This window comes from Flavipsychrobacter stenotrophus (assembly GCF_002954265.1).
GTDB lineage: Bacteria > Bacteroidota > Bacteroidia > Chitinophagales > Chitinophagaceae > Flavipsychrobacter > Flavipsychrobacter stenotrophus.
This window is the reverse complement of sequence record NZ_PPSL01000003.1, coordinates 519045-980417: the sequence shown is the minus strand read 5'-3', so window position 1 is coordinate 980417 and position 461373 is coordinate 519045. Positions and strand designations below refer to the sequence as shown.

General features: G+C 43.7%; 390 protein-coding genes, 1 tRNA gene and 1 pseudogene (2 of these 392 running past the window's edge). 197 read left to right on the top strand and 195 right to left on the bottom strand.

The annotated features are described in order from the left end of the window. Window positions 1–1011, bottom strand: the 5' portion of a protein-coding gene (locus CJD36_RS14130; RefSeq protein WP_105039829.1) for a sensor histidine kinase. It extends 411 nt beyond the left edge of the window; 1011 of the gene's 1422 nt are visible here — the first part of the coding sequence; its start codon is at window positions 1009–1011; its stop codon lies beyond the left edge, outside the window. Between the two features lie 199 nt (window positions 1012–1210). Here CJD36_RS14130 and CJD36_RS14125 point away from each other — a divergent pair, with 199 nt between their 5' ends. Continuing rightward, window positions 1211–1969, top strand: coding sequence for a glycosyltransferase family 2 protein (locus CJD36_RS14125; protein WP_105039828.1), 759 nt, complete (start codon window positions 1211–1213; stop codon window positions 1967–1969). Window positions 1970–2277: 308 nt separating this feature from the next. On the opposite strand, the gene rplL is transcribed toward CJD36_RS14125, so the two are convergent. The 6 genes from rplL to CJD36_RS14095 all read right to left on the bottom strand — a co-directional run bounded on the left by rplL (window position 2278) and on the right by CJD36_RS14095 (window position 5387). Then, entirely contained in the window at window positions 2278–2652 is a 375-nt protein-coding gene (rplL, locus tag CJD36_RS14120) for a 50S ribosomal protein L7/L12 (protein ID WP_105039827.1), read from the bottom strand. Window positions 2653–2857: 205 nt separating this feature from the next. After that, the gene (rplJ, locus tag CJD36_RS14115; protein WP_105039826.1) at window positions 2858–3397 is read right to left on the bottom strand and encodes a 50S ribosomal protein L10; all 540 of its coding nucleotides are present in this window, start codon (window positions 3395–3397) and stop codon (window positions 2858–2860) included. 135 nt (window positions 3398–3532) lie between these two features. Continuing rightward, complete coding sequence (rplA, locus tag CJD36_RS14110) at window positions 3533–4222, bottom strand: 50S ribosomal protein L1 (RefSeq protein WP_105039825.1); 690 nt, start codon at window positions 4220–4222, stop codon at window positions 3533–3535. A 28-nt stretch (window positions 4223–4250) separates the two neighbouring features. Then, the gene (rplK, locus tag CJD36_RS14105) at window positions 4251–4691 is read right to left on the bottom strand and encodes a 50S ribosomal protein L11 (protein WP_105039824.1); all 441 of its coding nucleotides are present in this window, start codon (window positions 4689–4691) and stop codon (window positions 4251–4253) included. 164 nt (window positions 4692–4855) lie between these two features. Further along, complete coding sequence (locus CJD36_RS14100; protein WP_105039823.1) at window positions 4856–5152, bottom strand: type II toxin-antitoxin system RelE/ParE family toxin; 297 nt, start codon at window positions 5150–5152, stop codon at window positions 4856–4858. After that, the gene (locus CJD36_RS14095) at window positions 5142–5387 is read right to left on the bottom strand and encodes a hypothetical protein (RefSeq protein WP_105039822.1); all 246 of its coding nucleotides are present in this window, start codon (window positions 5385–5387) and stop codon (window positions 5142–5144) included. Before CJD36_RS14095 ends, CJD36_RS14100 begins: the two co-directional genes overlap by 11 nt. Window positions 5388–5542: 155 nt before the next feature. Here CJD36_RS14095 and CJD36_RS14090 point away from each other — a divergent pair, with 155 nt between their 5' ends. From CJD36_RS14090 to CJD36_RS14080, 3 genes are read left to right on the top strand one after another with little or no spacing between them, the layout of a single operon-like run. Next, a complete protein-coding gene (locus CJD36_RS14090; protein WP_105039821.1) occupies window positions 5543–6133 on the top strand; it encodes an SPOR domain-containing protein in 591 nt (196 codons plus the stop codon). 6 nt (window positions 6134–6139) lie between these two features. Beyond that, window positions 6140–7318 (top strand): M20 metallopeptidase family protein, encoded by a 1179-nt coding sequence (locus CJD36_RS14085; RefSeq protein WP_105039820.1) that lies wholly within the window; start codon window positions 6140–6142, stop codon window positions 7316–7318. A 12-nt stretch (window positions 7319–7330) separates the two neighbouring features. Then, the gene (locus CJD36_RS14080; RefSeq protein ID WP_133162651.1) at window positions 7331–7822 is read left to right on the top strand and encodes a hypothetical protein; all 492 of its coding nucleotides are present in this window, start codon (window positions 7331–7333) and stop codon (window positions 7820–7822) included. A 663-nt stretch (window positions 7823–8485) separates the two neighbouring features. Here the strand turns inward: CJD36_RS14080 and CJD36_RS14075 are convergent. From CJD36_RS14075 to CJD36_RS14060, 3 genes are all read right to left on the bottom strand, one after another. Beyond that, a complete protein-coding gene (locus tag CJD36_RS14075) occupies window positions 8486–9286 on the bottom strand; it encodes a hypothetical protein (RefSeq protein ID WP_105039818.1) in 801 nt (266 codons plus the stop codon). Between the two features lie 868 nt (window positions 9287–10154). Beyond that, on the bottom strand, window positions 10155–10934 hold the full coding sequence (locus CJD36_RS14065) for an inositol monophosphatase family protein (RefSeq protein ID WP_240609348.1): 780 nt from the start codon (window positions 10932–10934) through the stop codon (window positions 10155–10157). Window positions 10935–10937: 3 nt separating this feature from the next. Then, the gene (locus tag CJD36_RS14060; RefSeq protein ID WP_105039816.1) at window positions 10938–12386 is read right to left on the bottom strand and encodes a TolC family protein; all 1449 of its coding nucleotides are present in this window, start codon (window positions 12384–12386) and stop codon (window positions 10938–10940) included. A 128-nt stretch (window positions 12387–12514) separates the two neighbouring features. Between CJD36_RS14060 and CJD36_RS14055 the strand changes: the two genes are divergently transcribed. Next, window positions 12515–13261 carry a PPK2 family polyphosphate kinase gene (locus CJD36_RS14055; protein ID WP_105039815.1) on the top strand — a complete coding sequence of 249 codons (747 nt, stop codon included), beginning with the start codon at window positions 12515–12517 and terminating at the stop codon, window positions 13259–13261. 42 nt (window positions 13262–13303) lie between these two features. Beyond that, a complete protein-coding gene (locus CJD36_RS14050) occupies window positions 13304–13948 on the top strand; it encodes a hypothetical protein (RefSeq protein WP_105039814.1) in 645 nt (214 codons plus the stop codon). A gap of 324 nt (window positions 13949–14272) precedes the next feature. Here CJD36_RS14050 and CJD36_RS14045 read toward each other — a convergent pair whose 3' ends face one another. From CJD36_RS14045 to CJD36_RS14035, 3 genes are all read right to left on the bottom strand, one after another. Beyond that, a complete protein-coding gene (locus tag CJD36_RS14045) occupies window positions 14273–15532 on the bottom strand; it encodes an NRAMP family divalent metal transporter (RefSeq protein ID WP_105039813.1) in 1260 nt (419 codons plus the stop codon). 97 nt (window positions 15533–15629) lie between these two features. Beyond that, window positions 15630–17885: a DUF4838 domain-containing protein gene (locus CJD36_RS14040; protein WP_105039812.1), complete on the bottom strand. Its 2256-nt coding sequence runs from the start codon at window positions 17883–17885 to the stop codon at window positions 15630–15632. A 10-nt stretch (window positions 17886–17895) separates the two neighbouring features. Continuing rightward, a complete protein-coding gene (locus CJD36_RS14035) occupies window positions 17896–20844 on the bottom strand; it encodes a tetratricopeptide repeat protein (RefSeq protein ID WP_161499318.1) in 2949 nt (982 codons plus the stop codon). A 506-nt stretch (window positions 20845–21350) separates the two neighbouring features. Here CJD36_RS14035 and CJD36_RS14030 point away from each other — a divergent pair. After that, the gene (locus CJD36_RS14030; RefSeq protein WP_105039810.1) at window positions 21351–21785 is read left to right on the top strand and encodes a hypothetical protein; all 435 of its coding nucleotides are present in this window, start codon (window positions 21351–21353) and stop codon (window positions 21783–21785) included. A gap of 155 nt (window positions 21786–21940) precedes the next feature. Here the strand turns inward: CJD36_RS14030 and CJD36_RS14025 are convergent, their stop codons facing one another. From CJD36_RS14025 to CJD36_RS14005, 5 genes are all read right to left on the bottom strand, one after another. Then, a complete protein-coding gene (locus CJD36_RS14025; RefSeq protein WP_105039809.1) occupies window positions 21941–23479 on the bottom strand; it encodes a glycosyltransferase family 2 protein in 1539 nt (512 codons plus the stop codon). 148 nt (window positions 23480–23627) lie between these two features. Continuing rightward, complete coding sequence (locus CJD36_RS14020) at window positions 23628–24776, bottom strand: HEAT repeat domain-containing protein (protein ID WP_105039808.1); 1149 nt, start codon at window positions 24774–24776, stop codon at window positions 23628–23630. Beyond that, window positions 24769–25443, bottom strand: a complete 675-nt coding sequence (locus tag CJD36_RS14015) for a response regulator transcription factor (RefSeq protein WP_105039807.1) — start codon at window positions 25441–25443, stop codon at window positions 24769–24771. The genes CJD36_RS14020 and CJD36_RS14015 overlap by 8 nt, the downstream gene beginning before the upstream one ends. A 9-nt stretch (window positions 25444–25452) precedes the next feature. After that, window positions 25453–25854: a response regulator transcription factor gene (locus CJD36_RS14010; protein ID WP_161499317.1), complete on the bottom strand. Its 402-nt coding sequence runs from the start codon at window positions 25852–25854 to the stop codon at window positions 25453–25455. A gap of 243 nt (window positions 25855–26097) precedes the next feature. Continuing rightward, window positions 26098–28125 (bottom strand): tetratricopeptide repeat-containing sensor histidine kinase, encoded by a 2028-nt coding sequence (locus tag CJD36_RS14005; protein ID WP_105039805.1) that lies wholly within the window; start codon window positions 28123–28125, stop codon window positions 26098–26100. 307 nt (window positions 28126–28432) lie between these two features. Here CJD36_RS14005 and CJD36_RS14000 point away from each other — a divergent pair, with 307 nt between their 5' ends. Beyond that, the gene (locus CJD36_RS14000; protein ID WP_105039804.1) at window positions 28433–31774 is read left to right on the top strand and encodes a PKD domain-containing protein; all 3342 of its coding nucleotides are present in this window, start codon (window positions 28433–28435) and stop codon (window positions 31772–31774) included. Window positions 31775–31926: 152 nt separating this feature from the next. Here CJD36_RS14000 and uvrB read toward each other — a convergent pair whose 3' ends face one another. The 8 genes from uvrB to CJD36_RS23015 all read right to left on the bottom strand — a co-directional run bounded on the left by uvrB (window position 31927) and on the right by CJD36_RS23015 (window position 41156). Then, window positions 31927–33957 carry an excinuclease ABC subunit UvrB gene (uvrB, locus tag CJD36_RS13995; protein WP_105039803.1) on the bottom strand — a complete coding sequence of 677 codons (2031 nt, stop codon included), beginning with the start codon at window positions 33955–33957 and terminating at the stop codon, window positions 31927–31929. A 117-nt stretch (window positions 33958–34074) separates the two neighbouring features. Beyond that, the gene (locus CJD36_RS13990; RefSeq protein ID WP_105039802.1) at window positions 34075–34383 is read right to left on the bottom strand and encodes an FtsB family cell division protein; all 309 of its coding nucleotides are present in this window, start codon (window positions 34381–34383) and stop codon (window positions 34075–34077) included. A gap of 123 nt (window positions 34384–34506) precedes the next feature. Further along, entirely contained in the window at window positions 34507–36726 is a 2220-nt protein-coding gene (locus CJD36_RS13985; protein ID WP_105039801.1) for an Ig-like domain-containing protein, read from the bottom strand. A 451-nt stretch (window positions 36727–37177) separates the two neighbouring features. After that, the gene (gene eno / locus CJD36_RS13980; RefSeq protein WP_105039800.1) at window positions 37178–38467 is read right to left on the bottom strand and encodes a phosphopyruvate hydratase; all 1290 of its coding nucleotides are present in this window, start codon (window positions 38465–38467) and stop codon (window positions 37178–37180) included. A gap of 157 nt (window positions 38468–38624) precedes the next feature. Next, window positions 38625–39113: a hypothetical protein gene (locus CJD36_RS13975; RefSeq protein WP_105039799.1), complete on the bottom strand. Its 489-nt coding sequence runs from the start codon at window positions 39111–39113 to the stop codon at window positions 38625–38627. A gap of 86 nt (window positions 39114–39199) precedes the next feature. Beyond that, window positions 39200–39691: a hypothetical protein gene (locus CJD36_RS13970; protein WP_133162650.1), complete on the bottom strand. Its 492-nt coding sequence runs from the start codon at window positions 39689–39691 to the stop codon at window positions 39200–39202. Between the two features lie 80 nt (window positions 39692–39771). Beyond that, window positions 39772–40392 carry a CHAP domain-containing protein gene (locus tag CJD36_RS13965; protein ID WP_205685607.1) on the bottom strand — a complete coding sequence of 207 codons (621 nt, stop codon included), beginning with the start codon at window positions 40390–40392 and terminating at the stop codon, window positions 39772–39774. 545 nt (window positions 40393–40937) lie between these two features. Next, on the bottom strand, window positions 40938–41156 hold the full coding sequence (locus CJD36_RS23015) for a hypothetical protein (RefSeq protein WP_133162649.1): 219 nt from the start codon (window positions 41154–41156) through the stop codon (window positions 40938–40940). A 2-nt stretch (window positions 41157–41158) separates the two neighbouring features. Between CJD36_RS23015 and CJD36_RS23840 the strand changes: the two genes are divergently transcribed. The 5 genes from CJD36_RS23840 to CJD36_RS13945 all read left to right on the top strand — a co-directional run bounded on the left by CJD36_RS23840 (window position 41159) and on the right by CJD36_RS13945 (window position 45538). Next, window positions 41159–41281, top strand: coding sequence for a hypothetical protein (locus CJD36_RS23840; RefSeq protein WP_262497511.1), 123 nt, complete (start codon window positions 41159–41161; stop codon window positions 41279–41281). 55 nt (window positions 41282–41336) lie between these two features. Beyond that, complete coding sequence (locus tag CJD36_RS13960; protein WP_105039797.1) at window positions 41337–41873, top strand: hypothetical protein; 537 nt, start codon at window positions 41337–41339, stop codon at window positions 41871–41873. Between the two features lie 90 nt (window positions 41874–41963). Then, window positions 41964–43097 (top strand): acyloxyacyl hydrolase, encoded by a 1134-nt coding sequence (locus CJD36_RS13955; RefSeq protein WP_105039796.1) that lies wholly within the window; start codon window positions 41964–41966, stop codon window positions 43095–43097. A 63-nt stretch (window positions 43098–43160) separates the two neighbouring features. Further along, on the top strand, window positions 43161–43808 hold the full coding sequence (locus tag CJD36_RS13950; RefSeq protein ID WP_105039795.1) for an O-methyltransferase: 648 nt from the start codon (window positions 43161–43163) through the stop codon (window positions 43806–43808). Window positions 43809–43813: 5 nt separating this feature from the next. Beyond that, a complete protein-coding gene (locus CJD36_RS13945) occupies window positions 43814–45538 on the top strand; it encodes a glycosyltransferase family 39 protein (RefSeq protein ID WP_105039794.1) in 1725 nt (574 codons plus the stop codon). Between the two features lie 13 nt (window positions 45539–45551). On the opposite strand, the gene CJD36_RS13940 is transcribed toward CJD36_RS13945, so the two are convergent. Both CJD36_RS13940 and CJD36_RS13935 read right to left on the bottom strand, forming a co-directional pair. Next, on the bottom strand, window positions 45552–46187 hold the full coding sequence (locus CJD36_RS13940) for a DUF4241 domain-containing protein (RefSeq protein ID WP_105039793.1): 636 nt from the start codon (window positions 46185–46187) through the stop codon (window positions 45552–45554). Window positions 46188–46220: 33 nt separating this feature from the next. Next, window positions 46221–46988 carry an outer membrane beta-barrel protein gene (locus CJD36_RS13935; RefSeq protein ID WP_105039792.1) on the bottom strand — a complete coding sequence of 256 codons (768 nt, stop codon included), beginning with the start codon at window positions 46986–46988 and terminating at the stop codon, window positions 46221–46223. Window positions 46989–47181: 193 nt separating this feature from the next. Between CJD36_RS13935 and CJD36_RS13930 the strand changes: the two genes are divergently transcribed. The 4 genes from CJD36_RS13930 to CJD36_RS13915 all read left to right on the top strand — a co-directional run bounded on the left by CJD36_RS13930 (window position 47182) and on the right by CJD36_RS13915 (window position 49087). Continuing rightward, on the top strand, window positions 47182–47625 hold the full coding sequence (locus CJD36_RS13930; protein WP_262497510.1) for a nucleoside deaminase: 444 nt from the start codon (window positions 47182–47184) through the stop codon (window positions 47623–47625). A gap of 100 nt (window positions 47626–47725) precedes the next feature. After that, window positions 47726–48151 (top strand): hypothetical protein, encoded by a 426-nt coding sequence (locus CJD36_RS13925; RefSeq protein WP_105039790.1) that lies wholly within the window; start codon window positions 47726–47728, stop codon window positions 48149–48151. A gap of 120 nt (window positions 48152–48271) precedes the next feature. Then, window positions 48272–48550 (top strand): hypothetical protein, encoded by a 279-nt coding sequence (locus tag CJD36_RS13920; protein ID WP_105039789.1) that lies wholly within the window; start codon window positions 48272–48274, stop codon window positions 48548–48550. Between the two features lie 132 nt (window positions 48551–48682). Continuing rightward, window positions 48683–49087, top strand: coding sequence for a Rieske (2Fe-2S) protein (locus CJD36_RS13915; RefSeq protein WP_161499316.1), 405 nt, complete (start codon window positions 48683–48685; stop codon window positions 49085–49087). Window positions 49088–49172: 85 nt separating this feature from the next. Here the strand turns inward: CJD36_RS13915 and CJD36_RS13910 are convergent, their stop codons facing one another. Further along, entirely contained in the window at window positions 49173–50927 is a 1755-nt protein-coding gene (locus CJD36_RS13910; protein ID WP_105039787.1) for a DEAD/DEAH box helicase, read from the bottom strand. A gap of 222 nt (window positions 50928–51149) precedes the next feature. On the opposite strand from CJD36_RS13910, the gene CJD36_RS13905 reads away from it, so the two are divergent. The 11 genes from CJD36_RS13905 to CJD36_RS13855 all read left to right on the top strand — a co-directional run bounded on the left by CJD36_RS13905 (window position 51150) and on the right by CJD36_RS13855 (window position 60716). After that, on the top strand, window positions 51150–51782 hold the full coding sequence (locus tag CJD36_RS13905) for a hypothetical protein (RefSeq protein WP_105039786.1): 633 nt from the start codon (window positions 51150–51152) through the stop codon (window positions 51780–51782). A gap of 91 nt (window positions 51783–51873) precedes the next feature. Continuing rightward, entirely contained in the window at window positions 51874–52467 is a 594-nt protein-coding gene (locus tag CJD36_RS13900) for a DUF5683 domain-containing protein (RefSeq protein ID WP_105039785.1), read from the top strand. Window positions 52468–52668: 201 nt separating this feature from the next. Then, window positions 52669–52992: a helix-turn-helix domain-containing protein gene (locus CJD36_RS13895; protein ID WP_105039784.1), complete on the top strand. Its 324-nt coding sequence runs from the start codon at window positions 52669–52671 to the stop codon at window positions 52990–52992. Window positions 52993–53315: 323 nt separating this feature from the next. Further along, window positions 53316–54167, top strand: coding sequence for a peptide chain release factor N(5)-glutamine methyltransferase (gene prmC, locus CJD36_RS13890; protein ID WP_105039783.1), 852 nt, complete (start codon window positions 53316–53318; stop codon window positions 54165–54167). A gap of 18 nt (window positions 54168–54185) precedes the next feature. Next, entirely contained in the window at window positions 54186–55523 is a 1338-nt protein-coding gene (locus CJD36_RS13885) for an ArnT family glycosyltransferase (RefSeq protein WP_133162648.1), read from the top strand. Beyond that, window positions 55524–57092, top strand: coding sequence for a hypothetical protein (locus CJD36_RS13880; protein WP_105039781.1), 1569 nt, complete (start codon window positions 55524–55526; stop codon window positions 57090–57092). Window positions 57093–57175: 83 nt separating this feature from the next. Further along, window positions 57176–57661, top strand: coding sequence for a hypothetical protein (locus CJD36_RS13875; RefSeq protein WP_105039780.1), 486 nt, complete (start codon window positions 57176–57178; stop codon window positions 57659–57661). Between the two features lie 23 nt (window positions 57662–57684). Then, window positions 57685–57939, top strand: coding sequence for a hypothetical protein (locus tag CJD36_RS13870; protein WP_105039779.1), 255 nt, complete (start codon window positions 57685–57687; stop codon window positions 57937–57939). Then, the gene (locus CJD36_RS13865; RefSeq protein WP_105039778.1) at window positions 57936–58247 is read left to right on the top strand and encodes a type II toxin-antitoxin system RelE/ParE family toxin; all 312 of its coding nucleotides are present in this window, start codon (window positions 57936–57938) and stop codon (window positions 58245–58247) included. Before CJD36_RS13870 ends, CJD36_RS13865 begins: the two co-directional genes overlap by 4 nt. A 115-nt stretch (window positions 58248–58362) precedes the next feature. Next, on the top strand, window positions 58363–59421 hold the full coding sequence (locus CJD36_RS13860; protein ID WP_105039777.1) for a class I fructose-bisphosphate aldolase: 1059 nt from the start codon (window positions 58363–58365) through the stop codon (window positions 59419–59421). 104 nt (window positions 59422–59525) lie between these two features. Next, window positions 59526–60716: a pyridoxal phosphate-dependent aminotransferase gene (locus CJD36_RS13855; RefSeq protein ID WP_105039776.1), complete on the top strand. Its 1191-nt coding sequence runs from the start codon at window positions 59526–59528 to the stop codon at window positions 60714–60716. A gap of 66 nt (window positions 60717–60782) precedes the next feature. Here CJD36_RS13855 and CJD36_RS13850 read toward each other — a convergent pair whose 3' ends face one another. Beyond that, window positions 60783–61523: a LytR/AlgR family response regulator transcription factor gene (locus CJD36_RS13850; protein ID WP_105039775.1), complete on the bottom strand. Its 741-nt coding sequence runs from the start codon at window positions 61521–61523 to the stop codon at window positions 60783–60785. A 9-nt stretch (window positions 61524–61532) separates the two neighbouring features. Continuing rightward, window positions 61533–64484 (bottom strand): sensor histidine kinase, encoded by a 2952-nt coding sequence (locus CJD36_RS13845; protein ID WP_105039774.1) that lies wholly within the window; start codon window positions 64482–64484, stop codon window positions 61533–61535. Window positions 64485–64950: 466 nt separating this feature from the next. Here CJD36_RS13845 and CJD36_RS13840 point away from each other — a divergent pair, with 466 nt between their 5' ends. Beyond that, a complete protein-coding gene (locus CJD36_RS13840; protein WP_161499315.1) occupies window positions 64951–66813 on the top strand; it encodes a T9SS type A sorting domain-containing protein in 1863 nt (620 codons plus the stop codon). A gap of 89 nt (window positions 66814–66902) precedes the next feature. On the opposite strand, the gene CJD36_RS13835 is transcribed toward CJD36_RS13840, so the two are convergent. Both CJD36_RS13835 and CJD36_RS13830 read right to left on the bottom strand, forming a co-directional pair. Continuing rightward, a complete protein-coding gene (locus CJD36_RS13835) occupies window positions 66903–67412 on the bottom strand; it encodes a hypothetical protein (RefSeq protein ID WP_105039772.1) in 510 nt (169 codons plus the stop codon). 10 nt (window positions 67413–67422) lie between these two features. Next, window positions 67423–68391 carry a GlxA family transcriptional regulator gene (locus CJD36_RS13830; protein WP_105039771.1) on the bottom strand — a complete coding sequence of 323 codons (969 nt, stop codon included), beginning with the start codon at window positions 68389–68391 and terminating at the stop codon, window positions 67423–67425. A gap of 109 nt (window positions 68392–68500) precedes the next feature. Between CJD36_RS13830 and CJD36_RS13825 the strand changes: the two genes are divergently transcribed. From CJD36_RS13825 to CJD36_RS13790, 8 genes are all read left to right on the top strand, one after another. After that, window positions 68501–68917 carry a VOC family protein gene (locus CJD36_RS13825; RefSeq protein WP_105039770.1) on the top strand — a complete coding sequence of 139 codons (417 nt, stop codon included), beginning with the start codon at window positions 68501–68503 and terminating at the stop codon, window positions 68915–68917. A gap of 45 nt (window positions 68918–68962) precedes the next feature. Continuing rightward, the gene (locus tag CJD36_RS13820; RefSeq protein WP_205685606.1) at window positions 68963–69331 is read left to right on the top strand and encodes a DoxX family protein; all 369 of its coding nucleotides are present in this window, start codon (window positions 68963–68965) and stop codon (window positions 69329–69331) included. A gap of 22 nt (window positions 69332–69353) precedes the next feature. After that, window positions 69354–69818, top strand: coding sequence for a YdeI/OmpD-associated family protein (locus CJD36_RS13815; protein ID WP_105039768.1), 465 nt, complete (start codon window positions 69354–69356; stop codon window positions 69816–69818). An 82-nt stretch (window positions 69819–69900) separates the two neighbouring features. After that, a complete protein-coding gene (locus CJD36_RS13810; protein WP_105039767.1) occupies window positions 69901–71004 on the top strand; it encodes a hypothetical protein in 1104 nt (367 codons plus the stop codon). Window positions 71005–71187: 183 nt separating this feature from the next. Beyond that, on the top strand, window positions 71188–71934 hold the full coding sequence (locus tag CJD36_RS13805) for a glycosyltransferase (RefSeq protein ID WP_105039766.1): 747 nt from the start codon (window positions 71188–71190) through the stop codon (window positions 71932–71934). 23 nt (window positions 71935–71957) lie between these two features. Continuing rightward, window positions 71958–73412, top strand: coding sequence for a glycosyltransferase family protein (locus tag CJD36_RS13800; RefSeq protein ID WP_105039765.1), 1455 nt, complete (start codon window positions 71958–71960; stop codon window positions 73410–73412). A gap of 10 nt (window positions 73413–73422) precedes the next feature. Beyond that, window positions 73423–74529 (top strand): non-hydrolyzing UDP-N-acetylglucosamine 2-epimerase, encoded by a 1107-nt coding sequence (gene wecB / locus CJD36_RS13795; RefSeq protein ID WP_105039764.1) that lies wholly within the window; start codon window positions 73423–73425, stop codon window positions 74527–74529. Between the two features lie 150 nt (window positions 74530–74679). Beyond that, window positions 74680–75834 carry a hypothetical protein gene (locus CJD36_RS13790; RefSeq protein ID WP_105039763.1) on the top strand — a complete coding sequence of 385 codons (1155 nt, stop codon included), beginning with the start codon at window positions 74680–74682 and terminating at the stop codon, window positions 75832–75834. A 106-nt stretch (window positions 75835–75940) separates the two neighbouring features. Here CJD36_RS13790 and fbp read toward each other — a convergent pair whose 3' ends face one another. Next, entirely contained in the window at window positions 75941–76963 is a 1023-nt protein-coding gene (fbp, locus tag CJD36_RS13785; RefSeq protein ID WP_105039762.1) for a class 1 fructose-bisphosphatase, read from the bottom strand. A 153-nt stretch (window positions 76964–77116) separates the two neighbouring features. Here fbp and CJD36_RS13780 point away from each other — a divergent pair, with 153 nt between their 5' ends. Further along, window positions 77117–77845 carry a hypothetical protein gene (locus CJD36_RS13780; RefSeq protein WP_105039761.1) on the top strand — a complete coding sequence of 243 codons (729 nt, stop codon included), beginning with the start codon at window positions 77117–77119 and terminating at the stop codon, window positions 77843–77845. Window positions 77846–77920: 75 nt separating this feature from the next. Here the strand turns inward: CJD36_RS13780 and CJD36_RS13775 are convergent, their stop codons facing one another. After that, complete coding sequence (locus CJD36_RS13775; protein WP_105039760.1) at window positions 77921–79423, bottom strand: NAD(P)H-hydrate dehydratase; 1503 nt, start codon at window positions 79421–79423, stop codon at window positions 77921–77923. Window positions 79424–79594: 171 nt separating this feature from the next. On the opposite strand from CJD36_RS13775, the gene CJD36_RS13770 reads away from it, so the two are divergent. From CJD36_RS13770 to CJD36_RS13740, 7 genes are all read left to right on the top strand, one after another. Continuing rightward, complete coding sequence (locus CJD36_RS13770; protein ID WP_133162646.1) at window positions 79595–80194, top strand: hypothetical protein; 600 nt, start codon at window positions 79595–79597, stop codon at window positions 80192–80194. Between the two features lie 114 nt (window positions 80195–80308). Next, complete coding sequence (gene thrS, locus CJD36_RS13765) at window positions 80309–82273, top strand: threonine--tRNA ligase (protein WP_105039758.1); 1965 nt, start codon at window positions 80309–80311, stop codon at window positions 82271–82273. A gap of 217 nt (window positions 82274–82490) precedes the next feature. Beyond that, on the top strand, window positions 82491–83054 hold the full coding sequence (gene infC / locus CJD36_RS13760) for a translation initiation factor IF-3 (RefSeq protein ID WP_105039757.1): 564 nt from the start codon (window positions 82491–82493) through the stop codon (window positions 83052–83054). 370 nt (window positions 83055–83424) lie between these two features. After that, complete coding sequence (locus CJD36_RS13755) at window positions 83425–84504, top strand: hypothetical protein (RefSeq protein ID WP_105039756.1); 1080 nt, start codon at window positions 83425–83427, stop codon at window positions 84502–84504. 52 nt (window positions 84505–84556) lie between these two features. Next, window positions 84557–85513 carry a CPBP family intramembrane glutamic endopeptidase gene (locus CJD36_RS13750; protein WP_105039755.1) on the top strand — a complete coding sequence of 319 codons (957 nt, stop codon included), beginning with the start codon at window positions 84557–84559 and terminating at the stop codon, window positions 85511–85513. Between the two features lie 49 nt (window positions 85514–85562). Then, window positions 85563–86423: a phosphatidate cytidylyltransferase gene (locus CJD36_RS13745; protein ID WP_105039754.1), complete on the top strand. Its 861-nt coding sequence runs from the start codon at window positions 85563–85565 to the stop codon at window positions 86421–86423. Window positions 86424–86763: 340 nt separating this feature from the next. Beyond that, window positions 86764–87633: a hypothetical protein gene (locus tag CJD36_RS13740; protein WP_133162645.1), complete on the top strand. Its 870-nt coding sequence runs from the start codon at window positions 86764–86766 to the stop codon at window positions 87631–87633. A gap of 8 nt (window positions 87634–87641) precedes the next feature. Here the strand turns inward: CJD36_RS13740 and CJD36_RS13735 are convergent, their stop codons facing one another. The 4 genes from CJD36_RS13735 to mltG form a co-directional block, all read right to left on the bottom strand. Further along, window positions 87642–88262, bottom strand: a complete 621-nt coding sequence (locus CJD36_RS13735) for a class I SAM-dependent methyltransferase (RefSeq protein ID WP_133162644.1) — start codon at window positions 88260–88262, stop codon at window positions 87642–87644. A gap of 67 nt (window positions 88263–88329) precedes the next feature. Further along, a complete protein-coding gene (locus CJD36_RS13730) occupies window positions 88330–89496 on the bottom strand; it encodes a proline dehydrogenase family protein (RefSeq protein ID WP_105039751.1) in 1167 nt (388 codons plus the stop codon). Between the two features lie 88 nt (window positions 89497–89584). Then, window positions 89585–90055, bottom strand: coding sequence for a GNAT family N-acetyltransferase (locus tag CJD36_RS13725; protein ID WP_105039750.1), 471 nt, complete (start codon window positions 90053–90055; stop codon window positions 89585–89587). 74 nt (window positions 90056–90129) lie between these two features. Further along, window positions 90130–91155: an endolytic transglycosylase MltG gene (mltG, locus tag CJD36_RS13720; protein WP_105039749.1), complete on the bottom strand. Its 1026-nt coding sequence runs from the start codon at window positions 91153–91155 to the stop codon at window positions 90130–90132. A 178-nt stretch (window positions 91156–91333) separates the two neighbouring features. On the opposite strand from mltG, the gene nadD reads away from it, so the two are divergent. From nadD to CJD36_RS13700, 4 genes are all read left to right on the top strand, one after another. Then, window positions 91334–91906, top strand: coding sequence for a nicotinate (nicotinamide) nucleotide adenylyltransferase (gene nadD / locus CJD36_RS13715; RefSeq protein ID WP_105039748.1), 573 nt, complete (start codon window positions 91334–91336; stop codon window positions 91904–91906). Window positions 91907–91985: 79 nt separating this feature from the next. Then, complete coding sequence (locus CJD36_RS13710) at window positions 91986–92180, top strand: YtxH domain-containing protein (protein ID WP_105039747.1); 195 nt, start codon at window positions 91986–91988, stop codon at window positions 92178–92180. 18 nt (window positions 92181–92198) lie between these two features. Then, window positions 92199–92570: a hypothetical protein gene (locus tag CJD36_RS13705; protein WP_105039746.1), complete on the top strand. Its 372-nt coding sequence runs from the start codon at window positions 92199–92201 to the stop codon at window positions 92568–92570. Window positions 92571–92572: 2 nt separating this feature from the next. Beyond that, on the top strand, window positions 92573–93037 hold the full coding sequence (locus tag CJD36_RS13700) for a hypothetical protein (RefSeq protein ID WP_105039745.1): 465 nt from the start codon (window positions 92573–92575) through the stop codon (window positions 93035–93037). Between the two features lie 10 nt (window positions 93038–93047). On the opposite strand, the gene murI is transcribed toward CJD36_RS13700, so the two are convergent. Further along, window positions 93048–93875, bottom strand: a complete 828-nt coding sequence (gene murI, locus CJD36_RS13695) for a glutamate racemase (RefSeq protein ID WP_105039744.1) — start codon at window positions 93873–93875, stop codon at window positions 93048–93050. A 174-nt stretch (window positions 93876–94049) separates the two neighbouring features. Here murI and porZ point away from each other — a divergent pair, with 174 nt between their 5' ends. From porZ to CJD36_RS13680, 3 genes are all read left to right on the top strand, one after another. Next, window positions 94050–96338: a type IX secretion system anionic LPS delivery protein PorZ gene (porZ, locus tag CJD36_RS13690; RefSeq protein WP_105039743.1), complete on the top strand. Its 2289-nt coding sequence runs from the start codon at window positions 94050–94052 to the stop codon at window positions 96336–96338. Between the two features lie 129 nt (window positions 96339–96467). Then, a complete protein-coding gene (gene recO / locus CJD36_RS13685) occupies window positions 96468–97199 on the top strand; it encodes a DNA repair protein RecO (RefSeq protein ID WP_161499314.1) in 732 nt (243 codons plus the stop codon). 101 nt (window positions 97200–97300) lie between these two features. Continuing rightward, entirely contained in the window at window positions 97301–100123 is a 2823-nt protein-coding gene (locus tag CJD36_RS13680; protein ID WP_105039741.1) for a M16 family metallopeptidase, read from the top strand. 301 nt (window positions 100124–100424) lie between these two features. Here the strand turns inward: CJD36_RS13680 and CJD36_RS13675 are convergent, their stop codons facing one another. Then, entirely contained in the window at window positions 100425–101117 is a 693-nt protein-coding gene (locus CJD36_RS13675; protein WP_105039740.1) for a phosphatase PAP2 family protein, read from the bottom strand. A gap of 39 nt (window positions 101118–101156) precedes the next feature. Further along, the gene (gene metH / locus CJD36_RS13670; RefSeq protein WP_105039739.1) at window positions 101157–103871 is read right to left on the bottom strand and encodes a methionine synthase; all 2715 of its coding nucleotides are present in this window, start codon (window positions 103869–103871) and stop codon (window positions 101157–101159) included. Window positions 103872–104146: 275 nt separating this feature from the next. Between metH and CJD36_RS13665 the strand changes: the two genes are divergently transcribed. Further along, window positions 104147–105211 carry a T9SS type A sorting domain-containing protein gene (locus CJD36_RS13665; RefSeq protein WP_105039738.1) on the top strand — a complete coding sequence of 355 codons (1065 nt, stop codon included), beginning with the start codon at window positions 104147–104149 and terminating at the stop codon, window positions 105209–105211. Window positions 105212–105469: 258 nt separating this feature from the next. On the opposite strand, the gene CJD36_RS13660 is transcribed toward CJD36_RS13665, so the two are convergent. The 3 genes from CJD36_RS13660 to CJD36_RS13650 all read right to left on the bottom strand — a co-directional run bounded on the left by CJD36_RS13660 (window position 105470) and on the right by CJD36_RS13650 (window position 110062). After that, a complete protein-coding gene (locus CJD36_RS13660) occupies window positions 105470–107317 on the bottom strand; it encodes an amidophosphoribosyltransferase (protein WP_105039737.1) in 1848 nt (615 codons plus the stop codon). Between the two features lie 1180 nt (window positions 107318–108497). Then, window positions 108498–109238 (bottom strand): MlaE family ABC transporter permease, encoded by a 741-nt coding sequence (locus tag CJD36_RS13655; protein WP_105039736.1) that lies wholly within the window; start codon window positions 109236–109238, stop codon window positions 108498–108500. Between the two features lie 437 nt (window positions 109239–109675). Beyond that, window positions 109676–110062: a hypothetical protein gene (locus CJD36_RS13650; protein WP_133162643.1), complete on the bottom strand. Its 387-nt coding sequence runs from the start codon at window positions 110060–110062 to the stop codon at window positions 109676–109678. A gap of 348 nt (window positions 110063–110410) precedes the next feature. On the opposite strand from CJD36_RS13650, the gene CJD36_RS13645 reads away from it, so the two are divergent. From CJD36_RS13645 to tnpA, 7 genes are all read left to right on the top strand, one after another. Next, window positions 110411–112519 (top strand): bi-domain-containing oxidoreductase, encoded by a 2109-nt coding sequence (locus CJD36_RS13645; protein WP_105039734.1) that lies wholly within the window; start codon window positions 110411–110413, stop codon window positions 112517–112519. Window positions 112520–112674: 155 nt separating this feature from the next. Continuing rightward, window positions 112675–113775 (top strand): non-hydrolyzing UDP-N-acetylglucosamine 2-epimerase, encoded by a 1101-nt coding sequence (gene wecB, locus CJD36_RS13640; protein ID WP_105039733.1) that lies wholly within the window; start codon window positions 112675–112677, stop codon window positions 113773–113775. 2 nt (window positions 113776–113777) lie between these two features. Continuing rightward, a complete protein-coding gene (locus CJD36_RS13635) occupies window positions 113778–116399 on the top strand; it encodes a PAS domain-containing sensor histidine kinase (protein WP_105039732.1) in 2622 nt (873 codons plus the stop codon). A gap of 5 nt (window positions 116400–116404) precedes the next feature. Then, window positions 116405–118291 carry an alginate lyase family protein gene (locus tag CJD36_RS13630; RefSeq protein WP_105039731.1) on the top strand — a complete coding sequence of 629 codons (1887 nt, stop codon included), beginning with the start codon at window positions 116405–116407 and terminating at the stop codon, window positions 118289–118291. 82 nt (window positions 118292–118373) lie between these two features. After that, complete coding sequence (locus tag CJD36_RS13625; protein ID WP_105039730.1) at window positions 118374–119615, top strand: glycosyltransferase family 4 protein; 1242 nt, start codon at window positions 118374–118376, stop codon at window positions 119613–119615. A gap of 1 nt (window position 119616) precedes the next feature. Continuing rightward, window positions 119617–120255: a sugar transferase gene (locus CJD36_RS13620; RefSeq protein WP_105039729.1), complete on the top strand. Its 639-nt coding sequence runs from the start codon at window positions 119617–119619 to the stop codon at window positions 120253–120255. A gap of 108 nt (window positions 120256–120363) precedes the next feature. Beyond that, window positions 120364–120816 (top strand): IS200/IS605 family transposase, encoded by a 453-nt coding sequence (tnpA, locus tag CJD36_RS13615; protein ID WP_105039913.1) that lies wholly within the window; start codon window positions 120364–120366, stop codon window positions 120814–120816. A gap of 213 nt (window positions 120817–121029) precedes the next feature. Here tnpA and recQ read toward each other — a convergent pair whose 3' ends face one another. The 3 genes from recQ to CJD36_RS13600 all read right to left on the bottom strand — a co-directional run bounded on the left by recQ (window position 121030) and on the right by CJD36_RS13600 (window position 124576). After that, window positions 121030–123201, bottom strand: coding sequence for a DNA helicase RecQ (recQ, locus tag CJD36_RS13610; RefSeq protein WP_105039728.1), 2172 nt, complete (start codon window positions 123199–123201; stop codon window positions 121030–121032). 280 nt (window positions 123202–123481) lie between these two features. After that, window positions 123482–123940 carry a PaaI family thioesterase gene (locus CJD36_RS13605; protein ID WP_105039727.1) on the bottom strand — a complete coding sequence of 153 codons (459 nt, stop codon included), beginning with the start codon at window positions 123938–123940 and terminating at the stop codon, window positions 123482–123484. A 264-nt stretch (window positions 123941–124204) separates the two neighbouring features. Further along, window positions 124205–124576: a hypothetical protein gene (locus CJD36_RS13600; RefSeq protein WP_105039726.1), complete on the bottom strand. Its 372-nt coding sequence runs from the start codon at window positions 124574–124576 to the stop codon at window positions 124205–124207. 158 nt (window positions 124577–124734) lie between these two features. Between CJD36_RS13600 and CJD36_RS23260 the strand changes: the two genes are divergently transcribed. Beyond that, entirely contained in the window at window positions 124735–124881 is a 147-nt protein-coding gene (locus CJD36_RS23260; RefSeq protein ID WP_161499313.1) for a hypothetical protein, read from the top strand. 153 nt (window positions 124882–125034) lie between these two features. Here CJD36_RS23260 and CJD36_RS13590 read toward each other — a convergent pair whose 3' ends face one another. Beyond that, window positions 125035–126939 carry a T9SS-dependent choice-of-anchor J family protein gene (locus CJD36_RS13590; protein ID WP_105039724.1) on the bottom strand — a complete coding sequence of 635 codons (1905 nt, stop codon included), beginning with the start codon at window positions 126937–126939 and terminating at the stop codon, window positions 125035–125037. 374 nt (window positions 126940–127313) lie between these two features. Here CJD36_RS13590 and CJD36_RS13585 point away from each other — a divergent pair, with 374 nt between their 5' ends. The 5 genes from CJD36_RS13585 to CJD36_RS13565 all read left to right on the top strand — a co-directional run bounded on the left by CJD36_RS13585 (window position 127314) and on the right by CJD36_RS13565 (window position 140567). Further along, complete coding sequence (locus tag CJD36_RS13585; RefSeq protein WP_105039723.1) at window positions 127314–129557, top strand: Tex family protein; 2244 nt, start codon at window positions 127314–127316, stop codon at window positions 129555–129557. 196 nt (window positions 129558–129753) lie between these two features. Continuing rightward, window positions 129754–130245 carry a YkgJ family cysteine cluster protein gene (locus tag CJD36_RS13580; protein WP_105039722.1) on the top strand — a complete coding sequence of 164 codons (492 nt, stop codon included), beginning with the start codon at window positions 129754–129756 and terminating at the stop codon, window positions 130243–130245. 191 nt (window positions 130246–130436) lie between these two features. Further along, complete coding sequence (gene ruvA, locus CJD36_RS13575; RefSeq protein WP_105039721.1) at window positions 130437–131015, top strand: Holliday junction branch migration protein RuvA; 579 nt, start codon at window positions 130437–130439, stop codon at window positions 131013–131015. 17 nt (window positions 131016–131032) lie between these two features. Then, window positions 131033–138958: a T9SS outer membrane translocon Sov/SprA gene (sov, locus tag CJD36_RS13570; RefSeq protein WP_105039720.1), complete on the top strand. Its 7926-nt coding sequence runs from the start codon at window positions 131033–131035 to the stop codon at window positions 138956–138958. 7 nt (window positions 138959–138965) lie between these two features. Further along, on the top strand, window positions 138966–140567 hold the full coding sequence (locus CJD36_RS13565) for a hypothetical protein (RefSeq protein ID WP_105039719.1): 1602 nt from the start codon (window positions 138966–138968) through the stop codon (window positions 140565–140567). Between the two features lie 6 nt (window positions 140568–140573). On the opposite strand, the gene CJD36_RS13560 is transcribed toward CJD36_RS13565, so the two are convergent. Beyond that, on the bottom strand, window positions 140574–141146 hold the full coding sequence (locus tag CJD36_RS13560; protein ID WP_105039718.1) for a DUF4294 domain-containing protein: 573 nt from the start codon (window positions 141144–141146) through the stop codon (window positions 140574–140576). Window positions 141147–141579: 433 nt separating this feature from the next. Here CJD36_RS13560 and CJD36_RS13555 point away from each other — a divergent pair, with 433 nt between their 5' ends. Then, window positions 141580–142995 carry a CCA tRNA nucleotidyltransferase gene (locus CJD36_RS13555; protein WP_105039717.1) on the top strand — a complete coding sequence of 472 codons (1416 nt, stop codon included), beginning with the start codon at window positions 141580–141582 and terminating at the stop codon, window positions 142993–142995. 2 nt (window positions 142996–142997) lie between these two features. Further along, a complete protein-coding gene (locus CJD36_RS13550) occupies window positions 142998–144170 on the top strand; it encodes an aspartate aminotransferase family protein (RefSeq protein ID WP_105039716.1) in 1173 nt (390 codons plus the stop codon). A gap of 7 nt (window positions 144171–144177) precedes the next feature. On the opposite strand, the gene CJD36_RS13545 is transcribed toward CJD36_RS13550, so the two are convergent. From CJD36_RS13545 to CJD36_RS13535, 3 genes are all read right to left on the bottom strand, one after another. Then, window positions 144178–145386: an NHL domain-containing protein gene (locus CJD36_RS13545; protein WP_105039715.1), complete on the bottom strand. Its 1209-nt coding sequence runs from the start codon at window positions 145384–145386 to the stop codon at window positions 144178–144180. Window positions 145387–145574: 188 nt separating this feature from the next. Beyond that, entirely contained in the window at window positions 145575–146429 is an 855-nt protein-coding gene (locus CJD36_RS13540; protein ID WP_133162642.1) for a hypothetical protein, read from the bottom strand. A 130-nt stretch (window positions 146430–146559) separates the two neighbouring features. Then, window positions 146560–146808, bottom strand: coding sequence for a FeoA family protein (locus tag CJD36_RS13535; RefSeq protein WP_105039713.1), 249 nt, complete (start codon window positions 146806–146808; stop codon window positions 146560–146562). A gap of 133 nt (window positions 146809–146941) precedes the next feature. On the opposite strand from CJD36_RS13535, the gene ribD reads away from it, so the two are divergent. From ribD to queG, 4 genes are all read left to right on the top strand, one after another. Then, on the top strand, window positions 146942–148015 hold the full coding sequence (gene ribD, locus CJD36_RS13530) for a bifunctional diaminohydroxyphosphoribosylaminopyrimidine deaminase/5-amino-6-(5-phosphoribosylamino)uracil reductase RibD (RefSeq protein WP_161499312.1): 1074 nt from the start codon (window positions 146942–146944) through the stop codon (window positions 148013–148015). 82 nt (window positions 148016–148097) lie between these two features. Further along, window positions 148098–148970: a DMT family transporter gene (locus CJD36_RS13525; RefSeq protein WP_105039711.1), complete on the top strand. Its 873-nt coding sequence runs from the start codon at window positions 148098–148100 to the stop codon at window positions 148968–148970. Next, on the top strand, window positions 148967–149572 hold the full coding sequence (locus CJD36_RS13520) for an IMPACT family protein (protein WP_105039710.1): 606 nt from the start codon (window positions 148967–148969) through the stop codon (window positions 149570–149572). Before CJD36_RS13525 ends, CJD36_RS13520 begins: the two co-directional genes overlap by 4 nt. Before the next feature lie 16 nt (window positions 149573–149588). Further along, a complete protein-coding gene (gene queG, locus CJD36_RS13515) occupies window positions 149589–150518 on the top strand; it encodes a tRNA epoxyqueuosine(34) reductase QueG (protein ID WP_105039709.1) in 930 nt (309 codons plus the stop codon). Between the two features lie 96 nt (window positions 150519–150614). Here queG and CJD36_RS13510 read toward each other — a convergent pair whose 3' ends face one another. From CJD36_RS13510 to CJD36_RS13495, 4 genes are all read right to left on the bottom strand, one after another. Then, entirely contained in the window at window positions 150615–151301 is a 687-nt protein-coding gene (locus tag CJD36_RS13510; protein ID WP_105039708.1) for a protein-L-isoaspartate(D-aspartate) O-methyltransferase, read from the bottom strand. A 138-nt stretch (window positions 151302–151439) separates the two neighbouring features. After that, on the bottom strand, window positions 151440–152138 hold the full coding sequence (locus tag CJD36_RS13505) for a YjjG family noncanonical pyrimidine nucleotidase (protein ID WP_105039707.1): 699 nt from the start codon (window positions 152136–152138) through the stop codon (window positions 151440–151442). Window positions 152139–152270: 132 nt separating this feature from the next. After that, window positions 152271–152597 (bottom strand): DNA-directed RNA polymerase subunit omega, encoded by a 327-nt coding sequence (locus CJD36_RS13500; RefSeq protein WP_105039706.1) that lies wholly within the window; start codon window positions 152595–152597, stop codon window positions 152271–152273. Beyond that, entirely contained in the window at window positions 152584–153399 is an 816-nt protein-coding gene (locus tag CJD36_RS13495) for an outer membrane protein assembly factor BamD (protein WP_105039705.1), read from the bottom strand. The genes CJD36_RS13500 and CJD36_RS13495 overlap by 14 nt, the downstream gene beginning before the upstream one ends. Before the next feature lie 289 nt (window positions 153400–153688). On the opposite strand from CJD36_RS13495, the gene mraZ reads away from it, so the two are divergent. The 14 genes from mraZ (at window position 153689) to recN (ending at window position 172103) form a co-directional block, all read left to right on the top strand. Continuing rightward, window positions 153689–154165 (top strand): division/cell wall cluster transcriptional repressor MraZ, encoded by a 477-nt coding sequence (mraZ, locus tag CJD36_RS13490; protein WP_105039704.1) that lies wholly within the window; start codon window positions 153689–153691, stop codon window positions 154163–154165. After that, complete coding sequence (gene rsmH, locus CJD36_RS13485) at window positions 154158–155051, top strand: 16S rRNA (cytosine(1402)-N(4))-methyltransferase RsmH (RefSeq protein ID WP_105039703.1); 894 nt, start codon at window positions 154158–154160, stop codon at window positions 155049–155051. The genes mraZ and rsmH overlap by 8 nt, the downstream gene beginning before the upstream one ends. Beyond that, complete coding sequence (locus tag CJD36_RS13480) at window positions 155048–155404, top strand: FtsL-like putative cell division protein (protein WP_105039702.1); 357 nt, start codon at window positions 155048–155050, stop codon at window positions 155402–155404. Before rsmH ends, CJD36_RS13480 begins: the two co-directional genes overlap by 4 nt. A 39-nt stretch (window positions 155405–155443) precedes the next feature. Continuing rightward, window positions 155444–157540: a penicillin-binding protein gene (locus tag CJD36_RS13475; RefSeq protein WP_105039701.1), complete on the top strand. Its 2097-nt coding sequence runs from the start codon at window positions 155444–155446 to the stop codon at window positions 157538–157540. Continuing rightward, a complete protein-coding gene (locus CJD36_RS13470; protein ID WP_105039700.1) occupies window positions 157540–159006 on the top strand; it encodes a UDP-N-acetylmuramoyl-L-alanyl-D-glutamate--2,6-diaminopimelate ligase in 1467 nt (488 codons plus the stop codon). Before CJD36_RS13475 ends, CJD36_RS13470 begins: the two co-directional genes overlap by 1 nt. A gap of 9 nt (window positions 159007–159015) precedes the next feature. Continuing rightward, window positions 159016–160290 (top strand): phospho-N-acetylmuramoyl-pentapeptide-transferase, encoded by a 1275-nt coding sequence (gene mraY, locus CJD36_RS13465; RefSeq protein ID WP_105039699.1) that lies wholly within the window; start codon window positions 159016–159018, stop codon window positions 160288–160290. A gap of 2 nt (window positions 160291–160292) precedes the next feature. Further along, entirely contained in the window at window positions 160293–161648 is a 1356-nt protein-coding gene (gene murD, locus CJD36_RS13460) for a UDP-N-acetylmuramoyl-L-alanine--D-glutamate ligase (RefSeq protein ID WP_105039698.1), read from the top strand. A gap of 18 nt (window positions 161649–161666) precedes the next feature. Further along, complete coding sequence (locus tag CJD36_RS13455; protein ID WP_105039697.1) at window positions 161667–162995, top strand: FtsW/RodA/SpoVE family cell cycle protein; 1329 nt, start codon at window positions 161667–161669, stop codon at window positions 162993–162995. Window positions 162996–163005: 10 nt separating this feature from the next. Continuing rightward, a complete protein-coding gene (gene murG, locus CJD36_RS13450) occupies window positions 163006–164094 on the top strand; it encodes an undecaprenyldiphospho-muramoylpentapeptide beta-N-acetylglucosaminyltransferase (protein WP_394337889.1) in 1089 nt (362 codons plus the stop codon). A 1-nt stretch (window position 164095) separates the two neighbouring features. Continuing rightward, a complete protein-coding gene (gene murC, locus CJD36_RS13445; RefSeq protein ID WP_105039695.1) occupies window positions 164096–165454 on the top strand; it encodes a UDP-N-acetylmuramate--L-alanine ligase in 1359 nt (452 codons plus the stop codon). Beyond that, a complete protein-coding gene (locus CJD36_RS22915) occupies window positions 165455–166828 on the top strand; it encodes a cell division protein FtsQ/DivIB (protein ID WP_117601799.1) in 1374 nt (457 codons plus the stop codon). A gap of 24 nt (window positions 166829–166852) precedes the next feature. Continuing rightward, window positions 166853–168286 (top strand): cell division protein FtsA, encoded by a 1434-nt coding sequence (ftsA, locus tag CJD36_RS13435; protein WP_105039694.1) that lies wholly within the window; start codon window positions 166853–166855, stop codon window positions 168284–168286. Between the two features lie 87 nt (window positions 168287–168373). Beyond that, entirely contained in the window at window positions 168374–169990 is a 1617-nt protein-coding gene (gene ftsZ, locus CJD36_RS13430; RefSeq protein ID WP_105039693.1) for a cell division protein FtsZ, read from the top strand. A gap of 454 nt (window positions 169991–170444) precedes the next feature. Next, window positions 170445–172103 (top strand): DNA repair protein RecN, encoded by a 1659-nt coding sequence (gene recN, locus CJD36_RS13425; protein WP_105039692.1) that lies wholly within the window; start codon window positions 170445–170447, stop codon window positions 172101–172103. A 194-nt stretch (window positions 172104–172297) separates the two neighbouring features. On the opposite strand, the gene CJD36_RS13420 is transcribed toward recN, so the two are convergent. The 5 genes from CJD36_RS13420 to CJD36_RS13400 all read right to left on the bottom strand — a co-directional run bounded on the left by CJD36_RS13420 (window position 172298) and on the right by CJD36_RS13400 (window position 182373). Beyond that, the gene (locus CJD36_RS13420) at window positions 172298–173089 is read right to left on the bottom strand and encodes a DUF2490 domain-containing protein (RefSeq protein ID WP_161499310.1); all 792 of its coding nucleotides are present in this window, start codon (window positions 173087–173089) and stop codon (window positions 172298–172300) included. A gap of 88 nt (window positions 173090–173177) precedes the next feature. Continuing rightward, on the bottom strand, window positions 173178–176708 hold the full coding sequence (smc, locus tag CJD36_RS13415) for a chromosome segregation protein SMC (protein ID WP_105039690.1): 3531 nt from the start codon (window positions 176706–176708) through the stop codon (window positions 173178–173180). A 1963-nt stretch (window positions 176709–178671) separates the two neighbouring features. Continuing rightward, window positions 178672–181290, bottom strand: a complete 2619-nt coding sequence (locus tag CJD36_RS13410) for a T9SS type A sorting domain-containing protein (RefSeq protein ID WP_105039689.1) — start codon at window positions 181288–181290, stop codon at window positions 178672–178674. A gap of 24 nt (window positions 181291–181314) precedes the next feature. Next, window positions 181315–181815, bottom strand: a complete 501-nt coding sequence (locus CJD36_RS13405) for a hypothetical protein (RefSeq protein WP_105039688.1) — start codon at window positions 181813–181815, stop codon at window positions 181315–181317. Between the two features lie 75 nt (window positions 181816–181890). Then, complete coding sequence (locus CJD36_RS13400; RefSeq protein ID WP_105039687.1) at window positions 181891–182373, bottom strand: TlpA disulfide reductase family protein; 483 nt, start codon at window positions 182371–182373, stop codon at window positions 181891–181893. Window positions 182374–182510: 137 nt separating this feature from the next. Between CJD36_RS13400 and CJD36_RS13395 the strand changes: the two genes are divergently transcribed. The 14 genes from CJD36_RS13395 (at window position 182511) to CJD36_RS13330 (ending at window position 198727) form a co-directional block, all read left to right on the top strand. Beyond that, window positions 182511–184652 carry an FUSC family protein gene (locus tag CJD36_RS13395; protein WP_133162641.1) on the top strand — a complete coding sequence of 714 codons (2142 nt, stop codon included), beginning with the start codon at window positions 182511–182513 and terminating at the stop codon, window positions 184650–184652. A 96-nt stretch (window positions 184653–184748) separates the two neighbouring features. Continuing rightward, window positions 184749–185339, top strand: coding sequence for an acyl carrier protein phosphodiesterase (locus CJD36_RS13390; RefSeq protein WP_105039685.1), 591 nt, complete (start codon window positions 184749–184751; stop codon window positions 185337–185339). 114 nt (window positions 185340–185453) lie between these two features. Continuing rightward, window positions 185454–186680 carry a serine hydrolase domain-containing protein gene (locus CJD36_RS13385; protein ID WP_161499309.1) on the top strand — a complete coding sequence of 409 codons (1227 nt, stop codon included), beginning with the start codon at window positions 185454–185456 and terminating at the stop codon, window positions 186678–186680. A 518-nt stretch (window positions 186681–187198) separates the two neighbouring features. Continuing rightward, the gene (locus CJD36_RS13380; protein ID WP_105039683.1) at window positions 187199–187510 is read left to right on the top strand and encodes a hypothetical protein; all 312 of its coding nucleotides are present in this window, start codon (window positions 187199–187201) and stop codon (window positions 187508–187510) included. Between the two features lie 195 nt (window positions 187511–187705). Beyond that, a complete protein-coding gene (locus tag CJD36_RS13375; RefSeq protein WP_205685605.1) occupies window positions 187706–189394 on the top strand; it encodes a SulP family inorganic anion transporter in 1689 nt (562 codons plus the stop codon). Window positions 189395–189443: 49 nt separating this feature from the next. Then, window positions 189444–190115 carry a carbonic anhydrase family protein gene (locus CJD36_RS13370; protein WP_105039682.1) on the top strand — a complete coding sequence of 224 codons (672 nt, stop codon included), beginning with the start codon at window positions 189444–189446 and terminating at the stop codon, window positions 190113–190115. A gap of 380 nt (window positions 190116–190495) precedes the next feature. Continuing rightward, a complete protein-coding gene (locus CJD36_RS13365) occupies window positions 190496–191863 on the top strand; it encodes a pyridoxal-phosphate dependent enzyme (protein ID WP_105039681.1) in 1368 nt (455 codons plus the stop codon). Between the two features lie 140 nt (window positions 191864–192003). Beyond that, the gene (locus CJD36_RS13360; protein ID WP_105039680.1) at window positions 192004–192363 is read left to right on the top strand and encodes a hypothetical protein; all 360 of its coding nucleotides are present in this window, start codon (window positions 192004–192006) and stop codon (window positions 192361–192363) included. Then, window positions 192363–193142, top strand: coding sequence for a helical backbone metal receptor (locus CJD36_RS13355; RefSeq protein ID WP_105039679.1), 780 nt, complete (start codon window positions 192363–192365; stop codon window positions 193140–193142). Before CJD36_RS13360 ends, CJD36_RS13355 begins: the two co-directional genes overlap by 1 nt. Before the next feature lie 88 nt (window positions 193143–193230). Next, window positions 193231–195012: a signal peptide peptidase SppA gene (gene sppA, locus CJD36_RS13350; RefSeq protein ID WP_105039678.1), complete on the top strand. Its 1782-nt coding sequence runs from the start codon at window positions 193231–193233 to the stop codon at window positions 195010–195012. 175 nt (window positions 195013–195187) lie between these two features. Then, entirely contained in the window at window positions 195188–195745 is a 558-nt protein-coding gene (locus tag CJD36_RS13345; protein WP_105039677.1) for a fasciclin domain-containing protein, read from the top strand. Window positions 195746–195822: 77 nt separating this feature from the next. Continuing rightward, window positions 195823–197247 (top strand): L-serine ammonia-lyase, encoded by a 1425-nt coding sequence (locus CJD36_RS13340; protein WP_105039676.1) that lies wholly within the window; start codon window positions 195823–195825, stop codon window positions 197245–197247. A gap of 69 nt (window positions 197248–197316) precedes the next feature. After that, window positions 197317–197742 (top strand): NUDIX domain-containing protein, encoded by a 426-nt coding sequence (locus tag CJD36_RS13335; protein ID WP_105039675.1) that lies wholly within the window; start codon window positions 197317–197319, stop codon window positions 197740–197742. A gap of 61 nt (window positions 197743–197803) precedes the next feature. Then, window positions 197804–198727, top strand: a complete 924-nt coding sequence (locus tag CJD36_RS13330; RefSeq protein WP_105039674.1) for an AlbA family DNA-binding domain-containing protein — start codon at window positions 197804–197806, stop codon at window positions 198725–198727. A 187-nt stretch (window positions 198728–198914) separates the two neighbouring features. Here CJD36_RS13330 and CJD36_RS13325 read toward each other — a convergent pair whose 3' ends face one another. Continuing rightward, window positions 198915–201146, bottom strand: a complete 2232-nt coding sequence (locus CJD36_RS13325) for a T9SS type A sorting domain-containing protein (RefSeq protein WP_105039673.1) — start codon at window positions 201144–201146, stop codon at window positions 198915–198917. Between the two features lie 313 nt (window positions 201147–201459). After that, window positions 201460–202260, bottom strand: coding sequence for a C40 family peptidase (locus CJD36_RS13320; protein WP_161499308.1), 801 nt, complete (start codon window positions 202258–202260; stop codon window positions 201460–201462). A 338-nt stretch (window positions 202261–202598) separates the two neighbouring features. On the opposite strand from CJD36_RS13320, the gene rny reads away from it, so the two are divergent. Next, on the top strand, window positions 202599–204185 hold the full coding sequence (gene rny / locus CJD36_RS13315; RefSeq protein ID WP_240609347.1) for a ribonuclease Y: 1587 nt from the start codon (window positions 202599–202601) through the stop codon (window positions 204183–204185). An 86-nt stretch (window positions 204186–204271) separates the two neighbouring features. Here rny and CJD36_RS13310 read toward each other — a convergent pair whose 3' ends face one another. The 10 genes from CJD36_RS13310 to CJD36_RS13265 form a co-directional block, all read right to left on the bottom strand. Further along, window positions 204272–204784 carry a hypothetical protein gene (locus CJD36_RS13310; protein WP_133162640.1) on the bottom strand — a complete coding sequence of 171 codons (513 nt, stop codon included), beginning with the start codon at window positions 204782–204784 and terminating at the stop codon, window positions 204272–204274. Between the two features lie 145 nt (window positions 204785–204929). Then, window positions 204930–206747 carry a cytochrome c oxidase subunit I gene (locus CJD36_RS13305; protein WP_105039669.1) on the bottom strand — a complete coding sequence of 606 codons (1818 nt, stop codon included), beginning with the start codon at window positions 206745–206747 and terminating at the stop codon, window positions 204930–204932. A 51-nt stretch (window positions 206748–206798) separates the two neighbouring features. After that, window positions 206799–207848, bottom strand: a complete 1050-nt coding sequence (locus CJD36_RS13300; protein WP_105039668.1) for a cytochrome c oxidase subunit II — start codon at window positions 207846–207848, stop codon at window positions 206799–206801. A 57-nt stretch (window positions 207849–207905) separates the two neighbouring features. Next, the gene (locus CJD36_RS13295; RefSeq protein ID WP_105039667.1) at window positions 207906–209120 is read right to left on the bottom strand and encodes a quinol:cytochrome C oxidoreductase; all 1215 of its coding nucleotides are present in this window, start codon (window positions 209118–209120) and stop codon (window positions 207906–207908) included. Window positions 209121–209157: 37 nt separating this feature from the next. Further along, entirely contained in the window at window positions 209158–209838 is a 681-nt protein-coding gene (locus CJD36_RS13290; protein ID WP_105039666.1) for a c-type cytochrome, read from the bottom strand. A gap of 63 nt (window positions 209839–209901) precedes the next feature. Beyond that, window positions 209902–210480: a DUF3341 domain-containing protein gene (locus tag CJD36_RS13285; protein WP_105039665.1), complete on the bottom strand. Its 579-nt coding sequence runs from the start codon at window positions 210478–210480 to the stop codon at window positions 209902–209904. Between the two features lie 62 nt (window positions 210481–210542). Beyond that, window positions 210543–212006, bottom strand: coding sequence for an NrfD/PsrC family molybdoenzyme membrane anchor subunit (nrfD, locus tag CJD36_RS13280; RefSeq protein WP_105039664.1), 1464 nt, complete (start codon window positions 212004–212006; stop codon window positions 210543–210545). Window positions 212007–212119: 113 nt separating this feature from the next. Further along, entirely contained in the window at window positions 212120–215311 is a 3192-nt protein-coding gene (locus CJD36_RS13275) for a TAT-variant-translocated molybdopterin oxidoreductase (protein ID WP_105039663.1), read from the bottom strand. 103 nt (window positions 215312–215414) lie between these two features. Beyond that, a complete protein-coding gene (locus tag CJD36_RS13270) occupies window positions 215415–216695 on the bottom strand; it encodes a c-type cytochrome (RefSeq protein WP_240609346.1) in 1281 nt (426 codons plus the stop codon). Between the two features lie 359 nt (window positions 216696–217054). Then, window positions 217055–218338 (bottom strand): sensor histidine kinase, encoded by a 1284-nt coding sequence (locus CJD36_RS13265; protein ID WP_161499307.1) that lies wholly within the window; start codon window positions 218336–218338, stop codon window positions 217055–217057. Window positions 218339–218468: 130 nt separating this feature from the next. On the opposite strand from CJD36_RS13265, the gene CJD36_RS13260 reads away from it, so the two are divergent. Next, on the top strand, window positions 218469–220214 hold the full coding sequence (locus CJD36_RS13260) for a M14 family metallopeptidase (RefSeq protein ID WP_105039660.1): 1746 nt from the start codon (window positions 218469–218471) through the stop codon (window positions 220212–220214). Window positions 220215–220371: 157 nt separating this feature from the next. Here CJD36_RS13260 and CJD36_RS13255 read toward each other — a convergent pair whose 3' ends face one another. Next, window positions 220372–220758 (bottom strand): SET domain-containing protein, encoded by a 387-nt coding sequence (locus CJD36_RS13255; protein ID WP_105039659.1) that lies wholly within the window; start codon window positions 220756–220758, stop codon window positions 220372–220374. 88 nt (window positions 220759–220846) lie between these two features. Here CJD36_RS13255 and CJD36_RS13250 point away from each other — a divergent pair, with 88 nt between their 5' ends. After that, window positions 220847–221704 (top strand): hypothetical protein, encoded by an 858-nt coding sequence (locus tag CJD36_RS13250; RefSeq protein WP_105039658.1) that lies wholly within the window; start codon window positions 220847–220849, stop codon window positions 221702–221704. A 390-nt stretch (window positions 221705–222094) separates the two neighbouring features. On the opposite strand, the gene CJD36_RS13245 is transcribed toward CJD36_RS13250, so the two are convergent. From CJD36_RS13245 to CJD36_RS13235, 3 genes are all read right to left on the bottom strand, one after another. Continuing rightward, window positions 222095–223273: an acetyl-CoA C-acyltransferase gene (locus tag CJD36_RS13245; protein ID WP_105039657.1), complete on the bottom strand. Its 1179-nt coding sequence runs from the start codon at window positions 223271–223273 to the stop codon at window positions 222095–222097. Window positions 223274–223340: 67 nt separating this feature from the next. Next, complete coding sequence (locus CJD36_RS13240; RefSeq protein WP_105039656.1) at window positions 223341–224900, bottom strand: P-loop NTPase fold protein; 1560 nt, start codon at window positions 224898–224900, stop codon at window positions 223341–223343. A 204-nt stretch (window positions 224901–225104) separates the two neighbouring features. Next, complete coding sequence (locus tag CJD36_RS13235) at window positions 225105–225764, bottom strand: SH3 domain-containing protein (protein WP_105039655.1); 660 nt, start codon at window positions 225762–225764, stop codon at window positions 225105–225107. Window positions 225765–225878: 114 nt separating this feature from the next. Between CJD36_RS13235 and CJD36_RS13230 the strand changes: the two genes are divergently transcribed. The 7 genes from CJD36_RS13230 to CJD36_RS13200 all read left to right on the top strand — a co-directional run bounded on the left by CJD36_RS13230 (window position 225879) and on the right by CJD36_RS13200 (window position 237760). Next, window positions 225879–226328, top strand: coding sequence for a hypothetical protein (locus CJD36_RS13230; protein WP_105039654.1), 450 nt, complete (start codon window positions 225879–225881; stop codon window positions 226326–226328). A 15-nt stretch (window positions 226329–226343) separates the two neighbouring features. Further along, window positions 226344–226835, top strand: a complete 492-nt coding sequence (locus CJD36_RS13225) for a hypothetical protein (protein ID WP_105039653.1) — start codon at window positions 226344–226346, stop codon at window positions 226833–226835. A gap of 1156 nt (window positions 226836–227991) precedes the next feature. Beyond that, on the top strand, window positions 227992–228432 hold the full coding sequence (locus tag CJD36_RS13220) for a hypothetical protein (RefSeq protein WP_105039652.1): 441 nt from the start codon (window positions 227992–227994) through the stop codon (window positions 228430–228432). 302 nt (window positions 228433–228734) lie between these two features. Next, window positions 228735–231782: an Ig-like domain-containing protein gene (locus tag CJD36_RS13215; protein ID WP_105039651.1), complete on the top strand. Its 3048-nt coding sequence runs from the start codon at window positions 228735–228737 to the stop codon at window positions 231780–231782. A 220-nt stretch (window positions 231783–232002) separates the two neighbouring features. Next, complete coding sequence (locus tag CJD36_RS13210; RefSeq protein ID WP_105039650.1) at window positions 232003–234645, top strand: T9SS type A sorting domain-containing protein; 2643 nt, start codon at window positions 232003–232005, stop codon at window positions 234643–234645. A gap of 168 nt (window positions 234646–234813) precedes the next feature. After that, a complete protein-coding gene (gene purL / locus CJD36_RS13205; RefSeq protein WP_105039649.1) occupies window positions 234814–237015 on the top strand; it encodes a phosphoribosylformylglycinamidine synthase subunit PurL in 2202 nt (733 codons plus the stop codon). Between the two features lie 181 nt (window positions 237016–237196). Beyond that, window positions 237197–237760, top strand: coding sequence for an anthranilate synthase component II (locus CJD36_RS13200; RefSeq protein WP_105039648.1), 564 nt, complete (start codon window positions 237197–237199; stop codon window positions 237758–237760). Here CJD36_RS13200 and CJD36_RS13195 read toward each other — a convergent pair. The 4 genes from CJD36_RS13195 to CJD36_RS13180 all read right to left on the bottom strand — a co-directional run bounded on the left by CJD36_RS13195 (window position 237757) and on the right by CJD36_RS13180 (window position 240411). Beyond that, window positions 237757–238380 carry a GyrI-like domain-containing protein gene (locus CJD36_RS13195; RefSeq protein WP_105039911.1) on the bottom strand — a complete coding sequence of 208 codons (624 nt, stop codon included), beginning with the start codon at window positions 238378–238380 and terminating at the stop codon, window positions 237757–237759. The genes CJD36_RS13200 and CJD36_RS13195 overlap by 4 nt on opposite strands. A 65-nt stretch (window positions 238381–238445) precedes the next feature. Beyond that, window positions 238446–238943 (bottom strand): DinB family protein, encoded by a 498-nt coding sequence (locus CJD36_RS13190; protein ID WP_105039647.1) that lies wholly within the window; start codon window positions 238941–238943, stop codon window positions 238446–238448. A gap of 119 nt (window positions 238944–239062) precedes the next feature. Beyond that, window positions 239063–239752 carry a helix-turn-helix transcriptional regulator gene (locus tag CJD36_RS13185; protein ID WP_105039646.1) on the bottom strand — a complete coding sequence of 230 codons (690 nt, stop codon included), beginning with the start codon at window positions 239750–239752 and terminating at the stop codon, window positions 239063–239065. A 20-nt stretch (window positions 239753–239772) separates the two neighbouring features. After that, window positions 239773–240411, bottom strand: coding sequence for an MgtC/SapB family protein (locus CJD36_RS13180; protein WP_105039645.1), 639 nt, complete (start codon window positions 240409–240411; stop codon window positions 239773–239775). 155 nt (window positions 240412–240566) lie between these two features. Between CJD36_RS13180 and CJD36_RS13175 the strand changes: the two genes are divergently transcribed. Beyond that, window positions 240567–241160, top strand: coding sequence for a hypothetical protein (locus tag CJD36_RS13175; RefSeq protein ID WP_105039644.1), 594 nt, complete (start codon window positions 240567–240569; stop codon window positions 241158–241160). Between the two features lie 3 nt (window positions 241161–241163). Here CJD36_RS13175 and CJD36_RS13170 read toward each other — a convergent pair whose 3' ends face one another. Together CJD36_RS13170 and CJD36_RS13165 are read right to left on the bottom strand one after the other, a co-directional pair. Further along, window positions 241164–242768 carry an ATP-dependent DNA ligase gene (locus CJD36_RS13170; protein ID WP_105039643.1) on the bottom strand — a complete coding sequence of 535 codons (1605 nt, stop codon included), beginning with the start codon at window positions 242766–242768 and terminating at the stop codon, window positions 241164–241166. Next, window positions 242755–243792: a ligase-associated DNA damage response exonuclease gene (locus tag CJD36_RS13165; RefSeq protein WP_105039642.1), complete on the bottom strand. Its 1038-nt coding sequence runs from the start codon at window positions 243790–243792 to the stop codon at window positions 242755–242757. The genes CJD36_RS13170 and CJD36_RS13165 overlap by 14 nt, the downstream gene beginning before the upstream one ends. Before the next feature lie 99 nt (window positions 243793–243891). On the opposite strand from CJD36_RS13165, the pseudogene CJD36_RS13160 reads away from it, so the two are divergent. Beyond that, window positions 243892–244325: pseudogene (locus tag CJD36_RS13160) on the top strand (SRPBCC family protein). A gap of 65 nt (window positions 244326–244390) precedes the next feature. Here the strand turns inward: CJD36_RS13160 and CJD36_RS13150 are convergent. From CJD36_RS13150 to CJD36_RS13140, 3 genes are all read right to left on the bottom strand, one after another. After that, a complete protein-coding gene (locus tag CJD36_RS13150) occupies window positions 244391–245911 on the bottom strand; it encodes a hypothetical protein (protein ID WP_105039639.1) in 1521 nt (506 codons plus the stop codon). Between the two features lie 127 nt (window positions 245912–246038). Beyond that, window positions 246039–247856, bottom strand: a complete 1818-nt coding sequence (locus tag CJD36_RS13145) for a BamA/TamA family outer membrane protein (protein WP_105039638.1) — start codon at window positions 247854–247856, stop codon at window positions 246039–246041. Between the two features lie 244 nt (window positions 247857–248100). Then, window positions 248101–248595, bottom strand: a complete 495-nt coding sequence (locus CJD36_RS13140; protein ID WP_133162639.1) for a hypothetical protein — start codon at window positions 248593–248595, stop codon at window positions 248101–248103. Window positions 248596–248744: 149 nt separating this feature from the next. On the opposite strand from CJD36_RS13140, the gene CJD36_RS13135 reads away from it, so the two are divergent. Further along, complete coding sequence (locus CJD36_RS13135; protein WP_105039636.1) at window positions 248745–249539, top strand: TIGR00266 family protein; 795 nt, start codon at window positions 248745–248747, stop codon at window positions 249537–249539. A gap of 140 nt (window positions 249540–249679) precedes the next feature. Here CJD36_RS13135 and CJD36_RS13130 read toward each other — a convergent pair whose 3' ends face one another. Next, the gene (locus tag CJD36_RS13130) at window positions 249680–251011 is read right to left on the bottom strand and encodes an ArnT family glycosyltransferase (protein WP_394337888.1); all 1332 of its coding nucleotides are present in this window, start codon (window positions 251009–251011) and stop codon (window positions 249680–249682) included. Between CJD36_RS13130 and CJD36_RS23980 the strand changes: the two genes are divergently transcribed. Then, a complete protein-coding gene (locus CJD36_RS23980) occupies window positions 250931–251290 on the top strand; it encodes a hypothetical protein (RefSeq protein ID WP_394337887.1) in 360 nt (119 codons plus the stop codon). The genes CJD36_RS13130 and CJD36_RS23980 overlap by 81 nt on opposite strands. On the opposite strand, the gene paaD is transcribed toward CJD36_RS23980, so the two are convergent. The 8 genes from paaD to secA all read right to left on the bottom strand — a co-directional run bounded on the left by paaD (window position 251239) and on the right by secA (window position 260523). Next, window positions 251239–251727 (bottom strand): 1,2-phenylacetyl-CoA epoxidase subunit PaaD, encoded by a 489-nt coding sequence (gene paaD, locus CJD36_RS13125; protein WP_105039634.1) that lies wholly within the window; start codon window positions 251725–251727, stop codon window positions 251239–251241. The two genes, CJD36_RS23980 and paaD, sit on opposite strands and share 52 nt — an antisense overlap. After that, entirely contained in the window at window positions 251720–254056 is a 2337-nt protein-coding gene (locus CJD36_RS13120) for a hypothetical protein (protein WP_105039633.1), read from the bottom strand. Before CJD36_RS13120 ends, paaD begins: the two co-directional genes overlap by 8 nt. After that, window positions 254049–254759, bottom strand: coding sequence for a glycosyltransferase (locus CJD36_RS13115; RefSeq protein ID WP_105039632.1), 711 nt, complete (start codon window positions 254757–254759; stop codon window positions 254049–254051). Before CJD36_RS13115 ends, CJD36_RS13120 begins: the two co-directional genes overlap by 8 nt. Window positions 254760–254919: 160 nt before the next feature. Beyond that, on the bottom strand, window positions 254920–255735 hold the full coding sequence (gene paaC, locus CJD36_RS13110; RefSeq protein ID WP_105039631.1) for a 1,2-phenylacetyl-CoA epoxidase subunit PaaC: 816 nt from the start codon (window positions 255733–255735) through the stop codon (window positions 254920–254922). A gap of 154 nt (window positions 255736–255889) precedes the next feature. After that, window positions 255890–256414: a hypothetical protein gene (locus CJD36_RS13105; protein ID WP_105039630.1), complete on the bottom strand. Its 525-nt coding sequence runs from the start codon at window positions 256412–256414 to the stop codon at window positions 255890–255892. Window positions 256415–256522: 108 nt separating this feature from the next. After that, entirely contained in the window at window positions 256523–256864 is a 342-nt protein-coding gene (locus CJD36_RS13100) for a DUF5615 family PIN-like protein (protein ID WP_105039629.1), read from the bottom strand. A 10-nt stretch (window positions 256865–256874) separates the two neighbouring features. Beyond that, a complete protein-coding gene (locus CJD36_RS13095) occupies window positions 256875–257105 on the bottom strand; it encodes a DUF433 domain-containing protein (protein WP_105039628.1) in 231 nt (76 codons plus the stop codon). A gap of 106 nt (window positions 257106–257211) precedes the next feature. Further along, complete coding sequence (gene secA, locus CJD36_RS13090) at window positions 257212–260523, bottom strand: preprotein translocase subunit SecA (protein WP_105039627.1); 3312 nt, start codon at window positions 260521–260523, stop codon at window positions 257212–257214. Between the two features lie 276 nt (window positions 260524–260799). On the opposite strand from secA, the gene CJD36_RS13085 reads away from it, so the two are divergent. The 5 genes from CJD36_RS13085 (at window position 260800) to CJD36_RS13065 (ending at window position 265998) form a co-directional block, all read left to right on the top strand. Next, the gene (locus CJD36_RS13085; protein WP_133162638.1) at window positions 260800–261336 is read left to right on the top strand and encodes a hypothetical protein; all 537 of its coding nucleotides are present in this window, start codon (window positions 260800–260802) and stop codon (window positions 261334–261336) included. A gap of 579 nt (window positions 261337–261915) precedes the next feature. Beyond that, a complete protein-coding gene (locus tag CJD36_RS13080) occupies window positions 261916–263895 on the top strand; it encodes an alpha-ketoacid dehydrogenase subunit alpha/beta (RefSeq protein WP_105039625.1) in 1980 nt (659 codons plus the stop codon). A gap of 293 nt (window positions 263896–264188) precedes the next feature. Continuing rightward, window positions 264189–264647, top strand: a complete 459-nt coding sequence (locus tag CJD36_RS13075) for a hypothetical protein (RefSeq protein WP_105039624.1) — start codon at window positions 264189–264191, stop codon at window positions 264645–264647. A gap of 174 nt (window positions 264648–264821) precedes the next feature. Beyond that, on the top strand, window positions 264822–265301 hold the full coding sequence (locus CJD36_RS13070) for a hypothetical protein (protein ID WP_105039623.1): 480 nt from the start codon (window positions 264822–264824) through the stop codon (window positions 265299–265301). A 226-nt stretch (window positions 265302–265527) separates the two neighbouring features. Beyond that, entirely contained in the window at window positions 265528–265998 is a 471-nt protein-coding gene (locus CJD36_RS13065; RefSeq protein ID WP_105039622.1) for an SRPBCC family protein, read from the top strand. A gap of 727 nt (window positions 265999–266725) precedes the next feature. Here the strand turns inward: CJD36_RS13065 and CJD36_RS13060 are convergent. Both CJD36_RS13060 and CJD36_RS13055 read right to left on the bottom strand, forming a co-directional pair. After that, window positions 266726–267655 carry a YihY/virulence factor BrkB family protein gene (locus tag CJD36_RS13060; RefSeq protein WP_105039621.1) on the bottom strand — a complete coding sequence of 310 codons (930 nt, stop codon included), beginning with the start codon at window positions 267653–267655 and terminating at the stop codon, window positions 266726–266728. Window positions 267656–267854: 199 nt separating this feature from the next. Continuing rightward, window positions 267855–268379 (bottom strand): YkgJ family cysteine cluster protein, encoded by a 525-nt coding sequence (locus CJD36_RS13055; RefSeq protein WP_145959415.1) that lies wholly within the window; start codon window positions 268377–268379, stop codon window positions 267855–267857. Window positions 268380–268916: 537 nt separating this feature from the next. On the opposite strand from CJD36_RS13055, the gene CJD36_RS13050 reads away from it, so the two are divergent. The 3 genes from CJD36_RS13050 to galE all read left to right on the top strand — a co-directional run bounded on the left by CJD36_RS13050 (window position 268917) and on the right by galE (window position 273264). Further along, entirely contained in the window at window positions 268917–270416 is a 1500-nt protein-coding gene (locus tag CJD36_RS13050; RefSeq protein ID WP_105039619.1) for a glycoside hydrolase family 10 protein, read from the top strand. A 467-nt stretch (window positions 270417–270883) separates the two neighbouring features. Next, window positions 270884–272005 carry a cyclic dehypoxanthinyl futalosine synthase gene (gene mqnC / locus CJD36_RS13045; protein WP_105039618.1) on the top strand — a complete coding sequence of 374 codons (1122 nt, stop codon included), beginning with the start codon at window positions 270884–270886 and terminating at the stop codon, window positions 272003–272005. 218 nt (window positions 272006–272223) lie between these two features. Continuing rightward, window positions 272224–273264 (top strand): UDP-glucose 4-epimerase GalE, encoded by a 1041-nt coding sequence (gene galE / locus CJD36_RS13040; protein ID WP_105039617.1) that lies wholly within the window; start codon window positions 272224–272226, stop codon window positions 273262–273264. 107 nt (window positions 273265–273371) lie between these two features. On the opposite strand, the gene paaE is transcribed toward galE, so the two are convergent. Next, window positions 273372–274460, bottom strand: a complete 1089-nt coding sequence (paaE, locus tag CJD36_RS13035) for a 1,2-phenylacetyl-CoA epoxidase subunit PaaE (protein ID WP_105039616.1) — start codon at window positions 274458–274460, stop codon at window positions 273372–273374. A 228-nt stretch (window positions 274461–274688) separates the two neighbouring features. Continuing rightward, complete coding sequence (locus CJD36_RS13030) at window positions 274689–275396, bottom strand: hypothetical protein (RefSeq protein WP_105039615.1); 708 nt, start codon at window positions 275394–275396, stop codon at window positions 274689–274691. A 292-nt stretch (window positions 275397–275688) separates the two neighbouring features. Between CJD36_RS13030 and CJD36_RS13025 the strand changes: the two genes are divergently transcribed. From CJD36_RS13025 to CJD36_RS23975, 5 genes are all read left to right on the top strand, one after another. Continuing rightward, window positions 275689–276234, top strand: a complete 546-nt coding sequence (locus CJD36_RS13025) for a peroxiredoxin (RefSeq protein ID WP_105039910.1) — start codon at window positions 275689–275691, stop codon at window positions 276232–276234. 214 nt (window positions 276235–276448) lie between these two features. Continuing rightward, window positions 276449–277039 (top strand): carboxymuconolactone decarboxylase family protein, encoded by a 591-nt coding sequence (locus tag CJD36_RS13020; protein ID WP_105039614.1) that lies wholly within the window; start codon window positions 276449–276451, stop codon window positions 277037–277039. A gap of 366 nt (window positions 277040–277405) precedes the next feature. Beyond that, a complete protein-coding gene (locus CJD36_RS13015) occupies window positions 277406–278809 on the top strand; it encodes a toxin-antitoxin system YwqK family antitoxin (RefSeq protein WP_105039613.1) in 1404 nt (467 codons plus the stop codon). Window positions 278810–278851: 42 nt separating this feature from the next. Continuing rightward, entirely contained in the window at window positions 278852–279412 is a 561-nt protein-coding gene (locus tag CJD36_RS13010) for a hypothetical protein (protein WP_105039612.1), read from the top strand. A gap of 28 nt (window positions 279413–279440) precedes the next feature. Next, the gene (locus tag CJD36_RS23975; protein WP_105039611.1) at window positions 279441–279692 is read left to right on the top strand and encodes a CPCC family cysteine-rich protein; all 252 of its coding nucleotides are present in this window, start codon (window positions 279441–279443) and stop codon (window positions 279690–279692) included. Between the two features lie 71 nt (window positions 279693–279763). Here the strand turns inward: CJD36_RS23975 and CJD36_RS13000 are convergent, their stop codons facing one another. From CJD36_RS13000 to CJD36_RS12955, 10 genes are all read right to left on the bottom strand, one after another. Next, complete coding sequence (locus tag CJD36_RS13000; RefSeq protein WP_133162637.1) at window positions 279764–280477, bottom strand: hypothetical protein; 714 nt, start codon at window positions 280475–280477, stop codon at window positions 279764–279766. Window positions 280478–280568: 91 nt separating this feature from the next. Beyond that, window positions 280569–282050: a RapZ C-terminal domain-containing protein gene (locus CJD36_RS12995; RefSeq protein WP_105039609.1), complete on the bottom strand. Its 1482-nt coding sequence runs from the start codon at window positions 282048–282050 to the stop codon at window positions 280569–280571. Continuing rightward, window positions 282047–282547 carry a SixA phosphatase family protein gene (locus tag CJD36_RS12990; RefSeq protein WP_105039608.1) on the bottom strand — a complete coding sequence of 167 codons (501 nt, stop codon included), beginning with the start codon at window positions 282545–282547 and terminating at the stop codon, window positions 282047–282049. Before CJD36_RS12990 ends, CJD36_RS12995 begins: the two co-directional genes overlap by 4 nt. Before the next feature lies 1 nt (window position 282548). Further along, window positions 282549–283307, bottom strand: coding sequence for a UDP-2,3-diacylglucosamine diphosphatase (locus tag CJD36_RS12985; protein ID WP_105039607.1), 759 nt, complete (start codon window positions 283305–283307; stop codon window positions 282549–282551). Between the two features lie 125 nt (window positions 283308–283432). Continuing rightward, window positions 283433–284155: a hypothetical protein gene (locus tag CJD36_RS12980; RefSeq protein ID WP_105039606.1), complete on the bottom strand. Its 723-nt coding sequence runs from the start codon at window positions 284153–284155 to the stop codon at window positions 283433–283435. A 73-nt stretch (window positions 284156–284228) separates the two neighbouring features. After that, window positions 284229–284882 carry a hypothetical protein gene (locus CJD36_RS12975; protein WP_105039605.1) on the bottom strand — a complete coding sequence of 218 codons (654 nt, stop codon included), beginning with the start codon at window positions 284880–284882 and terminating at the stop codon, window positions 284229–284231. Window positions 284883–285060: 178 nt separating this feature from the next. Then, complete coding sequence (locus CJD36_RS12970) at window positions 285061–285750, bottom strand: hypothetical protein (RefSeq protein WP_105039604.1); 690 nt, start codon at window positions 285748–285750, stop codon at window positions 285061–285063. Then, on the bottom strand, window positions 285747–286919 hold the full coding sequence (locus tag CJD36_RS12965; protein WP_105039603.1) for a 3-hydroxyacyl-CoA dehydrogenase NAD-binding domain-containing protein: 1173 nt from the start codon (window positions 286917–286919) through the stop codon (window positions 285747–285749). Before CJD36_RS12965 ends, CJD36_RS12970 begins: the two co-directional genes overlap by 4 nt. A 41-nt stretch (window positions 286920–286960) precedes the next feature. Then, a complete protein-coding gene (locus CJD36_RS12960; protein WP_105039602.1) occupies window positions 286961–287317 on the bottom strand; it encodes a helix-turn-helix domain-containing protein in 357 nt (118 codons plus the stop codon). Between the two features lie 28 nt (window positions 287318–287345). After that, window positions 287346–288353: a fumarylacetoacetate hydrolase family protein gene (locus tag CJD36_RS12955; protein WP_105039601.1), complete on the bottom strand. Its 1008-nt coding sequence runs from the start codon at window positions 288351–288353 to the stop codon at window positions 287346–287348. A gap of 97 nt (window positions 288354–288450) precedes the next feature. Between CJD36_RS12955 and CJD36_RS12950 the strand changes: the two genes are divergently transcribed. Next, window positions 288451–288768 carry a hypothetical protein gene (locus CJD36_RS12950; RefSeq protein WP_105039600.1) on the top strand — a complete coding sequence of 106 codons (318 nt, stop codon included), beginning with the start codon at window positions 288451–288453 and terminating at the stop codon, window positions 288766–288768. Between the two features lie 123 nt (window positions 288769–288891). Here the strand turns inward: CJD36_RS12950 and CJD36_RS12945 are convergent, their stop codons facing one another. The 3 genes from CJD36_RS12945 to CJD36_RS12935 all read right to left on the bottom strand — a co-directional run bounded on the left by CJD36_RS12945 (window position 288892) and on the right by CJD36_RS12935 (window position 291279). Beyond that, window positions 288892–289599 (bottom strand): response regulator transcription factor, encoded by a 708-nt coding sequence (locus CJD36_RS12945; RefSeq protein WP_105039599.1) that lies wholly within the window; start codon window positions 289597–289599, stop codon window positions 288892–288894. A 120-nt stretch (window positions 289600–289719) separates the two neighbouring features. Continuing rightward, the gene (locus tag CJD36_RS12940) at window positions 289720–290274 is read right to left on the bottom strand and encodes a GNAT family N-acetyltransferase (RefSeq protein WP_105039598.1); all 555 of its coding nucleotides are present in this window, start codon (window positions 290272–290274) and stop codon (window positions 289720–289722) included. A 57-nt stretch (window positions 290275–290331) separates the two neighbouring features. Continuing rightward, window positions 290332–291279 (bottom strand): UDP-3-O-(3-hydroxymyristoyl)glucosamine N-acyltransferase, encoded by a 948-nt coding sequence (locus CJD36_RS12935; RefSeq protein WP_105039597.1) that lies wholly within the window; start codon window positions 291277–291279, stop codon window positions 290332–290334. A 99-nt stretch (window positions 291280–291378) separates the two neighbouring features. Between CJD36_RS12935 and CJD36_RS12930 the strand changes: the two genes are divergently transcribed. Continuing rightward, the gene (locus tag CJD36_RS12930; protein WP_133162636.1) at window positions 291379–292191 is read left to right on the top strand and encodes an aminotransferase class IV; all 813 of its coding nucleotides are present in this window, start codon (window positions 291379–291381) and stop codon (window positions 292189–292191) included. Between the two features lie 22 nt (window positions 292192–292213). Continuing rightward, complete coding sequence (locus CJD36_RS12925; protein ID WP_161499305.1) at window positions 292214–292921, top strand: porin family protein; 708 nt, start codon at window positions 292214–292216, stop codon at window positions 292919–292921. On the opposite strand, the gene CJD36_RS12920 is transcribed toward CJD36_RS12925, so the two are convergent. The 7 genes from CJD36_RS12920 to CJD36_RS12890 all read right to left on the bottom strand — a co-directional run bounded on the left by CJD36_RS12920 (window position 292918) and on the right by CJD36_RS12890 (window position 300739). Next, complete coding sequence (locus CJD36_RS12920) at window positions 292918–293175, bottom strand: SRPBCC domain-containing protein (protein ID WP_205685604.1); 258 nt, start codon at window positions 293173–293175, stop codon at window positions 292918–292920. The two genes, CJD36_RS12925 and CJD36_RS12920, sit on opposite strands and share 4 nt — an antisense overlap. Before the next feature lie 24 nt (window positions 293176–293199). Beyond that, window positions 293200–293397, bottom strand: coding sequence for an SRPBCC family protein (locus CJD36_RS12915; RefSeq protein ID WP_105039593.1), 198 nt, complete (start codon window positions 293395–293397; stop codon window positions 293200–293202). 89 nt (window positions 293398–293486) lie between these two features. Further along, window positions 293487–294074, bottom strand: coding sequence for a Crp/Fnr family transcriptional regulator (locus CJD36_RS12910; RefSeq protein WP_105039592.1), 588 nt, complete (start codon window positions 294072–294074; stop codon window positions 293487–293489). Window positions 294075–294178: 104 nt separating this feature from the next. Further along, window positions 294179–297604: an efflux RND transporter permease subunit gene (locus tag CJD36_RS12905; protein ID WP_105039591.1), complete on the bottom strand. Its 3426-nt coding sequence runs from the start codon at window positions 297602–297604 to the stop codon at window positions 294179–294181. A 44-nt stretch (window positions 297605–297648) separates the two neighbouring features. After that, window positions 297649–298734, bottom strand: coding sequence for an efflux RND transporter periplasmic adaptor subunit (locus tag CJD36_RS12900; protein WP_105039590.1), 1086 nt, complete (start codon window positions 298732–298734; stop codon window positions 297649–297651). Between the two features lie 35 nt (window positions 298735–298769). Next, the gene (locus tag CJD36_RS12895) at window positions 298770–300116 is read right to left on the bottom strand and encodes a TolC family protein (RefSeq protein WP_105039589.1); all 1347 of its coding nucleotides are present in this window, start codon (window positions 300114–300116) and stop codon (window positions 298770–298772) included. After that, a complete protein-coding gene (locus CJD36_RS12890) occupies window positions 300113–300739 on the bottom strand; it encodes a TetR/AcrR family transcriptional regulator (RefSeq protein ID WP_105039588.1) in 627 nt (208 codons plus the stop codon). Before CJD36_RS12890 ends, CJD36_RS12895 begins: the two co-directional genes overlap by 4 nt. 149 nt (window positions 300740–300888) lie before the next feature. On the opposite strand from CJD36_RS12890, the gene CJD36_RS12885 reads away from it, so the two are divergent. After that, window positions 300889–301749, top strand: a complete 861-nt coding sequence (locus CJD36_RS12885; RefSeq protein ID WP_105039587.1) for a hypothetical protein — start codon at window positions 300889–300891, stop codon at window positions 301747–301749. Between the two features lie 298 nt (window positions 301750–302047). On the opposite strand, the gene fumC is transcribed toward CJD36_RS12885, so the two are convergent. Then, window positions 302048–303448 carry a class II fumarate hydratase gene (gene fumC / locus CJD36_RS12880; RefSeq protein WP_105039586.1) on the bottom strand — a complete coding sequence of 467 codons (1401 nt, stop codon included), beginning with the start codon at window positions 303446–303448 and terminating at the stop codon, window positions 302048–302050. 301 nt (window positions 303449–303749) lie between these two features. Further along, on the bottom strand, window positions 303750–306881 hold the full coding sequence (locus CJD36_RS12875) for a gliding motility-associated C-terminal domain-containing protein (RefSeq protein ID WP_105039585.1): 3132 nt from the start codon (window positions 306879–306881) through the stop codon (window positions 303750–303752). Between the two features lie 439 nt (window positions 306882–307320). Here CJD36_RS12875 and CJD36_RS12870 point away from each other — a divergent pair, with 439 nt between their 5' ends. From CJD36_RS12870 to CJD36_RS12860, 3 genes are all read left to right on the top strand, one after another. Then, window positions 307321–310392, top strand: a complete 3072-nt coding sequence (locus CJD36_RS12870) for a DUF7619 domain-containing protein (RefSeq protein ID WP_161499304.1) — start codon at window positions 307321–307323, stop codon at window positions 310390–310392. A 280-nt stretch (window positions 310393–310672) separates the two neighbouring features. Continuing rightward, a complete protein-coding gene (gene kdsA, locus CJD36_RS12865; RefSeq protein WP_105039583.1) occupies window positions 310673–311500 on the top strand; it encodes a 3-deoxy-8-phosphooctulonate synthase in 828 nt (275 codons plus the stop codon). A 256-nt stretch (window positions 311501–311756) separates the two neighbouring features. Continuing rightward, a complete protein-coding gene (locus tag CJD36_RS12860; protein WP_105039582.1) occupies window positions 311757–313916 on the top strand; it encodes a S9 family peptidase in 2160 nt (719 codons plus the stop codon). Window positions 313917–314348: 432 nt separating this feature from the next. Here the strand turns inward: CJD36_RS12860 and CJD36_RS12855 are convergent, their stop codons facing one another. Continuing rightward, on the bottom strand, window positions 314349–314732 hold the full coding sequence (locus CJD36_RS12855) for a hypothetical protein (RefSeq protein WP_105039581.1): 384 nt from the start codon (window positions 314730–314732) through the stop codon (window positions 314349–314351). Window positions 314733–314829: 97 nt separating this feature from the next. After that, window positions 314830–315558, bottom strand: a complete 729-nt coding sequence (gene dapB / locus CJD36_RS12850) for a 4-hydroxy-tetrahydrodipicolinate reductase (RefSeq protein WP_105039580.1) — start codon at window positions 315556–315558, stop codon at window positions 314830–314832. A gap of 354 nt (window positions 315559–315912) precedes the next feature. Between dapB and CJD36_RS12845 the strand changes: the two genes are divergently transcribed. Both CJD36_RS12845 and CJD36_RS23010 read left to right on the top strand, forming a co-directional pair. Then, complete coding sequence (locus CJD36_RS12845; protein WP_105039579.1) at window positions 315913–316431, top strand: T9SS type A sorting domain-containing protein; 519 nt, start codon at window positions 315913–315915, stop codon at window positions 316429–316431. A gap of 191 nt (window positions 316432–316622) precedes the next feature. Beyond that, on the top strand, window positions 316623–319127 hold the full coding sequence (locus tag CJD36_RS23010) for a beta strand repeat-containing protein (RefSeq protein ID WP_105039578.1): 2505 nt from the start codon (window positions 316623–316625) through the stop codon (window positions 319125–319127). An 858-nt stretch (window positions 319128–319985) separates the two neighbouring features. Here the strand turns inward: CJD36_RS23010 and CJD36_RS12835 are convergent. From CJD36_RS12835 to rpsF, 4 genes are all read right to left on the bottom strand, one after another. Continuing rightward, window positions 319986–321161: a glycosyltransferase family 87 protein gene (locus CJD36_RS12835; protein WP_133162635.1), complete on the bottom strand. Its 1176-nt coding sequence runs from the start codon at window positions 321159–321161 to the stop codon at window positions 319986–319988. Window positions 321162–321605: 444 nt separating this feature from the next. Further along, window positions 321606–322052 carry a 50S ribosomal protein L9 gene (gene rplI / locus CJD36_RS12830; protein ID WP_105039576.1) on the bottom strand — a complete coding sequence of 149 codons (447 nt, stop codon included), beginning with the start codon at window positions 322050–322052 and terminating at the stop codon, window positions 321606–321608. Window positions 322053–322058: 6 nt separating this feature from the next. Beyond that, on the bottom strand, window positions 322059–322325 hold the full coding sequence (gene rpsR, locus CJD36_RS12825) for a 30S ribosomal protein S18 (protein ID WP_105039575.1): 267 nt from the start codon (window positions 322323–322325) through the stop codon (window positions 322059–322061). 13 nt (window positions 322326–322338) lie between these two features. Then, window positions 322339–322704, bottom strand: coding sequence for a 30S ribosomal protein S6 (gene rpsF / locus CJD36_RS12820; RefSeq protein ID WP_105039574.1), 366 nt, complete (start codon window positions 322702–322704; stop codon window positions 322339–322341). Window positions 322705–323005: 301 nt separating this feature from the next. On the opposite strand from rpsF, the gene CJD36_RS12815 reads away from it, so the two are divergent. After that, window positions 323006–323188: a hypothetical protein gene (locus CJD36_RS12815; RefSeq protein ID WP_105039573.1), complete on the top strand. Its 183-nt coding sequence runs from the start codon at window positions 323006–323008 to the stop codon at window positions 323186–323188. A gap of 143 nt (window positions 323189–323331) precedes the next feature. Here CJD36_RS12815 and paaB read toward each other — a convergent pair whose 3' ends face one another. From paaB to CJD36_RS12750, 13 genes are all read right to left on the bottom strand, one after another. After that, window positions 323332–323619 (bottom strand): 1,2-phenylacetyl-CoA epoxidase subunit PaaB, encoded by a 288-nt coding sequence (gene paaB / locus CJD36_RS12810; protein ID WP_105039572.1) that lies wholly within the window; start codon window positions 323617–323619, stop codon window positions 323332–323334. Window positions 323620–323734: 115 nt separating this feature from the next. Beyond that, a complete protein-coding gene (gene paaA / locus CJD36_RS12805; RefSeq protein WP_105039571.1) occupies window positions 323735–324694 on the bottom strand; it encodes a 1,2-phenylacetyl-CoA epoxidase subunit PaaA in 960 nt (319 codons plus the stop codon). 104 nt (window positions 324695–324798) lie between these two features. After that, complete coding sequence (locus CJD36_RS12800) at window positions 324799–325389, bottom strand: Uma2 family endonuclease (protein ID WP_105039570.1); 591 nt, start codon at window positions 325387–325389, stop codon at window positions 324799–324801. Window positions 325390–325481: 92 nt separating this feature from the next. Beyond that, a complete protein-coding gene (gene kbl, locus CJD36_RS12795) occupies window positions 325482–326672 on the bottom strand; it encodes a glycine C-acetyltransferase (protein ID WP_105039569.1) in 1191 nt (396 codons plus the stop codon). A gap of 68 nt (window positions 326673–326740) precedes the next feature. Then, window positions 326741–328795, bottom strand: a complete 2055-nt coding sequence (locus CJD36_RS12790) for a tetratricopeptide repeat protein (RefSeq protein WP_105039568.1) — start codon at window positions 328793–328795, stop codon at window positions 326741–326743. Window positions 328796–329075: 280 nt separating this feature from the next. Next, window positions 329076–329807: a 2-phosphosulfolactate phosphatase gene (locus CJD36_RS12785; protein ID WP_105039567.1), complete on the bottom strand. Its 732-nt coding sequence runs from the start codon at window positions 329805–329807 to the stop codon at window positions 329076–329078. 75 nt (window positions 329808–329882) lie between these two features. Next, complete coding sequence (gene porN, locus CJD36_RS12780; RefSeq protein WP_105039566.1) at window positions 329883–330809, bottom strand: type IX secretion system ring subunit PorN/GldN; 927 nt, start codon at window positions 330807–330809, stop codon at window positions 329883–329885. 25 nt (window positions 330810–330834) lie between these two features. Beyond that, window positions 330835–332412, bottom strand: coding sequence for a type IX secretion system motor protein PorM/GldM (gene porM, locus CJD36_RS12775; protein ID WP_105039565.1), 1578 nt, complete (start codon window positions 332410–332412; stop codon window positions 330835–330837). Between the two features lie 56 nt (window positions 332413–332468). Then, entirely contained in the window at window positions 332469–333302 is an 834-nt protein-coding gene (gene porL / locus CJD36_RS12770; protein WP_105039564.1) for a type IX secretion system motor protein PorL/GldL, read from the bottom strand. 65 nt (window positions 333303–333367) lie between these two features. Further along, the gene (gene porK, locus CJD36_RS12765; RefSeq protein WP_105039563.1) at window positions 333368–334648 is read right to left on the bottom strand and encodes a T9SS ring complex lipoprotein PorK/GldK; all 1281 of its coding nucleotides are present in this window, start codon (window positions 334646–334648) and stop codon (window positions 333368–333370) included. Window positions 334649–334813: 165 nt separating this feature from the next. Further along, window positions 334814–336835, bottom strand: coding sequence for a thioredoxin domain-containing protein (locus CJD36_RS12760; protein ID WP_105039562.1), 2022 nt, complete (start codon window positions 336833–336835; stop codon window positions 334814–334816). 224 nt (window positions 336836–337059) lie between these two features. Continuing rightward, the gene (locus CJD36_RS12755; protein ID WP_105039561.1) at window positions 337060–337857 is read right to left on the bottom strand and encodes a uroporphyrinogen-III synthase; all 798 of its coding nucleotides are present in this window, start codon (window positions 337855–337857) and stop codon (window positions 337060–337062) included. 43 nt (window positions 337858–337900) lie between these two features. Next, entirely contained in the window at window positions 337901–338782 is an 882-nt protein-coding gene (locus CJD36_RS12750; RefSeq protein ID WP_105039560.1) for a DUF4271 domain-containing protein, read from the bottom strand. Window positions 338783–338959: 177 nt separating this feature from the next. On the opposite strand from CJD36_RS12750, the gene hemW reads away from it, so the two are divergent. Both hemW and priA read left to right on the top strand, forming a co-directional pair. Further along, window positions 338960–340135, top strand: coding sequence for a radical SAM family heme chaperone HemW (hemW, locus tag CJD36_RS12745; RefSeq protein ID WP_105039559.1), 1176 nt, complete (start codon window positions 338960–338962; stop codon window positions 340133–340135). A 154-nt stretch (window positions 340136–340289) separates the two neighbouring features. After that, window positions 340290–342731 (top strand): replication restart helicase PriA, encoded by a 2442-nt coding sequence (gene priA / locus CJD36_RS12740; protein WP_105039558.1) that lies wholly within the window; start codon window positions 340290–340292, stop codon window positions 342729–342731. Between the two features lie 46 nt (window positions 342732–342777). Here priA and CJD36_RS12735 read toward each other — a convergent pair whose 3' ends face one another. Beyond that, a complete protein-coding gene (locus CJD36_RS12735; RefSeq protein WP_133162634.1) occupies window positions 342778–343206 on the bottom strand; it encodes a hypothetical protein in 429 nt (142 codons plus the stop codon). 149 nt (window positions 343207–343355) lie between these two features. Between CJD36_RS12735 and CJD36_RS12730 the strand changes: the two genes are divergently transcribed. Beyond that, on the top strand, window positions 343356–344711 hold the full coding sequence (locus tag CJD36_RS12730; RefSeq protein WP_161499303.1) for an NHL domain-containing protein: 1356 nt from the start codon (window positions 343356–343358) through the stop codon (window positions 344709–344711). Between the two features lie 56 nt (window positions 344712–344767). Next, window positions 344768–345298 carry a hypothetical protein gene (locus CJD36_RS12725; protein WP_105039555.1) on the top strand — a complete coding sequence of 177 codons (531 nt, stop codon included), beginning with the start codon at window positions 344768–344770 and terminating at the stop codon, window positions 345296–345298. 86 nt (window positions 345299–345384) lie between these two features. Here the strand turns inward: CJD36_RS12725 and CJD36_RS12720 are convergent, their stop codons facing one another. Together CJD36_RS12720 and CJD36_RS12715 are read right to left on the bottom strand one after the other, a co-directional pair. After that, on the bottom strand, window positions 345385–346548 hold the full coding sequence (locus tag CJD36_RS12720; protein WP_105039554.1) for a sigma-54-dependent transcriptional regulator: 1164 nt from the start codon (window positions 346546–346548) through the stop codon (window positions 345385–345387). Window positions 346549–346702: 154 nt separating this feature from the next. After that, window positions 346703–348025, bottom strand: a complete 1323-nt coding sequence (locus CJD36_RS12715; RefSeq protein WP_105039553.1) for an NAD(P)/FAD-dependent oxidoreductase — start codon at window positions 348023–348025, stop codon at window positions 346703–346705. 111 nt (window positions 348026–348136) lie between these two features. Between CJD36_RS12715 and CJD36_RS12710 the strand changes: the two genes are divergently transcribed. The 3 genes from CJD36_RS12710 to CJD36_RS12700 all read left to right on the top strand — a co-directional run bounded on the left by CJD36_RS12710 (window position 348137) and on the right by CJD36_RS12700 (window position 351731). Continuing rightward, entirely contained in the window at window positions 348137–348895 is a 759-nt protein-coding gene (locus tag CJD36_RS12710; protein WP_161499302.1) for a ComF family protein, read from the top strand. Between the two features lie 217 nt (window positions 348896–349112). After that, window positions 349113–350342, top strand: coding sequence for an OmpP1/FadL family transporter (locus tag CJD36_RS12705; protein ID WP_105039551.1), 1230 nt, complete (start codon window positions 349113–349115; stop codon window positions 350340–350342). A 12-nt stretch (window positions 350343–350354) separates the two neighbouring features. Next, window positions 350355–351731 (top strand): SGNH/GDSL hydrolase family protein, encoded by a 1377-nt coding sequence (locus CJD36_RS12700; protein ID WP_105039550.1) that lies wholly within the window; start codon window positions 350355–350357, stop codon window positions 351729–351731. Window positions 351732–352010: 279 nt separating this feature from the next. Here CJD36_RS12700 and CJD36_RS12695 read toward each other — a convergent pair whose 3' ends face one another. From CJD36_RS12695 to CJD36_RS12680, 4 genes are all read right to left on the bottom strand, one after another. Next, complete coding sequence (locus CJD36_RS12695; protein ID WP_161499301.1) at window positions 352011–352718, bottom strand: carboxypeptidase-like regulatory domain-containing protein; 708 nt, start codon at window positions 352716–352718, stop codon at window positions 352011–352013. Between the two features lie 98 nt (window positions 352719–352816). Next, on the bottom strand, window positions 352817–354019 hold the full coding sequence (locus CJD36_RS12690; protein ID WP_105039548.1) for an MFS transporter: 1203 nt from the start codon (window positions 354017–354019) through the stop codon (window positions 352817–352819). Between the two features lie 63 nt (window positions 354020–354082). After that, the gene (locus CJD36_RS12685; protein ID WP_105039547.1) at window positions 354083–354667 is read right to left on the bottom strand and encodes a hypothetical protein; all 585 of its coding nucleotides are present in this window, start codon (window positions 354665–354667) and stop codon (window positions 354083–354085) included. A 131-nt stretch (window positions 354668–354798) separates the two neighbouring features. Beyond that, window positions 354799–355653 carry a DUF695 domain-containing protein gene (locus CJD36_RS12680; protein WP_105039546.1) on the bottom strand — a complete coding sequence of 285 codons (855 nt, stop codon included), beginning with the start codon at window positions 355651–355653 and terminating at the stop codon, window positions 354799–354801. A 144-nt stretch (window positions 355654–355797) separates the two neighbouring features. Here CJD36_RS12680 and CJD36_RS12675 point away from each other — a divergent pair, with 144 nt between their 5' ends. From CJD36_RS12675 to prfH, 3 genes are all read left to right on the top strand, one after another. After that, window positions 355798–356442: a DUF4142 domain-containing protein gene (locus CJD36_RS12675; RefSeq protein ID WP_105039545.1), complete on the top strand. Its 645-nt coding sequence runs from the start codon at window positions 355798–355800 to the stop codon at window positions 356440–356442. A gap of 482 nt (window positions 356443–356924) precedes the next feature. Beyond that, window positions 356925–358325 carry an RtcB family protein gene (locus tag CJD36_RS12670; RefSeq protein ID WP_105039544.1) on the top strand — a complete coding sequence of 467 codons (1401 nt, stop codon included), beginning with the start codon at window positions 356925–356927 and terminating at the stop codon, window positions 358323–358325. 12 nt (window positions 358326–358337) lie between these two features. After that, window positions 358338–358952, top strand: a complete 615-nt coding sequence (gene prfH, locus CJD36_RS12665) for a peptide chain release factor H (RefSeq protein ID WP_105039543.1) — start codon at window positions 358338–358340, stop codon at window positions 358950–358952. Window positions 358953–359143: 191 nt separating this feature from the next. Here the strand turns inward: prfH and CJD36_RS12660 are convergent, their stop codons facing one another. From CJD36_RS12660 to CJD36_RS12640, 5 genes are all read right to left on the bottom strand, one after another. Continuing rightward, entirely contained in the window at window positions 359144–359662 is a 519-nt protein-coding gene (locus CJD36_RS12660) for an OmpA family protein (protein ID WP_161499300.1), read from the bottom strand. Between the two features lie 10 nt (window positions 359663–359672). Further along, a complete protein-coding gene (locus tag CJD36_RS12655) occupies window positions 359673–360944 on the bottom strand; it encodes an RNA polymerase sigma factor (RefSeq protein ID WP_205685603.1) in 1272 nt (423 codons plus the stop codon). Between the two features lie 45 nt (window positions 360945–360989). Continuing rightward, a complete protein-coding gene (locus CJD36_RS12650) occupies window positions 360990–361343 on the bottom strand; it encodes a YciI family protein (protein ID WP_105039540.1) in 354 nt (117 codons plus the stop codon). A gap of 107 nt (window positions 361344–361450) precedes the next feature. Next, complete coding sequence (locus tag CJD36_RS12645) at window positions 361451–361756, bottom strand: hypothetical protein (RefSeq protein WP_133162633.1); 306 nt, start codon at window positions 361754–361756, stop codon at window positions 361451–361453. 168 nt (window positions 361757–361924) lie between these two features. Then, the gene (locus CJD36_RS12640) at window positions 361925–362323 is read right to left on the bottom strand and encodes an SRPBCC family protein (protein ID WP_105039538.1); all 399 of its coding nucleotides are present in this window, start codon (window positions 362321–362323) and stop codon (window positions 361925–361927) included. A gap of 197 nt (window positions 362324–362520) precedes the next feature. Between CJD36_RS12640 and CJD36_RS12635 the strand changes: the two genes are divergently transcribed. Beyond that, complete coding sequence (locus CJD36_RS12635; protein ID WP_105039537.1) at window positions 362521–363096, top strand: hypothetical protein; 576 nt, start codon at window positions 362521–362523, stop codon at window positions 363094–363096. Between the two features lie 24 nt (window positions 363097–363120). Here the strand turns inward: CJD36_RS12635 and CJD36_RS12630 are convergent, their stop codons facing one another. Further along, the gene (locus CJD36_RS12630) at window positions 363121–364848 is read right to left on the bottom strand and encodes a hypothetical protein (protein ID WP_105039536.1); all 1728 of its coding nucleotides are present in this window, start codon (window positions 364846–364848) and stop codon (window positions 363121–363123) included. A gap of 132 nt (window positions 364849–364980) precedes the next feature. Between CJD36_RS12630 and CJD36_RS12625 the strand changes: the two genes are divergently transcribed. Both CJD36_RS12625 and CJD36_RS12620 read left to right on the top strand, forming a co-directional pair. After that, window positions 364981–365754 (top strand): fatty acid desaturase, encoded by a 774-nt coding sequence (locus CJD36_RS12625; protein ID WP_105039535.1) that lies wholly within the window; start codon window positions 364981–364983, stop codon window positions 365752–365754. An 11-nt stretch (window positions 365755–365765) separates the two neighbouring features. Continuing rightward, window positions 365766–366284 (top strand): hypothetical protein, encoded by a 519-nt coding sequence (locus CJD36_RS12620; RefSeq protein WP_133162632.1) that lies wholly within the window; start codon window positions 365766–365768, stop codon window positions 366282–366284. A 21-nt stretch (window positions 366285–366305) separates the two neighbouring features. On the opposite strand, the gene CJD36_RS12615 is transcribed toward CJD36_RS12620, so the two are convergent. Continuing rightward, window positions 366306–367361, bottom strand: a complete 1056-nt coding sequence (locus CJD36_RS12615; RefSeq protein ID WP_105039533.1) for a YCF48-related protein — start codon at window positions 367359–367361, stop codon at window positions 366306–366308. A 104-nt stretch (window positions 367362–367465) separates the two neighbouring features. Between CJD36_RS12615 and CJD36_RS12610 the strand changes: the two genes are divergently transcribed. Together CJD36_RS12610 and bla are read left to right on the top strand one after the other, a co-directional pair. Continuing rightward, window positions 367466–368773 (top strand): T9SS type A sorting domain-containing protein, encoded by a 1308-nt coding sequence (locus CJD36_RS12610; protein WP_105039532.1) that lies wholly within the window; start codon window positions 367466–367468, stop codon window positions 368771–368773. A gap of 47 nt (window positions 368774–368820) precedes the next feature. Continuing rightward, complete coding sequence (gene bla / locus CJD36_RS12605) at window positions 368821–369681, top strand: subclass B3 metallo-beta-lactamase (protein WP_105039531.1); 861 nt, start codon at window positions 368821–368823, stop codon at window positions 369679–369681. 16 nt (window positions 369682–369697) lie between these two features. Here the strand turns inward: bla and CJD36_RS12600 are convergent, their stop codons facing one another. The 10 genes from CJD36_RS12600 to CJD36_RS12555 form a co-directional block, all read right to left on the bottom strand. Beyond that, window positions 369698–370795 (bottom strand): ligand-binding sensor domain-containing protein, encoded by a 1098-nt coding sequence (locus tag CJD36_RS12600; protein ID WP_161499299.1) that lies wholly within the window; start codon window positions 370793–370795, stop codon window positions 369698–369700. A gap of 148 nt (window positions 370796–370943) precedes the next feature. After that, entirely contained in the window at window positions 370944–371420 is a 477-nt protein-coding gene (locus CJD36_RS12595) for a hypothetical protein (RefSeq protein WP_105039529.1), read from the bottom strand. Window positions 371421–371611: 191 nt separating this feature from the next. After that, window positions 371612–373096 (bottom strand): M56 family metallopeptidase, encoded by a 1485-nt coding sequence (locus tag CJD36_RS12590; RefSeq protein WP_161499298.1) that lies wholly within the window; start codon window positions 373094–373096, stop codon window positions 371612–371614. Between the two features lie 184 nt (window positions 373097–373280). Next, window positions 373281–373658, bottom strand: a complete 378-nt coding sequence (locus tag CJD36_RS12585) for a BlaI/MecI/CopY family transcriptional regulator (protein WP_105039527.1) — start codon at window positions 373656–373658, stop codon at window positions 373281–373283. Between the two features lie 156 nt (window positions 373659–373814). Further along, on the bottom strand, window positions 373815–374345 hold the full coding sequence (locus tag CJD36_RS12580) for a hypothetical protein (RefSeq protein ID WP_105039526.1): 531 nt from the start codon (window positions 374343–374345) through the stop codon (window positions 373815–373817). Window positions 374346–374424: 79 nt separating this feature from the next. Beyond that, complete coding sequence (locus CJD36_RS12575) at window positions 374425–375039, bottom strand: class I SAM-dependent methyltransferase (protein WP_105039525.1); 615 nt, start codon at window positions 375037–375039, stop codon at window positions 374425–374427. 186 nt (window positions 375040–375225) lie between these two features. Then, window positions 375226–375801: a hypothetical protein gene (locus tag CJD36_RS12570; protein ID WP_133162631.1), complete on the bottom strand. Its 576-nt coding sequence runs from the start codon at window positions 375799–375801 to the stop codon at window positions 375226–375228. A 139-nt stretch (window positions 375802–375940) separates the two neighbouring features. After that, the gene (gene lepB, locus CJD36_RS12565) at window positions 375941–377125 is read right to left on the bottom strand and encodes a signal peptidase I (protein ID WP_105039523.1); all 1185 of its coding nucleotides are present in this window, start codon (window positions 377123–377125) and stop codon (window positions 375941–375943) included. Between the two features lie 294 nt (window positions 377126–377419). Further along, the gene (locus tag CJD36_RS12560; protein WP_105039522.1) at window positions 377420–377896 is read right to left on the bottom strand and encodes a peptidylprolyl isomerase; all 477 of its coding nucleotides are present in this window, start codon (window positions 377894–377896) and stop codon (window positions 377420–377422) included. Window positions 377897–377964: 68 nt separating this feature from the next. After that, window positions 377965–378315: a four helix bundle protein gene (locus CJD36_RS12555; protein WP_105039521.1), complete on the bottom strand. Its 351-nt coding sequence runs from the start codon at window positions 378313–378315 to the stop codon at window positions 377965–377967. 330 nt (window positions 378316–378645) lie between these two features. Here CJD36_RS12555 and CJD36_RS12550 point away from each other — a divergent pair, with 330 nt between their 5' ends. From CJD36_RS12550 to CJD36_RS12530, 6 genes are all read left to right on the top strand, one after another. Further along, entirely contained in the window at window positions 378646–379689 is a 1044-nt protein-coding gene (locus CJD36_RS12550) for a site-specific integrase (protein WP_105039520.1), read from the top strand. A 236-nt stretch (window positions 379690–379925) separates the two neighbouring features. After that, entirely contained in the window at window positions 379926–380210 is a 285-nt protein-coding gene (locus CJD36_RS12545) for an excisionase family DNA-binding protein (RefSeq protein ID WP_105039519.1), read from the top strand. Further along, window positions 380207–381790, top strand: a complete 1584-nt coding sequence (locus CJD36_RS12540) for a DUF3987 domain-containing protein (RefSeq protein ID WP_105039518.1) — start codon at window positions 380207–380209, stop codon at window positions 381788–381790. Before CJD36_RS12545 ends, CJD36_RS12540 begins: the two co-directional genes overlap by 4 nt. Window positions 381791–382459: 669 nt before the next feature. Then, on the top strand, window positions 382460–382765 hold the full coding sequence (locus CJD36_RS12535) for a hypothetical protein (protein ID WP_105039517.1): 306 nt from the start codon (window positions 382460–382462) through the stop codon (window positions 382763–382765). Between the two features lie 30 nt (window positions 382766–382795). Further along, window positions 382796–383035, top strand: a complete 240-nt coding sequence (locus CJD36_RS23005; protein WP_133162630.1) for a hypothetical protein — start codon at window positions 382796–382798, stop codon at window positions 383033–383035. Window positions 383036–383043: 8 nt separating this feature from the next. Beyond that, window positions 383044–383523 carry a hypothetical protein gene (locus tag CJD36_RS12530; protein WP_105039516.1) on the top strand — a complete coding sequence of 160 codons (480 nt, stop codon included), beginning with the start codon at window positions 383044–383046 and terminating at the stop codon, window positions 383521–383523. A 3-nt stretch (window positions 383524–383526) separates the two neighbouring features. Here CJD36_RS12530 and CJD36_RS12525 read toward each other — a convergent pair whose 3' ends face one another. The 5 genes from CJD36_RS12525 to CJD36_RS12505 form a co-directional block, all read right to left on the bottom strand. Next, window positions 383527–383721 carry a hypothetical protein gene (locus CJD36_RS12525; RefSeq protein ID WP_105039515.1) on the bottom strand — a complete coding sequence of 65 codons (195 nt, stop codon included), beginning with the start codon at window positions 383719–383721 and terminating at the stop codon, window positions 383527–383529. 32 nt (window positions 383722–383753) lie between these two features. Beyond that, window positions 383754–385208, bottom strand: a complete 1455-nt coding sequence (locus CJD36_RS12520; RefSeq protein WP_105039514.1) for a DEAD/DEAH box helicase — start codon at window positions 385206–385208, stop codon at window positions 383754–383756. A 65-nt stretch (window positions 385209–385273) separates the two neighbouring features. Next, entirely contained in the window at window positions 385274–385687 is a 414-nt protein-coding gene (locus CJD36_RS12515; RefSeq protein ID WP_133162629.1) for a hypothetical protein, read from the bottom strand. Beyond that, window positions 385678–388203, bottom strand: a complete 2526-nt coding sequence (locus CJD36_RS12510) for a hypothetical protein (RefSeq protein ID WP_105039512.1) — start codon at window positions 388201–388203, stop codon at window positions 385678–385680. The genes CJD36_RS12515 and CJD36_RS12510 overlap by 10 nt, the downstream gene beginning before the upstream one ends. A gap of 74 nt (window positions 388204–388277) precedes the next feature. Continuing rightward, entirely contained in the window at window positions 388278–388538 is a 261-nt protein-coding gene (locus CJD36_RS12505) for a helix-turn-helix domain-containing protein (protein WP_105039511.1), read from the bottom strand. A gap of 90 nt (window positions 388539–388628) precedes the next feature. Between CJD36_RS12505 and CJD36_RS12500 the strand changes: the two genes are divergently transcribed. Genes CJD36_RS12500 through CJD36_RS12485 form a run of 4 tightly spaced genes read left to right on the top strand, consistent with a single transcriptional unit; the run spans window position 388629 to window position 390527 of the window. Beyond that, on the top strand, window positions 388629–388856 hold the full coding sequence (locus tag CJD36_RS12500) for a hypothetical protein (protein ID WP_105039510.1): 228 nt from the start codon (window positions 388629–388631) through the stop codon (window positions 388854–388856). After that, window positions 388843–389568 (top strand): hypothetical protein, encoded by a 726-nt coding sequence (locus CJD36_RS12495; protein WP_133162628.1) that lies wholly within the window; start codon window positions 388843–388845, stop codon window positions 389566–389568. Before CJD36_RS12500 ends, CJD36_RS12495 begins: the two co-directional genes overlap by 14 nt. 43 nt (window positions 389569–389611) lie before the next feature. After that, window positions 389612–390064, top strand: coding sequence for a hypothetical protein (locus CJD36_RS12490; RefSeq protein ID WP_105039508.1), 453 nt, complete (start codon window positions 389612–389614; stop codon window positions 390062–390064). Beyond that, window positions 390042–390527 (top strand): hypothetical protein, encoded by a 486-nt coding sequence (locus CJD36_RS12485; RefSeq protein ID WP_105039507.1) that lies wholly within the window; start codon window positions 390042–390044, stop codon window positions 390525–390527. The genes CJD36_RS12490 and CJD36_RS12485 overlap by 23 nt, the downstream gene beginning before the upstream one ends. Window positions 390528–390991: 464 nt before the next feature. On the opposite strand, the gene CJD36_RS12480 is transcribed toward CJD36_RS12485, so the two are convergent. Further along, a tRNA-Leu gene (locus CJD36_RS12480) sits at window positions 390992–391075 on the bottom strand. Window positions 391076–391247: 172 nt separating this feature from the next. Here CJD36_RS12480 and CJD36_RS12475 point away from each other — a divergent pair. The 5 genes from CJD36_RS12475 to CJD36_RS12455 are packed head-to-tail and all read left to right on the top strand — an operon-like array spanning window position 391248 to window position 395838. Beyond that, window positions 391248–391790: an RNA polymerase sigma factor gene (locus CJD36_RS12475; RefSeq protein WP_105039506.1), complete on the top strand. Its 543-nt coding sequence runs from the start codon at window positions 391248–391250 to the stop codon at window positions 391788–391790. After that, complete coding sequence (locus tag CJD36_RS12470; protein WP_105039505.1) at window positions 391780–392547, top strand: hypothetical protein; 768 nt, start codon at window positions 391780–391782, stop codon at window positions 392545–392547. The genes CJD36_RS12475 and CJD36_RS12470 overlap by 11 nt, the downstream gene beginning before the upstream one ends. Window positions 392548–392557: 10 nt before the next feature. After that, window positions 392558–393334, top strand: coding sequence for a hypothetical protein (locus CJD36_RS12465; protein ID WP_105039504.1), 777 nt, complete (start codon window positions 392558–392560; stop codon window positions 393332–393334). Window positions 393335–393337: 3 nt separating this feature from the next. Beyond that, complete coding sequence (locus tag CJD36_RS12460; RefSeq protein WP_105039503.1) at window positions 393338–394573, top strand: hypothetical protein; 1236 nt, start codon at window positions 393338–393340, stop codon at window positions 394571–394573. Window positions 394574–394599: 26 nt separating this feature from the next. Then, window positions 394600–395838, top strand: coding sequence for a hypothetical protein (locus CJD36_RS12455; RefSeq protein ID WP_133162627.1), 1239 nt, complete (start codon window positions 394600–394602; stop codon window positions 395836–395838). A gap of 489 nt (window positions 395839–396327) precedes the next feature. Here the strand turns inward: CJD36_RS12455 and infB are convergent, their stop codons facing one another. From infB to CJD36_RS12435, 3 genes are all read right to left on the bottom strand, one after another. Further along, on the bottom strand, window positions 396328–399603 hold the full coding sequence (gene infB / locus CJD36_RS12445; RefSeq protein ID WP_105039909.1) for a translation initiation factor IF-2: 3276 nt from the start codon (window positions 399601–399603) through the stop codon (window positions 396328–396330). 242 nt (window positions 399604–399845) lie between these two features. Continuing rightward, entirely contained in the window at window positions 399846–401093 is a 1248-nt protein-coding gene (nusA, locus tag CJD36_RS12440; RefSeq protein ID WP_105039500.1) for a transcription termination factor NusA, read from the bottom strand. A 46-nt stretch (window positions 401094–401139) separates the two neighbouring features. Next, a complete protein-coding gene (locus tag CJD36_RS12435) occupies window positions 401140–401595 on the bottom strand; it encodes a ribosome maturation factor RimP (protein WP_105039499.1) in 456 nt (151 codons plus the stop codon). 847 nt (window positions 401596–402442) lie between these two features. Between CJD36_RS12435 and CJD36_RS12425 the strand changes: the two genes are divergently transcribed. Next, window positions 402443–403405 (top strand): T9SS type B sorting domain-containing protein, encoded by a 963-nt coding sequence (locus tag CJD36_RS12425; protein WP_105039497.1) that lies wholly within the window; start codon window positions 402443–402445, stop codon window positions 403403–403405. Between the two features lie 112 nt (window positions 403406–403517). Here CJD36_RS12425 and CJD36_RS12420 read toward each other — a convergent pair whose 3' ends face one another. Both CJD36_RS12420 and CJD36_RS12415 read right to left on the bottom strand, forming a co-directional pair. Next, window positions 403518–404705, bottom strand: a complete 1188-nt coding sequence (locus CJD36_RS12420; RefSeq protein WP_105039496.1) for a sensor histidine kinase — start codon at window positions 404703–404705, stop codon at window positions 403518–403520. Beyond that, window positions 404705–407035 carry a PAS domain S-box protein gene (locus tag CJD36_RS12415; protein ID WP_105039495.1) on the bottom strand — a complete coding sequence of 777 codons (2331 nt, stop codon included), beginning with the start codon at window positions 407033–407035 and terminating at the stop codon, window positions 404705–404707. Before CJD36_RS12415 ends, CJD36_RS12420 begins: the two co-directional genes overlap by 1 nt. Before the next feature lie 284 nt (window positions 407036–407319). On the opposite strand from CJD36_RS12415, the gene CJD36_RS12410 reads away from it, so the two are divergent. The 5 genes from CJD36_RS12410 to CJD36_RS12390 all read left to right on the top strand — a co-directional run bounded on the left by CJD36_RS12410 (window position 407320) and on the right by CJD36_RS12390 (window position 412908). Next, on the top strand, window positions 407320–408060 hold the full coding sequence (locus CJD36_RS12410) for a YoaK family protein (RefSeq protein ID WP_105039494.1): 741 nt from the start codon (window positions 407320–407322) through the stop codon (window positions 408058–408060). 172 nt (window positions 408061–408232) lie between these two features. Then, entirely contained in the window at window positions 408233–409933 is a 1701-nt protein-coding gene (locus tag CJD36_RS12405) for a tetratricopeptide repeat-containing sensor histidine kinase (protein ID WP_161499297.1), read from the top strand. A gap of 7 nt (window positions 409934–409940) precedes the next feature. Further along, a complete protein-coding gene (locus tag CJD36_RS12400; RefSeq protein ID WP_105039492.1) occupies window positions 409941–410585 on the top strand; it encodes a response regulator transcription factor in 645 nt (214 codons plus the stop codon). Window positions 410586–410875: 290 nt separating this feature from the next. Continuing rightward, the gene (locus CJD36_RS12395) at window positions 410876–411889 is read left to right on the top strand and encodes a hypothetical protein (RefSeq protein WP_133162625.1); all 1014 of its coding nucleotides are present in this window, start codon (window positions 410876–410878) and stop codon (window positions 411887–411889) included. Window positions 411890–411912: 23 nt separating this feature from the next. Continuing rightward, a complete protein-coding gene (locus tag CJD36_RS12390) occupies window positions 411913–412908 on the top strand; it encodes a hypothetical protein (RefSeq protein WP_105039490.1) in 996 nt (331 codons plus the stop codon). Window positions 412909–412991: 83 nt separating this feature from the next. On the opposite strand, the gene CJD36_RS12385 is transcribed toward CJD36_RS12390, so the two are convergent. Then, window positions 412992–413420: a c-type cytochrome gene (locus CJD36_RS12385; RefSeq protein ID WP_105039489.1), complete on the bottom strand. Its 429-nt coding sequence runs from the start codon at window positions 413418–413420 to the stop codon at window positions 412992–412994. 141 nt (window positions 413421–413561) lie between these two features. Here CJD36_RS12385 and CJD36_RS12380 point away from each other — a divergent pair, with 141 nt between their 5' ends. Continuing rightward, window positions 413562–414743 (top strand): molybdopterin-dependent oxidoreductase, encoded by a 1182-nt coding sequence (locus CJD36_RS12380; protein ID WP_133162624.1) that lies wholly within the window; start codon window positions 413562–413564, stop codon window positions 414741–414743. An 8-nt stretch (window positions 414744–414751) separates the two neighbouring features. Next, a complete protein-coding gene (locus tag CJD36_RS12375) occupies window positions 414752–415141 on the top strand; it encodes a hypothetical protein (protein WP_105039487.1) in 390 nt (129 codons plus the stop codon). A gap of 7 nt (window positions 415142–415148) precedes the next feature. Here the strand turns inward: CJD36_RS12375 and CJD36_RS12370 are convergent, their stop codons facing one another. Beyond that, window positions 415149–415679, bottom strand: coding sequence for a GNAT family N-acetyltransferase (locus tag CJD36_RS12370; RefSeq protein WP_105039486.1), 531 nt, complete (start codon window positions 415677–415679; stop codon window positions 415149–415151). 173 nt (window positions 415680–415852) lie between these two features. On the opposite strand from CJD36_RS12370, the gene CJD36_RS12365 reads away from it, so the two are divergent. From CJD36_RS12365 to CJD36_RS12275, 19 genes are all read left to right on the top strand, one after another. Beyond that, a complete protein-coding gene (locus CJD36_RS12365) occupies window positions 415853–416893 on the top strand; it encodes a rhomboid family intramembrane serine protease (RefSeq protein ID WP_105039485.1) in 1041 nt (346 codons plus the stop codon). 180 nt (window positions 416894–417073) lie between these two features. Continuing rightward, window positions 417074–417412 (top strand): hypothetical protein, encoded by a 339-nt coding sequence (locus tag CJD36_RS12360; RefSeq protein WP_105039484.1) that lies wholly within the window; start codon window positions 417074–417076, stop codon window positions 417410–417412. 2 nt (window positions 417413–417414) lie between these two features. Then, window positions 417415–418116 (top strand): T9SS type A sorting domain-containing protein, encoded by a 702-nt coding sequence (locus tag CJD36_RS12355; protein ID WP_105039483.1) that lies wholly within the window; start codon window positions 417415–417417, stop codon window positions 418114–418116. 399 nt (window positions 418117–418515) lie between these two features. Then, window positions 418516–420771 (top strand): PAS domain-containing protein, encoded by a 2256-nt coding sequence (locus CJD36_RS12350; RefSeq protein WP_105039482.1) that lies wholly within the window; start codon window positions 418516–418518, stop codon window positions 420769–420771. Between the two features lie 568 nt (window positions 420772–421339). Beyond that, the gene (locus CJD36_RS12345; protein WP_105039481.1) at window positions 421340–422251 is read left to right on the top strand and encodes a glycosyltransferase family A protein; all 912 of its coding nucleotides are present in this window, start codon (window positions 421340–421342) and stop codon (window positions 422249–422251) included. A gap of 26 nt (window positions 422252–422277) precedes the next feature. Beyond that, window positions 422278–423096 carry a glycosyltransferase family 2 protein gene (locus CJD36_RS12340; protein WP_105039480.1) on the top strand — a complete coding sequence of 273 codons (819 nt, stop codon included), beginning with the start codon at window positions 422278–422280 and terminating at the stop codon, window positions 423094–423096. 8 nt (window positions 423097–423104) lie between these two features. Beyond that, on the top strand, window positions 423105–423893 hold the full coding sequence (locus tag CJD36_RS12335; RefSeq protein WP_105039479.1) for an ABC transporter permease: 789 nt from the start codon (window positions 423105–423107) through the stop codon (window positions 423891–423893). Then, window positions 423877–425115, top strand: a complete 1239-nt coding sequence (locus CJD36_RS12330; protein ID WP_240609344.1) for an ABC transporter ATP-binding protein — start codon at window positions 423877–423879, stop codon at window positions 425113–425115. Before CJD36_RS12335 ends, CJD36_RS12330 begins: the two co-directional genes overlap by 17 nt. Before the next feature lie 21 nt (window positions 425116–425136). Further along, on the top strand, window positions 425137–425967 hold the full coding sequence (locus tag CJD36_RS12325) for a TylF/MycF/NovP-related O-methyltransferase (RefSeq protein WP_105039477.1): 831 nt from the start codon (window positions 425137–425139) through the stop codon (window positions 425965–425967). A 2-nt stretch (window positions 425968–425969) separates the two neighbouring features. Then, complete coding sequence (locus CJD36_RS12320) at window positions 425970–427166, top strand: acyltransferase family protein (RefSeq protein WP_105039476.1); 1197 nt, start codon at window positions 425970–425972, stop codon at window positions 427164–427166. Further along, window positions 427163–428032: a class I SAM-dependent methyltransferase gene (locus CJD36_RS12315; protein WP_105039475.1), complete on the top strand. Its 870-nt coding sequence runs from the start codon at window positions 427163–427165 to the stop codon at window positions 428030–428032. Before CJD36_RS12320 ends, CJD36_RS12315 begins: the two co-directional genes overlap by 4 nt. Next, window positions 428025–428882 carry a glycosyltransferase family 2 protein gene (locus CJD36_RS12310; RefSeq protein ID WP_105039474.1) on the top strand — a complete coding sequence of 286 codons (858 nt, stop codon included), beginning with the start codon at window positions 428025–428027 and terminating at the stop codon, window positions 428880–428882. Before CJD36_RS12315 ends, CJD36_RS12310 begins: the two co-directional genes overlap by 8 nt. Window positions 428883–428988: 106 nt before the next feature. Further along, window positions 428989–429510, top strand: a complete 522-nt coding sequence (locus CJD36_RS12305) for a YfiR family protein (RefSeq protein ID WP_161499296.1) — start codon at window positions 428989–428991, stop codon at window positions 429508–429510. 3 nt (window positions 429511–429513) lie between these two features. Further along, window positions 429514–431598 (top strand): TonB-dependent receptor plug domain-containing protein, encoded by a 2085-nt coding sequence (locus CJD36_RS12300; RefSeq protein ID WP_105039472.1) that lies wholly within the window; start codon window positions 429514–429516, stop codon window positions 431596–431598. Beyond that, complete coding sequence (locus tag CJD36_RS12295; protein ID WP_105039471.1) at window positions 431595–433610, top strand: sensor histidine kinase; 2016 nt, start codon at window positions 431595–431597, stop codon at window positions 433608–433610. Before CJD36_RS12300 ends, CJD36_RS12295 begins: the two co-directional genes overlap by 4 nt. After that, window positions 433611–433997: a response regulator gene (locus CJD36_RS12290; protein WP_105039470.1), complete on the top strand. Its 387-nt coding sequence runs from the start codon at window positions 433611–433613 to the stop codon at window positions 433995–433997. It begins immediately after the preceding gene. Between the two features lie 116 nt (window positions 433998–434113). Continuing rightward, entirely contained in the window at window positions 434114–439444 is a 5331-nt protein-coding gene (locus tag CJD36_RS12285) for an ice-binding family protein (protein WP_105039469.1), read from the top strand. Window positions 439445–439527: 83 nt separating this feature from the next. Continuing rightward, window positions 439528–441345 carry an OmpA family protein gene (locus CJD36_RS12280; protein WP_105039468.1) on the top strand — a complete coding sequence of 606 codons (1818 nt, stop codon included), beginning with the start codon at window positions 439528–439530 and terminating at the stop codon, window positions 441343–441345. Window positions 441346–441637: 292 nt separating this feature from the next. Beyond that, the gene (locus CJD36_RS12275; RefSeq protein WP_161499295.1) at window positions 441638–442147 is read left to right on the top strand and encodes a C40 family peptidase; all 510 of its coding nucleotides are present in this window, start codon (window positions 441638–441640) and stop codon (window positions 442145–442147) included. A 251-nt stretch (window positions 442148–442398) separates the two neighbouring features. Here CJD36_RS12275 and CJD36_RS12270 read toward each other — a convergent pair whose 3' ends face one another. After that, on the bottom strand, window positions 442399–443007 hold the full coding sequence (locus tag CJD36_RS12270) for a hypothetical protein (protein WP_105039466.1): 609 nt from the start codon (window positions 443005–443007) through the stop codon (window positions 442399–442401). 266 nt (window positions 443008–443273) lie between these two features. Between CJD36_RS12270 and CJD36_RS12265 the strand changes: the two genes are divergently transcribed. After that, window positions 443274–443465: a cold-shock protein gene (locus tag CJD36_RS12265; RefSeq protein ID WP_105039465.1), complete on the top strand. Its 192-nt coding sequence runs from the start codon at window positions 443274–443276 to the stop codon at window positions 443463–443465. A gap of 798 nt (window positions 443466–444263) precedes the next feature. Here the strand turns inward: CJD36_RS12265 and CJD36_RS12260 are convergent. From CJD36_RS12260 to CJD36_RS12200, 13 genes are all read right to left on the bottom strand, one after another. Next, window positions 444264–445331: a fatty acid desaturase family protein gene (locus tag CJD36_RS12260; RefSeq protein WP_105039464.1), complete on the bottom strand. Its 1068-nt coding sequence runs from the start codon at window positions 445329–445331 to the stop codon at window positions 444264–444266. Between the two features lie 464 nt (window positions 445332–445795). Then, the gene (locus CJD36_RS12255) at window positions 445796–446371 is read right to left on the bottom strand and encodes a PAS domain S-box protein (RefSeq protein ID WP_105039463.1); all 576 of its coding nucleotides are present in this window, start codon (window positions 446369–446371) and stop codon (window positions 445796–445798) included. A 16-nt stretch (window positions 446372–446387) separates the two neighbouring features. Beyond that, window positions 446388–446675: a response regulator gene (locus tag CJD36_RS12250; RefSeq protein WP_105039462.1), complete on the bottom strand. Its 288-nt coding sequence runs from the start codon at window positions 446673–446675 to the stop codon at window positions 446388–446390. Continuing rightward, window positions 446672–447100 carry a response regulator gene (locus tag CJD36_RS12245; RefSeq protein WP_105039461.1) on the bottom strand — a complete coding sequence of 143 codons (429 nt, stop codon included), beginning with the start codon at window positions 447098–447100 and terminating at the stop codon, window positions 446672–446674. Before CJD36_RS12245 ends, CJD36_RS12250 begins: the two co-directional genes overlap by 4 nt. A 4-nt stretch (window positions 447101–447104) precedes the next feature. Beyond that, window positions 447105–448913: a PAS domain S-box protein gene (locus CJD36_RS12240; RefSeq protein ID WP_105039460.1), complete on the bottom strand. Its 1809-nt coding sequence runs from the start codon at window positions 448911–448913 to the stop codon at window positions 447105–447107. Between the two features lie 250 nt (window positions 448914–449163). Beyond that, the gene (locus CJD36_RS12235; protein WP_133162623.1) at window positions 449164–449466 is read right to left on the bottom strand and encodes a hypothetical protein; all 303 of its coding nucleotides are present in this window, start codon (window positions 449464–449466) and stop codon (window positions 449164–449166) included. An 86-nt stretch (window positions 449467–449552) separates the two neighbouring features. Further along, window positions 449553–449978 carry a response regulator gene (locus CJD36_RS12230; protein WP_105039458.1) on the bottom strand — a complete coding sequence of 142 codons (426 nt, stop codon included), beginning with the start codon at window positions 449976–449978 and terminating at the stop codon, window positions 449553–449555. Window positions 449979–450042: 64 nt separating this feature from the next. Beyond that, on the bottom strand, window positions 450043–451578 hold the full coding sequence (locus tag CJD36_RS12225; protein WP_205685602.1) for a sensor histidine kinase: 1536 nt from the start codon (window positions 451576–451578) through the stop codon (window positions 450043–450045). A gap of 62 nt (window positions 451579–451640) precedes the next feature. Next, window positions 451641–452099: a response regulator gene (locus CJD36_RS12220; RefSeq protein ID WP_105039457.1), complete on the bottom strand. Its 459-nt coding sequence runs from the start codon at window positions 452097–452099 to the stop codon at window positions 451641–451643. Window positions 452100–452446: 347 nt separating this feature from the next. Next, window positions 452447–453499, bottom strand: coding sequence for a hypothetical protein (locus CJD36_RS12215; RefSeq protein ID WP_105039456.1), 1053 nt, complete (start codon window positions 453497–453499; stop codon window positions 452447–452449). Between the two features lie 12 nt (window positions 453500–453511). Then, entirely contained in the window at window positions 453512–454060 is a 549-nt protein-coding gene (locus tag CJD36_RS12210; RefSeq protein WP_105039455.1) for a hypothetical protein, read from the bottom strand. After that, a complete protein-coding gene (locus CJD36_RS12205) occupies window positions 454057–454605 on the bottom strand; it encodes an RNA polymerase sigma factor (protein ID WP_240609343.1) in 549 nt (182 codons plus the stop codon). Before CJD36_RS12205 ends, CJD36_RS12210 begins: the two co-directional genes overlap by 4 nt. 100 nt (window positions 454606–454705) lie before the next feature. Further along, window positions 454706–455854, bottom strand: coding sequence for a ligand-binding sensor domain-containing protein (locus CJD36_RS12200; RefSeq protein ID WP_161499294.1), 1149 nt, complete (start codon window positions 455852–455854; stop codon window positions 454706–454708). Window positions 455855–456119: 265 nt separating this feature from the next. Here CJD36_RS12200 and CJD36_RS12195 point away from each other — a divergent pair, with 265 nt between their 5' ends. Continuing rightward, on the top strand, window positions 456120–456623 hold the full coding sequence (locus CJD36_RS12195; protein ID WP_105039453.1) for a hypothetical protein: 504 nt from the start codon (window positions 456120–456122) through the stop codon (window positions 456621–456623). A gap of 89 nt (window positions 456624–456712) precedes the next feature. Continuing rightward, window positions 456713–458659 (top strand): transglutaminase domain-containing protein, encoded by a 1947-nt coding sequence (locus tag CJD36_RS12190; RefSeq protein ID WP_105039452.1) that lies wholly within the window; start codon window positions 456713–456715, stop codon window positions 458657–458659. Window positions 458660–458703: 44 nt separating this feature from the next. Here CJD36_RS12190 and CJD36_RS12185 read toward each other — a convergent pair whose 3' ends face one another. The 3 genes from CJD36_RS12185 to CJD36_RS12175 form a co-directional block, all read right to left on the bottom strand. Further along, window positions 458704–458949, bottom strand: a complete 246-nt coding sequence (locus tag CJD36_RS12185; protein ID WP_105039451.1) for a hypothetical protein — start codon at window positions 458947–458949, stop codon at window positions 458704–458706. 143 nt (window positions 458950–459092) lie between these two features. Next, window positions 459093–460655, bottom strand: coding sequence for an NHL domain-containing protein (locus tag CJD36_RS12180; RefSeq protein WP_105039450.1), 1563 nt, complete (start codon window positions 460653–460655; stop codon window positions 459093–459095). A 114-nt stretch (window positions 460656–460769) separates the two neighbouring features. Next, window positions 460770–461373, bottom strand: partial view of a hypothetical protein gene (locus CJD36_RS12175; RefSeq protein WP_105039449.1) — the 3' portion only. It continues 467 nt past the right edge of the window; only the last 604 of its 1071 coding nucleotides appear in the window; its start codon lies beyond the right edge, outside the window; the stop codon is at window positions 460770–460772.

Sequence of the window (461373 nt, the reverse complement as noted above, 5' to 3'; positions counted from 1 at the left end):
CACGTCATCTACAACCGTTGCCAGACTCACTTCCTTCACCACCAGCGATGAGCGCTTATTCCTGAAAAAATCAATGATCTCTTTGATAAATGCATCCTGTTTGTCTATCAGGCCATCTATCATTACCAGGTAGTCCTTTACACCATCAGGGTTGGGCTCCTGATGCGCTATGTACACCAGCCCCTTTATAGAAGTAATAGGTGCGCGCAGATCATGAGACAAGCTATAAACAAACGTATCCAATTCTTTACTGGCATTTAGCAGCTCAATATTTTTTTCACCTAATAGTCTATTAGATTCGTCCAGCTTACTCATCATACTAACAACGTAATAAGTAAGGCTACCTAAAATAACACATATGAAAAGAATATTTGCCACTAAAAGCAGACTACTTATAGCACGCGATTTACTACCCAAAACACCCGAAAATGCATGCTCCTTTTCCGAAAGCACTGACGAGAGCGCATTGATCATCCGCACACTGTTCTCTTTTTCCTCCATCGTAAGCGGCCTGTTACCGATCTTGGTGTGCATATCGTTAGCCAGTTGCACCAATTGTACATTCAGACTATCCGCATCTCTCCATATAGCTATTGGTTCTTCCATAAACCATGTATGCTGAAACGTGCGGAACATCCATATCATACCTGCCACATCATCAGGGTGGTTACGCGCGGCCAAAAAGCCCCTGGCTATCACACTATCATCACTGCCGGCCTTTAGATTCACCCTTGCTATTCTATCTCCTATCGGAACACTTATGGATTTGTTGAATTGATGCCAGTATGCCTCATCTCGCAGATCAATATAGGCAGTGAGAAAAAATGAAGCATCCTTCTGCCCTTTAGAATATTCCGATTCTCCATTCACATACGCTCTCACATCCGACAGGATAGTTATAGTGTAATAATTAATGCCTATGAGCAATATAGACGAGAATAATGCAAAGAGGAACACATTCCCTTTTTTCCGGGTATGACTTTTTTCATTAGTGTCTATAGGGCTTATCATAGAATCGATTCAATTTGTTAATGAATTGCAACTAAGATAAAAGTAATCGACAAAAACTATATTTCAAACAATTTATCTCATTTTACAGTTAATAAACTATTGATTGTCTGCAAATACCGGGCATCGAGACTGCGTAATCGCTTTTATGGCCTATTTAATATAATTTTGCCGCGCCTTCCATTCGAATGCTTTCCAGTAAATGATCAAACTAAGTGTAGCCATTATTACCTTTAATGAAGAAGAAAACATCGGCAGATGTCTGGCTTCCCTCAAAGATGTGGCTGATGAGATCATAGTGGTAGACAGTAATTCTACAGATAAAACCGCTGAAATTGCCCGCAGCTATGGTGCCACGGTTATCCTCAATCCCTTCGAAGGCTATGGACAGCAAAAGAACCTGGCAACAGACAGTGCTGCTAATGACTGGGTACTCTCTTTAGATGCTGATGAAGAACTGGCACCCGAAATAACGAAGAGTATACTACAGGTTAAAGAGCACCAGCAATATAATGTTTACGAAATAGCCCGCTTCACCAACTATTGCGGCCAGTGGATAAAACACAGCGGCTGGTACCCAGATAAGCAAACGCGCCTTTACAACCGCACCAAAGGTCGCTGGATTGAAAAGAAAGTACACGAATACTGGGATCTCTTTGAAGAAGGTAAAAAAGGATTACTCAAAGGCGACCTCCTCCATTACAGCTACACCTCGCTCGAAGATCATTTAAGTAAAATAGACCGCTACTCCGAACTATCTGCACTAGATGCTGTAGCACGGGGTAAAAAGGCATCATTACTCACCATCATCTTCTCACCCTTCTGGCATTTTTTCAATGAATATTTCATAAAGTTGGGCTTCCTCGATGGCTTTCATGGCTACACCATATGTAAGCTCTCCGCCTACGCCACCTTCAGCAAATACACCAAGATCAGGATGTTCAGTAAAATGCAGAAGTAGGAACAATTGTTTCTCAAACCATCGCGTTACGTGTCATGACCCCGTTAGGTGGTCACCGCTTTGTAGCAATCCATAAACCTTATTCTCACCCGCGAGCCGTAGGTTCGCGCCCAATCGTAACCGTTACTTCTTTTGAATGTGTATTCGGTATTAGCCGGATAATTTTATGCGTCAACAGTTTGCGTTCTCTACTACAACGCCTGGCATTTGCACTCTTTGCGTGCTATGCGTCTAACTTGAAATATACCAAAACGAAGAAAGGCATCCTGTTACCGGAATGCCTTTCAATATACTTTCTGAAATCAGAATTAAGCGATTTCAACCTCAGCACCAGCTTCTTTCAGCTTAGATGCGATATCTTCAGCTTCGCCCTTGCTAACGCCTTCCTTTACATTCTTAGGAGCGCCATCAACTAATTCCTTAGCTTCCTTCAAACCAAGACCTGTAAGATCCTTAACTATCTTAACAACGTTAAGCTTAGAAGCGCCTGCGCTCTTCAATACTACGTTGAAAGCAGTCTTCTCAGCAGCAGCTGCTGGAGCATCTCCACCACCTGCAGACATTACAACTGCAGCAGCAGCTGGCTCAATGCCGTAATCAGATTTCAAGATGTTAGCTAATTCCTGTACGTCTTTTACAGTCAATGCTACTAATTGTTCGGCTAATGCTTTTACGTCTGCCATTTTGTATGATTTTTAAATTTTTGTTTTTTAATTAATGTTGTTAATGTACTCGTACTCTTTGTAACTTATATATTGGACTTGGAAGCCTATACTAATGTGGCAATTCGGCAATTCGACAATTTGTCAATGCTCCATTGCACTTCTTGATAACCGATAATTTTCACAAAACGCAATTGTCAAATTGCCGAATTGCCAAATTGTCGAATTATTCAGCAGATGCTTCTGCCGGAGCAGCAGCTTCTTCTGTCGCGCCTGCTGCGCCTTCGTGATGGTGCAACAATGCAGCCAATACACGCTTTGCAGGAGACTGGAGCAAGCCAAGAACTTCGCCGATAAGTTCGTTCTTCGTCTTGATCTTCGTAAGGTTTGCCAGTTCGTTATCACCTGTAAATACATCCGAACCTATCAAAGCAGCTTTAAGTACTGGCTTTTCTTTGTTCGTCTTACGGAATGAAGAAAGGATCAGTGCCGGCTCCTTTGGAGAGTCAGAGAACATAAGTGCGGTAACACCATGTAATGACTGGTAAATGTCTGCGTATTTCTCATCATTAAAGCTTTCAAGAGCTTTCTTGATGAGGCTATTCTTTGCAACCTTTATTTCTACATTCTTTTCGAAACACAGGCGACGCAGCTTTGAGATCTGGTCTACCGTCAGTGATTCGGTATTGGTGATGTAAAAGTTGTCGTACTGAGCAAATTTTTCTTTCAGTGCAACTATAGCTTCATTCTTTTGAGCTGGTGTCATTTTGTTAATGTGTTAATTTGAAAAGGTGGAAATGTGAAATAGATTTCAGCTCTCCGGCTTTCAAAATGTTTAACGATTATTTTTCCATTTGTGTCATTGGCAAATTTTCACATTTGCACATTTTCACATTGCTTATTAGCCTACAGACTTAGTATCAATAGAAAGTCCCGGGCTCATTGTTGCTGCCATGCTGATACCCTTTAAGTAAGTACCCTTTGCAGTTGCCGGCTTCATACGGATAAGCGTATTGATCAGTTCCTGTGCATTTTCAGCAATTTTCTCCGGAGCAAAAGAGATACGGCCTATAGACGCATGGATGATACCAGCCTTGTCTATCTTGAACGCTATCTTACCGCCCTTTACTTCATTTACTGCATTAGCTACATCGTTCGTAACTGTACCTGTCTTTGGGTTAGGCATCAAATTACGTGGTCCGAGTATCTTACCCAGCTTACCTATCTTAGGCATTACAGATGGAGTAGCAACTACTACATCTATATCAGTCCAGCCCTGCTCTATCTTCTGTACGAATTCGTCCAGACCTACAAAGTCAGCACCCGCTGCTCTTGCTTCCGCTTCCTTGTCAGGAGTACAAAGCACCAATACGCGCTTTGTTTTACCTGTACCATGAGGAAGGCTTACAGTACCACGGATCGCCTGGTCTGCTTTCTTAGGATCAACGCCTAAACGGATATGTACGTCTACTGAGCTATCGAACTTAGTAACGTTTATTGACTTAACAAGAGCAGATGCTTCAGTAAGTGAATATGTTTTATTTTTTTCAAGTTTAGCTTCTACAGCTTTTCTTTTCTTTGTGATTGCCATTGCATCAAAAATTTAATAAGGTGGATAATTAAGCCCAGGGTGCTGTACCTTCTACAGTGAAGCCCATGCTACGTGCTGTACCTGCTACCATGCTCATTGCACTGTGCAGAGTAAAACAATTAAGATCAGCCATTTTGTCCTTGGCTATTTCTTCTACCTGTGCCCAGGTTACCTTACCAACTTTTATCCTGTTTGGCTCCTTAGAACCATGAGGCTGCTTAGCAAGTTCCATCAGCTGCACTGCTGCAGGTGGTGTCTTAATCACGAAGTCGAAAGACTTGTCTGTGTAAACTGTAAGTGTTACAGGAAGTATTTTTCCTATTTTGTCCTGGGTGCGAGCGTTGAACTGCTTGCAAAACTCCATAATGTTGACGCCTTTAGAACCTAGCGCCGGACCGATTGGCGGTGCGGGATTAGCCTGGCCGCCTTTTACCTGTAGCTTTACAAAGCCACTGATTTCTTTAGCCATTTTTTAATTTTTGGTGTTAACGAATTGATTTATTCTCTTGTTACAGAGAGTTACAACTCTTCCAAATGCAAACTTATAATAAGAGCAATATTAGAATTGGAGTGCAAATGTAGGGAAATAAAAAATACAAAACTCAAAAAGATGAAAAATTTATTTATTGATAGTTATCCAAATTTGCTTTTCCTATGTGTATTCAATACAGAAACTATGGTAATGTTATCCATGTGAACGTGATAGACAACAAGGAAAGGGAATTTCTTCAATTTAATGCACCTCAAACCTGCTTTCCTATTTCTGGCTATATATTTATAGTATTGCGGATTAGTAATTAATTTGCTGTATGAAGCATTCAGGTCTGCCAAAAATTTTGTTCCTAAAGAAACACTCTTATTATCATAGTAGTCAGTAGCTGATATAGTTTCCAGTTCAGCCTCTATGCTGACAATAAAATTATAAGCCATTTTTAGACCTGTGATTATTTATCCGCTTCATCGATTCCTCCAAAGTATATCCTTTCGATTCACCTGATAAATATCTTTCTAACCGCTCTTCCAACATACTAATAGTCTCTTCTTCAAATACATACTCCTTCTCAGAAAAATCATTTTTCAGGAACGCAAGAAGGGCCATGGCTTTTTTGCCATCTGCATGGTCAATATATTCGTGTAATTGTTCCTTAACTGCTGCGATTGTCATAATACCACGTTATAGATAATACAAAGTTATTTGATTTCGGCATCGTATCAAAACCATGCCCCCCAAACAACTTAAATCCTCAATACCAGTCTATTATTACAGTAGAGTACTACCATTTCAGATATTTTTTCTAATTTTATCTTCCCAATCCCCCGATGAACAAGATATTTTTAACACTACTGTTTTCTATAACCGCCGTTATCCGCTTATCAGCGCAGGATAAAGGTAAAGTTGCTGTGCACAGCGACCCCAGGCTGGCATTGCTTATGAGCAAATCCAAACCTGTAGAAAGGCCCGAAATGCCTAAACCACCTCCCGTAAGAAAAGAAACCGCAAAAAGATCTGAAGCCAGAATTCCAACTTCAAGAATGGAAGAAGTGCGTAAAGAAGCTAATGAATTTGCAGCGGAACGAAATGCCGGCGCAAGAACCAAGTCGAGTGTTGAAGAATTAAGAGCTATGAGAAGGGCCGGCGTAAGAGGATCCACTATAGGTTCAGGCTACCGCGGCACAGGTTTCAGGGTGCAGATATATAACGGGCCCAATCGGAATGAGGCACTGCGCATTAAAGCAGAGTTCATGCGTAACTACCCCGGTATACAAACCTACTTCTCTTTCTCATCGCCCCATTATCGCGTAAAAGCAGGTAATTTCCGCAGGCGCGAAGATGCTGTAAGTCTCTTTCGCGAAGCCAACGATACTTATACCCCTTGCATGATCGTTCCCGATGTGCTGGGCTCAAATTAAAACAACATGATAGATCAGATTCGCGCGAAGGCGCTGGAGTATTTCCCTCAGGTACAAGCTATACGTCATCATATTCACGCCCACCCCGAACTATCTTTTAAAGAATACAATACCTCGGCATATGTAGCCACAAAGCTCACAGAGTGGGGCATTCCACATACCACCGGTGTTGCAGATACCGGCATACTGGCTATCATAGAAGGTAAGAACCCCGGCAAAAAATGTATTGCCCTCCGCGCCGAATTAGACGCACTTCCTATACAAGAAGCAAACGATATTGAATACCGATCTCAGAACAATGGCATCATGCACGCCTGCGGACATGATGTACACACCAGCTGTCTGCTGGGCGCTGCACGCATCTTATTCGATATGCGTCACGAATGGGAAGGAACAATAAAACTCATCATCCAGCCCGGCGAAGAAAAACACCCGGGCGGAGCGAGCTTAATGATAAAGGCAGGCGTATTGGAAAATCCTAAGCCCGAAGCAATTCTTGCACTCCACGTATATCCACACCTGCCGGTAGGGCAGGTAGGTTTCCGTGCGGGCCAGTACATGGCAAGTGCCGATGAAGTATATATAACGATCCACGGTAGAGGCGGTCACGCGGCATTACCACATCAAACTATCGACCCTATCGCCATCGCGGCTCAGGTAATAACAGGCCTGCAGCAGGTCATTTCCCGCAAGGGAAATCCACTCATCCCGTCAGTACTTACCTTTGGCAGCATACAGGGTGGCTTTGCTACCAATGTCATTCCCGACAAGGTAGAGATACTCGGCACCTTCCGTACCATGAATGAAGACTGGCGCTACCAGGCACATAAATGGATAAAGGATTTTACAGAACAAACATGTGCCTCTTATGGCGCAACTGCAGATGTAGACATACCCGTTGGCTATCCATCACTATTCAATGATCCCGAACTGACCGCAAAAGCAATCGGTTGGGCTAATGAATTTATGGGCGAAGAAAATGTACGCCCATTAGATATGCGTATGGCCGGCGAAGACTTCAGCTTCTACACCCACCAGGTTCCGGGCTGCTTCTTCCGCATCGGCACCAGCAACAATGGCCAATTCACCGCCCCCGTCCACAATGCCCATTTCAACATTGACGAAAACGCTATGAAAATAGGTATGGGTATGATGGCCTGGCTGGGATTGAATGCGTTGAAATAATAGTTGACCACTATGGAAATACGATCAACTTTTACATGGAACATACTCTACCCCCTATTCAACTTTGGGGGACTAACCGCCTTACTATGTGTAATGGTTGTAGATTATGTCAATAGCCCCGACCACAGGGTATTACCAGTGGTCATATTTGCTGCCTCTATAACCATAGCATGCATTATACTTTTTTGGCTACCACTCAAGAGAAAGGCGGTGAAAATTGTAATTAGCGATGATACGATTATCGTTAGTTCTTTCTTAGGCATTGGCCCGAAACATGAATTCCTACTATCAGCCTTTACAGGGTTTGTTTATTTCGATGATAATTACCAAAACTACTCTTTTCAGCGGCTATACTTGCTTATTAATCAGCAAAAAGTGGTAGGGCTTTCAGGATTCTATCACAAAAACTACAATGAACTGAAGCAAACGCTTTCCCAAAAAGTACCTGATCACGGAGTAACCATTTACAACTTTTCAGATGAATTGATAGACGCGTTCCTCTAAATATTTGAACTAAATAAGAGGTTTCTCGCCGATGTCGGTCTGAAGACCGACATCCGACGGGCCGGTTCTCTTTGAGCCCCACTAACTATACGCTCCAGCGAAAATGCATATATCTGACCCGAACAGCCCCCAAAAAAAAGAACCATCTTCATGTCATGATGCCGTAGGTATCAGATGTCAATAGCAAACGCAACTTCTTTGAGAACGATGCCGAAGGTATCGGATGTTTTCAGTCCCTGGCAGTTCTCCGATGACATCCCCATGTTAGGCCTATCCCTTACCCAAATTCATAGACTGCATTTGAATTGAGTAGGAACAATATTGAGTAGCAACTTGAGAGCTGCATTACACACTCTCCTCCTTTTGAAGGAGGAGTACCCGGATATTTCGGCATTTTCTGCCGAAATATCCGGGGGAGGTGGTTATCTGCATGTTACGAGAGCCATAAACCATGCATTTCAATACAAAATTTGGGTTAGCGATAGTTGCTCGTAGAAAAGGGCGACATAAATAGCGAGGGATTTCAACCCTTCGTAACAAAATGCAATCAGAGGCTAGCCCCGTAAGCCAGCCTGCCGGTAGGCTGGGGCAAAATACCTATTTAACTAAAACAGAATTCTTCATCATACAGTTGAAAATACAGAGCAAGAAATACGTTTAGCCTCAATACTCCACCACCCCACCCTCATAAATAGCACTCACTCTGCCATTAGTAAACACTAAATACTGAAACTTAGTGTATATCCACTTCTCCGTAGTTCCCTTCGCCGTTGTCGATTTTGATGTCCCCAATGGCATCCCCCAGGCCAACTCGCACATTGCCGGTGTCATACCCAACAACACTTTGCCATTATTTATAGCCTTGCCGTTCACAGGCCCATATTTTTTTAGTATTTCTTTCGCTGCAATTTTTGCTTTTTTTGCTTCCAGTGCATCAGAAATAGAATCCACAAGATGATGAATGTAGGCTTCTTCCTCTGCTATTGAATCGTCTACCCTTTTCTTCTCTTCTTGTTGTTTACGCACTATCTCATCCTTTTCAAACTGCACCTGCTTTTCTTGCTCCTCCTTTATCTCAAATCTATCATCTGCTATCTTCTTGTATAGCTGCAGCTCATTGGTATAATTGGTGCAGTCAAAAGTAGGGTCTGTATTTTTTATGTCCCGTATATGTCCCTCCCCGGAACCTACATTATAATACACATCCTTTCCTTCTATGATATAACTGTTCATCTGATCGAGCGATCCTTGCAGATACCTGATATTAGCCGCAAGAATGCGTTCCTGTATATTTTCATCCCGCACACCGTCCAGGTCGCGCTGGGCATAGCGCTGCTTCGCACACTGTAAACCATTCAGGCGAAATGTATCTACTTTATAAGGAAGCCCATGAATATAATTGAATTGGGCTTTCGAGCAGAAAGTGATGGAAAATGATATTAACAGAAAAAAGAAATGTTTCACGGTCAGGTTTGTTTTCAGGTTCAGAAATTCACTACAATAATAAAAAAATCTTTCAACTTCAAGTAACCCCTTCTAAACCCTTGATCCATCAGTTATTAGATCAAGATGTCCACATTTTTGTGAATATCTTTATTTTTCAACATCATTTTCCCGTATTAATTTGCACCGATTTAGGTGAAAACCATTGCGCTCTTTGACATTATGAACCCAATCAAATACATCACCCTACACGTAGGGGCTGAAAATCTTCAGCCCTACAGCAACCAACTCGTCCGTGACAGCATTCCTATATTTGATTTACCTAACCAGTGTGTAAACCTATTTAAGGACTAGGCAGAAAAAAAGTGGCAGAAAGTAGCAGAAAGTAGCAGTTTGTTAAAATCCCCTGAAACCCAAACCCACCAAGCACTTCAACCAAAAACCAATAACCAGAACTGCCACTTTCGTGAAAAACTGCCACTTTATATACACGATTAAATAATTCGCCTCTGGTAGAGATGCATAATTGCGTCTCCACACCGGACAGAACACAAAACGGCAGTAAACAAAAACAGTGACTATCTAACAAACGTGTAAACCAGTTTACGGCCAATGCACGTAGGGGCTGAAAATCTTCAGCCCTGCACTAACCGGAAAAAAGTGGAAGAAAGTGGAAGTTTTATGAAATTTGCTAAAATGACCTCAAATCCTTACCCACAGCACAATACAACCAAAAGCACCAAACCAAAACTTCCGCAAAAAAGAAAAAATTGCCACATTCAAAAACAAGCAAAAAAATAGACCATTGATCTCTCAACAGTCTACTATTTATCTCTGTACAAGATCCTCATTAAGCCATTGAGCAATTGCGCAATTCAACCATTAACATCTAATCTTTCCTCTTTATCGCCTCCAGCATAGCCGCATGTATATGACCATTGGTAGCCAGCGTTTCGCGCTCAAACACATTGTACGGATCGCCCTCAAAATTGGTCACCACACCACCGGCCTCCTGCACTATCAGGTATCCCGCGGCTACGTCCCAGCTACTGAGGTTATACTCCCAGAAACCATCAAAGCGACCGCATGCTACCCAACAAAGATCTATAGCTGCTGAACCCAGACGACGAATAGGCAGCCCCTCCATTACAAATCGTTCAAACACTTTTATAGGATGCTGCTCAGACTCCGGCCACTTATACGGAAAACCTGTTACCAGACATGCCTTCTTGAAATTTGTTTTGGTAGATACATGTATCGGCAACCCGTTAAGCGTAGCGCCCTTGCCTTTTTCAGCAAAGAACATCTCGTTCATCATAGGGTTGTAAACAGCACCCAGCAGCAGATCTTCTTTATACTTTAGTGCAATACTCACACAACAAATAGGAATGCCATGAGCAAAGTTTACAGTACCATCTATCGGGTCTATGATCCACTCGTAGTCCGATGGTTTAAGCAACTCACCTACTTCCTCGCTTATGATACTATGGTCAGGAAAATGCCTTCTGATAACCTCTATGATCTTGTCTTCCGACATCTGGTCAACTTCAGTTACAAGATTGTTGATGCCTTCCTTATTATCTACTTTAAAAGTACCATTGAAGTAAAACTGGATGATTTTTCCGGCTTCAGCTGTTGCTTGCAACAGCACATCTTTCATATCAGGCATGCGTTATAATTTTATTTCTTTACCCAAATAATAGTCAATCACTTTCAACTTGAAGATCAGATCATACTTTGCTATCACCATGTTCGATGCCGCATTGAACTGCGTCGACTGTGTCACCAGCAGATCCACCGTACTTGTCAATCCAAGGTCGTATCTCTTCCTTGCAAACTCCAGTGCACGGCTGGCGGCATCATTGGCTCTTCTGGCCGCATTATACTTTTGTATAGAATTCACTGCACTATTATGCGCCTTATATACATTCTGTTTCAGCGTCAGTTCTGCATTGTATTCATTCAGTCGCTGCGATTCCAGGTTCACTTTTGCCTGCTTTATGCTATACTGTGTTTGCCACCCATTAAATATAGGAATATTCAGGTTAAGAAATACCGAGTGGCGCAAATTGTTATCGAACTGGTTGTTGAACGGAATTGTTGTTGCGGTAGTTGTAGTTGTAAATGCAGGTTGATACACATTGTAAAAATGGTTATTGACACTGTCCACCGCTATCCCCGCCAATTGAAGACCATTAGGCGTAGCAGTATAGGCATAGCTCTGATAGTTACTCGCGTAGTTGGTTCCCAGTTGATAGCCTACAGATAATTGAGGATATATGCCCCCTCTGGCGGCCGCCAACCCTTTCTCGGCCGCACTTACTCTCAGCTTACTACCTTTTACAGACCCAAAATGACCTCTTGCCTTTTCATACACGTCTCCAGGTTGTAAGCTACTCATCATCAACTGCTCACCTACTTCCGCATCAGGCACCTGTATGGTAAATGGCTCGCCGAAGTCCAGGTTAAGCAATGCCTTAAGATCAAGAATTGCCGAATTATAACTCGCTATGGAATTAATAAGATTAGAACTATCAGTGGCGAGTTGTGATTCAAGCTGAGCTACATTAAGCTCAGGCAGTCTGCCTGCATCAGCAAACGCCTTTGTCTGTGCCAATTGGGCAATAGATACATCCACCTGGTTTTTACTGATGTTGATCTGCTCTTTCGCTAGTAATGCCACAAGAAACGCATTGGCCACATTTAGCGATACGTCGTCCTTCAACTGGTCAAGATCGGCCATGGCCGCTTCAAGACTATACTTGTTCTTAGCAATATTGTTGCGCACCTGTAACCCGCTAAACAGCATGGCACTTACCGTACCCGATGCACTCAGCGAATTGTAGCTACCCTCCACAAACTGGTTGGTAGTCGGGTTGATAGAACGACCAAAACTCTTACCATAAGATCCCGAGGCACTCACTGCCGGTATTTGCGACAACTGGCTCTGTAATACAGTATACCTCGCCAGTCTTGCATTCAGTGAATCCTGCTTTATGGATATGTTATGCGAGATAGCATATTGTATACAACGTTGCAGGCTCCATACACTGCCTTCCTGCGCCTGGGCCTGTAGGTGCAGCAGTAAAAAAACAAACAGTAATGCCTTAAACGATCGCATACGACAAAAGTAAATGAATTATGGCCTGATACAAAAACCCTTTACAATATTTTAAAATTAAAAACAATACGGCAGAAATTACCGGTGGCACGATAGCTTCATAGCTTATATTTACATCAATATCGATCATGAAAAAGATAAAACTCAAAGACATAGATACAAGAGCCCCTAAATCTCTTGACAAGCAGGAAACCAAAGAAGAACTAGCCAAAATACTGGAAGGTCTTGACGAACTCCAAAACCTCCTTTATGCCGAAGGAAAACATAGCATACTGGTCATTATACAAGGCATGGACGCTAGCGGTAAAGACGGCCTCACCCGCGATGTATTTACCAGCATGAACCCACAAGGGGTAAATGTATACTCATTTAAAGAGCCCACACAACATGAACTTGCTCACGATTTCCTCTGGCGGGTGCATCAGAATACCCCTGCAAAAGGTATGGTGCAGATCTTTAACCGATCTCATTACGAAGACGTATTGGTAACCCGCGTGCATGGCATGATAGATGATAAGACCGCCAGGCAAAGAATGCAGGCCATTAACAACTTCGAACAACTGCTTACCGAACACAATGATACCCACATCCTTAAGTTCTATCTCCATATCTCCCCCGAAGAACAAAAGAAGCGACTCGAAGAGAGATTGAGCGAGCCATCTAAAATGTGGAAGTACAATGCCAATGACTTTAAGGAAGCCAAGTTGTGGGATAACTACATGGGTTATTATGAAGAGATCTTCGACAAATGCAGCGACATTCCCTGGCATATTATACCCGCCGACCAGAATTGGTATAAGTCATATCTGGTGGCTCAAAAGCTGGAAGAATTGCTGAAAAGTCTGAAAATGAAATACCCGGGGATGAAAAAATGAGGTTATTGTATTAAATTTCCGCAATTATTTCTATCGTTACCCATGGCAAAGTATCTCTTCATTGTTTTCCTGGCAGTCTTATGCAGCAGCTTCAACCTTTGTGAAAAGAAGGTAAAGGTAGATGGCAAGGTAAGCCGCGTATATATTTACCCCGATTGCGACGATACCTCTACCTATCTGAAACAACGTTTCCAGGCCAACCACGTAGTTGAGTACCTTTACATTAACAGCAGGCTGCAATACAAGCGTATATTAGATAAGACCGAATCATGGATAGTTAATGAATATAGCTATGATGCCTATGGCAAGCATGAAGTACACATCAACGACACCTTTAAAGCCAACATCCCCGATAAGATCTTTACCATTAACGATTCCTGCTCGCTGAACATTGAGTACTTTAATGATGGTGGATACCACATTTGCACATACGGCTATAACAGGAAGAGAGAATGCCAGCACCCCGATGTATATGCCTCTACAATAGTGTTTGAGCGGGCGTACATAGGCAAGATGATGGGACACCTCCAGGTCATTTGCGATACTAATTCAGTCACGGATGCATTTACAAATGAGGAGCTGGTAAAGATCGTTCACCGCGAACGCCAATCAGGATTATGGCACACCTATAACGCCAATGACTACATTATAGACAGCACCACTTACGACCCTATGAGAGAGAAGTAAATTATATCGACTATCCTGCAAAGCGTTGTCAAACATGCCATTGTGCAGTTCGCTCAATGTCATTGACTTAAGCAAATGAGCAAGCTCTGAAAGAGCGACATAAATAGCGAGGGGTTTCAACCCCTCGTACAGAAATACCGCCAAATACTAGCCCTGTAAGGGCGACATAATTATTTAAGCCAACAACAAATCCTTAAGTTAATCACATTGCACCGTTAGGTGCAAAAGGTTTGTGGCAACCCTCCCCGCTCTTGCACAGCGTGCCGTAGGTACGCAATACCGCATTAACCATTCTTAAACCCGAACTAATCAACATAACGGAGATCAACCTTTGATCAAAAACCATATCAGCCCTACAGCGGCTACCGTCATTAACAACAATGTAATAATGCCAAGAATATTGGAGAGTTTTGAGTTGGTATGCTTGCCCATTATCTCTTGGTTATTACCAATATGCAGGATAATGGCTATCAATACCGGCGCGGTAAGACCATAAGATATGGCAGTATACAATAGCGCCTTTATAGGACTCACCCCCATAAAATCTAAAGACAACCCCACTATGAGCGAAATGATAATAGAAATATAAAACGGCTTTGCTTCGGCAAACTTCTTATCCAGCCCGGCCTGCCACCCAAAGGTTTCCGCAAGCATATAAGATTGTGAACCAGCGAGCACGGGTATGGCCAGCAGGCCAGTTCCCAACACACCGGTAGCAAAGATGAGATAGGTAAGTTTCCCGGCCAATGGCTCCAGTGCTTTTGCCGCCTGGTCTACTGTATCTATATGAGTTATACCAACCGGAAATAGTACACTGCCTGCAGTGAGAATAATAAAGAACATGACCACATTAGACAACAACATGCCCGAGTTAACATCCATTTTCATCTCTCCAAGTATCACATTGTTCACCACAACTTTCTTCTTATGCTGCATCCCTTCAGCCTCCATTGTAGCCTGCCAGAAAAATAAATAAGGCGATATGGTGGTCCCTAAAATACCAACTATAATGGCCAGGAACTCCTTATTAAATTCAAGGGTGGGAATAAGCGTATGCTTTGCGATAAGCCCCCAGTCCTGCTTTACCATAAAGGGCACAATGATATATAGCAGCAGTGAAAGACACAACCACTTCAATATCCTGGCGATCTTTTCGTAAGAAAAATTGATGATCACAAACATGAGAATGGCTGTAATAGAAATACAGAAAACAAACACCGGCACCTGCGGAAAAACCATATTGGCTACCGCACCCATACCCTGTATGTCGGCGCCTATATTTAGTGTTATAGCAGGAAAACTGAAGAGTAACATGGTGTATAAAAGCGGCTTCGAATAGTGCTTCTTTAATGTCACCGTAAGCCCCTGAGAAGTAACAATACCAATACGCGCACACATACCCTGCACTGCCGCCATCAACGGAAAAGTGAGCAGTGATGTCCACAGTGTAGTAAGGCCAAATTGGGCACCGGCCTGCGAATAGGTCGCTATGCCCGACGGGTCATCATCACTGGCACCGGTAATAAGGCCGGGGCCTAGTGTCTTAAAAAACTTCTTAGCTTTTGTTATGAATCCGCCGCTCACTGTATTTGCTATTTAATCCTATAGATCCGCCATTGCACAAGCATTAAAAATACCGCGCCATTGAAGTTACATGAATATAAAGAACCCGATCATTATGTTATTGCACATACACCTCATCGCAGGCTATCATAGGCTTTTTAGTAGCGCTGAAGCGCCATACCGGCAATGCCGAAAGATTTGTGGCAGTTACTTTTATAAACCTTGCATTAGTACTTCCCTTTGCTGCATAAGGCTTTACAGCCACATCAAAATGCTCTCCGTTTGCAGGCGGAGTCATCTCGTCGTACGCTCTGTATTTTACGCCATCATCAGATACCTCCACTTTGATCTTTTCAGGCAGGAATATCCAGTGGCGGGGATCATCAAGAAAATGCATTTTTATGGTCTTTATACTTTGCAATTTACCAAGGTCTATAGTGGCCACCATAGGCACATTATAGAAACAGAGCCAGTTAAAACTGAAGTCGTTATACCCCGGATTGCCATCTACCAAAGTTCTATTTCCCTTGGCAGGATAATCTTCCGCAAAGGGATATTGCAATGCAACCGTGGCCCCGATCGCCTTAGTTGGGGTTACGCCTCCCTTTAGTATTTCTGCCCACTCAGCAGCATATTTATCAGGAGTCAAACCACCTTCCGACAATTCTTTCACACCTGCTTTATTACAGTTATCTATAAATGCGCGCAGGTGTTTCGGATCACGAAATTTTCCTTTGGGCACCCATTCACCATTATTTTCTTTCTCAAAGATGCCGTGCTTCTCTATACCATAAAACTTTGCCTGCTGCAGCACTGTGTATTCCAGCGACAGGCGTGCTTTCATTACCCTGTCTTGTAGTGTTGGATTGTTCTCCACCTCTCCCTCAGCCAGGTCGAAGATGGTACCGTATTGCTCTATCAGATCTGGAGTAAGGTAAGATCTATATTCATTTATAGGGTTGCCGTAAATGTCTAGTTTACGATTTGATGTCAGCATTTTTTCCTGCATAATATTGATATAGGCCAGCAGGTTCTTACTAGCTTTCGGGCCGTAATAGTTGGTCATAAAATCAGCAGTAAGCTTCTTCACATCAGCCTTACTATCTGCCATCAGCTTAGCCTCTAGGTAGCTTCTCAATTCAGCCCATTCACCATATGTATCGCCACTACCCTGCGCAAATATTCCTTTCACTCCATTATCCTTCATGTACTGGATATTTGGCTGCAGCGTATGAAGATTAGGAAAAGGTGCCAGGTAATTAGTGAACTGAGTGATGTAGTCCCACACAAAAATGTTTGGTGTCAGCGCGGCCCAACCCTTCAGATCTGTCCTGAACTGTGCTGCACTGCCTTCTTCACTTAATGGCTTATCTCTGTATGCCTCTATATTACTCAGGAAGATGTAGACATTAGCTGCCGGCTTTAAACTCTTGGGCGCCTTATGTGTATAGGCGTAGGCAAGTGTAGTGATCTTCTTATCAGGAAAATTGCCTGCTACCTTATTCACAAACTTGATCAATGACCCGGCTGGTGTGCCCTGCTCATCATTTACAGGTTTACACTTGTCACATTCGCAATACCCAATATCATCGTTCTGACTTACAGACCAATAGATGGCATCAGGATTATCAGAGATCCTCTTCTTCATATCAGCAACTACTATCTTATATACCTCATCATTACCAAGGCACAACTGTGATGGTTGACGAACGCCCTTTACCAGTGCATAGTACTCCGGGTGAGACTTGAAGTAAGTTGCAGGAGGCACAAGTTTATTATAAGAATGTCCCCATAAGCCCCACAGATCTTCGAACTTCTGTAGCCTGTTCCACTCCAGGTATTCAGCATCAGCCGAGGCCGGATAATAACACTCGCGGTATTCGAACTGAGGCTTTACCTCTTCATGAAGCACCGGAATCTTTATTGTTGCAGCTGACGGCACAAACGCCGGAACATTAGCTAATTTCTTACAGCCCATGTTATTCTCCAGCAGCGCATAGACACCATAGATAAGACCTTTCCCGCTACCACCCATTATAAACAGGTCTTTACCCCTTGTCTCCAGCAAGTAAGCTTCAGCAGCCAGTTTACCGGGATGCATTCTATCGCCCTTTTGGGTGTGCCCCAGGTATAAAGCAGCATTGCCGGCACCCGCGTCTCCGCGAACTACCGGCAATTGAGCTCCTGATATTTGTTGTATATAATTCTGTAGCACCTTTGCCGCTCGCTGCTCAAGAGCAGATGGCTGAGATGGGATAACTATTTTATATTCAGATACCTTGTTGCTGACCAATACTATTTCCTGAGAACGACCGCCGCAGGAGTTAAGTATCAGAAGTATGATAAAGTATCCGCAGAGCCATTTTCTGTTCATAGTATTTTAATTAAAACCTCCTCAGCAATTGCAGATAGAAGTCGTACTGGTTATGATAAGTCGGGTCAGCAATTTTTTCATTATTAACAAAAACAGCATCGGTATACTTCTGGTTGTACCACGAGAAGAACATACCAATTGTAGTTCTATGCTTTATCTGCTTGGTATAACCCGCGCCACAGCTTACTGTTGGATAAGACAAAAGTTGTGCCAATGCATAGTTACGACTAAAATCATCGGGAGCAGTACCATAACCTGCTATTGCAGAGAACCAATCGCCGTGCGTGACAGGATTCATGTAATAACGTGCTGACAAAATTACAGAGTAATAGTTAGGCTGTGTAGTAGCTGCACTAGCCAGGCTGGCCGAAGACAAATTAGTATTCAGGTTGATGTAGTATCCACGCAGGTTGAAGTAGAAATCTTTGTACTCCTTAGCTACTGAAGCCAGGAAAGACAATGTAGTACCGCTATCCGCCTTCAGGTAGCGGACACCCACCTCACCATCATAACCATGCTTAAAGCTATGGAAGATAGAATAGCCCAACTTCAACTGAGGGAAGATGATACCATTAGGAGAGTAAGAGGCCACACCGTAAGAATACCACTTCGGCGTATGATTATATATCGCATCTGCTTCAAACTGGAAACCCGTACCATTCTGACGACCGGCGTAGTTAATACGCCCGGTTATAGAACCGCGCTTTATTCTGCGGGTATATTGTACCGTGGCTATGTGGTTAATAGAAGGCGCATAGTCGAACTTAGACCTAAGGTAAGCTACACCCCACTGGTTCTTCAGCCTGCGGCTAAACAAGTAGTTAGTATAATCTTGATACTTAGGGTCCAGATTAGCCATCTTGGTCAGCGTATCTGCGGTCAACCAGGCTTCTTCCCACTTCAACTGATTTTCATAGATCACGGCCCTCTTCAACAAGAAGTAAGGCTTATCAGGGTAAGCACGGCGGCCACGGGCTATCAATGCCAACGCAGTATCATACTGCTTTTGATCATTGAGAATGTTGATAGCATAAAACAAAGTGTTTGAATCTATCGGTGAAGCTTCCAATGCTTTGTAATATTCGCCCAATGCGCTATCAGCCATATTTGATGCCATGTACTGGCGGCCCGAACCTTGCAACTGATCTATATAAGCATCGCGGAAACGGATATTGTATGGAAACTGACCATGTAACGCACCGGTAATAGCATACGCTTCCTGATATTTATGCGCATCGCTGTAAATAGCTGCTTTTTTGAATAACAGATCTTTTGAATCGGGGTAGTAATGCAACGCCTGATCTGCGTAAACGATTGCAGAGTCATATTGCTTGAAGGCAGTTTCAATATTTATGATATAGTTCAAGGCATCCAGATTATCGGGCTGCTTTTCCAGCACTTCCTGTAAAATTGTCTTGGTACTTGAGTAGTCATCATAGGCAAGCGACTGACGGCCCGCGGCCAAAGACTGCTCTACGAAGCTATTCAGGTAGTGGCGCTTGTCAGGGTAACGCTGCAAGAGATCTCTTGATATCTGTGCCGCCTCTGCATAATGCTGATAAGATTCCAGAACACCGGCTTTCTTGTACAGCAAACCTTCATCGCCCGGATAATAAGTTAACACCTCATCAATAACGTGCAATGCATCGTCATACCTCTTTTGCTGAGAGTATGCGTTTACCATCATTGAGGTGGCTTGCTTGTCTGAATGGTCGTACTGTAAAACAGTTTTCAGATCGCTGATCGCACTGTCATATTCCTGCTCAGCAATATATGCCTTAGCACTCTGCGTTCTCAGTTCTATAAAATTTGCTTTATTGTCGGGAGTGGGGTTTTGCCTGTACACACCTTCCGCCAGCTTTGATGCAAGACCATAGCTTTTCAGGTTGGTAAGGATACCCATTTTCTTAATAGTCAGATCCTTGTCACCTTGGTATTTCTTCAATCCTGTATTTACCCAGCTCAATGCATCTTCAGAAAGGCCACGGCTGTTAGCAATGTTCACTACATAATTCAACGCATCGCGGTTACCCGGTTCCTTCTCCAATACACCCTGGAACTGCAGATATGGATCGGAGTTCATATAATACCTACCAGCCTGCATACGCATGTATGGTCCTAGCTTACGTACTTCCGGATCGTTAGGATATAGTTTTTCCAGGTTCTGTATTACCTCAATCGCATCAACGTAGCGGTACATAGCCTCAAGGATACCCACTTTCTTGATCATGAACTCATAAGAACTTGGCGATGCCTGTAGTGCACGATTGGTAAACGCCAATGAACTTACATAGTTACCCGATCTTACATCCAGGTTGTAAACCGCCTGTATTGCTTCTTTGTTCAAAGGGTCCTGCTCCAGCACAGCTTCATAAGAACGCTTAGCTATATCAATGTATCCCTTGTGAGAATACTGGCGTGCAAGTGTTAATTTATATTCCAGGTATACTGTGCGAATGAACGGATCGCCTGAGTACTTGTCGAACAAGTAATCAGCTAACTTGTTACTTTCTATCCAGTTACCCTCTTTGTTATACACATCGAGTTTCTTCAGCAAGATATCCCTGTCGTTTGGAAAGTACTTCAGTCCCAGATCCGCATATTCAATAGCCTGTACGTAGTTACACGCAATAGACTCCATATTGATCAGGTAGATATAGGCATCGCGGTATTTTGGATTCTTTTCAATAACCCTGTTCAACTCCAGACGAGCACTATCTACCTTACCGGCAAGAGAATAGGCACGCCCCAACAGCAAATGGATATCCATATTCTTTGGAGATATATCCAACGCCTTGTTACACATATTTATTGCCTTCTGATAGTGCTTGAGCTCTATCTCCCTTTTCGCATCCTGATACAGGTTATCTGACGATTCGAATTTCTTGAGCCATTGTGCATTTGTGTACAGACACAAAAGCATCAACGCAAGCGTAAGCTTCGAGATTCTCTTCAACATGTTGTTCAATTTAATACTAGTTAGTTGTGCTTCTGAAATTTTAACGTTCCTTATAAACAATAATAGCGACACAAGATAAAGCATTATTCAGTAATGTTAATAATCTGTGACAAACTTTTTTTATTTAGTTACATGTTTTTTGCAATAATAGATAGATTTTCAACAACGATAACAGGGTGACTAATAGTTGTATAAATCTGCTGAATATCAATACAATAAAGCCTTCCAGACAATCAAGCATTCTATAAAGTTGCCAGAGAATAAAATCGAGCAATACAAAATAAAACCTGAAAAAAATTACAAACACTTAATGTGCAGAAATATGTGAAGTGCCTGTTAGTAAATATATATTCCTGTGGATAATGTGTGGATTGTCATTTTTACGAGATTTGGCAGGAAAATATTACGCCATTGTCTGAATCAGAATGGCCAGAATTTTAGAATAAGCAGAATGTTGGATTCTCTTTTTACTTTTATGGCATGAGCTAACTAAGCTCTTTATCAATATGGTTGAAATAATCCCAAACAGTTCTGTTGGACCTTTTTCATTCAACACACCGATTGCTAATTACCTGGGGAAATTCCCTCCTGATAATATTGGCGACTATGAACCAATGACTGAATCAACCGCCTATTATTATTATGGCGGCGATTTAATAGTGTACACAGATGAACAAGGAATAATAGATACAATTGGGATATACTTTGATTGCTATCTGAAAAGCAGAAATTTATACCGCATGCCAGTTAAAAATTTCTTTGAGTATTTCAAAATCGGCGGAGAAGAAACAATAGTTAATGACAGGCTCTGGGTTAACGAAGACGAACAGCAGAAAGTATATGAAATTGCGACCCTTGGTCTGCAGTTATGGGTGGATGACACAGGCATGATAGCCACTGTAATTGCTGACATTGGCATGAATAGCCAGCGCTGTAGTTGATACCAGCATCTTTCAGGATTAAGCGAACACTTCGACCAGTGACGTCAGGTAGCAGATACGTCCCGATTGACAAATTGCCATGGCAATATCGGTGTAAATGCAAAAAAGGAACCGTTTCTGGTTCCTCTTTACTATATTGTTTCATAAACTGCTGATTAAGCCGGGTTAACTTCCGGGGTGGGTTCATCTTTGCCTTTCTTCTTTTTAGGCTGTGCACCAAAGCCCTGGCGCTGCATATTTCCCCATACGTGCTTACGGCCGGTAACGAAGTTAAAATAGCCCTTGAGTGCGAAAAACAGGATAAGCGGGTGATACAGGAACGGCTCCAAAAATGCCATCAGACAAAGGCCTATCACTTCTCCCCATGTCTTGTAGTATTTAAAGCTAAGCTGATCCCAAAGTAGTGCAAGTGTTGTGATCATTACAGAGAACGTGTAAACGAACACTATAAGTATGATAGCGAAAGGCCAGTTGATCTGCCCGGTGATAATAAGGTAGATGTAGAACAAAATACCACCAAACTCAACCAATGGCGCCAAAAGCTCGAAGAAGAAGTTATAAGTAAATACAATAACGCCCAGTCTTCCGAAACGTGGATTGAACAGGATCTTACGGTGAATACTCATGATCTGTGCCAGTCCGCGAGCCCAACGTGAGCGCTGACGGCCAAATACTTTAAGTGTTGTAGGGCCTTCTGTCCAGCAGAGCGTAAGTGGTACATACTTTACCGCATATCGCTTATTGTTAGATTTCATGTAAGAACACATCCTGGTGATCAGGTCCATGTCCTCTCCAAATGACTTAGAATCGTAACCACCCGCTTTTACAGATATTTCGGTATCAAACATACCCAAACCACCCGACACATTGGGCACAGAGTTGATGAGATCCCAACCCATTTTACCTAATACAAAGGCGCGGATATATTCCATTTCCTGAAAACGAGGAAGGAACCTGCGTGGAGGCCTTGCACGTATCAACAAACCGCCATCAACGTCGCATGAATTTACCATGCGCAGCGTAGCACCAGATGCAATTACTCGCTTTGTATTATCTTCTCCCGTTTTAGAAGAAACCTCCGTGGGCTGATCCATGAACGGCTTGATCAGTTTTGTGAGGGTATCTTTATCAAGGATACAATCCACATCCGTACACAGGTAGTAGTCATACTTAGCCAGGTTAATGCCCGCATTAGATCCATCAGCCTTACTCTTACCGTTAACCTTGTCTATAACGATCAACTTATCATATGCAGAGTTGGTAGACTTGAATATACGCTTGATAGGCATACAGTTCAGCTTTTCGCGGAAGGCATACTCTACGTGTACAAGTTGAAATTCATCGATCAACTTTTCCAGTGTATCATCTGTACTACCATCATTGATAATGATAACCTCGAACTTAGGATAGTTGAATGTGAGCAGTGAACGTACATTCTGAATGATGGTTACACCCTCATTGAACGCGGGCGCAACTACAGAGATACCCGGAGCCAAAGGAGATTCAAGGATGATACCATAATCTACAGAGGCATTCTTCTTCAGATACCTGCGGATAGATATCAGTGACATGATAGCCAGGATAGCGTACACAGCCAGAAGCGTTGTACCATATATGAACACTACAGTCTGGTAGAAAGTACCAAGACTTTCTAAAAAACTGCTATTAATGATCCAATTCCTTATTGCCTGCATAGTATCAATTATGTTTCTGTTCGTTTTCGCACCAGTTGTGTAACATGTGGACCAAGCGAAACTTCACTAATAACTTTTAAACTTTGTCAGCTCTTCTGTAACACTACGAGTGAGCTATTATTTCCTATTTCAACCTCAAAATACAAGACTACTTAATCAACGGATTCTGGCAGTGCTTAATGATCAACTTAGCTTCGTCTTCAGCGGTGTTCATTATATCATCTACCATTGCACGTGATATAGGTGTGTTGTGCCTGATCAGAGATCGGGCAGCATGCATTCTGATATCGAAGTTGTAAGAGTATAAAAATTCCGTTTTCAAAAATTCGAGGTGCTTACCAGAAGCGATACGACCTAGCGCCTTTAATATTTCGAGCTGGCAGTTAAGCGGCTGCGTATTGTATATTTCCAGCATCTTAGGCTCTGCATGCTCTGCAGACAACTTACCCAGGCAGTTAATAGCATCGGCACGGAAGTAGTGATCCTTATTATTTAAGATACCCATTACTGCCGGTATTGCCGGTTGCTGATCGTAGTGCGCGATGAGCTTAAGGCAAAATGAAACTATACTTTTATTTTCTGAGTAACTTACCCACCTTGAGAAGTTGGGGATAGGAATATCTTTGGTGGTAGTAATGATCTTGAATAACTCCAGCTGATCCCAGGGAAGAATAGGCTCAGTGGCAATATCGAAGAATTTAAAAGGTTCGTTCTTACTCAGCTGAACATAGGCATTACGCGCGGCGGCCCTTAATTCGGGCTTCTGGCTATTGGTCAGTGGCAGAATGGTTACATCCGATATGCTGATATCCATCCGGGTCAACTCTGTAAGAGCCTTTATCTGCACTTCCCAGTGAATGTTCTTCAACTTTTCATCGGCTTCTTTCATCAGGCCCATATCCAGGTAAAGCTTTCTAAGCAACTCCCCCACCTCGCCCCTGAAATTTCTGCGGTACTGAATAAGTATATCAATGATAGCCTGACGTACCCATTTGTGTTTAAATGCCTGATCGTTGAGGGCTGCCTGATCAAATTCTATGTCATCGACCGGTATCTTTTCTAGATTTTCATTGAGCAGCACCTGCTCGGTGATCATTGCCTCGATCTTTGGACTGATAAAAGCAAGTCTCTTTTCTTCAACATAAGCCTGCCAGCGCTTGTACATGATAACGCTATAGGCTGTGACTGTAGCTATGATAGCCACATAAATAAATATGATGGCGATCTCAATAAAAAGCGGCAGGTAGATAAACTGCTCATATGCCGACGTAATTAATGCAACAAGGCTACTAAACATTTACACGCGCTGTTTTTTTTGTTACTAACTTAGGGTTGTTCGTTCTTCTTTCTAATAATGACTTTACTCTTGTCAATAACTCTTCGGCCTTAATAGGCTTCTTCAGGTAATCATCTGCACCCAGCCTGAACGCTTCTGTTATTGTTTCTTCATTACCCACCGAAGAACAAACAATGATGCTGACATGCCTTTTAGACATATCGTTTCTTATCTTACTTACTACTTCAAGCCCGTTGGCATAAGGCATCATAAGGTCAGTTACTACCACATCATACTCTTCTGTATCCAGTTTTTCAAAGGCTTCTTTACCATCTCTGGCCGTAATAAGGTTATAGCCCGACTTAGCAAGTATGCTTCTTATGGCCAACAGCATTATGCTATCATCTTCAATTATGAGGATATTAGCAACATATGGCGCGGCATTGTCTTTAGCAACAACTGAGGTGGGTGGGGTAGATTGCTTTACCACAGGTGCCGCAACAGGCAGCGGAGACTCTGCTGCAACTACAGGCACTGCGGCAATGTTCTTTTTTTTCTTTTTTATGACTGCAACAATAATAAGAGCAATTATAGCGAGAGGGATAAGAATAAGAGCGGCTTTGATACCACCGGGAGCATTATCAAATTGTACTGAAAATAAGAAAAGGAAGTTGTGTCCTTCGGGCATGTGTGGCTTCTATTTTTTTTTGGTCACCAACTTTTGGTTGTTCGACCTGCTGTCTAATAATTTTTTGATCCTGATGAGCAACTCACCCGCCATGATAGGCTTTTTGAGATAATCATCTGCTCCCAGTCTGAATGCTTCAGTGATCGTTTCCTCGTTTCCTACTGATGATACTACAATAATGCTTACATGTCTTTTTGTAGAATCACTCCTTAACCTGCTCACTACTTCAAGCCCATTGGCATATGGCATCATGAGGTCTGTAACTACAACGTCATACTCCTCAGTATCCAACTTTTCAAAAGCTTCCTTACCATCTTTTGCCGTGATCACCTCATAGCCAGATTTTGTAAGGATATTCCTGATGGCCTTGAGCATTATGTCGTCATCTTCAATTATAAGTATGGTAGCCATGGAATTTTTGTACTGTTTTATGCAATAAATATTTTGACAAATGCCGGAAGGCATCGCCATTATAAGTAAAATTTATATCTCAAAGCTAATACATTCGTTTCACAAAACAAACATGCGGCTGATGAATATAAAGATACTGTTTAATATCTACAAGCAAAACTATAACAATTAACCCGCCTTACAAAAAGCTGAGGGCCAATACGGGCGTGATTAACAACTCAATAGGACAGCCATAACCATTGATTAAGAATTTGTTACTTTCAGAGGGAGGGAAACGTAGAATGTTGTACCCCTGCCTTCCACGCTTTCAAACCATATTTCGCCGTCGTGGGCACGAACCACCTGCAAGGAGATAGCAAGCCCTATGCCGTGAGGTTTTTCTCCGCAGGTGCCATACATTTTACTTTCGGTGAACATATCAAAAATGTGGTGTTTATTTTTTTCAGGTATTCCCATACCGGTGTCATTAATAGATACCACCACATTATCTGCTACTTTGCTGATCTTTACAGCAATTGTAGTGTTTTCATAACTGAACTTAATGGCATTTACGATGAGATTATTAAAAACACGCCATATTTTATCTTTATGTATAAAAGCCTGAATGTTCTCATCGTAAGATACTACTGTAATATTTTGTTGCTTAACGTGAGCCCTTGCATTGAGCAATTCCACACAACTAATGACTAGCTTGTTAACATCGGTCATCTCCTTGTGCATATTACCCGGCGCTATGGTCTCGGCAGCTTCTAGAATGTCTTTGCTTAGATTCAAAGAATTATTACAAGCTTCATTAATGAGCCGAAGCATTTCCAGCTCTTCTTCAGGCCTATCGGCAGAATCGCCTATTAGAATATCGGTAAGGGCGGAAATAGCGGAAATAGGACTCATTACATCGTGCGCTACAGACCTGAGAATGCGGGATTTGTCTTTATCTCTGAATTCCACTTCCTTTAAAGCTATCTCCAGCTGTTGCTGCTTTTCATTTACTTTCTCATTTAATGCGGTAAGTGACCTCATATCCTTACTAACCCGGGAGGAATACCGAAGAACAAGGAAAATGATGATAACAGCCATTACAATGATAACCAATGCAATAACCAGCCACATTTCGTCTTGCTTCTTATTTTTCTGCAAAGAAAATATCTGGTATTGCCTTTCCTGATTTTTTAACCGTCCTTCTATATCTGAGCTCATCAAAGCCTTATTACGCTCAATAAAGCTGTCATTTTTGTTGATATAATCGACCAGATGTTTGTAAGCTTTAACAGAATCTCCCCGCTGCTCGTAGTACTTACTTGCCACCCAATTCCATTTTATTTCTACAACCCTGCTTGGAATTGTGTCCAGTTCCGCTCTTATATCCTCGAGCAAAATTTTCAGCTCCGGCAGTTGCTTTGTTTCCAGGTATATATTGGCAAGCTTGATCTGGCTTAGTTCAGCATCTGAATTTGTATAATCTTTCTGCAGGTTTACCTTGATGCTATTACTAAGTAAAGTTTTAGCAGAGTCGTACCTGCCGGCAGCAATGTACACATCGGCCATATTGCCCCATACAACGGCTTCTGCACTCTCGAATGCCTTTGCGGGCTTGCCGGGAAATTTGTCGATATTCTCTCTAATAAATTTAAGCGCCTTGCTATAATACAACACGGCACTGTCTGTCATATTTAACTTTCCGTAACACAACCCGATGTCATCAAGCAGTTCCTGTTTCAGATAGAAATTTGAAAAATCGGGGTTACAGTAAAGCGCCTGGTTGAAGGACTGCTTGAAATACTGAGCCGCTTCGAGATATTTTTGCTGGCGGTATAAAACTATACCGAGACTATGATTATAAATAGTAAACGAACAAGAATCTGCATTGGTCTGGGCAAGTACCTTAGCCTTGTAGTAATAATCGTATGCCTCGCTGTACAATCCCTTAGCCATCAGTGCATCGGCTTTGAGATTGTATATCTCCATATACATTTTAGGATTCTTATTGAGGCCGTTTCTTTCTAGAATTCCTAACATGGAATCAGCCAGATCTATACTTTTTTCATAGTAACCAAGATCCATGTACAATATATTACAGTAGGTAACATACTTCATTTCATCGGCAACGGATAATTTCCCTGCATGTGCATGAACGTTGGAGATATACTCGGCAGCGGCCACTTTATTGCCGGAGTCATGCATCCTATCGGCACGAATAACAGCGGAGTCCATAGAAATATTTGCTGTAGCGGCATGATCATCTTTAAGATGACATGACGCAAGAGTCAGCATAACGAAAATTGTAACGAACAGTGTTTTCGGCACAGAGAAGGATAATGTTATACAAATATAGCCTTACAAACTATTTAAACAATAATAATATTTAAAATAGAAACTGAGAAGCGACACAAAATACACATGAAGAACAAACAACGAATATGTGCTAGGTGTTATAACTAAAAAAAACTATCTTTATGGCTCTCTTGATGTAATTACGAAAAAACTATCTTAGGTTCAAAACCAACCATTTGATGATTATTGGCTGTATCTATAAGGAGATATCCGTAATAAAATTATTATCTGTCATATATAAAGCAGTATGAAAAGAATTTTACCTCAATTTCTTCGTAATCTATTGTTTTGCTGCGGGTTTCTGCTGCTGAGTGTAGCCGCAAAAGCAAACCACCTGGTAGGCGCAGATCTTTATTATACATGGGTAACCGGTAATCAATATAAGATCACTGTTATTTTATACGGAGATTGCGAATCAGCAGCAACTACCACCGCCTTTGCCGGCCTCTCTACGTCGATACCACGTGTATGTGTATTTGACGGAACTACAAGTGTGGCTACACTGGCACTAACCATACAGGCACCCACAGCCGGAGTGGAGATCACCCCTGTTTGCCCTGATGAAGCAGCCAACACCAAGTGTACCAACCTCGCATCACCAACGCCGGGCATCAAAAAATTCGTTTACACCACTACCTATACAGTGCCATATAACTCTGCTAACTGGAAGTTTATCTTTAATGGTTACCTGGGTGGTGCTTACATAGCAGGTAGAGCAACCTCACTTACAAACATATCGAGCACACCAGTGTCCTATATACAATTGGAAGCCACACTTAACAACCTTGCTGTGGCAACTAACTCTAATCCTATTCTTACTATCTTACCGGTACCCTTCTTCTGCCAGAATGGTAACGACACCTATAACCCCGGCGCAGTTGATGCAGACGGTGACAGCCTTTCATTCTCATTGGTTGCTGCTCAGAATGGATCTGCGGGGGGATGTTCGTTAGGGTTTGGGCCGGTAACGTATCTTACCACCTACCCTTACTCGGGAACTAATCCGCTACATACAGTATCGGGGGCCGTAGGTTTTGATGCGGCAACAGGACAAATATCATTTGTACCGGATATACTACAGCGATCTGTTGTCGTATATACAATTAATGAGTACCGGGGCAATGTACTTATAGGCAGCATGCAACGTGAAATGTCTTTTACTGTTATTTCGTGCCCCATACCTACACCTACCGGGGGAATAACAACGGCAACAAATGGCACAGTAGATGACGCCACTCACTTTCATATTTGTGCAGAAACAGGGCCATTCAGCTTTAACCTGAATGCCGTAGCAGCAACACCCACAACCAATATAACAGTTAGCAATACCGGATTACCGCCGGGATGCGGATTTTCAGTTGCAGGTAATGGCACACCAAGCCCTGTAACAACTATTTCATGGACATCTACAGGTACTACTCCCGGCATCTACACATTCTATGTAACGTATACCGATGATGCATGCCCGCTGCAGGGAACACAAACGCTGGCATTGACAATAAGCATATACCCCATACCTACGCTGGCGTATACAGTAATACAACCTAAAAGTTGTGCAGGTAATGCCATCGTATCCATATCACCGGGTGGCTTGGGCAGCCCATGGAGTGTAATGGTACTGGATGCGACAGGTGCTCCAATAGATAGTAATATAGGCGTGACAGGCACGTATCTTGACACGTTGGATACCGGCAACGATACATTGGTGATATATAGTGCTACTTCTTCCTTCTGTAATTCGAGGAACTCTATTGTTATACCACCACCAACATTTGTAACCATATCAGCCACAAAGACCAACCCTTCGTTCTGCGGAAATAATGATGGTACGTTAACCATATCAGGCTTAAATCCACTGGAGCAAGATACGCTCTACTTTACACTGAACGGCGTGCCGAATACCGGTGTACCTATCTTCTCCTCATCGGGAGGAACGTATGTAATGAGCGGGCTTTGCGCGGGCACTTACAATAATATGTATGTGAAGTTTGGCACGTGCACGTCACCGGCAATTGGACCTTATACTTTAAGCAATCCGGGATTCACCATAGATCGCCTTGAATTTCACCAACCAACGGCTTGTGGATTTAATGACGGATGGATAAAGATAATAGGTATGCACCCCGGCCAGCAAGATACCATTAAGTATACTTTAAATGGCGTTCCTCAAACTCCGGTATCAGCATTTGTTGCACCTGATAGCGCAATTACGATTACTAACCTCGGGTCGGGCAATTATAACAATTTTGTTGCCAACACTGTAGGTGCATGCGCTTCAAGTCCGTTCCATTGCACTTCAAATATGCTTGGTCCTGTAAATCTGGTTGACACTCAGTTGAGTGCAGGCTTTACGTTTACAGTTCACCCGGGTTGCAATGGAGATACCGTGAAATTTACAAATATATCTACTCCACTTACTCCTGTACCATTGTTCTATCGCTGGTACTTTGGTGATGGCGGTACAGATACATCAAGAAACCCAACTCATATTTATCACCCAACAGCAGCAACAACATATACTATAAAGCTGATCATTACCAATACACAATGTGTGGATAGTAATGTGCTGCAAACTGTAAGTTTCCCTGCACCTATTAAAGCAATATTTACATCGACACCGGATACAGTGATCTGCCAGAATACATCTGTTGCATTCAGAGACACCTCTACAGGTGCCGTGTTGAGCTATGCATGGACATTCGGAGACGGCGCTACCGCTACCAGCAAAGACCCTCTGCACACATTTGTGAATACCGGGTCTTACCCGGTTACACTTACTGTAACTGACGGCATACCATGTACCGATGCGGTTACTAAAATAATACAGGTAGACTCAACCAGTGCAATAACCATGCACGCAAGTGACACGGTTATATGCAGAGGCGGGCAGGTAACTTTTGCAGGCACTTATACTACAATAGGTATGACAGGTAATCTGTGGTCGTTTGGCGATGGCGGAAGTTATGCTGACGCGAATCCTATTTCGCACTCCTTTGATGCTGTTGGTACGTTGCCAATAACACTGACAGTATACTACAGAGCATGTAATACTGCTATAGTAACACGCAATGTAAAGATCTACGACAACCCTAACATCTACCTCGGACCAGACTCAGCAATGTGTCCCGGCAGTACCGAGATAGAAATTTACGACCTGGCCAATGCGGGTAATCCGCTAGCATCGTGGTTGTGGAATACCGGATCTACTGCATCTCACATCATTGCGTCAGAACCTGGCTACTACTCTGCTACTGTTACAGTAAACGGATGTATCGGTACTGATACTGTGTGGATAGCTAATGATTGTTACATCAGCTTCCCTAATATCTTCACTCCGAATGGTGATGGTATCAATGATTACTTCTTCCCACGCAATTTGCTGTCACGTGGCCTCATAGAATTCAAGATGGACATCTTTAACAGATGGGGCCAACAGATCTATGAAACCAAGAATACAGAAGGACTTGGATGGGATGGTAAGTTTAATAATGAGCCACAGCCACAAGGCGTATTCATCTACCTGATCGAGGCTAAGTTTAAAGATGGCCAGAAGATAAAGAAACAAGGCAATGTAACGTTGGTGAGATAGTTGGGTTAATTAGTTAACAGATTAATAAGGTAATAAGTTAAAGAGGGGCTGTCTCAAAAATACGAGACAGCCCCTCTTTTATTGGCGTGGCCATTTCGTGTATCATGCCCTATTAACTTTTTAACTTATTACCTTATTAACCCTTCAACGGTTCACTTCATTCCTTCCTTTTCCTTTTGCAATTTGAATAACAGATCGCGGAGACGGGCAGCTTCCATGAAGTCGAGTTCCTTAGCGGCCTTTTCCATTTCTTTCTTGATCTTACCTATCTGCTTATCCAGCTGCGCTGCCGTTTTATACTCTACTTCTTCTTCAGCCGCAATACTTATCAATTCATCTGCTATCGCATACTTGTTGTTTTCATCATAGCCCTTTATTTCGAGCACCGATGTCTGCCCCATTATCTCCTGTATCGACTTCTTTACCGTTGTAGGGGTAATGCCCTTTTCTATGTTGTTTTGTATCTGCTTATCTCTACGGCGACTGGTCTCGTCGATAGTACGCTGCATACTATCTGTGATCTTATCTGCATAGAAAATAACCAATCCGTCAACATTACGTGCCGCACGGCCTGCCATCTGTATCAGTGAACGTTCATCTCTCAGGAAACCCTCTTTATCGGCATCAAGAATAGCCATCAGCGACACTTCGGGAAGATCAAGTCCTTCGCGCAAAAGGTTCACACCCACTAGTACATTGATTATACCAAGGCGCAGATCTCTCAGTATCTCTACGCGTTCCAACGTGTCTACTTCAGAGTGGATGTACTTTGATTTGATGTTGATGCGCTTAAGGTATTTATTCAGTTCCTCTGCCATGCGCTTGGTAAGCGTGGTCACCAATACGCGATCACCTTTAGTAACCCGCTTTTCTATTTCATCAAGCAGATCATCTACCTGATTGATACTTGGGCGGATCTCAATCGGCGGATCCAGCAGCCCGGTAGGCCTTACGATCTGTTCTGTAACCACCCCACCACACTGCTCTAATTCAAACTTGCCGGGTGTGGCACTCACATATATGACCTGGTTGAGCAGGGACTCAAATTCATAAAAATTGAGTGGCCTGTTATCGAGCGCCGACGGGAGGCGGAAGCCATAGTCGACCAGTGTTATCTTTCTGGAGCGGTCGCCCCCATACATACCACTTATCTGTGGTATGGTAGCGTGACTCTCATCTATGACCAGTAGAAAATCATCGGGGAAATAATCTATAAGGCAGAACGGCCGTGTGCCAGGGCGGCGGCGATCAAGGAAACGGGAATAGTTCTCAATGCCGCTGCAATACCCCAGCTCCTGCATCATCTCCAGATCGTAAGTAACGCGCTCCTTTATACGCTGTGCTTCTATGTGCTTGCCATTGGCCTTGAAATAATCAATCTGCGCATTCATCTCATCTTGTATCTCAAAGACAATGTTGGCCATCTGTTCCTTTGGTGCTATGTATAGATTAGCAGGGAAGATAGCGGCGTTCTCCATAGTCAGGATGCGCTTGCCGGTATCTGTTTCAAAGCTCTCTATCTCTTCCACTTCATCACCAAAGAAGGTAATGCGATAACCATAGTCAACATAAGGCAGATTGACATCAACGGTATCACCGTTTACCCTGAATGTCCCTCTGGCAAACTCGCCTTGGCTGCGATTGTACAATGAATTGACCAACTGATGCAGGAAGGCATTTCTGCCTATACTATCGCCGGTTTTGAAGCGGATAATGCTATTGGCATACTCGGTAGGGTTACCAATACCATATATGCACGAAACAGAGGCAACCACAATGATATCTCTACGGCCGCTTAACAGGCTTGAAGTAGCCCTCAATCGCAGCTTCTCCAGCTCTTCATTAATGGAAAGGTCTTTCTCTATGTAAGTACCCGATGTTGGCATATATGCCTCGGGCTGATAATAGTCGTAATAAGAAACAAAATACTCAACAGCGTTATCGGGGAAGAACTGCCGAAACTCACCATACAACTGCGCCACAAGCGTTTTGTTGTGGGTGAGTACCAGTGTAGGCCTGTCCACCTGCTGCACTACATTGGCAATGGTAAAGGTTTTACCCGACCCGGTAACACCCAGTAATGTCTGGAATTTCTCACCATCATTCAACCCTTCCACCAATTGCTTGATGGCTTGCGGCTGATCTCCTGCGGGCTGGTACGGGGATTGTATTTTAAACTTCATGCCTTACAAATTTCGGTGTTTTTACAAATGCAAATGAAAATGCTGCTGTTAAAATATAAAATGCATTAAAAAAGCCATACCGCTGGGCGATATGGCTCTATAATATTCTAATTGTGATTACTTGCTGTCTGTATCTATCACATACACATCCTCATTGTCATGCTTCATGCGGTAGTTTTCCCTTGCGTATTGTTCCATCTTCTGCCTGTCGGTAAGTAAGCCATCTCTCTCCGCCTGCATAATGCTGATCTCTTTATTGAGATACGCTATGTTGCCTTTCAGACCGTCCAGTTCCTTTTGTTTTTGCCTGAGTGTCAACCAATCATTCTGATCGAAAAACATGCTCCACATAACAAACAAAAATGCTGTAATGAAGTACTTATTGGCTACTACCTTTAAAACCTTCTTAAAAAATTCCTTCTTCATAAACTATGGGAGGTTCTCTACAAAGATAAGGTTTGAAAATCAGAAAAAATATTTCCCTGATTCATATAAGCTGCCCCGGATTGAATGACCGGGACAGCTTATAAAATTTCAACAAGCAATATTTTAATTGCGAATGATCTTTCCCGTGTATTTACGGTCACCGGCATCAACCTTTATAAGGTATACGCCAGTAGGATAACGGCTAAAATCAAACTTAAACTCGTTTTCAGCATCTATCTTTGTAATTATAACTTTCCCTGTAACATCGGTGATCGTTATTGCAGTAGCTATAACACCATCAGGTATTTGCACTGTCAACTCGCCATTTGTGGGGTTAGGATATATTTGCAGATCATCATCGGACTTAGTAATTGCGCCGGACTCACGTGCAGGCTTACAAGTAGGGCATACAACAGTTATATTTTTTGTAGTTGTTACAGGACATGCTGCGCCACCAGTGTACATAATTGTGACCGACCCGACAGATACACCATAAACACTTGTTGTCGCACCGGGCGTAATTACTGTCGCAATAGCCGTATTGCTACTACTCCATGTGCCTGTATTACTTGCGCCTCCGAGAGAGGTACTTCCTGTAAGGGGTATATTGTTTGTTGCTTGAACAGAAGAAGGCCCACTAATATAGGCGGTGCCATTACTAATAAAGAGCGTTCTGGGCCCTACAAGAGGTGTTGAGCAATAATCTGAATTATCAGGTGCCGCATAGTATACACCCGGAGCGCCTCCTGTAGATACTGCGGTCACGACATTGCTAGGCACTGCACCCGAAGCAGTAAAGTGAGTCGCATCTGCATAACTCCATGTTCCTCCTGAAGGAGAACCCGATATTGTAATTTGACCGCCTACACACACATATCCTGTCCCTCCCATAGTGGCAAACCCTTTAGCATATATGCTTAATGTTGTGCTTGCACTTCCGCACATGTTAGTGATGCTATATGTTATAACGGCGCTTGAGGGGCTGGCATTTCCCCCTACTCCGGCAGTAACGACTCCGGAGCTGGAAATAGTAAGCCTATTAGATGGCGACGCAATACTCCAGCTACCGCCTGTGGGGCCGCATGTAAATGTAACAGGCATTGCTCCTTTACAAAACGGTGTTGTACCTGATATAGCACTCACTGTAGGTGTAGTCACAACAGTGACAGTTGCAGTTGCAGAAGCGCTACCGCAGGCATTTGTCGCCGTAAAAGTATATACTCCCGCAGAAAGAGCATTTACCGTAAACGACGTAGGATTCTGCACGGCCGCACTGTAACTGTTAGGGCCTGACCATGAGTAACTGGTCGCACCTGCAGCACTGCCCGTTAATGAAAGTGAACTGCCTGAGCAAAGGGGATTAGGTGAAGCAGCCGCGCTGGCTGAAGATGGAGCAGCAATAACTGACATCCCATATGTAGCATATGAAGTGCCGCAACTATTACTCACCGCATAGGTTATAGTAACGGAACCAATAGTTACCCCAATAACACCACCAGACGCGTCAACGGTTGCTATTGCTGTGTTACTACTGCTCCAGGCACCTGAAGGTGTAGCGTCGCTGAGTGTAGTTAGTGTCCCCAAGCATGCTGTTGCAGAACCCGTAATAGATGCGACAGAAGGTGGACCTGTTACTGTAATGTTATAAAATGCATAAGCAGTTCCGCAACTATTGGTAACGGCGTAGCTTATTGTTGCAGATCCGGTTGATACGCCCCATAAATTGCCTGATGCATCTATCGTTGCTACACCTGTATTGCTACTGCTCCATGTACCTCCGGAAACAGTTTCCGACAGAGTAGTGGAAGCTCCAGCACATAAAGTTGTACTTCCGGATATACTGCCAGGATTGGCAGCAGGGGCTACGTTTACTGAATATGTAGTAAATGCTGTACCACAGCTGCCGGAAACTGTATAGGTTATTGTAGTGGTTCCAACAGAAACACCATAAACAACGCCTGAGCCGTCAATTGTTGCAACTGTAGGTGTACTACTGCTCCATGTCCCGGTTGAATAGGTTTCGGTAAGAGATATTGTTGCCCCGCTACAAACCGTGCTTGGTCCGTAAATTGTACCTGCTGAAGGAGCACCTAGCGGTGAAATCGTAATTGTCGCAAAGGTACTCGCACAAGTTGAGCTGCTCATTGTGAGCGTATAAGTGGTTGTAGTAGCCGGAGTGGCAGTTGGGTTTGCGCATGCACCACAAGATAACCCTGTGGTTGGGAGCCACGAATAACCAGTAATGGTGCAGAAGTTATAGATCGATCCGGATGGAATCAAATCTGTTCCACAGGGGTCACTACTGCTCGGTGTTACACTGTTGATAGTTACCGTTTGTGCCAAAGCACAAAAATGAGCAGATAAAAAAACAAGGAATAAAATTGCGATTTTTCTCACGATAGTTCAAGTTGATTTGGGTAAAAGACGTTGTTTTCAAAATAAAATCGAATCCGGGTGATGATACATAGAACAGGTTGTTCGCTTTTATAAGCGTGAATAGTCTTTAGAGATGTTTTTTTGTTTATTGCCAATGAATAAGTTTAGAGGTGAATACTATAGATTTTAAATACATGCATCTTAAAACGAACTTACCACTCAAAGAAATAAAATCATAATTTTTTGATAGATAGCGGATTTTGGGTGACGAAATGCATGTTTTAGCTATCGAACTGCATAGGAAACTGTCTATAACTTTGCAGAGATGGGCTCGAAAAACAGTAAAGACGTAACAATAAATGCACAAAAAAAGCGACGCACAATGTGCGTCGCTTTTCAATCTTAGTTATTCAATAGATTATTTACCAAACTTCAAAGCACGACCCGGGTAATACGCAGAAGCACCCAGTTCTGCTTCTATGCGAAGCAACTGATTGTACTTCGCCATACGATCGCTACGGCTTGCAGAACCTGTCTTTATCTGTCCGCAGTTCAATGCTACAGCAAGGTCGGCAATAGTAGTATCTTCAGTTTCTCCGCTGCGATGACTCATGATGGTGTTGTAACCCGCACGCTGTGCCATTGTTACCGCATCAATTGTTTCGCTAAGCGTACCTATCTGATTTACCTTTACCAGCAACCCATTGGCAGTGTTTTCCTTTATACCTCTTTCCAGGCGGGTTACGTTGGTAACAAACAAATCGTCACCTACCAACTGTACCTTGCTGCCCAACGCATCTGTAAGCATCTTCCAGCCCTTCCAGTCGTCTTCAGCCATCCCGTCTTCTATGCTTACAATAGGGTATTTCTTGCACCAGTTAACCCAATAAGCGACCAGCTCTTCGCTGTTCATTTTCTTACCATCGCTCTTGTGGAAATGATATTTCTTATCCTTCTCTTTCCACAGTTCGCTATTGGCTGCATCTATAGCTATAGATACATTATCGCCCGGCTTGAAGCCTGCCTTTTCTATAGACTTCAATACTATTTCAATAGCTTCTTCATTGCTCTGAATATCCGGAGCGAAACCGCCTTCATCACCTACATTGGTGCTAAAGCCCTTGCTCTTCAATACAGTCTTCAGTGTATGGAATATTTCCACACCCCAGCGCAAACCTTCCTCAAAAGTATCTGCACCATTAGGCACTACCATAAACTCCTGGAAGTCTATCTTGTTATCGGCATGCGCACCACCGTTCAAGATGTTCATCATAGGAACAGGCAATGTATTAGCATTAACACCACCAATGTAGCGGTAAGTGCTCATACCCACACTCTGTGCAGCAGCCTTTGCAGAAGCCAGACTTACAGCCAGTATAGCGTTTGCACCCAGCTTAGCTTTGTTGGGCGTACCGTCCATTTCAATCATCAGACTGTCTATCGACTTCTGATCGGTAACATCCACACCGTATAGCTCTTCAGCTATCACATCATTTACATTCTCAACAGCTTTAAGTACACCTTTACCCATGTACTTCTTCTTGTCGCCGTCACGCAATTCCACGGCTTCGTGCTTACCTGTGCTGGCGCCGCTGGGCACTGCAGCCCGGCCTATTATACCTTCACTGGTATGTACATCTACTTCAACCGTTGGGTTACCACGGCTATCGAGCACCTGTCGTGCAATAACGTCTGTAATAAAACTCATAATGTGCGATTTTGTGGTAAAAGTAAAAAGTATAGCGTAAAAAATAAAGCGAAATCGGGAACATTGACCGATATCACTATGTTTAAAGGTAATGGTTTAGGGTAAACAATGAGGGAAAAGGGTGGATTTTTTAGGTTAATTAAGATAGCAGGCTATCTTAATTAACGTATGGAATTCGATTAATTGCATCTGTTATCATTTTGGTCTCACTTTTAGATAACGTATTGGTATCCGCTGCTAACGCCTTTTTAAGCTTATTAAAGTAAATGACCGCTTCATCTTTTAGTAGCACTGAATAAAATAAAGTCTCTTCTTTTGTTCTCATGCTTACTTCAATTTTAAAGTAGCCTCTCATATTTAACTTATCCAAACTATAGCTCTTACCCATACTGGTTTTTACATATCTTTCAATGTATGTAAACATTTCGTCCGATACGGTACAAACGCGCACGTTCTTGGCCCACCATCCGGTAAGAGCAACTGTGTCATCTATTTGCAGACCATATCGATTAATTACAACTGCAGCTAAAGGTCTATCGCAGCATGGCTCCAGTTGCTGAAAAACAATGCGCGCAATGGGTGCTGTCTGGCTATACGAATTGACCGCGAAAAACAATAAAATGTAAAATGGGATGAAACGTTTCATAGTATTCTGTTTATGTGTTCCTATACACGAACAATATGCAATTATAGGATATTAAAGGAAGTTCAGCCTAACTAAGAGCCACACCGCTATCTATCCCTTACAAAAGGAATTCCATCAATAGCATCCACAATCTTTTTTACCTCTTTTTTATCGGTTAGAGTTTTGTCAGCGCGCAAAGTTTGTTTGAGTTTGTTGAAGTAATGGCCAATTTCCCCTTTCTGCAAAAACGAATAACGCAACAGCTGTTCTTTAGTCCACATATTTACAGCAATTTGAAAAGGGACACCGCGGCTGAGATCTGCTCTATGATAGATGGTGTCCATATTTGCAGTCACAAAATGCTCAATACATGTAAACATTTTGTCAGAAACGCTATAGGTAGGCTGATTGGTGGCCCACCCTAAACAACGACACGAATCATCTAATAGCTGACTACTACGCTTAATATGAATAGCCATAGGCGGCTTGTCGCAGCAAAAGTTTTCATTGAGAAAAGAAATGCACACTATAGGTTTTGCCTGGGTATATGCATTGGGTATAAAAAATAAAAAAGCGCAAAGAGTGATCAACGTTTTCATAGTTCTATGGTTATGTACTCTTGAACCCTAATAAATATGCAAGGTATCCATACGATGGAAACTTCAAACTATTTAAGTATTTAGTGACTCACCGTGTCCACTTTTCTCAGCCACCCCAACACCCGTTCTCTATCAATGATCCATTTGCCTGTTGCATATTTCAACTTAAAAGTATCTCTTGATGACGCAAAAGGGCCGGGGTTCTGCTGTATGATAATTATAGAGTTACTGTCAGCCGCTGCAATAATAGCTACATGCCCGTACGAGTTACCGGCATGCCCATCAAATATCAGGAGGTCTTCGGCTTGTGGCTTTGAGCGGCTACCATTCATGAATTGCATCAATCCCCGTTTTGCATTGAATGAACTATCTGCAAGCAATACATCAAAAAAGTCTTTAGCGTTGCCAAACGCATCGGGCATTTTATGGTTAAGGCGTTGGTAATAATAACGCTTTACAAACTCTACGCACTGATGCTTCATGCCTATGTTGTAACCATCGGGGGCAGTATTACGTCCATCGGTATGCCCTACCATGCCATTGTAGTAGACCAGCACTCCATTAAGACTATCTACTGGCTGGCCAAGGGTATACTTCGTATTGGGGTTGTAACTGCTTTTATTGAGATAGTACGCTGCAATACCACCAAGTAAAAGAACAGAAATGATAACTACCAGGGCTATTTTATAGCTGCGCTTCATAAACTCAAATAATGATCACCAAGTTAGATAATATTATTCATTTAGTAGATAATACCACCTGTACTGGGGTGCAAATCAAATTGTCGCACTTGATACTAAGCTATTTTACCAGCGCAACTGCGCGGACATTGCCCCCTCGCCTTTTGTCATAGTGAGTGAACAATTGCTGGCACCAAGCCCTTTGCAGATGACATGGGTTGTATGCAACTCACCCAAGTTGGTCATTGGCAGGAACGAAGCAATCTAGTATCTGGACGTATTCGTTTTGTGCTAACTATGCAACAATACCATCTACTAACGCAAAGTACCAACGGTTAGCTTTGCGCCGAACCAGGTTGGGGTGAAACTTAATGAATCAGGATTTGAAACGTGCTACCTTTTACCGGCACATGCCTCGTTCAAAAAGATATCCACATTTTGTTAATGTCCTTTTCCGTGAAAGATCCTGGTTGTAAATTGCACCGAAAATAACCTTTTCATCGAGTGAACATCAGGTCTATCCGCTGATCTGTTAGATCAGGTGTTCACGCATGAAAAACACCAATTCAGGAGCAATCCACCGGCAGAAATTGGCGGAAACTGGTGGAAAAACTGCGGAAAACTGCGGAAACTGGTGGTTTTCGAAAACCGGTAAAACGATTGCCTGTTGGGCTATACACCGGAAACGCATCAAAAAAAACTGCCGGAAACGCAAAAAACCGCCACTGGCGGAAATCACTCACACTCATTTGGTCTTTAATCCATACACCATTACTTTTGTTCATATATGCGCCACTTCTTAACACATACCTGCTTATTGCTTGCCATACTGTATGCACCACTTTATGCGGGGGCACAGACTAATGACAAGCTGACCGGCTATGGACTGGGAATGAACATGTTTGCTTAGCGGGTGATCTAATTACAATATCTTTATCCCACACAAATAAATAATTCTCTTTACTATGAAAATAAGAACCCTGTCTATACTCCTATTTATATCTATGATATTATCTACCGATGTACAGGCTGCATTTCCTCTATTTACAAGCAAACAATTAATAGCAGACACTCCCATTGTTGCCCGGGGTGAAATATTAATAGCTCCGGGCCCTGCACAACGTAAAAAGGCCACAGGGCATAACGGGGCAGGCAATAACGGCCAACCCACATATAAAAAACGGAGTAAAGCAAGTTTTTTAGCTTTGATAGGCGCCATACCATTTCTCTCAGTGGCAATGGGCCTGCACCGTATATATCTCGGCTACTACACGCAGGGGCTGATAAGATTGGCTAGCCCATATTTACTAATTGCACTTATGGGCATAGCAATGGCAATGAGCCCCGCAGCCGGCCTCCTGTTTGCTGTGATATTCGTAGATGTCTACCTTTTTCTAATTATTTGGCAGATAGTTGACTCTGCACACATAAGCAATGGCAAACTACAGCCAAAGCATGGAAAATACAGGGATAGAAAAACTGTCAACGATGATGTGAAATAATTGCCCATAGACGACTTCATTACCACCTACAGGTGTAAAGCAATATTCGTTTTTGGATAAAATTACATACACCATTACTTTTGTTCATACATGCGCCACTTCTTAACACCTACCTGCTTATTGCTTGCCATACTGTATGCATCACTTTATGCGATTGCACAGACAAATGACAAGCTTACCGGCTATGGACTGGAAGTGAACACTTTCGCAGGTCATGTAATCAAACATTCGGCTAAATTTCACCTGCCGCTACCCGACCTTTCGACCGGCGTAGACGTGAACATGGTGTATAAATGCAGTGGCCGAAAGCAATGGGAAGGTTGCCGTAAATACCCCACGCTGGGGCTCGGTTTTACCTACACCAACTATGGTATAGATTCTGTTTATGGTCGTTGCTTTAGTTTGTACCCCAATCTTACCATACCTCTTATAACAGGCAAGAAAATAGAGTGGACCATACGCATAGGTGATGGCATAGGGTATGTGACAAAAAAATACAGCCGTAACCCTATTTCAGACACGCTGAACAATGCTATAGGCAGCCATATCAACGACTACGCCAGCTTTAATACAGACCTCAGGTATAAAGCCAATAAGCATTGGGATTTTCAGATAGGAATGAATTTCACCCACATCTCAGATGCGTCTTACCATCAACCCAACCTGGGCATTAATTTGTATGGTGCACATATTGGCATCAGGTATTTTCCCGTATCGTCAAAACCGGAACATCTGCCCTGCAAACCGATGCCATTTTCTCATCGCATATTACTACAGGCAAGACTGGGCATAGCCTTCAACCAAATAGAAGCCCCACAGGGACCTACGTATCCTGTATATCTCACATCGCTATACGCCAGCAGAAGATGGAAAGGCAAGAATAAGATGTATGCAGGGCTGGACTATTCTTATCACGAAGCCATTTATGCCTTCGAACGTAATAACGAAGCCGACCCCGGCAAGGAAGCCGCCAATAGCTATAAGGTCGCTGTAATAGCAGGGAATGAGTTTCTGTTTGGCCGTGTAGGCATAATACTGCAAGTAGGCTACTACCTTAAAGAAGCAGCACTGAAGCAAGATAAATATTATCAAAAAATAGGAGGACATTACTACCTGGTGCAGAAAGAAAAAGGCCCCATAAAAGAGTTCTTTCTTACAGGCTTTTTGAAGACCCATAAATCTGTAGCCGAACTGGCTGAGTTTGGATTTGGATTTGGATTCTGATTCTGATTCTGATTCTGTTGTAACTCATACCTATCTTTACACTACTCTTAAGCATACCAGCAGATGACCAAAATATCATTGCCCGATACAGTAGGCCCATATTGTGCCGAATATACAACACCCGAAATGCCCGTATTGGCCGCCCTGAACAGGGAAACCAATATGAAGGTGCATGGTGCGGTAATGATATCGGGCCACATGCAGGGTATGTTTCTGCAAATGATGAGCCAGGCAATACGACCTAAATACATTTTGGAACTAGGTACTTTTACCGGCTACTCCGCTATTTGCCTGGCACAGGGTTTACAACCAGGTGGCTTGCTACATACCATAGATGTAGATGAAGAACTCGAGGACATGGCTGTAAGGTACTTTGAGGAAGCAGGACTGAAAGACAAAATAGTTACTCATATTGGCAAGGCGGCCGAGATCATACCGGCCCTTAAGGAAACTTTTGACCTGGTATTTATTGACGCAGATAAAAACAACTACGATCTCTACTTCGACCTGGTAATAGATAAACTTTCACAGGGCGGTTTTATTCTTGCCGACAATGTGCTGTATGAAGGAGATGTACTGCTTCCTGCTGAACAACAGAGTAAAAATGCAAGAGCCATGCAGCGGTTCAATGACAAGATACGCGCTGATGACCGGGTGGAACAAATTATGCTGCCACTAAGAGATGGCATGATGATCATCAGAAAAAAATAATCATCATGAAAAATCTGCTTTCCCTTATTGCCTGTGCCCTTGTATGTATTGTATTAGTACAATACAGAGTGAGTAATATCAAGCCTGGCGAACCGCTGAAGATCACTTACTGGGATGCCAACGGCTATTACCTGTACCTGCCTTCCATACTTATCTATCACGACTATAAAGAACTGAAATGGGTAGACAGTATTGATAATAAGTACCATGTAACAGGCGGCAATGGCGTGCAGGCAGAGAAAGCAGATAATGGTAGTTATGTCTTTAAGTACCTGGGCGGAGTGGCCATCATGGAGCTGCCTTTCTTCTGCGTGGGCCATTTTATAGCTACTCACTCCCACTACCCTCCCGATGGCTTTTCACCCCCATATCAATATGCGCTTGGATTCGGCATTATCTTCTATAGCCTGCTGGCATTGCTCATGCTCAGGAAAATATTGCTGTTATACTTTGATGATAAAGTAACCGCAATAACTATCCTGTTACTTACACTTGCATCAAACTACATACAATATGCAGCTGTAGATAGCGGAGAAAGCCACGCCTACATATTCCTGCTCTACACTTTGGTGCTTTATGCTGCCTATAAATGGCACAAACAGCCATCTATAATTTGGGCGTGCATCACAGGCCTTATCTGTGGTTTTGCAACCATGAGCCGCCCCACGGAGGCCATCATTATATTCATACTGATCTTCTGGAACACTCATACCAAAGAAACAGCGAAAGCAAAATGGCAGTTAGTTAAACAGCACAAAACACACATTTTATATGCTGCATTGCTTGGCCTGCTAGGCGTACTGCCGCAGTTACTTTACTGGAAAGCGGCCACAGGTCACTTCATCTACGATGTGGGCAGCAAATGGCAGTTTCTTAATCCTTACTTCAGGGTATTGTTTGGATTTGAGAAGGGATGGTTCATCTATACACCTGTTACCCTGCTATTCATTGCCGGTATGTTCTTTATGAAACCATACCCGTTCAAAAGATCTGTACTCTGGTTTTGCCTGCTCAATATATACATCATCATCGCCTGGGATGATTGGCGCTACGGCGGCAGCTATTCTACCCGTGCATTGATACAGAGCTACCCTGTGTTTGCGCTACCGCTGGCAACCCTAACCAACAAGGTCCTGCAACAAAAATGGAAACCTATCTTCTACCTTGCAGGGTTGTACCTTATCGGTGTCAATTTCTTTCAGCTGGTTCAGTACAACAAGACCATTCTGCACTTCAATGATATGAACAGGCGCTACTATAGCCACATATTCCTTAATCCATCCCCCCCCACACCGGCAGATATGAGCCTGCTGGATAGTAATGAGTTCTTTACCAATGAAGAATGCCGACATGCACCCGTGCTAGCAATAGACTCCCCAAAAGTTATTCATGCGGATGCAGGACAACCTGCTATTCTTGCAGAGATCGCCGACAAAGGTGGCTATGATAAAAAGTATTGGCTTAAGGTCAGTGGTGTTGTAAAAACTAAGGATGTTTGGCAAACCTACCTCAATGCAGATGTGGTGATGGCCAATGGTATTAAGCATGCCCACGTACGGTTATTTAATGCCATTAGCCAACCCGGGGCAGACAACACTTACACATTTTGGATGAGTGTACCTGACCATGCAGGCGTTAAGAGCATAAAACTATATATCACCAGTCCATTTACCTTTAATGGAACCGTCTCTAAATTAGATATTGATGCCTATTATCCTGCAGAAAAGTAAAATACGGAAAATACTACTTCCACTCCAGCATATTGAAATCGCTTACCAGTCGGCAGATATTGCCATTGGCATCATAGCCAATATAGGTAGCATACAGACCGTCACCGTAACCGGTAGAGAAGATGGCCACATTGCTGTTCTTCCCTTCCCACATTAGCCACGCACGGGTATCTTCGTAAGTTTCGTTGAGCTGCTTAGATACGGTAGAAAGTTCCGCATCTTCTTTGTATAGATTATCGTAATCAGCGTAGCCGGAGGTATCCATAAAAGATCCTGTACCAGACTCTACGCTATAACCAAATATTTCACCTTTTTCCAGCTCGTTCACGTCCTGTCCATCGGTTACTGCATATTCCCACTTTACGGGCTTGGTATCAGCAAATTTTATCCTTGCGAAACCAATACGTTCATCGTCATTAATGGCAGCCAGGGCTACCTGTACAGGAAATTCGCCTTTAGGGAAATCGGTAGTAAATGGTTCTTCAAGATAAAGGGCCAGCGGATCGCAGGCATAGATCTTACCATTCTTTATGTTCAATCTGCCTATATCAACCATTGTAAATTTCAGCGCATCTCCATCGGGATCCTTCGCTGAAAAACCTGTAGTGAAAGCATCCTCCAGGAATGCAGGTGCTTTTATCTGGCTCATGGTTGAAAAGTATTAAACGGGAATGAAAGTAAATTAAAGGCCGGTAATGCAGATTCCTACAGATGCAGGAGTAAGTGCCGGACCGTTATTTTCTTTAAATACATTAGTAATGTTGTAAGAACCGAATATAGAAAGGTTACCCCATCCTATACGTGCTGTTGCAGCAAAGTTCCATGGACTATAGTACCTCTTTGTATTTTCCTTGTACTTGATATTAGTTCCACCTACCGATGTCAGTTCCTTAGTATGTGCACCAATGAATGCACCAACAGTTACACCCAATGCAGCTTTGAAGCCCTTGTTGCGGTTCTGCATATTGCTGAAATAACGTAATTCGAACGGCGCCTGCAGATAGGTAGTATTCACCTTATAGCGCTTACCCGGTGTAGGATCGTTGATGATGCGTGCAGCTGCACCCAAAGCTCCTGTATCATTGTTTACCAGCATTTGCTTGTCGAGGTAAACAACAGACGTATTGATACCAAGACCTGTAGCGAAACTCATGTTAGACTTCTTGATAGGAAAATCGTAACACAGGTATGCATTGAATACATAACCCAGTGTTTTAGTTTTTACGCTATCTGGCTTGTTCATCCAGTTGTTGTACCCGATCTGTATCATCACGAAATCGCGCGATGGCTTTATAATAGCAGGTGTGGCATTCTTATACAACGAAGCAGTACTGTCTTTTGAGTATTTAACGTCTTCGCCACTCCCGTGAACAGAAACAGAACCTTTCTGTGCGAATAAAAGGGATGACTGTATGAACAGCAAAGACAATAATGCGACACGTTTTAGCATAATTCTGGATTAGTGTGCAAATATAATAGCTGTATCATGGAAAATTTGTTAAAATATATTCATAAATGGCTCAATAGCTTAATCAACAATGTGAAAGTGTGAAAATGTGAAAATGCGGGAATGCAAACGGCAAGATAACAGCCGTGTATTTGGTTTCTTATTCTTTATTTTGCAATTAACAACAACTCACTACGTGGAATTTAACGATGAATATTTTATGCGCGAAGCGCTGAAACAGGCGCAGCTGGCATTTCATGCAGGAGAAGTGCCGGTAGGTGCAATAGTAGTTTGGGATGGGAAAATAATAGCTCGGGGCCACAACCAGGTAGAACAGCTTAATGACAGTACCGCACACGCAGAAATGATAGCGCTCACCGCTGCTTTCAACCAATTGGGCAGTAAATACCTCCCAGAGGCGACTCTTTATGTGACCGTGGAGCCTTGCCTTATGTGCTGCGGCGCAATGTACTGGAGCAAAGTAGCCCGCATAGTATACGGCGCAGACGATGTAAAGAATGGCTATCATAAGACTACGGGAGACAACTGGCCCTTTCACCAGAAAGCTGACCTGACAAAAGGAGTACTGGCTAATGAATGCGCTCAATTGATGAAAGCGTTCTTTGCAGCATTGCGCTGATTAATGGCTGAAACACACTTATACAAAGAATGATCACAGTTGCAAAGTGCGACGGGTTATAAAAGTGCGGGCGGCTAATTTAGCAGTCCAAACAACATTCATGAAGCTCTTCTTCTTTCTACTTGTAAACACATTTATTGTTACTTCCTGCAGGCCAACAGTAAATAATGACCTCACCCGATCGCCCCAATCCAAGCCGCTGGCTACTAAAGAGACTGACCCTACCCTGGGTTACTGGAAGTTGGTAAAACACTTTGAGGGTAACAGCGCAGATACATCGGTAGACTCTACCGAAAGAGTTCAGATCACTGATAGCACGTTCGTACTCGAGAGGGGTGGCAAAGTAATTTTCATTGACACGCTGCAAGAGGCAAACTATTTCCCTAATGCCCCAAAACACCAATATTTTGAATTGAAAAGCAAACACAACAGCTATAAAGTACGTTTCCCTGATGACTACTCGTTCATGTATTGCAACATAAACGGCAACGACGGTGTAAGGAGAATCTACAAAAGGTGCAACTGATTGCGGCCACACACTTACATTAAATAATAGCACACTTATATAATTTTGCAAACATGCAATGGCAATATGCATTACTTTGCAACACTATTCATTTAAAACCATTCTAAAAAACAGGAATTTATGAAAAAAATGATCCTTTCAGCAGCCATGCTGCTATTAGCTAGCCAGGCATTCTGTGGCGTTACCCTCCGTTACGAAAACCGCGACTCTAAAAAAGTAACAATGACGAGCAAAATGGACGGCAATGAAAGAGAAGTAACATTTGACAATGCAACTTCGTCTGTAACCATACAAGGCAGCGGAACAAAATGCGTTATAGAAACCAAATGTGGCAAAGTGGAACTAAAAGATGGCGATCATGTGATCATTAAAGATGGCTGCATCAAAATGAATAACTAATCCATTATTGTTCGGTTAAAGCTTTCATGTTTAACCGTTCGTGCAGCATCTGCCTCACCGCAGATGCTGTTTTTGTTTTAGATAGCCGTACTCAGAATGTGGCTATCTTTGGCGTCTTATAGACTTATAATAATGCTCTATACCTTCCACAAAACTACGGCAACACTGGCCTCCTTAGCAGAAGACAAACCCACTGAAACAACAACGGGGGCAAAGAAAGTATGCCTGTTGAAACGCGCTGATAAGATCTTTGCGTTTGCAGCACTATGCCCACACTCAGGTGCCCCTATGTGCGACGGGTGGGTCGACCCGCTTGGACGTGTGGTATGCCCTTTGCATAAGTATCGCTTCGATCCGGCTAATGGACGTAATACCAGTGGGGAAGGATATAAAATGACTACGTTCCCTGTAGAAATAAGGGATGGAGCAATTTATGTTGGTTTGTTGAACACATTGTGGCAAGCTGAAAATGAGCGCCTGAATACTGACCTCAATGCACGTGATAAAGATAAAGACGATGACATAGACCGGTGGTAAATGAAGAAGTACACACTTTTCATCTTCCATTAACGACAACAGCCTGCATCTCACGATACAGGCTGTTCTATTATTAGGTCAATAATTAATCTCTGCTGCGGCTTCTACCTTTGCTACCGCCATAGCTGCCACCACTTGAACTTGGTGGTCTGCTGCCATAAGAGCGCTCTCCGGTGAAACGTCCGCCACCGCCTGGCTTAGCATAAGGGCGACCTTCGCCACCACTACCGCCTCTTGGCTGATCTGCTTCTTCAAGACGAACCTTACGGGTCTTGAATTTTTTGTTTGACAAATGTTCCTTTATGTATTCAGCTGCATCAGTTGGTACATTAAAGAAGCTGCTCATGTCACGTACGGTAATACGATCGATCATGTTGGCTTCAATATCTGTAGATTCAGTGATGAACTGCAGCAAACGCTGTGAGTTCAAGCCATCTTTTTCACCAAGGTTGATGAACAGACGGGTAAACCTGCTGCCACCGCTATTTCCTGCTGCACCACCCTTGCGCTCAAAACCTGCATTCAGGTCTTCAGAATCAGAATAGGCATCAATTGTATCCTTCAGTTGCAACCAGATAAGTTTACGAATAAGTTCGTCCTTGTCCACGTTAGCGAACTGGTCGTGCATAGAATCGTAGTAGATCTTAGCAAATTCGTCCTTAGGTTCAGCGTTAGCAATCTGCTCCATGTAGAAGAACAAACGCTTGCGTACTACTTCAGCACCATCAGGTATATCTGTCTTGTGGAATTTCTGCTTAACCAACCTTTCTATCTGGCGGATATTACCTATCTGCTTAGGAGAAACGATAGACATACAAATACCTGATTTACCGGCACGAGCGGTACGACCACTACGATGCGTGTATACTTCAGGATCATCTGGCAATTCGTAATTGATTACGTGAGTAATGTCATTTACGTCAATACCTCTTGCAGCAACATCGGTAGCTACGATAGCCTGTAACTGGCGGCTCTTAAAACGCTCCATTACCTTGCTACGCATCTTCTGATCCATATCGCCATGCAAAGGACTCACATGGTAGCCCATCTTCATCAACTTTTCAGACACTTCCTGGCAATCTTGCTTGGTACGTGTAAAGATGATACCATAGATACCCGGAGCGAAATCTAGCAAACGACGCAATGTTTCGAAACGGTTGTGGTGATTAGCTACAAAATACTGATGGTCGATATTCTCATTAGTAACATTGGCTGCTGCTACTGAGAATTCCTGCCACTCCTTCATGAAGCGCTTAGCTATGTTACGCACATCATTGCTCATAGTTGCCGAGAACAACCACGTCTTCTTTTCAGCCGGAGTATTCTTCAATATAAGCTCAATATCTTCACGGAAACCCATGTTCAGCATCTCATCGGCCTCATCGAGAACGACATACTGAAGGCTTTCTAAAGATATTGCCTTACGCTCCAAAAGGTCTATCAACCTACCCGGAGTAGCCACTATAACCTGTGGATTGGCACGCACATCGCGTATCTGGCCCATAATAGGCACGCCACCATATACTGCTGCTATACGCAAGCCACGCATCTGGCTGCCGTATTTCTGCATTTCTGTCTGTATTTGCATACACAATTCACGTGTAGGGCTCAATACAAGGCATTGTACAGATTTTATATTAACATCTGTATGGTGCAACAAAGGAAGTCCGTAGGCGGCAGTTTTACCTGTTCCTGTTTGTGCAAGGCCGATGATATCCTTCGGCTCCGATAAAAGATAAGGTATGACTTTCTGTTGAATTGGTGTTGGCGTTTCAAACCCGAGGTCTGCTAACGCCTGTTTAAGCTCTTCCCGCATTGGGAAGGAAGAAAAAGAATCCATTAATAAAGAACTTTAAATATATGAAGCCGCAAAGTTACGTTTAAATATTGACAATTACAGTGCGACTAAAGCTTCTGAACGTATTTTAACTTATACATAAATAACATGATTAATATTTCTCTTCGAAAGATTGTGGCATAAATATTGCTACAGGTTGTAGAAAAAATTCGATAGTGTCTATATTTTAATATCTTTATGCATAAATAAATAACTCATCTAAATATGAAGCAGCTGATTTCTATTTGCCTTTTACTATCATTAAGTACCGGGGCTATTGCCCAGCAAACAAATTCAAAAGAGAATACAAAAAAACAGTACAGATCAAAACCACCCGTTTGTTATATAGGCTTCAGTATGGGTATCAACAACCCTTCAGGCGTACTTGGATTTGATGTGAACATACCCCTTACCAGCAATGTGACCTTAGATGGCGGCGCGGGAACAAGTACCTGGGGTAACAAATTATATGTTGGCGGGAAATATTATCTCAGATCTCCCCAACGCGGATTTGCATTTGGCGGAGGACTTACATTTAATTCAGGTGCCGATAATTTCAAAACCAGGCTCGAGACAATATACAACGACAGGCAAGAAGTTACGCTTAACTTAAAGTCGCAAGCTAATATATTCCTCGGTGCATATCACTACTGGACAGTAGGTAAATACAATAACCGTTTCTACCTGGAATTAGGCAGATCTATACCATTGACAGGTGTTCATTTTGAACAGATCAATGTAAATGGCAATCCCATTACAGAAAATAGCCACAAGGCTGTTAATATTTTAGCCCCGGGTGGATTTATGTTCGGGTTCGGCTTCTCGTTCGCGCTGTATAATAAGCGCAGCGGCATGTAATACAATTTTCATATAAATATTGAATAGCATACCAATTTGATAGACTTTATTTAATAATCTATAACTTTGCCCTCGCCTAATAAAAATCAGTTTGAAATCTTCACTTATTTTATTGCTCTATACATTGGTGTTTTCCTCGGCTCTGGTTCTAACACCAATAGCCGCCAAATGCCAATCTGCGGATAGTGCGCCGGCAGACACCATAGCCAGCAATAGCAATAATGATCTCATTATAAAACGCCTTCCCTTCCAACCAAATCCCAAAAGGGCTGGCCTTTATTCGGCTATACTGCCTGGCGTCGGCCAGTTTTATAACAGACAATACTGGAAGATACCGGTTATATATGCCGGCCTTGCAGTAGCCGGATATTATTTTGTTGATAACCTCAATAATTATCAAGCATTCAGAAAAGCATACATAGGCAGGATAAATAACCCATACCCTACTGATAAGTATGTAAACATCTACACTCAGGATCAGCTACAACAACTGCAAAATGACTATAATAAATTTCTTAACCTTACTGTGCTTTTCACGGGGGTAGGATATACTTTACAAGTACTTGAAGCAATAACTGGTGCCCATTTAAAGAACTTCGATATATCGCGTGACATATCACTAAATGTGCAACCGGTAGTTTACCCGAAAGCCTTGGGAATAGGGCTTGCGGTGACATTGAAATGACAATACTGTGAAATATCTATAATTCCATCGACAATTATTTTTTCACATTATCAATAGTACTACTGGTTAATAAATTTTAACAAAATAAAATTTCCATTTTCCCAACGAAAGCAATTGTTCTTACGTCTTTATATGCAACACACCAATTTTAAAGTTTCTATACAATTATTACTACTCTAACGTTTTCTTAAATCACCGATCATGAATATTGGCTTAGCTATTAAATCCATCAGAAAGAAATTATCTATTACTCAGTATGAACTTGCTGAAAAGTGTGAAATTTCTCAAACCTCTCTATCGCAAATTGAAACCGGCGTAAAGCGCCCTAGTCAGAGGACAATAAACAAAGTATGTCAGGTATTGGATATCCCTGAATCTATTATCTATATAGTAGCGATGCAGGAAGCAGATGTGCCAGCAAGCAAAAGAGGCATATACGATCTTGTATACCCTTCTATTAAGAGCCTTGCACTACAAATGGTAAGTGCAGAGCACATCAACCTGGTAGGTGAAATGCAGAACTAAAAACGTATTCAATTATACAACTGCCCAATGCTTTTCAATGAGCATTGGGCAGTTTGCTTTATACCGATCCGCATTCACTACCTCTGATCAATAAGAGGCTCATAACACCATTAGAGAATTAGTTCGTTTGCATACATGCGTAGCTACCTCAACATTACCAACAAACCTAATTCACCATTTTACTGTGGTATACAAGAGTACTTTCACCCCATCACTTTTTGAAAGTACTAAAAACGTGAAGTTATCCACCAAACTGAAATGTAAGATCATGGATTTCGTGCTTACGTGCCAACTACTATCTTGTATAAACTATCTTTACAACTATGCATACTTACAGCCAGGCATTTTATGCGCTGAAAGAAGAATTAACTCCCATGTATGATGAGCGCGAAGCCTCGGCAATAGCCCATGAAGTAATGCTGCATGTAACCGGCCTTGACAAATTGGAACGACTGGTACACAAGGACAAAGAACTTACAGGGGAACAGCAGACCTTATTCACACAAGCCTGTATAGACCTGCTAACCGGCAAACCTCTGCAATATGTAACTGGATCGGCATGGTTTATGAACAGGGAATTCATAGTCAACGAACATGTACTTATTCCGCGCCCAGAAACAGAAGAACTGGTACAGTGGATCATTGATGACAATAAGAAGGAAAATCTAACGATCTTCGATATAGGCACTGGCAGTGGCTGTATACCTATATCGTTAAAGCTGGCACTACCTGCAGCTATAGTTACTACCTGCGACATAAGTGAAATGGCCTTAGAGACTGCCGCCGCCAATGCGAAGAAACTAATGGCCAACATCCATTTTATAGGGATGGATATACTTGACACAGAGCAACAAAATAATACCGGCGTGTACGACGTAATCGTATCTAATCCCCCGTACATTCCTGTTGCTGAGAAGGCTAACATGCACAGTAATGTAAAGGACCATGAGCCCGAAATAGCTTTGTTTGTTCCAAATGATGATGCTTTGCTATTTTACAGGGCTATTGCACAATTTGGAAAAACGCACCTTGCTGAAAAGGGATTCATATATTGCGAATTGGAATCATCGCACGCGCAGGAGACAAAAGCACTATTTGAACTGATGGGCTATAGCAATGTAGAGATGCGCAAGGACATGCACGGCAACTGGCGCATGCTGAAGGCCCAAGAATAAATACTACAATAAAAAACTATGAGTTTCAGGTACAGTAAAAAAGACAGAAGTTTTATCAGCGCATTAGTGCTGGTACATGCTGTATTTTTCCTGCTGGCGCTGCACTATACCCGTATATACATGGGCGACTCTTATGAGTATATCTATGAAGCGATGAATATAAAGAACTTGTTTTTCTTTTACAGCGGCAACCCGGCTATGCCCATTCAGCCGGAGTATATGACGCAAAGGCAACCATTGTATCCATTATTTCTTAGCGGCGTTTATCTTTTTTCAGTGAACAACTGGATAGTATTGGTGTTGCAAAATTTGATCTCAATAGGTAATATTGTTTATGCCCGAAAACTATTCCTGCATCTCGGCTTTAACCGCAGATATGATTGGCTACTGCTTCTATTAGTAATAGCCAGTCCATCGCAATTTATCAACGCCAATACCATTGCGCCTGACATACTGCTACAATCATTTACACTGCTCTACTTTGGCCAGTTTATAGCGTTATATAAAACCCGCAATCTTCGCCATGGGTGGTATATGTGTTTGTGGTTGATAGCAGGACTATTTGTGAAACCTGTGCTATACCCTTTCGTTTCCATTCACTTTCTTACGTTGTTCATTTTGTTTCTCCGATGGAACATCAAAATGCAGAGACCATTACTTATCATGTCGCTACCTGTTTGCGTAGTACTTTGCTACAACTACAGTAATGAACTGCGTACCGGCAAATCACACTTCTCCAGTAACCAGTCATTTAATGCCATTTACTATTTCAATGCCTATTACACCGCAACACAGGGTGCGGACAGCGCTGCGAAATTTCTGGCAAATGAGCGGGCAGACATTGATGCATTTCCGGAATATAAAGACAGATATGATTATGCCAATAACCGAGGCATAGCACTCCTAAAAGAACACTTTGCTCCTTACATGCTGTTTCACCTAAAAAGTGCAGGCCGCATTTTTATTGATCCGGGGAAAGCAGAAATGGACCTGTTTACAGGCCATCTTACTTATGGCGGATTGTATTCAAAACAAAGCACAGGTCTTGCTACAACAATGAAAGAAAAAGGCATTTCAGGGCTCGGCAGTTATTTATCTGCCAATAGGTCTATGATCTTTATCATCCCTATACTCCTCTTCAACTTATTAAGGCTCTGCGGTATGGTGTTATTCTTTTTTGACCGATCTATCAATAAACACATCAGGTTATCTGCACTACTGCTTTTATTATACTTTGCAGTGATTGCTGGCCCTATAGCCAATACGCGGTATTTTCTACCCGTGTCACTCATTGCAATCGGATGTGCAACTATTGGCATTTCTTCAACCCTTCAAAAGCGATTGCAAGTAAAATAGATGAAGACCTCTAATAAATACACGCCTTTTTTTGTGTCGGCCATGCTGATGTGGATAGTGCTGTACTTTATATACCCTGCCTTTCAATATTATGTAGACCCCGACGGCACTGCATATCTGACAATTGCACGCCGGTATGCGGAAGGCGTTTATGTGCAAGCTATAAACGGATACTGGAGTCCCTGGAGTTGCTGGCTTACAGCGATTCTTATTAGATATGGGTTGCAACCTATACCTGCCTCAGTTATTATCAACACACTTGGCGCCACAGGATTTTTATATATCACACAGTCATTCCTACTAAAATTCGATGTTGCAAGTAAACTACAGTGGTGGTTCAATGGAGCACTGGTTGTATTTCTTTGTTATGCAGTATTCGCACAGTCTTTCGATGATCTTTGGGAATGCTTTTTTTTACTTGCTGCACTAAGAATCATGCTTGCAAAGAGCTTCACTACAAAACCGGAACTTTGGATAGGAACGGGGTTCATTGGCGCATTAGCCTACTTCGCCAAAGCCTATTCATTTCCATTCTTTATTTTAAACATATTGTGTTGTGTTTACCTATTGTCTGAAAACAAACAACAATGGCTAAAAATATCTCTCACATGTATAGCAACAATGCTATTGTTCAGCTTCCCATGGATCTATGCACTGCACTACAAGTATGGCATATGGACAACATCAACTGCTGGTTCGCTCAACATGTCCTGGTACCTGGTGGGGCACCCTTACTGGACGGGCAACATCAAACACTTATTGCCTCCCGCCTACCCCGATAGTCCATATTACTGGGAAGACCCTTATGCATCTAACGGAGTCACACCGCACTTCTGGAGTTCATGGCATTTGTTTGGATTACAGTTTGTAAGAATAGGGATCAACTTATTCAGGTTGCTGATAAGTTCATTGCAGTTGTCTATATTCTTTACGGTGACCGGCTTAGTAGTATTAGGTGCGCTTCGTCGCCGTAAGCTATGGTCGAATTACCCCATAGCCATTCGGGTAATTGCATTATCATTCCTTTTATTTCCGCTAGGTTACCTGCCCATAAACTTTGAGTCTCGTTATTTGTGGTACATGTTGCCAATTAGTTTGGTGCTGATAGATTACATAGTAAAGCGAAACATACCTTTTCTCACCAAAAGAACGGGTTTGAACACCATCTATGCGATGCTTGCGCTTAGTCTTACTGTTTATCCTATTGCCCAAATATGGAAAATAGCCAACTCCGGTGCCGACAGAGATGCACAAATGGCGAGTGCACTGAAAGCAAATGGTATACGTGGTAAATTTACCAGCAACCTAAATACCTCCAGGCAAATGCAATCGGTAGCGCGGATAGCCTACTTCAGTGGCAATTCATACTACAGCATTCCGTACCCCGACAAAGTAACCTCAGAAGAGCTGCTTAAAGAAATAAGGCGGTACGATATAGATTATTACATTGTCTTTGATGAAAGCAGATCAGGCATGACAAGAGCGCTCATAAATGAACAGGGAAAACCTTTTCCTGAATTGAAGATGCACAACATTACAGGATTGAAGATATACCGCATCAAAGACTAGTGTTTTGCATCAATCTACCAAATGATTGCGGGCATGATTTTAGAGTTATTATAGGTTGAATATTGCATCCTAAATAATAACTAATGCCAAACACTAACAAACTAGAAACACACCAAAATATTCTCAGCGATATCAATCCCCCGAACGGATGGTTTACAGAAGAAGATATTCGCAATAGCCCGAACAAGGCCTATAATACCACCCAGGAATTTATAACCTATATTGACAACACGCTACCACAGGCTACCAAAAAGTCGGAAGACCTTATGGATCAATTGGCGGCTCAGCAAGATATAATGGTTAAGGTAGCTTATTTGACAGTAGATGTCGATGCTACCTATCATATCTTTTTATTGGTGAGCCTGCACGACTTCCACTCGCCACACATGCAGGCAGCAAAATTGCTCGTTGAAAAATTTACAGACAATTCACTCGACCTGTCTATAAGATCCACTTTCACAGTAGACCGAGAACAATTCATGTCTTATGCAGCACCTGACCATTTCAAATTGAAACACATAAGGAGTATAGAAAGAGGTGCCAACCCTTTTTCAGATAACAAAATTTAGTATTTTTACATAAATTAGTGGTTATGACTGTGATGGCAATTAAAGAGCTGAAGAAGCAGGTAAAGAAAAGCATTGATCTTGCCGACGATACAACTGTAAGAATGATCCATGCCATGCTGGAAGTGCAGCAGCAGGATAATGAGGCAGACGCTTTTGAGGAAGAAATAGATCGTCGTTTTAAAGAAATGGACGAGGGAAAAGGCATTATTCTCACCGTTGATGAATTCATGACAAGAGCAAAAAACAGACATGAAGCTAAAATAAAGCCTGCTAAATGAGTATAAATAAATACTCTTTTTTCTTCCATCCTGAAACTGATGCAGACTTTGATGAAGCATACACCTGGTATAAAGCACAAGATGCAAATCTTGGGGAAAGATTTGCAACACAGATCAGTCAAAAACTAGACCAGATTCTGGCTTCTCCAGAAATTTATGGCGTAAAATTCAGGAAAACTTACAGAGAAGCATCGCTCAAAGACTTCCCATATACGATAGTTTATAAAATACAGCCCGTTAAGAATCTTATCTTCATCTCTTCCATCCATCACCAAAAACTGCATCCTAAAAAGAAATTCAGAAAGTAAAATGGCCACGTAGTAGTAATTAATTATACCTATTACGTCTTATTACTTTTAATATTTCACTTTTAACTTTTAACTTTTTAAAATACCTTTGCACTCGAATTCAAAAAACCATATTATGGCATCTAACAAAATAAATGAATTATTAGGCGATAAAGCCGAGTACTACTTAGGCCACACGTGCCAGACTATTGACAAATCTGCTATTCACTTACCTTCTCCTACACATCTTGATGACGTATGGGGTATCTCAAACCGTAATGTACAGACTTTGCGCAGCCTTAATGGCATTATGTCTCATGGTCGTTTAGGTGGTACAGGTTATGTATCTATCCTTCCTGTAGATCAGGGAATAGAGCATAGCGCTGGTGCTTCTTTCGCTCCTAATCCTATTTATTTTGATCCTGAGAACATTGTAAAACTGGCTATAGAAGGTGGTTGCAACGCTGTTGCTTCTACTTATGGCGTACTGGGTGCAGTAGCACGCAAGTATGCTCACAAAATACCAATGATCGTTAAGATCAATCATAACGAATTCCTTTCTTACCCTAATAAGTTCGACCAGATCATGTTCGGTACTATCAAGGATGCATGGAATATGGGAGCAACAGCAGTAGGTGCAACTATCTATTTTGGTTCAGACGAGAGCGCTCGCCAGATAGTAGAAGTAGCTAAGGCATTTGAATATGCTCACGAACTGGGTATGACTACCATCCTTTGGTGCTACCTGCGTAACGGCGGTTTCAAGAAAGATGGTATTGACTACCATACTGCTGCAGACCTTACTGGACAGGCTAATCACCTGGGTGTAACAATACAGGCAGACATCATCAAGCAGAAATTGCCAAGCAACAATGGCGGTTATAATGCATTGAACTTCGGTAAAACACACAAACTGGTTTACGATAAACTGACTACAGATCACCCGATCGATCTTACCCGTTATCAGGTAGCTAATTGCTACATGGGCCGTGCAGGACTGATCAACTCAGGTGGTGAGTCTAAGGGAGCAACTGACCTTGCAGAAGCAGTAACTACAGCGGTTATCAACAAGCGCGCGGGTGGTATGGGTCTTATCAGTGGCCGTAAGGCATTCCAGAAGGATATGAAGGTTGGTGTTGAATTACTCAACACTATACAGGATGTATACCTGGATAATGGCGTTACGATAGCTTAATTCCCAAAAATGACAATATAAGAGAAGCCCATGATGCATTGTATTCATGGGCTTCTTCTTTAAACAAAATACAGTACTTCACATTTAGCATTATCTTTGTTTTTATGCCGGTTATTTCACATCGCGGGGCCATGATGCCCCCTTCGCCTATTCGCAAGTTGGTACCATTTGCCGACGCTGCTAAAAAAAGAGGAATCAAAGTTTATCACCTGAACATAGGTCAGCCTGATATTGTAACGCCGCCATCAATACTTGATGCTGTGCGTCACACAGACATGACCGTACTGGAATACAGCCCAAGTGCAGGCTTCGATAGTTACCGCAAAAAGCTTGTGGAATACTACAAGCGCAATGATATTGACGTTACTGCCAACCAGATCATAGTAACAACAGGTGGCTCAGAGGCTATCATGTTTGCTATAATGAGTTGCCTTGATGCAGGTGACGAGATCATTATTCCTGAACCGTTCTATGCCAACTACAATGGCTTTTCAACAAGCTCTGGAGTAAAGGTAGTACCTATACCGTCCAGCATTGAGAGCGGATTTGCATTACCTGCTATTGAGGCCTTTGAGAAGGCAATAACACCGCAGACAAAGGCTATAATGATCTGCAATCCCAACAATCCTACCGGCTACCTCTATAGCATGGACGAGCTGAACGTACTGAAGGAAATATGCCTGAAGCATGATCTGTTTCTGTTCAGCGATGAAGCGTACCGCGAGTTTTGCTACGACGGCAGCAAGCATATATCTGCAATGTCTATTCCGGGCCTTGAAGAACATGCCATTTTACTGGATACAATATCTAAGAGATACAGCGCATGTGGTGGCCGTATAGGTGCATTCGTTACCCGCAATCAGCAGGTATTGGATGCCGCTATGAAGTTTGCACAAGCACGCCTTAGCCCGCCAACATTTGCTCAGATATTGGGTGAAGCTGCAGTAGATCTGCCAGCTGACTACTTCGATGAAGTACATGCAGAATACACATCGCGTAGAGACGTGTTAGTAGACCGCCTGAAGAAGTTGGACGGAGTGCTTTGCCCTCTACCTGGAGGCGCATTTTATGCAATGGCTCAACTCCCTGTAGAAAATGCAGAGCGTTTCTGTCAATGGCTACTTGAAGACTTTAGTCATAATGGCGCTACAGTAATGATGGCACCTGCCGCCGGCTTCTATGCCACACCTGGTAAAGGTCGCAATGAAGTTCGTATGGCCTACGTACTCAACAAAGAAGACATAAACGGCGCAATGGATTGTCTGGAAGCGGCACTAAAAGTGTATAAAAATTAATGATCCAGTTCTATACAAGAACCCTGAAGAGTATCCCCTCTTCAGGGTTCTTGTATTTTATAAAGACTACAGTAATCGTTCGAGAAATTGGTCTTTCCGGCGATTAGAGACATCAACCTGAGATCCATCGGACATAATTACATAGCCACCACGCCCTTTTATATATTCCCTCACAAAGCCCACATTTACTATGTGACTATTGTGTATACGGCTGAATGCAACAGCGGGTAACTTTTCTTCTATCTCATGTATTTGCCGTGTAACTGTGTAGCTCTGTTTATTGAGACAGAATATCTTGCAGTAGTTACCATCGGCCTCTACGCGAATAATATCTTCAAACTTGATAAAATTGTAGCCATCCATTGTAGGCAAGGCAAGCGTGTTGGTATTGAACTGTTTCGAAAATGCCGCAAGCAACTGCTCTATATTGGCATACTTCTTTTTTTCTCCAATTTTCTTTTCTACGCGTGCAATAGTTTCTGTCAGCTCCGCGTGGTCAAGCGGTTTTAGCAGGTAATCGGTTGCACCGGCCTTGAGTGCCTTTAAAATATACTCATCGTATGCTGTAGTGAATACTATGTGGAACGATATGTCTTTAAGTCTTGCCAGTATATCAAAGGCATTGCCGTAAGGCAGCTCTATATCCATAAACACCAGTTCCGGATTCAATGCTTCTATCTTTTCCACAGCTTCATTGGCATCACACGCATAGTCAAGTATCTCCACCTGCGGCGAGTATTTCGATAACAGCCCCTCTAGTATATCCCTGCTATATTGTTCATCTTCTACAATCAATGCCTGTATCATAATTGCTTATTAAAAACCAAATGAAATAATAACGATTGTACCCCGTTCCCCTGGTCCCTGGTCACTTCTGTCTAAGATCTCCACTCCTATATCCTTGTTGTATATTTTGTTCAAAGACTCCACCCTTGCCAATATCAGTTCAGTCCCCTTTGACGTATGACCTGATAAGCGCTGCTCTTTTATCTTCTTAGATGCGTTAACGCCTATACCATTGTCGGTAAGCCGAATCTCCATCCTATCTGTTTTCACAAACTCAACGTTTATAGTACCTCGCTCTCCTTTAAGATATTTGATACCATGATTAATAGCATTTTCTATAAATGGATGTAGTATGAATGCCGGAACCAACGGCTGACTTTTGTTGATGGAGCCATCCACAACAATAGTAAAATCGAAACTATTGTTCAATCTTAATTGTTCCACCTCCAGGTAGTTGTTGATGAATTCATACTCTTCTTCAACAGATATAAATGTTTCCTTCGATAGCATTAATCCCTTGCGCATGAGCTTGGCAAAGCGATTAATAAAATAGCTTGCTACGTCTGTATTATTCTTGTAAATAACACCCTGTATGGCATTAAGACAATTGAAAATAAAATGCGGATCTATTTGCTGCTGTATTGCTTCCAGCTCCAGCCTGGATATGGTTTGCAACAATTCGGAGCGCACTCTACGGCGCTTTTCATGGATCTTGCTGTAATAAAATGTGATACCCGCTACAGCCATTACTACAAGCAACCCTGCCAGCCACCGCAACCATAGCTGTTGATACCATTCCGGCAAAATGGTGAAGGTGATGTGTGAAGGGCGAACACTTCTGTTGCCAAAAATATCGATAGCGCTTACATAGAAATTATAAGTACCCGGCCCAAGACCGCTGTAGGTGACTATTGTGTTTTTAGTGACAAGCGGCTTATCATTAAGCTCTTTTATGAAATACTCATATTTGATATCGCCATTACTTACGTAAGACAACCCCGAGAAGGATATACTAATGGTATTGTGCCGACTTTTGATGGCCATAGTACTATCAGCAATAGCGAACTCATCGGGACCGGACTTTACCCTTGTAATGTATGTAGGAAGAGCATAGCGATTAGTGATCCTGTCTTTACTGAAGTACGTAATACCGCTGCCACCAGCCACATAAACTGTGTCATTGACTACCAGGACATCGTTGATATTATTATCTGGCAGACAATTTTTATCATTATACTTGACAATGCTGAATTGTTTGCCTGACAGGGTGATACGGGCAACGCCTTGATTAGTGCTCACCCAGGCCTCTCCTTTGCTATCAAGATAAAGATTCTTGCAAATGTCGGAGGTAAGACCCGATTCAGTAGTAAAATGGAATAAGATGATTTTATTATCAACAACAAATACCCCATTACCCGAAGTGCCTACCCACAGCCTGTTTTGGGCATCCGGCTCCATGCAGGTTATCCGGCTGCCGAGTTGATTGTATAGTTGTTGCTGCACCTTGGGCAAAGTAGACTTATATTCAAAAAAGCCGCCTGATTTGTTATATAAATTATCTAATGTGGCGTACCAATTTATTCCGCGGTTGCTGGCAATACACGTTGTTCTTTCGCTGGTAATTGTTGCCGTGAATTTCGTGTTGTCGCATGGTATATAGAAAGATCCAAAACTGGAGGCAAACAACATGCAGTCGTAAACTGAATCGTACTTAATGTCTTTGATGCTATTGGCCACACCAACATAGTTGAAGCTCCTTTTGTTTGGGTCATAGATACAAATACCATTGTCTGTACCTACCCACAGCCTATGGTATTTATCGGCTTTTACATCAATTACCCGGCTTATATCTCTGTATTGATGAAAATGTATCAAATTGCTCATTCTCCCTTTATCAAGAAATACCAGGCTATTCTCGCTGGTTCCTGCTACAATCTTACCGTCCATATTGAGCAGACAGATACAAGTTAACGCCCCCTTTGTGCCGGAAACTGCAATAGTTGTTGATGGATTACCGGGAAATACCTCTACGCCACCCGCCAGCATTGTCACCCACTTATTGCCCTGAATGTCTGTTGCTATGTCTGATGCCAGTGATGGCAGTTTATAAGATCGTAATGTAGCTAATGTGTCAGAAGTCATATTTTTTTCAATGGCAGTATTGTCTGCAAACAAGACAAGCAACCTTTTATTCGTTCGATCCACAACAAAATTCTTCATCTGTCTGTCTAAATAGCCACACTTTTTTGTAACCACAGTATGGTTTTCAGGGTCAACCACGCACCTGTAAATATCAGCCGCACCTCTGTCTGCACTCCTGTCAATTAGAAGAAATACACCATTGCCCGCATCTACAATATGCGAATCAAAACGATTATCCCTTATGAGTTTATTGTCTTTTTCAAACTTTCCGATTCGAGCGTTAAATGCATAAAACGCAGTCTGAGAAATGATGTATATAACCGAATTTATTTCTGTAACTATATTCAATCCCTCTGTTATAGGCAGATGAAAAGAAGTGACCTTATTATCTCTGAACCTATACATATTTCCACCTCCCTGAAACCAAACTTCGTGAGCCGCTATGCACAATATATGCCAGTTGTAATCTTTTATCTTCCGTAATTCAGCTGAGTTTTTAGAATTGAAGAATTGGCCCTTGTAATAAAAGCAGGGTTGCTTATTGAAACAATAGAACCATATCCGCCCGTCATTATCCTGAAACATACTGAGCACGTCATTATCTTCCAGCCCATCTTTTACAGAAAAATTCTTAAAGGTTGATCCATCATATAGACTCACACCACCGTCCGTTGCAAACCAAAGAAACCCTCTGTTATCGGCAAGAACACTGTATATAGTGTTACCAGCCAGGCCATCTTTCATACCATAGTTGCGTGACTGCTGTTGCTGTGCAAATAACGCACCGCCGCAGAACAGCACAAAAAAAGCAAACAATATGGTAGCCAACGTTGATTTCATGAATAGTTACCCTCTCCCTTCAGTATTTAGTGCGTCATTTCGCATCGAAATCCAATATAATTTCTATGCTAAAGACAAGACAGTCTGCTATGCGTTTATGATAGTAAAGTAGCTAAAAAAGCAACAATTAAAGCAATCTATTCTTTTCTTTTTTTTGCAAATAAAAGCCACTACACACTTATACAATGAAAGTACATCACGATACAATACAGCTTTGCGAGGCTAGTAATATGCCACACATTTGTGTTTTAGTTGTAGAGGTAATATTTCGAAAATAACGTTTTCGGGCAAGATCTACTCCACTTTTCCTCCCTGTTCATCAATAAGCATTGATGAACTGTTGCTATTTCAAGACCAATCGTAAATATTTGCAAATCAACATTTTATAAAATAAATTCCCAACCTTTAAAGCGTGAAGATGGTCTTATATACCGAACCATATCTTCAACGTTTAAAACCAAACAAAATGAAAAACACATTTATTCAACCATCGAAAACAAGAAGTAGTTCCTTTAGAACTACCTACCTGGCGGCTTTCATAATAGCGCTGCTGTTCGCTTTCAAAGCAGAAAAAAGTAACGCACAGTGGACAAGTGTAACGACAAACGTTTACGGATTTGCTCCCGGGGGAACCGCATGCATATTGCCTGACACTGTAAGTATGCTGGTAGTAGGATGGATGACCGGCACCGCTGTACCAGGAGACTCATGCACACTATACGTGAACTGGGGAGACGGTACAAGCAGCTCGCTCAGGGTAAGAGACTCATCTTTTGTTGATGGCTCATTCACCCATGTTTATACTATACCGGGATCATTTACCCAGGCTGCAACCGTCACCGCAACCAGTGGAGTATCTAACACATGGGTGGCTATGTCGCCGACTGTGCTTAGCAACACATGCGCCCCAATAACCGGCCACCTGTACATGGATAATAACCACAATTGCGTGCGCGATGCAGGTGAACAGGGTCTTGTATGGGCACCTATCTTTCTTATCAACAATGTGACATTAGACACATCGCTTTATGGCTATACCGACGATAGTGGCTTCTACAGCATTGTAGCTCCTGCAGGTAACTACACTATACTGGCAAACCCCGCATACGCATACTCACTTTATTGGGCCGCAACCGGCCCTACCCCCACAGGTAATGCTGCACCGTCTTGCCCTGCAAACGGACTCTATACCCTTACCGTTGCAGTAGGCGGAACTTACAGCCAGGATTTTGCCGATACTTGTGTCCCACTCTCCACATTTGATGTGTGGGCCGGCGGATGCACATATGGCGTAGTGCCTGGTGACACAACATGGGTGCAGATAGTAGAAGGTCATGCATGGTGGTACTGGGGCTATTCATGCACCGCATTCTCTAATACAGTAACACTTACGCTCGATCCGCATCTCCACTATGCAGGCTATGCCACAATACCTCCCACATCGGTATCCGGCAACACACTTACCTGGAATGCGAGCACTGTGGGCAGTTATTTCTATTTCTATCCGAGAATAAAAGTTTACACTGATGTAAGTGCCACTTTGGGATCGGTAGTAACCTGCACAGTATCTGCAACACCAACTGCCTATACCGACCCTAACCTCGCCAATAACACACAAACATTTACCAGAGTAGTCACATCATCATGGGATCCCAACGAAATTGCTGTATGCCCGCAAGGTGTGGGTGCGCAGGGTTACATTGCGAACAACACCCAACTTGTCTACAATGTACACTTCCAGAATACTGGTACTGCTGCGGCACGTAACATAACTGTAGATGATACCCTAAGCGCCAACCTTGATGTAAGAACCTTGCACATGATGAACAGCAGCTCACCGGTTGAAGTTTATAAAGACGGCAACGCGGTTAGATTCAGATTTAACAACATCAATCTTCCAGATAGTATCAGCAACCCTGACGGCAGCATTGGTTCGTTTACCTACAGCGTATTGCCAAAGCCAGGTCTTGCTCCCGGCACGCAGATCTATAACAGTGCCAATATCTTCTTCGATTACAATCCGGGTGTAGCTACAAATAAAGTATTGAATACAATCAATAACAACGTGGGAGTAGCCAAAATAAACAATGAAATGAACGCAGTTGTTTATCCTAACCCTGCCGGAGATAAATTGTTTGCACATGCCGATGGCAAAGATAATTTCATGATCGTGCTGACCGATATGATGGGTCGTACACTTTATGCAGGCGCTGGTACTAATGGCATTGCAGAGATCAACACTTCTAAATTTGCTTCAGGAGTATATCTCGTAAAAATTGCCGACAAGAGTGGTGCAGCACAAACGATAAAGGTGGCCATTCAGCACTAAAAATACTTACCATGAACAAGCAATAAAATGAGCCACACATAAACGTGTGGCTCATTTTATTGTAGCCTATCTTACAACTATAAATTACCTTATTCTAATTCCAATGTTGCAGACAAGTACGTGATAATTTCAGAAACATCAGGAAGTGTTTTCACGTGGTCATATTCTTCGGCAGATAGCATGTGATCTATGATCGGATGAAGATATTCCAACAACTCAAGTGGTGTTCTTTTACAGTCAATTATTTCGTTCGGGAATATCAGTCTTTGCAACTCATTGTATTGCAGGGAAACAATTTTACCATTTTGGTCAATGAGCATGCTTCTATCGTCATTATCAAAGCTTACGGTATCATAATCTCCCAACAGATCTTCAAGCGACTCAAAACCTCTTGCTTCCGGCACCTCATCATTATCTCTATATAGAACAGGAAAAGCAACGCCCAACTCTTCTATCTTGTTCAACCATTCTTGTTCGCATTCCTCAAATGTTACCGGCGGATTTTCAACCCTCCTGCGCTTTTTTATTCTTCTTAACCTGTAAACAACTATCACTATAACTATTAAAATGGTGACCGCTATGGGGTGGTTTGTTATCATGTTTAAACAGTTACTTACTATATTTATTTCTATACTCGATCGGCGTCAATCCGGTGAGTTTCTTAAACACATCCCTGAAGCCTTTAGAATCAGTATAACCCACCTCGTACATTACTTCATTTATATTTTTGCGGCTGGTCTCAAAGCTGCGCTTTGCCGCCTCAACTTTCACCCGCTGTGCATATTCTATTATAGTATTGTTGGTAGCTTTCTTAAATCTGCGCTCAAAACTCCGACGGCCAACCGCATGCATATCTGCAAGTTCGTCAACAGAGATCTTTTCACTGAAATTTTGCTCTATATACTGCTGCGCTCTCTTTATTTCTTCATCATTATGCCCCTTCTGTCCCTGGAAGATCATAAATGGCGATTGGCTATCCCTGTCAATGTCTATTGCAAAACTCTTAGCTATCATAATAGCCATATCCCTGCCAGCATGCTTTTCAATAATGTACATCAGCAGGTTTAGGTAAGAATAAGCGCCGCCACTTGTATAAATGCCGCTATCTTCCGTTACCATCTTCTCATCTATCAAGTTTACAGCGGGGTACATCTGCCTGAATTCATCAGCCATCCTCCAGTGAGTAGAACACCGCTTACCATCTAATAAGCCGGTAGAAGCAAGCAGGAACGCACCAATGCACATGCTGGCTATTTCCGCCCCCTTGTCATGTTGCTTCTTTATCCAGGGTATAAAATCTTTGTTGAGCGTCATTGCCTGTTCCAGCTCTCCATACATAGCAGGGATAATGACAAGATCAGTATGTGTAATATCATCTATAGATGCATCAGGTGTAATAGTAACCGCACCCGTTGGTACTGTCGCTCTATGTGCATGTCCTACTAGTTGCACATTAAATGCCGGCTCTTTTCCAAATTGCGCCAAAATACTGTTTACCATAGTCAATATTTGGTGGCTGCCATCTATGTTTACTGTGCTTGACGGACCATGAGGAATGAGTATAGAAATGTGCTTCATGAGTTAAAGATAAAAATATTTCGTTGTCGTAATACACCCTTTCAATTGTCATTTCCATAACCTGTTCCTATAGAAATGGTTAGATACTTTTGCGAAAGAAAATAAAACAATGAAACAGATTAACGCATACCTGACATTCAATGGTAATTGCAGGGAGGCCATGAATTTCTATAAGGAATGCATTGGTGGCGAATTGCTCCTACAAACCATTGGTGAATCGCCTATGGCAGCCCATATGCCAGCGGTACTGAAAGACAACATTCTGCATGCTACGCTCACCAATGGCAGCACGGTCTTAATGGGCTCTGATATGGTCAACGATAAAGGGCTTGTAAAAGGCAATAATGTATCTATGGTGCTCGACTGCATGAGCATAGAAGAGGTCAGAGACTACTATGATAAACTTGTGGTGGGTGGAACTGCAGACCATCCGCTTGAAGAAACTTTCTGGGGCGCTACATTTGGCGACCTCACAGACAAATACGGCAATCATTGGTTACTTAACTTTACGAAAGAAAAACAATAATTTCACTATTCAAAACACACACTTATGTCAACAGCTAACAAAAAAATGAACATCGCATATTGGATCGTGGTCGTACTATTCGGAGGTTTTATGATATTCTCCGCTATACCCGATATAATGATGAACCCGGATGCCGTAAAAATGATCCATGATGATATGGGCTATCCGATGTATTTCCTCAAGTTTATCGGTGTTGCCAAGTTATTGGGAGGACTGGCTATTATCATCCCCGGCTTCCCGAGAATAAAGGAGTGGGCTTATGCAGGGCTTATGTTCGACCTCATAAGTGCTACCTATTCATTTGACGCTCTTGGCAAGAGCCCAATCGAGTGGGCACCCATGTTCCTCTTTATTGGTCTTGGATTTGCAGCTTATGTGCTCTACCATAAAAAATATAAGACTACAGCTGTTTAAATCCTAACAAAAAGACCATAATATGGCAAATACAAATAAGAAAATAGAATTCAGCACCACGCTACTACTGGCGAAAAAAACAGCAACGGGAATAGAGGTTCCAGCTGAAGTTGTAGATCAATTAGGCGCAGGTAAAAAACCACCTGTAAAAATTACTGTCAATGGGTATACCTACCGCAGCAGTATAGCGGTAATGGGTGGTGTATATATGATAGGTGTTAGTGCCGCAGTGCGCGAAAAAACTGGTATAGCAGGTGGTGACAAAATAGACGTAATGCTGGAACTAGATACCGAAGAGCGGTTGGTAACAGTGCACCCGCAATTTCAAAAAGCACTTGATAAAGATGCCGCAGCAAATAATGCATTTGAAAGACTGTCTTTTAGCAAAAGGCAGAGCTACGTATTGCCTATTGGCGAGACAAAAAATGAAGAAACCAGGCAACGTAGAATTGAGAAAGCGATCATACAGTTGAAAGAAGGAAAATAAGTATTAACAGTCTCCATTTAATTATTTCAGTAAAAAGCTATAATTCTGTAGAATTATAGCTTTTTACATTTCATCGCTGTGTATGTCTCAATTATTATCCACATTAATAGCCAGCAGGTTTTATAAGGTGAACGCAGGTTTTTTCCTGTTCTCCTTCCTTATCTTGTTTGCCATATTACCCGGCCCTGATACTATTCGATTACACCACGGACTAATGCTGGCCGCGGTATCTTCTTCAACCAATATTTTAGTAGCTGCTACTATTTCCTCGTTATATAATCTTAAATGCATATCCTTCGCCCAGCGGGAATTGACCCTTCCCGAAAATGAATTCCTTTATAATTTACAAGGCTTAAGTAATTCCCGGCAATACAGACTATTAGCAATTACCCACATTTCGCTATACGCTCCCATCCTCATTTACAGTCTTATTGCAGTTTTTGTTGGTTTTCAGTCACAACATATTGCTGGTAGCATTTTGATGCTACTCATACAACTCATCATGATCATTGCCGGAACTTATACGTCATTCCATCGAATTAACACTACCTGGAAGAAACCTGCCTTTGTCTTACCGTCAATATCAATATTCCGGAATAGGGGATTCTTTACCTACCTCCTCCACTATTCTCTAAATGAAAAAAAAGGACCTTTTATTTCCATTAAGATCTTTTCCATGCTGGCATTGCAGCTTCTTGTTGCACTTAACGCTGACAAAGTAAGCAGGGAAAATATATGTTTTCTCATTTTGTTATCTATTTCTGCACACGCCCTCCTTCCCACTTACTATGTAAGGTTTCTGGAAACAGAAATGAGTTTTTTACGCAATCTACCCATCCCTCTGCCCAAACGATTGTCGCAATTTACACTTACGTACGCAGCTATATTGTTACCGGAATTGATCTTCTTACTATACAATGAAATAAGCATAATATCACTTTCTGTTATTCTATCCATATATATGCTTGCAGTTGTGCGTTTATCACTATACACTACTATTCAGTACATCCCAAAGCTCGACCTCAATAAATACACCGGCATCATATTCATAATGTTCTTTATCACCATCATTTTACTCGCATCGTTCAGTCTATTTTTGTTTATCACCCTCGAATTTATTATCGCTATCATACTTTTTGCAATATATTATTACCGCTATGAGCCACTACTGCTGAAAGAAGAATAAGCAAACGCACAAAGCAATTAATACCTAATATTTAAGTGTAATAATTTATTAATGACTTTTTTGCCCTTTTCAAGCACTAATTTTAAGAAATAGCTTACTTTAGCGCAATATATACCGGCTACATTTATTAAATATTTAATGAATGTATAAATAGTTAAATATACCTCCACGAAATAGAAAGATATGCACATACGGATAGTTTTACCTGCTTACAATGAAGAAGAATCTTTACCGCCACTACTTAAGCGAATAAATGACGCCTATAGTGTATATGGATGGAACGCTAGTGTACTGGTGGTAAATGATGGCAGCAAGGATAAAACTTCTGAAGTTGCGCGAAATTTCCAGGGACAGATCCCTGTAAATGTATTGGATATCTATCCTAACGGCGGACTGGCAAATGCAATCAATCAGGGGATCAGAACCGCAGTAAAAGATCTCACCGACGAAGATGTAATAGTAACGCTAGATGCGGACGACAGTCAGAATCCATTCCTTATACAGCGCATGGTTCAGCAGTTCTCTGAAGGGAGTGATCTGGTAATTGCATCTCGCTACCAGCCAGGTGCAAGAATAAGAGGTCTTAAAAAATCAAGAGAGTTCTTTAGCTGGGCTGCCGGTTTACTATTCCGGGTATTTGTGGGTTTTGAAGGTGTTAAAGACTATACCTGTGGATTCAGAGCTTACAGAGTAACTATGATCAACAAAACACTAGCACTGTACGGTGACAAGTTCATCACTCAAAAAGGGTTTGGCTGCATGGTGGAGATACTAATAAAGATAGGTGGACAAAGTGCAATTATACACGAAGTGCCTATGATACTGAGGTATGACCTTAAGCAGGGGGAATCTAAAATGAACGTACAAAAAACCATGAGCCAGACACTAAAACTGCTTATGGATTATAAATTGGGCAGGATAAACCCATAACTATACTTACCATAGAAGTTGATATGCAGGAAAAAAAATCCCTTTTCAGTTCAGATACAATTAAAAAGCTCAACATCGCTTGTCTGCTGTTAGTTATTTGTTGCGTACTGTTTTACCCTGCAAAAAAAAATATTTGGTATGATGAGACGGTATCAGTTCTCTGCGCTAAAGGATTGTATTATACAGATGGCAATGCACTAACAGCCTTACAGTTAAACACGTCTGTTGCTCTGGAGCAGCAAAATAATCTTTCAAAAGCATATACCTGCACTGTTATAGATAATGGCAACAGCTTGCTGTACAACGAAGGGCTGCATTTTTTCACAATGCTGTCCGGAAATTCCTTTAGCGGCTACCTGTTTTACTCAAAACTCTGTGCCATTGCCACTCTTTTAGCTTTTTTTGTGCTTTGTAGCTTGTTTATGGAAGGCAGCATCTTCACCTCACTCGCACTGCTGCTGCTTGCATCCGATACCATTTTCTGGGGTATGGCCCAGGAGGTAAGAGCATACGAAATGGGAATGTTGATGGTAACACTCGCAACTACATTTTTCTATAAGTATATGTACAAGGGCGACAGGACGCTTCACCTTTTTCTTACTGGCCTCTTTGCAGTTGCTGCTATTCTTTCGCACTATCTAAGTGCATATATTATACTTGTATTGCTTTCATATATATTATTCGTGAAAAGGGGATTATTGTTTACAGCGAAAAATATTTTGGCCATTGCGGTCCCCGTCGTTATAGTAAGTATATATTTTTACTTCGCTGCCAAGGGATTTGGTACAATGCAGAATCAGAATAGTGCCCTTAAAGCTAAACAATCTGAAGAAATGTTTAGTGTGACGCAAGTGGTATTGAGAAGTCTCAAATTTGGCGCATTAAATTTCAAAACCGTTTTCCCGGCATTTAATGGTTCGGCAGGAATTGTTATCGTGTCTTTTCTTATGGTTATTGCGTTATACTTTGGTGCGCTTAAAGTTTCAAAGACTCCAACGGAAAAAAGGAACCTCCATTTGTTATTTATCTTAGGTGTCAGCAGCAGTTTCTTTCTCGCGGCCCTTAGTATAAAGTCGCATCACTATACCGCTTTATATTCCCGCTATCATACTTTTTGTGTCCCGTTCGCTACGTTGTTTGTAGCCTACGCTTTAAAAGTATTATACGATGGTGTTAATAAAACATTAGCCACTGGGTTAGTAGCAATCATATTAATACCTTGTTTAGCACTGTTAGCAATAGGAGTGATAAAACGTAAAACCCAGGTAAAATATAATCATCTGGAAGTAGCTAGGAAAATAACAACAGAAAAAATAAATAAAGTAACTATACCCGACTGGACAGACGCCTTTCTATTACAAAGTTTTTTGCCATCAGGTTATAAGATCGAATACAAAATTGATTCTGCTTCTACCAATTTTGTATTGTTTCACGAAAGTGGAACAGATACCATTAAGGTGATCAGAATAATTTCATAAGTTAGAACAAATGAAAAAAGTAATCGTTTTTTTAGGTACCCGCCCGGAAGCTATTAAGCTCGCCCCGGTAATTGAATTATTAAAGGCTGACAACAATTTCGAAACGCTCGTTTGCTCCACAGGCCAGCATAAAGAAATGTTACAGCAGGTGCTTGATTTTTTCAAGATCACAGCTGATTTTTCCCTTGAAGTGATGGAACCTAACCAGCAATTGGCAGGGCTTACATCCAAACTATTGGTAAAAATAAATGACCTTTTACTTGCAGAAAAGCCGGACTACATAATGGTGCAGGGCGATACTACCACTACTATGGCGGCGTCACTTGCAGCGTTCTACAACAAAGTGTCTGTGCTACATATTGAAGCCGGGTTAAGAACATTTAATAAATTCTCTCCCTTTCCTGAAGAGATCAACCGCGTGATTACAACCCGTCTGAGCGATTTCCATTATCCGCCTACAGACCAGTCAGAACGCAATTTATTAGATGAGGGCATACCAGCCGACAAAATATTGGTCACCGGCAATACTGTTATTGATGCGCTGTTCCTGGGATTGGAAAAAATAGAAAATGCTATTCCGCAGGGCATTCTCGACCTAAAATTACAGGATGTAAAGGACTACATTCTGATCACAATGCACCGCCGCGAAAACCACGGCTCCGGCATTCAGAATATTTGCGAGGCAGTAAGAAGGATATCAGAAGACGCTAAGATCCCGGTCATCTTCCCGGTACACCTTAACCCCAATGTAAAAGATGTAGTGCATGAAATATTGGGCAACAACCCGATGATACACCTCATCCCTCCTGCTGCTTATCCCGAGTTCTTATGGTTGCTGAATAACTCTAAACTGATACTTACCGACAGCGGTGGTGTACAGGAAGAGGCGCCTTCACTGGGCAAACCGGTATTGCTTTTAAGAGACACTACAGAACGTCCCGAAGCAGTAGAAGCGGGTACAGTTTCAAAAGTTGGTAGCGATACAGAACTGATCTATAAAGAAGCGATGAATCTGTTGACCAATCAGAGCGCATATGATGGAATGGCCATGAGGTCTAACCCATATGGCGATGGTAAAGCATCTCAGAGAATATTGGATTCAATGCTAAAGATGTAATTGATAAATGTTTGTCTGCAACTGACAACAATATCTATAATTCTTCGTTAATACCGCCCCCGAACTTGCCGCTACGGCACTATCGGGGGCGGTACTTGTTTATAGCCTTACATAATTTCATACTTTAGCGCAATAAAATACTTACCTATTATGCAGATGCACGAGGTGAAAACCGCAGCTGACAAAAAACAATTCTTACAGGTAGCCGTTGACATTTATGCCAACGACCCCAACTGGATACGCCCATTAGATAAGGATATAGAAGAGGTCTTTGATACAGAAAAAAATAAGTTCTTTAAGCGTGGCGGAGAGTGTACCCGTTGGTTATTTAGAGATGGTACCGGCAAAAATATTGGTCGCGTAGCTACGTTTGTAAATAAGCAATACAAAATGGAGCAACCAACCGGCGGCATTGGTTTCTTCGAATGTATCGATGACCAGCAGGCAGCAAATTTTATGCTCGACCATTGTAAGAAATGGCTTCAGGAACGTGGCATGGAAGCCATGGACGGGCCAATAAACTTCGGCGAACGTGACAAATGGTGGGGGCTTGTGGTAGATGGGTTTTACAGCCCATTATACAACATGAACTACAACCCTCCTTATTATGTACAACTGTTTGAAACCTATGGTTTCGAAACTTACTTCAACCAGATCTGTTTTGGAATGAAGGTGAAACAAAAGCTGGATGACAAATTCTATACGCGACATGCGGCCATAGCGTCCGACCCAAATTACAGGGCCGAAATGATAAAGAAAAGTAACATTCAGAAATACGCCAAAGACTTTACCTACGTCTATAACAAGGCATGGGCAGGCCATGGCGGCGGAAAATCGTTGGAAGAACGTACGGTACAGAAGATGTTTGCCACCATGAAACCGGTAATTGATGAGCATGTCTCCTGGTTTGTATACTATAAAGACGAACCAATAGCCATTTGGATAAACCTGCCGGATCTTAACCAGTATTTCAAACACCTTAATGGAAAATTTGGCATCATTGAAAAGGTAAGATTTCTACTCATCAAACAATTTGGCAAATGCAGTCGGTTTGTGGGTCTGGTGTTCGGTATCATACCCGAATTCCAAGGCAAAGGCGTAGATGCATATATTATAGTGGAGGGCGCCAAGGTGATACAACCCATGGCCAGGTATGATGATTATGAAATGTTGTGGATCGGCGATTTTAATCCTAAGATGATCAACATAGCTGAAAGCCTCGGCACCCATCGCAGCCGCACACTACGCACTTACCGTTTCCTGTTCGACAGATCAAAAGAGTTTAAGCGCCACCCGATGCTCTAAAAGTAAAAACTTGATTGTTGCAGCACCACTGATTGCCTGCAAAAAAAAAGCGGCTGATCCTCACGAATCAGCCGCTTTTTACTTTTCACTTTTAAGTTGTGACTTATTATGCAACTGCATCTTTAGCATGTGCCATAGCCAGTACTTTCTCTACCATTTTCTTAGAGCCGATGTAGACCGGTACTCTTTGGTGTAGTTCTGTTGGCATGATATCCAGAATATCTATATCACCATTGCTGGCAATACCACCTGCTGCTTCTACTATAAATGCCATTGGGTTGCACTCGTACTGCAGGCGCAGCTTACCGTTAGGTGAGCTCTTGTCGGCAGGGTACATGAACAGACCACCCTTTATCAATGTGCGGTGAAGATCACCCACCATTGAGCCAATGTAACGATGAGAATAAGGGCGACCTTCTTCCTTATTGACCTCCATACAGTATTCAAGATAAGACTTCAGTCCGTCGCTGAATTTATTCATATTACCCTGGTTCACAGAGTATATCTTACCATTTTCAGGGCATTTAATGTTTGGGTGTGACAAGCAGAACTCACCTATAGATGGCTCCAGTGTAAAACCATTCACACTCAGGCGTGTAGCATACACCATCATAGTGCTGCTGCCATAAATAATGTAACCCGCTGCCATCAGCTTGTTACCCGGCTGCAGGAAGTCTGCCTCAGTGCAGGTAGTACCCAATTCACTTACACGGCGATAAATAGAGAATATAGTACCTATTGATGCGTTGACATCTATATTAGATGAACCGTCCAATGGATCGAATAATACTACATACTTAGAGTTTGCAGAGAAGGTGTCCTCATAAGAAACGTGATCATCATTTTCTTCCGATGCTATACCCGCACAGTCAGTACTGTTCTTTAAAACATGTATCAGCGTTTCATCAGCTATTACATCCAGCTTCATCTGCTCTTCTCCCTGTATGTTAGATGTACCTTGCTTGCCCAATATATCAGACAAACCTGCCTTACGTACCTGCTTGTTGATGATCTTACCTGCCAGCGCTATGTCGCGCAGTAGAGAAGACAGTTCACCCGTAGCTTGTGGAAATTTCCTCGTTTCCTGGATAGTAAATTCATCCAGTGTTATCAGTTGTCCTTGTAGCATTATAGTTTATATTATTTCTTTTCTCTTCAAAATTAATAAAATTGCCCAAATAATCGGTACGAATGGCCGAATATACCGTTGGTTCTGCATTGCTTCCGTATTTTTGACTGCGAGTGCCACGTCTGGCATTATTTTTTACAACTGGTCTTTTAAATGATACACACTTTTATCAAAAACCTTTTACCGGCCGTTATATTTATGTGCTCATTCAGCAGTTGCCTAGTGCTGAAGGAGAATGCTAAATATAATTTTAACGACGGAGAATACAGCACCAAAAGGTTCTCGAGAGAAAAGGTCTACGTACTCCATGTAGATGAAGATACTATAGCAGTATTCCCAATACAGGAATTTAAGGATTCAACTGCCATAATTACCAGCAAGAGAGTAAACTATACCAGTATGCAACGCAGGTTTAAAGACAAAAAGCTGCAACATAACTTTTACAAACCTTCATTCGATTTTGATGTGATGACCATACCGTTGAAGTACAGGCCGGCCACATCCAACATACCCAACCAATTGGTGACTAACTTCAATGGGGCACTATTTGGTGGCTACCGTATTGATGAATATAAACTTACTTATAGGCGCACACCACTTAACATCTACAAACAAACATCAAAACATTTTGGTTACAGCGGCGGACTATTTGTTGGGCTCGGCAGTGCGTTGATAAATCCATGGGTGATTAGAGATCCTCATTTCGATTTGGAATATGAAGGAGTAACATTAATATCAGGCGTTTCTGCAAATATTGCTATGGATAAAATTTCTTTCGGTGTAGCCTTCGGCTTCGATCATCTTCTTGATAAAAATGCCGGCGACTGGATTTACCAGGGAAAGCCATCGATTGGATTTACGCTGGGGCTCGATCTGTACTAAGTAATAATAATGTTTGCACCAAAGATATCGGACCAAACAGCTTTCTACCTTTTACTTTAGATTATATACTACTCGCTAAGCGAGCGACAAAAACGCCTTCCCCATATAATCAATTATATCACCCGCAATCATTGCTTCCTCCGATAGTTCTTTTGCGGCAAGATCACCGGCTGTGCCATGCAGGTATACACCCATCATTGCCGCAGCCTGCGGCTCATAACCCTGCGCCAGCAGCCCGGTAATGATACCGGTGAGCACATCGCCGGCGCCACCTGTGGCCATCCCAGCATTGCCGGTCATATTATACCAACATTCGCCTTCTGTATTGATAATGGCTGTATGATGGCCTTTAAGCACTATGTTTATATTATACCGCATAGCGTGGATCCGGGCATTGTCTACCTGTATCATGCTGTTAGTATTCTCACCAAACAAACGGCCAAATTCCTTAGGATGTGGGGTGAGAATAGAGTTCTTAGGCAATTTAGCCAGCAGGTCGCTATGCCTGCCTATAATATTCAATGCATCTGCATCCAGTACTACGGGTTGCTTACAATCTTCCAGGAAGTCAGATAAAGCACGTACGCTATCAGAAGTTGTACCCATACCCGGCCCAATGCCTATTGCGGTGTACTTATTCCAATTCTGTATAGCGTCAACCGCCTCACGGCCACTGGTCTGGCACATGGCCTCCGGCACTGATGATTGCATGACCTGGTAGCCTGATTCAGGCACCAGTGCAGTTACCAACCCCGCCCCACTGCGCAACGCCGCTCTTGACGACAGCACTATTGCTCCTGTTTTACCATGGGCACCACCACATATGAGTACACTACCATAGGTACCTTTGTGAGCAAATCTGTTCCTTGGCTTGTACAATGCCAATATATCTTCCCGCTCCAGCGTACGGTAATTAGTATGGGTGGTATCAATAAACCCTTTATCCAGCCTTATATCCAGCACTTGTATATTACCGGCCGCAGGTGCAGTTTCAGGATGCAGAAAACTACGCTTATAAAACTGGAAGGTGAGTGTATCCCGCACTTTCAGCACAGCGGCATCCCTGTCGCCTACTATATCGGCAGCCATGCCACTTGGGATATCTATGGCCAGTTTTCGATTGGGCATCTTGTTGATCCGCTCAATAAATGCAGCTACCCAACCCGATGCGGGCCTGCTCAAACCTGCACCCAGTATTGCATCTATGATCACCACATGCGGTGGAAGATCGCTCAGAAAAGTATCGGGCTCTACAACTGTAACCAACTGCTCATTTACCTGCTTCAGTTTCTGAAAATTGGTAGCGCAATCGGCAGATAATTCATTGCCAAAATTGAGCAGGAATGCTTTTACACCGTAAGACCGCAAATGCAGCATGCGGGCTATTGCCAGTCCGTCGCCTCCATTGTTCCCCGGCCCGCAGAGTATTATGAATAATGTCTCCTTTGGAAAACTTGCCTTCAGCCAGTCAGCACACTTATTGGCAGCCCTCTCCATCAGGTCTATTGAGCGGATACCGGATACTTTTATGGTTTGCTCATCGCATTCCCTTATCTGTGCTGAAGTGAAGATTTTCATGGTTCTAAAATAGTGTATGCAAGGTATTTAATGTTCTTATGATTTTGTAAAGATTTTAGCACGCTGCATATACCACTACCCTGCCCGAACGACATATAAGTGCTCTTTTTTTGCATCATCAATATATTTAGTAGCTTTATGCTTCAAATTGTAAGAAACTTATTTTAGTATATGAGAAGATCGCTACTGCTCTTATTGGCCTTATTTTCAATTTTAATTGCCTGTAATAAGACTCCTGACCCTCAGTTAGACGTTATTACCATGCTCCGAACGGGAAAATGGCACATTACATCGGGTACCGTTACAATGAGGGGCCCTAATGGTGTAAAAGCAGCGCAGACCTATTATCCTAACCTCAGGAAACAATACCTGCGCGATGATGAAATTCGTTTCGATTCCTCTGGCTATGCTTTTGTTTATAACAATAGCAAACGCTCTGATGTTGGCGATCCGGATTCTGTTGGCTTTAACTACGTCATCAAAAACAACGATGCCAATTTCGATTTCTTCAATGCCTACAAGATCATAGATTCTGTGGCTCAGGTCATTTATCCTGACGCAGCAGGTCCTAATGGATATAGCGCACGTTACGATACTGCAGTATCGCATGTTAAAGATATCAGAAATGGCAAGTTGAGTAATGTGTCTGAAACTTCATTTACAATAGAATACTCATTGATAGGTCAGTATAATGACACTACTTTAACGCATTGGACAACGCCGATATTGCGTCCTGATACGTTCATATTCAACGTCACATACGGCCATTAAAAATATAATAAGCGACAGGAAAACCACCAGCCCTGCGCCGGTGGTTTTTTTATAAGAGGATTTTTTCACCCTCATATAGTTCGTACCTTTGCAACCTTTATAAGAACAATTTTTATGATACAAATTACTTTACCCGATGGCGCGGTACGCGAATATGAAGCAGGCGTTTCAGCGGGAGATATAGCAAAATCAATAAGTGAAGGCCTGGCACGTAAGGTACTGGCAGCAGAAGTTAATGGTGAAGTATGGGACGCGTCCCGCCCCATCAATACCAATGCTACGCTGAAATTATTAACATGGGACAACAAAGAAGGTAAATCTACCTTCTGGCACTCTTCTGCTCACCTTATGGCTGAGGCTTTGGAAGCTATTTACCCGGGCGTAAAACTGGGTATTGGCCCTGCTATCGAAACCGGCTTCTATTATGATATTGACCTGGGCGATCGCAGCATTACAGAGGAAGATCTGAAGAAGATCGAAAATAAGATGAAGGAATTGGCAGGCACCAAGTCTGAATACGTTCGTAAGGATGTTTCTAAGGCCGATGCAGTTAGTTATTTCACCGAAAAGCAGGACCAGTACAAGCTGGAACTGATCGACGGACTGAACGATGGCAGCATCACTTTCTACACACAGGGCGGCTTCACCGATCTGTGCCGTGGACCGCACATTCCTAATACCGGTTTCATTAAAGCTGTTAAGCTCACCAACATTGCCGGTGCTTATTGGAGAGGTAATGAAAAGAACAAAATGCTTACCCGTATCTATGGTGTTACTTATCCTAACCAGAAGGAACTGGATGAGTATATCTTGTTGATGGAAGAAGCCAAGAAGCGCGACCACCGCAAGCTAGGCAAGGAGCTGGAATTGTTTACCTTCTCAGAAAAAGTAGGTAGCGGTTTAGCATTATGGTTGCCTAACGGCGCTATGCTTCGCGAAAGACTGCAACAGTTTTTACAGAAAGCGCAGTTGGAAACCGGTTACCTTCCGGTTATCACTCCGCACATAGGTAGCAAGCAGTTGTATGTAACTTCAGGCCACTGGGAGAAGTATGGCAAGGATAGTTTCCACCCTATCACTACCCCGCAGGAAGGTGAAGAATTCATGCTGAAACCAATGAACTGCCCGCACCACTGCGAGATATACAAATCATCCCCTAAGTCTTATAAAGACCTTCCTTACCGCCTTGCTGAGTTTGGTACAGTGTACCGTTATGAGCAAAGTGGAGAGTTGCATGGCCTTACACGTGTTCGCGGCTTTACTCAGGATGATGCCCACTTGTTCTGCACACCCGAGCAGGTAAAAGATGAGTTCAAAAAAGTAATTGACCTGGTGCTGTTCGTCTTCGAATCACTGGGCTTTACAGAATATACTGCACAGATATCTCTACGCGACTTGGAAGACCGCAGCAAATACATAGGCAGCGATGAAAACTGGGAAACATCTGAGAATGCGATCATTGAAGCCGCCGCAGAAAAGGGACTGAAGACAGTTACAGAATACGGCGAAGCCGCATTCTACGGCCCTAAGCTAGACTTTATGGTGAAGGATGCCCTGGGCCGTAAATGGCAGTTGGGTACTATACAGGTAGATTATAACCTGCCTGAACGCTTTGAACTGGAGTACGTAGATAGCGACAATACCCGCAAGCGCCCGGTAATGATACACCGTGCACCGTTCGGCTCTATGGAGCGCTTCATAGCAGTATTGCTGGAGCATTGCGCAGGTAACCTGCCTTTCTGGCTGGCACCGCTGCAGGTGAAGGTGTTACCTATCAGCGACAAGTACAACGAATACGCAAAAAGCGTTATTGCTGCACTCAGGTCAGAAGACATACGCGCTACAATAGACGACAGAAGCGAAAAAATAGGCCGTAAGATCCGCGACACAGAAATGATGAAGGTGCCTTACATGCTTATTGTTGGTGAAAAAGAACAGGAAAACCAGACCGTTTCCGTGCGCAAACATGGCGATGGCGACAAGGGTGCCGTATCTATAGCTGACTTCGCTACCGAAATGCGCAATATCGTTAAGGAGCAGATGAAGGGAAAGAGGAAAACAGAAACGAATGCCAACTAATACAGACTAATGATTTAAAGAAAAAGTTCGCACTATGCGAACTTTTTCTTTAAATAAACAATACTCAATGAGAAAACAGGTACAGTTTTAGTTAAGAAATAAAGAATTATCTGTAGGCTTTAGGTAAAAACCGTAACAATAAAAATTTTATACATTAGCTTTGAGTAATTAACAAACAAATATTTTATTTTTGCCAATAAAATTCTAAAATCAATTAATGCAGAAAAGACCAAAAGGTAAACCATTTTTCAGGCCCAGGGTACCACAAAACGAACATCGCTTAAACAATGAAATAACAGCTCCACAGGTTCGTGTTATAGGAGATAATATAGAACCGGGTATCTATCCAATAGCTGATGCCATAAAGATGGCGCAAGTTCAGGAAGTAGACCTGGTGGAGATCTCACCAAATGCAGTACCTCCCGTTTGTAAGCTTATCGATTACAAAAAGTTCCTTTACGAAAAGAAGAAAAAAGACAAGGAACAGAAAGCTAAGGCTAAGCAAAGTGAAGTAAAGGAAATTCGTTTCACACCGAATACAGATGATCATGACTTTGACTTTAAAGCCAAACATGCAGAAAAATTCCTGCAGGATGGTAATAAAGTAAAATGCTATGTTCAGTTCAAAGGACGTGCGATCATGTTCCAGGAGCGTGGCGAACTGTTGTTGCTGAAATTTGCAGAGCGTTTGGCAGAGTTTGGCGGATTGGAATCTATGCCTAAAATGGAAGGCAAGAGGATGCTGGTCATCTTCTCACCTAAAAAGAAAGGCAAAGCTTAGTACTTTGTAAGAAAATGCAATACAATGTAGTAGGTATTTAACAAAAAAATATTTCTACAAAATTGCACAACTAATAAAAACTGTCCTATCTTTGTACAGTTAAAGTAACCAACGAAATAATTTAGCTCTCAGCATAAAGAAGTTTTCATGGTGATAGGGTTTATAGGGGCTGGCCTGTTCTCAGGCTGGCTTTTTCAAAAAACTCTTCAGTTTTGAAAAAAATAATTTTTGTAAAAGCTTTGAAGTAATTACGCAAACCATCTGTTTGCAAAGATTTTCATAGTGATAGGGTTTATAGGGGCTGGCCTGTTCTCAGGCTGGCTTTTTTATTTTAGAAAACTAGTATATTCACAGCAAATTTGCCCCTTCCATGCAGCGAATATTTATTGTACTGCTCTCTATATACCTCTCCTGCACAACCGCATTGGCGCAGCCCTATGCTACCTATGTTACTCAACAAAATGAATTAATGGTATGGGACAAGGGCATGATCCACAAGATCGACTACATGCCGCCAACGCTGCTTAAAACCGGCCGCATAGCAATACCCTACCTCGACAACTCACGCACCTTTAAGATCTACTACAACAACGCCACCCAAAAGGTAAATGCAGGTTTCACCAATGCCTTCTATGCTACAGACAATCTTGTTGTTTTCCTCAACCAGAAATCACTGAATGTATTTGACAAAGGCCTAGTTAAAAACCTGACACCGATCTGTGAACAGTATTACATCGGCGACAGCCTGGTAATGTACCTGGATGGTATGAAAAGCGACTATAAGGTATACTACAACGGACAAATACAGCAGTTAGAAGCATTTGTACCGGACAGTGTATTATCAGGTCTTAGCTTGTCAGACAATATCATCGCCTATAATAATTTTGCCAACCAGTTCAAGATCTTCTTCAGAGGTGTAAAGCTAAATCAGGAAGACTATCCGGTAAGCACATTTGAAGCAGGCCGTAGCACGGTTGCCTATGTAGATGCCGACCGCAGGTTTAAGATATTTCATAACGGACAAACGTTTACAATAGACAACTTCCCCCCACTATCTTACCATGTAGCAGATAATGTTGTGGCATTTGTAAGCAGCGATGGATATTTCAAGATATTCTATAACGATGCAGTAAAAACGGTAGGCTTCTTTAACCCGTCTTACCAGGCGGTAGATAATATTGTAGCCTACAGAGACCCTTCAGGTTATTTTAAAATTTTTTATAAAGGCGAGTTCACCGACATGGAGAATTACTACCCCGAGAATGTATTGATACAATACAACTCCCTCGCCTATATCAATACCAACAATACCTTGCGCCTGTTTACTGAAGGCGAAGTATATGACGTAACCAATGCCGATCTCACCAACTGGCAGCTCAACTACGACGTCATTAACTACCAGATCGGCCAGGGCATCTTCAAGGTGTACTACAAAGGCACTGAGTACTAATACATATGCATCCGCACATATTTCAGCTTTTGTTTAAATACCTTTGCTGCATATGATGAAGTACTTTCGTACATACCCGCCGGGTATGCAATTACTACTGTTCCTGTTGATGACTTTCACCCTTTTTTCATTGGCACTTGCCTTCATAGGTGTAATGCTACCCAAGGTATATGGCGTACCCACCAGTGCCATCCAGAACATCACCGATAAAAGCGCTCCTGTACTCATTCATGTTTCATTAGTAGCACAGGGCATTGGCAGCCTTATGATGTTCGCCGCACCATCGCTTTTATTCGCCTATCTGGCCCACCCCAAACCCATTAAATACCTTGGACTTAAGGCTCCACAAAAACCAATTCACCTGCTGTTGGCAGTATTGGTGATGCTGGGAGCCATGCCTGTATTTATGGCATTACAAACCCTTATGGGGCATATAAATTTTGGTGCCGAGGTACAGGCAAAACAAGAGGCGGCCGAAACAGTTGCTCGTGCTTATCTCACCATGCCCACCTTTGCCGATTTTATCCGCACATTTTTGATAGTAGCTATTCTGCCGGCTATTGGCGAGGAGCTATTCTTCAGGGGTATGATCATGAGATTCACGCATAAGTCGTCGCACAACATAGTGCTGGCTGTGCTTTTTTCGGCCATTATGTTTGCCTTTGTGCATGCCAGCTATACAGGCTTGCCGTCTATCTTCCTGGCAGGCGCATTGCTTGCTGTTATCTACAACCTTACCGGCTCGCTATGGTGCGGCATAGCTGCTCACCTGTTCTTCAATGGCTTGCAGATCATATTTGCCTACGTAGAGAAAGGAAACACAAATACAGGAGCAGCACCAACAGATACCGGCATACAATGGGGCTTTGTAGCAGGCGGCGTAGTATTGTTTGCCGGTGCATTTTATATGCTCTGGAAAACAAGAACACCATTACCCCGTAATTGGTCTGATGATTTTGACCAACCACAAAATAGCACAACAGACGAAAATCCTGCTATCTTTAACTAAGAAACGTACCAACGGCTTTTTACTTTTCACTTTTTACTTTTAAGTTTTTATGGCGCTCAACCTCCCTGTATTCTACCAACGCACCGGCAGTGCTATAGTTTTTGCAGCAGTAATGCTTGTGGGGTTGTTTTGGAATCAATGGTCGTACCTGGCCCTGATTAGCCTTATCGGCGTATTGTGTCTCCGAGATTATATAAGACTGATGAAAAAAATCGACTCGGCTTCAGCATGGCCGATTTGGTTGCCAATAACGATACAACTTCTGGGATTATATTTTATAGCTGTCACTTATAACTGGCTTCACGTTAAAGAAGGAACTCCATTTGAATTACTTAATTATTTTTTACCAATAGCTTTTGTTGTCCCTGCCGTTATGTTGATCACCGGTGTCCTCAACAACAAAAATACGGTCAACTCTGTTATGCAGGCATTCGGAGGCCTGTTTTATATTACTGTACCTATGGTATTCATGATGTTTATGAGGGGCAACGATATGATCATCCCCATTGCACTCATCCTTTTGATCTGGACAAATGATACTATGGCCTACTTGGTAGGTTCGTTCATCGGCAAAACCCCATTCTCTCCTATATCTCCTAAAAAAACATGGGAAGGGACCGGCGGAGGAGCTCTGTTAACGATGATAGGCGCAATGGCTTACGGTTATTTTTCAGGCCGTTACAGGTTGGTCGACTGGGCGATGCTTGGCCTTTGCGCAAGCGTGGCAGGTACTCTGGGCGATCTTGTTGAATCTAAGCTAAAACGTATGGCAGATGTAAAAGACTCGGGAACCCTGATGCCTGGCCATGGTGGAGCGCTGGACCGTTTTGATTCATTACTTCTTGCTGCACCATTTGCAGGTGCGTATGTTTACTACTTTATGCAGTTACCTACATATGTGGCGCCTTAATAAATATTGGGTACTTAAAGGCGAAGTTGATACCCACCTTATTTCACCCACACACTGCTCTCCACAAACCCCTTCACAAACCCCCTTTCATCCTTTAGCTCATAGCCTTGTATAGCAAATTGCAAGCCCACATCAGGTACCTACCTTAGCGTACTGGAATCCTGCACTTCTGTTTCTGTCAGTTTATCTACTCCCCCTTTCGAGAGACTAGCCCACTCCTAATTTCCCAAAGCGGCAATAGCGGTTAGAACGTATTGTGCACGTTTGAGTTTTGCAGCCATAGCACTATTACTTTTTAATCAATATATTTGATCAATTAAGACAAGACAACAGATACATTATGGTGAGAACACTATGCCTTTTTATTGTTTGCTTTGCCTTATCATTTAATAGTGCATTGTCCCGGGAGCACAGATATCTGAAAGACACTTCCACAGCCACATTGATGAAGGCGCTTTACAACCACACAATTGGCAAAGGAGACTCAACTGCCGGCATAATGTACAGAGCTGATGTTGACGAAGAGCACTGGATGGGCCCGGAAGATTCTGCCGCTATGCGTATACTGAATAAGATCACTTATAAAAGACAAGGAATCATTAATTGTGTGTTAGTTCTTGCAGGACAAAGCGGGTCTATGTGGGATCATTACTACTCTATGTATAACTACGTTTTCCTGCGGCTGACACCTAAAGGGTGGCTGGTAACCCATCGGCAGTTGGATCAGAATCAGGACCTGGATACTGACGAGTTTTTCTTTCTGAAAGACAGCTCACTTATTTACCGGCAAACCACTAACTACGTAATAGAAGGTATCCTCACCATTAATACTGGATATGCATTAATAGGACGCGATACTCTGACACCTATCTGTGTCGAAGAGACAGTATCATCGAACACGGCCAGCGGCTGCAAAGACAAAAAACAAGGCTGCGACTGCTATGATAGGGAGATGGATATCATCATAGATCATCAAAAAGGATGTCCGTGGTTTACTATAACGGAGAACATGGAAAAATGGGTTTTCTCTAAAAAGACCTGTGAGGAAATCGGTACAATAAAGACCATCGATACAAAAGCGTGCATGAACAATAATTGCGTATTGCTGCGCACGGAAAATTGCAGGACTCACAAGGTTAAAGTGTTGTTGCAAAACAATCCTAAAATAATACTGGCTGCATTGAAGAAAGCAGGTAAATCACAAAAGTAGATCGCACTTTACTGTTTGATATATTCCATAGAAGCCACAAAGCCATTCATAGAACTGCTTTCTTTTTTTAGCTGATAAGCATGTTGAGCAAAAAGCATGTCCATATCGGGCAGCGTAGAATTGCGTATGCCACACAGCGTGCCGAAGAACATATACATACTTTTGAGTAATAACCCGTGTTTAGCTCTGCCAGTGTTGCGGAAGTCGGTATAGAGCCACTGGCCATTGCAATGAAGTGACCGATCGAGGTGTTTGAATACTTCTGCTGCTGTTTGTCCGGTAAAGTTGTCGAACAGGAAGGGTGTAATGATAAGGTCATAATCGCTGCTCAGTTTTATGTTTTGAACGGGCGAAGTTATAAACGATACTTTATTATCACCTGCATTACGTTGTTGGGCCAATGCTATCATTTTGGGCGAGGCATCGATATAGGTAATACTCAGACCGCGCGGATGAAGTTTGGTAATATCCTCTAATATAAGTCCGCTGCCGCCGCCTGCAATAAGGATATTATCAGCAGGCATTATCGCTGACAGGAAGTAGCATTCGGCTGCATGTAATTTATTACCAAATACCAACCTGCTAAGGCGATCATAAAACCACGAAACATTATCATAACCTTTGTTCATCCGTTGGACCTTAAACAGATGTGGCACACTTTTAAAGTGTGCCACATCTTGATTCAGGAATTCATTCTTAGATCCTTCTTCTATCAATCTCTTTTTCTATCAGCGATAGCTCCCTGCCTGTTTGTCCGGCTACAGAGCTATTCTCCTGCGCACGGCGCATCAGGTAGGGCAACACATCCGTTACCGGGCCATAAGGCAGGTATTTAGCCACGTGGTAGCCGCTATTGGCCAGGTTGAAGGATATGTTATCACTCATGCCGTACAACTGCGAGAAGTATACATGTTCGGTAGTTGCAGGCACACCATTAGCCTCCATATAGCGGGCAGCCTTCATACAGCTCTCCTCATTATGTGTTCCTATAAATACCGACAACCCTGAAAGGTTTTCAAGACAATACAATACCGCAGCATCATAGTCTTTATCTGTAGCTTCTTTGCTTGGCTGTATAGGGTCACGGTAGCCCATATCAGCAGCGCGCCTGCGCTCTTTTTCCATATAAGCGCCGCGCACCAGTTTAGCACCCAACTGGTAATTATGTGCTTTTGCAAATGCTACTGATTCCTGAAGGAATAACAACCTGTCGTGCCTGTACATCTGGAAGGTATTGAACACAATAGCTTTCACCTGATTATACTGCGCCATCATAGCATCAGTAAGATCATCTACCGGCTTCTGTATCCAGCTTTCTTCTGCATCTACCAGTACCATTACATTGGCCTGTGCTGCTGCCTTACAGATAAAATCTATCCTGTCGTATACACGCTTCCACTCACCTTGCTCTTCGGTGCTCAGCGTTGCTTCCGAGTGTATCTTTTCCAGCAATGCGAACCTAGCAAAACCGGTTACCTTCAAACTTATAAAAGGAATATTCTTATTGGTAGCCGCATACTTTATGGCCTTTACAAACTCAGGCACCGCACGGTCAAAATCTTCTTCACTCTCCTTACCCTCTACACCGTAGTCCAATATGGTACCTACGCCATATTTGCCTATTACAGCCGCTGTCTGTGCAGCCTCGTCCATCGTTTCACCACCGCAAAACTGATCAAAAAGTGTCTTTTTGATCAGCCCTTTTACCGGCAATTTCCACGACAATGCAAACTGTGTCAGTTTCATTCCCAGGCTACTCAGCGCCGGGTTGCCCATTGATGAAAACAGGAACTTAGCCAGTTTCATCTCCTTATCACTACGATATTTAAACGCTATTTCGGTATTTTCAAACTGTGGCAGCATACTATCTGTATAAATAGGGTGCAAAGGTAAGCATAGATGCCAAAAGAAACCTTATAACACTATTGGTTCTTTTTCATTACGCATTTATTTATGCATCAGCCGTCCACCATATTTTAGCTGCAGATAACTTTTCAAACTCCAACCGAATACCCTCACATACCACAAAACCATTCTTCAGGTAAAACCCCATTGGCGATGGATAGGGACTACCATCCGCCTTCACATACTTATCATGATCAGTTACCCAGCCATTCAACACGGTACTATTCGCCTTCAGTTTATTCAAGAGCATAGGACCTACCCCCGATCTATGCAACATACTATCAACAATGATAGCGAACCATCGCTCCCCTTCCCGTTCAAATGAAAATGCCCAGCCAACTATGTCATCCGCATCATTGACAGCAAAATAGTGGTGAGGTTCCTTTAGATTTTCGAGATACACATCCAGCTCCACATGCGCGCTATACCCCAATTGGCTTGGATACTCATTGTTCCAAAGCCTGTAAATAGCCTCCTTTTGCGCTGCATCTAAAAATATGGTCTCAGTTATTTTCATGCCCCTTATTATATCCACATCAGAAGTCCCAGCTTAATCCGTCGAGAACTTTCGACTTACGACTTACGACTCCCTTAATGTATCCCCCTCGCATTAAGCGCCTGCTGGTACAACCTTGCATTCAATAGATGCTCTGCATCGGTGGTAGCAAATACCGAAGCCCCACTCAGATCAGCCTTTGCGCAGAAATATATGTAGGTGGTTTGTGGTGCATTCAGCACTGCATCAATAGATCCGTTCGATGGCGTGCATATGGGCCCTGGGGGCAATCCCACGTTTTGATAAGTATTGTAAGGAGATTCTGTTTTCAGCATTGCTCCCGTTACTCTCTTTATCGTAAAGTCACCTATAGAAAATTTCACGGTCGGGTCGGCCTGCAGCTTCATGCCCTTATCCATTCGGTTAAGGTACACGCTCGCTATATTCAATTTATCTGCCGGTAGATTGGTCTCCTCGTCTATGATAGAGGCCATAATAGTTGCCTTAACCGGATTTAATCCATGATTTTTAGCCTGCTCTCTGCGGGCATCGGTCCAGAAGCGACTATAACTTTCTTTCAGTTTTTTAAACAGTTTATCGGTAGTTGTATTCCAGTAAAACTCGTAAGTGTCGGGCCTTACACCACACATCACAGTATTACTATCCAGTCCCATTTTATCCAGGAAATCCTTATCCCGCATCAGCGCACCCAGTTGCAGCGAATCTATCTCCAGGTTAGTAGACACCAATCTTATGAAATCTGCCTTCGTACGTAGCTTGTTGATCACCAGCTTTACCGGTACCTGGCGCCCATTGCGTAATTTTTTCACCAGTTCGTAATTGGTCATACCCCACTTCATCTGGTATTTACCTGGGTGTATATGTTCAGGGAGCCCCGCTCTTTTTGCCAGGAAATCAAAACTATTTATATCGTTCACGTAGCCTCCATCCTTCATTTGCGTCAGCAACTGCTCATAGGTAATTCCCGTTCTTATGTAAAGAAACTGCGCCTTTCCGCTGTTAGGCCCTAATATCTTATAAGCAGCACCTAAAAGCAGCACTATGACTACGATGGTAATGATGAGGGGCAACCGTGATTTCTTCTTCTTTTTCGCAGACATAATGCTAAAATACGTTATTTATAAATACAATACTTTACAACTCCCTCCCATTTGGAGAGGGTCGGGGTGAGGCTGTTGCAAAGTAAACACTTTTACCTTTTCAGGGCATAAAACGTTAACTAAAAATGATTAATCGCTCTTTAGCAATTTGTGTCGCCCGTCTTTTTATCTTTGCCTTATGCATATCGGATTGTATTTCGGCAGTTTTAACCCCATTCACATAGGTCACCTTATTGTGGCCAACCATGTTATTGAATATACAGACATTGATAAAGTATGGTTTGTAGTATCTCCTCACAATCCGCTTAAAGACTCACACTCACTGCTCAATGAGCATGATCGCCTGCACCTGGTCAATATCGCTATTGAGGGCAACCCCAAATTCAGAGCCAGTAGTGTGGAATTTCAGCTACCAAAACCATCTTATACCATAGATACGCTCGCCTACCTCACTGAGAAATTTCCGCTTGAAAAATTCTCTGTGATCATGGGTGCCGATAGCTTCCAGAACATTCATCGCTGGAAAAACTTTGAGCAACTGGTAGAACGACACTCTTTTATTGTATACAACAGGCCGGGATTTGAGATAGAAGACACCTATGGAGCCAACATCAAAAAACTGGAAGCGCCTTTGCTGCAGATATCCTCAACCTACATCCGCAGGCAGATAAAAGACAAGAAATCTATTAAATACATTGTTCCACCCGCGGTAGAACAATATATTATTGATAACAGGTATTATGCAAAATAAGTAAATGTACCTTTTCGTACCTTTGGCATGATATTTTAGTACGAGTAATAAACATCATTCATTTTTAATCAGTTATTTTATGGCAAAAGCAGGTAATACCATCGCAACATTGCTGATCGGCGCTGCAGTAGGAGTAGCAGTAGGTTATGTATTGGCAACAGACAAAGAAACACGCCAGGAAGATCTGGATAAGGTAAAGAAATCTTTAGACAACCTGAAAGGCAAATTCGCTAAGAAGGCTGCAGACCTGGAAGAAGAAATCTATCACTCCTAATCAATCCCCAACGCTCTCATGAGTATATTCGGCTCGCTGAAAGATAAGGTAACTCAGTACATTGAGGTCTACATAAAATTCTTCAAACTCAATTTTATGGGTAGTACAGCAAAGTTGCTGAGCTATGTCATGTTCACGCTTATATGCATGTTCATTGTCTTCATTACCATGTTACTAATGGGACTGGGTATTTTAGAAGGGTTTGTAGAAATGGGCTTATCGCGGGTTGGTGCAAGCTTTGCTACCATGGGCGTATTTGTGCTCATATTGGGTATTGTATTTGGCCTGCGCAACAACATCACTAACTTCTTTGCCGGAACATTCCTTAAGATACTCACCGAAGACCATGAGGAAGATGACGACAAAAAAGAAAATGCCAAAGATAAATAGCCATGAAACTCTACCCCAAGGAACTGAATAGCCTCAAAGCACTGGAGCAGGAAAAACGTAAGCTCCACAAACAGTTGAAAGAGCTAGGTGAACAAGAGATCCTTTCTATGGAAGGTATCATGGGTAAAGGTTCAAAAAGTAGTGGTGAAACAGCTGCTGACTTTGACCTGATGTCTACTGTTCTCTCGTTCCTGCCCATCTCTAACCCACTTGTTGGGCCAGCTATTAAACTGGCGCAGAAGTTCATTTTCAGAAAGAAAGAAGCCAAAGAAAAAAAGGTCATTCAGAACTACGTTTCTGCAGAACCTTACCACGAACCGGTGGGTAAAAAAGTAAAAAAAGTGGCCAAATCGGTAGCTTTTGAACTGATCACCGGTTACCTGAAATGGAAAGCAATTGAGCTTACTTACAAGGGCGTGAAGCACGTAATTAAGACAAGGAAAGAAAAGAAAGAAGCGGCTCTGTAAGCCGCTTTTATTATTTTAAATGCACCTTCTCCGATTGTACATTGCGCCCGAAGAAAGCGCTTCCATGCCTGTCAAAATCGGACGTGTCATCTGTAGTAAAAAAGCGCACGCCGCTGCTTTTGGTTAGTCGCTGCTCCATTTCAGTGTGCTTATCCAGGTAGGTCGATAAGCTATCGGCCACAATTCCCCCCTGTGCAACTACCTGCACATGTGCGGGTAAAAACTTCCTGATCTTATCCATCAATAGCGGATAATGGGTACAAGCCAGCAATATAGTATCAATATCCGGCGCACTGGTCATCAGTTCGTCCAGATATTTTTCTACAAAATAGTCTGCCCCGATAGATGCATATTCCCCATTTTCAATCAGCGGCACCCACATAGGGCACCCCATTGAGTGAACTTTTACATCAGGAAAGAATTTATTGATCTCTATCTCGTAAGAGCCTGAGGTTACAGTACCGCGGGTACCTAGCACCCCTATCGATCTTGTTTTCGTGTAGTCGCCAATTATTTCAGCGGTTGGCCTTATTACGCCCAGCACCCGCTTTGCAGGGTCGATATCAGGCAGATCCTGTTGCTGTATGGTACGTAATGCCTTCGCCGACGCAGTGTTACACGCCAGTATTACCAATGGGCAGCCCATCTCAAAAAACCACTTTACACACTGTAAGGTATATTCATGAACAGTTTCAAACGATCGGTTGCCATATGGCGCCCGGGCATTATCCCCAAGGTACACGTAGTCATAATGAGGCATCTTTGCCACAATACTCTTAAACACTGTGAGGCCACCATAACCCGAATCGAAAATGCCAATAGGACGGCTGTTATCCATACAGTAAAGATAATTGGTTAATGGCATTTGAATGCACAGATATCTCACATCTTGTCGGCTGCGTTAACTCTTTGCGCTTCTTTGCGCCCATTGAGTGACCCCACCATCACACAAGAGGCAATATTAACGCCACCTATCCGTTATTTGTAATAAATTTGGATCTTCAATTGTTCTATGAATTTCAGGAAACATACATACATACTTTTTGCATTTCTACTTTGCTCAGTTATAGCTACTGCTCAGGATAAACCTATCGGTTACTGGAGCTCACTACTTCCGTACAATACCTGTATGGGCCTGGCTACCGACGGCACCAACATTTTCACCATCTGCCAACAGGCTTTTTTTACAGAAAATACACTGACAGATGAAAAGGTGGCTTACAGCAAAGTAAGCGGCATGTCAGACATAGGTATGCAATGTGTGGCGTACGACAATGTATCAGGCACTGTTATCCTTGTATACAGCAACGGTAATATCGATCTGTTTAAGAACAACACTTTTTACAACATCCCCGACTTCAAGTTAAAGACGGTAGCCGGTGCTAAGACTGTCTATCGCATCTATACAGAAAATGGCAGGGCATACCTCAGCACATCGCTTGGTATTGTGGTCATCAATATGGAAGATCAGAACTTCGAAGAGACCTACCAGTTCTTTGCCAACAATCAATTGATTCCTATTAAAGGTTTTACAGGCCTGGGCACTTATTTCTATGCAGCTACCCAGTCCGGCTTATTCAGAGCGCCAAAGAACAGCCCAAGGCTTCAGGACTTTCAGGCATGGCAGAAGGTAGATAGCGTACATAACTTCACCTCTATCACCACGGTAAACGATAAGCTGTTCATGATGACGGCCAACACAGTTTATGTCCTCATGAATGATACTGCTCATGCGGTTTTTACAAGCCCACAGCACATCTCCAACATAGACCCGGGGTACAATAAGCTGTTTATTGGCCGCTATGGCGACCTTAGGGTAATGGACCTTAACTACAACATCATAGACTCTGTTCATACGCAGGATAGTGTAGCACAGGTAGTGCAGCTTATGGATAGCACCATTTGGATAGGCAATATGTTTCACGGCCTCGCCAGGAGGTTTAAAGATGATATTCAGTACTTTGCTCACCCCGACGGCCCCACTGACCCTTACAGCTATGATCTCTACGCCCACAATAAGGACCTGTGGATAGCACACGGTGGCTACGATGATGGCTTTAAATGGAATTCCAGTGGCAGTGGATTCTCTAATCTCAACAATGGTAAATGGAAGTTATTCAACCGCGATAATAGCTCACCGATCAGTTATAAAATGTATGACTTTGTCACCATCACGAAGGACCAGAAAGATGGCACGTTATACGCAGGCTCCTTTACCGACGGCCTTTTCGAGCTGAAGAGTAATGACTCATTTCACATTTACAAAGAAGGCTCACCACTGCAGATCAGTGGACCTAATGGTGGTAGCAATTTCTACCAGGTAGTAGGTACGGGTATTGACCAGAACGACAACTTGTGGGTAACCATGTACGGCTCTTTCGATGAACTGTATGTACGTGAAAAGGCAACCAATAACTGGTACAATTTTAACGTGAGCGTGCCCCGCCTTTATGCCCATTCCGGAGGCCCTTTAACATTTGATAATGCAGGCCATGTATGGTATGTGTGTATGAACAAGGGCGGAGTTATGGGGTACGACACAAAGAACACGCTGAGCGATGCCAGCGATGATGCCATATATCACCTAACAACCGGCACCAATGCCGGCAATCTGCCCGACAATGGTGTTTCCTGCATAGCTATAGACAAGAATGACAATCTTTGGATAGGCACTGCAAATGGCATAGGTATCCTTTACAATGCATCCAGTGCCATCACACAACGGGCCGATGCAGAAATACCAATTGTTCAGTACGACAAATATGCAGGCTACCTGTTTGCCGGAGAAAGTATACAGACCATAGCTGTTGATGGCGCTAACCGCAAATGGATCGGCACTACCAATGGTGTGTGGTTACTCTCTCCTGATGCAGGCAACAGCAGCATCATTTATCGCTTTACAGTAGATAACAGTCCGCTGCCATCTAATAAGATCCGTAAAATCACTGTCGACAAAGTAACAGGAGACGTATACATTGGTACCGACGCAGGACTTATGTGCTACCGTAGTACCGCTACCGAAGGCAGCGAGTCTAACAGTAATGTGATCACCTACCCCAACCCTGTTCCTAGCGGCTTCAAGGGCACTATTGCCATAAAAGGGCTCACCGAAAATGCCGACGTACGAATCACCGATATCAACGGTCAATTAGTTTATCGCACTGTGGCATTGGGTGGACAGGCCGTTTGGAATGGCATGGATTACAAGGGCCACAGACCGCAATCAGGTGTATACCTCATCTTCGCCACCAATGCCGATGGATCACAAACATACGCCGGCAAAATGATCTTCATGAACTAACCTGAGATAACCAATATACCTACATAAAACACTCTAGCATACTCGTCCGCGATTGTATCGCGGGTGCTATAGATGGGCGTTTGTAACGCCCGTATATACACGCCGCCATTTTCGTACCTTCACCACCAAATGCACAATACCCAGGGCATAGTACTCCGCTCCGTAAAATATGGTGACACAAGCCTCATCACCACCATATTCACATCACTATATGGTGTGCAGCCCTTCATGGTTCAGGGTGTGCGCAGCGTTAAGGCATCGCGCAACAGGTCCGGACTATTGCAACCCGGCATGCTACTGGATATGGTCGTCTATCACCAGCCAATGAAGAATATGCAGCGCATGCGAGAGTATCAACCGGCTGTTATCTACCAATCTATATTGCAGGATGTCATCAAAAACAGCGTAGCACTATTCTCCGTAGAGGTATTACTTCGCTTGCTTCCGGACTCCGCCCCACTACCCGACCTGTTCGATTTCGCCTTTGACTACTTTTCCATTCTCGACAAGACACCACAAAGACAAGTGGCCAACTTCCCCTTGTTCTTTATGATCAATTGCAGCCGTGAACTGGGCTTCGACCTCAAGGGTAGTTATTCTGAAGAAACACCGCACCTCAACCTGCAGGAAGGCGGCTACACACATAACTCCCCCGCTCTCGCCCCATTTATGACCGATGACGACTGCCGCATGCTCAGCAGACTAATGGAAACCAATAGCTATGAAACGCTCGAACATACCGAAATGGGCGCAGCTACCCGTATGCGCCTCACAGAATGGTATATAGCTTTCCTGCAACGCCACAGCCAGCACATGGGGAACATACGGTCATTACAGGTATTACAGGCAATTTTACATTAAGGAAGTTTTACTTCGGCGAATGTTAAAATATCCCCATTAGCCCCTTATAATTATGCAATAATTTAAAAACATAATACTTTAGCCGAATATTAACGCACTATATGAAACACATTAGTTACTATCTGCGGAGTACCGCAGTATGTATTGCCATTGCGGCAGCATTACCGGGCATTTCTTACGCCCAGGATATGAAAGCACCATTACCCAAAGACCCCGATGTTGTAACGGGCAAATTGGATAACGGGTTGACCTTTTACATCCGCAATAATCACAAACCTGCCAATAAAGTGGAACTGCGCCTGGCGGTAAAAGCAGGTGCTATCCTGGAGAATGAGCAGCAACTGGGTCTTGCGCACTTCATGGAGCACATGAACTTCAATGGCACAAAGAACTTCCAGAAGAATGAACTGGTAAGCTATCTGCAATCTATTGGCGTAGAGTTTGGTGCCGATCTTAACGCGTATACAGGCTTCGACCAGACAGTTTATATATTACCTATTCCTACCGACAAGCCAGGCAACCTTGAGAAAGGTTTCCAGATCATTGAAGACTGGTCACACAATGCACTGTTGACAGACAAGGACATTGACGAAGAGCGCGGTGTAGTATTGGAAGAAAGCCGCCTGGGTAAAGGTGCTGATGACCGTATGCTGAAGAAGTATTTCCCTAAGCTGGCATCAGGTTCTTTATACGCACAGCGTCTGCCAATTGGTAAGGATGATATCCTGAAGACATTTAAGTATGAGACCATCCGCAGCTTCTATCGCGATTGGTACCGCCCTGACCTGCAGGCAGTAATAGTAGTGGGCGACATAGATGTGGCTACTGCCAAGGCAATGATAGTAAAGCACTTTGGCAGCTTTAAGAACCCTGCAAACGAGCGCGCACGCAAATATGTAGATGTAGTAGCCCGCAAGGTGCCGGAAGCTATGGTAGTTACCGACAAAGAAGCTACTAATGCGGAGCTGACCATCATGTTCCCTTACACCAAGAAGGCGGAAGATAAGACCCTTGGCGACTACCGTAGCAGCCTGGTACGCAACCTTGCTATTCAGATGATCAACCGACGTATGTCTGAACTGACACAAAGTGCCGAACCTCCATTCCCTTATGGTTATGCCGGTACAGATAACCTGATACATGGCTATGAGTGCTTTATAGTTTCTACAGGCATCAGCGGAGACAATGTGTCTACCGCGCTTAATGCGGCTACCGCAGTATTGCTGAAGATCAAGCAATTTGGCTTCAACAGCAATGAGCTGGAAGTAGCCCGCAAAAACATACTCAGCGGTCTGGAAAAATCTTATAACGAAAGAACCACTACCGACAGCAAAGCTTATGTAGAAGAATACATCCGTGCATTCCTGAACGGTGAAGCTTACCCGGGTATCGCTAATGAATATAACTACCATAAAACAATGCTTGCGGGCATCACCACTGCCGAAGTTAACGCGGCGATAAAGAAGTGGACAGCCAGCCCTAACACATTTACACTCATCACCGGTCCGGATAAGGCGGAGCTGAAATTTCCATCTGATAAGGAATTGCTGGCAATGACCACCAAGGGCTTCAAGCAGGTAGTGAAGAAAGACGAAGAGAAGAAAGTAGCTGCGTCGTTGATGACAACTAAGCCAGTAGCAGGCAAGGTAGTAAGCCAGCAGATGGAAGAAGGATTTGGTGCCACTACTTATACACTAAGCAATGGCATACAGGTAACCATTAAGCCTACTGACTTTAAGAGCGATGAGATATTGATGACAGGTATCAAAAAAGGCGGTTCTAACAACTACGGTGTAGAAGATAAGAATAACGTAAAGTTTGCTACCGAGATCATGGACAACATGGGCTACGGCGCTTATGATCCTACCGAGATAGAAAAGATACTGGCAGGCAAGAAGATAGAAGCATCTATGACCATCGGCGAGATCAGTGATGATATCAAGTGCAGCAGCACCGTAAAGGACTTCGAGCCAATGCTGCAGTTGTTGTACCTGCAGATCATGCAGCCACGCAAGGATGAAGCCTTGTTCAAAGCATTCAAAGATAAGTCTGCTGCAATGCTACAGTTCGTGACAGGTAACCCGCAGGCAGCGTTTGCAGACACTATGCTGAAGGTATTGTTCAACAACAATCCACTGGCACGTACCGCATTCCCTAAGAAGGAAGACTTTGATAAGATAAACCTGGAGAGGACCATACAGATCTACAGCGATGAGTTTGGCAGCGCAGATGGTTATCACTTCTTCCTGGTGGGTAATGTAAAGGCCGAAACTGCTATACCAATGCTGGAAACCTACCTGGGTAGCATACCTGCCAAGAACAAAGCGGTATCCTATAAAGATAATGGCGTTCGTGCAGTAAAGGGAACAAACCAGATGACCGTACATAAAGGCAAGGAAAAGAAGAGCCTTATCCTTACCCTATACTCTGGCGAAATACCATATAGCGAAGACATGTCTTTAAGAACAAGAGCTGTTGCAGAGATACTGAACATAAAGGTGATAGAAGAGATGCGTGAAAAGATGGGCGCTATCTATGGTGGTGGTTTTAACGGCAATATGGCTAAGGAACCATATGAGCGTTACACTATACAGCTGGCACTGCCTTGCGGACCAGAGAATGTAGACAAGCTACTTGCCGCAGCTAAGGAAGAGATCCAGAACCTGAAAGATAAAGGCCCTGATGCTAAAGACCTGGACAAAGTAAAGAGTCAGTGGATAGAAAAGTATAAGACCGAGATCAAGGAGAATAAGTACTGGACTGAAAAGATGACAGGTTCTATGTTCTGGGGAAGAGATAAGGACAGGATACTGAACTATGAAACTTACCTGAACAAGCTAACTCCTGCAGATGTACAGGACGCAGCAAAGAAGCTGTTCACCAACAATAATGAGTTCACTGCTATTCTTTATCCTGAATCATAGTTGACCAACAAACACTGATACCAAAGCCGCTCTGTATATACAGGGCGGCTTTTATGTTCAGTGACCACAAACACTGTTGTTTATTGTTGCCTGCTTTCAGTCTGACCAACTGCTTATCACGGCGCAGCTCTCTCAGACTCACTATGCAGTCACTGCGAGGCACGAAGCAGTCTCGCGTCGGGGCGTATTCGTTTTGGATTTATTGGCACTCATTAAGCCATTATCGCACTCTCCCATTCCCACAATCCGCATTTTTATCTGCAGGTTAGCCGACTCTATAATATTAAGACCTATAGTGAGTCTATTTCATATAATAGTAGGCAGCTATCTGCACAGCTATACCCACCAGGTAACCTAACCATACATCACCACGTTGGTGAGCACCCAGTATAAGACGTGCAGTACCAATGAAGCCTGCTATAGCCATGGCTACAAAGAAAGGTATTACCATATTTACAGGGCTACTTATCATCAATACTATGATGATGCCGAGCATACCACCCGCAGCAGCTGTGTGCATACTTATCTTGGTAAAAATATTGACAACAAACAATACAATAACACCCCAGAAATTACCCAGCATCAGTACTTTAAGAATGAGCGGCACAGGAACGGCAGTCATGCTATTGAATACATGGCTGAGCCAGAAATAAAAGATCATGGTCACCATAAGCGGTATGGTTCTTTCCTTTGCTGTGCGCATATGAAAGCTATTGATAAAGCCCAGCGGCTTCATCAATGCTATACTGAACAAGGGAAATATAACTGCTGATATCAGCACATTCAACAAGAGTATTCCCTGCTGTTTAGGTGTGATCCCTGCAAAGCTCACCGGCGACAACAAACTCAATGTAAACGCCATGATCAATGGCATAAATACCGGGTGACATATATACGATACTATACTCGCCACCACCCTTAATGCCTTGGGTTGCTGGTTGTCAACTATCGGATCTGTCGCAATATTTTCTTTTACCTGGTTTTCCTGTAACATCTTTATCTCTTTTGGCTTACTTCTTATTAATTACGACTCTTACTCCAAAATCGGCGACAACCACTTACTTACTTCTTCTATGCTCATGCCCTTGCGGTGGGTGTAGTTCTCTAACTGGTCTTGGGTGATCTTATTGATACCAAAATACACACTCTGCGGGTGGCTAAAGTACCAGCCACAAACTGAGGCAGCAGGGTACATGGCCAATGACTCTGTAAGTTCTATGCCTGCATTGCCAGTTGCATTGAGGAGTTCAAACAACTTCAGTTTTTCTGTATGGTCGGGGCAGGCAGGATAGCCGGGGGCAGGCCTTATGCCCTGATATTCTTCATGCACCAGTTCGGCTAGCGCTATCTGCTCGTCTTTTGCATAGCCCCATGTTGCTGTTCTTACCTTCTTGTGCAACACCTCTGCAAATGCTTCTGCAAGTCTGTCTGCTAGGGCCTGTAAAAGTATCTTATGGAAATCGTCATGATCATCTGCAAAAGCCTTGAGGTGTGGCTCTATGCCGTGTATGCTTACCGCAAAGGCACCCATATAATCATCAACGCCCGCGTTTACGGCTACAGGCTTTACAAAATCTGCTAACGACATACTTGGCTGCCCAGCAGCTTTCTTTATCTGTTGGCGCAGCATCTCTAAAGTAGCCAGTTCACCGCCTTCTTCATTTCTTATTATTATGGTATCCGGCGCAACCTTATCTGCTTGCCAGAAGCCTGTAACGCCCTTTGCCGTGAGCCACTTTTCACTGATGATCTTGTCGAGCATCAGGTTGGCTTCATTGTAGAGCTTTGTTGCTTCTACTCCGAACGTCGCATCGCTCAAAATGTCGGGGAACTTACCCTTCATTTCCCAGGCAATAAAGAATGGCCCCCAATCTATATACTGCCTTATCTCAGAAAGATCATAATCAGGATATACCTGCACACCCATCTGCTGCGGCTTTGGTGGCGTATAACCGTTCCATTCAATGGCTACAGGATTGGCCTGCGCTTCAGCCAGTGTTATGTACTGCTTAGCTGTGCGCTTATTATTAAAGTCGTCGCGCAGCTTATCGTACTCGGTATTTATATTACCTAAGAAAGGCTCCTTTTGCTCTTTATTCAACAGATTACCTGCTACCGTAACACTACGACTGGCATCGAGCACATACACTACACCATTATCGTATTGCGGAGCGATCTTTACCGCAGTATGCATACGGCTGGTTGTAGCGCCACCTATCATTAGCGGCTGCTTCATACCACGGCGTTTCATCTCGCGCGCCACGTGCACCATCTCATCGAGCGATGGAGTGATCAGGCCACTCAAACCAATGATATCTACCTTTTCTCTTTCAGCTGTATCTAATATTTTATCAGCAGGCACCATGACACCAAGGTCTATAATGTCATAACCATTACAACCCAACACCACACCTACTATGTTCTTACCAATATCATGTACATCGCCCTTTACGGTTGCCATGAGTATTTTGGCGGCGCCTGCATTCTCTTCATTAATAGTTCCGGCGGCAATGTGTGCCAGCCTGCGTTCTTCTTTTTCCGCTTCAATAAAAGGGAAGAGGTATGCTACGCTCTTCTTCATTACCCTGGCACTCTTTACCACCTGTGGCAAAAACATCTTTCCGCTACCAAACAGGTCGCCCACTACATTCATACCATCCATCAAAGGTCCTTCTATCACATCGAGTGGCTTTGGATACTTTATACGGGCTTCTTCTGTATCGGCATCTATAAAGTCGGTGATGCCATTTACCAGCGCATGTTTCAGCCGTTCTTCAACTGCTGTGCCGCGCCACACATCGTCTACCTTTTCTTCTTTATCTTTTGCCTTTACTGTTTCTGCAAATGCCACCAGGCGCTCAGTAGCATCTGGGTGGCGGTTGAGTATCACATCCTCGCAAAGCTCCCTCAGCTTTGGTTCTATCTCATCATATACCACCAGCTGCCCGGCATTTACAATACCCATATCCATACCTGCTTTAATAGCATGATACAGGAATACGCTGTGCATAGCCTCGCGCATAGTTTCATTACCCCTAAAGGAGAAGGATATATTACTTACACCGCCGCTAACCTTGGTAAGCGGCATGCGCTGCTTGATAATGCGAGTAGCCTCAATAAAATCTACCCCGTAATTATTATGTTCTTCTATTCCCGTTGCTATAGCAAATATGTTGGGGTCAAAAATGATATCCTGGGGATCAAAACCCACCTGCTGAGTAAGGATATCATATGCCCTCTGCGATATATCTACCTTCTTCTGCAATGTATCGGCCTGGCCTGTTTCATCAAAGGCCATAACAATTACCGCCGCACCATAGCTATGGCAAATATTGGCCTGCTCAATGAACTTTTCTTCGCCCTCTTTAAGGGAGATGGAGTTGACTATACACTTACCCTGTATGCATTTGAGACCTGCCTCAATAATGGCAAATTTAGAGGAGTCGAGCATGACCGGTATCTTGGCGATATCGGGTTCGGCCTGTAGCAGATTGATGAATGTGGTCATTGCCATAACCCCATCAAGCAGGGCATCATCCATGTTCACATCCAGTATCTGTGCGCCGCTTTCTACCTGTTGGCGGGCCACTGACAGTGCTTCTTCGTATTTGTTTTCGCGGATAAGACGGGCAAACTTCTTGGAACCAGTTACATTGGTGCGCTCTCCCACATTGACAAAATTCATCTCAGGGCGTACAACAAGTGGTTCCAGTCCACTCAGTCTTAAAAAAGGTTTTATTACAGACATTATATTATTTAGAAAGGTGCGCAAAGATACATATAATCGTAGTGCAATGGCGGCCGTTAATGGGCCTCATCACAGGAGATATTCGCTTATACAGACATTCGATACCTTCGGCATCGTTTCAGGATCTGTCATTTGTCTCACTACAAACATCTGATACCTTCGGCATCATAACAGCAAATTCGAGCCGGGTGAATCTGCGCTGTGATGCCAACAATATATGGGTCAGAATATGAATCATAATCACAAAAGAGTATATTTGAGAAAACCACGATTATATGAACAAAGTATTTTTACTACTGTTTACCCTGTTGATAACCAGCGCATCGTACGCACAGATAACGGTTACAGCCAGTGATATGCCTATTTCTGGAGATACGCTCAGATATAGTACCGCATCTCCAATAGGCAGTACCATAAACCTGGGCGATAGTGGCACCAATATGGTTTGGGACTACAGTGCATTAGTACCAAGAACACAAGCAGTTGATACTTATAAAACAGCTCTGAGTGTGAGCTTCACCTATGCACTTATATCGCTAAGTGCGTATGGTTACAAGGTGTCAGATACATTTCCCGGTGGTACATTTCTGCCGGTGAGCATCAATCAGCTGTATACCTTTTTTGAGAAAAAGACCAGCCCAAGCCGCTTTTCCGCCACTGCCTTCGCGGCCAAAATTGCAGGCATACCTACGCCATTCAACTATACAACTGATGACGATTGGTACTACTTCCCGCTCAACTACCTGAACAACGACAGTTCGAACTTTGCTCTTACCATTGGTCTTACCGGCACAGCCACCTTGAAGCAAAAAGGCTACAGAAAGACAAGGGTAGATGGCTGGGGCACGATAGTAACTCCTTTCTTTACCACTCCGGTAAACTGCCTGAGGGTAAGATCTGAAATACATGAGATAGACTCTGTGACCATAAGCGGGTTCCCTCTGGGTTTCCCAAGGAATACCGTGGAGTACAGGTGGCTGGCCAACGGCGAGCATTACCCGATATTGTGGGTGACGACCAACCTTACCGGCAGTACCGAAACTATCACCACCATAAGATACAGGGACATGGCGCGCGACCTTCATGTCGGCGTGTCCACTACCAACAGAGCGAGCTATAATGTGGAAGCCTACCCTAACCCGGCTGTTAATGGTGTGGCCACATTGAAACTACCTGTAGACTGGAAGCAGTACCATGTAGCGGTATATGATATGCAGTCTAAGCTGGTGCTGGAAGTAGACAACCAGAATGTGCTGAATTTGCAGGCACTGGCGAAGGGCACTTATGTGGCGCAGGTGGTGTCGGGTAATGATGTGACTTATGTGCAGATAGTGAGATAGGAGGTTTCATAGTAAAAGAGAATTTTAGGTAATTACCCGGGATTGAACTCCGGGTAATTTTTTGTGCTGTTCCGAAATTTATGTCGCCCTTTCAGGGCTAGTGTCTTGACTTGTTCGTGGTCGAGGGGTTGAAACCCCTCGCTATTTATGCCGCCCTTTCAGGGCTTGTAGTCTAGGCTTCATTATACCCGGGGTTAACACCCCGGGCTAACATAACCAGCCCTGTCAAGGCTTTGCATCTTGAAAGAAGGCCATGGATTAATACCCTCTGCCTTCTTTTTGTTCCATGTAGTTCATGAATGCTTTGTTGGCTACACGGTTGCCGCCCTTGGTTGGGTAGTTGCCGGTGAAGTACCAGTCGCCGCGGTCATTAGGGCATGCATTGTAGAGGCCTTCTATTGATTGATAGATAACATCTACTTCTGTGTTTACATCCTTATGCTTGAGCATTCGGGCTATTTTGTTGCTGATCTCTTCGGCTGTAAATGGCTCGTAGACTGCTTTTACAAAGTTCTCCTCTTTAAGGCCGCCATTTGCTTCTGCTTCCTTACAACGATTGTAAGCATCTGTGAGAATATGTTCCCTACCGGTATCGGCCAACAGGCCAACTGCAGCCTGAAAGGCAATAAAGTCACCCATGCGGCTCATGTCTATACCGTAGCAATCGGGGTAGCGGATCTGCGGGGCAGATGATACTACTATGATGCGCTTAGGGCCAAGACGATCGAGCATCTTGATGATACTTTCTTTCAGCGTAGTTCCTCTTACTATAGAATCATCTATAATTACCAGGGTGTCCACACCACGCTCTACGGTACCATAGGTAATGTCGTAAACGTGCTGCACCATCTCATTGCGCGAAGCATCTTCTGTAATGAAGGTGCGCAACTTGGCATCTTTAATGGCTATTTTTTCTATGCGTACCCGGCGGTAAACCAGTTCGCGCATTTCATCTTCAGTAATGTTATCCTTGCGGGCATAGATCCTTTGGAGGGTAATGTCCTTCAGGTAATCTTCCAGCCCTTTGATAAGGCCATAGAAAGCGGTTTCGGCCGTATTTGGTATAAAAGAAACAATGGTATGTTTCAGATGGTAATCGAGTGATTTCAGAACTGTGTCGGCCAGGTTGCGGCCCAGTTGCATACGTTCGCGGTAGATCTCAGGATCACTACCACGGCTGAAATAGATACGCTCGAAGCTGCATGCAGTAAGCTGGCGTGGTGCCAATATCTCTACATCTTTGAAAGTACCATCTGCAGAAATGATAATGGCATGACCAGGAGCCAGCTTTATAACCTGCTCTTTTGTAACATTAAATGCGGTCATAATTGCTGCACGTTCTGATGCCGCTACTACTACCTCATCACTTACATAATAATAGCAAGGGCGAATACCGTTAGGGTCACGCATTACAAAACTATCACCATTACCTATCAGCCCGCTGAACACATAACCGCCATCGAAATGGGTTGTAGCTTGTTTCAGTACGCCTTCAATATTCAATGATTCAGGATTGGTATCATCGGCCATACATAGATAATAGTGTATGGTCTCGATCATGGCTCCGAGATCGCTTTCGCGCATGGTACCGGTAGGATGGCTATCGAGCATATTGAATAACTCATCTGTATTAACCAGATTGAAGTTGCCCGCCATAGCCAGGTTACGGGTAGGATTGATATGTGGTTTAATGAACGGATGGCAGAACTCGATATTATTCTTACCCTGCGTACCGTAGCGGAGATGGCCAAGTAGTATTTCTCCCGCAAACCTCATGTATCCCTTCAGGAAACCCGGGTGCTGGAGGATGTTTGGGTACATCTTTTCGAGTTCGCCAACCTCTTCATTAATATTCTGGAAGATCTTGCCGATAGCCTGCTGTCCACTGACGCGGAGCCTGTGCATATTCTGGTGGCCGGCTGCCACATCTAGTTTAACACTTGCTATACCTGCGCCATCCTGGCCGCGGTTGTGCTGCTTTTCCATAAGCAGGTATAACTTATTCAGACCATATACGGCTGTGCCGTACTTTACGTGGTAATGAGAAAGTGGTTTTAACAGGCGGATATACGCCAAACCACATTCGTGCTGTATTGCGTCGGACATGAGGGTGCAAAGGTACTAAGTGAAATGAACAAAAAGAATTTGTGTTGTACACATGATGTTCTCAATTTGTGTTAAAAATGGAAGGGGGATTGTCTGAACCACAGATTTTGATGATTGCTCCGATTTCACAGATTCCTTATGTGTTTATCTGAATCAAGATGGTCAGGATGACGGGACAAGGAGAATGCCCGATGAAAATGAAATAATAATCGGGCATGGAAATTTCATAAGTTATTCATAGTTAATTGTTTACGGAAAACGTGGATGCCCGATCGTGCCCGATGTGGTTTGTCTGAATCACAGATTAAAATGATTGCACAGATATCGCAGATTCGTTATGTTTTTGTCTGAATCAAGATGGTCAGGATGGCGGGAAAAGGAGGATGCCCGATGAAGATGAAATAATAATCGGGCATGGGGATTTGATAAGTTATTCATAGTTAATTGTTTATGTAAAATGTGGATGCCCGATTGTACCCGATTTGGTTTACCTGAATCAGGATGGTCGGGATGAGTGGAAAAGGTGGATACCCGATGATGGTGCAATTCAGATTCGGGAATCGGGAGATTCCCTACCGGCCGAACGAAGTCAGAGACTTCGCTCAGCACCATTTTTTGCATAATGCCCGATGAAAATGAAATAATAATCGGGTATGGAAATTTGATAAGGTATTCATAGTTAATTGTTTATGGAAAATGTGGATGCCCGATCGTGCCCGCTTAATTTACTGAGTATGGTGGCGAAGACGTCTTTGTGGTGCCTCAAATAGAACCGGCCCGATGGTCGTCGGTCAGAGACCGACAACAGGCGCTCTTTGGAGAGATGCCCGATAAAAAAATAAAAATAATCGGGCAGGTGGATTTGATAAGTTATTCATAGTTAAGTGTTTATAGAAAATGTGGATGCCCGATTGTGCCCGATTTGGGGTTTAGGTAGGGTTAATGCAGGACTGAAGATGTTCAGCCCCTACAATGTGGTTGGGGTATTGGTTATTGTTTAGGGGATCGGATCGGGCGTCGTTACCAAAGAGTGTAAAATACTACCAGAAAGTGTCTTGTGAAAATAAAGATATTCACAAAAATGTGAACATCTTTAGCTAAATGCTGATGGATCAGTGAGTTGGGGATGGTTAATTGAAGTTGAATATTTCTTTAGGGTATATAAGGTAGTTCCCTTCGATTACAGCAGCAAAATTGTCAATCCGTAGTCGGCGCAGAGGATGAGGATACAGGAAATTACTACTGCTGTTGTTGAAGCGCGGCCAATTTCGAGTGCACCACCTTCTACATAGTAGCCGTAATATGATGGAATAATGGTAATAATAAGGGAGAATGTGAAGGATTTGACCATTGCAAAGAATAGGTTATAGGGTACAAAGTTGTTCGTAAGCCCCAGCATAAATTGCTGCTTGGTAAGTATATTGGAGAACAAGCCGGCCAAGTAGCCACCTGCTATGCTGATAGCAATTGCCAGTGTAATAAGGCAAGGAACAACGATCATTCCCGCCAATATTTTAGGTATAATAAGGTATGATTTGGTATTGATACCCATGATCTCCAGCGCATCGATCTGCTCACTGACGCGCATATTGCCCAATTCGGAAGCAATCTTTGATCCGACCACACCAGCAAGGACAATACAGGTGACGGTTGGGGAAAACTCGAGAATGGCTGAATCGCGGACGAGGGTACCTATAATAGACTTAGGAACAAATGGACTAACTAACTGGTAAGAGAATTGCACAGTCATAACCATACCTATAAATAAGGATATGATAATAACGATGGGTAGGGAGCGGATGCCAATGTCGTTGCACTGCTCCATGAACTCAAGCCAATAAACCCTCATATTTTCAGGCTTGGTAAAACCGCCCTTGATCATCAGGAAAATCTTACCAAAGTGCTCAAAAAATGTTCTCATGTTACGGTAAAATTAGGTAAAAATGATATTGACAGCGTTTGTGGCAGATAATGTTGTGGTTTAATTATCAGAATCACAGATCAGAAAGATTGCACAGATTCCCACGGCGGGAGTAATTACGTACTCAAAGAGGACCGGTCGGATGGTTGTTGGTCTGAACTCCCGACCTTCGGTTGGGACAGGCAGGATTTATAGGATTAAAGGAAGGACAGGATGCCCAATGTTGTATCGTCCTGAAAAAAGTTGACAGTTTTAAATGGTTGTCATTCTACTTGTTGACAAATGTTGTGTGTCATGGCTGCGCATCTCAAAGAGGACCGGCCGGGAGTTCGGGTCAGATACCCGTTAATTTATGTCGTCACGAGAGCGCTGCGCTAACTCTCGCGACAGGAGATTGCACAGACGCGACAGATTCCCACGGCGGGAAAAGTATAGTATTAATGCCATGAATGTACAATGTCTACCCTACAAGAGTCCAACTCAATGACTTGTCCGAAGTTGCCGGTCATAAAGGTGCAAAATTGCTGGTCATGTAGGCGGCCATTGTCCCAAACGCCCACTATCAGCATTATATTATACCCGTAAACAGCCTTCATAGCTGAATATTCGGTAAGGCTACAGGCCTGAAAAGAGTTGAAGACATTGGGTAGATATGGACCGTAAACAGTATCTACTTTCTCAATTCTACTAGACTCAATAAATAAATTTCTATTGCCATACATGTAACGGTCATGATAATACTGCCAGAAAGCGGTACTAACCTTTCTGTCAAACTTTGTTTTGGGTGCTAGTTCATCTTCAGAGCTACCGGAGGGAATAATCATACCTAATAAACAAAGAAAGCAGGTTGCCAGGCATAAAAAACTTATGGCAAAGAAAACAGCGAGCAATAGTCTCATAACGACAGAGGGATTCAAATCAGGATAAGTATAAAACCCCTGCTTGAGCAATTTATTGTGATAAAGAAGGTATTTTAGTGGCAGGGAGATATTGATACGTTCCAAATAACGAAAAATTGTCATTATTAAGAATTGTATAATAGGGGTTAGTTATTAAAGGTGGTGATAATAAATTACCTTTGCACTCCGAAAAACACCCCTTGTGTAGCAGGCAATATTTGTCTATGATAATCAAGGTAAAAGAAACATTTAGCGTACTTTAAGAGCAATATATTGAAACAGATCATACAATCGTTTAAGACAGGAGCTACCGTATTGGAAGAAGTACCTGCGCCGGCAGTGAAAAGGGGATGCGTATTGATACAGACTACCCGCAGCCTGGTGTCTTTGGGTACTGAGCGTATGCTTGTGGAATTTGGCAAGGCAAACATGTTTCAGAAGGCCAGGCAGCAGCCGGACAGGGTGAAAGAGGTACTTGCGAAGATAAAGACCGACGGGCTAAAGCCGACGATCAATGCGGTATTCAATAAACTAGGTCAGCCGTTGGCGCTGGGATATTGTAATGTGGGCAAGGTAATAGCTGTAGGAGATGGTGTAAATGAATTTAAAACAGGCGACAGAGTAGCATCTAACGGCCCGCATGCGGAATATGTATGCATACCTAAAAATCTTGTGGCCAGCATACCAGATAATGTAAGCGATGATGAAGCTGCATTTACGGTAATTGGCTCTATAGGCCTGCAAGGTATAAGATTGATAGAACCACAGCTGGGAGAAACTATAGTAGTAGTGGGCCTTGGATTGATAGGCTTGATAACCGCGGAACTGCTTGTGGCCAATGGTTGCAGAGTGGTGGGTATAGACCTTGATGCGAGGAAAGTGGCTATGGCCAAGACCAAGGGAATAATAGCTATTAATCCGAGCGAAGGCGTAGACCCTGTAAAATATGTGCAGTCCATTACGGACGGACTCGGTGCTGATGGTGTGATCATCACAGCAAGTGCCAAGACCGATGAGATCATAGCGCAGGCTGCCAAGATGAGCCGTAAACGCGGCCGTATAGTGCTGGTGGGTGTAATAGGACTGAACATAAGCAGAACAGATTTTTATGAAAAGGAACTGACCTTCCAGGTATCTTGCTCTTATGGCCCCGGCAGATATGATGACCGCTATGAGAAAGAGGGCATAGACTATCCGCTGCCATTTGTAAGGTGGACCGAGAAGCGCAATTTCATGGCGATACTACAGGCGATATCTACCAAGAAGCTGGATGTAGCCAGTCTTATCACAGAGCGTGTACAGCTGAGTAATTTTGAACAGATATATAATAACATAAGCAGCCAGGATTCAATAGCTTCATTGCTGGAGTATCCTGAAAAGAGCAGTGACTCTGTAACTGTATCGATCACCGATGGCCAGTTTAGCGCAGGTAAAGGAGGAATAGGGATAATAGGTGCGGGTAATTTTACCAGTATGACCATGCTGCCTGTGCTGAGTGAGATCAATGCACCACTCTACTCTATAGCCAGTGCATCGGGCCTTACAGGCACAACGCTTGCCAAGAAACATAAGATAGGTAAGAGCACCACCGATTATAAGAGCATCATCAACGACCCTTCTATTGATCTTGTTGTGATCACAACAAGGCATAATGAGCATGCGAAGATGGTGAGAGAAGCACTGGAAGCGGGTAAGCACGTATTTGTAGAAAAGCCACTTGCGCTGAACAAAGAAGAACTGGACAGCGTGATAAAAGCATATAAGGGCGATAAAATGCTGACCGTTGGTTTTAACAGGCGTTTTTCTCCGCACATGCAGAAGGTAAAGCAACTGACGGGCAATGTGCAGATGAATGTAATAGCCACAATGAACGCGGGACATATACCTGCTAACGTATGGGTGCATGACCTGAAAGTAGGTGGTGGCCGTATAGTAGGTGAGGCTTGTCACTACATGGACCTGATCACCTTCCTGACCGGAAGCAAGATAAAGAGTGTATGTATGAATGCTATGGGATTGAATCCGCAGGCCAATACAGACAGTGCATCGATACTGCTGGAGTATGAAAACGGAAGTACAGGAGTGATCAACTACTTCTCTAATGGCTCAAAGTCTTACTCTAAAGAGCGTATAGAAGTATATGCACAAGACCGTACGATAGTAACTGATAATTTCAGGGTAACGGAAGGATTTGGATTTAGTGGCTTCTCTAAACTGAAGACAACAATAGATAAGGGACATGCGGCACAGTTCAAGCTACTTGTAGAAAGGACCAAGAATGGCGGTGGCGCATTGGTGCCTTTTGATGACACCATCAATACTACACTTGCCAGCTTTGCGGCAATTGAAAGCCTGATGACGAGGAAGTGGGTGAACGTTTAAGAAATGGCTCAATGAGGGAATGCGGCAATGTGATGGAATGTGGAAGAAATGTGATGGAATGGCTAAATGAATGCGTCAATGACGCAATCTAACTGGGGGTGATGCGAGGGTTTATCGTTTTAATTTTTTAGTTTTTAGTTTTAATTTTTGGACTTATGTTGATAGATGTTATAGCGGGGGCAAGGCCGAACTTTATGAAGATAGCACCGATAATTGATGCTATTGAAACGCAAAGAAAGAATGGTGTAGATATACACTTTCGCCTTGTGCATACGGGACAACACTATGATAAAAAAATGAGTGCTGATTTCTTTGATCAGCTGAATATACCGGCACCACACCACAACCTGGAAGTAGGCAGTGGCACACAAGCAGAGCAAACAGGCAGGATAATGATGGGCTACGAAGCATTGCTGATGGAAAAGCCTTGCGATCTATGTATAGTTGTTGGCGATGTAACATCGACGATGGCCTGCTCAATAGCAGCCAAGAAGATGAACAACATAAAGGTAGCGCATGTGGAAGCAGGCATCCGTTCGGGCGACTGGACGATGCCGGAAGAGATCAACCGTATGGTAACGGACTCGATCACTGACTATTTCTTTACCACATCGGACGTTGCCAATAATAACCTGCGTAAAGCTGGCATACCCGAAGAGCGGATATTTTTTGTGGGTAATACCATGATAGATACACTTTATAAGCAAATGCCGAGGTTCATAAAGCCGGAAGCATGGGACAAGTATAACCTTACAGAAAAGGGATACATGATCATGACGCTGCACAGACCTGCCAACGTTGATACACAGGACAAGCTGAAAGAACTGATAGGCGAGATCGTCAATTCATCTAACGGCATGCCACTGATCTTCCCTATACACCCACGTACGGCGAAGATGCTGGAGGCAGCGGGCATTTCTGCACCAAACCTACATATAATAGAGCCACTTGGCTACCTGGAGTTTAACTACCTTGTGAAGAACGCGAAAGCAGTTATTACAGACTCTGGCGGCATCACCGAAGAAGCAACCGTGATGGGCGTGCCTTGTATGACATTAAGAGATAGTACAGAGCGACCTGAAACATGCACTGTAGGTACTAATGAGCTATTGGGTACAAACCCAAAGGCTGTGGCACCAGCAATGGAGAAACTATTTAGCGGCAACTGGAAAAAAGGCGGGATCCCTGAGCTGTGGGATGGTAAAACATCGCCAAGAATTGTACAACATATAATGGATATCTGGAAATTAGGATAAGTATGACGCCAACATCCGATCTGCTGATGAATACTATTGCTGACACCCTCCTACATGTGGGTGAGCGGGTGATGTGTTTGTCTGAGGGAACGGAGATATTAAATATATGGGACAAAGCCGGCATCACACACTATGATAACTGGCAGGACTTTGTTGGGAAGAAATTAAGTGATGTGTCTCATGATGCGCTGTTAGGGCAAATAGAAGATCAGGTGACGAACGCGATCACAAATAGTTGTGATGTGCAAGCCGAATACGTGGTGATCAAACATGATCATACGTCAACGTACGACGTTAGGGCGATGAACATTCAATCTGGTACGGCTGTTCTTTTTCTTGTATTTGATTTACAGGATAAGAGTACAATACGGGGTATGGACACTGAGGCATGGGAAGCAGCCATTGATGCCGTAGGTGATGGGATGTGGGACATGAATATTACAACCAACAAAGCAATATTCTCTGATAAATGGCATAAAAAACTTGGTGCGTCAATAGTAGATATAGTTTCTATTGAGGACTGGTCAAATATTATACATCCTGACGATTATCAAAATTCTTTACGCGCCATACAACAATATCTGGAAGGTGACGTAACTAATTACTATTCTGAGCTGCGGTATAAGTGTAAAGATGGGCAATACAAGTGGCTATTGAGCAGAGGTGCAGTTGTGGCAAAAGACAATGATGGGAAACCTATCCGGGCGATTGGCACGCACACCGATATCGACGAGAGAAAAAAAAAGGAACAAGAACACCTATCGACACTGCAACTACTATCAACACTGATAGAAAAAATGCAGGATGCCTTGCTGCTTATTGACGGGCAATCAAACATACTGTTTGCCAACCAGGCCTATTGCGAAATGTACGAAATTACTGTTCCTCCGCATGAGCTAAAGGGTGTGCCTGTGCAAGAAAGTGTTGCATCAAGAAGCCTTATGGTAAAAAATCCTGAGGAATTTGCAGAACGGATCAATGAGATCAGAAAGGCGGGTGAACTGGTACGTAATGATGAGATAGAATTACATAACGGTAAAATATACAGCCGGGATTTTATTCCGATCACGCTTGCCAACAAAGAGAAAGCAGAGATATGGAAATTCAGAGATATCACAGACCAAAAGCTTGCGCAACGCCGCTATGAGCAACAAAGGCTTTTTTACGAAAAGATACTGAACAATATACCGGAAGATATTGCTGCGCATGACGGTGAACAGCGCTTCTTATTCCTGAATCCTGCAGCCATCATGGACGATGAGTTGCGCAAATGGATGATAGGTAAAAAGCATGAGGACTATTTCAGATACAGGAACAAACCTCTATCGTTGGCAGATGCAAGAAATGAGCGGTTTGCCAAAGTGATGGAAGAAAAGAAGCCGTATGAGTGGGAAGAAAAGATAATTGACCGTCAGGGCAAACTATCCTATCATTACCGGTGCCTGCACCCATTACTTGATGAACATGGCGAGGTAGATATGGTCATCGTTTATGGTGCCAATATAACCGACCGCGTACTTGCCGAACATGAGCTAAAAAAGAGCCGGGATGTATTTGCCAGTGCATTTAACTACTCGGGTATAGGCATGGCCCTGCTGAGCGAAGATGGTAAGTGGCTGGAGGTGAACAAGGCCATATGTGATATAACAGGCTTTTCAAAGGAAGAATTGTTGCAACTGACCTTCCAAGATATTACCTATCCGGCAGACCTTGAGGCAGACCTGCATATGCTGCGCAAGCTTGTAAAAGGTGAATTATCGAATTACACGCTTGAGAAGCGATATATATCTAAAAGCAAGAAGATAGTGTGGGCTATGCTCACAGTATCTTTTGTGAAAAACAGTGAAGATGAACCAGGCTTCTTTGTATCTCAGGTGGTAGATATTACTGCCAAGAAAGAACTTGCTGACGAAATAAGCCGTAAAAATTCGGAGCTGGAAGCAGCAAAGATCAGCCTGGTGAATAAGATCAACCAGATGGACCAACTGACCCATATGATAGGTCATAATCTGAGGGGGCCAATAGGGAATATAAGACTGCTGTCGGATAAGGACTATATAGATGAGGATAGCCTATCTAAAGATGAATCACTGGAATTGATCCATCAGAGTAGCGAGGCATTGATGGGTAGCCTGAATACACTTATGGAAATGACACTCATCAAGCTGAATAATGATATAGCACTCGACCATTGCAATATACCGGATATTATAGCTAATATCATAAATCAGCTGCACGGCACTATTTATGAAAAGCGAGCCATCATTAAGCAAGAGCTGACTGTTGAGACTGTTGACTATCCGAAGGTATATCTTGAAAGCATACTTTATAATCTGATCAGCAATGCGCTCAAATACAGTGCAGATGACAACCAGACAGAAATAATCATTTCGACGTATAACGTTAATGGCAAGTTTACATTGTCTGTAAAAGATAATGGAATAGGCATTGACATGAGCAAGTATGGCAACCAGGTATTTAAGCTGAACCAGACATTTCATCATGGATATGACAGTAAAGGTGTGGGGCTATTTATTACCAAGACGCAGATAGAATCGCTTGGCGGGAAGATAGATGTAAAGAGTAAACTGAACGAAGGCAGTGAATTTATAGTAACATTTTAAGAACGATGGCAGGTAAAATAGGTAAGATCGTTAACTTTCTGGGCAATATGGGACCGCGCTACGTGGCGTTCCGCGTATCGCATTTGCTGCAAAGCAAGTCGGGCTTGTTCAAGAAGAAATTTCCGGCCGCACCTGCCTTTCAACAATACCTCACACTATCGGACTGGAAAAAGCAACCAGTGAAATTTTTCTTTGACAGCAAAGAATCACTGAGCTTTCCGCGCACACCTGACAAAGAACTGAAAGATCGCTATGAGCAACTGAAAGATGGCAAGCTGCTTATGTTCAATAGTATACTTGCTGATCTTGGCAAAGACTATGACTGGGTGACGAACTATGATTCGGGCTACAAATATGATATCAATAAACACTGGACAGAAATAAGCGACTATTCGAAAGAAGCCGGTGATATAAAATTTGTGTGGGAGAAGTCGAGGTTTTCGTACATCTACGACATCATTCGTTACGACTACCATTTCAATGAAGACTGCAGCACAATGGTGTTTGCAGACATACTATCGTGGATAAAAAGCAACCCGGTGAATTGCGGCCCAAACTACCGTTGCAGCCAGGAGATGTCTTTAAGGGTATTGAACTGGACGTTTGCCCTGCATTACTATCAGAATTCACCCAACCTGACTAAAGAAATATTTGGCCAGATACAGTATGCCATTTACTGGCATGTGCATCATGTATATCACAACATCAATTTTTCGAGGATAGCAGTAAGGAATAATCACGCTATCACCGAAACACTGACATTGTATATAGCGGGATTACTGTACCCTACCCTACCAGGAGCTGATACGTGGAAGAAGAAAGGTAAAGCATGGTTTGAAGAAGAGATAGCCTACCAGGTATATGATGACGGCACGTTTTTACAATATGCTATGAACTACCACAGAGTAGTGATGCAGCTGATGACGTGGGCCATATCTATCGCTGACCTGAATAAGGAACGCTTCAGTGACATAGTTTATCAGCGTGCTAAAAGATCATTCCTGTTCCTACGTACCTGTATGATAGAAGAGAATGGCTACCTGCCCAACTATGGTGCAAATGATGGTGCACTATTCTTCAGGCTGAGCAGTACGGACTACCGCGACTACAGGCCACAGCTGCAGGCACTGGCACTTGCAGTGGGAACAGAGCTTAAGTTCAATGACCATAACGAAGATGCACACTGGTATGGCATTTTTGAGAACGCACGAAAAACATGGCAGCCGGCTGATGGTATACATTCGTTTCCGAAAGGCGGCTATTATGTGATACGTGAACCGCAGACGCTCACCTTCATTAAATGCGGCAGTTATAAAGACAGACCACAGCAAGCTGATGCGCTACACCTGGACATCTGGTACAAAGGTGAAAATATATTACCTGACGCGGGCAGCTACAAATACAATACAGATGCTGAGACCATAAGGTATTTCAGCGGGACAGCATCTCACAATACAGTAATGCTCGATGATAAAGACCAGATGTTGAAAGGCGGTCACTTTATATGGTTTTACTGGACTCAGGCTACAAAAGCAGCACTTACTGAGGATACTACCAGCTATACTTTTGATGGTGCAGTGAACGCATTTATTTACCTGGATAAAGGTATAGAACACAGGCGAACGGTAGTTAAGAAAAAAGGCAGTCCGGAATGGGAAATAAGAGATGAGATAGTGAATAAGCCTGCGGGAATGAAGATGCGGCAGCTATGGCATATGCTACCGGCCAACACAAAAAAGATAAAAATAGTTACTAAGGACACAGATAATAAAGAACTGAAGCCGGAGCAAGGTAAGGGATGGTATTCATCGAGATATGGGGAGAAAGAAGCCAGTGTTGAATACGTTTACAGTACCGACAAGAGCGTACTTAATACAACAATAAAAATGTAGTACCGGCTGAGTGGTGCAGAGTTAGCATCTGGCGCATTACCTTTAACTGCTGACACGATCAGAATAAGACCTTAATTGAACAATGAACGTACTACTACTACATCAATATTTTTTGGAAGAAGATGATCCGGGTGGATCGAGGTGGAATGAGCTGACGCGCGTGTGGACAGAGATGGGCCACACTGTAACTGTACTTGGCGGCATGATGCATGCAAACGGACTTGAGAAAAGACCGGAGTATAAGGGTAAGCACTTTGTAAAGAAACAACAGGGCGATGTGACCGTATGGCGCTGTCATGTGTCGGAGTCGTACAACAATGGTTTTGCTGGAAGGCTGTGGGGATACTTTTCATTTATGTTCTCATCGTGCTATGCAGGGTTGTTTAAAGCGAAGGGGAAATTTGATGTAGTTATTGTTACATCACCACCATTATTTGTAGGTGGCAGTGGCTACCTGATATCAAGATTAAGAGGTATGCCATTTGTATTTGAGGTGCGCGATCTGTGGCCCGAATCGGCGATTGATACAGGCGTGTTGACCAATGGGATGGTGATAAAACTGGCGTATTGGGTAGAGCGATTTATCTACAAACGCGCGAAGCTGATCAACGTGCTGACGCCTGCATTTTATAAGACACTTAAAGAGAAAAAAGGCATAGCTGAAAGCAAACTAATACAGATATCTAATGCATCGGATTTCAGTTTGTCTGAGACGTTGTTGCAGACATTGGATGTTGCTGCATTCAGGAAACAGCATGATCTGGAAGGCAGGTTTGTGATCACTTATGTGGGAGCGCATGGTGTTGCCAACCACCTGGAACAGATACTGGATGCGGGTGAGGCATTGAAAGATACCAATGTATTGCTCCTTTTGATAGGGCAAGGAATGGAGAAAGCCCGCCTGCAGCAAATGGCCAAGGATAGGAATGTACCCAATGTACGCTTCCTTGATTCTGTGCCGAAAGCCGAGGTGTTCAGGTATATACTGGCATCAGAAATGGGGGCTTCAGTATTGAAACGAGTAGATACGTTCAAGACCGTGTATTCCAACAAGACGTTCGACTATATGTCTTGCAAGAAACCAATACTGATGGCCATTGATGGTGTATCTCGTGAGTTGGTAGAAGATGCAGGTGCAGGCACCTATGTGGAGCCCGAGAACACCGCAGAATACAATCGTATTATCCGCGACTATATAGCCCACCCCGAAAAGCTGATCACACAAGGTGAGAGTGGCTACAGGTATGCAAAGGAGAACTTTGACAGGGAGGTGCTTGCGAAGAAGTACATAAATCATATCAGCAGTATCATCAACAAAAAATAACATGGCAGAGATCAAACGCAGTCTTCCTTCAACGTTGTACATACACCTGGTGAAACCGCTCGGTGATCTTGTTGTGGCGCTGATCGTATTTTCTGTACTGTCACCATTGTTTCTTGTACTGGTAGTGTTACTGGCGATAGCTAATGACGGCAAACCATTCTTCTTTCAGCCAAGGCCGGGGAAACGAGAAAAGATATTCAAGGTGGTGAAGTTCAAGACGATGAATGATAAGAAGGATAAGGACGGCAACCTGCTTTCTGATGCGGAAAGGCTTACCTCAATTGGCTCTTTTATCCGCAAAACATCTCTTGACGAATTGCCACAAATGATCAATGTGATCAAAGGGGATATGAGTATTGTAGGGCCTCGCCCGTTGTTGGTAGAGTACCTGCCGTTATATAGCGAAACACAGAAGCATCGTCATGATGTAAAACCCGGCATTACAGGCTGGGCGCAGACAAATGGCCGTAATGCCATTGGTTGGAAACAGAAGTTTGAGCTGGATGTATGGTATGTAGAGCATATTTCGTTTGTGCTCGATTTTAAGATATTGTTACGCACCGTGTCTAAGGTGTTCAAGTCTGAAGGTATCAGTTCTGATACGTCTGCAACAATGGAGAAGTTTAAGGGAGAGTGTTGAGGTGAGAGCGGGTGTAGTGTATAAAGGGAGAAGCCCTGAAAGGGCTAATAATGTTAGCCCAGGGTTTTAACCCTGGGAATAAGGTAGGAAAACCATAAAATAATGACTATGGGACAATCACTAATAAACAACTACGTGCACATTATCTTCAGCACAAAAAATAGAGAACAACTTATTTATCCCCCCGTTGAGCAGGAATTGTATGACTTTATTGGGAAAGAATGTACTCGGCTTGCATGTCAACCATTAAAGGTTGGCGGACATGTTGATCACGTTCATATTCTTTGCATGCTGTCCCAAAAGATAGCCTTAATGAATTTGGTTAAAGAGATCAAAGCACATTCATCTATATGGATGAAATCGCAGGATAAATCTTTGAATAGCTTTTACTGGCAAAATGGGTATGGTGCCTTTTCAGTCAACCCAGCAGAAACAGAAAAGGTCATCGCTTATATTGATAACCAACACGAGCATCATAAAAGCAAAACATATCAAGATGAATACAGAGCTATCCTGAAAAAGTACAAGGTGGATTATGATGAGCGGTATGTGTGGGATTGATGCCGTAGCTGGTGTATAAATATACCCGGGGTAACATGATTAGCCCTTCTACTGCTTGCCAATTACATTCTTTTACCCAGGGTTAAAACCCTGGGCTAACATTAGTAGCCCTTTCAGGGCTTATGGGTTGTTGCTTCTCCTTACCCGGGGTTTAAACCCCGGGCTAACATTAGTAGCCCTTTCAGGGCTTATGCGCTGAATAACTTTTCTCCATCAATTAAACACCTTATTGTATTCCATTACAAGTTTTATTTCGCTGTAGGAGTAGTCGTCGCCGAGGGCTTCTTTGAGTACTTTGAGACCGGCGTATTGGCCGGAGATGCGGATGGTGGCAATGATCTTATCTACCTTGTAGGGAGATACAAGTTTGAAGATATCTATATCTCCCGTAGTGATATACTTAGTGAGGTGCGACTCTACTGTGCTTATTGCCAGTTTACGGGCCTCGGCAATTTCTTCCATGCTGAGACCTTGTTTATACATGCCCAGGGTTACTGCATTGGTATTGCCTGCTGCGGGGGCCTTATCTGTAGATGCCTTCTTTATTGTCTTTGGTATCTTCAGATGCATGCGGGGCTCCAGGTTCTTTTCCTTTATTGCCTTCTTCACTTCGTCAAGAAATGCCCCACCATATTTACCCACCTTATAGTCACCAAAGCCGCTGATCTGTTTCAGTTCATCGAATGTTTGGGGCAGGTACATGGCTATTTCTACAAGGGTGTTATCGGGCACTATGTTGTAAGCAGGCACATGCTCTCTGTCGGCCAGCTCGTAGCGCACGCCTTTTAGTTCTTTCAATAGGCCCTCGTCGTAAGTGAATTCCTCTTCTTCCATAACCGAGAGCTTCTGCTCTTTCTGCATCACCAGCATTAATTTGGATTCGCCTTTGAGGATGGCTTTGCTTTTGTCGTTGAGTATGAGGGCGGCGTACTGATCGTTTGATCGCTCTATGAATCCGTTATTGAGCATCTGTCGGGCCAGCCATTCCCATTCTTCCCTTTTCAGGTCTTTACCTATGCCGTATGTCTTTAGTTCTTTGTGGGCCGGTTGTATCTTCTCCGCACTGGAACCACGCAAAATATCTATGATGTAGCCAACGCCATAACGCTCACCGGTACGAACTACTGCCGACAAAAACTTCTGTGCATCAACGGTTGCATCGCGTTCTTCGAGGGAGCTCATACAATAGTCGCAACTACCGCAATAGGCAGGGAATGGCTCTCCGAAATACTGCATCAGGTACTGACGGCGGCAGGTATCGCTCTCACAGAACTGCTCCATCTTCTTCAGCTTATTCATCGAGATGACCGTCTGTTCCGCATTACCTTCTACAGTGGCAAAACCTTTCAGCTTCATTATGTCTCCACGAGAGTAAAAAAGGATGGCATCACTCTTCAATCCATCACGACCGGCACGGCCCGTCTCCTGGTAGTACCCTTCTATATTCTTGGGTACATCGTAGTGAATAACAAAACGGACATTTGACTTATCGATACCCATACCGAAGGCAATGGTAGCGACGATCACTTTTACTTCATCTTTCTGAAAGGCTTCCTGTACCCTGCTGCGCTCATTGGCGTCTATACCGGCGTGGTAGTAGGCCGCCTTTATACCCATTACATGCAGCTTACCTGCAATGTCTTCTGTAGATGCGCGGGACAGCGTGTAGATAATACCACAGTCGTTGCGGTGCTTCATAATATACTCGGCAATACGCGCCATTGTGTTTTGCTTGGGGCGTATGTAGTAGTAGATATTAGGTCTGTTGAAACTGGATATAAAGACCTTTGCAGAAGGGATATCGAGCTTCTTAATTATATCGTCCTGCGTCAGCTTATCGGCACTTGCAGTTAAAGCTATAACAGGTGTTGTAGGAAAGCACTGTTTGAGTATAGCCAGCTTCAGGTATTCCGGACGGAAGTCGTGACCCCATGAGGAGATACAGTGGGCTTCATCTACTGCAAATAAAGAAGGATTGAGTCTTCTTAAAAAATCTATGAAGGCGCTGCTATTGGCAGGTATACGCTCAGGAGCAATGTAGAGCAATTTTACATTTCCTGCCTGTGCCTGCATGATCACCTCGCGCTGCTCATCGGCAGACTGTGAAGAGTTGAGGAAGGCGGCGTGAATACCATTGGCCAGGAGTGAATCGACCTGGTCTTTCATCAATGCTATAAGTGGAGAGACTACTATAGTGATACCCGGCAATAGCATGGCCGGCAATTGGTAGCAGATACTCTTACCACCACCTGTGGGCATGATACCCATAACATCGGTACCAGCTAAAACGTTTTGAATAACAGAAAGCTGATCGAGACGGAAATCGTCGTAACCAAAGAAGTGTTTGAGTGCCTGTTTAAGTTTGTCGGTGGTGTAGGTAACCATAGTGACTAAAGTAAAAAATGAAAAGTAAAAAGTAAAAAATATTTTGTGGGTTGGGTGTTGTTTTACACAACGGGTAGGTCGCGATGGCTCATTTGGGGCGGAGACGCAAAATCTTGCGTCTCTACGAACGTGTGCTGGCAGCTTGGTTGTTTGCCAGACCGACAACGGGCAATGCTTGGTATCCGCTACGACAATCTCAAAGAGAAACGTCCCGATACCGAATGTCGCGCTTCGACGAGGCTCAGCATGACATTCGGAAAGAAATTCTCACCGGTACAAATTACACAAACGCCATACCTGTAACGATAAGGTTGCTACCGCCGCGGGCGAGGATCTTGCCTTCCATGTCGTAAACGTGGCACTCTACGTTGATGATCTTTTTACCTGATCGCATTACCTTGGAATCTACTCTCAATCGCTGGCCAACACTGATAGCATAAAGGAAATCAACATTAAGGGTAAGAGATGTATAATGCATTTCAGTATCCAGGCTTACTATTGCCCAACCTATGGCTTCATCTATCACCAGACTCATCATGCCCCCATGTATATTGCCATAGGGATTTGTCATCTCTTCCCGCACTTCCATGGTGAGTGTAGCACTCCCCTTCTCGATATGTTCTAATGTAAATTTCAACCAGTTACCTGCCGGAGAGCGGGAGTCTGTAACTTCTTTCCCTTCGTATGTATCCTTCACCCACTGCATCACCTTTCCTTTCGGTATGTCTTTATAACCCATGGCAATTTCTTATTTGAGGATGTAAAGATACGTATGTGGGGGGTGTCTGAAGCGTATTTGTCTGAATCAGGATGGTCAGGATTTCAGGAAAAGGAGGAGGCGAATTTATGAAATGGACACTTGAGTAATACAAAACGAATACGTCCCGTACTAATGCCGATACTCACCATAACATTCGATGGAAACATCCGAAAATTGTACAGTTAACGCAGGGCAGGCGCGAGGCCAGCCCCTACGGTATATTGGTAAATTTTTGTTCACCCATTATTTATCCTCATTTTCTTTTTCCTGTTCATCATCATCGCCCACATGGAGTTTGTGGAAGAAGCGGTGGGCGGCGGGAGCGAGAATAAAGCCGATATTAGTAATGAAGACCACTCCGCTAAATAAGGCATAGGCAGAAGAAAATATTTTGCCGGATACGTTCTTAACTTCGGCAACAGGCCCCATCCCACTGAGGATCATTGAGCCATTGTGCAGGGCATCTATCCAGGGTATATCAGCTATGTAATGATAACCTAATACACCAATTAGCAGGCAAATACCCAGTATAAAAAAACCTATTGCCATGCTCCTGAATATACGGTAGTAAAACACACTTTGAGGAGCGAGCGGCTCATGTTTGCTCTCGAACATATTGTAATATACAACAGGTAATAGCCGGATATCCGAGCCGACTTTCTGCTTAACCAAAATTACCAAATATTACAGTAGGCAGGGCGACAACTTTAGTGGTGGCATAATTTATGTATGTTGTTCCATTAAAAACTTCCACAAATTCAAAATATATGAAAATGTCCAGATTACTCACCTACGCCACTGCAGGAATAATAGTTGGCCTATTATTGGAAAACACATTCCTGGAAGTAAAACAAGATACTGAAGCCAAAGCTCGCAAGCTGAAAAAGAAAGCTGAAGAAATGCTGACGAAGAAAAGCTAAAACATGTTGTGCAACATGCAAACACTAAAAGTGTTCCGTGCCAAAGGGCGCAGAACACTTTTAGTATTTAAAGATGTTGATCTAATTCGAGACCAATGAACATCACCATGCGTAAACTGTTAGCAATGTGCAGATCCACATTAACTGTAAATGCTATTTCACCACAGATAAACGTTGAGTGAATGCACCGACTGTAGTATGCAGTACAATATTGTAAATACCCGGCGCCAAAGAGGCGGTGTTGAAACTGAGACTATGTGCCCCTATATTCATCTGTTCATTAGCAACTGTGCTAATGACACGGCCCGTAACATCTACCAGCTGAACCTGCATATTTGATGGCGCATTAAGTTCGAAAACAATTGTTGCATCGCCTTTTGCTGGGTTGGGGTACACATTCAAGTTTAGTGTCTGAACTTCAACCTGAGATACGCCAACAGAAGAATGCAGATTTATATCATCCACATAAATATTGTTTCCGTGACCGCTGATTGCCTTGAACGCTAAAATAGCACCGGCCGGAACAGCGGAGGTATTTACACTTTCTTGTCTCCAGTCAGCCGCTACGGGTACAAAGACACTGAATGTATTGGCCGTCGTACTTAGTCCAGAGCCGCCTTTGCTGTAAAGATCAACCCACGTAGTACCGCAGTCTGTTGAATAAACTACTTCAAGACTATCCTCACTTACAGAATTATATCTGGCGTAGGCCACCCAGAAACTAAGTGTGGTACCCGCACCTAGCACAGGTGTAGGAAGAAGAATATAGTTGGTCTCCCCTTCCTGGTAACTATAGCCATCAAACTTTGCCGCCTTAGTACCCGAGCTATGATTACCGGCAGTTGATAAAGCCCAGTTGTCTCCGTTACCGTTCGCATCAAAGAACAACCAATTAGCAGGGAGTGACGCTTCAAAGTCGGCGGTCATCGGCAATGCATGTGTAGTTGAGGACTGCACCAGAATAACAGTACCTGATAGATTATTTATAACATTGACATCAGTGGTGCCATTTGGCGAAGCTACAGAATCGTAGAGCGTATGAGCACCTGTGGTGAGTGTTGATGCCGTAAGTGGTACATTTATACTTGCACCCGCGGGCAGCGAACCTGTCCATGCCTGAGATACCATTGCACCACCATCAATTTTATGATAGATAGTAGCAGATGTAAGTGTTACAGAAGCCGTATTGGCAAGAGTAACAACAGGTGACACCGAGCCGCTTGTACCAGGCACACAGTACCCTGAAGGTGATGACGTAAGGCCGGCATCGAGTGTTAGTGTCAAAGGCGTAGCTTTTGCTGCCTGAGCGATAGACAGGTTATTATCGTCCTGTATCCACACAACCATATAGGGCGATTTGCTTTTATCTACCCATGACGGCACTGTACCGGTGATGGTGTAAGCGTGAGTTTCTCCTGTAGCCCATGTACCGGTGAGTGTTGTACCATTTACATCCGGGTACATAGCCTGTACCACGTTTTCAAAATGCGTTTCGCCATTAGAGCCCGGAGGTGTAGCAAAATTATTGGTCTGCACCAATGCCGCGCGCAGCTTTACATTGGGAGTAGCGCCAAAGGCGGTCCAGGCGGCAGTACAGGTAACATTAACCGTTGTAATAACCTGATCATAAGTACTGTTCCATGCACTGGTAGCTGTTAAGGTAAAAGAGTCGGGCCTGGCAGCTTCCGCATCAATATCAGCCTGAGTAAAGCAATCGGGATGACCAGGATCGGAGCCTCCGTGACAGCCAGGGTTGGGCTCAGCACCGTCATAACGACCATATGGCGCATATGGCACACTATAATAGGCCTGACGAGGTACATGTATTGCAGCTGTACGATCGCAATAAAAACCTGGTGAAGGGATTGGTACCATGTATGCTATATGAATGATCTTGGCCGGATTAGTACCACTGTTGCACAGCGTCCAGAAACCGGGATTTGTGCTTGCGCATGGTCCGCAGTTCTCTCCTGTAAATTCTTCATGCAGCGTCATACGCTGCGCATTCGCATTCAATGATACAGAAGCTACCGCTACCGTAAGTAGAAAATTTTTCATTTTTAATTTTTAGTTATTGAAAATTGATCTTAATAGGTAAATACATCATAAAAGCCGCTCCGGACAAGACTTCCATGTCTGTATTCAATGAATACTGACGACCTGCACTGATGAAATGTTAGTAAGAGCGTACATTATTTTTTCGCTCAACTGACACGCATTACTGAGGTACAGGCTAATTATTTCCTTACAGTTAATATCTCAAAAAATTTGTAGTGAAAGAAAGGTAAACGTCTCCATACATAGCAATTTTCGTACTAAGAATTAGGTGAAGAAGCCAACTCCTATTTATTGTATACAAAAACAAATGGAAAGAAATTCCTTTTCTGAATCCGTCCATAAACTTACATTCGCAGCCCAAGAATTGATGCAATATGTTAGAGTATGTACAGGGCGTAAGTGCCAAATTGAATTTAAGGAGACAGGATGTTACCGCTGTGCTGGAGTTACTGGCTGAAGGTGCGACCATACCATTTATAGCGCGATACAGAAAGGATAAAACCGGTGCATTGGATGAGGTGCAGATACAGAATATACAGGATGAAGCGAATGCCCAAAAGGAGTTTGCCGATCGTAAAGCATTTATAGAGAAGACGATCACTGAGCAGGGTAAAATGACAGAAACATTGCAGGCAAAAATAGATGCCGCAACAACTGTTTCTGAATTGGAAGATCTTTATCTCCCCTACAAACCTAAGCGCAAAACCAAGGCACAAACAGCACGCGAAAATGGCCTGGAACCACTGGCCAACCTGCTGCTGGAGCAAAAGAATTTTGATATAACAGAGGCAGCAAAAGCTCACATAAACGAGCAGGTAAAAACAACCGATGAAGCGCTGCAAGGTGCTCGTGACATTATATCTGAAATGGTGAATGAACACGCAGAAGTGCGTGCTGGTATGCGCAGATTGTTTGAAAGTAAAGCGACTGTGCAAAGCAAGGTGCTGGCCGATAAGGAGCAGGAAGCCATTAAGTATAAAGACTACTATGAATTTTCTGAGCCTATTTCCAAGATACCATCGCACAGGCTGTTAGCCATTATGCGCGGGTTTATGGAAGGCGTGCTGCGCATGGCCATTTCTCCTGAAGAAGAGGACGCATTGGCACTGGCAGAGAAACATTTTATAACTGCACATAATGATGCTGCAGACCATGTAAAGAAAGCCGTTAGAGATTCGTGGAGAAGGTTGCTGTTGCCTAGTTTGGAAAGTGAATTCAGGATGTCGCTGAAGGTGAAGGCAGATGAAGAGGCGATCAATGTATTTGCCGAAAATCTGCGCCAATTATTATTGAGCTCACCATTAGGTAGTAAGCGTATATTGGCCATAGATCCGGGTTACAGAACGGGTTGTAAGATAGTATGTCTTGATGAACAAGGTACGCTGTTGAAGACAAGCCTTATCTATATACATGAGCCTAACAGACTACCGGAAGCAGAGCGAACAATCCGTAACCTGGTACAGACCTACAACCTGCAATCGGTAGCTATTGGTGATGGTACAGCAGGCAGAGAAACTGAAGGATTTATTAAGAAACTGAGTCTGGGCTTACCTGTATTCCTGGTGAATGAAGATGGTGCATCCATCTACTCAGCATCACCTATAGCACGTGAAGAATTTCCTGATGAAGATATAACAGTTCGCGGCGCAGTGAGTATTGGTCGCAGGCTGATGGACCCATTGGCAGAGTTGGTAAAGCTGGACCCAAAGAGTATAGGTGTAGGTCAGTACCAGCATGATGTGAACCAGGTAAGACTAAAGGAACGCCTTGACCAGACAGTGATCAGCTGCGTGAATACCGTGGGTGTGAACCTGAACACTGCCAGCAAACACTTGTTATCTTATGTGAGTGGAATAGGGCCATCTATAGCAGAGAACATAATTACTTACAGAAATGAGATAGGCAAGTTTACCAGTCGCAAGCAGTTGATGAAAGTGCCGCGCCTGGGTAATAAAGCCTTTGAACAGTGTGCAGGATTTTTACGCATTAAAGAAGGTGAAGACCCGCTGGATGCCAGCTCGGTGCACCCTGAAGCCTATGCGCTGATAGCGAAGATGGCGAAGGATATCAACGCAGATGTGAAGTCGCTTATAGGCAATGCTGAGCTGCTGAAGCAACTGGAACCGAAAAAATATATAACTCCTGAAATTGGCGAACATACCCTGCGTGATATCATCAACGAGCTGAAGAAACCGGGACTGGACCCACGTAGTGAAGTGCAGCAGTTTGAGTTTGCCGCTATCTACTCTATAGAGGATGTACACACAGGTATGATAGTGCCCGGTGTAGTTACCAACATCACCCGCTTTGGTGCATTTGTAGACATAGGTGTGAAGCAGGATGGACTGGTGCATGTATCGGAGATATCGCAGAAGTATATTACTGATCCTAACGAGGTGCTAAAACTGAATCAACAGGTAATGGTCAAGGTAACCGAGGTAGATGTACCCCGCAAACGTATAGCCTTGTCTATAAAGCAAACACAAGAGCCCATAGCAGGTGGAGGAAAAAGGCAGGGGCCTCCGGTACCTAAGCAACACAACAGTAAACCAAAAGAGGAAGCACCGGTAAGCATGAATGATGCGCTGAGTATGCTGAAGAACAGGTTTTCGAAGTAAGGATTTATAAAAATTGTTTTACACAGAGCTTTGACAACTTTTTAGAAAGTTGTCAAAGCTCTTTTGTTTGTGGAGTCTCAAAGAGAACGGTCAGATGGCAATCCCCTTCTTTTTATATCCGAAAACAACTTCTCTGGGAGACGCAAAATCTTGCGTCTCTACTAACGTGTTCTCTGAAATCAATTAACTTTATATCATGGATCTGGATGCGTTCCGAATAAAGGCTGGGATAGAGAAGGATGAGCTGGTAGGCTTTCTGAATGAGCTGGAGGAGCAGCTGCCTGCAAACTTACAGGAGCTTGTGGCAGAAGCTGATGCCGTAGCCTGGAAAGAGGTGCAATGCCTTGATTGTGCTGACTGTTGTAAGACCATGACACCAGCCTTTACGCATGATGATATTGTGCGTATTGCCACGCACATCCGCATGAAGCCTGCCACTTTTAAAGAAAAATGGCTGAAGCTGGAGCCAAAATCGGGACATTGGGTAAATGTTACCCAACCATGTCAGTTTCTGCTGGCCGATAACAAGTGTAGCATTTATGAGGTTCGCCCTGCCGATTGCGCTGAGTTTCCGCACCATGACAAAAAACCTTTTAACGAGTATAGCGATACTTTTAAGAAAAATGTGATGCACTGCCCAGCTACAAATGCGTTTGTGCGGAAAATGATGGAGATGTCTGAACTGTGATGGCAATGATTAAATGATAGACTGTGATCCAATTTGGAACAACCTGAATATTTTACATGTAGGCAAAACCATATTTAATACGCCTTATTCATTCAATATTTCTGTATTTTTTGTATCTTTCCAGCCGGTATGAGCGATCATACCTTTTTTATTGCCTGTTGTGGGCGCAATAAGTTATTTTTGTAATAAGTATGTATGCATTTTTAGAGGGTGAACTGGTATATAAGTCGCCATCGTTGTTATATCTGTCGGCGGGAGGAGTTGGGTATGAGGTGAATATTACGCTGCAAACCTATAGTCACATTGTAAACCTGGAAAAATGCAGGTTGTATACACACCTGCAGGTGCGCGAAGACGCATGGGTGCTGTATGGCTTTGCCGACGAGGAAGAGCGTGCCACATTCAGACAATTGCTGAACATAAATGGCGTAGGCGCTGCTACAGCACGTATCATTTTGTCGTCTTTGACCACCGATGAGCTGGAACGCGCCATTTTCCATGAAGATGCGAAAACACTAGAAAAAGTAAAAGGTATAGGCGCTAAAACAGCTCAACGTATCTTGCTTGAACTGAAAGGCAAGGTTTTACGCCAGAAAGATTCCACATCGTTATCCGCTCCAAAACACAATACAATACCTGAAGATGCGTTAATAGCTTTAGTCAATTTAGGTATAAGTAAAGCGATGGCCGAAAATGCCATTAAGAAAATAACTAATGCTTCTTCTTTGACTGTTGAAGAGCTGATCAAACAGGCGCTGCGCGTCTTGTAAAAACAAAAGGGACAAACTTGAAGGGGAAGCGTTTTTTTGGATATAAACTACTATGTTTCATAGCGTTAGCTGCAGTCATACTCAATGCTGCCGCTCACCCGCGCCATCCATTCCCTTTCTTTGTACCTGCTCCTGAAGACACCACTAAGAAACCTTCAGACACAGAGGATACCGCACACAAACTAAAATTCCCGATACATGATAAAACCGGCGACCCGAGAACTGACCTTGACAGGCCAAAATCTATAGACCTTCAAGACCCTAAGTCGGAAAAGAAAATGTTTGAATACGATCCGGATTCGAACAGGTATTACTACAATGACAAGATGGGTTCCATGTACAACAGGAATCCTACTTACATGAGTCTGGCAGAATATACAAAGTACAGGGCAAAAATGGATGATGATGCCTACTGGCAGCGCCGCCTCGATGCCATGATGCTGTTCAACAAAAAGCCTGAACTGCCGCAGATGTATAAGGATGGCTTGTTCGACCGCATATTTGGTAGTAACACCATCTCTGTAAAACCACAGGGAAATGTGGATGTGACCTTTGGTGGCAACTGGCAGAACATTAAGAACCCGACCCTTGTGCAGCGCGCACAGAAATACGGCATCTTCGACTTTGATATGCAGATGAACCTGAACCTGCTGGCAACTGTAGGTGATAAGTTGAAACTGAATATCAGCAATAATACCAAGGCTACTTTCGACTACCAGAATATGCAAAAGCTGGACTACAGCGGCAAGGAAGACGAAATGATCAAGAAGATAGAAGCAGGTAATGTAAGTTTCCCGCTGAAAAGTAACCTGATCAGCGGTGTACAGTCTTTGTTTGGTTTAAAGACACAGCTGCAATTTGGCCGCCTGTGGGTAACTGGTGTTGTATCGCAGCAAAAATCGCAGCGCAAGAGCCTTACCGTACAAGGCGGATCGCAGGCTCAGCAGTTCTCGATAAAGGCTGATGCTTATGAAGAAAATAAAGACTTCCTCCTTTCTCAATACTTTCACGACCGGTATAACCTTGCGCTGAAAGATTTTCCGGTGATCAATTCGCAGGTGCAGATCACCAAGATACAGGTATGGGTAACTAATCGTACAGGTGTGGTAAATGGTGTGCGTGACGTGGTATGTTTCCAGGATCTGGGTGAAGCTAATCCATATATGGCCTCTATGAATAATGGTGCGCCGGGTGTGCGTGACGGTGTGCCTGATAACGGAAGTAACAGACTATATACACAGTTACTACAGAGCCCTAATGGCCGCCAGCAGCGTTATGCATCTAATTCGGCAGTAGATCTTGGTCTTGAGTTGGGTAAAGATTTTGAGCGCACAACAGCCCGCCAGCTGGCAGCTACAGAGTACAACTTCAATCCACAACTGGGTTATATTATGCTGCACACGCAGATGAACCCTGATGATGTATTGGGTGTAGCCTACCGCTATACCTACAAGGGCAAAGTATACCAGGTGGGTGATTTTGCAGAAGATCTTCCTCCTGATACTACCAATCCTAAAGTACTTTATTTGAAATTGATGAAGGGAACATCTAACAGACCTTACCTGCCGGTATGGAAGCTGATGATGAAGAACGTTTATGCTTTGGGCGGTTTCGGATTGACCAAGGAGAACTTTACCCTTAATGTTATGTACCAGGATCCGGGTGGTGGGGACAAAAGGTATTTCCCAGAAGGCCCTAAGAAAGGTACTACATTCATCTCTTTATTAAACTTAGATCGACTCAACTCCCAAAATGAAGCCCAGCCCGATGGGGTCTTTGACTTTGTTGATGGGATAACCATCAACATGCAGCAGGGCAAGATCATCTTCCCTGTGTTGGAACCATTTGGTAATGACCTGTCTAATGCGGTAGATGCAACAGCTACGCCGATCATTAAGCGGCGTTATATATTCCAGGCGCTATATGACTCTACCAAAACAATAGCACAGCAGTTCCAGAGCCTGAACAGGTATGTACTGAAGGGTACTTACAAATCTTCTTCTTCTTCAGAAATATTCCTTGGTGGTTTCAACATACCTGCCGGTTCGGTAAGCGTAACCGCCGGTGGCACCAAGCTGGTGGAGAACCAGGATTATCAGATAGAGTATGGCCTTGGTCGATTGAAAATATTGAATACAGGTATACTTAGCTCAGGTGTGCCTATCAACATCTCCTACGAGGACAACTCTACGTTCGGTTTCCAGCAGCAGAACTTCATGGGTGCGCGTTTTGACTACTACATGAATAAGAAGCTCACATTGGGTGGTACTATCATGAGGCTGAACGAAAGGCCATTCACACAGAAAGTGTCATTTGGTGAAGACCCGATCAAGAATACAGTGATAGGACTTGACGCCAATTACCAGTCTGAGTCACCATTGATCACTCGTATAGTTGACAAGTTGCCTATCTACTCTACTACAGCACCATCATTTGTAAACATAAGCGGTGAAGTAGCAGGTATACTTCCTGGCCATCCTAAGCAGATCAATTCATTGGATCCCGAAGGAGCAGTATACATTGATGACTTTGAAGGAACGACCAGCAGTTATGATATGCGGTTCCCCGCACAGGCATGGTCTATAGCATCAACACCGTTTGGCGCTACCGATAAGGCAGGTAAGATCTTATTCCCCGAGGCATCTCTGAGCGACCAGCTGAAGTATGGTGAGAACAGGGCACGACTGGCTTGGTACTCAATAGAACCTACGTTGGTAGATCCGGGACAAGGCGTACCTGACTATGTGAAGAACGACAGCAACCAGCACTTTATAAGGTTGGTGCAGGTAAAGGATGTATTCCCCAACAGGCCTACACAATCATTGCAGACATCGCTCAGCACATTTGACCTGAGCTTCTTCCCTAAAGACAGAGGTCCTTACAACTTTGATGCAGTGCGTATAGATGACAGCGGCCACCTTACCAACCCGAAAAACAGGTGGGGTGGTATCATGCGCCCGATAGACAATACCGACTTTGAAGCATCGAACGTGCAGTATGTGCAGTTCTGGATGCTAAGTCCGTTTACACAAGGAGCGAGAACAGGTGGATCATTATTTCTTAACCTCGGTTCGGTATCAGAAGATGTGCTGAAAGACTCAAGAATGTCTTTTGAGAATGGTGTGCCCTACCCGTTTGATCAGCAAAAAGTAGATACTACCATATGGGGATATGTACCGAGATTCCAGCAACAGATAACCCGTGCATTTGATAATGACCCGTCTGCAAGAGCAGCGCAGGACGTAGGTTATGATGAAATGGACAATGGCAGAGAAGCCACCCAGTTCAAGAACTTCTTAAACACACTAAGAGCGAGACTAGGCGCTTCTAACCCGGCATACCTTAAAGTGTCTTTAGATCCTGCGAGTGATGATTACAAATACTACAGAGGCAGTGACTATGACAATGCCAAGACAGGCATATTAGGGCGATATAAAGGCTTTAATAATCCCGAGGGTAACTCTCCGGTTACGGACCCTAACTCGGCATATGCCACATCGGCAACTACTATACCTGAGTCGGAAGACATCAACAGGGATAATACACTGAACGAAGCTGAGAACTACTACCAATACCGCCTGGATCTTGACCCTAACAATATGCGTGTAGGTAATAACTACATCATCAGCGAACAGGTAAGTAAGGTAAAATTGCCTAACGGGCAGGAAGCCAGCGAAACATGGTATCAGTTCAAAGTTCCGATCAGGAATTATGACCGTGTTGTTGGTGGTATATCCGACTTCCGTTCTATCCGTTTCCTGCGTATGTTCCTGAGCGGTTGGGAAGACAGTACGGTTATGCGTTTCGCATCGCTGGAACTGGGCCGCAGCCAATGGCGTACCTACAATTATTCGTTGACAACTCCGGGTGAAAACCAGCCGCAGCAGAACGCGTCAAGTACAGACTTCTCTGTTACTTCTGTGAGCATTGAAGAGAATGCATCGCGCTACCCTATCCCTTACGTTATTCCTCCGGGCGTGCAACGCCAGTTAACCACAGGGCAGCAGGGAACTACCCTTGCATTGAATGAGCAATCAATATCTTTGAAGGCATGTGCACTACAGGATGGTGATGCAAGAGGCGTATTTAAAGAAGTGAATGTGGACATGCGCCAGTTTACTTACCTGCGTATGTTTATCCATGCGGAATCGCAGGTAGGACAGGCACCTATAAAGGATGCAGATATCAGTTCGTTCATCCGTATAGGTGCAGACTTTACCGGCAACTATTATGAGTATCGCATGCCACTGGCAGTAACCCAGCCGGGTAGTGCAATGTCTGATGTCATATGGCCCGCAGCCAATGAAATGAACCTGACACTTCAGGATCTTGTTGAAGCAAAGAAAGAACGTGATGCCAAGAACCTGCCTACTTACATACCTTACTATACAACCGACAGCAAAGGCAATACCATAGTAGTATTGGGTAACCCTAATATAGGTGGTGCTAAAAATATGATGTTGGGTATTGTTAACCCAAAGAAGAGCAACCAGACACCCGGCGACGACGGTATAGCCAAATGTGTGGAAGTATGGTTTGATGAAATGAGAATGGCGGGCACTAAAGATCAGCCGGGTTATGCAGCTGCCGGTAAGGTATCTGTACAGATGGCCGACCTCGGTAGCGTTAACCTGTCGGGCAGTATGCACACACAGGGCTATGGCAACATAGACCAGAAGATAGGTCAGCGCTCGCAGGATGATTACTACCAGTACAACGTTTCTACCAACCTTAACCTTGGTAAGTTAGCGCCACGTAAGCTGGGTCTTCAATTGCCATTCTACGCGGGTTATACTCAGAATGTGACCACTCCTAAATACAACCCTTACAACCAGGATGTGTTACTTTCTGATGCGATGAACTCGGCCGGCAATGCGGCTAAGTCTGATTCCATCAAAAAGGCATCTCAGGACTTCACATCTATTACCAGTCTCAACTTTACCAATGTGCGCATCAACGGCTCACCCGGTGGTAAGGGCATACGTATGCCATGGAGCATTAAGAACTTCGACTTCACTTACTCATACAATAACCAATTCAAGCACAATGCACTTATTGCACTTGATAATATCAACACGCAGAAACTGGGCGTAGGCTATACCTATAGCATAAAGACAAAATCATTTGAGCCGTTCAAGAAAATGATCAAGTCTAAGTCTAAATGGTATGGATTGATAAGGGATTTCAATATCAACCCGCTGCCATCTAATTTTTCTGTGCGTAATGAACTGAACAGGTTAGTGGAAGAGACAAGAGTACGAGACCTCAATGACGGATCAGGCTTCCAGAGCCCTGCTACGTTCTATAAGAACTTTAACTGGACGAGAGTATACAATACAAGATGGGAGATAACCAAGTCGCTGTCGGTAGATTATACCGCTACCAACGTATCGCGGATTGACGAACCATATGGCAGGATCGATAGCAAAGAAAAGAGAGATTCTGTTATCAGATTGGTATCAAGGTTCGGTCACAACACATCTTACACACAAACATTCAACAGCTCTTACACAGCGCCACTGAGCAAGCTACCGGCTACAGATTGGATGAATGTGCGCATGAGCTACTCAGCCAACTATACGTGGACAGGCGCTGCGCCGGTGGCGTATGAACTGGGTAATACCATTGGCAATACCAATACTAAAACTATATCGGGCGACCTTGACTTCAACAAGCTATATAGCAAATGGAGATGGATGAGAGCACTGAACGTACCGAACAAAAAGGGCGTTAATGGCAAAGGACCAAAAGAACCACCTAAGAGTGAAATACCAACACCTAGCGGCAAACCTGATGGTGGTGCACCAAAGATCAGTGACCTGAGGAAAGATGGCAAGCAATTACCGGGCAGCATTATACAGGGCGATGTAGATGACATGGGTGGTGCGGCAGGCGGCGGTGCTGGCAATGGCACATCTGCACCGGGCGGCAATACTACAGGCACCAATGGTCAGACAAACGGCAGTGGCAGCGCAAATGGCGGTGGCACACCAGGCAATACAGGCACAACAGGGGCAGGTGGTACATCGGGTGGTACAAACCCTACCAACCCTACAGGCACTAATCCTAACGGAGGCAACACAGGTGGGGGTAATGGCACGAGCACCAATGGTAGTGGCGGCACAAGCGGCACCTCCAATAATGGTGGTGGATCTACAGGCGGCAGCAACACAGGCGGAGGCAATACAGGCAATCCTAACGGTGGTGGTCCAAAGGGTGGCGTAAAAGGATCGGGAGCTTCCGTTACTCCACCTAATGGCGGCAATAACGGCGGCAACAATGGGAATGGCGGCGGCGGTGGCAACACAGGCGGCAATGGCAATCCACCAACGGTAAAGACACCTCCTGCCGGCCCTCCGAATATTTACCAGAATGTAAATACCACCGGCATGACCGATCAACAGCTGGATTCATTGGTAAGTTTGCAGGACTCTGTAGACAGGGCGTTTTACAAGGCTGAGAAATTAAAGAAAAAGAAAGCGCGCAAAGCAGCACGCAAGGCAAGAAGAGCTAAGCTACCTGAACTATCTGTACCGGTAAAAATAGGTGGTCACATATTGACCATGCTTACCCGAGTATCAGTAAACTATACAGAGAATGCAGGGACCGTATTACCTGGCTACCTGGATAGTACGCGCTTTATGGGTGTAAATAACTACTCAGCAGCACCGGGATGGAACTATGTATATGGCTACCAGCCTACAAGCACATGGCTGGAACAAAAGGCGAGTGAAGGCAAACTAACCCGCGACTCGCTTTTCAACGCACAGCTACAGCAGACCTATTCTCAGAACCTGAGTGCCACCGCTACATTGGTGCCATTCAAGGATTTCAGGGTAGACCTGTCATTGACCAAAACATTCAGTAAATCGCATAGCGAGTTGTTTAAAGACACAGGTACAGGTACGTTCGTACACTTTAATCCATACGAAAATGGATCATTCAATATCAGTTACATTGCTGTGAAGACGATCTTCAAGAACACCGGTGTGTACTCTGATGTATATAATCAGTTCCTGTCGGGCAGAGAAACCATATCACAAAGGTTAGGTGCGAGCAACCCTTATACCAATGGCATTCCTGACCCTTCTAATCCGAAGTATAACAAGGGATATACTGAGTTCTCACAAGATGTACTTGTACCGTCGTTCATAGCCGCTTACACCGGCAATTCTGCCAGTACACAGCCATTACTAGACTATAAGCATACGAACATAAAGGACAATCCATTTAAGTACCTGATACCAATGCCAAACTGGAAGGTGACCTACAATGGCCTGAGCAAGTATCCGTTCTTCGCCAAGTACCTCAACAACCTGAACATAACACATGCCTACACCGGTAGCATGTCTATGAACGGTTATAACTCATCATTACTGTTTACAGATCTTTACGGTTTGGGCTTCCCGTCGTTCATTGACTCCAATTCACACAACTATGTTCCGTTCTTCCAGGTGCCTAACGTTACTATACAGCAGTCTTTCAATCCGCTGATAGGTATAGACCTGGCACTGAAGAATAACCTGACTGCGAAGTTCGAGTTGAGAAAATCTAAGACCATGAGCCTTAGCCTTATCGACTACCAGGTGAGTGAGAATGCGAGCACCGAATATGTGATAGGATTTGGATTCCGGAAGAAAGGCATTAAACTACCATTCCAGGTGTTTGGTATCACCAAGCTTAAAAACGAGTTGATCTTTAAAATGGATATTGGTCTGAGGGATGATAAGAACAGTAACACCTTCCTTGCGAATAACATAAGTGTTACCTCGCGCGGGCAACAGGTGTTGCGTGTATCGCCATCGGTAGACTATGCGGTGAACAATAAGTTGACATTGCACTTCTATTTCGATCGTCAGCAGACCATACCATACGTTTCTACATCATACCCTACCACCAATACCAAGGCCGGATTAACATTGCGCTTCATATTCGGAAACTAGAATTAAAATGCCAAGGATAAAACTACTGTATGCGCTGATGATAGCGGGGATTGCCATGTGCCTTGCGCAGATATGGTGGCCACACTATTATCTTACAGGAGATGGGCCTTGCCACTTATATAATGCAAAAGTACTGCATGATATGTGGCACGGCACTGATGTGGCATTCTACAGTAGGTTTTACGTTATCAACTACAACCCCAATCCCAATTGGCTATCTAACATACTGCTGGGCATACCCATGTATTTTACCAATGGGCCGGTTGCTGAAAAGCTGTTCCTTACGCTGTATGCAGGATTGGTGGTTGGCGGCTTCTATCTGCTCATAAAAAAGGTGAGTGGTTCCAGTTCTTACTGGATCACGGTTATCTTCCTGTTTGTGTTCCACCATACTTTGGCCAAAGGCTTCTACAACTTTTCATTCAGCACGGCCCTATGGTTCTGGATGGTGTGGAGCTGGATGAGATTCATAGACAAAAAGAATACCCTCAATACGCTGGTCTTCTTTCTTTTTGCAGGCCTCTCCTTCTTTACGCAGCTATTGCCGTTCGTCTTTGCTGTTGCCACCTGCTTCGGCCTTATCGTATCTTACTCTCTAACGCGTGAGCAAGGCTTGAAACAATCATCGCTCAACTATTTCATACAGAATACGATAACACTGGGCATACTCACTGCCCCATTTGTTGCGCTGATGATCCGGTTCACCGAAAATGAAGGTGGCACGCACATTACACTGCATCACCACTTTTACAGGCTGGTAGAATTAGTACAATTCAAGTACGGTATCAATGCAGTGGAAAATGAATCGTTTCTTACAGCATTGTGCGGCATGACGCTGGCGGCATTGCTGATCACAGCAGTTGTCTTCAGGATAAAGGATAAAATAGCGGTGAACAAGTATGACGGCTTCTTCTACAGCCTCATCTTCATCCTTTTCATCTACCTGTTCTTTCCGGAGAATTTTATGCAACGGGATATCCTCATCAGCATGCGGGCACAACTTTTCATTCTCATTCTGGCGGGCATATGTATCGCTTACACGCTCCCTCAGCAAATAAAGAATGCGGGTGGACTTATACTCTTCTTTTGTTTTGCTGGCCTTACAATGGTACGTATGAACTATATGAATAAGGCCTCTGATGCCGCTGAAGATTACAACTCTGTTGCTGCACACATCAGGCCTTATTCACTGGTACTACCGCTGGATTTTGCACCCGAAGGCAAGGACAGAAATAATAAAACAATCGCCGATCGCAACTACCTGTTCACACATGCACTGCACTATGCCGGTTGCGAAAAGCCATTGATACTGCTCGATAACTATGAAGCAAATGCAGGCTACTTCCCACTGCAATGGAAATACAAGGTCAATCCTTACGCCCACCTTTCTAAAGATAATGGCATTGAAGGCCAGCCACCAGGTGCAGACATAGAAGCCTATGTAAACGTATCTCACATACCTATTGACTACATAGTAACCTGGTGCTATGACGCAAAAGCCTTACAAAATAAGCGCTACAGCGAACTGGATAGCCAGATGAAAAGAATGTATCACGAAGTCTACACCAGCCCTTCTAAACGGACGGTGCTCTATGAAAGGAATAAGTAGCAGCAATTAATTAGTGGCATAACTCTGCGGCAACGGATACCCCAGTTCGTACATAATATTCTCCAGGTCAACCTCTTCTTCGGGATGATACTTCCTGTTGAGGTTCATACCATTTACCAATGCCCACGACTGCCACTTTACTGCTGTAAGTGGATTCTTAACATCACCTACGATCTTATAAATATTCAGGTTGGTCTGCCTGGCTATCAGTTTAACTAACAACGCACCCTGTGTCACATTCAGAGATTTTACCTTATCCTCAAACTGGTTCTTCATCTCGCTCTGCTTTTCCGCAATAAACTTTTTCAGCTCATGGCGGGATACTGCCGGATCTTCTTCCTTCGCGTTGATCTCTTTAAATAAAGCAGTTGCTGCATTGACATAAGGCAAAACTGTCTTTACATAAAACTTCTTTTGGTTGTAGTGATACCTTTCCGTGTCATTGGTCCACCTGCTCTTTATACTCACCTCCTGCAACTGGCCTGCGTACAATGTATCTACCGGCGATGACGATTGTGCGTACAAATCACCATAACTAAAACCTAACACACTCATTATCAATACTATTAGCCTTTTCATACAATCTGTAATGCAATATGCGTACCTAAATATCCATCAATTGTCTCTTTAACATTATTTTTAGGAAAAATAAAAATTAACAAATAAACGCTTGGTATTTCAAAAAATAGTTCGACATTTATAACGGGTATATTTTTCATAAGGTGTAAATAAGGCTTCAGTTCTCTGGAGTCTTATTTTTTTTATGCCTGCCCTAAAATCTTTTACCAAAAAATAATAAATATTTGTTTTTTATTTCAAAATTTTTACCGAAATTTATATCGGGTATATTTTTCATAAGGTGTAAATAAGACTTCAGTTCTCTGAGGTCTTATTTTTTTTGCCCCTACGCCATACCCTTCCCCATATTCAGGGTTTTCCCCCACAAATAATCTTAGCTAAACAATTGCCACGTCTTCTATATCTGCCATGTGTATCATAGCTTTGCTGCCATATGGAAATTGTTTGCACTGCCGAAGAACAAAGCATCTTTGATACGGTGAGTAAGGCAGCAACAGGAATGAACATCAGTTGCTACCTTATAGGGGGCTTCGTGCGCGATAAACTATTGGGCAGACCGACTAAGGACGCAGATATTGTATGTACAGGAGATGGAATTGCATTGGCACATGCTGTTGCGGATCTGCTGCACCCCAGGCCGCAGGTCAACTTCTTTAAGAATTTCGGAACAGCCCATTTCAGGTATCACGATTTTGATGTGGAGTTTGTAGGGGCACGCAAAGAATCTTACAGGGCAGAATCGAGAAAGCCGGATGTAGAAGCCGGAACTATAGAGGACGACCAGCTAAGGCGCGACTTCACCATCAATGCGATGGCCATAAGCCTTAACGCAGAAGATTACGGGAAACTGACCGATCCTTTCAATGGACTCGAAGACCTGAAGAATAAACTGATCAGGACGCCATTGGGTCCGGACGTAACTTTCTCTGATGATCCGCTGCGCATGATGCGTGCCATACGTTTTGCCACACAGCTCAACTTTGACATTCTCCCTGAGGCGTTCATATCCATTTCCCGCAATGCGGAAAGGATCAAGATCATATCGCAGGAAAGAATTACCGACGAACTGAATAAGATAATGGCAGCTCCCAAGCCCTCTATTGGACTTGACCTGTTATACAGAAGCGGATTGCTCCAGCATTTCTTTCCACAGATGGTAGCACTATCGGGTGTAGAGATAATAGAAGGTAAGGGACATAAGGATAATTTTTACCACACCCTGCAGGTAATTGATAATACAGCGGCAAAAAGCGACGACCTGTGGTTGCGCTGGGCTGCCCTGCTGCACGACATAGGGAAGCCTGCCACCAAGCGATTTGAAGAAGGCCACGGCTGGACATTTCACGGCCACGAGGTGGTAGGTGAGCGTATGACACCCAAGATATTCAAGCAGCTGAAATTGCCGTTGAATGAAAAGATGAAGTATGTAGCCAAACTGGTAGCATTACATCTTCGCCCTATAAGCCTTACCAAAGAAGACATTACAGACTCTGCCATGCGCAGGTTGCTGTTTGATGCCGGTGAAGACCTGGAAGATCTGATGATCTTATGCGAAAGTGATATCACTTCTAAAAACCAGGCGAAAGTAAAACGCTACCTCGCCAACTTTGAGCTGGTGAAAGAAAGGCTCATAGCAGTTGAAGAAAGTGATAAAGTAAGAAACTGGCAGCCACCTATATCCGGAGATGAGATCATGGCCCTGTTTGATCTTACACCATCGCGCGAAGTAGGCATACTCAAGACAACGATAAGAGAGGCCATATTAGATGGCGTGATCCCCAATACCTACGAAGCAGCCCACGAACTGTTGATAAATAAAGCCAGAGAATTAAAAATAATACCCGCATAGTAATGAACAACCGTCAATTATTTCAGCAGCACCTTGCACCAACATCACCGGCACCGGTAGGTCTGGAGATCACGTCAGCATCAGGCAATTACCTGTATGGTGTTGATGGCAAGGCATACCTCGATATTATTGGCGGCATCAGCGTATGTAATATTGGCCACTGTCACCCGGCCGTAGTGAAAGCAATACAAGATCAATCGCAGCAGTACCTGCATATAATGGTGTATGGAGAACTCGTGCAGAGCCCGCAGGTAAAATATGCACAGGCGCTGGCCGCTCACCTTCCTGCCAATCTTGATTGTGTATACTTCACCAATTCAGGATCAGAGGCTACTGACGGTGCGCTGAAACTTGCCAGAAGATATACCGGTCGCACTGATGTTATCTGCTGCAACAATAGCTACCATGGCCATACCATAGGCGCACTCAGCGTAATGGGCGATGAATACTGGCGCAATGCATTTCGCCCATTGTTACCTGGAGTATGGCACTATGATTATAATGCTGATAAACTGATAAATGCTATCAACGAACAAACATCGTGCGTGATAGTGGAGACCATACAAGCCGAAGCCGGCGTAATTACACCAAAAGACAACTGGCTGCAAAGATTGCGTACAAAGTGCACCGAGATGGGGGCACTCCTGATATTTGATGAGATACAATGCGGGTTTGGCCGCACAGGTAAGTTATGGGGTTTTGAACACTACAATGTAATACCTGATATTGTTTTGCTGGGTAAGGCACTGGGTGGTGGAATGCCGTTGGGTGCATTCATTTCTTCTAACCAGATCATGACATCACTGAGCGCAGATCCTGTGCTGGGACATATCAGCACCTTTGGCGGACATCCGGTATGTTGCGCCGCAGGTATGGCCAGCTTGCAGGCACTCGATGATGAACATATTGTGGAGCAGGTAGCTAATAAAGAGCAGCTATTTCTTGCCCTACTGAAACACCCGGCTATAAAAGAGGTGAGAAGCGCTGGCTTACTTATGGCTGTTGATCTGGATAATGCTGAGCATGTTCAGGAAACATTACATCGCTGCCTGGACAAGGGGCTATTCTCCGATTGGTTCCTGTTTGCACCGGGATGTATCCGAATAGCACCACCACTTACCATTACTGAAGAGGAAATAGAAAAGGCTTGTGCCATATTACTTTCTTGTTTGTAGACAGCAGTTACTGTACACTTCCTCCCACAGAGGCAGACGTTGACCCCGCAGAAACATGATTACCTGAAGCCTTACAGGCCGGCACATTGGTTATATTATCCACTCTTGTTTCCGCTATTACCCGTATCCTACTTTCCAGGTAATCTCCGAAGTATAACTCGCCGGAGGTTCCGAACGTAAGGAATGTGGTCTTGCCGATCATAGCATTCCCTGCTATTCCGCTATCTCCAGATGCCCCTTGTGTACCATTACCGGTTATTGTAGCAATAGTACCAGTTGTATCTACTTTACGTATCCTGAAATTGCCATTGTCGGCAATGAAAATATTTCCTTTATTGTCTACAGCGACAGCCGATGGGTAGCTTAGTTGTGATCTGGTTGCTGCCGCGCCTTCGCCGTTATAACCCGAAACACCTGTACCGGCAACTGTGCTGATAATACCTTGCTTATTTACCTTGCGGATGCTGTGGTTAAAACAATCGGATATAAATAGATTGCCGTCTTTGTCAAATGCAATACTGGTAGGTTGGTTCAATTTTGCAGCTATAGCCTTGCCCCCATCTCCACTATAACCACCTGTACCCGTACCCGCGCCAAAGCCATTGCCAGCATAGGCGTAGATAAATCCCTTAGCATCTACTTTCCTTACACTGTTATTGTCGCAGTCGGCAATGTATAAGTTGCCGTCTTTATCCATAGCTAATGCTCCGGGAGCTTGTAACTGGCAGGTGATCGCTTCGCAGCCATTACCGCTGAATCCGCTTGTATAATCGCCCACTATGTTAGTCAATATCCCATTCTTATCAATTTTGCGAACGCAGTTATTATCACGCTCAGAAAAGTAAACGTTCCCGTCTTTATCTACTACAATACCCGATGGTTTGCCAAGGTTAGCATCAATTGCCCTCCTGCCATCTTTGGTAAAGCCATGCTGCCCTGTTCCTGCAATGGTAATTATAATGCCTTCTTTGGTTATTTTACGTACCCTGTTGCCATTGTAGTCTGCTTCATACAGATTACCCTCATTGTCGGTAGCCGAGGCTACAGGGCCATCTAATTTAGCTTCAGTAGCCTTCACTCCTTCTCCGTTGTATCCAACCTTACCCGACCCCGCAAATGTATTGATGATCTGTTGTGCCAACAGCTGGTTACCTGTGCCTATCAGCAACAGTGAAAGTACTCCCCACAAAATCCGACGCAACCGCATATTGTTCATAACCGCTTATTTTTCCTCATTCACAATGAATTCCATCTATCACAGTATAAAAATACTACAGCAGTTAGCAGTTAAGGGAATATTGTTCACCAACGGTCGGAAAAGTTCATGAACGGTAATTCTGGGGGTGTCAGGCATAAAAAAACAGGCGGGAGATCCCGCCTGTTCCAAATATTATTTTAAGTCTATTAATACAAAGTAAGCTGGTAAACGTGCACACCAACATTCAGCTGAGCGAAATTGTCGCAGGTGCCTGCCGGGCCATTGTTACCTAATGCATAGTTCAACACGCGGGTATCACCGTTAAATCCGGTAACATTCACAACGCCTGACTCAGCGAAATCGCAGTCCAATGCAAATTTCAATGGTGTCTGGATGTCGAAAGTGAACAGGTGGCCATTTTCTCTTACCAAAGTAGTGTTACCTGAAATAGAATAAACATCATCATTCCTGTCGCCTGTAGCATAACCGGTTATCCATTTGCGGGTCAAAGAACCCTTCCAGGTAACATATTTGTTAGGCGTAGTGGTCATCGTGTCATCAACCTTTACATTGTAGTACCAGTTACCAACAACTGTAGTATCTATACGTGTTACCTTGGTATTACCCGACAGGCGGATGTTGTTGACATAATAGTCATCATACTTAATAGTATGAATAATGTTAGGTGAAGTGTACTGTCCATTGTAAGTAACAATGATATTACCTCTGCGGTTCTTACCATCAAGACACATACAATTTTCATTACCAAAACGAATAGTAAGTACGTGAGGAGTGCTAACAGTATCAATAGCCACTATAGCGCATGTACCAAAAGTATTGGTAGTCTTCATGTATACGCCATTGTAGAAATTACCGGCTGCATCTGCAATAGATATCGCGTCATTGCTCAGCCACTCAATCCTCGAAGCATCAGAAGCATAGCCACCCGCGTCATCATCGTCAGTAAGAGGATTTGAATCTGTTTTCTTACATCCGCCTATAGCGAATATGGCGAAAACCAATAGAAAAGCTCCCCTTTTAAGTATCGTACTGTAGTGCATAGATATCATTTATTATCTGCCTGAATTGTAAGCATTAAATCTAAAAATCCCGCTAATATACTAAATATAACGGAATACAAAATAGTGCTTTGGATGAATACGTCCAAAACCACACGGCAATTATTAATAATTATTTATTTAATGTAACCCATATCTTGTCGGCATCCTGCTTGCGCAGACTAAGATAATAGCCGGCTATCTGTATGGCCATAGGGTCGCCAAGGGGAGCGATCATCTCTACCCACACCGGCTCACCGGGTATACAACCCATCTCCATAAGCGTCAGCTGGAACTCACTTTCATCATGGCTGTGTATAACCGCCTTTGTTCCGGCGTGCAATTGAGACAACCTTATTGTCTTACCCTCCTCCACTATCATGGTGCAAAGTTACAGGTAATTTCAAATCTGTTGCCTTTCCGCAGCATGAGTTATGTCATGCCAATACCACATAATATCCTGTTTTACAGCATTTGTTTTCGTTGCACCCATGTATTTTCTTAATTTCGCGTCCTTGCAACCGGAAGTACTATACATGCAGCGGGCCATAGAACTGGCACAAAGAGGTAAGGGATACACAAGTCCTAACCCCATGGTAGGCGCTGTGCTGGTAAGCGATGGGCGTATTATAGGCGAAGGTTGGCACCATGTATATGGTCAGGCACATGCCGAGGTAGATTGCCTGAATAATGTAGCGGAAGCCGATAAACACCTTATACCTGGCAGCACCATGTACGTAACGCTGGAACCTTGTGCACACACCGGCAAAACGCCCCCCTGCGCCACCAGGCTGGTAGCGGAAAAGGTGGGCAAGGTGGTCATAGCCAATAGAGACCCTTTTGAACTGGTAAGCGGCCGAGGCATAGATATACTCAAAAACGCAGGAATAGAAGTGGTAACGGGTTTATGCGAAGCGGAAGGCTTGTGGGTAAACCGGCGCTTTTTCTGTTTCCATCAGCAGCAGAGACCATATATCATTCTAAAATGGGCGCAACCTACCGACAGCTTTATAGCCCCGGCAGACAAGAGCAGATTCCAGATAACGAATAGCCATAGCAACCAATTGGTACATAAGTGGCGCACCGAAGAGGCCGCTATAATGGTGGGTGCTACCACCGCAGTCAATGACAATCCGCAACTTACCGCAAGGTTATGGACTGGCAAGCAACCATTGAGGATAGCCATTTCTAAAAATGCAACTATACCTGCCACACACCACTTGTTCGATGACTCAGCCGAAACCTGGATCATCAATGAACAGACGGAGGGAACAAGAGGCAATGTTCGCTTCATTAAGTTACCCTTTGGCGAACAATTATTAAATGACCTCCTAGCCCTGCTTCATCAGCAAAAGATCACATCGCTGATAGTAGAAGGTGGCGCAAAGCTGCTGAACAGCTTTATTGATGCCGGCCTTTGGGATGAAGCCAGGATATTTACAGGAGACAAACAATTAGGAACGGGATTGATAGCTCCACAATTAACCAACAGCTCCAAAGCATTCTCTACCAATCTTAGTGACGATCGTTTAGAAGCCTTTGTCAACAAACAAAGCCCTTATCCTTACATCAAAGGGATGGAATTATAAAAACAGTGCTAATCGCTTTACCTTTCACCGAGTACATCAACCGCTTTTTACTTTTAAGTTTTTACTTTTTATTTTTCAACACATGCTTTATCTCGTTATCACCATTTTACTCAACGTACTCATCTCTGCCATATTTAAGGTATTACCTCGGTATAAGATAGACACACTGCAGGCCATTGTAGTTAACTACTGTGTGTGCGTTATCACAGGCAGTTTGTTCCTGGGTCATATGCCTTTCCAGGCAAGCCACGTTACGCAACAATGGTTCCCGTGGACCTTCCTTATGGGTGCTGCATTCATATCTATCTTCAACCTCATTGGCTATTGCACCAAGGTAGATGGTATCACCACTGCTACTATTGCCAACAAACTATCACTGGTAATACCCGTTACCATAGCCATTGTGTTCTTTCATGAAGCCGCCGGGATCTGGAAAATAATAGGTATTGCATTGGCACTACCGGCAGTATACCTTACTACACGTGTAAAGGAAGAAAACGGTAAAACGCCAAGTCTTATGTGGCCGCTATTATTGTTTATAGGCAGTGGCTTACTGGATGCCCTGGTCAACTATGCACAGCATACTTTCCTTGATACGCCTGAAGTGCAGGCAACATTCACCATCTATTGCTTTGGCGTAGCTGCGTGTTTTGGTATCATCATCGTTATCATTATGCTGCTCATGAAAAAGATGCAGCTACACTGGCGTAACCTTGTAGCCGGCATCTGCATAGGCGTACCCAATTACTTCTCTATCTACTTCCTTATCCGCTCTATCAACTGCGGAGTAATGCAAAGCTCAGCTACTATACCGGTCTTGAATATAGGCACACTGGTTGCTTCATCTCTGGCCGCAATATTCATTTTCAGGGAGAAGGCCAATGCACAGCGTATAATAGGATTGGTGCTATCTATCATAGCTATATTGTTGATCGCAGCGGGAGGAATGATATGACACCGGATAAATACACTACTATAAGTACACCTGGCACGGGCGACTTCAGAGATAGGGGCAGTAAATTCCTGGCGTTCAGCTATCCTGTGTTTACACAGCAGGAAATAAAAGATAAACTGCAGATGCTGAAGAAGCTGCACCCAAAGGCCAACCATCATTGTGTGGCATGGCGACTGGGCACAGATGGCAGTCAGTACCGGGCAACTGACGATGGCGAACCATCGGGCAGTGCAGGCAAACCAATGCTGGGGCAGATAGACAGCCTTGGACTGACCAATGTACTGGTAGTAGTAGTTCGCTATTTCGGCGGCTCTTTACTCGGTGTACCCGGACTGATCAATGCCTACAAAACAGCCACAGCATTGTCTTTAGAGAACTTACCACGTGTGGAAAAATGGATAGAAGGCTTGTATGAGCTCAACTTCGACTATCCGTCTATGGGTGAAGTTTTGTACCTGCTGAAACAATGTGAAGCAACAATCTACCAGCAAGACCTTCAACTATTTTGCACCATAAAAGCAGGCATACCTCGTCCGCAAATTACCACCTACGTTGCTAAGCTGGAAGAGATAAGAGGGGTTACGGTAAAACCACAATCATAGACCTACCTTTACAGCAATGTATTCATCTCCCGACAAAAACACAAAACTCATTAAAGACGAAGCGTCAAGGCTAGGCTTTAATAGTTGTGGCATAGCCAAAGCTGTGCAGCTGGAAGATGATGCAGTACGGTTGGAACAATGGCTGAGTAAGGGTTACAACGCAGGCATGGAATATATGGAGCGTAATTTCGACCTGCGCATAGACCCTCGTAAACTGGTGCCCGGAGCTAAGTCTGTAATCACCCTGCAGCTTAACTATTACCCTGCGGAACAGCAGCAAGCCCTTGCACCTAAAATAGCCAAGTACGCATGGGGTACCGACTACCATTATGTGATCAGGGAGAAACTCAATCAGCTGCTCGATTTCATCAACACCAACATCGGCGCTGTTGATGGCAGAGGATTTGTAGATAGTGCGCCGGTACTGGAGCGCAGCTGGGCCGTGCGCAGCGGATTGGGTTGGATAGGCAAGAATGGAAACGTACTTACCCGCAACTCCGGTTCCTTCTTTTTTATAGCCACCCTCATTACCGACCTTGAGCTGAGTACGGATGCACCTTTCACCACAGATCATTGCGGCACCTGCACCCGCTGCATAGATGCCTGCCCTACCGATGCTATTGTATCGCCCACAAAGATCGATGCGACAAAATGCATCTCTTACCTTACTATAGAATTAAAGGATGCATTGATCCCATCAGAGTTCCACAACAAAATGGAAAACTGGATGTTTGGCTGCGACATATGCCAGGACGTTTGCCCCTGGAACCGTTTTTCTAAGCCCAATACAGAAGCCAACTTCACACCGATACCGGAGATACTCAATCTATCAATGAGACAGTGGGAAGAACTGTCAGAAGACGCTTTCAATAAAATATTCAAAAACTCGCCGTTGAAGCGGTCCAAATGGAAAGGGATGCAAAGAAATATTAGTTCAATAGGTTAACATGTTGTGCGATAATTAACTCAACAGACTGTTAGATCTTCTCATTGCCGAATTGTCAAATTGTCGAATTGCCCAATTCATTCAGCCATTGCGCAATTACTTTTTGTTCTTCCCTTCCAGCATAGGCACAAAAGAAAAATCACCGGTTTCTTCTTCGTGAATGTTACCTGTCGCGTCTTTGGTAATACGCAGCATCTTCTGCTTGCCATCATCACCAACAGGTATCACCATAATACCGCCCGGCTTTAATTGCTGTATCAGTTTAGGTGGAATGAAAGGAGCACCGCAGGTAATGATGATCTTATCGAATGGGGCAAATGTTGGGAGACCTTCAAAACCATCGCCATAAAACCGCTTGATGTTGAAGTACTTCTTCATAAAGAAGAACTTCTCCACATAGTCAAACAATTCTCTTTGCCTTTCTATGGTATATAATGTAACACCCATTTCGGCCAATACACATGCCTGGTAAGCACTACCTGTGCCTATTTCCAACACCTTGTCAAATTTCTTTATCTCCAGCAGCTGAGTCTGGTAGGCAACTGTGTATGGGTGAGAGATGGTCTGACCGGCTGTAATAGGAAATGCACGGTTCTCATATGCCTGCCTTTCAAAGGCCGGGTCAAGGAAATAATGCCTTGGCACTGCCTCTATGGCAGCAAGCACCCGTTCGTCGGTCAGTACTTGTTGATCATTGATCTTTTTATCGCGTAATATCTGTACTAACTGCTTCCGTAGTCCTTTCTGTAGGTATGAATCTTCTCTTTCCTTACTGTGCAACATCTACCCGTAAAGATAAATAAACTAAAGGTTCCCTTCAAGAAATTTCAACCCGTCGCGGTCAATAAAATATTGTGCTATACAACAAAGCATAATTACCTATCGGCTTACGACTTATGACTTTCGACTTACGACTCTCTTCTAAAAAATACTCATCAACTCTTCCAGGTGCTTTATCTCGTAAGTCGGCTTTCTATCGTGTGGCTTTTCGTGCGGATTAAAGTAGACAGAATCCCAGCCGGCATCTATAGCCCCGAGGATATCTATATCAACAGCATCGCCTATCATTATACTATCTGCCACATCGGCATTTGCCAGTTTCAGCGCATATTCAAATATCTCTTTATACGGCTTCATGCTATTACTCTTCTCCGAAGTGATCAGGTGGGTGAAATAGCGGGCTATACCAGAGTACTGCAGCTTCAGGCGCTGGGTAGTCTCAAAACCATTGGTGATCAGGTGCATCTCATATCTTCCCTTACAGTGCTCCAGCAACTCTTTGGTATGCGGCAGCAGCAATGTTTGCGTAGGTAAGATCTCCAGGTAGGCCACACCCAGTTCATGTGCCAGCGCCGTATCGGTTACTTTAAAATCCAACAGCATCAGCCACATACGCTTCCACCTCAGTTCATCGCGCTTAATGAAACCCTTCCTGTACCTATCCCACAACTTATCGTTATGCACATTATAAGACTTGAACATCTCATCAAAGTCTTCAATACCTTCTCCCTTCAGATTCAGCTCATGATACAACTGTCTCATTGTGGCTTCCGAATTCTTATCAAAATCCCAAAGAGTATGATCCAGGTCAAAAAAGAGATGCTTGTATTGTTTAGACATAAGTAGGCAAGTTGTAAAGAAGTACGATATTGTAAATATAAACCGCAGGCGGCTGTTTATATTGTTTGGTGTATGTTAAATAAAAAAGCCATTCCGGGTGTCCGGAATAGCCTTCTCAATACTATGTAGAAATTACATTACCTTCTTACGGTGGTAAATTCTGTCGTCGTTAAATTCTGTAAGTGCCTGAAGTGGCGCGTTAGCCATACGCTCATAAATGCGTGATATTTCTATCTGCTCTTTATTCTCGTGTACTTCTTCCAGGTTATCAGCATGTACGGAAAACTCATCCAACTTGCGGTGAAGCTCTTCCTTCATGTTCACAGATATCTGGTTAGCCCTTCTGCCAATGATGGAAATAGACTCGTACAGATTACCTGTCTTATCCTTAAGTGCGATCACATCGCGTGTTTCCAACAAAGGATTAACTGAAGAAAAAGATTTTTTACTTGTGCTCATCGCGTATTTTTTTAACGTTATTATTTGCTTCTATATTTAATTGCTCCGCATCCGCAAGGTACTTAGAATTCGGATAATTATCTTTTAATTCTCTGTAGGCGGTAATGGCATTGGCAAAACGCTCTTCCTGCTTTTCAGGAACGCTTGCTTTTGCGTACTTATAAATGGCCTTCATGATCATGAACTGGTACAGGTCGCCGTTGGTCGATTCCGGATAGTTCCTCAGTACACTTCTGTAAGCTACAGTGGCAGCTTTGAACTGGCTGATATTGAAGTACAATCTGGCTGCGTCTGCTTCCTTATTCTCCAGTTTCTTGTGCGAAGCCTCAATATAGACCATCGCTTCAGGTATTCTCTTAGAGTTCGGATACCTGTTCACATATCCCTGCAGGGCTTCCAGCGCCTTTATTGAGTTGGTCTGATCCAGCGTATACTTAGGTGCGTACTTATACAAACAAACAGCACTCATAAATTCACACTCTTCAGCGTCTTTGCTTGTAGGGAAGTATTCGGTGAAGTTCTTAAAGTTGTAAGAAGCATCTATATATGCCTTTTGGTAGTACAAAGTGTAAGCATACTTGTAATACAGCGCTTCAAAGTTCCTGGTGCTCTTCATAATGGGCATCAGGTCTTTATACAACTCATAGGCATGTGTCCATTCCTTTTTATCGAAATACTCATTTGCCTTTGTCAATTTGTAATTAACATCGCTGCTTTTCCTGATCTTCTCAAAATGTCCGCACGAGCTGAACATCAGAACACCCAAAAACAAATACAATAATTTTCTAACGCGTAGCTGCATACAGGGTGACAAAGATATTGAAAAAGTTGGTTTCAACTATATCTGATTTGTTAAATGATATAACCGGATTTTTCTAACGGCAAAACAGGTGATTTCACAGGTTATCCACACATATTCACAAGTTACCAACATCGACAAATCGCTGTAACGCCATTATTCGTCTGTAATCATTGCCAGATAAGGGTTTCAGGTACATATATTTTTGTGGATAATTATAGTAAGTGGGAAATTGTGGGAAATTGTGGGAAGTTTTGTTATTTTGTGTAAATAATCTACCAATAGTCTCAAAATGTCAAATTTCCTCGGTGAATACGAAGTAGCAATAGACGCCAAAGGGCGTATGCTACTGCCATCGGCCTTCCGCAAGCAATTGCCGGAGACCAATGGAGGAAACTTTGTCATCAACAGAGGTTTTGAAAAGTGCCTTACACTGTATACAACCGAAGTCTGGAATCCTATTGCAAAGAAGATCAATAAGATGAATGACCTGGTAGCAGGTGTAAGAGATTTTAAGAGATTATTCATGAACGGCGCCACACCATTAGAAATGGATAGCGCAGACAGGCTGTTACTGCCCAAGCAATTACTGGAGTATGCCGGTATGAAAAAGGACATTGTAATGGCAGCTCAGGGAAATAAAGTAGAGCTGTGGGATAAAGATACGTACTACGAATACATGCGCCAAAACGCAGCGAAATTCAGCACGTTGGCCGCAGAAGTAGCAAAAGATTACGGTAACCCATTTGACACAGACGATAATGAGTAACCCTGATTTTTACCACACTACGGTTCTATTAAATGAAACGGTGGACGGACTGGATATCAAAGAGAATGGCACCTATGTAGATGCCACTTTCGGCGGCGGTGGGCATAGCAGGCTTATATTGTCAAAGTTGGGGCCGGAAGGCAGATTGATAGCATTTGACCAGGACGAAGATGCGTGGAGAAATAAGCCTGACGACGACAGATTGATACCTGTGACGGAAAACTTCAAATACCTGCGTCGCTTTTTGAGGCTGCACGGCATTAACGAAGTAGATGGCATACTGGCAGATCTTGGAGTGAGTTCATTCCAGTTCGATACGGCAGAAAGAGGTTTTTCGCTGAGGTTCGATGGCCCGCTGGACATGAGAATGGACAAGCGTTCAGAGTTAACGGCAGCAGAGATACTGCGCACCTATACGGAACCACAGTTGCACAAACTGTTTGAGCAATATGGCGAAGTAAGGAACTCTAAGCAGCTGGCAAAGCATATAGTGGACAACCGCAAGGCGATGAAGATAACCACCATAGCTGCATTGAAAGCAATGCTGGCACCGGTAATGAGAGGCGGAAACCCCAATAAGTACCTGGCGCAGGTGTTCCAAGCCCTGAGAATAGAAGTAAACGATGAGCTGGGTGTATTGAAAGACTTTTTACAACAGTCGGCTCAGAGTTTAAAACCGGGAGGAAGATTAAGTGTGATCTCCTTCCATTCATTAGAAGACAGGATAGTAAAGCAATATATAAAAAGAGGTGTGTGGGACGATAACGAGGAGAGCAAACAGGTGTTGAGGCCGATCAATAACAAGCCCATAGAACCTACAGAACAAGAACTAAAGGCAAATAACCGGGCGCGCAGCGCACGGCTGAGAATAGCGGAGCGATTATGAGTAACGAAGATGAAAAAATACCGCAGGAGCATATAACACCTGCACAGAGGGTAAGAAGTGACTGGCGATCACTGGTGGAGAAGTTATCTTATAAAGCTATCGTTAATAACATCCCCTACTTTGGTTTCATAGCGCTTTTGTGCGTTTTCTATATAAGTAACAGTCACCGCTCTATTGAGATACAGCGGGAAACGAATAAACAATACAAGGCACTGAAAGAGCTGCGCTGGAAGCATATGGACGTACAGTCTCAGCTGATGCAGGTGAAAACAGAAACACAGGTAATAAAGAATGCCGAAGCAATAGGATTAAAACCGTCTCTATTACCGGCATATAAGATAAGTAAGAAGTAAAAGAGTAGTAAGTCAAGAAGAACTAAGGGGAAGCGAAAAATGAGTTTAAGCATTAAACAGGACATTAGGTTCAGGGTGTACATGGCGTTTACAGGCATTTGCCTGTTCGGTATCGCTATTGTCATCAAGGCCGCAATGATCCAGTTTCAGGAAGGGCCTAAACTTCGTGCACTCGCTAAAGAAATGCACACCCGCTTCGATACACTTAAGGCAGACAGGGGAAACATATATAATGAAGACGGCGTACTACTCAGCTCTTCTATTCCTGAGTTCGAAGTACACATTGACTTCTCCGTTATTGACTCTGGCCTCTTTGCCAAGAACATTGATACGCTGGCCGGATGCGTAGCCAACCTCTTTGCAGACAAATCTGCAGAGATCTATAAAGAAGAGTTCGTTCGCGCCTACAACGATGGCGAGAAGTACTATCTTCTTGGTCGTAAGTTGAAGTACTACCAGCACGAAGCATTGCGCTCTTTCCCTATATTCAACAAAGGAAAGGGACTGGGTGGTTTCATCTCCGACCCTAAGGAAAAGAGAGAAGCGCCTTACAAAACATTGGCTTACCGTACTATCGGCATCTTCAGAGACAGTAACGTAACCGGCCTTGAAGCTACTTATAATGACACCCTAACCGGAGAAAATGGTCGTCGCATCGTTCAGAAATCAACAGGCGGTGCATGGGTACCTATCGAAGGCTCTGAAGTAGACCCGCAGAATGGCAAGGACATAGTAACTACACTGGATATGAACATCCAGGACGTTGCAGAACATGCGTTGCTGAGTCTGTTGCAGAAATACGAGTGCCTCTACGGGACTTGTATTGTCATGGAAGTAAAAACAGGTAAGATCCGCACGTTGGTCAACCTGGGCAGACAAACCGACGGCAGCTACTTTGAGGATTTCAACTACGCCATGATCCCTACAGAACCGGGTTCTACATTCAAACTGGTTACTCTTTTATCATTACTGAATGACAAGATGATCAATGTGGACGACATTGTAGATGCGGAAGGTGGGGCTATTCGTTTTGGCAACAGAACTATGAACGACTCTCACCTGGGCCTGCACGCAATGCCTATCTGGAAGGCATACGCTGAGTCGAGCAATGCGGCAATGGCAAAACTGGCTAACCAGCACTACAAAGACAATCCGTCAAAGTATATTGAGCACCTTACCAAGCTGCATCTCGATCAGCCAACAGGTATAGACCTGGCGGGAGAGCGCAGAACAGTGATCACTAAGCCGGGCATGACCACATGGAGCAATACCACGCTACCATGGATGGCAACAGGCTATGGTATACTCATTTCACCACTGCACACCTGCATGCTGTACAACGCTATTGCAAACGATGGTAAGATGATGCGCCCATACCTGGTTAGCTCTATCCGCGAATACGGCAAAGAAGTAAAGTCATTTGCACCGCATATGATTGAGCAGGTAGGCGACTCTAACACAATAGCACAGCTGCGCAAATGCACACGTGCCGTAGTGACAGAAGGCACAGGTAAAGGAATTGAATCTCCATATTATACAATGTCCGGCAAAACCGGTACTGCACAGGTAGCAGATAAGGGCATCAGGTACACAGATGGTGTTTACCAGGGTTCTTTTGTAGGCTACATGCCGGCCGAAGCACCGAAGTATACTATATGCGTGGTTATCCGCACAAAGCCGCATTCAGCAGCTTACTATGGTGGTACTATCGCCGCACCGGTATTCAGGATGGTTGCAGACAAGATATTTTCAGAGAACATGGGCGCATGGGCTGGCCCATTAGATAGTTTCGCAAAGACCAACAATGGCAGGCTTACATCAAGCATGGCCACAGCACGTAACTACAGAACTCTCCTTAACGGCATTAAGAAGCCAGCACCAACACCGGGCGACTATCTGAACCAGATGATGCAGATGTCTACCGACTCATCAAAGAAAATGACCATTCTACCGGCAAAATTATTCAGAGACATCATGCCGGATCTGAAGGGGATGGGATTGAAAGATGCAGTGTATATGCTGGAAACATGCGGACTACAAGTGCAGGTGATGGGCAAAGGCAAAGTGCAATCGCAATCTATAATACCGGGAACAAGAATAAATAAAGGACAAAACGTAATACTCCAATTAAGCTGATGCCAACATTAAAAGACATATTGGTAAATATTGACCCTTCACAAGTGAAGGGTTCGGCGACTATTGAAGTCAACGGCCTTTGCATTGACTCCCGCAAAGTGACGGCAGGTTTTGTATTCATAGCCATCAAGGGCACTTTGTCCGATGGTCATGGCTTTATTGAGAAGGCGATCACCGACCGTGCGGTAGCTATTGTTTGCGAAACAATGCCGGCTACACTTGCAGAAGGTGTTACCTATATAAAAGTGAAGGACAGCGCTGCAGCTGCCGGACTGATGGCCGATGCATTTTACGGCTTTCCGTCATCAGAATTGAAGATAGTAGGCATTACAGGTACTAATGGAAAAACCACTACTGCTACCCTGCTCTATCAGCTCTTTGAAAAATTGGGTTACAAGTGCGGTCTGTTATCTACCGTACAGAATCATATACACAAGCAGGTAGTAGTGGCAACACACACTACCCCCGATGCTATCTCCATCCATGCATTGCTCAGGCAAATGGTGGATGCAGGTTGTACACATGCATTCATGGAAGTAAGCTCACACGCAGTGCATCAGCAGCGCATTGCGGGCATCAGGTTTGCAGGTGGCGTGTTTACCAACATTACGCACGACCACCTCGACTACCACAAGACTTTCGATGAATACATCAGGGTGAAGAAGGCATTTTTCGATGGCCTATCAGCCGAAGCATTCGCCATTACTAATGCCGATGATAAGCGCGGTACGGTAATGCTGCAGAATACCAAAGCAGAGAAATTGTCTTACAGCCTGCGTATGCCGGCATCAATAAAAGGCAAGGTGCTGGAAAACAGCCTTACCGGCCTGGTAATGAATGTCGACGGTATCGAAGCGCACTTCAGCATGATTGGTATTTTTAACGCTTATAATCTGTTGGCGGTTTACGGCGCGGCAAAGCAACTAGGCGAAGACAAGATGCAGATCCTCGAAGTGCTTAGCGCATTGCGCGGCGCACAGGGCAGGTTCGAAACCTACATGTCTAAAGTAGACAAGGTATTGGGCATAGTTGACTACGCACATACGCCCGATGCATTGATCAATGTACTGGCTACTATCAACCAACTGCGCACTAACGGGCAAAGGCTCATCACGGTAGTAGGCTGCGGTGGCGACAGAGATAAGACCAAGCGCCCTATAATGGCTGAGGCGGCTTGCGAGCACAGCGACAAAACAATACTCACTTCCGATAACCCGCGCAGCGAAGACCCGGAAGCAATACTTGATGATATGGAAAGTGGGCTGAGTACAGCCATGAAAAGAAAGTGCCTGAGGATTACCGACAGGCGCGAAGCAATAAAAGTTGCATGTTCACTGGCCATGGCGGGAGATATTATTCTCATAGCAGGCAAAGGACACGAAACATATCATGAGATAAGCGGTGTAAAACATCATTTTGATGACCGCGAAGAACTAACCCAAACGTTTGAAACACTAAGCAAATAACAGGCATAAATGCTGTACTATTTATATAAATATCTGCACGACACACTCCAGCTACGCCTTATTGGGTTGGGCGTGTTCAACTATATCACCTTCAGGGTGGCTATGGCTATTATCCTTTCGTTGGTAATATCCATGCTGTTCGGCAAAAGGCTGATCAACTTCCTGCGGAATAAACAAATAGGCGAAACTGTACGTGACCTGGGCCTTGATGGCGAGAAAGCAAAGAAAGGAACGCCTACTATGGGTGGACTGATCATCATAGCAGCAATACTCATACCTACATTACTGTTTGCACGGGTAATGAATGTATATATAGTCTTAATGATCGTCTCTACGATATGGCTGGGTGTTATCGGCTTCATCGACGATTACATTAAGGTGTTTAAGAAAAACAAAGAAGGCCTGGCAGGTCGGTTTAAAGTTATAGGCCAGATAGGGCTCGGTATCATCATCGGTGTTACCATGTACTATAACGACAATGTGATCATCAGCCGAGAAGTAAAGAATGGCACCGGTGTTTACAACAGTGAAGAAAAGCTGGAAAGAGGCCGTTTCACCCGTAAAGATGATAAGGGCGGAGAACATAACTACGTAAACGTAAGAACAGCAACTACTACCCTGCCATTCATCAAGACGCATGAATTCAGGTATGAGAAAATTGCCGAGCTTTTTGGTGAAAAGTATATAGCCTATACTACTCCAATCATCTACGTACTGTTCGTCATCTTCATCATTGTAGCTGTCTCCAACGGCGCGAACATTACCGATGGTATAGACGGACTGGCAACAGGGGTATCGGCGATCATTGGTGTCTGCCTGGGTGTATTCGCCTATGTATCGGGTAACTACATATTTGCCGGCTACCTCAATATTATGGATATCCCTAACCTTGGTGAGCTATCCATTTTCATTGGCGCATTCGTAGGCGCATGTGTCGGTTTCCTATGGTACAATGCCTATCCCGCGCAGGTATTTATGGGCGATACCGGCAGCCTGGCACTTGGTGGTATCATCGCATCGCTGGCTATCATAGTGCGCAAAGAGTTATTGATACCTATTATCTGCGGCATATTCCTGGTTGAGAATGTTTCAGTGATGCTGCAGGTATGGTACTTCAAGCGTACAAAAAAGAAAACAGGCGAAGGAGTCAGGATATTCCTGATGGCACCACTTCACCACCACTACCAGAAACTGGGCTATCATGAGTCTAAGATCGTAACCCGCTTCTGGATCATTGGTATCATACTGGCCATAATGAGTATAGTAACATTAAAACTGCAATAACAATGAGTGCAAACAACAAAAAGCTCGTGATACTGGGCGCCGCTGAAAGCGGTGTAGGTGCCGCATTGCTGGGCAACCAGCAGGGCTGGGATGTGTTTGTAAGCGATGGCGGCACTATCAAGCCATCATTCAGGGCTATGCTGCAGGATAATGGTATCGCTTTTGAAGAAGGCGGCCACACCGAAGGGAAGATACTCACAGCCGATTGTGTAGTAAAAAGCCCGGGAATACCCGACAAAGCAGAAATAGTAAAGAAGATAAGGAATGCCGGTATTGAAGTGTGCAGTGAGATCGAGTTTGGCTACCGCTACAAAGGTGACAGCAAGATCATAGCTATAACAGGCAGTAACGGAAAGAGTACAACAACAAAACTTACCTGGCACATACTTAAGACCGCCGGCTACGATGTGGCCATGGTGGGGAATATAGGCCGGAGCTTTGCTTTGCAGATATTTGAAAAACCATGTGAATGGTATGTAATAGAGGTCAGCAGCTTTCAGCTCGATGATATCCATCAGTTCAGGCCCGATATAGCTGTACTGCTCAACATTACACCCGATCACCTGGACCGATACAATTACGTTTTTGAAAATTATGTTGCGTCTAAATTTAAGATCACACAAAACCAATTACCATCAGATCTTCTTGTTTTAAACATTGACGATCCTGCTATCAACAACTACTTAACCACCCATTCGATTCACGCCAAAACAGTACACATTACAATGGACGAAAATAAGATTCACGACGAAGGAGCATTTGTGAACAAAGACAATTTACACATCAGGTATGACGGAGATGACATGCAGGCTTCGGTTCACGACCTCACTATAAAAGGCAAGCACAATCAATTTAATTCTATGGCAGCGGGCATTTCGGGCAGAGCGGCACACATCAGAAAGGAGAAGATCCGCGAAAGCTTTGAGTCTTTTGAAGGATTGGAGCACAGGTTGGAATATGTCGCTACCGTCCGCGGCGTAGAGTTCATCAATGATAGTAAAGGCACCAACGTAAACTCTGTATGGTTTGCATTGGAGAGTATGACAAAACCTGTGATCCTGCTTCTTGGCGGACAGGACAAGGGCAATAACTACCACGAGATCGAAGGGTTAGTAAAAGAAAAAGTAAAAGCTATCGTTTGCCTTGGCGTGCATAACGAGCCTATTCACGATTTCTTCTACAGCTTTGTGCACACCATCGTAGACACCACCAGCGCAAAAGACGCCGTCCATGCGGCTTATGCACTGGCAGACAAAGGTGATGTGGTATTGCTTTCACCGGCATGTGCCAGCTTCGACCTTTTCAAAAATTATGAAGACAGAGGACAACAATTTAAGGAAGCGGTTCGCAGCCTTTAATAGACAATAAAAATAACAATGAGCGTAAAAAAATTGCTTAACAAGACGAAAGGAGACCAGGTCATTTGGGCCGTGGTGATGGTGCTGTCGCTCATCAGCCTCCTCGCCGTGTATAGCAGTACCGGTTCATTGGCATACCGTAGCGAAAAAGCATCCAGTTTCTTCCTGCTAAAGCAGGTAATGGTATTGGGTCTTGGGTTGCTCATCATTTATTGGGTGCATAACATTAACTACACAAAGTTTGCTAAAGTGGCAGTACTACTCTACTTCATTAGCATACCATTGTTATTATATACTTTGCTCTTTGGCACAAGCCTCAATGAAGGCTCTCGTTGGATAAAACTACCGGTGGTCAACCTCACTTTCCAGACTTCTGACCTTGCCAAGCTGGCATTGTTCATGTTCCTGGCGCGGGTGTTGAGTATGAAGCAGGCCGTGATCAAAGATTTTAAGAAGGGTTTTTTACCGGTTTTGTTGCCCATGTTATTGACTTGCGCATTCATTGCCCCGGCCAACCTGTCTACAGCGTTGATGTTGGGTGCTACATGCAGCATAGTATTCTACATTGGCCGTGTACAGGTAAAGCACCTGTTACTGCTGGGTGCCGTAGGTATCATGGGCGTCACGCTCTTGTTCGTTGGCTCTAAAGTAACAGGAATAGGTCGTGCTAAAACATGGGAAAAGCGTATCATGGACTTCACCGACAGATCTAAGAAAGATCCTAAGCAGGAGGACGTATACCAGGTACAGCAGGCGAAAATAGCCATCGCAAATGGTGGTGTTACAGGTCGCGGCCCGGGCAACAGCCTGCAGCGTAACTTCCTGCCTCACCCTTATTCAGACTTCATCTACTCTATCATCATAGAGGAGTATGGTCTGCTAGGTGGTGCGGCGCTGGTGTTCTTTTACTTATTGTTCTTGTGGCGAAGCATCCTCATATTCAAGCGGTGCCCGTTTGCATTTGGCGCCTTCCTCGCGGTGGGGTTAAGTATTACACTGGTATTCCAGGCTATGCTCAATATGGCGGTAAATGTTCACCTGGTACCTGTAACCGGTCTTACATTACCAATGGTAAGTATGGGTGGTTCATCTATCTGGTTTACCAGTGTGGCTATCGGCATCATACTCAGCGTAAGCAAGTATGTAGATGAGATGGAAGGTGGCAAGAAGAAAGCAGGCAAAAGGAAAATAGAGAAGCAAGAGAAAGGTGTAGTAACAACCGACAGCGCAGTAGATGACGCCATTGACGAAGAAGAAGAAGAAGAAAATGCAGAAATAGCATCAAAGATATTTGTACAAACAGGTAAAAGAGGAACAGCCGGCGGTGTAATACCGGCAGGAGCATAACATGGACAACTTGCGTATCATAATAGCGGGCGGCGGAACCGGGGGGCATATCTTCCCTGCGGTAGCTATTGGCCGTGCACTGCAGCGTTTGCTGCCGGGCACGCAGCTATTATTCGTAGGCGCATTGGGTAAGATGGAAATGGAAAAGGTACCACAGGAAGGTTTTGAAATAGTAGGGCTGGACATTACAGGCTTCGACCGCGGCAATTTGTGGAAAAATTTCCTGCTTCCTTACAAGATCATCAAGAGCCGTATAATGGCTCGCCGCATATTAAAGAGCTTCAACCCCGCTGCCGTTGTAGGTGTGGGTGGTTATGCAAGTTTCCCTATGCTCAGCGCCGCACAAGCCTTGCAGATACCTACATTGATACAGGAACAGAACTCGTTTGCAGGAAAGACAAACAAAATATTGGGAAGGAAAGCAAAAGCAATATGCGTTGGCTACGACAATATGCAAAACTTCTTTCCGAAAGAAAAATTGATAATGACCGGTAACCCTGTAAGAAGGGAAATAACCGAAATGAATGTAGATGCAGCAACTGCTAGGGCAATGTTTCAACTACAGGAAAACGTAAAAACAATATTGGCGGTTGGTGGTAGCCTGGGTGCACGTGCTATAAACGAGAGCATTGATGCCAATCTTGATGAACTGATGAAGGAAAATGTGCAGTTGGTTTGGCAAACGGGTAACCACTACCACGAGCAGGCAGTGAAGCGTGCGGCAGCATATCCGGGCAGGGTCATCACGGTAGCATTTATCAGGGAAATGGCATATGCTTATACGGTCGCCGACATAGTAGTATCAAGGGCCGGCGCATTAGCAATAGCTGAATTGTGTATTGCCGGAAAACCAGCCATATTAGTGCCACTACCAACAGCAGCCGAAGATCACCAGACCAGCAACGCCAAATCTTTGGTGAACATGGATGCGGCTATTCTGGTAAAGAACGAAAATGCTATGACACAGCTTTTACCTGAAATAAAGGCACTGCTGCAAGACGAACAAAAACAGACCCGCATGTCTGAAAACCTGCGGGCAATGGCAATAACGAATGCGGATGAGAGGATAGCACATAAAATAATAGCAATAGCAAAGTAAGATGAACGTAAAAGAAATAAAAAGAGTGTACTTCGTAGGCATAGGCGGCATAGGCATGAGCGCTGTGGCAAGGTTCTTCCTGGCCCAGGGCGCTGTGGTAAGCGGCTATGACCGCACCGAGACCGTGCTTACAAAAAAGCTGGTTGAAGAAGGCATGTCCGTTCATTATACCGATGATGTTAACCTGCTGGATAAAGAAACTACGCTCGTAGTTTATACTCCTGCTATTCCAAAAGACCATACTGAGCTTAACTGGTACAGGGATAATAACTTCCCGGTATACAAGCGTAGTGACGTATTACAGTGGATCACTGAAACTTTGCACGCCATCACAGTTGCAGGCACTCATGGCAAGACTACAGTATCTACTATGATCGCTTATTTGCTGCGCGAAACAGGCTATGGCTGCCATGCCTTCCTCGGTGGTATCTCTGTAAATTACCAGAGTAACTACTGGAGCAGCACTAACGACACAGCAGTTATTGAGGCCGATGAGTACGATCGTAGCTTCCTGAAGTTATTCCCAGACGTAGCTGTATTAACCGCTATTGACGCGGATCACCTGGATATCTATGGCACGGTTGAGGAAATAGAAAAAGCGTTTATTCAGTATACTAAAAATATTAAGCCCGGTGGCACGCTATTGGTAAAACATGGCTTACACAGGTCTTCAGAATTGACAGCTACCAACAAACTTACTTACAGTCTTACCAATACCGCAGCAGATATCTATAGCGAACACATGATGCAACGTCATGGTGGCTATACATTCGATGTAGTAGGCAAGGGCTGGACCGTTCGTCACCTGCACATCAACATTGGCGGATTGCATAATGTAGAGAATGCAGTAGCAGCTGTTGCCGTTACTCAGTTGTTGGGTATAGATGGTGAGAAGGTAAGGGAAGCACTGGAAAACTTCAGGGGCATTAAGCGCAGGTTTGAATACATCATCAAGTCCGACAGAATGGTATTTATTGATGACTATGCACACCACCCTGAGGAATTGTCTGCACTCATTCGCAGCGCCAAGCACCTGTTCCCCGACCGTAAGTGTGTTGTTGCATTCCAGCCGCACTTGTTCTCCCGCACCCGCGATTTCGCTGATGGGTTTGCAGAAAGCCTGGATATGGCTGACGAAGTGTTGTTGTTAGACATCTACCCTGCGCGTGAATTGCCAATGGAAGGTGTGACCGCAAAGATGATAACAGACAGAATGAAGAACGCAGCGCACTCAATAGTATCTAAAGAGGGTTTGCTGGAATATGTAAAGAACAACCCGCTCGATATGTTCATCACATCAGGCGCCGGCGATATTGACAAATTAGTTGAACCGATTAAAGCGATACTGGAAGCAAAGTAAATGGCTGTAAAAAAGAAGATATCGATCAGGAAGATCCTGCAGGTGTTCACCACACTTGTAGCGGCCTCTGCTTGTATCACAGCCATCATCAGCGCATCTAAGATCGAAGGGGATAAAAAGCTGGAACGTGTGGAAGTACACATCAACAGCGGCAAGAAGTACCATTTTATTGAGGAGAAGCAAATATTAGACGAAACGATCAACAACAGGAATATAGATATAATGCACACCCCTATTAATAAGCTGGACGTCCAGAGCATGGAGCGCGTACTCAAGGCAGACCCTTGGGTGGCCGACGCATCCCTGTATATCGACGCCCGCAGGGTATTGCATATGTCTGTTACACAGCGCATACCTGTAGTACGCATCTTCGGCCAGGCCAGCGAAAGCTACTATATGGATAACACATTGAGCATTATGCCACTGTCGCCTAACTTCAATTTCTATACTTCAGTTGTAACCAATATGCCCACATTGAACAACGACAGTGTAGGTGCTATGTTGAAGAAAAACGTGCTGATGCTGGTACACAACATACAAGCCGACACCTTCTGGAATGCTCAGGTATCGCAGATCATCGTCGACTCTGACTATACATTCGAGCTTGTACCGGTGCTGGGCGATCAGCGCATCATATTCGGTGATACATCGAGAATGAAGGAGAAGTTCAGCAACCTATATGCTTTCTATACCAATGTCCTCAACCGCATTGGCTGGGATAAATACCAGACCCTCGATGTTCGCTTTAAAGGTCAGGTAGTAGCGTCTCCGTCATTACCTTATAAGGGCCCGGTTGACAAGGGTGCTGTCAGTATGAACTGGATCAACAGTATAGTTCAGACAGAAGCTAAAATGGATTCTACACACGCCATAGCAGTGGAAGCAAAAGCGAAAGATGTAGCCGCCAAAGAAGCTAACAAACCTGAGGCAGGTGCCAAGACGGTAATCATTAAAAAAGAAGAAAAGAAAGACCCTAAAAAGGATATAAAAAAAGAAGACAAAAAAGAGCCTAAGAAAGATGTGAAGGCAGATGTAAAGAAAGACGTAAAGGCTACACCAAAGAAAGATATAAAACCGGAAGCGAAAAAAGAAGTAAAAAAAGACCCGAAGAAAGAAGAAAAGAAAGCACCGGTTAAAAACATTAAAAAAGAAGTAAAGAAAGACATCAAAAAAGAAGTAAAGAAAGTAGTGAAGATCGGTCCTCCGGAAGAGGTAAAAGATATACAGAAGGTAGGTGCAAAGATCGCTGATAAAAAGATCACACCTCCGGTGAAAGACGCAAAGAAAAAAGAAGACGTAAGTAAAGACAAGAAAAAAGATAAGGAACCGAAGAAAGCCAAGTACACGCTTCCTGTTGACGACAATAATAATTAAAGTAGTTTTTAAACATAATGTGATATGAGCAACAAACAACAACCTATCATCGTTGGCCTGGATATCGGGACCACTAAGGTAGTGGCCATCGCAGGTAGAAAAAATGAGTTCGGGAAGATCGAGATCCTCGGTTTTGGTCGAGCGGAATCTGCCGGCGTTAGTCATGGTGTTGTAATGAATATAGAGCAGTGTATCCGCTCTATAGAACAAGCCATTGAAAGATGCCTCCTTTCTAATCCCCAGTTGGAGATAAAGGATGTATACGTGGGCATAGCCGGCCAGCACATCAAGAGCCTGCAGACCCGCGGAGACAGAGTACGTATGAATGCCGATAACGAGATCAGCAAGGAAGATATCGACCTGTTGATCAAGGATCAGTATAAGACGTACATCCCCGCAGGTGATCAGATCATCGACATTATCCCGCAGGACTTTACAGTCGACAGCACGTCGTTTGTAACAGACCCTATCGGTATGAGCGGTGTAAAGATCGGCGCTAACTTCCACCTCATAACAGGTGACAGGAACGCTATCCGAAACATCAATCGCTGCGTAGAAAAGTCTAACCTTAAAACAGTAGACCTGGTGCTTCAGCCATTGGCTTCTGCCGCTTCAGTAATGAACGACGAAGACCTGGAAGCTGGTGTAGCTATCGTAGATATAGGCGGTGGCACTACCGACATGGCCGTATTCTACGATGGTATACTTAAGCACACAGCGGTAATACCTTATGCCGGCGTGAATATCACTAATGATATCCGCAATGGTCTTGGCGTATTGAAGGCACAGGCTGAGCAAATGAAGGTACAGTTTGGTATGGCGTTGGCACAGGAAGCCAATGCAAGTGCATACATCACTATACCTGGCTTGCGTGGTTTGCCGCCAAAGGAGATCTCTGTTAAGAACCTGGCTCATATCATACAGGCTCGTATGCAGGAGATCCTCGATTACGTTTTGTATCACCTCAAGCAGATAGATCTTGATAAGAGATTGTTGGGCGGTATCATCCTTACGGGTGGTGGCGCGCGCCTGAAGCACCTTACACAAATGACTGAGTTCGTTACCGGCCTCAGCGCCCGTGTAGGCTTGCCTAATGAACATCTTGCAGGCGGCCATGCAGATACATTAATGAACCCAATGTATTCAACATGTATCGGTCTTATTCTTCGTGGTTATCACGACTTCGAAAATGGCCGTATGCGCTTCACAGGTCAGGGCGGCAATTACATGCATGTTCCTGGTGCCGACGTTGAAAAGATCGACCTGGCGCCAATTGTAGCCGAAGGACAGATCGAAACAATGGACGACATTACCGACGAACATCAGGAGGCTTTACAACAGGAAGATGTAAAAGAAAAGAACCGCAAACGCAATGAAAAGGTCAAAGGAATGTTCGACATGCTAAAAGGAAAGTTTATCAGCATGTTTGAAGATGTCGATGACCAACCAATTGACTAACATAACTTAGTAACAAACAACAACTCACAATAATCGTAACAACTCACAACTAACCATTATTTATTAACCTGCAAATTTAAAACCAGTATGATACACTTCGAAATTCCAAAAAATCAATCGTCTATTATTAAAGTGATCGGTGTTGGCGGCGGCGGAAGCAATGCTGTCAATTACATGTATAGCCTCGGTATAGAAGGCGTTGACTTTGTTGTGTGCAACACAGACTCACAGGCACTTACCTTGAGCCCTGTAGTAAATAAGGTGCAGCTTGGGCCGCATCTTACAGCAGGTCTTGGTGCAGGTGCCAACCCTGAAATTGGCAAACAATCTTGCGAAGAAAGTTTGGAAGATATAACTAAGATACTGAAGGTAAATACCCGCATGGCATTCATTACAGCCGGCATGGGTGGTGGTACAGGTACAGGTGGCGCACCCGTTGTTGCCAAGATCTGTAAAGACCTCGACATCCTTACTGTAGGTATCGTTACCACTCCATTCACTTACGAAGGTCGTAAGCGTATGAAGCAGGCTCAGGAAGGTATTGAGCGCATGCGCGAGCATGTTGATACAGTACTGATCATCTCTAACGATAAGCTGCGCCAGCAGTTCGGCAACCTGCCGTTCACACAGGCGTTCGCTAAGGCCGATGATATCCTGGCTACTGCTGCTAAGTGTATCACTGATGTGATCACTACAACTGGTTCTATGAACGTTGACTTTGCAGACGTTTGCACAGTTATGAAGAATGGCGGTGTAGCTATCCTGGGTAGCGCATCAGTATCTGGCGAAAACCGCGCATTACACGCGGTTGAGCAGGCATTGAACTCTCCATTGCTGAATGATAGCGATATCAGCGGCGCTAAGTGGTTGCTGTTGAACATCACTTCAGCTTCAGGCGAATTTGAGCACACAATGGATGAAGCTGAAGCTATACAGGCTTATGTACAGCAGCAGGCGGGCGACAATTGCGATGTTATCCTGGGTATGGGTCACGACCCTAACCTGCATGACAAGATCGCTGTTACAGTTATCGCTACAGGTTTCAATTACAAGGAGATCAACATTGATATGCCTTCAAGAAACCGTGAACCTGAAAAGATCAGCTTCAAACTTGAAGACATCAACACTATAACTAACAACGCACCTATCAACTTCGAAACTCGCGTTGAAGAAAGGCAGCCTATCGACATGACCCCTACATTGGTTGAGGTTAGCGAAGAGCCCGCTATGCAGTTCTTCATCAAGGAAGAAGTGGTTGTTGAAGAAGTAGCTCCGGTTGTTGAAATGACCATTGCTCCTGAACCAATTCCTGAACCAACTCCTGTATTCTTCTACGAAGAAAGAAAGGAAGAAGAAGTACCAATGCGTTTGGTGATCAAGAAAGAAGAACCAGTTGAAGATGTTATCATCAAGCGTGGTGAGCGTATCCTGACTGCTGACGAGATCGAAGAGCAGAGAAGGTTCGAAGAGCAGAAGAGAGCATTGGAAGATCGTGCAGAGCGCCTGCGCCGCATGAGCTTCAACATCAAGGGCACTGAAAGCACAGACGAAATAGAAAGCGTTCCTGCTTACATGCGCAAGAATGTTCAGCTCGACAACAGCTCATCATCATCTACCCAGTACAGCGGCTACACTGTAGGCCACGACAATAAAGGCAACATCAACACCATCAACACATTCCTTGATGGCAACAAGCCTGATTGATATTCTAAATAAATAAGATCCCTCAGAAAGCCTCCGTTCTCTAACGGAGGCTTTTCTTTTAGAAGCACACCACGTTTAGTGCTGAGCGTAGACTCTGTCTACGCTCGAGCGGTCGCCGGTCTCCCGACCTGCACATCGGGCCCACTCACTTTGGGACGTCCCCCAACATGTACGTAGAGACGCAAGATTTTGCGTCTCCACTCAACATGAGGCGCTAAGCCCACCTAAACCTCCTGTCGCGAGAGTTAGCCCCGATTATTTCGGGGCTCTCGTGACGACATGATTTAACGGGTCTCTGACCCGAACATCGGGCCGGTTCTCTTTAAAACGCCCAATCGGTCAAAGCGTCCCTCCTACAAAACCACACCAGCCCACCCTTTATCCCCATTTCATAATCAGTTAACCATACTTACCTCTTACTTCGTTATTTTTACACCCGCATACCCCTTTATTTATGCTTCAGAAGCTTGTCATTAACAATTACGCTATTATAGATCATCTGGCCATAGAACCCGATGGTCACCTCAATACGGTTACGGGTGAAACCGGCGCCGGAAAAAGTATCATATTAGGCGCTCTATCCCTCATTTTGGGCGAGCGTGCCGATAGCAGTGTGCTCATCAACAAGTCTGAAAAATCGGTAATAGAAGGCTATTTCAATGTAAGTGACAATGCACCCTTTAAAAAGGCATTGGCAGCCGCCGATCTTGATTATGAAGACCAGTGTATCATTCGCCGCGAAATAGCCGTTAGCGGCAAATCAAGGGCCTTTGTCAATGACACACCGGTAACCTTAACTATACTCAATGACCTTACTTCCCTGTTGGTAGACCTACACCAGCAGTTCGATCACCAGGCATTGGAAGATGGCAATTTCCAGATGGAGTCTTTGGATGCTATTGCAGGAACAACAAACACCGCTACTGCATACAGAGAGATCTACAACAAACACAAGAAAGTAAAGCGCGAGCTGAACGAAAACCTTGGCCGCCAGGCACAATGGCAAAAGGAATCAGACTATAAACAATACCTGCTCGATGAACTCATACAGGCATCCTTCAAGCCAGACGAAGTAGAGAATGCCTCACTACAGCTCAAACAAATGAGTCACTCAGAGCGCATCATACAGATACTCGATGGCGCACGTACCCTACTCGAAGACGGCGAACAACCCTTCCTCAATGAACTGAAGCGCATCAACCAGCAACTATTGGGCATCACCGATATTATGCCTTCTGTAAAGCCTTTGCAGGAACGCATTACATCGGCATGGGCAGAACTGAAAGATATTGCAGGCGAACTGGAGAGTGAAGCCGGACATATCTCTTTAGATCCTGCGGCTATGGATGAACTGCAGCAAAAAGTGGACGTCGGCTATAAGCTGATGAAGAAACACGCGGTGAACACCACCGCCGAACTTCTTGCATTGCAAGCCTCCCTCGAAGAAGAACTGAAAGCAACACTCGACATTTCCAATGCAATAGGCCGACTTACAACCGAAGAAGAACTACTATTCAAAGAGCTACAAACGAAGGGCACAACCCTATCTGATCAACGCAAGAAAGCCATTCCCGCATTCGTGAAGAAGATGAATGAACTGCTGGCATTGGTGGGCATGCCTAATGCCCGTTTCGAGGTGAAGATAGAGACCATACAACCCACTCCATACGGCACAGACAGTGTACAGTTTATGCTCGATGCTAATAAGAGCGGATCATTCCTGACATTGCAGAAAGCCGCATCGGGTGGTGAAATGAGCCGCATCATGCTATGCATCAAATCACTTACCGCAAAGGCGCTGCACATGCCTACGCTTATATTCGACGAAGTAGACACCGGTATCTCAGGGGAAGCTGCAAGACAGGTAGGCCTGCTACTACGCGACCTCTCTCAATACCACCAGGTCATCTGTATCACGCACCAGCCGCAGGTAGCAGCCCGTGGATCAAGACACTTCTATGTTTATAAAGAAGCCGACAAAACCGGCCGTCTCGCAACCAACATCCGCACCCTTGAGCAAAGTGAACGCGTATTGGCCATAGCACGCATGATAGGTGGCGAACAACCAAGTACAGCAGCCATTAATAATGCAAAGGAGTTGGTAGAAGCCTAGACCGTCAATTACGTAAGGAAAATCATCGCCTGTTGTCGGTCTCTGACCGACAACCATCCGGCCGGTTCTCTTTGAGACCTGAAAGTTGGCCACTCTCCTGTCGCGAGAGTTAGCGCAGCGCTCTCGTGACGAATAGTTTAACGGGTCTCTGACCCGAACATCTGATCGGTTCTCTTTGAGACCCAACGACATAACTACTTACTCCCCTCCACAACCTTCTTCTCCCTTGCCGGCTTAGTATAATATGCCGTAACCAGCAGTCCATTGTTATACTGGTAAACCTGTTTGCCGCCAACCAATGCGCCTTGCTGTACAGTCTGATTAAGGTAGCCTGCGTCCACTCTGAAGTTCTTGTTGAACTGGTAACCGGCCAAGATACCTATACGGTTCTGGTCAAAAATGTTCTGGTTCACATTAGAACCGAAGCCTACAAACAACTCATCAAACGCGGCCAGATACCATGTCTTATCTTCCAGCTTTTTATTGTTCAATGGATAGGTAACACGCAGCTGGTAGCGCACACGGTTCAGGTAGTTAGATCCATCAACATCGTATGCCGCGGCCTTCTGGTTTACCTTGCCCACAAGGCGTTGCTCTAATCTCAGCCTGTGATTGATCATCAATCGTCCATGACTATTGTCGTTCCAAACCAACTGCTCAAATATGCGGTGCTCTGGAATAGTGTATGGCCCTGCAGGATAGTCTCCATAAGGATAAGTGATCACATATGCATAACCACCTAACACCGACACTCCGTTCTTGAAATGATACTGAACACCGCCCCTGGCCAGCGATTGCTGCCAACTCTGAAACACTCCTTCCCGCCTCCACTGATATTCTAATGCCAGCGAAACCTTTTTAGAAAGATATATTGTATTCTGACTCGACAGCCAGCTTATGGTATTATCATCATGCAGACGCTGTGCACCGGCATTTGATGTTGTAAATAAAAGAGCAGCAAATAACGTGTAAAATAGATTTTTCATTCTTCTTGTTTTCATGAGGCAATGTATGCGGTAAAAAGGAAAATGCCGGAAGATGCTTACCTAAGCTGTCTCCCGGCATCTATATCTATTAGTTTAAACTTCTGAAGTCAACTGGCACCAGCTTACTTACGCCGGGCTCCTGCATGGTCACACCATAGATCACATCTACCGATGCCATGGTCTGCTTGTTGTGCGTAACAATGATGAACTGCGAGTTGTCTGAGAACTTGCGGATCATCTGCGTGAACTTGCCCACATTGGCATCATCCAGCGGCGCATCAACTTCATCCAGTATGCAGAATGGTGCAGGCTTAATGAGGTATATGGCAAACAGGAAGGCTGTAGACGTCAACGTCTTTTCTCCGCCCGAAAGCTGAGTCAGCGTACTTGGCTTCTTACCCTTAGGCTGCGCATATATTTCTATGTTGCTATCCGCTACATTGTCAGGATCCGTAAGGCGAAGATCGCAGCTATCTTCAGGGGTGAAGAGTGCCTTAAACACCGTTACAAAGTTCTCACGCACCAGGTCAAAGGTTTCGCGGAACTTAGTATTGGCGGTATTCTCCACTTCTTCAATGGTAGACAGTAACGACTCCTTGGCATTCACCAGGTCATTGCGCTGCTCCACTATAAAGTCGTGGCGCACCTTCATTTCAGTGTAAGCTTCTATTGCAGTAGGGTTTACTTCACCCATATTATCCAGGCGCTTTTTCATGCGCTCAGTTTCTGCTGTCAGCTCTTCTATGGTCTGCAGTCCTGTTCTTGGTTCGCTCAGAATATCATCCAGCTTCACCTTGAATTCTATGGCCAGCCTTTCACTCATACCCGCTACCTGCAGCTTCATGGTGGCCAGCTTATCCTTTATGGTCTGCAGCAATAGTTCTGCCTGTTCCTTCTCACGGCGCTTCTGGTTCAGCTGGCTTTCCTGCCCACTTATGCCATTACGCATAGTATAGTAATCCCTGTCCTTTTCGTTCAGTACTTTCTCTTCTGTTTCCTTGCGCACCAGCAGGTCGTACAGTTCATTGTCGCCTACATGCAGTGTTTGCTCTGTTTCTTCCAGCTGAGTATTGATCTGCTGCAGCTGCTCGCTGTTGCTGCTTATCTGCTTCTTCAGGTCGCTCAGCTGATTGTTGCGGAACTGTAGTTCCTGCTTCAGCCCTTCCAGCTTACTCTGCTGGCGGGTAGATGCTATGTTATGCTGATTGTATTGAGCACTGGCTTCATTAAATACAGTTTCCACCGCGCGGAATTCCGCATCAGCTTCTGTAATATTCTGTTGCAGTCCCTGCAGCTCAGCGGTGATATCGGCAAGCATGTTGCGGGTATCCTGTACACTATCTTGTGTATCTTCCAGTTGGCCCTGCAGGTCTTCCAGTCGCTTCTCGCCGGTCTGGTTCAGGTGCTCAAAGTTCTCTATCCTGTTCTTCAGATTCACCAGGTGATTCTGAAGTCGGTTGATCTCTTGCTTAGCCTGCTCTATCGCCTTATCATTCAGTTCGCTATTGAAACCGGTGATGAGTGCTTGTGTATCAGCAATATATTGCTTCAACTCAGCAGTCGTGTTCTTCAGGTCTTCTATCTCCTGTGCCAGCCTTTCCAGGTTCTTGGCACGGCCTATTTTATTTCCTTCAAACAGTCCTACAGATCCGCCGCCCAATGTATACTTACCCCGCACCATCTTACCACTCTTGTCTACCAGCACAGTACCCTGTTGCAGGTCTGCGCCCGGTATCTCATCGGCGTTCTCGGCTATGTATACATGGCCAAGCAATCTCTTTGCCAGTTCAGCATATTGATCATCAACAGTCACCACACTCAGTGCAGGTACTGCATTCACAGGCACCTGGCTATTGGTATCGTTATACGCACCCAGGTGGTCGAGTATAAAGAAATTGGCCTTACCCTTCTTATTGGTCTCCAATAATGATAATGCCTTAGCCGCTTCATTGGTATTGGCTACCAGGTAGTAGTTAAGGTAGTTATCCAATACATTTTCCAGTGCGGTACGATATTCGTTTTTCACCACAAATACATCACTCAGCAATGGCGCTGTATTATCCCACTCCTTGTTTTTCTTTAAGAATTTGATACTATCCGGATACCCCTCAAGGCTTTCTACAAGCGACTTCAAGAGGTCATGCTCATTGCGGCGGCTATCCAGTTTACGATTCTCGTCTACCAGCTTGGCGCGGTAGGTTTCCATCTGCGCCTGGCTTTCCAGTATCTTGGTTTTTACCTGCTCATGTTTATCTACCAGGTCCTGCAGCTCTTCCTGCTTGTCTTCCAGTTTTTCCTGTGTATCTTTTTGTTCTGTACCCAGCTGACTTATCTGTGTGCCGCGCTGTGTCTTTTCTTCCTGCACCTGCTGTATGCTGCGCTGCAGGTTCATCACAGATGTATCTGCAATGGCTACTTTCTTTTCAGCATCAAACTGGCTGCGCTGGCGTTGTTGAAAATCGCTGCGCATCTGCTCCAATATCTTCTTCTTCTCATCAAATGTTTTGCGGCTTTCATCTACAGTTAACCGTAGCGTTTCCAGCTCTGCGCGCATCTTTTCCAGTATCTCCGTCTCTTCTTTTATCTGTTCTTCCGAGAATTCTATCGACTCTTCCAGCTTCTGCGATTGTCCACCTGCACCCGATAAGAAATCACGTAGATTCTTCTCTCTTTCCTTCAAATGCTCAAAGCGCTGTGCGGCCAGTTTTTTATCACTTTCCAATTGGCGGATGCGGTTAGCCAGTTCGTTGAACTGCTTTTGTAAGCCATTCAATTCCTGCTCCTTCTCAATTAGCTTTACCTTCTGCTGCTCTACCGAAGCCTCTTCTGTAGCCACTATAGCTTCCAGCTGAGTCTTACGATCGGTCTCGCCATCGTGCTGCTCGTTAAGCGTTTTATATTGTTCGTTGAAATGTTCTAATGATGCCTTAGCCAGCTCTACGCTTACTTCTTTGTATTCCCCCTTTACAGCAAAGTAACGTTCGGCCTTTCTTGCCTGGCTTTCCAGTGTACGCAGGTTATTGCTGATCTCGAACAGCAGATCTTCAATACGAGATATATCCTGCTCCGTAGCATCCAGCTTTTGCTTGGCTTCCTTCTTACGGGTCTTGTATATAGATATACCCGCGGCCTGCTCCAGCATACGCCTGCGCGATCCTTCCTTGTCCTTGATGATATCATCTACCATGCCCAACTCTATGATAGCGTATGAGTCATTGCTCACACCGGTATCAAGGAACAGGTTGTGGATATCTTTCAAACGGCACGATACATCGTTCAGGCGATATTCGCTTTCGCCGTTCTTATAAAATTTGCGGGTGATGGTTACTGTGGTAAACTCCGTGGGCAACAGGTTACGCGTATTCTCAAATGTGAGCGATACCTCTGCCATGCCCGAAGCGGTACGCGTACGCGATCCGTTGAAGATCAGATCCTCCAGGTTATCCGAACGGAGCGCCTTGATCTTATGCTCACCAATGACCCAGCGTATGGCATCTACGATATTCGATTTACCGCAACCATTCGGGCCAACAATACCGGTAATGGGATTGTCGAGTATGATGTGGGTCTTATCGGCAAAAGATTTGAACCCTTTTATTTCCAGCGACTTTAACTTCAAAATATAAGAATTTAGGGGATTGCAAACGAAACCTCTAGCTGCAAGGCATAAACAAGTAATGTTTATTTACATGCATTATATAGAGCAAGGTAAAAGTAAAGCAAATTTTGTGAAAGGAGGTGCAGGCAACAAATTTTGTATGAACAATATCGTTTTGTCCCAAACAGTCAATTTGAAATAAATCAAAATATAACTTAAGTTAAACAAACTACAATTCAGATTAATTAAGAAAGACGATACGCTACATGTTATGACCCCGTTAGGTGGTCACCGCTTTGTAGCAACCATACATCCTCTTCTCATTTGCGATCCGTAGGTTCGCAGCCAATCGTACGCCTATTTGTATATGATATCTTTTGTGTAAAAACTGGAGCAATTTTTCAAAAAATCTTTCAACTTCAAATAACCCCTCCCAACCCATTGATTACCCAAACATTACATGAAGATGTCCACATTTTTGTGAATATCTTTATTTTATCAGGTCATTTTCCCGCATTAATTTGCACTCGATTTTACAATCTGGCATCCTGATTTTAAGTTTACACTGAGCTTGTCGAAGTGAAGGATGCCCGCTCTTTGACATTATGGACCCTATCAAAACATATTTATCCCGCATGTAGGGGCTGAACATCTTCAGCCCTGCAACAACCAACACGTAAACCTATTTAAGGACGAAGCCTAAGTGGTAAAGACGCATAATTGCGTCTCCAGAGCGACCAAATTGTAAACCCATTTAGCGACGCGGCAGGAACGAGGCAGTGGAAATAAAGTAGAAGTGATGTAGAAAAAAGTGGAAGAAAGTGGAAGTTTTATGAAATTTGTTAAAACACCCTACAATCCTTACCCATAGCACAATACAACCTAAACCACCTAAATAAAACTTCCGTAAACAAGAAAAAATTGCCACATTTAGGAACGAGAACGTAGAGACGCATAATTGCGTCTCCACAGCGACCGGGCTAGAAAATGTAGCCGTAAACAATCACAGAAATTATCTAACCAACATGTAAAGCAATTTCGGGACGAGGCAAACAAAAAAAGTAGCAGCATGTGGCAGAAAGTGGCAGTTTTCGGCAATTTGTTAAAACGCTGAAAACCCTTACCCACAAAGCAATACAGTAAAACACGCATCAAAAAAATGCCACTTTTACGAAAAAGTGCCACTTTTCATTTCCGCCAAAAGTAACACCCCATTCGCCGCTGTTGCGTCTTCTGACCAACAGCCATCGGGCGGGCTCTCTTTGAGATGCAGCAAGCACCCGCTCTCCACCCTCATTTGGTCGGGCACAATCGGGCATACCCAAAAATCACAACCACATGAAAAACAAACCATTACACCAAATCAATGCCCGATTCAAATTTTATTTCCATCGGGCATTACCCAAAAAACGCCCGTTGTCGGTCTCCGACCGACGACACATCCGGACGTATTCGTTTTGGAAATTATAACCACTCAGATTACTAGCGCATCTCAAAGAGAACCGGCCGCATGGTCGTCGGTTTGAGACCGACAACAGGCAAACAACAGCGGCAAAAAATCGGGCACAATCGGGCATACCCAAAAATCACAACCTAATGAATAACAACCAATTACACCAAATCGATGCCCGATTCAAATTTTATTTCCATCGGGCATTACCCAAAAAACGCCCGTTGTCGGTCTCTGACCGACGACACATCCGGACGTATTCGTTTTGGAAATTATAACCACTCAGATTACTAGCGCATCTCAAAGAGAACCGGCCGCATGGTCGTCGGTCAGAGACCGACAACAGGCAAACAACAGCGGCAAAAAATCGGGCACAATCGGGCATACCAAAAAATCACAACCTAATGAATAACAAACAATTACACCAAACCAATGCCCGATTCAAATTTCATTTCCATCGGGCATTGCGTGATATATATCACAGCAAAAAAGGCCGGACAACAGCCCGGCCTTCATAAATAAATTCAGTTGATATTAGTAGATCACCACCCTGCAGCGGGCTACGTTCTTTTCGTTTCTTACTTCGCAGATATAGGTACCGGCTATAAGATTATGGGTAGACACTTTAAGCGACCCCGCATTATCAAAACGGGTATCGTCCTGGTAAAGAGTGCGGCCATCAGTAGAAATGAGCCTTACGGTTACCTGCTGGTTGAATAGGTTTGTTTTGCCTGTAGTTACTGCAAATGTTCCCCTGTTAGGATTTGGAGTTACTGTAATAGCATCCGCAACATACGGCACTACAGAAATACCTACCGGGTGCTCATTCTTAGCCGACTTCCACATACCACGACCATAGGTAAACGCCCATATCTCGTTAGATGTATAGTTGATGGCCAGGTCCTGTACCTCTACTGAAGGCAGGTTGGTATTGTACAATGCCCAGTCGGTCATGGTATTATCCATATAATATACCGCTACGTCGGTGCCTATATATTTAGTACCTGAGAAAGAGTCAATAACGATACAGTTTACCGGCAGATTAGGCAAAGTACCCGAACGTAATGTCCATGAGCTGGTAGCACGGTTGTAAGAGGCAACCCTTGCACCACCATAGCCGCTGAGCGTTACCCACAATATATCCCTGTTCTTAGGCTCTACCGCCATGCGCGAGATCGTGTTACCAAACAGGCTTGTTGTTATATTACTCCATGTTGTGCCATAATCGGGAGAAAAATGAATAGTGTTATCATCTACCAGGGCGTAGATATAATTGCCATCGGTAGGACACATTTCAATGAGGTTGACATTGTTGCTGGTGCTGAACTGCGGAGAAATAGCCACCCACGATGCCCCCTGGTCTGCCGAAGCGAAAATCTTCTCAATACCCACAAGCAGGTTGACACTTACCAAAGGATGAATGATATAGGGGGTTATCCAATTGCCCGTGCCGGTGGTTGGTATAGCACCGCTAATATTTGAATAACTGGCACCACCATCTACCGTGCGGTTGATACTACCATTCTGACTGGCAGTATACCAGGTGGTAGTGGGGTTTTCGTAGTCAATACGGCATTGCATCCCGTCACCACCTGTCAGATCGCTGGAGATACCGTTGTTCACCATTTTAGTGCCATTATCCTGTGCGCCACCTATACCCCATGGCACACCATTAGCAACAGCACCACGGTAAAACTGTGTGATACCCATGCCATTGGTAATGTTGGTCCAGATACCGGTAAGCGGATCGAGTGTGTTATAGATACCACCATCGCAACCCTGGTATAAGATACCATCGCGTGGATTGTAGGCGAGGAAGTGTTTGTCGGCATGAACCGTTTGCACACCGGGCACGCCAGCATACCATTGTGTTACCAGCTGCCATGTAAGACCACCATCGGCGGAGTAGTAATTATTAACGCCACCTATAGTTACTTTATTAGCGTTAGCAGGATCGATAGCAATGCACAGGTCGTACCACCCCTGGCCGCCACAAGCAGTAGTTGGCAGCCCAAGGTCGTAGCCGAGAATATTTTTAGAGCAAGCAGCATCATCTTCATAAAGAGGGGTAAAAGACGCGCCGCTGTTAGTAGAACCATAAACGCCCAACAAACCGGAGCCGGAGCTTTCTGAAGCCAAAGCCATTACCAGATTAGGAGACGCAGGTGAAACTGCAAGACGAATACGGTTGGCACCAGACAAAGCTGAAACCGTGGTCCAGGTTATTCCGCTGTTTGTAGAGCGCATTACCTGACAAGAAGAACCGTTATTTGTTGTTGCGTATATTATAGAAGTATCTGTAGGATGATAAAGTACCTGCCTGAAATCGCCGGAACGGACATTGGTCCAGGTTGTACCACCGTTGCGGGTAACATAGATACCTACATTGGTAGCTAATACGAGCATACTGGTATCATGGGCATTCATCACCATCGACCGTGCATTATTATTGGCAGTCGGTGTCCACAGCAAGCCTGTGTTATTCCAGGTTATACCACCATCTTTAGTCTTTACCACACCCATGCTGTAGTTATCACCAGCATCAGCATCGCCGGTAGCCACATAGATAGTATTAGGGTTGGCGTAGTTGAAAACAATGTCAGAAACACCTAGCGTGGGTAAATTACTATACAAGGGAGCCCATGTGTGGCCTGCATCTGCTGTCTTCCAGGTACCACCACCTGAAGAGCCTGCTAATACTACATTGGGATTTGTAGGGTGAAATGCAATGGCATTAATGCGACCAAGACCTGAGTAGCCACCCGGGGTGGAATCAGGACCCTGGAATACCCAGTTGGCGGGCGATGCAGTAGTACGTGCCGCTATCTTTTTATTGAGCTTATCCTGGTATTTTGTCCACTCGGTGTATGTCTTCACAGGAGAGATCATATACCCATTCTCATCGAGATGTTGCTTCTGATACCATACCCAGCGGTTAAAAAGGTAGTTCATACCCTCCTTCTCTGCCTTATTATCCTCGTGCTTTTCACGCGCTTCTTCTTCTTCCTCCTCTTTATAACCGGCACTCTGTTTATACTTGTCTATTACATCCTGCAGTTTTACAGGGCCATTATTAAAACCTGCCATCCAAGGCTGTGCATTGACTGCAGAAACAGAGAGCAAAAGTGATAGGGCAACTAACAATTTTTTCATATCAGAAAAGGGTTTTGAAATAATTTAAGACGCAGCTAAATCGCGTTTTTTTGTGATCTTAGTTACCGGGAACAGCAACCAGCCGCTACCGCTTTTTTTATAAAACAATGTGTTTTTTGAGTTCTGCGGTATTTCGTCAGGGATACGGATCTTGCCACGTGCTACGGGTATTATCTGCACTGTATCGCCCTTCTTAATGTCTTCACCAGCAGGATCTACTCTATAGTCCAATCCCGGAGGAAAATTCTTAGCATCCTTTTTAGCGATCTTATGCGCTTTCTGTATCATGCACATCATAAATCCGCTTTTGCCTCTCCAGAACATGGTCTCCAGGGTAACATCGGCCTGCCATACTATTATAAAGTGCTCACCAGTAGGGGGCGGAGCAGAAGGATGCCCCTGAACCATTTTCTGGGTATATGCCTCCAACAACCTGAAATCTCCCTTTTTAGGCTTCTTAGTACCTGCAAACGCTGCTACAGTTCCTAAAAGTAAAACAGCTATGCTGCAGACTACATATCTCATTCTCATAGAATTATAATAAAACAAAATTAATGAAAGTTGTACAAAATAGAACAAGCCAACACTATTAGCTGCCCATTAATGCTCAGAAATGCCATCTACCAGGCCAATTATCTGTCCTGCAGATACCTGACCTTCGATAAACTTACGGTAGCGGCCGGGTTGAATGACCAGAGTAGCCGGGATAGAGCCCTGCCAGGATTCTTCGATCTTAGGTATGAAAACATTAGGATCTGTATCCATGAGCCAAACTACCTCAGGCAACACCCTCTTCTTCCTCAGGAAACCATCCAGCTTATAGGGGTAGGAATCTTTAAAGTCGAGGCTGACCATGACTATTTTCACAGGTTTGTCTTTGTACCTATCGAATAGTTCATTGAATTCGGGCAGCTCCTGTACACATGGCACACACCATGTAGCCCAGAAGTTGATAATGTATACCGTATCTCCCGACGAGGCCCGCGACATAACATCGGCAGCGGTTACCGCCCTTATCTGCTGGGCGCTACCCTGTATGGCAAAAAAGGATAAAATAGCTAATATAAAAACAGACCTTTTCATAATACTGCAAAGATGTAGAATATATATGGGTTCAAAATACGTGCCAGTGTGAAAGGCAAAAAAGTTATCGATACATTCACACTATATTGGCATAGTCCTTTTTACATTTGATGCAATAATTAACTACACCACTCTGCTTGGCACTCATTAACTCATACAAAAGATTCAATGCCTTTATTCAAAACGAGAGTTTTGAACCAATGGTGAGCTGGGGTATCCGTATGGCCATATCGGGCACAGTGCCGCTTATATGGGGCCTTGCGACAAACCATGTGAGTGATGCGGTATGGATAGCCCTTACAGCCGAAGCTATATCGTGGGTGGAGATGAAGGGGTCGTTTAACTGGAGGGTAAGGACACTGTTTATAGGCGCCCTTCTGGCTTTGTTCTGGGGAGCACTGGGCACATTGACAGGAGACAGCATAGTGCTGAGTGTACTCTTCATGTTTGTGGCAGCATTTGTGGCTACCCTACTTAAGAACCTGGGAGACCGCGCCAGCGGACTGGCCATATGCGTGTACCTGATGTACATCATCTGTAATGCCTACCCCGACAGGGATACGCCCGATGTAAAACACAGGATCCTTACCATAGCCATTGGTACGGCCTGGCCTATAATAGTGGGTATATCAGCATCGCTGCTGATGCCTGTGCAGCAGCCATTCAGAAGGCAGATAGCATTGATATGGCGATCAATATCCGTGCTGGTAGATACCATTACACGGAGTGCGGTAGACCCCAAGGCCAGACATGATATTTACCTCAAAGAAAAAGAAGTAAGGACTGCCATAGATCATTCATTTGAATTTTATGGGAGAATGGCGCACCAGGGCAGCGCCACAAAAGACAACAGACAATACCAGCTACTGCTGTTGCGTAAAAATGCCGCTCTTGTGGCTGTGAATGTAATAGCCATAGCTGATGAAATGGAGCATATAGCCATTCAGACGCTTGATGAGGCATTGCGGGTAAAAGCGGCCACCCTGTTCAGCGCTCTGGAAGAGGCGGTGAGCCGCATATCGGTATTTGTATTGACCCTGAAGGCCGAAGAAAAGCTGCTGGCCATATCGCAGATCAACCGATTGAAGAAGCTGACGGCACTTATCAAAGCGTATCCGCTGGAAGAAGGGCATAAACAGACGATAGCTATCAATCGAATACTACAGCTTACAGGCAGAACCGTGAAACTACTGGAAAGTGCAGTGCAAAGAGTAGAACTGATGGGGGACGATGTGCCTGTATTCAAATCATACTCGCTGGTGAAGACCATGTTTGTACTGCAGCCACGTAAGATAGCCGGAAACATTAAAACACTGGCACATGTTAATACGCTAGCATTCAGGTTTGCGCTGAGGTCGGCCATAGCGGCATCTATTGCCATGCTGATCTTTAAGTTCTTTAAAATAGATCATGGCTACTGGATACCCTTCAGCCTGATGATAGTGATACAGCCTTACTTTGGCGCTACCTTAAAAAAGGCTGTAGACAGGGTTTTCGGTACGCTACTTGGGGGCATAGTAGGCAGCTTATTGTTGCTGCTGCCAACAGGCATATACCTTAAGGAATCAGTTATGTTCGTCACTTTTGTGCTGATGGTGTATTATGTGCGTAAGAACTATGCGATAGCTGTGTTTGTGGTGACGGTGAACCTTGTATTGTTGTTCAACATAGACCACTCTTACAGCAACCAGATACTGATATATCGTGGGTTGTGCACCATAGGAGGGTCGCTGCTGGCTGTAGTTTCCGGTTTTGCGCTGTTGCCTGCGTGGGATGAGAAGTGGCTACCAACGCATCTGGCGTCGGCGGTAAAAGCCAACTATGACTATTTCACCGGCACCTTTTTCAGTAAGGTAAACAACTGGACAAAAAACAAGCGGGTAGCTGAATCTAAGAACAGCGATGTGTTCGACTCATTTAACCGGTATATGGAAGAACCAGGCAAGGAAAAGACCGAAGCCTATTATGACATCATTACCTGCAATGTGCGCATTACCCGCGATCTGAATACCATCAATATAGAACAGGAAGAAAAGAAGACCATCAACTCACAACCCGATGCCGCACAACAGGCCATACTCAATGAGTGTCTGCAGCTGTTTCATGACATACTGCCTTCGCTGCATGAGTTGAACCATCATGTAGATAATAACCCAATTGTTGTTGATGGAAATACGCCGCCACCTTTCAGGCTCAATGAAGTACAGATAGTATCGCTGGAGAAACTAAGAATTGAATTGAAGGCGCTGAAAGCAGATCTGCTCAATTTGACAATTTGATAATTCGGCAATTTGCCAATGGTGGCATTTGAAATTGCAATACGATAGGTCCGTTAGACTGCACTTGCTAATTCGTTTATATCATAGCTTCGCAATATGAACTACCTGGGACATGCGTATTTATCGTTTGGAGATGTTGATGTACTTACCGGCAACATGATAGGTGACCATGTAAAAGGCAAGCTGGTAGCAAAGGAGCAATATCCTGCAAACATATGGGCGGGTATTATGCTGCACCGCAAGATCGATGAGTTCTCTGATAATCATTCCGCTACACGCAGGGCCAAACTGATCTTCCGAGAAGACTACGGGCTGTACTCAGGGGCGATCATGGATACTCTTTACGATCACTTCCTGGCCAATGACCCCAAGATCTTTAATGGCTATCCCGCGCTTGAAAAATTTTCACTGGAAACGTACACCAAACTAGAGCAGAATGCAGCGTACTTCCCGGCTGGCTTCGCGGCATATTTTCCGCACATGAAGGAGCACAACTGGCTGTATGGCTACAGGACCATGAAGGGCATGGAACGCTCTCTGACAGGCCTTACAAGACGAGCCAAACATATGCCTCCGCCCGAGAAAGCGTATGAGTTATTTGTGACGAATTTCTACCAATTGAACCAGGCTTACTATGAACTAATTGATGATATGATAGCTTTTGTTAAAAATGAATTGCAGAAGTGAACTTTCTTGCGCTGAAAAATTTATTTTTGCCAGTATCACCCCACACTTACATTAATTGAAAGCAATTTACGGCACGCTATTAGTATGCCGTTAGAGGAGATCAATTGTAACAGTGTGAACAAGAACAGGGACAACAACATGCAGCATACAAAGCAATTTTATATAGTTACCTTTTTACTCTCGCTATTACTAATAGCCTGCCATTCCAACTCACAGCAGGCATCGGCAAGAACGAGTAAAAGCAATTTTAAAGGCACACCTATAACTACTCCACCAATGCCGCTTGTGTATGATACAATGGCGCCACAAAACAGAGAGATAATAGCGCAACTGGATAAATTTTACGCGGCACAGGTAAGAGCAGGATTTAACGGGAATGTATTGATAGGCTATAAGGGACATATTATCTATGAGCGTGCCTATGGCTACAGTAACCGCGAAAGGAAAATACCACTAGGACCTAACAGCTCGTGCCAGCTGGCATCGGTGACCAAAACATTTACCGGAGCGGCAATTTTATACTTACATCAACATAAGCATCTGGACATAGACCAGCCGGTGACCGCTTATATCAAAGATTTTCCATACCCTAACATTACACTGAGAATGTTACTTGACCATCGTTCGGGATTACCTGACTATACCAAATGGGTACCTAACTACAACAGTGATCAGCGCACGCCGATATATAACGACGAGATGCTGCGCCTGATGACGAAGAACAGACCACACCTGGAGTTTAAGGCCGATACACGCTTCACTTATTGCAATACTAACTATGCGGTACTGGCTAAGGTGATAGAGGTAGTTACGGAAATGAAGTACAGCGACTTTATGACCCAATATATATTTCAGCCGCTGGGCATGATGCATACGTTTGTTTATGACCCGGCAAAGGGCTTGCCAGGCGATGCTGCAATAAGCTACAGGTATAACTGGGTGCGTGAACCCGACATGTTTGCCGATGGCGTGTACGGTGATAAGGGCATTTACAGCACTCCTGAGGACATGTACAGGTGGGACCAGAGTTTTTACCGGAATACATTGCTGAACCCGGAAACGATAGATCTGGCATATGGTCCATGTTCGTTTGAAAGGCCGGGCGTTAAGAACTATGGTCTTGGCTGGCGCATGCTTTGCTTCCCTAATGGGAATAAGGTGATCTACCACAACGGATGGTGGCATGGCAACAACACATCGTTTTACAGGTTGATCAAGGATAATTTTACGATAGTGGTGCTGGGCAATAAGTTCAATAAGTCAATATATCGCCACGCGGGTGCTATCTGCAATATTGTAAGGGGTACGTCGGCAGATGGGACGACCGATGGGGAAGAGTAGTTTTTATTGGTCGTTTTACAATCATTCACAAGGTAATGTCCTAAGTTGGAGATAGGGCGCGAACCTAACGGCTCGCGATGAAAAGAGCCGTTTTGTAGTTCTACAAACCTTTTGCACCTACGGCGCAATGACATACACTTTAAGATCGGTAGATAACTACGTTAGATGTTACGCCCCTTCAGGGCTCGCATTTTATGGTCAATTTAACCGAGGGCTTCACCCCGGCTGTTGTGTTTCGCCCCTTCGGGGCTGTTTTTAAGGTTATCGTAATTCGCTTAATCAGATGTCCGATACCTTCGGCATCATCATATATTATTATATTGTCTTAACTTAAGAGGTGCAGAAGAGTATTTTTGGGCATTCACCGTTGTTTAAAACAATTACCTGAGGACGTATAATAGAAAGTTTATTGAGTTGTTATTCACAAAAATCACTATTGATTTCATCAAATGTTCCTTAACAATTATTTATACAAGATAACAGTAGTTAAATGAGATAATTAGGTTTACTTTGTCTGAGTGAAAAAATTCATTGCATATATATTCATTATTGTTTTTCTATTCTCTGTACTGCCTGTACGTGAGATAGGTAAACTATTGGGTAAACAGCAGACTACTGAAGAAGTTCACAGTGATGACGCTCCTGACAGCGATGATTTTGCAGGAAAAGTAAAGAAAGAAATAGATCCTTTTACTGAAGCCGGCTTTTATACCGAAGCAGATATACTGGGCAGCTACAATCACAAAATACAGGTGGCCATTCACGGCTCCTCGGTATTACCGGACCATTTCGTTCCCCGGATACCTACTCCTCCTCCCAATTTTTGCTAACTATTGCCTGTAAGGCATATTGAACATCGTGTGTAATGACGTGATGCACTATTGTGTATCTATTGCATCTACGCCAATGGTGTTTATCACCTTACGGACCAGTCTCTTCTATCGGGCTATGCCCCCACCACACCATTCTTTTTATTCTCATCTCAACCACTCAACCCATTTGCGGCCAGCAATTTGTTGCCGTAGATGAAGCAAACAATCTCCTTTACAATGGAACAAAACAGTTCTTTCTCAAAAAATATTAAAAAAGATTTCTTCTCCGGCCTTATTGTATTCCTGGTTGCACTCCCACTTTGCCTGGGTATAGCACAGGCATCGCACGCACCCTTATTTGCAGGTATAGTAAGCGGAGTAATAGGTGGTATAGTTGTTGGTGCACTCAGCGGATCAAGGCTAAGTGTATCGGGCCCCGCAGCAGGACTTACTGCAATAGTACTGGCAGCTATAACTAAGTTTAACGCGTTTGACATTTTCCTTTGCTCTGTAATTATTGCCGGCGCTGTGCAGCTTGTACTCGGATTTGTAAGGGCTGGCAAGATCGCCAACTTCATGCCTTCGAGCGTAATTGAGGGTATGTTGGCAGGTATAGGTCTGACCATCATCATTAAACAGATACCTGACGCCATAGGTTATGTAAAACATAGCGCTAAGGAACTTGACGAAATGGTGGATGCCGATGACGGCTTCCTTATGAATACGATCACCAACTCATTAAAGCACATAGAAGTAACAGCAGTTATCATTGCTGCAGTAGGACTAATAGTACTTATACTGTGGCAAACCAAGGCTTTCAAAAAGCTGGCAATGATTCCTGCAGGATTGATAGTAGTATTGCTGGGTATTGGTATTAACCAGTTGCTGAAAATGAACGGTTCGGGCATGGTATTAGATAATACTCACCTGGTAAGTCTACCTATAGCAGCGTCATTCAGTGAATTCATTGGCCAGTTCACATTACCCAATTTTGCTGGTTTTAAAGACCCGCATGTGTGGGAGACCGGGGTGGTCATAGCGATCGTGGCATCGATAGAAACCCTGCTGTGTATAGAAGCAACAGACAAACTGGACCCGCATAAAGGCTATACGTCTACGGACAGAGAATTGAAAGCTCAAGGAATAGGTAATATGCTTAGCGGCTTCCTTGGAGGATTACCAATGACATCGGTAATCGTTCGTTCATCTGCCAACATCAATGCAGGTGCACGTTCTAAAATATCGACCATCGTACATGGTGCATTATTACTTATCTGTGTAGCATCAATACCAGTTTTATTGAATATGATCCCTAAGGCTGCACTGGCAGCAATATTGATATTTACAGGTTATAAGCTGTGCAAACCATCTGTATTTATCCACATGTGGAAGGGTGGCTGGACACAGTTCATGCCGTTTGTAATGACTGCAGCAGCGGTAGTATCTCTAGACCTGCTGAAAGGTGTGGGACTTGGACTACTGATCAGTATCTTTTACATCCTTCGCCAGAACGCACGTATCCCTTACTACTTCCAGAGGAGTAGCTTCAGCAACGGCGAACTGATTAAAATAACACTTGCACAGGAAGTGTCGTTCCTGAACAAGGCAAGTATAAAGGACACATTGAAGAATATACCGAACGGCAGCAAAGTGATCATAGATGCCAGCCAGACGCAATATATAGACTTTGACGTACTGGACCTGATCACAGACTTCAGCAATACTGCAGCAGCAGACAGAAACATTGACGTTTCGCTGGTTGACTTTAAGAATATTTACAACATTCCTAAAACCGCCTCGGAACGGGAAATAGTATCGGATTTCGTGAATGCGAATGAAGTACCGAAACGCTCCTCAGGTAACTATAAGAAATTGTTGAAGCAGTTGAGAAATGAAGAATAACGTGCAGTACGCAACAAATAATCAGTAAACGATCTTTAAAAAACAGGAAATGAAAACATTTAATAAGCCGGTATCTCTTTTAACTCCGGGTATAGCATTGAACTTACTGAAGCATGGCAACTTCCGCTTCATGAACAATATAGGATTGAACCGTGATCTGCTGGAAATAGTAAGTGAAACCAAGGATCAGCAATTTCCTTTTGCCGCTATATTGAGCTGCATGGATTCACGTACATCGGCAGAACTTATCTTCGATCAGGGCTTTGGGGACATTTTTAGTATACGTATAGCGGGCAACGTGATATCGGGTAATGTGTTAGGATCGCTGGAATATGCCGCGGCTGTGGCAGGATCGAAACTGATAGTAGTATTGGGCCATACCAATTGCGGAGCCATAAAAGGAGCCTGCGACCATGTGGAAATGGGTAACCTGACGCAACTACTTGACAAAATAAAGCCTGCATTGAATGCGGAAGACAAAGTGATAGGCGACAGATCAGGGAAAAATCCGGAGTTTGTGAATGCCGTAGCTTCACTACATGCTAAAAATACGGTACACGACATACTGGAAGGTAGCCCGATAATCAGGGACCTGGTACATGCCGGAAAGATAGGTATTGTGCCTGCTATGTACGATCTTGCAACAGGTAAAGTGCATTTCTTTGATAAAGAAGCGCAGTTGCCTAACATAGTTGAAACAGTAGAAAAAGAAATGGCTTAGTCATAATTAAGAGTTTGCATCTTGAGTGGTTTTTAGATGTGTAACGGTAGCCCTGGCATTGCGTCCGGGGCTATTTGTTTGTAGTACGGTTGTTGAGCCTCACCCCGACCCTCTTCAAAAGCTGCTCCTCACGTAAAATTTCATTTTGGCTGTGAAGATTTCCGAAGTACACATGATATGCAAATAACCACCTCCCCCTGAGCTTCGGCCGAAAAGCCGAAGCTCAGGGTACTCCTCCTTCAAAAGGAGGAGAGTGGTTAACGTAACCCACATAATGTAGTTACAGTCTTTATTCCGGTATTGAAGATTTGGGTAGTAATACTAGAACCCCTGACCTAATTTTATTACCTTCGCACCAGCAAATTAAAAAAAACGACATTATGTCTAATCGTGTTTATGACAACATACTGCAGACCATAGGTAATACGCCATTGGTGCGCCTCAACCGCGTGGTAGCAGATCTTCCTTGTAAAGTATATGCTAAGGTTGAAACTTTTAACCCAGGTAATAGCATCAAAGACCGTATGGCCCTTAAAATGCTGGAAACAGCTGAAAAGGAAGGCAAAATAAAGCCGGGTGGTACTATTATAGAAGGTACCAGCGGTAATACCGGTATGGGCCTTGCATTGGCGGCAATAGTAAAAGGTTACAAGTGCATATTCGCAACAACAGATAAGCAGAGTAAAGAAAAGGCAGATATACTTAAGGCACATGGTGCTGAAGTAATTGTATGCCCAACCAACGTAGAACCTGAAGATCCGCGCAGCTACTACCAGGTAGCCCGCAGACTGCAGACAGAAATACCTAACTCATGGTATGTAAACCAGTACGATAACCTGGCTAACAGGCAGGCGCACTACGAGCAGACCGGTCCTGAAATATGGGAACAGACAGAAGGTAAGGTCACTCACCTTGTAGTAGCATCGGGCACAGGTGGTACTGTAGTAGGCACAGGTAAGTACCTGAAAGAGCAAAATCCAAACATTAAAGTATGGGCTATTGACTCTTATGGTAGTTTGTTGAAGAAGTGGTTTGATACAGGTGAACTGGATATGGGTGAAGTGCATCCGTATATATCTGAAGGTTTTGGTGAAGACTTCCTACCAGAGAATTATGACAGAAATGCAATAGACCACTTTGAAAAAGTAACAGATAAGGATGGTGCTGTAATGGCCCGCCGTATCACTAAGGAAGAAGGTATATTCATTGGCTATTCAGCAGGATCGGTAATAGCAGGTCTGCGCCAGATGAAAGACCAACTGACGAAGGATGACCTAGTAGTAGTGATCTTCCATGACCATGGCAGCCGTTATGTAGCTAAGGTTTACAACGACGAGTGGATGTTGGATCGTGGCTTCCTGGACGTACAAACTGTCCGCCAGTTGCTGAGTGGCCTTGGCCGTAGAAGGCTGGTAACCATAGACCAGAACAGCAAAGTAGCTGATGCACTGGAGCTGATGAAGAAGTACGACATAGAGCAATTGCCAGTTATGCTGAACAATGAGCTGACAGGATCTGTTACTCAGTCTGGATTGTTTAAGAAACTAATAGAAGAAGTTGACGTACGCGACCAACTGGTGGGTGATATAATGGAAGCATCACTGCCGGTGGTAGAGATGGAAACACCATTGGAGCGCCTGACACACTTCATTAATAAAGATAATGGCGCGGTATTGGTGCGCGATGAAAGCGGACAGTACAACATACTTACCAAGTATGACATACTGAATGCTTTTTCTAAGGGATAAATTTTAGTCGTAAGTAGAAAGTCATAAGTCGTTAGTCCCGCTTAGTCAGCAGGTAATTAAGATGTATGATTTTTTGCTTACTGCTCTTTTAATAGTAAGCCAGACTTTCTACTTACAACTTATGACTTACGACTAAGAACATGCGTGATCTGAAAACATTTTTTAAAGACATCATTACAAAGCCACCGGTGGTATTTCCCCTGGTGGCTTTGTTTCATGTTGTATTGTTATTGTGGACTGTTTACAGCCTTGTGCAGCAGCCCGGCACCAGCACTGAGATAAGTGTGCTGTGGATGCTGGCCTATACTACACTCTGGCTGGCTACGGCAGATATGCGCAAATGGGGCGCTATGGGTTATGTGGTAGTAACTGTAGTGGGTATAGTGATATTCCTGAATGCCAAACAACAGTATACTTGGATACAATATGAAACGCCAATGTTCATATCTGACATGCTCTTTTGTTTCTTCATCATGTTTTACTTTAAAAGGTTCAGATAATGAAACGGCAGTTTACTGACATGACCGGCAGAACAATAGAGGTGAATTATCCACCTCAGCGTATTGTTTCGTTGGTGCCGTCTCAGACAGAACTGTTATTCGATCTTGGCCTTGATGGGGAAGTAATTGGCATTACTAAATTTTGCGTACACCCTAATGTGTGGTTCAGAAACAAGAAACGCATAGGCGGCACCAAAACTGTGCACATAGACCAGGTAGCCGATCTGCAACCTGACCTTATCATTGCCAATAAAGAGGAAAACACCAAAGAGCAAATAGAAAAACTGGCTCATCACTTCCCGGTATGGATAAGTGATATAAAGACCATAGGGCAGGGATTGCAGATGATCTGTGAAGTAGGTGACCTCACCGGAAAGATAATTCCTGCACTGCAGTTATGTACTGAAATAAGCACGGGCTTTCTTCAATTACCCAAACCTGAAACGCCTAAAAAAGTAGCCTACTTTATATGGCGTGGACCCTGGATGTGTGCGGGCGGAGATACCTTCATCAGCGATATGATAACGAGGATGGGTTGGATAAATATACTGGGCCATAAAAATCGTTACCCCGAAATAGAGCTAATGGAGCTTGCAGCGCTGCAACCTGACATTATTCTGTTGTCATCAGAACCGTACCCTTTTAAAGAAGCGCATATTGCTGAAATAAAAGCGATACTACCACATGCTGAGGTAAAACTGGTAGACGGCGAAATGTTTAGCTGGTACGGCAGCAGGATGAAAAAAGCGGTGCCTTACCTACAAAAAATGCTGCATTAACCGACCGGGAATAGGAAAAATCACCCCAATGGGTAACCTTTGCCGATGTAATTTTACCCTCTGTTGCAATAATTGAAAATCAAATATCATGAAAGAATTCTTTAAAATGTTTTTTGCTTCCTTCCTGGCTATGTTCATAGCGGGAATAGTGAGTATTGGCCTTATAGTAGGTATGATAGCTGCCGCATCTAAAGCCATAACAGAAAACAAAGACAAAACAGTAAGTGGTGATGTATTGGTAATAGACCTGTCTAACCGTATACACGAGAGCGGCGAGAGCAATTCCTTTGCTATGTTCAGCAAGGGAAGCGCTTATGACGCAGGCCTGTATGACATTACAAAAGCACTGAACAAAGCCAAGAGCGATAACGAGATCAAAGGCATACTGCTGAAGCTGAGTCCGGCGCAGATGGGCTGGGCAACATTGCAGCAGTTGCGTACATCTATTGCCGATTTTAAAACATCGGGCAAGTTTGTGTACGCCTATGGCGAAGACATCTCTCAGGGCGCTTACTTTGTGGCTTCTTCGGCTGACAGTATTTATCTTAACCCGGCCGGCGGTATAGACCTGAAGGGGTTTGCAACTACTCTTGCCTTCTTTAAGGGAGCGCTTGATAAGCTGGAACTACAGCCTGAGATATTCTACGCAGGTAAGTTCAAGAGCGCTACAGAACCATTCAGAGCCGATAAGATCAGCGACCCTAACCGCCAGCAGATAACCGAAATGCAGGCCAGCCTGTGGAATGAGTTTACGGCAGCCGCGGCGCAGTATATGCATACAGATGCGGCAAGTGTAAATAAACTGGCTGTTGATGGTACGATACAATTTCCGGCAGATGCACTAAAACATAACATGGTAGCAGGACTGCTGTATTGGGATGAAGTAGAGGGCCGCATCAAACGCAAAATTGGTCATAAAGACAACAGCACCAATAAGTATATAACCATAGATGAATACGTAAATAACAACCGTATTGATGGCAATGTAAGTGACAACCGTGTTGCGGTTTTGATAGCTGAAGGCGAGATAGTAGATGGTGAGCAGATGAGCAATAACCAGATAGCATCAAAGACATTTTGCGACGAAATACGTAAGGTAGCCAAAGACGATAAAATAAAGGCTGTAGTACTGCGGGTAAACTCTCCGGGTGGCAGTGCACTGGCATCGGAAGTGATACTGCGTGAACTGAATTTGCTGAAGCAGAAGAAACATCTTATTGTGTCTATGGGCGACTATGCAGCATCGGGTGGTTATTATATTTCTGCTAATGCAGACAGCATCTTTGCACAGCCAAGCACTATTACAGGTAGTATAGGCGTATTCAGCATGATGTTCAATATAGACAAGTTGATGAAGAACAAGCTGGGCGTAACTTTTGATGGTGTAAAGAACGCACCATATGCCGATCTTCCTTCTACATCCCGTCCGTTAACTGCGGAGGAAGCAAAGCGTATGCAGAACTCGGTAGACACTATTTATGCACTCTTTAAGAACCATGTGGTACAGGGAAGAAAACTATCTAAGGCGGAAGTAGACAGCATAGCGCAGGGCCGTGTGTGGACAGGCAGTGATGCTTTGAAGATACACCTGGTAGACAGAATAGGTGGACTGAGCAATGCTATAGCCAGTGCCGCAGGCATGGCAGGTATAAAAGACTATAAGGTAGTTACGTTCCCTGAACCGGAAGATAAATTGAACACGTTATTGCGCAAACTGAAAAACAATACATCAGCCAGTGCAGCTGTAAAGACCGCAATAAAGGAAGAGATGGGCAGCGAAGAATACCAATGGTATGAGCAGTTGCAGAGCCTGCGTAAAATGCATGGCAAGGCGCTGATGGCTATGCCGTTTGTGATGAGTGTGAGGTAAGATCATTAGCAATATTTTAAAAAGCAATGCCCTGATTTTCAGGGCATTGCTTTTTTGTTTTACTAATGCGGACAATAGCCGGTAAAAATAATTTTCACTTCAGTAAAACCAGAAAAGATAAGCTGTCGTAGATAATTGGGTAAAACATTTTTAACCAACGAAAAACACAGATTTTATGAAACGCATCTTTTTAATTCCGGTATTCGCAATGGCATTGCTGGCAACTAACACCACAATTACACATGCACAGGAAAAGACAGTAATGGTAGGTGGCGCAGCTATGTACCCATCTAAGAACATAGTAGAGAATGCTGTAAACAGCAAAGACCATACAACACTGGTAGCGGCAGTAAAGGCAGCTGGCCTGGTAGAAACATTATCAAGCGCGGGTCCGCTCACAGTATTTGCGCCAACAAATGCTGCATTTGACAAACTGCCAAAGGGAACCGTAGGCAACCTGGTAAAGCCTGAGAATAAGGCTACTTTGACTTCAATTCTTACTTACCATGTGGTATCGGGCAGAATGGATTCTAAGATGATCATGGACAAGATAAAGAGTGGTAATGGCATGTTTACTGCCAAGACGGTAAATGGTGAAGAGCTGACATTTATGATGAAGGGTAAGAACCTGATGCTGAAGGATGCAAAGGGTGGAATGGCTAAGGTAACTATTAAGGACGTGTACCAGAAGAACGGTGTTATACACGTAATAGACACAGTTCTGATGCCATAATTGAATGGTTTTTTATACAAGTTTCAGGTTATCTTTGGGGGAAATAATATTTCCCCCATTTTTATTTAAACCATACAGTGAAGAAGGAAAATATATCGGTATTCGACATTTTCAAGATAGGAATAGGCCCGAGCAGTTCGCATACTTTAGGCCCGTGGAGAGCAGCACAACGTTTCATTAATACTCTGAAGACCAAAGGAATAGACTCCGTTAGCTCGGTGAAGGTGCTGCTGTATGGCTCACTTGCCAAAACAGGTAAAGGGCATGGTACAGATGTAGCTGTTTTGCTGGGTTTGTGCGGAGAGGATCCGGTTACATTTGATGTGAACCAGATCAATCCGCGGATGGAATACATCAACGATCATAAAAAATTAATGTTGAACGGAGAAAAGGAACTGGAATTTGATCCGTTCCTGGACATGGTCTTTCTTATGGAGGAGAGCTTGCCCTTCCACCCCAATGCACTTACGTTTTTGTGTGCGTTTGCTAACGATGAGCAGATAGCAGAGACTTACTATTCTATTGGTGGCGGCTTTGTGGTGAAAGAAGGCGAAGACAATAACAGCGGTGATTCTTTTGCACTGCCTTACCCTATTGAAAAAGCAGAAGACCTGCTGGAGGCTACCAAGAAGACGGGGCTGAATATTTCGGGGGTGGTAATGGAGAACGAGAAGGCGTGGCGCAGTGAAGAAGAGACCAAAGAAGGCATATTGAAGATATGGGGCGTGATGCGTGACTGTACCTTCAGGGGTTGCCACATAGGTGGTGTGCTACCGGGTGGACTACAGGTATCGCGCAGGGCCAATGCGCTGAATAACAAACTAACCGAAGGAAAGAAATACAATAGTTACGATGAGTGGATCGAAGTGATAAGGAGTGGGGGACATTCATTTAAATATACACTGGATTGGGTAAGCTGCTTTGCGCTTGCCGTAAATGAAGAAAATGCATCTTTCAGCCGCGTGGTAACTGCACCTACCAACGGTGCCGCAGGTGTGGTACCGGCAGTATTGCAATACTACATTGCGTTTTGCGAGGGGTATACTGAAGAAAAGATCATTAAATTCCTGATGACGGCATCGGAAGTGGGCAGCATCTTTAAGAAAGGCGCTACCTTATCTGCGGCAATGGGCGGTTGCCAGGCCGAGATAGGCGTATCATCGTCTATGGCAGCGGCAGCACTTACAGAGGCAATGGGCGGCAGTGTAGGCCAATGCCTTATGGCTGCTGAGATAGCCATGGAACATCACCTGGGACTTACGTGCGACCCTGTGGGCGGGCTGGTACAGGTGCCATGTATAGAGCGTAACACTATGGGTGCTATTAAGGCGATAACCGCATGTCAGCTGGCTTTACAAAGCAACCCCGATAAGGCACGTATTTCTCTTGATGCAGTGGTCAATACTATGTGGGAGACGGCACTTGATATGAACCATAAATACAAAGAAACAGCCGAAGGCGGACTGGCCATGCAACTGCCGATCAGCCTGAGCGAATGTTAAACCAACAATACTACAAGCCATTATCCCGGAGCCATCGACAATGATTCCGGGATAAATAATTTTAGCGATATGCCATACACTTACGAATACCCGCGTTTTGCAGTTACAGTTGATACAGTGTTGCTTGCTCGCGAAAATGATCAACAGCATGTACTGCTGATACAGAGAGGCAACCCGCCATTTGAAAATATGTGGGCATTGCCGGGCGGATATGTAGACCTGGACGAAACGACCGCCGATGCTGCAGTGAGAGAGCTGGCCGAGGAAACTGGCGTAGAAGGCATTGCATTACAACGACTGGATGTTTTTGACAAAGTGGATCGCCACCCTACTGAGCGCAATATATCTGTGGCCTATTATGCGCTGCTCAATGAGAAAGTGGACGCCAAAGCACATGATGATGCTAAAGACGTAAGGTGGTTCAACATTAACGAGTTGCCAGATCTTGCATTCGACCATCACGATATTATTCAGAGTGCCATAGGCCGGTTATGATCGGCTCTGATCATTTGTATTTTGATACTTCACTAACAATCAATAGTTTTACTGCAACGGCATGAAAATAATTAATGACATACTGCAGCACATAGCCTACAGCATAGCTAATGATGAGTATGTATGGACAGACCAGGAAAAAGTAGCGATAAAAGACAATAGTCATATCGCGGGGGAATGGAGCGACCTGTTCATCTCTGTTAATGCATTTCTGAATACTAATGGAGGAGCTATAATAATCGGTATCAAAGATGATGAAGACAACAACAAGTTTATCTTCAACGGATTTGATGCGCGGAATGAAAGTAAGCTAAGAACCTTAGTAGCCGAATTTACCGATGTTGATGGCAACCCACGCGATATCAGCGATTACATTCGTTTTGATGTAGTATCTTTTTTAAGTGGTGAGGTGGTAGTTGTTTATATAGACCCTTTGCCCGATGACAGCAAATATCTTTATTATAAAGGCAATGCTTATCAGCGCCTGGTGAGTGGTGATTCAAAAATACCCGGACTAAAAGCTACCACAACTGACGATCAGATTCTGACTGAAGCCTTCATAGAAGATGAGGTAGTGGTGGCTACTGAGCCAGAGGTCATTGAAGAGAACGCCATTGCCGAAGAAGAAGTGCAGGAGGAGCAGGAAGCAGTAAAACCCGCTTTCCAGCAATTGTACTCAGCGGAATTGATCACCATATTCGGATCAGATTATATTTCGCTGGAACCAGACCTGAAACAAATGCTGGCTTACATCTATGAGCGCAACATGGATATGGGCGCCAATAAGTATCCTAATGCCGATGAAATAAGTGATAGGCTGTGGGCATTAAAAGGTGGCATAGGTAGCGCAGTAGAAGTAGACATGCATAAGAAGAAAGTAAAGAAGACGTTGTTCCTGATGGAGAAGAATGATATGATCATTCGCATAAAAGCGACCTACAGATTGAATATGGGGTATGAGGTAGTGAAGAATTTGTTCAATTAAATTGAAATTTATAGAAAGCCCCATCAATAATATTATTGATGGGGCTTTTGTATTCTGCAACTCAGAATTGACAACTTTTAAAAAGTTGTCAATTCTCTAAAAAAACAACACCAACTCAAACACTTAATCCCAATAAAAAAAGACAGCCGTTAAGCTGTCTTTTTTTATTTATGACTATTTAAACAGATTACTGCTTATTGATCTTGATAGTCTGTGAATGAGCTGCATCGCTGTACCTTACCAGGTATAAACCTGTAGATAAGCCGCTCATGTCGATACTTACAGTACGATCTGTTGCCGGAATTACCTTAAGTAACTTGCCTGTAACATCCATTACCTGTATCATTCCTTCGTTATCCAGTCCACCCTGTATTTCTACAGTTAATGCACCACTAACAGGGTTAGGGTAAGCGTTGATACCAAAGCCGTTCTCAGCATTAATATCTACAACACCTACACCACTTGCCAACGTTGTGATAGGAATAGTAACCCATGCAGATAATGCAGTGGCACCACATGTATCGCGCACGTGTGCGTAATAGGTAGTAGAAGAACTAAGACCGGTAAGGTTACGAGTACTCAGTGTAGTTGTTGTACCAGACACTGTAGGATTGGCCGGGTTATTATCTATTACATATTGCGCGGCTATTGTGCCTGTAGGGCGTACCCATGTTATTGTAGCACTATTAGAAGTTATAGCCGATGCAACCAGCGAAGTAACCGCGTTGCAAGTAGTAGATAATGTAGTGAATGGAATAGTGTTCCAAACAGACAGGCTGGTAGGGCCACAACTATCGCGAACATGTGCGTAGTAAGTAGTACCGGCAGTCAATGCAGTAGCATTATAAGTGGTAGTTGCAATGTTTGTGCCTGAGCCGGTTGGTGCTGTAACCACGTTATTGATCACATACTGATAGCCAACAGAACCGGTTACTGCTGTCCAGCTGATGGTAGCGGTTGTTGCTGTAATAGCACTTGCAGTAAGACCTGTTACAGGGTTGCAACCTGCTGTTGACGGGCCGGTTGTAAACGGAATGGTTGTCCAGGTAGAATTACTTGTACCGCAGTTAGTACGAACGTGCGCATAATAAGTAGTGGCAGCGGTAAGACCTGTAGCAGTAAATGTGGTGAGTGTAGTACCTGTACCTGAGCCTGTTGGTGCAGTAGCTACCATGTCTACTACCCACTCATAACCTGTAGCACCGGTTATAGCAGCCCAGTTAACGATCTGTGTTGTACTGGTTCCAGCGCCTAAAGAAAGCGATGGAGCTGCACATGTAGTTGTTGAAGCCGCGGTAGTAAATGGTATGCTTATCCATGCAGAAAAACTGGTAGCACTGCATTTTGTGCGCACGTGTGCATAATATGCTGTAGATGCTGTGAGGCCTGACGCGGTAGCGGTAAGTAATGTAGTAGCCGTACCCGATGCCGGAGGAGTTGCCGATGTGGTAACAGACCATTCATAACCGATAGCACCTGTTACTGCGGTCCAGTTTACTATCTGCGTGCTGCTTGTGCCGGCACCCAGTGTAACTGCCGGTGCCGCGCAACCTGTAGTGCTTAGTGTAGTAAATGGAACACTCACCCAAGAAGAGAAACTTGTAGCACTGCACTTTGTGCGTACGTGTGCATAATAAGCGGTAGATGCGGTAAGTGCGGTAGCATTGGCAGTAGTCAATGTTGTAAGTGTACCAGATGCCGGTGGAGTTGCCGATGTAGTAACAGCCCACTCATAACCAATTGCACCTGTTGCTGCAGTCCAGTTCAAAGTGGCTGTTGTTGCTGCTATTGCAGATACTGTAAGGCCGGTAACAGCAGGGCAGGTGGTGACCGTGCCCGAAATGTTTACATTGTAATCGTGAACTTCTCCAATTGTATTTGTTCCGCCTCCAAGTATTGAGTAGGAAGGACAAGGGTTCACGGATGGATAGAATTCATCGCCAGAAGCAACAATGCGCATGCGATGAACACCTGCAGCAGCCCCAGAAGGTATTAATATAGTAATACTGGTACTGCCAATTAGAGAGAAAGTACCACCTCCAACTGTTTCGCCGGCATCTGTAAAACTAAAATTATCATTAAAGTCTATGAATATCTGAACATCCGCCGGGATAAACCCTATAGCTGTACTTATACTAGCTGTATAAGACGATCCCGGGTTAAAAGTAACCGACATTGTTGTATGCATATCCCTGTAGCACGTGACGGGCAAAGTGCCGGTACTACTACAACCGGTACCCAGGTCACTAATGGCGGTTGCACTTGCCCCGGTAACACTAAAATTATCAATTGAGCCACTTAAGGCACATCCCTGAAAAAAGGTTGGCGTACAGTATTGAGCCTTCACTTCCGAAGACCATAGTGCAACAAACAAAAGGCATGCGAACACCTTAAATAAGCGTAAAAAATTGGTTTTCATAACTTGATTGATTTAACGATTTATTTTTCTACAAGCTAGAAAAATAATTTTGCAAATCATAATTGTTCAATTTTCATAAAATTACTTTTAATTAAAGTAACACAAACATTATTTGTATTTATTTTAATTTCAATCATTTAAATATTAAATTAAATTAGTTTACTAATAAATATTTATCTGTAAAAGACGTATTTACATCATTTGAAAGGCAATATGGAGGGTAAAATTGAGGTAGAATTGCACTCCCTTAACGTGAATAAATTCTACAAGAAGCAAGAAAATGTATTCTATAAAACGAGTAGACTAGTGGCGTCTAGATGAGATCCTGAAAGAGACCTTCAGGCACTTCATTGGTTGTTTCATTACCAATAATGCGCTTTACAAAGCGGAGATTATGTGTGCGCTTTCTAAGCGATACACTTACTATCCCACCGAGATCTATTCGGTCAATGACAACCCTACCAGAAGAATCGGTAGCGTGAATAATGTTTTGGTTATCCAATAATATTCCCACGTGAATGATCTTACCTTCTTTATCGTCAAAGAAAGCGAGATCTCCGCACTGTGCATTCTGAAGGAATTCAATTAGCACACCTTTATGTGCCTGCTGGCTGGCATCTCTTGGTAGTGCATAATTACATAGCTTGAACGCCATTTGCGATAAACCTGAACAGTCAATACCTGTAATGCTGCGCCCGCCCCATAGGTAGGGAGCATGCATATATAACAATGCATTCTCTTTAATTTGTTCAGCTGTAAGTATCAGATCAGAAAAATTACCTTTTTTGCCTTTGAACTGGCCTTCCGTTGCGCCTACCTTCATTATTCCTCCTTTCAAATCAACCAGTTCACTTCCCACGGGTAGTGGCATTTCATCACTTTCAAAAAGGATCTTACTCAAGTGATTGGTGGCAAAGTACTTAGTAGTTTTTTTATATTCCCTTCTTGTTACCGCCTTTAACTGCGAATGTTTACACCATCCTTCATAACCATCCCAGGCACACCTTATCCGTGCCCATTCCCTGTTGTTAATTTCCAGTATCTCTGCCTTCTCTCCATATAATAGTTGAGAGGTCTGCTCTGCCCTATGATTTGGCTCACTGCGTACCGGCATTACAGAAACATTACAAAAACTGAAAACAGGAACCATTTTTAAAAAGTCAAAAGTTGAAAGTTAAACCAAAAACGTGTGCTCAGCAGACCGGACATATCCTAGTCACATCAAGCGCTCATTACCAATACTTATTCTGTGGAGTGTAAAGTTATAAATTAAGCAATTTAACTACCTGTGAAGTTTTTAACATTGCGAAATTATAACTATATCCCTCCCATTTCATAACCAAAATGTTTTGTTAACTTAGCACGCTAAACAAACACAGTTACGGCCACTGATAAAAAATGAGAGTGGCAAACTGATCATTTACATAAAACCAACACAAAATTATGGATTCTATGATAGGTATAGTCGTCGCGGCACTCGTGGCGTTAGGTATAGGTATATTTCTTGGTAAGTTAGTATTCGCAAAAAACACTCAAAAACAAGTAGAAGATGCTGAAACACTAGCAAAGAAAATAGTTGATGACGCAAAAATACTGGCAGAAACATTAAAAGAGAACAAGTTACTTGAAGCTAAAGAGCAATCATCACAGTTAAAATCAAGTCTGGAGAAAGAAAAGTCGGCATACGAAAAGGAAGTTGTACAACGGAATCAAAAACTGGTAGAAGCCGAAAATAAATTTAAACAACAGCAACAGGGCCTTAACGACAAAACATCAGCAGTTCAGCGCCAGATACAGGAAAATGAACAACAGAAAGAGACATTACAAAAGCAAACAGAAGTAGTTAATATTAAGCGTGCTGAACTGGAAAAACACCAGGAAGAGCATATTAAAAGGCTGGAAAAAGTTGCCAACCTTACTGCAGAGGAGGCCAAATCTGAGATCATAGAGTTGGTAAAGGAAGAAGCCAAAACACGTGCTATGGCGCATGTTAAGGATATAATGGAAGATGCCAAACTTAATGCTACAAAGGAAGCAAAGAAGATCATCATCCAGAGTATTCAGCGTACAGCTGCAGAGCAGACCATTGAAAATGCTATTACCGTATTCAACCTGGAAAGTGACGAAATAAAGGGACAGATCATTGGCCGTGAAGGTCGTAACATACGTGCGCTGGAAGCTGCAACCGGTGTTGACCTGATCATTGATGACACCCCCGAAGCAATAGTATTGAGCTGCTTCGATCCATTCCGTCGTGAAGTTGCCCGTTTGTCATTACAGCGCCTGGTACAGGATGGCCGTATACACCCGGCACGTATTGAGGAAGTAGTAGAAAAGACAAAGAAACAGCTGGAAGAACAGTTGATGGAAATAGGTGAGCGTACCATTATTGAACTAGGTATACACGGTCTTCATAAAGATCTGGTAAGAATAGTAGGTAAAATGCGTTTCCGTTCATCTTATGGCCAGAACCTGCTGATGCACTCAAAGGAAACAGCTAACCTATGCGGTATCATGGCTGCTGAACTGGGACTAGGACAGAAAGTGGTGAAACTAGCTAAGCGCGCAGGTTTGCTGCACGATATAGGTAAAGTACCAGATGAAGAAACAGAATTGAGCCACGCATTGCTGGGTGCGAAACTTGCAGAGAAAGCAGGTGAACACGCTTCAATTGTGAACGCCATTGGTGCGCACCACGATGAAATGGAAATGACCTACATTATCTCTCCTATCATACAGGCTTGCGATGCGATAAGCGGTGCACGACCTGGTGCAAGAAGGGAAATGATGCAGAGCTACATACAGCGCATAAAGGATCTTGAAAACCTTGCACTGGCTTACAACGGCGTTGAAAAAGCATATGCTATACAGGCAGGACGTGAACTACGCGTGATAGTTGAAGCTGACAAAGTGAGCGATGCTGACAGCGACCGTTTATCTTTCGAAATAGCCGATAAAATACAGAAAGAGATGCAGTATCCAGGTCAGATCAAAGTGACAGTAATTCGCGAATTACGCGCTGTAAACATTGCCAGATAACATTACAAGTATACATTTCATAAAGAAAGCCATTTATTGATCATTCAATAAATGGCTTTCTTCTTTTAGATTAATAACAAACTACTTTAGCTACGTTCGTTAACCCAACCGTGCAGCTTGCTTTGTGAATCCATCTTCACCAATTCTTCAATATTACTATCTTTCTTAGCGTGAGATGTGCTTTGATAAACCTTGATAACTGTTTTAATAGCAGCATAGGTACATAATCTTCGGTCAGGTTTATCCATTTTAGACTCCAGAGCATACTTTGCCCAACCAGCCATGTAGTATATTCTGTATTCCGGGCTATCGCCCAGAAATGCATCAATACGGGCATTAGATGTAAATCTTACATAGGGACAACCTGTGACCCATTCAGACATAAAACGCCCTACTCTCTTAACGTGGTCGTCATCGTCGCCGGGAGGTGTCCTTTCGAGCCAATTAACGCATTTAATAATGTCTTTGTCGTACTTATGATAATCATCGGGAGTACTCAAAGTATAATGCTCCGGAATCCTGAAATTCTGCGCCTGAACTATTGAGGCAGACGCCATAAATAATGTTGCAGCAAAGGCAAAACGTCTTACAATGATCATTTTAAATGTTTTAGTTAATATTAAGATGTTAATGAAACAACAGCTCTAATTTAGAAAAAGTAATTGAATTATACTATCGGGCAGAAAAAAACCGTCCCGCAAATTGCGGGACGGCCTATATAAGTGTATGTGTAACCGATGCTAATTAATGAGATTCTTCACCCGGACGAAGTGGTGTGGTCTGGCTGATGAAATCACCACCGTTACCGTCATCCTTGTAGTCATATGGCCAACGATATACATCAGGTATATCACCTTCCCAGTTACCATGACCAGGATTGATAGGTGTAGTCCACTCCAATGTTGTAGAACCCCATGGGTTCATTGTGGTTACCTTTCTGCCTCTGAACATAGAAGCGAAGAAGTTAACAACAAACAACAACTGAGCAAAGAACACAATGGTTGCAATGATACTGATGAATGCATTGATATCCTGGAAGTGTTTGAAAGTTTCCCAAGCAGAGAAATCATAGTAACGACGTGGCATACCAGCGATACCTTCGTAGTGCATTGGCCAGAATATGAGGTAAGCACCAACCAACGTAATGAAGAAGTGGATATAACCCAATGTGTTGTTCATGAAACGACCAAACATCTTAGGGAACCAGTGGTAGATACCCGCAAACATACCGAAGAACGCAGATACACCCATTACTATATGGAAGTGAGCGACAACGAAGTAAGTATCGTGCAAGTGAATATCGATAGCAGAGTTACCAAGGAACAAACCTGTAAGACCACCTGATATGAACAATGATACGAAACCAATAGCGAACAACATAGGAGGATTGAAACGAATATTACCTCTCCACATTGTAGTTAACCAGTTGAACACCTTTACCGCTGACGGAACCGCGATCAACAAAGTAAGCAATACGAATATTGAACCCAGGAACGGACTCATACCGGTAACGAACATATGGTGCGCCCAAACAAGGAATGCAAGCAATGTAATACCAATAAGAGAGATGATCATTGCGAAATAACCAAAGATAGGCTTGCGGCTGTGTGTAGACAATACTTCAGAAGCCATACCCATACCCGGCAACATGATGATGTAAACCTCAGGGTGACCCAGGAACCAGAACAAGTGCTGATAAAGGATAGCAGAACCACCGATGTGCGGCAATGCCTTACCACCAATGAATATCTCAGATAGGTAGAAGCTGGTACCGAAGTTACGATCGAAGATCAGCAACACAACACCTGAGAACAATACAGGGAAAGACAATACACCCAATACAGCTGTAAAGAACAATGCCCAGATAGTCAACGGCATACGGGTCATAGTCATACCCTTAGTACGCATGTTTAGGATGGTAGAGATGTAGTTAAGACCACCTAACAAAGAGGAAACAACAAACAAAGCCATACTCAACAACCATAGATCCATACCTAAACCTGAACCTAGAGAAGCTTCCTTAAGCGCACTCAAAGGAGGATAAGTAGTCCAACCACCAGATGCAGGGCCCGTCTCTACGAACAAAGAAACAAGCATTATGATACTGGACGCAAAGAAGAACCAGTAAGAAAGCATGTTCATGAAAGGAGATGCCATATCACGCGCACCTATCTGAATAGGGATAAGCAAGTTGGCAAACGTACCACTAAGACCGGCCGTTAGTACGAAGAATACAAGGATGGTACCGTGCATGGTAACCAATGCATAATAGAATTCAGGAGTCAGTTTACCACCTTTAGCCCAGTCACCAAGGAATTTTTCCATGATAGGAAAGGTAGAATCAGGGAAACCTAATTGCAGACGGAAGAATACTGACATAAGCGCTCCTATAACGGCCCAGATCATACCGGTAACCAGGAATTGCTTAGAGATCATTTTGTGATCCTGACTGAAAATATACTTCCAGATAAAATGTTGTTCGTGATGTTCATGACCGTGATGCTCTGCACCTGCACTGTGCGCTACATTTGGTCCTTCAATTATAATTCCGGCGTTATTCATCTTTGCACTATTTTTTTAAAATTTGGCTATTAGCTATTATTCAATAGCCGATTATTTCATCGATACTGCTTTCATGTTACTATCTGCTTTGGTTGCACCTGCAGGAGCCGCTGGTGCCGCAGGAGCAGGATTACTTTCAGCATAATAAGTCTGCTGCTCAGACATCCACTTGTCGTATTCAGCCTGCGTTTCTACTATGATAGTACCGCGCATTGAATAGTGACCTTTACCGCACATCTGATCGCAAGATATTTCGTAAACAAAGTTTGGATTACCTGTGATACGCTTCATTGAATCAGTAGTGATAGTTGGTTTGAACCATAACGTAGTAGTGATACCAGGTACAGCATCCATCTTCAAACGGAAGTGAGACAAACCCACATCATGGATAACATCACGTGATCCTATAAGCAGCTTTACAGCTTTGCCAACCACACAATGCAATTCACCTTTCTGTGAAATGATATCATCGCTATTGTGAGGATCTGTCCAATCAAGACCCAATACATTGGTCGCGTCGTTGATCTTACGGAAATCTCTTTTACCCAACTCATTGTCTTTACCAGGGTAGCGAACCAACCAGTTGAATTGTTTACCAACTATTTCTACCACCGTAGCTTCTGCCGGAGCCGGCGAAGTAACAGCAGCCCAGTTTCTCAAACCAATAGCTACAAGTATAGCCATCGCGATAGCGGGGATCGTTGTCCAGATCAACTCCAACTTGTTGCTGTGTGCGAAATAAAATGATTTGCTCTTTTCGGTAGTCTGATAGCGGAATGCGAACCAGAACAAAACCGCCTGAGTAGCAAAAAACACCAAACCCGTTACTACCAGCGTAGTAAAGAACATAGAATCATACTTAACGCCATTCTCACATGCAGCAACAGGCAACATCAACGGTTTGAAATATTCATTACACTTCCAGATACCGTAAAGGCCAAGAATAAAAAACGCTACAAGCATCCAGCCGATAACCCGGTTGGTCTTATACTTAACAACTTCCTGGCCACGCATCGCTGCAGCGTATTCGCTGGCCTTTCCTATCTGGTAGATGATGATAAAAACCAGAATTACTAATAGTATCGTTATAAATCCCGACATGGTCGTTCCGCTTATTTTCTAATTAATATTGTTATTCCTGATCAAAAATTACTGCTCTTATGCAATGTGTACTGCTGTCTCTTTCAACAGTATGCTATTGTTCTGTATCAACGATGATTTAGATAGTGTACGTGATACTAAGAAGATCAATATACCTACAAAACCCATGAAAGTACCTATCTCATACCAGTTGATGTGCCAGTGCTCACCCAATGGACCAGGCATAATCATCTGGAAGAAATCTAACCAGTGACCGAAGATGATAACCATTGCCATGAAGGTAACAGTGAAGTAGTTACGCTTGCTAGGACGAGCCATCAAGATCAATATTGGCATACAGAAGTTGATGATGAAGTTAGCATAGAATATAACACTGTAAGGACCATGCTGACGAAGTTTGAAGTAAACTGTTTCATCAGGGATATTGGCATACCAGATCAACATGTACTGTGCGAACCAGAGGTATGTCCAGAAGATAGAGAATGCAAACATAAACTTACCCAGATCATGCATGTGCTCCTTAGTTACTAATTGTAGGTTACCTTGATTCTTTAGGTAAACAACCCAAAGCATGATCAGCGACATACCGCTTACGAAAGCACTTGCGAAGTTGTACCAGCTAAACAAAGTAGAATACCAGTGTGCCTGTACACTCATTACCCATAACCATGGAATAGTGCTCATCTGAGACAAACCATATACTATAAGGAATACACCAGACAGGCGGAATACTTTCCAATAGATCTTAGTATCATTCTTAGGAGCACTTTCCTGAGCTATAGAATAAGAACGGAACTTGTTACCAAAGAAACCCCATAAAGCAACAGTAGCTACAGAGAAACCGATGAACATTGTTGGATTCAAAAATGCTTTTTTGCCTAACAATATCTTATCCGTACCAGGAGTAACCCAAGGATAGATAGTATTAACACCATGAGAATCTTTGAAACCGAAAATGATACAAAGAGTAACTATCAAGGCAATAGTACCGAATATCCATGCGTTTGCGCCAATTGCTTCAGGCACCCTGCGGTAAGCCGTAAGCCATGCACCCTGTGCCAGCGATACAGCCGCCTGTACGAAAATACTTACGCCTGTAATAAAGGTGAAAAATACACTGTCATGGAGCAATACAGCCCAGAAGCGTGTCTTGTCCATATCATTACCCGAAAGCAACATTACGGCACCCATTATCAGCGTCAGCACACCTACGCCTATCAGCGCTAAGCTGGTATTCCTTAATCGGGCAGGTATCTCAAAACGATCATTCATTGTATGCAACTTTTAATATAATACTATAGAAAATTGTTTATTTCATTTTGTTTTCGGCGATCTTCTTGCCGTCTGTCTTAGGTTCTGCTTTTGCAGTTGCTGAGTCAGCTTTTGGTGCTGTAGCAGTTCCTTCACCGAATGCAAATGCATCACCACCATTTTCAGACTGTACTTTCTTTATGTAAGCGATAACCATCCAACGCTGATGAGGATCTAACTGGCTAGCATATGAACCCATCATGTTCTTACCATACTTAATAGCTGCGTACATCTGTCCAACAGGCATGTGCAGATATTTAGCATCTTTCAGGTTAGCCGGCATTGCTGCAAACTTACCGCTGGCGTACAATGGACCATTACCATCCAAAGCTGTACCATGGCAGATACCACAATATATATTGAACAATCTTCCACCTTCCTTCATTTCATCTGCATTGAACTTTGCAGTTGTAGTGAAAGATTTATAGCCAACAGAATCTCCTTCCATCAGGTGATCAGGCATTGCATGACCACGAGCGATAGCACCTGCAACCGGGGGACGGCTGGTAAGGCTATCCTTAAAGTTAGGATTAGCTGTATATGCATCGTAGGCACGGGAATAAGTCATATCAGGTGCATAGATGTGACCCGGGGTACGGCGCAGATTGCCTGAGTCGCACGAAGCCAATCCAAGGGTTATCCCCAGGCCTGCTACTACTATGCTTTTAATCTTGTTCATAATCTAAGTAAAATTCGAATTTCAAAAAATAAAGTGTCGGTAACCTAAATACTGACTACTTAATTAAGCATTCAATGCTTCGTACTCTTCTTTCTTATCCCAACGGCCATACCACCAGCTTTCTTCTGCCATCTGTATAGAAGTTTCTTTTGCTCCTGTAGATTTCAGAAATGCGATAGCATCAGCTTCTGAAGTATGATTGTTCAACTCTAAAGTAAGAATGAACAGATCATCGCTCTGGCGCGGATGGAAAACGTGTTTCTTAACACCCGGCATTATCTGGTTGAGATAGCAGAAAGTAAGCACCATTCCTACCGCGGCAAACAATACTGTCAACTCGAAAGTGATCGGTATCCAGGCCGGAAGTGAAAAGTGTGGTTTACCACCGTAATTGATCTTCCAGTCTATTGTATATATCCATGAGATAAAACCTACTGCTGTAGATGTACCACACAAACCATATATAAAACCGGCAATGTGCAAATCAGTTTCCTTCAATCCCATAGCCACATCAAGACCGTGAACCGGGAAAGGAGTGTAAACATCATGCATTTTGTAACCGCTGCGACGAACCTTACTTACTGCAGGAAATAATACATCCTCATCATCGTAAGCCGCTACCGCAAATTTCTTTATAGCCATTTTAAAAAACTTAAAACTAAAAACTAAAAATTTTAAACGTTCTGACCCGCAGGCCTTCCTGATTAGTGATGAGCAGGTTCGTGATGCTCTTCATCGTGGTGGCTTGTAACCATCTCAATGAACGATTCACTTGATTGCTCTTCGTACTTAGCCATACCTCTCTTGTAGTTGTCGCCAGATGTCTTAAGAACAAACTTAATTTCTGCAACCGCAATAACAGGGAAATATTTAGCGAACAGGAAGTAACATGTAAAGAACAAACCGAACGTACCCAGGTAGAAACCAACCTCAGGCCATGTTGGGCTGTAGTATGCCCAGCTACCAGGAATCCAGTCACGGTAAGTAGAGGTTACGATGATAACGAAACGCTCGAACCACATACCGATATTCACCACGATAGACATAATGAAGGTAAACGGAATGTTACGACGAAGCTTCTTTACCCAGAACAACTGCGGAGATACTACGTTGCAGGTCATCATCGCCCAGTAGCTCCACCAGTATGGACCTAAGATACGCCATTGGAACGCTGCCATTTCACCCCATGACTGACTGTACCATGCAATGAACAACTCAGTAAGGTAAGCGATACCAACTATAGAACCTGTTAACACGATTACTTTATTCATCGCTTCAAGGTGACCGATAGTAATATACTCTTCAAGATGAAGGATCTTACGGGTAATAACCAACAGGGTGTTCACCATCGCGAAGCCTGAGAATACCGCACCCGCAACGAAGTATGGAGGGAAGATGGTAGTATGCCATCCCGGAATAACTGAAGTAGCAAAGTCAAAAGATACGATCGTGTGTACAGAAAGTACCAGTGGAGTAGACAAACCAGCCAATACAAGCGCTAATGCTTCCTGGCGCTGCCAGTTCTTAGCTGTACCTGTCCAACCGAATGATGCGAAACCGTACATCATTTTGCGGAAGTTTGTTTTAGCGCGGTCACGAACCAGAGCGAAATCCGGGATCAAACCTGAGTACCAGAACAACAAAGACACTGTGAAGTAAGTAGAGATCGCGAATACGTCCCAAAGGAGCGGAGAATCGAAGTTAGGCCAAAGCGGACCACGTGAGTTAGGCAAAGGCAATACGAAGAATGCATCCCAAACACGACCCATGTGCCATATCGGGAACTGACCCGCACACATTACCGCGAAGATTGTCATCGCTTCCGCTGCTCTGTTTACCCCTGTACGCCATCCCTGACGGAAGAGCAACAAGATCGCAGAGATCAATGTACCCGCGTGACCAATACCTACCCACCATACGAAGTTGGTGATATCCCAACCCCAACCGATGGTACGGTTAACGCCCCAGGTACCTAAGCCCCAGTATACCGCCCATGACACCGAAAAAACGCCATAGGCCAGTAAAGCCAGTGCAAAGAAAAAGCCCACATACCACATGCGGCCCGGTTTTCCTTCAATAGGCCGTATGATATCTTCCGATACCTGATGGTAATCTTTGTCTCCATCTACAAGTGGCTCCCTTACAAAAGATTCGTACTTAATATGCATAGCACGTAATTAGTATTTTAACAGTGAAGTAATAATGCAACTGCCTTACCACCTCTTCTTAATCTATATAAAAAAAACTATTTCCTAAACTCTTATTCTCTGTTAACCCCTGATTAGATGTGATCTTCCAGGAAACCATCCTTGATGTTCTTAGGATCGTTCTCTTTACCTGAATGTAACTCTTCTGTGTTACGGATCTTAGCAAGGTAGTTAACGTTTGGCAATGTGTGGATGTGCTCCAGTACATAGAACAGACGTTCTGCATGTTCCTGCTTGCGCACCTTGTAAATGTTACTTTCCTTATCATTCACGTTACCAAAAGTGATCGCATCTGAAGGGCAAGCCTGCTGGCAAGCTGTGCGCGCTTCACCATCCTTCATAGGACGACCAAGCTTCTTAGCTGCCAACTTAGCATCCTGTAAACGCTGAACGCAGAAAGTACATTTCTCCATTACACCACGGCTACGAACCGTAACATCAGGATTCAATACCATGCGGGTCAGATCATCATTGATATCATCACGACGGTAATCTTCGAATGCGTTATCAGCGAAAGCATCAGCACCATTCCAGTCCATCCAGTTGAAGTGACGTACTTTGTAAGGGCAGTTATTAGCGCAATACTTAGTACCAATGCAACGGTTGTAAGCCATCTGGTTCAAACCTTCACTGCTATGGTTGGTTGCAGACACGGGACAAACGTTCTCACAAGGAGCATTATCGCAATGCTGGCAAAGCATAGGCTGGAATACGGTCTGGATAGAATCCGGATTATCAGGCATACCACTGAAGTAACGGTCGATACGGATCCAGTGCATTTCATGCGACTTCATTACATGCTCTTTACCAACTACAGAAACGTTGTTTTCTGCCTGGCAACCTATGATACATGCACCACAACCTGTACAGCTGTTAAGATCTATAGAAAGACCCCACTTCAAACCATTGTATTCGTAATTATCATAAAGAGTACCTTCTGTGCGATATGATTCGTCCAGCTTGGCATCCATTACTTTTTCCTCTTCACTTTCCTTACCTTCTTCAGTAAGCAAAGGCTGTGCGAACTCACCTACTTCCTTATAACGCTCCTTCAACAGGATCTTAGGATCTTTTTCGAACTCTTCAAGAGTGAACTCATGAATGATCGGGCGAGCTTCGTAGCTATTGTGAGTCTGTGTTACCGCTACTTCAAACAGTTGATCTGTCATAGTAACCGTAGCTGCAGAAGCACCTTCAAAGTTTACACCGTTGTATGATGCGAAAGGATAAGCATTTCTGCCACCCATACCTGTAGCGCTATCGCTTGCACCTGCACGGCCTACGTTAAGGCCACGGCCATAACCTACAGCTATTGCAACTACATCGTTATGCATACCCGGTACTACTATCAAAGGAAGGTTAACTGAGTAGTTAGCACCCTTAACTGTAATAACGTGTTTCTTAGGTTCTACTTCATTGATACCGGTCAGTTCAGCACCCATTTCTCTTGCTTTCTTAGGAGATACGCAAGCGTAATTGTCCCAGGTAGCGCGAGTGATCGGATCCGGCATTTCCAGCAACCATGGGTTATTACTCCATGCACCACCATGGCCGATGGCTACCTTCTGGTAGATCATCACTTCCATGCCTGCACCTGCTTTCTTACCGTTTATTTTTGCAATAGCATCATTTACATTACCTGCAAATGCAGCACCACCTATTGGCATATCACCGGCCGGCTCAATAACGCCGTCCTGCAATGCTTTTTCAAAATTTGCCTGGCTACCCAGTTTGTTAGTCCAGTATGTTTTCCAGAAATCTTCGAAACGGGTAGTGTTACCAGCCCATGTCATCAATGAATCCTGGAATGAACGCGTCTTGAACAATGGAGCGATACCCGGCTGCATCAGGCTGATGTAGTTAGGCTTTGGCTCAGCATCACCCCAGCTTTCCAGGTAGTGATGATCAGGTACAAGGAACTTACACTTTTCAGCGGTTTCGTCCATGCGCTCTGCGAAAGAAACGGTCAATGGAACTTTTGCAAGACCATCAGCAAATTTCTTACCGTCGAAGTACTCATAAACAGGGTTTGCACCGTGGATGAATACAGAACCAACCTGTCCTGCAGCCATAGCCTCTGTCAATGCTACCATTTCGCTATCTATACCCTGCCTTAAATTGCTGGTAGTGGTCCAGTTAACAGTAGTACCGTTAGCACCTATTTTATCATTGATCGCATTGATAACGATCTGTACGTTTACATCGTTTGATCCGCAAACTACCATACCGTTGCCCTTCTTCAGATCAGCAGCTGCCTTAGCTACCATTTCGGTAAGCTTAGCACTTGGTAAAGCTACTTTTGCACCACCTGTCACTTCATTATAAAGAGCGGTAGCAACAAGGCCCATTTCAGATGGACGGCAAGTAGCCCTGTTATCTGCAGCAGCACCGGTGATAGTGTGGTTAGACTCTACCTGGTAGTGCTTAGATATTTTGAAGTTCTTTGCGCTTACCTTACGGCCTCGTGCATAGCTCTTAGCGAATTCAACAGGAGATAACCATGTACCAAGGAAATCAGCACCCAAACTAACAATAGTCTGCGCCTTATCGAAATGGTAAGTAGGTAATGTGCGCTTGCCGTAGCTTGCTTCGTTAGCCTGCAGCATACCTGAATATGATATGGCATCATAAACAACATGCTTTACATTAGGATACTTAGCGAGGAACTGAGCAATAATCTCTTTTGTAGAAAGGCTGAGTATTGAATTGGTAAGGAGGTAACCCGGCTTAGTACCGATACCTTCTTTCACCATCTTATCAATAGCTTCGAATGTAGATTCTACGTTCTTCATTCCCTTGCCATCAGCGGCAGGAGAACCCGGGAAACGCAAACGAGCCTTATCATAAAGGTTCAATACAGAAGCCTGTACTCTTGCTGAAGAACCACCCCTTGTGATAGATGACATTTCATTGCCCTCTACTTTAATAGGACGACCATCACGCGTTTTGATGATAACAGCGCAATAATCGCCACCATCAACAAACGTAGATGCGTAATAGTTAGGTACACCAGGCGTGATATCCTCAGGCTTGATAGCATAAGGAATAGCTTTACGCACCGGCATTTCGCAGCTCGATACCACAGTAGCGGCAAGCGTGCTGAAACCCAGGAACTTCAAAAAGTCGCGGCGGGGAGTAGAGGCGCCAAGAACGGTTTCGCTCAGGTCGAACGGAAGCTCTTCCTTGAACTCGTTTTGTGCTAATTCCTGATGAGCAGCAGGATTATTTAACTCTTCCAGACCCGTCCAATATTGTTTTTGAGACATATATTTATTCAAAATTCAAAGTCAAAACTTAAGATCAGTAAAATCAGTACTTACTGTACCTGTATCCTACCAACTATATATTATGCGTAATCAAAAATCTAAATTAGTAGTGGCACTTCTGGCACTCTGTACCGCCCAGTTCTTCAACTGTTACACCTGTACGCTTACCAGACTTGATCTCTTCACGATACTTAGCGAATATGCTGTAGTAATCATTATCGAATTTAACCTGTGTCTGACGGTGACAGTTGATACACCAGCCCATTGACAATGGAGCGAACTGGTAAACTTCATCCATTTCAGTGATCTCTCCGTGGCAACGCTGGCACTGTACCTGGCCTACTTTCACGTGCTGTGAGTGATTGAAATAAACGTGGTCAGGAAGATTGTGGATCTTAACCCACTTGATCGGTGTTGCAGCAATGCTGCCATCAGCGTTCAACTTGTATTTCTTAGCTACCGGATCCCATCCTGCATATTCGTACAACTTCTTGATCTCTTCAGTACCGTTGATTACCTTACCTTCTGCGGTCTTCAATGGCATATCCTTTTCGCCTGTGTACTCATTGATCTGTTTGTGACAGTTCATACACACATTAGATGAAGGAATCATACCCTGACGGCTCTTTTCAGCACCTGCGTGGCAATACAGACAGTTGATCTGGTTGATACCTGCGTGAACTTTGTGAGAGTAGAATATTGGTTGAATAGGACGGTAGTTCTGCTGGCGACCTTCGTTGATAGCACCGTTTACTAACCAGTAACCAGCCATTATGAATGCTACGATAGCAACCATTGCTATAACAACCTTATTTCTGTAAAGCGGAACTTCTTTTTCGTTGATGATGCCTTCCTTATCGTTAGCAGCCCGGCTCAATGCCTGGTTGGCTTTCCAAAGAATAACTACCAATACTAGAAGAGACAAAGTGATGATAACGTACAGATAACCATTGCTATCTGCAGAACCTTCAGACTGAGCACCTGTACCGCCGGCAGTAGGAGCAGCAGAAGGTGTAACTGAGTTTACATAAGCAAATATGGCATCGATCTCCTCATTTTTCAACTGAGGAAATGCAGTCATCGCTGCTTTGTTGAACTTGTTATACATTTCAACAGCCATCTTATCGCCACTTGCGATAACGGCAGCTGAGTTATGTACCCAGTTGTAACCCCATTCCTTACTAGGGAAGGTAGCATTGATACCCTTCAGTGCAGGACCTGTCGCATCCTTCAACGGATTGTGACATGAAGCACAGTTTGACTGGAATAAAGCCTTTCCATCAGGAGCAGCGGTTGCTGTGTTGCTGAACAGGATCAGAGCGTATATTACTGCGAGAGCAGTACGGGAGGATATACGAAACAGTTGCAATATTGATTCTGGCACGTGTATAAATTTGAAAATTAACTTTCCTTTATATTGAAGCGAGGGCAAAACTACAACACAATGCTGAAACTTAAAACACATTTCGTAAAAAATTTTTGTCAGTATTGGCGCGGGTTTCAGCCCTTTTTTATTAATTTTTATTTTTGCAATGTCATTTTATTGTCAGGAAAAAAAATAAAAATGACATTTAGCTAACAAACATCAGGCCACCATCACCCCGATTTATTCCCAATTATGAAAAGCATTGTGTTTAATTTTTACTTCACAAAAGTAAACAGAACAAGCCATGCAACTCTATTCTTTTAAGCTATAGAGTGTTACGTTAACCGGTATAGTATTGGGAAATTCTATTGAAATGATCAGGACTCCTTAACCGGGAAGGTAATTGTGAATGTACTGCCCTTTCCGGGAGCACTTTCCACTCTTATTTTACCATCATGTGCATCAACAATGGCTTTTACATAGCTAAGGCCCAACCCGAAGCCCTTCACATTGTGCAGATTGCCGGTATGGGCCCTGAAAAAGCGCTCAAATATGCGCGATTGGGTCTCTTTATCCATACCAATACCATTGTCTTTGATTTTTATAGCCAGGGCACCTGTGCTGGTATTCAGTGTTTCCACCTCTATGTATGGTGCCTTTGTAGAGTATTTCATGGCATTATCCAACAGGTTGAAGATGATGTTGGAGAAATGGACGTCATCGGCCTCTATCTTGTTGTTGGTGGCGTTCAGCTTCAGGTTCAGTGCGCCATTTTTCTCCTGTATCTGTAGTGCAAGGTTATCGGTAACCTTGTTGATCACCTGTCTTACATCCAGCTCCTGCAGGTTTAGTTTCAACTCTTCTTTTTCAAGGCGGGCAGCCTGCAGAATCTTCTCTACCTGCTTATTCATGCGCTTATTCTCCTCCTTTATCATGCCGCTATACAGCTTTATCTTGTCTGTATCATGTATCACCTTTTCATTGGTGAGGGCATCTATGGCCAGAGAAATGGTGGCCAGCGGGGTTTTCAGCTCATGGGTCATGTTATTGATAAAGTCCGACTTTATCTCAGATATATTCTTCTGATTGAGCAATGTACGCACGGTAAGTGCAAATGCCAGTATGATGATACAGGTGAAGACAATGGACGCTACGATCATCCACCACATCTCCCCTATCACCTGGTTTTTGTTCTCTTTTATGTTCAGAAACAGTGTTTCTCGCCCGCGTATGGCATCTTTGGGGGCCAACTCTATCATGTGGTCTTTATGCATGTCAGACACATGAAACCCGTCTGACTGGTAGATGATGTTCCTGAAAATATTGGTTACGCCGTACTCATACTTATACTTAATGTTATTCTGCTCCAATGCCTTGTCAATGCTCTCTTTCAACTCTTCGTTGGTAAAATTGCCCAGCACCGCAAATTCGTTCCTCAGCTTGTTTTCCTTGCTTTCTTCATTGAAAAAGTTCTCCCCGCTCTTCATCAGGTACTTGCTGTACAGGCTCTCCCGCACTTTCACCATGGCACTCTCTACCCCACGTTCAAATTCATCGTGCTTGAGCGCAATTGCATTATTGATCCACGACATCTGGATGAACAGGATACCAATTACAGAAAGCGAGATAAGGACGACTATTAAGGGGAATATTCTTTTCATGCAGAACAAATATAATAAAGTATAAAGGTCGTCAAATTGTGCCATACATTTTTTATATGCTCTTTAACCTTTGCACGCCATTAAGTTCATGGGTGAAAAAATGAGTATTTTGCTGCTTTAAACCAGATAAATGAATAAACAAGCCATCTCTTTTGTCCTCGTTGCTTTATTGCTTTCTTCACAAGTATTTGCAAAACAAAATAGGATAGTATTGAAAACGCCATTCGAGGAAAGTGACGGCAAAGAGTCCGCTACCTGGAGTGAAGCAATTGATTTCTACAAAAAACTCGACGCATGTAGCGAACAAATAAGTATGGAAATTGCCGGCAAAACCGATGGTGGCTACCCGCTACATGTAGTGTATTATGCTGTTGACGGCGATTTCAACAAAGCACACTGGCATAGAGATGGCAAGGTGATCATACTCATTAACAACGGCATACATGCTGGCGAACCCGATGGCGTTGATGCCAGTATGATGATGATGCGCGATGTAGCAAATGGATATTTCATCCCTGGGAATGTAATACTTGCGGTAATACCAGTTTATAATGTAGGCGGTTTTTTAAACAGGGGCAGCTATAGCCGTGCCAGCCAGAACGGACCCGCCAGCTATGGCTTCAGGGGGAATGCGCAAAACCTGGATCTGAACCGCGACTTCATAAAGTGTGACGCCGCAGAAACACGAAGCCTTGAAAAACTATTCACACTACTCGATCCTGATATATTTATAGACAACCACGTTAGCGATGGCGCTGATTACCAACACGTGATGACACTGTTGCCTACACAACATGATAAACTGGGTGGTAAGACAGGGGAATTTATGTACAAAACCTTCACACCCCTTATCTACAAAGACATGAAGACGGCTGGTTATGACCTTGTGCCCTACGTAAATGATTTTGATAACACACCCATGAATGGCTGGCGCGAATTTATAGAGCCTCCCCGCTTTGCAAGTGGCTACGCTGCGCTTTTTCAGACCATTGCCTACGTGCCCGAAACGCATATGTTGAAACCCTTTAAAGAACGGGTATTAGCAACTTACGACCTAATGAGAAGGATGTCGTGGGAAGCAGGTGAGAATGCCTCAAAGATCAAAGCTGTAAGAGCCGCCGACAGAACAGAACTTGCAGTACAAAAAGAGTTCCCACTAGACTGGAAGGTAGATACAAGTCGATCTGATAAGGTGACCTTCAAAGGTTATATGGCCGGCCATAAAACAAGTGAGGTTTCGGGGCAGCCTCGCCTGTATTACGACCGTAATAAGCCTTTTACCAAACAGGTGCCTTTTTACGATCACTTTATTGCTTCAAAGACAGTAACAGCCCCCAAAGCATACATTATACCGCGGGCATGGACACCGGTTATCAGCAGGCTGAAAAGGAACGGTGTAGAAATGAGTAAACTGCTATCTGATACAACCATCACGGTAACCGCCTACCACATTGACAATTATGAGACCGGGCCTAAACCCTATGAAAAACACTACCTCCATAAAAACATACAGGTAACGCCCTCTACTGTAAAAATGAAATTAAGCAAGGGCGACTATCTCATAAAACTCAATCAACCTGCCAAACGCTATATCATAGAAACACTGGAACCAAGCGCCCCCGATGGCTTCTTTGCATGGAATTTCTTTGATGGCATTCTGCAGCAAAAAGAATATTTCAGCGACTATGTTTTTGAAGACCGGGCTGCAGAAATGCTTAAAGAGGATGCAAACCTAAAGCGCTTACTGGACGAAAAAAGACTGCAAGACACCGCCTTCGCCAAAAACGGTGCTGCCCAACTCGATTTTGTTTATCGCCACTCGCAATACATGGAGCCAGGTTATATGCGCTACCCGGTTTACAGGATAGAGAATTAAGTTAAAACTCAAAAGTGAAAAGCAAAAACTTGATCCTTCTTTTACTGCACACCTGTGTCAGATTTGACAACTTTATAAAAAGTTGTCAAATCTCTGAACCAATGTCTTTGTCAACCCACTATTAACCACTTTTAGGTGTTCACTTTTGCCTTTTGACTTAGCTAACATCAAACCACACCTTTTCCTCATTATCCCAGTCGCCGTTGTAGTTGATGGTTAGTTCTTCACCTTCGGCAATGGCTCTTGCAGTCTGTATGTACATGGTATTGTTGTCATAATCCATGAAGTATTCGCAATTAGACGCATATGAGTGATTATACAACGGCACCCAACCCAATGCCATGCAGCACATTTTGGCCCCATCGGGCTGCCATTCAAAAATATAATCGTGCAGGAGGGTATCATCGAGTTTCTGACGGTCTTCGTTGCTCATGACTATAACCGGCGATGATTCAATGACAAGATCGGCTTCCAGGGCTGCTTTTGTGAATACTCCCCTGCCTTTTTTATCGGTATCGGCAAAGTATAAGTGTGGATTTATCATGGCCTGAGAGACTAAAAACCATATTGATTAATAAAATAATGGTTTTTTTGGTTGCTTTTTATATTTTTACAACCCTAAAGGTAAATATATGAAGTTGTTCAAAAGTCTGAAAATTTGTTTTACAGTTGTTTTACTGAGCTCACCTCTTTTCAGTCTTGCACAATATAAGTTCCCCATCAGGTCGTTTTCGAGCTACCTTAAGGATGCAAGCCGCTGGGAAATTGGCGGTACAGGTGTTCTCGGTTGGGGCACTTTCAACGGAACTACGCGCATTACCGGATATAATAATCAATTCATTGCAGACAGCACGCTTAAAAGAGGTGTAAAATCCAATTTTGGCTTTGGTGCTGTTGTTGGTATTGCGGTGCCTATAGCGGCTACCGGCCATATCAGTGTTTGGGCTTTGTCTATGAATGCCATGGTCAACATGACATCGTGGAGTGCACTTAACCAAACCAAGAGCCTTGATGGCGCATACACTACCCCATCGCCTAATGAAGTAAAAGCAAGCACCCTACAGATAGCATTACCTGTAGGTATTGACTGGAAAATAGGTGCTGACGCCATTAACTCAAAGCGCCTGTATTTTGGTATGGCACTGGGCGGTGGTGTTATGCCACACGTCAATGTTACAACGTTGGATCCAAGTGCCGCAGATGGCGCAACTATCACCCAGCAGAGCATTGGTTTCAATCCTTACGTAAAGGCAGAAGCATCTATGTTCCCGGGTATGTTGATAAAGGTAAGAGTGTTGTATACAATGGGTAATGTAGAATTGATGAACACCAAACGGGACATCCCCGGTTATAACGACGGTCCATTCAAATTGACCAACAACTCTAACCTGATGTTCTCTCTTATCTTCCAGCCATTCTCTGTAAGATGGAACGAAAGATCATGGCACAACACATACGATACTTACAACTGGAACGAACACCTAAACTAATATTTTACAAAGACATTTTTTAAGAGCAGCTACTTAGGTGGCTGCTTTTTTGTTGCGAGTGAATTACTCTTCCCAATCTTCGTCGGCCATTGCATCTCCGCACAATACCTACATACCACGATATAACCTTACACAACACGAACAGTACCACCCACCGGCTTTAGAGATGCAATTGTGTGTCTCTACCAGAAGCATTGTTGTTGTTGTTGTTGTTGTTGTTACAGTGCTAGAGACGCATAATTGCGTCTCTACATAACACCTACATTACACAGCTTTGGGTTGTCTCCACAGCGGGTCGCACTATTGCCGGATGATTTACAATCCACAACACACAAAAAAAGAGTCCAGCCACCGGCTGAACTCTTCAAAAAAATTATCCAAATTATCTAATTACATTCTTTCAATAACCACTGCGCTTGCGCCGCCGCCGCCATTGCAGATACCTGCTGCACCATACTTAGCGCCTTTCTGCTGCAACACGTTTACAAGCGTAGTGATGATACGAGCACCACTGCAACCCAACGGGTGACCGATAGACACTGCACCACCATTCACGTTAACCTGCTCTGGCTTAAGACCCATCTTCTGCATGTTTACGATACCTACAGTACTGAAGGCTTCGTTCAACTCATAATACTGGATATCTTCCATCTTCAGACCAGCCTTGGCTACTGCCTTAGGCACTGCCAATGATGGGGTTGTAGTGAACCACTCAGGAGCCTGTTCAGCATCTGCATAACCTATTATTTTAGCCAATGGCTTAAGGCCCAGGGCTTCCATCTTTTCTTTGCTGATCAATACCAGTGCAGCTGCGCCGTCGTTCATGGTGCTGCTGTTGGCTGCTGTAGCGGTACCTTCTTTACCAAAGGCGCCACGCAGGCCGGGTATCTTGTCAAACTTTACATTGAATGGCTCTTCATCTTTGCTGAAGATGATCGGATCGCCCTTCTTGTTAGGTATTTCTACAGGCACTATTTCATTTTCAAACAGGCCCGTGTTAACTGCATTCTGACTACGCTTATAGCTTTCAATTGCAAAAGCATCCTGGTCTTCGCGGCTTATGTTGCACTCCTTAGCGCACATGTCAGCAGCATTACCCATAGCATAGTTATGATACACATCTGTAAGACCATCCTTAGCCAATCCATCTATCATTGTAACATTACCATACTTGCTACCCCAGCGCATAGTATCGCTGTAGAAAGGAACATTGCTCATGCTCTCCATACCACCTGCAACAACTACATCATTATCGCCCAGCATGATGCTCTGCGCACCCTGCATAACAGCTTTCATACCGCTGGCACAAACCTTATTTACAGTAGTAGCAGGTACATTGTCAGGCAGACCGGAAAACTTACTTGCCTGACGTGCAGGAGCCTGACCCAGGTTGGCCTGCAATACGCAGCCCATGATCACCTCATTCACCTCAGTGCCGGCTACACCAGCCTTATCTAAAGCACCTTTAATAGCAATAGCACCCAGCTTAGTTGCAGAAAAATCTTTCAACGAACCGCCCCAGCTACCCAGTGGTGTGCGCACGGCCGATACTATATATACTTCTTTCATAAGTTTTTTTTGAGTGCCGCAAAGGTAAGAAAAAGAATGGGATAGGGGAAATGGTCACCTATTACCTTTATATGTTTTCAAAAAAACCCTTGTGCTTGATGAATTTTATAATGAGTAGTATTTCATTTCCCAGTAAATTCCATCCAACATTACCATTATTGGCGTTTTGATTTATTCTATGCCAAAACGAATTCGAGTCTGACAATTGGAAATATTCGCCATTTTTATACCTATTGAGTGTTGACCATACTATTGGAATTTCAGTTGTAAATGATAGGAAATTTATTTGAGGTCGCAGTATGTCTACATCATTGGTTGAGTGCATTTTTGTATTAAAAGCAGAATCTTCGTTGGTTAGTTCTTTCCGAGCGATGTGAGACAAAATAGCCATAGACTTTATTATGGTAATGCTGTTTTTAGTCCCAACACTTCTGTTTTTCTTCATCAAGATCTCAATAGCTTTTTTCAAATTTTCAATACCGCCAAATGTTATAGATAGGATGTAAATTACTTTTAGAAAACTATAAAGTTCATAGTTAACTTCCATCAAAGGATTTATGATGAAGAGGTCACTTAACTGATAGTCCTGATCGTAATATTTCTGTAAATTTGAATGCAAGTGCGTTGCTGGAAGTACTTTTGAAAACCGGATATCGTAATTTTTTTTTAAATTTCGCATTTTTAGAAGATCCAATTCGAAAAAGCTATTTAATATAGTTATTAAAACGGCCTTCCCATCTTCATCAAGGTTTTGGCTTAGAATTGGTTGACCTTCACAGAATGCTATAATTGCAGAAAGAATAGAAAAGTCAAATGGGACGTATGTGTAGTATTTCTCAATATACCCTTCGAAGTCTGAATTAGGCCCATACCTATATTCAAAAAGGTGTTTAATATTTTCAATATCGCAAACCGCAATAACTCTTTGAAAACCGAACTTGTTGCTATCGAAGTGATTATTATGAGCACTCAGGATATTTAATATTCTGAAAATGTGATCAGGGTCAAGTCTATCCAAATCATCAATAACAATGACACATTCCTTCTTAGTTATTTTGGCGACAATTTCTACTGAACTTCTTATGATTTGAGTAACTAGGTCGTCTTCATAAATTGAGCCTTTAATCTGGGTATGTTTATCGATGTGGTCTGCTAGTTTTTTGTAAGGCGATTTTGTTTCTTCCTCAATGCCTTTTTCAAAAGCAGCATAGTTGTCCAAGACTTGTTTCAGTTCCTTTGAAATGTCTACTTCGGTATGTTTTTCTGCTTGTTTTGAAACTCTTTCTATAAGATTTGCAACGATATTGCCAGTACTATTATAAAGGTATGTGCTCAACATTAAACCTTTAGAAAATTTCTCCTCATCTTCAATGATCAGATATTTTTTGAGCAATTCTTTAGCAATGTCAATTTTGATCCATTCAAAAATATCCTGATTGGCACCAACGACGTAATCAACCGGAGATATCCAGAAGAGATTGTATTTATCCGCATTCTGTTTAAAATATTCTCTCAGGAAATGTGACTTGCCAGTGCCGAACTTTCCAGAAAATAAAATCCGGTTGTTATTCTCTAGTTTTAGATGTTCGTCAAATCTTTTCTGCGGGGTTTCTATGCTTATTTCCATAGTAATGCTTGTTTACAATAAAGATAATTTGATTTTACTATCGTTTGTTGCAAATTATCAACCCACCCAACACGGTCTTTGCGAGGAACGAAGCAATCTAGCATCCGGCCGCTTGCACACATGCCGACACTAGACCGCTTTATGTGGCCTCGGGAATCATAGCCCATCATTTAATCACATAAATCACGGTTCAGACAAGAGTCACTAAAACTTCTCCCAGCTATGCAGCGGATCAGGACCGCGGGAGCAACCATTTGCTTCGGGCAATTTGGTGGTTGTAATGAGGATACCACATTTCTGGCATTGATAATGAGTAGGACCGGCCGTAGCTATTTTGAACCAGTGATGGTTAGGGCCTTTTTTAGTGTGAGGACAACCCGCGGCATCGGGTGTGTCTAAAGATTCTTCTACGGCATCGCATTGATTACAATTGTACCAATAACTACTGACCACAGTTTCTCCAATACTGCTTACTGTATCACTTACCTTTTCGGCCGATTTTGATATACCCCCTGCTATTTGTTTCCTCAATATAAAACCCAGCAGACCCGCCACCGCCACACTCAGCAGGACAATGATCATGGTATTGCTGCTCTTGCCTTTTGCAGGTGCTGCTTCTTCAGCTTCGTCTTTCAGGTATTGTGTAGACACATATCCATCCGATCCGCTGAACGAAACTTTCCCCCACGTACCTTTTATGTCTGTCACCTCTATTGTTGTGCCGTCTTTAATGGTACCCAACATCTCATAGTTAGTACCCGCGCCAGATCTTACATTCACATCCTGCGTGGTCACATAAGGTTTAGCATTAAGGTACAGTGCACACAGTAAAACAATAACAATAGCTAAAATTCTTGCCTTCATAAGTATTTATATATTTTGCTAACTACAAGGTTGAATACAAATATAATTGCCCCGGCGTAAATAATTACAGTGCATCTGCACTTTTCGTATATTTATTGTACTAATTACCACACTATGCACAAACACATCATTATCCTTTCCACATTCCTCCTGCTGGCACTTGGTGCAGCAGCACAGCCCTATGGCGATACCGCCAGAGCCAAGCAGGCCAGTCATCACCCCGAAATGAGTAGACCCGGCTGGCGGGTGCAACTAGGATATATAGATACGCTGGTAGCCACCCGTCAACAGTTTTTAGACAATATGGAGGTAGGTCTGAGGCTGGCCGGAGATTATCCGCCCGGTGTGGCGATAACCGAATACACTATTTCATGGCTGCAAAAAGGCGGCGACTATCACACCGGTATACAGGTAAAAAAGGGTGGCCGCGTGCCTGTAAGCGTTTTTAAAGGTAACCATGTTGATGATGTAAAGGCCGGCGACAGGGTATTTATAGAAGGCATAAAGGCAAAGGTCAATGGCCTGAAACGTACGCTCAATTCTGTAGTGCTGCGCATTATTTAACCTCAAAAGCACTGTATGGTCAGGTTCCTGTTGCTTTGTCTATTCTTTTTCCTCACCGCACTTACAGCTATTGCGCAGCCCGGCTACGTTCAGCCGGGCTCTTCAAGTGATACCGGCTTTGTAAAAGGCGATACCATTCGTGCACGTACAGCTCGCCATCATACCGAGGATACTGCCACCCAACTGCGGGTGCAACTGGGGTATATAGATGTAGATAGTGCAACTGTACAACAGATAATGGATAATATGGCAGTGGGTATTAGGGTGGTGAGGTTTGGTAATTATAAGGTGGTGCGTTTCACGGTGAGCATTATGTCACCAGGTAGAGACTTTGTTCCGGGCAAGTTCATAAACCGTAGTCGACCGCGTTACTCAGATTTCGATGGTTGGTATAAGTTAAGTTTCATACGGCCGGGAGACAAACTGATCATAGATGCCTCTGTGCAACGCGATGGTGCCGATTATAAATTGGGCATTAGGGGACCATCAATTAGGGTGGTGCGCTAAGCCTTAATAAGGACTCAAAAAACATATCCACACAAAATAACCTACCTCAAACCCTTTCTCACAGCTCATTTCAGCAGATTTTTTCGCAAATTTTGTGGATATGTTTATTTTATAGATCCATCTCTGCATATTAATTTGCACTCCATTCAGTACATATTACTGAATGCTCTTTGACATATGAACCCTTATCTCACACCAGCCCAAGAATACATCGTAGGGGCTGAACATCTTCAGCCTTGCACCAACAAACTAAAGAAATAGTTTAGCGAAACTACTGCGAAAAACTGCAGAAAAACTGCAGAAAAACTGCGGAAAACTGCGGAAACTGGTGGTTTTCGAAACGCTCCGAAACCCCTTCCCAATAAAGCATACACAGGAAACGCACCAAAAAAAACTGCCGGAAACACAAAAAAACCACCACTGTCGAAAACATGGCTAAAATACCTTACTGTACGTAGAGACGCAAGATTTTGCGTCTCCACAGCGACTGAACAGATACTGATATATAAAACGAAGCTTAACGAATCTCTGATTCCCGTTACCAAAAAACACGACACCAATCGGGCACGATATTGAGAATTACATAACACACTCTCCTCCTTTTGAAGGTGCCGGCCACGGCACGAGCGCAGCTCTGTACCCCAATAATTCGGCTTCTTCAGTCGAATTATTGGGGGGAGGTGGTTATCTGCATGTCATGGAAACAGTAACCCTACATTGAGCGATCTCTGATTCCCGTTACCAAAAAAAACACGACACCAATCGGGCACGATCGGGCATGACTCAAAACCGTAACTATATGAAAAACAATAAATTACACCAATCCCATGCCCGATTTAGAATTTCATTTCCATCGGGCATCAGGAAAATCTTTCAATCCTACGCTGAGCGAAGTCTCTGACTTCGTTCGACCGGTAGGGAATCTCTGATTCCCGTTACCAAAAAAACACGACACCCATCGGGCACAATCGGGCATGGCCAAAAACCACAACTATATGAAAAACAATACATTACACCAATCCCATGCCCGATTTAGAATTTCATTTCCATCGGGCATTATCTGAAATTTCAAACTGATCATCCTTCGATCCTGTCATCAGGCGCATCAAGGTTCAGACAAATAAAATATCTTTATCCCTCCAACCCCCAACTACACATGCACAAATTATCCATACTCATTGTCGCCCTCTTCCTCAGCTTTGCAGCTACCGCACAACCCTATGGCAATGCCGACAGGGCGCGTGAACAGGCGGCCAAAACCGATGCCGACCTGCCCAACCCTATTATAAGGCTCGGATATATAGAAGAAGACAATGCAACACTACAGGCATTTATGGATAACCTTGAAGTCGGCCTGCGTGCTGCCGGTTTCCCCGATAGTAAGATCATCAGTTACTCAATTACTATATATCCCAAAGGCCAGGATCTGCGCAGCAGCCAGGTAATAAAGGGAGCCAAATTGCCCCGGGAGATCTTTAATGAACTGCACATGGAGGCGTTAAAGAAGGGTGATGTAGTGTTATTCGAAAATTTAAAACTGGAAAATACCCGACATACGTACCGCAGAATGAACGATTTTGAGATAAAGATAATGTAGTGTGGCTAGTCCCTGCATGTATAAATTGTCGAACTACTTATTTACATAAATTGCAGTGCCCCACGCGGCAGCGTGGACGGAGTTCTCCCTCTCCCCTTGGAGAGGGCCGGGGTGAGGCTTAACAAAGACACCTACCCCCACCCAAACTAAACACCCCCACAAGCATGTCTTTAATAGAAATACACTGGCGTTATTAAAACTAAAGTAACATTAATATAATGTAGAATTATTTCTGTAATTTTATTAGCTTTACCGATTGAAACCGCCTATCAGGTTTAAAATAATTTAAAATTATCTTCTGTATGAAAAAACTGCTACTTATTGCAATCTGCTTCCTGTCATTGCAACTACAGTCATTCCATTCACTGGCGCAGATACCAATTAGTGGTACTACGTGGTCCGGTTCTGGTATTTCAACCACAACCGCTTCCGACCCTAGTACGTTTACCATTATTCCTGCATCAGTAATTCCTGGATCTGCTGCGGTCAATGTTTCGCAGTGGAATAGAAGTAATCTGACTGGTACTGCTACGTCAGCTACATTTTGCTATAATTGTAGCGATTGGGATGCGGGAGCTTCATTAGCTTCTGCTCAGGCAAGCGGTAAATATGTATATTTCACTGTCACAAATGATGGTAATACTGAATTGGAGATAACTCAAATTCACTTAGAATCACAAGTGAGCTCTACAGGACCTACTAATATTCAATGGCAATATGCCATAGGTGCAGGACCTGACCAGAATTTTGGAGCTGCATATACCATTACTGCTGCTGCTGCCACACCATTTAACACGGATTTTGGCGGTATTGCCCACATCTGCGCTGGACAAACTGCTACTTTTAAATTATATGGTTGGGGATCAACTGGAACTGCAGGTACACTAAGAATAAATGATGGTACCGGCATCACAGCTACCTACGTTCAACCCCCTGTAGCTGCAACCGCTAGTAATAGCACTGTTTTTTTTCCTAACTGTTCAGGAGATCCGTTAGATCTGTCTTCAACTCCCTTTGGCGGTGCATTGCCGTATACTTATAGCTGGGCAGGCCCCGGAGGGTATACCAGTACAGATCCTAATCCTAGTATACCGTCAGCAGATTGGGCTACTTATGCAGGTACTTACTCGCTTACAGTTACCGATGCTTATGGTTGTATAAGTGCACCTCCTGCTACTACATTCGCAGATATCAATATGCCTGCCGATACTACTACTACTATTTCTGGTCCATTGTCTTTCTGCACACCGGGTTCTGTAACAATGAGTGTGTTTGATGACGGCATAAGCAGCTATACATGGTTTGATGCATTATTTACTACTGTAAGCGCAACTGCATCCCTTACTACCAGCGCTTCAGGCACTTACCATGTGGAGATATTTGACTTCTTTACGGGTTGTACTACAATTGGTACATCATACACCGTTACCGTTACTACCACACCGGTACCTACGGTTAGCGCCAGCGGCCCTACTACTATTTGCTCACCAAGTACAGTAACGCTGACTACCCCTACAGTTGCGGGCTATACCTACCAGTGGTACGATGCGGGTGGTGCCATAGCAGGTGCTACCAATGCTTCTTATAATATATCCACATCAGGTGTTTACCATGTTACGGTTGTAAACGGTACATGTTCTGCGTCTTCTACCAATACTACTGTTACGGTCAATACGCCTCCTGCGGTTCCGGTGGTCACTCCTGCCGGTCCTATTACCGTATGCTCGGGCAATACTACTACGCTTACTACCAGCACACAGTCTGGTGTTACCTACAGGTGGTGGCGCTCAGGTTTCCCTCTTCCCGGTGCTACCGGCACTACCTATGGTGCTACCACTACCGGCACTTACACTATGGTTGTGACCAACACTGCCAATACCTGCTTTGCTACTTCTAACACGGTATCCTTAACGGTTAATCCTTCACCGTCGGCTTCATTCTCTTCATCATCTACAGTAGTATGCTCTGGCAACAATGTTACCCTCACAGCAGGTGTTGTTCCGGGTATCACTTACCAGTGGTTATTGGGCAATGTGCCAATTGTTGGTGCTACCAACAATCAGTATGTTACTAATGTGCCGGGCACTTACCGTTTGTTAGAAACACGCACTGCTACAGGTTGCTTCGATACAAGCGCGGCTCCGGGTACTACTATTACTACAGCTACAGCCCCTACGGTTGCATCAGCTACTATTTCACCTGCGGGTCCGTTCACTATCTGCTCGTTCGACAGTGTGGTGCTTTCAGTACCGGTTACTGCAGGTGTTACTTATCAGTGGTACAATCCGGGTTCTATACCTGGTGCTACCAGTCGTACTTATACAGCGCGTACCTCGGGTACATATACTATTCGCGTTACCAATGCTGCCACGTGCGTTACCAATAGTCCTAACACAGTTACTATTACGGTCAATCCTGCGCCTCCATCCACTGTTACCACTTCAGGCCCTACAGCGTTCTGTACCGGTGGTAGTGTAAATATTACTGCTGCTATAGGTGGTGGATATACTTACCAGTGGTACGATGCGGCTGGTGCTATTGCCGGTGAAACAGCAAGTACGTACACTGCTACAACATCAGGCACCTATCATGCGGTAGTTACTTCTGCAGCGGGTTGTGCTACTACTACAGCTTCTACTACAGTTACGGTTGTAGCTACACCTACCATTCTTACTACAGGTGCTACATCGTTCTGCACGGGCAATAGCTTACTGCTTACCGCAAGTACCAGTGCTATACCGGGCGTTATCTATCAGTGGAAACGTAATGGCACTAATATACCTGGTGCGGTATCTGCCACCTATGTAGCCAATGTTACAGGCGTATACACTTGCTTTGTGAATATTCCGGGTAGCTGTGCGATACTTACTGCACCTGTCACAGTTACAGTGTTCCCGGCTATTATCCCTGTACTAAGCTATGATGGTACTTATGTAAGCACATACACTACGTATGCATCTTATCAGTGGTATGCTAATACAGTAATGATACCGGGTGCTACCAGCTACCGTGTGGCCGCATTCACTAATGCAGCTTATCGTGTGAAGGTTACAGACGTGAATGGCTGCATACTGCTTTCTTCAGACCTGCCGGTTTACAACCTGGCTGTTGAGAATGTGAATGGCGAAAACGCGATCAGCATTTACCCTAACCCTGCTACAAGCACAGTGCACGTGGCAAGTACGGTGGAGGTAAATGTGAGCATCAGTACTCTGGAAGGCAAGTCTGTAATGACAGGCACGAACAAGAATGATATGGATATTTCATCTTTACCCAACGGTTTATACATGATCACGGTCTTTGATAGTAAGGGCAATCGTGTGCATGTAGAGAAACTGGTGAAACAATAATTCAGTTACCGATAACATACATACAAAGGCTGCCACATGGCAGCCTTTGTAGACTTACAAAGGTTGGTGATGTTGTGCAGGTTGGATTATATTTTAAATAAATGTCATTATTTGGTATTTTAATGACTATAATTTATCTTGCAATGAATACCTTTTGCGTGATTGATAGCGTACGCTATATCCGCACGAATGATAAAAAATACGGTCAATTTAACCAGATATGAAGAAATTATACACCTTATTGTTATTGTGTCTTGTTGCAGTGCAGGTACGCGCTGTGGTGGTTACTGTCAACGCTACCGGGGCAGCAAATTCTTACAAAACAGGTACTATCCGCAACTGGCTTACTCCTCAAAGGCTGGATGGTAATATTGAAGCCAAAAACAATGGTGCACCTGCTGCAGCCAATGGGGTAAGGCGTGGTTGGGCGGTTTTTAATCTTGCGGGCCTTGTGCCTCCGGGGGCTACTGTCAGCGCAGTAACATTGAGATTCACAATTAACGGAGCGGCTACAACAACAGGTAATCCTCCTGTTGCGATCACCGGCTTTTCAGGAGATATGTCTACTGTCACTAATACCACTACATTGTATAACAATTGTAATACAGGTACAGCATTCAATACTACAGCATGGGGTACTACCACTGCTACACTTACACGTGCGTTTAACACTACAGGCGTTACTTTTATTGATGGAGAGGCTGCAGCAGGTAATTTTGTTTCAATCTGTTTCAATGTAACGGGAACACCTAATACGCAGATCTATACTATCACAGGCGAAAATGGTACTGCCGCTACACAGCCACAGTTGCAGATCACATATAGCTGCACTGGTGTTACAGGTGTTACAGCTACGGCTTCGCCGGTTCCTGTCTGCACTGGTTCATCTTTTACTTTGTCTGGCACTGCCAGCGGTGCAGGTAGCTATCAGTGGTCTGGTCCGTCGGGTTATACTTCTACCGATCTTAATCCGCCTGCGCCTATAGTAGGCTCAGCGGCTACAGCGGGTACCTACACACTTGCGGCGTTCTACCCCGGTGTTAATGGTTGCAGCGTAAGTGCTACAAGCGCGGTTACCACCACACCTTCACCTACATCTATTACCGGTAACCTTACTCCTTGCGAAGGCAGTACAACCACATTGGGCAGTACACCACTTACCGGCTCCTGGACCATCAACAGTACATCTGGTGCCACAATAGCGGGCAATGTGGTAACCGCAGGCTCATCTGTGGGTGCAACCACCGTTACCTATACATTACCTAGTGGTTGCAACGTAAGCGCGGCAGTTACCACGCTCGATACGCCTAATGCATTGGGTCTTGCACCATATTATTGCGGAGGTTCTGTAAGCACACTCAGCGCATCGCCATCGGGTGGCACATGGATGGCCAACCCATCAACGGTTGTCTCGATCGATCCTGTTTCCGGTGGTTTGTCGGGTGTTTCAAACGGCACCGCCAATATTACATATACCGGTACTAATGGCTGTAAAACCAGCAGCAGTACAAGTATTGTTATGCCTCCTTCCGCAACTATTACACCTTCTACTGGTAGCTTCCACATTTGCCCGTCACTAAGCACTACTTTGTCTAATGCTATTACCGGCGGCACCTGGAGCGCATCAGGCAGCAACGTGACTATCAATAGTACCACCGGTATGGTAACAGGTGTAAGTCTGGGTACTTCAGATATTACCTACAGCAATACCTGCGGCTCTGCAACAACAACAATTTATGTCGATGCACCACCACCTCCAATTACCGGCACCTTCTCTACCTGTGTTAATGCTTCTGTTATCTTGCATAATGCTGCGGTAGGTGGTGTTTGGAGTAGCAATGATAATTCTGTTGCGCTTACTGCTGCCGGCTTCGGCAGCGTTACCGGTGTAGGTGCGGGTACACTTACTATCACTTATACCGATGTGACAGGTTGCGTAGCAATTACTCCATTTACAGTAAACCCTATACCTGCACCTATTACAGGTACAGCAAGCGTGTGTCCCGGCTTTACAACAACTCTGTCAGATACATCTACTGGTGCTACATGGAGCGTTGCAGATACCAACATTGCCAAGCTTATTGCTCCTGGTATCGTAAAGGGAATAAACGCTTCAACCACCACCATTACCTACACATATACCAGCACAGGCTGTTACAGAACAACACCTTTTACGGTTAACCCGCTTCCGGTGGCTATAACAGGTAATGGTGCTTTCTGTGCTTTAACATCAGATACCTTGCATAATCTGTCATTAGGTGGCACATGGTCTAGCGGCACGCCTGCTGTTGCTGTCATAAACTCCGCAACCGGTATTGTTACAGGTGTTGCGGGTGGTATCGCATCCATAACCTATACATTGCCTACAGGTTGCTATCGCGTACGGCCAATAACTATTCGTCCGTTGCCAAACCCTATCCTAACTTATGATTTCTTTACTGAAACATTGTCTACAGGTACTTTCTATACAAGCTACCAGTGGTATCAGGGCGGTCTGGCTATTCCGGGTGCAAACTCATATAGCGTTGCCGCTACCGATCCCGGCTTCTATAGCGTTTATGTAACAGATACTTTCGGCTGCGAAAAAATGTCTGCAACCAGAACCATTACTGCTGTAAGCGTTAATGGTCCTGACCTGAGTAAGGCTATTTCAGTACATCCTAATCCTACTACCGGACTAGTGTCTATCATTTCCCCTGTATCTGTAAAAGCAGTGATCAGCAGCCTAGATGGCAAGGTTGTTGCCGAGCAAGCAAACGCCCATACAATGGATATCAGCAACTTATCTGCGGGTATGTACGTTATCATGTTATTTGATGAGTCAGGTAACAGAGTAGCTGTTCAGAAGTTGATAAAAGAATAAAAAATATAATTTATATAACGTAAAGGCTATCAGAAATGATAGCCTTTATCTGTCTAAAGAGGGGTGAGTAATACTGTTCTACTATATCTATTTAAACTTAATTCTACGCAGAAGGATATTAGGCGCAGTAATTATCTTCCTCAGGTAAAAAATTTGTACGTTTGCATTATGATCGCCACACTCGAGCAGGCCACTAAACTGGGGCTACGCGAAGAAGAATTTGAAAAGATAAAGGAGATACTGGGCCGCACGCCCAATTTTACTGAAACTGCTATGTACTCCGTAATGTGGAGTGAGCACTGCAGCTACAAAAACTCCATTACATGGCTTAAAACCCTCCCCCGCGATGGTGATAAACTGCTGGTAAAGGCAGGTGAAGAGAATGCCGGACTGGTAGATATAGGCGATGGCTGGGGTTGCGTATTCAAGATCGAGTCTCATAATCACCCGTCTGCTATTGAGCCCTTCCAGGGTGCGGCAACCGGCGTGGGCGGCATACACCGCGATATATTTACCATGGGTGCACGTCCCATAGCTTCCCTCAACTCACTCCGTTTTGGTAAGGTAGATAACCCTAAGACCAAATGGTTGATAAAGGGTGTGGTAAAAGGTATTGGCCACTATGGCAACTGCTTTGGTGTACCTACAGTGGCAGGTGAGGTTTACTACGAAAGTTGCTACCAGACCAACCCACTTGTAAACGCTATGAGCGTAGGTGTTGTGCGCGTAGGAGAGACAGTTTCTGCAACATCGTACGGAGAAGGCAATCCTGTGTTTATAGTTGGTGCGTCTACAGGTAAAGATGGTATTGGTGGTGCATCATTTGCATCTGCAGATATCAGTGAGAACAGCGCAGAGCAACTGCCTTCAGTACAGGTAGGTGATCCATTCGAAGAAAAGAAGTTATTAGAGGCCTGCCTTGAAATGATACCTACCGGTGCATTGATAGGTATGCAGGATATGGGTGCAGCGGGTATTACCTGCAGCACCAGCGAAATGAGCGCCAAGGGCGAGCATGGCATGATCATACACCTGGATAAGGTGCCTACCCGCCAGGCCAATATGAAGCCATGGGAAATGCTGCTGAGCGAGAGCCAGGAGCGTATGCTGATAGTAGTAAAGAAAGGCCGAGAAAGCGAAGTACAGACCATATTTGACAAGTGGGATATACACTGCGTGCAGATAGGTGAGGTAACCAAAGACCTGAACCTGAAGTACTACATGAATGGTGAGCTGATAGCCGATGTGCCTGCTGAGAGCCTGGTGCTGGGTGGCGGTGCGCCTATCTATGAGCGCCAGTTCACAACACCTGCTTATCTCGCGGAGATCAACAAGTTCGACATCAATAATGTTGCGCAGCCTGCCGATCTGAAGGAGATAGCTTACCAACTGATACAATTGCCTAACATTGCCTCTAAGCGCTGGATCTACGAGCAGTACGACAGCATGGTAGGTACTGGTAACACGCAGACCAATGAGCCTAGTGACGCGGCAATAGTACGTGTACACGGCACAGAAAAGGTACTGGCCATGACTACCGACTGTAACAGCCGTTATGTATATGCCAATCCCCGCAAAGGAGCTATGATAGCTGTGAGTGAAGCTGCAAGAAACATTGTCTGCAGTGGTGGCTTGCCAGTGGCTATTACCAACTGCCTGAACTTTGGTAATCCTTATAACCCTGAAGTGTACTACCAATTTGTAGAAGCTATACAGGGCATGGGTGAAGCGTGCCGCAAATTCGATACCCCCGTAACAGGTGGTAACGTGAGCTTCTACAACCAGAGCGAAGACGGCCCCGTGTATCCTACGCCTACAATTGGTATGGTGGGTGTACTGGAAAATATTAATCAGAAGATGTCGCTTGGCTTTAAACACCCGGGCGATACCATATACATGCTGGGTACTAATTACAATGACATTAATTGTTCTGAATACCTGCACCACATAATCGGCGAATCGCACAGCCCTGCACCACATTTTGAACTGGAAGAAGAGTATGTGCTGCAACAGACCGTAGCTAACCTTATTTCAATGAAGCTGGTAAAGTCTGCTCACGATATTTCTGAAGGTGGATTGTTTGCCTGCATGCTGGAAAGTGCTATGGCTAATGGCCTTGGTTTCAACATGACAACAGATGCCAACCTGCGTAAGGATGCTATGCTGTTTGGTGAGGCACAGAGCCGTGTTGTGGTATCTGTAAATACAGATCTTTGCGCTTTATTTGAAGCAGAATTGAAGGGATTGCCATTCACTAAATTGGGTATAGTAAACGCACATAAAGAAATATGTGTAGATGGCCAGAGCTGGGGCTATATAAGCGACTGGAAGGAAGCATATGATACTGCGCTGGAGAAGCTACTGGCATAATTTAATGGCTGAATGAACTGCAATAAATTAATCAATTAGAGTCCCGATGTATGATTGTACATCGGGACTTCTTAATATAGAGACAAGTGACAGGCTACAAGGTAAGTGCATAGGGTGCCGTTATAAAGAAGCAGTGACAAGTTTTTTAAGTTTTTACTTTTAGGTTTTAAGTTTTTTCATCGTGTACATACTCATTGATAACTACGACTCATTTACCTATATACTGCATCACTACCTGCTGCAGACCGGGCATGAGTGTGTGGTGTATAAAAATGATGAGGTAACCATAGATGAGTTGATAGCATTGAATCCTGAACGTATCATCATTTCTCCCGGCCCTGAAACACCGCTACAGGCAGGCATTACAATGGACGTGATCGCTCATTTTCGCGACAAGCTGCCCATACTGGGCGTATGTCTTGGCCACCAGGCATTGGGTATGTATTTTGGTGCTCAGCTGGTGCATGCGGCTCCCATGCACGGCAAGACTAGTAAAGTAGATCATAAGGGGCACGAACTGTTTAAAGGTATAATGTCACCGTTCACGGTTATGCGGTATCACTCATTGGCAATAGAGGGTATCGCAGGCACAGAACTGGACGTAATAGCCACAACAGGGGATGGTATTATTATGGCATTAGCACATAAGAAATATCCGGTCATGGGGGTGCAGTTCCATCCTGAATCAGTAGGTACTGAGCATGGTTTGCAGTTGTTGAAAAACTGGGCGGCAATGAAATTTTAAATAGTGGGTTCCCGTATTATGGTCTTGAGTTTATCAGGGGCTGTTTTCCGGAAGTCTGAGAGGTAAATTTCATGGTGCAATCCATTCCTGGGAAGGTTGTTGGCCTGCATAAACTCATTGATCTGTAACAGCGTTTCTGATTCTTTATCGAACGGACCTATATGCATCATCTGCGCTGCTTTGTGCGCACCCATAAGGTGCAGCTCCACATCTTTTGCAGCAACCACCTGTTTCTTGTCAATGGCAGTAGTGATGCCCATTGCAATGTGTGCTGCGTTTACAAATTCAGGCAGGCGAATCAGTAATCTGTAGTACCATTCACTGCGCGGTATCTGAAGAGGTGTCTCTGAAATAGAAACATCTTTGTACTTTTCCTCATCATACCACCACAAGCCTTCCAGCTTGGCTACTGTAAAGTCGTTGCCTTCTGCTTTGCACATGAATTTAATAACGTAGGCTACCGTATAAAGGGCACTTATACTCACGCCAAATTCCGCGCCTGATGGGTCTCCTTTCCCAAGTATCGATAGAAACTGTGCAGCTTCTACATTGATCAGTTCCGGTTTTAGTTTAGCGGTGTAGTAGCTTTTGTACTTTTTGGTGAGATCTAGTTTTTCCATGTTCATTCTGGAGATAAAAAGCTGTTGCCTGCAAAGGTATGCAGACAACAGCAGGGATTGAAATATTACTTACCTAACTCATCGGCACTTGGGCCATAGCTGCCGGGAATAGGCACATCTAAAAGACGGAGATACACCCCCAACTGTGCACGGTGGTGTGTGGTCTGATCGAGCGCTACGCGCACTACTTCATGCTTCTGGTACTTGGCCAGGATCATCTCGCCGTTGCGCAGCGTCCATGGTTCAAGTAGCTGTTCTTCAGTAGCTTTTTCCAATTCTGCCAGCCCTTGATTTTGTTTTTCTTCAAAGAACGCCAGCAACTCGGCATTATTATTTATTGGCTGCGGGGTATACGGAGTAGCCGCAAAATCGAGCTCGGGAGTAGTAAGGCCCATAGCCGCCCAACCCGGCAGTTCTGCAATATGCGAAGCCAGCTGCCTGATGGTCATGCTCTTTGGGTGTGTCTGCCAGTCGTACTTGTCTTCAGGAATAATAGACAGCATTTTGCGGGTGATCACTGCCTCATTGGCCATTTCTTTCATTAAAATCGGGATGATGTTCATGTGTTTTGTTTGTTATGACTGTGATTTGATACCACAAAGGAACATACGCCCACTGACAACCCTATGGCAGTCTGAAAACTGAGGTGAAAATATTTTCGGAAATTTATTTTAGTGCTGCATTACCAACTAACCGGTAATGATTTCAAGTAATCGTTCAGATCAATGTGATCGGTCTTTATGAACGGGTTGTCTGTGCATTTTATATTAATGATGCGAGATACCCTGAAATCGCGATACTCTTTTCTATTGTGGCACCAGGCTATTAGGTGCCAATTAAATGCGTAGAATATTAAGCCAATCGGTTCCATAGAACGTTTGCTCACTTCGCCATTATTATTCTTGTAACCTATCTCTATTATAGTGCGAGATGATATTGCTGATTGAAGAGGTGAGAGGTATTCATAATCGTGATTAATGAAGGCCGGTACCTGTAGCTTGATGTTGTCGTTGAGCAGTTCCAGCTTCTCCTTTTGTGAGTGGCGCAAAACTGACTTTACCTTATTCAAAGCGCTTGAATAATGTGTCTGTATAGACTTATCTGCAAACCCTGAAACAAGGGCTTCCATCAGTAAGAATGCATTGGCCTCATCTGTAGTGAATGATACGGGAGCAAGGAAATAATCCTTTACCACAAAGTACCCCTTATTCTGCTCAAAGCTCACAGGTATGCCCTGTTCGCAGAGTGCCTTAATATCGCGGTACACTGTGCGTACACTCATGTTGAACTTCTCCGCAATTTTTTCTGCGGGTACATACTTTCTTGATTGCAGTAAGGTGAGGATGCCAAAAAGCCTGTCTATCCTGTTCATGGTAGCGGCTAAGATAAAGACTAAAAGTTGAATGCTGTAACAGTGGCATCTTTTAGTATCTGCTCAATGAAGGCATGGTGTTTCTTTTCATTTCCTGCAACAAGCCATGTGCCGGTTATTATATTACCCACTTTGCTTTGCGAGCCGGTCTTAATAGAGAGCTTATAATGTTTAAACAGTTGTTCGTATTTATGCTGTTTATGTTCTTCATAAGGGTACGCAATTTTGTATTCCCTCAATTGGTTTACCCGGTCTATTGCCTTATCCATAAAAGAGAAGAGTACCAATACTACTAATATCATAAGGCAAGCGGCTACGGCCACAGAGTACCAGCCAATACCAATAGCTACACCTACAGCAGCTGTTAGCCATATAGTGGCAGCAGTAGTAATGCCGGTTACTGAACTATTACTGCGGAAGATAACACCCGCGCCGAGAAAGCCAATGCCTACAACAATATTAGACGCAATACGGTCAGGAGAGGTGCGGTGGCCGAGATACTGTGAGAATAGCGTATACATGGTTGCTCCCAAACAGATCAATATCATGGTACGGAAACCTGCAGACTTACTGCGCAGTTCCCGCTCCAGCCCTATAGCTCCGCCGAGGAGAATAGAGGCAATTAGTTTTATTATGATCTCTTGTGGTAAGTGAGGCATGTGTGCTGTAAAAATAATGATTTCATAACAGATGCTGGTAGTTTATCGTCTGTCTATTGCGGTGTCTCTATTATCTGCGAGGTGTCTAATTTGATTTTTTTTACCGAAAAGGATTATTATTTTTATCCTCTATTTTCTATTATCACCCACTCTTCATGATCGACTATAAGAACGCCACCGTTAATAAACTGAAAACCATAGTGGCAGAGTCTAACGACTATGCCTATGAAAATGTGCTGGTAGCCATATGTGAGCTACGCCAGCGCGGCATTGATATACCACAATCGGACATTGAGGAGTTTTGTATAAAGTACCGACTGCCGGGTATAGAGGCCGGCATGGCTGACTTTTTTAAAGGCAACAATGTGACCTCTTACGAAGAGTACTACCGGAAAAGCACTTATGGCAATCAACCCACACAAGCGCCATTGCCGCAAAGTACCTATCAGCAGCCCATTATGCAGCACCAGCCGGCGCAGCAACAATATAACAGCGGTGGTGGCAATGCCAGCATAAGGGAGGCCGGTAGCGCGCTTATAGGCGCCGCCATTTGGATAGTTATCAACTTTATACTGACTTTTTGCGTGGCTATGTACTGGCAGTTTAAAATGTTGGATATTGCCGCAGGAAAGGAAACACCGGGCAGTTTGCTCTTTACCTTACTGATGCAGGGGGTTCTTTTGTTACTTGCATTTGGTGCCGTAGTGTATAAACTCGCTAAGGCAGGGATGAAGCTAAGAGAGGCATAGGACTTATTCCCTGTAAGCATTCAGCAACTCTATCAGATCTGCTTTTGTATTTGCTTCTTTTACGCCCTTGTCCTGCCGCCACCGCAGTATGCGCGGAAAGCGTAGCGCTATACCAGATTTATGACGTGGGGAAGGGCTGATGCCCTCAAACCCCAGCTCAAACACCAGCGTGGGTGTAACACTGCGCACAGGGCCGAATTTATCTATCGTATTCTTCTTTATCCAGGCATCCACCTCCAGCAGTTCCTTGTCTCTAAGGCCCGAATATGCCTTGGCAAATGGCACCAGCTCATCACCATCCCATACCGCGAATGTAAAGTCGGTATAGAGATTGGCCCTTCTGCCATGGCCCCGCTGCGCATATAGCAGCACCCCATCTATAGAGAGTGGATCGACCTTCCATTTCCACCAGTCGCCGCGGCGACGGCCGGTTTTGTACTCACTGCTTTTTCTTTTCAACATCAGTCCTTCGCACACATACTCACGCGATCTTGCCCGCTCTTCGGCGACTTCATCCCACGTAGTACATTGTACCAATGGTGACAATTGCAGTGGTAACTCCGGATGCTGTTCCTTCAGTGTTGTAAGAAGCCCTTCCAGTACTGTTCTGCGCTCCTGCATGCTGAGATGTCGAATGTCTGTGCCATTGTGCTCTATAATATCGTAACACACCATCACAAGGGGTGCCTCTTGTAAGGCTTTCTTCGTTACGTTCTTGCGGCCTATGCGTGTTTGCATAACATGGAAAGGGAGGAACTTCCCGTCTTTCACGGGTAAGATCTCACCATCTATCACCGTGCCGTTCGGTAGGATATTTATCAGCCCTTCAAACTCAATGAACTTTTCTGTAAGCAGGTCTTCGCCGCGGCTCCACACAAATAACTGTTGATTGCGGACAATGATCTGCCCGCGAATACCATCATACTTTCGTTCTATGATCCAGTCACCAACGGACCCTAATTCCTGAGGTGGTGTTTCCAGCGGGTAGGCCAGGTAAAAAGGATATGGCTTGGAGATGTCGTCACCACTATCACCGGCAGCTAGTAGCTTGGGTAGGGTATTATTATGTGCTTCCCAGTTGCCAGTAAGGCGGTGTGCAATTATGTTCTCATCAACCTTGTAATGCTTTGCCAGTGCCTTGATCACTATCTTGTCTGATACACCCATACGGAAACCACCGGTGATGAGCTTATTAAATACAAATAACTCCTGCCGGCCAAAGTGTTGCCACATATCTGTGATGTAGGCTTTGCGCTGTTGTTCGTCACTGTCTTTTAATGCTATCAATGCGTTGATGATCTCGTGCAGCGGGTGATCCCGCTCATCATTACTCGGAGGAATTACCAGTGATATTGTTTCTGCAAGATCGCCTACGATATGGTATGATTCAGCTAATAACCACGATGGCAGCCCGCTCAGCTCTCCGCTCCATTCCCATAGTTCGCTTGTTTTAATAGTTCGCTTTGGCCTGCGCCCCGACAGCAATGCTACACACCATATGGCATCCTGCTCATCAGCAGTATCCAGGTATGTCACAAGCGCATCTATTTTTTCGTTGGTAGATGTGGTCTGGTCTATGTTGGTGAAGAGTTGGCTAAATGCTTTCATCAGGTTTGTTTTCAGCAGTTTCAGAATCAGTGGTGTCGTCCAGTGCTTCGCCTGTGTACAGCGTATCTACTTCTGTGGCATTTAGTCCGTAATTGGTTTCGAGCCAGCGGGAGTAAATGCTCTTATAGCCATGAGTAACATAGACGTTTTGGGCGCCTGTTTCCCTTACCGCAGTATTGAGTTGCTCCCAGTCGGCATGGTCTGATAACACAAAGCCCCTGTCTGCTCCACGCCTGCGACGCGTACCCCGTAATTGCATCCATCCGCTGCAAATGCCCAGCTTGTAGGGCTGCATACTCCGCAGCCAAGGGGTATCCGCGGCCGACGGTGGCGCTATGATCATAGCTCCCTTTATATCTTTCCGGTTGACAGAGGCATCTATGCGCTTTGCAATGGGTAAGGCGCCAATATTTTCTTCGTATATTTTATTGATATTGTCAACGGCGCCATGCAGGTATATGTCGCCAATGGTGGTGTTAAGATGCGCATGTACCCGTTGCGCCTTACCCAGGGCATAAGCAAGTATTACCGAGTTCTTTCCTTCATCACGGTTCTTCTGCCACCAGGCATTGATATCTGCATACACCTCCTCCGATGTGGGGAATTTATACACAGGCAGGCCAAACGTACTCTCGGTAATAAAGCTGTGGCATTTGACATGTTCGAATGGTGTGGTTATGCCATCTGCCTGCAGTTTATAGTCGCCGCTTACTACCCATATTTCGCCTTTATATTCCAGTCTTACCTGTGCCGAACCCCATATGTGCCCGGCAGGATGCAGGCTTATCTTTACCCCATTGATGTTCAGCACTTCTCCATATTCAACAGACTGCACATTAATATCAGCACCCAGCCTTAATCTCATTACCGGTACCGCCAGCCTGTGTGCTACATAGGCCTTCATGCCCCACCGTGCATGGTCGGAATGTGCATGAGTAATGATCGCCTTATCCACCGGTTTCCATGGGTCAATATAGATGCCTGCCTGTGCGCAGTATATTCCGCATTTGTCGAACGTAAGCATAGGATAGGGAAGTTATAAAAATTAAACCAACGGTTGGCTATAGGCCTATAGCCACTTGGCACAACTTTATTGCTCCCTTAAACTCAAACAATATCAACCATGAGCAACAAACTAATTGCCGAAACACAGATAACCATTCACGCACCAGCCGCAGAAGTTTGGAAGGCCATTACCACGCCCGCTACCGTAAAGAAATACCTGATGAATACAACCATAAAAACTGATTGGAAAGAGGGAAGCGCTATAAGCTATGAGGGTGAATATGAGGGCAAGGCATATAAGGACAAGGGCGCCATACAGAAAGTAGAAAGAACAAACTATTCCAGAGTACTTACTGGAGCTCAATGGGTGGCAAAGAAGATAAGCCTGAGAACTATAATGTAGTGACCTACAAGCTAAAAGAGGTAGACGGTAAGACTATAGTGACCCTCACGCAGGATAACGTAAAAGATGAAAAGGAAAAGGAACATGCCACCGGCAACTGGAAGATGGTGCTTGGTAAGCTAAAGGAAGTAGTAGAAAATATGGATTGAGCGGCGAGGTTGCTCGATTAATCGATACCCTGCTCTGTTAACCCGGCTGATATAATCCCGGTTATCTATTTCTGCCTTTCATAATCAGAGTCTTTAATTTCTATCCTGCTTGATAGGTGCGATGGTAGTGCAGCTACTGCTGTGCGTAGCTGTGCAATACCTGCTTTCTGCGTAGCTCCGTCTGCGATATAATAAAGGCAATTGCGATAGAGGTAGAAGATAAGTAGCCTGTTATAGTCATCCAGTTCTCTGTCGCTGATCATTTCCGCCATCAATGTTTCTATCTCGGTTATTTTATTCGACTCTGCCAGTGCCCTCCCCAGCCTTCCTATTGATCCGAAATAGTGGTTGCCGGATGGGTTTTCTATTCTCAGTGATATACCCATCATCAGGGAATTGACATCAAACTCCAATTGTTCCAGTTCCCTTATATAAGTCTTACGTCGTCCGTAGGCGTAGCTGCCATCGGATACTCTTGCAAACCTGTCGTTCATTATATCCAGATGCGCTCTCAAGAATATATCCCAGTTCACAGTTTCCGCTGAAAGACGGGCAATAGCTAAGGCATGCGATCTCGGACGACTATCCTGGCTGCAACCGCCTACAACTATCCTGTTTCGTTTCAGTTGTAGTGCATTAGACTTAGTGTCATACAGTTCAGCCCAACGTTCCAGGTCAGCATCTGAGTTGCCGATCTTTATGGCATCAGCAATAGCGTTTTTGAGCAAACTGATAAAGTCCGGATTTTTGCCAAGTGTAGCATCTACAATTGAATCCTTATCATACAACCACCTGTAGTAAGCCTTGTAATATAATGAGTCTGCTTTATACTGCTTCTTTTCGGGCATAGCGGTATGTGCAGCCACGTAAGAGCGAAGAGTATCTCCGGCAGAAAGTACTGACGCTTTCTTCTTTTTACTTTCCTCTGCAGGCAACCAGCCTCTCCTGTAATTTTCTCTGGCACTTTCGGTAAAGATCCTGCTGTTTGTATCTATCATACAATCGGCATACTGTATCATACGCGCATATCTGTCTGCCAGTTTTGTTCTTTTAAATTCACTCTCGAAAAAGAATGCCTCCACTTGTTCTCTGTAGTACTTTTGTTTGGTGTTGTATTTATACAGCCATTTTCCTTTCAAATCTTTATTGAATAATGTCGTATCTGTAAAACTAAGTGAGGGGCCATAGTCATTTCCCGGCTCAATAGTGGAGAATTGGACAATGCGGTCATTGTCGCCATCGGTTTCTATCGCTCTCAATACCAATAACTGCCGGTGAACCGCAGCCTTAGGGTATTTCTTACAAAAAGCATCGAAGCTGATATTGTTTTCAATGTCCCTTTTCGCTCCTTTTATGTCGCCCGTATCGAGGGTAACAACATTACAGATCGCCTGCGATACGCTATAATAATCTTTCCACGGATCGCACTTTTTGTACTTGAGATTCATAGAGTCAACTATGAAGCGCAGTTCTTTCATAGTTGTATCACTGTATATCAGCCCATTGCTGTACTCCTTAAATTCCTGGGCAAATGAGTTGGCTGTAAATAGTGACAACAGAGCGATAATTGCTATCCGGCGAAACATAAGCGATGGTTTAGATTTAAGATACAAATTGTTTCAAAATCCACAACACGTCCCGGTACACACAAACGTTTGACAGCTGTTTCAAAAGCTGTCAGGTTTATAACGCAAAGTTGATCAAATTGTTGTGTTAATCAGCATTCAGTTGCACAACATCCGGTGCCGACACATACGTACTCGAATAACGGAAGCGGACATTATCGGTAAGTATGATCTTGAACCCTCTCATGTTATCAGGGGCGATCGGAAAGAAGTAAGCTCTGGCTTCAATGGTCTGGAAGACAAGATTTTCATTGCGGACACGTATGCCACCACCTAAGCTTGTGTACAAAGACGACTTGGAATATGGGCCGTGCTCTGGGGTGATGATGGTAAAATCTGCATAAGGAAATGGCGCAAATTTAAAGCCAAGGATCTTGCGCTTTAAATAAAATTCTGTTTCCAGCTGTATGCTCAGGCGGCGCGTGCCATATGCGCTGTCTGACAGGAAGCCTCTTATACCATAGCCATTATCTATGCGCAATTGCGGGTAGGTAACTCTGTTATATAAATGCGTGTAATTGACGTTAACATACTGCCTTATCTTGGTCGTATTCCAGAAGATGATCCGGCTGAATGCAGTTGCGCCTATCAGCATACTTCCATCCTGCACTTTGTTGTCATGCAGGTACGCGCCTGATTTCAGGTAAAGTTGTATGAAGTCGCCGTAGTTGCTGGCAATATAATATTGTACTTTAAATCCGGCGTAAGGACGTTCCAGGTCCAGCTGTTTTTGCCATCCTGCCGTTACAGATATGTTGTATCCATAAGGGAAATCTTCTGTGGTACCAAAGCCATAGATATACTGCGTCTTAAAGTAATCCTGTCTGAAGAAAGTGAACTGGCCAAGTATAGATTGTGTGGTGTTGTAAATAGGGTCGAACCTGTTACCTACTTGTGTTGGTACTTCATGAAAGGCACGATTAGTATATCGCAATGCAAAGAAGCGCCTGTCACGTATGGTATTATTGGTGGCGGTTAGTTTCTTTATCCCAATGCTATAGCCGGCCCATGCATCTATGAGGTCATACCTATACTTAAAGAAGGTCGTATCAGATCCATTGTATATGTTATAAGATTCATTGTGGCTGAGGGTAAGCGCACCTGCGGTGCGGCTATAGGGAGATACCAATTGTTTGCTGAGTGCTATAGATTCAGATGATTCTTCCTCTCTCGTGAGCGGGTTATTGGTCATGGTACTATAGGCAATGGTGCCATCAATAAACGTATGAAAGAGGTTGCCCTTCTTATAGCTACCGCCGTAGCCCACCGCCGGGCTTCTGTTACCAACATACAGTCCGCTGATCTCTACCCGCTGCGCCATACCCGCCAGGTTGGTCTCATAAAGGTTGGCATTCATATGGTCCAGTCCCTGTAGTGCCGCCCCTCCCGCAATACTGAAGAAGTCTTTGGTGTAAATGAGTATGTCTACAGAATCGGGGTATTTCTTTACAGGTTCCACAATAATGCGGGCATCACGTATATACTCCAGTGTACGCAGGTAACGCTCATTATCTGCCAGTTTAAACGCGTTAAGTGGTGTATTCTCTTTAATGAACAGATTGTCTCTGATCACAAATTTGCGCGTGGTCTTGTGAAACCGTTTACCCACCCTGGTACCAAAGCTGTTATCCACCTTGGACGTATCGTCGAAAGACCTGTCGAAATTAAGCGGGTCTATGTAGATGTGGCGGATGATCTTGCCCTGATAGGGCATGTATGGGTCCTCACTTTTCCCGTTTAGCACGCTCTGGTCCGGGCCGGCCTCAGGACTTTTTCTTACCGAATTCATGGCTTGCTGAAAGATATTATTGACAAACTTATTGTGCGTAAAATGAAGTTTATTCAACTTTATACTGTCCAGTCTGCTCAATACCTGCCCATGTGCATTGCCCGAAATGAGCAGCATGCATCCCAGTAATTGCAGTATGTACCGGCACTTAAGGGTCAAAGTAGTATTTCTTAATAATTATAAAGTAATCGTTTATTGAGCAATAGCCTGCCGGTAATTATATAAAAACCGTGCTACAGGTAATAAGCTGCAAGTTTTGTGCCTGATTTAGTTTTCAGGAGGGCTATTTGCATGTTTCTAAAAATAAAAGAAGGGCTGATATTTCAGCCCTTCTAAGAATATATTTTGTCTATGACGGTTATTATTTCTTGATGTTATTCTTAGCGGCGAATTTTTCAAGCATCTTTTTTATTGAAGCCACTTTTTCTTTTACGTTCATCAGGTCATTCGTTATCAGGCTTACATTTTTGTCCATTGTTTCCTTAGGTGTGTATTCGTTGAACTGTTCAAAGTTGGGATATACCTCTGCCACCAGGGTAGACTGGTTTAGTAAAAGCTGGTCTTCCTCATTCATAACAGCTTCGTTCTCGGGTGTAACAACAATATTGGCAACTGATGCACGGCCGCGGCTAATGAAAGAACCGAGTGCTATACGTGCAGGTGCCAGCGCGGTGTAGTTTTTACTGATCGATGCCTGGTCGCGCAGAGTATGCCACTGACTGGTGAGCTTATCCAGTGAGTCATTAACTACTGTTATCTTGCTATAAGTATCCTGTAGCTGTAGTTTTTTCTGAAAACCACATGACGTGGTCATTAAAGTAGCTGCCAGGCAGGAAAGTAGTAAACCGTTACGCATAATCTTCATTTAAGGGCTAAAAATACAATTATTTATAAAAGGTTGGTAGTTACGGCTTTTTATTGCCCTTATTTATTAACGAATTTTTTAAAAGCAGGGCATATAGGGAATTATATTTTGCTGTACGTTTGATAAAAATAAATAAGGACATGCGTAATAATCATGAAATAGACTACCGCATTTTTGGTGAAGAGATGCAGTATGTAGAAGTAGAGCTCGATCCGCAGGAGTCTGCAATAGCAGAGCCGGGCAGCTTTATGATGATGGATGACGGAATACAGATGGATACGATACTGGGCGACGGTGCAGCCCAGAACAGTAGTTTGATGAGTAAGCTGTTCAGTGCCGGTAAGCGCCTGCTGGTAGGGGAGAATTTATTCCTCACGGCATACACCAACATTGGTTATGGAAAGAAGCGCGTATCATTTGCATCGCCATACCCTGGTAAGATCATTGCGCTGGATCTGCAGGTATTGGGCAACAAGGTTATTTGTCAGAAAGATGCATTCCTATGCGCAGCGAAGGGTGTATCTATAGGTATAGAGTTTCAGAAAAAACTGGGCACCGGCCTGTTGGGCGGCGAAGGTTTTATTATGGAAAAGCTGGAAGGCGACGGACTGGCCTTTGTGCATGCCGGTGGCCATGTATTGAGCCGCGACCTGCAGCCCGGTGAAGTGTTGAAGATAGATACCGGTTGTATCGTTGCTTTTACATCAGGTGTGCATTATGACATACAGTTTGTAGGCGGTATCAAGAATACGTTGTTTGGTGGTGAGGGTGTGTTCTATGCAACGCTACAGGGCCCCGGAAGAGTATGGATACAGACATTACCTATCAGCCGCCTTGCGGGCAGAATATTGGCCTATGGTTCAGGCAGCAGAAGGAAAGAAGAAGGCAGTATACTTGGCGGCCTTGGCAACCTGCTGGATGGTGATGGATTTTAATTAGTTGTCGTGGTTAGTGTATTTGATAAAGGCGTACCAATCGGTGCGCCTTTATTATTGAATAGAAAGTCTTGCTTGTTTTATAGTTTTCTGAAAAACAAGGATTAACTACCAGGTTTTTGGTTTTAACCTTTGACTTTTCACTTAGTTTTATACACCCTCATAATTGTTGAGTTCAACACTTTGACCTCATAAAAAATAGTAGGATAGCGGTAGTCTTCCCGGTGGTTGTTACGGAAGTTGGTAATGAAGTAATCGGGGTGCTCGCCCTTATCCACTATCTTGATACGCCGTCTGTCTGCCGGAGTCATTTTCATACTTGCATTACCCAACAACATGGTGGTGCCATTTATCCGTATCGTATCCGATTTGTCGTGATCCAGTATATACTTTACACCTTCACTGTAGGTCACGCCCCAATAGTCAAGATCGTAATTGTTCAGCAGGTACTGGTCTTTATGACTAACAAAATTATTGAAGTAGGCATATTGATGCGGGTGGTTATTGACCATAAAGACCGTGGTGAACACCAACTGGCCCACACAAAGTATATAGACAAATATCCTTGAGCTGGTGTTGTATAATTTATTGATCAGGAATAGCCCCAGCAGCATAAGTGGCGGGTAGGTAAAGTAGAGGTGGCGCCAGTCGTCATAGTTAACAGAGCCAAGCGCTACAACTACCAGCAACGGCCCGGCAAAGCAGGCGAGGTATAAGGCGAAGTTTCTGTTGGTCATATCTGTCAGAAAGCTAACCGGCTTACACAGGAACGTAACAGCGACAGCGACACAACCAGCAATGCCCCCTATCAGCCATACTTCCGGTATAGTCATTGACATCCATACAGGTAGGTAGGAGAGCGGCAGTTTAGATCCCGGAATGTTCTGTCCTTTAAAGTATACCTCTCCTTCCCAGTGCACATGTGCCAATGATGAGAACTGCTCGTGAAAATAGAAGATAGGGTTGCTCCATAGTATAGGCCAGCAGATATATAGCGTTATGCAAAAGCCGGCAGAGAATAGCAGCACTTTCATTAAGATAGCCTTCAATTCTGCCTTGTTCTTCATGTATCGCAATATGTCGAAAGCAACGAAAAACAAGAAGCAGGGAACAAGCAGCACCCCCATTACTCTTATACTAGTAGCATAACCACATGCTGCACCAACCAACAAGTAAAGATATTTCCTTTGTTTGGTATCGGCTGCATGCCATACTGTAAATGCCAGTATGAAGGAAACTAAAAAGGGAATGTCTTTAGAGTTGAAGAAAGAGTGTGCGTATAGCCTCGGATTCAATACCATCATAAGGAATGCCAACGATGCTATGGAGCGGTGATTGAAATGCCGGAAGGCGAGTACATAAAGTGAGAAAGCGCCAAAGAGAAAGAAGATATGCGTTACCAGGTGCCGCATCAGGTATATGTCTCTGAAGTCGGTAAGATGAAACCACTTTTCTATAAATATAAGGGGCATCTCAAAGCCAGTACCCAGGTTGCGGAATTCTATAGTTTTCAAGTTCATGTCTCCCTTGAAAATATAATCATAGGTGACATTGCCAATAATGCGGTGTATAGGTTCATCACAACCCAGCCCATAATCTTTATAGTGCATCAACCCTATGACCAAAAAGATCAGGAAGAGCATAACACCGGGAAAATATTTCTTAATAAAAGACATTCAAAGCGGGTTTTATTAAAAGGTCAATGGCATTTAAAATGTTCAAATGGTTCTTTGCAATCCAGGCACTTGTAGAGTGCCTTGCACGATGTTGGGCCATACCTGCTCACCATCTCGGTATGGGTAGAATTGCAGCGGGGACATTGTATCTCTTCCTCTTCAAACAACCCTAGTGAACTGAATGCTTTCCGGTTGGGTGGCGCTATGCCATACTCTTTTAGCTTTCTTTTCCCGTCTTCCGTCATCCAGTCTGTTGTCCACGCCGGACTAAGCTGCTGGTCTATTGTTATCTGTTTTATACCGTGTCCTGCAAGAGCCATTCGTATGCCTATGGAAATGACATCCATTGCCGGGCAGCCACTGTAGGTGGGTGTGATGGTTACATTAACTGAATTGTCGGTTACTGCTACATTGCGCACTATGCCCAGATCAAGGATAGACAATGCAGGCACCTCCGGATCTTTTACATCCGCCAGCCATTCGTATACTCTTTCCTCATTGACGTCATTCATACCTTCGATTTAGCCAGTGGTTATTGATCCTGCCATTACTAATCATCACTGAATCTGCCGGCCGGATCATCAATTCATCCATTGCCAGACATGGCTGGTCTGCAAAGTTAAGCATCCTACATCTGATATGCCTTGTGGCTGCTGATAATGTGAAATAAGCGTTGCATCGCAACCACACTCCAAAGTTGTCAACACTTTCTATAGAGCGTGCGGGGAATGAATCGATAATTGTATTTTTGCTATTTAGAGCGTACAGCATGCAATCAGGGCTTTTATAATTATCTTCCGGTGTTCTGAACCAGCATGAAAATTCATACAACTGGTTATCTTTTACAGGGGTAAGTGGTACATCACAAATCGTTTCCTTTATTTCCTTTAAGGGCATTGCTCCATCATTGAATGGTGAATGAAAACTCCCCTTACTAAAGTGATCAAAGTAGAAGTTGCCCTTTATTGAATTGGCATTGGTACAACTAAAATGTGCAGAATAATTATAGTAATCATCGTTCTTTTTTATCTGTTCAGGGTAGCACACATATACTGTACAGTGCAGAAAATGCCCAAGCGGCTTAGATAAGTTAAGCAGGTACTGCTGATCTGGATTAAGTGTTGAATAGTCAGTGTGCAGCAGCAGGAATGGCTTATTGCTGTGCAGGTCATTTACCATTGGCTTCTCTGCATACGGACCGCCTGCTATTTTTACCTGCTTAAAAGTTTGCACCCATGAGCTGCGCGACATCATAATGTCTACTACAGGCAGATGTAACTGTATGCCTGCCTTTGCTGCCATAGCAACAGACCACGCGCTTATATTCTCATCGCTGCACACCCATAGCTTTTCGCTGCCAGTGGCGAAGAAGGGCAGTACAAGTATTGATTGAAAAGAGTCTTTGGTATAATTATGCGCGGCGAGAAACTCCTGCCATGAAACTATCTCATCTGGCTTGGCTACAAACTCTCCCCATTGCTTATTGTTAAGTTCACTCTTAGAAAGGAAGATGTTGTAATTGTTGTAGCCTTCCTTCGCAGCATTGCGGGAGCGCTTTAAGTATCCGTTCGTCTCTATTGTCCAAATACCTATTCCAGCTGTGATAATTGCATAAGCGATTGTCTTCTTGTTATTGGCCAGGTAACGGGCATATAATGAGTATATGACCACCGCGCCATAGATGGTAATGATGTAGTAAAATATCCAGCTAAAACGGCCCAGTGTGCGGAATTGACGGAACGCAGAAGCATAATCCAGCAGCCACTCCATATGCCAGATAAAGGGCACGCCCATACCGAACAACAACGCCAATGTAGCCATGATCAGCCAGATAGGTTGGAATGTCGGTGTCAGTAAAGTTGCTGGATCTTTTGATATCAGCTTCCTGATAGCGATAAGCATCGCATACCCAACAGCAAAGATCACGGCTAGCCCAAGGTATATAAATCCTTCACCACCGGCACTTATTTTAGTAAATCGGGTATGATCCTTTACTACCCCCCAGAATGGTGAATATACCGAGCTGAAAATATCTTTAATATGCGTACAGTTGGCCAGCATGCCAAATGGCATTGCGGGGCGCTCTTTGGCAAAAGGGTCCGTTACCTTCATGAATATGCCGAAGAGCACCAATACAGCACCTGTACTTATCAGTAAGGGAAGTACATGCTTTATTTTAGGCCATATCCCGGCCTTGATCGTAAAGAAGTGCCCGAGTGTGTAACCACCAGCCCAAATCAGTGCTACAGCGGCAAAATAGGGGTGCAAGAGTATGCTGATACAACCCATGATGAATATAAAGGCCGGGTACTTCCATTTTCCCGTTAAGTGATATTGTAGGGTGTAATAAAAGAGCATGGGCAGAAAACAGCAGTACGCCAATGCATAGTGGCCCGAAATGCCCATCAACTGCGGACTGCAAAGAGATATCAATGCGGCGAACAACATTGCCGGTAACCACGGCACTTTGAATTGTACAAGGATCTTATAGCAGTACACAATCGATAGAACATAGCTCAGCGATATAGCCCACCACATTATTGTCAGTGCGCTTTCTATAGTTACGTGTCCTTTCAGATAACTCAGTGGAACTGATAATAGTGGCTGACCGTCTGTGTATACAATATGTTCACCATAAGGGTAGTTCATACCGGTGAACCAGAGGCCCATACCATAAAGCGAATGATAGAGGTAGGTAAAGATATTCTTGCCGCCATCGGCACCCAGCTCGGTCATCATATGCCACGGATGGGTAACAATGCCGCCAAGCGCAAAAGTGGTCACTGCTATTGCGAAAACAATAGTAATGAGCAACCCCGTCTTTGACCCTATATTATTCATTCGGTTTCTTTGTCAGCAGCATTGCAAAGTTCAGCAATTCAGGCAGTAATATACGGTAGTTCATCTTGCGGAAGTGTACCTGCTCGTTCAGCGCTACGGGTATCGGGTGTATCGTGTGGTGCCTGCTACCGTAGCAGTTACGCACAAACTCCAGGTCAAACAGGTATCGGTCTATGGTAGTCTTAAGGAATAGTGGCTTTACGGTTTGCTTGAATCCCTTCAATCCGCATTGGGTATCTGTTACCGGTAATGACAGAAAGGTCTTGATCATTGCCCTCAGTGCTTGCGAGATAGCCTTTCGTACGGGTGGTATATGCGTGTAGTAGCTTTCATTCTTTACCCCTATAGCTACATCATGGAAGTCGTTCTTCAGGTCGTTATACACGGCATACATACTCTCTATTGTATACGGGAAATCTATGTCGGTATACAATATGATGTTGCCGGTTGCTGCCGCTACGCCTTGCCTTAATGCATACCCCTTGCCCCTGTTTTCTGCATATTGTATCAGCTTCAGCAGGGGGATGTTTTGCTGCAGGTATATCAGTTGCTCTCCCGTTATTGATTCACTCACACCATCTATTACCATTATCAGTTCTGCCTTGTCATTGATTCGATCGCAGAAGGCAACATAATTGGTATAGACATTTCTCTCCCAGTCCTGTGGCGGGTTGTAACAGGGTAAGATAAGAGATACGTTCATCAGGGAGTACTTATATGTTTATTGTATAACGATATTAACGTGAAATTATTGGTTATAGCCAAATAATTTGCACTGGAAATATTAGCATTACACCACGCGACAGCGTGGACTTTGGCTCTCCCTCTCCCCTTGGAGAGGGCTGGGGTGAGGCTCTATGCGGTTACCATTGCATATTGGGATAGGTACGCTGCATAAACTGTAGTTCAGTAAGCATATAGCCCAGTTCCTCAGTATGAATACCTTTTTTACCACCTTGTTGCATCCATGCACCGGCAGCAGGTAGGGTAAGGGTAGCCTCATCCAGCACTTCATTTACTCTTGCTGTCCACAGGGTTTGTATCTGTTGCAGATTAGGGGCAACACCTTCAGCAGTCATTGCGGCTTCATAATCTGTAGCTACAAATAATTCGCCTGTAAAAGGCCATGTTTCATTGATCGCCAGCTGCATCTTCTCGTGGCTTTCGTCGGTACCATCTCCCAGGCGTATTACCCACTCGCTGCTCCAGCGCAGGTGATACGTTACTTCTTTCAATGATTTTTCGGCTACAGCGGCTATTGTAGCATCTGTGCTTTTGGAAAGCGCTGTGAAGTAAAAGAAATTAAATGCGTCAAAGAAGAAACCACGGGCTACGGTGTAGGCCCAGTCTATGTTGGGGCGCTCTACCAGCAGTACATTCTTGAAATCCCATCCATCACGCAGATAAGCAAGTGTATCTTCATCAATACTTTCTCCGGCTTTTATCTTCTCTTGAATAGCCATTGAGGTAAAGTAGGTCAACTGCTGTTCCTTTGGCAATTGGTTAAACACCTCCGCAGCATATTGATACAGGCTACGCGCACGGCCTACATGGTCCAATGCGGCATTGGTCAGCGCTATGTCCTGTTCCAGTATAGGTCCGTGACCGGTCCATTCGCCCAGGCGTTGTCCAATTATAAGCGCATCATCTGCAAGACGGAGTATGTATGGTAATTTCATAATAAATAAAAGTCAAAAGAACAGCCCAAAAGTATAAAATGCACAGGGATTATAGGAATATGAGGTTTTTTTATTTGTGAATGCCGATATGGATGAAACTAATAAATAGCTGGGCCGTAAAAAGTGTAAATAATACACTTAGTTAACTGTATGCCTATTGTATCGCTTTCATTTCTTCCTTCATTTGGCTACGGTAAAAGAAGTACATAAGAATATAAAAAGGGATACCTACAATAAAGAATATTAATTGATCTCCTTTGGCCAGTTTTTTGCCCATTGCGGTATAAAATTCTGAGTGGCTGATGTAGGCCTTTATAAGGAAAACAATAAAGCTGATATTGAGAATGATGTTTACAATAACTAACGTTTTGGCAATCGCATCGCTTGGCATTGTTATCCAGGGAAGCACGATAATTGATGCAAGCGATAAAGAATAGAGAATAAATGCTCTTTGGGAATTTTGATTGTAGGATTGGTAATATTCTGTTGCATTGTCGTACTGTGTATTAGTAAAGTTGCCGCCGAATATCAAATCGTCTACTGTTAATCCTCGTTCGTTGAGGATAGAGATTGCTGCATTTCTTAACGTATCATCATACCCATATTGCCTGTAGTTCTTTACTACATCAATCAATTTGGCATCAGTTAGTTTGTTTAGAATTTCTGTTTTATTGGTCATAGTGATTGATTATTATTGAAGTATAGAAAATTTACAACAAAAGAAAAATCGGCAAAAAGAGCTTTTTACAAACAAACCCAACAAATCACGCTGGCAAGTAGGTACTGTTTATATATCACCTATTTCAACCACAGATTCTCCTTTTAACAGTAAATCAATTGCTGTTTGAAGGTGTTTAGATAAAATTTCGCTCATCTTCGCATTACTTGTATTACCAACAGTTACCCAAATAATTTGTGGTGGAGGACCATGGTGTTCTAGCAATTGCAAAAAGTCAACATCTTTTGTCATGATAGTTGCCTTTTGTATTTTTGCTTGTTTAAAGATCTCGAAATCAACAGCATCTCTGAGACCAAGATCCCTCAAAGCAAATGCACTGATGCTCTGAAAATTTTGATTGATCCATAAGGCTAATGAAGGCGATAGCTGAGCATCGATCCATATCTGCATAAAATAGAAATTATGCAGCGATTACAGGGTGATCAAAGCGCATACTGGCATATCTCAAAGCTGCTTCAATATCTTCATGCTCCAGGTCAGGAAGCTCTTCCAAAATTTGTTTTTGTGTAAGACCCGATGCCAGCAGGTCTAATATATCAACAACGCGGATTCTCATTCCTCTTATGCAAGGTCTGCCGCCACATTTTTGTGCGTCAACTGTTATACGGTCTTTCCATGAAGTGATATTCATTGTTCTTATTTTACTATATCAAAGGTAAACTTAAGTTGACATATATAAAAACAAACAACCCCAACGAATCTCGTCGGGGTTGTCATTATTCTAAAGCTATTATTGATTAATTCATTCCCTTGCCGTGGCAGTTCTTGAATTTCTTACCACTACCGCAAGGACAATCATCATTGCGGCCGATCTTCGGTCCTGAAACTACTGGCTGGCGCTTTACTTCCTGCTGAGGTTCATTATGCGTCTCGGTATAGTATTCTTCCTGGCCCATTTCTTCATCTACCTTGTTCACGCGCATCTGGCTCATGTCGGTATGCTGAGAAGGGATTTCTATCGCTTCCTGCGGTACTTCCTGCATTGGTATGCCTGCACGCAAAAGGAACGATATGATACTGCCATTTGTTTCAAGCATCATCTGCTTGAACAGGTTGAAGCCTTCAAACTTATAGATCAACAATGGATCTTTCTGCTCGTAAGACGCCATACGCACTGATTGACGCAGATCGTCCATAGCACGCAGGTGGTTCTTCCATGCATCATCTATCATTGCAAGGGTAATGTTCTTTTCCAGTGTCTGTGTTATAGGGTGACCTTCAAACATTACTGCATCTTTCAGCGGAACATACAACTGCATACCACGCAGGCCATCGGTAAACGGAACAGAGATATTATCTATCCTGTCACCATGCTCCTGCAGCAACTGTGCCAGGTTTGGCAGCATATGCTCGCGCAATGCCTGCATCTTTCTGGTGTAGAAATCCTTGACCTGGTTGTATAGTTGTTCTGCTATAACATTAGCATCGCCCTTAGCCATATCGGCATCGCTGATCTCAGGCTCGATAGCCAGGTGCTGCATTACCTCTATGGTAAACGCTTCCTTATCTCTGTTCAGTGCATATTGCTCTGCATAGCTGCTGCAAACCGCATACATGGCATTATCCAGGTCAATAGACAAACGATCGCCAAACAATGCGTGGTTACGACGCTTGTAGATAACATCGCGCTGTGCATTCATTACATCATCATATTCCAGCAAGTTCTTACGAATGCCAAAGTTGTTCTCCTCCACCTTACGTTGTGCACGCTCAATAGACTTAGAGATCATACCATGCTGCAATACTTCACCTTCTTTGTGGCCCATCTTGTCCATCAATGAGGCTATACGCTCAGAGCCGAACAAACGCATCAGGTCATCTTCCAGCGATACGAAGAACTGTGATGTTCCCGGATCTCCCTGGCGACCCGCACGACCACGCAACTGGCGATCCACACGGCGACTTTCATGACGCTCTGTACCTACAATTGCCAGACCACCAGCTTCTTTAACCCCGGGTCCCAGCTTGATATCGGTACCACGACCGGCCATGTTGGTTGCTATCGTAATTGCACCCGGCAAGCCCGCTTCAGCAACTATCTGTGCTTCACGTGAGTGCTGTTTCGCATTCAATACATTATGTGCTATCTTCTTTTGCTGTAGCATACGGCTCAGCAATTCAGATACTTCAACAGATGTAGTTCCCACCAGTACCGGGCGACCCGCCTTGGCCAGTGCTTCTATCTCATCTATCGCAGCCTTATATTTTTCACGCTTGGTCTTGTATACAAGGTCCTGCTGATCTTTACGGATTACATTTCTGTTAGTTGGTATAGTTACCACATCCAGCTTGTATATCGTCCAGAACTCACCTGCTTCAGTTTCCGCTGTACCGGTCATACCCGCCAGCTTATGATACATACGGAAGAAGTTCTGCAAAGTGATCGTAGCAAATGTCTGTGTTGCTGCTTCTACGTTTACATCTTCCTTCGCTTCAATAGCCTGGTGCAGACCATCACTGTAGCGGCGACCTTCCATTATACGGCCGGTCTGCTCATCTACAATTTTTACTTTGCCTTCCATTACCACATACTCAATGTCTTTATCAAACAAAGTATATGCTTTCAGCAATTGCTGCAATGAATGTATACGGTCGGCCTTTACTGCGTAATCCTGCAGTAAAAGATCTTTACGCTGCTTCTTTTCATCAGCAGAAATGGTCAGTTTTTCTATCTCAGCTAACTCGCTGCCTATATCAGGCAATACGAAGAATCCTGCATCTTCGCCGGCACCGGTTATCAGCTGTGTTCCCTTTTCTGTAAGGTCTACACTGTTATTCTTTTCGTCAATAGCAAAGAACAGTTCCGCATCTACCTTAGGCATGTTACGCTGCTGCTCACCAATGAAGTAATTTTCTGTTTTCTGTAGTATCTGCTTGTGGCCTTCTTCGCTCAGGTACTTGATCAAAGCACTGTTCTTTGGCAATCCACGATAAGCACGATACAGGTGCAAGCCACCCGCTTCTTTATCAGTTTTACCTTCTGCTATCAGCTTCTTGGCTTCAGTAAGACTGGCGTTGATGAACCTTCTCTGTGCTTCCATCAGCTTTTCAATACGTGGCTTCAGCATATGAAACTGTTGCTCATCGCCCTTTGGTATTGGTCCCGATATGATCAGCGGTGTACGTGCATCATCTATCAATACACTATCCACCTCATCCACCATTGCATAGTGGTGTTTGCGCTGCACCATTTCTTCAGGGTGGTGTACCATGTTATCACGCAGGTAGTCAAAACCAAATTCGTTATTGGTACCATAAGTGATATCTGCAAGATATGCCTGGCGACGCTCCGGAGAGTTTGGCTCGTGCTTATCTATACAATCGGTTGTCAATCCCAGCCATTCGAATATTGGCGCATTCCACTCCTGATCACGACGGGCCAGATAATCATTCACAGTTACAATATGTACACCTTCTCCTGCCAGTGCATTCAGGTAGGCAGGCAATGTAGAGACGAGGGTTTTACCTTCACCCGTAGCCATTTCGGCAATTTTGCCACTGTGCAGTACTGCACCACCTATCAGCTGCACATCATAGTGTACCATGTTCCAGGTCACTGTGCTGCCCGCTGCATCCCAGGTGTTCTTAAATGTAGATTGGTCACCGTTGATGGTGATATGTGGTCGGTCTATTGCCAGTTCCCTGTCCAGGTCTGTGGCAGTAGAGATCATTTCGGTGTTATTGGTAAAGCGGCGCGAAGTTTCTTTTACCACGGCAAATGCCTCTGCCATTATATCCTTCAGCGCTACTTCTATCTGCTGGTCGCGTGCTTTGATCAGTTTATCTACATCATTATAGATGGCTTCTCTGTCCTGGAAATCTTCCAGCTGGTCTGCTTCCGCTTTTTTATCCGCTATCTGGGCATCTATATCTACAAGATATTCCTTGATGCGTGCCCTGAATTCCTGGGTCTTATTACGAAGCTGATCGTTTGATAACGACGCCATGCCGGCAAAATGTTCATTCACCTCTCCTACAAGGGGTTGAATGAGTTTAACATCTTTATCGGACTTACTGCCACCAAATAATTTAGAAAGAAAACCTATCATTATAAAATGTTATTAAAAGTGCTACCTTAGATTAATTAATTAAAAAGCAGAAAAAGTTTTTTACACTCAAATTGCTGTAGATTTGTATCAAAATCCGTGCTATAGCCATTAACCTGACACGATGACACAGTGGGCGTCAAAACTACGCCAAACGAAGCATTTGAACAAGTTAAAAAGTGGCTGGTGTGGCATGACGAAAAAAAAATTAGGACAATAATTTGCTCGTCAAGAAAATTTTTATGTATTTTGGAGCAGTTTTTGAAAATTAAAGCAAACATGAAAAGAACCATCATTCTAGTTGCAACGGTATTAGCTACTATCTTATTAACCACAAAGACCTACGCCCAGGAAGACCTGGTACGCGTTTTTCGCTGGTATGTTCCTCAGGACGCTCAGTTTGTAACGGTAGCTGACGGAGAATATCAGGACGGTCAGTTGATCAACTGGGGTTGGAACAATAAAACACTTTTATTCTTCGCTTACCGCACTCCTGGTCCGGGCCGCGTAGCAGTATATGGCTGGTCAAACCCTGTAACTCGTGCACACATCACTATCTGCGAAGATGAATTCACAGACGATCAGATGTTGAAGTGGGGTTACACTCAGAAGCACCTGCAGTTCTATGCATTGACACGTCGTGGTGCTAACACTGTTTGTATCTATCGCTGGTTGCTCAACAAGCGTGGTGCATGGATCACAGTTCCTGAAGAAGGCGATACAGATGGCCTGATCAAGAAAGGTTTCCACCGCAAAACATACCAGTACTATGGTATCTACCGTAACGTAGATGCTCCGATCTACGATCAACTTTAATAACTAACAAGCATATTAATAAGCGAAACGACCACTCAGTTGGTCGTTTCGCTTATTTATTTGGGTTAGTTGCGTGTTAGCATAATGAAATTGTACGGGCAACCGAGAGGAATTTTAGCAAGCCCTGAAGGGGCAAAATATAACAGCCGGGGGTGAAGCCCCCGGTTAAATATGGTACAAAAAACAAAGCCCTGAAGGGGCGAAACAACTTTGGTATTAATCTACATATCCTTAATCCAATGTCATTGCCGTTATATTTTAATACGCTAAACTTATTGCCCTGAAAGGGCAAACTCAATAACGTAGGGCGCTAGCCCTACGTGGGCAAAACGCCAATAACAAAGCCCTGTAAGGGCGCACTCCAATTTGTGCTACCAACAAAATCATTAAGTCAATGATATTCTATCTAGGGGCAATCCCTTGTGATTGCCCGCGCTAAGCAAATCTCAGATTTGGCAACTTTCTAATGAGTTGTCAAATCTAACCAGATGCCACATGCGCTGCAATCACACACTTTTGGGTTTTAACTTTTGACTTTTAACTTAAATATTAAACCTATTTTTGCGCCAAATTTTTTTTATGGAATTCGATAAGCGCGGTTTAGCCGATAATGAACTCATTAATATCTATACTGAGTTACTGCGCCCACGCATGATAGAGGAGAAAATGCTTATTCTGCTCAGGCAGGGTAAGATCAGCAAGTGGTTCAGTGGTATTGGTCAGGAGGCCATATCTATTGGTGCTACCCTCGCACTCGATGCAGATGAATATATAATGCCTATGCACCGCAATCTTGGTGTATTCACTGCCCGTAAAATGCCGTTCGATAAATTATTTATGCAATGGCAGGGTGCAAAAGACGGTTTCAGCAAGGCACGCGAGCGTTCTTTCCACTTTGGCGCTAATGAATACCACATCTGCGGAATGATATCTCACCTTGGCCCGCAGCTGGCCATTGCCGATGGTATTGCCCTCGCACATAAACTTAAAAAGGAAAATAAAGTATCTCTGGCATTCAGCGGAGATGGCGCTACCAGCGAAGGCGACTTTCACGAGGCGCTCAATGTAGCTGCTGTATGGGGTTTGCCGGTTATTTTCATTGTAGAAAATAACGGTTATGGCTTGAGCACTCCTTCCGACGAACAATTTCTTTGCAAGCAGATTGCCGACAAAGCACCGGGCTTCGGCATGAAGGGAATAACAATAGATGGGAACAATATTCTGGAGGTATATAGCCAGATGAAGGCTGCCCGCGAATATTGCATTACAGAGCAGAAACCAATACTGGTGGAGTGTATGACCTTCCGTATGAGAGGCCATGAAGAAGCCAGTGGTGTAAAATATGTGCCTAAAGAATTGTTTGAAGAGTGGGGCAAAAAAGACCCTGTTGCCAATTATGAAGCTTTTTTGATCGCACAGGGCGTACTTGATCCTGCTAAAATAGAAGCCATCAGGGAAACAATTCAAAAAGAAATAGAACACGGTATAGCTGTTGGTTTTGCAGCACCTGCCGTTGTTGCAGATACAGCAGAAGAAGTAGCCGACGTATATGCGCCGGTAACACATGCACCCATTCCAGGTCCTACAACTGCCGGAACAGAAAAGAAATTTATACAGGCCATCAGCGAAGGTTTGCGCCAGAGCATGGAGCAGCTGCCAAATCTTGTTCTTATGGGACAGGATATTGCGGAATATGGTGGTGCATTTAAGGTAACAGAAGGTTTTGTAGAGAAATTTGGTAAAGAAAGAGTACGCAATACACCGCTTTGCGAAAGTGCAATAGTTGGTTCTGCGCTGGGTTTATCCATCAAAAAGTATAAGGCAATGATGGAAATGCAGTTTGCTGACTTTGTGACAGTCGGTTTTAACCAGATCATCAACAACCTGGCTAAAATTCATTATCGCTGGGGCCAGAATGCCGATGTCGTTATCCGTATGCCTACGGGTGCCGGAGTAGGTGCCGGTCCTTTCCACTCACAGAGCAATGAAGCTTGGTTTACGCACACACCGGGTTTAAAGGTTGTTTATCCTTCTACTCCCGCTGATGCTAAAGGCTTGCTGATCGCCGCATTGGCAGATCCTAACCCGGTAATGTTCTTCGAGCATAAGGCATTGTACAGAAGTGTTTCCGGCCTGGTGCCCGATGAGTATTATGCTATTGAAATCGGTAAAGCAAGAGTAGCAAGAACGGGTACCGATCTCAGCATCATTACCTATGGTATGGGCGTACATTGGGCAGAGGCCTATGCCGACAAACATCCCGAATTATCTATCGATATACTCGATCTCAGAACTTTGTTGCCATTAGATTATACAGCAATTAAAGAAGCTGTAGAGCGCACAGGTAAGGTGCTGATACTGCACGAAGACACATTGACAGGTGGATTAGGTGGAGAGCTTGCTGCATGGATAGGCGAACATTGTTTCGAAAGCCTGGATGCGCCAATAGTGCGTTGTGCCAGCCTCGATACACCGGTGCCTTTCTCTGTAATTCTGGAGCAAAATTTCCTGGCATCTTCACGTTTAGACGAAGCTGTAAAGAAATTGATGAACTACTAGTTGAATAGAAGAGCAATTCTATTGGGCATTAGGTGATTCCGAAAAGAAAGAAGTAGAATAAGCCCTGTGAGGGCGAAATAAAAAGCGAGGGGTTTCAACCCCTCGAAATAGAAACAACCGGGTATTAGCCCTGTAAGGGCGAAATAACTATTCAAGCTGGTAAGTTGAAAATAGTGGGATTAGAATCCTTCTTTTACTCGCAGGTTGTTGCTTTCTACTTATTACTTAAGACTTTCTACTAGGCCAACTTTTGACTTTTAACTTTTTAAGCTATCTTAGCACAAATATCAGGTATGAAAAAAAGCATATTTTCTATAATTGTTATTCTAAGCTGTGGATTTATGTTCGCGGGATGTACTAAAACAGGTACGCCTACTATTGAACCGTCCATGTCTGCAACTATAGCATCCTATACCTTTAATGCTGACTATATCGAGCCGCGCCTGCAGAAATCGCAGATCGCAGATACCGGTACTACATTGATCATGGATGGCTACGAGCGCAGCTCAGGCGACAAAATAGAAATTACTGTTACCAAATACACGGGCAATCCGGGCACCTATTCTATTGTTCAGGGACAGGCAAGCGCCTACTACTTGCACAATGGTGTAAAATACCAGGCTACCGGCGGTATTGTTGCTATTAAAGATGCAAGCACCAACGTTATCAGTGGTTACTTCAACTTTACAAGTACCAGCGGTGTTACTATTCTTAATGGCAACTACGTTTGCGGCAAGCCATGGGTTTATTAGAATATCTATCAATTCAAACCTAACTTCGGATGCAAGTGCGTAGAGACGCAAGATTTTGCGTCTCCCACATAATACGAGCCATCTAGCTGTAGATAATAATTTAAAAACAATAAGGAGCGCCACTAGCGCTCCTTATTACAATAAAAAACATCCCAATAACGTTATATACTGAGTATGAAAAGAATTGTAGCAGTATTAGTGGTAATTTCTTTGTTGGCATTTGTGGCCTGCAAGAAAAAAAAGCACTATCCTGTTACCAACAGCGTGCAGCAAAACAATAACCAGGATACCGCTGTAGGCATGAATGCCACCATTAATGGGCATGCATGGACTACCGACTCGGCCTATGCTTATCGCATCAGGTATGCAAATGATAGCGTAATGTCAGATCTCTACATCAATGCCACGCGTAAAGTAAACGATACAACTAGTACTATTTCATTTTCCATTGTTAACTATACAGGTCCCAAAAACTACCTCATCGATCCCCCTAACGTATCTGCCACTTACTACATCAATGGCGAGCGGCACTATGCTACACTTGGGGAGATAAATATAGAATCCGACAGCCCCTATGCAATGATCGGTACTTTCAACTTTACCGTAGATTCTACTGTCGTTACCGATGGCTCATTTAATGTTGCCAAACCATAACCTATTTCTGTCACTAGTGATCCCGAAGGTATCAGATGTCTATAGTAAAATCATATAGTAGTTTTGAAACGATGCCGAAGGTTTCGGATGTTTAATTAAGCGAACAATTCTTAATGACGTTGCATTCAGGGGCAACATAGTTATACATCCAACCAACAAACTATTCACTCAAACCTCCCAATCATGTCGGCACTTTTAGGTTTTAACTTTTAACTTTGAAAAAGCTATGCCTAAGATCTTCCTTTCCGCTTATGTAAATGCACCTGCCCAACGCTGCTTCGACCTCTCCCGCAGCATAGAGTTGCACATGCTTTCTACCTCCAAAACCAATGAAATAGCCATAGCCGGCAAAACTTCCGGGCTCATCAGCAGGGGCGAAACTGTTACCTGGGAGGCTACCCACTTCTTTATTCGCCAGCAACTCACTGTTGTTATCGAAGAAATGGAATCACCCACCTACTTCACCGATAGGATGGTGAAAGGAGCCTTCAAAAGTTTCCATCACCAACATTTTTTTGAAGAAAGCGGCGGTGCCACTTTAATGACAGAAATGTTCACTTACGAATCGCCATTCGGCATCATTGGCAAAATATTCGATAAACTGATCTTAAAAAAATACATGACGCGTTTTCTCGTAGACCGATTCAACATGGTCAAACATTTCGCTGAAACAGAAGAGTGGCGGAAGGTGGTTTAATGATCCTATCGCCAAAAAAAAAATATTTCACTTCAAGTAGCCATTACAACTCATTGACATTCCTTTAAGTAACACAATATGTCCACATTTTTGTGAATATCTTTATTTTTCCAACCCATTTTACCACATTAATTTACACTCAAATTAGGTGAAACCCTGATCCTGTTCTTTGACATATAGGCCTTATCAACAACACCCAAAACCCTTGGGGGCTGAAGAATTTTCAGCCCTGCAACAACCGTCCCAAGCGGTGTCATTGCGAGCCCTTCGCGAAGCAATCTCACGCAAGCCTGCCTGCCGGTAGGCAGGGACGTATTTGTTTTGGGTCGCTATTTGCACTCTGTCATTGGAAGGCACGCGAAGCACACTGCTACTTTCCACGAAAAAAGTGGCAGAAAGTGGCAATAAGTGGCAGAAAGTGGCAGTTTGTTAAAATCGACAAAACCCTTACCCAATAGGTGTTCCAGTAAAACAAGAGAGAGAAAACTGCCACTTTTAGCAAAAACTGCCACTTTTATACAAACAACAATAAAATTCTCTGGTAAAGACGCATAATTGCGTCTACACAGCGACTGGGCTAACAAAATAACAGTAAATAAATACAAACCTGTCGCGAGAGTTAGCGCAGCGCTCTCGTGACGACTAGTATAACGGGTCTCTGACCCGAACATCGGGAATTATTCGTTTTAGGCGATCCACCAATCAAGTAGATCAGCTGTTCAAACGCCTACATATGCGGATGCTTCACCTCCGGATGTTCCTTAGCCTCTCTTTTTACAATGTATACTGCCGTATCATACACCGTTATGCCACTGCCTAGCCTAAGCGCATAGACCTTGGTGAACTCGGCCCCGAAGTACAATATGATAGAAGAATAGTACACCCATGATAACAACAGGATAAGCGATGCTGCGGCGCCATAAGTGCTGATACTCTTAGATGCACCCAGGTAATAGCCGATGAGAAATTTACCTATCAGAAAGAGCACACCGGTAAACGCAGCACCCACCAATGCGTCTTTCCACTTAATAACAGCATCGGGCAGTACCTTATAGATAACGGCAAAAAGAAATGTCACCACCACAAACAACAGCCCTATGTTCAGTCCTTTTAGTAGTATAATGTTGGCGTCACCCAGTATACGCTGCAGGTGGTCAGACAGTATGTCCATCAGCAGGTTAATGAGAAGCGTGACCAACATTAAAAAGCCACTGCCTATGATAAGAGAGAACGACAAAAGCCTGTCGGTTATATACTTCAGCCATCCCTTTTTGGGCTTAGCTTTTATAGACCATATATAGTTGATGGAACTTTGTATCTCGGTAAATATCCCCGTGGCGCCAAATATCAGCACCACAATGCCTATAATGCTGAAGAGTGTGGTATTACCCTGTGTCTTGGTATTATCGAGCATCGTTCTTATCTGGTCAGCACCTGTTGTGCCCACCAACGCGCTCACCTGGTCTAGTATCTTCGTGGTAATATCTGCTCTTTTATAAAAAATACTACTCACAGATATCACCACCAGCAGCAAAGGGCCTATTGAAAAGATAGTATAGTAAGCCAGCGATGCACTCAGTTTGGTGCCATTATCATTGGCAAACTCAATACCGGCCTCTTTGAGTACATGAAAGTATTTGCGGAATTCAAATGCCATTTAATCGATCCATTTTAATCATTGTTACAATCATAATGCCATGACTGCTCAATGGCTTTAACTTTCACGCTTACAGTTAATTGTTCTAATTGTGCTTAAACTACATAACGCTTGCGTAGCACACTCTCCTCCTTTTGACGAAGGAGGTGGTTAACTGCAATAAACCACTTTTAACTTTTCACTTTTGAGTTTTTACTTTTTAAAGCCATTCATACTCTCGCTCTACAACCTTTTTCAGGCGCTCTACCAAAGTAAATGTTGCCGGGCAGTGCATAAGGTTGTTGGTAAATGTCTCGTTATAGGCATCAAATGGTTTCTTGTCATGATGCGGAAATTCAGCACAATCGGCCGGGCGAACATCGTAAATAGAGCACATGTCATTTACCAGGAACTGGCACGGTTGAGTGGTATTTACCCAGTCTTCAGAACCTTCTTCTTTCTTCAGCCATTGGTCAATGAATGTTGCGGAAGGCATCCCCAGGTGGGCGGAGATCCTGTCAATATCTGCCTGTAGATAAGTGGGCGTCATTGTTTTGCAGCAATTGGCACATGCGGTACAATTTGTATCCTGCCACACTGTCGCATCTACTTTGGCTACCAGTTCAGGCATATCATGCGGAACAATGTCATCCAGTTTTAAGAGAAAAGCTGACAGGGCTTTTTTCTTTCTCGCAGCTTTGATCTTAAATTTACTCAGGTCCATAATGCCTTGTAAATATATCAATTTTTAGCGGAAGCCATCATGACATCCATCAATACGCTAACGGCAAATAATCATCAGTCTTTAGGCTCTTTTTGAAACCTTATCACCACCACAATTACCGCGGCAATAGCACCTATCAGCAGGAAGAAGTACAACATGACACAAAGCTACCCATTTATATTGAAGCCTCATTTATATTCGTTATGGTAACAATCTCCAGCTAAGACCATTACAGCTACCATTAACAAGATAACACAGTGAAAATGTTAAGATCGGTTAGCGTTGGTTTCCTCAATGACATTGACTTTAATTGCGATGATAAGCCCTGAAGGGGCGTAATATAACAGCCGGGGGTGAAGCCCCCGGTCTGGAAAATAAAGATCGTCAAGCCCTGCAGGGGCGCAATAACTTTATAGTCCGCCGATAATTAAGGCTAGGTTGGAACATAGGATTTTAACCCGCTAAGCCAAAGTTTTACATTTTCTATTACGGCTAATTAGAATAATTTTGCATTATGCCGCCTGCTAACCACCCACGGCACTTCTAAGTCTCACAACTATGCGTAGATACCTCATTTTATTATTGTGTTTGTTCATTGCCACAACTGCTAATGCAGCACCTGTAAAGCGCGAGCTCCGCGCGGCATGGATAGCCACGGTGGCGAATATCGACTGGCCCAGCAAACAGGGGCTCTCCTCCGGCGAGCAGCAGCAACAATTTATAACCAGGTTGGAAGAACTAAAGGCGTTGGGTTGCAATGCTGTAATTGTGCAGATACGCCCTTCCAGCGATGCCTTGTACGCGTCTGAACTGGAGCCGTGGAGCCACTACCTTACAGGCAAGCAAGGTGTTGCACCGGTGCCCTATTACGATCCGCTTGAGTTCATGATCGCTGAAACACATAAGCGCAATATGGAGTTTCATGCCTGGTTCAATCCGTTCAGGGCATTGGTAGATAGCAAGCAGAATCCTAATCCTGCCAACCATATTACGCACACCCACCCGGACTGGATCATTAGCTACGGTGGCAAATCATACATAGATCCGGGGCAGTGGCCTGCACGCGATTATGTGATCACTGTGATCATGGATGTGGTTAAACGCTATGACATTGATGGTGTTCACCTCGATGATTACTTCTACCCTTACAAGGTGCCGGGGCAAGCTTTCGGCGATAATAAAAGCTATCAGAAATACGGACAGGGCGCTAATAAGGAAGACTGGAGACGCGACAACGTAAATCAGTTCGTTATGCAGCTCAATACCAAAATAAAAATGGTGAAGCCTTATGTGAAGTTCGGTATCAGTCCTTTTGGTGTATGGAGAAACATAACCAAAGACCCCGAGGGATCTGCTACTACAGCCGGTACCAGCTGCTACGATGATCTGTATTCTGATGTTATACTCTGGACCAAGAAGGGTTGGGTAGATTACCTCATGCCGCAACTCTATTGGGAACATGGCCACAAAGCAGCTCCCTTCAACATACTACTCCCATGGTGGAATGCACATGCCTATGGCAGGCACATGTACTTCGGTCTTGGCGTTTATCGCATGTCTGAAAAGCCTGTAGGCCCATGGAAAAGCCCTAATGAATTGTTGTGGCAGATAAGAGATATCCGCCAGTATTGTACATCATCAGGCTGTAGTTACTACAGCACATCTTGCTTCAATAAGATAGGACAACCTACAAAAGACAGTCTGTGTAATGTCTATAACAAATACCCTGCATTTCCGCCTGTTATGAAGTGGATAGACAGCGTTGCCCCAGCAGCACCTGTTGTAAAAGCTACCCCTACAACCAATGGTAACGTACTGGAATGGGAAACTGCGAATCCTAAAAAGGAGCCTTTGAAATATGCAGTATACAGGTTTACCAATGGCGAAGCAATAAACCTTGAACGCACCGACAGGATCGTATCTATTCAGCAGGCCTCATCTTTTACCGATGCAGCCTCCAAAAACTATAAACAGTGCGTCTACGTCGTTACCGCCCTCGACAGAAGCTGGAACGAAAGCAAAATGAGCAACGGTATAACACTACCCATTCAAAAGTAAACAGAGATGTGGTACACCTTTAAGGTATGCCACATCTTGAAAGATCGCCGGATGGCCAACTCTGCTGCTGTTGCATCTACTGACCAACAGCCATCTGGCCGGCTCTCTTTGAGTTCCACCTTGGCGGGTCATTGCGAGGAGCTATTCGGGTTCCCGCAATCATAATCCAATGACAGAAAGCAAAAAGAGGCGTGTCATTGCGAGCCCTTCGCGAAGCAATCTCACGTAAGGACGTACTCGTTTTGTAGCTCATTAAGCCGTCACTGCGAGGAACGAAGCAGTCTCGCAAGCGGACGTATTCGTTTTGTACATTGAAAGAAGGCCCTGAGTTACTACCGCATAATCATTAAGCAACCACTTTTTACTTTTAAGTTTTTACTTTTTACTTTGTTAAATACCACCATTATTAATACTTATCACTTGCATGATAGTAATTCAGTAATTTTACAGCCTAATTTATTGTTTTAATGCAATTATCAGATCTATATGCCAAGGCCATGCGCTTTGAGTTTCTCAGCATAGAAGAGGGAATGTACCTGTTTGAACATGCCCCTCTTGCCGAGTTAACTTATGTGGCCAATGAGCTCCGTAAGATACAGGTACCACATGGTAAGGTCACCTGGATCATTGACCGTAACATGAACACAACCAATGTTTGTGTGGCCAATTGTAAGTTTTGCAATTTTTACCGCATACCCGGTCATGCTGAGGCATATGTAACGGATATTGCCACCTACAAAGAGAAGATCGAAGAGACCTTCAAATATGGTGGAGAGCAGCTGTTGTTGCAGGGTGGCCACCACCCTGGTTTAGGTCTGGCTTACTACACAGACCTGTTCAAGCAATTGAAAAGCATGTTCCCTAACCTGAAGTTGCATGCTTTAGGACCGCCCGAGATCGCGCACATCACTGAATTGGAAAAGAGCAATCACCATGATGTGATCAAGGCGTTGATCGAAGCAGGTATGGATAGCCTTCCCGGCCCTGGTGCTGAGATCTTGAACGATCGTGTACGCCGCCTGGTATCTAACGGTAAATGTGGTGCACAGGAGTGGTTAGACATTATGCACGAAGCACATAAGCAAGGGCTTACAACCAGCGCTACTATGATGTTTGGCCATGTAGAGACCATCGAAGAGCGTTTCGAACATCTGGTAAAGCTGCGCGAAGTACAGGCTAAAAAGCCCGAAGGCGCAAAGGGTTTCATCGCCTTCATTCCATGGACATTCCAGGACGTAGATACACTGTTACAGCGTATCCGTGGTACTAAGAACCTCACTACCCCTGAAGAGTACATCCGTATGATCGCTATGAGCCGTATCATGTTGCCTAATGTGAAGAACATACAGGCATCATGGCTTACAGTGGGTAAGCAGGTAGCGCAAATGTGCCTCAATGCGGGCGCCAACGACTTCGGCTCTATCATGATAGAGGAGAACGTAGTAAGTGCCGCAGGAGCCCCGCACCGCTTCACCGCGCAGGGTATACAGGACGCTATAAGAGAAGCCGGCTTCGAGCCACAACTCCGCAACCAGCAATACGAATTCCGCGCCATGCCTAAAATGGAAGAGCAGGTAATAACATACTAAGTAAATATTATAAGATTTAAATCAAAAAAAGTCCATCCGCACGGGTGGACTTTTTGAATTTTTACAACATCGAGCATCTCTATTCCACCATTACATTCGCTTTATATCGTATTCAGCCTCTATGAAGTCTGTGTTTATCTTTTTAATGCGTGATGCTGAGGATTTGGCTTTTGAATTTTGCATAACCCTATATTTGCAATACACAAACTACTACTACAATGGGTAAGAAGATATTGGTTACAGGAGGTTGCGGCTATATAGGCGGGCACACAATAGTTGACCTCATACAAAATGGTTTCGAGGTAATATCTGCAGATAATATGTCGCGCGGATCGGCAAAGATGCTGGCAGGTATAGAAAAGATAGTGGGCAAGCCAATTAAGAATTACAAGGTAGATCTTTGTAACATTGATGATACCGAGGCTATATTTCTGGAGAATCCGGATATTGCCGGTGTTATCCACTTTGCGGCCTACAAGAGCGTACCAGAGTCGGTAGCAGACCCGCTGATGTACTTCAAGAACAACTTCAATTCACTCATCAACCTGTTGCAGTGTGCCGAAGAATTTGATGTGACCAATTTTGTGTTCTCTTCATCATGCTCGGTATATGGTAATACCAACCAGTTGCCGGTAGTTGAGGAAGTTCCTTTCGCCCCGGCAGAGTCGCCATATGCGCGTACCAAGCAGGTGGGTGAGGCTATCTGCGAAGATTTTACCAATGTAAACAAGCACTTCAATACCATACTGCTACGTTACTTTAATCCTGCGGGCGCACACCCAAGTGGCTTTATAGGTGAGTTTATGGAGAAGCCAGAAAACGTTGTTCCGGTGATCACACAAACAGCTATAGGCAAGCGCGAATCAATGACAGTATTTGGTACAGACTATGATACCAAAGATGGCTCATGCGTGCGTGACTACATTCACGTATGTGATATTGCCAATGCACACACACGTGCGCTACAGTACATTATGGACGACCGCAACAAGAGTAACTGCGAGATCTTCAACCTGGGTACAGGTAATGGTGTATCGGTATTGGAACTGATAACAGCTTTTGAAAAAGTATCGGGCCTGAAGCTCAACTACAATGTAGGTCCGCGTAGAGATGGAGATGTGGTAGAGGTTTATGCCAACAATAACAAGGCGCGCAAGCTGCTGGGCTGGGAAACTAAATATGATCTTGACGCAATGATGGATACATCATGGAAATGGGAAAAGATACTGGCTGAAGCGGCGAAGGAGAAAGCAGTATAATGGCTCAATGGCTCAATGAAAAAACTGATAAAAATAAATAAACGTGGCTACCTATGGTGCCACGTTTTTTTATTCTCATTTATCATTCGCGAAATCTACGTTTCAAATTATCTCTGGTCAAAGTCGATGACTACTGTCTCTGTGCGGGGGTGCGACTGGCAGGTAAGTACAAAGCCCTGTTCTACTTCGTAGTGCTCCAATGCATAGTTTACTTCCATCTCTACTTCACCTTCCATTACCTTAGCGCGGCAGGTGCAGCATACACCACCCTTGCAGGCATACGGCAGGTCGAGACCATTGCGTAGTGCGGCGTCCAGTATGCTCTCATTGTTGAAAGGCACATCCATAATAGTGGTAGTACCATCCAGCGTTATAGATACCTTACTCATCGGGCCTTTATCCTCGCTATGTTCCTTAGCCCATTTCTCATGTGTTGCCTTTGGCTGATCGGGAGAAGTGAATAACTCAAGGTGTATTCTTTCTACGGGCATGCCCATATCGGCCAACTCACTTTTCAGTGATAAGATCATGTCTTCCGGGCCGCAAAGAAACGCCTCATCTATAGTACCCAGGTCTATAAGTGAAGAGCAGAATTCACGTGCCTTGGTAGCATTGATACGTCCGCTGAACAATGGAATATCCATATACTCGCGGCTAAGCACATAGTACAGTCGCATACGCTGCATATACGTGTTCTTCAGTGCTTCAATAGCCTCACGGAAGATGATAGAGTTCTTGGAGCGGTTGCCATATACCAAGGTGAATGTGCTGTTGGGCTCATCTTCCAACACAGTCTTCATGATACTCATGATAGGCGTTATACCGCTACCGGCTGCAAATGCCAGGTAAGACTTAGCTTTCCCTTCCGATGGCTTTGGTGTGAACTTACCCATTGGCGGCATTACTTCCAGCATATCTCCCGCCTTCAGCGATCCATGCGCATAGGTAGAAAATTTGCCTTGCTCTACCTTCTTGATAGCCACTCTCAGTTCACCATCCTTAGGACTGGAACAGATAGAGTAGGAGCGGCGAAGCTCAGCGCCATCGAGTGTAGTGCGGAAAGTAAGATACTGACCAGGAATGAATCGAAACAGTTCGGATTTGTCTTCCGGTACCTGCAACGATACAGAAATACAATCAGCGGTCTCCGGGCGGACGTTAGTAACCTTTAAAGTATGAAATTTAAGTGCAGACATAAGCGGGGCAAAGGTAAACAAATAAGGATATTATTTGAGCCCATTTGTGGTATGTGTTCTGTAGTTTCAAGCAAAGGGCGCAAAGTTCAGTTTTCGCTTATGTATAGGCAGAGCGCGCGAAGAGCTGCTGAGTGCCACAAAACGAATACATCCCGATGACTCGTGTTATGTGAAGACGCAAAATCTTGCGTCTCTACGTACCTGTTTGCAGCTGAGGTTCGATAAATGTTACTCAAATTCGGGGGTGAGGAATTCAGTTTTCAGCCATTCGGTGAGTTCCTTTTGCAGTTCTTCCTTCTCGTGGTCGCTCATGCGCTGGCGAATAGGCAATACCCAGTACTCATAAGAATACTTGTAAATGATAATACCACCATGCGGACGAGAGAGCTGGTATTTTATCTCGCATACCCGCTTGTTGGTGATGTAGTAAATAGTGCCTTCCTTGCCGTAACTCCGCATATGGAAGCCGTTAGTGCCCCTTATTTCGTTCAGGCCGTCTTTAGCCCTGCGCTCCTCATTCTTTTCGTTGGTAAGGTAGTCAGAGATATAGTGCTTGTAAGTATCATCAGATATCTTCTCGATCACTATACCCTTGTAGAGGACGATGTTATTGATCTTGTTGATCTCCAGCTTTTGCTGGCACAACTGGTATTCTGCCTGCATATTAAGGCGCTGTGCGGCAAGCGAAAGTTCTATCCAGTAATCGTTATTAAAAAAGTAACCCGGTTGATCTCCCAGCTTCACCAGGTTTTTCAGGGCAAGATCCAGTTGGTTGTGCGACAAAAACTCAACGATGTTGGCGTAAGTCTGCGAATTGCGGAAATGACTGGGAATGAAGTCCACGCTCTGCTTGAGCAGGTTCTCTTCAAAAGAAGCTTGAGTACTCTGTTCGGCAGAAGCCTTTCCTTTATTTTTAAATAGATCGAGTAGCCACATAGTTCGGTAACGCTACGAAAGTAATGATTTCCTGATAATCAATGCCATCATTAACAATCGGCGCAATAATAAAAGCATGTACGTACAGCGACTACCAGATACTGATAAATATATATCTTCTATTTACCAATGACGAACATCAGTAGTTTCCGGCTGATTGGCTGAAACCCGCGCCACACGTGGCCTTATTGAATTTTCTTATTTTTTCATAGCTAAACAGAATAGTCATTCTTTGTGTATTCTCTGTTTTTACAGCGACCTTTGTGCAAACAAAACAAAAGAACAAAATATTATGGCAAACAATTTCGTTTCTGTGGGAGCTAAGTTCCCCCAATTTGACAAGAAATCGGTAGTAGGATTGGAGCAAGGCAAAGAATTCAAGAACATCAGCAACCAGGATATTGAGGGTAAGTGGGCTGTAATGTTCTGGTGGCCTAAAGACTTCACTTTTGTGTGTCCAACTGAAATCGCTGAGTTCAACAAGAACTTCAACAATTTCACAGACCGCGATACTGTATTGCTTGGCGCGTCAACAGACAACGAATACGTGCACCACGCATGGAGAATGAACCACAAAGATCTTAAGGACCTGCGCTTCCCTATGATCTCTGATACTTCTAAGAGCCTGGCTGAAGAACTGGGTATTCTTACAGAAGACGAAAAGGTTGCTTACCGTGCTACCTACATCATTGATCCGGAAGGCATTGTTCGCTGGGTATCTATCAACGACCTGAGCGTAGGCCGTAATGTAGATGAGGTATTGCGTGTATTGGATGCTTTGCAGACAGACGAGCTTTGCCCATGCAACTGGACCAAGGGTGAAGAAACGCTGGGCTAATCGCCTGGAATGGCTCAATTGCGCAATGGCTTAATGGCTCAATTAGAATTTGGCAATTCGGCAATGAGACAATTTGACAATGAGTGTTCATTGTTCAGTGACTAAATAAACCAATGAAAATAGAAGGTGTGCAGCTTGGCTGCACACCTTTTGTAATTTATGAGAGGATGTATGTTTTTCTACTCCGCGACTTAAAAAAAAATCAACCATAGATATGAGTACACTTACGAATAATGAAACAATAATGAACCTGTTCCAGGACTTGGGTATCGATCCGGAACATACTTCTATACCGCTTGCCCGCATGGCTGCCGTAGATAGCAAAAGCATACGCGACCTGAAGCTGAATGTAAGCGGCATGCTGAACAGCAAGAACATGACGAAGAAGGAAGCCTACATGGTTGCCCTATCTGCCGCTGCTAATGAAAAGCATGATGTGCTTACTGTAGCTTTTGAAAACCTGGCCAAGAAAGAAGGCGCAACCGATGAAGAAATAGCTGAGGTACATGCGTGCGTATCTATCATGAACGTGAACAACATCTTCTATCGTTTCCGCCATTTTATGGGTGGTAACGAATATTATGACAAAACACCTGCCGGACTGCGCATGAGTGTGATGATGAGCCCGGTAATGGGTAAAGGCTTGTTTGAGTTGATAAGTCTTGTGCTCTCTGCTATAAATGGCTGTGAGCGTTGTGTAACCTCTCACGAACATTCAGTAAAGGAGCAGGGCGCGAGCGAACCACGTATCTATGATGCCATTCGCCTGGGTGCTGTAATAAAGGGGTTGTGTGTGACGATTTAATGTGAAAGTGTGAAAATATGAAAATGTGAAAATGAGTTTCCAAATAGGAAAAGAGAATAGGGCCATGCATGGATGCGTGGCCTTTTTTGTTGGAAAGGATTTGGTAAATTTGGGATACTTTGATACGAAGAAAAAAGAAAACTACAGTATACAGCGCTGAGTTTAGAAGAGAGCTTGATAGAAGGTATGCCGCTTATAAGGATGGTAGCGAAAAGGCTGTTAGTGCAGAGGAAAGCGATAGGAGGATCAATTTAATATTGAGCTGCATTCGTGCCAAGCAGAATACGAAGCCGACTAATTCACGAAGCACATGGTCTTTTAGTAAACGACGTTTGTAAATTTGAATAATAGTAAATCTATATCACTATGCGCCTTCTGATTACCATAGTCCTCTTTTCTGCCTACTGCACCCGTGCATTGGCACAAGATACCATTTGGGTGAATGAAGGCTATAAGCGGTACATGCATAGGGAGAATAAAGTATGGACTTTCAATAACCACCTTAAAGACGGGTATTATCGCTCTTATGATTCGAAGGAAGAGTATAAACAATTTCCTTCCTCCGGGGTGTTAATTGTAAATGGACTAAAGAACGGTAGAGAGAGCCACTATTATTTCAGAGATACGCTTAGATATCTGGATGCAAACTGGGCGCAGGGCGTGAGGAATGGAGAAGAAATAGGATACCACTCCAATGGCAATGTGGAGCATCGTGTCATATACAAAAACGGAGTTGTAGATGGTCCGTTTGTAATTTATTCGGAGAATGGCAAAATTGTTTATAAAGGCTCTATAAAACATGGCTTCAAGGACAGTATCTGGACTTATTATTATGATGAAAAGTGTTTAAAAGATACGGAAAGAATATCGTCGCAATATAGATTCGTGAATAACAAAATGCTATTGCTAAATTCCTGGACCAAAGATGGCCGACAAACTGTAGGGAATGGCAATTCGATAGTTATAGACACCGCTGACGAGTATTATGAAAACGGGGTATTAACTGGTAAGACCATTTTTGATCAAAACAAGCACCCTAAGTATCGCAGGATAGGAAATAATGATACATATGATGAGCAAATAAAGAAAGCGGGTAAACTAGTGAGCCGATATCGTATAGATGAGTATGGCAATAAATTCTCATCCGCATGGAGCTATCCTCATGCCGACCACATTGACACCATTGGTTGCTGCACTTCCATAGACAGTTATCATGATTTTCCTGTGGTTGAAATGCTTTTTAGTGATATTCCGGAACGCAATAATCACTGGCTAATGACATTCGCTAATGGTGTCGTGGCCTACGATGGATATTACAAAGAGGGGGTACGATTCGGGCAGTGGAACTGGCACTATAAAAACGGACAACCGCGAACATCAGCGGACTATAGCAACAACGAATGGCATCATTATGACAGCATTGGCCACGAAGTAAATAACACACTTCGCACTGAATACCTTACACTTCTTACAGACCATTTCTGGTTCGTTAATAGATCTATTAATAAACGAAAAGTTGTATTTTCTTCCAGGCCTATGTTGATGGTGACACCCAAACTAGTATTTGGATTTGATAACACAGTAGAACAGATAGATTATCTTGAATGTGGCAAGGATATTAGCTATGACGTATTGAAATGGCACATCATAGCTGACAAGCTCACACTAGATTACAAAACAAAGAAAGGAGTAAAAACTTATCATTTTAGAATTATATCTGGCAATGACGAAGAGATGGTTTTGGAAAGATTGAAGCATGAACAACCATAACATAAAACAATCCCCGAACTTTACCCACAATAACATAACCACATGACCTTTTACTATACCGCACGTGCTCCCTATAGTGCAACAAATACAGGCGATAAAGCCGACTGGAAGAGTTACCTGGAATGGAGCCATCTGGATCATCTTACAGAACTGGTGTCGCTGGACCAGGCGCTGAATGAAGATCTGGTTACGCATGACTATGATGCAGAAGAGTATTGGGCACATAGCATCGTAGATGATGAAATGATCACCAGTTTCTTCAGTACGCCTGAGTATGCACTTGCGCACATAAAACCGCAGGAAAAATTCAATATGCTGGCTGTGATTGTAGAGCCGGAAGATGATTGTAAGGATGTAGTTCTTGAGGGGTATGAGTTCATGGGTTATGAGCTGCTGGACAAGGATTATACTACCAGTGCGCTAAGCAATTGCGGTGGTTTTTGGGAGACCTACACGCCAAGCGATATCAATGAATTTGGTCTTATAGATGATATAGACAAGGCACTCGATATTCGTGAACGACTATTAGAGAACAGCCCGGATGAGTATCATGCAGACACCAATATTATTGCGGTTTGGCGGCATAAAACAATTGGGAGGTAGATTATTAAGAACAATCAATCAGTAGGAAATGAATGGTAAAGACACACAGTGCGCATGTTGTGGATATTATACTCTGGGAGAGGGATCAATCTATGATATATGTCCTGTCTGCTTTTGGGAAGACTGTGCGGTCCAGAATGAAGATCCAGATGATAGTGGCGGCCCGAATCACGTTTCATTGAAGGAAGCAAAAGCGAATTATAAGCAATATGAGGTTGTTGAATTACAGTTTAAAGAACACGTGAGAAAGCCAACGGAAGAAGAGATGAAGCCACGATAGTCGTTATTCCCAAAAAACAAAAGGCACACATTGCTGTATGCCTTTCAGTTTTTATGATTGTGTGTGCGTAGTTATTTGTTCATTGTAACGGTGCAATTATCATTGCCGCCTGTAGGAATGTTCTCAGCTGTATAAGCGATCACCAGCTTGTTAGCTTCAAAGTGGCCATGGCCTGTAACGGTTACACCATTACCGATCAGCTGCCTTGTAATGGTAACAGAATCTGTATTACAATCCAGGTTGATGCGGGTATTGGTGTTCAAACCATATCCACCAAAGTTTACCACATTCAGTATGTTGTTGCCTGATGCTGATGCAGAAGCTGTGTAGTTATAGTTGCTGGTGGCACATGCATTCTGGCAGGTATAGCTACCGGTAAGGAAAGAAGAACAGTTGTAGTGCACTACTCCCAATGTGAAATCGTATGTTTTGTACCCAGTAGAATAGCTGTAAGTAACCAGTCTTACCGGATAGTAACCCAATGGAGCAGCAGCTGAAGTAGTGTATAAAACGAAATCGGCAGTGAATGTAGGTATACCCTTAATGGTATCATACACCATCTTTACTGTTGGTGGCAAGCCTTCTATGGTCAAAGAAACCTCTTCGTTAAAGTTACCGGTCAGAAACCTCACCTCAAAAGGCAGGTGAAGAGAATCGTCATGGTTAAGGTATGCATTGGTCACTGTATCAACAAGAATAGATATTGGCGGGTTGGTGCTGCTTTTAGAGCAAGAACCTGCCAACAGGGTCAAAGTGAGCAATGAAAGTAAAACGCAATTTCTCATTTGTTGTCTTTTAAAGTTGAAAGATACACATCAATTTTATTTGTTGATAATATCTGAGATAAATTTTATATGCTAATTTGTTTTGAGCACACTATTCTTCGGTCTTGGCCGCATCAGGCAATACCCACTTCTTTTCATTGAGATGGCTTACTGTAACCTCAAGATTGTAACGTGAGCGCAGATATTCCGCCATCTGGTTAGCGGCATATACCGACCTATGCTGACCACCTGTGCAACCAAATGCAATATCCAGGTGCTCAAAACCACGCGCCATATAATCCTCTACATTAATGGCTACCAATGCATTGGCATGGTTCATAAAGTCGGGCATACGTGTTTCGCGCTCCAGGAACTGGCGTACCATTTCATCATTACCAGTCAGGTGCTTATAGGTAGCATATCTGCCCGGATTAAGGATACCCCGACAATCGAACACATAACCACCGCCATGCTGACCGGCAGACTTAGGTATGCCATTTTTATAAGAGAAGCTGGACACCTGTATGGTGAGCTTTGATTGCTCACTGCCACGGGTAGTCGCATATTTGTCCTGCATATCGGGTGCAGACATTTTTTCCAGCAATGATCTTAATTCTGGGTATGCCGGTGTCTGAGGATGATCTGCAAGGAATATTTCGAGATTCTTCAATGCCGGACCTATGCTGTTAATGAAGTGCGCCTTGTGCTGCAACAAGCCACGGAAGCCATAAGCACCCAATACCTGCAGCAATCTTACCAACACAAACTGCACATAGCCCCTGCGGAAGTAAATCTCATCCATACGAGGTACATGCAATTCATTTAGGGTGCTGATGTAGCCATTCAGCAGATCTTCCTTCCAGGCAGCAGGCAGCTGTGCTCGTGCCTGCCAAAGGAGGGATGCAATATCGTACTGCGGCGGGCCCTGCATAAAGCCCTGGTAGTCGATAAAGTAGATCTTGCCTTCATACACCATTATGTTGCGGCTCTGGAAGTCGCGATACATTAATGTTTGCGGCTGTACACGACCCAGGTCTTTACTCAGCAATTCCATTTCGCTTATGAGCAATGAACGGTCGTATTGGATATTCTGCAGATCGGCAAAGTAGTATTTGAAGTAAAGCAGATCGGACATGATCGCCTTCTCATCAAACTGCTTAGATGCGAAACACTGTTTGAAATCAGCTTCGCGACCTGCTATCCATTGGGCCTTGGCCAACTGAGCCATGGCAGCATGATACAGCTTACGGTTCTTATCGGTAAAGCCATCCTTTATTACCAGGTCGAACAAAGAGGTCTTGCCCAGATCCTGCTGCAGGTAGGCGCGCCTGTCTTTGTTGATCTTATAAACCTCGGGAACATTTACTTTATGCTTGCGGAATAACTCGGTAATATAGAAAAAGGTGTTGTTCTCGGCTACATTGGCATTGTACGTGCCTATTGCCACCGACCCACCGCCTGAAATGCGGTAGTAGCGCCTGTCTGAGCCTGAAACGGCAAGGGCTTCCATCTCCTCTACCTTTTTTTCAAAATGCTCTTCAAAAAGCTTTTCTAATATAGAAGATATCTGTACTATAGTTTTAGTGGGTGTCATGCTTTCTTTTCAGGGTATTCAAATAAAATTACTTTTCTTTCTGCTAATGGAAACCTGTTCCATTCTTCGGCTTTGAACCTTGTGGCTACCATGCCGCATGGTGGCATATTGTCTGTGCTGAAATCGGGCGACAGTTGGTTAACGAACTCTGTTATTCCGGGGTTGTGCGCAATGATAAACACGGTCTTCACCTTATCACTAACCTCATACAGCAACTCTTCAAAAACAGAAGGTATGCAATGATACAACTTTTCTTCCCAGCGGATATTGGCCAGATCGTAGCCCAACACCTCCGATATTCTCTTGGCAGTCTGCCGTGTTCTCTTGGCCGTACTGCAAATAATAAGATCGGGCATAATACCTGCCTCTTTCAACTTTTCCGCCATTTCCGGCGCCTCTCTTTTGCCTCTCTCGTTAAGCGGACGGTCGAAATCGCTTTGCAGCGGATTTGCCCAGCTCGATTTGGCATGCCTGATCATCACTAAAGTGCGTTGCATATTACCTGGCCTTATAAAATTTTAAATTCAGTTGTTCTCCATTAAACACGGCATAACTATCGTACCGTATCCAGTCTCCAAGGTTAACATACATACTTTTATCAGTCAAGGGATATTCTATTGCAATATGCCTGTGCCCGAATATAAAATAATCAATAGGTTCGTTCTTTAGTTCTTCTCTGGCAAACTGCACCAGCCACTCCTCTTCGCCCAGGAATTTCACTTCCGGCGTATCTGCGTGTTTGGGTCCCAGCCTGCTCAGCCATCCTGCCATACCCACACCAGTATCGGGGTGGAGCCTGCGGTAGAGCCACTGCGAGAAATTATTGCTCATTACTTTTTTGAGGATCTTGTAGCCATGATCTCCGGGGCCAAGGCCATCGCCATGACCTATGAAGAAGCGCTTACCGTTAAACTCTCTCACTATAGGTCCGTAATGTACCGGCACCTTCATTTCTTCCTCAAAATAGCCCTGCATCCACAGGTCATGATTACCGGTAAATACTTCTATCTGTAAACCCTTATCACTCAGTGCGGCCAGCTTACCGAGGAAACGGGTAAAGCCCTTGGGCACCACATGCCTGTATTCGAACCAGGTGTCGAATATATCGCCCACAAGGTATAGGATATGGGCATCGGCTTCTATCTCGTCGAGCCAGTTGCACAAGCGCTTTTCACGCTCTATGCTGGTAGCACGATCGGGAATCCCCAAATGAAAATCGGAGGCGAAATATACCTTTTTACCTTTTGGCAATTCCATGAGGGTGCAAAGTTACTTAAAAGGGGGTGTAAAAGAATAAGATCATGGTCAGTAATCCACAATTTATACAAAAAAAATACCCTGCATAAATAATGCAGGGTATGTATATGTTGTTCAGAATGAACTTATTTATCACGTTCTCTTCTGTAAGTGTCTTTGAACTTGTGCATTACACCAAAAGTAAGTGTAAGGTAACCAGGATGGAAATTAGCACCGGCAGTAGCATCGGGCTGGCTCAGATCGCCTGCAGGCATAAAACTGAAACCTTCATTGATAGTAGCCTGCCATGTTTTTGTCAACGGGAAGTGCTGCTTCAGACCAAATCCGAAACGTAAGGCAACAGGATTAACCCTGTAACCGCTGGCATAAGTAGAATCATACAGTGGTAAGATACCACCGGTAAATGATGAAGTATGATACTCGCGTGTAGTCTGATCGCCAGATACCTTAAAGCCTATTGAAGCAAATGCATAGAAGTGAAGGTATTCGCGAAACTTACCCACGCCAAGATCTATAGTAGGTGCGAAATGCACATAAGAACTTTTGTGTATCACATTAGTACCTACAACACCACTGTTAGTAGCATCAGGCACTCTCTTTTCATACTCAAAAGAATATTGCTCAAAGCCTGCATTAGCACCTAGGTACCAATGGTGAGCTACCCTGCGGAGGTAGTAAAAATCGCCTGTAAGTGTATATCGCACATTGTATTCAGGCACTGCAACAGATGAATTAGCACCATTGCTGAAAGTAGGTCTTCCGGCTCCCAACTCAAGCCCTATCCTGTTTTGAGCAAAGGAATAACCAGCACAAACCAATAATAGTAGTGTAAGTATTTTACATTTCATGGGCGAAAAATAAGCAAATTTTCATTTGTAAGCGAGAAAAACTGAAGAATTATTTGAGTTTCGGGGGTAATGGCTACTTTTTAGCAAACTTCCACCCAAACCCTATCCTTATAGAAATGTAAGTTGGCCTGAATATCTGGCCTACATTGTTGTTGATCTTGGCGTCTGACGGGTCGTTGGTCTCACTGAGTTTGTTGGCAAGAAAGCCTACATCTTCGGTAATATTCATGTATAATTTCTGACTGATAGGGAAATATTCGCTAAGCCCCATACCTAACCGAACTACCATTTTATTAATATTCTCCGGCTTGCCTATAGTGCTATCATAAGTAACTGCCCCCTGACGGTCCCACTTGTGGAGTGTGTCAACTGCATTCATATTAAAGCCGGGACCAGCGGTAAGATAAAAATGCGTATTACCGTATTTACCAATGCGCAGATCTATGACTGGCGAGACAAACGCATAAGTACTGTTGTGCCTGATGCTCCCGCCTACCAGCTGGCTGTTCTCTCTATCGTAGTAAAGATTATACTGCTGTAGGAAAATAGAAGCGCCAACATTAACCCGATAAGGAAATCCTTTAAAAAAGCTCATTCCCGCCGATATACCGGCATCATAGTTATGCTTAGTGGCTATACCGGCACCACCCCATATCTGGAAAAACGTAGCGGAAAATCCTGTAAAACTCAGGAGCGTGAATAGCGTAATAAGTGATATTCGTTTCATGACTGAAAATTAATAAAATTTTGATTTTAATGTATACTTTGTTCGCATTTAATTTGCCGGTGGCAAAATCTACGCTTGTTGATGCCAGTTTTGACAACGTTGAAAAGTTGTCAAAACTGGCATCAGGGCACTAAAAAAGCCTGCTTTTCAGCAGGCTTTACAATATTATTGAGTATAGTTACTCTCCTGTTTTAACCGCAAGGTGATGTTTTGGTCTGTGGAATTTACGCATGATACCCATTTGCAGACTGAAATAACCCGGATGGATCGCTTCATCGTTGGTATTACCCAGATGCGTAAGGTCTGTAGCCATATAGTAGAATGCTTCAGACATAGTTACATGCCACATTCTGCTGATAGGAAAATGCTGCTTCAAACCAAAACCCGGACGGAATATAAAGCTGCTGATAGTAGAAGCTGAATTGTAAGTAGTGTATGGCACAGATGCCGCAGCATTGATGTACTCGCTGGTAGTCTGGTTGCCATTGGTAAGGAAGCCCATGTTCATAGCCACGAAGATGTGCATATACTGATAGCGGCCCAAACCGAAATCTACTGTTGGCGCAACAGTAAAATAAGAACTGTTGTGGTCTATCTGCACCTTAGTACCATTGGTTTTGCTGTAAAAGAAGGAATTGGCTTCCAAACCCAGCTTAACACCAAGGTATACATGGCGGTCTAATTTACGCATGTAAGACAAGGCCACATTAGGCTTGATAATAACCGACTGTGTCGATCCAATCGTCTGGTTATCAGAACGTCCGGAGAATGTGCAACCCGATGCACCAAACTCTAAACCGATCCTGTTTTGAGCAAAGGAATATGTCGAAAGACCCAGAAAAAGGGCAATTAGTAAAATATTCTTCATTTCGTAAAATTAGAAATTAATTTCTCATTTGCAAATACATGTTTTCTCAACAGCACACTTGCCCTATATCTGTCCTCGTGGTAGTCGTTATAAAGTGCGTCTAATTGAGCCAGACAATTGGCTGCTCCCCACTCGTCGGCCCACTGCAGCAAGCCTTTAGGGTAGTTAACACCCTTTGTCATAGCGGTTTCCAGGTCGGCAGCAGATGCTACATTCAGGTGCAACGCATCAACGGCCTCGTTGATCAGCATGGCCAGAATACGGTCAAATATTTTTTTACATAATACCTGATCCTTATTTGGCTCGGGCATTGTAACTCCTGCGGCATAGTTGTAAAAGCCACGTCCACTTTTGCGGCCCAGCCAACCGGCTTCGAGCAAACGCTTTTGTGAAAATGAGGGTTTATAACGCGGATCGTAGAAGAACGACTGGAATACAGTTTCTGTAACCACATAGTTGACATCATGGCCTATGTAGTCCATTAATGTGAATGGCCCCATTTTAAAACCACCTATTTCGGTCATAGCCCAATCGATAGTTGCCATATCGGCAATACGCTCTTCATAGATACGGATAGCCTCGCCGTAGAATGGGCGCGCTACACGGTTAACTATAAAGCCGGGGGTGTCTTTTGCCAGTACAGCTACCTTACCCCATTCTTTCATCAAGCCTGCAGCCATGGTCACCAACTCAGGATCAGTTTGTATAGCCGGTATTACCTCTACCAGGGCCATTAACGGCGCAGGGTTGAAGAAATGCAGCCCCATAACCCTGGATGGATTAGTACATGCTGCGGCTATAGACGTAATTGACAATGAAGACGTGTTACTGGCCAGTATGCAGGTATCACTTACTACTTTTTCCACTTCGGCAAAGACAGCTTTCTTTACTTCCAGCTTTTCTACAATAGCTTCTATAATAAGCTCGCAAGTAGCAAAGGCGTGGATATCGTCTACAAATATGAGCCTATGCAGCACATCAGCAGCTGAGGTGATCTTACCTTTTTCTTCCAGCTTCTGTAATGTAGCAGCCAGGCTTGTTTTAGCCTTATCGAGCGATGCCTTGTTATTGTCATAGACCACAACGCTATGGCCAGCCATAGCAGCTACCTGCCCTATGCCCGCACCCATAGCCCCTGAACCTATGATGCCGATTATTTGTTTTTGCATTTTGGTGTGTTGTTCTTTCTGTATTCTGCCGGTCGTTCCTGCTATGCTAACAGTACGTCTGCAGGTATACCCAGTTCTCGATGAAATATTTTCGCCAGTTCTAAATTCAATGGCTTTCTCTTATTTAACAATGCGGACACGTAGCCTTTGGTTCCAATCATCCCCACGAGATCTTTGTTCTTCATCCCCATTTCTTCCATTTTAGCGCGAATTGCGTCGATTGGATCAGGAAGGGGTATCGGATAATTGAGATGTTCATATTGCTTTATTAGTAGCAGTGCAACCTGGAGGTCTTGTCCCTCCGGACTATTAGTCGAAACTTTTTTATCAAATAATTCGTCAACCCAGTCAAGGTATACACTGTACTCTTTTTTTGTTTGGATTATTTTCAGTTTCATAACCTGTTTTTATCAAACATAAAGCAACTTACGCCATCTTCTTCTCAGCCAATATGCTCCAGCTTGGGTCTTCGAGTGTGATGGTATTAGACAACTTACCCAGGCCATCAATTTCCATTTCTACCACGTCGCCTACCTGCAGCCATTGCTCTTTGTAGTCAGGGTTATTCAGTTTGCCAGTACCATTAAGCTCCAGGAAGCAACCAGTGCCTACTGTACCGCTGCCTATTACATCGCCGGGAAGAATGTCTGCACCATAAGCGCAACGCTCTATGATCTCGGCAAATGTCCAGTCCATATCGGCTACACTGCCACGGCTCACTTCAATACCGTTAACAGTGCAGGTCATGGTAAGATTATACGCTGCGCCGGTATGATTTGGCTTAGCAGCCGTCTTGTATTGTTCCAGTTCATCAGGAGTGACCATCCACGGACCTACGACTGTTGAGAAGTCTTTACCCTTTGCAGGGCCAAGGTTCAGCAACATTTCTTCCATTTGCAGGGTACGGGCGCTCATGTCGTTCATGATCATGTAGCCGGCAATGTATTTATCTGCATCTGCAGCACGTACATTACGGCCTTTGCGACCCAACACTACTGCTGCTTCCAGTTCAAAGTCAAGCCTCTTCAGGTGATCGGGCATAACGGGTATGTTGCCGGGACCTTGTACTGCATTGTGATTGGTAAAGTAGAAAATTGGATACTGATCGAACTCGGCTATCATATCTACTTTACGGTTGCGGCGCGCAGCAGCTACGTGCTGACGAAAAGCATAACCATCGCGGCATGAGGTAGGTTTGTTAACCGGAGCAATGATGTGTGCGGAAGCATACGCAAGACCCTGCTCTGCGAATTTCCCTGCCTTTATGTCTTCATCGGCACGGTGCAACAACTCGCTGTTGGCATCCCAGTTATTCAGCGCATCGGCCATTGATACCGGCAGTCTATGATTCACCGCATTGGTATCGAAAAGCATATCATTAGCATAAATGGCCAGTTGCGGCACTCCGTTCTTCAGGTATGTAACCAGTTTCATGAATTCTCAGTTTGAGGTGTAAAATTAATTGTTACGCTGACAAATAGTACGTTTATTGGAATAACATTAATTTACACGAACAAATGAACGATTTTTCATGAATGAACTACAGGAAACGGCTATAGCCCTACAGCAGGATTACGGGCTACAGGTGCCGGATGAAATATCGGAGGAAACAATACTGAAAAGGTTGGCTGAGCGGGTAGCGGTGCTGGTAGACAGAGGGGCTGAAGCGTTCTTCCAGATGATGTACCGGCTGGATATTTCTGAAAGAAAGCTAAATGAGGCTATAGGCACTCCCGATGTTGCAGAAAAAATAGCACGACTTATCTACGACCGCCAATTGCAGAAAATTCGCAGTAGGGCGTTTTTTAAGGGTGGCGGGAAGGATGTTGATCAGGATCTTAAATGGTGAATGGGCGCTCTCGTTGACTTGTGGGATATTTTGTTACACAATCAAAGAGAACCGGCCCGATGGCCGTCGGTCGGAGACCGACAGCAGGCGCTCTAGCTTAGTCCACAATTTAGTTTTGCATTTTTACTTAGTAAACTTGTAGCCGATACCTCTAATAGAATGAAAATGAGTAGGGTTGCGGCTGTCGATCTCGAAGTATTTGCGGAAGTTAAGAATGAAGTTATCGATGGTGCGGGTTGTAGGGTAAACATTGTACCCCCACACTATCTGCAATATCTGCTCACGGCTTACCACTTCGCCTTCATGCTCTACCAATAGCTTAAGCAGTGCTGCTTCTTTCTTACTTAGTTCCTGTGCCGCGCCTGATTTGTCAATACATTCATGTGCAGAGAAGTCTATTTTACAGCCATCAAATTCATAGGTATCGCCTATGCTTTGTGGCTCTCTTATCTTCTTATTTTTCGTGATCAGCTTGTCTACACGCAGCAGTAGTTCTTCCAGGTTAAAGGGCTTGGTCATGTAGTCATCACCACCCTTCTTCAATCCTTCTACCCTGTCGGCACTGGTATTACGCGCACTGAGAAACATGATAGGCACATCATTGTGCTGCATCCTTATGGTCTCACAAACAGTAATGCCGTCCATTTCGGGCAACATGATATCCAGGATGATCAGATCGAAGTATTCGTTCTTGACCATTTTCATTACTCCCGGGCCTGTTTCGGCAGTTGTCACTTCATACCCTTCCAACTCCAGATTCAGCTTCAGTGCTTCTCTAAGGCTTTCTTCATCTTCGGCTACCAATATTGAGGCTCTGGCTGGTTTGGTCATGGGTAGTGGTATATTTAGTTGCTAGTAAAATTAAAGATTATAATACTTAAAGAAATGTAAAATTTGACAATTCGGCAATTCGACAATTTGGCAATTATTTGATTGGAGAGCGTGCCTTGGCTAAGCTTTGACCGCCGCCATCCATTCTGTTTTCAACAGGCCGGCGATGACCACATTTTCTATGCTGCCATTTCTTACTGCGCTCTGGCGGAGCACTCCTTCTATCTGGCAGCCCATGCGTTCGGCTACTTTTGCACTGCGTTTATTGGCTGCAACAAAGTGTATCTCTATTTTGTTGAGTCCTATTTTACCAAACAGGAAATCAAAGAAGTGTTTCAGGCTTTCGGTAAGTATGCCCTTGCCCTCATGGTCTTTGGTAAGCCAATAACCTATCTGGGCTTTTTTCACCCTGTGATCCCACTGATGCATACCAATACCGCCAATTATTACTCCGTCATAGAAAATACCCATAGCCAGTGCTTCCTGCATTTCCAGCTGGTGCAAAGAGTCTTGTATAAACTGCAATGAATGTTCGGGCTTAGTGGTATACCCCACCCAGTCTAACCACGGGCCTAAATGTGACCGCATACCATTGACCGCAGCAAACAAGGCATCAGCGTCCTCTCTTACGTAGGTGCGCAGGGTAATATTGTCGTTTACGGGTATAGATACCATTTTGGTTAATTGGGCCTCACCCCGGCCCTCTCCAAAGGAGAGGAAGGTGTAACAAAATTATTTAGTGTTGTTCAGCTTTTGCCAGATCTCGGGAAGGCGTTTAATCCATGCCAACTCCTTCATCTTTGTCTTTGCTTCTTCTACCGGAGAACCAAAATACACTTTTCCTCCATCAACACTAGAAGGAACACCCGACTGCGCCAAAATAATTGCTCCCTTGCCTATGGTCAGGTCCTTATTCACGCCCACTTGCCCCCAAAGTATCACCTCATCTTCTATATGCGCCACACCTGCCACACCTACCTGCGATGCAAACAGGCAATTTTTGCCCACTACTGTATCATGCCCTACCTGTATATGATTATCCAACTTGGTACCCTTGCCGATGACCGTATCTCCGCTTACGCCACGATCTACTGTACAGCAGGCGCCTATTTCCACATCATCTTCCAGCACTACCCTACCGCAGCTTACCATCTTCTCATATTGGGTATCGCGCGCCTTGTAACGCTTAAAATAAAATGCATCCGCACCTATTACCGTACCCGAGTGTATCACCACATTGTCGCCAATGATGGTGTGATCGTAGATGGTCACATTGGGGTGTATCAAACAGTCTTTGCCTATGCGTACGTGATTACCTACAAATACACCCGGCTGTATGTGTGTACCCTCGCCTATCACAGCACTGTCACTGATCATTTTAGTAGCAGGCTCAAACGGACGGAAACGCTTTACTATTTTGATGTAGGCATCGAATGGATCTTTGCAAACCAACAAGGTCTTTCCTGCAGGGCACTCCACATCTTTGTTGATGATGATAATGGTAGCTGCCGAATTAAGGCATTTATCATAGTACTTTTCAAAATCAACAAAAGAAATATCACCCGGAGTGACCATGTGGATCTCGTTGATACCGGTGGCCAATTGTTCTGTATCACCTCTCAATTCGGCACCAATAAATTCGGCCAGCCACTGCACGGGAATCGCTTGTTCAAACTGCATTCGGAAAAAGTTTGCGCAAAAATACAAATTTGCCTCTGCACGTTTTAGCTAAGTGTATTGTTTCTTTCAACTAATTTCGGGGTATTAATCAATCAGCTATTGAATTACGTAAACATAAATGGTAGAATACAGGCTTCAGACAAAGCAATGCTTCCTGTAGATAATGGTGCTTTCAGGTATGGCTTTGGGTTGTTTGAGACGCTGCTGGTGCAGAATGGCACAATAAGGCTTCAGGAATATCATATGGACCGGTTGTTTGCAGGCATGCAACAGCTATCATTTGACGTACCCTCTTTAATGAAACCAGGAGTCATTGCCGAGCAAGTACTTAAAACAGTCAAAAAGAATAACCTCGAACATTTGTGCAGGGTAAGACTACAGGTATACGCCGGTGGCGGGGGCATGTTTGGACAGGATGCAGCAAAACCGGGATATATCATAGAGTGTTTTGAGCTGAACGAGGAGGCTATTTTGTTTAACGAAAATGGACTAACACTGGGCATAGCTGAAGGATTGAATAAAAGCGCCGATAGCCTGGCCAATCTGAAATCTTGTAATGCGCTCATTTATGCCATGGCCGCAAGACAAGCTAAGGCCAACAAATGGAATGATGCACTAGTATGCAATACCGCCGGCAACATCATAGAAAGTACGATCGCCAACATCTTCTGGATAAAAGAAGGCATCATCTATACACCACCATTATCAGAAGGCTGCATAGAAGGTGTAATGCGCAGGCATGTGATGGCTTCTGTAACAGTAAAGGAACAGGCATTGAACATCGACACACTGATGCATGCTGATGAAGTATTCCTTACCAATGCCATAAGGAAGATAAGGTGGATAGGCAGCGTAGGTAATAAACAATACTTTAACACGTTTACCAAGTCGCTAACGAATAAATTATTTTAAGTTGCCGCTTCAAACCATGCGTATGAAAACACTTGCACTTATAGCCGGCCTTTTTATCTGCTCTTCTTCATATGCGCAACTTGGCTTTGGTCCGGAAGCAAGCCTGGGTAGCAGTAATGTGCGCTTCGTGCCCAATAGTGCATTTACATCGTCCAGCACATCGAGCATATTCTCTTACAAGTTTGGCGGTGTTATCGATGCGCCTTTCAGCAAGCACATTTATTTCCAATCGGGCTTATCCATATCGCACAAAGGTGGGAACCGCAATTACTCATTTTATGTAAGCGACAGCCTTAACGATTATGAGAGCAGATCGCTTGTATTGAACTATATAGACCTGCCGCTGACTATGGTCTACAAAACCCGCTCACAAGGCAAGGGCAGGGCAATACTGGGCATGGGCGCAACTATGTCTTATCTTATGGGGGGCAGCAATACCTTTAACGCACATGGCTCTTACAACGACACCCTATTTACCAGATATACCAAAACTGCACCCGACCAGATACTACGCAAATTCGATATTGGTGCCACATTCTTTATAGGTTATGAAATGCCCACAGGGCTTTATTTCAAACTCTATTACACATCGGGAGTAAAAGACATAAGCCTCATTCCATCAGAAGTAAGTAAGAACAAGATGTGGGGTATCTCTGCAGGCTTCCTATTCGGCAAAGGAAGAAATATCAATAAAGACTCAGAAGGACTGATCGACAAGAGCACAGATTAGTTCGATGATTCTACCCTCTTCTTCAACGCTTCATTCATTTGCATAAAAGAAGCCTTTGTATCCACATCCAGCATCTTCTTAAGAAAGGGCACCAGTATCCCCCTGAAGTGTTCATACTGCATAAAGGTTGTCGTTCCGTCGCCATTATCATGCAGTACAAAGGCATGTTCACCATCAAATATGTGTGAGGCAAATAGTTTACCTATCCAGCGCAATTCCCTATTCGCTTCATAATTTATTACTTCCGGCTGCATCTTCATCCCTTTCGATCCTTCCGGCTACAACAGCACCTCAATTGGCTTACCAACTACGGGTGTTCCTATAATAGATTTGACAAAAGGATTCCACGAAGGATAGGCTGCAAAGTCTGTTAATACTGTCCATACCTTTTCGGGTGCTGCCTTGATAGTGATCTCTGTGTAGAGCTGTTTACTGTTCTTAATTACTTGTCCGTAGGCATTTGACTTGTTGTTCATTTTGTTTGTTTTTTAGGGGCGATTTGTTGACACAAAATTCGGTCAACACACCGGCTCAAAACGATAACAAAAGACAAGAAAACGGCAGATCACTTTTTTGTTATCCTATTTCTGATACGACTAAGACTTACAGGAGTTATACCCAGATAATTGGCAATCAAATGCTGCGGTATTCGCTCTATGATCTTTTGTTTATTACCGGCCAATAGCTGATTGTACCTTTCCTCGGGACTAAGTGTGAGCAAGCCCACCATACGTTCCTCCACACCTATGAGTGCCCATTCAGCCAGCTTACGGCCAAATCGTTCCCATGTCTTGTTAGCATCAAACAGCTCTGCCAGCCGCTTATACGGAAATACGATAAGCTGCGTATCGGCCAGTGCATCAATACTTATCTGCGATGGCTGCCCGGTAATACAACTAAGGTATGGCCCTACCAATGCATTCTCGAAATAGAAATAGGTAGATCTTTCTTCTCCATCTCTGGTATAGTAGTGACGCATGCAACCCTCCAGTATCATGCCTACCTCTTTACCCATTTTACCTTCTTCTGCAAATAGTGTGTTCTTCTTCACCATTCTCAGCTCAAGGTGTGGCAAAAGCAAGTCCCAGTCAGCATCACTTAGTGGCACCAGCTTTTCTATCTGAGCTCTTAATGTATTTTCGGGAGTAGACATGAAACAATTATTAAGTTAAATAAAGTTAGGTGACGCTGTCCAAAATTAAAACAAAAAAAGGGCCGCGAATTACCGCGACCCTTCTCTTACTATTTATTCTAAAACTATGCTACTTCATCCAGCTTATCATCGGCAGCTAATGCTGCACCAGCCTTACCGGAAACTTTCTTTACCCAATCCTTAAAGCGGAAGCTGAGCAAGCACATACATGGCACAACTATGAGCGTCAGAACTGTTGCGAAAGACAGACCATAGATCATTGTCCATGCCAGTGAGTTCCAAAACTCAGCACTATCACCACCAAAGAAGATATGTGGGTTAAATTCAGACAACAATGTACCGAAGTCTATATTCAGACCAACGGCCAATGGCACAAGTCCCAGTATAGCTGCTGTAGCTGTAAGCAATACAGGCGTCATACGTGTACGGCCTGCTTCTACTATAGCGTCATATGGTGTCATGCCTTCATGCAGCATCATGTCCATAAACTCTACCAGCAAGATACCGTTTCGCACTACTATACCAGCCAATGCTATGATACCGATACCACTCATTACCATACTAAAGGTATTGCCAAATGCCGCGTAACCCAGGAACACACCCGTGATACTGAACAACACTTCACTCATAATAATAACAGTACGGCTCAGCGAGTTGAACTGCAATATGAGGATAAGGAATATCAACATCATAGATATCAACATCGCATTACCCAGGAAGCTCATTGTTTCCGCCTGCTCTTCCTGCTGTCCACCCATCTTTACTGTGATCAATGAAGAGTAGTGGAAATCATTGATCTCGCGCTGCACTGCTGCCACTACATCATTCTCGTCAAAGCCTGCTATCACATTAGATGACAGCGATATGATACGCTTCTGGTTCTTACGTTTGATACCACCATAAGTGCTACCATAGTGTATATCTGCAAATGCACTTACCGGTACCGATCTTATCATACCTCCCATACCCATATCACGGAACACTATCGGCATATTCTTCACCGCATCAATGTTATTCCTCTGTGATTGTATGAGGCGGAGATTGATCGGATAATCATCATTCACATCTCTGAAGCGCGATACTTCCTTACCAAATATGGCAGTACGCAGATTCATAGCTACCGCATAGGTAGAGATGCTCTCGTTATTCATATGCTCGCGGTTCACATCGAATACTATCTCTGGTTTGTGCGCATCAAAGTCACTACGCAACTCTTCCACACCCGGCACCTGCTTAGCTTTCAGATAGCGCTTCATGCGCTCAGCTGTAGCTACCAAAGTATCCAGATTTTCACCTGTTATCTCAATTACTACGGGCTTAGGCAATGGTGGTCCGCCACCTTCTTTATCCACTGTTATCTCAGCACCAGGGTAAGACCTTACCACATTACGTATCCTTTCCAGGTAGTCGGCAGATGATATACCATGACGCTCTGCAAAGTCAACGAAGGCAACAGATATTTTACCCTTGTTAGGGAAGTCTCCGATCTCACCTGCATTAGGGTCAACCGCATCCACGGTTACGTTAGAGATTACAGACTTAACAATATCCGTTCTCTTACCTGTCTTAGGATCTATCAATACTGTATTCACCTTCGCTTCCAGCTTCCTCATTACCTCATTGGTAAATGCCTGGTCAGTTCCTACCGGCAGATTCAGGTATACATAAGCAAAGTTCGGCTGTGCAGATGGAAAGAATACAAACGGTGGCTTACGCAGTACATACAGGAATATAGATAATGGCAAAAGCACCAAAGTAACTACCAATACCATTCCCGGCCTTCTTAGTGCCATCTTCAATACTCTTGTATACCAGTCGCGGAAAGCAGGCCATGCCTTGTTCTGGAAACTATGGATCCATTTAGAGAAGATGAACTTCTCCATTAAAATGAAAACATAAATAAACATTACAAAGTTACCAACAGATATATTGCCCGACAGGTAGAAGATAGCTGCGATAGCAATAAATATCACTGCAAGTACCTTATCTCTCAGGCTTATCCTCCGCTTAGCATGGTGCTCTTCATGGCTCTCAGGCTTCATGAATGATACCGCGAATACCGGGTTGATGATATATGCCACCAGCAATGATGCTACCAGCGTAATGATCAGGGTAATAGGCAGGAAGAACATGAAGCTACCAATAACACCCTTCCAGAATGCCAATGGTATGAACGGCATCAGCGTTGTAGCTGTACCCGACAATACTGGCAGGAACACCTCTCCTGTAGCCAGCTTGGCAGCCTTGGTTATACTCATCTTACCATTGTCGAAAATACGGTGAGTATTCTCAATTACCACAATGGCATCATCCACCACTATACCCAGTGCCAACAGGAATGAGAACAACACGATCATGTTCAGCGTGAACCCGATTGTAGGGAGCACCAGGAACGCAATGGCGCAAGACAAAGGCACAGACAATGCTACGAACAACGCATTGGTAACGCCCATAAAGAACATAAGGATAATAGTCACCAGCAAGAAACCGATGATGATAGTATTGATCAGATCGTGCAACGTATTACGTGTGGTCTGAGACTGATCTCCTGTAGTTACTATGGTCAGGTCCTTTGGTAAGTCACCGCTCTTCTGCATCTTGGTTACCAACTCCTGTATCTTGTCACTTGCCTCAATAAGGTTGGCACCCTTTGCTTTGATAATGTTCAGCGTGATAACATTTTTGTTGTCCAGTCGCGCATAACTCTTCTGCTCAGCAAAGCTGTCTACTACCTGTGCTATATTGCGTAGGTAAACACTTCCACCAGATCCGTTCTTTACAATAATATTATTGATCTCATCAGCCGACTTGAACTCATTCCTGATACTCAATACACGCTTCTGGTTATTCATACCCACCTCACCGGCAGTAGTAGATACGTTCTCACCGGCTATGGCGTGGTCTATATCATCAAACGTGATACCCGCGGCCTGCATCTTGAACATGTCAACATTGATCTGTATTTCCCTGTCAAGTGCACCAACACGATTCACCTGCTTTATCTGCTTCATCGCCTCTATGTTGTCCTTCACCTTATCTGCATACTTACGCAGGCGCTTCAGGTCATAGTTACCGGAGATATTCACAGATAATATCGGCAGTTCAGAAAGGTCAATATCTTTTACCTCAGGCTGATAAGGAAGGTTCTTAGGCAAGTCTTGCTTTGCCTTGTCTACTCCGTCCTTTACATCCTGCTTGGCCTTATCGATCTTTACGTCAGTGTTAAATTCCACTATTACTACAGAGTAGTCCTGGAATGAGGTACTGGTTACCTTCTTGACACCTGTAAGGTTCTTCACCTGCTTTTCAATAGGCTTAGATACCAGGTTCTCCATGTTCTCAGGAGAGGTACCAGGGTAAACTGTTTGTACTATTATATTCGGTATCTTAATTTCAGGAAACTGTTCCTTGGGCAAACTAAGATAGGCCATAAGTCCGGCCAGGGTAATGAGGATCGTAACTATATAAATAGCCGTACGATTATCAATAGCCCAGCTCGATGGCTTAAACTCTTTAAATACGTCTTTCATGAGAAATATGTTGAGACAATTGTCTTGTTAGTGTGTGTTGTTTCTTATTGTATGATAATGTTCTGGCCGTTCTCCATTTCTTCGTAGCCGGCAGTTACTACCTTGTCTCCTGCATTCAGACCACTCAGCACCTCTATATTACCATTAGAATTTCTACCGGTTGTTACCGGCACAGCCTTTGCTTTTGTACCATCTGCCACATAAACTATCTGACCTTCTGATGTTTTTTGCACTACAGATACCGGCACTACAATAGCACTAGGGTTAGTATAGTTAGCTATCTTCATGATGCACGACATATTAGGGTGCAACTTACCGTTGTTTGGCAACTGTACCTGCACTTCAAATGAACGAGACAACGTGTTTACAGCAGATCCTACAAAACTAACTTTAGCGGTCATAGAATCATCTGCATTAGCTAATATCACTTTTACCGGGTCCCCTACCTTTACTTTACCCAGGTAATTTTCGCCGATCATGGCAGTAGCCTTTAGCTTATCACCACCTACTATTTGTATACCAATCATCCCCGGACTAACTACTGAACCTACTGTCAGCTTTACGTCCTGAACTGTACCACTTATAGGTGCTACAATTTTTGACATGTTGCGGTTCGCCTGTAGAATTGCGACATTTTTCTGCGCAGATTCATACTGCGTTTTAGCAGACAATAATTGTACTTCAGTACCAATATTCTGCTTCCACAAGTTTTCCTGCTTTTCGTACAGTGTTTTTGCAAGGTTTAGTTGTGTGGTAGCAGCACCTATCTGCTGTTCTATTGCCGCTGCGTCAAGAACTGCCAATACTGCACCAGCGCTCACCTTCTGCCCGGTATGCACCAATATTGACTTAACAATACCGCCTTGTTGCGATGTAGCCAATACGTTTTCGTCACCGGTTATTTCACTCTGCACCTCAATATTACCATTGAATACTTTTGGAGCCACTGTCACAACAGATACCGGTGTTACCTTCCCTGTTTCTTTCTTGCCGGCTTCAAGCTCTTTTATTTTTACATCCAGCTCAGAACGCTGTTTTTTCAGCTTCACCAGCTCATCAGCTTTGTTGCCGCCACCACCGCAGGAAGCGAGTATCATTGCAGGTATTATTAGATAAATTAAACGTTTCATATTCTTATATTTTGTGTGTTTATGTTTTACGATGATTATAGTTGTCCTAATGCTTTTTTAAGGTCTGCTTCTGCGTTAATGATGTCTATCAGCGTAGAGAAATAGCTGTTCTGTGCTCTCAGTTGTTCTGTTTGCGCCAGTGTCACTTCCTGGTTGCTGCCTACCCCCGCCTTATATTTTTTACGGGCAAGGTCCAGTACGCTTTCTGCTAATGTTACATTGCGCTTTTGGCTTTGGTATTGGATGATCGCATTCCTCAGACTTGTTTTTGATTGTGATGTCTGGAAGTCCAGTCCTAGCTTCAGATTTTCAATATTGTTTTTTGCCTTTTCAATATTGTACTGTGTTTCCTTAACCTGATTGGTGCGCTTCAGTCCGCTGAATATCGGCACATTCAACTGTAACCCTACCAGTGAGTAGTCTTTGTAATTGCTAAATCCAAACAACTTACCAAAGTTGTTTTCACCATAGTTATAACCAAATGAACCCACAGCTATCAATGATGGCAATGCAGCCATTTTATACCGCTTAAGGTTGTATTCATTCAGCTTCAGACCGGTAAGCGTCAGGCTGTATTCAGGTACCTTTACATAGGTCTGCTCTTCATTTAGCAATGTAGTAGACGAGGCTATGTGCGCATCAAGGTTATTGTCTGTGAGCACAACCGGTGCGTTTATGTCCATACCCATCTGGTATTTCAATACCTGCTCAGTAAGCGTAACCAGGTTTGCGATCTTTATGCTATCGTTTACCAGGTTATTTACCTGTACGCTGTTACGCTCTACATCTATTTGTTCTACTACTCCTGTCTGCTTCATCACATCCATTTCGTGCTCCATACTCCGCACTATCTCCATAGATGTTTTAAGGATTTCCAGCTGATTCTTAGCTACAATAATGGAGTAGTAAGACTTCATCACATTGTATTTCACTGTTGCTTCCGTCACTTTTCCGGTTTGCTTAGACAGGTCCACAAGCGCTGTTCTGGCCTGTAATGCAATTGCCACACTGGGATCAAACAATATCTGCGAAGCACTAACACTAGCCGACGCCGCATAGTGCAATGAGAAAGCGATGGGAACAATAGTACCCGGAGGGATTGTTCTGTCAAATGTGCTCGCATCAAGAAATGATGACTGCGGAGCAATAAAGTAATTCAGGTCGGCTTTACCACTTATTTGTGGTAAGGCTATTGATACCGTCTGGTTGTTCTGAGCATTCTGTATCAGTACATCCAGCTGTGCGTTTTTGACAGAGTAATTATGCTTCATTGCATAATCCATGCAGTCCTGCAGGCTCATGTTTTTAGTAGCGCCATCCTGGGCTCTTGCCGCAGAACCGGCAGCCAACAGGGTAATTAAGGCAATATATATGCGTCTCATATCTTAGGTGTTTGTTTTATGTATTGTGCTTTATATTCTGTGTATAGTTTTATTCCTTTCGCGGTCATTATCCCGTACATGAAGTGCTCCCCTATCTCCATAGCCACGCTCGTTATCGTATGATCGTCTGTTACCATCCTGTTGGGCTGCAGTATCATTATCGAGGTTTCTATTCTCAGTTTCGATAGCAGGTTGGTGTCTATCTCTTCCCTGTAGTATCCTTTCTTTATTCCTTCCTTCAGATTTTCTTCCATCAGGGCTACATCCTTTTCCAGCAGCATACTCCTGAAGCTTTTATAGGCAGCAGGATAGTATCGTTCCAGCTCAAACAAAGCCATTGGGTTTATCCGCTTGAACATACTGTCGAAAAATGCCAGCATCTTTACCATAGCTTCTACCGGGTTACCGGCAGAGTCCAATACGGCTACGCACGCATTGGTGGTGTTGTTCTTATACCAGGTTATCGACTCGTTCACCACTTCTTCCTTATTGGCAAAGTGCAGATACAATGTTTTTTTAGATATACCTGATCTGCGGGCTATATCATCCATCGTAATTGTCTTAAAACCATATTGGCTAAACAATTCCGCTGAGGCCGTAAGTATTTTTTCTAATGGTTCCATATGTAATCGGACACAAAACTATGGAAACATTTTTTACCAAAAAAGTTTCCATAGTTTTTTTCGTCTCCGAAATGTTAAAATAATTTAAAAAGGGTTTAGGTAGCCAATATTGAGAATAGTGCTTTATTTTGTTCTCCTAATCAATAATTATGCGTTTAGTCAATATTTCAACGGTTGCCGTTACCCTTTTAGTAGTACTTACATCTTGTGGCGGGTCTAAAAAAGCAGGAAAATCCACAGCTACCGTGCCCGGCAACTGGCAGTCTACACCCATTGCTATTGACGGCGACAGTAAAGATTGGCCATCGCCATACCCCAATTATGATAGTAAAGCCAAACTGGCTTATGCTACTTCCAACGACCGTAAGTACATCTATATAACAGTAGAAAGTGGCGATGAACTGACGCAGATGAAAATGCTAAAGGGCGGAATGGTAGTATCAATAGATACCGGCGGAGGAAAAGAAGATCCGTTCAGCATCAACTATCCGTTGGAAAATAATAATGTGGAAATGGATGTTCCACAGGGCTCAGACGGGCAGAAAGATGGTGCTGTTCAGTTCCAAAAGCAATTATCACAGCGCATTCGTAAAGGTATTGAGGCTGCCAACCAGTTTACTGTCGATGGTTTTGCAGGTTGTAATGGTGGGTATATGATCAACCAGACCGTACCCTGTGGCATAAAACTAAAGGCACGGCTAGATGAATACAGGGAAATTGTATGGGAAGTGGCCATCCCTGTAAAAAGCCTGTTCAATAAAGATTCATTAACCGCAGCAGATGCAGGTAAACAAATTGGCGTCTGCTTTTCTCTTAAAGGCACAAAAGCACCAAAAGGCCAGGTACAGAATGCAAATGGCGGCATGAACCAGATGGGCGGCGGTGGCAGCCGAAATTCCGCAGCAATGGGCGGCGCTATGGCAGGTGGCGGAAAAACATCCAATCCACTGGAGCAGCTCTACTCCGCTACAAAAACAAGAAAACAATTCAGCCTCGTAGTACAGCCTTAAAATCTTTTTTAGGCTTACCCAACCCTTTTAAATTATACTCTGTCTTTATGGGTGTGGGGTAATTATGCCCCTGCTGCATCACATAAAATATTGGTGGGCTACAGCAACGGCCCCTGTAAATTTTTTAGCTATTCACTACCATATATTCCCATTCATCTACCGTTGAATCAACAAAGGCCATTTTCTACCGGAAATGGTCTTTTTTTTTAGCAAAACACTACAGGCTGCCCTCAAAGAGAACAGCCTGCATATTTACTAAAACCATCACCTCAACAGGACGGGTTTTACTTTTAAATTTTTACTTTAATTCGCCTACCATGTCAGCCGGCTTCACCCAGGCGTCAAACTCTTCAGCAGTTACATAGCCCAGGTCTATAGCTGTTTGCTTCAGCGTCTTGCCTTGTTTGTGGGCAGTCTGTGCTATTTCAGCAGCTTTGTAATAACCTATCTTGGTATTCAATGAAGTTACCAGCATCAGTGAGTTATTCACGTGCTTGGCTATGTTCTCTTCTATTGGTGCAAGACCTACAGCGCACTTGTCATTAAACGATACACAACCTTCACCTATCAGGCGGGCACTATGCAGGAAGTTAAAGATCATCACCGGCTTGAATACGTTCAGCTCAAAATGACCGTTCGATCCACCAATGCCAATAGTTACATCATTACCCATTACCTGTGCTGCTATCATGGTCAAGGCTTCACACTGTGTAGGGTTTACTTTACCCGGCATGATAGAAGAACCCGGCTCATTGTCAGGTATGAACATTTCGCCTATTCCCGAGCGTGGTCCCGAGCTCAGCATACGAATGTCGTTAGCTATCTTCATCAGGCTTACTGCTATCATTTTCAATGCACCATGTGTTTCCACTATAGCATCATGTGCGGCAAGGCTTTCAAATTTGTTTTCGGCAGTAATGAAAGGCAATCCTGTAAGTGCAGCGATATTTTCAGCCACCTTTACATCATAACCTTTTGGTGTATTGATACCGGTACCAACTGCTGTACCACCCAAAGCCAGTTCGCTAAGGTGTGCAAGTGTATTGTTCAGCGCCCTTAATCCATGATCCAGCTGAGATACATAACCGCTCAGTTCCTGTCCTACGGTAAGTGGTGTAGCATCCATAAAGTGAGTGCGGCCTATCTTCACCACATGCATGTATTCTTTGCTCTTTGCAGCAAGCGTATCGCGCAGTTTCTTTACGCCCGGTATAGTTACATCCACCAGCATCTTATAGGCTGCTATATGCATAGCCGTTGGGAATGTATCGTTAGACGACTGTGACTTGTTCACATCATCATTAGGGTGTATGAATTTCTCTTTGTCAGTTAACTGGCCGCCATTAATTACATGCGCGCGGTATGCCACTACTTCGTTCACATTCATGTTAGACTGTGTGCCCGATCCTGTCTGCCATACCACAAGTGGAAACTCAGCATCCAGCTTTCCTTCCAGTATCTCATCACAAACTTTGCCTATCAGGTCGCTCTTCTCCTGTGCCAATACGCCCAACTGGCAATTGGTAATTCCGGCAGCCTTCTTCAGGTAAGCAAATGCCTTGATTATCTCCTTCGGCATTTTGTTGGTATCCTGTGCTATTTTGAAATTTTCAATCGAGCGCTGTGTCTGCGCACCATAATAAGCGGTTGCAGGTACCTGCACTTCGCCCATTGTGTCTTTTTCTGTACGGAAAGCCATAATAGTTACTGATTTGTTTAGATTGGATGGCAAAGTTAGGAACGTTAATCAAATAAAATATATTAAGTTGAGCAGTTATTTTTCTTTTATGTAAGGCGCAAAATTTGCGAATAGAAGACTATTTAAAGACTTTTGCAACGCAACAGAAATGAAAGAGAACAATCAAATTGGTAAATTTTATTTGATTATCGTTCCTTGATTGATTTCTGAACTGTTGCACATTGCCAAATAAGATTTTTCTGAAAAGGTAAAGGCGCTCACTTGAGCGCCTTTACCTTTTATAACATTATTTGAATTCAGATCATCGTAGTAACGTGAAGTTACCGTTATGATGTTCTTTTTTACCATCTTTAAACGTAGCATCCATGTAGTAAACGAACACACCCTGCGGCTGTATCTCGCCGTTGAATTTACCATCCCATCCAAGGCCATCGATCTTGGTAGTACTGAAGATCAATTCACCCCAACGGTTGAATATTTCCATGCTGAATGCTGTCAATCCCTTTGTAAGATAACCACGTGGGAAGAAGTAATCATTGATACCATCTCCGTTAGGTGTAAATACATTCGGTATTTCCATGTAGCAATCCGCAAGAACATTTACTGTATCAGATGCGCTGCAACCATTAATGCTTACGGTAGTATAGTAAGATCCCGGTGTAACAAGGTTAATGCTCGGTGTTAGTTCACCTGTATTCCACACCCACGATGCACCCAGTGTACCTGCATTAGTAAGATCATATAGCTGTATCGCATTACTACCTTCACATATTGTTGTATCTGGTCCCAGGTTGATCACCGGGGTAGGATATACACCAAGTGTCATGTACATGGTAGTGTCAGGACATATGTCATAGTATGCAGTAACCGCTACAGCGTAAGTACCTGGTGTGGTGAAGCCATGAATTACTGGATTTATATTTCTTACGCTGTCTAATGCGCCAAAGCTCCATACCAGACCGGTGAAACCTTCACCCGTATTAGCAGTTAGGAACGTTACGTTTGTTCCTGTACAGATCACAGTATCACTTTGTGTTACATATGGCGATGGGTATTCAGCTATTCTTGCTGTAACCGGCATACGTGGGCCAATACATCCTGTAAGTGACGTCTGGTTGGCATACCATGTAAATAAGCCAGGTATCAATGTAGAAGGTGTAGGTGCTGTTGCAGAACCTGTACCGCCTACTGAATCTGCATACCACAGTACATTAGTACCGGTTGCTGTAAGGGGTACACTTATTCCATACTGGCAATACTCAACATTCGTTGTTGCAGGCACAGGTGGTATAGGGTAGATAACAACAGTTGTGGTAGTAGAAGCACGGCATGCATTAATCAATGCAGTTACTGTGTAAACGCCTGATGCATTTTCATCTACACCGGTTAGTATAGGATTCTGCAAAACTGAAGAATATGCATTAGGGCCACTCCATGAATAGTTGGTAGCGCCATTTAATGATCCGCTTGTCAGCTGAAGATTACCAACTGCGCAGAACGGGCTGTTATTGCTGGCGAACGGCTGCGGAATCTGGTGAACTACTACCCACGTGCTATCTTTAGAGAAGCAATTATTGATACCTACTGTAAGAACATACCTACCCGAATCATTCAGTGAAGCCGGGTTGATAATAGGATTAGCAAGAGCCGAAGTGAATCCATTAGGACCTGTCCAGCTAAAAGTAACACCAGCTGTACCGTCAGAACCGTACATGTTCAACTGATCACCCTCACAAACTGGTGAATTGCTATTTACAAAAGGTATTGCAGGGTGCAATGGATCGGTAAGTGCAATCGGACCAACGATGTTCCAGTTGCATAATTTAGGCGCAACGGGCACAATAGAAATATTGGAAAAAGTACCCTGAGATAATGATGGAATAACCAGCGTACCGGTAGCTGACACTGTACCGGTATATGTTTGTGGTACACCATTGAACAGGTAATTCACCGTCATTACAAAATTGTTGAATAAACCACCCAAAGTAATTGATCCGTTTGATCCGCCACATGTAGTTGGATTTGTCGAACTAAGTATGGTAACAGTATTAGGCGTTGGGCCAGGAACATATATAGTACTGGTTCCCGAACATCCTGAATTATCTACGACGGTAACTGTGTAAAAACCTATTGCCAAACCACCTGCATCTGGAGCGGTTACGACAACAGGTGCAGTCGTCCATACATAGCTGTAAGGGGCTACACCGGTATCTACAAAAGCATGAACACCTCCGTTCAGATCGCCAAAACAACTAACCGAATCATATGTTGAATGTACTGCCACATGTCCGCCATTCACCGCTATCGTGTCCGTTTTCGTACAACCAAGATCGTTGGTTACCGTGACCACATAGTTTGTATTAGTATTTGGCAGTGCTATAGGATTAGCACATGTTGTACAACTCAAACCCGCAGCCGGCGACCAGCTATAACTTAATGGCAGAGCAACGTCTGTCGCTCCTGACGTAAGCGTTATTGGATTACCGAAACAAAGTGTAGTGTCATGACTTGGATTAAGTTGTAAATGTGACGGCCTTATTCTTGTATATAGCGTATCAGGACAACCGAAACCTGCATATGGCTGCATAATAACCGCATAGGTAGTTGCTACCGGTGGCATTGGTATGGTTATAGACTGTGTTGTGCCGTAAATAGTTGTAAATGTCAATGAATCATACCAGGTATAAACACTGAAGCCTGATGGCGCATTAAGCGTAGAAGTGGTCGAATCGCAACCACCTGCAGAGATAGAGAATAACCCGCAGCTCATATCCAGATATCCATATCCGAAGTGACCACCTAAAGCGCAATCTCCACTGGCAAAATCAATTTTAATAGTTGTGCCACCCAGGCCTGAAAGGTTAATACTAGCTGTTGTCCATGATTTATAATAGACAGCAGAACCCGATGTAGCAAGTGTAAAACCCGGTAATCCCGAAGTATAGTTGTAGTTATACTGAGCACAAGCAATTGGCACATTGGTGGCAGAATCATAAGCATGCACCTCAAATCTCGGCTGATTCGTTGCATCGTGCGGGGTACCAGTGGCACCTCCGTCCTGCACTACAACCGCATACCTGTAGATCAGGCTATAGTTAGATACGGTAGCAGGTACGTGTATATAATACCTGGCCATTTCCGCTTCCGCACCTACACCACTGTTACCTAGTTTCAACGAAAATGATCCGCCTCCGGGCGCTACTATTGGAAATCCACCGAACGGATCAACTCCCGCTCCTGTTGTTAGCGTATGTCTCCCCGCTACAAGACCGGGTGTAGGCGTCGATATCGGGCAGCAAGTACCGGTAAAATAGCTCCATATAGATGTATTACCCAATTCGAAGTCTATATTCGGCGGGCAATCCTGCGCAAAAGACTTGAAACAAAGCCCTGAAAGCAGGAGGGAAAGCAAGAGTATCTTATTGTATTTCATAGACTTCTTTGGTACGGTTAAAATAATTTGTTTCTATCGTGATAGCGAATTTGTGATCACACAAAACTAACTTTTGTGCTTTGCAAAATATGCATTCATTTTAAAATATCATAATGTTGCATAAAAATAAATAAAAATAATGTATCTAGAATAAATTCTATCGCTTTTATTTTTACCTGCTTCTACTTCAACATACCGGGTAAAAAGGCTCGGTGTATATATGACGGGAAAAAATTGTGAATTAGTTGGCAAATGACAAATAAAAATATCTCCTATGTGAAATTCAATTATACTAATGTTGATTTTTGCACTCACATGGTAGAAAACATAATATATACGGACAGAAAGTTAAAACTTTCAATAAAAAATAAATATTACAAATTTACTAACAAATGACATGAGCCGTTCGTCTTATCAAGTTGAACAAAATTCTTCGATTATGAAAAAGCTCTTCACATCACTCATTTTAAGCGCTCTGGCGTTTGCTTCAAACGGGCAAACAGTTACAGCCACCCTCACCACTCCGCCCTGTCATGCAGATGGTGTGCTAACTTCAAGTACCACCGGATTGACTCCCCCGCTCACATTCACCTATTACTTATCCGGCAGTCCATCTATAGTCCACTCCGGGGTAGCTACAACTACTGACGCGCTTACATCATATGCCGGCCAGGGTGTATATATAGTAGTTTCCGGCGGCTCCACTACATCGGCATCTACATATTACGCAGGTGCACCTCCATTTACTTATACGACAACCACTACCAACGCAGTATGTCCGGCATTAGGAACGGCAACAGCAACTGTAACAGGCGGAACAGCCCCTTATACCTACACCTGGACCAACCAGACAACCGGTGTGGTAACTCCGGGTAACCCGGCAGGCTTATCGGGTGGCGCTTACGATCTTATGGTAACCGACGCAGCAGGTTGTATGTATGGCTCCATTTATGCCAATGACTCTATAGCCATCTATACCTCACCAGGCTTTACCTATAGTGTTACAACCACGGCTGCAAACTGCACTAATGGTACCGCTACAGTAGCTTCCATTTCCGGCGGTTTACCTCCTTATAGTTATGTATGGTCTACTATGGCTTCCACTTCGGGTATATCCGGCCTGAGCATGGGTAGCTATAATGTAACGGTAACAGACGCTAACGGATGCTCAGATATACGCTACGCATATGTATCACAAGCAATTACCATCACGTCTTCTGTTACGCCAACGCCTGCTACCTGCACTGCCAGCAACGGCGCGGTTATAGCATTTGGCGCAGGCGGCACTCCTCCTTACACATACCTCTGGAGCAATGGTGCAACTACTCAGTCGCAGGGTGGCCTGGGTGCAGGCTACTATTCTGTAGTAGCCACAGATGCTAACGGCTGTATAGGTAATGGCGCCGGCTCAGTTGTCGCTTCTACACCTATTACTGCTACCTATGCTACTACTGCCAGCTCTTGTACTGCCCCTACAGGCACCGCTACATTAACTCTTGCCGGTGGCACTACTCCTTATGCTATCAATTGGTATACCTACCCTGCACAAACAGGGCTTACGGCAACTGCTCTGGCTCCGGGTAATTACTCATTCCATGTTACTGATGCCGTCGGTTGTTTGCGCACAGGTACAGTTACTATTAATCCAATTGATATCATCAATTTGTCATTCGCTACCACGTCTGCTACATGTACCTTGTCAAATGGCAGTGCAACTGTAACATCTACAGGTGGTGTTGCACCACTCACCTATGCGTGGGTTTCAGGCGGCACTACTGCCACACTCTCTGCAGCACCTGCAGGCTATCATTATGTTACTGTAACCGACGTAAATGGCTGCTCAAAGACCGGCTATGCTTATGTCGCTTCATCTTCTCCCGTAAATGTAGCCATGGCTAATACTTCTCCATCATGCTTATTCACATCAGATGGTAGTGTTCATGCTACAGTTTGGGGTGGTACTACTCCGTACTCTTACAACTGGAGCACCGGTGCTTCAACAAGCACTATTACGTCTCTCGACGAGGGTTATTACTCAGTTTACGTTACAGATGCAACTGGTTGCACAGCTCATAACTACACTTACTTGTTGCCGGGTACAACCAGCACCAGTTGTTATTGCACCATAAGCGGTACAGTTTATCACGATCTTAACGGCAATTGCACACAAGATGCAGGCGAACCGGGCATACAGGGCATACAAATACACTGCAGCGGATGGGGTTATACCTACACCAATGCAGCCGGTCACTATTCTTTCATAGTACCTTCAGGTTCTTACACTATTTCTGAAACAGTACAAACCTTGTATCCTTTAACAGCATGTGCTGTTAATAATGTACCATTGACTATTGTAGCTTCTACAGGTTGCACTAATGTTGTAAACTTCGCTAACGATCTGGCTACCATTCATGATATACACATCAGCACATGGGACTACAATCATGCAATACCTGGCAATACTTACACACAGGCTACTATTATCACCAATGAAGGCACAGTAAATGAAGGATCGATACTGGCAGGTTACAAAACTGACGGCCAGATATTCGCTCCTACATTCATTCCAGGCGGTATCTTCTCGGGTGCTGCCAATTGGTACAGCTCATCAACTATTCCTTCTTTAACTCCCGGTGCTTCTCAGGCATTCCATGAAAACTATACAGTACCTACAGACATTCCTTTGAGCACAGATCTCGTATTTAGAGATTCTGCTGTAAGTGCTGCACCTATGACTTCATGGCTTACAGACTACACGCCATGGAACAATGTAAACTACTTCACTACTACAGTCGTAGGTTCTTATGACCCTAACTTCAAGGAAGTTAGCCCTAAAGGAACAGGCCCTACCGGTATCATCGGTTATGCCGACTCTGTATTGGAATACATGGTTCACTTCCAGAATACAGGTACTTACTATGCTGAGAAGGTTGTAGTAATAGATACACTAGATCCAAACCTGGACTGGGCTACACTTCACCCGGTTTACCAGTCTCACCAGTGCGTGGTAACTATGAATGAGAATGGTGTCGCTACCTTCACATTCAATGGTATCCACCTGCCTTACGACCCTAGTTACCCTGTTACCAGCAATGGCATGTTTACCTACACCATAAAGACAAGACATGGTTTGCCGGTTGGTACTCAGATCAGGAATCGTGCATCGATCTATTTCGATTACAACACACCGATAATAACTAACAGCACCTTGAATACGATCGGCCACGCTGTAGGTATCCCAACTACTACCGATCAGCACTCATCGTTCTCTATCTATCCTAACCCTGCTGAAAAAACATGTTTCGCCGTTATCAACAGCGATGTGTTTGGCAATGCAGATATGCAGATCACAGACATTACCGGCAAAGTACTTATCAGCAAGACTGTCAGCCTTTCACTTGGTGCTCAGACCATCCCTGTTGATATCAACACTCTGGCTCCGGGTATGTACCTCGTATCGCTGCACAACCAGGGCAAAGTAGAAACACAAAAACTGGTTATCATGAAATAATACCTTCAAAAGGTGTGTTTTAAAGGGAGGCTTCGGCCTCCCTTTATTGTTTTAGAAACCTTCAAACAACACAAAAGACAACAATCCATGTCATTGCGCCGTAGGTGCAAAAGGTTTGTAGAAAAACATTCCCCTCTTTCATCGCTAGCCGTTAGGTTCGCGCCCAATTGTGGCAATACTATTAGCATGTTAGACACCCATAACATACCAGTAATTTCACTTGCAAACAACAAATCACATTAAAAAAGTTAGTTTTGACAAATAAAACACCGTTTATCTCATGCAATCTTACTTATCTGAACTTTTTGCAAAACAAAACACAAGTAGCAATAACTTCTTTCTCATGGCAGGCCCTTGCGTTATAGAAAGCGAGGAAGTGATCATGGCAACCGCCGAAAAGGTTGTTGCTATCTGCGATAAGCTCAACATACCCCTTATTTTCAAATCATCTTACCGCAAAGCCAACCGCAGCCGCCTCGATAGCTTTTCAGGCATAGGCGATGAAAAAGCACTGAAAATACTGGCAAAGGTGCGAGATGCTTTTGGTGTGCCGCTGGTTACAGATATACATGATGCATCAGAAGCAGCTATGGCCTCCGAATATGTAGATGTACTCCAGATCCCCGCTTTCCTTTGCCGCCAGACAGATATACTTGTAGCTGCAGCAAAAACAGGAAAGATCGTCAACGTAAAGAAGGGTCAGTTCCTGGCACCTGAGTCGATGATCTTCGCTGTAGATAAGATAACACAGAGCAATAACGACAAGATCATGCTTACCGACCGTGGCACCATGTTCGGCTATCACGATCTGATAGTTGACTATCGCGGCATACCTACTATGCAAAATCTCGGTGTACCAGTGGTTATGGATTGCACACACTCATTGCAACAACCCAACACTACAAGCGGCGTTACCGGCGGCAATCCGCAAATGATCGAGACCATATGCCGCGCGGCAATAGCCGTAGGTGCCGATGGCCTCTTCATCGAAACACACCCCGATCCCGCTCATGCAAAATCAGACGGCGCCAACATGCTCAACCTGGCTTTATTAGAACCACTCATGGTAAAGCTCACCAAGCTCCGCCAGGTAGTGAATACCTTGTAAATAACACTGCCAATGATTGTCACGGTGAGGCTCTCGAACCGCGGTAATCTTTGGCCCTCGGGACGTATTCGTTTTGAGCATACACTAGTTACACACTCTCCTCCTTTTGAAGGATGCCGGCTACGGCACGAGCGTAGCTCAACCCTCGGAACGAGGGGGAGGTGGTTACCGCATCGGGACGTACCGTCTTTGTACAGAAAACAACGACAAACCCAACCCACTTTTTGGTTTTAACTTTTTGACTTTTAACTTATTTATGAACTACACTAAGTCCATACTTACACTAGCCATTGCGGCTATGCTGTGCACCATTGCTACCGCACAGAAAAAGCAATTCACCATGGCCGAGGCCACCAATGGTATGTCTACAACTTTGGCACCCAAGGGTATAAAAGGTACCTCATGGCAACCCGGCACCAACATGCTCTGGCAGGTAGAAAAGAAAGACGGTAAAGATCAGTGGACAACCACCAACTATGCCACTGAGAAAGCCGGTGTGATAAGCAATGTGGAACAAGGTGTATATCCGGAAGGAGAAAAAGTAAATGCTATTCCGGCTATAAAATGGCTCAATAAAGACAAAGCCTACTTCATCAACGACAACAGTGTAATAACAGGTACTGTTGACGGCAACAAATTCAACTGGAGCAAGTGGGTAAAACTACCCGATAATAACGCCAACACCACAGTAGACAAAAGCATGCAGATCGCCTACACCGTAGACAATAACCTGTGGCTCATAACCAAAGACAAAAAGACGATACAAGTAACCAAAGAGACCGACAAAGCAATAGTCTGCGGCCGTGCAGTACACCGCGATGAGTTTGGCATAGACCGTGGTATCTTCTTTTCCCCAAAAGGCAACTACCTGGCTTACTACCGCATGGACCAGACAATGGTTAAAGACTATCCTGTTGTTAAGTGGGATGTTGTTCCCGCACGTGCCGATATGGTTAAGTACCCTATGGCCGGACAAGCCTCTCACGAAGTAACGCTTTGCGTTTACGACCCTTCAACAGGCAAAACAGTAACATTAAAAACAGGCGAGAAACATAAAGATCATTACCTAACCAGCATTACATGGAGCCCCGATGAAAAGTACATCTATGTAGCCATCCTCAGCCGCGAACAGAACCACCTGCTGCTCAACAAATACAATGCACTCACAGGTGAAAAAGTAAAGACCTTGTTCGAAGAGAACGACCCTAAGTATGTACATCCTACTCACCCGTTGATGTTCGTTCCCGGCTTCGATGATGAGTTCATCTGGTGGAGCGAGCGCGATGGCTTTGCACACCTCTATCTATATAACACCGATGGCACGTTGATACGCCAGGTAACAAAGGGCAACTGGGTAGTGAATGAAATAGTAGGCTACGACAAGCAGAACGGCAGGATCATATTCACCGCTGCAAAAGAGTCGCCAATGGAAAAACACATTTACGGTGTGAACATTGACAATGGTAACATCTACCGTATAGACAAAGGTGATGGCATGCATACTGCCACCTGTTCAGAAGATGGCAAATATGTGCTCGATGTATACAGTGCGGGCGATGTGCCAAAGACCACCTGCATTCGCTCAACAGATGGCAAGACCAACGTAGAATTACTGAAGTCTCCTGATCCTCTTGCGGACTATGACCGTGCTATTGTTCGTAATGTAACCATTAAAGCAGCCGATGGTGTTACACCACTTTATGTCAAGCTCATATTGCCACCAAACTTCGATAGCACTAAGAAATATCCCACTATAGTGTATCTCTACAATGGCCCTAATGTACAATTGCTACACAACTCATTTCCTGCCAGCGGCAACCTGTGGTATGAGTATATGGCACAGCATGGCTACATCATCTTTACTATGGATGGCCGTGGTAGCTGGAACAGGGGAATGGCTTTTGAACAGGCCACTTTCCGTCACCTGGGAGATGTAGAAATGGACGACCAACTGAAAGGCGTTGACTACCTGAAGAAACTTAAATATGTAGATGCCAATCGCATGGGCGTGCATGGCTGGAGCTTTGGTGGCTTCATGACCACATCACTCATGCTTAAGCACCCCGGGATCTTTAAGGCAGCTGTAGCAGGTGGCCCGGTTATGGACTGGAGCATGTATGAAGTAATGTATACCGAGCGCTATATGGACACTCCCGAAGGCAACCCTAGCGGCTATAAAAACTCTTGCCTGCTAGACAAGGTAAAGAACCTGCAGGGTAAGCTAATGCTCATACATGGCACCAGCGATGATGTGGTAGTTTGGCAGCATAGCATAGACTTCATCAAGAAGAGTGTAGACGAAGGCGTACAGGTCGACTATTTCGTTTACCCCGGTCATGAGCACAACGTACGCGGCAAAGACCGTATACACCTCATGCAAAAGATCACCAACTACTTCGATGATTATTTGAAATAATCATCAATAGATAACGAAGCAGAAGACAAATAAGCTGATAACAAGTAAAAGGAGAAGGGGAATTGTCGTTGGCAATTCCCCTTCTCCTTTTACAACAAATTGCTGGTGAAGCAATAGTACCAAGATGCACGAGCGTAGTCTTCTTGACTACGCTCGTGCGGTTGCCGGTCTCCCGACCGGCTCATCGCGACGTATTCGTTTTGAGTTACAAGAAAATGCCCGCATCTGCCGCTGTTGTATCTCCACACCAACAGCCATCGGGCCGGTTTTCTTTGAGACGCGCTAAGTACATACTCTCCTCCTTTTGAAGGAGGAGTACCCGCCTTTTCGGCGGGGGAGGTGGTTATTGCATCGGAACGAACTCGCCTTGTACAACGGACATCATGTCTATCCTTTAATCTTGTAAATCCTGGTTCAGACAACCTTAAAAACCTACTTCTTCAACTCCCCAAACGGTATCGGCGTACTCACCCCATCCTTCGGTGCCATATCTGTATTCTTCGGATCCTTAGTAATGATCATGTTCCCCTTCTCAAAATAATTATCACCCTTATAAAGGCGCAGCAACAAACCGCCAAGTTCTTTTGCCTTCTGTGCTCTCACCTCAGGTGCCGCACTATAAAACCCCGGATCACCTACTATCACATCAACATAGGTTTTATTCTGCACATTCACCTTTACCGACTGCCACGTAGGCAATACAGTAGCCAGGCTATCCTCCATTACCTTTGTGTAATCCTTCTCCGCCTCTTCCTTACACGATGGCATTGCAAACAAACCCACCGCAACCAACAACATTAAAACAACCCTTTTCATACTATTCAGTTTAATAGTTAAAAATAAACAACATTATCCTATTCATTACCTCATTGCCAATTGTCAAATTCTAACTTAAAATTGAGCCATTAAGCCATTACGCAATTGAGCCATTAAACAACACGTCCCTCATTGTAAACACACCCTTCTTGCCCGCTAAAAACTCTGCTGCCAGCACAGCCCCCAATGCAAACCCCTCACGGCTATGCGCTGTGTGCACCAACTCTATATCGTCGATGGCCGATGCATATTTTACCCTGTGCGTGCCCGGTACATTTTCTATACGGTGAGCCACTATCGGTAGTATATTTTCATTATTTACAAAATTCAGCGCCCACGTTTTCTTGGTTGCAGACCTTTCCAATATCTGCTCAGCAATGGTTATGGCAGTGCCACTTGGGGCATCTTTTTTCTGCGTGTGGTGTGTTTCCTCTACACTCACATCATACTCAGGGTGCTTATTCATCAATGCGGCCAACTGCTTATTCACCTCGAAAAATATATTCACCCCTATGCTGAAATTCGATGCCTGCAAAAAACCCACGCCCCTGTCATTGGCCATTGCCGCTGCTTCCGGCACCTCTTCATTCCATCCTGTTGACCCACATATTACCGGCACACCCAGCGCCATGCAATCCATCACATTATCCTTTGCAGTCTCCGGCCCGGTAAACTCTATGGCCACATCCACACCCTGCATATGCGTGGCATCCAGTTCATGCCTGTTACCACTCCTTATACACAGTGCTATATTATGCCCCCTCTTAATTGCTATTTCCTCTATGGCCTGGCCCATCTTACCATACCCTATCAATGCTATATTCATGCCTAATAATTACTGTTGTGAAGATAGGATATTCTCTTTGAGACCCACTCAAAAAAGGTATGTAGAGACGCAAGATTTTTGCGTCTCGATCCAGCATGAGTTTGGTGATGGAGACGCATATACTCCCATTCGATTGAGCGACGCAAAATCTTGCGTCGCTACAACATCAACTAAATCTTATCCCAAATACGAAAACAGTTCAACTAACTACTACGGCATCCTCCTTTTCCTAAAATCCTGACCATCTTGATTCAGACACCCCCTTCAGTCGTTTATTAATATTCAATTAATAAAATAAAATAAATAAATCCCATCTAAAATTATTTAGCTATATTTAACTACAAACTCTTAGTAATGAAAAGAAAACTACTCTTCACAAGCATCATTGTGGCATTGATAGGACTGCCACAGGTACGCGGACAAAGCATATGGCCCAGCACACTCAATGCTACTGGCGGCTCTGCAACCCTCGGCGGACGTACCTACGAATGGTCAATAGGCGAAATGACATTGGTCAATACCGCTGCTACATCAAGCATCGTAGTAACACAGGGACTCTTGCAACCCGAGCATGGCGTTACAGCTGTCGAAGACCGCAATATCCTCAGGTTCCTTACTGTGTTTCCCAACCCGGCCAACAACACTATCAACTACACCTTCAACTCGCCGCAAAAGGCAATTATAGGCCTGCGGCTGATGGATATGAGCGGCAAGGTGATACAGGAAAAGAGTAACGATGTAAAAACAGGGATGAACACCGGTCAGCTCGACATCAGCTCACTTGCCGCTGCCACCTACCTCTTACAGGTCGATCTCACATCAGACGAAACTCTGATCGAAACCACCGCCTATAAGATCCAGAAGCTACAGTAAATAAAAGGTAACATGCAAGCCCTGAAGGAGCGCAATTCAATAGCGTAGGGTGAAGCCCTACGTAAGAAATACAAAAGCTGGGCAGCCCTGAAAGGGCGAAACAATTGCAACACATGTCACACAGTGGTCAGGGTCTACACCAGAAACTATCTACCAACAACCATCTACTAAAATAACTAACAACATACGCAATGAAAAAAACACTTCTACTCTTCGCTTTCGGGCTCTTCGCATCAGGCATGACGGCTTTTGCGCAGGCACCGCAGAAATTCAACTACCAGGGTGTTGCCCGTAATGCCTCAGGAAATCCGCTGGCCTCATCAACTATGACCATGCGCGTTACCCTGCACGACAATACCGCTGCCGGCCCTGTAGTATATCAGGAAACACATACTGTCCTTACCAATGCCTACGGCCTCTACAATGTGGCTATCGGTGGCGGTACAATGACGGGATCAAGCCCTGCTTTCTCTACCATCAACTGGGCTACAGGAGATAAGTACATACAAATAGAAATTGACCCTGCCGCAGGCACATCCTATGTTACCGTAGGCACCAGCCAGCTCATGAGCGTACCATTCGCATTAAATGGCCCTGGTGGCCCTCCGGGACCAACCGGTGCTACGGGTGCCACAGGTGCTACCGGCCCAATTGGTGCCACCGGCCCTGCCGGACCAACTGGTGCAACGGGTGCTGTCGGACCAACCGGTGCCACAGGTGCAACGGGCGCTACAGGTGCAACCGGTCCTGCCGGCCCAACTGGTCCTGCGGGTCCTACTGGTGCAACCGGAGCTACTGGTCTTACCGGCCCCGCTGGTGCAACCGGTCCTGCCGGCCCAACTGGTCCTGCGGGCCCTACTGGTGCAACCGGTGCTGTCGGCCCTGCCGGAGCCAATGGACTTGATGGAACTGGCTCAGGTACAGTAACCAGCATCACAGCTACCTCACCACTTACGGGCGGTGTGATCACCAGTACCGGAACTATCGGTCTTGGCACTGTTGGTACTGCAGGTACATATGGTACTTCAGGTGCCAGTGGCACATACCCTATTATTACTACCGATGCTTATGGCAGGGTTACCGGCGTAACTACCGCATCTGTTCCGGGAGCTACAACAACACTTACCCTTGGTGGTGATGTTACCGGTGTGAGTAATGCCAATACCGTTGGAAAGATTCAGGGTAACGCCGTTGCTTCCGGTGTGCCTGCTGCAACTGGTATGATATTAACATGGAATGGTACACAGTGGGCCCCCGCAGCCCCCGGTATTAGCACTATATCTGTCACTGCACCTATTTCGGGCGCAGGTACGGTAGGTTCACCTCTGGCTATAACACCAGGCACTGCAGCTAACCAGGTGCTCACATGGAATGGCACTGCATGGACAGCCGTTGCACCATCTTCTGGTACGATCTCTGTTACGGCACCGATCTCAGGAGCCGGCACAGTAGGCTCTCCTCTTGCACTTGCAGCTGGCACAGCTACAGGCCAGATGCTGCAGTGGAATGGCACTGCGTGGACAGCACAGACACCAATTTCAGGCACACTTAATTACCTGTCAAAATTCACTCCCGGTGCCAATGCCGTGGGTAATTCTGGTTTGTTTGAAACAGCAGGCCTTCGCTTAGGTTATGGCACAACTACTCCAAATGCTAAAGTAGACATACAGGCTGCCGCAACAAATAATAAAGGCCTATGGGCGTCTACTACTTCAGCCACTACATCTGATTCAGGTGTTATCCGTGCAATATATTCCGGAACAACTGCTTCAACCACTTTGTACAGCGTAGGCATGTATGGTTTGGCAGTGCCTAATATTGCTGCCATAAGTGGCATTGGTGTGAAAGGCGAAGGTGGGGGAGCAGGTGTGGTTGGTATTGGCGAATCTTCCGATTTTACAACTACAGGAGGAGAAGTAAATGGCGTTTATGCACAATCATCATCTGATGCTGATTATTCAATGGGCGTTCGTGCTTACGGCACTTCTCTTGCTAGTTTTTCAGGAAACAGCTATGGGGTTTATGCAGAAGCAGATAATGGTTTTTCAAATAACCTCGGTGTTTATGCTTCTAGTACTGTCGCTGGCACACCCACCAATTATGGTATATATGCTACAGCTGCTAATGCTACCACCAATTACGCTGCTTGGTTTCAAGGAAATGTAAATGTTGTTGGTAGTCTTGCTAAATCGAGTGGTACATTTAAAATAGATCACCCACAGGATCCTGAAAATAAATACCTGATTCACAGTTTTGTTGAAAGCCCTGATATGATGAACGTATACAATGGCAACATCACTACAGATGCAAGTGGAACTGCAACCGTTACACTACCTGCTTATTTCGAATCGTTGAATAAAGACTTCCGTTATCAGCTTACAGCTATAGGCACTTTTGCACAGGTTATTGTTTCAAAAGAAGTAGCTAATAATACCTTTGAAATAAAGACAAGCGTACCGAATGTAAAAGTTAGCTGGCAGGTAACAGGCGTTCGCCAGGATGCATGGGCTAATGCGCACCGCGTAGTTCCTGAAGTTGAAAAGGAAGTGGAAAACAAGGGCAAATATCTTACACCAAAAGAGCTGGGTAAAGATGTTTCTTTACAAATAGGAGGAAATCTTGCTGCCCCAAAAGCAAAGGCAGCTAAGCAGCCACATGTAAATCACAATTCACAGACCAAACAACGCACTAAGTAATATATTTTATACGAGCATGAACAAAACAGGCTGCCCACATCGGGCAGCCTGTTTGATTTAGGGCACAACCCTAACTGTCTGTGCACTAACTATAATCTTGCTCTTTTTGAGATATTCACCAAAACAATCTGTGAAATCTGAGCAATCAGCCTTATCTGTGGTTCAGAATACTACCCCTGAAAAAAAATATCCACAGAAAATAACCCACCTCAAACCTTTGCCCACAGAGCCTTTCAGCCGATTTTTTCGCAAATTTTGTGGATATGTTTATTTTAAAATATCATTTTACCTCTTTAATTTGCACCCGATTCAGAAGAAATTACTGAATGCTCTTTGACACATGAACCCATATCAAAAGTTCACTACTAACCCAACTCTGGTAGAGACGCATAATTGCGTCTCTTATGCGGCTGGACAATCTAACTAACGTAAAACGAGGCAAGGTATTAATCAACTGAAAAAAGTGGAAGAAACCGGAAAAAAGTGGAAGAAAGTGGAAGTTTTTGGAAATTTGTTAAAACACCCGCAAACCCTTCCCCATAAAGCATCACAACAAAAAACACCCGAACAAAACTTCTTGAAACACAAAAAAACTTCCACATTCAATTTAATTGAGCAACAACTCCCCTCTTATTTTAAGAGGGGACGATATTCGACCGGCCCTTGGCCAGTAGTCGAATGTCGGGGGTGATAACAACACCGGAACATATTCGTTTTGTACACCACTACACCCGTATGCAAATAGTGCAGGTGACCCGATGCAAATCGCAGCTGTTGCGTCTTCCGACCAGCAGCCATCTGGCCGGCTCTCTTTGAGACTCATTCAATCATTGAGCCACCCATCCCGCTCATGCAGGACTAACCAATCGCTCTCCGCTCTGTTTCCCCGCTCTTAAGAGTCATAACCTCCACAAATATCACCACCCACAGCACAATAGCCGGCACCGCCTTAATGAAATACACCTCCAGAAAATTATGCCTGAAATCGTGCGGAAAAAGATCAGTAGGCGTCATGCAGCTCACTACAAATACAAATGCCATCAGCGCTTGGTGTATTGCCGTCCGCGGACGGGCAAAGTACCATATCCCCACACCGGTCAGCACCAATATATACGTTGGCGATTCGGCCTTATGATTAAAGATGATCACCCATATCAGCATAAAGGCCAGCATCAGCAACCTGAACACCTCATTTTTATACATTTTGATTCTGGCAAAAGGCACAAAAAACAGCACTATACCAACTGCGGTCACTACACCCTTACCACCATTCAACCCAAACCACGTATGCAACCACCCCAGTACCGACATGCCATAAGACATGGCCTCATCCTGGCCCATCATCACTACCCAGTTATTGTATTGCCACACCAGCATTTGCGGCGATATAACTACCAGAGGCAGTACGGCCAGCAGCACGGCCCATACAATACCCCAGCCTATAAACTTCAGCTTATCAGGGTAAAAAATAAAGAGGCAAACCACAATTACCGCATAGATCTTAATGAATGCGGCCAATGCCACCCACAATGCAGCCTTCCACGCTTTACCGCTTTGCAGGCTGTTGTAAGTGCCTATCATCAGCGCTGCCATCAAACCATTGCTTTGCGTATTCTGTAAAGAGGTCAAAAGTTCTAGTAATATAAACCACAGCATCAACGTCTGGTTACGGGTAGTAAACGGCAGCTTGCGCACTGCGGCATAGAGCGCCAATGCATTAAGCAGGTTCCAGGCAGGCATGGCTATATAATCGGGTATCTTGGCCAGCACACCCATGGCCAGTGCAAACGTAGGACTGTACTTATACAAGTCCCACTGCTCGGTAAGATGATGGATATACAGGTTCTTTCCATCCAAAAGGTGAAAGAACGACAGCTTGAAGATGACGTAATTATTATAGTCGGTATACGGCGGCGCAATGGCTACATGCTTGCTGATGATATATAGATGCAGGCTGGCTACGATAGTCACCAGCACATAGGCCCACAACACCACCTTGCTCTGCATTAAAAAATTACGAATAGATACCCACATAGTAAAAGTGTTTTCAGTCGCTATAAGCGCCACAAACTAAAGACAAATGTAAAGCTGCAAAAGTAGAGCACTTTATATTACACACGCCAATGGCGGTATAATTATTACCCGCACAAGTTCTTTGACATATTGAATGAGATAATTAGCCATAGATTTTACTCTTGCTATCATGACGCTGAAGGCATCACATTTCTACAGCGCACCAAACAATATCCTGCCAACTATGCCCAAGGTAAGATGTGTGTATAGGCAATTGCGGTGAAATGTCATTGCGCCGTAGGTGCAAAAGGTTTGTAGTATACAAAACCCTATCATCACCCGCGAGCCCTAGGTACGCGCCCAATCGTAACCGTGTTTTTTTGTAACCTGTAGTCGTCATAAAATCTATAAATACAAAAAACCACCCCAAAAAGGAGTGGTTTTTATATCATAAAGTAGTGAGGACTATTCGCCTATTACTTCGAATTCAATTTCAACAACATTCTCTTTACCGAAGTCGATGCTAGCCTTGTGCAGACCTGCTTCCTTAACTTCATCTAGAATGGTGATACGACGACGGTCGATCTCGTAACCCTTCTGCTCACGGATAGCACGTGCTACCTGTATTGCAGTTACAGAACCAAATATTTTACCGCTTACGCCTAACTTAGCACCTATCTTGATAGGAGAAGATTTCAATACTTCGGTAACATTGGCTATCTGCGCCATCAGTTTGTCTTCCTTTTTCTGCAACTGCTTGCGACGCTCTTCCATCACCTTAGTATTAGATGCGCTTGCTTCTATTGCATATTTCTGTGGTATCAGGTAGTTACGGGCATATCCCGGTTTTACTTCAACCAACTCATGGGCTGCGCCCAGATTGTCAACGTCTTTTATGAGAATGATCTGCATGATTGATTACTTTAAAAGGTCAGTTACATAAGGCAATATCGCCATCTGGCGCGCCTTCTTTATCGCCTGCGCTACTTTGCGCTGGAACTTCAATGAGTTACCGGTAATACGGCGTGGCAACATACGGCCTTGCTCATTAAGGAATTTCTTCAAGAATTCACCATCCTTATAATCGATATAACGGATACCCATTTTCTTGAAACGACAGTATTTCTTCTGGCGCTTTTCTACACGGGTTGATGTCAGAAATTTTATTTCGTTTTGCTTTGCCATTTTTGTTCAGGGATTAATTTTGAGAAACTGTTTCTTCAGCCTTGTTACGCTTTCTGCCATTGTACATCACAGCATACTTGTCCAAACGGGTTACCATATGACGCATGATACTTTCATCACGGTTCATCTGTATTTCCAGCTTAGCGTTAAGATCTGCCGGTGCTTTGAATTCTACCACGTAGTAAAGACCTGTTGTCTTCTTAGCGATAGGGTAAGCCAGTGAGCGGAGGCCCCATGGGTGAAGTTCGCCTAATTCGCCACCGTGGGTCACGATCAGGTCAGTAAATTTCTTCTGAGCATTTTTGTACTCTTCTTCGGATAATACCGGCGTGAAGATGAGCATAAGCTCATAATCCTGAAGCTTGTTTTCTGTTGCCATAATATTGTTTGGTTAAAAAATATCCCGATCTTCCGGCAGCAATTTTGGATATCCTGTAGCCAGAATAGCCGGAAAAATTTCGGACTGCAAAGGTATATAAATATTTTATTTAAAACCAAAAATACTTAGGAGAATATTTTGCACTGTGACACGTTATAAACATGTGGGGAAAACTTACATTCAGTAGTGATTTCTGTAACAACTAAATTCCTAAATTTGAATTGCCTCTTATGAATTACCCGTTATAATGGCATTATTTTATTATTACCTTATCATTGAAACATCGTAAAACAAAATAGCTGTGGAAAACACAAAGAGTAACTCGGGTAAAAAGAAAGGTATCACCTCATTTTTCAGTCACTTAAGAGCCACAATAATATCATGGTTCAAACCTGAGGAGGTAGAAGTCACCTTTGAAGAAGACGGAGGCGGGCATATGACCGGCTACACGTATACAGTTGTGCAGCATAAAAATGTGGCCTGATCCGGAAGACTTTATCAAAGTTCTAAACTCCCTGATTATCCGGTGGAGCATTAAAATATCACCCCTTTGATTAATCAATGTAAATTCAAAAGCCTGCTGTCACACAGCAGGCTTTAATATTGGTTATTAGTGAAGAAATTCACTTACATGTACTTTACTTCATCGGGCAGGTTGTAGAATGTTGGGTGGCGGTAGATCTTATCATTTGCCGGTTCGTACATAGATTCACTCTGTCCCGGATCAGAAGCATGGATATTTTTACTTTCTACAACCCATATGCTCACGCCTTCCTGTCGGCGGGTATATACATCGCGGGCATTCTCAATAGCCATTTCCACATCAGCCGCATGAAGGCTACCCGCGTGTTTATGATCTAATCCTGCTTTACTGCGTATAAACACCTCCCACAAAGGCCATTCTGATTTATTCATTTGTTTATTTTTAGTAGATAGTCGTTAGTAAATAGTAGATAGTCGTAAGTAGAAAGCCTAAAGGTAATATATATAAAGATACTTTCAGAATCCTGAGTTTTTAGTTTTTACTTATCTACGCGGCTTTCGTTTCTACCGCGGCTGCTTTACGTGCCGCTCTTTTGCCGGCATAAGCAGTAGCTGCATCACGCACCCACTGGCCTTTCTCCCAGGCACTTCTGCGGGCTTCAAGGCGTTGTTTATTGCATGGGCCATTACCCTTCACCACATTGTAGAACTCAGGCCAGTTGATCGCACCGAAATCGTAGTGACCACGCTCTTCGTTCCATTTCAGGTCTTTGTCAGGCATATCCAGCCCAAGCACTTTAGCCTGCTCTACGGTTACGTCAACAAATTTCTGGCGTAGTTCGTCGTTAGTGAGCCTCTTGATTCTCCACCTTACACTATTAGCTGTATTCGGGCTTTCAGCATCTGGAGGGCCAAACATCATTAATGAAGGCCACCACCAACGATTGAATGCATCCTGAGCCATTTTACGCTGAATATCAGTTCCTTTGGCCAATGTGAGCATTATCTCAAAGCCCTGGCGCTGGTGAAAGCTTTCTTCTTTACATACACGCACCATGGCACGAGCATACGGACCGTAAGAAGTACGGCAAAGCGGTACCTGGTTCATGATGGCCGCGCCATCTACCAGCCAGCCTACCGCACCCATATCGGCCCATGTAAGTGTGGGGTAATTGAATATTGAAGAGTATTTGGCCTTACCGGTATGTAATTGATTATACATCTCATCGCGGCTGATACCCAGTGTTTCTGCAGCACTGTAAAGATACAGACCATGTCCTGCTTCGTCCTGTACTTTAGCCATCAGCACTGCTTTACGGCGTAAAGTGGGGGCACGGCTGATCCAGTTACCTTCAGGCAACATACCCACTATTTCACTGTGGGCGTGCTGAGATATCTGGCGGATAAGCGTTTTACGATAGTCATCCGGCATCCAATCTTTAGCTTCGATAGTATTATCACTATCTATCTTATCATCAAAATGCTGCTGAAATGAGTATTGAGTCATTGAACCTGATGTTTTATTAATACAAATGTAATGATAATAGCGGAATGAGATAATTGATAATAGCCGCAGCAAAGTAGGACTTAGTCAATAGTTGGTAATCTCCATTATTCAAAGTTCACCCCATCGTATATATCCTTTAAAGCAATCGACATATTAAGGTTTGAAATAAGAAATGTATCTGATATATTACTGTATTCATTAAGCTCCCATAACCCTCCGCTATTAATAGAATAGGCTTCTACCTTTAAAGAAAGTGAATCGATAATAACATACGTCTTTAAAGTTGAGATGTCCCTGTACAGCATACATTTACTACCTCGGTCATAATCTTTTGAAGACTCAGACAATACTTCAAAAAGTACAGAAGGATTGAGAATATTGAAATCATCATTGTTGCGTGATTCCTTCTTCCCACATATGATACTAAGATCGGGGTATGTGAACAAAGAGTTTTTCTCAATATAGACTCTTAAGTCACTTCCGTAAGGCTTGCAGCCAGATCCTCTTAATTGAGCCCCCAGTTCAGTAGCCAGATTAGAGGTGATCTCATTATGCGGCATTTTAGTTCCCGCCATTGCAATTATTTCCCCTTTGTAATACTCATGTTTTTCTTCCGAAGCATTTTCCATCTCCAGATATTCTTCTATAGTGTAGCGCTTGTTGCTGTAAGCTATGGCAGGTTCTCTTACGTCCATACCATAAAATTACAAAAAATGTAGTTATTGGGAAAGACAACGCCAGACAGGTTTCAGCTGTCTGGCGCATAAAAGTGTATTGCTGAAAATGATTACTTGATCACACCAAGGTCCTTACCTACTTTGATGAAGGCATCGATAGCGGTATCCAGATGGTGACGGTCGTGACCGGCAGATATCTGTACACGGATACGAGCCTGGCCCCTTGGCACTACAGGGAAGAAGAAGCCTACAACATAGATACCTTCTTCCAACATCTGTGCGGCAAATTTCTGGGCTACAACTGCATCATACAACATCAACGGGCAGATAGGATGTGTACCCGGCTTTATATCGAAACCTGCATCTGTCATGCGCTTGCGGAAATATAACGTGTTATCTTCCAGCTTATCGCGTAGTTCAGTTGTTTCGCTAAGCATATCCAGCACCGCTATTGATGCGCCTGTGATAGATGGAGCCAATGAATTAGAGAACAGATAGGGACGGCTGCGCTGACGCAGCATATCTATCACTTCTTTCTTACCGCTGGTGAAACCACCAGATGCACCACCAAGTGCCTTACCTAATGTGCCGGTAATAATATCTATACGCCCCATAACACCGCACAACTCATGCACGCCACGGCCTGTAGCGCCCATAAAGCCTGAGGAGTGGCTTTCATCGATCATTACCAATGCATCGTACTTATCAGCAAGGTCGCAGATCTTGTCTAACTGGGCAATGGTACCATCCATAGAGAATACGGAGTCGGTAACTATCATGCGCGTACGGGCATCCATATTAGCCTGTAACTGGGCCTCAAGATCGGCCATATCGTTGTGCTTGTAACGACCTCTCCTGGCCTTACACAAACGCACGCCATCAATGATAGAGGCGTGGTTCAACTCATCAGATATAATGGCATCCTGCTCGCCTAGCAATGGCTCAAATACGCCACCATTAGCATCGAAACATGCTACGTAGAGTATAGTATCTTCAGTACCGAGGAACTTAGCTAGTTTCTGCTCCAGCTCACGGTGAATATCTTGCGTACCGCATATGAAACGTACAGAGCTCATACCATATCCACGATGATCGATAGCCTTATGTGTAGCTTCAATTACCTTAGGATGAGACGACAGGCCCAGATAATTGTTAGCACAAAAGTTGAGCACCTTCTTGCCATTCACCAATATTTCCGCACCCTGTTCAGATTCTATTATGCGTTCTTTCTTAAAAAGACCTGCATCTTCTATTTCCTTAAGTTCGCCCTGGAGGCGGGTATAAAATGAAGTACTAGACATTGTATCGTTATTTTTTGAGCAAAGTAAATAAATTAGTTGTTATGATAGCCTCTTTTGTAGTGCTAACATTACCTCTGCGGGGCATAACCCAGCTTAGCGGCTGTCTGACGGTCTTTATCTGCCGCGGCCTTATCTCCCTTCATATCGAAGCATACAGCACGGGCAAAGTAGATCTCACCCATCTTAGGTTCTATCTGCAATGCCTTATTGAAATCTCTGAAAGCCTCATCACATTTATTCATGCGCTGAAATGCCCTGGCCCTGTTCAAGTATGGCTGAAATATGTCCGGGTTCTGATCGATGGCTACACCATACTCCACAATTGCCTTGTCTTTCTGGTTGGTCATATCCAGGAAGTTAGCGAAATTACTGTGTGCCTCCGGGTTGTATGGCTTTAACCTTAGGGTCTCTTTATAGCAGAAAATTGCCGAATCGTCTTTGCGGGTAATACTGTAAATAACTGCCAGACCAAGGTAGGCATTGGAACCCATGTCTGTCTTATCCAGCGACAAGCCTTTATAGTAATACTGCTTCGCCAGATCGAACTGATTATTACTGCGCATCAGTTCACCTAATGAAATATATGGGTTGACAAACTTAGGCTGTAATTGAATTGCCTTATTCAAGAGGTAGAAAGATGAATCATAATAGAGTTTTCTTTCCTTAGGATCGACAGAACTATTGAACTTATTGAAGTAAAAAAAGCCCAGATTATTGTAGCCATTAGGGGCGCGAACCGGTTCTATTTCTATCTCGTCTCTCCAAAGGCTCATACCATCATACCACACCTTGCAACGTTCATTACTCATATAGCCCAACACAAAAACAGCTACTCCCATGGCGGCTAGTGCGCTCTTTCCGGCCATTACTGTTTGCTCGGAATCGAATAATACCGAGATACACCAACCCAGTATAAAGAACAAACCGATGTAAGGCAGGTAGCTATACCTGTCTGCTATGATAGCACCACCCACAGGTATAAACTGTAATAGTAATGCTATGTTGACCAGAAAGAACATGATACCAAAAACAATTGCTTTGTTCTTACGGAAGAACCAGAAAGAACCTGCCAATACTCCAATCGCAATGACCAGATAGATATAGTAAACTGCAGGCAGAGCGCCTTCTTCCTTTAGTGGGTAGGGGTAAAAACAGAGTAGCTTAATAGGTACTACCGTCTTCCATAAATAGGTGATGAGCGCGTAGCCACCCAGACCCAAACGCTCAAGTGTGCCGAACTTTTCACCCTGCGTATCTAATGCCCCAAACACCCGCTGGTCTTGCAATGACTTAATACCTGCCAGAACCGACATTGCGAACAAGGGCAGCTTTTCCACCAACACAAAAAAATTGATGTTCTGCAATGTTATTACAGGTTTCCCTTCGGCGCTTACCGACTTCCAGATACGACCTTCAAAGTAATCTATAAGTAAGAGGGTAACAGGCAATACGACAGCAACTGGCTTAGACAATAAGGAGGCTGCATACAAAACGGCTACACCAAGGTAAAACAGCCACTTTTTAGAACCTTCTGCTCTTATGTAGTAAATGTAGGAGATGCAAGCTGACATGTAGAAGAAGCCGTATACCACGTCTTTACGACCCGCTACCCATGCCACTGACTCTATGTGCATAGGGTGCAAGCCAAACAGAATTGCAGTAATAATAGCAGCTATGAATCGTTTAGATAACAGCCATACGAAACAGTAAACGAGGAGCGTAGTGGCTATGTGAAACAACAGACTTTGCAAGTGGTAGTGATACGCATCAAGATTGGCACTATCATAATCAAATGCGTAGGTGAGGATAGTCAGCGGATGGTAGTTACCCATTACCGGATTGCTTAAAGAGAAGATGTTCTTTATCCCTTCACCGGAAATGTCTTTGACCAACGGATTGTTGAGTACATAACCTGGGTCATCCCAATTGGTGAATTGATTGAGCAACGACACTTTAAGGAACATGAATGTCGTAATAGCGACACCCACAACAGCCATTAAATGCTTCTGCATATCAGACATTGGGGTAGTTGCAGCTTTAGTGGCGGCGACCGGCTTCTGCTGCAGCGGCTTCTGCTGAACAGGCCTGTTTATGTTAGTCTGATTATTGGTCTTCTTTGCCATGCGGATGCTAAGTAAAAAGTAAAAAGTAAAAGCTTAAAAGTGTGTGGATAGTGCATCTACGTTATATTCTAAGAGTCTACCTCATCTTGCTACCACACACATCAGTTATCTGCATTCATGGACAGCTAGGCGCTTTTGCCGAAACTGACAATATTGAAATAAAATATATGATATATCCGGCATGATCAAATGCACTTACTACCCCACATGAATCATATATTCAAATGCCCACACCCCAACTCGCTCCCTATTTCAAGGGACACACATTTACTGTAATTAGCTACTTAAATGCTACAATCTCAGCGCCCTGTAATATTGGCACAATAGGGTGAAGATCAGGCGTGACACAGTATTTCATATCGTCGATCAATCCAAAACCGGACAAGCGGCGATAATGCGAGCTGTCTTTTAGGAATTCTAATAGGTTTTCACCTGTTGATACCTCGTATAGCATTTTTGCAGCACGCGCACTATCACAATTGATGTCGAATTTATCACCCACTTTACTCACTACAGCACCAGCAAATAAAGTATCTTCCATATTGAAGCGATCCTTCCACGAAGAGCAGCCAAGTAGTACGTTCTTACCCTCACTTACCAGATAATCGCATATAGCTTGAAGGTTAAGGAAGGAGCCTATTACAATAGCTGCAGAATCCTTGACCATGTGTAGCAACCTTGTACCATTAGTGGTAGTCAACACAAGTACTTTATCTTCAATAAAACCACGCGGATACTCCAAAGGAGAGTTGCCATACTGAAGTCCGTCGGCCACTTTACCATCTCTTTCACCGGCAGTAATGCTGCCGGGAATCTCATTACCCAGGGATATGCACTCAGCTACCGACGCTACCGGAATAACACATTTGGCGCCATTATGTAGTACCGCAGTAATAGTAGAGGTAGCCCTGAAAATATCAATGATGACCACTACAGTATTTGTAGTATCATACAGATGTAATAGTGCGGGAGAGAGGCAAACTTCGAGCCGTGGTTTTTGTGTAGTACTCATGAAAAAGAATAAGGTTGCAAAATAATAAAAAAAGCGCTGCAAGATGCAGCGCTTTTTAAATATACTATAAGCGGATTAATAAACCCACATATCGTGTTCTTTGTTGAAAATGTCTATTGCGTTCTGTTGGCTTTCATACAACTGCTCCATTCTACCACGTGGGTCGGTGCCATAGATGTCTTCAAACCTCTGATCGAGTGAATTGCTCACCTTAGTGATCTTGCTGGAGAACTGACGAGCTTCAAAGAATTCATCCCATGTATAACGGTAAACGTCATTCTGCGGATTGAATACTTCGTAGTTAGACAAAGTTTCGCGGATCTGTGGGTAATACAACCAGAACATAGCTACCGGACCTCTGTAGGTACCGTCTTCGCCATACTCATCCTTAACCGGAGCTATACCGATGATGTGAACCACCATCTTACCCTGGTTACGATCGAACAACCACTCTTCCTTAACCCTGAATTTAGTTACAGTTTCAGGCTTGAATTCGTTGATCACGACCTTCCAGAACTTCTGGCCGGTAACCGGATCTTCTACTTCCTGGCTATCTGCCTTAGGAGCGATCTTTTCCATAACCTGCTCTTTAGTGAGCTTGCTGGTGAAACGATCGTCGAAAGTAGAATAGGCAGTTATCTTACCCTTCTTAATACCATCGATCAGGATTTCTATGAACATACCACCACCGGTATTTTCATCACCCTGATAACGGAAACCAATGTTCTGTTTTTCACGTGTGTCGATCTCTCTCCACACTTTTTTCTTCCACAGCACGTCAGCCTCGCGGATGTATTGCCAAGGAATAGGCGCACCTACATGCTTTACACGGTCATAGCTACCATCGTTAACCAATGATGGTTTCCAGTTAGTGCTAACACCCTGGTCTCCCGCTGCACCTACAGGCTCGTCTTTTGCAGTACCCTTCTGAGCGAAAGCAGCAGAACAACCCAGCATCAATGCAACTGTAAGATTAAATTTATTGAAATTCAGGATTTTCATATCCTTATTGTTTTTACAAAGTTAATTAATTCAACGTCAAAATGATGGAGTTCAGAGACCTTGGCTTCTTATCCGGGCCAATACCTTTTATTCCTTCAATAAAGATCCTGTCACCAGGCCTAGCCATTGCTTGTCTCTTAATAAGTTCAGGATTATCAGAAAATCTAGCACCTGTTGCTGTTTTACAAGTCATACCAGGCACATAGTCTCCACCTTTGATCAACATAGCAACGGTAAATTCAGTGATCTGGAATTTGGCTTCAAATTCGAATTTTTCGAGAACAGCCTGTGGTGCAATTGCTACCTTAAACTGACCTGCACTCATCATACCTTCTCTTTTGCCTAACAGATATGCAACAGGATCGGGGATGTATTTTACACGAATTGGCATTGAAGAAACCTTGATGTCAGCGGCAGTTCTGTCTTTTGACTTAGCCATGATATCTACCATGAAATTAGGGTTTGGTGTAGTACAGTTGATCATGTACTTACCATTACCACCGGTAGCAGTACCACCAGGAGGCAACTTCAGATAAACGTCTTCTATTGAATAACCTGCAGCACTAACAGTTACCGGGTTGTCAACACCAATGTAAAATACGTTCATCTTATCCAACTGCAATGATGCACCGGTAGTACCCACCATGTAGTCGAAAGACCATGGTTTAGTGATCTTACCCTGCTCCGCTGTTTCCAAAGTAATGGTACCCTTAACTGTTTGTACACCAGTACCAGCAGCTACAGTCTCCCACTCAATAACACCGTTCTTTGCAGGCTTCTTGTTACCACCTCCCTGAGAGATAGCCAATGTAGGCATATTGCTCTTATTGAAGGCAGCCAACAATATTGTAGCCTCGATCTTATCACCAACCAGTGCATAGGTAGTTTTAGGAACGGCAACGGCAGCTGTAGTATCATACTTCAGGTCACGAGCGTGAGATAACTCAGCCAACTTCTTGATAACGATCGCTTCAGAACTGCGTACATCGTTCTGGAACTTAGAGAACATAGCCAAAGCAGCAATTGCGGGCATATGCTCAAAGTTACCAATGTTCCAGTCACCTGTTGGGTTGTGGTCATGGTTTTTGTGTGCCGGTTCAACGACAAGCGGCATAAATGGACTCAATGAAGCTGAGTCTTTCGGGATCTGATTTAACAGGAATTGCCTTAATTCAGTAATTCTCTTCTGCAATTCAGTTCCACCTTTCCTTTCAACAAGCAATGTAGTAGTTGCATCGATGTTGTCCATCTTATCAGGCATACCCGGTTCTTCAGCAGAATAACCACCAGCTTCAACTATGATCTTTTTCTTCCAATCATCAAGGTACTTAACCATGTCATTGGATTGTTTAACCACTTCATCGGCCTGAATTCTGTAAGGTCTTACCTTATCAGCCTGACCTGTTTCTTTTTCACTGGCTATGATTGCAGCGTACAAATCCTTAGTTCTTGCGTCAATGGATTCATTAGACCTATTCATACTAGTGCTCAATGTTCTGAAGGCATTGAGGATCTCATTAGATACATTGAGGGCCAGCAGTGCAGTCAAAACCAGATACATCAGGTTGATCATTATCTGCCGCGGCTCTTTAGGTATAGACATTCTTTATCTTTTACTATAAGTGAGTTATAATAATGTTTCGTTCGTATTATCAGCTACTAGCGGCCCTGCATTGCAGACAGCATGTTGCCGTATACCTTGTTCAAGGTAGTAAGGTTTGTAGCCAACAGACCGATCTGCTCCTTAGCGCTGGTCGCATCCTTAGCACTTGATGCCATAGCATCAGACGCTGTAACAAGGTTGCTATAGAACTTGTTCATAGCTTTCAGGTGATTGTTTGCATCCTGCAGTTCTACTTCATAGATCTGGTTCAAAGTACCGAGGTTCTTAGACAATACTTTAACCTGACTGTGGAAATTAACAGTATCGGCAGCAGCATCATTGAATGCACCCATAGTTTTAGACGCACCCTGGAAAGTTGCTTTCATCTGACCCAAAGCTTCGGCAGCTTCACGTGCACCCTTAGAATAGGCTTCTGTAGAGGCAGTGATGTTGGTGATATCCTTTATCTGATCAACAGTCTGACCGAATTTATTGAAATTCTCGCCCAGGCGTTTCATACTTTCAGGAGTGATCTTAGCTTCTTCGAGCATTTTATCCATAGAAGCCAATCCAGAACCACCTTTCTTTTCCTCTGCTGCATGAGCACCTACATGCTTGATACCTTTTTTGAAAGCCTCAACGTGTGGGTTTTCAGTGATACCAGGGTAAAAACGCTCCCAGTAGTAATCACTGTGTGGCGGGAGCAGACCAAGCATCGCGAAGATGACAGCCTCGGTGATCATACCTGAAGTAAGCATGATACTTGCACCTGGCCAGTGCTGGATCTTAAAGAGGGCACCCATCAATACCACAGATGCTCCAAGACCTATGATCAGATTCTTAATGTACTTACCTGCGTTAGATTCAAAAAAGATTACTATCGGATTCATGTTATTTTTTAGTTTAACTTCTTTATACGTTAGTGATAAAATACCTGTCGTTAATGTGCATTCAATTATTTGTTCCTCATAGGACGCCTGTTGCTTAATGCAGGAGCAGGGTAAGTGATAACAGTACGGAAACCGATGTAAGGCTTAGCTGTATCTGCATATTCGTAATCACGAGTACCCACCTGCAGATAATAAGCTACGTCTCTCCAGCTACCACCACGAACAACTTTACGAGTAAGATAAACCGCAGCGTTGTCTTTAGCACTGAAACCTAACTCAGGGTTGATATCAGCAACCTGATTGTAAGAACCACCGAAGTAAGCTGATGAAGTCCACTCAGAAACGTTTCCTGACATGTTCTTCAGACCAAAATCGTTAGCTGCATATTTGTCAACCGGTACAGTGTACAAGCCACCATCTGCTGAGTAGTTACCACGCTGAGGTTTGAAGTTAGCCAGGTAACAGCCTTTTTTGTTGATGATGTAAGGACCGCCCCATGGATAAGGAGCTTCGTTACGACCACCGCGAGCTGCATATTCCCACTCTTCTTCTGTTGGCAGGCGGAAACGGCCTTCTGTGTACATTCTTGCCTTATCGCGCTCTGACCTCCAGACGTTGGTACGCCAATCGCAGAATGCATTACACTGATAGAAGTTGACACCTACAACAGGGTAAGTATTGAAACCCTGGAACCAGAAATACTGGCGGGCAATAGGCTCATTGTAAGAGTAAGAGTACTGGCGCACCCAAACTGTAGTATCCGGGTAAGCAGGAACATCCTGTTTTACTACGAATGCTTTATCATTATAACCTTTCAGGCTTCTGTTTCTTGACGCGTTACCGAAATCAAAAGTTTCAGAATGGTATACCAAAGTGCTTGCGTTCAACAGCTTTACACCCCAACCAGACTGATCTGCCGGTGTGTACATTGAAGCCAGCTGATCCTGTACGTCAGCATCTCTCCAGTTGATACGCTTGTTCCAGTCAAGACGGGTTGTACCATCCGGAAGGTCTTTTACGTACTGAAGGAGCGTGCGCGCCATAGAATCCTTTACCCAGTTGGTGAACTGGCGGTATTCCTGGTTAGATATTTCGGTACCATCCATCCAGAAACCAACAATCTGAATGGTGTGAATAGTGGCATCATTTCTGCCACGTACATCCTCATCGCTGGCTCCCATCTTAAATGTACCGGATGGCACGTATACCATTCCGATAGGCAGTGGTGCCTTGTACATTAACCTTGTCTGATCACCTATTAATTGGCCATTGGAGCCCCTTTTCCCACAGCTTGCAAATAGTGCGAGCAATGCTAAAGCTGAGACTTTCAGGGATGTTCTTTTCATACTACTAGTTATTATTTTAGCAATTTGGCAAGTAAAACGTCGGGGTTCTAAACTTATCAGATTTAGAAACCGACGCACAATATTCAAAGAATTTTTCAAAAATACAACTTTCCGTAAAAAAATGTTAATAAAACGGATTAATAATTTTTTAATAAAAAAATCTTATTAAAAATCATTAATCAGCTTAATCGCTTGCTCACTACTGCTGACAGGCGATAAACATGATTCTTCCGAGCACACAAATATATGCAATTTAGCTTCAGAAAATTTATTTTCTAAAAGAGGTATTTGGGGCTCATTTCCGGTTGTAAAAAGGGAAAAAACATGAGGAAAAAAGCTGTTTTTAAAATCTACACTCACTTTATCGCTGTTTTTACCCGCAGAAACTACCGTTTTCATACCCATAATGCTGCGTTGTATCAACTGCCCCCAATAGCCAAAAGAATAGCTATACCGACCGGCTGTTTCCGCGATATTGCGCAACATAACACCTGATCTTTCTATCCATTCGGTGCGCTCCATTAACATGCCTGCGACCCATAAATTATGCGCCATTACTGCATTTGCAGAAGGCGTGGCGCCGTCGTAGAGGTCTATCTTCCTCACTGGTATATCAGACTGATGTATGGAAGTAAAATAGAAATAACCGCCATCATCAGTGAAATCCCGTAGTACTAATTCTATTATTTCACCTGCTTTAACGCCCCATTGCTGATCGCCTGTTAGTGACAACAACTGCAATAATGCCTGCGCCAGGTAAGCAAGATCATCCAATTTAGCGGGGATACGGGCTGTGCCGTTGCTCCATGTGTGCATTATATTGCCTTCAACGTAAAACTGCTCTAATAGGACCGTCATGTGGTCTACAGCACGTACTTTATAAGCGTCATTACCCAATGTAGCAGCTGCTTTGGTGAGCGCAATGCTCATCAGTGCATTCCACGACAACAGGCACTTATCATCTGTAAGCGGGCGCATACGTTGACTCCTGTAGGCCAGCAGCTTTGTTTTGGCTATTTCTATCTTCCATTCCAGATCGGCAGCAGGTGTCTCGTAATGCGCTGCTATTACGGCAATATCGCGGCCAAGGTGTAGGATATTCGTTTCTTCCCAATTACCATGTTCTGTAACACCGAAATACGCCGCCACAGCGGGTTCTGCACTACCTAATGCCTCGTTCCAGTCATCCCACGTAAAGGTGTAAAACTTACCTTCCACACCCTCGCTGTCGGCATCGAGCGCACAATAGTAAGTGCCGGTCTTATCCTTTAGTTCGCGCTCTGCAAATGCTATTGTTTCTTCAACAATATTCTTATAGCGAATATCATTGGTAACCATATACGCGTCACAGTACGAGAGGATAAGCAAGGCATTATCGTAAAGCATTTTTTCGAAGTGCGGTGCGAGCCATTCCCGGTCGGTAGAATACCGCGCAAAGCCGCCACCCAACTGATCATAGATACCTCCATCGGCCATCTTATCAAGGCTTAACAATGCCTGATCGAGCGATGGTTTGTGGCCTGTAAAATGGTAGTGTTCGAGCAGGTAACTGATAGCCATAGTACCCGGAAATTTAGGTGCATTACCAAAGCCACCCTTCTCTTTATCTGCCTGCTGCAAAAGGCTGTGAGCTATTTTGTCGCTGATCTCTTTGTTCCAGATAAGGCCTGTTTTAGCAGTTACGGTCTTTGCCGCCTGCTGCAGGTGCTGTATCATTTGCTGCGCCTGCAGGGTTACTTCGTCGTGCTGGTGCACCCATACCTCCGTCATGCGCTGCATGAGCTGCAACCAGGAAGGTTTGTTGTAAGCAGGCCTTGGCGGATAGTAGGTGCCGCCATAAAAGGGAATGCGATCGGGCGTTACAAACACATTGAGTGGCCAGCCTCCATTGCCGCTTATAGCCTGCACTGCATCCATGTACATGTGGTCAACATCGGGGTGTTCTTCCCTGTCTACCTTAATGCAAATGAAATGGTCGTTCATGTAGCCGGCTACCTCATCGTTTTCAAAGCTCTCCCGCTCCATAACATGACACCAATGGCAGGCAGAATAGCCTATACTGACAATAACCGGCTTATTCAGTGCCTTTGCCAGCTCAAACGCCTCATCTCCCCATGGATACCAGTCTACGGGGTTGTGGGCATGCTGAAGTAGGTATTGGCTCGTTTCTTTGGCTAGTCTGTTCATAAAACTTAAAAATAAAAACTTAAAAGTAAAAAGTGTATTGTTGGGTCCATCTAAACCAATTCCCAACGGAAGGTGGCGTTGATAGCCCAACTATTATCTGGTATTGTTAAGCCATTATCCTTTGCTGTACACATGCAATGTCTTATCTGGCAAGTTAAGTCAAAAAGAAAGAAGGTTCACAGCGCAGGGCATATGAACCTTCTTTTGAATTATTTGCGGGTAATTTATTTCTTTATTGCTCCAAGATAGCCATCCAATGCTGCAACCATAGATGGTGCATTGGTGGCAGGGGCCTTTATATCTAATCTCAAACCATGATCTTCAACCGCCTTGGCCGTAGTTGGACCAAACGCACCGATCAATGTGCCATTCTGATTGAATTCAGGCGAATGATCGAACAATGTCTGCACACTATATGGGCTGAAGAAAACGATAATGTCGTAAGATGATTGCATTACCTCAGATATGTCGTTGGAAACCGTTCTGTAGAGAGCAGCTTCAGCATATTTTACACTATGCTTGATCATGAACTGGGCAATATCATTCTTACCGCTATCAGATAAAGGCAGAATGAATTTTTCGTTGGTCTTGTGCTTGCCTATTATTTCCAGAAGACCTGCAGTGCTACCATCGGCAGAGAAAAACACTTTTCTTTTGCGGTAAAGGATGAACTTCTGCAGGTATAATGCAACAGCTTCGGTGATACAGAAATACTTCATATCCTGAGAGACCTTTACTTTCAATTCTTCACAGATCCTGAAAAAATGGTCAACAGCGCTGCGGCTGGTGAGTATCATAGCGGTATGCTCAGCAATATCTACCTTCTGCTTGCGAAATTCTTTACCTGAAAGGCCTTCTACGCGAATGAACGGATGGAAATCGATCTTTACGTCAAACTTTTTGGCTAGATCGAAATAGGGTGATTTGTCCGTTTCAGGACGCGGTTGAGTGATCAGTATATTATTAATCTTGACTTCTTTTTTCTCTGCACCTTTCTTCTTAGAAGTAACAACTTTTGCCATAAATCGAGGATTTCGGTATGTTTTTAAACGTTGTTATTTTGTTTTAGTAAAACATCAGTCCTTTTACTAATAATTTCATTAAAACCGCCAATGGCAATAATTCCGAGGCACAAAGGTACATAAAAAAATGAAATTTGCTATATTGGAAAAACGAACCAAACACCTGCCACGACCTGATGTACCTGTTCAACAGCAGTAAACCACCGGCTATGAAAGAGACCACGATCATTTGCCGCGCAACGCTTGCATCGGCAAAAGCAAGGATGATTATGAACGGAATAAGTACGATGGCCAGTATCTTATTGATCAAAAAAACATTAAAAAGATAATGTTCGGTAACACCTTCTACCCTGAAAGCCCAACCGCTGAAACGAACTGCAAGGTATTTGGAGGTGTATATAATAGCCGTACCCACTATGAGCATGATGATGAGCAATGACGATGGAATAACCCCGGAATGCTGTGGTGTATAGAATTTTACCACATAGTACATGTAAGAACCTACCGATATGGCAAAGAATACGTTCATGAGGAGATTGAGGAACCCTGCACCCTGCAGCTGATCTTTTAACTGGCGATTACTTAATGTAGGGTTCCAGAAAGCAGACCACAGGTTGACGAAGTAACGCTGGTCGATATAGCGGATAACACCAAGTAGCAGGCACAATGACAGCAAAAGGTAAAAATCAGACGTTTGAGATTCCCAGTTGTGAGTGAGCTGTATATCGCTTACTATCAGGCGGGCATTCATGAGCGGGTTGTGCGTCAACATGCTATCTGTAAGGCGCAGCACTGCCTGTTCACTCGCAGCGCTATCAGGAAGTACCGGAATGTTGTATTGACCTAATTGCAATGGCACGCGCTTACCGGTGGCATTGCCGGCAAACAACAACAGGAAACATAAGAAAAGGTATACGATGCGCATTGGAAGGGACAAAATTAACTGATTAGTGCTTCAAATAATTTGTGATAAATTGATAAACTACAAGTATTTATCCACCGCCTGTGTTGATAACATTATATATAAAGAAATAATCACTACATAGATGTATAGATGAACAGGATAACAGAGGGTATAGAATTGCCGTAAATTTGCACCCACATGGAAAATAATGCTTACCAGGATGCCAGGAAAGAAAATGCAGCGCCATCGGCAGGTATATATATACATATACCCTTTTGCAAGCAAGCATGCGTCTACTGCAATTTTCATTTCTCCACTTCTCTGAAGTATAAAGATGAAATGGTGCAGGCCATAATTGCAGAACTGGTCATGCAGAAGGACTACCTGCGCAATGTACCGATAGAGACCATTTACTTTGGTGGTGGCACGCCCTCGCTACTCAGCGAATATGAGATCAATACCATAATTGAGACCGTTCAGAAAAATTACACAGTAAATAAGCTGGTAGAGTGTACGCTGGAAGCCAATCCTGATGACCTGAGCAGGGAATACCTGAGGGGATTGAAAAGTACACCGATAAACAGGTTAAGCATAGGTGTACAGTCATTCAGGGAAGAAGATCTGCTGTATATGAAGCGGGCACACAATGCACAGGAAGCGGATTATGCCATAAAGGCAGCGCAGGACCATGAATTGAGCAACATTAGTATAGACCTCATCTACGGCACACCCGGACTGACCGACAAAGACTGGAAAGCTAACCTGGCGAAACTGAAAGAACTGGCCATACCCCATTTTTCGGCGTACGCTCTTACGGTAGAAGAGAAAACAGAACTTAACCACCTTATTCAGAAAAAAAGATCGGCTCCGGTAGATGCAGAGCAGGCCGCAGGGCAGTTTGAACTGCTGATGGAGTATGCCGAAGTTATGGGCTATGAGCATTATGAAATAAGCAACCTGGCACTGCCTGGCAAATATGCGGTGCATAATACCAACTACTGGCGCGGGCTACCCTACCTTGGTATTGGTCCATCGGCGCACTCATTTAGCGGTTCGGCAAGAAAATGGAATGTGGCGAATAACGCGCTGTACACTAAAAGTATCCTCATAGATAAGAAAGTACCTTTTAAAGAAGAGGTACTGACAGAAGTACAGTTCATGAATGAATACATTATGACATCGCTCCGCACCATGTGGGGTTGCGACCTGGAAAAGATAGAAAAGGACTGGGGAAGCGATGTGTTGAAGGAACTGATGAAAAAGGCTGAACGGCTTATAGATAAAGGCATGCTGGAATTGAAAGAAAAAAAACTGATCATTACCAATAAGGGGAAGTTATTTACAGATAGGATAGCGGGAGATCTGTTTTTTTAGATTGCGTTGTTAGGAAATCTATATAGCGCCCCATGTTGGGAGGAGACGCAAAATCTTGCGTCTCTACGAACCCCTCGAATTATATAGATATCACCCACTAGGCATTACGACACTTTTAAGTTTTCCCATTTAAGTTTTCACTTATTTTGCACTCATGTTTGCCGATATCATACTGCCGCTGAATCTGCCGCAGTTACTCACTTATGGCGTACCCATTGAAATGCAGGAGCTGCTGAAGCCTGGCATGAGGGTGGAAGTTGCGCTCGGCAAAAACAAACAGTATAGCGGTATTGTAGAACGGCTGCATAACGAAAAGCCGGAAGCCTACATGGTAAAGCCCATCAGAAATATTATTGATGAAGCGCCGGTAGCCAATGAAAAACAACTAAAATTCTGGCGGTGGATAGGTGAGTACTATATGTCGGCACCGGGAGAGGTGATGCAGGCCGCACTACCTGCCCACCTGAAACTGATGGGCGAGACCCGGCTACAGTGGATAGCGGGAGAGGATGTGCAGATCAACCTGAGCGACGAAGGCTATATTGCTGCAGAGGCGCTACAGATAAAAGGAGAAATAACCATAAGCGAACTGCGGGAGATAGTTGGCTATCGCCAGCTGGCAGCCGTCCTTAATGAGCTGCTGGAGCATGAGGTGATCCGTATCAACGATGAACTGGAGCAATCTTATAAGCCAAGAAAAGAGAGGATCGTTGTGTTAGCAGAGGTATATAAAGAAGAGCAGGCGCTCATGCACTTGTTCGACAGGCTGGCACGCGCACCTAAGCAACTGGAGCTGATAATGGCCTATACTGAGCTGAACATTAAGAAAGGTTATGTAAGGCAAGTAGACCTGCTGGACAGGGCCAAAGCAACCGCCTCTCACCTGAAAGCACTGGTAGAAAAAGATGTATTCAGCATTAAGGAACAGGAGATAGACCGCCTACCTGCAAAAGATATTCCGATAACCAAAGAAGTCGCGTTTACCCCTGTGCAACAGGTGGCCTATGACGACCTGAATAAAGGCCTGAACGAAAAGAATGTAGCACTGCTGCAGGGTGTGACCGGTAGTGGTAAGACTCTACTTTATATTCATAAGATACAGGAATGTATTAACCAGGGCAAGCAGGCATTACTGCTGCTCCCAGAGATTGCAGTGACCACCCAACTTGTAAGCAGGCTACTAGCCTACTTTGGCGATAGCCTAGGGGTATACCATAGCCACTTCAGCAATAATGAGCGGGTAGAGATATGGGAGAAGGTGCGTAAGGGTATCTATAAAGTAGTGGTTGGGCCAAGGTCTGCCTTATGGCTGCCATACAATACCCTGGGTATAGTGATCATAGATGAAGAGCACGATGGCTCTTACAAACAACGTGACCCTGCACCCCGCTTTCATGCACGTGATGCTGCAATATACCTGGCTGCATTGTATGAGTCTAAAGTGATATTGGGTTCTGCAACTCCCTCACTGGAAAGCCTGTATAATGTGCAGCAAGGCAAATATGCTTATGCATCCCTGAAAGACAGATATATGGGTGTGAAAATGCCTGAGATAGAACTGGTGAGTCCACGGAGTACCGACACGGCCAAAACCAAAACCCCGGGTATACTTACGCCACAGCTGCAGCAAGCAATATTAGAAGCACTGGCCCATAAAAAGCAGGTGATCCTCTTCCAGAACAGGAGAGGCTACTCACCTTTTCAGCAATGCACAGTGTGTGGCTGGGTGGCACAATGCACCAATTGCGCCGTATCGCTCACTTACCACAAAAGCACCGGCAAACTACATTGTCATTATTGCGGACTGAAAGCTGCGCTTACACATGCCTGTCCCAGCTGTGGCAGCAGTAGTATGAGCAGTAAGAGCTTTGGCACAGAGAAGATAGAAGAAGAAGTACAGCAGCTATTCCCCAAGGCCAAGGTAGCCCGCATGGATGTAGACAGCATGCGCAAAAAGAACAGCATGGCAGAGTTGTTTGAGAACCTGCAAAAACATAAGGTAGATATATTGGTAGGTACCCAGATGGTGGTGAAGGGATTGGACTTCGCATCTGTATCACTGGTAGGTATATTGAGTGCCGATAGCATACTCAGCTTCCCCGATTTCAGAGTAAACGAGCGTGCATTTCAACTGATGGAGCAGGTGAGCGGAAGAGCAGGCAGGGCTGATGGCGAGGGACGTGTGATCATACAAACATATAACCTACAGCACCCCACCCTGCAATGGGTAAAGGAGCATAATGTTTCTGCTTTCTACAGATCTGAGATCAAGTTCAGGGAGATGTTTGGTTACCCGCCATTTACCCGTTTGATCAAGATCATATTCAGGCATAAAGATGAGGCCAAAGCCATGGCTGCGGCGGGATTAATGGCACAAGGGTTACTGACCATGCCCCATGTAACCGTGCAGGGCCCCGGCCCGGCTGTAGTAGCCCGTATCCGCGACCAATACATTCAGGAGATATGGATGAAGTGCCCGAAGGACAATAAGCAAATGGAGCCGGTGAAGGAGTTTTTGAAGACTCAGAAGCAGTATATCCTCAACCAGCGCGGCTATTCTAATGTACAGATAGTATTTGATGTGGACCCGGCATGACAGTTTGCAGATTTTGGAAAATGAATGCACGTAGTATATTATTCGCTTATTGAAAAGCAGCTAATATCTGGTTAAATTTAGAAGTCGACCAGTCACCGAGTTGATACTGCCTTAGTATTCGTTCGTCCTTATGATACACCTTTAGTGTGACATCTTGTTTACTATAGCGTCCACCCAGTTTAAAATGAAAATCCTCTATTTTCCCAGACATGATCGCTTGTTCATTCCCTTCCATATAGACAATGGTCAATACCCCATTCCTGGCAGAAATTGATGTAATGAAAACCAATTGGCGCACTTGCCTTGGCAAAAAGAACAGTAAAAAAATAACAGTACTTACGATTGCGCCGAACACCCAATGCCCCTGAATAATTGAAGGAATGAAGAAAAACGCAGGCATTATAAGAGAAACGTAAAAGGCCCTAACTATCCTTTGATTATAGGATCTTAGTTCCTTTACTTTTATTTCAAACATATTCTCAATCATTATTATTCAGACTAGCTATTATAAAGCTACCAAACAACTCAAATAAAACTTAATTTTTTACCTCTGTTACACTTCGTAAATTTGTAATAACACACATTTGTAACCTATTTCCATATCGAATGCCAAAAATGAACTTCATGAAAAACTTAATCAGTTCCTTATCCTTGTTGGTTGTAGCATCTTGTTTTCAGCCGGCAAGTCTCCATGCTCAAACCATCAATGCATTTGCAGGTAATCACACCAGCGGGTATAGCGGCGATGGCAGTTCTGCTTTGTCTGCACAATGCTATGCGCCAGCAGGTATAGCCGTAGATGCCGCAGGAAATGTTTATTTCTGCGAGCTGGGCAACTCTGTTATCAGGAAAGTGAGCACTTCGGGTATCATATCCACCGTTGCAGGCACAGGCACTGCGGGTTTCAGTGGCAATGGAGGACCAGCTACTGCGGCCAAGATCAATCAGCCTACCAGCGTAGCTGTTGATGATACCGGCAACATTATATTTACAGACGATGCCAATAATATGATCCGAAAGATCAACACTTCGGGCATTATATCCACCATAGCGGGCACGGGCACGGGTGGCTATTTCGGTGATCTTGGACTGGCAGTAAATGCACAACTCAATTCTCCTTCAGGAGTGGCAACAGATCATAAAGGCAATGTGTTTATTGCTGATGTTTATAACCATGCAGTTCGCAAAATAGACACAGGGGGGCGGATCACTACAATAGCTGGCGATGGATCTCCCGGATATACCGGCAATGGGTATCCGGCTATAATGTCAAGTCTTAATTTCCCCAAAGGTGTGTGGGCAGATAGCACAGGCAATCTTTTCATTGTAGACCAGGGTAATTCTGTTATCAGGCGTATCAACACAGGCGGCGTTATTAACACCTATGCCGGCTGCGACACACCCGGATATAGTGGCGATGGCGGCTACGGCTATAAGGCTAAACTCAATGCACCAACAGAAATCACTACAGATAGGTCAGGCAATTTATATATCGCTGATTTCAGCAATCATGTCATCAGAAAAGTAACGCCAGGCGGCTTTATCAGCACTTACGCGGGTTCCGGCACATCGGGCTATAGCGGCGATGGCGGTAATGCACGCATGGCCAATATGGCCGGCCCATATGGAGTTGCCATAAGCAGCAACGGCAGAATGTACATTACCGACGAGATCAATAATGTGATCCGCGTAATAGATCTGGCAACAGGAGTAGAACAAACAATTTCGCTCCATCCGTTTACACTAAATGTGTATCCTAACCCTAGTGATGGTGCCATAACAATAGAGATCCCAGCAACCAATCTTGAAGCAAATCTATTAGTTGTTGATGTTACCGGAAGAACAGTACAAACAAGATCTATTGCGGCTGGCAATCAGTCCATTAAGGTGGGCCTACAGGGTCTTGCGACAGGCACCTATTTTGTAAAGGTGGCTGTTGGTAGCGATATTTACAGAGAGAAGTTTGTAGTAAATAATTAAGTAATTCCGCAAGGACCTGAAGGCATTCTTGCTATTGACTCCGATAAAATATAATAATGACTGCAACAGAATTTGTTGACCAGATAAAAGATTTCGCTGTAACCAAGGCAGACCTAAAAAATGCCGATTTCCCTGATGAATTTGCAGGAATGCTGGCGAAAGGGTATGAGTATAAGGTACTACCCAAGACCAAGAATTCGGCGAATGAAATCATCAACCTGATATCCAATTATGACATGTCAAGTGTCGAGATCGGTATGATCTCATTTGAGAAGGAAATTAAGGAAACCGAGGGTTTCTATTTCTTCGGCAAGGTAGAACTAGACCTGATGGCCATAAGCAAGGGCAATAATGAAATAGTAGTTGTCGACTATGCCAATACCGATGAGATCATTCAATATTGTGCTGCCAATTCTAAGAAGTTCTTAGCCGCCATGATGGCCGCCTGGAGAGCAACAACCGAGTTTTTGCTGGATGAAGAAAAGGCCGATGATTATGACTATAGAGAAGAAGTGATCGCAAAGTGCACCGAACTTGCAGGAGGAGATGCATACTTCGATTTCTTTGATAATATGCTGGGGGATTAAGTCAACTTGAAAGTTGTTATTCATTTCTCCAAAACAAAAGAGGCTTGCCATATTCCCGGCAAGCCTCTTTGTTTATATTGTTATTGTTACTTCAGTATATAGCTATCCACATCCTTCTTCGTGATCGTCTTGTCAGATAAGATAATAAGGCGTTCTACAACATTGCGCAGCTCGCGGATATTACCTGTCCAGTTATATTGCTGCAATGCCTTCATTGCATCGGGAGCAATTTCTTTTACCGGTTGTTTATACTCTTCGCAAAGATCATTCAGGAAATGATCTACCAGCATAGGGATATCATCGCGGCGGTCGTTGAGCGATGGCACCTGTATGAGTATCACACTCAGTCGGTGATAAAGATCTAAACGGAAACGCTTCGCTTCTACCTCTTCCAAAAGGTTCTTGTTGGTAGCCGCGATCACGCGCACATCTACCTTTATTTCCTTCTCACCACCTACACGGGTTATCTTACCCTCTTGGAGTGCACGCAACATCTTAGCCTGTGCGTCGTGGCTCATGTCCCCTATTTCATCCAGGAACAGTGTACCTCCGCTTGCCTGCTCAAACTTACCTAAGCGCTGCTTGATAGCCGATGTGAATGATCCTTTCTCATGACCAAACAGTTCACTTTCTATCAACTCAGATGGTATGGCAGCGCAGTTTACCTCTATCATTGGTCCGTTGGCGCGATTACTCAATTCATGGATCTTACGTGCTACCAGTTCCTTACCTACGCCATTCTCACCTGTCACCAGCACACGTGCATCAGTTGGTGCTACTTTAGCTATTGTGTCCTGTATTTTCAGTATACCTTCACTATTGCCTATCATTTCGCTGCCGCCCTTGGCTATCTTCTTGCGCAGTTGTTTTGTTTCCGCCACCAACACCTTCTTATCCATAGCATTGCGCAGTGTTATCAAAAGGCGGTTCAGATCGGGTGGCTTAGAGATATAATCGTACGCTCCCTTGCGTACTGCTTCTACAGCAGTTTCTAAGTTGCCGTGGCCTGATATTACTATAAATGGCACATCGGGCTTTTCCTCTTTGGCAAACTGCAATACTTCAAGCCCGTCTTTCTTAGGCATTTTAATATCGCAGAGTATGCAGTCGTAATTGTTTTCTTTTATCTTCTTTATACCCTCTTCGCCATCTGCAGCTTCTTCAACTGTAAATCCTTCGAAGGTGAGTATTTCGGTGAGCGCTTTACGTATCGCCCTTTCATCGTCTATAACCAGTATGTTCTGTGCCATTGTGTGTGTTGAATATTAATTATAGCATTTTCAGTGCCAAAATACTGCATAATTTTTTGTCGGCTAAAAATAAGTGCTTTCCGGGGTGTTAAAAATGAAAAAGCCCGCTTTTCAGAGGGCAGGCAACCAGCGTTGCCCGGTAGCTTTTTCAATGTTATGCCGCAGTATTCACTTTTATTGCCGGTAGATCTTTTGCATTGATTATGTGGTGATCCTCGGCTTGCTCTACTTCCTTGGCTGTGGGTAATAGTATCAACCTTAAAGTGGTATCATTGGTAAAGTAGCTGATAGCCCAGTTTATGAAGATCATGAGTTTATTCTTTACGCTCAGTATCAGCATCAGATGCAGGAACATCCAGGTAAGCCATGCCAATACTCCCTGAAAACTCATAAATGGCAGATCTACTACCGCCTTGCGCTTACCAACAGTGGCCATGGTACCGGGGTTGGTGTACTTGAATGGCAGCAGCGGCTTGTTTTTCAATAATCTCACAAAATTGCCTGCAAGATTTTTGGCCTGGTTATTGGCCACATTGGCCAGCTGGGCGTGTCCTTTAGGCCACTCTTTTGTTTCCATATAGGCTATATCACCTATGGCAAATACGTTTTGAAGCCCTTCTACCCGGTTCATCTCATCAACCTTTATGCGGTTACCCCGCACAATAGCTGTTTCAGGTATACCTTCGGGCACATTACCTTTTACTCCGGCCGTCCATATTAGATTAGCGCTCTTAATGGTACCACCATTTTTCAAAGTCACTACATGCCCGTCATAATTCTCAACAACCGTATTCAGCAATATTTTCACACCCATTTTTTCAAGGTATTGCTGAGATTTGGTCTGCGCAGCTTCGCTCATGTTTTGCAACGTGTGGCCAGCACCTTCCAATAAATATATGGTCAGCTTTGAGAAGTCCATATCATGGTAGTCCCTTGGCAATACATTCTTCTTCATTTCTGCCAGTGACCCCGCCAACTCTACTCCGGTAGCCCCGCCACCTACAACCACTATGTTCATTATCTCCTCCAGCTCGTCGGGAGTAGCATTGAGTGCATCTTCAAAATTGAGGAGAATACGGTTGCGCAGCGCAATGGCTTCGCTGGTAGATTTCATAGGGAAGGCGTGCTTCTCTATTTCCTTATTGCCAAAAAAGTTAGATGTGCAACCGGTAGCTATCACCAGGTAATCATAGGTAAATATCCCGTCGGGGGTAATCACTTTCTGTTCGGCAGTATCTATCTTATTCACTTTTGTGATCCTCACATGAACGTCTTTTCTATTCTGAAAAACCTTTCGGAGGGGGAAGGAGATCGCACTTGGTTCTAATCTTGCAGTGGCTACCTGGTATAATAAAGGCTGGAACTGGTGGAAGTTGTACTGGTCTGTGATGATTATATTATAACCTTCATTCTTTAATCGCCTGGCTAGTTGCAGTCCTGCAAAGCCGGCACCGATTATTACAATTGTTTTTGTCATAACTCCGATAATTCATTACGCAAAACTACCATAAAACATGGGCCAACATTATTACCGTTACGTATACATGGCTATGCATCAAACTATATATATTATTTAGCAATGCTATTCGTGAGGTTTGAATTTAACCCGGGATCTGCTAAATTTGATCACTCTTTACCTCAATCATCACCATTGTTACTTCACCAGCTGATAAAAGGCATATCTCATTTATTCTACCCCCACTTGTGCGAGGGGTGCAACAGGCAATTGGTGGCAGATGAGCAGGTATTGTGTATTAGCTGCGAAATGGAATTGCCTGAAACACGCAACTATAATATACCTGAGAACGAAACGGGATTAAGGTTTGCCGGCAGGGTGCCATATCAACATGCAGCCACATATGCCTATTTCACTGATGAAGGACTATTGCAACACCTGCTGCATGGACTAAAATATCAGGGAAAGAAAGAGATTGGCACTTTTCTGGGCAGGAAATTCGGGCAAAACCTGAAAACAGCAGACTGGATCAACGACATAGACGCTATCATACCCGTACCGCTGCATCCCGACAAATTATCGAAACGTGGGTTTAACCAGAGTGTGCTAATTGCTGAGGGTTTAGCTGCAACCACCGGGCTGCCAATAGTCAATAATGTGCTGCAAAGAACACGAAACACAGAAAGCCAGACCCGCAAAACCCGGAATGAACGTGTAGAAAATATGGCAGGAGCCTTTAAAGTAGCAGATAAACAGGCATTAACCAACAAACACATACTGCTTATAGATGATGTATTAACTACAGGCGCTACATTGGAAGCCTGCGCACATGCACTGATGCAGGAAACAGATATAAGGATAAGCATAGCCACTATTGGCATTGCGGTGTAAGTCAATATTAGTAGTACAATTTGCAGAATTGCCCTGAAAACCGATTTGAAATAAGTTTCAACATCATAGGATGGGAGACTATATTAATTTGAAAGCAACACCTATATTTGTACAGATTTCTGTAAGCTACTTGGTTAAATAAATATTTCGCCATACCTTACGCGATTAGTTGGCTACCCGCCAGCGAATAAAAGCTATTATATAACAAATTCGGTTTATGAAGAAACACTTATTGGCGGCATCAATGGTACTGGCATCCTTTAGCTCCATAGGGGCTGGTTACCAGTTAAATCTGCAAGGGATCAGGCAGCTCGCAATGGGCGGCACAGGTACTGCTATGCCCTGGGATGCATCTACCATTTTTTACAATCCGGGCGGTCTTTCTCGTCTTAAGGGTATCCAGGTTTACGGTAGCATATTGGGCATCATGCCTTCTACTGCCTATGGCAATTACTACCTGGGTTCTACCAAATCTGTAAAACAAACTTTTACTCCTTTCAATCTTTATGTTGGTGGCCCTATCAGAGAAGGCAGCCGTGTAGGTCTTGGATTGGGTATCTATACGCCATTCGGTTCTGGTCTTAAGTGGGACGACAACTGGACCGGCAGATATATCGTTCAGTCCATCGAACTTAAATCATTCTTCTTTCAGCCTACTATCAGCTACCGCTTCTCCAACTTCCTTTCGGGTGGTATCGGTCTGATCTATGCTACAGGTACTTTCGATTTCAAGCAGGCACTTCCTGTTCAAAATTCATATGAAGAAGCAGGTACGCTTACCCTTCATGGTAACGCCAATGGCGTTGGTTTCAACGCAGGTTTACAGATGAAGTTCAGCGATCGTTTCCAGGTGGGTCTTACTTACCGCTCACAGGTAACAATGAATATTGGCGGCGGTTCTGCTAATTTCAACGTTCCTTCTTCTTTGCGCAGCAACTTCCCTAATACCCGTTTCGAAACATTCCTGCCTTTACCGCAGGTTGCTTCAATAGGTTTTGCTATCAAACCACTGAATAACGAGCGCCTTACCCTACAGTTAGACTTTAACTACACCGGCTGGAACTCTTATGATTCTTTGAGGATCAATTTTGCAGAGCACACAACTTCTTTGCAAGACAATCATGCTCCGCGCCATTACCGCAATACATTGACTACCCGCCTTGGTGCTAATTACAAGATCAGCAAGGTAGTATCTGTAATGGCTGGTGGTGCGTATGATCCAACTCCGGTTGTTAATGGTTATGTAACTCCGGATCTTCCGGATGCTGACCACATTGTCGTTACAATGGGTGCTGCTATTAAGCCGATCAAAAGATTTACCATTCTTGCAGCATGCGAGTTTGTAACCACTCCTAAGCGTAATTCTACTTACGACTTCGCAGGATTCAGCGGTACATTCTGGACACAGGCTATAACACCAGGCATTGGTATTTATTACAATTTCTAATCAAACGAAACGATGAAAAAACTATATATATTCGGGGCTTTAGCTTGTCTTTTGTCTGCCTGCAAACCCAGTGTAAATATCACAGTACCACCTACCGCAGGTGATGCTGACTTCAGAAGCTACCTGGCTATCGGTAACTCATTGACTGCAGGATTCTCAGATAACAGCCTCACTGTTACAGGTCAGCTGAACTCATATCCACAAAGGCTATTTGAACAGTTCGCATTGATACAGGATCGTGGCGCGCAGGGTAATTTTTACCAGCCTCTGCTTATCACTGATATGGGCTATCCTGGTCCTCGTAAGGAACTGGCTATTGTTTACTATTGCAACGGCGATTCTTCAGTTGCACCAATAGACCTTTCTTACTTCTCAGCAAGTGCAGAAGATGCTAAGCCATACGTAAGCACAGGCCCTAATGGACAGATCAATAACATTGGTGTACCTGGTATTCGCGTAGCAGACTACAACTTTGCAGGCTATGCTGCATTGAACAAATGGGCTGCACGTTTCTACAAATCACCTAACACTTCTACTCCTCAGCAGGAACTGGAATACCGTGTAAGCAATAACCACCCTACCTTCTTTACAATGTGGTTGGGCGCTAACGATGTGTTGGGTTACGCAGTAGCAGGCGGACAGGGTGATGGTTCTGGTAACGCATTGCCTATCGCAGCTAATTTGTATAACAGGAATGACATTACACCTACGCCTGTATTCGACACTAACTACAGCCACGCTGTAATGGCGTCTATCAGCACAGGTGCTAAGGGTGCTTTGATCAATATCCCGGATATTACCAAGATCCCTTTCTTCACTACTATCCCTGCAAATGGCCTGGTCCTTACCCGCCAGTCTCAGGCAGACTCATTGACAGCGTTCTACTCTTCATTGAACTATGTGTTCCAGTTGGGTGCTAACTACTTCATAGTAAGAGATAACCTGGGTAACTTAAGGCAGGCAGTTCCTGGTGAGCTGATCTTGTTGACAACGCCTAAGGATTCTATCACATGCGCAGGATGGGGCAGCTACAAAGCTATTCCACAGTCTTACGTGTTGACTACAGAAGAAATACAGAACATCAAGAATGCTACTACCCGCTTCAACGAAAAGATAGCTGGTTACGCTTTCCGTAACAACCTTGCTTTAGTGGACATGTTCAGCTACATGAGCACTATCGAATCGGGTATCGTTTATAACGGCATCAAGTACAATTCACAGTTCGTTACAGGTGGCGCTTTCTCTCTGGATGGTGTACACATGAACCCACGTGGATATGCGATCATTGCTAACAAGATCATCGAAACTATCAACACTAAGTATCACTCAACCATTTCCCCGGTTAATGTGAACAAGTACAGCGGTATACTTTTCCCTGGTAATTTCTAATACACACACTTATATTATCAAATGAGATCCCGCTCCACAAGAGCGGGATTTTTTTGTGTTGTGGTGTCTCTTGTCTGAACTGCGATGGCAGTGATTACATGATAGACTATGAATCCTGCCTTGTATTGTTTGGGAATGTCTATACGCGGGAAATGCCTCGTAGCGGCTTCCGGTTTGTAGCAAACGAGATAAAAGTAAGCATTGCCCCTTAGGGGCTACCCACTGTAAAACATCTTGTTCAGGAAACTTAAACTGGGTATATAATGATTTCAACCCTTACTACTTCTTCCCCGCCGTATCCACCGCCTGCTTCTTGATCCACTCTTTATAGCTATCGCGGATCCACATTTTCAGCTCCAGGTCGCTGGCCTCACGAGCATACATAATGGGCATGGGATAGGCATACATAAAGTGCGCCATACTGTCGCCTGTAAGTCCCGTCATCTTGGTCACCAATGCAGGCGTATACCTGGTATCTATAAACCTGTTTTCCTCATCTACGGCAAAATCTTTCTGAAACTGGTAGGCCATGCGCGCCTTCTTAGAGAACAGCTCTGCAATGGCAGATACTGGACTATTAAATGGAGAGGGTGGCTTGCGCGACAGCACAGTATGGTAGATAACTTTTCTTTCCGCACTATCTATCTGGTATTTACTGCGCTTGTCGCCATGAAACACAAACTCCTTTAGCTGTGTGGTAGATGGTTGCAGCTTTACGTTCATGGTGGAAATGATCACCGAAACCGGCTTTGTACGCACTTCTGTTTTGTACCCAATATAGGTAAAGGCTATGCTCTCGCCGGTATTGGCAGGTAGTGTATAAAACCCGTTCTCATCGGTAGTGGTACCTTGTTGTGTCTTTACATTTACCACCGTTACAGCAAACAACGGCAGACCGGTAGCCGCATCTGTCACCACACCCTGTAAAGACTGGGCATTGGTAACTAACGAACATAAGAGGACAATAATGGATAAAAAATAGCGCAAGATGACGGTGTATGTGGGTAAAGCTAGCGCATAAAGACTGCTACCGTATCATCATACATAATGTTTAGCAATATTTTAAGGAAGACGTTAAGAGAAGGCTAATGCGTCTTCCTTTCAAGATTGGGAAGTAGCCCCGTAATAATACCCAATAGTGGTAAGAACGCACAGATATGGAACACATGACTGATACTGGTATGATCGGCCAGGCGGCCCAGCAAGGCAGACCCTATACCCGCTATACCAAATGCAAAGCCAAAGAACAATCCCGAAATAGTGCCCACCCTGCCCGGCACCAGCTCTTGCGCATATACCAATATCGCCGAGAAAGCAGAAGCTATAATAACACCTATGGCAGCAGCTAATACGCCAGTCCAGAAAAGATTGGCATAGGGTAATAACAATGTAAACGGAGCAGCACCTAATATAGAGAACCAGATAATGTACTTACGGCCAAACCTGTCGCCCAACGGCCCGCCAATAAGCGTACCCGCAGCCACGGCAGCCAGGAAGATGAACAGGTACATCTGCGACTGCTGCACGGTAAGCTGAAACTTATCTATAAGGAAGAAGGTAAAGTAACTGGTCATGCTCGTCATGTAGAAATACTTGGAGAAGATAAGCAGCAACAATATGGTCATAGACATGGCCACCTTGCCTTTAGACAGGTGATGCGGCTCTTCTATAGATTTAGGTCCCTTACCGGCAGCACGCAGCGTAAGGTGATTTTGATACCATGCCCCTATGCGCATAAGTATGGTTATACCCACCAATGCGGCAATACTAAACCATAGTATATGCGCCTGCCCATGCGATACCACTATCACTGCCACCAGCAGTGGCCCGAAGGCACTACCCCCATTACCGCCCAGCTGAAAAATAGACTGCGCTAACCCCCGCTTACCGCCCGAAGCCAGGAAGGCTACCCGCGATGCCTCTGGGTGAAAAATAGATGACCCCAGGCCCACAAAAGCTACCGAAGCCAGTATAGTATAGAAGTTATATGCCTGTGATAAAAAGATAAGCCCCAGCAGCGTAAAACACATGCCAATAGCCAATGAGTAAGGCTGCGGCTTCTTATCGGTAAAATGGCCTATAAATGGCTGTAATAATGACGCTGTAAGCTGGAAGGTAAACGTGATCAACCCTATCTGTGAAAAAGACAATTGAAACTTGGTCTTCATCATAGGATACACAGACGGTATTACCGACTGGCACATATCATTAATGCAGTGCGTAAAAGCTATAGTGAACAGTATAGGGTATACTGTGTTTTGAGCTAACTGTTTGGTTGATGCTTGCATGGGGAATGGCAAAAATAAGGGATATTAGAATCTGCGTATAAATATTGGTACGTTTTCAGCAATCTAGATTTCTACCCATCCTTGTTTTATTAAAGTCACTTTTGATTTTTGAATAAATGTATTCAAATCTGTGGTTAGATTTGCGTGTTCATTCGTTAACTCGAGAAAGAAAATGCAGATTGCATTACCAAAGCCATCAAAGTGAACCGGAAACCTAAACCGCCTTTGATTACCATTGCTTTTGACATTAGTTAAGAGATCGAAGCTGCTTATTGAAAAACTATAACCGCTCCAGCCATATCGCCGAGTATTAACTGGCAGACCAGTTTCAACACTGAATGCCCGCACACCAGACGGTACTCTGCAAGAACTATCCAAAATACAATAAATCATCTTAGGCGAGACAAGACCAGAAACGAAAATATTTTTAAAATTTTCCGCCCCGGGATATAAATATATCCTCGAACTATCGAATTGAATAAAGGTCGTTTGACCAATAGTATCTGAGATAATATCTCCGGTGTATTTTGGGTATTCAACACGGGTATTCTTTATACTAAAAATAGAGGCAATAGTCATATGTTCAGCTATCTTGTCATTTCTGAAATCTTTTGTCCAATGCTTTTTACCCGCAGCGTCTTTCGACATAAACCTACGATAAGTGCAGCTCTCGGAAAGAAGAAAAGTACAGAACAATATTGCCAGAAAACATCTCATTATTACAAATGTAGGTAAAGCTTATAAGCAATTAAATATACTTTCTTTAACTCTGTGTTTACTCACTTCACAACCCCACAACCCCAGCCGTCATACTCCCCATTGTACTTTGCAGCCTGCTTTCTTAGCTCCTCACCGGTGGGGTTAATGATTGCTATATCAACAGGGCTGATCTTTGATATGGTTAGCTCATAAGGGTATTCACCAGTGGTTCTTGACTGGCTTTCTACATTAAAGTGCTCATGCAGCGCATAGGCAATAAAATGCTCACGGTCTTCCGCGGCTTTGAAATAGATGCCATAGTCTATGGGGCGGGGTACAGCAAGACTGTCGCCATTTTTTATTAGGTTGTCTATTACCCGTTCATCTGCTATGTAGTGTTGGGTAGCGTCATTAGGATAGAGAAACTTTAGGTAACCATCCCAGGGTTTATCTTCAGCAATATGTATACTGGCCTCATAACCCGGGAAGACCTGCACATATAAATGAGTTAACACGGCACGCAGTCCTATAGTATCGGTAACGTAGTAATAGTCAAGCCGCTTACATTCGTGAGTAAATGTACCTGCATGTATGGCCTTACCGTGCGCGTTGACCGTACTCTCCACTGAGTCAGCCACTTCATACAACCCTGCAAACGCATCTTGTGTGGGCAAGCCATCTTTACACTTGGTAAATTTCACCCCGGTTATCAACAGATAAGCATAGCCGCTAACTGGCACTTTCGCTTTAAGCGACATATTCACAATTGTAGATCCGGCACTACCCTCATACTGTGCCAGATAAGTTTCCCACTCATCACCAACGGTGGCTGTATCTACTGCCTCTCGTGTATGCATAGGCTCATTACCACCATGCTTTACATCACAACCGGGGCATAATAACAACAAACAAAAAGCAACGATTAGATACCTCATAAATAACAGGCCTGACCGGCACAGCTTCAAAAATACCGATTATCTCACATCGCTAAACAATTATAGCTGTACAGGGCTGCAAATCACGCTCATGGCATGGTAATTACGCGTTATTAGTATTCAACACAAATCAAACACATACACATGAACATCAAACTTTATTGGCTGGCAATACTGCCTCTTTCTTTAATGGCAGTAGCCTGCAACAATTCCACAACAACTACCACCACTACTACCGACAGCACTGTAGGTGGCAACCTGAAGGAAGCAGGTGAAAACGTAAAGGATGCCGCAAACGCAGCAGCCACAAACATCAAGCAATCTACCGACAGCGCCATCAGCAATATCAAGCGCACCATTGCCGGCAACCCCGATTCGGTGTTTGTAGTGAACGCACTCAATACCAACAGGAACGAGATCATACTATTGGAAGCGGGCATAAAGATGGGCACTACAAAAGAGCTGAAAGAACATGCGCGCATGATGCTGGTAGACCACAATAAACTGAAGAACAAACTACAGGACTACGCCACAGAGAAACACTACCCCGCACTTACAAAAGACTGGGCAGGAAAAGACCTGAGCAACATGAGTACCAAAATCGGAAGTGCATGGGATAAAACATGGGCCAGCAAAATGACAGACGGTCACAAAGACGACGTGAATGTATTTGAAGACGCCCGCAACAATGTAAAAGACAGCGAAATAAAATCCCTGATCGACAACACCCTGCCCACCCTTCATGCCCACCTCGACATGATGGTGAACCTGAAGAATGATCTGAAATAAAACAAGTACTTTTCCATAAAATAAGCCGCATTGACATTAGGTCATTGCGGCTTATTTGTTTTATATAATTATTCATTCTACTTTTGCACAGATTCCAATCAGCTCACTATTATAAACACGCATTGGACCATGACTTATCGTTTCCACATATCGCCCCTTGCGCTCATTGCCTAACCCAGGCAGGGTGTTTACCTCTACGTTTTAATTTATTGAAATGTTACCATGGTCATCATAGCATAGCCATGCCCTGTAAGCTCCTGCCCTAGGTTTCAGCTATTTTCTTTGAGCAATTTACGCACGGCTATATCCTTTCCGTAAGGACGAATTTTTGACTCAATATTTTTTACCAACAACAATTACGAGATGAACACAGCTGTGTTACACCCTCATGTCTTCGTGTGTCTGAGATACATCAAAAGACAAAAACAACACCTGCAAAAACAATATGAGCAGGTGAGCATTATCAACAAATCAACCAACAAATGAGCAATATAAAAACCAAAGAATTAAGTAAGCTGGGCTATACCAATGATCAGGCAAGAAGCCTTGTCATCAACATTATGTCGCGGCACTTTAAGCACCACACCAAAGAGGAAATGGTGACATTACTGACCAATATTAAAAACGAACCTGCCAACTACCTTAACGATGACGTAGTAGGCAAAATAGCAGCCACCTTCATGGATGTAGGACCAGAACTGAGTTTCAACACATTCGATCTGCTGGAAGAAACAGGACAGCTGAAGATCTATGGGGGGAAGGAGATAGAACATTCCGCGAAGAAACAAATGGAACTGGTAATGTCTCTGCCCGTAACTGTGCAGGGCGCACTGATGCCCGATGCGCATACAGGTTATGGCATGCCTATAGGCGGCGTGCTGGCTACCCGCAATGCGGTGATACCTTTTGCCGTAGGTCTAGACATTGGCTGCCGCATGGCACTGACCATCATTGATGAAAGTGAGAGCTTCTTCAAAAGCCATTCATTCGAAATGAAGACGGCCTTGCGGGAGTTCACGCACTTCGGAATGGAAGGCGGACTCGAATTCAAACAGGAACATGCAATATTAAATGACCCTGCGTTTAGCGCAACAGAGTTCCTGAAGCGCCTGCAGGCAAAGGCTGAGCGACAGCTGGGCTCTTCGGGCAGCGGCAACCACTTTGTTGAGTTTGGCACAGTAGAACTGAACGAAGGTAATACCATGGGGCTGCCACCCAAAAAGTATGTAGCATTGCTATCGCACTCGGGCAGCCGCGGACTGGGTGCTAATATAGCCCAACACTACACCCGCATAGCCATGGATACCTGCAAGCTACCTAAGCATGCGCAACAACTGGCATGGCTGGATATGAACAGCGAGGCCGGTCAGGAGTACTGGCTGAGTATGAATCTTGCCGGCGATTATGCCAAAGCATGTCACGATCGTATACACCGCAACCTGCTGAAAGCACTGGGACTACAGGCCATAATGACCATAGAGAACCACCACAACTTTGCGTGGAAAGAACAACTGGCGGATGGCGGCGACGTGATCGTACATCGCAAAGGCGCTACTCCTGCGCATGCAGGTGAGCTGGGCATCATACCCGGCAGTATGACCACACCGGCATATATAGTATCCGGAAAGGGTGTGGCCAATGCACTCAATTCCGCATCGCATGGTGCGGGAAGAGCTATGAGCAGGCAGCGCGCAAAAGAGAACATGACCGTATCTGGCATGAAGCAAATGCTGGCGGCTGCAGGTGTTACGCTTATAGGTGGCAGTGTGGAAGAAAACCCACTGGCCTATAAAGACATTAATAAGGTCATAGCCGCACAGGAAGCATTGGTAAACATTGAGGGCACATTTATGCCCCGTATAGTAAGAATGAACAAAGAATAAAAACGAACCAAAATGGACAAGATAATTATACAGATCACATCGGGCCGCGGGCCTGTGGAGTGTTGCCGGGTGGTAGCCCGGCTGCAGGAAATGATGCTGAAACAAGCCAAACAATATGGTATAACCTTTACCGTGTTATCCAACACAAAAGGCGAGCTGGCGGGCACTTTACAATCGGCAGTGATACAGGCAGAGGGCAACACGCTCTCTGCCTTCACCAAAGAATGGCAAGGCACTGTGCAGTGGATAGCACAAAGCCCTTACCGTAAGATGCACAAGCGAAAAAACTGGTTTGCAGGGGTGGAAATATTTGACCCCATGCAGCAGTTGAAATGGAACATTAATGATGTACGGCTGGACACCTGCCGCTCATCAGGGCCGGGCGGACAAAATGTAAACAAGGTAGAGACCGCTGTGCGCGGCACACACATACCATCTGGCATACAGGTATTGGCAAGCGATAGTCGCTCTCAGCTACAAAACAAAAAGCTGTGTCTAGAACGGCTGGAAGCTAAAGTACTGGCGTGGCAAACCACTCAACTCACTGCGCTCCAACAAACACAATGGCAGGAGCACAACATACTGGAAAGAGGCAATCCGGTTAAAGTCATTCAACAACCATTGTAGCAATGTCAGTACTGACGTGTCCAAATGCCAGCTGTCGGTCTCTGACCGACAGCACATCGGACCGGTTCTCTTTGAATACGTAACAACATATTCTCTCACGCCGGACGAAACGAGGTGAAGCCTAAAAAAAACCCGTGAGCCATCGCAAAAAACGACAACTCACGGTTTTCTTTATTTATCAATTGCATTGCTTATTTGCTTTCGTACAGCACAAACTCCACCCTTCTATTAGCCTGGCGGCCTTCTGCGGTTTTGTTATCAGCTATAAAGTAGGTCTCGCCCTTACCATTGGTCATGATACGATCTTCTTTCACGCCATTGCTCACCATTAGCCTCTTCGTGTTTTCAGCGCGTCTTTTAGACAAAGAAAGATTAGCCTCCGGACCACCTACATTATCGGTATAACCATTAATGATCAGGTGCACCCTGCTATAATCTTTGAGGATGGCAGCAAACTCAGCAAATGCGGGTTGTGCCTCCATTTTTATCTCATCTTTACCTACACCAAACATAGCCAGCTCGGGATAAATTACCAATACTGTATCACCTATCTTCACCACCTGGGCATCACTCATTTTGTGCTGTAAAGCCTTGTACAGCTTCCAGGAATAAGACATTTTGCTCTTGCTCTTTTTAGAGCTGTGGCATGATGCACCAAACAATAATGTTGCTGCAAGTATAAGAACGGAGAGAAATTTAAATGATCGCATGTGTCTGTTTTTATGGTTTATTATACATGTAATAAAAACCATGCCGTAACATCCACTTTCTCAATTTTGCACATTTCTTAAGGATCATCGCTTTCTCTGCCGCTGATTTGGCCAGTTCATACGCCACATCTAAATGGGTTAGTGCACAGCTGTTATCGACCCCGGAATAGAGTGAGCCCAACAGTATATGATAATAGTGATTATCACTCAGGCTCATTTTTTCGGCTTCCTCAATCGCCTTTGCCCGGCCATGCACTTTATACAGAGCGTAGGTTCGGTTAAGTGCAGCTGCAGGGGAATATTGCAGTCGCAGTAGTTTATTGAACAGCTGCAATATGTTATCCCACTTTTCTTTGGTATCAGCCTTTTGTGTATGCCAGTAAGCTATGCTTGCCTCCAGGTGATATTTTGACAACCGTTCTCCCTGAGAAGCTGCGTGTAAATAGTAAACACCCTTTGTAATCATCTCCCTATCCCACAGCTGCTCATCCTGGTCGTCGTACAATATCATCTCCCCCCGCTCATTCTTCCTTGCCGCGAATCTCGAAGAATGAAAGTGCATCAATGCCATTAATGCAAGTACCTCCGGCTGCCTGGTGGCTTCATTTTCTATCAGCAGGCCGGTCAATCTTATTGCCTCACGGCAAAGGTCTTCTCGCAGTACATTATCATCACTTTCTGAGTAATACCCCTCGTTAAACAACAAGTACAATGTTGTCAACACACTGTCCAATCGTTCATTAATAGCAGAGGCGTTTGGCAACTCCATTTTTAGACCTACTTCCCTAAGCGCCTTTTTAGCCCTGTATAGGCGCTTCTGAATAGTATCCTTATTACTTAGCAGTGCATTGGCAATTTCCTCTATCCCAAATCCGCAAAGCACCTTTAGTGCCAGCCCTAACTGCGCTTCTACAGACAGAGCAGGATGACACACCGCAAACAACATTTGCAACTGACTATCCGAAATATTCTGCTCACTCAGATCTATCTCCGGATATTCTATTTGACTGGCATCACGGGCAAGTCCGCCTGCCACTTTCTTCATGAATATGGCGCTTCTTGCCAGGTGGTTCCTCACCTTATTTTTGGCTACTACATATACCCACGCTTCGGGGTTTGTAGGCACACCCTTGTAGGGCCATATCTCCATTGCTGCAAGAAACGTATCGGCAGCAATATCCTCCGCCACATCTAAGTGCTGTAGACCCAATAACCTGCTCAGCACAGCCACTATTTTGCTGTACTCCGTTCTGAACAAATGTGGTATCAGATCCTGCTGCATAATTTAAAAGCCCCCGCTGGTTTGCGGGGCTAAGTTCGTTTTCTATTAATGTACACCATCATCGGCCGCTACCCTCCTCACTTCTACCGTATTACCCTCTCCCTGCAACACAGGGCATCCTTTGGCAAATGCTACCGCCTCATCTACAGATTCAGCTTTCACAATAATAAAACCACCTATGGTCTCCTTTATATCACCAAACGGACCATTAGTAACCACACCCTTGTGTCCTACCACCCGGGCATTGTGAAAAGGAAGACCATTACCTTCAACAAATTTGTTTTGGGCTGCAATGCCGCCTATCCAGTCCATGGTCTGCTTCATCCATACTTGCATCTGCTCGGGAGATGCGATCTTACTGCCGTCTTCATGCCTGAAGATCAAAATAAACTTTTCCATCTTGTTCGCAATTTAATTGTTTGATAATAGAAACTATACAACCATAACAATTGGGGTCATGTAAACAGGACATTTCAAGAAAAAATACTTCAGGCACACTATCTATATCATTTCATGCATAGGAACATAGTAATGATAAGTGTAAAGCTCAATGGAATACCTATAACAAGAAACCTTATCAACCCATTACGTACACCATACCTTTTAGCCAGGAATGCGAAAAGTACCATGCTGATCATAAAAGTGGGTAGAAAATAAATGGCCAACGCCAACAGGTTACCGAACTCAAACAGATCAAATACTTGCTCAGTATCTGAATCGATATAAAACAAAAGAAAGCAAGACAATAATATGCTGACAAACTGTATCAACACTCCTCTTATTTGTTCCGTAGTAGATATTGCACTTGTCATTGAGGTTCCGTTTTTGCAATAACGCCAAAACATAAAAACTAGTATATAAAAACACAAATACTGCAAAAAAGATAAGGTCCATCCTGCAAAGAATGAACCCTATCATAATCCTTGTCCACTTCTGAACTATCTACTATGTACTATCTACTAATTCCCTTCAACGTATTTCTAAAAGTTATTAAGGATCGCCTGCCAGCCACCCTGCTGCATTTCCACCGGATTCTGCGTTTCGGCTTCAAAAGTCTCAACGATATCGGTTGTGTTACCATTGTCCTTAAATAGTATCCTCGCTACCCTGCCATCTCCCATTGTATAGCCTATCACTTCATTGTTCTTCACTTCAGTGTAAGTACCTCCAAAGTCGAAACTAAAGCTACCATCCTTTGCAGCCATAGTCGTTGAGAAATCACCTCCTACACGCACATCATTAGTTGCTTTCGGCGCGTGCCAATCATCCGATGCTGCACACCATTGCGTGATATGCTCCGGAGCTGTCCAGTACTCCCAAACCTTTGCCACAGGTGCATTAATAGTCGCTTCTACGGTTATCATTATTCCTTTTTCCATTGTTCTTATTTTTTATGTTTTTGAATAATTTTTATCTTCTGCAAATATCGCTCGGCAATATAAATAGTAACTGGTATAAACCCGACAAATTAAGGGCAATTTAAGCCCATATTCCATCAGCCCCACATCGTTCGGTGTAAAATAAAACGTTATAACAATATCGTATCTTTACATAACCCAATCATTATAAACAATTTATGCCGAAGCCTGAATATAAGAAAGTACCGCTCACGCCCGACGAATCTGAATGGCTGATGAAGATCTATAAACTCAGGCATGATGATCTGTTTTACTCGGGGGCTTTCAGGTGTTTCGCTTATAGCTTTGTCATCACCTCCATTGTCACTAATATCCTGAGTTTTGCCACCTACGCATTTTGGGATGGCACAGGTACTCTGGTTTTCAGCTCACTACCGGTAAATCTGTTTATCAATATCCTGCTGGCACTGGGCATCACGGTCTCTGCATGTGCATTTATCAGCAATTATATGATAGATGCCTATAAGCAGGATGCATCATGTGGTATGAAGTTCGAAGTGCCGCTAACCATCATTAGTAAAGAGTATTTCCCGGTTACCGGGCAGTACTTCTTTCGTCTGCAAAACAACCCCGAAAAGCTCTATGAAGTAAATCAGGCAGACTATAACAAATACGAAGAAGGTGGCGCTATCTGTATGAACCAGGGTATAAACTCAGGCCACATCTTCGGACAAAACGACGAAGTAAGAATAAAGTTCTTCAAGCTAAACCGCAGGGCCTACAACAACTACTGAGCAAATTTTCTAAGCAGGTATTGATCACTTCCGCTTATATAGTTCATATCCATCAGGTAGCTTTTTCAAGAAGCTATAATTAGCCAGTATATTGGCCGGCAGAGGCTCTTGCACCAGGTTTATATAGACGGCTTCATTACCCGAAAGGCAATAGTGCGTAACATGTCCCCCCTTGCGTGAAAAATAAAAATAGCAAAAACTATATGGCGAGCAGCCTACAACAACTCCCTTATCCCAACTGCCGATCTCCGCATTTATCTGCGCATTTATCTGCTGCTCTTCAGCATAATTATCTTGCCTGTAACACCACTGGTATTGCTGATAGCTGACAATGAGCACAGGCACTACAAAAGCCAATCTTATGAGACTGTATTTTATTACTTGTGGTTTTACAAATGAAAACACTTTGGCGACCAGCAGGTAAAAGGTATAAACTATGGTTGCTACAGTAATGCTGTAATGCAATACCATATTCCGGTAATAAGGTAAGCGTTGCATTTTAAAACAGAAGATACCCCACACTATCCAAAGGAGTATGTAAAATATCCCCACCAGTCTGCGTTCTCTCTTCTTCGCAAATAATAACAACACCGGCGTCAGGAACAATACCATATTCACCCAATGGTCGCGCTCTATAAGATTCGAAAAAAGTGTATTGCCATTTGTCTTTAGTGCGGTATAAAAGCCCGGAATAAAATCAACATAATCTCCCGTTCCTGCTTTCACGTATTCATTATTGATCAGCGCATCCAGTCCTGAAAAACATAGCGATGGCAGGTAGAACAGGAATACCCCGCAACCTATTAATGCTGCATGCAGAACCAGTGCCAGATCAGCCTTCCGCTCATAAACCATAACACACAAACAAAAGAGCAACTGCGCACCGAAGAAATAGCTATAGGTAGGAATACACGCAAAACCTAGTACCGATGAAATAGTAAACAACCGCAGTTCGCGCCCGCGTTTATCAAACAAATAACTCAACATCGACACATAGGATAACCAGCCAAACAGCAACTGCAATTCATACCCCCTGTTCTGCTGCGCCAATATGAACGTAGTAAACTGAAACATAAGTGGCAAACAAGCTATGGCGGCAACTACCCAATTTTTCACAAGCTTATTCAACCACCTGAAAGCAGCAATCAACATACTTAGGTACGCTACAAATGATATAGCCCTTCCTGTATGTACGGCATCGCAAAAAGTAACCTTAGCCAACAGATTATTGACCAGGTTAAAGAAAATGTGATTGTTGGGCATCATGTAGTAGGCCCACGTTCTGAACAATGAGGTCTCCGCGCAATACACTGCCGAAAAGATCTCATCGCCGCTTGGCCCCAGCTGCACCTGCCCTCTATACCAGAAGTACGCCGGTATACCCAACAACACCAGAGGCAAATAACTCATCCGGTTTATCGGTTCCCTCTTCCCGTCACTTACAGCCACAGCCCCTTTCACCTGTTTGTATCTATACAAGCAATGGCCGATCAGTGCTATGCACAGTCCGGCCCCAATTCCGGCAAGCTGATTCCCTTGCATCTTTACATGCGCGGTAAAGTACCTGGTTGTAAACTCGCCCGATTTATAAAAACAGGTCTCTGAGGGGAAATACTGTTGTGTGAGCCTATCCCTTCCCGAGAAAATATATTGCAGTAAATGCAGAAGATAAAGCACAAGCATTACTACTGCGCTCAAGTATATCAGCCCGGTCGTCTTTATTCCGCTAAATATACTTTTCAGAGTAGCCATACTTTATGATACGCCCAATGGCGCTCCGCAAATATATTTCATTAAATTAAACCGATATAGTATTTCAACGTCTACCTCTCACTCCTGGTCGTTACATCAAGATTTATAGGAATAAATGCCGATCTTTAATCAATGTCCACCCACATCAAAAAAGCAAAAGACCTGCTGCTTACGCCCTTCCGTCAAATAACGGAGGTGTTGCGTCCATGGGTATTGCTGGGTAGCTATATTGTCTTTGCCCAATTGCATATATGGTGGCTGGCTATACCGGCGGCAACTTTTACCATACTGGCTGGTTTTGTGCAGATGCACGACACCATACACAATGCCCTAGGCCTTTCCAAACAAGCCAATGAAAGGCTACTTACGCTTAGTGCATTGCTCCTGCTTAAAAGCGGGCATTCTCTCAAGATCACACATCTTCGCCACCATGGGCAATGCCTTAGCGAAGATGACCCTGAAGGCGCACCCGCCATGTGGACATTAAAGCAGGTATTTTTGAATGGCCCCTACCACATTTTATCATTACGATTGGCCTCCTTACGCATAGCACCTAAAACAAAACGGATACAACTCACCGAGACCATCATTACCGTTTTCATATTGCTGGCCTTTATTGCGTTGTATTATTTCACCGGGTCTATAACAGGGTTGGTCTATTGGGCCATAGCGTTCGTATTAAGCTCCCTTATGCCGCTATGGGCCTCGTACATTCCGCACAGAATGGCTACACGCAACCCCGCTCGCCTTGCCGGTGCAAAACTAGCTAGGGTATGGACACCCATAATTTCGTCATTTGCATTTCATCACCTGCATCACGCCTATCCTTCGGTACCTACTGCCTTGTTGCCCCTTGCAGCAAGAGAACTACCCGAACCTGAAGAAGATGATCATCACCATCACTAACTTTACAGTCTATGAATTGTTTTTCCCGATCATTACTCTTTATTGCACTAGCAGTTTGCATGTATTCATGCAAATTTACAAAGGCACATGAGGCACGCCTATTCAACGATTCATTGATCAGGATCAACCAGACAGCACGAGCAAATGTGCAGGTATGGGCTGATAGCTTTGAACTATGTAAAGTGTCAGGCAACTATACCACACTTACGGGCCCGAGAGAGCTCATGGAAAATTACCTAAGACAGGAAATAACCGAAGTGGAACAAATGGAGCCGCTGGGCATTGGCGGAGAAGACTTCAAAAAGGGAGAACTAACGCTACTCAAAATTCAATTGATGCAGGTAGAAAAAGGTTTCAGCCGCTATGAGAAATTAACAAAAGAAAGCGGCACTGACGACATGAACGCGATAGCAGATGGCATAGATGACCTGATAAAAGAGGAAGAAACAGCGATAAGTAATTTGTTATTGATACAGAAAAAATACGCTGCAGACAACGGCTTTCCTCTGGGAGAAAAGAAACTCATTTGATCCTCTCGCGGAAAGCCCTGACTAATAAAGACGCACATGGCGCAGTATCGCCACCTTTCCCTGTCCACCTGCCATAATGATCAGCTTACCGTGTCTAGCCTTTTTAATAACATGAAATTGCTCTTGATTGGAGAATGTCGACCAACTGACCCCATTGTCATAAGAAATATCCTGACCCGACGGTCCTACCGCAAGTAGCGTTCCATCAGCCATAGGTTTGATTGCATCCGGAGCCTCTATAACACATTCTCTGTAGCCGCGAGTTGTTACAACGGGTGCATACCACGTTCTACCTCGGTTGCGGGTATAAAAGCAATTGGCTTCACTCAGCGTATCTCGCTTATAGTTACCTCCCACAATAAGCCATCTTCTTGGGCTAATAGCCAAAAAAGAAAAGACACCTGTACTACTCTCCCCCTGCAATATAGGCGTAGACACACTCGTCCACTTACCTCCATTATTCTTTGAAATGAGCAACCTCGACACCGTTCCTCCCGTTGCTATCACCACCCGCTTCTTGTCCAGATATTTTATGCATGTACCACTTGCCGCAAATGATGCTTCTCCTGTGCTCATCAGAGGTCTTTGCTTCAATGGCAGCTCTGTCCATGTCCTTCCACCATCAACTGTATTCAGCAACAGCATACGCCCGTTTATGGGGTCGCCATAGATCATACCTATCTCCCGCGTTGCAAAGTCAATACCATCAATAAAAGCAGCTGTATCATCATTTTCATAGACCTTCTTCCATGTTGCACCCCCATCTTCTGTTCGTAATACATATGCCGGAGATCCCGCATGTGCTATCACTGCTTCCTTGCCATTAAATGCATACAAACTCCTGAAATCGCATTGCCCATATCCCTTCACCTGTTGCCATGTCCAGTGTTTGCCACCATTCACAGTCTTGCCCACCCAACCCTTACTGCCACTTACCCACGCTACACTGTCATCTACAACCGATAACCCACGAAAAGAAGCATTGGTTTTAGTATCTATGTGCCACCACTCTGCAACCCTCGCAGATGCCGCCGTAAGCGACAATAACAACAAGCAGCACAACATCCATCTTTTCATACCGAATAATGTTCTTATTAAAATTCTGCAACTGCAAAAAATTACAACAGTACGCAAATCACTAAGAATAAAGATCGGTAACTTTATTTCATATTACACCTCCAATGAAAACACTTTTATTCTCGTTACTATTATTCCCTTTCTACCTCTCTGCTCAGATAGTCACTACTGTCGTTGGCACAGGCACTGGCGGATTCAGTGGCGATAACAACGCAGCTACAGGTGCTCAACTCAGCAGGCCAACATCTATAGCATTCGACAAGGTCGGCAATATGTACATAGCCGATGCCGATAATTACCGGCTACGCATAGTTACTACCACCGGCATCATCACTACTATTGCAGGCAACGGCACCTCTGGATTTAGTGGCGACAACGGACCCGCCACAGCTGCATCCATAATACCAACCAGCGTCACTACAGACACACTTGGCAATATCTATATAGCCGAGTTATCCCGAATACGAAAGATCAGCAGTGCAGGTATCATCACCACCATAGCCGGCAATGCAACCCTCGGCTTTAACAGCGATGGCATCCCCGCTACCGCTGCAACGCTACACACACCCTACCTCGGTTTTGTTGACACAAGCGGAGCACTTTACTTTTCCGACAGCTACAATCACCGCATTAGAAAAATAGATGTTACAGGTATTATTTCAACAGTAGTCGGTGTAGGTGTCAGCGGGTCCGCAGGAGATGGCGGCCCGGCAAGCGCGGCCAATTTAAACACTCCTTGCTTCATCTCACACAATGCAAAAGGAGAATTACTGATTCCTGGCAATGGGGCAAGGCGAGTACGCAAGGTTGATACCGCTGGGATCATCAATGCGTTTGCGGGCACAGGTGGCGGTGGCAGTGGTGGCGACGGCGGCCCGGCACTCACAGGTACCGTTGGCACCTGTATCGGAGCAGCCTGCGATGATGCAGGCAATGTATACATCACATCTACCGGCACAAACATTATCAGAAAGGTTGACACTGCAGGAATCATTACCCGCACCGCAGGTACAGGCGCAATGGCCTACAGCGGAGATAATGGACCCGCCCTGCTGGCAGAATTCAACTACATCAACCAGGTTATCCCTTACAATGGCGACCTCTATGTCGTTGACATGTACAACAATCGCATCCGCAAAATAGCCCTTACCACAACTTCGGTCGATAAAAACTTAGGCGGCAACAACATACTAACCATATTTCCCAATCCGGCCATCGATCAGATTACGATCACGGCAAACGAAAAAATAAATGACGCTATTATTACTGATATATCGGGGCAAATAGTGGCATCATACCATTGCACTTCAACAAAAGAATACCAGGCAAAATTGAATATTAATACACTTGCGCCGGGCATCTATTTAGTACAGGGCAATGGTAGGTATACAGCTCGCTTCAATAAGATTTGACCACTGCTTCAAAAAAACTAATTTAGTCATCCACATTTCTATTGTACATGAACACTTTTAAACAAACACTTCGAGCACTTTCTATACTCGTAATTACCATCTCATTAAGCGTCACCTCGTTCGCACAAAAGCCCGAATGGTCCAAACCCTACAAACCATTTCGCATAGCGGGTAATCTATACTACGTTGGCACTTATGATCTGGCTTGCTACCTCATCACTACGCCCAAAGGCCACATGCTTATCAACTGCGCACTAGAAAGCACAGTACCCGCTATTCGCCAACACGTAGAAGAGTTGGGGTTCAAATTCTCCGACATTAAAATACTACTCTCCTCACAAGCGCACTTCGATCACGTAGGTGGTATGGCCAACATTCAGAAACTCACGAAAGCCAAAGTAATGATAGACGACGCAGATGCACCTGTAATGGAAGATGGCGGCAACTCAGATTACCTGTTTGGTGGCAAAGGAGTAGGAAGCATGTTCAAGCCCGTTCATGTAGATCGCAGGCTCAAAGACCAAGAACTCATCACCCTGGGTGGTATGAATATCACCTTCCTGCATCATCCCGGGCACACAAAGGGCGCATCCAGCTACTCATTTGTTGTCAGAGATAACAAGCGCTCATACAAGGTACTCATAGCCAATATGCCCACCATTCTTGATAGCACCACCGTAGGCATGCCCTCTTATCCTAATGTAGCTGCAGACTTTTCTTATACACTCAAGTCCCTTAAAGAGCAGCAGTTTGACCTCTGGCTATGTGCCCACGCCAGCCAGTTCGACCTCCACGAAAAGCGCAAAGAAGGCGATGACTATAACCCGAAGATATTTATGGATCGTAAGGAGTATGACGAAGAAGTGGCTGATCTATATAGCGAATACCAAAAGAAGCTGGGCCATTAAGGCAGCCCGCATACTACTACTCAGTGTAGTCCACAAATCGCTTTGTTGCTGATGGATCATAACTACACAGGCCCATACCTCTTGTCCCAAACCAAAGCTTACCCCATCTATCTACCGTAACGCTGAACACAGCATTATTAGTCAGCCCGTCATCAGTTGTATAATTCTTAAACGCCGCCGATACTGAACCAGCTTCAACTGACGGGTCATAACGCCAGACTCCACCTGTAGATTCCCTTTTTGTCATATCCTCAGCCTCTGTTGCAAACCAAATGTTCCCTACTTTATCCTCTGCAATGCCATTAACGCAACATGAATCAAATATTCCTTTCTGCAAAACATTCGTAAACATTTCTCCACCTTTTACCACCGGCGCTGAAGGATCGTACCTACACACGCCATGGCTCCTTCTACCAGCCCATATGTTGCCGTGTTTATCTTCCAGAAGGGAAGCAAACCACACCTCGCCATTAGGTTTAAAACTGGTTATCGATTTCCCGTCATATCGGCACAAACCTTCAAACCATGTGCTAAACCACATATTACCTGCTCTGTCCTGTAGCATCGAGGTAACAGCATTGAGACGGATACCTGCATTGTTTACAACCCCATCGTTGTGTAGAAAATGGGTAAAAGAGCTGCCGTTATACCTATAGACACCATCGCCAGACGTACCAAACCAAAGATCTCCCTTTCCGTCTTTGAAAATACGCCAGACAGTTGTCACTGCGGTTCCAGCCCCATGTCCAGATCCGGGAATGAAACTCAAGCCATCGGTAGCTGCGACATTAATACCTGTGAACACCTTTCCGTCATACCTGCACACACCACCTTCGGTACACAACCAGATATTCCCGTTTTTATCTTCTGCAAGCCCCCATACTTTACTACTGGTCAGTCCGTCCTTTTCAGTAAAATTAATAAAGGTCTCTGAACTCGGATTATACCTATAGACCCCCTCTCCGTTTGTGCCAAACCAGAGGTTTCCCGCCTTATCCTCCAGACCGCACCCAACAGGCGCGTATTTACCTGTACCTTGCGTCCTCTCCAGCTTTGGCTTACCCCCATTCTGCAATTGAACAGATGTTTTGACCTGGCCTTTGCACGAAGACATAAGAAACAATAAAAACAGGACATAATAAACTCTTCTCATAATGTAACATTCCAAAATGACCTGACATGACCCACCTTTTACTTTTAAGGTCTTGGTTTCGCCCTAATTTGTCGACTATCCTTTTCCAAATTGGAAACTCTTCACTTCCTTATTTAGGCTGAGTAGCCTTAATAGACAGCACATACTTATAAACAGCATCCTTCTGTGCACTTGTCAACATTGCCTTCTCACTCATATCATCTATTATCCCTCCCCATTCGCTGGTTGGTATAGGATAGATCGGTTTCGCATTATGGCAGTTGGTACAAGCACCCTGCGCATAGAGCACATATCCTTCCTTTAGTTTTTCCAGCTTTAATCCTTTGTATTGAGGCTCTATAGCTGCCAGTTCATCATTACCCGGCGCATAGATACCATCTGCGGGTTTTGAAAACAGGAACGGGCTGGCAGGACTACTGGCCGGCGCGTCAGGCGATTTGTCTGGTATAGGCTTTGCAGGCACACTTGTCACTGCAGGTGCTACTGGCGGCGCCGGTGGTGCTATTTTATGTTTCTTCTTACTTGCTGCACAAGCGGCAAATATAAACGTCACCATAGCAACCACTGCTATTTGCGATAGTTTCATCCCATTGATAATTTGAAGTTTGATCGAATAGCATTCGGACAACATTACTGTTAATGCATCCAAAGCTTGTTGAATGGTTCATGCTTAGTTGCATGCATTGGAATACGCTGGCACTGCCCGTTGTTATAGACGCAGCACTTTACGTCTATAACAACATGTGCAACATGAAACTATTGATAAATACTAAAGTACTAACAACCCTTCTTCTTCTTAGATGAGCTGTTGTCTACACAACCCGCGTTAAAGGTCATTGGCAGTATCAACTGTAAAAGGTTCGCATCAGGGTGCATTCTCTGGCGCTCTGTAAACGAATGCACCTGCACCTTTATAGTCTCCTGCTTTATCCCGTTCAGATACTTCACGGCTATGTTATCTGCGATCAGCTTTTCATCGATGTATAGCTTGTCTTGTATCTTCTCTAGCACAAAGCCCTTTACTTCGTTTACAAGTCCGGCATTAGTAAGGCGTCGCACCAGCACCGCGGTTTCCGACTCATCCGCATCTGGTGCATCGGCAGGAGTTGACGCCGGCACAACCGCAGGCACAGCCTTTACCGGCGCAATGGGTGCTACTGGCGCAACAGGCACCACTGCCTTTAGCGGTTTTTCAGGAGTAGCCGATTTGGCAACTACTTTGTTAGCCTTTGGCTTTTTCGGGCCGGCAATAGAGGGCGATATCCATACTATAGAACAGGTAATGGATACAATAATAAGAATGGCCGCAACCATTCTGCTGTAGCTAAATGGATTCTTTTTCATTTCAACAATGCGTTTAATTCGGTTATACAAATGGTTTGGCTCTCCCGTTGCAGCTACCGCTAGGGCTGTTGCACTTCCCGGGTGTATTGCCAGTGCAGCTAGTGCAGTAGCATAAGATAGCGACTCCCTTGTGTGGTCCAGCACCAGGTCATCACAGCAATGCTCCCTTTCCCGGCGGATAATGGCCGATATCATCCAGACAAAGGGATTGAAAAAAAGTATGGTCTCAACAACCGTTTGCAGGATGTTTACCAGGTAATCATAACGCTTTATATGAGCCAACTCATGCAATAGTATAGTCTCAAGCTGGTCTGTTGTAAGTTGCGCCATTGCTGCTGCTGGCATCAGTATCATCGGCTTAAAGAAACCCACCACCATTGGCACCTGGGCCTTTGCCGATACAAATAACTGTACAGCACCATCAAAGTGTATCCGGCTCTTTAACGAGCTAAGTATGTCGTTATATAGCGCATCCGGCTTTATCAGGCCGTTGTTCCGCAAAGAGAAGATCTGTACTACTCCGGCCGAAAGTCGCACCAGCATTAACGCCAGGCCTGTAAAGTAAAACACCGAAAGCCACGGCAGCATTCTTTTTACCGACAATAGCATAGCGCTGCTATTACTATAATGGTCAACATTTTGAATAGCAGTCAGCTGCTGTTGTATCGTTCCTGCACCAAATCCTCCGGAGACTATCAATTGCTCACGCAGTATAGCTAATGAATGATATTGCTGCCACCACGTGCTTGCAAACCAGCCCAGCAAAATGGTCAGTGCCGACAGCGATAAATGATACTTGATATTCGCCGCAAGTGTCGGCATCACCTTAAGCACCATCCACAACGTGGCAAACACCACCAAACCCTGTCCCAGCGCATATATCAGCGCCCACGATAATGATTGAATCCAGATAGCCATTGGTGACATTTTTAAGAATGAATAAATTAAACCTGTTTAAAATCCCCTCTTCTATTGCTTTACACGCCCTCAGCCCTTATCTGGGGATGGTTATTTTTATAAAGAAGCCAACCCTGCAAGAGCTCTACTCTTACTATTAGCTCACACTTTTTAGTTTTACCTTTTTAGTTTTAACTTAAGTCTGCTACTCTTTTGTCTTCTCTTTCAAATAGGCCTTTATCAACTCCACTTCTGCCTTGCTCGTTTTCTTATTACCCAGCGCCTGCATCACCATGTTCATAGCCGATCCGTTAAACACCGTATCTATCATCCTTTGCAAAAACTGACCCTGGGTCTGCTCCTTATTCACAAGCGCATTATATACGTGCGTCTTGCTCGATGCATCTCTGTTTACCAACTTCTTCTCCAGCATTACCTGCATCTGCTTCAGCGTGGTAGTATAGCCCGCATCCTTTGTCTGTGCCAGCTTTTCATGCACCTCCCTTACTGTTGCCGGCCCATCTGCCCACAGTATATTCAGTATCTCCATTTCCGCTTCCGTTGGCTTTATTATCTGCTCCATATTTTCATCTACGACACTAATCGTACTCAAATGTACGACAACTATCGTAATTGCAAAATTTTATTTATGCTTTAAGATTTCATTAAGGAAACCTACAAAAGAAAAGAGCGAAGGACATCAAGTCCTTCGCTCTTCAGTATCTATGATCTCTTACCACTACTCCGCAACCGAAAACGCAAATCCCTTCACATCAAATGCAAGAGAGATGTTTACCGGCTGACTCACAGTAAAGAAATACTCACCTGCTGTCAGCGGCTTTATAGGAGTTATACTGTACACGCCATCTTGTATCTTCTTAAAATTCAGCTTCACAGTTGGTATCGTTATATCCTTCGATCCCGACATGCCCACTTCACCGGTTATAATATTTCTGCTCTTCTTATCTACATCAAAAATGTATAGCGTAACAATACTTTCAGGGTCTACTCCCGGCTCTATCTTCACAATAAAATCATTGCCACTCTTCGGATCAAAAGTTACTGCAGCGTTTGTCCCATCCGCTTTCATAAACACAGTGCCCCTGCCAGGCTTACCTTTCATACCACGCGTCAGTGTAGTATTATCAAGATTTTCCACGGCATTGCCCTTGTGCAACATCACCTTATTCTTAAACTCAGGTATTGCATCCTGCGCTATAACTATCTGCGTGCTCATGGCAAACAGCAATCCTAATATCGTTTTCTTCATACAGAATTATTTTTCTAAAAGTAACCACACAATGGCTAAAAACAAAGAACACACCCGTGTGCTCATCCCAACAACCAGATCACTTCTTCCTCCCTACAAACCTTACTACAGCGCCTTTCCCATTATGATAAACACCCTCATTGAGCACCACTTCACTTTCTTCCAGCAACAGTACTTCATAGTTACCAAACCCTGTGGTGATATCATCAATTGAGTACAACATTTCCACATCTTTCGGTCCACCCACCTTAGGGTCTGCACTATTATACTGCACATGGCTCTTACTGAACGCTTCAAAAATTACAACCCCTCCCGGTCTCAGGCAAGTGTCCAGCTTTATATGGAACGCGACCTTTTTATCCCCATCCACATGCGCATAAATAAGACCAATGGCATCAAAGCGCTCCTTGTCAAAGTCAAGCACCTCAAGGTCACCTACTACATACTCAATAGACACCCCTCTTTCCTCAGCAAGCAACAATGCCTTCGCTTGCCCTTCCACACTCTGGTCAAAAGCAGTTACCTGCCATCCCTGCTCTGCTGCATACACACCATTCCTGCCTTCACCCTCCGCAGGCATCAATATTGCACCCGGAGTATACTTTCCAAGCCATTCCTTAAAGAACAGGTTAGGCTCCTTCCCATAAGCAAACTGCTCCTCCTTATACCGTTCGTCCCATTTATTAATACTCATATTAATAGTCGTTATTTAGTAAGATCAATACCACAAAGTTATCGGTTACATTTCATTGCACCGTTAAGTCAATATCATTGCGCCGTTAGGTGCAAAAGGTTTATAGCACGTCAGCCGGCCCATTAACCAGCAAGCCGTAGGTTCGCGCCCAATTATAGCTGTACTATATTTGACAGCAACCTGACCTTAGTTTCTTGATTTAATTACCTCTACGTGAATATACTCACAGGCAGCATCTGTCTTATATGGCCCAACACCAAAAACTTGCATAATTGAGTTGATATCAGTTCTGCTTATAGTATCAGTTGTGGCGTACCTGTATTCTGTGGGGAACTCAAGGTTTAGTTCCTCCTCAAATTTCATTCTGTTACCAAAGTTTTGTACTATCCTGAGATCCCCAAGATGTGGCATGTACACCTGATGTATAGACCGAAGCAATGTTCCATTTTCAAATAACGCCACTCTGGCATCTGCGCTTGTTGTCTGCTTATACAAGAACAATACACGCGTACTAAATCGCTCCGATATACGTCTGTATATCTCATCCAGTTCATAGAGTTCATCCATGTCAATAGACACCTCTACCCACCTCGGCTCTGTCAATTGCCGAAACAGGAAAAGTCTGTTACCCGCTTCATAATACTGCATTTCATTGGGCTCTGCAATCACCTCTCTCCTACCAAAACAGTAAAACCCTTCCATAAAGGAAATGATCTCCTGCACATCAACATCCTCTATATAAACATATTCATACGTTGCCATAAAAATCATGTAGACTTAAATATACAGTATTCTCTTTTCTCTTCACTGGTCGAAGCGTCCCGCTTCGTCCTACACCATGCAAGCGTCCCGCTTGCGACAAAAAAACGGAGCAACACCCGTTGCTCCGCTCCAAACTTCATTATCGTTCCAGTGCATGCATCCCTCTGAACAATCGACTCCAGCGTATATCCTTAAGCGCATTATCGCCATAGCTGAACCACACAAACCATGCCTTCCCTACAATATGGTCTTCAGGAACAAAACCCCAATAACGCGAATCAAGAGAATTGTCCCGGTTATCGCCCATCATCCAGTAGTAATCCATCTTAAAGGTATACGTTGTCGATGCAACGCCATTGATAATAAACTTGCCGTCTTTTACCTCCAGCGTATTGCCTTCATATTTGGTAATGAGCCTGCTGTATAACGCTATGTTTTGCTTCGTCAGCGCAACAGTGCTGCCGGCCTTGGGAATAGTGAGCGGACCGTAGTTATCCCTGTTCCATTTATAATTGGTTGTATCCAGCGGAAACACCCACTCTCCCGGCTCAGAAGGTGCTACACCGGCGGCATCTTTAAGATATAGGTTCACAGAAGCTACGTGCGGGGCTTTCTTAACCATGGCCACCTGCTCATTTTGCAGATTGTACGCATACATGCCATTACCCAATTGCTGCACCAGTTCAAGGTCATCATCTATTGCAGGTGCTGCACCATTGGTACTCTTTACAATGTAGTTGAGTTTTGAATGTGGTAAGAGTTTGGTGGCAATACCGTTTAGATATACCACAGTATTCTTAATTTCCAGTACATCACCAGGCAGCGCCACACATCGTTTTATCAGATTTTCCTTCTTATCCACAGGTCGGGAAACCACAGTGTATTTATTCCTTATTGCCTCAGCCCCATACGCTCGGCAAGCCTGGTAATAATCCATATCAGGCTGTTCAGCCATGGCGCTATCCCCTGATGGTCCATTAAAGACAACAATATCATTACGTTCTACCTGGCTATAACCCGGTATGCGGTGATACTTCCATTGTACTGCCTCGGTATAAGATTTACCACCTGTCAATGGCATCGTGTTATGTACCAGTGGCACAGCCAGCGGGGTCATGGGTATACGCGGTCCATAGGCCATCTTACTTACAAACAGGTAATCATGGATCAGCAATGACCCCTCCATCGAACCCGATGGTATCGTGTATGCCTCACACGAAAAAGTACGGATAAGAGATGCCACTACAACCGCAAACACTGCAGCGTTTATCCATTCTCTTGCAGGTGATTTCTTCTTCTTGTTTTCAGATATAGTCTTAGCCATGTGTGTAGATTATGACTAAAACTAATTATTAATTTGCCTGGCAGTGCGCGCAAATTGTAGTTTAAGTGAATATTTAACAAATGCCGGTGTCACTATAATAGCTACTCACTTTTAACCAACTACCAAACAAAAAAACGGAGCAACCTCACGATTGCTCTGCTCTCAATTTTATTATTCCTTCACTGGTCGAAGCGTCCCGCTTCGTCCTACACCATGCAAGCGTCCCGCTTGCGACAAAAAAGCGAAGCAACCACCGTTGCTTCGCTCTATAAAAATATCACCTTTGATTACTTATTACTCAAACACAACCGATTCAATAACAACCGACTCTATTGGCTGATCGCTGCTCGTTGTTGGCACTGAGCTAATAGTATCTACTACTTCCATACCCTTTACAACCCTGCCAAATACAGTATGCTTAGGGTCAAGGAAACGGTTGTTGGCAGTATTAATGAAAAACTGACTGCCGTTAGTGTTGCGTCCTGAATTGGCCATTGATATCGTACCAATTTCATTACTGTTTTCCGGACCTATTTCATCGTCAAACTTGTAACCTGGACCGCCTGTACCCCACATGTGCTTCTTGGCATCTTCTTTCGTCAGTGGGTCTCCACCCTGTATCATAAAACTCCTTATTATGCGATGGAATTTAACCCCATCATAAAAACCCGACTTTGCCAATTTTACAAAGTTCTCAACCGTATTAGGAGTTAGTTCTGCAAAGAACTCAATTACTATATCCCCTTTGTTTGTTTTTAATGTGCCTTGCATGTTGTTACTATTTTATACTATGAAGTTATGTGTTTCTATCTCTAACTTGCTTTTAACTCAGTTCTACGCTAGTTTTCCAGATTTCTAATCATTGCAAATAGCATTTTAGACATTTCTTCAGCAGTAGCGTACAAAGTAGTAAATTCTTCTGGTGATAATTGTCCATTGTCTTTAAGAATATCAAATACGGCAACACATTCGAACACTGACCCTCTTGCTATTACGCAGAAGTTCCTTCTGTCGGGTTTGCTAAAGCGGCTGGTACCCTCTGCAATATTCAGTACTATACTTAATGAGGCTCGTCGTAACTGATTCTTCGTTACTCCATCTAAAGTTTCAATTCTGAGGACTGACCTATTTACGGCCGCATTAAACGCTTTGGCCTTTTTGTAAACTTCTAGATTTTCAAAATCAAACATGGCAAAGAGAGAAATTATTAGATCGATAGTGATGAAGTAGTGTGAGTGCGGGTTTGAGTAATAAAGAAAAGGTCAAAGTGAGGGGGTTCGCTCTCGCTCACACACTCACTCTGACCTTTGTGCCCAGGACTGCAACTTTCGGGGAATACTAACTAACCGTAAATCTCTAACAGCATATACAAAAAGGTCAAAATTATTTTTCTTTTCTTTTACCCCATTTTACCTTATTCTACTCCAAAGTGGGTACAAAATGGGTACACATATTACGATTAGAATCTTTTATAGTCAAAGCGTTATTTATAGGGATTGCTAACTAAAAAATAATAGCTAATGATCCACGTAATTAAGAAAGAAAGAAAAGGGAAAAAGGGCATTGCTCTTTGTTTTGATTATCGAGTAAACGGTGTTCGTTATGTAGAATCGACAGACTTACATCTTTACTATGCAACAGATGACGCAACTAAGCAACTAAATAAAGACACTCTAATGCGGTTTGAAATACGTCGCAATAAGTTAGAAGCAAAATTACTGCAAGGCTATATTCCACTTCCTGCCAACAGGCAAAAAACTGATTTTTTCAAATATTTCGAAGAGCACTTTATAACGTATCCAACACGCGAGCGTCGTGCGGTATCAGTTCTGAAAAAATTAAAAGCCTTCCATAAAAAAGAGCAGTTGCCCATTACATCCATTGACGAAAGTTTTTTAGAAAAATTTAAAAGCTTTTTAGAAAATCATCTTACAGGCGAAACGCCACACAACTATTTCAAGCTACTAAGTAGAGTATTACATTATGCAACAAAAGATAGGCTGTTCGATACCAACCCAGCGGCAGACATTAAAATAAAACGGCTGGAAGGAATAACCAAAAATGTTCTCACAATGGACGAGTTAAGATTGCTAACAGATTTCGAGTGTAGCAATGATGGTGTGAAGCGAGCGTTTCTGTTTTGTTGCTTTACGGGGCTGCGTTATTGTGATGTATCTCGGCTACAGTGGCAGCACATTAGCGATGGAAAGCTAACTATGGTACAAGCGAAGACAAAATTTAAGGTTGAGTTTGATCTCCATGATAATGCATTGTTCTTTATGGGCATAGCTCGTGATCCACAACAACTAATTTTTGATTTGCCAACCACACTTAATGGATGCAACAAAGTACTGAAGGGATGGGTATTAAAGGCTGGTATTGATAAGAAAATAACATGGCACTGCGGCAGGCATACGATGGCTTGCCTACTCATTGCTCTCGGTGTGAATGACACTGCTATATCTAAAGTCTTGGGGCAAACATCGACAAAACATTTGCGCAACTACACCAAGCGTGCAGATTTCAATTTAAAAAGTGCTATCTCCAAAATTCCGCTTTTGTAAGGCAAGATTTTAAAAATCTGGAAGTGAGTAAAGTACTAAAAATAGGTGCTTTACTCACTTTTTATTAATGTGAAAAAATAATCAAATTGAACAATAAAAATAGTCAAGTTAAAAAGTATAAACACTGGCAGGTGAAATCAATCGATTAGGAATACAACATTTGAACATATCAAATGAAAATTAATGCTCAAAATTTTTGAGGGGCAAAGCGTTATTGTGTAGGTAAACAATATAAAATGACTGAAAAAATTCGCGAAAAAATCGACCAAAATAGGGAGCTCGTCCCCATGTCGATAAAGGAAGTGTCTGTTTACACAAACCTTACAGTAAAGTATTTATACAAGCTGGTGCATTACAAAAAAATCCCTGTACACCGATCTGCTATTGGCAGCAAGCTGCGTTTTGAGAAATCTGAAATTGATGAGTGGATGTTCAGCCGCACTCAACTGACGTGGGCGCAGATTGAAGAGTCGATGAAAGCATCAAATTTTGTTAACCTCCCTAAAAACAAGAAAAAATGATACAAGCAACTTATAAAACTGATGCAGAGAGAATGGAAGAAAAAAACATTGCCAAAGCCCTTCGATTAAGGGAAGCACTAAAAGAGAAACCTTACCTGCCTTTTGAAGAAGATGACTATCCAGCAAACCCAGACATACTGGAAAATGTAGAGGCAAACCAAATAATCTTCGATGAAGAATTGATTCCCGAGAATCAGTTAGAAGCGTACAAAGAATCACGGCGTAATAGCAAAAATTTACAATTAGAGGACCATTTAAATCAGTACAGCAATCCTTTTCCCATAGAGGTATTTCCTGATCCTATTAGGAGACACATCAATGACGTAAGCAACACCTTAAACTTTCCAAAGGAATATTATGCAGCAGGCATATTATCGGCTGTTGCCGGAGCTATTCGTAACAATTTCCAGATTTTATTTAAAGGCAAACTCAAATCTACTGCCATATTGAGCATGCTAATTGTTGGGCGTTCGAGCATCAATAAATCGGGTCCACTGGAAAGAGCTTTATCTCCATTATTTGCACAGGAGCTGGCATACGAACGAGAATACAAAATAGCTTATACGGAATATAAAAAACTAAAGCATGAAGGGAACGAAAATTTGATTGAACCTACCTGCAAAAGGTGTATGATAAACGACGCTACGATGGAAGCTATAAAAGACGTCCTTGTCGAGAATAAAGCTGGTCTGACCCTTTATGCAGATGAATATTTATCATTTTTAAATTCAATGAATAAATACCGTGGTGGAGCTGGAGATGACATGCAAACCCACCTTACAATGTGGAGCGGGAAACCAATAAAAGTAGACAGAAAGAAGAAATCGAGTCCTTGGATTCTACAACCATTTTTAAACAATGCGGGAACTATTCAAACAGACGTGTTAATAAAATTCATCTCAAATTTAAACGACAATAATGGCTATTTGGATCGGTTGCTATTCGCAACCACGGATACCGTACCCCAGCGAAAATGGAATGGCTTGATGCCAAATGACAAACTTGAAGAACAGTATCATGCAATTATAAAGAACATCATAAACGTACCTTCTCGGTATAACAAAGACGGCGAAATTAACCCCCATATATTGAATTTTACAAAAGATGCCTTTCAGGAACTAATACGGTGGCAGAATGAAAATTCAGACTACTGCAATAGCTTGAACGACCAGCAAATGATAGGGATATACAACAAACTGGAGTTGTATCTACTACGTTTTATTATAATAGTGGCAATGCTTGACTATGCATATAAGCATGTTAAAATACTCATGAAAGATGATATGCAAATCATTGTAACAAAACAACACGTCATTGATGCCATAAGCATTACTGAATATTTTAGAAATAGAGCAAACAGGATTATGGGATTAGTGCCGAAGAAAGTATCTATTAAGCATTACGACCCAAGGTTTGAAAAATTTCACAATAAGCTGCCAGCTATATTTACAACTCGGGATGCGCTAAAAGTTGGAAGATTGCTGGGGTTATCAGAAAGAACTGTTTACTACTATCTGAAATGCGATTTAATCAAATGCGTCGAAAAAGGGCAGTATGAACGATGCTATGAACAACAGTGACCTCTTATGCTAATTAATAGCTTGCAGTCTTGCAGTTAGTCTGGAATCCTTTACTGTAAAGGGAAACGCCCCTACTGCAAGACTGCAAGCTGCATATTTAATTATAGTAAAAAGTGGCGCGAAAAATACGTGGCAACATCGAAAAATCAAAAATATATTTCTGCACCATGGTTAATAAATAATAGGAATTGAATCTCTGTTAAGACCCTTGGATTTGCTATCTTTGTTCTGTTATATAGCGAGCGAATAAGAGAACTACAAACCTCTTTCAAGTTTTAACTCTTTATAGCAATAGCAGGTGAGAAAACCATTAGCCGTAGTCAATTGCACTCCGATAGCTACGTTGGAATTTTTACCTGCTTTTTCTTTGCCCGAATTAAGCCTACTTAACGACGTTAGCACTCTCCATCCCTATACTACTGCCAAAATAATATTAGAAGGTCGATTATGAGCCTTAAATTCTCTAATACGACTGGTAAAAATTCAACGGTACAATGAAAATATCTCAACCCGAAAATTTAAGGCATTTTGTCATATAAATTCCAACTTCATAAGCGATTTGTTAATAAACTGCCAAAATGGACATATGTAATTAGTCAAAAAGTCCAATTGATCACTCGGCATTAATATTGCAATTTGTTATTGTCTATTAATAAAAGACAGAGAGTCATGAATACACTAATCACTTACGACATAGTTGAAAATATACATAAGGAAGCTAAGCAAACTCAAGTGAAAGAAACTATGAAAGCGAATGGCTATCTTGATCACTTTACAAAAAGTGGGGACAGTACTAATGCGGTTCATTACTTACCTAACACGTCACTTGTGAAAATAGATACTACACCTGAGCAAGCTAAAATAGATTTAGACGCAGCAGTAAAAAAACACGGTGCGACATTGGAAAGATGTTTTGCAGTAGGTTTTGAACAAGGAAAGTATGTAGCTATCCCAGGCAAAGCGTATGCTAAATGATATATTTTAGAAACTCCCAAAAAAAATGTTATGTCAACCAGAATAAACTATAAAGTCGTTTGTGAATGCGGCCATATTGGTGAAATATCCATTAAAGAAAATGACCAGCCCTATTCGTCGAATTGGGAACAATATTCACTACAAGATTTAAAAGGAGAATCATTTTCAACAACTCAAAATTTAGGGTGGAATGAAGTATTTGTGAAAATGAATATTACTTGTCCAAAATGTGGCAAAGCACTAACCGAGCAAAATTTGCCTAAAAAATAATCGCTAAAATGATTACAAAGGAAGTACTAATAAATGCCGTGCAAGCGGTTCTATTGACTGTTCCCAGTAAACCATTTTTATGTTTACCTATGTCGGCTACATTGTATGCAAAACTAAAAAATGAACATAATGTCGATGCTAAACTTGTAACTGGCAACCTCTCTTATAAAGAACAAATAATTTTCCAACAGGACTTTAGCATTTCAGAAGTGCGAGATAATATACTCCAATTGTGGGCTGGACATGCATGGGTAGAAGTTGATGGATTAATATGCGATTTATCACTACCCAGAACACTATATGCAAATGAATTTACAAAATCTTGTAAAAAAGAACTTGTACAAAGGCTTGGAGAAGGTAGGGGTTGCGTGGTAGCTTCCCAAAGTGTTATGCACGTCGCTTTTGGGCTATCATACAGCCCGATAGATTATTTACAGGACAGCATTGCGACAGCAATTATTAAAGGCTCTGAACAGCTATTTTATTAATGCCTAATAAAGAAGCTTGCCTGTCACATTATGAATAGCCTTTGCTAATTTGTGTTTTTTAATAAATGCTTTGCTATAAGGCAATTTGGTCGTTGGGTCAGCGTCTTCTTCAAGTAACTCTGCTATAATTGCATCATCTGTATTTGTATCAATCAATATTTGCTCTTCTGTTTTCCGTGTGATATCGTTTTGTGTCATTATAGTCTACAGAGCAAAAATAAATGTAAATATCACTTTCTAAAAATAATTAGATTCCTTTCAGCTAATTCTTTTTTACGCCAGTGCCAATATGATGGGTGATATTTGTACGCATCCTCAACTTCCTTAGATGTGTTATGCCTGTCAAGTCTTTTTTGTATATAGGTGAATTCTTCTTCCGTAATAATCACTCCCTTCTTCTCTAAATTAGTCATGTATCTCAAATATGCAGAAACTAACTTGTGCTTTTTTTCTATCGCAGTTATCAAGTGGGCTTCAAAATCCAATAAGCGTTCAAATTCTTCAGTAAGCGAATAAAGTTCTAATCCTTGCACCTCCATCGGCCTATTCCTTGAAATTATTCTAATTATGCCGTCATTATCAATTCCAATCTCTCTATTTTCATCATTACTTTTTTTGTTTTTTGCCCTTCCTTTTAGTGACCATTGTCTTTCAATATTGGTAAGTCCATGTTCAAGCCATAAGCTTGCATTATCCAAAACAAGTCCTTGCGTTTTATTTTTTGCCGTACGCATAACTCGCCCAACCATTTGAAGATATAAGGATAGTGATTTGGTAGGACGTGCTAACTGAATTGCTTCACATTCTGGAAAGTCGAAACCTTCGGTAATAATTTCAACATTACTGATGACTTGTATTTTCTTCTCTTTAAAATCCAATAATATTTTCTTTCTCTCTTCTGTTGGAGTCTTCGCATCAATGTGGACAGCAACAACACCAGCCGCCTTATATCGTTCCACAATTTCTTTACTATGCTCAACATCAACAGCAAAAACTATTGTAGATTTTCCATTTGCTTTCTGCAGATAACTATCAATTAGGTTAGTCATTACAGAATTATCCATCATTACTTGGGAGAGCACTTTTGTAACATAATCTCCTTGTCGTTCTTTCACTCCTGCCAAATCAGGGCTTCCCCCAACAAAATGAGAAACAGGAACCAGATACCCTTGCTTGATAAATTCTTGCACTGACATAGAAACAATTAAATCATCAAAGCAATCATCAAACCCTTCCCCACTAAGACGAACAGGCGTTGCAGTTACGCCTAAAAATTTTGCGTCAGGATAAATAGCCCATAGCTTAGTATAGCTTTCTGCTTTTGCATGGTGGCATTCGTCTATAACAATAAGGTTAGCTTCAGGGTATTCTCTATTAAGTAGTGTTTGCACACTGGCTACTTGCACAATGCATGAAGGATCGGCAGGCTTACCCGAAATTATGTAGCCAACCTTTACATTCATTTCTTGTAATTTGGAACCAATTTGCTCCACAAGTTCAATCCTATGGACAACTATCAGAACTTTTCGATTTTGTTCATAACCACGTTTTACAATTTCTGAGAACAATACCGTTTTGCCCGTTCCAGTGGGCATTTGGAATAAAACGCTTCTATTATTATTTCTCCAAGAATCAAATATTCTATTAATTCCTTGCACTTGGTAAGGTCTCAATTCATTGCCCATAGTATGTAATAGTGTGTTACATAGCGGAATGCAATATTGATGCCAAATATTTAACCTATATTAATTTAAGAGAAGATAAGAATGTCTTTACCATCTTCAAAGAAGTTATATTTTTCTTTTATCAGTTGTAAAATGGCTTTGCCGTTGGGTATTTCAGATTTGTATGTTAGACCAAATGCAGGCAAAAAAGTAATCGGCATCATTATATTCAATTCCTGAAGTAAGCGTTCCTCATTCAATATTTCTTCAGGTATAAGTTCGTACCAATTCTTTTCATCTTCTTTAAATTTTTCATCCGCTATGTCTTTTACTTCGTCGATAGAGCTACATCGAGAATAATAGGATTGTAGTTTATGGTTTATAACTACCATTGTAATAGCATGTAAAATATGCCAGTCCAGCCACCCTTCTTGCCTAATGGTGTTTACAGTATGAATAAACGTTGAAGACTTGTTTAATAAAGGGAGTGTTATAGACAAATTTTTTTAAAAACAGTAATACGTGTTTCGATGTTTTTCAGGGATTTTTTTTTGTTGTAATTAGGCGCAATTGAATTATCCCAAGGTAGTTTATCATTAGAACGTATTGAGAAACCATCCTTGTATATGTCATTCCTAAGAGTAGTTCTGTTCTGCGAATTAAATTCTGTCTTAGAAACAAAATTATGGTACAAGTCTGCATAGTGCCTGCCAAATATTAGTTTATTAATTATTCCATTTTCTCCCTTTAGTCTCTCTCCTATCAATCTTATATATTGCTCTCCAGGCAGTAATGAAACATCGTATATTATAGCTTGAGCAACAACTAAACTTTCAAATTGATGGTGTTCTAATTCCTTTTTCGTATCACCGTTATAGGGAGGTAGCATAATATCCCAAGTAATTTCATCGTCATTTCCCGAATTTTTATACGATGGTTTAGCAGCTGTAGATAATGATATGTTTATCCTCACATTTGTGGAAAGTAGGCATATCCCCAAATCCTTTATATCAACTATCAGAATTTGAAATTTAGAAATGAACTCCTCCGCAACACTATTAGTTTCATAATCGTTATTAAAATGAAACTGCCAATTCGAACCTAAAGCATTAAACCCAATTGTTCTTATCTCTCCGAGGTCGTTAAATATATTACCATATAGCTGCTTACTTGCAGTGTCCAAAATGTCTTCTCTTTTTATTTTAGGCATCTTTACACTCAACTCATCTATTTCATTTTTTATGTCTTCCCAGTTACTGTATCTCTTATCAAGCAGTGGCAGAATGTTAGGGAAAAGTGCTATTGAAACATTTTTAATTATCGCAGGGTAGTAGATTATTTTATGCACATCGTCATGATTATATACAGTAAAGTCCTTTGTCATAGCATAATGTGTGGCAATAAGTCCATCCAAAAGATTAATATAATTTAACCAAGAACCTGTCTTATACTCATTCTCACAAGCCAGAGATAATCCCTCTAAAAAGTAAGTATAGCACTCTATCATATTGTCCTTCATAGATAAATACGACGCAATTAACGCATAGTACTTTGAGGCGTAGAAAAGATTCAATTTCTGATAAGCCTTAGCCAAAAGTAAACATGCTTGTATACTTTCTTGAATTGACTCCTCGTTAAACCATTTAATTTTCAATTCATGCAAACAATCAATTGCCTTAAAAAGCTCATTATTATTCAAATAAGTTATAGCTCTGGTTTTGAGCTTATCAGCAACAATATTTCGTCCACCTTGCTTGGCTAATAGTGTATCAATTTTGCCAGCTATTTTCTCTAATTCAGATGCGTCAATTTTATTACGGAGTAGTATCTCTATAAATTCATTTATTCTGTTTGCAAGCGCACTAATTCCGTAAAAGTGCGTACGTGGTAATAACTTAATAACGCTATTCATCCTGTTTGCAAACATCTGCACACGAGTGTTAGCATCAGAGAGTACATCATGGAATATAAGATTTGCATGAATATCTATTAATGCAACTTTTATATCAATATTTTGTGTAGTGTTTATTTTGGTGAGTAATAGCTTTTCAAATTTATTCGCAATAGATTTAAAATATTCTATAGATACATTATGTCTGTTCTTCAGACAAGAAACGGTGCAAAATGACAATAACAATTGCGCATCGGTTAATTCCGCAATAGAATCACATTCTTCAAAATCCGAAAAGTAATTTTCGATATTTGTTTCTTGTCCAGAAACATTATCTAAGCCAATTAATGATGCAACAAATTTTTCATAAATAGCTTTTCTGATTAAAAACCTATTTGTGTCATGCGTATTTATAAAAATATCGAGTTTAGGCAACCAAAACAGTAAATCTTTTTTTAGGTCGTTGTTTTTATAAATGTGTCTTACCGCTCCCTTAATCTCACAAAATTCCCCGATAGTATCTATCCTGTTACTACCTTCTTTATATTCTTTCAATAATTCTGCATACCAATCTTCTGAAACAACTGGGTATGCTTCAGAAGGCATTTTCAAATATTGTATTGCTATCCAAAACAAATCCCCATCTGCAAGGTGCTGTGAAAGTGTTTGAGCATCTATAATTTGTAATTCAACACCAAAGACACTCTTAACTTCATTTTCGGACTTGTGCCGCTTAGCTACCGGAATGTCTTCCCCGCTAAAAAAATATATGCGCTCAACCTTACTTCCAGATTTTAGAATTGATTGAACATCTTGATATATTTTACCCTTTTTCCTTGCAGGGTCTTTTTCTAAAGAACATGCAAACGCCACTGGGTAAACCGAAAAATTGCCAATGAACAAAGAGTTTGCAATTGGTAAAATTGATACGTAGGAATGAAATGTTTCAAAATCCCTGCCTTGGTCTCCACCTGCTTGAACAGGACCAGTTGCAGGTAAAATGTTAGTATGTATTCGTTTTCTGGAAAAGTATAAACAGATTTTTTCGAAATCTGCTTGACCGTTTTTGGCTGAAAGTTGCGCAATATTAAATCGAATTTGTTGTTGTAGTTCGTCGGGGAGCATCGTTATTATAGGTTAATACCTACAAGATAGAATATTTATTGCAACCACAATTAAACTCAAACGTACCTATGCAGCTATTTATCCCAGCTACTTTCAACAATTGGATCAGCAGGTAATAAGTCATGAACTGAACACCCTAAGTCGTATGCAAGGCGATTTAGATGATCTACGCTATATGCACTCCTACTACTCGGAGTTTCGACTTGACCGATAAACCCACGTGTAACATCAAGAATGGTTGCGAGGTCGCTTTGAGAAAGACCCTTTGCACGGCGAATTTCAGCAACTTTGTCAGCTACTGCAATTTCAAAAAATGATTTCTTCGCCTTACCCATTTCATAGCAAAGAAGCGAATACTAAAATTTATCTTGCTTAGCAATGCTAAGCATTTTATATTGTGTAAGATTTTAAACATAAATCAGGATATGGAATTAATAATCATCCCCCTATGGCTTGTTGTAAGCGTAGTAATTGGTGTTGCTGGTACTAAAAGAGAAATTGGGTTTTTGGGTGCGCTATTCGCATCATTACTGCTCTCTCCGTTGTGTGGTCTTATCCTTACAGCATTTTCAAAAGATATCGCAAACGAAAAATTTAAGAAGCAAATACTTTCTCTCTTACAACAAAAAAACATAAATTATGATGACCTCTAAACAGGCAGAACAGGTATTACGTGCTGTTTATGAGAAGTACAGCCCTGAAAGATTAACCACAATACCAGACTTAATATTAAAATACAAAGGAAATGAAGTAGAACTGATAAGGAGCGTATTCGATAAGTACAAAGTAAGGGATGGCGACAAGCAAATTTTTTTAACTGCACAGCCTATTGGGGACTCTAATATTAAAAATAAAGAAGTGCCAGTAAAAAGAATACCTACAATCATTATTGCTGTGGGGGTTATTTTCCTGATAGCTGGTGGTGCATATTATATGATAAAAGGTTCTGCTAACGCAAAGGTTCAAACAGCTGATACCGCTAATTATACCATTATACCAGCACCCTCTTTAAATTCCACCAAAACAGTCGATAATAGCGATAATGCAGATGGACAATGGAACTCCTTCCTTGTAGACTTTAAGGATGCGGTAAATTCAAAAAACATAGCCAAAATAAGCAGCTTAACATCACCAAATTTCTCTGATGGTGGCGGTGGGGAAACAATTAAAGAATGGCTTAATAATCTCGTATTTGTTAACGACACAACCTTACAGGACTTCAAGAAAACATTGAATGGCAAAATGAAAAATGAGGAATGGCAAAAGGGGCATGTTGGAAGGGTTACTGGTAAAGGTGAATATGGTGATTTGTATTTTGAATATGAAAATTTCCAGTGGCGGTTTGGCGGTGTAATAGGTGATTAATTATAGCAAATCTTTTACTTAAATCAAGTTTAAATAAACCACAATGAAATCCATTAAACAAGCAGCGATATTCTGTGCTCTATTATTAGCGTCATGCAAAAATGATGCGGGTGATATCAAGATATTAGCAGAGAAATTCGTTACATTTTGTGAACTCAAAAATGTTGCAGCGGGCAATAATTCGTTTTATGCCGTAAACTATAATATTCCAGAAAACAATAACAATGAAGTAGAAGTGTCGGTCAATTTAAAAGACACATCAAGCCACGCAGTTAAACGAGGTGAAACTGAGGGCATCCTATATTTGAAAATAAAAAAATTTGAAGGAAAGGGCTGGGCTGTATACTCAGTTGATTTAAAAAATGGTGAATACATAACCAAGCCGCCAACATGGAATAATCTACCAGTACCTTTTACAGCAGAAAACTTAGACCTACTAATTAAGCAGGCAGATAGTGCTAAAATCATAAAAGATGAATCAGCACAAAAGCAATAATGATATACGCTATAAATTCTACCAACATTTAAACGCAAGTGAAGATTTGGTAAAAGGAGGTTGGATATTGCATAACATGGCTTCGGGGAATACCGACAGATACGATGATTATAAGCGTTGCCGTACAATAGATACACGTTACGGACGCATAATGCAATTGACAACTGAATTACAACCGTCCTATCAACCCAAATACGAAAACTGGTATAGTCTTCATTTCCCAATGCTACACGTTGATATTTTAAATGAATACAATGGAAGTATGCTGTATGATGATTTGCCCAATGGTATAAGGCAAGTTTGCAACATAGCTGAAAAGCACTTACTTATGGATCAGATATTTGAAGACTGGGTTTATAAACAAAAAGGTAGGTTTAAAAATGAGTGGGATATTTTTACATACCTTGAACAAAATAGAATGCTACTTGAATTTAATGGGAAGACTATTTGCAATAGCCTGTAAATTAAGGTCAAATAACGACTTAAAGTGTTTAAGCGACAACTATACCAGCAACAACACAAAAGCTATTCTTAATGAGGCTAAAACTCCTGCTATATATGGTTGCAAACATCCTACTGGAACTTACAAGTAGGTTTACTTTTGCAAACTACTGCCATTGATTACACGATAGCCCATAAATGCACACTCAATCGTGCATATTCCAGCATAATTGCCAATGTGGAAAATCACGCAAAGCCAAATAATCAAAATATTTGATACTATGTCATGTAAAATCTGGGTACACGTTGTAAGTTTGTAGTAAGCCTTATAAACAGTTCTTTGAAGATAAATTTTAATCGAAATCTACTAAAGTAGAAACAGGTAAAAAGGAGTATAAAAAAGGAGATTGGGTACAATTCAGGTACACGTTCAAACAAAAAACCCCTGAAACGCTTTGTTTACAGGGGTTTAAAGATTTAGTGTTGTGCCCAGGACTGGATTCGAACCAGCACATCGTTACCGACGCTGCGACCTGAACACAGTGCGTCTACCAATTTCGCCACCTGGGCAGTTATGATATTGTTACCTTGACTTTGTGTTTCAGGGAGTGCAAATATAGGAACATTTACAAAACACACCAACTAAATCAACTCTTTACAACAATTTTTAGTTGTCCGGGCAACCTTTTCCCTCCCTTCTGCATATCTTACTATACACAACCACACCAACACACCACTTTACATGACCGAAGAAAAGGCCATACAAGGATGTAAAAAACAAGACAGGATCTCACAAAAGTTCCTGTACGATGCCTACTCCGATGGTATGCTCATGGTATGTGTGCGGTACGTAAAAAACCTCCCCGATGCCGAAGAACTCATGCTCAATGGCTTCTTTAGCTTCTTCCGCTCTATAGATCGGTTTGTATACTCGGGCAAGGGTAGCCTGGTGGCATGGCTTAAAAAGATCATGGTCAACGAATGCCTGATGTTCTTGCGTAAGAAAGGCGCGCTACGGCTGGTAGAAGAGGAATATGCAGGAGAAATACCGGTAGATGGAGGCTCGCTAAACAACATAAATGCAGGCGAGATTTTAAAGATGGTCACTGCCCTGCCCGATGGTTACCGCACTGTCTTCAACCTCTTTGCTATAGAGGGTTACGGACATAAAGAGATCGCCACTATGCTGGGCATTACAGAGGGCACATCAAAATCACAGTTAAACAAGGGGCGGGCGATATTGCAGCAGCTGATCAAACAAAACGGATGCTACTATGAACAGTAACACCACAGAAGAACAGGTAAAACAAAAGATAGAGTCACTCACCACACTGCAGGCAGGTATAGTGTTTGGCCACGAAGACGCATGGGATAAACTACAGGCCCGGCTGGATGCAAAACCCACTCGCAAGCCATTCCCTGTATTTCGACTTGCAGTAGCTGCTGCACTGGCATTGGCTATTATCACCATAGCTATCATGTACCTGCAACCAAAACAAAACAATACCTCACCTGATGTTATAGCGACGCTCCCAAACCGCGACAGTAACCGTTCTGATGTCATGGTGAGCCCCTCGAACCACGACATCAGCATCGGGCAGGACCATAGATCTATAACTGACAGCTTCCACTCCCAAACCTCAATCGCCTCAGCCCCTGTAAAACCCCATCATATAAAATCATCGGCACCCCAACCCATATCGCCGGACCCACTCGTACAGATACCACAACCAACAACCGATTTTGTACCGACTCCCGCACCCACTCCCGGGCCTGTTATGAAGGTGGTACACATCAATGAACTTGGCAAAGAGCAGGCACCCGTTTATGAATTTGCAGACAAAGACATTCCGCATCCGCACGTTATGTTTAAGATGAAAGTGATACACATCAACAACCTCATGAAACCCATAAACCAGGACGATTATCTCCGGGAGATGCAAAACAATACAGCCGTTCATTTCCCGCTCTTCCGCCGCCCTGCAGACCGCCAACCTAACGACCAGCCACGTACCTTATTTAAAATTAACCTGTCCAACTAAAACCAGACTAATGAGAAAACTATTGTTGTTGATTGCCCTGTTAGGCATCTCTACTACCTACGCGCAGACTTTTGCCGATTACATCAATGCGCATAGAGAAACCACCTTCCGGATCCCGGAAGCATCCATCTACCATACACATACCATTTATCTTCACGACCATGAAAAGATGGTGATCGAAATGACGGACATTACTGACTATACCATGCTCAGCGACATCGATTCCATTCTCCGTGAAGCCCTTGCTGATGCGGCATTCTACAAAGATTCATTTACAGAGTTACAGAATGTAAGAATAGATTACGACATAAAACTGGGAAGCGACAACACCATAATGCGTTTTAAAAAGTATAACCCCGATGGCGATATTTATGTAAAACAAAATGGCAAGATGGCGCGTATGAAAATAGCCCGCGACACCTTCCGCATCATCTTTCGCAAACCACTACACGACCATAGCAGCAAAATGTATCTATACGACTATCCCGTTCAGGTTACCTTTCTCATGAACAACTATAACAACCTTTATACGCTGCTGCAAGATAAGGGTATGTTGAAGCATACGATCGACACATTGGCCAAAGCAACACTACCCGAAATATACAGCCCCCACCTTAGCCAGCACCATACGGAAGTAGAATACATGCCTTACACAGCCTACAAAACAATGACCGTAAAGCGCGAAGACACGCCACCCGTTGTTAGCAAATGGGAAAGCAAATTCATGAAGAAATACCTCGAACATCCCGCTACAAAAACAGACACCAGTCACACTCAAAAACAATAACCAATGAACAAACTGATCTTATCTACAGCGCTTATACTTATAAGCCTGCACGGCACTCTCTTTGCCCAAACCACAGACTTGCACACCTTGCCGTCCAGAACGGAGTCTACATTCAACCCTTGCATACCATGCTATATCCACATAAAGGATGTGGTAATGCTCAAGGATAAAAAAATGGTGCTGGAACTGTTCAGGATAGAAGACTATGCACTATTGAAAAACATGGACTCCATACTTATGAACTTCAGGAAAGACATTGCTTTTTACAAGGATTCGCTGGAAGGTAATAATATGAGGAATGTACGCATAGACTATGTATACAACCTTAAGAACAACACCCGTAAAATACGGTTCAATAAATACCCGGCCGAGGGGCAATCGTTTGTAAAGGTGAATAACGATGTATCAAGGCTTAAAATTGAGCAGGACACCGTGCATATCGTTATTGAAAATGAGATGCCACTGAAAGAAGCTATGTTTATAAAAGTGAAAGGCCCCGGCAAAGAATTGCTGAATATATTTCCGTACAGCATACAGCTCACATTTACACTGAATAACTACACCGATGTAGACCAGATAATTGCTGACAAAGTAGAAATGAAGCGCATCGTAGACACCCTGGAAGAAGCGAAACGACCTTTGGCAAGTGGTAAGAGAGGGCATGTTGGTGTTGTGTCATCAGTGTATCGCCCCTATCTTTCCGAGACAGCTAAAAAAATCACACGTCCGGCAATAGTGCAGTATAAGCAATACAATGGTGTTATAAAGGATGAACTCGATATGGAACATAACGGCTATGATTACCTTACTGCCGACTTCAACATGGGCATTGGCCTCATACGCAATACCCTCGCACCTTCCGCCGACCTTGGCCTGCAATTACTGCTTGGCTATAAAAAATACCGTTCGTCCAAAAACCATAATGTCCTGGGCCTGTATTTCCAACCCATTTTCTTCTTCGACAAAAACAGCAACGGTGATTATATTACCAACACTAATGCCTTTGTAAATCTGCACTGGGGCGAGGAAATGGACAATGACTTAATGGGACTGAAGATCAGGAGGACAACATTTGGAGTGGGCTATCTGGTACTATCTAAGGGTAACTATTTTAAGAATACCACAATGAAAGTATTTTTGGATCTGCAGCTGGCTCACGGTGTTACACTTTCCCCCGAACTCATAGCCACCGATAACTTCAAACAAATATTCCCGGGCTTTACACTGAAAATTTTCTAATTTGGTAATGCCTAAATGTACTACCTATGGATAACACAAGCATTTTACGCCACAGTTGGACGCGCACTGAGAAAATCCTCTTTCGTTTCTTTGCGGTATTCTTCCTGGCCAATATATTCCCATGGACGATGCTTGGCAATCTCTTTGACTCACTCGTGTATTGGACGGGTAGAGTTGTGCTGCACATTCCTTATAAAATAGAAGCAAAACCCAATGGCAGCGGCGACACCACGTACAATTATGTAGAGGAGTTTTTTATTATCGTTCTTTCCTTTGCATCATGTATAGTATGGAGCATAGCCGACGGCAAACGCAAAAGCTATAACAGGGGGTACTATTGGGTATTGGTTATTGTCCGCTACTATCTTGCTTTTGCACTCATGGAGTACGGCTTTGCCAAGATATTCAAGTCGCAGTTTCCTGCGCCCGGTGTTAGCAGGCTCCTGCAGCCCTATGGGTCTTCATCGCCTATGGGTCTTGCATGGACCTTCCTTGGCTACTCAGACGCGTATAACTACTTTATGGGTTTCTTTGAGGGTATAGGTGGACTGTTGCTGCTTTTCAGGCGAACAAGGCTTTTCGGGGCATGTATAGCTACTACAGTTGTTACCAATATCGTTATGATCAATTTTTGCTACGATGTGCCGGTAAAGCTCTTTTCTACCAGCCTCTTGCTCATGTCTCTGTTCATCATAGCCGCCGATGGCGGCCGCTTTCTCAACTTCTTCATCTTCAACAAGCCTGTAGCACCCGCAGCATCGGTTTCAATATTCCGGACCAGGAAATGGAACATTGCCCACAAGGCTGTAAAGGCAATTTTTATCACGGCATTTCTGGCATTATCTATCTACGACAACATAGATATGATCGGTAACGGTGAGACGGATAAAACACCCATGGCCGGCGCATATGATGTGCAGACCTTCATTTGTAATAATGATACACTGGCGGCAGTCGTCACAGATAGCGTAAGGTGGCGGCGCATTATAATTGGCGATGATTATGCCTCAGTAAGAAAAATGAATGATAGTACCGCGTGGTACAAGTTTAAAGCCGATACCGTGCACCATACATTGGAGATGACCAGTGACAAGCAGTTTACTATAAACATGTCTTACAATAAGACCGACAGTAACACTTATACAATGACTGGCAGCTACCACGGTGCTACCTTATACGCTGTCATAAAAAGGATAGACGACAAATCGTTTCTGCTTACCAACCGTGGCTTTCACTGGATCAATGAATACCCCTTTAATCGTTAGGCGCTTTACGTTAGGCTATAAGCACATAGTGGTTGAAGATGAGTTCCTTGCTAAGGCAAATAGTTTTTACTACTACACAACCATTATGCTCAGGTAAGCATTTATACTACTGTCTATCGCACCGGCGGAGGTGTAGTATATCGCCGGGGCCGTGCAGAGCATTCCTTTTAAGAACTTATTATTATGGGCATTTGTCACTATCACTATCTGCAGATAGGAGGCCGGCCGGCATTACGGTATAATGCCTGTGTGCTGTACATTATTGATATCAACACCAATGCGAGAGCTGAAGAAGTCATTGCCTGTCTTAAAGGGAAGTATAGTGATGGTGGGTGTTATAAAATACATCATAGAATAGTGGATAGAGGAGCGGGGGAACTGGCATTATATCTGATAATTGAAGGGCGGCAGGAAGTACACAACCCTCTATAATAAAGAATCCCGGCAGTTTTGTAACTGCCGGGATTTTTACATTTAATACTTTATTGATTATAAGGTACGTTTTACTTCTACCTCTTCAAAGCTTTCTATAATATCTGCTGTACGGATATCGGAGTAGTTCTTGACCATTATACCGCACTCATAACCGGTAGCTACTTCCTTCACGTCATCCTTGAAGCGTTTCAGTGAAGACAGCTCACCTGTGAATACCACAATACCATCTCTTACGAGGTTGATCTTAGAATTACGGGCGATCTTACCATCCAGTACATAACAACCTGCGATAGTTCCGATACCACCTATCTTGAATACTTCACGTACTTCTACGTTACTTGTAGTCTTCTTCTCTACCTTAGGCTCAAGCAAGCCTTCCATGGCGCTCTTGATCTCTTCGATAGCATCGTAGATGATGGAGTAAGTACGGATCTCGATGTTCTCCTGCTCTGCAAGCTTGGCAGCCTGTAGGGATGGACGCACCTGGAAGCCGAGGATGATAGCATCAGAAGCCGTTGCCAGCAATACATCTGACTCGGTGATCTGACCAACACCCTTGTGTACTATATTCACCGCTACTTCTGGTGTAGCCAGTTTCTGCAATGAGTCACTAAGCGCTTCCACAGAACCATCGAAGTCACCCTTGATGATGATACCCAGTTCCTTAAAGCTACCCAATGCCAGACGACGACCAATTTCATCGAGTGTGATGTGCTTGCGGGCGCGGATACCTTGCTCACGCATGATCTGCGAGCGGTGGTTGGCCGTTTCCTTAGCTTCATTCTCATCAGCAAATACCCTGAACTTCTCACCTGCCTGAGGTGCACCATTCAAACCGAGTATCTGAACCGGTGTAGATGGACCTGCTTCGGTAACACGCTGGCCACGTTCGTTGAACATCGCCTTGATCTTACCATAGTATTGTCCGCATACTACCATGTCTCCCTGACTAAGTGTACCATTCTGTACCAATATCGTAGATTGGAAACCACGGCCCTTATCGAGCGATGCTTCAATTACAGAACCGGTAGCCATACGATCAGGGTTAGCTTTCAACTCCAGCAATTCTGCTTCCAGACCTATCTTTTCCAATAACAGGTCAATATTCAGACCCTTCTTGGCAGATATTTCCTGGCTTTGGAATTTACCACCCCAGTCTTCAACCAGGATGTTCATTGTAGCCAGCTGTTGCTTGATCTTTTCTGGATCAGCACCTTCTCTATCTATCTTATTGATAGCAAATATCATTGGCAGGTTTGCAGCCTGTGCGTGTGATATTGCTTCTTTTGTTTGTGGCATTATCGCATCATCAGCTGCAATAACGATCACACCTACATCGGCTACCTTGGCACCACGTGCACGCATTGCGGTAAACGCTTCGTGACCCGGAGTATCGAGGAATGTGATCTTCTTACCTGCAGGTGATAACACCTGGTAGGCACCAATGTGCTGAGTGATACCACCGGCTTCACCTGCTACTACGTTGGCACTACGTATATAATCGAGCAATGAGGTCTTACCGTGATCGACGTGACCCATGATAGCTACAATTGGTGCACGAGGCTTAAGATCATCTTCCGAATCTACTTCTTCATCTTCTTCATCTACACCTTGTTCCAGGTTGATGAATTCCACTTCATAGCTAAACTCACTTGCTACCAGTTCAATTACTTCCGCATCAAGGCGCTGATTGATAGACACCATGATACCCAGGCTCATACACTTGCCGATGATATCGGCAAAGCTCACGTTTAGCAAACTAGCCAACTCACTTACCGAGATGAACTCAGTAACCTGTATGATGTTGATACCATCAGAGTTTTCTGCCGCTGCACGCTTTTCAGCCATTTCATCTCGCTTGTTACGGCGGTATTTGGCCTTAAGGTTTTTGCTACGGGTAGAGCCTGTAAGCTTAGCCTGTGTTTCGCGTATTTTATCTTGTATCGCTTTCGCGTCAATTTCCTGCTGTTGCTGAGAAACCGGTTCGCCATATGGCCTGCGAGGACCACCCTGGCCACCGCCACCCGGCCTGTACGGACCGCCACCCTGGCGACCACCCTGGCCATTACCTGATGGGCGACCTACGCCACCACCACCTGGCCTGCCGCCACCACCGGTGCCGTTAGGACCATTGATAGGACGGCCTACACCGCCACCACCTGTAGGGCGACCAACGCCACCACCATTCCTACTGCCTTGTCCGCCAACACCCGGAGTACCGGTGCCCGGAGGGCGCTGGCCTGGGGTACCTGTACCCGGCTGACCCGGTTTGTACGATTCAGGACGTTTTTCAACAGGTATGCGTTTGCGCTTGCGCTTTTCTCTTTCACTAGGCCTTACGTTTCCGCCACCCGGCTGAGAAACAGGCAATTCTATTTTACCAATGATCTTAGGGCCTTCCAGTCTTGGGGCCCTCATCTCAATATGTTCCGGCTTATTAGCATCATCGTCATCAGCTGCGGCTGCAGGCGCTTCAGGAGCGGCCTGTGGCGGAGCTGGAGTAACTTCTGCTACCGGTTGTGGTTTTGGTTCTGCTTTTTTAGGCGCTGCAACTTCCTGCGCAGGCGCTGCGACAGCTGCTGTTGGCTCTGCCGGAGTTTCTGCTACAGGCTCTTTCTTCGGAGCTGTTGCTTTTTCGGCCTTCTTAGGTGCTGCTTCGGGAGCTGCTTTCTTCACCGCACCCTTTTTAGGGCGGGAAGCAAGGTTCATCTCATCGAGATTGATCTTACCAAGAATATTTGGGCCGCCTATCTTAGGTGCTTTAATGTCTACGTGCTGAGGTTCTTCAACTTCAGGTTCGCTCTTTGCAGGCGGTGCTACAGCTTCAGGCGCTTTTTCTTTCGGCGCTTCGGCTACCACAGGGGCTGCCTTTACAGGCTCCGCTGCTTTCTCCTTAGGCGCTTCGGCCACTACTACCGGTTTAGCTACTTCTACAGGTTTTACCTCTGCTTTCGGTGCTTCTGCCTTTACTTCTGCGGCTTTAGACTTTTCTACTTCCTTTGCAGGTGCAGCAACAGGCTTCGGCGCTTCCTTTACAGGGGCTACCGGCTCTTCCTTCTTCGCTATTACCGGCTCAGCTTCCTTCTTCTTACCGTTATCATACAACGAACCCTTAGGCAATGCAATCTGGTCGCTCCTGCGTTTGGCGTCTTTGTCTAGTGCAAATTCTACCTGCAGGGCGCCATACATTTGCTCGGTGAGCTTGGCACCTGGATTGCTACTCATCTGGAATCCTTTATCACTAAGGAACTCTACAAGTGTTTCCTTACCAATGTTAAATTCCTTAGCAGCTTCCAGTAACCTGGGTGTCTTTGTTGTTGTTGTTGTCATTATTACTATTTCCTTGTCAAAATACTTTTTCGCCGGGTTTTCACCCGGCCCGCACCCTGATGATACAAACCTACGCCATTTTATGCTAAAATGACGAAGGGGCACGACCGGCTGCATCACTTTATTTACGCAATGCGTAAAAACTTAACATATATTTTCCCATTTATGGGCAAAACACATCATTTTACTCAAATTCAAAGACACACAGGTACTTTTCAGCTTACAAATGCCACCATACGCGCTTAGTCTTCGTTCTTAAATTCTGCTTCCAGTATATTGCGCAGTTCCTTAACTGTTTCCTCTTCAAGATCGGTACGGCGTACCAGCTCTTCGTTAGAAAGATCCAACACGCTCAGTGCTGTATCGCAACCTATCTTCTTCAGTTCTTCAATGATCCATGGTTCTATTTCATCCGCAAATTCTGCCAGGTCAATGTCGAAATCAACTTCTTCCTTAGCATCACGGAATACATCTATAGAATACCCGGTCAGTTCTTGTGCCAGCTTAATGTTAACACCCTTCTTACCGATAGCCAGAGATACCTGGTCGCTATCGAGGTATACATCAGCAGACATTTTTTCGTTATCCAGCTTAATGTTGTTGATACGTGCAGGCGTTAAAGAGCGCTGCAGCAACAGGGTAACATTGTTGGTATAATTGATAATATCTATATTTTCATTACGCAGCTCACGAACGATACCGTGGATACGGCTACCCTTCATACCTACGCAGGCACCTACCGGATCGATACGATCGTCATAGCTTTCTACAGCTACCTTGGCGCGCTCACCGGGCTCACGTACTATCTTCTTAACCGTGATCAGACCATCGAGTATTTCCGGAACTTCTATTTCCAGCAATTTCTCAAGGAATGAAGCATGGGTGCGGCTAAGGATAATAACAGGTGTATTGTTCCTCATTTCTACTTTCTTTACTACCGAGCGAACAGTTTCGCCTTTCTTAAAGAAATCTGTAGGTATCTGCTCTGTCTTAGGCATGATCAGCTCATTACCTTCGTCATCAAGCAGCAACATTTCTTTTTTCCATATCTGGTAAACTTCGCCGGTGATGATGTCGCCAACACGGTCGGCATACTTCTTCATCAGGTTGTTTTTCTTCAGGTCGCCAATACGGGCAGCCAGTGTTTGCTTTGCAGCCAGGATAGCACGGCGGCCAAAGTGTGCCACATCTACTTCCTCATACACTTCTTCACCTACGTTATAATCGGCTTCAATTTTAATAGCTTCAGTATATGGTATCTGTGCATTCTCGTCTTCCACCATATCGTCCTCTACTACCTCGCGCCTGCGAAATATTTCAAGGTCACCCGTCTGGTCATTCACTATCACATCGAAGTTATCATCACTGCCGTACTTTTTACGAAGCAGCGTCTTAAAAACATCTTCAAGTACCTTCATGAGGGTAGGCCTGTCAATATTTTCCGCGTCTTTAAACTCCTGGAAGGAATCAATAAGATTGATACTTGGCATATACTCTGGTTTTTCTCTGCCCTTATTTCAAGCGGGCAAAGGCTTGTTAAAAAATAATTTGTACTACTGCTTTCTTTATATTTTTAAAAGGTATCACTACCGGTGTTGCTATTTTTTCTTTCAGTTTTTTCACTTCAAGCGTCACTTCTGTTTCAGAAACCTCTGTAAGCATACCCGTTGTATCCTTATCTTCCTTATCTGTAATAGTGATCTTGCGGCCTATATTTTTAGTATACTGCCTCAACTGGGCCAGTGGCTCATCTATACCGGGGCTCGATACTTCGAGAGAAAAATCGCCATTGGGGAACGAGCCATCTTCTTCTAATATATGATACAACCTGCGGTGTATAGATACACTGCGCTCTATGGAGAAGCCACTATCGGCATCCATGAACACCTTAATATTATTGACCGGCTTCACTTTTATGTCTACAATAAACATATCAGTACCATCGATCATGGGCTCTATAAGAGCATATACTTTTTGAATCAGCTCACTCATACCTAAAAAACGAGGGGACAATTATTTGTCCCCTCTCTTTCTAATTTGTGCAAATGTACAAATTATTATTGAATAAATGGGGCAATTTTACAATTCGGCAATTCGACAATGTACATACAGAATGTTCCGGTGAGGCAGTCATCCGGCTGCTACCGAATGTCATAGTGAGCCTCGCCGAACCACGACATTCGCACGGGCCGGCTCTCTTTAAGACCCACCCAAACCGTCTTTGCGAGCCCTTCGCGAAGCAAAGACCGTGTTGGGTAAGGTTTTTGCCACCTCTTAAAAAATGGCAGTTTTTCACAAAAGTGGCAGTTTTTTCTCACCAATTTCCGTGTATGGCTTTGTGAGTAAGGGTTCGGCCGATTCTAATAAACTACTACATTTTGCCACTTCCTGCCACTTTCTGCCACATGTTGCCACTTTTTTTTGTCTGAACCATGATTTTTAGGATTTAAGGATAGACATGATACCCGGTGAATTGAGTTTAGTAATTTTCATATAGTGATCAAGCGATTTTTCCCTCGTTTTAAGCAAGATAAGGTACCGAAAGGTCCGTTTCCAAATATTTTTGTAAAACCCGCGCCAGCCAAGGAAAGAAATTTACATGATGGTTTTTCAATGAGATAATTCGGCAATTTGACGATTTGGCAATGATCTTGTTAAAGCAATTACGCAGTGCAAAATGAAACCAATATTCATAATTTTTTAAGAGGGCGGGATTTGTATAGTAACAGAAAATCAAGGCACTCATTAAAAGATCAATAAACATTACATTTTTTATATCTTTGGCTTCATTGTACATCCCTATTGACCAAAAATCTATAGCCCTAAAGTTTCGTAATCTATGAAATACTCATTTGTCATCTTCCCACTACTATTGCTGTTGGTATCTTTTAAAAGCAACGCACAAATATCCACACCAGGTTTTATACATTATGTTTACTGCCCTTACAGCTATAGTCAGGCCGATGCTTGCGCCGGTTGGCGGCAGGTAACACAGGGCACCTCCGACTACTTTAATGCCTGCGCCACAGGCACAACTGTGGGTGTACCCAACAATCTTTTCGGAACTCAAAGTTCATGGAATAATGCGTACATGGGGCTGTTCACATACGTAGACATGTATGAATACAGAGAATATATAGGCACAACTATCGATGCGCTTACAAAGGGTAAAACCTATACAATGTCCATAAAAGTGTCGCTTGCAGATTACAGCAAGTATGCTACAAACGGGCTCGGTATCTTTTTCAGTACTTATGCCGTAAATGAGCCGCTGCTGTCGGGGCCTTTAGCGGTCACTCCGCAGATAGATTATTCGAGTTATGGCGTGATAACGGATAAAACCAATTGGGTGACCCTTACAGGAACATTTGTGGCGGATTCTGCATATACCAATCTGGTAATAGGCTGTTTTAAAAATGATGCTAACCTTACTAAAAGTGTTGTAGGTGGCAACACCGGCGATAGCTATTACTACATAGGCATGATAGGCGTGCAGGATTCTGCAGTGGAAATCAAAGACACAATCGCCTACCCTTTCCCCAATGCGTTTACACCAAATGGAGATGGACACAACGATCTGTTTTGCCTTGCCGGAGATCCGCTAACCGTCTACGATGATTTTTCCCTAAGTGTATTCAACCGCTGGGGAGAGCGAGTGTTCTGGACAAACTATTCGTCGGCAGGATGGAATGGCATGTATAAAAATGTACCTGCAGCACAAGGCGTGTATGTATACACGGCTCAAATAACCGAACATGGCAAAACAACCTCACTAAAGGGAAATGTGACATTGATAAGGTGATGAGATGGCTGGTGACAAATGAAAGGCGTGCCAGGCAAGGGAAGAAATTTACATGATGGTTCTTCAACGAGAAAATTTGGCATTTTGATAATGCATATTTCCACGATGTTTATCAATGGTACTCACTCGGCAGTATCACCCTAACTGTAGTGCCCGCGCCCGGTTCACTATCCATTTCTATTGTTCCCTGTAGTATATCTACCTGTGCTTTTGCAATATAGAGCCCCATGCCTTTTCCATCAGAGGTATTATGAAAGCGCTTATTAAGCAGAAAAAGCTGATCCTTATGCCTATTCATATCAATGCCTGTACCATTATCCTGAATAATGAGCAATGTCTTTCCCGGCAGTTGCTCTGTCCATATCCTTATTTTCAGCGGCCTCTCTTTATCCTTGTATTTTAAACTATTTGAAACAAGGCTATACAGAATATTAAAGAGGTAAGACCGCAGTGTAAACACGTTACTGATAGTGGTAAAATCAATTGTAATTTCAGCGTGGCTCTTCGCGATCAGGTCTTCGAATTTGTGGTGAATTTCCTTCCAAAGTTCATTAAGATCAACCGCTGTGCTTGTTTCTAAAGAATCTTGTTTTACATCCAGGATATTATTCAGCTCTCTTACAACAACATCTATTTTCTCTGAAGTTATCGCAATGTTCTCCAGAACAAAGTCCTTTTCTTCTTCGCTCTCACTGTCCTTAAGCATATTATTAAGACCAAGCAGTGTAGCCAGCGGCGCCCTTAGATTATGAGAAACTATCTGGGCAAATTCCTGGAGATCCCTGTTCCTGTTGAAAAGATCAGCAACCATTTTTTGTTTTTCTATCTCCAGGTTTTTCCTGTTGGTAATATCGAACCCAACATAGCAAAATCCAATAATTGCCCCGTTATTTAACACAGGAGATATTGTAGCAGAAACATGTTTGGGCAGTTGCCTGTTGGTATATGTCGTTTCGTAGTCTACTGCTATACCGTTCGCTTTTACGCTTTCAAATATTTTTTTAATCGGCTCTAACCTCTCCGGTAATAGCAGATCAAGCATGTTTAAACCTATCCGGAGATCGATGCCTGTCTGATAAGCATACTCGATACGGAAATACTCATTACAAGCCAGAATATTAATATTTTGATCAACAAGCAGAAACGAAGCCTGGGTATTATTAAAAATTGACTTCAGGTTTGCTTCCGATCTTGCAAGATCATCGTACATTTCCTTTTGCTCGGTAATGTTTACCATCGTACCAATGATGGCAGGGGCACCATTATAGGTTGTCACAGACCCAAACATTTCCATCCACATCAACTCACCGTTTTTTTGAACACCCTCACTTCATACCTTGTATCATTCACTTCGCCACTAAGTCTGGCCCTAATGTTCTTCGATACCAGAGCTACATCATCCGGGTGCAAATACCTGTCAAAAGAAATAGAGGTCAACTCTTTTTCTGAGTAGCCAGATTCCTCCATGATCCATGGATTTACATATACAAACCTACCCTGCTGGACGATGTAAACTCCTACAAGTGATTTTTCAACAAGATCCTGGAATTTAGATTGCGACTCTTTCCGCTCTGTAATATTTTCAATCTGAGATACAAAATACAATGGCTTATGTTCGCTATCCCTGATAATAGCTGCATTAAGATTGATCCAGATGATGGAGCCATTTTTGTGGATGTATCTCTTTTCTATCCTGTAAAAATCCTTTATCCCATCCAATATCAGTTTGACATTTTCTACATCGGGACCAACGTCTTCCGGGTGTGTGATCTCCGCAAATGTGAGGGCCAGCAATTCATCTTCGCTATACCCCAGCATACTACAAAGGGCTTGGTTTACTTTCACAAATTTTCCACCTGTAGAAACAAGCGCTACACCTATCGCCGCATGCTCGAATGAGCTTCTGAAATTAGCTTCAGATTTTGTACGCTCCCGTTGCTGAGACGCTTTATTAAAATAAACTACTATGGTTTCCGCCAGGGTCCTAATCAGGTCACGCTCCTCTTTCAGGAACGGCCCTTCATATTCATGCGGCTTCTCTTCTGTGTATATCACTTCGATCACGCCCTGCCGCCCGTCGATCAGTCTAAAATGTTCAGCCTGAACAGTAACAGAAGTCCTGTAATTTTGAGTGCAATATTCTTGCCCGTCAAATACTATTCTTGCTCCGCATATTTCGGGGTATTGCCAGCCTGGAGGCAATAACTCCACAATTTTCGTGAATACCTCGCCGGCGCTTTGATGTTCGTCTTTTAGTATCTCATTAGCATAATAGATTGTGGATAGTTCTTTAACCCTTTCTGCAAGCTGATGTTGGGCAATGACTTTGTCCGTTATGTCGTGGTAGTTGAGCACAATGCCACGAATATTTTCATCAAGCAGTAAATTTCTGTAGGTGCTCTCTATCCATATGTAGTTGCCATCTTTCTTCCTGATCCTATGTGTAAGGTGCACAATTCTGCGCGACTCTCCCAACAAATCAATAAAGGCCTGACTATCCCGCTCCCTGTCATCTGGGTGTATAAGTTCAATGCCATCTAACAATTGCATTTCTGCAAACGAATAACCTAATATCTTTTCTACTGATGGTGTCTGGTAGAGAACTTTGCCAGTTCCATCCAACAGAACCGTTGCATCGTAGTTGGCTTCGGTGATAGTACGGTAATATTTTTCCCTGGCTGACAACTCCTTTGTCTTTGCGTCTATTATCTCTTTCAGATAATATGGTTGCCTTATCCTCCGATACATGAACGCTCCTGCAAATAGTGCGAGAAGGAAGCCAATAAGCGCTTGGGTAAGAGGAAAGTTGTTGGTATGAGCAACAGAACTGTAGGACACGGTCAATGTCCAGTCGCCCTCATTTACTTGAGTGGATGCAGCAATGTTTTTGCTGCCTGGCAGCATTTTTGTGAAGTAATAATCGCTGGAATCTGCAGCATTATTTTTAGCAAGTTTGTAAGAATAAATCAGTTTGCTGCTGTCATATAATTTGAGCGCTGTAACAATAGTTGGTAACTTGGTTAATACAGTACTGAAGCCGAGCAACTTCCCACCAGAGAACATGGGTACTTTCCCTAAAATGCCGATACCGCCTTCTTTCAGTTTGCGGGGGCCGGCAAAGTAGATGTCTCTGCGTTTTATTGCATGCTCGGCTTCTTTTCTCCTCGTGCTGTCTCCAAGTGTATTAAACCCAATGGTTCCTTCGTGGCCCCTGAGCGGGTACACATGCGTAATTACGCCCCCATCTGTCAACTGCAGAGCGTCAATATATTTGTTGGTTTCCAGTAATTGTTTTGCAGTTGTGTCGAAATTGTAGTTGCTGCCAAAGCTTTTGTGTATGGTAGCCAATGCATTTGCAACTGTGATATTTGAATTCAATATACCCCTGAACCCATCTTTTACACGGTTTAATTCCTGTTGCAGTTGTTCTTGTTCATTCTCACGGGCAATAAGGTATTGCTGGTACACCAGGTACTGTACCAGCAAGGATGTGAGTATAAACACAGCCACCGAAAAGATCAACGGTTCAACAACGCCTTTTTTATGGTCTGTAAGCATTTTAAACATATAAAGTTCGCATGCTGCTTTTTCATAGTATATGGATGCGAATGGGGTGAAAATTGCAGACAAATATATTAGATAGTAAATATAAAAAAAGAAATGTTGAACTACTACTATTTGTATGCCAAATATTTATCTATTGCCGCAACACCTATTTGATTGTTTTGGTTTTAAGTGAGTTTGTATAATATTATGTTCAAACGTATGGCGGTCCATCATATAATATGGCCGTCGCAGGCAAGAGCGACTACCGGGCAAGTAATGGCGAACTTAAAGAGACTATTGCGGATGGTGAGCAGTTGCTGGCGATAGACCCGGCCACATAACCCCACCAAAAAACCGTACCTTGTAGCATGTTACGGCACTCAGGGAGGAGGCGAAACCACAAACAGAATATAAGGCTGGCGGCAATGCTTTGCCTTACGGCTGGGTTTGTAAATGTGAGCGGACTGCTGGCATTTAAAGTATTGACCACTAATGTTACGGGCCATGCAGCGCTATTTGCAGAGCAACTTGCCGAAGGCAATCTGCGGTCAGCAAGAATGGTGGGGCTCTGGATGCTACTGTTCCTGTCAGGCGCATTTTGTTCGGGCTATTACATCAGGTGGGCATCGGCCCGCAAACACAATTCTTATATGGTGCCGGTGGTGGTTGAAATTGCTATCCTGGTGCTGGTTGGCGCCACGGCACATAATTACAACCACAGCGTGGCACAAACAGAGTTTTTTGCAGGTATACTGCTCTTTGCTATGGGCCTGCAAAACGCTTTTGTATCGGTGATATCGGGGGCAGCAGTACGTACCACACATCTTACCGGCCTCTTTACCGATCTGGGCATAGACCTCTCCGCACTGGCACACAAGGGCGACGTGCCCCGCAATATCTTACAGCAACGCATTATACTTAAGGTAGTTATCATTCTGTTCTTTCTTTCGGGCGCTATAGCGGGTGGCTATATTTTCAAGCAGATCAGCTACCATACGTTTTATATACCTGCGGGCATATTGGTGTTCGCACTATTCTATGATGTATACCGCATAAAACTAAGCAGGCTCTATCATCACCTGATGTTGAAAAAAGCAGATACCACCTAAATTTATTCGACAAACCCAACGAAACAAATTGTGCTATATTTACTAAAGCAACCAAAATACTCAATACAGGCCATGAAACTATAGCCCTGTAGCAGCTACAATGTACCCAACCAACAGACTTATACTCTTACTGTGCTGCCTTTTAATGTGCTCTACCGCAGGGGCGCAAACCGTGGGCACACTGCTCGATTCTGCCAGGTTTTACAAAAAGGGTAATGCAGCAAAAACCATCACTTTTGCTGAACGAGCCTATACCCTTGCCAAAGAGCAGCAGCAAACTAAAGAAATAGGAGAAGGGGCCTTTCTGGCAGGGGTAGCCAGTTACCTGCGTGGCAACCGCGATGACGCACTGCGCTGGTACATGGAGGCGGATAAACAATACGAACACATTCACGATACCCTGGGAATGGTGCATGTGTATAATGAGCTGTGCATACTATATCTGAAAATAAAGAAAATACCACAGGCTTATAGTGCCATAAATAAAGCAATAGAACTTTCACGCGCCATTAACGACCTCGACCAGCTGGCCACAGGCTGCAATAATAAGGGGCTCATATTTATGGACACGAAGGTGTATGATAGCGCCACTCATTACTTTACCATAGCTTACACCTGTTACAGATCTATAAGAAACAGTCAGGGCATGGCCTATAGTCTGGATTACCTCTCGTCTGTAAGTGCGGCAACCGATGAGCCTGAAAAAGCGCTAAGCTATCTGAAAGAAAGCATAGCGCTGCTGGCAGCATTTGGAGACAAGTTTGGCGAAGCGATGAGTATAAATAATGTTGGGGAACTGTTGCTACAACAGCATAAACCTACAGAAGCCATACCCTACTTTAAAGAAGCCAACGCAAAAAGTAAGGCAATAAAGTTTAACTACCTCGAAGACAATACCTGCGTAATGCTTGCCGACTGCTACCAACAGCTGGGCGACTACAAGACTGCTTTTGAATACACACAACAACACCTGGCACTACACGACCAGATGAACAATGAGAACCTGCAGAAAACAGTAGAAGAATTATCTGCAAAGTATGAGACAGGCAAGAAGGAACAACAGAACAAGCTACTTACAGAGCAGAACGAAAGACAATCGCTGCAGCTGAGCCGCACCAGGATCATTACCGCAGCACTGCTGGCCATATCGGCACTCATCATTACGCTCCTGTACCTCTTTTACAACCGCAATAAACTGAAGCAGGAAGCGCGCTTGCAGGAAGAACTACTGGCATATGAAAAGGCCAGAGCAACCGCCATAGTAGATGCGGAAGAAAATGAGCGACAAAGGCTGGCAAGGGAACTGCACGATGGCATAGGGCAAATGCTGGCAGCCACTCGCAGAAAGATACAGACGCTTGTTCCTACCGATGCACAACAGCCCGACGACCTGAAGGATGCCATAGCCTATGTTGATGAATCGATAAAAGAAGTAAGGCAGTTATCTCACGATATGATGCCGCCATGGCTGCGCAATAAATCGCTGGTGCAGGCGCTTGAAGAACTGGCGCAAAGGGTGAAGCAAACAACCAATATAGAGGTATACACAGAATGGGTAGATACCAACAACCTGCAACTGGAAAAAATGCAGGTGCTGATGCTGTACCGCAGTGTACAGGAAATGGTGGGCAATGTGCTGCGCCACTCCACCGCCACCACCCTGAACATAGAGGTGGTAAACCATGATACTGAACTAACGCTGCTGGTGTATGATAATGGAAAGGGATTTGATAAGGAAGAAGTAATGAAGAATGGGAACGGTATAGGACTGAAAAATATAGTGTCGCGGATCAATTACGTTGGTGGCCACCTGGAGATAGACAGCCACCCCGGCCAAGGCACTACTTATACCATAGATCTACCTCACAAATAACATAACTATGAAGAAAACAGGAATAGTGCTGGTTGATGATCATCATATATTGCTAGACGGGCTGAGCGCACTACTGAAGAAACAAAAAGACATGGAGGTAATGGGCGCGTATACACGTGGCAGTGATCTATTGATAGCATTAAACACCCTGCAACCTGATGTAGCCCTGGTAGACATCAATATGCCCGACATGAACGGCATTGCACTCACTACCCAACTAAAGGAACTGCACCCGGAGATAAAAGTAATATGCCTGTCTATGCACGACGGCGTGGAGTATATACTGGAGATGGCCAATGCCGGCGTATGGGGCTACCTGCTGAAGAACACCAACGACCAGGAATTGCTGGAAGCCATAAGAACAGTGCATAGCGGCCAGCTTTATTTCCCCGAAGAGATAGCTGATAAAATGAGCACCGAGGCACTGAGAAGAGAACAAAAAGCAAACGAGATACAGGAAATAAAACTTACAGAGCGCGAGTTGGAAATACTGAAACTGATCGCTCAGGAATACAGCAACGCCCGCATAGCGTCAACACTATTCATCAGCGAGCGGACTGTAGAGACCCACCGAAAAAACATGCTCCGCAAGACCAGGAACAGCACCATGCTGGGGTTACTGAAATTTGCCATGGAGCGGGGATTGGTCTAGATACCTGACCGGATCAGGCAACTATACTGTTATCTGGATAGTTTTATGCATCAACCCTTTGCGTTCTCAAGCGCAGAACAATACCCTTTGCGGCTCTTTGCGTCCTACCTCTGCGCTCTTTGCGTGAACGGCTCCGTACATTTTTTATGTTGTGAGAAAACCAATAAATACCCAATTCACGGTATATACCGTGGGCTTCCTCAATTTTAATTTTACCGCATTAATTAATAGCCGGTTGCAGCCTTCATGACGATGAACGGATGCAGCCGGTAGTCTAAAAAATGTGGGAAATGAAAACAAACAGGAACTTAGGAATTGCAGCTATTACAGCTATTATTATTACAGGATGCTCTGCACCCAAATTATCAAAATATGCCAGCCAGACGGATCTGTCGAAAAAGGCTAAATATGATGTGAGCGAGGTGACTATAAGAGACAACGGAAAAGGATTTACCGTTGACTTTGATAAAATGAAAACTATGCCCAAACGGGTGGCACTGGTGTCTTTCTACACAGAAGATCCGGGCTTTACCAAGGTGACGGGTACTAATATGACAGGAAAGAACTTCACTACTACCAATACAGGTGAGGCGGGTGCGAAAATGTATGCTACCTACTTCTACGATGCAAGTATAGAAAACCTGAAAAAGAGTTTTTCTGCCAACGGGATGCAGTTGCTCACACCGTCTGAGTTTCTTACCAGCGAGGATAAAAAAAGCTTCTACAACAATTTTGTAGTCAGGCACAGCAAGCTCAATAAGATAGGTGCCGCACTTACCAAATTCATGAAAAAAGCCGGCAATATGGGCACTTCAATAGAGTGCAAAGCGCCTGCCAATGGCTTTGTACTGGCCGATCTTAATAAGAATGTACCGATTGCAGATGCCAAAAAGAAAGCAGTGAAACGCAATGGCGGTGTAGGCTTGTTTGATAACGACATGATAGAATGCCTGGGCTACGACCTTTGCAAGCAGCTGGATGTAGATGCGGTGGTGATTGTAGTGAACACGCAACTCTGCGACAAGCGCAACCGCCACTACCTGGCCGCTACAGGTGCCTATATGTTCGGCCCCAATCCGCTGCCACTTGCAGAAGGCAAGAAGGATAACATGTTCTATTCAAAAGGATTGTTTTATAGCGGCTACAGAATGGCTTTTAAAAAAGGATTGCGTATCGACGCCAAAGCAAAGACCGAAGAAGATAAAGCTAAACTGGAAACAGAGAACAAACTTGCTTACAACAATATGATCGTTTCTATAGCCAACAAAATAGGCGGAGAGATCACCGAAGCGAAAAAGAATTGATCATCTTATAAAACACACACCATATGTTGAACAAGATAACAATAACAGCAGCACTCTGTGCAATAACAGTCAGCGCATCAGCGCAAATGACGTCTTACACAAAAACCTCTGACGACCCACATAATTACAAGCCCACCGCGGCATACATAGACCTTTTTAATGCCGACACTTATCTCGATGCCAGCATTAGCTATGGCGTAAAGGTAGAAACAGTAATACTCAAGCACCTGATGCCATGGGTACAATACCGGCATTCATACCTGGATATAGCTACACATCATGTGGTGAGCGGCTACCCCACCAAAGAGGGCGGCCTCAGAAAGCAAATGGTACTGGACCTAGGTGGCGCATTTTTCCTCGCCGATAAGGAAAAGAAAAAGCCGCTGAGAGTAGTATTGTCATCATTCTCAGGTGGCGGCTACACTCATACCAGGTACATGATGGTACCGGGCACTATGAGGCGCATGTTTGGCGTAGAGGGTGGCGTGTTCTACAACCGTAAAGCCCTTGAATTTGATGATGACAGCCATAGCATGTATAGCTACAAAACACCAACAGGGCAGGAAGTACCTATAGAAGGTGTAGGTACCAGTAGCAGCAATCCGCAGCCTGCGGGTGAATCTTACAAGCCGCTGTCTATGACCAATGTGGTAAGTATATACGGCGGTCTGCGGTTGCGTAAGGTTACCAGCCTGTTCATAAACGTGGGCGGCCGCACAAAAAACAATGCTAAAGTAAGTGATCTCTATGCCGACATTATGCTGGCCCCTGTAGTCCCTATCGCAGATGTTGTGGATATTAATGGAGCCAAGTGGGGAATAGAGGCGAAGAGCGGATCTATCAGGCACCTGGGATGGCGTGTAGGGTATAGCGCACGAGGTGTAAAAACACTGGGCTTCCAGTACAATTTCGAATTCGGCCAGCGCCCCGGCCCTATGCTCAGCAAGAGCTTCATGGCCAATGGCACCTTCATCTCCATGGGCTTCGGCGTCAGTATAGCCTACAAGAAACTACTATAAGGATGTGTGTGTTTATGAGGATATACCCAAACAATAAAACCGGCCATAGTAGCCGGTTTTATTGTTAATATCATTATCTATTTCTACAATGCTGCTCTCACTGCTTTTACTTCGGCAGCGGTTACAGCCGGGCCGCTGTTACCAAAATTGCTGTATACATAGGTAAGTACTGCTGCCATATCATCGTCCGACAATTGCTGTGGCGGCATTGTGTTGTTGTATTTCTGGCCGTTTACAGTTATCTCTCCCGAACTGCCTTTCAATACCTGCTTGATCACTACATTCTTGTCGGTCATGTAATCAGACTTTGCCAGTGGCGGATAAGTGCCGGGCATTCCTTCACCATTAGCCTGGTGACAGGCCACACATGTTGTTTTGTAAATAGCTTCTCCGGTAGGCGGGGCCGGCTTTGCGGCCATTGTCTGATGGTCGGGCACTCCCGAATCGCTGCCACATGACACCATAAAGAGCGCAACTACTGCGGGCATTGCTGCAAAAAATATTTTTTTCATCTTCTTTCGTATTTACCTGCCATTGCGGCTTGTATGATCGATTTGCTTTTGCAGGCAAAATAAGTAAATTTATACTCATTACTCTTGTTAAGTGCTATTTTTGAGCTTCAGGAGCATCCACCACAAACAAATCTATAGGTATTGAAAAAGTTGTCTTTTATTTCTGTCTTATCATTGATAGTGTCATTGCACCTATTATCGTGCAATGATGTGCCACCAACCAAAGTCACAGAACCACGGCAAACAGTGACCTACCCGGAAAAGAAGGAAATGTACCTGATGACCGACAGACCACCACAATTGGAGACACCATTAAAAATATTCAGGCAGGATATAACCCCCAATGAATACTTTTTTGTGCGGTGGCATATGTCGCAGATTGTTACCAGGATAGATATTGATACATTCAGGCTCTATGTGGAAGGTGCCGTGCAAAAGCCGCTCGCCTTATCCATGAATGACCTTAAGACAAAGTTTACAGCCGATTCTATTGTGGCATTAGCCATATGCGCGGGCAATTCCAGGTCTACCTTTACACCAAGAGTGCCCGGCACGCAGTGGGCCAATGGCAGCATGGGCAATGCCAAATGGAAAGGAGTGAGATTAAAAGACATTCTGAAAATGGCAGGCGCCAATGAAAAGGCGGTTGATGTATCTTTCCAGGGACTAGACAGGCCGCCACTGCCATCCATGCCGGCTTTTATAAAGTCGCTCAGCATGAACCATGCCATGGAGGATGAAATATTGGTGGCCTATGAAATGAACGGACAGCCATTGCCCATGCTGAATGGTTACCCCCTCAAGCTGATAGTACCGGGATGGTATGCCACGTATTGGATAGGTGCACTCAGTAATATCAATGTAATGGTAGATAGTTTCCATGGTTTCTGGATGGCCAAAGCATACCAGATACCTAAAGAGCCCGGCATAAACGAATCTCCCGACAACCTGGCTAAGGCTACCGTGCCTATCAATAAGATAATGATGCATTCCATTTTCGTAGAGCCGGAAGTTGATGCACCATTAACTGCTAATAAGCCCTGTCAGGTAGAAGGTCTTGCATTTACCGATGGAACGGCTATTAAGAAAGTTGAAATATCTACCGATGATGGTAAGACGTGGATAGAGACCAAATTGGATGCTGAAATAGGCAAGTATTCATGGCGCCGCTGGCGCTACAACTGGACGCCCACAGCAAAAGGAACTTATCACCTTAAAGTACGCGCTACAGACGTAGCCGGAAATACGCAACCCGAAAAGCAATGGAACAGGAGTGGCTATGGCCGGGGATTTATTGAATGCATTGATGTAACCGTAAACTAACACAACTGGTGAGCCCAAATATAAAACACGTATTACTGATCCTTATAGCTGGAGCGCTTTTTGCAGTTGCCTGCAAGAAAAAGGCGGAACCGGCACAAACGCCGGAAGCACCTGAACCAGCTGCTGTACATTCATTTTCCGTAAACGGCAGTGTGCGTGAAATGAACATCGGACTTGAGAATCCTAAATTCCCCGAAGGGGAGGGCCGATCTGAGTTCATGTCCTATTGTGCCATGTGTCACTCACTCAAATACATTACCATGCAACCTTCATTTCCACGTAAGGTATGGGAAGCCGAAGTGACCAAAATGGTGGTCAAATACAAAGCCCCTATCGACTCTGTAACCTGCAAGAAAATAACCGACTACCTTGTGGCCATTAAATCAGTTAAGGAATAAACTTCCATTAAGTTTTATAAACCACACAATCTCTCAGCCGATCATCACCGACCAATAAAGGGTGTTGAAATTCACCCACCTTTTGCATACCTATCTTATTCATTACCTGCACTGATCTTGTATTGATCTTCGGTGCTATAGCGTATATCTCTTTTAGTCGCAAATCGTTAAGCCCATATTCCAGGCAACGCTCGGCACCCTCTGTTGCATACCCCATACCCCATACCTGCTTGTGCAGCCGCCAACCAATATCTGTGCAGGGCGTAAACGGTGCGTCATAAGTTTGATAACACAATCCGATAAAACCTATGAATAGTCCGCTACTCAACACATCTACCGCGTAATAACAATAACCTTTATCGCCCTGTTGTTGCTGCATCCTTACAATAAACTCTTCTGTCTCCGCCAGCGTCTTAGTATCGGGGAAGAATTCCATAACCTCAGCATCGGCATTGATGGCAGCCATCGGCACAATGTCTGTGGGTCTCCATGCTCTGAAACCGAGTCGCGCTGATGTGAAAATATATTGGTCGGTCATGGGCTTAGTAAACTGTAGGTAAATGTAAAAAACAACGTTTGAAATTTATGATACAGCAAAATAAGTTAAGCAGATGTTAGAACTGTATCGGGTTTAGTAATATACCTGTCGTCTTTTATCAATACTGCCATATCCTATCCACCCATACCTTTACGTCTCAATTTACCACGGTTATGGAACTGGCCCGGATGCCTGAGTACCACACAGAGGAATTATCATTGCAGCATATTGGACCTGCTACCTACCTGGCATTGGTACAGCGTGCGGCAGCACATCTGCAGTGGTTTGTAGTGGCACTCAACGGAGATACGATCATGTGCCAGACACCGGCAAATGCATTTTCACAGGGCGAGATCATTACCATACTTATACAGGGCAAGAGGGCTACCTTAACCAGCAAATCGGCCGACGGCTACTATTTCGATCAGGAGCAGAGCATAAAGAACATTGAACTCTTCAAACATGTAATAAGCCAGTTTATAGAGGCTTACGATAAGGCCGACCGTAATCTGCACCCAATGCACCGGGAGAAGTTTGGTGCGCTTGTACCTTCAAAAAGCTACTTGACCACACCACTACTTGTCTATGCCAATGTGCTGGTGTTTATTGCCATGGTCATTGCAGGGCTGTCTCCTATCCACCCCACAGCGCAGGCGTTATATCAATGGGGCGGCAACTTCAGGCAGGCAGTAGTAGCCGGCGAATGGTGGCGCCTTATCACCTATAATTTTCTGCATGGCGGGGCAATGCACCTGCTGGGCAACACTTTTGCGCTGCTATACATAGGTATGTTCCTTGAGCCATTGATGGGCAAATTCAGGTTTTTATCAGCATACCTTGTCACAGGTGTTTGTGCCGGATTAATGAGCCTGGCAATACACCCATTCAGTGTGGGTGTGGGCGCATCTGGAGCCATATTTGGCATGTATGGTATATTCCTATCCATGCTCACCACCAACCATATAAAAAAGACGCTCAGAAAGACCATGCTCAGGAGCATCCTGTTCTTCGTTGTCTTCAACCTTATGATGGGCCTGAAGGGTAATACAGACAATGCCGCCCACATCGGCGGCTTGCTCGCCGGCATTATTATTGGCTACATCTACTACCCCGGTATATCAAGGCATGCACCAATCCGCAGCCAGTTACTCACAACCGCATTAATAGTTACAGGTTTGGTGCTCATTGCCGCAGCAACCATACATTACATATAGCGGATCATTATTCTCACCGCCAGCGCAGGAATTACTGTAAAAAATTAATATTTTGAATTATATTTGTCCATAAGGCATTCACTACGCGCCTGTTGCTTAAGACCCGTAGTTGAAACCACATATTGGCAATACAAGATCACTATCTTGCAATATTGATTTTATTTAGTTTACTTCGCAATTATGAAAAACATATTTATAGGCCTCATTATAGGCGTTGTTTTGTGTGGATTAGCCGGTTTCCTTGCACTTCCGGGCATTAAGAAAACTGCTTACGACAGCGGTGTTGAAGAAGGCATGAAAAAAGGCATGGCACAGGGTACTACCGCCGGCATTGCACAAGGTATTGCGCAACTTAAGGCAGAACAAATGCAGAAGCACCAGCAGGATAGTCTTGCTGCGGTAAAGAGATATAAAGATGCAAAAAGAAAGGCCGCAATGCGCAAGCCGGTTGAAAAGCCAAAGCCTGTGCAGAACTGGCACGTGATCAATGGCAAGATCGATGATCCGATAACTAACTAGTCATGAAATATACCGGTATTTCCATGCTTATCCTGGCATGCTTTAGCAGCAAGCTTTCCGCACAAATTGTGGAGTGCGATACCATGACGCTTACGCATGTAAATGCCGGTATAAAGTTTCAGGCCACAACCCTTAGTGCGCCCGATTCTGCCATAGTTATCCCTATGGTCAACAATACCACCACCAACTTTGCTTATCCGCAAATAAAGCTCATCAATACTACGCCCCTGCCACCGGGCATGAGCCTGCATGATGCCAACTGGCAGGTGTTCGCATCTGCATGGAATATAGGTGACACAGCGCCAGCGTATACCAACTATTTTGTCAACACTACCATTCCAGATAACTATACAGTCACTTTCAAACTGTATGCCACCAACTTTGCACCGCTTACTATCGATTCTTGTGTATTTGTGAACACGCTCAATATTAACCTGAAGCCTGTTGGTACAGCATGTATAACTAATGTTGCAGCTAATGACCATATCCTAACATTTTACCCCAATCCTGCAACAAACACTATCAATATCTGCTCAACCGCTGATGTTGCTCAACTGGAGATCTGTTCGGTTACAGGCACTATAGTCATGACAGCCTCCATTGCTAAACAAGCAACTTCATTAGATATCTCTTCTTTGTCTCCCGGCATTTATTTTATTCGGGAACAGGGTAAAGCCAGCGGCAAAAAACTTGTAAAAATATAACCCGCCTGCGGGTACTCACTAAAAAGGTTCCGAGCTATCGGAACCTTTTTAGTGTCAGTCCATTTAGACAACTAAATCTCCCGTTCGGATTATACGGGAAACACCGCCCTCTCCTTTGGAGAGGGCCGGGGTGAGGCTTCTAAGCAATGCATGGATTAGATATCTAAACAGTGTCAGTCCACCCTCAGTATGATAATTCTACTTTTTATCGTCTTCAGATTTAGAATTATGAAATGTATTGGTTATACTCACTAAATAATTTACTGACAATCACCCGACTAGCTTTTAATTATAACTATTTTTTCATACATTTAATATGATTTCAATAAAGAAGTGCTGAAGTAAATAAAACAACCCGGATACTGACAAAACAGCGCGTCATCTAAAACAGCATACGCTATGAATGATCATATGTACGAGACAGCGTTTAAATTATTGCCCACGCCTATATTACTGGTAAGTGTGGGTGCTGTTTGTACGGTATCAGCCATAAACCCGGCCTGCGGGCAACTACTGGAACTCTCTGAAAAAGAAGTGAAAGGAAAGGAATTTGTCAACATCTTTTTCAGCGCGGCAAATGATCACCAATCAGCATTGCAGGAGTGCCAGAAGAAGGTCTGCAATGACAAAATGCAGCATGAAATTAAAGAGCTGAAATATGTACCGGGCAACAAACTATCGGGCACGGCCGATAAATATCTCAGAGTACTTTTTACACCCGTATTAAATGACGAGGGAGATCTCTTGCAGATAATTGTCACCCTCATAGACATCACAGATATAGTTGTAGCAAGGCGCACTGAGACCAGCATAAGGGAAGCCCTATCAAGCAATCAGAAATTTCTCAATGAGACCCAACGCGTAGCCAGAAGCGGCAGCTGGGAAGCAGACCTCATTACTAATAAAATGACGTGGTCTGAAGTAATGAGGGAAATTCACGAAGTAGAGCCCGATTACGAACCCACCTTCGCGTCATCGCTGGGGTTTTACAGCACAGATGAGCAGCGCACAGCACTAACCAACCTTGTACAAGACGCTATTGCCACCAACAAGGTATTTGATATAGAGCTGGAGATCATAACAGCAAAAGGCAATATTCGGGTGCTGCAATGTTCGGGCAAGGCCGACCTGGCCGAGGGTATGCCGGCCCGTGTATATGGCACCGCGCAAGACATTACTGAACGAAAAAAAGTAGAGACCGCACTGCTGGAATCGCACAATCGCTATCAGGACCTCGTGCTGGCTGTGGACGGTGTGGTGTGGGAAGCAGATGCTACTACTTTCAACTTTACTTTTGTAAGCGAACAGGCCTGCAGTATACTGGGCTATACACCCGCGCAGTGGCTCAGCGAACCCAATTTCTGGGTAAACCATATTCATAAAGACGACAGGGAATCGGCAGTTAGCTTCTGTCAGCTACAAACACAAAAAGCACGCAGTCATACATTCGACTACCGCATGATAAAGGCCAACGGAGAAATTGTATGGATAAAAGATATCGTCTCTGTAATAACAGAAAATGGCCTGCCCAAATTATTGCGGGGTATAATGGTAGACATTACAGAGACCAAGTTACTTGCTGAGCTCGACCATCTTGAGAAAGAAGTGTTGGAGCTTAATTCAAAACAGGTAGCCACGCTGGAAGATGTTTTGAACACCTACGTACGTGGTATTGAAGGCCTCTTTGCCGACATGAAATTTTCTATTCTCCGGCTGGTCAGCAACAAACTATATAACTGGTCATCGCCTTCATTACCTGCTGCCTACCTGGCTGCTGTAGAAGGGCTTGAGATAGGGCCTGAGGTAGGCACCTGTGGTACTTCCGCCTTTTTAAAACAAACAGTAATTGTTAGTGATATAGCCACCGACCCTAAATGGAGTGCCTATAAACACCTTATATTGCCGCACAATCTTTGCGCTTGCTGGTCATACCCCATATCAGATGTAAATGGCAATGTACTTTCGGTATTGGGTGTTTACTATAACACTGCAAAATCGCCTGAAGAAGATGAGATAGCTATTATAGAACGCACAGCAGCAATACTGAAAGTAATACTTGAGAATAAGCTATACGAAGCCACAATAAGAGAGGTGAATATGCTCGTGACTCAGGGTCAGGAGCTGGCTAACTTCGGCAACTGGCAATGGGATATCAGAGCCAATAAAGTAACCTGGTCTGATGTATTGTACACCATATACGGGCAAGACGACAAAACATTTCAGGCAACATTTGAAGGCTACCTGTCTATGCTGCACCCCGATGATATAGACCGGGTAAAAAACCTCATATACAACGTGGTGGAAACCGGTGAGGATATTATGTTTGAAGAACGCATAATACGGCCCGATGGCGAAATAAGACACCTCAAATCATGGGGCCGGGTCATACCCGATGAATCAGGTAAACCATCTAAAATGATAGGTGCCTGCCTCGACATCACTAAGGCAAAAGAATCTGAAACTAAAATGAAAGAGATAGCATGGATACAGTCTCATGTTATCAGAGCTCCGTTAGCCAACCTTATAGGCTTGGTAAATATGCTCGATGATATGTCTGCAGATGCCGAGCAACAAGAACTGCTCAGGCATATATTACACACATCTCACGAGCTGGATAATATCATCAGGAATATTTCCAGTAAAACAAAGTATTAATTCACCCCTCCATCTTCACTACTAACTAACCTACGCCCCACCCTTTATCCTTATAGCGATCAGCCAGTTCTTACTCCGCTGCTTATCTCTTTACTTATGTCATCGATTTCCGTTTTATATATCCTACGGAAAATATCGATGATTTTTCTATGTTATAACATTTTATTTAGTTTTGTTATTTTATATTATCTATGTACCTACTTATACTTTGTTAACGTTTTTCTCCGAATATTTAAACAATATTGAATGTTTTCGCTATACCTGACTATTTTTCAAAAACATTTTTGGAAAATAATGGCAAAACGCTAAAAACATTCTCTATTGTCATTTTCTTATGTACATTTAACTGTAAACCAACTCTTTCATAGTTAAAAAACTACAAGGAATAGTTGATTGGGCTTACAAAATAAAATAATAACGATTTATTTTTACGAATTAAGTTATTTTATAGGTTATTATTTATCTTTCATTAATTATACTTTTAATTATTGATAGAATAAAAAATAATAAAATATAAAAAGTCAATAGGGGGAGGGTGCGCCGATTAAATAAAAACAACTAAAGCATCATGAGTGAATCTTATCAAATATCTACTATGAATAAGGTAACGGTGATCGTACCCAATTACAATCACGAGCCGTTTCTTAAATTGCGTTTGGAGAGCATACTCAACCAGACATACACAAACTTCGAGATCATATTGCTCGATGATAATTCCTCAGACAATAGCAGGAGCATAATTGAGCAATACAGAGACAACGCCAAGGTCAGATCCATCATATATAATGACACTAACAGCGGAAGCACCTTTCATCAATGGACCAAAGGAATATTGCTTGCGGAAACCGAATATATATGGATAGCGGAAAGTGACGACTATGCCTCGCCTCGCTTTCTGGAAACCATGCTGGCGCTTACGGACAAGTACCCCGATGTAGGTATTGCCTATAGCAATTCATACAAAGTAGATGCCGCTGGAAATATACTGGAAGACCTGAACTGCTACATGGATGCCGAATTTGAATTTGGCCGTAATGAGGTCAAGAGGCACATGTGCCTTTATAATACCATCACCAACGTCAGCTCATGTTTGCTCAAAAGAGAATACGCAATCAACGCGCTTGCAGGCCTGGGCACTTTTAAAACATGCGGAGACTGGATATTTTATGCCCGCATGTTACAGCATTGCAATCTTGCATACAGCCATACAAAGCTCAATTACTACAGGTGGCACCACACCAGCGTCTCTTTTTCGGCGTCGCAAACATCAGCCTACGTGTCTGAAGGCATTCATGTGATCAGGGATATAGACTACAAACTGGTGCGCTTTACCCTGAGAGAGTACCTTACGCTGTGTAAGGGCTGGCTGAAAAAGATAGTGACCATAAGCCCGGCATCCGAGCTGAAAGCCATCTGGATATTGACATTTACCACTTACAAATATTGTACTGCCAAAATAAGCCTGACGGTTGCAGGCTGATCTCTTACAAATAAAAAACCGCGACTATGGATGTTTCAGTAATTATTCCCTGCTATAATTCCGGATGCTACCTCGGCGATGCGCTGCAAAGTGTTGCTGCATCAAAAAACCTGAACGGGTATCAATACGAAGTCATTATCGTTGACGATGGATCAACAGATAAGGATACCCTTGACATGCTCAATAAACTGCACGACTGTACAGTTATCCACCAGGACAATAAGGGGCCCGGCGCGGCAAGAAACACCGGCGTAAATGCCGCCAAAGGAGAATTTATTCTCTTTCTAGACAGCGACAATAAAATAAGAGATGGCTTTATGGCCAGGGGCATAGGCATATTTAACAGCACTACTGCAGATATTGTCTACGGCAAACCCGCCTTTTTCGGCGCCACCACTACCCCACGGTTCAAGACCGGCGAATTCGACATGGAGTCTATACTCGTAATGAACCATATAGACATGTGTAGCATGGTCAGGAAATCAGCTTTCGACGAGTTGGGCGGATTTGATGAAGACAGAAAACTCATAGCTTTTGAAGATTGGGATCTATGGATAAGAGCAGGGGCCGCACAAAAGAAGTTCCACTTTGTTGACGAGGTCATGTTCGACTACCGCATAACCAATCATTCTCTGCTGGACGATGAAGATAATCATTGCAAAGTAGTAGACATTTTATACACCAAACACAAAAACCTGGTGCTCGATACGTTCCGCAAAATAGGCATCGGCTACTCTGTTTACCGCAAAGATGAAAAGCGCCCATTCAGAACATTTTTCAAAAATTGTTACTACAAGTATCTATACAGGTTCATAAACATACACGCACTTGCTAAAAGGCACTAACCCAATTTATGGCTCATAAAAAATACTGGCATGAGGTATGGAAATTCCGTGAGCTGATCTACATATTGAGCTGGCGGGACATAAAAATAAGATACAAGCAAACCGTCATAGGCACTGCATGGAGCATTGTGCGCCCCCTGTTTACTACCCTCATCTTCACAGTGGTCTTTAATCGCATTGCCAGGCTGCAAAACCCGTCAGAGGCACCCTATATGCTTATGGTACTCGCAGGTATGTTGCCATGGCAGTTCTTTGCCACATCGGTAGGCGATGCCACCAATAGCATTACCGGCAATGCGGGCCTCATCAATAAGGTCTACTTCCCGCGCATCATCATTCCGCTCAGCACATTGGTTACCGGCTGCTTCGATTTTTTTATATCCTTTGCCATAGTTATTGGCGCATTAGCATGGTTCCATTTTATGCCGCACTGGCAGGTAATATTTGTGCCGTTACTCATTATACAGCTCTTCGCCTGTGCATTAAGCATCAGTCTGTTCTTTACCTCACTTAATGTCCGTTACCGCGATTTCCGCCACCTCATCACATTTGCTATACAGGTTGGTTTGTATGTAAGTCCGGTGGCATTCAGTAGTAAGAGCTTACCTGCCGGCTGGCGCATATGGTATGCGCTTAACCCCATGGTTGGTATTATTGACGGCTTCAGGTGGGCATTGCTCAATGATAGTATGTACTGGCCGGGCATGTACCTGTCTTTATGTACAACCGCATTGTTGCTATGGCTGGGCATAGGCTATTTCCGTAAAACCGAAAAAACATTTGCAGACGATATCTGATCATATGGGTGATGTAGTAATAAAGGTCGACCAACTAAGTAAGCGCTATATCATAGACCATGAGCAGCAGGGAGGGTCGCAGGGCAGCCTGAGAGATAAGCTGGCCACAAAAGCAAAGAATATCTTTAAGCAACAAGGCGCTTCGGCTGCGCGGAGAGAAGAAATAATAGTACTCAACGACCTCAGTTTTGAAGTAGAGCAAGGCCGCCGTGTGGGTATAATAGGCAGTAATGGAGCCGGCAAAAGCACCCTGTTAAAAATATTGAGCAAGATCACAGAACCATCATCGGGCACAGTAGAAACAGCAGGCCGCGTAGTAAGCTTGCTTGAAGTGGGCACAGGTTTTCACCCGGAGCTGACAGGCAGGGAGAATATATTTCTCAACGGTGTGATACTGGGCATGAGCAGGGCGGCCATAAGGAAGAAATTCGACCAGATAGTAGCCTTCTCAGAGATAGGACAGTTTTTAGATACCCCCGTAAAAAGGTACAGCAGCGGCATGTATATGCGTCTTGCATTTGCGGTAGCCGCCCACCTTGAGCCCGAGATACTGATAGTTGATGAAGTGCTGGCAGTAGGTGACAGCCAGTTTCAGAAGAAGTGCCTGGCAAAGATGGATGAGATCAGCAAAGACGATGGCATTACCGTATTGTTTGTAAGTCATAATCTCGAGGCCGTTCGCAGCTTCTGCGACACAGGTATATTTTTAAATAAGGGCACGCTCATATCCGCAGGATCGATAGACGATGTAGTAGATGACTATGCACGCATGTACAATAAGAGCAGTAAAGAACTTATTCCTAATACAGCTAATGCTATTTACTTCAACAGTATAGTGCCCAACAAAAGTAACTATTACTTTGAAGAGCCAATGACCCTTACATGCGGTATAGTAGCCGATAAAGCCTACCCAAAATACATCATCGGCATATCTATATCCGACAGGCTCGATCATAAGGTAGGTACCACACTTATATACAGCAAAGAGCCGCTGAAAGCAGGTGCTAACAACATTACCTTAAAGATACCATTAACAACAATTGTTCCGGGAGCATACACTTTTACACTGGCCATAGCGCTTGACGAATCGCTCCATAACCTGGACGTGGTATTCAACTACCCCGAACTGAATATACTGTCTGACAACCACAACCAGCAATTATTCGCCAGGTGGAGCCAGAGCTGGGGAGGCAACTTATTGTCGGGCACCGATATTATATGACCCTTACACAAACAAACTACTATGCTGAAAAAAGTGTTTCAAAAGTTGGCCAATATGCTGGGGTATGAGGTGTACAAAATGCACCCTAAGGGCACCGACGCAGGCAATTTTGTAAATGTAGACCTCGACAAGTTTCATGTACTGCCCAAAGCAGACGTTACTTATGCCTACGATCTGTTGTATACCCAACACAACTGTGATTTCATGACCGACCCCAAGTTCATAGAATCTTATAACCTGGGTAAGGCTACAGATGTAAACCAGACCGTATTAAAGAACTATGACATTTACTGGCGCATACATGTACTCTGCTGGGCAGCAAACTACGCAAAGAACCTTCCGGGCGACTTTGTAGACTGTGGCGTAAACACAGGCATATTTTCGAGAGCGGTCATCAACTATATCAATTTCAATGCTACGGGCAAGACGTATTATCTACTCGACACATTCTCCGGCCTTGACCCTACCTATAGTTCGGAAGCCGAAATGGCGCAGGAGCTCAACCAGAAATACACGAAGTATAAAGACACGCTATACGATCAGGTAAAGGATACTTTTAAAAACTTCAATGTAAACATAATAAAGGGCGCTGTTCCCGAAACACTGACACAGGTAAAGGCACAACAGGTTGCTTATCTGTCTGTAGATATGAACTGTGTGCAGCCCGAAGCCGACACGCTCAACTACTTCTGGGATAAAATGGCACCAGGCGGTATTATCATACTCGACGACTATGGCAATGTAACCAATGAGCAGAAAAAAGCTCATGACGAATTTGCCCGGTCAAAAGGCGTAGAAGTGTTGTCGCTACCCACCTGCCAGGGAATAATTATAAAGCCCGTAAACCTATAACTATGTCTGCACATAAGATATCGCAACTGGAAGGAGTAAGGGCTATAGGGGCGCTGATAGTGTTTGTATGCCATTTCCAGATCATTATCGCTCCCGATTTTTACGACCATTTTTATAAATTTCTTTACCCTCATCTCGGGCATACCCGCACCAATTTTATAGTGCTGAGCAGCAACCTTATGATCAACGGCAACCTGGTGTTGCATTTGTTCTGGGCACTGAGCGCATATGTCATTTTCAAAAATTTCTTTCAGCACGGCGCTACCGGCAGCAAGCTGCTGGCTAGTAGTGCAAAACGCTATTTCAGGCTAATGCTGCCTTGCGCGGTATCTATATTTTTTAGTTATGCCATCTATAAGGGCGGCCTCATCTATGTGCGGAAAATAGGCGTGGAAACGCTGCAGCAAAATCTATACCTCATCCCGCCATCATTTTTCCATGCGCTGAAAACATCTGTTTGGAATACCCTGTTCAACTATGATTACTATGACAGCTATAATGGCCCGCTATGGACCATTCAGAGAGAATTTTACGGATCTATATTTTGCTTTGCTTTGTTTGGCCTCACCGGCCGCACCTATAGAAGAGGGCTTATATACCTCACAATATTTATTGTAGTAGGTATGCTTAAAATGTACTGGTTAAACAGCTTTTTGTTTGGCTATTATCTGTCAGATTATGACTTCACACCCACTAACAGCGAGCAGGTAAAAAAGATCATAAACAAGGTAAACGATTTCATTACCCGGCATCAATGGCTGATAGTGGGTATGGTACTGATTGTTTTCGGCATCTGCAAAATGATCATTTACAAGCGGCTGGGATGGATGGATATGGTCAATTCATTTTTATGCAGCCTGGTTATATTGGTAACCTTCAGGGTTGCGCCCATTACCAGGTTATTGGGGCACAAAGCTCTTACATTACTGGGCAAGGTATCATTTGGTATATATCTGCTGCACTGGCCCATTATGTGTTCATTTACATCCTGGCTATACCTGCGGCATACAGATCATTCCACCGGCTTTATCACCCTGCTCTTCTCGCTATCTCTTGCACTCACTTTACTGTTATCATGGCTGTTCTACAAGTTTGTAGACATGCCGAGTATAGCCCTGGCAGGCAATATAGGGAAGAAATTCAGTGATTATATTATTGTTGACAAAGATCCGGTGGCGGAACAAAACCAGATACTATGACGAATATTGAATCATGGACAGGAGAAAGGCTGGAAACCTTTGTTTATAACGAAAACACTAATGAGCACCTGCACAGGTATGCCCTGGCTATGCAGCTGGTGCGCGGCAAGCGGGTGTTGGATATTGCCTGCGGCGAAGGATACGGCAGCGCATTGATGGCTGGCATAGCCGCATCTGTTACGGGCGTGGATATTGATGCGGCTACCATAGCACGAGCCAAAGAGAAATACACGGGTAACAGTATAACATTTCTTACGGGGTCTGTTGATGCCATTCCCTGTGCTGATGCCAGCATAGATGTGATCATCAGCTTTGAGACCATTGAGCACCACAACAGGCACAAGGAGATGATGCAGGAAATAAAGCGGGTATTGGCGCCGGGCGGCATATTACTCATTTCCTCACCAGATAAGCTCAACTATAGCGAGAAACCGGGCTTCACCAACCCCTTTCATGTAAAGGAGTTGTACAGAGCCGAATTTGAAACGCTCATCAACACTTATTTCACCCATACCCTATTCATGGGGCAGCGGTCATTTTATGGATCTATGATAGCACCAATCACTTCTAACCAGCCTGCAGCAGCTTTATCTGTCTACAAGGGCTCTTATGAAGCTGTGTCCCGGCTGGAAATGGAGCCGGTATATATAATAGGTCTGGCGTCAGACGATACTTTACCCGAATTTAATGCTAGTGTGCTGGATGGTGCGGAGGTGTTGAAGATGCAATATGAAGCATTCAGGATAGAAGTAACAAAAGACGCGGTAGCCGTTATTACAAAGGAAATAAGAAGCTCCTTGTCTTTCAGGCTGGGGTACTTCATTTTATCGCCATTAAGACTAATCAAACATCTTCTTCATGGCTAACGTATCGGTGATCATACCCAACTATAATCATGAGCGATATCTTCATCAGCGGATAACGAGTATACTTACACAAACCTATGATGACATAGAGCTCATTATCCTCGACGACTGCTCTACCGACAACAGCAAGGCCATCATTGAGCAATTCAGGAACGACAGCAGGGTTACACATATTGTGTATAACAGCGTGAACAGCGGCAGCACATTTAAACAATGGGAAAAGGGCTTGCAACTGGCCATAGGTGACTGGGTGTGGATAGCGGAAAGTGATGACTACTGCGCCCCTACGTTTCTTGACACATTGCTTAAAGCAGCTAATACCTACGAAAATGTAGGCCTTGCTTTTTGCAGATCGCATTGGGTAAATGAAGCAGGAGTTGCCGGTGAAGAATTGGCTATTTATAAAACCACGTTCTTTAAAAAAGGCATTGACGTTGTCAAAGAGATGGCCATACACTGCACAGTGCAGAATGCCAGCTCAGCATTAATGAAACGTATACCTGCGCTTAACGCTATAAAAGGCCTGGGAAAATATAAGGCCTGCGGAGATTGGGTATTCTACACAAGGCTACTGCAGCATACCAACCTGGCGCATGTAGGCAAGCAGCTCAACTACTTCCGGTTCTACCATGCCAATATTTCCAGCAAAGCCAAAGAACGCCTTTGGATGACCGAAGGTGTAGATGTGCTGGTCAATATCAACTATAGGCTGGTGCCCTTTCGCCGGCATGAGTTCATAGACATTATGAGATACTGGAAATGGAAAGCGAGCACCCTCGGCTTCAGAGACAAAATGTCGGTGTGGGTAACGGTGCTATCATCTGCATGTAGCTACATCTTTAAAAAATAGAACCGCGCAAAAATGTTTCTAAATAAATCTTGCTGGTTATTAGATGTTTGTCGCTACTTCTGCTATTTTTGAATCTTTACATTAACAACGAGTTAACGAACAGATATTGAGCAAAATATACATTAAAGCACTTATTGTATTTTTTAGTTGCATATCAGCAGCCAGCTGTTATGGTCAGTCGTATGACCCCAAGGAAAACTCCGTTTACATTTATAATTTCATTAAGTATACTTCCTGGCCCCAAAAGAAAAGCGTTATTCACGTGGGCATTGTTGGCAACAGCCAGGTAGAGGAAGAACTGAAGCGCTTATTCTCTAAGAAAACGAGTAACGGCACTACATACACCGTTAAAAAGATCACAAGTGCCGAGGCAAAAACAGTAGATGTGGTAATTGTGGCCCAGCAGGCATCTGAGCAAATGAGATCTATTGAACAGCAAACGGCACGCACACCTGTACTCATTATTACAGAAAAAGAAAACATGGCCCGGCAGGGTGCATGTATCTCCTTCTTTATCGACGAAGAAAACGATTACAAGACCGGTTATCAATTAAGCATTAGAAATTGCAAGGCAAGGGGACTATCTGTTAATGAACAAATTCAAAACAATGCTGTCTTAACCAGGTAAACAATGAAAAGAATATTACTCACTTATATCTTCACGCTTCTGGCCATACTTAGCTATGGTCAGCATAAGCCTGTAGATATCATTAAAGATACCAGCGACCTATCTAACCTGTCTATTGAAGAGCTTTCAAAGATGAAGTCCCGCTATGCCGCTACCGATATGGAGAAAACCATTAGCCTGGCCATAGAAGCCGCATCGCGCAAACCCTTGACCATGCGCAAGTCTCCCTCTATTATATCTGTAATTACAGAAGAGGAAATAGAGCGCAGTGGCGCAAGAGACCTGATGGACATCATTGCTCTTATACCGGGAATGGAATTCAATGTAGATGTAGAAGGTGTTGTGGCATTATCATTCCGTGGGCTGTGGTCCAATGAGGGCAATATATCGTTGCAGATAAATGGCATGGAGGTAAATGAGATCGCCTATGCATCGCTGCAGTTTGGCAACCACTACCAGGTAAGCCAGATAAAGAAGATAGAAATAATAAGAGGGCCGGGATCGGCCATATACGGCGGTTGTGCGGAATATGCCGTGATCAACATTATCACTAAGAAAGGGGAAGACCTGAAGGGTGCTGCTATCAATACCAACATAGGTCAGACGGCCGAAACCTACTCCAGGCAAGAAATAGGACTCTCCGTAGGCGACAAAATAAAGGATCTTTCTTATTCCTTTTCGGGCATGGTGGCCAGAGCACAACGTAGTAATGGCACTTACACCGACGTGTATAACAATAGCTACAAGATGCCCGGCAATGCAGATCTGAAGGCGAATTATTTCAACATCGGAATGAAGTACAAAAACCTATCCGTTCAGTTTATCTACGACAACTACCAGACCACTAACCGCGATAATATACTGGGTATCATGAGCAGGCCATACTCAATGAATTTTCTTAGCGGTATGACGCAGGTGAAATACAATAAGCAATTGAATAAGAAACTGCAATTGCAGCTAAAACTGGATCATAAGTACTCCGAACCATGGACATTTACAGGACAGCCAGCACTCATAGATTCCGAGTACGGTTCCTACCGTTTGATAGCAAATACCTATAAAGCCAACATAGGCATATTGTGGGATCCACTATACTGGATGAATGTTAATTGCGGCATTGAGGGCTATAACGATCGTGGCCACCTCACTATGAATCAAGTGTTCAGAACGGATAGCACCAATGAGGTGAGCTACATGAATTATGCGCCCTTCACGCAGATATTGATGAAGACGCCTTATGCCAACATTACTGTAGGCGCCAGGTATGATATCAGTACTGCGTTCGGCAGTGCCTTTAATCCCAGGTTAGGCATTACTAAAAAAGTAGGTATTTTCAACTTCAAACTACTTTATGCTTCCTCTTTCCGTGCGCCCGCTATTGAGAGTATACAATATGGAGTGGATAATATGAAACTGAAACCGGAGCGCTCTAATACGCTTGAATTTGAAGCAAGTGTAAAAATGCGCAAAGACATGTACTTGTCCGTCAACTTTTTTGACATCACCACTACCGATGCTATACGCTACTTTGTAAAAACAGATTCCGTTATCACCGGCTTTCCTGATGGATACCGGAATAGTGACAAAAAGATAGGCAGTCAGGGTGTGGAGGTGGAATACAGGTACAAGTCGTCGTTCGGATTTATAAATCTCGCCTACTCTTACTATACGATAAGAAACAAGAGTGTTGATGATGCCAACATGGTGCCGGGTAATAAGAGTATGACGTTGGGCACTGCCCAGAATAAACTAACCGTTCTCGCCAGTATTAACGTGGGCAAAAAACTGTTCATCTCACCATCGGTCAATTTTATTGATAAACGTTTCGGTTATTCATCTGTAGATGCTAATGAGAATGGCATTCTCACGGAGTATAAACCTCAACTATTGCTCAATGCATATCTTGGGAGCAGCAACCTGGTGAAAAATTGCTCACTGGGCTTAGGGATTAGTAACATCACCAACGAGCGTATTATTTATCCACAAGCCTATAGTAGCTTACATGCACCGCTGCCCGGTATGGGCCGGGACCTTTATCTGAAAGTAAATTACAAACTACCATTTAACCAGAAGCAACAGGATCAATGACAAAAGGCATATCCAGGAAGTTAATTATTACTTACTTTATCATTATCGTGGCCACGGTATTGAGCGGTGGGTTTTGCCTGTATGTGCTGGGGGTAAACCTGCGTGCCAATGCCCGCATGAGAGATGAAACGCTTCCGTCTATGGAGCATATCAAAGAAATGAGGACCTTGATGCTGGAAGTAAAGAAGCTGTCTAACACATGGGTGTACATAGCCAATAATAAAGATCAGGAAAGGCTTAGAACGGCAATAAATACCGACTATACACAACTGGATAGCCAACTGCAGCAACAAGCACTGAGATGGACGAGCAAGCAAGATGCTAAGCAGTATACACAAATAGCTAATGAAAACAATAGAATTATTGATTCAGTAAAAAAGGTGATGGCTTTATTAAGCGCGCCTGAATCTTACGCAGATGACTCACTTGTGGATAGAGCTGCGGAGTTGAACACCGGCATCGGAAAATTGGTTAACGCCAATGACAAGCTATTGACCCGTCTTATTGAAACAAAAGAACAGCGCCTTGCGGAGGAACAGCAAATAGTGCGTAGCCTTTTAGACTCTTTGTACTTAGTGGTGCTATTCTCGATATTAACTGTGATCCTGTTTAGTTATATCTCACTTCGTTTTGCCAAAAAAAATATTGTTGATCCGTTGAGAACACTTAATAATACCATACTCAAAATAGCTGTTGGCGAAGTAGTAACGATTAACGAGATAAGCAGAGCAGACGAAATAGGACAAATGCACAATGCAGTAAGCAAGATGATAGGTGGCATTACTGAAAAAATGAACTTTGCCGAGCAGATAGGTAAAGGGAACTACGATGCAGACTTTAGATTACTCTCTGAAAACGACAAGTTAGGTATAGCATTGCTGACCATGAGGTCCGACCTGAAACGATCGAATGAAATCCTCATAGAGCAAGACAGGAGACTCTTAGATGCGCAGAAACTGGCGAGGATAGGCAACTACTTCTATAATATTGACACAGGCGAATTTCAAAGCTCTACTACACTAGATGACATACTGGGCATTGACAAGAGCTACCCTAAAACTAATGTAAAGTGGCAAGACCACATACTGCCGGAGTTTCATAACCTGGTGGCAGAAAAAGCTACAACAGCGATCAAAGAACGTTCAAAATTTTCGGCCAGTTATCGCATTAAACCCTACAAGGGCGGAAAAGAGTGCTGGGTTAATACAATTGGAGAGTATAACTACAATGAGCATGGCAGGGCCATTTCTATGTTTGGCACCATGCAGGACGTAACAGAAAGCAAAATGTTGGAAATAGAACTCAACAATTCCTATAAGATCGCCCGCGAGCAAAACAACCGTTTGCTCAACTTCTCCTATATAGTGTCGCACAACCTGAGGATGCATACGGTGAACATACAAGGGCTGCTGACGCTGCTGGATGATGCAGAGACTGAAGAGGAAAAAACTGAGTTCATGAACTTTCTGCGTGTTTCATCCAATCAGCTGGATGAGACGTTACATCAGTTGAACGAGGTAGTGGCTATGAAGAATTCGCTTAACGTAAGCATTACCCCTATCGCGTTACGGAAGTCTATAGATCATGCTATTGACTTGCTTAAAACAAACATAGACGACAAGAATGCTGTTATTCACAATAATGTGCCAGCTGACCTTATTGTGAACTATAACGCAGGTTATATGGATAGCATTTTATTGAACTTTCTCTCTAATGCAATAAAATATAGTCGCCCCGACAGGCAGCCAATTGTAAAGGTGAATTGCTTTAAAGAACACCCTGATGCAGAAAACAGTAAATGGATACTGAAGATAAGTGACAACGGACTGGGAATAGACCTGGAGAAGAACGCGGAGAAACTGTTTGGCATGTATAAGACCTTCCATGGTAATAAAGACGCCAAAGGCATAGGCTTATTTATGACCAAGTACCAGGTAGAAGCTATGGACGGAAGTATAGAAGTAGAAAGTAAAGTAGGAGAAGGAACCACATTTAAGATATCTATAAAATAAATGGCCAGGAAAATATTTGTTGTTGATGATGATTCAACATATCAATTGATACTAAAACACTCGATCAAAAAAGCTGATCCCGAAATTGTTATTGAGCCTTATAAGAACGGAGCGCTGGCCGCTGAAAAGCTTAAAAGCATAGTTAATACGCCTGAAGAATTACCTGCTGTGATTCTGCTGGACATCAATATGCCGGTGATGGACGGTTGGCAGTTTTTAGACAACTTCGACATTCTTGCACCCGAACTAGGCGACAAAATTGCTATTTATATGATCAGTTCATCTCTCGACCTAAGAGATAAAGACAAAGCGCTGAATAACCCCAATGTGAGAGATTATATGTGCAAACCACTCACAATTGAGCAATTGCAAACAATAGTAAATTAATTATCTGAGAATCAAATAATTATATAACAACGTAATAAATACAAAGTTGGCATGATGTTTACAATTTATATTCTTGCTTGTGGGAATTAATCCACTACGCACTAATATAATTTGTAATGAATAGATTTCTAAATGTACTAACGGCAGTCTTATGCTTCCTGATTCCCGGGGAGATGTTCGGACAAGCCCCCAGCCTCGGCACCGCAGCCGGCTTCGTCCTTTACTCCTCAGTTGGTGCGGTCACCAACACCGGCATTTCACACCTTACCGGCAATGTAGGCACAAACAGTGGCTCCAGTACTGGTTTCGGTAATGTAGATGGTGTCATGCACGACAATGATGTAGCGAGTGGAGCAGCCGGCGCAAGCCTGCTTATCGCGTATAATCAATTGGCTGCAGCCATTCCAACGTTTTTCCCGTCCTCATTATTAGGTAACAATGATACACTGCTACCGGGTGTTTACTCTATACCAAGTGCTGCTACACTTAATGGCAATTTGGTATTGAATGCGCAGGGAAACCCAAATGCAGTATTCATATTCCAGATCGATGGCTCTTTTGCTTCATCTGCAAATGCTAAGGTAAAGATCATCAATGGCGGTGTAGCCTGCAATGTATTCTGGAAGACGGAAGGCATGGTAGATCTAGGTGCCGGAACAACAATGATCGGTACTATTGTCGCACACAATTCGGCAATTAACCTTAATTCCCTTGACACACTGGAAGGCCGCGCATTAGCACTTAATGGCGCCATAACTCTTAACAGCTTACAAGCTGCAATGCCATTGGGTTGCGGAGCTGCAATTCTTACAGGGCCATTGGCACCTGCATTATTGTCTACTGCCAATTATGGTATATTCTCCGGTGTCGGACCGGTTACTAATACAGGTATCACTCATGTAATTGGTGATGTGGGTACTAACAGCGGACTTACAACAGGTTTCAATCCATTGTTCGTAACGGGGATGATTCACCCCGTTCCCGATGCTTCTACCGCTGCATGCGCAGCTGATCTGACCACGGTATATAATTTTTTAAACGTAACACCTACTGATATAGAGCTACTATATCCTGCACAATTCGGTAATGACCTGGTATTGACACCACATACTTACCTTATGGCCGCAGCAACGACATTTACAGGTAATCTATATCTTAATGCAGAAGGCAACAGTAATGCTGTATTTGTTATTAAGATCACAGGTGCCCTGTCAACAAGTACTTTTTCAAATGTGATACTGATCAATGGCGCAAAATCAAGCAACGTTTACTGGATGGTAGATGGTGCAGTTGACGTCAATGACAATTCGGTATTTAAGGGCAATATAATTGCCAATAATGGCGCTATCCACCTGAGAACAGGTACTACGTTGTTTGGCAGAGCGCTTACAACTAATGGTGCTGTAACTATAGATGCAATGGATGTATTTTCTGTATCACTACCAAATGCAGATACGATAACGGGACCTTCAAATGTATGTGTGGGATCATCAATCACATTAACCGATACTGCTTCAGGCGGTGTATGGAGTGCAACTAATGGCCATGCTACAGTACTAAATGGTGTGGTTACAGGTGTAACACCAGGCATAGATACTATTAACTATATAGTTACCAATACCGCAGGTTCAGACACAGCAATGCATATTGTTACCGTTACAGCCCAGCCAAATGCAGGTACTATATCGGGTGCTTCTACAGTTTGTGCAGGTAATGTTATTACTCTTACAGACGCTGCCGCCGGTGGTGTATGGAGTGCAACGAATACCCGTGCTACTGTAATAGGTGGTGTGGTAACAGGTGTTACTTCGGGTATTGATACTATAAGGTATACAGTAACCAACACATGTGGTGCAGATACTGCAACAAAGATCATTACAGTTAATCCCCAGCCTAATGCAGGTGCTATATCAGGTGCTTCTGCAGTTTGTGTAGGCAATGTTATTACATTGACAGACGCTGCCGTTGGTGGTGTATGGAGTGCAACTAACACACATGCGGCTGTAATAGGTGGTGTGGTAACAGGTGTTACTTCGGGAATTGATACAATCAGATATACAGTAACCAACACATGTGGTGCAGATACTGCTACTAAGATCGTTACAGTTAATCCACAGCCTAATGCAGGTGCTATATCAGGTGCTTCTACAGTTTGTGTAGGTAATGTTATTACCCTTACAGACGCTGCCGCCGGTGGTGTATGGAGTGCAACGAATGCTAACGCAACTGTAATAGGTGGTGTGGTAACAGGTGCTACTTCGGGTATTGATACAATAAGGTATACAGTAACCAACACATGTGGTGCAGATACTGCAACTAAGATCGTTACAGTTAATCCGCAGCCTAATGCAGGTGCTATAGCTGGTGCTTCTACAGTTTGTGTAGGCAATGTTATTACATTGACAGATGCTGCCGCTGGTGGTGTATGGAGTGCAACTAATACACATGCTGCTGTAATAGGTGGTGTGGTAACAGGTGTTACTTCAGGTATTGATACAATCAGGTATACAGTAACCAACACATGTGGCGCAGATACTGCAACTAAGATCGTTACAGTTAATCCACAGCCTAATGCAGGCACTATATCTGGCGCTTCTACAGTTTGTGTGGGTAATGTTATTACTCTTACAGACGCTGCCGCCGGTGGTGTATGGAGTGCAACGAATGCTAACGCAACTGTAATAGGTGGTGTGGTAACAGGTGCTACTTCGGGTATTGATACAATAAGGTATACAGTAACCAACACATGTGGTGCAGATACTGCAACAAAAATCGTTACAGTAAATCCACAGCCTAATGCAGGTGCTATATCAGGTGCTTCAACAGTTTGTGTAGGTAATGTTATTACCCTTACAGACGCTGCCGCCGGTGGTGTATGGAGTGCAACTAATACCCGTGCTACTGTAATAGGGGGTGTGGTAACAGGTGTTACTTCAGGTATTGATACAATCAGGTATACAGTTACTAATACATGTGGTGCAGATACTGCAACAAAAATCGTTACAGTAAATCCACAGCCTAATGCAGGTGCTATATCAGGTGCTTCAACAGTTTGTGTAGGTAATGTTATTACCCTTACAGACGCTGCCGCCGGTGGTGTATGGAGTGCAACGAATGCTAACGCAACTGTAATAGGTGGTGTGGTAACAGGTGCTACTTCGGGTATTGATACAATAAGGTATACAGTAACCAACACATGTGGTGCAGATACTGCAACTAAGATCGTTACAGTTAACCCGCAGCCTAATGCAGGTACTATATCTGGTACTTCTACAGTTTGTGTAGGTGATGCTGTTACGCTTACAGACGCTGCCGCTGGTGGTGTATGGAGTGCAACTAATAGTAATACTACTGTAACAGGTGGTGTGGTAACAGGTGTAACAACAGGTATTGATACAATAAGGTATACAGTTACTAATACATGTGGTGCAGATACTGCAACAAAGATCGTTACAGTTAATCCACAGCCAAATGCAGGTACTATATCTGGTACTTCTACAGTTTGTGTAGGTAATGCTATTACGCTTACAGACGCTGCCGCAGGCGGTGTGTGGAGTGCGACTAATACAAACGCTACGGTAACAGGTGGTGTGGTAACAGGTGTTACTTCGGGCATTGATACAATAAGATATATAGTTACTAATACTTGTGGATCTGACACGGCTACTAAATTGATCACGGTCAATACTGTACCTAGCGCAGGCACAATATCCGGCCCTTCAGCTGTATGTACAGGTACTACCATAGCATTAACTGATGCTACAACAGGTGGTGTATGGACTGCAACCAATGCCAATGCTACAGTAGCAGGTGGTGTGGTAACAGGTGTTACAACAGGTATTGATACAATAAGGTATACAGTAACTAATACTTGTGGTGCAGATACTGCAACGAAGATCGTTACAGTTAATCCACAGCCTAATGCAGGTACTATATCAGGCCTTTCAAATGTATGTGAAGGTGGGACTATTACGCTTACAGCTACTGTAACAGGCGGCAACTGGGGCAGAACGAATACAAACGCTACCGTTATTGGCGGTGTTGTAAACGGTGTAACGGCAGGTATAGATACGATAATGTATATGATCACCAATACTTGCGGCACAGATACAGCTTTCAAGATTGTTACCATTGATCCATTACCAGCCCTTACCAGCAGCACAACCCCACCCGCAATATGCGATAGCGCAATGTTTAGCTATACGCCATCAAGTACAGTATCGGGTACATTGTATGCATGGACAAGAGCAGTTGTATTTGGTATAGCAAATGGTGCCGGTTCAGGCGCAACTGCTATCAACGAACAACTGTATAATGTTACTGCTACAAACAAAACAGCTACTTACGCTTACACACTTACAGCTAATGGCTGTACGTCAGTAGAAAACGTAACGGTGGTTGTACATCCTACTCCTAAGCTGGCAGTACTTACAGACTCTGCATGTACCGGTGTTGCTTTTGCATACGCTCCGGTAGGCTTAACCGCAGGTTCTACATTTACATGGACACGTAATCCGGTAACAGGTGTTACGGGTGGTGCATCTTCAGGAATAGGTGGTATAAACGAAACGCTTACCAGCAGTCTTACAGCACCGGTTGTTGTCAACTATGCTTATACTACTACAGCTAATACATGTTCGTTTACCCAGAATGTTGCTATTACTTTGTTCCCATCTATTTCAGCACCGGCGATCACTACACAATCACCATCAGCTGCATGCACAGGTACAATGTATCAGAACTTCGGTACATCAACGCCTCCGCAATTAAACACTGAGTATAACTGGTCAGCAACTAATGCACAGGTATGGGCACAGGGTGCTAACAGTCAATATGCTATTGTGAGCTTTATACATCCGGGTAATGCTTATGTAACGCTTACAGCGGGTATAGCAGGAACTGCATGTTCAAGCCAGTCGACAGTAATGGTGACAGTAGGTACAGCTGTAGCTTCGGTTCCTACTGTTTCTTACTTCTACAATCACTTCGTATGTACACCAAGTGATGAGGCATCTTACCAGTGGGGTTATGATGACGCTACAACGCTTGATTCTACTATCCTTACAGGAGAAATCAATCAGGATTATGTATGTGTTACCCCTGATTATACAAACAAGTTCTACTGGATAATGACATCACGTGATGGTTGTAACCAGAAGACCTATTACAATGCACCTACTGCTGTGCAGAATGTAAATAATGAAGTTGTTGGAATCTCGGTTTATCCTAACCCTGCTAATGATCTCATAAATGTGGTCATCTCTTCCACAATTCACGATCAGGTACAGATAGACATAGTGAACATGTTGGGCCAGAAAGTAACTTCTGCTTTGGCCAATGACAACAAAGCTACAATTGATGTAGCACCACTTGCCGTAGGATCATATATGGTAGTGTGTTACAGAAATGGTATTAAAGTAGCCGGTTCAAGATTCATGAAAAACTAATAGGACTGATAAAGCAGGTCTTACAATATGGTAAGACCTGTCTTCATCACCTTCATCACACACAACAACTAATACAACAAAAAATGAAAAAAATATTATCTCTGCTGATAGCCGCCACAAGCGCAACGTCAGCAATAGCACAAACCAATACAGTGCATAGTCACGGCGATAGTGCGATGGGTCGCTGGGTTATAGATGTAAATCTGTTGGGTGGCATGGCTACTCAGGATCTTACAACAACAAGCAGCAGCACCAACTATCCCGGCGCACTGAACATGAATACCGGCAACCTGAAATATAAGAACGGGTATTCACTGGGTGCAGATGCCCAACTTGGGGTATTCTTTGGCAAAAAGAAACACTTCGGATTGGGAACGGGCATTATGTTCATGCAGCAATATGGCGACGCTATTCTCGACAATTATCATGCTGAATTCAGAGCGACTGACGCAGCAGGGAATGTTTTCAGACAGGTAGTGAATGGCAATGATGTTAGAGAGTCTATCAAGTCTACCAACATTAATATCCCATTGGTGCTGAAGTATAAGAACAGATTCTCCAAGCATTGGGGATTTACGGCAGATGCGGGCGCGCTTTTCAACCTGCAAATGATGCATGCGTATACCACACATGCATCATTTGACTATGAAGCGATATACAAATTTGTGCCTAATGAAACAGGCGGAATGACATCGGTCTATGACAATGCTGCTGTAGCCTCATCAAACGACTGGTTCATTACCAGGGCTGAGTTTTTAAGGAACAATCCTAATGGTAATGTGCAACAGTACTTTGACACTAAGCGTGCACTGGGTTACAGTGTAGGCAGTGGCATTAAGCCGGGCACCTCCAAAGGAAACTCATCTTACACAACAGGCTCTATTGGTCTATTGCTACAACCATCCATCAACTACTTCTTCTCTGATAAAGTAGCTATGAACCTGGGCGTATACTATATGTATCAGCCATTTAAAAATGATGCTCAAGCTGACTATAAGCTGACCACAGGCATGGCTAACTACAGCTCTGTTACCAACAGTGTATCTGAAAGTAAGAACCAGAATTATGGTGTGAATGTAGGTTTACGTTTCTTCATGGGTAAACAAGACAGAGATCATGATGGCATAAGCGATAAGAAGGATAAATGCCCTGATGTATATGGTCTGGCTAAATTCAATGGCTGTCCTGATACAGATGGCGATGGTATACCTGACAATGAGGATTCATGTGTGCTGATACCGGGAATAGCTAAATTCCACGGTTGCCCTGATACTGATGGTGATGGTATACCAGACAGGCTTGATGCTTGTCCGCTGGTGGCTGGTCCGATAGCGTTTAATGGCTGCCCCGACAGAGATGGTGACGGCATCATAGACAAAGACGACCAATGCCCTGATGTACCCGGAATATTGCTATATCATGGCTGCCCTGATACCGATGGTGATGGCGTAATTGACAAAGATGACAAGTGTCCTACAGTTGCAGGCCCAGCCAGCAACCAGGGATGCCCTGTGGAACCGGTAAAGGAAACTCACACAGAACCTGTGGAAGGCAACCTTGATGTGTCTACACCAATACTGTTTGATGTGAACATGACCACCTTCCCTGAGGAATCAACACCGCTGATCGAAAAGACTGCAACAGAGCTAAAGAGGAACAAAAACATGAGCCTGACCATTGATGGCCATGCTGATGCGACAGGTCCTGAGGCAGCAAATGTTTATTTATCTCTTGGAAGAGCCAACGCTGTAAAAGTACAGCTGACCAAAAGAGGTGTTAACGGTAAACGCATCAGAACAATCGGACACGGAAGTTCTGAACCAGCTGCTACCAATAAAACAACTGATGGCAAGCAGGAAAACAGGCGTGCTGTAATGACCATTACACCAGGCAGAAAATAAGCACAACTTTTTAATATACCCCTTAAGATCCACTCCTTTACAGGAGTGGATTTTTTGTTGTTGGGGGGGGGCTCGGTTTCATTATACCTTATCTAGTTTTAAAATACACCAGATGCAGTAACCACCTCCCCCTGAGCTTCGGCTGAAAAAGCCGAAACTCAGGGTACTCCTCCTTCAAAAGGAGGAGAGTGGTTGATGCACGAACAGTGCGAAACGAATGTCCATTTTTTATTATTTTAAAAGTTGCCACACATTGCCATTTTACTGGACTGATTTTTCTAGTGTGTTATGTATGCGATATTATCTCTCCATACTAGCAGTAGTGTTATTGTCTTGTGAGCCACGCCCGGTGCCGGTTAAACCAGCCCCTATTACTGATACAGTTATAGTGCAGCATGTTGACTCTACCCTGCCGCAGAAGGTTGTGGCGTTTGCACAGACATTAATAGGCACGCCTTATAACTACGCATGTTCCGCGCCATCAACAGGTTTTGACTGCTCAGGTTTCATCAATTATGTGTTCCATCACTTTAATATTGAGGTGCCGCGATCATCGGTTGATTTTACCAATGTGGGCACTGAGGTAGTACTTGAAAAAACACAGCCTGGTGACCTTATACTATTTACCGGTACCAATAGTAAAGTAAGATCAGTAGGGCATATAGGGTTGATCGTTTCTAACGACACATCGGGTATCAGTTTTATTCATTCGTCATCAGGTATTGAGCAATCTGTTATTATCACCCGCATTAACGATAGGTATATGAACAGGTTTGTGAAGGTGATAAGGTTGATGAAATGAGCAATTCTGCAGCGCCGCGCCCTGCCCTATCCAAAAATGAGGGGTCGAAGCACTGACAGCAGGCGCGTTTTATTTTTGCAAATAAAGGACCAGTATGGCTTTGTCTCCGAAAACAACTTCTCTGGAGACGCAATCCTTCGACAACCTCAGGATGACATTGCGTCCTCTATGTACGCCGCTTTTCACATTGAGCAGGAAGGATAAAACCGATGAACTTTCTGGTTCCGCCCTCGTTTAATCCGGAGATCTGCCTAAGCTGCAATATTCCGGGCTGCCTTAAGTACAAAAAATTCTTTTACTTTTTCGCGCATATCTGAGGCGGCAACATAAGCAATGACATCACGGGCATCTTCTATAAAATAGCGTTGTTCTAAGGGCAGGCAATATTGATAGAGGTTGTATTCCAACCAACGGGCGTTGACATATCGGCCATTGAATTTGATGGTTGTTTTGTCCGTGAGATTTGCAAAAATACCCTTGCCTAATTGATGTCCGTATTGCTCAAAATCGCGCTGAGTAACGGCTGTGCAGGTATTTTTCTGAACCTGTTGTCTGGTAGTTTGTAATGAATCACTTTCAGTTCCTTCCGGAGACGTCAATATTTTTTCAGGGGCTTTGGCCCATGAGGCTAGTGCTTCCACATCTCCCGGCTGGTGAAGGTGTTCTTTACGGGCTTTTATAGGCTGTTTAATAAGCCGTAGCAGGCAGGTGATCAGTTTGTGTTGCTGGTTAGCTTCCTGTGGCGTAGGGAATTGCTGGCCTTCAGGGCGGGTCTCTATGGCTGACTGAAAAGCAAGGATCTGGTTAGAGAGTTTCTGCGCGATGGCAGTGATAATGTCGGGACTAAGTGTAGCGGTCATGATGAGGTGTTTTTAGTGGTGTAAAATTAATTGCGACAAGACCACATAGCCAAAAAATGTGGATATCTTTTCCAGAACACAAGCCCATGGCGGAAAGTATTTTATTTTATTATTTGTTTTTGAGGTATTACCAGGTGATGAATGTATACCAAGGTGGACTAATTGTACCGGGATAAAAAGTATTTTTCAGGAAACAAAAAATATTAATTTTTTATATTATTTTTTAGTGTACCTTTGTGCTTTATTAATTATTTAAAGGTTTTCAAATGCAACAAGGTACAGTAAAGTTTTTCAACACTACCAAAGGTTTCGGATTCATTTCACCATCAACAGGTGGTCCGGACATTTTCGTTCACGTATCAGGTCTTACTGACGAGATCCGTGAGAACGACAGCGTAAGCTACGAGGTAGAAAATGGTCAAAAAGGTTTAAATGCAGTTAACGTAACACGTAACTAATATTTATAGTTTATTATCATTTTAAAAAAGCTGCTCTAACAAGAGCAGCTTTTTTTATGTGGTGTAGTGTGGATTATGTGTGTGAGGAAGCCTAAAGGCAGATTGCTCCACCAATAAATTGAATATAGGTGTGCGAGAGGCAAACCTTTTGCACCTAACGGCGCAATGACATTTTGTGACGGGTGTTACAAACGCCGTGCGTGAGCATCCGCGTTACAAACGCGGACGAGTAGGGCATATTGGGTTTACTATGATGGTTGTTACGCCCATACAGGGCTTTGTGTATCGTGCTCTATTTGACCGAGGGCTTCACCCTCGGCTGTTATGTTTCGCCGCTTCGGGGCTGTTTCATTAAGGTAAGTCATCAAATCGTGACTACTACCAATTTGGATTCAAAACGTCTATGATTCGATTGGGCGCGAACCTACGGCTCGCGTGTTGAAGGAGGATGTTCTTTGCTACAAACCTTTTGCACCTAACGGCGCAATGACATTTTATGACGGACATTACTAACGCCGTATCTGAGCATCCGCGTTACAAACGCGGACTAGCAGAGTCTACTATGAAGGTTGTTTCGCCCCTTCGTGGCTATGTGGTTGATGCCCTATTTAACCGAGGGCTTCAACCCCGGCTGTTATGTTTCGCCACTTCGGGGCTGTTTCATTAAGTTAAGGGTAGTTTGCCCAACCAGACATTCGACACCTTCGGCATGGCTTCCTTAAAACAATTAAGTCCATGTTGTTGCGCAGGGCAACTACATGGACTTAACTATTGTCATTTTATTATTAGTGGCTGAGATTATCTCTGGCCCATTTTCTTAAGATGCGATATGTGCGAGGCTATTGCAGTGGTCATCTTAGGATGCTCAAGGTAAGGTACGCCCATTTCTATACAGGTATTCTTAATGATCTTGCTGATCTGCGGGTAATGCGCATGAGAGATCTTGGGGAAGAGGTGATGCTCTACCTGGAAGTTAAGTCCGCCAACAAACCAGGTGATGATCTTATTGCCGGTAGCAAAGTTGGCAGTGGTTCTCAGCTGATGTACGGCCCACTCGTCTTCCATCTTATTGGTTGACTGTGCCGCTTCGGGAAAAGATGCTTCTTCTACTGTATGTGCCAATTGGAATACTATGCTCAAAATAACGCCGCTGGTGAAGGTATAAACAAGGAAGCCCACAAGCCATGGCATAAAACCACAGAGAATAATAGGCAACACCACATAAGTAGCCACATGAAGCGCTTTAAAACCCCAGAAAAACAGGTGGTCGGTCTTTTTTAACTTTTTCAGGGCCACACTGCCTACCATACCGCTGAAATATTTCTTATAGTCGGTAAAGAATACCCAGAAGAGGTATAAGAAGCCATATAAGACCCAGAAATAAATATGCTGATACTTGTGCAGCTTATAATGTTTTTGAGTGGGTGCTAAACGCAAAAATGGTTTTGCTTCAATATCATCATCTATACCATCGATGTTGGTATAAGTATGGTGGATGATATTGTGTTTGTTGTTCCACATAACGCTGCTGGCGCCCAACATATCGAGCGAAAGTGCAGCCATTCTGTTCACACCTTTATACTTGCTGAAGCTACCGTGAGCCCCATCGTGCATGACATTAAACCCAATGCCTGATGTGAAAAGGCCCAAAACCATACACTCAAGAATAGCCATCCAGGCTACAGGGGTAAAGAATACGAGGTGTGTATACACAAGTATCTGACCCGCAACAAGTATTATGGCTTTAAGATATAGATTAGAACTACCTGTGGGCTTTATATCCTGATTATGAAAGTAATCGTGAACGCGCTTTTTCAGTTCTGCATGAACCGATACTGAGGAATGAGCAAATTTTGGTGTTGACATTTAACTATTATTGTTACTTCAAAAACGGCCTAAAATAAGGCAAAATAAACGATTTTTTTAATTCTAACGCACTAACCAATCGCGATGAGATACGAAATCCCGTGAAACTGCATTAGTAAAGGTGTAAGATACGTCAATATCCTAATTTTTGTTCACGAGTGAAGGATACTTTAACGGTAATTCACAAGTATCATTTGGAATTTGACATCCTCATGATACAAACTGACATCCCAACTTTTGTCTGTTATATACAACGTTTTATGTGGTACGTGTAAACGTAGATAAGCATTCATTGCTATTCCTTTCCAGCTATCTCTTCCCTTACGATATTGTGTCAATTAACTAACAGTATTTGTTTTACTACTAATATCACGTATGATCGCATCTACTTCACCAGCCGAAGAAAGAATACACGATAGAATATCCTCCTTCACAATTTCCTGCGGATTCATATCAGCAGCAATCTAAACTAATCCCATTAACCTGGCCAATGGCGCACGCACGACATGCGATTGCAACCAGGCAATCTCCTTTAACTTTTCATTTTGCAATTGGATGGATTTGAGATTGTTGACATTGTCAGTAACATCCCTTGCAATAACAATTGTAGCATGCCTACCCTTAAACTGAATAAATGAAATCTGTATCTCTACGCTTATCAATGTACCATCCTTTATTTTATGCGTAACAACATTGTTTGCCCTAACACCAGCTGCTCTATTAACCTCTTCTATATCAGCTTCCAATTGTGGTATATCGCCGGGTTCACGAATATCTCTTAAAGACATAGAAAGAAATTCTTCCCGACTATAACCATAATTTTTTACGGTAGCCGCATTGATGTCCAAAAATTCGAGTGTCTTAAGATCTACTACCCACATTGGTAGCGGACTAAGATCAAAGAGATCGTTGTATCGTTTCTCGGACAAACGTAAGTCAACTGCAGCTGCTACCCGTTCAGAACTGTAAACAATACTCTTGTATAGGGAAAGTGAAGTCAATTCATCTTTAAGCAGATAATCAGCAATGCCCAGCGACATTGTTTTAACACTAAAATCAAAATCGGCATAACCTGTGAGTACAATAATGGGGGATACCAGTACTAAGGCTCAGCATGTCGGTGATCAGTGGTATACCTGTTTTATCGGGCAATGTGAGATCGAGCAGAATAACCTCTATCTGATCAGCCCTTTCACTCAAAATCTTAGTAGCGTTTTTATAGCTTTGCGCACCTAAGATGACAGGAGTGGCAAAATGAGCCCGAAGATATTCTTCGATCAGAACGAAGTCGCCGGGATTATCTTCTACAACTAATACATTGCAACTACTGAAATTTTCTTTCATATTGACGGGGTTGGAATTGAAACAATATTAATCCAGAAGTCTTCTATTTTAGCTACCGCAGCCATAAATTCAGCAACGTCTATGGGCTTAGTGATAAAACAATTGGCATAGCTGTTGTAAGACGATATTATGTCTCGTTCGGCAGAAGACGTTGTGAGCATGATAACCGGGATACGCTTATAATGTTCACTGGTTTTAATGAACTGTAATACCTCATGCCCATTTTTTTTAGGGAGATTGACATCGAGCAATACCAAATCAGGCCATTGGGAAGTATCTCTGAGATCGTCGAAATAATTTATTGCAGCTTTTCCGTCTCTTACTACAGAGATCCTATTTATTATTTTGCTTTCCTGCAGCGCTTCGGTTGTCAAGACAATATCGCCTTCATTATCCTCCACAAGTAAAATATGTATTGGCTTCATACGCTTATTTTTTTAAAATGGTGAAGTAAAATGTACTACCTACCCCCTCTTGTGAAGTAACCCAGATATTACCTCCTAAATTTTCAACAATTTTCTTAGCTATAGCCAATCCCATTCCTGTGCCGCTATATTCTTCTTTTTGATGTAGTCGTTGAAAAATGATAAAGATCTTATCAAAATACTCTTCGCTGATACCTATACCATTGTCGGCAACTGAGAATTGCCAGAAAGCCCCTACATCGGTTGCAGATATTGTGATGGAAGGCGGGAAAGGTGGTCTGAAATATTTGAGCCCATTGCCAATCAGGTTTTGTAATACCTGGCGCATTGGAGACCTGGCGCAATGCAAGACAGGTAAATTGTATGTAGTGATAAAAGCAGCAGTTTCATCTACCTGTTTTTTGTAAAGCACGCAGATGTCTTTTACCAAACCCTCCATATCTATGTCTTCTGCTTTATCTTCATGTCTGCCGACCCTTGAAAATTCGAGGAGATCCAGAATTATTTGCCTCATTCTTTTAGCACCATCAACAGCAAAGTAGATGTACCTCTTTCCTGCCTCATCTATGACATCGCTATATTTCTTTTCAAGCTGCACAAGAAAGCTGGTAACCATCCTAAGCGGTTCTTGCAAATCATGCGAAGCGACATAGGCAAATTGTTCCAGCTCAGCATTCGATATCTCCAATTCCTTCTTTTGCCGGCTTAAATGGTCATTAAACAACTTCAATTTTATCTCAGCATTTTTTCTATCGTTGATATCTTTAAAATAAACAGACAACCCATCAGGCGAGGGATAAGCACTTATCTCATACCAGGTATCAAGTGGTTTATAATATTCCTCAAAATGCACGGGCATGTTGGTATCCAGGGCTTTGGTATAGTTGATGTATGACTTTGAACCTCTGCTATCAGCAAAAACATCCCATAAACCATAACCAACAATATTTTCTTTGGGAGTGCCTAATATTTTCTCTGCAACATTATTCCAATAAGTGACTACCCAGTTCCTCTCCACCGCGAAGAATGCATCACCAATACTTTCGAGTATGGTATTTCTTTCATTCAGGATTTTATCGGCCGCAACCTGGGCATTCTTTCTTGCATCGATATCCTGAAAGCTGCCATATACACCTGTATAGACACCTTCTTCAGATTTACGGTCACCTACTACTCTAACCCATTTCTTATTGCCTTTGGCGGTAATGATCGGAATTTCTATATCGAACTGTATGCCTGATTCTATTGTCTGGGAAATTTTCTGAGAGATCAAGTCTCTATCAACACCGACTGCATAAAACAAAATTGCACTAATACCATCGGGCTGATAGTCGACAGGTACTTCGTGAATTTCTTTTGTTATTGAAGACCAATATACAGCACCGCTTACAAAATCGATTTCCCAGCCGCCCACTCGAGCTAATTGGTTGACGTTGTGCAAAAGCGCCTGTAGCGCTATTTTAGACGCACCGATTATTACACCATCATCGTTCTTAATTGGTGACACTGTGAGGGAAATATGTACCCGGGAACCATTTTTACGAAGGCGCTCTGTCTCAAAGTGTTTTACATTTTCTCCTGCTTTTATCTTTGTAATAATCAACTGTTCTTCACTGATTCTTTCGGGCGGAATAATCATAGAAATATGTTGCCCGATAACCTCCTCGTATGTATAACCAAACAACATTTCGGCAGCTCTATTCCAGCTGTTTATCAGACCATCTAAGCTTTTGCTGATAATTGCATCATCGGAATAATTTATTATAGACTCGAAGAGCGCTTTTTGTTCGCCAGAATGGTGGGTGGTTTTCATACTGCGGTTTTAAGACAATCAAAATATCAGGGAGAAGCAAATCCACTAATGCATACAAAGTACCAAAAATTATAGTAGTTAAAATAATAAGTGCAGGTAATTTATTTTTCGTTTAAGAAGTAAGTAAAAAAGTGAAACAAACAACACAGAGATAAAAGGCATGACAAAAGAAAGAGCCTCGGAATAAATTCCGAGGCTCTTTCTTTTGCAATATTGGCACGAAGAATACAGTGTATTTCCCGAATAATAGTTAATCTTCCTTTACTGTAGTGGTGGTGGTAGTGGTTCTGGAAACCTCTCTGTTAGATACATTTCCTTTGCCGCTCTTTGCTGCCATAATAATGATGAGCAATAGTATTACTGCACCTACCACCCATACTATCGGGTTCATATACCATGCGGCAGGATCAGTGCCTGTGACGGTTGTTGATGAATGGGTAGAGCTGCTTTGTGCAGCGCTGCCAGCTTCCTGGGCTATACTATAACCGGTGGTAAGCAGAAATGCACACAACAGGAATAGTCTATGGCTGGTGGATCGAATAATTGATTTCATGAGTCTGGTGTTTTGATTACCAGAATTGCATTAAAAATGATGCCATGTGCCTATTTGTGCCTACACCTTTGCCACAGCAAGTACTATTACATATACATGCCGGGAGCATAGCTGAATTTCCAATATTCAATTATAGTTTTCAATATAGCCATCAGTTCAACGGGGTCAATGGGCTTTTTGAAATAACCCTGTATACCCATAGTGTAGGCATCATCAATGTAGTTTTTAGCTACCGTTGTAGAGAACAAAATATAGGGTACACACTTTATATTGATTGCCTGGTTCTCTTTTACTCTGGCCCTTAATTCTATACCATTGATCTTAGGCATATTGAGATCGGATATGATGAGGAAAGGGACTTTTTTCATCTGCATGAGGTACTCAATAGCTTCTTCACCATCATTTAAAAAAACGAGTTCATTCAAATAATTCAACTTTATGAAAATCTCCTGTAAAAATTTCTGGTCATCTATGTCATCCTCAATTATGAGAATAGGTGCGTTCTTGTTCACTGTATGTAATTGTGTTTAATTAATTTATGTGATTATGGTTGTATTGCGATTCGGCTGTATGATCTTAATGGACCGGGATATAAATATCGAATGTTGCGCCTTTGTTCAACTCACCTTTGGCAGTAATAGTGCCGTTGTGATTTTCGACTATCTTCTTGACAATGGCCAGCCCTATGCCCGTACCCGCGTATACTTCTTTACTATGCAATTTCTGAAACACCTCAAATATACGCTCGCTGAATTCAGGTTCAAAGCCTATACCGTTGTCTTTGACCTTAATGTGGCAATAGGGCTTTTCGGCAGATAGCTTGCTATTGGGTAAGTCACCACCCTTAATAATGTTGCTGGTAATGACAATGTGAGCCGGAATACCTGTACGAGAGAATTTGAGCGCATTGCTGATGAGATTATACATGAGTTGGCGGAACTGAAAGGGAATAACATCGACAGGGCAAAGATCAATGCCTTCTATGATAGCCTGCTTTTCCAGAACAGTATCCTTAAGATCGGAATTGATCTCTTCAATAATTACACCGAGGTCGGTGGGTTCAAACTTATGATCGGTAGTGCTGATGCGGGAAAAGGCCAGCAGGTCTTCTATAAGTTGCTGCATTCTGCCGGCAGCCAATTGCATCCTTCCGAAATTGTACTTTCCATTCTCCGAAAGATTCTCGCTTTCATTCTGGAGAATGATGGTAACGAAGGTTTGAATTTTGCGTAATGGCTCCTGTAGATCGTGACTGGAGACGTAGGTAAAAGCCAGCAATTCTTTATTGGCAATAAAGAGCTCTGCGGCTCTCTTCTCCTTTTCTTCATTCTGAAAAGCAAGTTCCTTATTGGCGATGATGAGCTCCGCTGCGCGTTTTTCTTTTTCCTGGTTCTGAAAAGCAAGCTCTTCATTGGCAATGATAAGGGCTGCGGCAAGCTTTTCGTTATCGCTATTTTGAAAAGCCAACTCTTTGTTGGCAATGATGAGTTCTGCGGCACGCTTTTCTTTTTCTTCGGCACGCTTCTCTTTCTCTTCATTCTGGAAAGCCAGTTCTTTATTAGCTATGATGAGCTCTGCAGCGCGTTTCTCCTTCTCTTCATTCTGGAATATTAGTTCTTTGTTGGCAATAATCAACTCTGCGGCACGCTTCTCCTTCTCTTCATTTTGAAAGACCAATTCTTTATTGGCTATGATGAGTTCTGCTGCTCGCTTCTCCTTTTCTTCATTCTGGAAAGCCAGTTCTTTATTGGCTATAATGAGTTCTGCAGCACGCTTCTCTTTCTCCTCATTCTGGAATATTAGTTCTTTGTTGGCTATGCTTAATTCTGCGGCACGCTTCTCTTTTTCACCATTCTGAAAAAGCAGCTCTTTATTAGCAATGATAAGTTCCCCGGCACGTTTTTCTTTCTCCTCGTTCTGAAATAGCAGTTCTTTATTGGCTACGCTGAGCTCTTCGGCACGCTTCTCTTTTTCTTCATTCTGAAAGGCTAATTCTATGTTGGCGATGCCCAGTTCTGCGGCACGCTTTTCTTTCTCCACATGTTGAAAAGCCAATTCTTTATTGGCTTCAATAAGCTCATCGGATTTGAGCATGTACATATCGTTTTTCATTAGTACCGTTTGTATGTTAGAACATTTATCGCCACCCTACCTTTTGCGATGCGTAAAAGGAGTTATACTGTAAGAATAAAATTTTCTATACGAGGTTGTTTTGTATTATCATTAGCAATGAGGGTGAGTGCCTGCTGAATGATGTTTGTAAATTTTGAAAACTCGGCCGGCTTGCGAATGAAATGCTGCGCACCGTTTTTGAAGAGTAGGTTAACCGTATCCTGCTCTAAGGATGTTGAATACATGATAACGGGAAGATGATTTAATTGTTTATGCTGCTTGATGGCTGATAAACATTCAAAGCCATTTTTGCGGGGCATGTTGAGATCGAGGAAAATAACATGTGGTAATGCACTGTGGCTGGCATTGAGCAGGTTCATCAATTGCTCTCCGTCGTGCACGGCAGTGAAACTGGTAGTTAACGGAAATTCTTCCAACGCTTCTTTAAAAAAGGCGCAATCATCAATATCATCATCCGCGAGCAATACACTAAACGGGACAGGGTGATTCTTAATTTCCATGACAATGAACTGAACTGCCTCCACGTCGGGTAATACAGAAGTGGGACAATTAACTAAATCTACATAAGAAAATCGTGCCAACGTAACTTATTGCAGTATAATTAATTATAGTACCTAAACTTTAGGAGGGTGATAATTGGGAATGCAGATACAAAACGAAGGAAATCCTACCATTTCGATGGGTGAAAATATTCAATTAGCAGGAGATCACCTGGGGCTCAATAACCCCGATTATACTAATAAATGATGACGGCCACTAATCACCGGCAAATAAGATTACTTGCGCTGCGGTGATCAGTGGCCGTATATTCAGATTATAAATACGGATAGAGGGGAGTATGCAGCATCTATTTAAAAAAGACCGTGCTGTAGTTACCGGTTATATCCATAATGCCCCTCCCTTTTCCGGCCTTGCCTTTATAGTATTGGGTATTGCCGTTTTCATCAGTATTGGTCATAGTAACGTAGCTTGACGAAGCACGGTTTTTAAAGCTGCCAAATTCCGTTTTGACGTCAATATCAAGATTGGTATCCTGATCGAAGTAGCAGGATAGCGTACTATAACCTACACCGATCTTTATATTTTCGGCACTACCATCTATGTGCCTGATAACAGAAGATCCGTTATAATTCAAGCCGAGATCGGCTCTCTTTTGCAAGTGGTCTATTTTCAGGTCGGAGTGATTTACGACCCCGTCAATGTCATCAACAGATCCAATTTTCAAGGTGCCGAACTTGTGTATTATCTTTAGTTTGTTGGCCGAAGAAATATTCACTTTGCTGAATGAGTTGTCCATCTTTATATTTTGGATCTTATCTATTGTTACACCACCATGCTGTACTTTCAGCTTACCGCCTTCAATACTTTTAATAGTTGAGGATCCAAATGAAAGGTCCATATCATTGGCTGATCCTGAAATATTCTGAGCATGGAGTTCGCCAAAAGAAACCGCCAGATCAACGTTACCTAAGATGTCGTCCAGGTCAACGTTGCCGAATTTGTTTTCCAGATCGAGGCTGTTTCTCCTGGGCATGTTGATGACGTAGTTAATACGGATCTCATTACCATCGCTAATGCTATAGCCTGATTCTACTCCTGATTTGAAAGTAATTGTCTGGTTATTACCGCCACTCTCTTCCATAAATATACGACCAAGCATGTTGGTGGCTTTAGCATCTGACCTACCCTTGACAGTCATCGTTACGTCTACGACCACCTCGTTCTTATCCCACGTGTGTATGACTATGTTGCCAAAACTATTTGTAACGCTTAGGCGCCCCGATGGCTGCACTGTAAATGTGCGGTGCAGTTTCTTTTCTTTTGTAACCCATTGCGTGCCGCGCGCATGGGCAAAGTTTGCCAACAATATAATTGCCGAAATGATGGTGATCTTTTTCATGTTGCTTATTGTTTAAATAATATGTTTTACCTCTTTATGTTTCTGACGGGTTTCTTCAATGATCTTCAGTTGTAAAGACAGCAGCTTTACCTGTTCCTGCAGGTTTTCGATCATTGCCCGCAATACTGCTTCGTTATTATCTGAGTTGACATATTCCGTTTTGAGCTCGCGGTATAAAACATCGAGTGTGTCTATCTCTGATCTGAAGTCGTGACATACATCCTGATATTCGGCACAGTAGTAGCTTAGCTGCCTCTGCTGTTTCTCTTTTAGTGTGGTGTAGTAGACTTCTGCTTTACTGATCTCCTCGGGGATTGCGCCATTCATATCTGCCGGCACAACTGCAATATCTTCTTTCAATTGCTTAACCGGCATTGTGAAGTACCATAAGCCACATGCCACAAGTGCCACGATACATGCTGCTGCAGCAAACTGCAAAATTCTCTGCTTTTTCCTGCGCCTGAGGGTGCTGTCTATGCCCTGCCAAACTTTGTAAGAGGGCTCATTGATATCGAAATCGCCACTATGCCCGCTAATAAATTGTTCCAGTTTATCTTTCACGGCCTTCTGTTTAATAGTTCCACTAATTGTTTTTTTGCCCTGCTGTACTGAGATTTTGATGTTGACTCTGTAACATTTAATATCTCTCCTATTTCCGCATGATCATACCCTTCGAGCAGGTATAAGCTCAGCACTATCCTGTAACCATCGGGTAATTTATTGATTGCCTCATGTACTCTTTTCACCTCCCATTGTACCTCTTCATAGTCGTGGTGGTTTTCATTGTCAGTATCCTCATTGTCGGGCATTGCCTCCAGTAAAACCAACTTCTTTTTGCGCAAATGGTTTACAGACCTATTGACGACAATCATCTTCAGCCACGCACCAAATGAAGACTCCCCGCGGAATGTAGCCAGCTTACTGAAAGCATCAAGAAAGGATTCCTGCAGGATATCTTCGGTATCGGCAGTACTATTGACGATACGTAGGCACACATTGTACATAGCCCTGACGTAAGCCTGGTAGAGCTCGTACTGCGCATTGCGATCGCCGCGCCGGCAGCGATCAAGCAATATCCTGTTGATGTCTAAGTTGTCGTTTAGCAATTGGTGCGTGTTCTATATTAAAGACACGGGCTGTTTTAAAAGGTTGCATCAAAGGTATTGATGGGGAGGAAAATTTTATTGATCGTTATACTAGACAATATTATTGCCTACCAACGTGCTCTGTGAATGACACAAGAGATTTACCATCGTAACGATACAAACCCATTTCTTTAGTGCCTATCCAGATGTTGCCGCTCCTATCTTCTATCATTGTCCATATTCCGGTGTTGCTTAAAGTATTGAGGGGAAATGGGGTGAAGGCTTTCCCATTGTAGCGGGTAACGAGTCCTCCATTATCTTTCATTTTGCCCACACTACCAATCCATATACTACCGCTCTTATCCTGTAACAGACAACTTGTATTATCCAGCAGGCCATCCTTTTCATTAAAGTTGATAAATGTATGGCCGTTGTAGCGATATACACCGTTGTCTCTTGTTGCGAGCCATAGATTTCCAGCCGTGTCCTGGATCATGTAAAAAATATGTACACTTGATAAATTAGCCACCTTGACCTCTCTAATAGATATACCATCGAAACAGTTGAAGCTTGGGGTGGCTGCGCCAGCAGTAGAGAACCAAATATTACCTGCCTTATCTTCCAGTATAAATTGTATAAGTCCGCTATGTGGCACTGTGTAGTACTGCGTACTATCTGAAGGAATAATTTTCCAGCCGTTATTAATATACACGATATTAGTGAATGACTTACCATCGTATTTCCACAGTCCAAAATTTTCAGTACCCAACCATAGGTTTCCTTTCTTGTCGCTAACTATTGCATAGACTGCCTCCTGATCGGGAACTGACGCATTGCGGTTGCCAGTTCCTAAAATAGTGGTCATAGACGGAGCATGACCCACCTTAATACCGGGGATAGACACCAGAGAAAATTTGCCGTTTATCCCCCGAAACAAACCCTTATTAGTGCCAAGCCATATATTGCCGGCATTGTCTTCGGCAATACTGTAGATTGAAGAACAGGTAAGGCCATCTTCTTTAGAGAAAGTAATAAACGACTTGCCATTAAACCTATATAGCCGTCCGAATAGTGTTGTTCCGAACCACAAATCACCATTTCTATCTATCATAGAGCAGCGGAACATACCATGCTCATCACTACCCGAGGGAACTACAATTTTAGGGCGCTTATGATCTATGAGCGCAGAAGGGGAACTGTTTTGCGCTTTGCAAGAGGAGACGAACAACAGCAATAAAAGCATAAACGAGAGGATCTTATGAGGGTACATATGCCGGCAGTTAAATAGTGTACGACGCTTATCGTAATTGAATGTACGACAAGTGTCGTAATTACAGGACATTTAATTAGCTGTTAGATGAAATAAAATCTTTACGAAAACCTGACAGATAGCAACATAGCATGCCAGTTAACAATATTTTAAAACAGTTATGAAGCTGGTATGTTTGCCATTTATTCAGTGCCTGTGGCTATCGTAGCCATGTTAGAAGACTTGGTACAGACTTTGACCGCAAAATGAAAACAGGAAATCTGGCATGGAGCAACAGATACAAAACGGCACTCTTGATGACAGGCGGGTGAAAATATTAGACCTGCTCTTACAACGGCAAAGCATACCCGAGCAGGGCGATTTTGACCTTGATAAACTTATTGCCAACCTGCCGGCCGAGGAATATAGAAAGATAGCAGAAAGTACTGAATTTCAGGAGTTGTGGAAAGATGTAGACCTTGGTAAATCGCTGGCGAAGTTTCTGGTGGAGAATGGCCTGGCTGACCATCATGGCAATAACCTGGAGCTAACCACCGACAGAGGCCGGGAGCTAAAAAAGCAAGGCAGCTATGGTAAACTGCTGGAGGACGAACGATACATTGTAAACGAGGCGCGAAGGGTAAATGAACTGGAGCTGGAAGCCGACCGGGTGGCCCACAGGCAGTACAAAATAAACGTACTGATAGCAGTTGGCACCTGCATGGCGGCGCTGTACTACCTGCTGGAAATACTGGATGGCTTCTTCGGGTTTTACAAATTCCATCACTGACAGAGGCATCAGAAACTGTATGCTTTCTACAGGTATATAACACCATAATCGACAATAGATTACCTTTATGCAGTACTATCCTCATTACTATGTACAGGTTCTCTTTTACCGTCTTACTATTTGTGGCAGCTTCACTTTCGGTGTGTGCTGCTCCTGATAGTATGGGTAAGGTAAAGGAGTCAACGGGTCAGCACAATGACTACAAGTACATAACCCACCAGGTGTGCGACAGTATACACTCTGATAAAGAAAAGGCTAAGGCAATATATAACTGGATAGCTACCCATGTAGCCTATGATGTATATGGATTGCTACCGGGCGCTGAGAACAGCCGAGACCCTAACACAGTTATTCAAGAAGGCAGCGCGGTATGTATGGGCTATAGCATATTGTTTGGAGCTATGTGCACAGAAGCCGGTATCCGGACCATAAATATTTCGGGGTATACTAAAGACGCGATATTCGACAAAGGAGATAAGCTGTACATACCCAGGCATATGTGGTCGGCACTGCTGATAGACGGAAAGTGGCAGATGGCAGATGTGACGTGGGGTGCCGGGTTTGTAAAACCTGATACCACCTGGTGGCGGAAACTGGTGCATAATGTAACGGGCAGGCCGGTACGCAAGACTAATATGAAATTTGTGTGGCAATATGAACGTAAATGGCTGTTACAGGACCCTCTTGAATTCAGGTATACGCATTTGCCCGCTTATCCGCCCTTTCAGTTTACAGACACTGCGATGCCTATATCTGTTTTTGAGCAGGGAGATAGTGCTATACGGGCATTTAATGCCATCAGCCACAGTATTGACAACAGTGACGAACTGATGCGGCTGAGTAGTTTGGGAGATACAGATATTCAAACCCTTTTTGCCGCAGATATTTATAAGTTCAACAACAGGTTTGCACTTGCGGCTGCTATTGATTACAACATGCAGGCAATTGCAGTAATAGACTCTATAAAGGAAAACACAGATGTAGCTGTATATAAAGCAAGGGTAGCAGCAGCCTATGACCTGATGACAAAGTCGCGGGATATGGTGAATGAACAATCGGTACTAACAACGGGGCAGTATAATACCCTAAAGAGTAAAAACATGCGAAAGTATTCTGACGCTATGGATTACTTCCGCAACCTGTACTCATCGGCAAGAAGAATGACCAATGAGATGACCAGATATCAGAAAGCATCGGAGCATATCCAATTTGTGTACCAGGACGTCAGAAGGGAATATGTAAGGGTTGCAAAATATACGGACACCATACCGCGCCCCAGATGGCGACGGCTGGATATAACCAGCAGATGGGTGTATGATAGCCTGTATACCATTATCACTGATTCCATTAACGAGCGAAAGACTAGACTGGCCGATATTACCGGCAGCGAATCTGTACTATCGCGCTTGCAATACAACATCAATTATGGTAATGAACAGCTGGGCAATTTGGTGCGTTCACTGGAGTATGCGACGACTTTGATCTCGGCTGAAGCTCAATATCGCCTGTACCTGCAGGACAATCTGGATGAGGGTGCGGGCAAGTATTACCAGGCCATGAAGCAACTGAAGAATAGGGAGATAGATAGTGCCCACTACCACTACCTGCAATGTTATGATTCGGTAATTGCCATTACGCGAGAGAACATAGTAATACAGGAAGAGCATGTAGCTACCTGCCAAAGGATACTTAACGATATGCAATGGCTTGTGGACAAGACGAGACCAGACAGTGCACTGACAACAACGTATAGCTTGTGGGCAAATGACATGATGGATTGCTCCCGGCGCTTTGTGGCTGCATTGGATGCGTCAACGAACTTCGTTAAAGGCATTAACCGGGATATTGCTACAATAAAGCAGCAGTATGCATTTATTGCCAACATGGCCAGGGCTATGCAACGACCTGAGAAGACCCGAAAGGACATGGAATACAAATCCATACTGGCCGATCAGCAGCGGGATATGAAAGATATTGCCAAATTCAGAGAGCATCTTAAAAGGTCATTTGCTGTATTGGAGGCGGCGAAAAGGTGATGGGCTAATACGTGAATTTGAACTACAAAAATGATCGCAGCAAACTAACGCTTATTGTATTTGGCATCCCATTCTGCCTTCGTAAACGCATAATCGAACGCATCTTCCACTTTAATAAATGTTTCATCATAGACCAGAGTGCCATGGTCTACTATGTGATACACCCGCCACTTGCGGTTGTAGTCATAATAGACAACGTTTGCACCGTGGCCATCCGGCCCATTAACTGAGAGCCAGTTGTCGGGCAAGCCCAATTCTTTTATTCTCATTTTCAACTCTTCTAAAGTCATAATTTTCCCAAATATAAAAACGTTGTGAAGCAGTATACAGGAATCAAAGATCGGAGCAAAAAACAAAAAAGCAGTTACAAATAAATGTAACTGCTCTCCTTCTTTTATGGCTGGAACTTCCTGACAAAGCACAGGCCAGTTCTTTATTCCTTTATCACCCTATTAGCATAAATATCATTGACCTTAACGATATACATGCCTGACGGGAGCTCGTTGATATTGACGGTTACTTCTTTTGATGAATAGTTTTGTGCGACCAGCTCCTGACCTAAAAGGTTGGTGACAGATACGTGGAAAATAGTGGTTGGGCACCTGATAGTAAGTATATCTGCAGCAGGGTTGGGATAAATGGTCACATTGCCTTCTGTACTTACCACCCTTACTCGTACACCCTCAGTGCCGCACGCAGATACATACACTACTTTGTAGGCAGTATCTGAGCCGCAAGCATTGGATGCGATGTAGGAGATAGTATCATAGCCTATGCTGTAACCTATGACACTGCCATTGATAGCCAGGAAGGCATTGTTGTTAGATGTAGACCATGTACCACCAGAGCCACTAAGTGACAGGTTGATCTTTTCACATTTGCAGACAGTATCGGGGCCTGTAATACTAACATCGGGAAGGGGGCATCCTATAGGAAAGGTGCGGACCCTGTTGTGTGATTGTCCACTAACATATACTATACCCGCAGGATCGGCGGATATCCGATAGGCCATTACGCCGGCAGCCGTGGCGGGGCCGCCATCGCCGCTAAACGCACTGCTGCCAGTGCCGGCTACTGTGGTAATTGTGCCGGCGACATCAACCATGCGCACTCTGTAAGATCCTGAAATGAGCAAGTTGCCATTGAAACAAACTTCGACCCCTGTTGGCCTGTTGATCATTGCCGCTGTTGCGGCTCCGGCATCACCGCTGAAACCTGCCGTTCCGGTACCAGCTACAGTAGTAATGATACCGGCAGCTGTAATTTTCCTGACCCTGTTGTTGTTCTGATCAGCAACATATAAATTGCCTGAAGAGTCGCAAGAAACACCGGTAGGATAGTTGAATTTGGCTGCGGTAGCCGCGCCGCCGTCTCCGCTAAAACCAACGGCACCGGTACCGGCAATAGTTGATATAATACCTGCCGCGTCTATTTTCCTGATGAGGTGATTATCGGCCTCGGCAATGTACATATTGCCATAACGATCGAATGTTATGTCTATAGGTGTGCGCATAGTAGCGCTTGTGGCCGCACCACCATCGCCTGCATGCCCGGCAACACCGCCTGTACCTGCAAACGTGGTTATGATACCGGCAGTAGAAACTTTACGTACAACATGGTTGTTGGCATCGGCAATATAAAGATTGCCGAGAGCATCGGTGGCTATTCCGGTAGGGTTGTATAAGCGGGCCGCTGTTGCGGGACCGCCATCGCCGCTAAAGCCCGGCGTACCACTTCCTGCTACTGTAGTAATGTTTCCGAAAGAATCTACAAGCCTGATGTTGCAAGTATTATCTACGCAAATGTAATAGCGGTGGTTACTTGCCAGGGCAACGTCTACGGGGTTCTCAATATGTGCGCTTAGTGCGGGTCCGCCATCACCTGAATAACCGCCAGCACCTGTGCCAGCTACTGTGTTGATGTTTTGGGCATGTACACTTTGAACCATTGTGGCAAGCAGTGCTATGCATAATAAAAGGTTTATAGTTTTTTTCATAATTGCTCGGCTAACTAGATATAGGGACAAATGTAATGCATATTGATTAGGAATGGGTTATGCGAGGTGATTTGTTTTGGTGGGCCAGTTTGGCTGAACTAACATTCATTTAACTTACCATTCTTTCGAACCAGTCATTGTTACACCACGCTCTAAGAAAAAGCGCCTTAACAACCCTAATTTACCATAACAAGTTTCGGGTAACCTGATCTTATTGAAATTATATTCCAGCGCATAACAGTTCCAGAATACACCAATGTAATCAAATGGCTCACCTTTTGCGTTAAGGAACACAATAGCGTGTTTGAGTGACGGACATGCGGATAATTCGGTCACAAAAATTTCTTTGGTGTCATATCCAACATTAAATAGCAGGTCACTCAATTTGTCAATATCGGCGGCAGACAGCTTCTTTTTATCTTTTACCGCAGCAAAATCGGGGAATCTTTTTTCAAGCGAAACGTAGTCGGCATAACGGAGGGTATCTGTAAAAGAAACCAACACAACGCTTGCTGCCTTGCTGAATGGATAAAGGGCAAGTCTCTGTTTGAGTAAGAGTTTGCCAAAGTGGCTACACGGCATGCCATTGGCAGATTTAGCCGGGGTAAAATGATATTCCAGCGGATGATGATCATAGTATTCTTCCATGAGTTGATGATAGGTGGCAACGTCGCCGTCTATTTTGCTGAGGATCCCGTTTCCGTATTTGGTAGATGCC

Bases quoted from the DNA above. Each gene is read 5' to 3' on its own strand.
- CJD36_RS14125 (WP_105039828.1), top strand. From the start codon at position 1,211: ATGATCAAACTAAGTGTAGCCATTATTACCTTTAATGAAGAAGAAAAC.
- rplL (WP_105039827.1), bottom strand. From the start codon at position 2,652: ATGGCAGACGTAAAAGCATTAGCCGAACAATTAGTAGCATTGACTGTA.
- rplJ (WP_105039826.1), bottom strand. From the start codon at position 3,397: ATGACACCAGCTCAAAAGAATGAAGCTATAGTTGCACTGAAAGAAAAA.
- rplA (WP_105039825.1), bottom strand. From the start codon at position 4,222: ATGGCAATCACAAAGAAAAGAAAAGCTGTAGAAGCTAAACTTGAAAAA.
- rplK (WP_105039824.1), bottom strand. From the start codon at position 4,691: ATGGCTAAAGAAATCAGTGGCTTTGTAAAGCTACAGGTAAAAGGCGGC.
- CJD36_RS14100 (WP_105039823.1), bottom strand. From the start codon at position 5,152: ATGGCTTATAATTTTATTGTCAGCATAGAGGCTGAACTGGAAACTATA.
- CJD36_RS14095 (WP_105039822.1), bottom strand. From the start codon at position 5,387: ATGACAATCGCAGCAGTTAAGGAACAATTACACGAATATATTGACCAT.
- CJD36_RS14090 (WP_105039821.1), top strand. From the start codon at position 5,543: ATGAACAAGATATTTTTAACACTACTGTTTTCTATAACCGCCGTTATC.
- CJD36_RS14085 (WP_105039820.1), top strand. From the start codon at position 6,140: ATGATAGATCAGATTCGCGCGAAGGCGCTGGAGTATTTCCCTCAGGTA.
- CJD36_RS14080 (WP_133162651.1), top strand. From the start codon at position 7,331: ATGGAAATACGATCAACTTTTACATGGAACATACTCTACCCCCTATTC.
- CJD36_RS14065 (WP_240609348.1), bottom strand. From the start codon at position 10,934: ATGCCTGATATGAAAGATGTGCTGTTGCAAGCAACAGCTGAAGCCGGA.
- CJD36_RS14060 (WP_105039816.1), bottom strand. From the start codon at position 12,386: ATGCGATCGTTTAAGGCATTACTGTTTGTTTTTTTACTGCTGCACCTA.
- CJD36_RS14055 (WP_105039815.1), top strand. From the start codon at position 12,515: ATGAAAAAGATAAAACTCAAAGACATAGATACAAGAGCCCCTAAATCT.
- CJD36_RS14050 (WP_105039814.1), top strand. From the start codon at position 13,304: ATGGCAAAGTATCTCTTCATTGTTTTCCTGGCAGTCTTATGCAGCAGC.
- CJD36_RS14040 (WP_105039812.1), bottom strand. From the start codon at position 17,885: ATGAACAGAAAATGGCTCTGCGGATACTTTATCATACTTCTGATACTT.
- CJD36_RS14035 (WP_161499318.1), bottom strand. From the start codon at position 20,844: ATGTTGAAGAGAATCTCGAAGCTTACGCTTGCGTTGATGCTTTTGTGT.
- CJD36_RS14030 (WP_105039810.1), top strand. From the start codon at position 21,351: ATGGTTGAAATAATCCCAAACAGTTCTGTTGGACCTTTTTCATTCAAC.
- CJD36_RS14025 (WP_105039809.1), bottom strand. From the start codon at position 23,479: ATGCAGGCAATAAGGAATTGGATCATTAATAGCAGTTTTTTAGAAAGT.
- CJD36_RS14020 (WP_105039808.1), bottom strand. From the start codon at position 24,776: ATGTTTAGTAGCCTTGTTGCATTAATTACGTCGGCATATGAGCAGTTT.
- CJD36_RS14015 (WP_105039807.1), bottom strand. From the start codon at position 25,443: ATGCCCGAAGGACACAACTTCCTTTTCTTATTTTCAGTACAATTTGAT.
- CJD36_RS14010 (WP_161499317.1), bottom strand. From the start codon at position 25,854: ATGGCTACCATACTTATAATTGAAGATGACGACATAATGCTCAAGGCC.
- CJD36_RS14005 (WP_105039805.1), bottom strand. From the start codon at position 28,125: ATGCTGACTCTTGCGTCATGTCATCTTAAAGATGATCATGCCGCTACA.
- CJD36_RS14000 (WP_105039804.1), top strand. From the start codon at position 28,433: ATGAAAAGAATTTTACCTCAATTTCTTCGTAATCTATTGTTTTGCTGC.
- uvrB (WP_105039803.1), bottom strand. From the start codon at position 33,957: ATGAAGTTTAAAATACAATCCCCGTACCAGCCCGCAGGAGATCAGCCG.
- CJD36_RS13990 (WP_105039802.1), bottom strand. From the start codon at position 34,383: ATGAAGAAGGAATTTTTTAAGAAGGTTTTAAAGGTAGTAGCCAATAAG.
- eno (WP_105039800.1), bottom strand. From the start codon at position 38,467: ATGAGTTTTATTACAGACGTTATTGCACGACAGGTGCTCGATAGCCGT.
- CJD36_RS13975 (WP_105039799.1), bottom strand. From the start codon at position 39,113: ATGAAACGTTTCATCCCATTTTACATTTTATTGTTTTTCGCGGTCAAT.
- CJD36_RS13970 (WP_133162650.1), bottom strand. From the start codon at position 39,691: ATGAAAACGTTGATCACTCTTTGCGCTTTTTTATTTTTTATACCCAAT.
- CJD36_RS13965 (WP_205685607.1), bottom strand. From the start codon at position 40,392: ATGAAGCGCAGCTATAAAATAGCCCTGGTAGTTATCATTTCTGTTCTT.
- CJD36_RS23015 (WP_133162649.1), bottom strand. From the start codon at position 41,156: ATGAACAAAAGTAATGGTGTATGGATTAAAGACCAAATGAGTGTGAGT.
- CJD36_RS23840 (WP_262497511.1), top strand. From the start codon at position 41,159: ATGCGCCACTTCTTAACACATACCTGCTTATTGCTTGCCATACTGTAT.
- CJD36_RS13960 (WP_105039797.1), top strand. From the start codon at position 41,337: ATGAAAATAAGAACCCTGTCTATACTCCTATTTATATCTATGATATTA.
- CJD36_RS13955 (WP_105039796.1), top strand. From the start codon at position 41,964: ATGCGCCACTTCTTAACACCTACCTGCTTATTGCTTGCCATACTGTAT.
- CJD36_RS13950 (WP_105039795.1), top strand. From the start codon at position 43,161: ATGACCAAAATATCATTGCCCGATACAGTAGGCCCATATTGTGCCGAA.
- CJD36_RS13945 (WP_105039794.1), top strand. From the start codon at position 43,814: ATGAAAAATCTGCTTTCCCTTATTGCCTGTGCCCTTGTATGTATTGTA.
- CJD36_RS13940 (WP_105039793.1), bottom strand. From the start codon at position 46,187: ATGAGCCAGATAAAAGCACCTGCATTCCTGGAGGATGCTTTCACTACA.
- CJD36_RS13935 (WP_105039792.1), bottom strand. From the start codon at position 46,988: ATGCTAAAACGTGTCGCATTATTGTCTTTGCTGTTCATACAGTCATCC.
- CJD36_RS13925 (WP_105039790.1), top strand. From the start codon at position 47,726: ATGAAGCTCTTCTTCTTTCTACTTGTAAACACATTTATTGTTACTTCC.
- CJD36_RS13920 (WP_105039789.1), top strand. From the start codon at position 48,272: ATGAAAAAAATGATCCTTTCAGCAGCCATGCTGCTATTAGCTAGCCAG.
- CJD36_RS13915 (WP_161499316.1), top strand. From the start codon at position 48,683: ATGCTCTATACCTTCCACAAAACTACGGCAACACTGGCCTCCTTAGCA.
- CJD36_RS13910 (WP_105039787.1), bottom strand. From the start codon at position 50,927: ATGGATTCTTTTTCTTCCTTCCCAATGCGGGAAGAGCTTAAACAGGCG.
- CJD36_RS13905 (WP_105039786.1), top strand. From the start codon at position 51,150: ATGAAGCAGCTGATTTCTATTTGCCTTTTACTATCATTAAGTACCGGG.
- CJD36_RS13895 (WP_105039784.1), top strand. From the start codon at position 52,669: ATGAATATTGGCTTAGCTATTAAATCCATCAGAAAGAAATTATCTATT.
- prmC (WP_105039783.1), top strand. From the start codon at position 53,316: ATGCATACTTACAGCCAGGCATTTTATGCGCTGAAAGAAGAATTAACT.
- CJD36_RS13885 (WP_133162648.1), top strand. From the start codon at position 54,186: ATGAGTTTCAGGTACAGTAAAAAAGACAGAAGTTTTATCAGCGCATTA.
- CJD36_RS13880 (WP_105039781.1), top strand. From the start codon at position 55,524: ATGAAGACCTCTAATAAATACACGCCTTTTTTTGTGTCGGCCATGCTG.
- CJD36_RS13875 (WP_105039780.1), top strand. From the start codon at position 57,176: ATGCCAAACACTAACAAACTAGAAACACACCAAAATATTCTCAGCGAT.
- CJD36_RS13870 (WP_105039779.1), top strand. From the start codon at position 57,685: ATGACTGTGATGGCAATTAAAGAGCTGAAGAAGCAGGTAAAGAAAAGC.
- CJD36_RS13865 (WP_105039778.1), top strand. From the start codon at position 57,936: ATGAGTATAAATAAATACTCTTTTTTCTTCCATCCTGAAACTGATGCA.
- CJD36_RS13860 (WP_105039777.1), top strand. From the start codon at position 58,363: ATGGCATCTAACAAAATAAATGAATTATTAGGCGATAAAGCCGAGTAC.
- CJD36_RS13855 (WP_105039776.1), top strand. From the start codon at position 59,526: ATGCCGGTTATTTCACATCGCGGGGCCATGATGCCCCCTTCGCCTATT.
- CJD36_RS13850 (WP_105039775.1), bottom strand. From the start codon at position 61,523: ATGATACAGGCATTGATTGTAGAAGATGAACAATATAGCAGGGATATA.
- CJD36_RS13845 (WP_105039774.1), bottom strand. From the start codon at position 64,484: ATGAAATCAACGTTGGCTACCATATTGTTTGCTTTTTTTGTGCTGTTC.
- CJD36_RS13840 (WP_161499315.1), top strand. From the start codon at position 64,951: ATGAAAAACACATTTATTCAACCATCGAAAACAAGAAGTAGTTCCTTT.
- CJD36_RS13835 (WP_105039772.1), bottom strand. From the start codon at position 67,412: ATGATAACAAACCACCCCATAGCGGTCACCATTTTAATAGTTATAGTG.
- CJD36_RS13830 (WP_105039771.1), bottom strand. From the start codon at position 68,391: ATGAAGCACATTTCTATACTCATTCCTCATGGTCCGTCAAGCACAGTA.
- CJD36_RS13825 (WP_105039770.1), top strand. From the start codon at position 68,501: ATGAAACAGATTAACGCATACCTGACATTCAATGGTAATTGCAGGGAG.
- CJD36_RS13820 (WP_205685606.1), top strand. From the start codon at position 68,963: ATGAACATCGCATATTGGATCGTGGTCGTACTATTCGGAGGTTTTATG.
- CJD36_RS13815 (WP_105039768.1), top strand. From the start codon at position 69,354: ATGGCAAATACAAATAAGAAAATAGAATTCAGCACCACGCTACTACTG.
- CJD36_RS13810 (WP_105039767.1), top strand. From the start codon at position 69,901: ATGTCTCAATTATTATCCACATTAATAGCCAGCAGGTTTTATAAGGTG.
- CJD36_RS13805 (WP_105039766.1), top strand. From the start codon at position 71,188: ATGCACATACGGATAGTTTTACCTGCTTACAATGAAGAAGAATCTTTA.
- CJD36_RS13800 (WP_105039765.1), top strand. From the start codon at position 71,958: ATGCAGGAAAAAAAATCCCTTTTCAGTTCAGATACAATTAAAAAGCTC.
- wecB (WP_105039764.1), top strand. From the start codon at position 73,423: ATGAAAAAAGTAATCGTTTTTTTAGGTACCCGCCCGGAAGCTATTAAG.
- CJD36_RS13790 (WP_105039763.1), top strand. From the start codon at position 74,680: ATGCAGATGCACGAGGTGAAAACCGCAGCTGACAAAAAACAATTCTTA.
- fbp (WP_105039762.1), bottom strand. From the start codon at position 76,963: ATGCTACAAGGACAACTGATAACACTGGATGAATTTACTATCCAGGAA.
- CJD36_RS13780 (WP_105039761.1), top strand. From the start codon at position 77,117: ATGATACACACTTTTATCAAAAACCTTTTACCGGCCGTTATATTTATG.
- CJD36_RS13775 (WP_105039760.1), bottom strand. From the start codon at position 79,423: ATGAAAATCTTCACTTCAGCACAGATAAGGGAATGCGATGAGCAAACC.
- CJD36_RS13770 (WP_133162646.1), top strand. From the start codon at position 79,595: ATGAGAAGATCGCTACTGCTCTTATTGGCCTTATTTTCAATTTTAATT.
- thrS (WP_105039758.1), top strand. From the start codon at position 80,309: ATGATACAAATTACTTTACCCGATGGCGCGGTACGCGAATATGAAGCA.
- infC (WP_105039757.1), top strand. From the start codon at position 82,491: ATGCAGAAAAGACCAAAAGGTAAACCATTTTTCAGGCCCAGGGTACCA.
- CJD36_RS13755 (WP_105039756.1), top strand. From the start codon at position 83,425: ATGCAGCGAATATTTATTGTACTGCTCTCTATATACCTCTCCTGCACA.
- CJD36_RS13750 (WP_105039755.1), top strand. From the start codon at position 84,557: ATGATGAAGTACTTTCGTACATACCCGCCGGGTATGCAATTACTACTG.
- CJD36_RS13745 (WP_105039754.1), top strand. From the start codon at position 85,563: ATGGCGCTCAACCTCCCTGTATTCTACCAACGCACCGGCAGTGCTATA.
- CJD36_RS13740 (WP_133162645.1), top strand. From the start codon at position 86,764: ATGGTGAGAACACTATGCCTTTTTATTGTTTGCTTTGCCTTATCATTT.
- CJD36_RS13735 (WP_133162644.1), bottom strand. From the start codon at position 88,262: ATGAACAAAGGTTATGATAATGTTTCGTGGTTTTATGATCGCCTTAGC.
- CJD36_RS13730 (WP_105039751.1), bottom strand. From the start codon at position 89,496: ATGCTGCCACAGTTTGAAAATACCGAAATAGCGTTTAAATATCGTAGT.
- CJD36_RS13725 (WP_105039750.1), bottom strand. From the start codon at position 90,055: ATGAAAATAACTGAGACCATATTTTTAGATGCAGCGCAAAAGGAGGCT.
- mltG (WP_105039749.1), bottom strand. From the start codon at position 91,155: ATGTCTGCGAAAAAGAAGAAGAAATCACGGTTGCCCCTCATCATTACC.
- nadD (WP_105039748.1), top strand. From the start codon at position 91,334: ATGCATATCGGATTGTATTTCGGCAGTTTTAACCCCATTCACATAGGT.
- CJD36_RS13710 (WP_105039747.1), top strand. From the start codon at position 91,986: ATGGCAAAAGCAGGTAATACCATCGCAACATTGCTGATCGGCGCTGCA.
- CJD36_RS13705 (WP_105039746.1), top strand. From the start codon at position 92,199: ATGAGTATATTCGGCTCGCTGAAAGATAAGGTAACTCAGTACATTGAG.
- CJD36_RS13700 (WP_105039745.1), top strand. From the start codon at position 92,573: ATGAAACTCTACCCCAAGGAACTGAATAGCCTCAAAGCACTGGAGCAG.
- murI (WP_105039744.1), bottom strand. From the start codon at position 93,875: ATGGATAACAGCCGTCCTATTGGCATTTTCGATTCGGGTTATGGTGGC.
- porZ (WP_105039743.1), top strand. From the start codon at position 94,050: ATGAATTTCAGGAAACATACATACATACTTTTTGCATTTCTACTTTGC.
- recO (WP_161499314.1), top strand. From the start codon at position 96,468: ATGCACAATACCCAGGGCATAGTACTCCGCTCCGTAAAATATGGTGAC.
- CJD36_RS13680 (WP_105039741.1), top strand. From the start codon at position 97,301: ATGAAACACATTAGTTACTATCTGCGGAGTACCGCAGTATGTATTGCC.
- CJD36_RS13675 (WP_105039740.1), bottom strand. From the start codon at position 101,117: ATGTTACAGGAAAACCAGGTAAAAGAAAATATTGCGACAGATCCGATA.
- metH (WP_105039739.1), bottom strand. From the start codon at position 103,871: ATGTCTGTAATAAAACCTTTTTTAAGACTGAGTGGACTGGAACCACTT.
- CJD36_RS13665 (WP_105039738.1), top strand. From the start codon at position 104,147: ATGAACAAAGTATTTTTACTACTGTTTACCCTGTTGATAACCAGCGCA.
- CJD36_RS13660 (WP_105039737.1), bottom strand. From the start codon at position 107,317: ATGTCCGACGCAATACAGCACGAATGTGGTTTGGCGTATATCCGCCTG.
- CJD36_RS13655 (WP_105039736.1), bottom strand. From the start codon at position 109,238: ATGAGAACATTTTTTGAGCACTTTGGTAAGATTTTCCTGATGATCAAG.
- CJD36_RS13650 (WP_133162643.1), bottom strand. From the start codon at position 110,062: ATGATTATTCCCTCCGGTAGCTCTGAAGATGAACTAGCACCCAAAACA.
- wecB (WP_105039733.1), top strand. From the start codon at position 112,675: ATGTTGATAGATGTTATAGCGGGGGCAAGGCCGAACTTTATGAAGATA.
- CJD36_RS13635 (WP_105039732.1), top strand. From the start codon at position 113,778: ATGACGCCAACATCCGATCTGCTGATGAATACTATTGCTGACACCCTC.
- CJD36_RS13630 (WP_105039731.1), top strand. From the start codon at position 116,405: ATGGCAGGTAAAATAGGTAAGATCGTTAACTTTCTGGGCAATATGGGA.
- CJD36_RS13625 (WP_105039730.1), top strand. From the start codon at position 118,374: ATGAACGTACTACTACTACATCAATATTTTTTGGAAGAAGATGATCCG.
- CJD36_RS13620 (WP_105039729.1), top strand. From the start codon at position 119,617: ATGGCAGAGATCAAACGCAGTCTTCCTTCAACGTTGTACATACACCTG.
- tnpA (WP_105039913.1), top strand. From the start codon at position 120,364: ATGGGACAATCACTAATAAACAACTACGTGCACATTATCTTCAGCACA.
- recQ (WP_105039728.1), bottom strand. From the start codon at position 123,201: ATGGTTACCTACACCACCGACAAACTTAAACAGGCACTCAAACACTTC.
- CJD36_RS13605 (WP_105039727.1), bottom strand. From the start codon at position 123,940: ATGGGTTATAAAGACATACCGAAAGGAAAGGTGATGCAGTGGGTGAAG.
- CJD36_RS13600 (WP_105039726.1), bottom strand. From the start codon at position 124,576: ATGTTCGAGAGCAAACATGAGCCGCTCGCTCCTCAAAGTGTGTTTTAC.
- CJD36_RS23260 (WP_161499313.1), top strand. From the start codon at position 124,735: ATGTCCAGATTACTCACCTACGCCACTGCAGGAATAATAGTTGGCCTA.
- CJD36_RS13590 (WP_105039724.1), bottom strand. From the start codon at position 126,939: ATGAAAAATTTTCTACTTACGGTAGCGGTAGCTTCTGTATCATTGAAT.
- CJD36_RS13585 (WP_105039723.1), top strand. From the start codon at position 127,314: ATGTTAGAGTATGTACAGGGCGTAAGTGCCAAATTGAATTTAAGGAGA.
- CJD36_RS13580 (WP_105039722.1), top strand. From the start codon at position 129,754: ATGGATCTGGATGCGTTCCGAATAAAGGCTGGGATAGAGAAGGATGAG.
- ruvA (WP_105039721.1), top strand. From the start codon at position 130,437: ATGTATGCATTTTTAGAGGGTGAACTGGTATATAAGTCGCCATCGTTG.
- CJD36_RS13565 (WP_105039719.1), top strand. From the start codon at position 138,966: ATGCCAAGGATAAAACTACTGTATGCGCTGATGATAGCGGGGATTGCC.
- CJD36_RS13560 (WP_105039718.1), bottom strand. From the start codon at position 141,146: ATGAAAAGGCTAATAGTATTGATAATGAGTGTGTTAGGTTTTAGTTAT.
- CJD36_RS13555 (WP_105039717.1), top strand. From the start codon at position 141,580: ATGGAAATTGTTTGCACTGCCGAAGAACAAAGCATCTTTGATACGGTG.
- CJD36_RS13550 (WP_105039716.1), top strand. From the start codon at position 142,998: ATGAACAACCGTCAATTATTTCAGCAGCACCTTGCACCAACATCACCG.
- CJD36_RS13545 (WP_105039715.1), bottom strand. From the start codon at position 145,386: ATGAACAATATGCGGTTGCGTCGGATTTTGTGGGGAGTACTTTCACTG.
- CJD36_RS13540 (WP_133162642.1), bottom strand. From the start codon at position 146,429: ATGCACTACAGTACGATACTTAAAAGGGGAGCTTTTCTATTGGTTTTC.
- CJD36_RS13535 (WP_105039713.1), bottom strand. From the start codon at position 146,808: ATGATAGTGGAGGAGGGTAAGACAATAAGGTTGTCTCAATTGCACGCC.
- CJD36_RS13525 (WP_105039711.1), top strand. From the start codon at position 148,098: ATGCTTTATCTCGTTATCACCATTTTACTCAACGTACTCATCTCTGCC.
- CJD36_RS13520 (WP_105039710.1), top strand. From the start codon at position 148,967: ATGACACCGGATAAATACACTACTATAAGTACACCTGGCACGGGCGAC.
- queG (WP_105039709.1), top strand. From the start codon at position 149,589: ATGTATTCATCTCCCGACAAAAACACAAAACTCATTAAAGACGAAGCG.
- CJD36_RS13510 (WP_105039708.1), bottom strand. From the start codon at position 151,301: ATGTTGCACAGTAAGGAAAGAGAAGATTCATACCTACAGAAAGGACTA.
- CJD36_RS13505 (WP_105039707.1), bottom strand. From the start codon at position 152,138: ATGTCTAAACAATACAAGCATCTCTTTTTTGACCTGGATCATACTCTT.
- CJD36_RS13500 (WP_105039706.1), bottom strand. From the start codon at position 152,597: ATGAGCACAAGTAAAAAATCTTTTTCTTCAGTTAATCCTTTGTTGGAA.
- CJD36_RS13495 (WP_105039705.1), bottom strand. From the start codon at position 153,399: ATGCAGCTACGCGTTAGAAAATTATTGTATTTGTTTTTGGGTGTTCTG.
- mraZ (WP_105039704.1), top strand. From the start codon at position 153,689: ATGTCAAATTTCCTCGGTGAATACGAAGTAGCAATAGACGCCAAAGGG.
- rsmH (WP_105039703.1), top strand. From the start codon at position 154,158: ATGAGTAACCCTGATTTTTACCACACTACGGTTCTATTAAATGAAACG.
- CJD36_RS13480 (WP_105039702.1), top strand. From the start codon at position 155,048: ATGAGTAACGAAGATGAAAAAATACCGCAGGAGCATATAACACCTGCA.
- CJD36_RS13475 (WP_105039701.1), top strand. From the start codon at position 155,444: ATGAGTTTAAGCATTAAACAGGACATTAGGTTCAGGGTGTACATGGCG.
- CJD36_RS13470 (WP_105039700.1), top strand. From the start codon at position 157,540: ATGCCAACATTAAAAGACATATTGGTAAATATTGACCCTTCACAAGTG.
- mraY (WP_105039699.1), top strand. From the start codon at position 159,016: ATGCTGTACTATTTATATAAATATCTGCACGACACACTCCAGCTACGC.
- murD (WP_105039698.1), top strand. From the start codon at position 160,293: ATGAGTGCAAACAACAAAAAGCTCGTGATACTGGGCGCCGCTGAAAGC.
- CJD36_RS13455 (WP_105039697.1), top strand. From the start codon at position 161,667: ATGAGCGTAAAAAAATTGCTTAACAAGACGAAAGGAGACCAGGTCATT.
- murC (WP_105039695.1), top strand. From the start codon at position 164,096: ATGAACGTAAAAGAAATAAAAAGAGTGTACTTCGTAGGCATAGGCGGC.
- CJD36_RS22915 (WP_117601799.1), top strand. From the start codon at position 165,455: ATGGCTGTAAAAAAGAAGATATCGATCAGGAAGATCCTGCAGGTGTTC.
- ftsA (WP_105039694.1), top strand. From the start codon at position 166,853: ATGAGCAACAAACAACAACCTATCATCGTTGGCCTGGATATCGGGACC.
- ftsZ (WP_105039693.1), top strand. From the start codon at position 168,374: ATGATACACTTCGAAATTCCAAAAAATCAATCGTCTATTATTAAAGTG.
- recN (WP_105039692.1), top strand. From the start codon at position 170,445: ATGCTTCAGAAGCTTGTCATTAACAATTACGCTATTATAGATCATCTG.
- CJD36_RS13420 (WP_161499310.1), bottom strand. From the start codon at position 173,089: ATGAAAAATCTATTTTACACGTTATTTGCTGCTCTTTTATTTACAACA.
- CJD36_RS13410 (WP_105039689.1), bottom strand. From the start codon at position 181,290: ATGAAAAAATTGTTAGTTGCCCTATCACTTTTGCTCTCTGTTTCTGCA.
- CJD36_RS13405 (WP_105039688.1), bottom strand. From the start codon at position 181,815: ATGAGATATGTAGTCTGCAGCATAGCTGTTTTACTTTTAGGAACTGTA.
- CJD36_RS13400 (WP_105039687.1), bottom strand. From the start codon at position 182,373: ATGAAAAGGTCTGTTTTTATATTAGCTATTTTATCCTTTTTTGCCATA.
- CJD36_RS13390 (WP_105039685.1), top strand. From the start codon at position 184,749: ATGAACTACCTGGGACATGCGTATTTATCGTTTGGAGATGTTGATGTA.
- CJD36_RS13375 (WP_205685605.1), top strand. From the start codon at position 187,706: ATGAAGCAAACAATCTCCTTTACAATGGAACAAAACAGTTCTTTCTCA.
- CJD36_RS13370 (WP_105039682.1), top strand. From the start codon at position 189,444: ATGAAAACATTTAATAAGCCGGTATCTCTTTTAACTCCGGGTATAGCA.
- CJD36_RS13365 (WP_105039681.1), top strand. From the start codon at position 190,496: ATGTCTAATCGTGTTTATGACAACATACTGCAGACCATAGGTAATACG.
- CJD36_RS13360 (WP_105039680.1), top strand. From the start codon at position 192,004: ATGCGTGATCTGAAAACATTTTTTAAAGACATCATTACAAAGCCACCG.
- CJD36_RS13355 (WP_105039679.1), top strand. From the start codon at position 192,363: ATGAAACGGCAGTTTACTGACATGACCGGCAGAACAATAGAGGTGAAT.
- sppA (WP_105039678.1), top strand. From the start codon at position 193,231: ATGAAAGAATTCTTTAAAATGTTTTTTGCTTCCTTCCTGGCTATGTTC.
- CJD36_RS13345 (WP_105039677.1), top strand. From the start codon at position 195,188: ATGAAACGCATCTTTTTAATTCCGGTATTCGCAATGGCATTGCTGGCA.
- CJD36_RS13335 (WP_105039675.1), top strand. From the start codon at position 197,317: ATGCCATACACTTACGAATACCCGCGTTTTGCAGTTACAGTTGATACA.
- CJD36_RS13330 (WP_105039674.1), top strand. From the start codon at position 197,804: ATGAAAATAATTAATGACATACTGCAGCACATAGCCTACAGCATAGCT.
- CJD36_RS13325 (WP_105039673.1), bottom strand. From the start codon at position 201,146: ATGAAAACCAATTTTTTACGCTTATTTAAGGTGTTCGCATGCCTTTTG.
- CJD36_RS13320 (WP_161499308.1), bottom strand. From the start codon at position 202,260: ATGCCGGTACGCAGTGAGCCAAATCATAGGGCAGAGCAGACCTCTCAA.
- rny (WP_240609347.1), top strand. From the start codon at position 202,599: ATGATAGGTATAGTCGTCGCGGCACTCGTGGCGTTAGGTATAGGTATA.
- CJD36_RS13310 (WP_133162640.1), bottom strand. From the start codon at position 204,784: ATGATCATTGTAAGACGTTTTGCCTTTGCTGCAACATTATTTATGGCG.
- CJD36_RS13305 (WP_105039669.1), bottom strand. From the start codon at position 206,747: ATGAATAACGCCGGAATTATAATTGAAGGACCAAATGTAGCGCACAGT.
- CJD36_RS13300 (WP_105039668.1), bottom strand. From the start codon at position 207,848: ATGTCGGGATTTATAACGATACTATTAGTAATTCTGGTTTTTATCATC.
- CJD36_RS13295 (WP_105039667.1), bottom strand. From the start codon at position 209,120: ATGAATGATCGTTTTGAGATACCTGCCCGATTAAGGAATACCAGCTTA.
- CJD36_RS13290 (WP_105039666.1), bottom strand. From the start codon at position 209,838: ATGAACAAGATTAAAAGCATAGTAGTAGCAGGCCTGGGGATAACCCTT.
- CJD36_RS13285 (WP_105039665.1), bottom strand. From the start codon at position 210,480: ATGGCTATAAAGAAATTTGCGGTAGCGGCTTACGATGATGAGGATGTA.
- nrfD (WP_105039664.1), bottom strand. From the start codon at position 212,006: ATGCATATTAAGTACGAATCTTTTGTAAGGGAGCCACTTGTAGATGGA.
- CJD36_RS13275 (WP_105039663.1), bottom strand. From the start codon at position 215,311: ATGTCTCAAAAACAATATTGGACGGGTCTGGAAGAGTTAAATAATCCT.
- CJD36_RS13265 (WP_161499307.1), bottom strand. From the start codon at position 218,338: ATGAAAAGAATATTCCCCTTAATAGTCGTCCTTATCTCGCTTTCTGTA.
- CJD36_RS13260 (WP_105039660.1), top strand. From the start codon at position 218,469: ATGAATAAACAAGCCATCTCTTTTGTCCTCGTTGCTTTATTGCTTTCT.
- CJD36_RS13255 (WP_105039659.1), bottom strand. From the start codon at position 220,758: ATGATAAATCCACACTTATACTTTGCCGATACCGATAAAAAAGGCAGG.
- CJD36_RS13250 (WP_105039658.1), top strand. From the start codon at position 220,847: ATGAAGTTGTTCAAAAGTCTGAAAATTTGTTTTACAGTTGTTTTACTG.
- CJD36_RS13245 (WP_105039657.1), bottom strand. From the start codon at position 223,273: ATGAAAGAAGTATATATAGTATCGGCCGTGCGCACACCACTGGGTAGC.
- CJD36_RS13240 (WP_105039656.1), bottom strand. From the start codon at position 224,900: ATGGAAATAAGCATAGAAACCCCGCAGAAAAGATTTGACGAACATCTA.
- CJD36_RS13235 (WP_105039655.1), bottom strand. From the start codon at position 225,764: ATGAAGGCAAGAATTTTAGCTATTGTTATTGTTTTACTGTGTGCACTG.
- CJD36_RS13230 (WP_105039654.1), top strand. From the start codon at position 225,879: ATGCACAAACACATCATTATCCTTTCCACATTCCTCCTGCTGGCACTT.
- CJD36_RS13225 (WP_105039653.1), top strand. From the start codon at position 226,344: ATGGTCAGGTTCCTGTTGCTTTGTCTATTCTTTTTCCTCACCGCACTT.
- CJD36_RS13220 (WP_105039652.1), top strand. From the start codon at position 227,992: ATGCACAAATTATCCATACTCATTGTCGCCCTCTTCCTCAGCTTTGCA.
- CJD36_RS13215 (WP_105039651.1), top strand. From the start codon at position 228,735: ATGAAAAAACTGCTACTTATTGCAATCTGCTTCCTGTCATTGCAACTA.
- CJD36_RS13210 (WP_105039650.1), top strand. From the start codon at position 232,003: ATGAAGAAATTATACACCTTATTGTTATTGTGTCTTGTTGCAGTGCAG.
- purL (WP_105039649.1), top strand. From the start codon at position 234,814: ATGATCGCCACACTCGAGCAGGCCACTAAACTGGGGCTACGCGAAGAA.
- CJD36_RS13195 (WP_105039911.1), bottom strand. From the start codon at position 238,380: ATGGAAAAACTAGATCTCACCAAAAAGTACAAAAGCTACTACACCGCT.
- CJD36_RS13190 (WP_105039647.1), bottom strand. From the start codon at position 238,943: ATGAACATCATCCCGATTTTAATGAAAGAAATGGCCAATGAGGCAGTG.
- CJD36_RS13185 (WP_105039646.1), bottom strand. From the start codon at position 239,752: ATGAACAGGATAGACAGGCTTTTTGGCATCCTCACCTTACTGCAATCA.
- CJD36_RS13180 (WP_105039645.1), bottom strand. From the start codon at position 240,411: ATGCCTCACTTACCACAAGAGATCATAATAAAACTAATTGCCTCTATT.
- CJD36_RS13175 (WP_105039644.1), top strand. From the start codon at position 240,567: ATGATCGACTATAAGAACGCCACCGTTAATAAACTGAAAACCATAGTG.
- CJD36_RS13170 (WP_105039643.1), bottom strand. From the start codon at position 242,768: ATGAAAGCATTTAGCCAACTCTTCACCAACATAGACCAGACCACATCT.
- CJD36_RS13165 (WP_105039642.1), bottom strand. From the start codon at position 243,792: ATGCTTACGTTCGACAAATGCGGAATATACTGCGCACAGGCAGGCATC.
- CJD36_RS13150 (WP_105039639.1), bottom strand. From the start codon at position 245,911: ATGTTTCGCCGGATAGCAATTATCGCTCTGTTGTCACTATTTACAGCC.
- CJD36_RS13145 (WP_105039638.1), bottom strand. From the start codon at position 247,856: ATGCTGCTCATTTCGGGCAATGCACATGGGCAGGTATTGAGCAGACTG.
- CJD36_RS13140 (WP_133162639.1), bottom strand. From the start codon at position 248,595: ATGCGTAACGGTTTACTACTTTCCTGCCTGGCAGCTACTTTAATGACC.
- CJD36_RS13135 (WP_105039636.1), top strand. From the start codon at position 248,745: ATGCGTAATAATCATGAAATAGACTACCGCATTTTTGGTGAAGAGATG.
- CJD36_RS23980 (WP_394337887.1), top strand. From the start codon at position 250,931: ATGCGTTACCAGGTGCCGCATCAGGTATATGTCTCTGAAGTCGGTAAG.
- CJD36_RS13130 (WP_394337888.1), bottom strand. From the start codon at position 251,011: ATGCCCCTTATATTTATAGAAAAGTGGTTTCATCTTACCGACTTCAGA.
- paaD (WP_105039634.1), bottom strand. From the start codon at position 251,727: ATGAATGACGTCAATGAGGAAAGAGTATACGAATGGCTGGCGGATGTA.
- CJD36_RS13120 (WP_105039633.1), bottom strand. From the start codon at position 254,056: ATGAATAATATAGGGTCAAAGACGGGGTTGCTCATTACTATTGTTTTC.
- CJD36_RS13115 (WP_105039632.1), bottom strand. From the start codon at position 254,759: ATGAACGTATCTCTTATCTTACCCTGTTACAACCCGCCACAGGACTGG.
- paaC (WP_105039631.1), bottom strand. From the start codon at position 255,735: ATGAAATTACCATACATACTCCGTCTTGCAGATGATGCGCTTATAATT.
- CJD36_RS13105 (WP_105039630.1), bottom strand. From the start codon at position 256,414: ATGACCAATAAAACAGAAATTCTAAACAAACTAACTGATGCCAAATTG.
- CJD36_RS13100 (WP_105039629.1), bottom strand. From the start codon at position 256,864: ATGCAGATATGGATCGATGCTCAGCTATCGCCTTCATTAGCCTTATGG.
- CJD36_RS13095 (WP_105039628.1), bottom strand. From the start codon at position 257,105: ATGAATATCACTTCATGGAAAGACCGTATAACAGTTGACGCACAAAAA.
- secA (WP_105039627.1), bottom strand. From the start codon at position 260,523: ATGATAGGTTTTCTTTCTAAATTATTTGGTGGCAGTAAGTCCGATAAA.
- CJD36_RS13085 (WP_133162638.1), top strand. From the start codon at position 260,800: ATGAAAAGAACCATCATTCTAGTTGCAACGGTATTAGCTACTATCTTA.
- CJD36_RS13080 (WP_105039625.1), top strand. From the start codon at position 261,916: ATGGAATTCGATAAGCGCGGTTTAGCCGATAATGAACTCATTAATATC.
- CJD36_RS13075 (WP_105039624.1), top strand. From the start codon at position 264,189: ATGAAAAAAAGCATATTTTCTATAATTGTTATTCTAAGCTGTGGATTT.
- CJD36_RS13070 (WP_105039623.1), top strand. From the start codon at position 264,822: ATGAAAAGAATTGTAGCAGTATTAGTGGTAATTTCTTTGTTGGCATTT.
- CJD36_RS13065 (WP_105039622.1), top strand. From the start codon at position 265,528: ATGCCTAAGATCTTCCTTTCCGCTTATGTAAATGCACCTGCCCAACGC.
- CJD36_RS13060 (WP_105039621.1), bottom strand. From the start codon at position 267,655: ATGGCATTTGAATTCCGCAAATACTTTCATGTACTCAAAGAGGCCGGT.
- CJD36_RS13050 (WP_105039619.1), top strand. From the start codon at position 268,917: ATGCGTAGATACCTCATTTTATTATTGTGTTTGTTCATTGCCACAACT.
- mqnC (WP_105039618.1), top strand. From the start codon at position 270,884: ATGCAATTATCAGATCTATATGCCAAGGCCATGCGCTTTGAGTTTCTC.
- galE (WP_105039617.1), top strand. From the start codon at position 272,224: ATGGGTAAGAAGATATTGGTTACAGGAGGTTGCGGCTATATAGGCGGG.
- paaE (WP_105039616.1), bottom strand. From the start codon at position 274,460: ATGTCTGCACTTAAATTTCATACTTTAAAGGTTACTAACGTCCGCCCG.
- CJD36_RS13030 (WP_105039615.1), bottom strand. From the start codon at position 275,396: ATGTGGCTACTCGATCTATTTAAAAATAAAGGAAAGGCTTCTGCCGAA.
- CJD36_RS13025 (WP_105039910.1), top strand. From the start codon at position 275,689: ATGGCAAACAATTTCGTTTCTGTGGGAGCTAAGTTCCCCCAATTTGAC.
- CJD36_RS13020 (WP_105039614.1), top strand. From the start codon at position 276,449: ATGAGTACACTTACGAATAATGAAACAATAATGAACCTGTTCCAGGAC.
- CJD36_RS13015 (WP_105039613.1), top strand. From the start codon at position 277,406: ATGCGCCTTCTGATTACCATAGTCCTCTTTTCTGCCTACTGCACCCGT.
- CJD36_RS13010 (WP_105039612.1), top strand. From the start codon at position 278,852: ATGACCTTTTACTATACCGCACGTGCTCCCTATAGTGCAACAAATACA.
- CJD36_RS23975 (WP_105039611.1), top strand. From the start codon at position 279,441: ATGAATGGTAAAGACACACAGTGCGCATGTTGTGGATATTATACTCTG.
- CJD36_RS13000 (WP_133162637.1), bottom strand. From the start codon at position 280,477: ATGAGAAATTGCGTTTTACTTTCATTGCTCACTTTGACCCTGTTGGCA.
- CJD36_RS12995 (WP_105039609.1), bottom strand. From the start codon at position 282,050: ATGACACCCACTAAAACTATAGTACAGATATCTTCTATATTAGAAAAG.
- CJD36_RS12990 (WP_105039608.1), bottom strand. From the start codon at position 282,547: ATGCAACGCACTTTAGTGATGATCAGGCATGCCAAATCGAGCTGGGCA.
- CJD36_RS12985 (WP_105039607.1), bottom strand. From the start codon at position 283,307: ATGGAATTGCCAAAAGGTAAAAAGGTATATTTCGCCTCCGATTTTCAT.
- CJD36_RS12980 (WP_105039606.1), bottom strand. From the start codon at position 284,155: ATGAAATGTAAAATACTTACACTACTATTATTGGTTTGTGCTGGTTAT.
- CJD36_RS12975 (WP_105039605.1), bottom strand. From the start codon at position 284,882: ATGAAACGAATATCACTTATTACGCTATTCACGCTCCTGAGTTTTACA.
- CJD36_RS12970 (WP_105039604.1), bottom strand. From the start codon at position 285,750: ATGAAGAATATTTTACTAATTGCCCTTTTTCTGGGTCTTTCGACATAT.
- CJD36_RS12965 (WP_105039603.1), bottom strand. From the start codon at position 286,919: ATGCAAAAACAAATAATCGGCATCATAGGTTCAGGGGCTATGGGTGCG.
- CJD36_RS12960 (WP_105039602.1), bottom strand. From the start codon at position 287,317: ATGAAACTGAAAATAATCCAAACAAAAAAAGAGTACAGTGTATACCTT.
- CJD36_RS12955 (WP_105039601.1), bottom strand. From the start codon at position 288,353: ATGAAACTGGTTACATACCTGAAGAACGGAGTGCCGCAACTGGCCATT.
- CJD36_RS12950 (WP_105039600.1), top strand. From the start codon at position 288,451: ATGAATGAACTACAGGAAACGGCTATAGCCCTACAGCAGGATTACGGG.
- CJD36_RS12945 (WP_105039599.1), bottom strand. From the start codon at position 289,599: ATGACCAAACCAGCCAGAGCCTCAATATTGGTAGCCGAAGATGAAGAA.
- CJD36_RS12940 (WP_105039598.1), bottom strand. From the start codon at position 290,274: ATGGTATCTATACCCGTAAACGACAATATTACCCTGCGCACCTACGTA.
- CJD36_RS12935 (WP_105039597.1), bottom strand. From the start codon at position 291,279: ATGCAGTTTGAACAAGCGATTCCCGTGCAGTGGCTGGCCGAATTTATT.
- CJD36_RS12925 (WP_161499305.1), top strand. From the start codon at position 292,214: ATGAAAACACTTGCACTTATAGCCGGCCTTTTTATCTGCTCTTCTTCA.
- CJD36_RS12920 (WP_205685604.1), bottom strand. From the start codon at position 293,175: ATGCAGCCGGAAGTAATAAATTATGAAGCGAATAGGGAATTGCGCTGG.
- CJD36_RS12915 (WP_105039593.1), bottom strand. From the start codon at position 293,397: ATGAACAACAAGTCAAATGCCTACGGACAAGTAATTAAGAACAGTAAA.
- CJD36_RS12910 (WP_105039592.1), bottom strand. From the start codon at position 294,074: ATGTCTACTCCCGAAAATACATTAAGAGCTCAGATAGAAAAGCTGGTG.
- CJD36_RS12905 (WP_105039591.1), bottom strand. From the start codon at position 297,604: ATGAAAGACGTATTTAAAGAGTTTAAGCCATCGAGCTGGGCTATTGAT.
- CJD36_RS12900 (WP_105039590.1), bottom strand. From the start codon at position 298,734: ATGAAACGTTTAATTTATCTAATAATACCTGCAATGATACTCGCTTCC.
- CJD36_RS12895 (WP_105039589.1), bottom strand. From the start codon at position 300,116: ATGAGACGCATATATATTGCCTTAATTACCCTGTTGGCTGCCGGTTCT.
- CJD36_RS12890 (WP_105039588.1), bottom strand. From the start codon at position 300,739: ATGGAACCATTAGAAAAAATACTTACGGCCTCAGCGGAATTGTTTAGC.
- CJD36_RS12885 (WP_105039587.1), top strand. From the start codon at position 300,889: ATGCGTTTAGTCAATATTTCAACGGTTGCCGTTACCCTTTTAGTAGTA.
- fumC (WP_105039586.1), bottom strand. From the start codon at position 303,448: ATGGCTTTCCGTACAGAAAAAGACACAATGGGCGAAGTGCAGGTACCT.
- CJD36_RS12875 (WP_105039585.1), bottom strand. From the start codon at position 306,881: ATGAAATACAATAAGATACTCTTGCTTTCCCTCCTGCTTTCAGGGCTT.
- CJD36_RS12870 (WP_161499304.1), top strand. From the start codon at position 307,321: ATGAAAAAGCTCTTCACATCACTCATTTTAAGCGCTCTGGCGTTTGCT.
- kdsA (WP_105039583.1), top strand. From the start codon at position 310,673: ATGCAATCTTACTTATCTGAACTTTTTGCAAAACAAAACACAAGTAGC.
- CJD36_RS12860 (WP_105039582.1), top strand. From the start codon at position 311,757: ATGAACTACACTAAGTCCATACTTACACTAGCCATTGCGGCTATGCTG.
- CJD36_RS12855 (WP_105039581.1), bottom strand. From the start codon at position 314,732: ATGAAAAGGGTTGTTTTAATGTTGTTGGTTGCGGTGGGTTTGTTTGCA.
- dapB (WP_105039580.1), bottom strand. From the start codon at position 315,558: ATGAATATAGCATTGATAGGGTATGGTAAGATGGGCCAGGCCATAGAG.
- CJD36_RS12845 (WP_105039579.1), top strand. From the start codon at position 315,913: ATGAAAAGAAAACTACTCTTCACAAGCATCATTGTGGCATTGATAGGA.
- CJD36_RS23010 (WP_105039578.1), top strand. From the start codon at position 316,623: ATGAAAAAAACACTTCTACTCTTCGCTTTCGGGCTCTTCGCATCAGGC.
- CJD36_RS12835 (WP_133162635.1), bottom strand. From the start codon at position 321,161: ATGTGGGTATCTATTCGTAATTTTTTAATGCAGAGCAAGGTGGTGTTG.
- rplI (WP_105039576.1), bottom strand. From the start codon at position 322,052: ATGCAGATCATTCTCATAAAAGACGTTGACAATCTGGGCGCAGCCCAT.
- rpsR (WP_105039575.1), bottom strand. From the start codon at position 322,325: ATGGCAAAGCAAAACGAAATAAAATTTCTGACATCAACCCGTGTAGAA.
- rpsF (WP_105039574.1), bottom strand. From the start codon at position 322,704: ATGGCAACAGAAAACAAGCTTCAGGATTATGAGCTTATGCTCATCTTC.
- paaB (WP_105039572.1), bottom strand. From the start codon at position 323,619: ATGAATAAATCAGAATGGCCTTTGTGGGAGGTGTTTATACGCAGTAAA.
- paaA (WP_105039571.1), bottom strand. From the start codon at position 324,694: ATGACTCAATACTCATTTCAGCAGCATTTTGATGATAAGATAGATAGT.
- CJD36_RS12800 (WP_105039570.1), bottom strand. From the start codon at position 325,389: ATGGACGTAAGAGAACCTGCCATAGCTTACAGCAACAAGCGCTACACT.
- kbl (WP_105039569.1), bottom strand. From the start codon at position 326,672: ATGTCTAGTACTTCATTTTATACCCGCCTCCAGGGCGAACTTAAGGAA.
- CJD36_RS12790 (WP_105039568.1), bottom strand. From the start codon at position 328,795: ATGGCAAAGAAGACCAATAATCAGACTAACATAAACAGGCCTGTTCAG.
- CJD36_RS12785 (WP_105039567.1), bottom strand. From the start codon at position 329,807: ATGAGTACTACACAAAAACCACGGCTCGAAGTTTGCCTCTCTCCCGCA.
- porN (WP_105039566.1), bottom strand. From the start codon at position 330,809: ATGAAAATCCTGAATTTCAATAAATTTAATCTTACAGTTGCATTGATG.
- porM (WP_105039565.1), bottom strand. From the start codon at position 332,412: ATGTCTATACCTAAAGAGCCGCGGCAGATAATGATCAACCTGATGTAT.
- porL (WP_105039564.1), bottom strand. From the start codon at position 333,302: ATGAATCCGATAGTAATCTTTTTTGAATCTAACGCAGGTAAGTACATT.
- porK (WP_105039563.1), bottom strand. From the start codon at position 334,648: ATGAAAAGAACATCCCTGAAAGTCTCAGCTTTAGCATTGCTCGCACTA.
- CJD36_RS12760 (WP_105039562.1), bottom strand. From the start codon at position 336,835: ATGAACAGACTAGCCAAAGAAACGAGCCAATACCTACTTCAGCATGCC.
- CJD36_RS12755 (WP_105039561.1), bottom strand. From the start codon at position 337,857: ATGGCAAAAGTTGTTACTTCTAAGAAGAAAGGTGCAGAGAAAAAAGAA.
- CJD36_RS12750 (WP_105039560.1), bottom strand. From the start codon at position 338,782: ATGCGCATCGTATACCTTTTCTTATGTTTCCTGTTGTTGTTTGCCGGC.
- hemW (WP_105039559.1), top strand. From the start codon at position 338,960: ATGGAAAATAATGCTTACCAGGATGCCAGGAAAGAAAATGCAGCGCCA.
- priA (WP_105039558.1), top strand. From the start codon at position 340,290: ATGTTTGCCGATATCATACTGCCGCTGAATCTGCCGCAGTTACTCACT.
- CJD36_RS12735 (WP_133162634.1), bottom strand. From the start codon at position 343,206: ATGTTTGAAATAAAAGTAAAGGAACTAAGATCCTATAATCAAAGGATA.
- CJD36_RS12730 (WP_161499303.1), top strand. From the start codon at position 343,356: ATGAAAAACTTAATCAGTTCCTTATCCTTGTTGGTTGTAGCATCTTGT.
- CJD36_RS12725 (WP_105039555.1), top strand. From the start codon at position 344,768: ATGACTGCAACAGAATTTGTTGACCAGATAAAAGATTTCGCTGTAACC.
- CJD36_RS12720 (WP_105039554.1), bottom strand. From the start codon at position 346,548: ATGGCACAGAACATACTGGTTATAGACGATGAAAGGGCGATACGTAAA.
- CJD36_RS12715 (WP_105039553.1), bottom strand. From the start codon at position 348,025: ATGACAAAAACAATTGTAATAATCGGTGCCGGCTTTGCAGGACTGCAA.
- CJD36_RS12705 (WP_105039551.1), top strand. From the start codon at position 349,113: ATGAAGAAACACTTATTGGCGGCATCAATGGTACTGGCATCCTTTAGC.
- CJD36_RS12700 (WP_105039550.1), top strand. From the start codon at position 350,355: ATGAAAAAACTATATATATTCGGGGCTTTAGCTTGTCTTTTGTCTGCC.
- CJD36_RS12690 (WP_105039548.1), bottom strand. From the start codon at position 354,019: ATGCAAGCATCAACCAAACAGTTAGCTCAAAACACAGTATACCCTATA.
- CJD36_RS12685 (WP_105039547.1), bottom strand. From the start codon at position 354,667: ATGTCGAAAGACGCTGCGGGTAAAAAGCATTGGACAAAAGATTTCAGA.
- CJD36_RS12680 (WP_105039546.1), bottom strand. From the start codon at position 355,653: ATGAGGTATCTAATCGTTGCTTTTTGTTTGTTGTTATTATGCCCCGGT.
- CJD36_RS12675 (WP_105039545.1), top strand. From the start codon at position 355,798: ATGAACATCAAACTTTATTGGCTGGCAATACTGCCTCTTTCTTTAATG.
- CJD36_RS12670 (WP_105039544.1), top strand. From the start codon at position 356,925: ATGAGCAATATAAAAACCAAAGAATTAAGTAAGCTGGGCTATACCAAT.
- prfH (WP_105039543.1), top strand. From the start codon at position 358,338: ATGGACAAGATAATTATACAGATCACATCGGGCCGCGGGCCTGTGGAG.
- CJD36_RS12660 (WP_161499300.1), bottom strand. From the start codon at position 359,662: ATGCGATCATTTAAATTTCTCTCCGTTCTTATACTTGCAGCAACATTA.
- CJD36_RS12655 (WP_205685603.1), bottom strand. From the start codon at position 360,944: ATGCAGCAGGATCTGATACCACATTTGTTCAGAACGGAGTACAGCAAA.
- CJD36_RS12650 (WP_105039540.1), bottom strand. From the start codon at position 361,343: ATGGAAAAGTTTATTTTGATCTTCAGGCATGAAGACGGCAGTAAGATC.
- CJD36_RS12645 (WP_133162633.1), bottom strand. From the start codon at position 361,756: ATGACAAGTGCAATATCTACTACGGAACAAATAAGAGGAGTGTTGATA.
- CJD36_RS12640 (WP_105039538.1), bottom strand. From the start codon at position 362,323: ATGGAAAAAGGAATAATGATAACCGTAGAAGCGACTATTAATGCACCT.
- CJD36_RS12635 (WP_105039537.1), top strand. From the start codon at position 362,521: ATGCCGAAGCCTGAATATAAGAAAGTACCGCTCACGCCCGACGAATCT.
- CJD36_RS12630 (WP_105039536.1), bottom strand. From the start codon at position 364,848: ATGGCTACTCTGAAAAGTATATTTAGCGGAATAAAGACGACCGGGCTG.
- CJD36_RS12625 (WP_105039535.1), top strand. From the start codon at position 364,981: ATGTCCACCCACATCAAAAAAGCAAAAGACCTGCTGCTTACGCCCTTC.
- CJD36_RS12620 (WP_133162632.1), top strand. From the start codon at position 365,766: ATGAATTGTTTTTCCCGATCATTACTCTTTATTGCACTAGCAGTTTGC.
- CJD36_RS12615 (WP_105039533.1), bottom strand. From the start codon at position 367,361: ATGAAAAGATGGATGTTGTGCTGCTTGTTGTTATTGTCGCTTACGGCG.
- CJD36_RS12610 (WP_105039532.1), top strand. From the start codon at position 367,466: ATGAAAACACTTTTATTCTCGTTACTATTATTCCCTTTCTACCTCTCT.
- bla (WP_105039531.1), top strand. From the start codon at position 368,821: ATGAACACTTTTAAACAAACACTTCGAGCACTTTCTATACTCGTAATT.
- CJD36_RS12600 (WP_161499299.1), bottom strand. From the start codon at position 370,795: ATGTCTTCGTGCAAAGGCCAGGTCAAAACATCTGTTCAATTGCAGAAT.
- CJD36_RS12595 (WP_105039529.1), bottom strand. From the start codon at position 371,420: ATGAAACTATCGCAAATAGCAGTGGTTGCTATGGTGACGTTTATATTT.
- CJD36_RS12590 (WP_161499298.1), bottom strand. From the start codon at position 373,096: ATGGCTATCTGGATTCAATCATTATCGTGGGCGCTGATATATGCGCTG.
- CJD36_RS12585 (WP_105039527.1), bottom strand. From the start codon at position 373,658: ATGGAGCAGATAATAAAGCCAACGGAAGCGGAAATGGAGATACTGAAT.
- CJD36_RS12580 (WP_105039526.1), bottom strand. From the start codon at position 374,345: ATGAAGAAAACGATATTAGGATTGCTGTTTGCCATGAGCACGCAGATA.
- CJD36_RS12575 (WP_105039525.1), bottom strand. From the start codon at position 375,039: ATGAGTATTAATAAATGGGACGAACGGTATAAGGAGGAGCAGTTTGCT.
- CJD36_RS12570 (WP_133162631.1), bottom strand. From the start codon at position 375,801: ATGGCAACGTATGAATATGTTTATATAGAGGATGTTGATGTGCAGGAG.
- lepB (WP_105039523.1), bottom strand. From the start codon at position 377,125: ATGGCTAAGACTATATCTGAAAACAAGAAGAAGAAATCACCTGCAAGA.
- CJD36_RS12560 (WP_105039522.1), bottom strand. From the start codon at position 377,896: ATGCAAGGCACATTAAAAACAAACAAAGGGGATATAGTAATTGAGTTC.
- CJD36_RS12555 (WP_105039521.1), bottom strand. From the start codon at position 378,315: ATGTTTGATTTTGAAAATCTAGAAGTTTACAAAAAGGCCAAAGCGTTT.
- CJD36_RS12550 (WP_105039520.1), top strand. From the start codon at position 378,646: ATGATCCACGTAATTAAGAAAGAAAGAAAAGGGAAAAAGGGCATTGCT.
- CJD36_RS12545 (WP_105039519.1), top strand. From the start codon at position 379,926: ATGACTGAAAAAATTCGCGAAAAAATCGACCAAAATAGGGAGCTCGTC.
- CJD36_RS12540 (WP_105039518.1), top strand. From the start codon at position 380,207: ATGATACAAGCAACTTATAAAACTGATGCAGAGAGAATGGAAGAAAAA.
- CJD36_RS12535 (WP_105039517.1), top strand. From the start codon at position 382,460: ATGAATACACTAATCACTTACGACATAGTTGAAAATATACATAAGGAA.
- CJD36_RS23005 (WP_133162630.1), top strand. From the start codon at position 382,796: ATGTCAACCAGAATAAACTATAAAGTCGTTTGTGAATGCGGCCATATT.
- CJD36_RS12530 (WP_105039516.1), top strand. From the start codon at position 383,044: ATGATTACAAAGGAAGTACTAATAAATGCCGTGCAAGCGGTTCTATTG.
- CJD36_RS12525 (WP_105039515.1), bottom strand. From the start codon at position 383,721: ATGACACAAAACGATATCACACGGAAAACAGAAGAGCAAATATTGATT.
- CJD36_RS12520 (WP_105039514.1), bottom strand. From the start codon at position 385,208: ATGGGCAATGAATTGAGACCTTACCAAGTGCAAGGAATTAATAGAATA.
- CJD36_RS12510 (WP_105039512.1), bottom strand. From the start codon at position 388,203: ATGCTCCCCGACGAACTACAACAACAAATTCGATTTAATATTGCGCAA.
- CJD36_RS12505 (WP_105039511.1), bottom strand. From the start codon at position 388,538: ATGGGTAAGGCGAAGAAATCATTTTTTGAAATTGCAGTAGCTGACAAA.
- CJD36_RS12500 (WP_105039510.1), top strand. From the start codon at position 388,629: ATGGAATTAATAATCATCCCCCTATGGCTTGTTGTAAGCGTAGTAATT.
- CJD36_RS12495 (WP_133162628.1), top strand. From the start codon at position 388,843: ATGATGACCTCTAAACAGGCAGAACAGGTATTACGTGCTGTTTATGAG.
- CJD36_RS12490 (WP_105039508.1), top strand. From the start codon at position 389,612: ATGAAATCCATTAAACAAGCAGCGATATTCTGTGCTCTATTATTAGCG.
- CJD36_RS12485 (WP_105039507.1), top strand. From the start codon at position 390,042: ATGAATCAGCACAAAAGCAATAATGATATACGCTATAAATTCTACCAA.
- CJD36_RS12475 (WP_105039506.1), top strand. From the start codon at position 391,248: ATGACCGAAGAAAAGGCCATACAAGGATGTAAAAAACAAGACAGGATC.
- CJD36_RS12470 (WP_105039505.1), top strand. From the start codon at position 391,780: ATGAACAGTAACACCACAGAAGAACAGGTAAAACAAAAGATAGAGTCA.
- CJD36_RS12465 (WP_105039504.1), top strand. From the start codon at position 392,558: ATGAGAAAACTATTGTTGTTGATTGCCCTGTTAGGCATCTCTACTACC.
- CJD36_RS12460 (WP_105039503.1), top strand. From the start codon at position 393,338: ATGAACAAACTGATCTTATCTACAGCGCTTATACTTATAAGCCTGCAC.
- CJD36_RS12455 (WP_133162627.1), top strand. From the start codon at position 394,600: ATGGATAACACAAGCATTTTACGCCACAGTTGGACGCGCACTGAGAAA.
- infB (WP_105039909.1), bottom strand. From the start codon at position 399,603: ATGACAACAACAACAACAAAGACACCCAGGTTACTGGAAGCTGCTAAG.
- nusA (WP_105039500.1), bottom strand. From the start codon at position 401,093: ATGCCAAGTATCAATCTTATTGATTCCTTCCAGGAGTTTAAAGACGCG.
- CJD36_RS12435 (WP_105039499.1), bottom strand. From the start codon at position 401,595: ATGAGTGAGCTGATTCAAAAAGTATATGCTCTTATAGAGCCCATGATC.
- CJD36_RS12425 (WP_105039497.1), top strand. From the start codon at position 402,443: ATGAAATACTCATTTGTCATCTTCCCACTACTATTGCTGTTGGTATCT.
- CJD36_RS12420 (WP_105039496.1), bottom strand. From the start codon at position 404,705: ATGTGGATGGAAATGTTTGGGTCTGTGACAACCTATAATGGTGCCCCT.
- CJD36_RS12410 (WP_105039494.1), top strand. From the start codon at position 407,320: ATGTTACGGCACTCAGGGAGGAGGCGAAACCACAAACAGAATATAAGG.
- CJD36_RS12400 (WP_105039492.1), top strand. From the start codon at position 409,941: ATGAAGAAAACAGGAATAGTGCTGGTTGATGATCATCATATATTGCTA.
- CJD36_RS12395 (WP_133162625.1), top strand. From the start codon at position 410,876: ATGAAAACAAACAGGAACTTAGGAATTGCAGCTATTACAGCTATTATT.
- CJD36_RS12390 (WP_105039490.1), top strand. From the start codon at position 411,913: ATGTTGAACAAGATAACAATAACAGCAGCACTCTGTGCAATAACAGTC.
- CJD36_RS12385 (WP_105039489.1), bottom strand. From the start codon at position 413,420: ATGAAAAAAATATTTTTTGCAGCAATGCCCGCAGTAGTTGCGCTCTTT.
- CJD36_RS12370 (WP_105039486.1), bottom strand. From the start codon at position 415,679: ATGACCGACCAATATATTTTCACATCAGCGCGACTCGGTTTCAGAGCA.
- CJD36_RS12365 (WP_105039485.1), top strand. From the start codon at position 415,853: ATGGAACTGGCCCGGATGCCTGAGTACCACACAGAGGAATTATCATTG.
- CJD36_RS12360 (WP_105039484.1), top strand. From the start codon at position 417,074: ATGAAAAACATATTTATAGGCCTCATTATAGGCGTTGTTTTGTGTGGA.
- CJD36_RS12355 (WP_105039483.1), top strand. From the start codon at position 417,415: ATGAAATATACCGGTATTTCCATGCTTATCCTGGCATGCTTTAGCAGC.
- CJD36_RS12350 (WP_105039482.1), top strand. From the start codon at position 418,516: ATGAATGATCATATGTACGAGACAGCGTTTAAATTATTGCCCACGCCT.
- CJD36_RS12345 (WP_105039481.1), top strand. From the start codon at position 421,340: ATGAGTGAATCTTATCAAATATCTACTATGAATAAGGTAACGGTGATC.
- CJD36_RS12340 (WP_105039480.1), top strand. From the start codon at position 422,278: ATGGATGTTTCAGTAATTATTCCCTGCTATAATTCCGGATGCTACCTC.
- CJD36_RS12335 (WP_105039479.1), top strand. From the start codon at position 423,105: ATGGCTCATAAAAAATACTGGCATGAGGTATGGAAATTCCGTGAGCTG.
- CJD36_RS12325 (WP_105039477.1), top strand. From the start codon at position 425,137: ATGCTGAAAAAAGTGTTTCAAAAGTTGGCCAATATGCTGGGGTATGAG.
- CJD36_RS12320 (WP_105039476.1), top strand. From the start codon at position 425,970: ATGTCTGCACATAAGATATCGCAACTGGAAGGAGTAAGGGCTATAGGG.
- CJD36_RS12315 (WP_105039475.1), top strand. From the start codon at position 427,163: ATGACGAATATTGAATCATGGACAGGAGAAAGGCTGGAAACCTTTGTT.
- CJD36_RS12310 (WP_105039474.1), top strand. From the start codon at position 428,025: ATGGCTAACGTATCGGTGATCATACCCAACTATAATCATGAGCGATAT.
- CJD36_RS12300 (WP_105039472.1), top strand. From the start codon at position 429,514: ATGAAAAGAATATTACTCACTTATATCTTCACGCTTCTGGCCATACTT.
- CJD36_RS12295 (WP_105039471.1), top strand. From the start codon at position 431,595: ATGACAAAAGGCATATCCAGGAAGTTAATTATTACTTACTTTATCATT.
- CJD36_RS12290 (WP_105039470.1), top strand. From the start codon at position 433,611: ATGGCCAGGAAAATATTTGTTGTTGATGATGATTCAACATATCAATTG.
- CJD36_RS12285 (WP_105039469.1), top strand. From the start codon at position 434,114: ATGAATAGATTTCTAAATGTACTAACGGCAGTCTTATGCTTCCTGATT.
- CJD36_RS12280 (WP_105039468.1), top strand. From the start codon at position 439,528: ATGAAAAAAATATTATCTCTGCTGATAGCCGCCACAAGCGCAACGTCA.
- CJD36_RS12275 (WP_161499295.1), top strand. From the start codon at position 441,638: ATGCGATATTATCTCTCCATACTAGCAGTAGTGTTATTGTCTTGTGAG.
- CJD36_RS12270 (WP_105039466.1), bottom strand. From the start codon at position 443,007: ATGACCGCTACACTTAGTCCCGACATTATCACTGCCATCGCGCAGAAA.
- CJD36_RS12265 (WP_105039465.1), top strand. From the start codon at position 443,274: ATGCAACAAGGTACAGTAAAGTTTTTCAACACTACCAAAGGTTTCGGA.
- CJD36_RS12260 (WP_105039464.1), bottom strand. From the start codon at position 445,331: ATGTCAACACCAAAATTTGCTCATTCCTCAGTATCGGTTCATGCAGAA.
- CJD36_RS12255 (WP_105039463.1), bottom strand. From the start codon at position 446,371: ATGTCGCTGGGCATTGCTGATTATCTGCTTAAAGATGAATTGACTTCA.
- CJD36_RS12250 (WP_105039462.1), bottom strand. From the start codon at position 446,675: ATGAAAGAAAATTTCAGTAGTTGCAATGTATTAGTTGTAGAAGATAAT.
- CJD36_RS12245 (WP_105039461.1), bottom strand. From the start codon at position 447,100: ATGAAGCCAATACATATTTTACTTGTGGAGGATAATGAAGGCGATATT.
- CJD36_RS12240 (WP_105039460.1), bottom strand. From the start codon at position 448,913: ATGAAAACCACCCACCATTCTGGCGAACAAAAAGCGCTCTTCGAGTCT.
- CJD36_RS12235 (WP_133162623.1), bottom strand. From the start codon at position 449,466: ATGAAATCAATTATTCGATCCACCAGCCATAGACTATTCCTGTTGTGT.
- CJD36_RS12225 (WP_205685602.1), bottom strand. From the start codon at position 451,578: ATGAAAAACGATATGTACATGCTCAAATCCGATGAGCTTATTGAAGCC.
- CJD36_RS12220 (WP_105039457.1), bottom strand. From the start codon at position 452,099: ATGGAAATTAAGAATCACCCTGTCCCGTTTAGTGTATTGCTCGCGGAT.
- CJD36_RS12215 (WP_105039456.1), bottom strand. From the start codon at position 453,499: ATGAAAAAGATCACCATCATTTCGGCAATTATATTGTTGGCAAACTTT.
- CJD36_RS12200 (WP_161499294.1), bottom strand. From the start codon at position 455,854: ATGTACCCTCATAAGATCCTCTCGTTTATGCTTTTATTGCTGTTGTTC.
- CJD36_RS12195 (WP_105039453.1), top strand. From the start codon at position 456,120: ATGGAGCAACAGATACAAAACGGCACTCTTGATGACAGGCGGGTGAAA.
- CJD36_RS12190 (WP_105039452.1), top strand. From the start codon at position 456,713: ATGTACAGGTTCTCTTTTACCGTCTTACTATTTGTGGCAGCTTCACTT.
- CJD36_RS12185 (WP_105039451.1), bottom strand. From the start codon at position 458,949: ATGACTTTAGAAGAGTTGAAAATGAGAATAAAAGAATTGGGCTTGCCC.
- CJD36_RS12180 (WP_105039450.1), bottom strand. From the start codon at position 460,655: ATGAAAAAAACTATAAACCTTTTATTATGCATAGCACTGCTTGCCACA.